The sequence below is a fragment of the Dokdonia sp. 4H-3-7-5 genome (assembly GCF_000212355.1).
GTDB lineage: Bacteria > Bacteroidota > Bacteroidia > Flavobacteriales > Flavobacteriaceae > Dokdonia.
Window position 1 is genome coordinate 1,441,785 of the sequence record NC_015496.1, and the last position, 425,716, is coordinate 1,867,500.

At 37.8% G+C, this 425,716-nt stretch carries 369 protein-coding genes, 8 tRNA genes, 2 rRNA genes, 1 pseudogene and 1 riboswitch (2 of these 381 only partly in view); of the genes and pseudogenes, 194 read left to right on the forward strand and 186 right to left on the reverse strand.

The window, feature by feature from the left end; translation table 11 throughout:
* The 3 genes from KRODI_RS06375 to KRODI_RS06385 form a co-directional block, all read right to left on the reverse strand.
* Positions 1-1,155: the 5' portion of an aldehyde dehydrogenase family protein gene (locus tag KRODI_RS06375; protein ID WP_013750768.1), read on the reverse strand. It extends 399 nt beyond the left edge of the window; 1,155 of the gene's 1,554 nt are visible here — the first part of the coding sequence; it begins with the start codon at positions 1,153-1,155; its stop codon lies off the left edge, out of view.
* A 184-nt stretch (positions 1,156-1,339) separates the two neighbouring features.
* Positions 1,340-1,876, reverse strand: a complete 537-nt coding sequence (locus tag KRODI_RS06380) for a 3-hydroxyanthranilate 3,4-dioxygenase (RefSeq protein WP_013750769.1) — start codon at positions 1,874-1,876, stop codon at positions 1,340-1,342.
* 122 nt (positions 1,877-1,998) lie between these two features.
* Complete coding sequence (locus KRODI_RS06385) at positions 1,999-2,493, reverse strand: CAP domain-containing protein (RefSeq protein ID WP_013750770.1); 495 nt, start codon at positions 2,491-2,493, stop codon at positions 1,999-2,001.
* A 216-nt stretch (positions 2,494-2,709) separates the two neighbouring features.
* Here KRODI_RS06385 and KRODI_RS06390 point away from each other — a divergent pair, with 216 nt between their 5' ends.
* From KRODI_RS06390 to KRODI_RS06400, 3 genes are read left to right on the forward strand one after another with little or no spacing between them, the layout of a single operon-like run.
* Complete coding sequence (locus KRODI_RS06390) at positions 2,710-3,780, forward strand: isoaspartyl peptidase/L-asparaginase family protein (RefSeq protein WP_013750771.1); 1,071 nt, start codon at positions 2,710-2,712, stop codon at positions 3,778-3,780.
* A 59-nt stretch (positions 3,781-3,839) separates the two neighbouring features.
* Positions 3,840-4,187 (forward strand): hypothetical protein, encoded by a 348-nt coding sequence (locus tag KRODI_RS06395; RefSeq protein ID WP_013750772.1) that lies wholly within the window; start codon positions 3,840-3,842, stop codon positions 4,185-4,187.
* Positions 4,188-4,217: 30 nt separating this feature from the next.
* Positions 4,218-4,745: a GNAT family N-acetyltransferase gene (locus tag KRODI_RS06400; protein ID WP_013750773.1), complete on the forward strand. Its 528-nt coding sequence runs from the start codon at positions 4,218-4,220 to the stop codon at positions 4,743-4,745.
* Between the two features lie 4 nt (positions 4,746-4,749).
* Here the strand turns inward: KRODI_RS06400 and KRODI_RS06405 are convergent, their stop codons facing one another.
* Positions 4,750-5,214: a CBS domain-containing protein gene (locus tag KRODI_RS06405; RefSeq protein WP_013750774.1), complete on the reverse strand. Its 465-nt coding sequence runs from the start codon at positions 5,212-5,214 to the stop codon at positions 4,750-4,752.
* 129 nt (positions 5,215-5,343) lie between these two features.
* On the opposite strand from KRODI_RS06405, the gene KRODI_RS06410 reads away from it, so the two are divergent.
* Together KRODI_RS06410 and KRODI_RS06415 are read left to right on the forward strand one after the other, a co-directional pair.
* Positions 5,344-7,713: a M28 family peptidase gene (locus KRODI_RS06410; protein WP_013750775.1), complete on the forward strand. Its 2,370-nt coding sequence runs from the start codon at positions 5,344-5,346 to the stop codon at positions 7,711-7,713.
* Between the two features lie 90 nt (positions 7,714-7,803).
* Positions 7,804-8,607: an NAD(P)H-binding protein gene (locus KRODI_RS06415; protein WP_013750776.1), complete on the forward strand. Its 804-nt coding sequence runs from the start codon at positions 7,804-7,806 to the stop codon at positions 8,605-8,607.
* 75 nt (positions 8,608-8,682) lie between these two features.
* On the opposite strand, the gene KRODI_RS06420 is transcribed toward KRODI_RS06415, so the two are convergent.
* From KRODI_RS06420 to KRODI_RS06435, 4 genes are all read right to left on the reverse strand, one after another.
* The gene (locus tag KRODI_RS06420) at positions 8,683-10,743 is read right to left on the reverse strand and encodes a M13 family metallopeptidase (protein ID WP_013750777.1); all 2,061 of its coding nucleotides are present in this window, start codon (positions 10,741-10,743) and stop codon (positions 8,683-8,685) included.
* A 97-nt stretch (positions 10,744-10,840) separates the two neighbouring features.
* Positions 10,841-14,236 carry a VPS10 domain-containing protein gene (locus KRODI_RS06425; RefSeq protein WP_013750778.1) on the reverse strand — a complete coding sequence of 1,132 codons (3,396 nt, stop codon included), beginning with the start codon at positions 14,234-14,236 and terminating at the stop codon, positions 10,841-10,843.
* A gap of 116 nt (positions 14,237-14,352) precedes the next feature.
* Positions 14,353-14,856: a nuclear transport factor 2 family protein gene (locus KRODI_RS06430; protein ID WP_013750779.1), complete on the reverse strand. Its 504-nt coding sequence runs from the start codon at positions 14,854-14,856 to the stop codon at positions 14,353-14,355.
* 1 nt (position 14,857) lies between these two features.
* Positions 14,858-15,457, reverse strand: coding sequence for a hypothetical protein (locus KRODI_RS06435; protein ID WP_013750780.1), 600 nt, complete (start codon positions 15,455-15,457; stop codon positions 14,858-14,860).
* A gap of 112 nt (positions 15,458-15,569) precedes the next feature.
* On the opposite strand from KRODI_RS06435, the gene KRODI_RS06440 reads away from it, so the two are divergent.
* Genes KRODI_RS06440 through arfB form a run of 3 tightly spaced genes read left to right on the forward strand, consistent with a single transcriptional unit; the run spans position 15,570 to position 17,061 of the window.
* Positions 15,570-16,520 (forward strand): NAD-dependent epimerase/dehydratase family protein, encoded by a 951-nt coding sequence (locus tag KRODI_RS06440; RefSeq protein ID WP_013750781.1) that lies wholly within the window; start codon positions 15,570-15,572, stop codon positions 16,518-16,520.
* Positions 16,521-16,528: 8 nt separating this feature from the next.
* On the forward strand, positions 16,529-16,660 hold the full coding sequence (locus tag KRODI_RS15355; RefSeq protein ID WP_013750782.1) for a DUF2256 domain-containing protein: 132 nt from the start codon (positions 16,529-16,531) through the stop codon (positions 16,658-16,660).
* A complete protein-coding gene (arfB, locus tag KRODI_RS06445; RefSeq protein ID WP_013750783.1) occupies positions 16,660-17,061 on the forward strand; it encodes an alternative ribosome rescue aminoacyl-tRNA hydrolase ArfB in 402 nt (133 codons plus the stop codon). The genes KRODI_RS15355 and arfB overlap by 1 nt, the downstream gene beginning before the upstream one ends.
* A gap of 98 nt (positions 17,062-17,159) precedes the next feature.
* Here arfB and azu read toward each other — a convergent pair whose 3' ends face one another.
* Entirely contained in the window at positions 17,160-17,666 is a 507-nt protein-coding gene (gene azu, locus KRODI_RS06450) for an azurin (protein ID WP_013750784.1), read from the reverse strand.
* Between the two features lie 47 nt (positions 17,667-17,713).
* Positions 17,714-18,688, reverse strand: coding sequence for a YheT family hydrolase (locus KRODI_RS06455; protein ID WP_013750785.1), 975 nt, complete (start codon positions 18,686-18,688; stop codon positions 17,714-17,716).
* 172 nt (positions 18,689-18,860) lie between these two features.
* Between KRODI_RS06455 and KRODI_RS06460 the strand changes: the two genes are divergently transcribed.
* Positions 18,861-19,451 carry a TetR/AcrR family transcriptional regulator gene (locus tag KRODI_RS06460; RefSeq protein WP_013750786.1) on the forward strand — a complete coding sequence of 197 codons (591 nt, stop codon included), beginning with the start codon at positions 18,861-18,863 and terminating at the stop codon, positions 19,449-19,451.
* Between the two features lie 93 nt (positions 19,452-19,544).
* Entirely contained in the window at positions 19,545-20,018 is a 474-nt protein-coding gene (locus KRODI_RS06465) for an acyl-CoA thioesterase (RefSeq protein ID WP_013750787.1), read from the forward strand.
* A gap of 68 nt (positions 20,019-20,086) precedes the next feature.
* Here KRODI_RS06465 and KRODI_RS06470 read toward each other — a convergent pair whose 3' ends face one another.
* From KRODI_RS06470 to KRODI_RS06485, 4 genes are all read right to left on the reverse strand, one after another.
* On the reverse strand, positions 20,087-20,455 hold the full coding sequence (locus KRODI_RS06470; protein ID WP_013750788.1) for a nuclear transport factor 2 family protein: 369 nt from the start codon (positions 20,453-20,455) through the stop codon (positions 20,087-20,089).
* Between the two features lie 285 nt (positions 20,456-20,740).
* Positions 20,741-21,871, reverse strand: coding sequence for a peptidogalycan biosysnthesis protein (locus KRODI_RS06475; protein ID WP_013750789.1), 1,131 nt, complete (start codon positions 21,869-21,871; stop codon positions 20,741-20,743).
* Entirely contained in the window at positions 21,864-22,757 is an 894-nt protein-coding gene (locus KRODI_RS06480) for a DMT family transporter (RefSeq protein ID WP_013750790.1), read from the reverse strand. Before KRODI_RS06480 ends, KRODI_RS06475 begins: the two co-directional genes overlap by 8 nt.
* A gap of 6 nt (positions 22,758-22,763) precedes the next feature.
* Positions 22,764-23,117, reverse strand: a complete 354-nt coding sequence (locus KRODI_RS06485) for an arsenate reductase family protein (protein WP_013750791.1) — start codon at positions 23,115-23,117, stop codon at positions 22,764-22,766.
* Between the two features lie 84 nt (positions 23,118-23,201).
* Here KRODI_RS06485 and KRODI_RS06490 point away from each other — a divergent pair, with 84 nt between their 5' ends.
* Positions 23,202-23,666 carry a DinB family protein gene (locus KRODI_RS06490; protein WP_013750792.1) on the forward strand — a complete coding sequence of 155 codons (465 nt, stop codon included), beginning with the start codon at positions 23,202-23,204 and terminating at the stop codon, positions 23,664-23,666.
* On the opposite strand, the gene KRODI_RS06495 is transcribed toward KRODI_RS06490, so the two are convergent.
* Positions 23,656-24,378: a DUF4163 domain-containing protein gene (locus KRODI_RS06495; protein ID WP_013750793.1), complete on the reverse strand. Its 723-nt coding sequence runs from the start codon at positions 24,376-24,378 to the stop codon at positions 23,656-23,658. The genes KRODI_RS06490 and KRODI_RS06495 overlap by 11 nt on opposite strands.
* Before the next feature lie 190 nt (positions 24,379-24,568).
* On the opposite strand from KRODI_RS06495, the gene KRODI_RS06500 reads away from it, so the two are divergent.
* On the forward strand, positions 24,569-25,711 hold the full coding sequence (locus tag KRODI_RS06500) for a cystathionine gamma-synthase (RefSeq protein ID WP_013750794.1): 1,143 nt from the start codon (positions 24,569-24,571) through the stop codon (positions 25,709-25,711).
* 67 nt (positions 25,712-25,778) lie between these two features.
* Here the strand turns inward: KRODI_RS06500 and KRODI_RS06505 are convergent, their stop codons facing one another.
* Positions 25,779-26,621: a THC0290_0291 family protein gene (locus tag KRODI_RS06505; protein WP_013750795.1), complete on the reverse strand. Its 843-nt coding sequence runs from the start codon at positions 26,619-26,621 to the stop codon at positions 25,779-25,781.
* A 211-nt stretch (positions 26,622-26,832) separates the two neighbouring features.
* Between KRODI_RS06505 and gdhA the strand changes: the two genes are divergently transcribed.
* The 4 genes from gdhA (at position 26,833) to KRODI_RS06525 (ending at position 33,758) form a co-directional block, all read left to right on the forward strand.
* Positions 26,833-28,176 carry an NADP-specific glutamate dehydrogenase gene (gdhA, locus tag KRODI_RS06510; RefSeq protein WP_013750796.1) on the forward strand — a complete coding sequence of 448 codons (1,344 nt, stop codon included), beginning with the start codon at positions 26,833-26,835 and terminating at the stop codon, positions 28,174-28,176.
* 170 nt (positions 28,177-28,346) lie between these two features.
* On the forward strand, positions 28,347-30,626 hold the full coding sequence (locus tag KRODI_RS06515; RefSeq protein ID WP_041295647.1) for a two-component regulator propeller domain-containing protein: 2,280 nt from the start codon (positions 28,347-28,349) through the stop codon (positions 30,624-30,626).
* On the forward strand, positions 30,626-31,345 hold the full coding sequence (recO, locus tag KRODI_RS06520; protein WP_013750798.1) for a DNA repair protein RecO: 720 nt from the start codon (positions 30,626-30,628) through the stop codon (positions 31,343-31,345). The genes KRODI_RS06515 and recO overlap by 1 nt, the downstream gene beginning before the upstream one ends.
* Position 31,346: 1 nt before the next feature.
* On the forward strand, positions 31,347-33,758 hold the full coding sequence (locus tag KRODI_RS06525; protein ID WP_013750799.1) for a TonB-dependent receptor plug domain-containing protein: 2,412 nt from the start codon (positions 31,347-31,349) through the stop codon (positions 33,756-33,758).
* A 50-nt stretch (positions 33,759-33,808) separates the two neighbouring features.
* Here KRODI_RS06525 and rsmI read toward each other — a convergent pair whose 3' ends face one another.
* From rsmI to KRODI_RS15085, 3 genes are all read right to left on the reverse strand, one after another.
* On the reverse strand, positions 33,809-34,483 hold the full coding sequence (gene rsmI, locus KRODI_RS06530; protein ID WP_013750800.1) for a 16S rRNA (cytidine(1402)-2'-O)-methyltransferase: 675 nt from the start codon (positions 34,481-34,483) through the stop codon (positions 33,809-33,811).
* Positions 34,484-34,524: 41 nt separating this feature from the next.
* On the reverse strand, positions 34,525-34,887 hold the full coding sequence (locus KRODI_RS06535; RefSeq protein ID WP_013750801.1) for a DoxX family protein: 363 nt from the start codon (positions 34,885-34,887) through the stop codon (positions 34,525-34,527).
* Between the two features lie 130 nt (positions 34,888-35,017).
* The gene (locus tag KRODI_RS15085; protein WP_013750802.1) at positions 35,018-35,863 is read right to left on the reverse strand and encodes a hypothetical protein; all 846 of its coding nucleotides are present in this window, start codon (positions 35,861-35,863) and stop codon (positions 35,018-35,020) included.
* A gap of 113 nt (positions 35,864-35,976) precedes the next feature.
* Between KRODI_RS15085 and KRODI_RS06545 the strand changes: the two genes are divergently transcribed.
* The 8 genes from KRODI_RS06545 to KRODI_RS06580 all read left to right on the forward strand — a co-directional run bounded on the left by KRODI_RS06545 (position 35,977) and on the right by KRODI_RS06580 (position 43,907).
* On the forward strand, positions 35,977-36,636 hold the full coding sequence (locus KRODI_RS06545) for a thymidine kinase (RefSeq protein ID WP_013750803.1): 660 nt from the start codon (positions 35,977-35,979) through the stop codon (positions 36,634-36,636).
* On the forward strand, positions 36,636-37,733 hold the full coding sequence (gene alr / locus KRODI_RS06550) for an alanine racemase (RefSeq protein WP_013750804.1): 1,098 nt from the start codon (positions 36,636-36,638) through the stop codon (positions 37,731-37,733). Before KRODI_RS06545 ends, alr begins: the two co-directional genes overlap by 1 nt.
* Before the next feature lie 83 nt (positions 37,734-37,816).
* A complete protein-coding gene (gene mscL / locus KRODI_RS06555; protein WP_013750805.1) occupies positions 37,817-38,221 on the forward strand; it encodes a large conductance mechanosensitive channel protein MscL in 405 nt (134 codons plus the stop codon).
* Positions 38,222-38,451: 230 nt separating this feature from the next.
* Entirely contained in the window at positions 38,452-39,441 is a 990-nt protein-coding gene (locus KRODI_RS06560) for an aspartate-semialdehyde dehydrogenase (RefSeq protein WP_013750806.1), read from the forward strand.
* Between the two features lie 90 nt (positions 39,442-39,531).
* Positions 39,532-40,164, forward strand: coding sequence for a CatA-like O-acetyltransferase (locus tag KRODI_RS06565; RefSeq protein ID WP_013750807.1), 633 nt, complete (start codon positions 39,532-39,534; stop codon positions 40,162-40,164).
* Between the two features lie 58 nt (positions 40,165-40,222).
* Entirely contained in the window at positions 40,223-40,600 is a 378-nt protein-coding gene (locus KRODI_RS06570) for a DoxX family membrane protein (protein WP_013750808.1), read from the forward strand.
* A 109-nt stretch (positions 40,601-40,709) separates the two neighbouring features.
* Positions 40,710-42,878, forward strand: coding sequence for a prolyl oligopeptidase family serine peptidase (locus KRODI_RS06575; RefSeq protein WP_013750809.1), 2,169 nt, complete (start codon positions 40,710-40,712; stop codon positions 42,876-42,878).
* 27 nt (positions 42,879-42,905) lie between these two features.
* On the forward strand, positions 42,906-43,907 hold the full coding sequence (locus tag KRODI_RS06580) for an NAD(P)H-dependent glycerol-3-phosphate dehydrogenase (protein WP_041295648.1): 1,002 nt from the start codon (positions 42,906-42,908) through the stop codon (positions 43,905-43,907).
* 73 nt (positions 43,908-43,980) lie between these two features.
* Here KRODI_RS06580 and KRODI_RS06585 read toward each other — a convergent pair whose 3' ends face one another.
* From KRODI_RS06585 to KRODI_RS06595, 3 genes are all read right to left on the reverse strand, one after another.
* Complete coding sequence (locus KRODI_RS06585) at positions 43,981-44,376, reverse strand: hypothetical protein (RefSeq protein ID WP_013750811.1); 396 nt, start codon at positions 44,374-44,376, stop codon at positions 43,981-43,983.
* 86 nt (positions 44,377-44,462) lie between these two features.
* Entirely contained in the window at positions 44,463-45,479 is a 1,017-nt protein-coding gene (gene pheS / locus KRODI_RS06590; RefSeq protein WP_013750812.1) for a phenylalanine--tRNA ligase subunit alpha, read from the reverse strand.
* 117 nt (positions 45,480-45,596) lie between these two features.
* On the reverse strand, positions 45,597-45,959 hold the full coding sequence (locus tag KRODI_RS06595; RefSeq protein WP_013750813.1) for a hypothetical protein: 363 nt from the start codon (positions 45,957-45,959) through the stop codon (positions 45,597-45,599).
* Positions 45,960-46,101: 142 nt separating this feature from the next.
* Between KRODI_RS06595 and KRODI_RS06600 the strand changes: the two genes are divergently transcribed.
* Entirely contained in the window at positions 46,102-46,656 is a 555-nt protein-coding gene (locus tag KRODI_RS06600) for a CvpA family protein (protein WP_013750814.1), read from the forward strand.
* Positions 46,657-46,710: 54 nt separating this feature from the next.
* Here KRODI_RS06600 and KRODI_RS06605 read toward each other — a convergent pair whose 3' ends face one another.
* The 12 genes from KRODI_RS06605 to KRODI_RS06660 all read right to left on the reverse strand — a co-directional run bounded on the left by KRODI_RS06605 (position 46,711) and on the right by KRODI_RS06660 (position 60,883).
* Positions 46,711-48,588, reverse strand: a complete 1,878-nt coding sequence (locus tag KRODI_RS06605; protein WP_013750815.1) for a SulP family inorganic anion transporter — start codon at positions 48,586-48,588, stop codon at positions 46,711-46,713.
* A 146-nt stretch (positions 48,589-48,734) separates the two neighbouring features.
* Entirely contained in the window at positions 48,735-49,361 is a 627-nt protein-coding gene (locus KRODI_RS06610) for a carbonic anhydrase family protein (RefSeq protein ID WP_013750816.1), read from the reverse strand.
* Positions 49,362-49,403: 42 nt separating this feature from the next.
* Positions 49,404-50,981, reverse strand: coding sequence for a SulP family inorganic anion transporter (locus KRODI_RS06615; RefSeq protein WP_013750817.1), 1,578 nt, complete (start codon positions 50,979-50,981; stop codon positions 49,404-49,406).
* 126 nt (positions 50,982-51,107) lie between these two features.
* Positions 51,108-51,407: a hypothetical protein gene (locus KRODI_RS06620; protein WP_013750818.1), complete on the reverse strand. Its 300-nt coding sequence runs from the start codon at positions 51,405-51,407 to the stop codon at positions 51,108-51,110.
* A gap of 257 nt (positions 51,408-51,664) precedes the next feature.
* On the reverse strand, positions 51,665-52,429 hold the full coding sequence (locus KRODI_RS06625) for a tetratricopeptide repeat protein (RefSeq protein WP_013750819.1): 765 nt from the start codon (positions 52,427-52,429) through the stop codon (positions 51,665-51,667).
* A 1-nt stretch (position 52,430) separates the two neighbouring features.
* The gene (locus KRODI_RS06630; RefSeq protein WP_013750820.1) at positions 52,431-54,194 is read right to left on the reverse strand and encodes a BatD family protein; all 1,764 of its coding nucleotides are present in this window, start codon (positions 54,192-54,194) and stop codon (positions 52,431-52,433) included.
* Entirely contained in the window at positions 54,194-55,132 is a 939-nt protein-coding gene (locus KRODI_RS06635; RefSeq protein WP_013750821.1) for a tetratricopeptide repeat protein, read from the reverse strand. The genes KRODI_RS06630 and KRODI_RS06635 overlap by 1 nt, the downstream gene beginning before the upstream one ends.
* A gap of 53 nt (positions 55,133-55,185) precedes the next feature.
* Positions 55,186-56,220, reverse strand: a complete 1,035-nt coding sequence (locus KRODI_RS06640) for a vWA domain-containing protein (RefSeq protein ID WP_013750822.1) — start codon at positions 56,218-56,220, stop codon at positions 55,186-55,188.
* Between the two features lie 28 nt (positions 56,221-56,248).
* Positions 56,249-57,253 (reverse strand): vWA domain-containing protein, encoded by a 1,005-nt coding sequence (locus tag KRODI_RS06645; protein WP_013750823.1) that lies wholly within the window; start codon positions 57,251-57,253, stop codon positions 56,249-56,251.
* Positions 57,253-58,917: a hypothetical protein gene (locus KRODI_RS06650; RefSeq protein ID WP_013750824.1), complete on the reverse strand. Its 1,665-nt coding sequence runs from the start codon at positions 58,915-58,917 to the stop codon at positions 57,253-57,255. Before KRODI_RS06650 ends, KRODI_RS06645 begins: the two co-directional genes overlap by 1 nt.
* 33 nt (positions 58,918-58,950) lie before the next feature.
* Positions 58,951-59,817: a DUF58 domain-containing protein gene (locus KRODI_RS06655; protein ID WP_013750825.1), complete on the reverse strand. Its 867-nt coding sequence runs from the start codon at positions 59,815-59,817 to the stop codon at positions 58,951-58,953.
* 61 nt (positions 59,818-59,878) lie between these two features.
* Positions 59,879-60,883: an AAA family ATPase gene (locus KRODI_RS06660; protein ID WP_013750826.1), complete on the reverse strand. Its 1,005-nt coding sequence runs from the start codon at positions 60,881-60,883 to the stop codon at positions 59,879-59,881.
* 168 nt (positions 60,884-61,051) lie between these two features.
* Between KRODI_RS06660 and KRODI_RS06665 the strand changes: the two genes are divergently transcribed.
* From KRODI_RS06665 to KRODI_RS06695, 7 genes are all read left to right on the forward strand, one after another.
* Positions 61,052-61,918, forward strand: coding sequence for an aldo/keto reductase family oxidoreductase (locus KRODI_RS06665; RefSeq protein WP_013750827.1), 867 nt, complete (start codon positions 61,052-61,054; stop codon positions 61,916-61,918).
* A 29-nt stretch (positions 61,919-61,947) separates the two neighbouring features.
* Entirely contained in the window at positions 61,948-62,697 is a 750-nt protein-coding gene (locus KRODI_RS06670; RefSeq protein WP_013750828.1) for an SDR family NAD(P)-dependent oxidoreductase, read from the forward strand.
* A gap of 27 nt (positions 62,698-62,724) precedes the next feature.
* The gene (locus tag KRODI_RS06675; RefSeq protein ID WP_013750829.1) at positions 62,725-63,861 is read left to right on the forward strand and encodes an ATP-binding protein; all 1,137 of its coding nucleotides are present in this window, start codon (positions 62,725-62,727) and stop codon (positions 63,859-63,861) included.
* Between the two features lie 26 nt (positions 63,862-63,887).
* Positions 63,888-64,616 (forward strand): metallophosphoesterase family protein, encoded by a 729-nt coding sequence (locus tag KRODI_RS06680; RefSeq protein WP_013750830.1) that lies wholly within the window; start codon positions 63,888-63,890, stop codon positions 64,614-64,616.
* 81 nt (positions 64,617-64,697) lie between these two features.
* The gene (locus KRODI_RS06685) at positions 64,698-65,891 is read left to right on the forward strand and encodes a sensor histidine kinase (protein ID WP_013750831.1); all 1,194 of its coding nucleotides are present in this window, start codon (positions 64,698-64,700) and stop codon (positions 65,889-65,891) included.
* The gene (locus KRODI_RS06690; protein ID WP_013750832.1) at positions 65,888-66,475 is read left to right on the forward strand and encodes an NUDIX domain-containing protein; all 588 of its coding nucleotides are present in this window, start codon (positions 65,888-65,890) and stop codon (positions 66,473-66,475) included. Before KRODI_RS06685 ends, KRODI_RS06690 begins: the two co-directional genes overlap by 4 nt.
* A 22-nt stretch (positions 66,476-66,497) precedes the next feature.
* Entirely contained in the window at positions 66,498-66,842 is a 345-nt protein-coding gene (locus KRODI_RS06695) for a hypothetical protein (protein WP_013750833.1), read from the forward strand.
* A gap of 6 nt (positions 66,843-66,848) precedes the next feature.
* Here KRODI_RS06695 and KRODI_RS06700 read toward each other — a convergent pair whose 3' ends face one another.
* The 3 genes from KRODI_RS06700 to greA all read right to left on the reverse strand — a co-directional run bounded on the left by KRODI_RS06700 (position 66,849) and on the right by greA (position 68,205).
* Entirely contained in the window at positions 66,849-67,238 is a 390-nt protein-coding gene (locus tag KRODI_RS06700; protein WP_013750834.1) for an HIT family protein, read from the reverse strand.
* A gap of 52 nt (positions 67,239-67,290) precedes the next feature.
* Positions 67,291-67,641, reverse strand: coding sequence for a four helix bundle protein (locus KRODI_RS06705; protein WP_013750835.1), 351 nt, complete (start codon positions 67,639-67,641; stop codon positions 67,291-67,293).
* Positions 67,642-67,728: 87 nt separating this feature from the next.
* Entirely contained in the window at positions 67,729-68,205 is a 477-nt protein-coding gene (greA, locus tag KRODI_RS06710; RefSeq protein WP_013750836.1) for a transcription elongation factor GreA, read from the reverse strand.
* Positions 68,206-68,394: 189 nt separating this feature from the next.
* Between greA and KRODI_RS06715 the strand changes: the two genes are divergently transcribed.
* Positions 68,395-68,817, forward strand: coding sequence for a hypothetical protein (locus tag KRODI_RS06715; protein ID WP_013750837.1), 423 nt, complete (start codon positions 68,395-68,397; stop codon positions 68,815-68,817).
* 136 nt (positions 68,818-68,953) lie between these two features.
* Here the strand turns inward: KRODI_RS06715 and KRODI_RS06720 are convergent, their stop codons facing one another.
* On the reverse strand, positions 68,954-71,131 hold the full coding sequence (locus tag KRODI_RS06720; protein ID WP_041295649.1) for a TonB-dependent receptor: 2,178 nt from the start codon (positions 71,129-71,131) through the stop codon (positions 68,954-68,956).
* 159 nt (positions 71,132-71,290) lie between these two features.
* Positions 71,291-71,383, reverse strand: a riboswitch (TPP riboswitch).
* 110 nt (positions 71,384-71,493) lie between these two features.
* On the opposite strand from KRODI_RS06720, the gene KRODI_RS06725 reads away from it, so the two are divergent.
* The 9 genes from KRODI_RS06725 to KRODI_RS06765 all read left to right on the forward strand — a co-directional run bounded on the left by KRODI_RS06725 (position 71,494) and on the right by KRODI_RS06765 (position 80,554).
* A complete protein-coding gene (locus KRODI_RS06725) occupies positions 71,494-72,417 on the forward strand; it encodes a ketopantoate reductase family protein (protein ID WP_013750839.1) in 924 nt (307 codons plus the stop codon).
* Positions 72,418-72,599: 182 nt separating this feature from the next.
* The gene (locus KRODI_RS06730; protein ID WP_013750840.1) at positions 72,600-75,590 is read left to right on the forward strand and encodes a leucine--tRNA ligase; all 2,991 of its coding nucleotides are present in this window, start codon (positions 72,600-72,602) and stop codon (positions 75,588-75,590) included.
* Between the two features lie 92 nt (positions 75,591-75,682).
* Positions 75,683-75,952: a SemiSWEET family sugar transporter gene (locus KRODI_RS06735; RefSeq protein ID WP_013750841.1), complete on the forward strand. Its 270-nt coding sequence runs from the start codon at positions 75,683-75,685 to the stop codon at positions 75,950-75,952.
* Between the two features lie 125 nt (positions 75,953-76,077).
* Positions 76,078-77,184 carry an alanine dehydrogenase gene (gene ald / locus KRODI_RS06740; RefSeq protein ID WP_013750842.1) on the forward strand — a complete coding sequence of 369 codons (1,107 nt, stop codon included), beginning with the start codon at positions 76,078-76,080 and terminating at the stop codon, positions 77,182-77,184.
* A gap of 190 nt (positions 77,185-77,374) precedes the next feature.
* A complete protein-coding gene (locus KRODI_RS06745) occupies positions 77,375-78,076 on the forward strand; it encodes a zinc metallopeptidase (protein ID WP_013750843.1) in 702 nt (233 codons plus the stop codon).
* 146 nt (positions 78,077-78,222) lie between these two features.
* Complete coding sequence (gene trxA, locus KRODI_RS06750; protein ID WP_013750844.1) at positions 78,223-78,540, forward strand: thioredoxin; 318 nt, start codon at positions 78,223-78,225, stop codon at positions 78,538-78,540.
* Between the two features lie 200 nt (positions 78,541-78,740).
* Positions 78,741-79,289: a ClpP family protease gene (locus KRODI_RS06755; protein ID WP_035338043.1), complete on the forward strand. Its 549-nt coding sequence runs from the start codon at positions 78,741-78,743 to the stop codon at positions 79,287-79,289.
* Between the two features lie 103 nt (positions 79,290-79,392).
* On the forward strand, positions 79,393-80,328 hold the full coding sequence (locus KRODI_RS06760; RefSeq protein ID WP_013750846.1) for a DUF58 domain-containing protein: 936 nt from the start codon (positions 79,393-79,395) through the stop codon (positions 80,326-80,328).
* A 152-nt stretch (positions 80,329-80,480) separates the two neighbouring features.
* A tRNA-Asp gene (locus KRODI_RS06765) sits at positions 80,481-80,554 on the forward strand.
* Positions 80,555-81,047: 493 nt separating this feature from the next.
* On the opposite strand, the gene KRODI_RS06770 is transcribed toward KRODI_RS06765, so the two are convergent.
* Positions 81,048-81,121 (reverse strand) — tRNA-Asn (locus KRODI_RS06770).
* Positions 81,122-81,565: 444 nt separating this feature from the next.
* Between KRODI_RS06770 and KRODI_RS06775 the strand changes: the two genes are divergently transcribed.
* Positions 81,566-82,897, forward strand: coding sequence for a M20/M25/M40 family metallo-hydrolase (locus KRODI_RS06775; protein ID WP_013750847.1), 1,332 nt, complete (start codon positions 81,566-81,568; stop codon positions 82,895-82,897).
* A 105-nt stretch (positions 82,898-83,002) separates the two neighbouring features.
* Here the strand turns inward: KRODI_RS06775 and msrA are convergent, their stop codons facing one another.
* The 13 genes from msrA to KRODI_RS06840 form a co-directional block, all read right to left on the reverse strand.
* Positions 83,003-83,542 carry a peptide-methionine (S)-S-oxide reductase MsrA gene (msrA, locus tag KRODI_RS06780; RefSeq protein ID WP_013750848.1) on the reverse strand — a complete coding sequence of 180 codons (540 nt, stop codon included), beginning with the start codon at positions 83,540-83,542 and terminating at the stop codon, positions 83,003-83,005.
* Entirely contained in the window at positions 83,532-83,966 is a 435-nt protein-coding gene (locus tag KRODI_RS06785; RefSeq protein WP_013750849.1) for a DUF2452 domain-containing protein, read from the reverse strand. Before KRODI_RS06785 ends, msrA begins: the two co-directional genes overlap by 11 nt.
* A gap of 36 nt (positions 83,967-84,002) precedes the next feature.
* The gene (locus tag KRODI_RS06790; RefSeq protein ID WP_013750850.1) at positions 84,003-84,302 is read right to left on the reverse strand and encodes a TIGR03643 family protein; all 300 of its coding nucleotides are present in this window, start codon (positions 84,300-84,302) and stop codon (positions 84,003-84,005) included.
* Positions 84,303-84,308: 6 nt separating this feature from the next.
* Positions 84,309-85,841: a cryptochrome/deoxyribodipyrimidine photo-lyase family protein gene (locus KRODI_RS06795; protein ID WP_013750851.1), complete on the reverse strand. Its 1,533-nt coding sequence runs from the start codon at positions 85,839-85,841 to the stop codon at positions 84,309-84,311.
* Positions 85,804-87,339, reverse strand: a complete 1,536-nt coding sequence (locus tag KRODI_RS06800; protein ID WP_013750852.1) for a cryptochrome/photolyase family protein — start codon at positions 87,337-87,339, stop codon at positions 85,804-85,806. Before KRODI_RS06800 ends, KRODI_RS06795 begins: the two co-directional genes overlap by 38 nt.
* Entirely contained in the window at positions 87,340-88,638 is a 1,299-nt protein-coding gene (locus KRODI_RS06805; RefSeq protein WP_013750853.1) for a DASH family cryptochrome, read from the reverse strand.
* A 78-nt stretch (positions 88,639-88,716) separates the two neighbouring features.
* Entirely contained in the window at positions 88,717-90,270 is a 1,554-nt protein-coding gene (locus tag KRODI_RS06810; protein WP_013750854.1) for a DUF4301 family protein, read from the reverse strand.
* Positions 90,267-90,827 carry an AAA family ATPase gene (locus tag KRODI_RS06815; RefSeq protein ID WP_013750855.1) on the reverse strand — a complete coding sequence of 187 codons (561 nt, stop codon included), beginning with the start codon at positions 90,825-90,827 and terminating at the stop codon, positions 90,267-90,269. Before KRODI_RS06815 ends, KRODI_RS06810 begins: the two co-directional genes overlap by 4 nt.
* Entirely contained in the window at positions 90,788-91,420 is a 633-nt protein-coding gene (gene pnuC, locus KRODI_RS06820) for a nicotinamide riboside transporter PnuC (RefSeq protein ID WP_013750856.1), read from the reverse strand. Before pnuC ends, KRODI_RS06815 begins: the two co-directional genes overlap by 40 nt.
* Complete coding sequence (locus KRODI_RS06825; RefSeq protein WP_013750857.1) at positions 91,404-91,664, reverse strand: hypothetical protein; 261 nt, start codon at positions 91,662-91,664, stop codon at positions 91,404-91,406. The genes pnuC and KRODI_RS06825 overlap by 17 nt, the downstream gene beginning before the upstream one ends.
* A 5-nt stretch (positions 91,665-91,669) precedes the next feature.
* Positions 91,670-92,629 carry a hypothetical protein gene (locus KRODI_RS06830; RefSeq protein ID WP_013750858.1) on the reverse strand — a complete coding sequence of 320 codons (960 nt, stop codon included), beginning with the start codon at positions 92,627-92,629 and terminating at the stop codon, positions 91,670-91,672.
* 20 nt (positions 92,630-92,649) lie between these two features.
* On the reverse strand, positions 92,650-93,363 hold the full coding sequence (locus KRODI_RS06835; RefSeq protein WP_049783435.1) for a geranylgeranylglyceryl/heptaprenylglyceryl phosphate synthase: 714 nt from the start codon (positions 93,361-93,363) through the stop codon (positions 92,650-92,652).
* Positions 93,364-93,462: 99 nt separating this feature from the next.
* On the reverse strand, positions 93,463-94,086 hold the full coding sequence (locus tag KRODI_RS06840) for a 4'-phosphopantetheinyl transferase family protein (protein WP_013750860.1): 624 nt from the start codon (positions 94,084-94,086) through the stop codon (positions 93,463-93,465).
* Between the two features lie 71 nt (positions 94,087-94,157).
* On the opposite strand from KRODI_RS06840, the gene ahcY reads away from it, so the two are divergent.
* Complete coding sequence (gene ahcY / locus KRODI_RS06845) at positions 94,158-95,474, forward strand: adenosylhomocysteinase (protein ID WP_013750861.1); 1,317 nt, start codon at positions 94,158-94,160, stop codon at positions 95,472-95,474.
* A gap of 115 nt (positions 95,475-95,589) precedes the next feature.
* On the opposite strand, the gene KRODI_RS06850 is transcribed toward ahcY, so the two are convergent.
* Positions 95,590-96,468, reverse strand: coding sequence for a hypothetical protein (locus KRODI_RS06850; RefSeq protein WP_013750862.1), 879 nt, complete (start codon positions 96,466-96,468; stop codon positions 95,590-95,592).
* A gap of 50 nt (positions 96,469-96,518) precedes the next feature.
* Here KRODI_RS06850 and KRODI_RS06855 point away from each other — a divergent pair, with 50 nt between their 5' ends.
* Entirely contained in the window at positions 96,519-96,863 is a 345-nt protein-coding gene (locus KRODI_RS06855; RefSeq protein ID WP_013750863.1) for a TM2 domain-containing protein, read from the forward strand.
* Between the two features lie 103 nt (positions 96,864-96,966).
* Here KRODI_RS06855 and KRODI_RS06860 read toward each other — a convergent pair whose 3' ends face one another.
* Together KRODI_RS06860 and KRODI_RS06865 are read right to left on the reverse strand one after the other, a co-directional pair.
* On the reverse strand, positions 96,967-97,437 hold the full coding sequence (locus KRODI_RS06860; protein ID WP_013750864.1) for an Lrp/AsnC ligand binding domain-containing protein: 471 nt from the start codon (positions 97,435-97,437) through the stop codon (positions 96,967-96,969).
* Between the two features lie 72 nt (positions 97,438-97,509).
* Entirely contained in the window at positions 97,510-98,880 is a 1,371-nt protein-coding gene (locus KRODI_RS06865; protein ID WP_013750865.1) for a saccharopine dehydrogenase family protein, read from the reverse strand.
* A 90-nt stretch (positions 98,881-98,970) separates the two neighbouring features.
* Here KRODI_RS06865 and KRODI_RS06870 point away from each other — a divergent pair, with 90 nt between their 5' ends.
* On the forward strand, positions 98,971-99,351 hold the full coding sequence (locus KRODI_RS06870; protein ID WP_013750866.1) for a DUF423 domain-containing protein: 381 nt from the start codon (positions 98,971-98,973) through the stop codon (positions 99,349-99,351).
* 74 nt (positions 99,352-99,425) lie between these two features.
* Complete coding sequence (pckA, locus tag KRODI_RS06875; protein ID WP_013750867.1) at positions 99,426-101,039, forward strand: phosphoenolpyruvate carboxykinase (ATP); 1,614 nt, start codon at positions 99,426-99,428, stop codon at positions 101,037-101,039.
* Positions 101,040-101,113: 74 nt separating this feature from the next.
* Here the strand turns inward: pckA and KRODI_RS06880 are convergent, their stop codons facing one another.
* From KRODI_RS06880 to KRODI_RS06905, 6 genes are all read right to left on the reverse strand, one after another.
* Entirely contained in the window at positions 101,114-101,557 is a 444-nt protein-coding gene (locus tag KRODI_RS06880; protein ID WP_013750868.1) for a hypothetical protein, read from the reverse strand.
* 14 nt (positions 101,558-101,571) lie between these two features.
* Positions 101,572-102,459 (reverse strand): DMT family transporter, encoded by an 888-nt coding sequence (locus KRODI_RS06885; RefSeq protein ID WP_013750869.1) that lies wholly within the window; start codon positions 102,457-102,459, stop codon positions 101,572-101,574.
* Positions 102,460-102,541: 82 nt separating this feature from the next.
* A complete protein-coding gene (gldD, locus tag KRODI_RS06890) occupies positions 102,542-103,108 on the reverse strand; it encodes a gliding motility lipoprotein GldD (RefSeq protein ID WP_013750870.1) in 567 nt (188 codons plus the stop codon).
* Entirely contained in the window at positions 103,105-104,427 is a 1,323-nt protein-coding gene (locus KRODI_RS06895; RefSeq protein WP_013750871.1) for a gliding motility-associated protein GldE, read from the reverse strand. The genes gldD and KRODI_RS06895 overlap by 4 nt, the downstream gene beginning before the upstream one ends.
* Before the next feature lie 21 nt (positions 104,428-104,448).
* Entirely contained in the window at positions 104,449-104,940 is a 492-nt protein-coding gene (locus tag KRODI_RS06900; protein ID WP_013750872.1) for a single-stranded DNA-binding protein, read from the reverse strand.
* 209 nt (positions 104,941-105,149) lie between these two features.
* Entirely contained in the window at positions 105,150-105,551 is a 402-nt protein-coding gene (locus KRODI_RS06905; protein ID WP_013750873.1) for a DUF3244 domain-containing protein, read from the reverse strand.
* A 212-nt stretch (positions 105,552-105,763) separates the two neighbouring features.
* Here KRODI_RS06905 and KRODI_RS06910 point away from each other — a divergent pair, with 212 nt between their 5' ends.
* Complete coding sequence (locus KRODI_RS06910) at positions 105,764-106,636, forward strand: AraC family transcriptional regulator (RefSeq protein WP_013750874.1); 873 nt, start codon at positions 105,764-105,766, stop codon at positions 106,634-106,636.
* A 4-nt stretch (positions 106,637-106,640) separates the two neighbouring features.
* Here the strand turns inward: KRODI_RS06910 and mutY are convergent, their stop codons facing one another.
* On the reverse strand, positions 106,641-107,696 hold the full coding sequence (gene mutY, locus KRODI_RS06915) for an A/G-specific adenine glycosylase (protein ID WP_013750875.1): 1,056 nt from the start codon (positions 107,694-107,696) through the stop codon (positions 106,641-106,643).
* A gap of 128 nt (positions 107,697-107,824) precedes the next feature.
* Between mutY and KRODI_RS06920 the strand changes: the two genes are divergently transcribed.
* The 3 genes from KRODI_RS06920 to KRODI_RS06930 all read left to right on the forward strand — a co-directional run bounded on the left by KRODI_RS06920 (position 107,825) and on the right by KRODI_RS06930 (position 110,556).
* Positions 107,825-108,115: an HU family DNA-binding protein gene (locus tag KRODI_RS06920; protein ID WP_013750876.1), complete on the forward strand. Its 291-nt coding sequence runs from the start codon at positions 107,825-107,827 to the stop codon at positions 108,113-108,115.
* A gap of 325 nt (positions 108,116-108,440) precedes the next feature.
* Positions 108,441-109,991 (forward strand): ribonuclease E/G, encoded by a 1,551-nt coding sequence (locus tag KRODI_RS06925; protein ID WP_013750877.1) that lies wholly within the window; start codon positions 108,441-108,443, stop codon positions 109,989-109,991.
* A gap of 37 nt (positions 109,992-110,028) precedes the next feature.
* Positions 110,029-110,556: a regulatory protein RecX gene (locus tag KRODI_RS06930; RefSeq protein WP_013750878.1), complete on the forward strand. Its 528-nt coding sequence runs from the start codon at positions 110,029-110,031 to the stop codon at positions 110,554-110,556.
* Here the strand turns inward: KRODI_RS06930 and KRODI_RS06935 are convergent.
* The 4 genes from KRODI_RS06935 to KRODI_RS06945 all read right to left on the reverse strand — a co-directional run bounded on the left by KRODI_RS06935 (position 110,553) and on the right by KRODI_RS06945 (position 115,319).
* On the reverse strand, positions 110,553-113,240 hold the full coding sequence (locus KRODI_RS06935; protein WP_013750879.1) for a carboxypeptidase-like regulatory domain-containing protein: 2,688 nt from the start codon (positions 113,238-113,240) through the stop codon (positions 110,553-110,555). The genes KRODI_RS06930 and KRODI_RS06935 overlap by 4 nt on opposite strands.
* On the reverse strand, positions 113,233-114,006 hold the full coding sequence (locus KRODI_RS06940) for a GLPGLI family protein (protein WP_049783465.1): 774 nt from the start codon (positions 114,004-114,006) through the stop codon (positions 113,233-113,235). The genes KRODI_RS06935 and KRODI_RS06940 overlap by 8 nt, the downstream gene beginning before the upstream one ends.
* Positions 114,007-114,061: 55 nt before the next feature.
* Complete coding sequence (locus tag KRODI_RS15595) at positions 114,062-114,247, reverse strand: hypothetical protein (RefSeq protein ID WP_158307002.1); 186 nt, start codon at positions 114,245-114,247, stop codon at positions 114,062-114,064.
* A 586-nt stretch (positions 114,248-114,833) separates the two neighbouring features.
* Positions 114,834-115,319, reverse strand: coding sequence for a PAS domain-containing protein (locus tag KRODI_RS06945; protein ID WP_049783436.1), 486 nt, complete (start codon positions 115,317-115,319; stop codon positions 114,834-114,836).
* A gap of 165 nt (positions 115,320-115,484) precedes the next feature.
* Between KRODI_RS06945 and KRODI_RS06950 the strand changes: the two genes are divergently transcribed.
* The 8 genes from KRODI_RS06950 to KRODI_RS06985 all read left to right on the forward strand — a co-directional run bounded on the left by KRODI_RS06950 (position 115,485) and on the right by KRODI_RS06985 (position 122,110).
* On the forward strand, positions 115,485-116,138 hold the full coding sequence (locus tag KRODI_RS06950) for a metal-dependent transcriptional regulator (protein WP_013750882.1): 654 nt from the start codon (positions 115,485-115,487) through the stop codon (positions 116,136-116,138).
* A gap of 21 nt (positions 116,139-116,159) precedes the next feature.
* Positions 116,160-116,948 carry a transporter gene (locus KRODI_RS06955; protein ID WP_013750883.1) on the forward strand — a complete coding sequence of 263 codons (789 nt, stop codon included), beginning with the start codon at positions 116,160-116,162 and terminating at the stop codon, positions 116,946-116,948.
* 6 nt (positions 116,949-116,954) lie between these two features.
* Positions 116,955-117,872: a metal ABC transporter solute-binding protein, Zn/Mn family gene (locus KRODI_RS06960; RefSeq protein ID WP_013750884.1), complete on the forward strand. Its 918-nt coding sequence runs from the start codon at positions 116,955-116,957 to the stop codon at positions 117,870-117,872.
* Positions 117,873-117,991: 119 nt separating this feature from the next.
* Positions 117,992-118,780 (forward strand): metal ABC transporter ATP-binding protein, encoded by a 789-nt coding sequence (locus KRODI_RS06965; protein ID WP_013750885.1) that lies wholly within the window; start codon positions 117,992-117,994, stop codon positions 118,778-118,780.
* Positions 118,781-118,913: 133 nt separating this feature from the next.
* Positions 118,914-119,345 (forward strand): four helix bundle protein, encoded by a 432-nt coding sequence (locus KRODI_RS15360; RefSeq protein ID WP_013750886.1) that lies wholly within the window; start codon positions 118,914-118,916, stop codon positions 119,343-119,345.
* 6 nt (positions 119,346-119,351) lie between these two features.
* Positions 119,352-120,464: a metal ABC transporter permease gene (locus KRODI_RS06975; RefSeq protein ID WP_013750887.1), complete on the forward strand. Its 1,113-nt coding sequence runs from the start codon at positions 119,352-119,354 to the stop codon at positions 120,462-120,464.
* Entirely contained in the window at positions 120,464-121,621 is a 1,158-nt protein-coding gene (locus tag KRODI_RS06980) for a metal ABC transporter permease (protein ID WP_013750888.1), read from the forward strand. The genes KRODI_RS06975 and KRODI_RS06980 overlap by 1 nt, the downstream gene beginning before the upstream one ends.
* Positions 121,622-121,705: 84 nt before the next feature.
* Positions 121,706-122,110: a hypothetical protein gene (locus tag KRODI_RS06985; protein ID WP_013750889.1), complete on the forward strand. Its 405-nt coding sequence runs from the start codon at positions 121,706-121,708 to the stop codon at positions 122,108-122,110.
* On the opposite strand, the gene KRODI_RS15650 is transcribed toward KRODI_RS06985, so the two are convergent.
* The 4 genes from KRODI_RS15650 to KRODI_RS07000 all read right to left on the reverse strand — a co-directional run bounded on the left by KRODI_RS15650 (position 122,107) and on the right by KRODI_RS07000 (position 125,424).
* Positions 122,107-122,247, reverse strand: a complete 141-nt coding sequence (locus KRODI_RS15650; RefSeq protein WP_186439091.1) for a FeoB-associated Cys-rich membrane protein — start codon at positions 122,245-122,247, stop codon at positions 122,107-122,109. The two genes, KRODI_RS06985 and KRODI_RS15650, sit on opposite strands and share 4 nt — an antisense overlap.
* A 37-nt stretch (positions 122,248-122,284) precedes the next feature.
* Positions 122,285-124,411 carry a ferrous iron transport protein B gene (gene feoB / locus KRODI_RS06990; RefSeq protein ID WP_013750890.1) on the reverse strand — a complete coding sequence of 709 codons (2,127 nt, stop codon included), beginning with the start codon at positions 124,409-124,411 and terminating at the stop codon, positions 122,285-122,287.
* 3 nt (positions 124,412-124,414) lie between these two features.
* Complete coding sequence (locus KRODI_RS06995; RefSeq protein WP_013750891.1) at positions 124,415-124,645, reverse strand: ferrous iron transport protein A; 231 nt, start codon at positions 124,643-124,645, stop codon at positions 124,415-124,417.
* A gap of 74 nt (positions 124,646-124,719) precedes the next feature.
* Positions 124,720-125,424: an SCO family protein gene (locus tag KRODI_RS07000; RefSeq protein ID WP_013750892.1), complete on the reverse strand. Its 705-nt coding sequence runs from the start codon at positions 125,422-125,424 to the stop codon at positions 124,720-124,722.
* Between the two features lie 143 nt (positions 125,425-125,567).
* Between KRODI_RS07000 and rseP the strand changes: the two genes are divergently transcribed.
* The 8 genes from rseP to KRODI_RS07040 all read left to right on the forward strand — a co-directional run bounded on the left by rseP (position 125,568) and on the right by KRODI_RS07040 (position 147,723).
* Complete coding sequence (gene rseP, locus KRODI_RS07005; RefSeq protein ID WP_041295839.1) at positions 125,568-126,875, forward strand: RIP metalloprotease RseP; 1,308 nt, start codon at positions 125,568-125,570, stop codon at positions 126,873-126,875.
* Between the two features lie 730 nt (positions 126,876-127,605).
* Positions 127,606-140,580: a Calx-beta domain-containing protein gene (locus KRODI_RS15490; protein WP_158307003.1), complete on the forward strand. Its 12,975-nt coding sequence runs from the start codon at positions 127,606-127,608 to the stop codon at positions 140,578-140,580.
* A gap of 54 nt (positions 140,581-140,634) precedes the next feature.
* Positions 140,635-141,582, forward strand: a complete 948-nt coding sequence (locus KRODI_RS07015; protein WP_013750895.1) for a type IX secretion system membrane protein PorP/SprF — start codon at positions 140,635-140,637, stop codon at positions 141,580-141,582.
* Between the two features lie 35 nt (positions 141,583-141,617).
* Positions 141,618-143,570 carry an OmpA family protein gene (locus tag KRODI_RS07020; RefSeq protein WP_013750896.1) on the forward strand — a complete coding sequence of 651 codons (1,953 nt, stop codon included), beginning with the start codon at positions 141,618-141,620 and terminating at the stop codon, positions 143,568-143,570.
* A gap of 443 nt (positions 143,571-144,013) precedes the next feature.
* Entirely contained in the window at positions 144,014-144,373 is a 360-nt protein-coding gene (locus KRODI_RS07025) for a BlaI/MecI/CopY family transcriptional regulator (RefSeq protein WP_013750897.1), read from the forward strand.
* Between the two features lie 2 nt (positions 144,374-144,375).
* Complete coding sequence (locus KRODI_RS07030) at positions 144,376-145,971, forward strand: M56 family metallopeptidase (RefSeq protein WP_013750898.1); 1,596 nt, start codon at positions 144,376-144,378, stop codon at positions 145,969-145,971.
* Positions 145,972-145,974: 3 nt separating this feature from the next.
* Positions 145,975-147,177: a tetratricopeptide repeat protein gene (locus tag KRODI_RS07035; protein ID WP_013750899.1), complete on the forward strand. Its 1,203-nt coding sequence runs from the start codon at positions 145,975-145,977 to the stop codon at positions 147,175-147,177.
* 84 nt (positions 147,178-147,261) lie between these two features.
* Positions 147,262-147,723, forward strand: coding sequence for a hypothetical protein (locus tag KRODI_RS07040; RefSeq protein WP_148235989.1), 462 nt, complete (start codon positions 147,262-147,264; stop codon positions 147,721-147,723).
* A gap of 26 nt (positions 147,724-147,749) precedes the next feature.
* Here KRODI_RS07040 and KRODI_RS07045 read toward each other — a convergent pair whose 3' ends face one another.
* Both KRODI_RS07045 and KRODI_RS07050 read right to left on the reverse strand, forming a co-directional pair.
* On the reverse strand, positions 147,750-148,886 hold the full coding sequence (locus KRODI_RS07045) for a glycosyltransferase (RefSeq protein WP_013750901.1): 1,137 nt from the start codon (positions 148,884-148,886) through the stop codon (positions 147,750-147,752).
* A gap of 3 nt (positions 148,887-148,889) precedes the next feature.
* A complete protein-coding gene (locus KRODI_RS07050) occupies positions 148,890-149,849 on the reverse strand; it encodes a lysylphosphatidylglycerol synthase transmembrane domain-containing protein (protein ID WP_013750902.1) in 960 nt (319 codons plus the stop codon).
* 43 nt (positions 149,850-149,892) lie between these two features.
* Here KRODI_RS07050 and ruvC point away from each other — a divergent pair, with 43 nt between their 5' ends.
* The 6 genes from ruvC (at position 149,893) to pbpC (ending at position 160,945) form a co-directional block, all read left to right on the forward strand.
* Positions 149,893-150,447, forward strand: coding sequence for a crossover junction endodeoxyribonuclease RuvC (gene ruvC / locus KRODI_RS07055; RefSeq protein ID WP_013750903.1), 555 nt, complete (start codon positions 149,893-149,895; stop codon positions 150,445-150,447).
* 16 nt (positions 150,448-150,463) lie between these two features.
* The gene (gene hemW / locus KRODI_RS07060) at positions 150,464-151,597 is read left to right on the forward strand and encodes a radical SAM family heme chaperone HemW (RefSeq protein ID WP_013750904.1); all 1,134 of its coding nucleotides are present in this window, start codon (positions 150,464-150,466) and stop codon (positions 151,595-151,597) included.
* Between the two features lie 112 nt (positions 151,598-151,709).
* Complete coding sequence (locus KRODI_RS07065) at positions 151,710-152,468, forward strand: cyclase family protein (protein WP_013750905.1); 759 nt, start codon at positions 151,710-151,712, stop codon at positions 152,466-152,468.
* Positions 152,468-152,782, forward strand: coding sequence for an antibiotic biosynthesis monooxygenase family protein (locus KRODI_RS07070; protein WP_013750906.1), 315 nt, complete (start codon positions 152,468-152,470; stop codon positions 152,780-152,782). The genes KRODI_RS07065 and KRODI_RS07070 overlap by 1 nt, the downstream gene beginning before the upstream one ends.
* 214 nt (positions 152,783-152,996) lie before the next feature.
* Positions 152,997-158,573, forward strand: coding sequence for an alpha-2-macroglobulin family protein (locus KRODI_RS07075; RefSeq protein WP_013750907.1), 5,577 nt, complete (start codon positions 152,997-152,999; stop codon positions 158,571-158,573).
* Between the two features lie 2 nt (positions 158,574-158,575).
* Positions 158,576-160,945: a penicillin-binding protein 1C gene (pbpC, locus tag KRODI_RS07080; RefSeq protein WP_013750908.1), complete on the forward strand. Its 2,370-nt coding sequence runs from the start codon at positions 158,576-158,578 to the stop codon at positions 160,943-160,945.
* Between the two features lie 3 nt (positions 160,946-160,948).
* Here pbpC and KRODI_RS07085 read toward each other — a convergent pair whose 3' ends face one another.
* The 5 genes from KRODI_RS07085 to KRODI_RS07105 are packed head-to-tail and all read right to left on the reverse strand — an operon-like array spanning position 160,949 to position 163,327.
* A complete protein-coding gene (locus KRODI_RS07085; RefSeq protein ID WP_013750909.1) occupies positions 160,949-161,431 on the reverse strand; it encodes a YciI family protein in 483 nt (160 codons plus the stop codon).
* Position 161,432: 1 nt separating this feature from the next.
* Positions 161,433-161,900 carry a CYTH domain-containing protein gene (locus tag KRODI_RS07090; RefSeq protein ID WP_013750910.1) on the reverse strand — a complete coding sequence of 156 codons (468 nt, stop codon included), beginning with the start codon at positions 161,898-161,900 and terminating at the stop codon, positions 161,433-161,435.
* 23 nt (positions 161,901-161,923) lie between these two features.
* A complete protein-coding gene (locus KRODI_RS07095; RefSeq protein ID WP_013750911.1) occupies positions 161,924-162,301 on the reverse strand; it encodes a VOC family protein in 378 nt (125 codons plus the stop codon).
* 5 nt (positions 162,302-162,306) lie between these two features.
* A complete protein-coding gene (locus tag KRODI_RS07100) occupies positions 162,307-162,675 on the reverse strand; it encodes a VOC family protein (RefSeq protein WP_013750912.1) in 369 nt (122 codons plus the stop codon).
* Positions 162,659-163,327 (reverse strand): NAD(P)H-binding protein, encoded by a 669-nt coding sequence (locus KRODI_RS07105; protein WP_013750913.1) that lies wholly within the window; start codon positions 163,325-163,327, stop codon positions 162,659-162,661. Before KRODI_RS07105 ends, KRODI_RS07100 begins: the two co-directional genes overlap by 17 nt.
* A gap of 57 nt (positions 163,328-163,384) precedes the next feature.
* Between KRODI_RS07105 and dinB the strand changes: the two genes are divergently transcribed.
* Positions 163,385-164,497, forward strand: a complete 1,113-nt coding sequence (dinB, locus tag KRODI_RS07110; protein ID WP_013750914.1) for a DNA polymerase IV — start codon at positions 163,385-163,387, stop codon at positions 164,495-164,497.
* On the opposite strand, the gene KRODI_RS07115 is transcribed toward dinB, so the two are convergent.
* The 7 genes from KRODI_RS07115 to KRODI_RS07145 form a co-directional block, all read right to left on the reverse strand.
* Positions 164,494-164,928, reverse strand: a complete 435-nt coding sequence (locus tag KRODI_RS07115) for a YybH family protein (RefSeq protein WP_013750915.1) — start codon at positions 164,926-164,928, stop codon at positions 164,494-164,496. The genes dinB and KRODI_RS07115 overlap by 4 nt on opposite strands.
* 52 nt (positions 164,929-164,980) lie before the next feature.
* Positions 164,981-166,084 (reverse strand): DUF4407 domain-containing protein, encoded by a 1,104-nt coding sequence (locus tag KRODI_RS07120; protein ID WP_013750916.1) that lies wholly within the window; start codon positions 166,082-166,084, stop codon positions 164,981-164,983.
* Between the two features lie 211 nt (positions 166,085-166,295).
* The gene (locus tag KRODI_RS07125) at positions 166,296-167,573 is read right to left on the reverse strand and encodes a mechanosensitive ion channel family protein (protein WP_013750917.1); all 1,278 of its coding nucleotides are present in this window, start codon (positions 167,571-167,573) and stop codon (positions 166,296-166,298) included.
* Between the two features lie 85 nt (positions 167,574-167,658).
* Positions 167,659-169,746, reverse strand: a complete 2,088-nt coding sequence (locus KRODI_RS07130; protein WP_013750918.1) for a M56 family metallopeptidase — start codon at positions 169,744-169,746, stop codon at positions 167,659-167,661.
* Positions 169,743-170,114: a BlaI/MecI/CopY family transcriptional regulator gene (locus KRODI_RS07135; RefSeq protein ID WP_013750919.1), complete on the reverse strand. Its 372-nt coding sequence runs from the start codon at positions 170,112-170,114 to the stop codon at positions 169,743-169,745. The genes KRODI_RS07130 and KRODI_RS07135 overlap by 4 nt, the downstream gene beginning before the upstream one ends.
* 264 nt (positions 170,115-170,378) lie before the next feature.
* On the reverse strand, positions 170,379-171,017 hold the full coding sequence (locus tag KRODI_RS07140) for a hypothetical protein (protein ID WP_148235990.1): 639 nt from the start codon (positions 171,015-171,017) through the stop codon (positions 170,379-170,381).
* A gap of 145 nt (positions 171,018-171,162) precedes the next feature.
* Positions 171,163-172,551: a dipeptidase gene (locus KRODI_RS07145; protein WP_013750921.1), complete on the reverse strand. Its 1,389-nt coding sequence runs from the start codon at positions 172,549-172,551 to the stop codon at positions 171,163-171,165.
* A gap of 290 nt (positions 172,552-172,841) precedes the next feature.
* On the opposite strand from KRODI_RS07145, the gene KRODI_RS07150 reads away from it, so the two are divergent.
* Positions 172,842-174,227 (forward strand): cell wall anchor protein, encoded by a 1,386-nt coding sequence (locus KRODI_RS07150; RefSeq protein ID WP_237699390.1) that lies wholly within the window; start codon positions 172,842-172,844, stop codon positions 174,225-174,227.
* A 178-nt stretch (positions 174,228-174,405) separates the two neighbouring features.
* Positions 174,406-174,487 (forward strand) — tRNA-Leu (locus tag KRODI_RS07155).
* 146 nt (positions 174,488-174,633) lie between these two features.
* On the opposite strand, the gene KRODI_RS07160 is transcribed toward KRODI_RS07155, so the two are convergent.
* Genes KRODI_RS07160 through KRODI_RS07170 form a run of 3 tightly spaced genes read right to left on the reverse strand, consistent with a single transcriptional unit; the run spans position 174,634 to position 178,503 of the window.
* Complete coding sequence (locus KRODI_RS07160) at positions 174,634-175,578, reverse strand: carbohydrate kinase family protein (RefSeq protein WP_013750923.1); 945 nt, start codon at positions 175,576-175,578, stop codon at positions 174,634-174,636.
* Positions 175,568-176,917, reverse strand: a complete 1,350-nt coding sequence (locus KRODI_RS07165) for a sugar porter family MFS transporter (RefSeq protein ID WP_013750924.1) — start codon at positions 176,915-176,917, stop codon at positions 175,568-175,570. The genes KRODI_RS07160 and KRODI_RS07165 overlap by 11 nt, the downstream gene beginning before the upstream one ends.
* Positions 176,918-176,958: 41 nt before the next feature.
* Positions 176,959-178,503, reverse strand: coding sequence for a glycoside hydrolase family 32 protein (locus KRODI_RS07170; protein ID WP_013750925.1), 1,545 nt, complete (start codon positions 178,501-178,503; stop codon positions 176,959-176,961).
* Between the two features lie 206 nt (positions 178,504-178,709).
* Here KRODI_RS07170 and KRODI_RS07175 point away from each other — a divergent pair, with 206 nt between their 5' ends.
* From KRODI_RS07175 to KRODI_RS07185, 3 genes are all read left to right on the forward strand, one after another.
* Positions 178,710-179,750, forward strand: coding sequence for a LacI family DNA-binding transcriptional regulator (locus KRODI_RS07175; protein WP_013750926.1), 1,041 nt, complete (start codon positions 178,710-178,712; stop codon positions 179,748-179,750).
* Between the two features lie 79 nt (positions 179,751-179,829).
* Entirely contained in the window at positions 179,830-180,486 is a 657-nt protein-coding gene (pgmB, locus tag KRODI_RS07180; protein ID WP_013750927.1) for a beta-phosphoglucomutase, read from the forward strand.
* A 90-nt stretch (positions 180,487-180,576) separates the two neighbouring features.
* Complete coding sequence (locus KRODI_RS07185; RefSeq protein ID WP_013750928.1) at positions 180,577-182,868, forward strand: glycoside hydrolase family 65 protein; 2,292 nt, start codon at positions 180,577-180,579, stop codon at positions 182,866-182,868.
* 77 nt (positions 182,869-182,945) lie between these two features.
* On the opposite strand, the gene KRODI_RS07190 is transcribed toward KRODI_RS07185, so the two are convergent.
* From KRODI_RS07190 to KRODI_RS07230, 9 genes are all read right to left on the reverse strand, one after another.
* Complete coding sequence (locus KRODI_RS07190) at positions 182,946-183,551, reverse strand: DUF4230 domain-containing protein (RefSeq protein ID WP_013750929.1); 606 nt, start codon at positions 183,549-183,551, stop codon at positions 182,946-182,948.
* Positions 183,552-183,721: 170 nt separating this feature from the next.
* Positions 183,722-184,291 (reverse strand): pentapeptide repeat-containing protein, encoded by a 570-nt coding sequence (locus tag KRODI_RS07195; RefSeq protein WP_013750930.1) that lies wholly within the window; start codon positions 184,289-184,291, stop codon positions 183,722-183,724.
* A 1-nt stretch (position 184,292) separates the two neighbouring features.
* Positions 184,293-185,186, reverse strand: a complete 894-nt coding sequence (locus KRODI_RS07200) for a GyrI-like domain-containing protein (RefSeq protein ID WP_013750931.1) — start codon at positions 185,184-185,186, stop codon at positions 184,293-184,295.
* An 11-nt stretch (positions 185,187-185,197) separates the two neighbouring features.
* The gene (locus tag KRODI_RS07205) at positions 185,198-186,553 is read right to left on the reverse strand and encodes a vanadium-dependent haloperoxidase (protein ID WP_013750932.1); all 1,356 of its coding nucleotides are present in this window, start codon (positions 186,551-186,553) and stop codon (positions 185,198-185,200) included.
* Positions 186,553-189,792: a VCBS repeat-containing protein gene (locus tag KRODI_RS07210; RefSeq protein WP_013750933.1), complete on the reverse strand. Its 3,240-nt coding sequence runs from the start codon at positions 189,790-189,792 to the stop codon at positions 186,553-186,555. The genes KRODI_RS07205 and KRODI_RS07210 overlap by 1 nt, the downstream gene beginning before the upstream one ends.
* Positions 189,793-189,795: 3 nt before the next feature.
* A complete protein-coding gene (locus KRODI_RS07215) occupies positions 189,796-193,134 on the reverse strand; it encodes a VCBS repeat-containing protein (RefSeq protein WP_013750934.1) in 3,339 nt (1,112 codons plus the stop codon).
* A 5-nt stretch (positions 193,135-193,139) separates the two neighbouring features.
* The gene (locus KRODI_RS07220) at positions 193,140-196,394 is read right to left on the reverse strand and encodes a VCBS repeat-containing protein (RefSeq protein ID WP_013750935.1); all 3,255 of its coding nucleotides are present in this window, start codon (positions 196,392-196,394) and stop codon (positions 193,140-193,142) included.
* Between the two features lie 114 nt (positions 196,395-196,508).
* Positions 196,509-198,179, reverse strand: coding sequence for a RagB/SusD family nutrient uptake outer membrane protein (locus KRODI_RS07225; protein WP_013750936.1), 1,671 nt, complete (start codon positions 198,177-198,179; stop codon positions 196,509-196,511).
* 16 nt (positions 198,180-198,195) lie between these two features.
* The gene (locus tag KRODI_RS07230) at positions 198,196-201,321 is read right to left on the reverse strand and encodes a SusC/RagA family TonB-linked outer membrane protein (protein WP_013750937.1); all 3,126 of its coding nucleotides are present in this window, start codon (positions 201,319-201,321) and stop codon (positions 198,196-198,198) included.
* A gap of 324 nt (positions 201,322-201,645) precedes the next feature.
* Here KRODI_RS07230 and KRODI_RS07235 point away from each other — a divergent pair, with 324 nt between their 5' ends.
* Both KRODI_RS07235 and KRODI_RS07240 read left to right on the forward strand, forming a co-directional pair.
* Entirely contained in the window at positions 201,646-203,088 is a 1,443-nt protein-coding gene (locus KRODI_RS07235; protein ID WP_013750938.1) for an alpha-amylase family glycosyl hydrolase, read from the forward strand.
* On the forward strand, positions 203,081-204,322 hold the full coding sequence (locus tag KRODI_RS07240; protein WP_013750939.1) for an NAD(P)/FAD-dependent oxidoreductase: 1,242 nt from the start codon (positions 203,081-203,083) through the stop codon (positions 204,320-204,322). The genes KRODI_RS07235 and KRODI_RS07240 overlap by 8 nt, the downstream gene beginning before the upstream one ends.
* A gap of 2 nt (positions 204,323-204,324) precedes the next feature.
* Here KRODI_RS07240 and KRODI_RS07245 read toward each other — a convergent pair whose 3' ends face one another.
* Complete coding sequence (locus tag KRODI_RS07245; RefSeq protein ID WP_013750940.1) at positions 204,325-204,801, reverse strand: TspO/MBR family protein; 477 nt, start codon at positions 204,799-204,801, stop codon at positions 204,325-204,327.
* Positions 204,802-204,896: 95 nt separating this feature from the next.
* On the opposite strand from KRODI_RS07245, the gene KRODI_RS07250 reads away from it, so the two are divergent.
* From KRODI_RS07250 to KRODI_RS07260, 3 genes are read left to right on the forward strand one after another with little or no spacing between them, the layout of a single operon-like run.
* Positions 204,897-205,979 (forward strand): diphosphomevalonate/mevalonate 3,5-bisphosphate decarboxylase family protein, encoded by a 1,083-nt coding sequence (locus KRODI_RS07250; protein ID WP_013750941.1) that lies wholly within the window; start codon positions 204,897-204,899, stop codon positions 205,977-205,979.
* Positions 205,980-206,009: 30 nt separating this feature from the next.
* Positions 206,010-206,948 (forward strand): mevalonate kinase, encoded by a 939-nt coding sequence (locus KRODI_RS07255; protein WP_013750942.1) that lies wholly within the window; start codon positions 206,010-206,012, stop codon positions 206,946-206,948.
* 31 nt (positions 206,949-206,979) lie between these two features.
* A complete protein-coding gene (locus KRODI_RS07260) occupies positions 206,980-207,885 on the forward strand; it encodes a geranylgeranylglycerol-phosphate geranylgeranyltransferase (RefSeq protein WP_013750943.1) in 906 nt (301 codons plus the stop codon).
* A gap of 93 nt (positions 207,886-207,978) precedes the next feature.
* Here KRODI_RS07260 and KRODI_RS07265 read toward each other — a convergent pair whose 3' ends face one another.
* The 4 genes from KRODI_RS07265 to aspS form a co-directional block, all read right to left on the reverse strand.
* Positions 207,979-208,170 (reverse strand): cold-shock protein, encoded by a 192-nt coding sequence (locus tag KRODI_RS07265; RefSeq protein WP_013750944.1) that lies wholly within the window; start codon positions 208,168-208,170, stop codon positions 207,979-207,981.
* A 91-nt stretch (positions 208,171-208,261) separates the two neighbouring features.
* Positions 208,262-208,528 carry a hypothetical protein gene (locus KRODI_RS07270; protein ID WP_013750945.1) on the reverse strand — a complete coding sequence of 89 codons (267 nt, stop codon included), beginning with the start codon at positions 208,526-208,528 and terminating at the stop codon, positions 208,262-208,264.
* On the reverse strand, positions 208,529-208,660 hold the full coding sequence (locus KRODI_RS15750) for a hypothetical protein (protein ID WP_261375680.1): 132 nt from the start codon (positions 208,658-208,660) through the stop codon (positions 208,529-208,531).
* Positions 208,661-208,693: 33 nt separating this feature from the next.
* On the reverse strand, positions 208,694-210,451 hold the full coding sequence (gene aspS / locus KRODI_RS07275) for an aspartate--tRNA ligase (protein WP_013750946.1): 1,758 nt from the start codon (positions 210,449-210,451) through the stop codon (positions 208,694-208,696).
* 217 nt (positions 210,452-210,668) lie between these two features.
* On the opposite strand from aspS, the gene KRODI_RS07280 reads away from it, so the two are divergent.
* Positions 210,669-211,442, forward strand: coding sequence for a DUF3050 domain-containing protein (locus tag KRODI_RS07280; protein WP_013750947.1), 774 nt, complete (start codon positions 210,669-210,671; stop codon positions 211,440-211,442).
* 77 nt (positions 211,443-211,519) lie between these two features.
* On the opposite strand, the gene KRODI_RS07285 is transcribed toward KRODI_RS07280, so the two are convergent.
* Positions 211,520-212,266: a uroporphyrinogen-III synthase gene (locus tag KRODI_RS07285; protein ID WP_013750948.1), complete on the reverse strand. Its 747-nt coding sequence runs from the start codon at positions 212,264-212,266 to the stop codon at positions 211,520-211,522.
* Between the two features lie 22 nt (positions 212,267-212,288).
* Positions 212,289-212,948 (reverse strand): DUF4271 domain-containing protein, encoded by a 660-nt coding sequence (locus tag KRODI_RS15810; RefSeq protein WP_013750949.1) that lies wholly within the window; start codon positions 212,946-212,948, stop codon positions 212,289-212,291.
* A 110-nt stretch (positions 212,949-213,058) separates the two neighbouring features.
* Here KRODI_RS15810 and KRODI_RS07295 point away from each other — a divergent pair, with 110 nt between their 5' ends.
* The 3 genes from KRODI_RS07295 to KRODI_RS07305 are packed head-to-tail and all read left to right on the forward strand — an operon-like array spanning position 213,059 to position 215,639.
* Positions 213,059-213,781, forward strand: a complete 723-nt coding sequence (locus tag KRODI_RS07295) for a polyprenol monophosphomannose synthase (protein ID WP_013750950.1) — start codon at positions 213,059-213,061, stop codon at positions 213,779-213,781.
* A gap of 2 nt (positions 213,782-213,783) precedes the next feature.
* Positions 213,784-215,124 (forward strand): dihydroorotase, encoded by a 1,341-nt coding sequence (locus KRODI_RS07300; RefSeq protein WP_013750951.1) that lies wholly within the window; start codon positions 213,784-213,786, stop codon positions 215,122-215,124.
* Positions 215,124-215,639, forward strand: a complete 516-nt coding sequence (locus KRODI_RS07305; RefSeq protein WP_013750952.1) for a DUF4296 domain-containing protein — start codon at positions 215,124-215,126, stop codon at positions 215,637-215,639. Before KRODI_RS07300 ends, KRODI_RS07305 begins: the two co-directional genes overlap by 1 nt.
* Here KRODI_RS07305 and KRODI_RS07310 read toward each other — a convergent pair.
* The gene (locus tag KRODI_RS07310; RefSeq protein WP_013750953.1) at positions 215,623-216,618 is read right to left on the reverse strand and encodes an NAD-dependent epimerase/dehydratase family protein; all 996 of its coding nucleotides are present in this window, start codon (positions 216,616-216,618) and stop codon (positions 215,623-215,625) included. The two genes, KRODI_RS07305 and KRODI_RS07310, sit on opposite strands and share 17 nt — an antisense overlap.
* 131 nt (positions 216,619-216,749) lie before the next feature.
* On the opposite strand from KRODI_RS07310, the gene tyrS reads away from it, so the two are divergent.
* Positions 216,750-218,045 (forward strand): tyrosine--tRNA ligase, encoded by a 1,296-nt coding sequence (tyrS, locus tag KRODI_RS07315; RefSeq protein WP_013750954.1) that lies wholly within the window; start codon positions 216,750-216,752, stop codon positions 218,043-218,045.
* Between the two features lie 100 nt (positions 218,046-218,145).
* Here tyrS and KRODI_RS07320 read toward each other — a convergent pair whose 3' ends face one another.
* Both KRODI_RS07320 and KRODI_RS07325 read right to left on the reverse strand, forming a co-directional pair.
* Entirely contained in the window at positions 218,146-218,595 is a 450-nt protein-coding gene (locus tag KRODI_RS07320; RefSeq protein WP_013750955.1) for a YHS domain-containing (seleno)protein, read from the reverse strand.
* 63 nt (positions 218,596-218,658) lie between these two features.
* Complete coding sequence (locus tag KRODI_RS07325) at positions 218,659-219,636, reverse strand: acyltransferase (RefSeq protein ID WP_013750956.1); 978 nt, start codon at positions 219,634-219,636, stop codon at positions 218,659-218,661.
* A 313-nt stretch (positions 219,637-219,949) separates the two neighbouring features.
* Between KRODI_RS07325 and KRODI_RS07330 the strand changes: the two genes are divergently transcribed.
* Both KRODI_RS07330 and KRODI_RS07335 read left to right on the forward strand, forming a co-directional pair.
* The gene (locus KRODI_RS07330; RefSeq protein WP_013750957.1) at positions 219,950-220,633 is read left to right on the forward strand and encodes a response regulator transcription factor; all 684 of its coding nucleotides are present in this window, start codon (positions 219,950-219,952) and stop codon (positions 220,631-220,633) included.
* Positions 220,633-221,688 carry a sensor histidine kinase gene (locus KRODI_RS07335; protein WP_013750958.1) on the forward strand — a complete coding sequence of 352 codons (1,056 nt, stop codon included), beginning with the start codon at positions 220,633-220,635 and terminating at the stop codon, positions 221,686-221,688. The genes KRODI_RS07330 and KRODI_RS07335 overlap by 1 nt, the downstream gene beginning before the upstream one ends.
* 63 nt (positions 221,689-221,751) lie before the next feature.
* Here KRODI_RS07335 and KRODI_RS15800 read toward each other — a convergent pair.
* Positions 221,752-222,282, reverse strand: a pseudogene (locus KRODI_RS15800) (glycosyltransferase); the annotation flags it as partial.
* 506 nt (positions 222,283-222,788) lie between these two features.
* Between KRODI_RS15800 and trmB the strand changes: the two are divergent.
* From trmB to KRODI_RS07370, 7 genes are all read left to right on the forward strand, one after another.
* Positions 222,789-223,463: a tRNA (guanosine(46)-N7)-methyltransferase TrmB gene (trmB, locus tag KRODI_RS07340; RefSeq protein WP_013750960.1), complete on the forward strand. Its 675-nt coding sequence runs from the start codon at positions 222,789-222,791 to the stop codon at positions 223,461-223,463.
* Between the two features lie 9 nt (positions 223,464-223,472).
* A complete protein-coding gene (locus KRODI_RS07345; protein ID WP_013750961.1) occupies positions 223,473-224,102 on the forward strand; it encodes a LysE family translocator in 630 nt (209 codons plus the stop codon).
* The gene (locus KRODI_RS07350; protein ID WP_013750962.1) at positions 224,099-224,449 is read left to right on the forward strand and encodes an MGMT family protein; all 351 of its coding nucleotides are present in this window, start codon (positions 224,099-224,101) and stop codon (positions 224,447-224,449) included. Before KRODI_RS07345 ends, KRODI_RS07350 begins: the two co-directional genes overlap by 4 nt.
* 168 nt (positions 224,450-224,617) lie before the next feature.
* A complete protein-coding gene (locus KRODI_RS07355; RefSeq protein WP_013750963.1) occupies positions 224,618-225,754 on the forward strand; it encodes an Mrp/NBP35 family ATP-binding protein in 1,137 nt (378 codons plus the stop codon).
* Between the two features lie 2 nt (positions 225,755-225,756).
* The gene (locus tag KRODI_RS07360) at positions 225,757-225,999 is read left to right on the forward strand and encodes a NifU family protein (protein ID WP_013750964.1); all 243 of its coding nucleotides are present in this window, start codon (positions 225,757-225,759) and stop codon (positions 225,997-225,999) included.
* A 75-nt stretch (positions 226,000-226,074) separates the two neighbouring features.
* Positions 226,075-227,127 carry an NAD(P)/FAD-dependent oxidoreductase gene (locus tag KRODI_RS07365; protein ID WP_013750965.1) on the forward strand — a complete coding sequence of 351 codons (1,053 nt, stop codon included), beginning with the start codon at positions 226,075-226,077 and terminating at the stop codon, positions 227,125-227,127.
* 43 nt (positions 227,128-227,170) lie between these two features.
* Positions 227,171-227,500, forward strand: coding sequence for a 2Fe-2S iron-sulfur cluster-binding protein (locus KRODI_RS07370; RefSeq protein ID WP_013750966.1), 330 nt, complete (start codon positions 227,171-227,173; stop codon positions 227,498-227,500).
* A gap of 43 nt (positions 227,501-227,543) precedes the next feature.
* On the opposite strand, the gene KRODI_RS07375 is transcribed toward KRODI_RS07370, so the two are convergent.
* The 4 genes from KRODI_RS07375 to KRODI_RS15095 all read right to left on the reverse strand — a co-directional run bounded on the left by KRODI_RS07375 (position 227,544) and on the right by KRODI_RS15095 (position 231,330).
* A complete protein-coding gene (locus tag KRODI_RS07375; protein WP_013750967.1) occupies positions 227,544-228,440 on the reverse strand; it encodes a metallophosphoesterase family protein in 897 nt (298 codons plus the stop codon).
* A gap of 201 nt (positions 228,441-228,641) precedes the next feature.
* Positions 228,642-229,001, reverse strand: a complete 360-nt coding sequence (locus KRODI_RS15090) for a DUF6527 family protein (protein WP_013750968.1) — start codon at positions 228,999-229,001, stop codon at positions 228,642-228,644.
* Positions 228,985-230,358, reverse strand: coding sequence for a HesA/MoeB/ThiF family protein (locus tag KRODI_RS07385; protein WP_013750969.1), 1,374 nt, complete (start codon positions 230,356-230,358; stop codon positions 228,985-228,987). Before KRODI_RS07385 ends, KRODI_RS15090 begins: the two co-directional genes overlap by 17 nt.
* Positions 230,359-230,364: 6 nt before the next feature.
* On the reverse strand, positions 230,365-231,330 hold the full coding sequence (locus KRODI_RS15095) for a multiubiquitin domain-containing protein (RefSeq protein ID WP_013750970.1): 966 nt from the start codon (positions 231,328-231,330) through the stop codon (positions 230,365-230,367).
* A 490-nt stretch (positions 231,331-231,820) separates the two neighbouring features.
* Between KRODI_RS15095 and KRODI_RS15100 the strand changes: the two genes are divergently transcribed.
* Positions 231,821-232,168: a helix-turn-helix domain-containing protein gene (locus KRODI_RS15100; protein ID WP_013750971.1), complete on the forward strand. Its 348-nt coding sequence runs from the start codon at positions 231,821-231,823 to the stop codon at positions 232,166-232,168.
* Complete coding sequence (locus tag KRODI_RS07400; protein ID WP_013750972.1) at positions 232,155-232,691, forward strand: ImmA/IrrE family metallo-endopeptidase; 537 nt, start codon at positions 232,155-232,157, stop codon at positions 232,689-232,691. Before KRODI_RS15100 ends, KRODI_RS07400 begins: the two co-directional genes overlap by 14 nt.
* Positions 232,692-232,797: 106 nt before the next feature.
* Here the strand turns inward: KRODI_RS07400 and KRODI_RS07405 are convergent.
* A tRNA-Pro gene (locus KRODI_RS07405) sits at positions 232,798-232,872 on the reverse strand.
* 137 nt (positions 232,873-233,009) lie between these two features.
* Here KRODI_RS07405 and KRODI_RS07410 point away from each other — a divergent pair.
* The gene (locus KRODI_RS07410) at positions 233,010-233,456 is read left to right on the forward strand and encodes a hypothetical protein (protein WP_041295651.1); all 447 of its coding nucleotides are present in this window, start codon (positions 233,010-233,012) and stop codon (positions 233,454-233,456) included.
* Positions 233,457-233,530: 74 nt separating this feature from the next.
* Positions 233,531-233,605 (forward strand) — tRNA-Pro (locus tag KRODI_RS07415).
* A 161-nt stretch (positions 233,606-233,766) separates the two neighbouring features.
* Here the strand turns inward: KRODI_RS07415 and KRODI_RS07420 are convergent.
* The 14 genes from KRODI_RS07420 to KRODI_RS07485 all read right to left on the reverse strand — a co-directional run bounded on the left by KRODI_RS07420 (position 233,767) and on the right by KRODI_RS07485 (position 245,137).
* Positions 233,767-234,705, reverse strand: coding sequence for a DUF3078 domain-containing protein (locus KRODI_RS07420; protein ID WP_013750974.1), 939 nt, complete (start codon positions 234,703-234,705; stop codon positions 233,767-233,769).
* A 153-nt stretch (positions 234,706-234,858) separates the two neighbouring features.
* On the reverse strand, positions 234,859-235,815 hold the full coding sequence (locus KRODI_RS07425) for a DUF3078 domain-containing protein (protein WP_013750975.1): 957 nt from the start codon (positions 235,813-235,815) through the stop codon (positions 234,859-234,861).
* 65 nt (positions 235,816-235,880) lie between these two features.
* Complete coding sequence (locus KRODI_RS07430; protein ID WP_013750976.1) at positions 235,881-236,390, reverse strand: DUF2480 family protein; 510 nt, start codon at positions 236,388-236,390, stop codon at positions 235,881-235,883.
* 64 nt (positions 236,391-236,454) lie between these two features.
* The gene (locus KRODI_RS07435) at positions 236,455-236,772 is read right to left on the reverse strand and encodes a DUF59 domain-containing protein (protein WP_013750977.1); all 318 of its coding nucleotides are present in this window, start codon (positions 236,770-236,772) and stop codon (positions 236,455-236,457) included.
* An 87-nt stretch (positions 236,773-236,859) separates the two neighbouring features.
* The gene (locus KRODI_RS07440; RefSeq protein ID WP_013750978.1) at positions 236,860-237,285 is read right to left on the reverse strand and encodes a SufE family protein; all 426 of its coding nucleotides are present in this window, start codon (positions 237,283-237,285) and stop codon (positions 236,860-236,862) included.
* A gap of 2 nt (positions 237,286-237,287) precedes the next feature.
* Entirely contained in the window at positions 237,288-237,716 is a 429-nt protein-coding gene (locus KRODI_RS07445) for an META domain-containing protein (protein ID WP_013750979.1), read from the reverse strand.
* Between the two features lie 43 nt (positions 237,717-237,759).
* Positions 237,760-238,236 (reverse strand): GNAT family N-acetyltransferase, encoded by a 477-nt coding sequence (locus KRODI_RS07450; RefSeq protein ID WP_049783438.1) that lies wholly within the window; start codon positions 238,234-238,236, stop codon positions 237,760-237,762.
* Between the two features lie 107 nt (positions 238,237-238,343).
* Positions 238,344-239,558, reverse strand: a complete 1,215-nt coding sequence (locus KRODI_RS07455) for an aminotransferase class V-fold PLP-dependent enzyme (RefSeq protein ID WP_013750981.1) — start codon at positions 239,556-239,558, stop codon at positions 238,344-238,346.
* Between the two features lie 124 nt (positions 239,559-239,682).
* Entirely contained in the window at positions 239,683-240,996 is a 1,314-nt protein-coding gene (sufD, locus tag KRODI_RS07460; RefSeq protein WP_013750982.1) for a Fe-S cluster assembly protein SufD, read from the reverse strand.
* An 81-nt stretch (positions 240,997-241,077) separates the two neighbouring features.
* The gene (gene sufC / locus KRODI_RS07465) at positions 241,078-241,830 is read right to left on the reverse strand and encodes a Fe-S cluster assembly ATPase SufC (protein WP_013750983.1); all 753 of its coding nucleotides are present in this window, start codon (positions 241,828-241,830) and stop codon (positions 241,078-241,080) included.
* A 23-nt stretch (positions 241,831-241,853) separates the two neighbouring features.
* Positions 241,854-242,273: a hypothetical protein gene (locus KRODI_RS07470; protein WP_013750984.1), complete on the reverse strand. Its 420-nt coding sequence runs from the start codon at positions 242,271-242,273 to the stop codon at positions 241,854-241,856.
* Between the two features lie 3 nt (positions 242,274-242,276).
* On the reverse strand, positions 242,277-243,164 hold the full coding sequence (locus KRODI_RS07475) for an N-acyl homoserine lactonase family protein (protein WP_013750985.1): 888 nt from the start codon (positions 243,162-243,164) through the stop codon (positions 242,277-242,279).
* A gap of 44 nt (positions 243,165-243,208) precedes the next feature.
* Positions 243,209-244,654, reverse strand: coding sequence for a Fe-S cluster assembly protein SufB (gene sufB, locus KRODI_RS07480; protein ID WP_013750986.1), 1,446 nt, complete (start codon positions 244,652-244,654; stop codon positions 243,209-243,211).
* 153 nt (positions 244,655-244,807) lie between these two features.
* Positions 244,808-245,137 carry a HesB/IscA family protein gene (locus KRODI_RS07485; RefSeq protein ID WP_013750987.1) on the reverse strand — a complete coding sequence of 110 codons (330 nt, stop codon included), beginning with the start codon at positions 245,135-245,137 and terminating at the stop codon, positions 244,808-244,810.
* Positions 245,138-245,630: 493 nt separating this feature from the next.
* Between KRODI_RS07485 and KRODI_RS07490 the strand changes: the two genes are divergently transcribed.
* Both KRODI_RS07490 and KRODI_RS07495 read left to right on the forward strand, forming a co-directional pair.
* Positions 245,631-246,908 (forward strand): ribonucleotide-diphosphate reductase subunit beta, encoded by a 1,278-nt coding sequence (locus tag KRODI_RS07490; RefSeq protein ID WP_013750988.1) that lies wholly within the window; start codon positions 245,631-245,633, stop codon positions 246,906-246,908.
* Positions 246,909-248,699, forward strand: a complete 1,791-nt coding sequence (locus tag KRODI_RS07495; protein ID WP_013750989.1) for a ribonucleoside-diphosphate reductase subunit alpha — start codon at positions 246,909-246,911, stop codon at positions 248,697-248,699.
* Positions 248,700-248,832: 133 nt separating this feature from the next.
* On the opposite strand, the gene KRODI_RS07500 is transcribed toward KRODI_RS07495, so the two are convergent.
* Positions 248,833-251,214, reverse strand: a complete 2,382-nt coding sequence (locus KRODI_RS07500) for an alpha/beta hydrolase family protein (RefSeq protein WP_013750990.1) — start codon at positions 251,212-251,214, stop codon at positions 248,833-248,835.
* Between the two features lie 85 nt (positions 251,215-251,299).
* Between KRODI_RS07500 and KRODI_RS07505 the strand changes: the two genes are divergently transcribed.
* The 3 genes from KRODI_RS07505 (at position 251,300) to KRODI_RS07515 (ending at position 255,251) form a co-directional block, all read left to right on the forward strand.
* On the forward strand, positions 251,300-253,351 hold the full coding sequence (locus KRODI_RS07505; protein ID WP_148235991.1) for a TonB-dependent receptor family protein: 2,052 nt from the start codon (positions 251,300-251,302) through the stop codon (positions 253,349-253,351).
* Between the two features lie 4 nt (positions 253,352-253,355).
* Positions 253,356-254,114 carry a sulfite exporter TauE/SafE family protein gene (locus tag KRODI_RS07510; RefSeq protein ID WP_013750992.1) on the forward strand — a complete coding sequence of 253 codons (759 nt, stop codon included), beginning with the start codon at positions 253,356-253,358 and terminating at the stop codon, positions 254,112-254,114.
* Between the two features lie 75 nt (positions 254,115-254,189).
* A complete protein-coding gene (locus KRODI_RS07515) occupies positions 254,190-255,251 on the forward strand; it encodes a ThuA domain-containing protein (protein WP_013750993.1) in 1,062 nt (353 codons plus the stop codon).
* A gap of 16 nt (positions 255,252-255,267) precedes the next feature.
* Here KRODI_RS07515 and KRODI_RS07520 read toward each other — a convergent pair whose 3' ends face one another.
* Complete coding sequence (locus KRODI_RS07520) at positions 255,268-255,489, reverse strand: hypothetical protein (protein ID WP_013750994.1); 222 nt, start codon at positions 255,487-255,489, stop codon at positions 255,268-255,270.
* Positions 255,490-255,756: 267 nt separating this feature from the next.
* Here KRODI_RS07520 and thiL point away from each other — a divergent pair, with 267 nt between their 5' ends.
* Positions 255,757-256,809: a thiamine-phosphate kinase gene (gene thiL, locus KRODI_RS07525; RefSeq protein ID WP_013750995.1), complete on the forward strand. Its 1,053-nt coding sequence runs from the start codon at positions 255,757-255,759 to the stop codon at positions 256,807-256,809.
* On the opposite strand, the gene KRODI_RS07530 is transcribed toward thiL, so the two are convergent.
* Positions 256,806-257,060 (reverse strand): hypothetical protein, encoded by a 255-nt coding sequence (locus tag KRODI_RS07530; protein WP_013750996.1) that lies wholly within the window; start codon positions 257,058-257,060, stop codon positions 256,806-256,808. The genes thiL and KRODI_RS07530 overlap by 4 nt on opposite strands.
* A 173-nt stretch (positions 257,061-257,233) precedes the next feature.
* Positions 257,234-258,022, reverse strand: coding sequence for an alpha/beta fold hydrolase (locus KRODI_RS07535; RefSeq protein ID WP_013750997.1), 789 nt, complete (start codon positions 258,020-258,022; stop codon positions 257,234-257,236).
* 35 nt (positions 258,023-258,057) lie between these two features.
* Between KRODI_RS07535 and brnQ the strand changes: the two genes are divergently transcribed.
* Complete coding sequence (gene brnQ, locus KRODI_RS07540; protein WP_013750998.1) at positions 258,058-259,332, forward strand: branched-chain amino acid transport system II carrier protein; 1,275 nt, start codon at positions 258,058-258,060, stop codon at positions 259,330-259,332.
* Here brnQ and KRODI_RS07545 read toward each other — a convergent pair.
* Positions 259,329-259,985 (reverse strand): hypothetical protein, encoded by a 657-nt coding sequence (locus KRODI_RS07545; RefSeq protein WP_013750999.1) that lies wholly within the window; start codon positions 259,983-259,985, stop codon positions 259,329-259,331. The genes brnQ and KRODI_RS07545 overlap by 4 nt on opposite strands.
* Before the next feature lie 99 nt (positions 259,986-260,084).
* On the opposite strand from KRODI_RS07545, the gene KRODI_RS07550 reads away from it, so the two are divergent.
* Positions 260,085-261,410, forward strand: a complete 1,326-nt coding sequence (locus KRODI_RS07550; protein ID WP_013751000.1) for an aspartate kinase — start codon at positions 260,085-260,087, stop codon at positions 261,408-261,410.
* An 84-nt stretch (positions 261,411-261,494) separates the two neighbouring features.
* Here KRODI_RS07550 and KRODI_RS07555 read toward each other — a convergent pair whose 3' ends face one another.
* Positions 261,495-262,787 (reverse strand): aminopeptidase P family protein, encoded by a 1,293-nt coding sequence (locus tag KRODI_RS07555; RefSeq protein WP_013751001.1) that lies wholly within the window; start codon positions 262,785-262,787, stop codon positions 261,495-261,497.
* Positions 262,788-263,027: 240 nt separating this feature from the next.
* Between KRODI_RS07555 and KRODI_RS07560 the strand changes: the two genes are divergently transcribed.
* The 5 genes from KRODI_RS07560 to KRODI_RS07580 all read left to right on the forward strand — a co-directional run bounded on the left by KRODI_RS07560 (position 263,028) and on the right by KRODI_RS07580 (position 270,701).
* Positions 263,028-263,792 (forward strand): carbonic anhydrase family protein, encoded by a 765-nt coding sequence (locus tag KRODI_RS07560; RefSeq protein ID WP_013751002.1) that lies wholly within the window; start codon positions 263,028-263,030, stop codon positions 263,790-263,792.
* A 192-nt stretch (positions 263,793-263,984) separates the two neighbouring features.
* Positions 263,985-266,855, forward strand: a complete 2,871-nt coding sequence (locus tag KRODI_RS07565; protein WP_013751003.1) for a WD40/YVTN/BNR-like repeat-containing protein — start codon at positions 263,985-263,987, stop codon at positions 266,853-266,855.
* A 398-nt stretch (positions 266,856-267,253) separates the two neighbouring features.
* Complete coding sequence (locus KRODI_RS07570) at positions 267,254-267,922, forward strand: succinate dehydrogenase cytochrome b subunit (RefSeq protein ID WP_013751004.1); 669 nt, start codon at positions 267,254-267,256, stop codon at positions 267,920-267,922.
* 12 nt (positions 267,923-267,934) lie between these two features.
* A complete protein-coding gene (locus tag KRODI_RS07575) occupies positions 267,935-269,947 on the forward strand; it encodes a fumarate reductase/succinate dehydrogenase flavoprotein subunit (protein WP_013751005.1) in 2,013 nt (670 codons plus the stop codon).
* Between the two features lie 7 nt (positions 269,948-269,954).
* On the forward strand, positions 269,955-270,701 hold the full coding sequence (locus KRODI_RS07580; protein ID WP_013751006.1) for a succinate dehydrogenase/fumarate reductase iron-sulfur subunit: 747 nt from the start codon (positions 269,955-269,957) through the stop codon (positions 270,699-270,701).
* 267 nt (positions 270,702-270,968) lie between these two features.
* Here the strand turns inward: KRODI_RS07580 and KRODI_RS15655 are convergent, their stop codons facing one another.
* Together KRODI_RS15655 and KRODI_RS07585 are read right to left on the reverse strand one after the other, a co-directional pair.
* Positions 270,969-271,121 (reverse strand): hypothetical protein, encoded by a 153-nt coding sequence (locus KRODI_RS15655; RefSeq protein ID WP_013751007.1) that lies wholly within the window; start codon positions 271,119-271,121, stop codon positions 270,969-270,971.
* A 286-nt stretch (positions 271,122-271,407) separates the two neighbouring features.
* Positions 271,408-273,648, reverse strand: coding sequence for an inorganic phosphate transporter (locus KRODI_RS07585; protein ID WP_013751008.1), 2,241 nt, complete (start codon positions 273,646-273,648; stop codon positions 271,408-271,410).
* A 321-nt stretch (positions 273,649-273,969) separates the two neighbouring features.
* Between KRODI_RS07585 and KRODI_RS07590 the strand changes: the two genes are divergently transcribed.
* Positions 273,970-274,335 carry a toxin-antitoxin system YwqK family antitoxin gene (locus KRODI_RS07590; RefSeq protein WP_041295652.1) on the forward strand — a complete coding sequence of 122 codons (366 nt, stop codon included), beginning with the start codon at positions 273,970-273,972 and terminating at the stop codon, positions 274,333-274,335.
* 90 nt (positions 274,336-274,425) lie between these two features.
* Here KRODI_RS07590 and KRODI_RS07595 read toward each other — a convergent pair whose 3' ends face one another.
* Positions 274,426-277,245 (reverse strand): TonB-dependent receptor, encoded by a 2,820-nt coding sequence (locus KRODI_RS07595; protein WP_148235992.1) that lies wholly within the window; start codon positions 277,243-277,245, stop codon positions 274,426-274,428.
* 98 nt (positions 277,246-277,343) lie between these two features.
* Entirely contained in the window at positions 277,344-278,606 is a 1,263-nt protein-coding gene (locus KRODI_RS07600) for a hypothetical protein (protein WP_013751011.1), read from the reverse strand.
* 246 nt (positions 278,607-278,852) lie between these two features.
* Between KRODI_RS07600 and dgt the strand changes: the two genes are divergently transcribed.
* Positions 278,853-280,184: a dGTP triphosphohydrolase gene (gene dgt / locus KRODI_RS07605; protein ID WP_041295653.1), complete on the forward strand. Its 1,332-nt coding sequence runs from the start codon at positions 278,853-278,855 to the stop codon at positions 280,182-280,184.
* 89 nt (positions 280,185-280,273) lie between these two features.
* A complete protein-coding gene (locus KRODI_RS07610; RefSeq protein ID WP_013751013.1) occupies positions 280,274-282,976 on the forward strand; it encodes a T9SS-dependent M36 family metallopeptidase in 2,703 nt (900 codons plus the stop codon).
* 55 nt (positions 282,977-283,031) lie between these two features.
* Here the strand turns inward: KRODI_RS07610 and KRODI_RS07615 are convergent, their stop codons facing one another.
* Positions 283,032-284,795 (reverse strand): 1-deoxy-D-xylulose-5-phosphate synthase, encoded by a 1,764-nt coding sequence (locus KRODI_RS07615; RefSeq protein ID WP_041295654.1) that lies wholly within the window; start codon positions 284,793-284,795, stop codon positions 283,032-283,034.
* Positions 284,796-284,848: 53 nt separating this feature from the next.
* On the opposite strand from KRODI_RS07615, the gene KRODI_RS07620 reads away from it, so the two are divergent.
* Entirely contained in the window at positions 284,849-285,298 is a 450-nt protein-coding gene (locus tag KRODI_RS07620) for a nucleoside deaminase (protein ID WP_013751015.1), read from the forward strand.
* 58 nt (positions 285,299-285,356) lie between these two features.
* Here KRODI_RS07620 and KRODI_RS07625 read toward each other — a convergent pair whose 3' ends face one another.
* Positions 285,357-286,121: a TIGR03915 family putative DNA repair protein gene (locus KRODI_RS07625; protein WP_041295852.1), complete on the reverse strand. Its 765-nt coding sequence runs from the start codon at positions 286,119-286,121 to the stop codon at positions 285,357-285,359.
* A gap of 7 nt (positions 286,122-286,128) precedes the next feature.
* Entirely contained in the window at positions 286,129-287,415 is a 1,287-nt protein-coding gene (locus tag KRODI_RS07630) for a putative DNA modification/repair radical SAM protein (RefSeq protein WP_013751017.1), read from the reverse strand.
* Between the two features lie 169 nt (positions 287,416-287,584).
* Between KRODI_RS07630 and KRODI_RS07635 the strand changes: the two genes are divergently transcribed.
* Complete coding sequence (locus tag KRODI_RS07635; protein ID WP_013751018.1) at positions 287,585-288,544, forward strand: carbon-nitrogen hydrolase family protein; 960 nt, start codon at positions 287,585-287,587, stop codon at positions 288,542-288,544.
* A 61-nt stretch (positions 288,545-288,605) separates the two neighbouring features.
* Here the strand turns inward: KRODI_RS07635 and KRODI_RS07640 are convergent, their stop codons facing one another.
* Positions 288,606-289,229, reverse strand: coding sequence for an ExbD/TolR family protein (locus KRODI_RS07640; RefSeq protein WP_013751019.1), 624 nt, complete (start codon positions 289,227-289,229; stop codon positions 288,606-288,608).
* 322 nt (positions 289,230-289,551) lie between these two features.
* Between KRODI_RS07640 and KRODI_RS07645 the strand changes: the two genes are divergently transcribed.
* From KRODI_RS07645 to KRODI_RS07660, 4 genes are read left to right on the forward strand one after another with little or no spacing between them, the layout of a single operon-like run.
* Positions 289,552-290,442, forward strand: coding sequence for a pseudouridine synthase (locus tag KRODI_RS07645; RefSeq protein ID WP_013751020.1), 891 nt, complete (start codon positions 289,552-289,554; stop codon positions 290,440-290,442).
* A 6-nt stretch (positions 290,443-290,448) separates the two neighbouring features.
* On the forward strand, positions 290,449-291,168 hold the full coding sequence (locus tag KRODI_RS07650) for a glycosyltransferase family 2 protein (protein WP_013751021.1): 720 nt from the start codon (positions 290,449-290,451) through the stop codon (positions 291,166-291,168).
* Positions 291,161-291,781, forward strand: a complete 621-nt coding sequence (locus KRODI_RS07655; RefSeq protein WP_013751022.1) for a lipid-A-disaccharide synthase N-terminal domain-containing protein — start codon at positions 291,161-291,163, stop codon at positions 291,779-291,781. Before KRODI_RS07650 ends, KRODI_RS07655 begins: the two co-directional genes overlap by 8 nt.
* A complete protein-coding gene (locus KRODI_RS07660) occupies positions 291,778-293,409 on the forward strand; it encodes an ArnT family glycosyltransferase (protein WP_013751023.1) in 1,632 nt (543 codons plus the stop codon). Before KRODI_RS07655 ends, KRODI_RS07660 begins: the two co-directional genes overlap by 4 nt.
* 1 nt (position 293,410) lies before the next feature.
* Here KRODI_RS07660 and KRODI_RS07665 read toward each other — a convergent pair whose 3' ends face one another.
* Genes KRODI_RS07665 through KRODI_RS07680 form a run of 4 tightly spaced genes read right to left on the reverse strand, consistent with a single transcriptional unit; the run spans position 293,411 to position 297,528 of the window.
* The gene (locus KRODI_RS07665; RefSeq protein ID WP_013751024.1) at positions 293,411-294,847 is read right to left on the reverse strand and encodes a mannosyltransferase; all 1,437 of its coding nucleotides are present in this window, start codon (positions 294,845-294,847) and stop codon (positions 293,411-293,413) included.
* Positions 294,844-296,334: a cellulose synthase family protein gene (locus KRODI_RS07670; RefSeq protein WP_013751025.1), complete on the reverse strand. Its 1,491-nt coding sequence runs from the start codon at positions 296,332-296,334 to the stop codon at positions 294,844-294,846. The genes KRODI_RS07665 and KRODI_RS07670 overlap by 4 nt, the downstream gene beginning before the upstream one ends.
* Complete coding sequence (locus KRODI_RS07675) at positions 296,331-297,041, reverse strand: glycosyltransferase family 2 protein (RefSeq protein ID WP_013751026.1); 711 nt, start codon at positions 297,039-297,041, stop codon at positions 296,331-296,333. The genes KRODI_RS07670 and KRODI_RS07675 overlap by 4 nt, the downstream gene beginning before the upstream one ends.
* A gap of 4 nt (positions 297,042-297,045) precedes the next feature.
* A complete protein-coding gene (locus KRODI_RS07680; protein ID WP_013751027.1) occupies positions 297,046-297,528 on the reverse strand; it encodes a toxin-antitoxin system YwqK family antitoxin in 483 nt (160 codons plus the stop codon).
* Positions 297,529-297,595: 67 nt separating this feature from the next.
* Here KRODI_RS07680 and KRODI_RS07685 point away from each other — a divergent pair, with 67 nt between their 5' ends.
* Positions 297,596-298,708 carry an NAD(P)/FAD-dependent oxidoreductase gene (locus tag KRODI_RS07685; protein ID WP_013751028.1) on the forward strand — a complete coding sequence of 371 codons (1,113 nt, stop codon included), beginning with the start codon at positions 297,596-297,598 and terminating at the stop codon, positions 298,706-298,708.
* Positions 298,709-298,791: 83 nt separating this feature from the next.
* Entirely contained in the window at positions 298,792-299,250 is a 459-nt protein-coding gene (locus tag KRODI_RS07690; RefSeq protein WP_013751029.1) for a hypothetical protein, read from the forward strand.
* Here KRODI_RS07690 and KRODI_RS07695 read toward each other — a convergent pair.
* A complete protein-coding gene (locus tag KRODI_RS07695) occupies positions 299,234-300,190 on the reverse strand; it encodes an ABC transporter ATP-binding protein (protein ID WP_013751030.1) in 957 nt (318 codons plus the stop codon). The genes KRODI_RS07690 and KRODI_RS07695 overlap by 17 nt on opposite strands.
* Before the next feature lie 89 nt (positions 300,191-300,279).
* On the opposite strand from KRODI_RS07695, the gene KRODI_RS07700 reads away from it, so the two are divergent.
* The 3 genes from KRODI_RS07700 to KRODI_RS07710 all read left to right on the forward strand — a co-directional run bounded on the left by KRODI_RS07700 (position 300,280) and on the right by KRODI_RS07710 (position 302,951).
* The gene (locus tag KRODI_RS07700; protein ID WP_013751031.1) at positions 300,280-301,251 is read left to right on the forward strand and encodes a type I phosphomannose isomerase catalytic subunit; all 972 of its coding nucleotides are present in this window, start codon (positions 300,280-300,282) and stop codon (positions 301,249-301,251) included.
* 110 nt (positions 301,252-301,361) lie between these two features.
* Positions 301,362-302,588 (forward strand): metallophosphoesterase, encoded by a 1,227-nt coding sequence (locus KRODI_RS07705; protein ID WP_013751032.1) that lies wholly within the window; start codon positions 301,362-301,364, stop codon positions 302,586-302,588.
* A 63-nt stretch (positions 302,589-302,651) separates the two neighbouring features.
* Positions 302,652-302,951 carry a thioredoxin family protein gene (locus tag KRODI_RS07710; RefSeq protein WP_013751033.1) on the forward strand — a complete coding sequence of 100 codons (300 nt, stop codon included), beginning with the start codon at positions 302,652-302,654 and terminating at the stop codon, positions 302,949-302,951.
* 5 nt (positions 302,952-302,956) lie between these two features.
* Here KRODI_RS07710 and KRODI_RS07715 read toward each other — a convergent pair whose 3' ends face one another.
* The 3 genes from KRODI_RS07715 to KRODI_RS07725 are packed head-to-tail and all read right to left on the reverse strand — an operon-like array spanning position 302,957 to position 307,899.
* On the reverse strand, positions 302,957-303,622 hold the full coding sequence (locus KRODI_RS07715) for a polysaccharide deacetylase family protein (protein WP_013751034.1): 666 nt from the start codon (positions 303,620-303,622) through the stop codon (positions 302,957-302,959).
* On the reverse strand, positions 303,623-304,567 hold the full coding sequence (locus tag KRODI_RS07720; protein WP_013751035.1) for a TerC/Alx family metal homeostasis membrane protein: 945 nt from the start codon (positions 304,565-304,567) through the stop codon (positions 303,623-303,625).
* Between the two features lie 8 nt (positions 304,568-304,575).
* On the reverse strand, positions 304,576-307,899 hold the full coding sequence (locus tag KRODI_RS07725) for a DUF2723 domain-containing protein (protein WP_013751036.1): 3,324 nt from the start codon (positions 307,897-307,899) through the stop codon (positions 304,576-304,578).
* Between the two features lie 250 nt (positions 307,900-308,149).
* Here KRODI_RS07725 and KRODI_RS07730 point away from each other — a divergent pair.
* From KRODI_RS07730 to KRODI_RS07740, 3 genes are all read left to right on the forward strand, one after another.
* Positions 308,150-308,222 (forward strand) — tRNA-Gln (locus KRODI_RS07730).
* Positions 308,223-308,461: 239 nt separating this feature from the next.
* On the forward strand, positions 308,462-308,713 hold the full coding sequence (locus tag KRODI_RS07735; RefSeq protein WP_013751037.1) for a hypothetical protein: 252 nt from the start codon (positions 308,462-308,464) through the stop codon (positions 308,711-308,713).
* Between the two features lie 59 nt (positions 308,714-308,772).
* Positions 308,773-309,273: a pyridoxamine 5'-phosphate oxidase family protein gene (locus KRODI_RS07740; protein WP_013751038.1), complete on the forward strand. Its 501-nt coding sequence runs from the start codon at positions 308,773-308,775 to the stop codon at positions 309,271-309,273.
* On the opposite strand, the gene KRODI_RS07745 is transcribed toward KRODI_RS07740, so the two are convergent.
* The 3 genes from KRODI_RS07745 to KRODI_RS07755 form a co-directional block, all read right to left on the reverse strand.
* Positions 309,270-310,163, reverse strand: a complete 894-nt coding sequence (locus KRODI_RS07745; protein ID WP_013751039.1) for a mechanosensitive ion channel family protein — start codon at positions 310,161-310,163, stop codon at positions 309,270-309,272. The two genes, KRODI_RS07740 and KRODI_RS07745, sit on opposite strands and share 4 nt — an antisense overlap.
* Positions 310,164-310,179: 16 nt before the next feature.
* A complete protein-coding gene (locus tag KRODI_RS07750; RefSeq protein WP_013751040.1) occupies positions 310,180-311,994 on the reverse strand; it encodes an SLC13 family permease in 1,815 nt (604 codons plus the stop codon).
* A gap of 279 nt (positions 311,995-312,273) precedes the next feature.
* The gene (locus tag KRODI_RS07755; protein ID WP_013751041.1) at positions 312,274-313,107 is read right to left on the reverse strand and encodes a universal stress protein; all 834 of its coding nucleotides are present in this window, start codon (positions 313,105-313,107) and stop codon (positions 312,274-312,276) included.
* A 214-nt stretch (positions 313,108-313,321) separates the two neighbouring features.
* Between KRODI_RS07755 and rimP the strand changes: the two genes are divergently transcribed.
* The 3 genes from rimP to infB are packed head-to-tail and all read left to right on the forward strand — an operon-like array spanning position 313,322 to position 317,902.
* The gene (gene rimP / locus KRODI_RS07760; RefSeq protein ID WP_013751042.1) at positions 313,322-313,786 is read left to right on the forward strand and encodes a ribosome assembly cofactor RimP; all 465 of its coding nucleotides are present in this window, start codon (positions 313,322-313,324) and stop codon (positions 313,784-313,786) included.
* 11 nt (positions 313,787-313,797) lie between these two features.
* Positions 313,798-315,030 carry a transcription termination factor NusA gene (nusA, locus tag KRODI_RS07765; protein ID WP_013751043.1) on the forward strand — a complete coding sequence of 411 codons (1,233 nt, stop codon included), beginning with the start codon at positions 313,798-313,800 and terminating at the stop codon, positions 315,028-315,030.
* 52 nt (positions 315,031-315,082) lie between these two features.
* Entirely contained in the window at positions 315,083-317,902 is a 2,820-nt protein-coding gene (gene infB / locus KRODI_RS07770; RefSeq protein WP_013751044.1) for a translation initiation factor IF-2, read from the forward strand.
* 329 nt (positions 317,903-318,231) lie between these two features.
* Here the strand turns inward: infB and KRODI_RS07775 are convergent, their stop codons facing one another.
* The gene (locus tag KRODI_RS07775) at positions 318,232-318,627 is read right to left on the reverse strand and encodes an SPOR domain-containing protein (RefSeq protein WP_013751045.1); all 396 of its coding nucleotides are present in this window, start codon (positions 318,625-318,627) and stop codon (positions 318,232-318,234) included.
* 221 nt (positions 318,628-318,848) lie between these two features.
* Between KRODI_RS07775 and KRODI_RS07780 the strand changes: the two genes are divergently transcribed.
* The 24 genes from KRODI_RS07780 (at position 318,849) to KRODI_RS07895 (ending at position 356,069) form a co-directional block, all read left to right on the forward strand.
* A complete protein-coding gene (locus KRODI_RS07780) occupies positions 318,849-320,147 on the forward strand; it encodes a c-type cytochrome (RefSeq protein WP_013751046.1) in 1,299 nt (432 codons plus the stop codon).
* Between the two features lie 95 nt (positions 320,148-320,242).
* Positions 320,243-323,314 carry a TAT-variant-translocated molybdopterin oxidoreductase gene (locus tag KRODI_RS07785; protein ID WP_013751047.1) on the forward strand — a complete coding sequence of 1,024 codons (3,072 nt, stop codon included), beginning with the start codon at positions 320,243-320,245 and terminating at the stop codon, positions 323,312-323,314.
* A 31-nt stretch (positions 323,315-323,345) separates the two neighbouring features.
* Positions 323,346-325,109: an NrfD/PsrC family molybdoenzyme membrane anchor subunit gene (gene nrfD / locus KRODI_RS07790; RefSeq protein WP_083811793.1), complete on the forward strand. Its 1,764-nt coding sequence runs from the start codon at positions 323,346-323,348 to the stop codon at positions 325,107-325,109.
* A gap of 6 nt (positions 325,110-325,115) precedes the next feature.
* On the forward strand, positions 325,116-325,646 hold the full coding sequence (locus KRODI_RS07795; RefSeq protein WP_013751049.1) for a DUF3341 domain-containing protein: 531 nt from the start codon (positions 325,116-325,118) through the stop codon (positions 325,644-325,646).
* Positions 325,647-325,655: 9 nt separating this feature from the next.
* Positions 325,656-326,357 (forward strand): c-type cytochrome, encoded by a 702-nt coding sequence (locus KRODI_RS07800; RefSeq protein ID WP_013751050.1) that lies wholly within the window; start codon positions 325,656-325,658, stop codon positions 326,355-326,357.
* 26 nt (positions 326,358-326,383) lie between these two features.
* Positions 326,384-327,766 carry a hypothetical protein gene (locus KRODI_RS07805; protein WP_013751051.1) on the forward strand — a complete coding sequence of 461 codons (1,383 nt, stop codon included), beginning with the start codon at positions 326,384-326,386 and terminating at the stop codon, positions 327,764-327,766.
* Between the two features lie 28 nt (positions 327,767-327,794).
* Positions 327,795-328,877: a cytochrome c oxidase subunit II gene (locus tag KRODI_RS07810; RefSeq protein ID WP_013751052.1), complete on the forward strand. Its 1,083-nt coding sequence runs from the start codon at positions 327,795-327,797 to the stop codon at positions 328,875-328,877.
* Positions 328,878-328,914: 37 nt separating this feature from the next.
* Positions 328,915-330,738, forward strand: a complete 1,824-nt coding sequence (locus KRODI_RS07815; protein ID WP_013751053.1) for a cbb3-type cytochrome c oxidase subunit I — start codon at positions 328,915-328,917, stop codon at positions 330,736-330,738.
* A 165-nt stretch (positions 330,739-330,903) separates the two neighbouring features.
* Positions 330,904-331,926 carry a Holliday junction branch migration DNA helicase RuvB gene (gene ruvB, locus KRODI_RS07820; protein ID WP_013751054.1) on the forward strand — a complete coding sequence of 341 codons (1,023 nt, stop codon included), beginning with the start codon at positions 330,904-330,906 and terminating at the stop codon, positions 331,924-331,926.
* Positions 331,927-332,041: 115 nt separating this feature from the next.
* Positions 332,042-333,367: a cytochrome P450 gene (locus KRODI_RS07825; protein WP_013751055.1), complete on the forward strand. Its 1,326-nt coding sequence runs from the start codon at positions 332,042-332,044 to the stop codon at positions 333,365-333,367.
* 2 nt (positions 333,368-333,369) lie between these two features.
* Positions 333,370-334,299: a tRNA epoxyqueuosine(34) reductase QueG gene (gene queG, locus KRODI_RS07830; protein ID WP_013751056.1), complete on the forward strand. Its 930-nt coding sequence runs from the start codon at positions 333,370-333,372 to the stop codon at positions 334,297-334,299.
* Positions 334,300-334,419: 120 nt separating this feature from the next.
* The gene (locus KRODI_RS07835) at positions 334,420-335,754 is read left to right on the forward strand and encodes an MFS transporter (protein ID WP_013751057.1); all 1,335 of its coding nucleotides are present in this window, start codon (positions 334,420-334,422) and stop codon (positions 335,752-335,754) included.
* Positions 335,755-336,005: 251 nt separating this feature from the next.
* Complete coding sequence (locus tag KRODI_RS07840; RefSeq protein WP_013751058.1) at positions 336,006-337,232, forward strand: MFS transporter; 1,227 nt, start codon at positions 336,006-336,008, stop codon at positions 337,230-337,232.
* Positions 337,216-339,081 (forward strand): trehalase family glycosidase, encoded by a 1,866-nt coding sequence (locus KRODI_RS07845; protein WP_013751059.1) that lies wholly within the window; start codon positions 337,216-337,218, stop codon positions 339,079-339,081. Before KRODI_RS07840 ends, KRODI_RS07845 begins: the two co-directional genes overlap by 17 nt.
* Before the next feature lie 2 nt (positions 339,082-339,083).
* Positions 339,084-340,037, forward strand: coding sequence for a carbohydrate kinase family protein (locus tag KRODI_RS07850; protein ID WP_013751060.1), 954 nt, complete (start codon positions 339,084-339,086; stop codon positions 340,035-340,037).
* 87 nt (positions 340,038-340,124) lie between these two features.
* Positions 340,125-342,428: an NADP-dependent malic enzyme gene (locus tag KRODI_RS07855; protein WP_013751061.1), complete on the forward strand. Its 2,304-nt coding sequence runs from the start codon at positions 340,125-340,127 to the stop codon at positions 342,426-342,428.
* 227 nt (positions 342,429-342,655) lie between these two features.
* Positions 342,656-343,237, forward strand: a complete 582-nt coding sequence (gene ruvA, locus KRODI_RS07860) for a Holliday junction branch migration protein RuvA (protein ID WP_013751062.1) — start codon at positions 342,656-342,658, stop codon at positions 343,235-343,237.
* Between the two features lie 7 nt (positions 343,238-343,244).
* Positions 343,245-350,717, forward strand: coding sequence for a cell surface protein SprA (gene sprA, locus KRODI_RS07865; protein WP_013751063.1), 7,473 nt, complete (start codon positions 343,245-343,247; stop codon positions 350,715-350,717).
* Between the two features lie 104 nt (positions 350,718-350,821).
* The gene (gene gcvH, locus KRODI_RS07870) at positions 350,822-351,202 is read left to right on the forward strand and encodes a glycine cleavage system protein GcvH (protein ID WP_013751064.1); all 381 of its coding nucleotides are present in this window, start codon (positions 350,822-350,824) and stop codon (positions 351,200-351,202) included.
* Positions 351,195-351,584, forward strand: coding sequence for a VanZ family protein (locus tag KRODI_RS07875; protein ID WP_013751065.1), 390 nt, complete (start codon positions 351,195-351,197; stop codon positions 351,582-351,584). Before gcvH ends, KRODI_RS07875 begins: the two co-directional genes overlap by 8 nt.
* A 59-nt stretch (positions 351,585-351,643) precedes the next feature.
* The gene (locus KRODI_RS07880; RefSeq protein ID WP_013751066.1) at positions 351,644-352,372 is read left to right on the forward strand and encodes an energy transducer TonB; all 729 of its coding nucleotides are present in this window, start codon (positions 351,644-351,646) and stop codon (positions 352,370-352,372) included.
* 162 nt (positions 352,373-352,534) lie between these two features.
* Positions 352,535-353,326: an energy transducer TonB gene (locus tag KRODI_RS07885; protein WP_013751067.1), complete on the forward strand. Its 792-nt coding sequence runs from the start codon at positions 352,535-352,537 to the stop codon at positions 353,324-353,326.
* Positions 353,327-353,425: 99 nt separating this feature from the next.
* Positions 353,426-355,555: a hypothetical protein gene (locus KRODI_RS07890; protein ID WP_013751068.1), complete on the forward strand. Its 2,130-nt coding sequence runs from the start codon at positions 353,426-353,428 to the stop codon at positions 355,553-355,555.
* A gap of 97 nt (positions 355,556-355,652) precedes the next feature.
* Entirely contained in the window at positions 355,653-356,069 is a 417-nt protein-coding gene (locus KRODI_RS07895; RefSeq protein ID WP_013751069.1) for a hypothetical protein, read from the forward strand.
* On the opposite strand, the gene KRODI_RS07900 is transcribed toward KRODI_RS07895, so the two are convergent.
* Positions 356,066-356,440: a glyoxalase gene (locus KRODI_RS07900; protein ID WP_013751070.1), complete on the reverse strand. Its 375-nt coding sequence runs from the start codon at positions 356,438-356,440 to the stop codon at positions 356,066-356,068. The genes KRODI_RS07895 and KRODI_RS07900 overlap by 4 nt on opposite strands.
* Positions 356,441-356,448: 8 nt before the next feature.
* The gene (locus tag KRODI_RS07905) at positions 356,449-357,333 is read right to left on the reverse strand and encodes an MBL fold metallo-hydrolase (protein WP_013751071.1); all 885 of its coding nucleotides are present in this window, start codon (positions 357,331-357,333) and stop codon (positions 356,449-356,451) included.
* 75 nt (positions 357,334-357,408) lie between these two features.
* Here KRODI_RS07905 and cyoE point away from each other — a divergent pair, with 75 nt between their 5' ends.
* The 9 genes from cyoE to KRODI_RS07950 all read left to right on the forward strand — a co-directional run bounded on the left by cyoE (position 357,409) and on the right by KRODI_RS07950 (position 365,514).
* On the forward strand, positions 357,409-358,380 hold the full coding sequence (gene cyoE, locus KRODI_RS07910; RefSeq protein ID WP_013751072.1) for a heme o synthase: 972 nt from the start codon (positions 357,409-357,411) through the stop codon (positions 358,378-358,380).
* Positions 358,381-358,962, forward strand: coding sequence for a heme-copper oxidase subunit III (locus KRODI_RS07915; RefSeq protein WP_013751073.1), 582 nt, complete (start codon positions 358,381-358,383; stop codon positions 358,960-358,962). It begins immediately after the preceding gene.
* A gap of 120 nt (positions 358,963-359,082) precedes the next feature.
* A complete protein-coding gene (locus KRODI_RS07920) occupies positions 359,083-360,060 on the forward strand; it encodes a cytochrome c oxidase subunit 3 (protein WP_013751074.1) in 978 nt (325 codons plus the stop codon).
* A gap of 25 nt (positions 360,061-360,085) precedes the next feature.
* Complete coding sequence (locus KRODI_RS07925; RefSeq protein WP_013751075.1) at positions 360,086-360,469, forward strand: cytochrome C oxidase subunit IV family protein; 384 nt, start codon at positions 360,086-360,088, stop codon at positions 360,467-360,469.
* 131 nt (positions 360,470-360,600) lie between these two features.
* Positions 360,601-361,284: a hypothetical protein gene (locus tag KRODI_RS07930; RefSeq protein ID WP_013751076.1), complete on the forward strand. Its 684-nt coding sequence runs from the start codon at positions 360,601-360,603 to the stop codon at positions 361,282-361,284.
* 13 nt (positions 361,285-361,297) lie between these two features.
* Positions 361,298-362,032: an SCO family protein gene (locus KRODI_RS07935; protein ID WP_013751077.1), complete on the forward strand. Its 735-nt coding sequence runs from the start codon at positions 361,298-361,300 to the stop codon at positions 362,030-362,032.
* A gap of 3 nt (positions 362,033-362,035) precedes the next feature.
* Positions 362,036-362,581, forward strand: coding sequence for a DUF420 domain-containing protein (locus tag KRODI_RS07940; RefSeq protein ID WP_013751078.1), 546 nt, complete (start codon positions 362,036-362,038; stop codon positions 362,579-362,581).
* 30 nt (positions 362,582-362,611) lie between these two features.
* Positions 362,612-362,860: a hypothetical protein gene (locus KRODI_RS07945; protein ID WP_049783467.1), complete on the forward strand. Its 249-nt coding sequence runs from the start codon at positions 362,612-362,614 to the stop codon at positions 362,858-362,860.
* A gap of 152 nt (positions 362,861-363,012) precedes the next feature.
* Positions 363,013-365,514, forward strand: a complete 2,502-nt coding sequence (locus KRODI_RS07950) for an outer membrane beta-barrel family protein (RefSeq protein ID WP_013751080.1) — start codon at positions 363,013-363,015, stop codon at positions 365,512-365,514.
* 100 nt (positions 365,515-365,614) lie between these two features.
* Here KRODI_RS07950 and KRODI_RS07955 read toward each other — a convergent pair whose 3' ends face one another.
* Both KRODI_RS07955 and KRODI_RS07960 read right to left on the reverse strand, forming a co-directional pair.
* On the reverse strand, positions 365,615-367,834 hold the full coding sequence (locus KRODI_RS07955; protein WP_013751081.1) for a TonB-dependent receptor: 2,220 nt from the start codon (positions 367,832-367,834) through the stop codon (positions 365,615-365,617).
* 94 nt (positions 367,835-367,928) lie between these two features.
* Positions 367,929-368,312, reverse strand: a complete 384-nt coding sequence (locus KRODI_RS07960) for a hypothetical protein (RefSeq protein WP_013751082.1) — start codon at positions 368,310-368,312, stop codon at positions 367,929-367,931.
* Positions 368,313-368,636: 324 nt separating this feature from the next.
* Here KRODI_RS07960 and KRODI_RS07965 point away from each other — a divergent pair, with 324 nt between their 5' ends.
* The 7 genes from KRODI_RS07965 (at position 368,637) to tsaB (ending at position 376,699) form a co-directional block, all read left to right on the forward strand.
* A complete protein-coding gene (locus KRODI_RS07965) occupies positions 368,637-369,338 on the forward strand; it encodes an ABC transporter ATP-binding protein (protein ID WP_013751083.1) in 702 nt (233 codons plus the stop codon).
* Complete coding sequence (locus tag KRODI_RS07970) at positions 369,331-370,575, forward strand: ABC transporter permease (RefSeq protein WP_013751084.1); 1,245 nt, start codon at positions 369,331-369,333, stop codon at positions 370,573-370,575. The genes KRODI_RS07965 and KRODI_RS07970 overlap by 8 nt, the downstream gene beginning before the upstream one ends.
* A 102-nt stretch (positions 370,576-370,677) precedes the next feature.
* Positions 370,678-371,937 (forward strand): ABC transporter permease, encoded by a 1,260-nt coding sequence (locus KRODI_RS07975; protein WP_013751085.1) that lies wholly within the window; start codon positions 370,678-370,680, stop codon positions 371,935-371,937.
* A gap of 22 nt (positions 371,938-371,959) precedes the next feature.
* The gene (locus KRODI_RS07980; RefSeq protein WP_013751086.1) at positions 371,960-373,129 is read left to right on the forward strand and encodes an efflux RND transporter periplasmic adaptor subunit; all 1,170 of its coding nucleotides are present in this window, start codon (positions 371,960-371,962) and stop codon (positions 373,127-373,129) included.
* 139 nt (positions 373,130-373,268) lie between these two features.
* A complete protein-coding gene (locus KRODI_RS07985; RefSeq protein WP_041295658.1) occupies positions 373,269-374,726 on the forward strand; it encodes a TolC family protein in 1,458 nt (485 codons plus the stop codon).
* Between the two features lie 5 nt (positions 374,727-374,731).
* Positions 374,732-376,018: an efflux RND transporter periplasmic adaptor subunit gene (locus KRODI_RS07990; RefSeq protein ID WP_013751088.1), complete on the forward strand. Its 1,287-nt coding sequence runs from the start codon at positions 374,732-374,734 to the stop codon at positions 376,016-376,018.
* Positions 376,019-376,021: 3 nt separating this feature from the next.
* On the forward strand, positions 376,022-376,699 hold the full coding sequence (tsaB, locus tag KRODI_RS07995) for a tRNA (adenosine(37)-N6)-threonylcarbamoyltransferase complex dimerization subunit type 1 TsaB (protein WP_013751089.1): 678 nt from the start codon (positions 376,022-376,024) through the stop codon (positions 376,697-376,699).
* Between the two features lie 75 nt (positions 376,700-376,774).
* On the opposite strand, the gene KRODI_RS08000 is transcribed toward tsaB, so the two are convergent.
* From KRODI_RS08000 to KRODI_RS08030, 7 genes are all read right to left on the reverse strand, one after another.
* Positions 376,775-377,593, reverse strand: a complete 819-nt coding sequence (locus KRODI_RS08000) for a mechanosensitive ion channel family protein (RefSeq protein WP_013751090.1) — start codon at positions 377,591-377,593, stop codon at positions 376,775-376,777.
* Between the two features lie 144 nt (positions 377,594-377,737).
* Positions 377,738-378,583: a mechanosensitive ion channel family protein gene (locus KRODI_RS08005; RefSeq protein WP_013751091.1), complete on the reverse strand. Its 846-nt coding sequence runs from the start codon at positions 378,581-378,583 to the stop codon at positions 377,738-377,740.
* Between the two features lie 66 nt (positions 378,584-378,649).
* The gene (locus KRODI_RS08010; protein ID WP_013751092.1) at positions 378,650-380,689 is read right to left on the reverse strand and encodes a thioredoxin domain-containing protein; all 2,040 of its coding nucleotides are present in this window, start codon (positions 380,687-380,689) and stop codon (positions 378,650-378,652) included.
* 147 nt (positions 380,690-380,836) lie between these two features.
* Complete coding sequence (locus tag KRODI_RS08015) at positions 380,837-381,040, reverse strand: dodecin family protein (protein ID WP_013751093.1); 204 nt, start codon at positions 381,038-381,040, stop codon at positions 380,837-380,839.
* Between the two features lie 188 nt (positions 381,041-381,228).
* Positions 381,229-382,056, reverse strand: coding sequence for a TPM domain-containing protein (locus KRODI_RS08020; protein WP_013751094.1), 828 nt, complete (start codon positions 382,054-382,056; stop codon positions 381,229-381,231).
* Complete coding sequence (locus KRODI_RS08025; RefSeq protein ID WP_013751095.1) at positions 382,056-382,499, reverse strand: TPM domain-containing protein; 444 nt, start codon at positions 382,497-382,499, stop codon at positions 382,056-382,058. Before KRODI_RS08025 ends, KRODI_RS08020 begins: the two co-directional genes overlap by 1 nt.
* The gene (locus KRODI_RS08030; RefSeq protein ID WP_013751096.1) at positions 382,500-383,105 is read right to left on the reverse strand and encodes a LemA family protein; all 606 of its coding nucleotides are present in this window, start codon (positions 383,103-383,105) and stop codon (positions 382,500-382,502) included.
* A gap of 188 nt (positions 383,106-383,293) precedes the next feature.
* Here KRODI_RS08030 and KRODI_RS15600 point away from each other — a divergent pair, with 188 nt between their 5' ends.
* The gene (locus KRODI_RS15600) at positions 383,294-383,467 is read left to right on the forward strand and encodes a hypothetical protein (RefSeq protein ID WP_013751097.1); all 174 of its coding nucleotides are present in this window, start codon (positions 383,294-383,296) and stop codon (positions 383,465-383,467) included.
* Here the strand turns inward: KRODI_RS15600 and KRODI_RS08035 are convergent.
* On the reverse strand, positions 383,464-383,793 hold the full coding sequence (locus tag KRODI_RS08035; RefSeq protein WP_013751098.1) for a MerR family transcriptional regulator: 330 nt from the start codon (positions 383,791-383,793) through the stop codon (positions 383,464-383,466). The genes KRODI_RS15600 and KRODI_RS08035 overlap by 4 nt on opposite strands.
* Positions 383,793-384,764, reverse strand: coding sequence for a M23 family metallopeptidase (locus KRODI_RS08040; RefSeq protein WP_013751099.1), 972 nt, complete (start codon positions 384,762-384,764; stop codon positions 383,793-383,795). The genes KRODI_RS08035 and KRODI_RS08040 overlap by 1 nt, the downstream gene beginning before the upstream one ends.
* A 118-nt stretch (positions 384,765-384,882) precedes the next feature.
* On the opposite strand from KRODI_RS08040, the gene alaS reads away from it, so the two are divergent.
* Positions 384,883-387,495: an alanine--tRNA ligase gene (gene alaS / locus KRODI_RS08045; protein ID WP_013751100.1), complete on the forward strand. Its 2,613-nt coding sequence runs from the start codon at positions 384,883-384,885 to the stop codon at positions 387,493-387,495.
* Positions 387,496-387,564: 69 nt separating this feature from the next.
* A complete protein-coding gene (locus KRODI_RS08050; RefSeq protein WP_013751101.1) occupies positions 387,565-388,512 on the forward strand; it encodes a GSCFA domain-containing protein in 948 nt (315 codons plus the stop codon).
* Between the two features lie 7 nt (positions 388,513-388,519).
* On the opposite strand, the gene KRODI_RS08055 is transcribed toward KRODI_RS08050, so the two are convergent.
* A complete protein-coding gene (locus tag KRODI_RS08055) occupies positions 388,520-388,831 on the reverse strand; it encodes a rhodanese-like domain-containing protein (RefSeq protein ID WP_013751102.1) in 312 nt (103 codons plus the stop codon).
* Positions 388,815-390,563, reverse strand: coding sequence for an aromatic amino acid hydroxylase (locus tag KRODI_RS08060; RefSeq protein WP_013751103.1), 1,749 nt, complete (start codon positions 390,561-390,563; stop codon positions 388,815-388,817). Before KRODI_RS08060 ends, KRODI_RS08055 begins: the two co-directional genes overlap by 17 nt.
* Before the next feature lie 161 nt (positions 390,564-390,724).
* On the opposite strand from KRODI_RS08060, the gene KRODI_RS08065 reads away from it, so the two are divergent.
* Complete coding sequence (locus KRODI_RS08065; protein WP_013751104.1) at positions 390,725-391,474, forward strand: enoyl-CoA hydratase/isomerase family protein; 750 nt, start codon at positions 390,725-390,727, stop codon at positions 391,472-391,474.
* A gap of 91 nt (positions 391,475-391,565) precedes the next feature.
* On the opposite strand, the gene KRODI_RS08070 is transcribed toward KRODI_RS08065, so the two are convergent.
* Positions 391,566-392,132 (reverse strand): DUF4136 domain-containing protein, encoded by a 567-nt coding sequence (locus KRODI_RS08070; protein WP_013751105.1) that lies wholly within the window; start codon positions 392,130-392,132, stop codon positions 391,566-391,568.
* 355 nt (positions 392,133-392,487) lie between these two features.
* Entirely contained in the window at positions 392,488-392,658 is a 171-nt protein-coding gene (locus KRODI_RS15605) for a DUF5522 domain-containing protein (protein WP_013751106.1), read from the reverse strand.
* 118 nt (positions 392,659-392,776) lie between these two features.
* Between KRODI_RS15605 and KRODI_RS08075 the strand changes: the two genes are divergently transcribed.
* The 5 genes from KRODI_RS08075 to KRODI_RS08095 all read left to right on the forward strand — a co-directional run bounded on the left by KRODI_RS08075 (position 392,777) and on the right by KRODI_RS08095 (position 396,783).
* On the forward strand, positions 392,777-393,103 hold the full coding sequence (locus tag KRODI_RS08075) for a hypothetical protein (protein ID WP_013751107.1): 327 nt from the start codon (positions 392,777-392,779) through the stop codon (positions 393,101-393,103).
* Between the two features lie 3 nt (positions 393,104-393,106).
* Positions 393,107-394,015 (forward strand): 1-aminocyclopropane-1-carboxylate deaminase/D-cysteine desulfhydrase, encoded by a 909-nt coding sequence (locus tag KRODI_RS08080; RefSeq protein ID WP_013751108.1) that lies wholly within the window; start codon positions 393,107-393,109, stop codon positions 394,013-394,015.
* A gap of 4 nt (positions 394,016-394,019) precedes the next feature.
* Complete coding sequence (locus KRODI_RS08085; protein WP_013751109.1) at positions 394,020-394,853, forward strand: glucosaminidase domain-containing protein; 834 nt, start codon at positions 394,020-394,022, stop codon at positions 394,851-394,853.
* A gap of 77 nt (positions 394,854-394,930) precedes the next feature.
* Positions 394,931-396,214, forward strand: coding sequence for a glutamate-1-semialdehyde 2,1-aminomutase (gene hemL, locus KRODI_RS08090; RefSeq protein ID WP_013751110.1), 1,284 nt, complete (start codon positions 394,931-394,933; stop codon positions 396,212-396,214).
* 62 nt (positions 396,215-396,276) lie between these two features.
* Positions 396,277-396,783: a hypothetical protein gene (locus tag KRODI_RS08095; RefSeq protein ID WP_013751111.1), complete on the forward strand. Its 507-nt coding sequence runs from the start codon at positions 396,277-396,279 to the stop codon at positions 396,781-396,783.
* An 86-nt stretch (positions 396,784-396,869) separates the two neighbouring features.
* On the opposite strand, the gene KRODI_RS08100 is transcribed toward KRODI_RS08095, so the two are convergent.
* The 3 genes from KRODI_RS08100 to KRODI_RS08110 all read right to left on the reverse strand — a co-directional run bounded on the left by KRODI_RS08100 (position 396,870) and on the right by KRODI_RS08110 (position 401,563).
* Positions 396,870-397,319 (reverse strand): hypothetical protein, encoded by a 450-nt coding sequence (locus tag KRODI_RS08100; protein WP_013751112.1) that lies wholly within the window; start codon positions 397,317-397,319, stop codon positions 396,870-396,872.
* Positions 397,320-397,552: 233 nt separating this feature from the next.
* Positions 397,553-400,027: a zinc-dependent metalloprotease gene (locus tag KRODI_RS08105; RefSeq protein WP_013751113.1), complete on the reverse strand. Its 2,475-nt coding sequence runs from the start codon at positions 400,025-400,027 to the stop codon at positions 397,553-397,555.
* A 63-nt stretch (positions 400,028-400,090) separates the two neighbouring features.
* Complete coding sequence (locus KRODI_RS08110; protein ID WP_013751114.1) at positions 400,091-401,563, reverse strand: hypothetical protein; 1,473 nt, start codon at positions 401,561-401,563, stop codon at positions 400,091-400,093.
* Between the two features lie 152 nt (positions 401,564-401,715).
* Here KRODI_RS08110 and yiaA point away from each other — a divergent pair, with 152 nt between their 5' ends.
* Positions 401,716-402,177 (forward strand): inner membrane protein YiaA, encoded by a 462-nt coding sequence (yiaA, locus tag KRODI_RS08115; RefSeq protein WP_013751115.1) that lies wholly within the window; start codon positions 401,716-401,718, stop codon positions 402,175-402,177.
* Positions 402,178-402,440: 263 nt separating this feature from the next.
* On the opposite strand, the gene KRODI_RS08120 is transcribed toward yiaA, so the two are convergent.
* The 7 genes from KRODI_RS08120 to KRODI_RS08150 all read right to left on the reverse strand — a co-directional run bounded on the left by KRODI_RS08120 (position 402,441) and on the right by KRODI_RS08150 (position 407,337).
* The gene (locus KRODI_RS08120; RefSeq protein WP_041295861.1) at positions 402,441-403,085 is read right to left on the reverse strand and encodes a DsbA family oxidoreductase; all 645 of its coding nucleotides are present in this window, start codon (positions 403,083-403,085) and stop codon (positions 402,441-402,443) included.
* A 4-nt stretch (positions 403,086-403,089) separates the two neighbouring features.
* Positions 403,090-403,404 carry an EthD family reductase gene (locus KRODI_RS08125; protein ID WP_013751117.1) on the reverse strand — a complete coding sequence of 105 codons (315 nt, stop codon included), beginning with the start codon at positions 403,402-403,404 and terminating at the stop codon, positions 403,090-403,092.
* A gap of 29 nt (positions 403,405-403,433) precedes the next feature.
* Positions 403,434-404,162 carry an SDR family oxidoreductase gene (locus tag KRODI_RS08130; protein ID WP_013751118.1) on the reverse strand — a complete coding sequence of 243 codons (729 nt, stop codon included), beginning with the start codon at positions 404,160-404,162 and terminating at the stop codon, positions 403,434-403,436.
* A 71-nt stretch (positions 404,163-404,233) separates the two neighbouring features.
* On the reverse strand, positions 404,234-404,785 hold the full coding sequence (locus KRODI_RS08135) for a carboxymuconolactone decarboxylase family protein (RefSeq protein WP_013751119.1): 552 nt from the start codon (positions 404,783-404,785) through the stop codon (positions 404,234-404,236).
* A 66-nt stretch (positions 404,786-404,851) separates the two neighbouring features.
* Entirely contained in the window at positions 404,852-405,415 is a 564-nt protein-coding gene (locus KRODI_RS08140) for a TetR/AcrR family transcriptional regulator (RefSeq protein WP_013751120.1), read from the reverse strand.
* 192 nt (positions 405,416-405,607) lie between these two features.
* The gene (locus KRODI_RS08145) at positions 405,608-406,168 is read right to left on the reverse strand and encodes a hypothetical protein (RefSeq protein WP_013751121.1); all 561 of its coding nucleotides are present in this window, start codon (positions 406,166-406,168) and stop codon (positions 405,608-405,610) included.
* A 146-nt stretch (positions 406,169-406,314) separates the two neighbouring features.
* On the reverse strand, positions 406,315-407,337 hold the full coding sequence (locus tag KRODI_RS08150; protein WP_013751122.1) for an adenosine deaminase: 1,023 nt from the start codon (positions 407,335-407,337) through the stop codon (positions 406,315-406,317).
* 284 nt (positions 407,338-407,621) lie between these two features.
* Here KRODI_RS08150 and KRODI_RS08155 point away from each other — a divergent pair, with 284 nt between their 5' ends.
* Positions 407,622-408,665 (forward strand): flavin-containing monooxygenase, encoded by a 1,044-nt coding sequence (locus tag KRODI_RS08155; RefSeq protein WP_013751123.1) that lies wholly within the window; start codon positions 407,622-407,624, stop codon positions 408,663-408,665.
* A 78-nt stretch (positions 408,666-408,743) separates the two neighbouring features.
* Here KRODI_RS08155 and KRODI_RS08160 read toward each other — a convergent pair whose 3' ends face one another.
* The 5 genes from KRODI_RS08160 to lysS all read right to left on the reverse strand — a co-directional run bounded on the left by KRODI_RS08160 (position 408,744) and on the right by lysS (position 414,379).
* Positions 408,744-409,547 carry a toxin-antitoxin system YwqK family antitoxin gene (locus KRODI_RS08160; protein WP_013751124.1) on the reverse strand — a complete coding sequence of 268 codons (804 nt, stop codon included), beginning with the start codon at positions 409,545-409,547 and terminating at the stop codon, positions 408,744-408,746.
* 79 nt (positions 409,548-409,626) lie between these two features.
* Entirely contained in the window at positions 409,627-410,160 is a 534-nt protein-coding gene (locus KRODI_RS08165; RefSeq protein WP_013751125.1) for a hypothetical protein, read from the reverse strand.
* 92 nt (positions 410,161-410,252) lie between these two features.
* Complete coding sequence (locus tag KRODI_RS08170) at positions 410,253-411,020, reverse strand: DUF695 domain-containing protein (RefSeq protein WP_158307004.1); 768 nt, start codon at positions 411,018-411,020, stop codon at positions 410,253-410,255.
* 177 nt (positions 411,021-411,197) lie between these two features.
* On the reverse strand, positions 411,198-412,448 hold the full coding sequence (locus tag KRODI_RS08175) for a hypothetical protein (RefSeq protein ID WP_013751127.1): 1,251 nt from the start codon (positions 412,446-412,448) through the stop codon (positions 411,198-411,200).
* 236 nt (positions 412,449-412,684) lie between these two features.
* On the reverse strand, positions 412,685-414,379 hold the full coding sequence (lysS, locus tag KRODI_RS08180; RefSeq protein WP_013751128.1) for a lysine--tRNA ligase: 1,695 nt from the start codon (positions 414,377-414,379) through the stop codon (positions 412,685-412,687).
* A gap of 182 nt (positions 414,380-414,561) precedes the next feature.
* Here lysS and KRODI_RS15435 point away from each other — a divergent pair, with 182 nt between their 5' ends.
* The 3 genes from KRODI_RS15435 to lipB all read left to right on the forward strand — a co-directional run bounded on the left by KRODI_RS15435 (position 414,562) and on the right by lipB (position 416,841).
* Positions 414,562-414,720 (forward strand): YqaE/Pmp3 family membrane protein, encoded by a 159-nt coding sequence (locus KRODI_RS15435; protein ID WP_013751129.1) that lies wholly within the window; start codon positions 414,562-414,564, stop codon positions 414,718-414,720.
* Positions 414,721-414,722: 2 nt separating this feature from the next.
* Positions 414,723-415,577, forward strand: a complete 855-nt coding sequence (locus tag KRODI_RS08185) for a hypothetical protein (RefSeq protein ID WP_013751130.1) — start codon at positions 414,723-414,725, stop codon at positions 415,575-415,577.
* Positions 415,578-416,115: 538 nt separating this feature from the next.
* On the forward strand, positions 416,116-416,841 hold the full coding sequence (gene lipB / locus KRODI_RS08190; RefSeq protein ID WP_013751131.1) for a lipoyl(octanoyl) transferase LipB: 726 nt from the start codon (positions 416,116-416,118) through the stop codon (positions 416,839-416,841).
* Between the two features lie 10 nt (positions 416,842-416,851).
* Here the strand turns inward: lipB and KRODI_RS08195 are convergent, their stop codons facing one another.
* Both KRODI_RS08195 and KRODI_RS08200 read right to left on the reverse strand, forming a co-directional pair.
* Positions 416,852-419,308, reverse strand: a complete 2,457-nt coding sequence (locus tag KRODI_RS08195; RefSeq protein ID WP_013751132.1) for a ribonuclease HII — start codon at positions 419,306-419,308, stop codon at positions 416,852-416,854.
* 93 nt (positions 419,309-419,401) lie between these two features.
* Positions 419,402-420,040, reverse strand: a complete 639-nt coding sequence (locus KRODI_RS08200; protein WP_013751133.1) for a ribonuclease HII — start codon at positions 420,038-420,040, stop codon at positions 419,402-419,404.
* 66 nt (positions 420,041-420,106) lie between these two features.
* Here KRODI_RS08200 and KRODI_RS08205 point away from each other — a divergent pair, with 66 nt between their 5' ends.
* The 5 genes from KRODI_RS08205 to KRODI_RS08225 form a co-directional block, all read left to right on the forward strand.
* The gene (locus KRODI_RS08205; RefSeq protein WP_041295659.1) at positions 420,107-422,095 is read left to right on the forward strand and encodes a putative porin; all 1,989 of its coding nucleotides are present in this window, start codon (positions 420,107-420,109) and stop codon (positions 422,093-422,095) included.
* Positions 422,096-422,851: 756 nt separating this feature from the next.
* Positions 422,852-424,377 (forward strand): 16S ribosomal RNA (locus KRODI_RS08210).
* A gap of 212 nt (positions 424,378-424,589) precedes the next feature.
* Positions 424,590-424,663 (forward strand) — tRNA-Ile (locus KRODI_RS08215).
* Positions 424,664-424,837: 174 nt separating this feature from the next.
* Positions 424,838-424,914: transfer RNA gene (locus tag KRODI_RS08220), tRNA-Ala, on the forward strand.
* A 279-nt stretch (positions 424,915-425,193) separates the two neighbouring features.
* A 23S ribosomal RNA gene (locus tag KRODI_RS08225) occupies positions 425,194-425,716 on the forward strand; it runs 2,304 nt beyond the window's last position.
* Together the 16S and 23S rRNA genes with 2 tRNA genes alongside form the textbook arrangement of a ribosomal RNA operon.

The following is a 425,716-nucleotide window of genomic DNA, read 5'->3' on the forward strand; positions in this document are numbered from 1 at the left end:
GTAGCAACCGCTCTCATAACCTTCTCCACTAAGAACTCCACCTTCTACAATAAGGTTACCACCTTCTGCAACCACACGTTCTAGTGCGCTGTTGTAATTGGCAACTGCATCCGTATCGATAAGTGGTCCTACGTGATTATTTTCATCAAGAGGATTACCTATGCGTAACTGTCCATATGCTTTTACTACGGCGTCTTTTACTTTATCATACATACTCTCATGTATAATAAGACGTCTAGTAGATGTACAGCGTTGTCCAGCAGTTCCTACAGCACCAAAAACGGCACCGATTACTGTCATTTTAATATCTGCGTCTGGAGTTACAATGATTGCATTATTTCCCCCTAGTTCGAGTAGTGATGTTCCTAGACGTTCTCCTACCGTAGCAGACACCTTTTTACCCATACGAGTAGAACCGGTAGCAGAAATAAGAGGGACACGCTTATCTGTAGTCATCATCTCACCTACTTTGTAATCTCCGTTTATAAGGCAAGAGATACCTTCTGGCATATCGTTAGCTTTAAGAACCTCTGCAATAATGTTTTGACAAGCAACACCACAAAGCGGTGTTTTTTCTGATGGTTTCCATACACAAACATCTCCACAAACCCAAGCAAGCGCTGTGTTCCAAGCCCAAACAGCTACCGGAAAATTAAATGCCGAAATGATACCTACCACACCTAGCGGGTGGTACTGCTCATACATTCTGTGACCAGGACGTTCTGAGTGCATTGTAAGACCGTGTAACTGTCGAGAAAGACCTACTGCAAAGTCACAGATGTCTATCATCTCTTGTACTTCACCTAGTCCTTCTTGATATGATTTACCCATCTCATAAGAAACGAGTTTACCTAATGGCTCTTTTACCTCACGAAGTTTATTTCCAAACTGACGTACCATCTCTCCTCTTGCTGGAGCTGGCATGGTTCTAAAGTCTTTAAACGCTGCAGTTGCAGAGGTCATTACTTTCTCGTAATCTTCCTTTGTGGTAGTTTTTACTTTACCTATTAATTGTCCATCTACTGGAGAATAAGACTCGATAATGTCTCCATTACCAAAACTTTTTTGACCTGTAGAGGTTCCTTCATTTATATCGGAAATGCCAAGTATTTTAAGCGCTTCGTCCATTCCAAAATCTTTTGCTACTGTGCTCATAGTTTTTTGAATTATTGAGTGAAGAAAACATACATAGCGATCTTACCCAATGATTAATAATTTCTTTAATATACACCTGCTGCAATGGCGGTGTTGTTCTGAGTCAAATCTAAGGATAATTCAAAGGCTTCCATAAAAAAGGGCGTGTTATTAAACACACCCTAAAAATTATTCTATTTTTTTATTAATCCGTAGTAAATCGCTCATCTACTTCCATGACAGTTCCACAGTTATTACAAGTTCTATGTTCTTTGCTTCCATAGAAATCTTTAAAATGACCTAAAAAGTCTTTTTCTATATTATGAAGCTTAAAGAATACTTCATATAATTTATGATTACAATTATCGCAGTACCATAATAAACCATCCTTACCATCAAGGTCTACTCTCTTGCGTTCTATCACGAGACCTATCGAGTTTTCATGCCTCACGGGTGAGTGTGGTACTCCAGCGGGGTGTAAATACATATCACCAGGACCTAGATGCATAGTGCGCTTTACTCCTTCATCTTGCACGTGTACTTCAATAGTACCTTCTATCTGAAAAAATAGTTCTTCGGTCTCATTGTAGTGGTAGTCCTTACGAGCATTTGGGCCACCTACAATCATTACGATATAATCACCAGCTTCTTTGTATAAGTTCTTATTTCCCACGGGTGGTTTGAGGAGATCTCTGTTTTCCTCAATCCACTTGTTTAAATTAAACGGTTGTTGAATTGCCATAATATTATTCTTTGTATAAAAATACAATTTATAGAAGTACGCTTTCGCGAAAGCGTAAAAAAACAACCCCGTCTACTGTTGCAAACGGGGTTGATAATCAAAATTGATTTGGGGGTATCTTCTTATCTTATAAATAGTTGTGTATAGTATGGTATTCCAGTCTCTGTCAATACAATACCTATTCCTGTATGTGTGTAATCTCCCTCTATAGCTTGCTTGTGCGCAGGACTGTTAAGCCATCCTTCTAGAACTGACTCTGCATCTCTAAAACCGTAAGCAACATTTTCACTCACCATGTCTGCCCCATTTTCTTGCAATATAGCTGCGCGCTCGTAAAAGTTATCGTGACTAGCAGCATTTTGCGCTACCATGTAACTAGAGTGTCCTACTGCAAGATTTTCTGAATCTGTATGCCACTGCAGTGCATTAAGACCTAAAGTTGCCCTATAATCGTTAAGTACATCAAGTACCTCTTCGGCAAGCTCAATGTTATTTTCTACTTCAATAGTAGTTTCTAAATTTGCAAGAGTATCTATCTCTGTAGATTCTTCGCTGGTGCACGCGCTTAGGAGGCACAACGCAACTAGTGCGTAAAAAGTTTGGCTAATCAATTTCATAATTTGGGGTTATGAGTTTATTATGGCTGCAAGATATAATTATTTTGCACTTAAACGTATATTTTGTGTATTTAATCGATGAAATACACAAAAAAAGTTGATTTGTAAGAAATTTCAAAGAAATTACTGTGTATTTCATCGATGTTTTTGAAAAATCCAGTTCGTTTTAAAGTTTCTTTCTCCTTATATTTAGACACTTACAAAATCGTAATCTTTATGAAAAAATTAGTTTTTAGTATTATTTCATGTTTTTTAATCATGTCTTGCGACATGCCAGTTAAAAAAGAAAATTCTAAAGAGGTTGAAAATACTATCCCCGCAGATCAAAAATTTGGTCTTGTTATACATGGAGGAGCAGGTACTATTCTTAAAAAGAATATGACAGATTCACTAGAAAAAGCATATCGTCTTAAGCTAGAGGAAGCTACAAAAGCTGGTCATAAAATTCTAGCCAATGGTGGAACTAGTATGGAAGCCGTGACAGCAGCTATAAATATTATGGAGGACAGTCCATTATTTAATGCAGGAAAAGGTGCTGTTTTTACACATGATGGTACAAATGAGCTTGACGCAAGTGTAATGGATGGTAAGACGCTTAATGCGGGAGCCATCTCTGGAGTAACAACAGTAAAAAATCCTATTGATCTTGCAGTAGCTGTTATGGATAAATCTGAGCATGTGATGTTAAGCGCAAAAGGAGCAGAGCAATTTGCACAAGAGCAAGGATTAGAAATTGTAGACCCTTCTTATTTCTATACAGAAAGACGCTTCCAATCTTTACAGAAAATAATAGATAAAGAAAAAACACAGCTCGACCACGATGATGATAAGAAGGTGGCATTTATGGATCCTTATATAAAGGACAGTAAATTTGGAACCGTAGGTTGTGCGGCGTTAGATAAGCATGGTAACCTAGCTGCGGGAACTTCTACAGGAGGAATGACTAATAAACGTTACAACCGTATAGGTGATGCTCCTATTATAGGTTCTGGTACGTATGCAAATAATGCTACGTGCGCAGTAAGTAGTACAGGATGGGGAGAATTTTTTATACGAGCACAGGTGGCTCATGATATCTCAGCAATGATGGAATATAAAGGAGTAACGCTACAAGAAGCTGCTAGCGAAGTTATCCAGAAGAAAGTTCCAGCTTTAGGCGGCGATGGAGGTATTGTAGCGATAGACAAAGACGGTAACGTTGCGATGGAATTCAACACTGCAGGAATGTACCGTGCTCATATGAATGCTACCGGAGATCTAGACATTAAGATTTATAAGAATAATTAAAGAGCATTAACCTCATAATATGAACAACTGGGCTTTGAGCTCAAGTATCTAGCAAGTATATGGAAAGAGCTTGTCCCGAGTGTGGAGATAAAATCATAGGTCGTGCAGATAAAAAATTCTGTAGTGACTCATGCCGTAATTCGCACAACAATAATCAAAATAAGGACTCAAAAAATATCATGCGTAATACTAATAATGTGTTGCGTAAGAATTATCGCATCTTAGAGCGTCTCAATCCAGAAGATAAAACGAGAACAACCAAGTCTAAGCTCAATACAGCTGGATTTGACTTCAATCTATTTACAAGTATCTATACTACAAAAGCTGGCACGGTGTATTACTTTGTGTATGATCAAGGGTACTTACCGCTTGAAGGTGATTTTTATGCGCTTGTGAAGCGTGCATAAAACTGAAGCGGATTTAATTCTAAATTAATTATGACCTACCATATAGAAACAGAACACCTCATTTTACGCGAGGTTCGTATAGAAGATACGGGAAACATGTATCGACTAGATAGCAATCCAATAGTACATGAATATTTAGGCAAAAACCCTATTACATGTATGGGAAAGGCGCGAACATCTATAGATTATATACGTATGCAATATGAAACCTACGGTATAGGACGCTGGGCAGCGATAGAGAAAAGTAGTGGAGACTGGATAGGGTGGACGGGACTCAAATATAACTTTGAAAAAGAAATGAATGGCCACACTAATTTTTATGATATAGGATATCGTTTTATGCCTGAGTATTGGTGTAAAGGCTATGCAACCGAATCTTCAATTGCGGCAAGAGATTACTTTTTTGAACATTTTCCAAACACAAAACTCTGCGGCATGGCAGAGTTAGGTAATAAAGCTTCTTGCAGAGTACTTGAGAAGATAGGCCTCGAGGGCAAGAATAATTTTATATATGAAGCTCAGCAAGTAGAACTTGCTTGGTTTGAAAAAATGCCATAACAGCTTATTTCCAAGTTTGACCGTTGAGAGCTAGCGCAGCTTTAAGAACATCTTTTTGGCTTATTTGTCCTACGAGCTTGCCATTTTCTACAATAGGGAAACGCCTGTGTTTTGACTCTAGAAATTTATTTGCCGCATCAAAAACATTCATATTACCGTCTATTGTATCCACATTAGTCACCATGTGATTAGACACCTTCATATTATCCATAGGCATATTGTAGTAACGACTTTCAGAAATTTGCTTCATACAGTCACCTTCAGAGATAATACCTAGTAGTTCGTTATTTTCATTAACCACGGGACCACCAGAAATCTTGTGTTTAATTAAGTTGTTCATCACTTCAAGCACCGATTGGTCAGGAGAAAAAGTAATGAGCTTTCGGCTCATGTAATCACTTACTTTAATATCTGTAGCGCTGCTTTTGGTGTCCTTTGCGCGCTTACCCATAAAACTTTTAATTGCCATAACTTGCTGATTTTGTTCTCTTAAAGTTAGTGATTTAATTTTAATCTTTGAGGTTACGCTTTCGCGAAAGCGTACTCAAGCTCATAAATTCGTATTTTACAAGCACCAAACCAAAAGATTGCCTTCTCAATGAAACGTTTATCCCATATTATTTCATTTATTCTAGTGTTGTTTTTAGTATTTGTGAGCTTTTACTCACTCATGCCTAAGACTATAGGTGATAAAGAAACTCCGCTTACAGAATTTTCTACGGCAAGAGCATTATCACATTTAAAAGTAATCTCGGCAAAGCCGCATTTTGTGGGTACAGCGGCACATACAGAAGTGCAGCAATATATTGTGCAAGAACTTCGCAAGCTTGGTCTAGAGCCTCAAGTACAAGAAGGTTTTGTAAATGAAGAATGGAATGGGTACAGTAATCTTACAAAGCCTCAAAATATCCTAGCGCGCATAAAAGGAAGTGGTGATGGTAAGGCACTATTACTTATGTCACATTATGATAGTGCGCCACACAGTGCATCTCATGGCGCAAGTGACGCAGGTTCTGGTGTGGTAACTATACTAGAAAGTGTACGAGCTTACCTTGCAAGCGGAGTCACTCCTGTAAATGATATCATAATCTGCATCACAGACGCCGAAGAAATTGGCCTAGATGGCGCTCAGCTTTTTGTAGATGAACATCCATGGGCAAAAGACGTGGGACTTGCCCTCAACTTTGAAGCACGTGGTAGTGGTGGTCCTTCTAATATGATTGTAGAGACTAATCACGGTAATAAAAATCTCATTAATGGATTTATGGAAGCAGGAGTGGAGTATCCCGTAGGGACTTCATTAATGTATAGTATTTACAAAATGTTGCCTAATGATACGGACTCGACTGTCTTAAGAGAAGATGGTGATATTGATGGGTTTTTCTTTGCATTTATAGATGATCATTTTGACTATCATACGGTAAATGACACTTTTGAAAACTTGGATCGCAAGACACTAGAGCACCAAGGAACTTACTTAATGCCATTACTCAAGTACTTTGCAGCTACAGACCTTACCAATATAAAGTCTGATGAAGATTATGTGTACTTTGATGCCGCTGTGGCAAACTTTGTTGCATATCCATTTTCTTGGATCTGGCCTATGGTAGCAATTGCAATTGTTCTGTTTATAGCATTGCTAGTTTATGGATTTAAAAAGGAACAATTGAGGAGAAAATATGTCGCTAGAGGTTTCAGAACTTTCTTCCTTACATTAATCTTAGGAGGAGGGCTTTTTTACCTATTGTGGGAGTTATTAAAGTATGTATATCCTAGTTATGAAGACATGTTGCCTGTTTTTATTTATAATGGTCACTGGTATATTATTGCCTTTGCCTTATTAGGTTTTAGTCTATGTATGGGTATGTATCATAGGCTTACCGTGGCACAAAACACGGCAAGTAATATGGTAGCTCCACTCACTATGTGGCTCATCATTAATATACTCGTTGCAGTTTATTTAAAAGGCGCTGCCTTTTTTATCATTCCTGTATATTTTGGATTAATTGCTTTTTATGTGCTTATAGCGCAGCGTAAGCCTAGTGTGTTGTTACTTGTCTTACTGTGTGCTCCAGCTATATTTTTATTAGCTCCTCTAGTACAGTTCTTTCCTGTAGGTTTAGGACCAGATATGCTCTATGCGAGTGTAATCTTTTTGATACTCCTTTTTGGACTAGTATTGCCAGTATTTGGTTTATATAGAAACAAGAAGTTCTTAGCATATTTGAGTTTGCTAGGAGCGCTCGTTTGTTTTGGGATTGCACACATGAACTCAGATGCTGCCGTAGATCGTCAAGCACCTAATAGTCTTATTTATTATCAAAATACAGATACAAATCGAGCATACTGGGCAACATATAATAAGTCGCTTGATGACTGGACCAAAGGATACCTAGGCGAAAACCCAGAACAAGCTACTATGTACATTGGTAATGCTGCAGGTAGTAAATACAATACTCCATATACCTATGCAAAGGAAACTGCTGTAATCGATTTACCAGAAAGTACGGTGCAGCTAGATAAAGACACGCTGGTAGATGGGTTGAGGTATATCACACTTACAGTCACACCTAATCGTACTGTGCATCAAATGCGTATGTACACAGCTATAGAAACTCCTTTACAGCATATCTCTTGGAACGGCGTTGCTGTAAAAGCAGATAGTACTGAGACGCTTTATAAGAAACGAGGTAGTAAAGGTATTTTAAGTTATTACAGAGGGAAAAATGACAAGCTGGAGTTTAAATTTGCCGTGCCAGAAGGTGTAAATCCTAAATTTACACTCAAGGAGTTCTCGTACGATTTATTAGAAAACCCAAAATTTACAGTTTCGGCGAGACCTAATACTACGATGCCAAAACCATTTGTACCTAACGATGCTATCATAGTAGAGCGTACGATTGATATTGCTGAGTACGCTTTCGCGAAAGCGAAAAAAGATACTATCAACACTGGTGTAGAAGAGTAATGTAATTCTCGATAAGAGTATAGAAGCAACTAATTATTATAGCTGCTGCCGAAGATTTAAACGAAAACCCTAGTTATTGCTAGAAAATAAATGAATAAAAAAATTACAATTGCTGGTTTAGGATGGCTTGGTAAAGCACTTGCCTCGAGGCTCCAGCTTATGGGGTACACGGTAAAAGGAAGTGTGACAGATGCAGAAAAAGCAAAAGACCTTACAAGAAGTAATATCCTTGCATATCCAGTAGTAATAGCAGAAAGTGGTGTCTCAGGCTTAGTAGAAACTTTTCTTGCAGATACAGATGTGCTACTCATTATGATACCGCCAGGCTTGAGAAAGAACACAGGTGCAAACTACGCTCTCAAAATGGCGCATTTTCTACATCTGATTGAACGGTCTGAGGTTAAAAAAGTGATTCTTATAAGTAGTACCTCTGTCTATGATGATGCACAAGGTAAGGTGACAGAGAAAGATGCACCACAACCCGATACAAATGCGGCTAAGCAGTTATATGATGTAGAGCAAATATTCTTTAACACCCCTGCTTTTGAGACAACGGTTGTTCGTTTTGGAGGATTGTTTGGTGGTAGTAGAAACCCTGTGAAATTTCTTGCTGGACGAAAGGGATTAACTAATGGTGATGCTCCAGTTAATATGATACATCGCGATGACTGCATCGGGATTTTGACAGCGATAATCAAGAAAGATGCCTTTGGTCACATTATAAATGCGGTGTCTCCTAATCATCCTACAAAAAAAGAATATTACACAAAGCAGGCTATTGAGTTGGGTCTCGAGCCGCCAGAATATAGTCAAGAAGATTCCTTATCCTTTAAGCAGATAGATAGTATTACGGTTGATAGTGTTTTAAATTACGAGTTTACGGTGCACCTTTAATAACGAAAGTAATACGCATAAAAAAACCGCCTCGATTGAGGCGGTTTTAGTTTTCGCGAAAGCGAATATATTATATTACCAAATACGAACTCTCTTCTCAGGAGCTAGGTAATTTGCATCTCCTTCTTTAATGTCAAAAGCTTCGTAGAAAGCATCAACATTTAATAAAGGCTGTACCGCACGTACCATTCCTGGAGAGTGCGGGTCTGTTTTTACTTGTGTTCTTAATGCTTCATCACGGCTCTTTGTTCTCCATACTGTTGCCCAAGACATGAAGAAACGTTGCTCAGGAGTAAACCCGTCAATGTTTTCTGGACGTCCGTTTTCTGCATAGTACTTCTGTAATCCATCATATGCTCCAAGTACACCACCTAGGTCTCCTATGTTTTCACCTAGCGTGAATTTTCCATTTACGTAAACGCTATCAAGTACCTCTACAGCACTGTACTGCTCTGCGAGTGCATTACCACGAGTTGTAAATGCTTCAAGATCTTCGGCAGTCCACCAGTTTTTTAGGTTTCCATCTGCGTCAAAACGTGATCCGCTATCATCAAAAGCGTGAGAGATTTCGTGACCTATAACAGCTCCAATTCCTCCATAATTTACAGCCTCATCTGCTGTGTAGTTGTAAAATGGTGGTTGTAGTATTGCTGCTGGAAATACAATCTCATTGTTAAGTGGATTGAAGTAAGCATTAACAGTCTGAGGAGACATTCCCCACTTAGACTTATCTACTGGCTCACCTATTTCATCAAAGTTTTTGAGTTGGCCCCATTTTCCAACTGCAGTCATATTTTCAAAGTACGTCTTATCTGCAGCTACATCCATTGTAGAGTAATCTTCCCACTTGTCTGGATATGCAATCTTAACGGTAAATTTATCAAGCTTTTCGATAGCCTTTTCTTTAGTCTCTGCACCCATCCAGTCTAATTTTTGGATACGAGCTTTGTAAGCATCAATAACATTTGCAATCATTGTTTCTGCTTTTGCTTTTGCCTCTGGTGGAAACTTAGCATCTACATATAACTGCCCTAGCGCTTCTCCTACAGAGCCATTTACTGTTGCTAGTGCGCGCTCATCTGCTGGGCGTTGTTTTTTTGCACCGCTTAAGTATTTACTGTAAAACTCCCAATTTGCAGTTTCTATTTCTGTACTCAATCTTCCTGCAGAACTATTAAATGTATCCCAACGTACGAGCGTTTTGATATCTTCTATAGAAGTTTTTTTAAGGAATGTGTCTAAAGCTTCTGTGTACTTTAATTGTGTGACAAGAAGCGTGTCAAAATCCTTCTTAATACCAAGATCTGCAATCATCTTTTTAAGATCTATAGATGTGAGCATCTCGTCTGCCTGAGCGACAGAACGTGGGTTGTTAAAGTTACGAGCATCACGGCTCTCTACTTTATCTAATCTTGGAGTCGCTAGCGCAGTTTCCATTGCGAGGATTTTATCGGCAGCGGCATTTGCTTCTGCTTCAGAGTCTCCTAGCATTTGAAGCATGCGTGAGATATGTTTTACATATTCTTCACGAATTTCTTTAGACTTCCCGTCTTCTAGAATGTAATAGTCACGATCTGGAAGACCAAGGCCATTTGCCCCTAAATACACGGTATTCATAGAGCTATCATTAAGATCTGCTCCAGCTCCTATGCTTAAAAAAGGTGATGATACAGCAGGATTAGTAGCTAGTACTGTCTGTAGTTCATTTAAGTTAGTTACACTAGCAATTGCATCTAATGCAGGTTGTAAAGGTGTAATCCCTGCCTTATTACGCGCTATGGTATCAAGTTTGGTGTTGTAAATCGCAAGCGCTTTTGCTTGGTCTGTTTCAGCAGTGTATGTTCCGCTTTTTTCGGCTTCTGCAAGTATTTCTAAAACATCTGCATCTGTAGCTTTGCGTAGTACAGAAAATCCACCCCAACTAGTGCGGTCATCTGGAATTTCAGTGTTTTTCATCCAAGATCCATTTACATAATTGTAAAAATCTTGATTAGGAGCAACCGTAGTATCCATATTCTCTAGTACAATACCAGGGATTTTTTCAACTTGAGCTGTCTCTTTTGTTTCTTCTGTCTTACAGCTTACAAGCGTAAGAGCACAAGTAGCCACAATTGCAGCCGATTTATAGAGTTTCATAGAGTAACGTTATTAGGTTATTTTGAATAGGACGAAATTAAATTTTAAATGTTACATAAGCAATCAAAAAAGCCCTCTGAGAAGAGGGCTTTTGCAATTATTTCAAAATTAATTTTTGAGTTATTTGTTGTTTGTCAGTGTTTAGTTTAATGAGATATAAACCTGAAGCAAATGTGCTCATGTCAAGTGGGTAATTACTTGACCCTTGAGGCATATTAAACCTTTTAATAACAGACTTACCTAATAAATCAAATACCTCTATGGATAATGAAGATTCTGCAGGCCATTGTATATTGAAAATAGCAGTAGATGGATTCGGGTAGATACTTAGTCCTTCTAAAACAGTATCGTCAAGAGAAAGTTGTCCAGCACCTATTTGAAAGTCATCTATTACAACACCTTCTTCGGTTACGGCTTGATCAGAATGAAATACAAATCTAAAAATCATACTAGTTTCTGACGCAAAAGCACTCAAATCATAACTATAGTCATTAAATGATGCACTAGTTCCTGTCCATTGTGCTCCTGGGCAATTATTACAATTGTTTCCTGGAAGAGTATCACTATTGTACCAGTTAGGGTCGTTAGAGGTACCTAATATGTCCCACGTAGTTCCATCATCAACAGTATATTCAACATACATTATGTCCCAGTCAAGTTCTAATTCAAAAGCCATCTTAAAGCTAAGTTCTTTCACTTCTAATGATGAAATGTCATAGCATTTAGTAGTTAGGTATTCTTTAACATTATTACTGTATTCTCCATTTAGATTAGTTGCATAGGCATTCTCTCCAGATACAGCTTGATTTAATAACGTTCCGTTAGGAATTCCTCTCTGCCATGTTTGCCCCGAAGTATCGCAAGCAATATTGCCATTTTCAGAAAGTACAAGCAGCGCACTATCCCCTGTTTCAAAATCATTTATTGTATCTATTTCACCTATTTCATTGATAGCTATCGAAGTTCTTTTCTCATTATTACCTTCTACTTGATCTCCATCAGTTGTTATTTGAGCTATTAATTCATAGGTTCCTACAGATAGACCTAATACTGGTAACTCTACAGTAGTTTCTTCTTGAGAAGCAAGGTTTCCTGTCCATTGCATAGTGTTTTGAATACCTCCTGCTTCATAAGTTATAGTTGCTTCCGTTATGGAAGAGGTTCCATTATTTCTGAATGTTATTTCTGTAGGATTTTCTCCGCAGGATATCACTTGATTGTTTAGGGGTACTAAAGATGTTGCTGCAAGGTCTGACGATAACGGCTGAGTATCAATATCTGTTTGCCATATACCTCGTCCATAAGTTCCTGCTGTAAGCACTCCATTGAACTCATTTACATCTAAGTCGCGTACTGCTGTATTAGGTAATCCATTGTCAAATCTTTCCCAATCATTAGTGATATCATCATATTTCCAAACGCCAAGCGCGGTTCCTAAAAACAGTGGATTGTCAGAATGGTTGCTTTGATGTTTGATAACTAACTTAGGCACTCCTGGTAGAGAACCTGTAATATCATTTACAGTAATGGCATTATCTGCTATTGTTGCTTCATATACTTTACCAGCTGTCCCTCCCGTAACTATATATAGCGTATTACTATCTCCATACTTCACTTCTAATGACGAAATATCTTCAGGAAATGATCTCAAAACAGTGAAGTCTGCACCTCTATTTGAACTTTTATATAAAGCTCCATTAACAGTTACATACATAATAGAAGCGTCGTTAGGATCCGTTTCTAATAGGTCTATACGTGAGCCAAATGACAATGATTTTTGTACCCAAGAATTAGAGCAAAAATCAAGTTCATAAACTCTAGTGTAACCTGCATATAGCCTCTTGTCCTTAGCAAAAGCTAGGGGTGTTATCCAGTTTCCAGTCTCCGGTGATGCAAACGATCCAGAAAGCGAAGCACCTCCGTCATTTGAAAAATAAGGCCCACCTCCAGATTGTATGAAGCCATATACTTTAGATGGATCATTTGGGTCATAAATATTCTCCATACCATCTGCGCCATAATAGTTTTGCCACATACCATTTTTACGTGCGTAGCCACCATTATCTTGGAGTCCTCCAGAAATAATAGAAGCATCTTCTGGCGCTACATCAATTCTATAAAACTGTCCAATAGCTAATCCATCGGTGTGGCTAGAAAAATTTACACCCCCATCATTAGAACTATAAAAACCTCCATCACTTCCGCAATATAAAGTTCCATTGATGAATCTTAAATTATGAATATCAGCATGGGTGTAAGAAGGTGTATTTGGAGCATTCCAATTATTTAATTTTGTAAAACTTACACCACCATTTGTAGACTTCCATACATTAAGCACTCCTGTGTAAATCTCATTTTCATCGGTATCTGATACTGCAAACGCAAAGTCAAACCATGCTTGAGTACTTTCAAAAATATCCTCACTACCAGCAAATTTTTGAGTAAAAGAATCTCCGCTGTTTGATGATTTGTAAATATTACCAGCACCAAAAGAGTTGTCAGACCTAAACACGTATAGTACCTCAGGATTAGCAGGAGTAACATCCATAACTAACCTAGCTGCACCAGTAATAAAACCAGCAGATATATTTGACCAAGTGTCTCCACCATCAACTGTTCTATAAACTCTAGATGCATCTGCCGCATATAAAACATCTGAGCTTCCAGGTTTAACTTTTAAGTCGTCAAAGTTTCCGCTAAGGACGTTATCCCAATTTGTACCACTATCTACAGTCTTGTAAATACCATTACTTGTAGCAACCCATAATGTTTTACTATCTGCAGGGTCAAAGTAAATCTCATTCATAGAAGTAGGAGAGTTATTCTCATTAAGACCTGTAGTATTCCAAGTGTCTCCTCCATCCGTAGATTTCATAACGCCTATACTTGTCGAGTCTCCAGCATCATCATCTCCAGTAGCAATGTAAATGATATTAGTATCGGTAGGATCGATAGCAATACCAGACACCCCTATTTGAGGAAGTTGATCTGTAAGTGGTGTCCAAGAAGTTCCAGCATCTGTAGATTTCCAAATTCCTCCTGCAGGCGTTCCTACAAAAAGTATATCTGGATTTGTAGGATCTACTGCAAATGCATTAACACGTCCTTGACCAGCAGACCAAGATCCTGTATTAGTGTGTGTAAGTGGTCCTATATTTTTCCAATCACTGTCATCAACTTGCGTTGATTTTGATTGGCTATTAATTTCTTGCCATACATCCCAAAGTTGTTTTTGTGACATGACAGTACCATCGTTGTTTAAATAGTTGGCATAAAGAGATTCCCACCTTTTAAAAGGTTTAAAGCCACTTCCTTTGGTTGTTTCATCCTTGCCTTCCCAGTAAGATTCAAATGAATCCACAATTTCTTGAAAAGTAGGCTCTGTGCTTTTATTAGAATCATTAAACGGCGCCATCCATGGTGCAGTAGAGCCTATTTGAGCATTGGTCAGTAACGTGACCATACATAATGTTAATAGTAGTAGTTTTTTCATAGTTTATTTGATTAAATATCAAATATAATGTGCAATGCTATTATTGCGTAATTATATTAATATAAAATACTAAAAAACTGTGAAAAAATTTATAAATATACTCTTATGTTAAGGTTTTAAAATTTATTAGAGATACTCTTTATGTAATTAGTATCCCATTGCTTTTTAAGAGCAGTAAGTGCTGCTACATTTTCATTTGGAACGGCGATGGATAATACATAATGCTTTACTTTCCATTTACCATCTACTTTTTGAACAATACCAGAACCTCTACATACACCCATTTGAGTACTTAATAGCTCATCAAACCATGCTAATTTCGCGCTATTGTTTGAAACATAGATGTTTCGTTCTATTGTGGTAAAACTCCATGCTCTACCAGCATCAAAATGAGGTTTTGCATATAACTTAAATTGCTGAACATTCCAGTTTTCTGTAGCGTCGGTTCCAACAAAAACGGCGTCGTCTGTCATTAATTCAAAATATGCTTCAAAATCTGCATCTCCTGCTGCTTTATGCCATAAATCAAGTGAGACTTTTACATCATCTTTTACAAGGGAGGTGTTTTGACCGTACGTTGTGCCTGCAATTATTGAAAAAAATATAAATAAGATTTTCATTTTAGTTAAGTGTTTGCTCGTCTGCCTTTTGACTAGCAGCCTGTTCATTTTCTTGTTTTATCTCCTCTAGTAAATCTTTAAAACTAGTATTAAAAAGTTCGTTGAGTTGTAAATTGAGATCTTGGTATGCATTAAAAAGTTCGCCTGTTTTCTTAGAGATTTCTTCTGGGACAAGAGTGTTCAAGTGTGCGCTATTCTGCAAGGTTTTAACTTTTGTTTCTATAGCAACAAGGCGTGCATTTACCGCTTTAGTCTGTACTGCTTCTGGAGTGACTGGTGCTACAGCCTCTTCTGCTTCTTCTAATCGAATATAAAGCGCATCTAAACCAATTAGTTGTTTGCGTAATTCTCCAAGTGTATTTGTATGAAGGCTGTCTATAGACGAAGAAAGGTCATTATAAAAGGACCAGTTTTTCACCCCTTCTCGTGCTTGTGCTGTAAGTCTTATACTAGCTTTTAAATTTTTTGGAGTAGGAAGCTGTATGGTGTCATTTCCCACTAATGTTACAGTCTCTTTTGGTTTTTGAGAAGCTTTTTTTTGACTACACGAGGCGGTAAAAATAATTGATATAATAATTAAAATAGGAAGTAACTGTTTCATAAAATCTTATACTGAGTGCTTAACAAAAGTAGGGTAATTGGTTATACACGCGCAATATTTATGATTAAGTTTGCAAACGCTTTCGCGAAAGCGTAACACTAAAATACACAATATGAAATCTAGAATACTCATCATAGGGGCTTGCGGCCAGATAGGAACGGAGCTTACCATCACTTTACGCAATAGGTTTGGTGCAGATAAGGTTGTAGCCAGTGACATCAGAGAAGGAAATGAAGAGCTTATGAGTGAGGGGCACTTTGAGCTGCTGGATGCTACAGACTTTGCAGCGGTAGAAGACGTGATTTTTAGATATAAAATTGATACAGTTTATTTAATGGCGGCTATGTTATCTGCAATTGCAGAGCGTTTTCCTGCCAAAGCTTGGCATCTTAATATGACTTCGCTATTCCATATCTTGAACTTGGCAAAGGATAAGAAGGTAAAGAAAGTATTTTGGCCATCTAGTATTGCTGTTTTTGGAGATACTACTCCTTCAGAAAATACTCCCCAACTTACGGTTATGGAACCATCAACCGTGTATGGAATATCAAAACAAACTGGGGAACGCTGGTGTGAGTATTATCACAAAAAATATGGCGTAGATGTGAGAAGCATACGCTATCCAGGACTTATAAGTTATACAACAGAACCTGGTGGAGGAACTACAGATTATGCAGTAGATATATACCACAGAGCACTTAAACATGGTAACTACCGTTGTTTCTTGCAGGAGGGAACAGTGTTACCTATGATGTATATGGAGGATGCAATTAGAGCAACTATAGATATCATGGATGCTCCTAAAAAGGATGTAAAAATACGCTCATCATATAATCTTGCAGGAGTAAGCTTTGCGCCAGAAGATGTAGCTCAAAGTATTCAAAAAGTAATTCCTGAGTTTGAAATCGAATATGAACCAGATTTTAGACAAGCCATTGCAGACTCTTGGCCGGGATCCATAGATGATAGTGAAGCGAGAAAGGATTGGGGATGGGGACATAAATTTGACCTTGATGCCATCACTAAAATCATGCTTGATAATCTCAAATTACAATATAGGTAAGCCATATTTTGAAAAAACAGCACCTTCCTACAAAAGTATGTCCCGTTTGTGAAAGACCCTTTGCATGGCGAAAGAAGTGGGAGAAAAACTGGAATGAAGTAATTTATTGCAGTGAACGATGTAGAAGAAATAAAAATTAATGAATAAGGAGCTACTACTTACCGAACTTACATTTAAGGCAACGAGAAGTAGCGGCCCTGGAGGACAGCATGCAAATAAAACAAGTTCAAGAGTAGAGTTATCTTGGGCTATGTATGAATCTGCTGCAGTAACAGAGGTAGAGCTTGAGTTACTCAAAGAAAAACTTGCTCATAGGGTTACAAAAGAAGGGGTGTTGCTGCTCGCTTCTCAAACCTCACGTAGTCAGCACAAAAACAAAGAGGACGTGATAAAACGTCTGTTTGCACTGCTAGAGGTAGCTGTACAAAGACCTAAGATTAGAATAAAGAAACGCCCTTCTAAGATGGCAAAGCTTAAACGCCTTAACGCTAAAAAAGTGCAATCTGAAAAGAAAGCAAACAGACGCAAACCGTCGTATTAATTGACATTCGGTTTACTATAGAAGAATATAGAGTAATGAAAAAAGCCATCAAGAGTTACAACTCGTGATGGCTTTTTTTAATTTACATGTGGTGTGATTTACTCCACAATAAACTTTCCTTTCATTAATCCAGAGTGTCCAGGGAAACTACAGATAAAGTCATAAGTCCCAGCTGCTGGAGCAGTAAATGTTACAGAGGTAGTCTGGCCACCACCTATCATTTTTGTGTGTGCTATAATCTGGTCTTCATTTGCAATCCAGTCTTTTGCTTCACCAGCGGTAGCTGCTGCTGCCGAAAATTCTGGTATTGACGTACCTTGTTTAAGCAATACAAAGTTGTGTCCCATAACTTTAATCCCTATTTTTCCAGTATGGCGAAAGGTAAGAGTTACTTCTTGTCCAGCCTTTGCCTTAAGCTCGCTCTTGTCATATTTCATGAGGTCATTACCTGCAAGTGCTAGATTTACAGTGTTCTCATCTGCTTTTGTAGCAGCTTTTTTTGATCCTATTTTTACAGCCTCTTTAGTTTCTTTTTTTTCTCCTTCACCACAACTTACCATTATAGTAGCAAGTGCAATCACTGCTAGAAATCCTTTAATTCTCATAATTTATAGTTTTGTTTATTAATATAAAGATAACTAACGCTTACTTTTTACTCCATATTTTTTTGAAAAAACTCTAGCGTACGCAGTTCATTATAGTAAAATTCTCCTTTCATATAGAATCCTACATGACCTCCATGGTCTGGCATTTCTAAGTGTATAATATTAGAGTTTTTTGCCTGTGCTATAGGATAGCAATCACCGTGAAGAAAGCTATCATTCTTTGCATTGAGAATAAGGGTAGGTACAGTAATCTTATCAAGGTAGTCAAAGCTGCTTGCTCGAGCATAATAATCAAGAGCATCCTCAAAGCCATGTGCCGGTGCGGTATACAAATCGTCAAAACGTTTTAAGCTATTGATTTTTTTATATTCTTCCTTATTCATCTTATCAGGAAACTGTTGCATCTTCTTGCGATACTTAGCTCTAAGGTGTACTAAAAATGATGTGCGATAAATGATATTTTCCCTTTTTGTAAGTTGTTCAAGAGAAGCTTTAAGATCTGCTGGAACACCTATGCAAGCAGCACATGTCACTTGTGAAGGGATATCATCTTGTTCTCCTAGATACTTGAGCACGGCATTGCCTCCTAGACTTACTCCATATAGGTTAATATGGCTATAACCCTTAGTAACAAGAGCGTTTACTACAAACCTAATATCGCCGGTATCGCCGCTGTGGTATGATCTATACAATCTATTCTGGCTACCACTGCACCCTCTAAAGTTTATAGCAGCCACATCATAACCATGATTGCTCAACAACTTTGCGGTGCCTAGTATGTATGGTCGCTGTGCGTCTCCCTCAAGTCCATGTAGCAATACTGCAACTTTTTTAATGTTGTCTCCCTGTGGTGTTGCGGCTAGTGTCCAGTCTATATCTATATAATCCCTATCTGGAAGTTCCATACGCTCACGAGTTTGCGTGATCCCCTTTACACGTCTAATCTTTGCAGAATAAATGGTGGAGAAATGTGGATCTTTAAAAAGTCCGCTTGCGCGAAAACGTGAGGGTACAATGGGCATTATGTAAGGTGGTGTACTATTAGTAAAAGACTATTAAGAGATTATAAAAATAGGTACAATTAAGCTTTCGCGAAAGCGTAATAATCAAAGCTATAGAAAGTAGTTTTATTTAATGTTTTTTTTTGTGAAACAAACATTCCAATTATATTTATCAAGATTATAACCTCACAAAATGCCTAGAACCGAAGATTTTGATAGAGAAATTGTACTAGCAAAAGCAAGAGATTTGTTTTGGCGAAAAGGATATAACGGTACGAGTATGAGTAATCTTGTAGAAGTTACGGGACTTAATAGGTCGAGTATATACAATTCGTTTGGCAATAAAAAAGCCATTTATAAAACCTTATTAATACAGTACCAAGAAGAAAATGAAAAGATTTGTACAAATGCTTTAGTACGAGCATCTAATCCGCTAGAGGGAATTCGTTTTGTATTTGAAAATTTTATAGACGAGATTGAAAAAGATACGCAAGGAAGAGGTTGCTTTAGTATAAATTGTAAAGTGGAGCTTAGTAGGGAGGACGAGTCAATAAGAGATTATCTCGAGAAGATGCAAGATCACAGAATAGAGTTTTTTAAAGGCTTAGTGCAAGAAGGACAAGACGCACAACTCATAAACACAAAGCAGTCTGCATCACAGTATGCTTATTTTCTATTCTGCACTTTTCAAGGAATACGTACTACAGGAATGTTTTTGAGAAATCGCGATATTTTACAGCAAATTGTACAGAACGCGCTTAGGGTATTGCGTCCGGATTCTTAACCTATTCTTAAGGTGATATAAGATTTTGAAATTGTAATTTTACAAACTAAACAGCACTAACTATAGCGCATAAGCGCATTAAATAATTATAATATGTACACGAAGGAATTTGACATACGATGGAGTGATATAGATGCAAATCGTCATCTAGCAAACTCTGCATATGTAAATTTTATGTCTCATACTCGTATGGGCTATATGATTGAGAATGGACTAAGTCAACGAGAAATGGTAACTCATAATATAGGCCCAGTAATTTTTCACGAGCAGTTGTTCTTCTTTAAAGAAGCTTTTCAAGGCAAGCCTATTACCGTAACGTTTGAACTAGGTGGGGCTAGTGAAGATGGTATGTTCTTCAAGTTTGTACACAATTTTTATGATTACAAAGGTAGAAACCTAGCTCGCGGAAGCATGATGGGAGCTTGGATTGATCTTACTACACGTAAAACCATCGGACTACCAGAAGCATTAACGCCTATGCTCGAAAATGCACCAAAAACACCAGACTTTAAAGTCCTTACTAAGGAAGACATGCGCTCACATGGGCAAATGCCTATAGATAAGTAATAGCAGGCATAATAATGAAATCCCGGGTATACAATGTACAAACGCATTATAAACCCGGGATTTTTTATTTATTGTCCAGGCATATCATAGAAAAACTGCTCCTGTACAATTTTTCCATCTTTTACTTGATATACGGCAAGCTCAGATGTTTGTGAACGCTGCTGACTAGGTTTATGTGTAGTATCCATATCAAAACGCACAGAAAACCAATTATCTGCTACTGTAGGCTCGCTTGCTTTACTGCTGTGTACTTCAAAAGTGTTTTCCCACCATTCTCCTTTCTTTGCAACTTCTTGCATTCCTTCTGCACGCGCGTTTTCTGCCCAAGCTGGTTCTAAACTTACAATATTAGGGCTGTATAATTCCTTATAGCAACGTTCATAATTCCCTTCATTACACCAGCTCACTAAATTATTTGCAATTTCATTAGTTTTCATAAGTATTTGATTTTAAGTTGTTAGCAATAAATGTAGTGAAGTTTTTTTTAGAAATATGTGTACTAATTATGTTAATTTTAAAATAAGTGTTAAAAATTTTAACACTTATTTACTATATTTAGCAATATCTAGTTTACAAAAACATAGTTGTGAGGGGAGTTTGCTGAGATTTTGACGGAGGTCAAACCTATAGAAGCTTAATTTAACTTTTCAATATTAGTGTAGATTGATAACGATCACTTAATAAAATATAATAATATTTACGCTTAGTACATGCTACCGAATTTAATTTTTAAATGGATTATGCTGTTTATATTCCGTCATTTTAATCTGGCGTATAAATGGTTTAAAAAACATATTTGCTACAGTACGACGGTGTTTTATATAACACCTTAAGTGCTCTGGTATTGCTCCTAGAGTACTTTTGATTTCAGATGCAGTTCTACCTAAGTTAATGTCTTTCACCCCTAGTAAAAGACCTAATCGAATATAATCGTTTAACATTCTTGGGTAGATGGCATCTGTTTTATTTGTAGTATAATCAATCCCCACATAATGAGCACTGAGCTGTTCGTTATGTAAAAAAGCGGTTGAAAATCCTACTATTTCCCCTTTCTTACTATAGGTGCTAATGATTACATTTTCGGGAAACCGCTCTTTAAGTAATGCGTAGGTTTCAATGTCAATAAAAGCAGTGTTAAACAAGGCTTTCTCTGCAACATCTAGATATAAGGATTTAAGTTTTTCTTTATGGGTTCTTATTTCGTTTGCGGTAAGTGAAGTCTTTACAAGAGCGTTACTAGACGAGTCTGCCTTATTAACTTTTATACGGTATTTTGATTTTAAAGAGCCTTTATATTCCTCAAAATTTTTCCAAGTAACATGTATGTGCATGTTAGGTTCGACGGCAAATGATTGAAAGTGCTGTTTTTCTACTACACTTGCAGCGGTGTCTTGTGTGGCATTAAAGTCTTTTAAAAAACAAACACTTGACTTAGTGGTTTTTTGTAGTGTTTTAAGCTTTCGCGAAAGCGTATTATATATACGTCTCCTATCTATTCCTTTTTTGATCCACATTCCATACTCACCGCTTAGGAAAACGTTTCCACAAACTAGAATGTGCGTTTTTTTATTGCTTAGGTAGCATTGTACAGATTTGGCTAGTTTTTGATAGTAGGGAAGATTGCTCGGTGCGCCTTCAAGAGAGACACGTACCCGCTGGAGAATAGCAATAGCGATAGGTTGCTCTTTACTCGTGAAAACCAAATATCGATAATCTATCGTGCTATTTGCCTCTTCAAAAGAAGCCAAAAATAGTTTTGAAAAGTAAAAGGTTTGATCACAACCTAACTCTATGAAGGTCGTGTCAGGGATGTCGTTTATAGTAAAGTACTCTTGAGTGATGATTTTAGGCAATTGCTTTTTTTCGTTTAGTACTTAAATATACACCTAAGAAAATAAGTGCAGCAGCAACAATCCTAATAGTAGTAAGCGTATCTGCACCCAAGATAATAGCTACTATGGTTGCAATAAGAGGTTGCAGGTATATAAATGCACCTATGGTAGATGGTTTAAGCTGTTTTAAAGCAAACACATTAAAAAGATAGGTAAGATAGGTCGTACCAACTACCACAAAAGCCATAACTCCTATGACATTAGGAGGTAAAGTACTCCATGATACTTCCAGAAATTGCGGAAGTCCGATAGGGGCGTTTGTAAATACCGCAATAAGGAAAAACCATTTCATTAAAGTAATAGACGAGTACTTTGCAGTGAGTGGTTTTACTAGAATTAAATAAACAGAGTATGCGGTAGCATTAATCATAAAGAGCATGTTACCTAGCGTAATGTTAGGGGCATTTTCTTGTGTTTTTGCACCAAAAAGAATTAAAACCAAGGCGCCTACAAGGCCTATAGCAATACCAGAACCTTTAAGCCAAGTGATCTTTTCCTTTAAAAATATAGCAGAAAGCACAAGCAATATGACGGGAGATAGTGTGATTACCACACTACTATTTATGGGAGTAGATAATTGCAAACCTTTAAAAAACATCAGCATGTTTATGGTCATCCCAAAGAGTGCGCAAAGTAGCATACGCCACCAGTCTTTACGTTCTATCTTTTCTGAAGGAAAAAATAAACTTGTAATCCAGAATAGAACCGCTGCTCCTAGAACCCTAAGCATAATAAATCCATATGCCTGGATATTGGTAGGCATCAAATCCTTTGCTAGCGTGTGATTAATACCGTAAATAAAACTAGCGCCAAAGGCTGCAAGAAAGGCGAGATGACGCTTGCTCATAGTTTTTTATTTTGCAAATGCTTCAACCGCAGCAGCCACTACTTTTTTGCTGTTTCCCACAAATATTGCATCATTTACAATCATTACAGGTCGTTTTAAAAATGTGTAGTGCTCTAGAATGAGATTTTTATAATCCTCTTCAGATAGTGTCTGTTCATTAAGACCGCGTTTACGATACAATTGTGCTCGCTTACTGAAAAGAGCTTCATAAGACCCTTCCATTTCTTTCATCTCTTCTACTTGAGATAACGTCATAGGCTCAGATTTAATGTCTTGCATAATGACATCATCACTAGGATTAATTTCAGAAATAATGCGCTGGCAAGTATTACAGGTAGAGAGGTGGTAGATTTTCTTCAAAATAAGGTGGTGTATTTCAATTACATTATAAAAATACCGCCTATCTCTACCAAAATGGATTATTTTTAGAAAAAATTAAACCTAATGGAATACACCTTTGATATTTGTCTAAAAAACCGTCATCTTCTAGAGCGATTTATTAAGAGTCATACACTTGAAGAACTTAATAAAATACCTGATGGCTTTAATAATAATATTATCTGGAATATAGGTCATAGTATAGCTACACAACAGCTTCTTACTTATGGACTTTCTGGTCTCACACCGTCTGTATCTATGGAGTTTATTAATAGCTACAAGAAGGGAACAAAGCCAGAAAGAGATGTAACCCAGGAGGAAGTATGTCTCATGCACGAGATGCTCTTTGATACGCTTAAGACACTTCAAAGAGATTATAAGGCGGGTATTTTTAAAGACTTTAAAGAATATACGCTTTCTACCACAGGCGGAACATTGTCAAAAGTAGAGCATGGGCTTGATTTTAATAATTTTCATGAAGGATTACACCTAGGTTGTATTATCCAACTATCGAAACTCGTTAAAGATTAAGGTAATCTTGAGAAAGCTCCCATGGGATTGTAATCTGCTTGTTCTCCATATTAAATGAGGATACACCCATATCATTATAAATAAGAACAATACCTTCTTCGGTAAATCCTACTTCTTTTAGGTAGCTATCGGGAAGGTTTGATGGGGTGACGTGAAATGTTTCTTGCGGATATTCTTTTTCAAATTGCGCTTTCGCGAAAGCGTAAAAATCATCATCGAGCAATTCATCATCACTATATTCTTCTCCAGTTTGTGGATTGATATTAAGATACATTTCGTTGTCAAAACCACTCGCACCACCCATAAATTGATATGAATAAAATACTATAGATAGTAAGTTGTTAGAACCAAATGATATCGCAGAATCTATAGTGATTTCATGAGCGTCCGAAAGTTCTGTCGTTTCCGGATATGATATTTGTGAGTTGTTAATATAGAGTTCAATGGCATCATTGATAGAGTTAGGTAAACTTTCTGTCTCGTTATACAGTGTGTTTATTGTAGAAGTTTGAATCCAGTTATTTACAGTGATAGCAGCTTCTTCTGGTGTTTCCATATTGAGAATTGATAATGCAATTTCTGGACATGGCTGGCTATTACAAATAGCAAAATCTTTTGTAGAATAGCTATCTGTGGTAGCTGTATAGGTTATTGTCTTTTCGCAGCTTATAAAAAGTAAGATTACAAGTATGGAAGGAAGCAGTTTTTTCATGCAATAAAGGTAGTTGATATGCTTTCAAATTAAAAGGGACGTATGCAAGGAGATTGCAATGCCGCAACTTGAGCATTATATTATGTTTTGATTTCCTTATTGGAATAATAGCTTGTTGCGAGTTGTCGTATTTTTATAAACACATTTACTCAGGTGATGAGAGTTCGTATTACTATAAAATAACTAATAAATGAAATTTAATACTAAGACAATACATGGTAAACAGCATCCAGATAAGGCTTATGGATCTGTAATGCCTCCTATATATCAAACTTCTACTTATGCACAATCTACGCCAGGTGGTCATAAGGGATATGAGTATAGTCGCTCTGCAAACCCAACGCGTCACGCACTTGAGCAGTCGCTTGCAAGTATAGAGAATGGAGAATACGGAATCGCTTTTGCATCTGGACTGGCTGCAATAGATGCGATAATAAAGTTACTTAAGCCGGGTGATGAGGTGGTGTCAACAAGTGATCTTTATGGTGGTACGTATCGGCTTTTTACTAAGATATTTGAAAGTTTTGGTATTAAGTTCCACTTTATAGGAATGCAAGATGTCAAGAATATAGAAACATATATTAATGAAAAAACAAAGCTCATTTGGGTAGAAACGCCTACGAACCCGATGATGAGTATTATTGATATTGAGGCAGTTTCATCAATATCAAAAAAGTATAAGATCCTGTTTGCGGTAGATAACACTTTTGCAACTCCTTATTTACAACTACCCCTTGATTTAGGTGCCGATATTGTGATGCATAGTGCCACAAAGTATTTAGGAGGTCATAGCGATCTGGTTATGGGTGCTCTTGTTGTAAAGAATAAGGAGCTAGCAGATAGATTATACTTTATACAAAATGCAAGTGGTGCCATAAGTGGGCCTCAAGATAGCTTTCTGGCATTGCGTGGTATAAAGACATTACACGTCCGAATGCAAAGACACTGTGAAAATGGTAAGGCTGTTGCTCACTATCTTAAGTCTCATCCTATGGTTGATAAAGTATACTGGCCTGGCTTTGAAGATCACCCTAATCATCATATTGCCAAAAGACAGATGAAAGACTATGGAGCTATGATTTCATTTACTACTAAGCAAGATTCGCTAGCGGGTGCTGTAAGCTTTGCGGAAAAGCTACAAATTTTTACCCTCGCCGAAAGTCTAGGAGGTGTGGAGTCACTTGCGGGTCATCCTGCTTCAATGACGCATGGTTCCATCCCTAAAGATGACCGAGAAAAACTTGGAATTAAAGATTCTTTAGTGAGATTGAGTGTAGGTATTGAAGATGAAGAAGACCTGATAGCAGATCTTAAACAGGCACTAGAAAACTAACTTCTGTAAATACAAAAGCGACTTTAAAAATTTTAAAGTCGCTTTTGTGCTTTTTCTTTTTGATATTTTAATCCAGATAATAAATATAACCTACATTCATCCAGAATATCCAATCATTAACTTTGTTTACAGGTCTTGGATCTGGGTTAAGACCATCTACCCAGTTAGAACCATAGTAATGCCATCTTAAGTCTAAATTAAGATCGCTGAGGACGCCTAATTTATATCGTGTTCCTATACTTCCGGTAATTGCCCATGTTGTACCAGGTCGAGTGTCAATTCCCGTCCCAAATTCACCATCACCTACATTAAAACCTTCAATTATAGCTGGTCCCGTGTCAAAAGGATCTGGAGTAAATGGATTAAGTACTTGTCCAAAAATGTTTCCGTCTGTGCGCAAATTAGTAGTTGCACTAGGGTTATAAGAAACAAAGTGAGCACCTAAACTTACATAGGGAGCAAACTTAAAAGCACCAGCTGCAAAGTCTCGTATGCTGAGTGGGTAATATTCTAATTGAGATCCTATTTCTATAACACTAGTTTTTCCTTCATGATTTCGTAATCTCAAGCCGCCAAAATCGTTATCATCTGCTTCTGGACCAAAATTATTGAGTGCTGTAAAATGGTAGTCTATCTCATTACGAACTTTAAAATGATCATTAAAATACGTGTATCGGGAGTAGCAATTACAATCTGCTTGGTAAGAGAAATTCAGGTAATGAACGAGGCCAATCCCAAATCCCGTATTCCCTATATTTGTTTCTTGATTTCCGCGTTCACCATAATCAGCTTGAAATGCCACAGGCCCCACTATAACGCCAAGCTCATGCGAAAATCCAAATTGAGCATTTAAGCTCTGATGTACCATCATAAAAGATAGCAATGCCAATAGTAGGTACTTGGCTTTCATAAAGTAGGTCATTTGAGTGTGACAAATATATACAATTATGTCAAACACCGAAATTTCTAAATATATTCTCCATTTTATGTAGGTTTAATCCTACTTATTGATTTGTTCATTACGATATTCTAAAAAATATGCGCATAAAATCACGGATACCGTATATTTGTATTCAGTAAAAATTGATTTGTAAAATACATTCTCACAATAGATTAAACTTATGTCAGACAGCATTAAAAAATTTGTCGATTATGTTGCTAAGAGCAACCCGAATGAGCCTGAATTTATGCAGGCTGTTCACGAGGTAGCAGAAACTGTAATACCTTTCATAGAAAAGAATCCTAAGTACCAAGGGAAAAAACTTCTTGAGCGTATGGTAGAGCCAGAGCGCACAATTATGTTTCGTATTCCATGGACAGATGATTCTGGAGAGATACAGGTAAATAGAGGATACCGTGTTGAGTTTAACAGCGCTATTGGTCCATATAAAGGTGGGCTTCGTTTCCACCCTTCTGTAAATCTTAGTATCCTTAAGTTTTTAGGTTTTGAGCAAGTTTTCAAAAACAGCCTTACTACTTTACCTATGGGTGGTGGTAAAGGTGGATCAGATTTTGATCCAAAAGGAAAATCTGATGCAGAGGTAATGCGTTTTTGCCAAAGCTTTATGAGCGAGCTTTCTCGTCACATAGGTCCTAATACAGATGTGCCTGCGGGTGATATTGGAGTAGGTGGTCGTGAGATAGGATACATGTTTGGACAGTACAAGAAACTTCGCAATGAATTTACCGGAGTTCTTACTGGAAAAGGATTATCATACGGTGGTTCATTAATGAGACCAGAGGCAACAGGTTATGGAGACGTATATTTTGCACAGAGTATGCTTAAAACCAAAGGAGAAACTTTTGAAGGTAAAAAAGTTGCAGTTTCTGGATCAGGAAATGTTGCTCAATATGCTACCGAAAAAGTAACTCAATTAGGTGGTAAAGTTATCACTATGTCAGACTCTGGAGGATATATTGTGGATAACGATGGTATTGATGCAGAGAAGCTAGCATTTATAATGGAGCTTAAAAATGAAAAGCGTGGCCGTATAAGCGAGTACACAGAAAAGTACACTTCTGCAGAGTACCACGAAGGTAAGAGACCTTGGGGAACAAAAGTAGATGTAGCTTTGCCTTGTGCAACTCAAAATGAGCTAGACGGTGATGAAGCAAAAACATTAGTAGACAACGGATGTATCTGTGTTGCCGAAGGAGCAAACATGCCTTGTACTCCAGAAGCAATTGAAGTATTCCACAAAGCAAAAATCTTGTTTTCACCTGGAAAAGCTTCAAACGCAGGAGGAGTTGCTACTTCTGGACTTGAAATGTCACAAAACAGTTTACGTTACAACTGGACAGCAGAAGAAGTAGATGAGAAGTTACACAACATTATGCTTGATATACACGAAGCATGTGTTGAGTACGGTAAAGATGAAGATGGTTACGTAGATTACGTGAAAGGAGCAAACGTTGCAGGATTTGTAAAAGTAGCAGATGCAATGCTAGCACAAGGAGTAGTATAATTACTACTTTATATAATTTTTAAAAGGGTAGCTTGGGCTGCCCTTTTTTGTTGCGCTTTCGCGAAAGCGTACCCTACATAAAGTCGTATTGATATATGCAAATGCCTCATTTCAATTCACAGTGCAATAATTGTACATTTGATCGTTTTAATAAATAAGATTTTATTGCTGTGAATATACGTTTTCTTTTTATAGTATTCTTGGTTTCATCTATTACGATGGCACAAGATTTTTCTGAGGATTGGACAGCTCATTTTTCTTATAATCAAACCGTAGGTATCACCTCTGGGAATGACAAGGTGTATGTGGCATCTGAGAATGCGGTTTTTATTTATAATACACTAGATGGTACTACCACAAACCGAACTACGGTAAATGGTCTTTCTGGTAATTTAATCTCTTCTATATATTATAGTAAGAGTTTTGACACGCTTTTCGTGGGTTATGAAAATGGAGTGATAGATGTTATTGTGGGAAACACTTTTGATGTACTTACGGTTGTAGATATTTTTAATAAACCAGCTATCCCACCAGATCGCAAGCGTATCAACCACTTTGAAGAATATAACGGGTTTGTTTATATAGCTTCAGGTTTTGGGGTGTCACTTTATGATGTAGAGAGACTTGAGTTTGATGACTCCTATTTTATTGGTAATAATGGAGGACTTTTAGATATAGGTAGTACTGCGGTTCTAGAACCATATATTTATGCGGCAACTACAGATGGCGGACTGCGTAGGGCACTCGTAGCAAACGATAATCTTATAGATTTTAATAACTGGGAGACAACTAGAAATGGCGCTTTTGAGAAGATTATAGAATTTGACAATAACCTTTACTTACAAGAGGATAATAGTCTTTTAGCCTCATCTAATGGGTTAGATTTTTCTGCTTTTCAAAATTTTCAAACTTCCATTATAGATTTACAATCTAGTGCAGAGAATATTATAGTCACACTTAACGCTGGTGTTTTTTTATATGATGTAACTGGCATCCAAGTCCAAAATTACGGAGCTATAGAAGATTTTATCCCTAGATATACCACTGCAATTATGGAAGATGGCGCTGTGTTTATTGGTACTTTAGGGTCTGGTGTTGCTCTCTTTGATATCACAACACCGGGAGAAATAACCCGTTTATTGCCTAATGGACCTTTAGAGAATGCTCATTTTGACCTAGCAGCAAGCGCAGGTTCTGTGTGGTCTGTTTTTGGTGATTATACGGTATCATACAATCCATTCCCACTTAAAAGACAAGGAATAAGTCGTTATTCTGAAGCAGAGGGATGGAGTTTTATACCGCAGGAAGATTTCTTTGGAGCTAGTAATTTTGTACATATTGCTATTAATGATCAAGATCCGTCTCGATTATATGCTAGCTCTTTTAATGGAGGACTTGTGGAGATTATAGATGAAACTCCAAGTATTCTCTATGATGAAAATAATAGTCCGCTTTTACCAGTTGCCACTACGACAAATGATGTGAGAGTAAACGGAGGAGCATTTGATAATGAAGGAAACTTCTGGGTGACTAATGCACGTTCTGTACTAGGCTTACAAAGGGTTTCTTCTAGCGGACAGTTTACTCCGTTTAATACAGAAGAGATTCTTGCTGGTGAAGATGCAAACCTAGATGCAGTTGCTATTACCCCAGATGGTAATATTTTTGTGGGAACAGATAGAAGAGGTGTTATTGCTTTTAATCCAGGTACAAATACGTTTGCTCGTCTAGCAGGTGAGGATGGGGCTGGAAACCTTCCCATAGATGATATACGATCACTAGCTGTAGATAGAAACGGAGCACTCTGGATAGGCACAAGATTAGGTTTGCGAGTGCTATTTGGACCTTCACAACTATTTGAAAATCTTCAGGCAAGTGCAAATGCTATCATAATATTACAAGATGGTATTGCTCAAGAGCTACTTAATGATCAGGTAGTAACAGATATTATTGTAGATGGCGCAAATAATAAGTGGCTTGCCACTGCAGATTCAGGTGTGTTTTATGTGAGTCCTAATGGTCAAGAAACTATTTTTCATTTTACTACAGATAACTCACCACTTCCTTCAAATACAGTGCAATCTGTAGCAATTGATCCAGAAACCGGTAGTGTGTACTTTGGTACGATAAGAGGTATGGTAGCTTTTGACGGCTCCTCCACCGCACCAGCCGAAGATCTTGAAGAAGTGCTCGTGTACCCAAACCCCGTAAGGCCTGGATTTAACGGTAATGTGCGTATAGAAGGGCTTACTGCAAATACTAATGTGAAGATTACAGATTTAGTTGGTAATCTTGTCTATGAAGAAAATACCACGGGTGGAAGCATTGAGTGGGATACTACTGCTTTTGGGCGACATAAGGTTGCTTCTGGAGTATACCTCATTATTATTACGGGACCTCCAGAAGAGTTGCGAGAAACTACCATTGAGAAAGTTATGATCATTAGATAATGCTAGTAAAAACTGAAGCCATTGTATTTTCTGCACTCAAATATGGAGAAGCAGATCTCATTGTAAAAGCCTTTACAAAAAGTAGCGGACTCAAATCTTACCTTATTAGAGGAGTTTTAAAATCAAAGAAGGGTAAGCTTCGTGTTGCCATGTTCCAGCCGCTCACACATTTAGAGATTGAAGCAAATCATAAGGATAAGGGAACTTTAGAAAGTATACGCGAGGCAAAAGTGGTCACGCATTACACAAGTTTACATACGGAAGTGGCAAAAAGTGCCATTGTTTTTTTTATTGCAGATGTACTTAGATCTTCTGTGCAAGAGGAAGAAGAAAACGTACCTCTCTTTGATTTTATAGTGAACGCTAGCTTATGGCTAGATTTAAATAATACGATTGCAAATTTTCATTTATTATTTCTTTTGAAGTTAAGCAGCTATTTAGGTTTTTATCCTGATGACTCAGAGGTTCAGCATGAGTACTTTAACTTGATGGACGGGATGTTTGAAAATGCAGAGACAAGTATTTACTGTCGTTCTGGACAGGATATTGAGTTGTTAAAGTTATTCTTGGGCACAAATTTTGATGCACTAGTTTCTATCAAACTAAACCAAAAACAGCGCACCTCTTTTCTCAACATGCTATTACAGTATTATGAGTTACATTTACACGGTTTTAAAAAACCTAGATCACTAGCGGTGCTCAATTCAATTTTTAGCTAAAATGCGCATACTTTTTACCCTACTCTTATTTGTAGTTGTCTCTGTACAAGCTCAAAAAATAACGGTGCTTGATGTAGATACGCGCGAACCTATAATAGGAGTTGCTATTTTTAATAAAGATAAAAGTAAAAGTGCCCTCACAGATTTTGATGGGCGAGCAGATGTGACCGCTTTCGCGAAAGCGGAAATCCTTTATTTTCAAGAAGTCGCACATAAAGATGCGCAATACAGCAAAGCGGAAATAATAGCGCTTTCTAATAGAATCTTCTTGAAGCAGAAGGATAATCAGCTTACGGAAATTGTGCTCTCTGCTAGCAAATTTGCACAAAGCCGAAAGAACGTTCCACAAAAGATAGTAGGAATCTCATCTGAAGATATACAGCGCGCAAACCCACAAACAGCAGCAGATTTGCTACAAGCAAGTGGCTCTGTATTTGTGCAAAAAAGTCAGCAAGGTGGAGGTAGTCCTTTAATAAGAGGATTCTCTACAAATAGGTTACTCATTACCCTAGATGGTGTGCGTTTTAATACCGCAATCTTTAGAGGAGGAAACGTACAGAATGTAATCTCAATAGATCCATTTACTATAGATCGTACAGAGGTTCTACTAGGTCCAGGATCTGTAATTTATGGTAGTGATGCTGTGGGTGGAGTGATGAACTTTTATACAAAGCAACCTAAGCTTTCATTTACAGAAACTAATGTGGTTACAGGCACTGCAGTTGCTCGTGTAAATACTGCAAATAATGAAAAGACAGGACATTTTGATATAAATATAGGGAAGCGCAACTGGTCTTTTCTTACTAGTGCAAGCTACTCAGATTATGATGACCAGCGTCAAGGGAAGCATGGTCCAGATGATTATTTACGCACTGATTTTGTAAAAATTATAGACGGCGTTGATACCGCCGTGGTTAATGATGATCCTTTAATACAAGAAGGTTCTGCCTTTAACTCATTAAACTTAATGCAAAAAGTGCGTTTTAGGCCTAACGATACTTGGGATTTTAACTTAGGTCTTATTTATGCTACTACATCAGATTATGATCGTTATGATAGATTAACGAGAAAAAGAGATGGAGAGTTTAGAGCAGCAGAGTGGTTTTATGGGCCACAGCAATGGTTTATGACTAACCTCCAGATTGATAAAGAAGGTTATGGTAGTTTTTACAATCGAGCAAGAGCAACCATTACGTATCAGAACTCTAAAGAGAGTAGAAATGACCGTGATTTTGGCGGAACAGATTTTTTTGAAACTGACGAGAATGTAGATGCGTTCTCTGTAGGTTTAGACTTTACAAAAAATCTAAAATCAAAACGTAATAAAGTCTTTTATGGGCTAGAGTATGTGCACAATAAAGTAGGATCTAATGGTCAAGTAACAGATATCACTACGGGAACTATAAGTAATCAAGCTTCTCGCTATCCAGACGGATCTACATGGCAATCTCTAGCAGCTTATGGAAGCATACAATTAGAACTTACAGAGAAGACACGCCTGCAATCTGGCCTGCGTTATAACCACATACTACTTGCAGCCGATTTTTCTGATAACAATGAGTTTTTTGCACTGCCTTTTGATAAAGCAGATTTAAGTACTGGGAACCTTACAGGAAGTATAGGTGTAACTCATGAGGTTTCTAAGACTGTAAGCCTCAAAGCAAATCTAGGAACAGCGTTTAGAGCGCCTAACATCGATGATGTAGGTAAGATATTTGATAGCGAGCCAGGATCTGTGGTAGTGCCTAATCCTAATCTTAAATCTGAGTATGCTTACAATGGCGAACTAGGATTTAACTTCATTTTTTCTAACGCACTAAGGCTGGATGTAAACGGTTATTACACCTTGCTGGAGAATGCCTTAGTACGTCGTGATTTTGATCTTGATGGCGTAACAGAGATATCTTATCAGGGAGAGTTAAGTAACGTGCAAGCAATACAGAATGCCTCAAAAGCTGAGGTTTATGGTATAGAAATAGGTGCAGATGCAAAACTTTCTAAAACCCTGAAACTTACAGGGCAGTTCAATTATACGAGTGGTGTAGAACAAGATGAAGATGGTAGTTACATTCCGTTTAGGCACGTGGCGCCGCTTTTTGGTAATAACCATTTAATATGGACTAGTAATAAATGGACGCTAGATGCTTCGGTGGCTTATAGTGGCTCTTTTGATTTTGATGAACTTGCTCCTAGTCAACAAAGTAACTCACACCTTTATGCACTAGACGGAGATGGTAATCCTTACTCGCCTAGCTGGTATGAACTTAGTTTAGGTAGCCGTTATGTGCTTTCAGATAGTTGGTCTTTTACTGCAAATCTTGATAATATTACAGACCAGCGATACCGTACATATTCATCTGGTATAGCTGCTGCGGGAAGAAATTTAATACTTGCGGCGACTTATAATTTTTAAAGTTACGCTTTCGCGAAAGCGTACCAAACAGCAATAATTCAACGAGCTTACTACTTGCTTTTTCCTCCTACTATAATTACAATCTCACCTTTAGGAGGTTTGTTTGTATAATGGGCAAGTACTTCTGTGGCAGTCCCGCGCACGGTTTCCTCATGTAATTTTGTAATCTCTCGAGAGACAGAAACCGGACGGTCTGCACCAAAATACTCTATAAAGTGACCTAGTGTTTTTATGAGCTTATGAGGTGATTCATAAATGATCATCGTGCGCGTTTCTTCTTGAAGTGCTAGAAAGCGAGTTTGGCGCCCTTTCTTTACAGGAAGAAATCCCTCAAAAATAAATTTATCATTAGGGAAGCCACTATTTACAAGCGCAGGTACAAATGCTGTTGCACCTGGTAAACAGTCTACCTCTATGCCCGCCTCAACGCAAGCACGTGTAAGTAAAAAACCAGGGTCAGAGATGGCGGGAGTTCCTGCGTCACTTATACACGCAATTACCTCACCTGCTTGAATACGCTTAACAATGGTATCCACTGTCTGGTGTTCATTATGCATGTGATGGCTCATCATCTGCGTGCCTATTTCATAGTACTTAAGTAGCTTACCACTCGTGCGAGTGTCTTCGGCTAGAATAAGATCTGCTTCCTTAAGTATGCGAATAGCACGGAAGGTCATATCTTCAAGATTACCAATGGGTGTAGGAACTAAGTAGAGTTTTGACATGCCGCAAAGTTAGTGATTAATGATAGTTTGTAGATGTAAAACTAGCGATACATAGGTCTTACTTCTTTGCCAAAAAAGTAAGAAGCAAGAAGTAGTACTAATGCAACAAGCGTCAAAGTAATATCATGATCTGCCTTGTAGTGTGCGGCAGCTGCGAGTACTACGTCAAAAAATATTCCAGCATAAGCCCACTCTGTAAGCCACGGAATACCTCTCCATAATAACATAAGGATTGCGCAAATTTTTAATACTGCTAGTGGTACCACAACATATATAGGATAATCTAGAGCTTTAAAAAAACCTTCAACCATCTCAGTGTTTCTAAAATACATTTGAGCCGAGTAGAGCATGATAGCGCAAATGCCTATTGTGGTAATCCAGTAAATAATACGTGGTACTTTCATAGAGTAATTGCGTTGTTTTTAGAGTTGAAAGATGCCGTTTTGCGCATTTTGTCGCAATTCTTAATCAAAACTTATTATGTTTTACTATAATCTGTCGTCAACTACTTCATTTACGAGTAGTGTGAAATTTTTATGAATACCTTCCTTCCACAATCTCTAGAAAGCGTGTTTCTTGTACTTCTTTTCCTTCCCAATTATTATAATCAGGTTTTACCATTTGGGAGATAAAAGTGCGAGCTTCTACTGCAGAGCCAAAGGTTTCTAGTTGACTTAATACTCTATTGTAATCTGAGGTACTTCCGGCAAATAGATGTTTTATAAAGGAGAGTTTATCGTTGAGTCCAATTTTTAAACCAGTTTTCAAACGATCATTAAGGTTTTTTGGCTTATCATCTGCCACTTCTTGACTAGTGATTTCTTTACGTTCGAAAATGGGCATTTGTCCGAATTCATTTCCTATTTCAAAACTATCTGCTTTGCCAACAGCTGGCTGAGGTGGTATAATTGCGTCTATCACCTTATCAATATCTGCAGCCTCAGGAGTCATTTCTGGCCACATGTCTTTAATTTTTTCAATCACAGGCTCATGTACGGGCTCATCGTCATCATTATATTGCGTGCCATCTGGTCTGTGGTGATCATCTGTTCCTTTTGCTTCGGCGTATCTCGCTTGATTGTCTGCTAGTATTTCGGCAGGCGTTCTTGTAGGAGACGGAGTAGGAGTTTGGGTTTCTAGATCTGCTGGTGACGGTTTCTTTGCTGGTGCAAGTTCCTCATCTACCATTACTTCCTCTAGTTCTCTAAGTCCCAAGGTAGGTTTTCCTGCATTTTCGAGCTGTTCTGCATAAGCAAGAACAGTAAGCTTTTCATGCAGTTTTCTAGTTGTATCTGCCAGTTGTTTATAATCTGCATCGTCACGTAGTTGTAGGATTTTATGAGCTATGCTTACGAGTTCTGCCTTGATAGTTTTCTTCATAACTTTGAGATATGTGGAGTGGTTTCAACGTAATTTTGATACATTTACCTCTGCCTTAATCATTGGGATTAATAAAACGGAATTATTGCCGTTTTGGTCTAGAAAAGTACAAAATGTTTCTCGAAAATACAGTAAATCATAAAGAGCAATTTGGCTGGATTGAAGTCATTTGTGGATCTATGTTCTCTGGTAAAACAGAAGAACTCATCCGCAGGCTCAAACGCGCGCAGTTTGCAAAACAAAAAGTTGAGATTTTTAAACCTGCTGTAGACACGCGCTACGATGAAGAAATGGTGGTCTCACATGATGCAAATGAAATACGTTCTACACCAGTTCCTGCAGCTGCAAATATTCCTATGCTAGCAGATGGATGTGATGTGGTGGGGATTGATGAGGCACAATTTTTTGACGATGAGATTGTACAGGTTTGCAATGATCTGGCAAATCGCGGCATACGAGTAATAGTTGCTGGTCTTGATATGGATTTTAAAGGAAACCCTTTTGGCCCTATGCCTAATCTAATGGCAACGGCAGAGTATGTTACTAAGGTTCATGCAGTTTGTACTCGTACAGGTAACCTGGCTCAATATAGCTATAGAAAAGCACAAAGCGAGGATATCGTGATGCTAGGTGAGACAGAAGAGTATGAACCACTCTCACGTGCTGCATACTATAAAGCTATGTTGCGTGACAGATTACGTAAGATGGATGTAGAAACTCCCGAAGAAATCACAACAAGTAACGCAAGGCAAACCCCTCAAGATCCTAACTAATGGCAATAACACGCTTAGAAATAGATCTAGCTGCCTTACGTCATAACTATTCTTATTTAAGAAAAAAGGTAGCGCCTTCTGTAAAGATGATGGCAGTAGTAAAAGCCTTTGGATACGGGAGTGATGCTGGAGCTGTGGCTCAAGAACTAGAAATGCTAGGAGTAGATTATTTTGCTGTGGCATACGTTTCAGAAGGTATTGCGCTTAGAGATGCTGGCATAACAACACCTATTTTAGTATTACATCCGCAGCCAGATACGTTTGATGAGCTTATAGAGCGATGCCTTGAGCCTAGTATTTATAGTATTAGAATGATGGAGTTATTTACAGCTTTTGCAAAAGGCAAAGGGCAAGAAAATTACCCTATTCATTTAAAGTTTAACACAGGACTCAATAGACTAGGCTTCTTAAATACTGACGTATCATGGATTCTTGACCGCTTGCGCGAAAATGTGAGTGTAAAAGTAGCATCTCTCTTCTCACATCTTGTAGCTAGTGAAGATCCTGCCGAAGAAGAATTTACTTTAAATCAAATACTTCAATTTACAAATATCTCCAAGGAACTTCTACAAGCGTTAGATTATGTGCCATTCATGCACATGACTAATACCTCTGGAGTTATTAACTATCATAGAGCCCATTTTGATTGCGTGCGTATAGGCATAGGGCTTTACGGTTACGGTAATAGTAAAGAGGATACAAAAAAATTAAAACCAGTAGCTAGATTAAAATCTGTAATCTCACAGATCCATCATATTAAGCCTGGCCAGAGTATAGGATACAATCGAGCATACAAAGCAACTGAAGAAATTGTTACCGCTACATTGCCTATTGGTCATGCAGACGGCATCTCTAGATCGCTCGGAAATGGTGTAGGGTATGTGATGATCGCGGGACAAAAGGCGCCCATTGTAGGTAACGTTTGTATGGATATGCTAATGGTCGATATCACGGGTATAAGCTGTAAAGAGGGAGATGATGTGGAGGTTTTTGGAGAAACTACAAGTGCCGAAACACTGGCAGGAGAGATGCAGTCTATTTCATACGAACTCTTAACAGCCATCGGTCAACGGGTAAAACGTGTCATTCTTCGATAAAGTGTGTTTCTTAAACTTTTGTTAAGCAATTTGCGAAAATTAGTTACCTTAGATTCATATTAACCTAAAAAACAGACTAAACGATGTTAAAAGAATTTAAGGATTTCATTATGACGGGTAACGTCATTGATCTTGCAATAGCAGTGATACTTGCTGGAGCGATTGGACTAGTAGTAAAAGGATTTGTAGGAGATATTATGATGCCTATTGTAGGTCATTTTGCTGGAGGTGTTGATTTTGCTGATTTAAAAGTGGTACTAGATGAAGCGGTAATGGTAGATGGTGCTGTAGTAACACCTGAAAATGCAATTATGTACGGTAGCTGGATTAATGCAATCATTAACTTGATCATTGTTGGTTTTGTGCTTTTCATTATTGTAAAAGCTTATAACAAAACTAAGAAGCCTGTTGTAGAAGAAGTAGCAGCAGATCCAGGACCATCTGAAATCGATTTGCTAAAAGAAATCAGAGATTCTCTTAAAAAATAATTACTCGTAGCTACCGCTACACTATTATATTCTAACTCAAACCACCTTGTTAATCTAGCAGGGTGGTTTTTTTATGTATTTAAAACAAAGTTTAATGTATTGTTATATATCTAACTAACTTTTAAGCATTCAACGGCTTATAAATCGTTAATGCGTGCTAACTTTGAAGTTCTATAAAGTTTTCGCAAAAGCGAAGCGCATTTTTTAAACAACCTCTTTAAAACGATACTATGAAAGTAGCGGTAGTAGGAGCCACCGGGATGGTAGGCCAAGTGATGTTAAAAGTTCTTGCAGAACGTAATTTCCCAATTACAGAGTTAATCCCTGTAGCTTCAGAGCGCTCTGTAGGTAAAAAAGTTACTTATAAAGATAAGGAGTACACGATTCACTCTATGGAAGATGCCATTGCAGCAAAGCCGCAAATAGCAATCTTTTCTGCTGGAGGAGACACCTCAAAAGAGTTTGCTCCTAAGTTTGCAGAGGTGGGAACAACCGTGATAGACAACAGCTCTGCATGGAGAATGGACCCTACTAAGAAACTTATTGTTCCAGAAATTAACGCAACTTCTCTTACTAAGGAAGATAAGATTATTGCAAATCCTAACTGCTCTACGATACAAATGGTTCTTGCAATGTCACCATTACATAGAGACTATGGCATTAAAAGATTAGTAATCTCTACCTACCAATCTATTACAGGTACTGGAGTAAAAGCGGTGCAGCAATTAGAAAATGAATATATTGGTGAGAAGGGAGAAATGGCTTATCCTTACCCTATACACCGTAATGCAATACCGGCTTGTGACGTTTTTGATGATAACGGTTACACTAAAGAAGAGTTGAAGCTTGTAAATGAAACTCAGAAAATTTTAAATGATCGATCTATTGCGGTAACTGCAACAGCAGTGCGTATTCCAGTGGTAGGTGGTCATAGTGAATCTGTAAATGTAGAATTGCGTGCGCCTTTTGAAGAGAAGGATGTTCGTAAGGTTCTTAATGAAACTTCTGGAGTAACCGTACAAGATAATCCGGATACAAATACATACCCTATGCCTATTTATGCAGAAGGTAAGGATGATGTTTTTGTAGGTAGAATACGTCGTGATTACTCACAAGAGAACACGCTTAATATGTGGATTGTATCAGACAACTTACGTAAAGGTGCTGCAACAAATGCGGTACAGATAGGAGAATATCTAGTAGCTAATGGCTTAGTGTAACTCCTATACTATTAAAAATATCTTTATTTAGTACTATAAAAAGTCCCTCCCCGTGAGGGACTTTTTATATTTGTGCAAAACACAACTACTTTGAATAAAATAGATATCTCTACCTGGAAGCGCCGTGCACATTTTGAGTTTTTCTCACAATTTGAGGAGCCTTATTTCGGGATCACTTGGCAAGTAGATATGACGCTCGCAAAGCAGCATGCAAAAGAGCAAGGAGTATCATTATTTATCTATTATCTCCACAAGTCGCTAGAAGCTGCGATGGCTATTGAGAATTTTAAATATCGCATTACATCTGATAATGAGGTGATTTTATTAGATACTATAAGCGCTAGTGCGACGCTCATGAGAGATAATGAAACCTTTGGTTTTAGTTATATTCCATATGATGCAGATATAACGGTTTTCACAAAGTCTGTGCAGAGTGAGGTGGAGCGCATTAAAAACTCAGACGACCTTTTTCCGCCGATTAATACAGATGATGTGATGCATTGCTCTGCAATACCGTGGATGGATTTTTCATCTATTACGCACTCACGACTCTTTAAGGCAAAGGATAGCGTTCCGAAAATCTCTTACGGGCAGATTACAGAAAAATCATCGGGCACCTTTACAATGCCCGTTGCACTATACGTGCATCATGGCCTCATAGATGGTTTACATGTATCTCGATATAAGGATATGTTTCAGCAACTTCTAGATGGTAAAGAGTAGGTCTTTGTAATTAAGTGCTTTGTCTATCGTCTAAGGTTGTAATTAAAAAACAACCATAATGAAATTAGTACACACAATTATTCGCATAGGGCTAGGCTTAATGCTTCTTGTCTTTGGACTCAATAAATTTTTCTGGTTTATGCCAGATTTTGAATTTGGAGATAATGTAGGCGCAGCAAATCTTTTTCAAGCATTTACAGATAGTGGTTACATGTGGCCGTTAGTAGGAGGACTAGAGGTGATTGTAGGACTTCTCTTTATAACAAAGAAGATTTTTCCTGTGGCGTTACTCGCATTAATTCCTATTTCTGTAAATATTGTTCTTTTCCACGCAGTACTTGATCCGCCTAACATTATGCCTGCACTTTTGGTAGCAGTTCTCAATGGGTATTTTATATATCGTAATTGGAATAATTACAGACATTTGTTTTCTTAGAAAATGCTTAGCACTATATTTAACCCGCTCTTTTGAGTGGGTTTTTTTATGCTTTCGCGAAAGCGTAATAACCCGTATCTTGAATACGCAATCAAACACAACCCGTATTATGAAAAAATTGATTCTTCTCGCTCTTGCTACAACCGCTATTATAAGCTGTGATGATACGCCGGCGACACCAAAAAACACTATTGCTGTGAACTATACCGAAACTAAAAAAGTAGATACTGTAGACACCTATTTTGGCACAGAAGTACAAGATCCTTACCGATGGCTGGAGGATGATCGTAGTGAGGAGACGATGGATTGGGTTATACGTGAGAACAATACCACCCAAGACTACTTAAAGAATATTCCCTTTCGTGAGGAGCTCAAGGAGCGTTTATCCACTTTGTGGAATTATGAAAAAGTAGGTTCGCCATTTAAAGAAGGTGATTATACGTACTTCTATAAAAACGACGGACTTCAAAATCAATATGTTATTTATCGTTATAAAACTGGTGAAGATCCAAGTACTGCATCTGTATTTCTAGACCCAAATACCTTTGCAGAGGATGGTACTATCTCTTTAGGAGGAGCAAGCTTCTCTGAAGATGGGTCTATACTAGCCTACGCTATTTCTGAAGGAGGAAGTGACTGGCGTAAGATTCTTGTAATGGATACAGAGAAAAAAGAAATTATAGAAGACACGCTGGTTGATGTAAAATTCTCTGGAATGTCTTGGTATAAAAATGAAGGTTTTTACTACTCTAGTTATGATAAGCCTAAGGGCAGCGAATTATCGGCAAAGACGGATCAGCACAAATTGTACTATCATAAGTTGGGTACAGCACAGGCTACAGATAAGCTAATATTTGGCGGTACAGCAGCAGAGAAGCATAGATATGTAGGTGGTGGAGTTACAGAGGATAACCGCTATTTGCTAGTAAGTGCGCGCAACTCGACTTCTGGAGGAAAGATGTTTATGAAAGACCTTACAAAGCCAGCTAGTGATTTTGTAACTGTATTAGATCACGAAGATTCTGATAGTTATGTGATGGAAAATATAGGGAGCAAGCTTTTTATAGCAACTAATCTTGATGCGCCTAATATGCGTGTAGTAACGGTAGATGCATCAAACCCTACTCCAGAAAACTGGGTAGATTTTATACCAGAAACAGAAAACGTATTAAGTCCAAGTACAGGAGGAGGTTCTTTCTTTGCTAGTTATATGGTGGATGCAGTTTCAAAAGTAAAACAGTATGATTATGAAGGTAAGCTTGTACGTGATGTTGAACTTCCGGGAGTAGGTACTGTAGGAGGTTTTGGAGCAGAGAAAGATGAGAAGGAGCTATACTTTAGCTTCTCAAATTATAAGACGCCAGGTAGTATTTATAAATATGACATCGCATCTGGAACTTCTGAGCTGTTTATCAAACCAGACATCGATTTTAATCCGGAAGCTTATGAGAGCAAGCAAGTGTTTTATAGCTCAAAAGATGGTACAAAAGTACCGATGATTATCACGTATAAAAAAGGAACAGAGCTTAATGGCAAGAACCCTACTATCCTTTATGCTTATGGAGGGTTTAATATAAGCCTTACACCTAGCTTTAGCATTGCAAATGCGGTATGGATGGAACAAGGAGGAGTATATGCAGTGCCTAACTTACGTGGCGGTGGTGAGTATGGTAAAAAATGGCATGATGCAGGAACTAAAATGCAAAAGCAAAACGTTTTTGATGATTTTATTGCAGCAGCAGAGTATCTAATTGATAATAAATATACCTCAAAAGAATACTTAGCAATACGCGGTGGTTCTAACGGAGGTTTACTTGTAGGGGCTACAATGACACAACGTCCAGATCTTATGCAGGTAGCATTACCAGCGGTAGGAGTAATGGATATGTTGCGTTACCACACCTTTACAGCAGGTGCGGGATGGGCTTATGATTATGGTACTGCAGAAGATAGCAAAGAGATGTTTGACTATCTTAAAGGATACTCGCCAGTTCATAACGTAAAAGCCGGAACATCATATCCAGCAACTATGGTAACTACGGGAGATCATGATGATCGTGTAGTGCCAGCGCATTCATTTAAGTTTGCTGCAGAGCTTCAAGAAAAACAAGCAGGAGATGCCCCAGTACTTATACGTATTGAGACAGACGCTGGTCACGGTGCTGGTACGCCGGTAGCAAAAACCATAGAGCAGTATGCAGATATCTTTGGCTTCACATTATACAATATGGGCTACGAGGTACTACCAGAAAAGGTAGGCAACGTGATGAAGAAGTAAGTAGCATAATTAGAATTAAACAGATTGATGATGAGCAAACCCACATTTGGCGTAATAGGAGGAGGTAGCTGGGCAACAGCGATTGTAAAGATGCTCTGTGAGAATCTTGACACCGTAGGTTGGTATATGCGTAGCAGCTATGCTTTAGAACATATAAAGCGTGAGCAGCATAACCCTAGTTATTTAAGTTCTGTCGAGTTTAAACCAGAGCAGCTTATGCTGAGCAATGATATTAATGAGATTGTAGCATACTCAGATTATGTAATTTTTGCCGTTCCCTCTGCTTTTATAGGAGGTGAGCTTAAGAATCTTACGGTGTCGCTAAAAGATAAAGTCATAGTCTCTGCCATAAAAGGGATTATGCCTGAGAGTGGTAAGCTCGTTGGCTCTCATTTTAATGAAGAGCACAATGTTGCTATTGAGGATATAGCGGTTATAGCAGGACCTTGTCATGCAGAAGAGGTTGCGCTAGAGCGACTTTCATACCTCACGATTGCATGTGCCGAAAAGGAAAATGCAAAAGTAATTGCAAAGCACTTGTCGAGTGATTACATAAAATGTACCACGAGTGATGATATTATAGGGATTGAATATGCAGCTACACTCAAAAATATCTATGCCATTGCAGCAGGTATTGCGCACGGTTTAGGTTATGGAGATAACTTTCAGGCGTTATTAATGAGTAATGCCATACGTGAGATAAAACGCTATGTAAAACGTGCCCACAAGATGAAGCGTGACATTAATGGCTCTGCTTATTTAGGAGATTTACTGGTGACGGGATATTCTGTTTTTAGTAGAAATAGAATGTTTGGTAATATGATAGGGAAGGGCTACACGGTAAAGAGTGCACAGATGGAAATGTCCATGGTAGCCGAAGGTTACTATGCTGCCAAAAGCGCTCTAGAACTCAATGAATCACGTGATAAAAAAGCACGTGTGCCTATTATAGAAGCGGTACACAGTATTCTTTATAAGGGGAAAGATCCAAAGAAGGTATTTAGTAAACTCACTGAAAAGCTTAACTAAAAAAAAGCATCCATTAAGGATGCTTTTTTAATTGAAATATATTTTGATTACGCTTTCGCGAAAGCGTAATAACCTACACTGCTAGTACACCATCCTTACCCATTACAGGTACTTTAACCGTATTGTCTTCTTTTATTGAGTTTGCTGGAAACTCAAAGCGTCTTTCATACATTTTATTGTCTAGAAAATAAGTGACAGAGTAGAAGTTGTCTAGTGTAAAGATATCTTCTTGCATGAATTCAATCTTAGCAAAACCCTTAGCAGGAAGTAGCTTGATTGTGTGACGCATGTGCGTAGTCATTTGCTTCTCATTATAGCCTTGCACGGTAAGAAGTACCATTTCAAGAGGCTCAAGATTATCGTTAACGATATAAGCATTCCAATCTTCTGTTTTAAATTCCTCGTGTAGCTCTTTTACAGCAGCTACGTAGACGTTTTTAACTTCGGGTATGATAATGTCTTTACGCATATTTATAATCTGGTCAGGCGCAGTAATGACCTATTTAGTTAAGAAATAATTTACCTCTCTACTGCGCTCGAGGGGACAGTGTGACTCTAAAAAGCAGATTTAAACTGCTCTAAGAAACGAGCATCGTTCTCACTAAGCATTCTAATGTCTGAGATTTGGTGTAATAATAATGCAATACGATCTATTCCCATCCCAAATGCAAAACCACTGTACTCTTTTGAGTCAATACCGCAGTTTTCAAGAACATTAGGATCTACCATACCACAGCCCATAATCTCGAGCCATCCGGTTCCTTTAGTCATTTTATAGTCTGTCTCTGTCTCAAGACCCCAGTATACATCAACTTCGGCACTAGGCTCTGTAAATGGGAAGTATGATGGACGTAAGCGTATTTTACTTTTACCAAACATTTCTGTTGTAAAGTGTTGCAGCGTCTGTTTAAGATCTGCAAAAGAGACGTCTTTGTCTATGTATAATCCTTCTACTTGGTGGAAGAAACAGTGTGAACGACCGCTTATAGCCTCATTACGATATACACGACCAGGAGAGATCGTACGTATAGGTGGCTTGTTATTTTCCATATATCTCACCTGTACAGATGAGGTGTGAGTACGTAGTAATACGTCTGGATCTGTTTGTATAAAAAATGTATCCTGCATATCACGAGCTGGGTGATATTCTGGAAGGTTTAAGGCAGTAAAGTTATGCCAGTCATCTTCTATTTCTGGACCCTCAGAAACGTTGAATCCTATACGAGAGAAAATATCAATAATCTGATTTTTTACAATAGAGATAGGGTGGCGTGCTCCTATTTCAATAGGTTCACCTGGGCGTGATAAATCACCAGTAGCCGTAGCCTCTTCTGCTCCTTCTAGTTTTTCTTTAAGCTCGTTTACCTTTTCAAGGGCACTTGCTTTAAGTGTATTAATTACCTGTCCATACTCGCGCTTCATCTCATTAGGCACGTTACGGAAGTCTGCCATAAAATCATTCACAAGTCCTTTCTTTCCAGAATACTTGATTCTGAATGCTTCAACCTCTTCTAAAGTTTCGGCTTTAAAGGCCTTTACTTTTTCAATGTGTTCTTTGATTTTATCTAACATAATACGTCTTTTTACCCTCTAAAAGGAAATGGCAAATTTAAGAATAAAATTGGGGTGTAGCAGTATAACAAAGCCGTAAAAGCAGTAAGATTATATAGTCGCTACCGTGTTTAGTTTTTAAGAGATTAAGCCTTTTTCAAGAAAGTATTGTACAATCGCATCTTTCATGAGTATTTGTTGCTCACCAGCCTTAAGTGGTGGCAGTGCTTCTAGCACTTTATAGTGAGGCCATCCTTCAGGATCATCATAATCATATTGATAATACCCAAATGGTTCAAGTAAACGACAGATGGCAATATGCATCAAGTTCATTTTCTCGTCTTTTTTAAAAGTTTTATCTAGCTGTCCTAATTCTTGTATACCTATGAGGTAGATAATGCTATCTAAATCCATAGCGCCTTTATCACCATCTGCAAAACGGGTAGATAGTTTATCAACTACCGCCGCATATCGTTCTTTGAGTTGTTCGTCTCTAGCCATATATTTCTCTTCTGTACGTGAATTTCTTCTCGCGGTTAAGCTTCAATAGGTGAAAGCTTTTGGGTAATGCCATGAAATAGCATCTATACCAATTTTAAGCTGCAAAAATACCACCATTAACTGAAATTACTATCTTTAGCGCATGAACACTATTGACATCATTTTTGGTATTATTTTAATACTAGGCGCTATTCAAGGATTGCGCAAGGGATTATTTGTAGAGCTAGCATCTCTTGTAGGGCTTGTTGCTGGAATTTACGGAGCCATCCACTTTTCTCATTACGTAGGGGACTGGCTTGTAGAAAAAACAGCGTGGAGTGAGCAAATTATAAATCTTACTGCCTTTGCTGCGACCTTTATCATTATTGTACTTGTGGTCTCTCTAGCGGGAAAATTACTTACCAAAGTGGCAAATTTTGCGATGCTTGGCATTGTAAACAAGATAGTAGGAGCAGCCTTTGCAGTACTTAAATTTGCTTTCTTAATTAGCGTAGTACTCATGTTTATAGATGCTGCAGACCGTCAAATATCATTTATAGGTGACGATAAAAAAGAGCAATCGGTGTTATATCCCATCATTCAACCTTTGGCACCTGCACTTCTTCCTTCTATTCTCAAAAAAGCAAAGGATGAAGATATCTACAACCCAGATAAAGAAGAAGAGCCGACTGAAACAGACGACTCTTCTAATATTTAAAAATGTAGATGGTTACGCTTTCGCGAAAGCGTAATTACACCCTACACCATCTATTTAATATCTATCTTTTACTTGCTTGTTAAGGGAGTTGATACACGCTTCAAAAGTATCGTAAACTTCTGTTTCTGGAATTAACTCAGGGATAATTTTAATACGTTCTAGCATATATTTAGGCTGTTTCCTTAAGCCTACAATATGCACATTAATTCCGCCTTGGTTAAGTTGGAGAATCGTGTCTTCTATTGCATATACACCAGACTGATCTACATAAGGCACACGCCCCATACGCAAGATGACGTCTGACGCAGTAGCAGGTATCTGCTTCGTAAGTGCAGAAAATTCGCTAGTATACCCAAAAAATAACGGACCACGAAGGTGTTTTATAAATACCTCCTCTTTAAGGTGATCTGGAAAAATAAGTTCGTCACTCCATAAAACCTTATTCTTTTCGGCGGCGCGTAGGTCAAAAACTTTAGACTGTCTAGAGGTAAAGTCACCCATTTTTTTCATAAACACAAGGCACGATAGCACAAGCCCAATTCCTACTGCTGCCACTAGGTCCCACACTACAGATAGCACGAGTACCACAAGCATTATAATAACTTCAGAACTTAGTTTTATAGGTCCCACCTTTAAATCTTTAGGAAGATTAGGGATCGCTTTAAGCCCTTTGTAATCCATCACCCCTATACCTACGGTAATAAGTATACCTGCAAGTACTGCTGCCGGTATTTGTGAAGCGATAGGACCTAGGGCTAGGAGTATGAAAAGGAGTAATACACCAGCAATCATTCCTGATAATTTGGTTTTACCACCAGAGTTAATATTTACTACCGTTCTTATCGTTGCTCCAGCACCAGGTATTCCTCCAAAAAATGAAGCGATAGAGTTACCTATACCTTGACCTATAAGTTCTTTGTTAGGCTTGTGTCTAGTTTTTGTCATATTATCTGCTACTACAGAGGTGAGGAGTGAGTCTATTGCTCCTAGAAATGAAAGTGACAGTGCAGTAAGGATATATGGCGATATAATGCTAAACTCAAAATCTGTAATTATGGAAAGCTTAGGCACTGGAAATCCGCTAGGAATTTCTTGAATAGCTCTGTATTCAAAGGGTGCAAAATAGGCTACTCCTGACACGACCAATAGTGCAACAAGTGTACTAGGCACTGCGGTTGTAATGCGTTTAAAGCCATAAATAATAAATATGGTAGCAAGTGCAAGAGCTAGCTCTATCCAGTTTATGTTTTGTATTGCGCGTCCCATTACCTTAAAGGTGCCAACTACTCCAGATGATGATGCTTTTGCAAGCGTTACCGCTTCTTTGTATACATCGGTATCGTCTGTAAGTTTTGCTCTACGTATAGTTTCTTCAAAGTTTTCTAAAACTAGGAGGCCTTCGCCTGCCTCATCTTGTAAAATCTTATCTAGAACAATCTCTTGCGCTTGCGGTTTGAAACTATCTACATAACTCTCATCTTGATTAGGATAATAACCCACTGCAGGCAAAAGCTGTGTAATAAGAATCATAACGCCTATAGCGGTCATAAAACCAGAAACTACAGGATAAGGAATGTACTTAATGTATTTACCTATACCCATTACACCCAGTACAATCTGAAAGAGCCCAGCTAATAAGAAAACTGTGAGTATCGCTGGTAGTGCTTTCTCTACATCACCATCAAAAGTTGCAATAATACCTGCAATAACCACCATACTTACCGCCGTCATAGGAGCCGTAGGTCCTGATATTTGAGTAGATGTGCCTCCAAAAAGAGCCGCAAAAAATGCGATGAAAATAGCACCATATAATCCGGCACTTGGTCCCAGACCAGAAGACACCCCAAAGGCGAGAGCTAGTGGTAGGGCTACAATTCCTGCAGTAATTCCTCCAAAGGCATCGCCTTTAAGGTGTTTAAAGAAGTTTTTCATAATGGTTAGGTTGATGTAAAAACAGAAAGTTAGTTTTTTAAATAAAAATAGGGTGACTTCTTAACGAAACCACCCTATCAATTTAACGTTTTAATTCTTACGAAGCGTATACAGTTATGAGTTACGCTTTCGCGAAAGCGGTTTTACTATACAAATGTTACTTCGCCATTTGAGATGTCATAAACGCCTCCTACTATCTTGATATCACCATCATTTTCCATTTCGGTAAGAAGTGGGCTATCTGCGCGCATCTTTTCTATCGTTAAGTGTACATTTTTTGTGACTACATCGTTTACAAATGTCTTATTTGCACTAGTACGGTCTGCAGCATCCTTCGGCTTCTCTACTGCGTGTACGGCTGGACGTATTTTTGATAATAATGCGGTGATGTTACCTAATTGTACATCATCACAAGCACCTTTTACGGCACCACACAAGGTGTGACCCAATACAACTACGAGTTTTGACCCAGCAACTTTACATCCGTACTCAATACTACCTAGTACATCTTCGTTTACGATGTTACCCGCTACGCGTGCGCTGAATATATCACCTATACCTTGATCAAACACAAGCTCTGCTGGTACACGTGAATCTATACAGCTCAACACTACAGAGTGTGGCCACTGCCCACCAGTAGTATCCTTTACTTGGTCTAGTAGATTTCTATCTGCCGCTTTTGCAGCAACAAATCTTTTGTTTCCTTCTTTTAAAATATCTAAAGCGCCTTGTGGCGTTGTAGCGTCTTGAATCGCCTGATTAAATGTTTTCATAATATATTTTTAATCACATTTACTGTGATGATTAATTTACGTTTATGCTGTTTTTGGTCTAAACTTAAAGAATTCTATATAGCTTGGAGGATTCTCTACAGTACCTCGTTCTGATATTAGTTTGATATTGATGTTACGGGTCTTTGCTTTATGAGCAAAGTCTTCTAGTATCTCTATAATATCATTATCTAAAAATCTTGTTTTACGTACATCTAGCTCAAGGTAAGAGTTTTCTGGAAGGTTGTCAAGTTCCTTTAAGATAGCTCCTTTATTAAAGAATGTCACCTCTTCTGCAAGGGTCATTTTCATTTTTTCAGTACCATTACTTATATCCTCTTTGTGTAAGAAGTGGGAGTTCTTGTAACTTTTGTAAAGTACCACTACGATACCTACGGCAAGTCCAAGACCTATACCCCATAAAAGATCAATAAAGAAGATACCTACTACCGTTACAATAAATGGCACAAATTGTTTCCATCCTGCATTCCACATCGCTTTAAAGGTAGCTGGTTTTGCAAGTTTGTATCCTACAATAAGTAAGATAGCTGCAAGTACAGAAAGTGGTATTTTATTAAGTAAAGTAGGTATTAGAATTACAGAAATTAATAATAAGAAACCGTGAATAATAGCGGCCATCTTTGTCTTACCACCAGATTGTATGTTTGCAGATGATCTTACGATTACCTGTGTTACAGGTAGTCCTCCTATCATACCAGATAAGATGTTACCCGTACCTTGAGCAAGTAATTCACGATTAGTAGGTGTTACCCTTTTTTCTGGATCTAGTTTATCTGTTGCTTCTACACAAAGTAGTGTCTCAAGACTTGCCACAAGTGCTATGGTAAATGCAGTGACCCATATAGCTGGGTTTGTTATTGCGCCAAAATTTGGAAAAGCAAATTGACCTATAAAACTATCTACACTATCTGGTACAGGTACGCTTACTAGGTGCTCTGCACTAATTCCATATGATGTTCCAGACGTACTTATGTAATAGATGATGCCAATAGCTACGGCAACTAGAGGTCCTTGTACTAACTGGAAAAATTTCCCTTTTTTTGAGAGTACATTACTCCACAAAATGAGAATTGCTAGGGCTATAACTCCAATAACAGTTGCTCCTATACTTATAGAGCCAGCAATATTTCCTAGCTCAGATAAGGTATTCTCTCCATCTATTTGCGAGAAAGCAAAGTCTCCCTCTGGATCTTCATCATATCCAAAAAAGTGAGGAATTTGCTTGAATATGATAATGATTCCAATACCCGTAAGCATCCCTTTAATTACTGATGAAGGGAAGTAATACCCTATAATCCCTGCTTTTAAGAATCCAAACACTAGTTGTATCACACCTCCTAGTACAACGGCTACTAGAAAGTTTTCATAACCACCCAAAGCACCTATTGCTGTGAGAACAATTGCAGCAAGCCCTGCGGCAGGACCACTAACACCTATGTGTGATCCACTTAGGGCACCTACTACAATACCACCTATAATACCTGCGATTAAACCGGAAAATAATGGAGCGCCACTGGCTAGAGCAATACCAAGACATAAGGGTAGTGCAACAAAAAATACAACAACACTTGCGGGTAAGTCGTTTTTTAAATATTTGAACATAATTCGTGATTTGAACACTTCTATTAAAGTAGAAATGCAGTTTTTTAAATAATAATTGTGGGTTTGCTTACGCGAAAACGAAACGTAAGTTTACGCCTCTACATATACCTGATAAAAGAGTCAGGGTTAAGATAATCTATAGTCTGGCGGTGGAATATTAATATCCTGAGTATAACCATAAGTACTCATAAAGTAGGAATAGCTAGAAAGCTCAGCAGTTTCGTCTACTTCAATCGGGAAAAAAGCAAGGTCGCTGAAGAATTTTTCATACTCTTCAAGTTCTTTTTTGGTCTCATTGTTCTCCTCTTCAATGTCTTGTACAACCTCTATATCTGCTTCATTATCAAGTAACGCAAGAAATGCTGGGCCCAAAATAGAGAAGGACAGCATTAAAGCTAGTGAATACAAGATAAAAGCCTTGAGCATTGTTTAATATAATTAATGATAAAGATAAATAAATTTAATACCTCCTAAAAGGCATAAAATAGTTTTTATGATTGCCTCAGGCTTTTATAACTATGGCTTTGATTAGGGAAGACTTAAGTTAATTACATACCTATAAGGGCTATTAATCTTAATAAGCTTGAGCAAAACGTAGTTGTGGGATTGATAGTATTACTCTATTGGCTAGAGAAAGTGTATTATTTGTTCTTGTAGTGGAGTCAAAGGAGCAAGAGTTGTTTTTACAATTCTCTAATATCTGTAGTGGGAATCCAGCCCGTTCTCCCATCCACAAGAAGTATTTTTTTCCAATTGTCTACAGTTTCCAGCACCATTACTTTTGTGCCTTCATGTAATAAAAATGCTTCTTGACTCGATAAAGTAGGCTCTCCTTTTACTTGAGATTCTTTTGCAAATACGATTGCTGGGTTGTCCTTGGATATTTTCGCGAAAGCTGAATAAGCAAATAATATTGAAAACACCGCGAGTAAAAGACTAACTAATGACGACACAAATAGCGCACGTTTCTTAGTAGAACTAGCGGTAAAGTAATACCCTAAAAATAACAGTGTACACAATGCAACAAATAGTACCGTTGCATATGCCCATCCGTCTGTAGTGAATAATGTAAGTACGCTATTATACCACTTTTTAAACGTGTTTTCTGGTAAGGGTGTGATGGCATCTATGGTCATCTTCTCTGCAAAAGAGGCATTGTTTTTTATCTCTTGATCTGCAGGAGCTAGCCGCTTTGCTTTCTCATAATAATAGATGCTTGGAGCAACATTATTGAGTTTAAAATGTGCATTTGCTAGATTATAATAAATGGAAGCGCTCTCTTGATTAGTATCTAGTACCTTTTTGTAAGCATCAATAGCTTCTTGAAACTGACCATTTGCATAATGGCTATTGCCTTGCTCAAAAAGTTGCTCTGGTGTTTGTGCGGTGGTAAAAATGGCCGTTAGCATAAAAACGGTCACTACGAGATAATTGATTGCGTTTCTCATGTTACAGTTGTTTATCTAAAGTGCTTATTACTCGTACAGCCTTGTCATAATCTTGCTGCATCGCTACATCTCCAGTAGGAGTGTATCTTGCAAACTCACAGCTTTCTAATAAGCTTATAAACTCAATATTAGTAGCAGTCTCTACATTTCTTTCCTCTAGGAGTCTTGTGATACGATCTTTAGACATCTCACTAGTAGTAATGTTTAGCTTTGCTTTGAGATAGTTATGCAGTGCTCGTTCCATTGCGATATAAAACTCTTTCTGGTTACCTAGACTTTTCTTTGCAGTACTTAAAAATTTACGAGCTAGCTTATCTGCTTTTCTAATTCTATTACCCGTGACATCACTGGCATAAGCATCTCGCTTTTTACGAACAATCATCGCAAGCGGAATCAAAAGAAAAGGGACAATTACTAATGTCCAGAACGTATTACTTTTAAAAAACTGTTCCTTTAAGACAGGAGTTAAATTGGCTTTTGTTTTAATATATTGAAACTGATTTTGAGCAGCAACTGCTTCTTCACCACTAGGAACACTGCTATCTGTGGCTACCGAATTTTCTAAAGGTCCATTATTTACAGTAACGACAATATCATCAGATGTGAGACGCTCGTATGTTTTAGTCTTAGGGTTAAAATAAGAAAAAGAGAGTGGTGGTATTGGATAGGTACCCTTAAATTGAGGAATTACCGTGTACGTATTTTTTTTCATACCACTCATCCCTGCCAGATTAGTGCGTATTCGGTCGCCATTTTCTGGTTCGTATACTTCTAGGGAGCTTGGTAATTTAGGTTCTGGGAGCTCAAAAAGTTTTAAGTTTCCTTTTCCTTTTACTTCAACACTCATCTGTAATGCTTCGCCAGCGTCTAGGGAGTCTTTATCTGTAGTTACCGCAAATTCAAATTCTCCTACGGCTCCACCAAAATACTCGGGTTTCCCCGCTTCTGGCAGTGGTTTTACATCTACAATTCTCTTTGCAGCACTTACGGTAATATTTGCACTTTTACTAAGTGGTCTCCCAAATATATCTCTTCGATTAGTAGGCACACTCACAGCCACGCTGAGGCTAAGAGGTTCAATCTCTAGTTTTCCTGTTTTTTGAGGGTAAAGTACGGTACGTCTTAAGATGACATATCTATATGGTTTCCCTTGGTAGGTGCCATCGTATATTTTAAACTGTTTCTCATCTGCACTTTGATTCCAGAAATCTGCAAATTTTGGTGATTCAATTTCGCGCCAATTATTTACAGATGTAGTTTCAGACACGTAAAGCTTATATACTACGGTAAAAGCCTCATTGAGGTAAGGGCTTGTTTTTGAAACTTCTGCTACCAGATGTACATTTTCTTTAGCTAGGTAGGTGGGGTCGTTTGGGTCTTTAGGTATTTCTACAGCACCAGTGACTACTACGGGAACCGCTGGTGACTTATAAACCTGACCATCTACGGTTATTTCTGCCTGTCCTATTTCTAAGTTCCCCTGTCTTGTAGGGGTTAAGAAATAAGAAAATGTCTTTGAAAAGCTACCTTTTCCATTAATCCACTGTCTGCTCGTAGTTTGACTAGGACCACCCACCACAGTAAAGCCATCAAAATCTGGAGACTTAAAGTTGTCACCATCTTGATTCATTGTAAAATCTACACGTAAACGTTCATTTACACCTAGTCTGTTTTTACTCAGTTTTGCGTTAAACTGTACGTCTTGTGCAACGGTTGTTAATGTTGCGAGTAAGAATAGAATTAGTATGTTTAATTTCATCTTCATTACCAGTCTTTCTCAGTTTTGACTTTTGCACCTTTCACTTTTTGTGCGTTCATCTTTTCTTGCGTTTTCTTCTCTTGATCCTGCATAGCTTTTAGTAAGCTTTGCACTTGTTGAGGAGATAACTGTCCTTGTTTAGGCTGTGGTGGAGGTTGTTTTTTATCTTCTTCACCCTCGCCACCATCTTGCTTTTTATCTTTGTCTTCAGGCTTTCCATTATCATCTTCTTTCTTTTCACCGTCATCCTCTTTTTGCTCTCCTTTATCATCGGTTTCATCTTTGTCGCCGTCTTCTCCTTCTTTCTTATCTCCGTCGCCTTCTTCGTTTTCCTTCTTCTCGTCTTCTTTTTTATCTTCGTCTTGATCTTCTTTATCGTCGTTGTCACTACCGCCACCACCATCGTTTTCTTTCTCTTTCTTGGCTAGTTGTAGATTGTAACGAGTTTCTTCATCTGTAGGGTCTGCACGCAATGCATTCTTATAAGCCTCGACTGCACCATCCCATTGCTCTTGTTGGAATAAAGCATTCCCAAGGTTATGAAAGGCTTTGTGTTTTTCCTTTTTAGTTTGAGCAACTGCAGTAGCTTTTACCAGGGCATCTGTACTTTCTTCCCATCTTTTGTTCTTGTAGTAATTGTTACCCGCATTATACTTTGCAGGAACACTCTCTGGTGTCAATGAGATTGCTGCTCTTAAATTTGATTCCGCTTTCGCGAAAGCGTTAAAATCCACAACGCCACCTTCTTGATTAACCATAGCTTCCGTCCCTTCTACAATGAGCTCTCGAGCTTGATCTGCATAAGGGTTTTCTAGAGGTGCCGCTTTTTTATCTTGTGCTGCGATGGTAAACGAGAGTAGTAGGGCTACTACAAATAGTAAACCTTTGCCACCTTGTAAAGGAGACTTCGTTATGTGTGATATTTTAGTTATAAACTGTTTCATTGTACATTTCGCTATTACTTCACTCTTGTGAGGGAGCGGTTTGGTGAGGATGTTTAATTATCGTTGAATAGGTTTAGTTTTTTAAGCCAACTAGTCTTACGTTCTAGTAAAAAGATGTCTAAAAACAATAGTAATAATCCAGCTCCCAAAAACCATTGAAACTGATCTTCAAAATCTGCAAATTGCTTTGCTTCAAACTCTTTCTTATCCATTCCGTTAAGCAAATTCTGTACCGTTTCTACTACAGTGGCGGTGTTGCTTCCGTCAATGTATTCTCCATTTGCTCCAGAAGCAATCTCTTTTAAAGTAGTATCATCCAGACGCGTAATTACAGTCTCGCCATTTTGATCTTTTTTATAAGATTGTACGATACCATTTCGTTTTAATGGAATGGGCCCTCCTTCTGATTTTCCTACGCCAATTGTAAAAATGCGGATACCTTCATCATTTGCTTGCTCTGCTATATTAGAAGATTCACCTACGTGATCCTCACCGTCAGAAATTATAAACAATACTCTATTGGTTTGTTCTTCGTCGTTATAGTAGGTTTTGGCAAGTTCGATTGCTTCCCCGATAGCTGTTCCTTGACTAGATAACATATCTGTGTTCATCTGGCTCAAGAAGAGCTTTGCACTACTATAATCTGTAGTAATAGGAAGCTGTGGATAAGCACTACCAGCATATGCGATGATTCCTATACGGTCACTGCCTAGATTATTAATAATCTGAGTTACGAGCTGTTTTGATTTTTCTATTCGATTGGGAGCTATATCTTCCGCAAGCATAGATTTTGATACATCTATGGCAAACACAACATCTACACCTTCTCTTTTTACCGTTTCTAGTTTAGTCCCTATTTTAGGATTTACAAGCCCTACAACTAGAAATAATATGGCAAAACATACTACTAATACTTTAAGACCAGTCTTAAAGTAAGACCTGTTTGGGCTCAGTTTCTTAAGTAACTTAGCATTGGCAAATTTCTTCTGTGCACTGCGTTGCCAGATAATTACACCAAGGTACAAGAGTATCACCGCCGGAATAGCGAGCAGTAACCAAAACCATATTTTTTCTTCTAATAGATACATAGTTGCTTTCTTGAAGCGCTATTTATTTTTAAACAAAACTCTTGAATACTGTATATTTCAACAGTAATTCTATGAGTAGTAATAACCCAGCGAGTAATATAAGCGGGCGATATTTTTCTTCATAGTTGGTGTATTTAAACTCCTCTACATCCGTACGTTCAAGCTTATCTATCTCATCATAGATTTCTTGTAGCTTCTCATTATTAGTAGCTCTAAAATATTGTCCGCCGGTGGTGGCTGCAATTTCTTCTAGTAGCTCCTCATCAATGGTTACTTGGATATTCTCGTACACAAAAGTTCCATTTGCATTACGAGCGTACGGTGATAACGCCATCCCGTTTGTTCCCATCCCAATAGTATATACTTTAATGCCAAATTCTTGAGCAAGCTCTGCAGCGATACGAGGATCTATCTGCCCTGCGTTATTCTCACCGTCTGTCATTAAAATAATCACCTTGCTTAGTGCCTTACTGTCTTTAAGACGGTTTACACCAGTGGCGAGTCCCATACCTATAGCAGTTCCTCCTTCTATAATGTTATTGTATTGAATACTTTTAAGTGCACTTAGTACAATACTCTTATCACTGGTAATCGGTGTTTTTGTAAAACTCTCACCTGCATATTCTATAAGACCTATACGATCATTAGGACGTCCATTTATAAAGCTGGCAGCTACCTTTTTAAGAGCTTCTAGTCTATTAGGGCGTAAATCTTTTGCCAGCATACTGGCAGATACGTCTATTGCGATTACAATATCGATTCCCTTTGTAGTCTTTGTCTTAGTAGATACTTCCACATTTCGAGGTCTCGCTAGTGCAACGATTATTAAGCTTAATGCAGCAAGACGTAGTATAAATAATAATGGTCTAAGTTTAGGTAGTAAGCTGCTTCCAGTTTTAAAACCTTTGATGCTTGAAAGCTTTACCGCTGGGGTTTGCTTCTTGCGTTTCCATATATACCAAGCAATGGCAACTGGCAGTGCTAGAAACAGCCAGAAAAACTCAGGATTAGTAAATTCAAAATTGCTTAGCATTAGTTCTCTTCTTTTTCTTTTGCCTGGAGTTCGATACTTTGCATCACGCGCTCTGCGATTTCTTTTCCGTAGGGATCTTCATCGTGCCAACTAATGAATAGTTGCTGAATCACATTTTCTGCTTGGAATGTTATGAATGCATACTCTCCAGCATCTACAGTTCCTTTTTCCTGATCAATAACCTGCGAGCCACTACCAAAAGTTTTTATTCCTTCTGCACCATTTGGTGTAGCAAACTTCTCACTCTTAAGAATATCTGCCGAGAATCCGTTTGCTTCAAACATAGCAAGTTGGCTAGATATCAATTGTTCTACTTTTACATCGGCGCCTTTTGGGAACTTAAATTGGTACACACCAATAGTCACGTTTGCAGGAAAGGTTTGCCATCCAAATGCTGTTGCTTCAATCTTTCCTTGAGCCTCTGGTGGTAATGGTACTTCTTGACGTGTAAGAACCTTTGGAGTACTTATTACCATAGAAGGGATACCATATTCACTCGTGATCCAGTTACCTTCAGCAAGCTCTCTTGTCATGTTTCCAAAGACAAAATCCTTCACTTCACTATATCCTTTGACAGCGATTCCTATTCCTGTAGCTAGTAGTAAAATTGCGAGGATACCGCCTATTCCAGAAAGCCAAAGTTTCCTTTTACGCTTTCGCGAAAGCTCCTCTCTGTAATCTTCCTGCATCATTAATTCCTCAACAGTAGGAGGTGGTAATGCTTCTCTAGTTTGTTTTACAATATCTTCTACAGCAATTCTATCTGCTTGTGCCTTTCCTTCTGGCGGATTCACACGCGCAAATTTTACAAGGTCTGCACGTTTAAAAATATCTTTAATACTAGCAATAGTATGCTTGCTAAAATCGATATGACCACTATCGCGTTCCATCTCAAGACGGGCAATAAGCTCGTCTGTGGTGCTTTCCATAGAACGATCGTACACCTTTTCCTCATAATAGCGACGTATGGCGTCTGTGAGTACAGAGTAGTATTCTTTGTACTTAGCTTCGGCAATGAGGTTTTTACTATCTAGCTCTGTAAGAGTAGCCATTGCTTGCTCAAAAGGAGGGATGTATTGCTCTGCTTCTTTTTGTTTCTTGTTGCGACGTAATAACCACCATAAGAATAATGAAATCGCTACCACTACTGGTATAATCCATAACAGATATTTCCACCAGTTGCTATAGTCTCTTGGTAGGTCTATAATAGGTTTAATGTCATATAATCCCTGATTTACGGTGTCAAGAATCACATTATTTACCTCAACAAGAAAGGTGTCTGTTTCAACCGTTCTTGTGCCTATAATTACTTTTTGTTTTGGGATTACATAACGACCACTGTCAAACTGTGTCAAGCCATATTTTTTAATAAGCTTCATTCTAGCAGAGGTAGAACTTGCTGTATCAATCGCATAACTCTCAATAACCTCCAGCGGACTAAAAGTCTGTCCTTCTGGAAAAATAACAGCTTCACCATCATTTGCTAGCGCCTCAATGATGTAATTGATTTGCTGGCCTATGAGAATACTTGTAGAATCTATGGTGGCACGTACATCATCTTGCGAATGAACGTGAAGTGAGGGAATAAATAGCAATAAGAATAACGATAACGCACGAAGAATCGCATTCTTAGGAGTTGTTATGTATGTTACGTTGTTATTCATTAATTGTTGTAATCTAAACTTTTTATTTTAACCTTATCCTCTTCTCTTGAAATAGCCTAGTAGCTTCTTTACATAGCTCTCATCTGTCCTTACATCTATCACTCCTGCACCGCTACGTTTAAAGGTTTCTTTAAAATAATCTACACGCTCTCGGTAATAATTACTGTAATCGCTACGCACTTTTTTTGAACTTGTATTTACAAGCATGAGTTCGCCAGTTTCTTCATCTTCCATCTGTACAATACCTAGACTTGGGATGCTTTCCTCGCGCTCATCATAAATGCGTATGCCTGTAATATCATGTTTATTTGCAGCGATTTTCATCGTTTGCTCATAACCATCTGTAATAAAGTCTGAAAGCACAAAAACAATTGCTTTCTTCTTCATTACATTACTCAAGTATTTAATAGCTTGAGAAAGGTCTGTTTTCTTGGATTTTGGCTTAAATTCTAGTAGTTCGCGTATGATGCGGAGTACGTGGGACTTTCCTTTTTTAGGAGGTATAAATAATTCTATCTCATCTGTAAAAAGGATGAGACCTATTTTATCGTTATTCTGCATGGCGCTAAAGGCTAGCGTCGCAGCAACTTCTGTCACAATCTCGCTTTTAAATTGCTTATCTGTACCAAAAAATTCTGACCCAGACACATCTGCTACGAGCATCATGGTGAGCTCGCGCTCCTCTTCAAAGACTTTAATGTAAGGTTCGCTATAGCGAGCGGTTACATTCCAATCGATGTTACGTACATCATCACCAAATTGATACTGGCGCACCTCAGAAAAAGTCATACCACGTCCTTTAAAAGTAGAGTGGTACTCACCACCAAAGATATGATCAGACAGTCTACGTGTCTTTATCTCAATCTTGCGTACTTTCTTTAAGAGTTCCTTAGTATCCAATGGTTCTTCTTGCCTTTTATGTAATAGTATGAGGGTTACAAATGGTCTTTTTATCTAAAGACTATGGTACTTCAATCTGATTTACAATCTTGTTGATGATATCTACAGAGGTGATGTTTTCTGCTTCTGCCTCATAGGTGATTCCTATACGGTGGCGTAAGATATCGTGTACGACGGCTCTTACATCTTCTGGAATTACATACCCTCTACGCTTTATAAAAGCATAACACTTTGCAGCAGTTGCAAGGTTAATACTACCACGAGGAGATGCTCCAAAATTAATAAGAGGCTTAAGATCTGCTAGTCCATAATTTTCTGGGTAGCGAGTTGCAAAGATGATATCGAGAATGTACTTCTCAATTTTTTCATCCATGTATACTTCTTTTACAGCTTCTTGTGCACGTAAAATTTGCGCCACTGTAACTACAGGATTTACTTTTTCATAAGAACCCTTTAAGTTTTGGCGTATAATGAGTTGTTCGTCTGCTATTGTTGGGTAATCAATTACCGTTTTAAGCATAAAACGGTCTATTTGTGCTTCTGGAAGTGGGTAAGTACCTTCTTGCTCTACAGGGTTTTGAGTTGCCATTACTAAGAATGGTTTATCAAGAACAAAGGTTTCATCACCTATGGTTACTTGCTTTTCTTGCATCGCCTCTAGCAGTGCAGATTGCACTTTGGCAGGAGCACGGTTAATCTCATCTGCAAGCACAAAGTTTGCAAAAATAGGACCCTTCTTGATGCTAAAGTCTGCAAGCTTCATGTTATAGATAAGTGTTCCCACTACATCTGCTGGAAGTAAATCTGGAGTAAACTGTATACGAGAGAAAGATCCGTCTACGGCTTGTGCAAGCGTATTAATCGCTAGTGTTTTTGCAAGACCTGGAACTCCTTCTAAGAGAATATGACCACGACCTAAAAGACCTATAAGTAAACGCTCAATCATGTGTTTTTGACCTACGATTACCTTGTTCATTTCCATTGCGAGAATGTCTACAAAGGCACTCTCTCTTTCTATCTTCTCATTGATAGCCTGTATATCAATAGCAGTAGTATTTTCTTCCATAATTTCAAATTCTATTAAGCAGATACTTCTAACGTCGCAAAATCACATTTTATTCCAATAAAGCTTGTTAACATTTGGTTAAAAATAAAGGAAAATAAAGGGCTTCGCACACATTTGGCTAGTTTTAAAAGCGGTAATTTTATTCTGAACGCAAATTAAAAAACGATAATGAAATTTTCAAGAATTATTCAAGGTTGCATGACGTGGGGTGTGTGGGGTAAGCAATTCAATCAGCAGCAAATGATTGAGACTATGAACCATTGTTTAGAGAAAGGCATTACCACTTTTGATCATGCAGATATTTATGGTGATTACACGACAGAGGGTGAATGGGGTAACGCTTTCGCGAAAGCGAATATCTCCAGAGACCATATACAAATCATAAGCAAATGCGGTATCCAAATGAAAGGCGATGCACGAGCAGAAAATACCATCAAACATTATCAATATGATAAAGAGTACATCATCTCAAGTGCCGAAAGGTCACTGAAAGAGCTGCGTACTGAATACCTAGATTTATTTTTATTACACAGACCTAGTCCGCTACTTGAGCCAGATGAAGTTCATGAGGCAGTGAGCCAATTACAACACCAAGGCAAGATTAAGGATTTTGGAGTATCTAATTTTACACCGCGAGGCGTAGACTTAGTGGCAACAAAAAGTAAGGTAAGCGCAAATCAAATTGAGATTTCTATCACTGAGCGTTCTTCACTTACAGACGGAACGCTAGATTATATGATGGCTCATCAAATCACGCCAATGAGTTGGAGTCCGCTGGGTTCTGTTTTTAGAGAAGACACTCCACAGAATATGCGCATTAAGAAAAAATTGAAGGAACTAGGCGATAAGTATAACGCAACTGAAGACCAACTACTGTTAGCATGGTTGCTCAAACACCCAGCAAATATTCATCCAGTTATAGGGACTACAAGTAAAGACCGCATCACAAATGCTGTAGCAGCAGTAGCGATTAATCTTGAAAGAAAAGATTGGTTTGAACTGCTGGAAGCTAGTACAGGAGAAGAAGTAGCGTAGATTATAAAATAAAAAAAACCTCAAAAGAAATGAAAACAGCACTTATAACAGGCGCAACCAGCGGGATAGGTAGAGCCACAGCAATACGCTTTGCAAATGAATCTATAAATCTTATTCTCTGCGGGCGACGTCAAGAAGAACTTGATACTCTCAAAAATGAATTAAGTAAGCTCGTGCAAGTACAGATACTCAATTTTGATGTGAGAAATAATGAGGATGTACAAAAAGCTATTTTAGACCTACCAGAAGATTTCAAACAAATAGATATCCTAATTAATAACGCAGGTAATGCTCACGGACTCGACCCTATACAAAGCGGATCTATAGAGGATTGGGACGCTATGCTTGACATTAACGTAAAAGGATTGCTTTATGTGAGTAAGGCGATTATTCCACAAATGACCGCACGTAAAAGCGGACATATAATCAACATAGGGTCTACCGCTGCCAAAGAAGTGTACCCTAATGGTAATGTGTATTGCGCAAGTAAGCATGCCGTAGATGCTATTAATCAAGGGATGCGCATTGATCTAAATAAATTCAACATCAGAGTAGGAGCCATACATCCTGGAATGGTAGAAACAGACTTTAGTAAAGTTCGCTTTAAAAATGATGACAAGCGAGCAGATAAGGTGTATCAAGGTTTTGATTGCCTACAACCAGAAGATATTGCAGATATTATTCATTTTGTAGTATCAAGACCTTATCATGTAAATATTGCTGATCTCGTGGTGCTTAGTACGGCACAAGCATCTTCTACTATTGTAAATAAAAGTTGATTGCAAGCTGACTAATGAAATAATGCGATGATCAATAAACGCCTTCTTGTCAAGAACTTACTCGCTCATAATGACGAGAACAGTTTCTACGACAAAAAACGTAAGATTGACATCAGTAACAAAGAAGGGAAAGCAAAGTTTTTAAAGCATATTTGTGCGCTTTCTAACAGTAACCCAAAGAACAATTCTTTTATAGTAATAGGCGTAGATGATGGCGAAAATGCTATTATAGGTGTGCCATTTTTTGATGACAGCAAACTGCAGAATCTCATAAATGCATACTTAGATAATCCTCCTATTATATCTTATGAGAATATTCCTTTTCCTAATTTGCCGCAAGACAAAGTAGTGGGACTTGTTACCATACGAGCACAAGATAAGCTTACAGCGTTACTGCGTAATATCTGGAAATATTGGGGTGGTACGGTGTTTTTTAGAGATGGGAGTATGTCTATGCCTAAGACGTTCAAGTCAGATATTGTAGATGTAAATAGTGAGATTGTTGCGGCAATAGAAAATCACGCAAAAAACAGCATAGGTCTCACGCTTGATGGTGTAATGGACTTTGTAAATCATCGTCATAAGGACATGGAGAGCACTTATAAGGTGTTTAAAGAGCAGTTTGTGTTGTGCTGGGCTGGAAATAAAAAAGTGGTTAAAGGTCAGACGTACTACTCTCGGGTAGATATAGAGCTCATTAATGAACAAGTAAAACTATTTTACTCAACACTAGATGAGGTAACTATTACTTATGATGAGGATTGCTTCAAAATTCAAGAATTTGTACACTTGGGAGTACAAGAGCACTTTAAATATTATCCACTAGAAGAGGTAGTAATACGCTTTCGCGAAAGCGGTACTTATACCATTGATACAACGCTTATTTTTGAACCACCAGTGATAGATAAGAAGACCTTGTATCATATTTTTAATAATAACAATGTTATTTTTTATAAACTGAAACGAGGTATAAAGCTTAATCAAGGGGAGTGGAATGATTTATATAATCTAGCTAATACCTACTTGATTTGTTATCTCAATGGTTTTGAAACAGCCATACAGAAGCTGGTAGAATTGAAACCTTATTTGAAAGTTTTAGATGGTGCTGTCTACGGAAGATATAAGGAAGCCATGCGTATTCTGAGAAAAGTGCGTTATGAATGAAAAATTAAAAAAGAAAGAATAAGAGTATGAGAACATTAGTTTTCGGAGATATACATGGAGGTTATAGAGCCTTAGTGCAGGTAATGAAGAGAGCAAATGTCACACGAGATGATCATCTCATTTTTTTAGGAGATTATGTAGACGGCTGGAGTGAGAGTGATGCAGTTATAGATGAGTTAATGCGCATCAAGAAAGAATATAAAAAAGTCACTTTAATACGTGGTAATCATGACGACCTTGTGCAGCAATGGCTAGAAGGAAAAACAATGTCTCCTAAGTGGTTACAGCATGGCGGGCAAAGTACAATAGATTGCTATGAAAAGAGATCTGCTCAAGAAATTCAATGGCATATTGAATTTTATAAGACTTTTGAGGATTACTATCTAGATGATGAAAATCGCTTTTTCTGTCATGCGGGTTTTCAAAATTTAAACGGTCCAGAATACGAGTGGCATAGTACCGCATTTTATTGGGATCGTACACTCTGGGAGATGGCTTGCGCTATGAGAGAGGATCTCAAAAAGGAAGACCCGTTATATCCTAAACGGTTACAATTATTTGAAGAGATTTATATAGGTCACACACCCACTACGCGTATTAATTCCTTGGTTCCTGTTAATAAAGCAAACATCTGGAATCTTGACACTGGAGCAGCTTTTAAGGGTTCACTTACGGTCATGGATGTGGATACAAAGGAGTTTTGGCAAAGTGATGCGCTTCCATCACTATACCCAGATGAAATAGGTAGAAATTAATAGTTGGCATTGCAACAAGCAATTAATAAGGAGGTCCGGCGTTTTTAATTTCTCCCGTATCTTTAACACAAAGAATCTTTTATGAACTTTAGCGCCCAGCCGCACATTGCGAGATGGTTTATCATCATCGCTTCGCTTATCATTACCACACTCATCTTGTGGAATGTGTCGCTGTTTTTTGATCAGCTCAAGGATGCAGAGCGTTCTAAAGTGGAAATATATGCAGCTGCTTACAGAGCCTTTGCAAATACGAGCGATGTTAATCTAGAAACTAGAAACAGGGATACACGCATTGTTTCTGATGAGCTTATATCCCTACAGCAATTTATAATAGGTGATAATAGAACCATCCCTATACTTTTATACAGCATAGAAGAAAACCATTACACACCTAGGAACATCAATAAAGAAGATAAACTCTCGCAAGAAGATTTTAAACGTCTCGCAGCGGAGTATGCACTCATTAATGAGCCTATTGTAATAGGGTATGACGGAGTTGATAGTCAGATTTTATACTACGGAAACTCATCTGTTATTAATCAGCTTAAGTATTTTCCTATTGCGCTTATTGTGATTGTTATTCTCTTTGTGGCATTGATTTACTTCTATTATTTAACCTCAAAAGCAGGAGCTCAAAATCTACTTTGGGCGGGTATGGCAAAAGAAACCGCTCACCAGATAGGTACACCACTTTCATCCCTTGTAGGTTGGACAGAAATTCTCAAAACGGAAAATGTAAATCCAGATTACATTGCAGAGATGACTAAGGATATCAATAGGCTAGAGACGATTACAAATCGTTTTAGTAAGATAGGCTCTGTTCCAGATCTAGAAGAAGTAGATATCATAGCAGAGACACAGGAAGCCTATGATTATCTGAGTAAGAGAAGCTCTAAGCTCATTAATTTCACCTTAGATGTTCCTCAAGGAGAGCTGCCTGTGATGCTTAATAAAGAACTCTATGGGTGGACTTTTGAGAACCTCATTAAAAATGCAATTGATGCTATGAAGGGTAAAGGAGCATTAACTATCGCAATTTCGCGTGACACTAGATTTGCCAAAATTCTAATTACAGACACAGGTAAAGGAATCCCAAAATCTAAGTTTAATAATATTTTTGAACCAGGTTTTACTACAAAAAGACGTGGCTGGGGTCTTGGACTTTCCCTCGCAAGACGTATTGTTGAGGAGTATCATGACGGACGCATAAGAGTACTAGAATCAGAATTGAATAAAGGAACCACTATGCAAATCTCCCTACGACTAGCCGAATGAATACACGTGTAAAAAATATAAAAGAAGAAATTATAAGTGATCAGTGGGCAACGCTTAAAAAAGTCCATTTTGACTATCAGAATGAAGATGGCTCTTGGGATCAGGTGCGCCGCGAGGTGTATGATCGTGGTGATGGAGCTTGTGCGCTGCTATATAATGTAAAAAGGCAAACGGTATTGCTCATCAAACAATTTAGACTGCCAGCATATCTTAATGAGAATGATGGTTTTCTCGTTGAGGCATGTGCAGGGATGATAGAAGATGAGACTCCAGAACAAACGATTATTAGGGAGATAGAGGAGGAGATGGGGTATCGCATTGATAACATTACAAAAGCGGGTGACTTTTTTATGACTCCTGGTGCAAGCACAGAGCGCATTCATATGTTTCTTGCGTCATATGAGGAAGAGCAAAAAGTTAGTAATGGCGGTGGTTTGGCAACAGAACATGAAGATATCACTGTGATTGAGTACGCTTTCGCGAAAGCGTTAAAAGCATTAAAAAATGGAGAGATTAGAGATGCAAAAACCGTAATCTTGCTGCAAAATTTGGCGCTTTCTGGAATCATGGAAAGATCTAACTAGCCAAATACATCGTACTTCTTTTATGACAACCGAATTAAAGACCATACAAACGACTATTTTACAGTGCAACTGCCCAGAATGCTACAGTAATAGTGGGCTAGAGTTGAGCTTCAAGCAAGAGTGGAAAGATACTTTCTGGGTCAAAAAAGCGACCGATGTAGTACGTGAAGAGATATACTGCAAGCACTGTGAATTTCCTATTTATCCCGTAAAATGGACCGAAGATATTGAGCGTCTTTATGAGTACAATCTAAAACGCGCCGAAAAAGAAACCTTCTTTAAAGTAAAGTCACAAACTTATGTAATAGGGGCTATTACTCTAGCAGTCATTGCTATTGTAGTTTTTGCGTTGGTTAGTAGTTTGTAAATCGTCTTAAAACTCACTTTTTATAACCTCTACAAGCTCTTTAAATTCTCCATCGGTAAGTGTCACTTTTTTCTTAAACTGGATATCTTCCATAGTTTGTAGCGGTACAAGATGTACATGTACGTGAGGAACTTCAAGACCTATTACAGAGACGCCTACGCGTTTACAAGGCACTGCTTTTTCTAGTGCGATAGCAACCTTGCGAGAGAATAGCATGAGGTCGAGATATTCTTGTTCCTCAAGATCAAATATTTTATTTACCTCTTTTTTAGGAATACAAAGTGTATGTCCTTTTGCATTAGGATTTACATCCAGAATAGCGATGTGTTTATCATCTTCGGCAACGATGTGTCCCGGAATTTCTCTATTTATAATCTTTGTAAAAATGCTTGGCATAATTTGAAATTGAAATTGAAATTGAAATTGAAACTGAACTCGAACAAGCTCTTTATTTACTATTTTTAATTCTGGTGACGATTATTCTTATGAGTTGATCGTTTTCATTTCTGAGCGATGCGAGATTGTTTTCTGATAATATATTTGCTTTAACTTGAATGTTGAGATTGCGCATGCTTTCTCTTAGTTCTTTTAAATAAATTCTGAGTTTATGAACTTTGTCGTTAGTGGTTCCCGCCCCTAAGGCTTCTCCATAGTTTAAAGCAGATGAGCAAGATGATCTTATCAATTGTTTTGCGAGGTATTCTGCAGCAAATGAAGATGGTTTTTTACTGTAAAGTATAATAACCGCAGCAGCAAAATCTTCCAGAAGTTCACTCAAATCGAAAGGTTTATCGCTCATGTTATAATTATTTAGCCAACTTCATTTTTCAACTTCTCGTTCAATTTCAATTTTAATTTCGAGTTCAACTTCAACTTCGAGTTCAACTTAGTCCCTTGAGATAGAAACAACGTCAAATTTCATCACGCCACTTGGCACTTGAATTTCGGCTACTTCGCCTACTTCCTTGCCTAGTAGTCCTTTACCTATAGGTGAGTCTACAGAGATGAGTCCCTTTTTAATGTCGGCTTCATTTTGAGCTACAAGTTTGTAGGTCATGGTTGCGCCATTAATTTGATTTTTAATTTTTACCGTAGAGTGCACAAGTACTTTAGATGTATCTAGTTGTGACTCGTCAATGATACGTGCATTTGAGGCTAGGTTTTCTAGTTTTGCAATACGCATTTCAAGCATACCTTGTGCTTCCTTTGCAGCATCATATTCGGCGTTCTCACTTAAATCTCCTTTGTCACGAGCATCTGCAATATCTTGTGATGCCTTAGGGCGCTCTACATCGCGTAGGTGATTGAGTTCATCCTTGAGTTTCTTTAAGCCCTCTGGTGTATAATAATTTACCTTACTCATAATAGATCCGGTTTAAGTATAATTAGTTTAAAAATGTTGTCATTTTATGCATACACATAAAAAAAGTCCCTCTTCGGGACGTGTCTCACGAATATACAAAATATTTTAAATCCTTTACCGTTTTATGGTACCTTGCGAGCCTAAATTATTGAAATCACGCTTTCGCGAAAGCGTAAAAAAAATATTTCTATGCGTCAGATATTGACCTTTGTCCTTCTTACTACTCTTTGCTTTTCATGCACAAATAGTGATGATGGAAACCAGCGTAATCCTTTCTTACTAGATGTTAACTTTTCTACACAGTTGAGTGCTATCCAGGTATTAGATTTAGAAATTCCAAGTAACCCTATCTACGTTCAAAACGGAGGTATACGTGGTCTTTTTGTTATTAATACAGGGAGTAGCATTGTTGCGTGGGAAGCATCAGATCCTAACCATGCACCGAATGATTGCTCGCTTATGGTAATAGACGGTATTAATGTAAAATGCCAGTGTGATGATGATAATAGTTACAATCTCTTTACTGGGCAATCTAATAATGAAGTGCTAGAATACACAATGCTTAATTACCGAGTAAATGCTTCTGGTAATAGCATCACAGTATTTAACTAAAAGTAAAAAAAGAAGCCGACTCAAAAGAGACGGCTTCTCACTTACAATTTGTAGTTCAGTCCCCCAACTGATTACACATTGTTTAATTTTAGTGTCTTAAATATAGCGAAAATTAAATAATAAGGTCGTTTATCCCTTAAAATTTAAGTGTAGCTCCTACTAAGAAGTTAATTCCCGCCTGCGGATAATAGCCCGCTCCTTCAATTGTTGTAATCTCATTAGGTACTGAGAAATCATCATCATACGTAAAGAAATACCCGTTAGACACATAGTCTATATTAAAGATGTTGTTTACTAATCCGTTAAGGATAATTGATTTAAAAACAGACACATCCTCTATCTCATAACTTATATTTAAATCATTTGTAAAGTAACTGTCTAGCTTTGAAAAGTCGCTATCGATGTTTCCTAGATATTGTTCTCCTACATATTTTGATAAGAAGCTCAATCTTAAATTTTCAGCAGGTTTATAGCTTATGGTGTTACCCACTACCACATCTGGAGAATAAGAGATATTTGTATGTTCTAGGTTTGTTAATACACCATCTCTTTCAAAAACGAAGTCTCTATTCTTATTTGTGCTTAAAGCTAGATTAGGTTGTATCATCACCTTGTCAGTAATAGCAACTGCGGCATCTATTTCGATACCTGCTCTATAACTCTCGCCACTATTTGCACGTATAGGTGCTCCTACGTCATCTAGTGCTCCAGTTAGAACTAGCTGGTCACGATATCCCATATAATATCCATTTACATTAAGCGACACGCGGCTCGTGTTGTATCTCCATCCTAATTCCCAGTCGTTAAGACGCTCTGGACGCGGTGCTCCGTTTTCAAAATCTGTACGGTTAGGTTCGCGATTTGCTCTTGCAAAAGATGCATATAATTGATTTTCGCTGTCTATTTTATAAGAAAGACCTGCTTTTGGGTTAAAGAAACTATAGTCTTCGTCTACAATAAATTCGGCAACGTCAGAGTTGATTCCGTCTGTAGTGTATGAGATAAAGCGCTGCTGTAAGTCTAAATATCCACTCCATTTTGAATTGAAGCGATAGTTCGCTTTCGCGAAAGCAGAAAATTCTTTTTTCTTCCCAGTCCCGAAGTAATAGTTATCACCAGTCTCACTATCACTAGCAAAACGCGCCCAAATCACTTCGCCAAAATGGTCTCCATCATATATACTACCATAAGCACCACCTACAAAGTCAATCTTATTGTCCTTGTAATTTGCCGTCGCACTTGCCACATAGAAGTCATTGTCTAGCCAGCGACGTCTTATAATATCTGATGTTTCTATGGTTTCACTCCCTATAACTACAGGGGAAATACTGTAAAAAGCAAGATCTTCATCCTCTTTATATTCTTCAAAAAAGCCTCTACCATAGGTGTAGTTTAAACTGAGCTGTGTGCTCCAGTTATTGTCATAACGCTGGTTCCAGTGTAGTTGGTAATGATCCTGCTTGTAATCATCTACTTGATTCTCGTGAAAGCGTGTTTCACCATTCTCATCTGTAAACTGTCCCGCAGGGTTAAAGGTTCTATCTTCGGCTAGTGTCTCTGCATCTATCCCAAACCAAGATTGGTATGTAACCTCTGATCCTGCAAAGTTGATAAGCTTGATAAGCGTATTATCATCCTTGTATGCTGCTTGCAAAAAGTAAGATTTAAGATCAGATGACGCACGGTCGATGTAACCGTCAGATTTGATCTGTGATAAACGACCAGATATCTCTATGTGATCGTTAAGCAAGCCTGTGCTAAATTTCACATTGTGACGTCGCGTCCCAAAAGACCCAAAAGAGTTAGAAATCTCGCCATATGCCTCATTAGAAATTGCATCTGTAAGAATATTAAGACTTGCTCCAAAAGCTCCAGGTCCATTAGTAGAAGATCCTACACCACGTTGCAATTGTAAACTCTCGACAGAAGAGCTGAAGTCTTGAAGATTTACAAAGAACGTAGTTGCACTCTCTGCATCATTATATGGGATTCCATTTATAGTAACATTGATACCTTGATTACCCGTACCGCGCACTCTAAAACCTGTGTAACCTATTCCCGCACCTGCATCTGAGGTTGTTACTACACTTGGTAAAAAGTTAAGCTGCGTGGCAATGTCTTGACCTAAGTTGCGCTCTGCAATTTGTTTTTTTGTAAGGTTGGAATGCGTAATAGGTGAGTCGGCTTTTACTCGTACAGAACGAACTAAAACTTCATCAAGTGACTCTACTTTTGTAGTGTCTACCACTGTTTTCTCTTGTGCGCTAGCTGTAATTCCTGCAAGCGCAATCATACTCAATAGGATCTTTTTCATCCGTATATGGTTTAGTTACGAATACAAAGGGCAAATATTCTAAATGAGTTAGCATTTACATACCTGTGCGATAAGCACATATTGAAGAGGGTGCACCGTGGTGCTTCTCAAGAGAAATATGGTGACACTAGAAAAGCTAATTTGTATAGCGTTATCTGGAAAGACATGTTCCTCATTCCTAAACAGCATTACCTGTTCTAGGTTCAATGGGTATAATCTCAGCTTCGTATAAAAGCACCCCTTTGAGATTTTGCAAAGATATACTAGAGTTTTTAATTAAGATATTATAAAGAAAAAATAAATCCGCTTACTGTACTTTTAAACTGACTAGCATTTTCTAGTTCTTATAAAATTATAAAACGATGCATATTTTGATTTACGGAGCCGGTGGCGTGGGAGGATTCTTTGGTGGTAAACTCGCACTTGCTGGAAATAAAGTGACCATGATTGCTAGAGGAGAACACCTTACGGCCATACAAGAAAACGGTATTGAGGTAAAAAGCATAACAGGAGACTTTAAAGCTAGTCCGTATCTGGCAACAGATAATCTTAGCAAGATTGAAACGCCAGACCTAGTCATCTTTGGAGTGAAGTCATATCAAATAGACAGCGCTGTAAAAGGTATATTGCAATATTGTGATGAAAATACTTTGTATCTGCCTTTACAAAATGGAGCAAGTAATGTAGAGGTCCTCAATTCGATGGTGCCTAAGTCACAAGTACTGGCAGGACTTTGCCGTATGATAAGTTTTATTGAAGCGCCAGGAGTGATTTCTAATCCAGATATTGCGCCTGCAATACTCTTTGGAGAACAGGATAATAGTAAGACGGAACGCCTAGAAAAAATACTGTCTGTATTTACAGATGCAGGAATTAATGCGGCTGTTCCAGATAATATTCAAGTAGCCATCTGGCAAAAGTTCCTTTTTATAACAACCATAAGCGCCATAGGCGGACTAACAAGAGTTCCTATAGGAGTGATGAGAGAGCAGCCATATATAAATGAATTGATGCGCAAAACCGCGCAAGAAGTATTTGAGGTGGCAAAAGCAAAAGGAATTATACTCCCAGAGAAAACAATTAAAAATATGTTTGAAGCCATTAGCAAGCAAGCCCATGAGACTACAGCCTCAACACAGCGCGATATTATGGCGGGAAAACCTAGCGAATTAGAAAACTTCAATGGTTATATCGTGAAGGAAGGTAAAAAACTAGGTGTGCCTACACCCGTAAACGAGATGATTTATGAGTTGTTATTGCCGCAAGAACAACAGGCAAGACAATAGTCATTTCGACAGCGAGCAGCGACGAGAAATCACATTACAGTGAGTATACAAAAGTGAGTGTTATAATGATAACCAAAGCATGTCATTGGCTACTATCTAATTCCCCATAATTAATTGTAAATTTGCCCCCTTAAATGAGGAAGAGCACGCTTTCGCGAAAGCGTATAAATAATACATATACCATGAAATACCACTTTAACGAGATAGAAGCCAGATGGCAACAATACTGGGCAGATAAAGGCACTTTTCACGCGTCAAATAACAGTGATAAACCTAAATATTATGTGCTTGATATGTTTCCTTATCCTTCTGGAGCAGGGCTTCACGTGGGTCACCCGCTTGGGTATATTGCAAGTGATGTGTACTCGCGTTACAAGCGTTTAAAGGGGTTTAATGTATTGCATCCACAGGGATATGATTCTTTTGGATTGCCTGCAGAGCAATATGCAATCCAGACGGGGCAGCATCCTGCGGTAACTACAAAGGTGAATATTGAGGGTGGTGTAGATAACCAAGGAAATGTGATTGCTGGTTATAGAAAACAGCTGGATAAAATTGGTTTTTCTTTTGATTGGAGTCGTGAGGTGCGCACCTCAAATCCTGAGTATTATAAATGGACGCAGTGGATTTTTACAGAGCTTTTTAACTCTTGGTACAATAAGGATACAGATAAAGCAGAAGCGATAGAAACGCTGGTTTCCGCTTTCGCGAAAACTGGAAATGCCGAGGTAAACGCTGCTTGTGATGATAATATCACACCATTTACCGCTGAAGAGTGGAATGCATTTACAGAAAAAGAACAACAAGATATATTATTACAATACCGCCTTACCTATCTCGCAGAAACGGAAGTAAACTGGTGTCCAGCACTTGGGACCGTACTTGCAAACGATGAGATTGTAAACGGCGTTTCTGAGCGTGGTGGTCACACTGTGATACGCAAGAAAATGACACAATGGTCTATGCGTATTTCTGCTTATGCAGAACGTTTAATCCAAGGACTTGAAGGAATAGACTGGAGCGAATCAATAAAAGAAACACAGCGCAACTGGATAGGTAAATCTGTAGGAGCGATGGTTTCATTCCCTCTTAAAGATCATGCCGAAAGTGTAGAGGTGTTTACGACACGCCCTGATACGATATTTGGAGTGTCTTTCATGACACTAGCTCCAGAACATGAGTTAGTAGCTCAGATTACAACTCCAGAACAGAAAGAAGCAGTAGAAGCATACATTGAAAAAACGGCAAAGCGTTCTGAACGTGAGCGTATGGCAGATGTAAAAACCATCTCTGGTGTATTTACTGGAGCATATGCAGAGCATCCTTTTACAAAGGAACCTATTCCAGTATGGATAGGAGATTATGTACTTGCTGGTTATGGTACAGGAGCCGTGATGGCAGTTCCTTGTGGTGATCAACGTGATTATGATTTTGCAAAGAAATTTGATATTGCAATTCCTAACGTTTTTGAAGGCGTAGATATCTCAGAAGAAGCTTTTTCAGATAAGGCAACTACGGTTATCACAAACTCAGATTTCTTAAACGGATTAAAATATAAGAAAGCCGTAAAACTTGCGATTTACGAGTTAGAAAAAATAGGCGCAGGAGCTGGTAAAACAAACTATAGATTGCGTGATGCGGTCTTTAGCCGCCAGCGTTATTGGGGAGAACCATTTCCAGTGTATTATGAGAACGGAATCCCAAAGATGATTGACGTTGCTCATTTACCTATTAAACTTCCAGAAGTAGAAAAATACCTACCTACAGAAGAAGGCGAGCCACCATTAGGCCGTGCAGATGTATGGGCATGGGATACTAAGAATAATGAGGTTGTTTCAAATGATCTGATTGATGGGAAAACAGTCTTTGCTTTAGAACTCAATACCATGCCAGGCTGGGCAGGAAGTAGCTGGTATTTCTTTAGATACATGGAGAAAGCACAACGTGATGAAGTCTTTGCTTCAAAGGAAGCAATGGATTACTGGGGTAATGTAGATTTATATATAGGAGGATCTGAGCACGGAACTGGGCACTTATTGTACTCACGTTTCTGGGTGAAGTTCTTAAAAGATAGAGGACACGTAGGCATAGATGAACCTTTCCAAAAGATGATCAATCAAGGGATGATTTTGGGGACTAGTGCTTTTGTGTATAGATGGGAGTATGGATTTACTCCCAAGGGTGCTGAAAAGCGTAAACCAATTTTTGTTTCTAAAAATTTAATTGAAAAATCTATTAAAGAAGGAACATTTCTTAACGATGGAGAAGAATTTCAGGCAATTCGAAATAAGCTCATGAGTAGTCATGAGGGTCTGAGTTCCTCAATAACATCTTGGTCAGCATTTACGCCAATCCACGTAGACGTTTCCTTAGTCAACGCATCTGATGAGCTAGATGTAGAAGCTTTCAAGAACTGGCGTGAAGAATTTAAAAACGCTGAGTTTGTCTTAGAAGAAGGTGTTTATAAAGTAGGCCGCGAGGTTGAAAAAATGTCTAAGTCTAAGTATAACGTCGTAAATCCAGATCAAATCTGTGAGCAATACGGAGCAGACACGCTACGTATGTACGAGATGTTCTTAGGTCCGCTAGAACAAGCAAAACCTTGGAACACGGCAGGAATTACAGGAGTGCATAACTTCTTAAAGAAATTCTGGAAGCTTTACCATAATGGAGCAGACGAAGCTTTTAATGTAACTGATGAGGCGCCAAGTAAAGACAGCCTTAAAACACTTCATAAAACAATTAAAAAGGTAGAAGAGGATATTGAGAACTTTAGTTTCAACACGTCTGTATCTACATTTATGATCGCTGTAAATGAGTTAGGTGCTCAAAAATGTACTTCTCGTGAAGTGCTGGAGTCTCTGGTAATACTTATCGCTCCTTATGCTCCGCATATCGCAGAGGAAATTTGGAACAAGCTAGGCCATTCGGAAAGTATCTCTGAAGCTGCTTTCCCAATATTTGATGCAAGTCATCTTGTAGAAAGTGCAAAGAACTATCCTATCTCCTTTAATGGGAAGATGAAGTTTACGCTAGAATTACCACTAGATCTATCTAAAGATGAGATAGAAAAAGTAGTTATGGCAAATGAGAAAACACAAATGTATCTAGATGGTCGCACACCTAAAAAGGTGATTATTGTGCCTGGTAAGATTGTAAATATAGTAGGGTAATAACCTGATTTTAATATATAAAGCTTGCTTGTGTTCAGATAGCTCACGAGCAGGCTTTTGTTTTGTAATTACATTAATAATACGTTGTCGCTATGGCAGGAATTGATAACATAGAAATTATAGGTCTGGTTGCAGCCACACTTACTACGGCGGCTTTCTTGCCTCAGGTGTATCAAACCTGGAAAACTAAGGATGTCTCTGGTTTGAGTCTCCCTATGTTTACTATGTTTTTTGTAGGGATTGTATTCTGGCTCATTTATGGTGTTCTTAAAGAAAGTCTCGCCATCATATTAGCAAATGCAATTACTGTAGTCTCTTCCTTCTTATTACTCTATTTCAAAATAAAATACGATAAAAAATAGCATTTTCAGATTACTAGAAATTCATAGCTATTTTTAATAATATCATTATGAGAGCCTTTGATTTTTAGCATTTTATAATCTGCATTTTTTTAAGTTACTGTTACCTTGATGCCAAAATTTAAGCAATGGTAATAGGTGTTCCTACAGAGATTAAAAACAATGAAAATAGGGTGGGCATCACACCTGGCGGAGTCTATGAACTCGTAAAGAGAGGTCATAGCGTACATCTTCAAAAAGGAGCTGGTTTTAATAGCGGTTTTATAGATCAACATTATATAGATGCGGGCGCCACAATCCTTGATACGATTGAGGAGGTCTATGCGAGCGCAGAGATGATTGTAAAGGTAAAAGAACCTATTGAGCCAGAATATAAGCTCATTAAGAAAGATCAGATTGTATTTACTTACTTTCACTTTGCCTCTAGTGAGCCGCTCACCAGAGCGATGATTGCGAGTAAATCTATTTGTATAGCCTATGAAACGGTAGAGGAAGAAGACCAATCGCTCCCGTTGCTTACTCCTATGAGCGAAGTAGCCGGTCGTATGTCTATACAGCAAGGAGCGCGATACCTAGAGAAACCTGTAAAAGGACGAGGCGTACTTCTAGGTGGAGTTCCTGGAGTGAGTCCTGGTAAGGTGTTAGTCTTAGGAGCAGGAGTGGTGGGAATTCAAGCAGCAAAAATGGCTGCGGGACTAGGTGCTCATGTAACCATTCTTGATATTAGCATGAAGCGACTACGTCATGTAAATGATATCATGCCGCCACACGTGGTGACAGAGTTTTCAAATGAATTTAATATCCGTAAACACATAAAAACGCACGACCTTATTATAGGAGGTGTTCTTATTCCTGGTGCAAAAGCGCCAAAACTTATTACTCGAGACATGCTCAAGGAGATGCGCCCAGGTACCGTAATTGTAGATGTTGCTGTAGATCAAGGTGGCTGCGTGGAAACCTCAAAACCTACTACGCACGAAGATCCAGTTTTTATTATAGACGATGTGGTGCATTATTGTGTGGCAAATATGCCTGGTGCAGTGCCTTATACTTCCACCGTAGCGCTTACCAATATCACCCTTCCTTATGTATTAAAGATTGCAGATCAAGGCTGGAAAGCTGCATGTCTTAAAGATGCTACTCTTAAAAAAGGAGTGAATATAGTAGGAGGTTATGTTGTGTATCAAGAGATTTCGGAGGTTTTTGATATTCCATATGTTCCGCTAGCAATATAGGTTGTGGGTTACGCTTTCGCGAAAGCGAACTTTTAAAAACAACATATGTATTCCATAATCTTATGTAGTTGTCATTACAACGAGTATTTAGGGCTCTTGATGGTAAAAAGATGAATTGTAATCTTGGCTTAATTTGTGCATAATACTTTTGTAACTTTAGAAACCTAAAACAACTTTAAAATAAACGACTATGTTAGGAGGATATATGGGCTACTATATTATTGTAGGAGCTATCGGGCTTGTGAGTATGCTAGTAAGCAACAAGCTCAAAAGTAAATTTAAACATTATTCAGAAGTGCAATTGCGCAACGGGATGTCTGGAGCAGAGATTGCCGAAAAAATGCTAGCCGATAATGGAATTACAGATGTAAAAGTAATTTCTGTAGCTGGCCAACTTACAGATCATTATAACCCTAGAGATAAGACGGTAAATCTTAGTGATGTAGTTTATGGACAACGTAATGCTTCGGCAGCAGCGGTTGCTGCACATGAAGTAGGTCATGCTGTACAGCACGCTACAGCTTACAGTTGGTTGCAAATGCGATCTAAGCTTGTACCTATTGTAAACATTGCGTCAAAAATGAGTATGTGGGTTATAATGGGTGGTGTCGCTTTAATGGCTTCTACCGCAATAGGTGGTACTGTGGCAATTATAGGTCTTGCACTATACGCAATGGGAACTATATTTAGTCTCATCACTCTGCCAGTAGAGTATGACGCAAGTAACCGTGCATTAGCATGGCTTAAGGCAGAAAATATGGTAACACCACAAGAGTATGATGGAGCAGAAGATGCATTAAAGTGGGCTGCAAGAACATATCTTGTTGCCGCTATAGGGTCACTAGCAACCTTGTTATACTTTGCTCTGCAAGTTTTTGGTAACAGGCGATAGGATGTGTTATACTGTCAAATAACTCATGATAAACTGTCACAATGACGCTATAATCAAAGCTGATATAAGCGTTGTAAGGTTTGGATTAATTATTGACTAAGTTTGCATAGTACAATTAAATAGAATTACAATTAAAATATATAGTTATGGCATTAGAAATCACAGATGCGACATTTGAAGAGCAAGTATTAAACAGCGATAAGCCTGTATTAGTAGACTTTTGGGCTGCTTGGTGTGGACCTTGCCGTATGGTAGGACCAGTTATCGAGGAGATCGCAGGAGAATACGAAGGTAAAGCCGTAATAGGTAAAGTAGACGTAGATGCAAACCAAGAATTTGCAGCAAAATACGGAGTACGTAACATCCCTACAGTTCTTATGTTTAAGAACGGTGAGGTAGTAGGACGTCAAGTAGGCGTTGCTCCTAAGGCAACTTACACAGAAGCTATCGACGGACTTTTATAAGCCCAAGCTTTTTATAAGATTATAAGAAAGGTTTGGCACTGTGCCAAGCCTTTTTGTATTTTTAGAGCGCTGTTACTAGAGTACGCTTTCGCAAAAGCAAAACGATACACCACGTAGCAGTTTTGATTACTAAAAGAAAATAATGATGAGGTTTCTGTCTAGGCAGGAACGATAAATAGCCGTAATCGCGGCACCTGTTTATGGAAAAGAAAATGAAAGTACAAGACGCAATTGACAGTCAGTTGCTTGATGATAGAAAGATATTCCTCTGGGGAATGGTAGATGATAAAAGTGCAAAGCACGTAATAGATCGTTTGTTGTATCTAGATGCACAAGGTCATGGTGAGATCCAACTGTTTATTAATAGCCCGGGTGGTTATGTAACATCTGGTTTTGCAATGTATGACACTATTAAAATGATTAAAAGTCCAGTTTCTACTATCTGTACAGGTCTAGCGGCAAGTATGGGTTCACTGCTTTTATCTGTAGGAGAGAAAGGGCGTCGTTTTATACAGCCACACGCACGTGTAATGATACACCAGCCATCTGGTGGAGCACGAGGTCAAGCTTCTGATATTGAGATTACAGCACAAGAAATTGTAAAAACAAAAGAATTGAGCGCGCAAATCCTTGCTGATAACTGTGGTCAAACTTTTGAAAAAATAATGAAAGACTTCCAGCGTGATCACTGGATGGGTGCAGAGGAGTCTGTAGCTTACGGGATTGCAGATGGTGTTTATGAAGGATAATTACCTTTATAATTTTATGAGTAACACAAAGTGCGGAATTTATTCCGCACTTTGTGTTTAATGTATCAAAACATATATCTTACCTCCTTAAATCGTACTCATAATGGATATCAAATCAGAACTTAACAAAACTTCGGGCTTCGGTAACTTAGAGTTGCTGGCGCGTCAGGTAGTAGAAGGTTTTATTTCTGGGATGCATAAAAGTCCGTTTCATGGATTTTCGGCAGAGTTTGCAGAGCATAAAATCTATAACCCTGGAGAGAGTACAAAGCATATAGACTGGAAACTTTATGCCAAGACAGATAGACTGTATACAAAGCGCTATGAGGAAGAAACTAATCTACGCTGCCATCTTATATTAGATAATAGTAGTTCTATGCATTATCCCGCTGTAAAGGAGCACAGCGTTTCAAATCTTAATAAGATAAGCTTCTCTGCACTTGCGAGTGCCGCTATTATGAATCTCATGAAAAAGCAGCGTGATGCTGCGGGAATGAGTATTTACAGTGACCATTATGAATTCTATACAGGAGAGAAGGGAAGTGATAGGCACCACCACATGTTATTAGATCAATTAAATGGTGTGCTAGATCCCGCTCTTGCAAAAGCAGAAAAGAAAACAGCTACATACAAATACCTACACCTTATTGCAGAAAAGCTTAAACGTAGATCGCTGGTGTTTTTATTTTCAGACATGTTACAAGATGATGTAGAACAAGAACAATTATTTGAAGCGTTACAGCATCTCAAATACAATAAACACGAGGTGATTCTTTTTCATACGTATAGCCAAGAGAAAGAATATGACTTTAAATTTGATAATAGCCCGCGTAAATTTGTTGATGTAGAGAGTGGATCATCAATAAATTTATATGCAGATAATATTAGAGATATTTATACCAGCGCGGTAGAGACATACTTTAAAAACCTGCAACTACGTTGTGCTCAGTATCGTATTAAGTATATTCCAGCAGTAATTGAAAAAGGTTTTGCACCTATACTCACCACGTTTTTAGTGGAGCGTCAAAAATTTATTTAAAAATTTTAATTTTTTGTTTGTGTAATCAAAAAACGAGTGTATATTTGCACCCGCAACGAAGCAAAAGCAATGTTGCTTCTCTAATTAAAAAATTAGAGATTGAAAAAGTGAAAAATTTAAGACATACTCAAAGTCTCAAAAAGTGGAGTAACGGTCTGGTAGTTCAGCTGGTTAGAATATCTGCCTGTCACGCAGGGGGTCGCGGGTTCGAGTCCCGTCCAGACCGCAACAAAAAGCTCACAGTCCGTGGGCTTTTTTTGGTTTATAGAAGTAATTGATTACTTTTAACGATGTTGTGTTGGCCACATCACATGTGGTAGGATTTGTAGTTGAATCCGATGAAGAGCTTTTCCTGTAGGAAAGGCTTTTTTTGTTTTAGAGCAATCTTAGATGCTTAGACTAGAAATAAAACTCTCTTTATAGTTTCCCGATTTTCACAACAACTCTTGATAAACTTTTTAAGTATTTGGGTGAGTATTGTGTTAGCAATTGCAAGAGCTCTTGGTCATCTTTTTTAATATTTCTAGTAAGTATGCTTTCGGCAGGAACGATAATGCAGTAAAACGCTTTTATTGGCTTAAGAGGTGTCGCGGGCTATGTCGCAAGCTAATTCTCGTAAGGAATTAATATAGTGAGCATCTATTGATACTTGTCATTTAACGAAATTAAAATAGGGCACAAAAAAAAGCCATACGGACTGTATGGCTTTTACTTACTAGCTCCTCAACTAAGACTCGAACTTAGGACCCTCTGATTAACAGTCAGATGCTCTAACCAACTGAGCTATTGAGGAGTGTTACTTTTTGTAAGCGGATGCAAATATAAAACTTTTTTACACTCGTCCAAAAAAATCAAGCATTTTTTTGACTTTTTTTTGACTTTTTTTTCATCATGCCCACTTCAGGGTAATGCGTTTCTTGAGCTTAAATAATCATCACGATTCTTATGTGTTCAGAATCAGTTATTTTCAAATAAAAGAGCAATTAAAAAAAGAAAACCCTAAGAAAATTATTTCTCAGGGTTTTTTCAACATTTTTTTGAAATTGTACTCAAATGTAGTTTGCACTAATCCAAAAAAGTGGGGGAACATTGTTTTTAGTAGGATCAATTCTTTGTTATATAACCGTCCAATTATAAAAACTCCTACCCTCTGTTTGAAAAAAAGAAAAATTACACAAGAATTCAATTATTGATCATTGATTATCTTTGAGATAATCGCCTCTTAAATATAAAACCTATGAAGAACCATCAGATATTATTTCTAATTGTAATTAGTTTAATGATTGCTTGCGCGAAAACAGGAGCACTTAATGCGCAATCTTCTACACAACAATTATCAAAAGAGGAGCTACAAATTGTAAATCTTGTAGAAACACACACAGAGGAAAGTATTGAGTTTCTTAAAAACGTGGTAAACATTAATAGTGGTACACTCAATATTAAAGGGGTGAAAGAAGTGGGCGATGTTTTCTCTGCGTCTTTTACAGATATAGGTTTTACTACAAATTGGATTAATATGCCTGCCGAGGTGAATAGAGCAGGGCATCTATTTGCTACTACAGAAGGGAAAAGAGGGAAGCGATTACTACTTATAGGTCATCTAGATACCGTTTTTGAGGATGATAGCGAGTTTCAACAATTTGAAATGGTCAATGACTCTATAGCTAAAGGTCCTGGGGCAAATGACATGAAAGGCGGTAATGTAGTGGTGCTATATGCACTTAAAGCACTTAGAGAAGCAGGATTACTTGATGATGCGCAAATCACCGTAGCCTTTACAGGAGATGAAGAAAGCACCGGAAAGCCACTTACAATAAGCAGGAAAGATTTGATAGATGCTGCAAAGAATTCAGATATTGCTTTAGGTTTTGAAACTTCGACAGGATTTGATAATGCTACTGTAGCAAGACGAGGATCTTCTAACTGGAAAGTTACAGTTACTGGAAAGAGAGCACACTCTAGCGGAATTTTTCGCGAAAGCGTAGGAGCAGGAGCAAATTTTGAACTTGCACGTATTCTCAACGGTTTCTATAATGAAGTAAGAGGACCAGAATTACTATCTTTTAATCCAGGCATGATGCTGGGAGGTACTACAATGGAGCTCAACCCAGAAGAAAGTAAAGGAAGTATTTTTGGAAAAGGTAATGTAGTTGCACAAACAGCATATGTGCAAGGAGGACTCCGCTTCATCTCCGAAGAACAGAAGGAGGAAGCACGTACAAAAATGCGTGAGATTGTAGCAAATAATCTGCCTCACACAAGTGCCGTAGTTGAGTTTGAAGATAGTTATCCAGCAATGCAGCCTACTCCTCAAAATTATGAGGTACTAGAAATTTTGAGCCAAGTGAGTCAAGATATGGGAGGTCCTGCTGTTGCGGCCTATGATCCAGGAAAGCGCGGTGCCGCAGATACTTCGTTTGTAGCAGCCCATGTTGCTTGTCTAGATGGGTTGGGGACTATGGGAACGGGAGCGCATACTCCTAGTGAAACCGTAAATATTAAAACTATAGAAATGCTCACAAAACGTACGGCAATTCTTATTTACAGATTGATTAATATGGAAAGATAATGAGGTACGCTTTCGCGAAAGCGCACTAATCACTCCAAAACTTAAAAAGCCACATTGCTCTATGTTTATGAGTAATGTGGCTTTTTTTAGTCTGTTATAGCAGTACTAAGAAGCGAGCAAGTGCTCATAAAACTTTTTGAGCTTAGCTACTTTAGGGTCTATGACAACACGGCAATATCCTTGCTGCCTGTTTTCATTATAGTAATCTTGGTGCTCCTGCGTAGCATCGTAAAATGTAGGTAGCTCTGAAACCTCAGTAACTATAGGATCCTCATAATACTCTTGTACTACTTGAATCACTTGTTCTGCTTGCGCTTTCTGCTCATCATTGTGATAAAAAATCACAGATCGATATTGCGTCCCACGATCTGCTCCTTGTCTATTGAGGGTCGTAGGGTCGTGAGTAGTGAGAAATACGGTAAGTATCTCTGCATACGTAATTATTGCAGGGTCAAAATCAAATTGTATCACTTCTGCATGTCCCGTAAGGCCAGAGCAAATCTCTCTATATGTAGGGTGTCCAGGGACTTGCCCTCCAGCATATCCAGAAACCACGTTAGAAACACCTTTTAAGCGTTGTATAACGGCTTCTACACACCAGAAACATCCTCCACCTATGGTTGCTTGTTGTAAATTATTTTTCATTTTCTTCTTCTTCCTCTTTTGGAGTGTCTAGTCGGTTCCAGATTTTATCGGCCTTTAATTCGAAGGTTCCGGCAAAATCCCAATTACATTCATCAGGTGAAATTAAAGACAAAAAAGGCTCTCCATTTTTATAACGATATAGATGATAAACTGCACCTACGATGGGTTCAAAAGAGAATTTTGCAGCATAAATAAGATTATTATATTCAAACTTTTTCATCATCACTTCATACTGCGCCTTTAACTCCTCATATTCAGTCTTAAATTGATGGTTAACCTTACTGATATTTGAGTTTTTCCATGTAGTTACATCATCAGTAACAATAGCTGGCGCTCCTAAGTTTGTAGCATAAGGCGTAAGGGCAGCATCATACTTGCCCTTCTCCTCATTATAAACAACCTGATCTGGTTTTTTCTTTGTCATAGTGTGATCTCTTACCTAAAAGTAAATAGTCTAATATTACCTCCTTTTTGAAATTTTATTATGCGTAATTTGTTTTTGACGACTGCATTTAAAGCGTGCATCATCCATGCCATAAGCACGTTTTGCTGCATGCTTAGTCTTACGTCCTTGCACTCGCTTACGCCACATACGGAAACTGCTTTCCTTCATCTCACGACGCATTAATTCAATTACAAGTTGTTCCTTGATTCCAAACTGCATTTCTATTGCGTCAAAGGTAGTTCTATCTTCCCAAGCCATTTCTATAATACGGTCTAGTTCGCGTTCTGTGAATTCTGGTATTTCTTGCTTTTTCATAGTCTTTTAATCAAAATTATTTCTGTTTGCGAGCGTGTGTCGTCTTAAGATACGATACGCATCTCTCTTTACCATATTATCATCCTTAAGCTTCCACAATACGTCACCCGCATGTTTTGCTGTCTTTTTTATATCAATTATAGGCGCAGGATAATCTTCACCTATCACTGTATTGCAAAATTGTTGTTCAAGAGCACTCATCGTCCACGGTTCATGGATGTATGCAACAGGTACGTTTACCAATTCTGGAATCCATTTCTTTATAAACTCACCATCTTCATCGTGCTCGTAACTATTTTTAACCGGGTTGTATATGCGCAGCATATTTATTCCTGTCTCACCCGCTTGCATTTGTATTTGAGGGTAGTGAATACCTGGTTCAAAATCAAGAAATTGCTGGGCTAGATGATAAGTGGCATCTTGCCAAGGTTGCCATAAGTTATGTGTAAAAAAAGATAACGTCATGGCACGCATTCTAAAATTGAGATAACCGGTCTCACACAGACATCGCATGCAAGCATCTACTAGTGGATATCCCGTTTTGCCTTCTTTCCAAGCTTTTTGATACTTAACATTCACATTTTTTGAGAGCTTGTGATATCCTTTATTTACACTCACAAATTCCATTGAGTCCTCCATTTCAAACTTCTGAATGAAATGTGCTTGCCATCGCAATCGTGAAGTAAACCCATCGATGGCACGTTTATTTTTAGAGCTTTCGCGAAAATGTTTTGCTTCCTGATACACTTGGCGTATGCTCACATTTCCCCAAGCGATGTAAGGTGATAATCTAGAGCAGCTCTTTCTAGCTAAGCTAGGTTTTGAAATATGTTTTGCATAATTGAGATATCGATTGTCATGCAAAAAGGACGTCAGGTAGCGCATCGCCATCGTCGTCCCTCCCTTTTGAAAAGGACTAGATGCAGATGTTTGTAAAGAGACTTTTTTAAAATTATCTTCTAGAGCATTAATATCTTCTATTGATAGTAATTGATTCTTTTTGGGCTGAAAAGGAATCTGTGGTTGTTTCATAAACCACTCCCAGTCTTCGCTCCATCCTACACGATTTCTCAGTTTACGTTGCACTCCGTTGTTTGCAAATTCTACCCAGCCAAATTTATTTTCTGGTGAGGCTATTTTTAGATTATTTGCATATGCTTCTAATGCTAAATCTCTATCATAGGTAACACGTAGTCCAGTTTCTTGATGGGAGAAAACGGTATGAATTTTATAATGTTTTATAAGTTCTTTAAAAGCAGAGACAACCTCATCGTGAATAATCAAAATCTTAGTATTAAATGCTTTTAATTCTTTCTGAAGATTAAGTAATGACTCTTTAATAAAGTTAAAATGACGGTCACTATAATGAGGATCTACTTCTAGTGAAGGTTCTAAAATATAAAGTAAAAGCAGCGGCTGACCCTCTTGCAAAGCATTGTACAAGGGTAGGTGGTCATGCAAGCGCAAGTCCCTCTTAAACCATACTATGTTTACCTCTTTTTTAATAATTTGCGGGGTTTTTAATGATGTCTTCTGCACGTTCTTGATGTGCTTGTAATGTCTTCTTATCCATTTTATTTAAAAGACTAAGCATCATGCTCATGCGATTGTTTCCTTTAAAATATTCTTGTTTTTCATTCAAGAAATTCCAATACAAGGAATTAAAAGGACATGCATCTTCGCCTGTTTTTTTACTCACTTTATAATGACATCCCTTGCAGTAATTAGACATCTTGTTGATGTAACTTCCGCTAGAAATATAGGGTTTTGTTGCAATTTTACCACCATCTGCCCATTGGGACATTCCGCGAGTGTTTGTGATTTCAACCCATTCTATAGCGTCAATATAAATCCCGAGATACCACTCATCTACTTGTGCTGGATCACACATAGTAAGAAGTGCGTAGTTGCCAGTAATCATTAATCGCTGTATGTGGTGTGCATAAGCATTATCTAGGCTATTATTGATACTGCACTTAAGACAGTTCATTTTAGTTTTTCCAGTCCAGTAAAACTCAGGTAAAGGATTTTTGTTCTCAAGATGATTGGTCGTTGCAAATGTTGGCATTTCTTTCCAATACATCCCTCGCATGTACTCTCTCCATCCTAGAATCTGCCTTACAAAACCTTCTATCTGACTTATATTTATTTCTTCTTTATGTGCTCTCCAATAGTTTATAACGGTTTCAATAACTTCTTGAGGATCTAGAATCTTACTATTCATTGCAAAGCTTAATCTGCTATGATATAAGTAGGCTTGATCTGGATCCATGGCATCTTGATAATCGCCAAAATGAACTAATAAGTGCTCACAGAAATAGTCAAGCACTTCAAGTGATTCTTTACGATTGGTAGGCCATGCAAAATTCTTCTCATCTATGCGTCCTATGGTTTTAACTCCAGCTTTTTCAATGAGCTTTACAATAGATGAGACATTTGTATCAAAAGTCTTTTCAATAGGGATTAAAGTATCTCCTTTCCACTTATTGCGGTTACTGTGGTCAAAATTCCATTTACCACCTTCAGGATCTTTATCGTTTATCATCATGACGTCATATTTCTTGCGCATCATGCGGTAAAAATATTCCATAGTAAAGAGCTTTTTACCCTCAAAAAAAGAAGACAAGTCGGTACGAGAAGTCATAAAATGCTCTGTATCGTATGACTTTACTTCGATTGTTACGCTTTCGCGAAAGCGTGATAACATTTCATCCAGCCGATATTCATCTGGAAGTTGGTATTCAAATAGTGATATGTCGTTTTCTTTAATAAGTTGCTCAATGTTCTTAATGAGACTTTGGGTGTTTTCAGGCGCATCTAGGGTATAATAAATCACTTTGTGTCCTTGAGATGTAAGCCAGTCAGAAAATTCGCGCATTGCTTTAAAAAAGGCGACAACTTTCTGAATATGATGGGTAGCATAATCTGTTTCTTGGCGCATTTCTGCCATGAAATAAATGACATAGTCAGATTGCTCTTGATACCAGGAGTGCTTGTGGTTGAGCTGATCGCCCAGAATAAGTCGTAAAGTGCTCATTTAAAATAATTCATTTTGAGTCCACAGTCTTACAAACTTGCCATTACCGTCATACATTTCCTGCTGCCTTTTGATATTGAATTTTCTGTCTCTAGGATCGTTTCCTACACCTGCGTTGTACATCCAGTTTGCCCAGTTGCTATGCACGTCATAATCTATGAGGACACTTTCAAAGTAAGCAGCGCCTACGCGCCAGTCTTGCTGTTGTTCTTTGGCCCAAAAGCTCGCAACATTCTGACGACCGCGGTTAGACATCCATCCTGTTTCTTTGAGTTCTATCATATTGGCATTTACAAAGTCATACGTTGTATTACCATGAATCCACTCGCGCTGGGCTTTATCATTACGTTTCCAGTCGTAGTTTTTATGCAGAATTCCGCCTATTTTAAACAGGTCGTTACCATGTTTGAGAGAGACATACTTGAAATAATCTCTCCATATCAATTCAAAAATGAGCCAATACGTATCTTGATTTGAAATAATTTCCTTTTCAAACTTTTTTACCTCCCAATAAATTTGGCGTGCAGATATAGATCCATTTGCCAGCCATGCAGATAACTTTGAGCTATAATCTTCTCCTACGAGTCCGTTGCGTGTTTTCTTATAGTACTGGAGTTTTTTTGTATTCCAGAAGTAATTATTGAGTCGGTTCCAAGCCTCGTCTTCTCCGCCGTTCCAAGGGAATGCAGAGCGATGGTCTTTAGTAAAAGTGTCTAAGCCTAGCTCTTGCAGGTTAGGTATGCTGCTTTCTTTATCGAGTAGATTTTTTGAAGGAAGCGTTTTGATTTTTTCTTGTAAACGTTGGACAGTGCTTTCTTTCTCGCACTTTTTACGGAATTGAGTGAATACTTGAGGAATGTCTCCGAAAGAATTGAAAGGATTATCTTCGGGATGAAAGAGAAACTGATCATAATGAGTGTAATGTTTTGCGTTATTAATTTTTTCTTCTACAGCAATGGTAACTTCATTTTCTTCACGCGTCCACTCTTTTTGAGAGTAGATTTCTGAGACGTCGTGTTGGTCTATGAGATCTGGAATAGTTACTTCTGGATGCTCGTGAGTTACAATCAAAGTGATGTTAAGATCGTTGAGATTCTTTTTGAGATTCTGGACAGTCTCAATTAAGAATTGAGCGCGATATTTCTCCGTCTTTTTAAAACCAAAATCACCTATCTGAAATTGTCTAGGGTCAAAACTATACAACCCAATTACACGCTTGCCTGAAGCAATTGCATGAGTCAAGGAGCTATTATCTTGTGTTCGTAAATTATTTCTAAACCATACCAGTGCGGTATCCATATTTCTATTTTGAAATAAAGATACTTATTGTTTATCTTTTAATAAATAAGATTAAACAAAATTTAACCTATGATTTTGTTATTTTACTTGGTGAGCTGGTTTAAGAAGATCATTAACCGTTTTTACAGGATTGAAAGTAACTAGTGGAACTTCTATAAATATAGTGTTCCAGTGAGCCATTGCACCATTCCAAAGTCCTGGGTGTTCTAGTGCTTTAATTTTCTTTCCTTGGTAGCTTTTAGATGCAATAAATCCTGCTTTATAATCTACATAATTGAGAAGATCATACTTCTTTCCTTTGTAATTTTTTACACCGCAAATGATATCTACTGGATTAAAGTGTGTAGCATTTTTAAGAATTTCTTGCTGCTCCTTGTTATCAGGATTTATCTGCACACTTTCTATAATCTGCAAACTCTCAGTACCATCTTCATGAATCACCCAGAAAGGGCCGCCTCCTGGTTCTCCTTCATTTTTTACCATACCACACACGCGTATAGGGCGATCTAGTAATTTTCTCAAAAGATCTGTTTGTGCGGCGTTTTCAAGTTTTTTAAAGGTTGCAGGAAGCCTTAAGAATAGATCATCTTCTAAGAAAGTAGCGATCTCCATACGCTCGCTGTCTAAAAGTTCGCTTTGATTGTCAATTTTCTTTAGATATTCAAAAGACCTTGCTTGAAGTGAAAGTAACTTTCCAGCAAGCATCTTTTTATAATAAGCAACTTGAGTCTTGTACTTATTTACAACGACGTTATCAATATTCTTAATGAATATAATATCTGCATCTTGCTCATTTAAGTTGTTTATTAAAGCTCCATGTCCTCCAGGTCTAAAAACGATTTTTCCATCCTCATCTCTTAAAAGAGTATTTGACTTTGTAATGGCTACTGTATCTGTAGCTGAGTCTTGGTAAGAATAAGATATGTCAAAGGTCATGCCTGTTTTGCGTTCTATATAGTCTTTACGTTTATCAAAACGTTTTGAAAATCTCTTTTGATGTTCTTTTGAAATTGTAAAGTGAAGTCGTGCAACGGTATCTTTTGTTGCATACAAAGCACCTTCAAAAAGATGCTCTTCAAAGGCAGTAGCTATATGTTTTTTATATTCATGAAAAGGAAATAATCCTTTAGGTTTTTTGCCAAAATTAAGTTCCTTTTCTTCAAGCATTATTTTTACAAAGCGTAATCTATTTTCATTAATGTCTGCTCCATCTTTGCCATACTTGTCTTTTATTCGTGCGCGTATTCTTTTGTAAAAAGGAAAACTTTCTAGACCCACAAAAAATAGTCTAAGCTCTGGAACCCCTTTCTTGTTTATATATGCATTAATACTTCCGTCTTGAGGATTATAGTCTTCAACAAATTCAAATAGAAACTTGAACATTCTAGTAGCTGCACCAGATGCTGGAGTAAATTTTAATGGAGTTATCGCACTTTTACTATCCTCGTAATGTTGTACTAGTTGTTTTTCTTTTTCTGTATTGAGCACAATAAGACCATTACCTTTTGTAGCGGCACTGCGCAAGTTTGCAAATGGAATTCCTTCCTGAAGTATCTGAAATTGCTGTTCAACTTGCTCTTTGGTTACACCTAAATTTGTGATGTGCTCTATGTCTTGATCTGTGATATTCAAACTAAAAGTGTATTTATAGATTCGGTAGCAGTTACCATTCTTTCAGGCACGGTGCCTTTTACAAGAATAAATGGTTTTTTATATTTCTCTAAGGTATGTTTAAAATAATTAAACATTTCCTCTCTTCTTTCTGGGCGATCTCGTAAATCATCTTGCTCCCAAGGAGTGTCTATGTACGTTAAAAGGTACAAATCATATTTATTTTCTAATGCCATTTTTTCCAATAATTCTGGACACCAGCCATCATAGTAAGCCTCGCTATATATTTTTGTGGTCAGTAAATCAGTATCACAAATAACTAGATTTGTAGCATTAGCTACTGCAGCATTCTCTAGTTTTATCTGGCCTTTGGCAATAGGCAACAGATCCATTGGTCTACATATCTTTTGCTCTGTGTCCCATAAATCTTGAAGATATTCTCTTGCATATTCTGGAACTAGGGGTGCGTTGTAATGCTGAGCTAGCTTTCGCGAAAGCGTACTTTTCCCACTACTTTCTGGTCCAATAAGGCAAACTCTTATGCAATTACTGGTGACTTGTCTAAGTTCTTCTTCCATGCTAAATATCCAAAAATGGCAATAATAGTGAGTGCAAAATATAAAATACTACTGAAAGTGAGTCCTTTGTAAAAATAAAGAGGTACAGTGATAATGTCACCTATGATCCAATATATCCAGTTCTCAATCTTACGTCTAGCCATAAGCCACATGCCTACAAAGAAGATGCCTGTGGTAATCATATCTACGTAAGATGTCCAGTGTTCAATTTTATCAAAAATGATATATACGATATACACAAAAATTGCAGATGTAATAAATATAACTACAGAGAGGAGGTGCTCTTTTCTAGTGGTTCTCGTGATAGGAGTAACTGCAACGCCGTCTAATTTTTGTGTCCAGATGTACCATCCATAAACACTCATAATGAAGTAGTACCCATTAATCATCATGTCTCCCAGTAGTCCCCATTTGAGAAGTAGATACACAAAGATTGCTGTGCAAATCATTCCAGTAGGAAAAACGAGGACGTTATTTCGTTTTGAGTAAACTACAGATGCGATAGTAAATACGGCAGCTATAAGTTCTAAGACAATGTCTAAGGTGTCGTATGTGGCGTACTGCCCAAAAAGGAAATCAAAAATCTGCGACATAATCAGAGCGATCTGTTTTTACAATTTTAATATAAAATAGACCGATGCCTATTTCCTCAAAGCTGCGCTTCATTTCTTTAGTAAGTGTAGTCATCACCTTGTCGTAATCTCCATATACTTGAGTGGCAAGAGGATTTTCTATAATGGTAAGACCAGAGTCGCGTAGTCGCTTTATAAAATTAATGATATACATTTCGTAATCATTTTGTAGCGGACTAAAAGTAAGATCTACAGAGATTTGCATAGTTGTTATTCTTGATAAATGTGCAGTAATGCACCCATTCCATAATTTACATTTCCAGTTTTTACTAGCGCCGAATGCTCATTGTAAGTACGGTCAAATACTTGCCATTTTTTATCATTAAAGAATACTCTTCTTACATACGTTTTTTGTGATGGCAATTCATTTGTAAACGGTAATAAAGGTCTAAAAGTAACAGATACTTTTTGAATTCCTCTAGGAGTTTCAATTTCATTATATTTTTTAGTCTGTATGAGCTTTCCTTGTTTATCTGCATATCCTAGCACTTGTAAGGAGGCAAAAATCCCGTCTTTAGGAATAAAGATTTGATATTTATTTATATCGAGTTCATACATCTCATCATCTTGCTCACTTACGCGAAAAACAATATCCCTATGAATTACAGGTGTTCCAGGCAGTCCATTCTCATTCTTATAAAACTGAATGCGGAATAAGGTAGAAAATTTCATGTTACCTTTTTTGCGATATTCCTTTTCTGAGTTTATAGGAATCCACAGTTGTGCAATTTTTGAAGATTTTCCATCCTCACGATTAAAAAGAACAGCGACCTCACTCTCTACGGTAGGGAGCCAGCAGTTGTAATAATTAGTGTGTGTGGTCTCCTTGTATTTTTTCTTCTTGTATTTGCCTTTCTTTTCTGCAGTAACGATAACTTCAGAAAGTAAGCTAGCCTCTGGAGCTAGAAATATTTTTTTAGGTAAGCTAGCGGCAGCAAAAGCTTGCTCCTTAAAACCTATAGCCGAGATATAAAGACTGTCTATATCCTTATATTTTGAGCTAATAAAAGTAAACTCACCAACATCGCCTGCAAACGTTCCTCTTCCATCACCAAAAGAAATAGTAGCAAAGGATACGGGTGTTTTTGAAACCGCATCAACTACATAGGTCGTTTGACCTAGTAGTTGTGTTGTGATGAGAATCGTTATTAGATAAATGATGTATTTCATAAGGATGATTTAATATTCAATTAGCAGTCATTCCATGAGTTCTCTTCAAAAGCTGTGCCTATAACGACCATTGTTGCCCCAGCCTCATGTGCTAGCTCCATTTGAGTAGAATTTCTAATACCTCCGCCCACGATTACTGGAATGGTGAGTGTATCACAAACGGCTTTGATTATTGAAGGTTGAACTGCCTTTTTTGCTCCGCTTCCTGCTTCTAGATAAATACATTTTTTACCTAAATATTGTCCTGCAAGTGCTGTGTCTACTATGCGCTCTTTATCATCTTGTGACATTGGGCTGGTCTGGCTCACTCGTTGCACGGCAGTTATGGATCCGCCGTCTATGAGTAAGTATCCTGTGGGGATTACTTCAAGCTCACTTTGTTGTACTGCTCTCGCAGCTTTCGTTTGCTGGCCTATTAAAAATTCGGCATTATCACCAGATAGTAGTGATAAGAATAATATTGCGTCTGCATCTGGAGTAACCTGATTGTAATTTCCAGGAAACAGAATAATGGGTAATGCTGTTTCGGCTTTTAGAAGTTGGACCACAGTTGCTGTTTTACGTGCTGGATCTGTACTTCCGCCTATAAAAATGTGAGTTGTGGCGGTGGGTATTTTTTTCAAGTACGCTTTCGCGAAAGCGGAATCCAATTCAAACTTATCTGGATCTATGAGAATTGCGAGTAGTTTACCGCCTTCTTCTTTTTTGTGTATGATTTGGGAATATATAGTCACCACACGAAGGTAGGAATTGCAGTACAAAGAATGCTCTTCATTATTAATAACCGTAAACACAGGTAAAACCTTTAATTCTGATAGCTATCGGGACCACAATCAAAACCCATATACACAGGTAAATCCCTCGAACTCCATAAAGGTGAGATCATAGGTGGAGACTACGCCTTCATAATTTACCGTGGCTATAGTCTTGCCATCGTCAAAATCAAAATCTGTAACGTCAATATGCTTTAAGAAACTCAGTCCTTCTTGTGAATATAGTTTGTAAAGTGATTCCTTTGCTCCCCATACAATGGTGAGTTTGCGCATGCGAGCATCTGCATTAGTAAGTGTGTAATATTCTTCTATAGGTGTAAATTTATGAGCAATGCGTAAGATTTTGTCACGTTGCTTTTCTATATCGATACCTACGGGTTGATTACTTACAATAATGGCAGTGAAGGTGTAGCTATGTGTGATAGAAATGTGTTTCCCATCATGAAGGTGGGGTTTTCCATTCTTATCGTAATATAAATCGAAATCTGTATATCCAGCTTCGGCGAGGAGATGGCGTATACTCATGAAGCCTCTTTGGTGAAGCTCAGACTTCATTCCTTGTAGTCTATTTTGGCAATGATCTGTAAGTTTTATATTTCGCGAAAGCGTAGTAATATCTTCTTCAATCTTCCAAATATAGACTGTTGTACTCGAGCTAACTGTTATCGTTTTGTAAAGAGGCATCGATTAAAAGGTTTTCTGTAAGGTATTGCGTAAATTTGCCACTGCTAAGAAATAAGCTAAATATACAAATTATGAGCACAAAGACAGTACCGTACGTACCGTACAAAGTAAAAGATATTTCCCTAGCGGGCTGGGGACGGAAAGAGATCGAACTTGCAGAGGCAGAGATGCCTGGGCTTATGTCTCTACGTGAAGAGTATGGAGATGAGCAGCCGCTTAAAGGTGCTCGTATCGCAGGATGTCTGCATATGACAATACAGACAGCTGTTTTAATTGAAACATTAAAAGCACTAGGAGCAGAGGTAACTTGGTCTTCTTGTAACATATTTTCTACTCAAGATCAAGCTGCTGCAGCCATTGCAGATGCTGGAATACCAGTATATGCTTGGAAAGGGATGAATGAAGAAGAATTTGATTGGTGTATCGAGCAAACACTTTTCTTTGGAGAAGATCGTAAGCCATTAAACATGATCCTTGATGATGGAGGTGATCTTACTAACATGGTATTAGATCGTTACCCAGAACTTGCAAAAGATATCAAAGGTCTTTCTGAAGAAACTACGACTGGTGTACACCGTCTTTACGAGCGTGTAAAGAACGGAACATTACCTATGCCAGCAATAAACGTAAATGACTCTGTAACTAAGTCTAAGTTTGACAACAAGTACGGATGTCGTGAGAGTGCGGTAGATGCTATACGTCGTGCTACAGATACTATGCTTGCTGGAAAGCGTGTAGTAGTATGTGGATACGGAGATGTAGGTAAAGGAACAGCAGCTTCTTTTAAAGGTGCTGGATCTATTGTTACAGTAACTGAAATTGATCCTATCTGTGCGCTTCAAGCAGCAATGGATGGTTTTGAAGTAAAGAAACTTAACTCTGTAGTAGGTAACGCAGATATTGTGATTACTACAACTGGAAACAAAGACATCATACGCCCAGAGCACTTTGAGGCAATGAAGGATAAGGTGATTGTATGTAACATAGGTCACTTTGATAATGAGATCGACATGGGCTGGTTAAACAGTACACACGGAGCAACTAAGGATGAAATCAAGCCACAAGTAGATAAGTATACTATAGACGGTAAAGATATTATCGTTCTTGCAGAAGGTCGTCTTGTAAACTTAGGTTGTGCAACAGGTCACCCTAGTTTTGTAATGAGTAACTCATTTACAAACCAGACACTAGCACAAATCGAACTTTGGAAAAACAGTGCAAACTATAACAACGAAGTATACATGCTTCCTAAGCACCTTGATGAGAAAGTAGCAGCATTGCACTTATCACGTCTAGGTGTAGAGCTAGAAACTCTTTCTACAGAGCAAGCAGACTACATCGGTGTTACCGTAGAAGGGCCATTCAAGCCTGAGTACTACAGATACTAGGTGCGAGTCGCACATGAATAATAATTTTTTCGCTTTCGCGAAAATGTTAGATTACAAAACCCACGTTTATAGCGTGGGTTTTTTTGTGCTTTATTCGGAAGAAATCTAACTTCTTTTACTGCTTCACTAAGGTAAGCTCTGCCTTTTCACCCGTTTTAAGACTCGTTCTTGTAGTTATTAAACTCATGCCGTCTTGTATTTCTACCTTAACGGTATTAGGTGCAGAGGTCCCTTCTGTAAGGGCCTCTACGCGCACTACTGTTGTTTTCTTGGTAATAGTGATTGGTATTTGCTTTTTTGCTCGTTCTATAGAGTAATCTTCTAGTATGAGTACATCATCCACATATAGGTTTATGCGGTCATCATCTACCTTCCCAGAGTCATAAATAGAAATCACAACATCTTTAGTTTTAGTAAAAACGTTGAGGTTTTCATTCTTTCTTACGATACTCATGGTAAGCGTATCTACAGAGCGCTTTGCCGAAATTCTATCTTTTAATTCTTGACTTACCTTTTTAGATTTCTGAATCTTCTTGTCTAGCTTGGCAATTCTAGCTTGCGCCTCTTCTGTGGCAGACATGATGAGCATCCCATCTAGGCATGAGCTCTTATCTGGGTAGAGGCCTTTAAAGTCACCGCTAAAAGCTTTATTGTTTTCAAGGTTTCTCATTTTACCTTCAAAGTTTATGAGGCACATGTCTACCTCACCTAGTGGAGATTTTGTGTACACAATATCATATTCGGCAAAGGAGAATATTTTGTTCTCACTATCATAAATTCCTTTGATATTAGACTTAGTTTCATGTTTCCCTCCTAAATCTGCCATGGAGTATCCTTGTACTCTACCATCCACTTCTTCAAAGGCTAGTTTATAGGATATAAAAGCAGAATCATTAAGCTTTATAACTCCCATATATTCATAAGCAGTAAGTTGGCCGTAAGCGGTAGCTCCGAGCAGGAAATATGTAAAAAAGAGAATTCTTCGTAAGTACATAGCTGTTTTTTAGGTAATTTAGTTAGGTCTAATAAAAACAAAACCAAACTATGAGACTCAAAATTACACTATTATTTGCGTTTGTAATGCTTGCCTTTACAAATACCTATGCTGGATTTCCAGTACAGAGAACAGCAGTTGCTGCCGTAAACGGAGTAACACTTACTGAAGATGATCAGGCAGAAGTACTTACTTCACCTGCAGCAGTAGAAGCAGATCGCCAACTGATAGCTATTTTATTATGGTTATTCTTAGGAGGTTTTGCAGCACACAGATGGTACTTAGGAAGCCCAATAGGCTGGAACATCTTATTTATTCTTACAGCAGGTTTCTTTATTGTAGGTTGGGTAATTGATGGTATTGAAATCCTTACGGGTAGCTATCCTGGGCTGTAACAAAAGCTTAGTTAAAAGAAAAACCTCTCCAAGTGAGAGGTTTTTTTATGCGTAAATAATGGGTTTTAATTGTAGTGGTACGCTTTCGCGAAAGCGTAAAAAATTAGATTTTAATCTGTCTGTCTATTTGTTGATCAAGTGAGATAAAGGTTTCAGTGCGTGATACACCGTCTATCGCTTGAATCTTTTTATTGAGTAAATTCATTAAATCCTCGTTGTTCTTACAAAGAATTTTGATAAGTACAGACCAGTTTCCAGTAGTGTAATGACACTCTATTACTTCTGGAATATCTTTAAGTTGTCGCACTGCTCTTGCATTATTTGCAGCTCTATCAAGATATACTCCTATAAATGCTTGCGTGCGATAGCCTAGCACTTTTGGGTCTATAATAAACTTAGAGCCAGCTATGAGTCCAGACTTCTCTAGCTTGCGTAAACGCTGGTGTATGGCAGCTCCAGAAATGCCCACTTTACGAGCAATTTCAAGAATAGGCTTACGAGCATCTTCCATAAGTTGGCGCAAGATTATCTTATCTATACCATCTATTATAAGTTCGTCTTTTACAATTTTCATCTCAAGAAGGTTCTATATTGAAACTACAAGATATATAAATAGTTATAAACTGTAATTCAATTTTTAAAAAGGTTATCCTCCTACGATATCTGGATTATAACCTAGATAGTCAACCTCGTATTCTTTAAAGGTGATGCCATACTCTTCCAGTTCTTTGAGAATAGGTTCATAGACTTCCTTTTTAATAGGGAGTTGCACCCCAGGTGTAGTAATCTCTCCATTAAGAATGCGTAAGGTTGCCATAGCTACTGGCAAACCTACCGTTCTTGCCATTGCTGTTTCTATTTGATCCTCTCCTATGTTTACCATGGTTGCATCAATCTGCTTGCGCTTACCGTCAAGCTCATAGCCAAATTTATGATACATCACAATCATGTCCTTATCTTTAGCGTCCAGCGTCCATTTATCTTCTAGGATGCGTTGTAATGCTTGAGCAGGAGTTGCATTTGTAAGTCCTAGTTTTTTGGTGGCATTAAAAAGATCAAGCTCTAATAGTTTGTCCCAGAGTAAATCGTCTTGATCGATCTTGAGGTAGTGGCGCAGTTTAAGCTCTACCGAATCTGTAAGGGAGTATGGTAAAAATAAATTTACATAATCACGATAACTCATTTGCTCCGTATTTTCTAATTGATAGCTATCATCTGTCATGCCTAGAAGCACAAACATTTGCCAAGCTCTAGAAAAGCCAACTCTACGTATGGTACCACGGTACAATGTAGGGATGTCATCAAGACCATATACAGAGCGATACTTAAGAGAATTACGATTTGCATATCCTTCAAAACGACCGTGACCTTCTATCTGTAAAAACTCCGTACGTCTAAAAAGGCGTTGGTAAGGAATGTATTTATAAGTTCCTTCCTGTATGAATTCGGCAGCGCCACCTTGACCTGCGAGAACTACATTACGAGGGTTCCAAGTAAATTTATAGTTCCATAGATTAGTGTCGCTTTCTGGTGCCACAAGACCACCTGTAAACGACTCAAAAAGAATCATCTTTCCTCCTTTATCGCGTATACGGTCTATTACCTGCAGGGCACTCATGTGATCTATACCTGGGTCCAAGCCTATTTCATTCATAAATACAAGCCCTTTTTCTTTTACAGCAGCATCAAGCGCTTCCATCTCATCAGAAATATAAGAAGCGGTTACCATAGACTTTTCAAAAGTAACGCAGTCTCTAGCAACCTCAATATGGAAACGCGCAGGAAGCATAGAGATTACTATAGTTGCTGCTTTAATAGCCTGCTCACGTTCTTCCTTGTTAAATACATCAAGGCTTATTGCCGTAGCATTTTTATGGTTATTGATGAGTTTTTGAGCATTGTCTATAGAGATGTCGCCCACGGTAATCTGTAAATCTTCTTTGTCAGATTTAGAAAGTAGGTAGTTTACGAGTTGGCTCGTGGATTTTCCAGCGCCTATAACGAGAATCTTTCTCATGGGTAGTTAGTTTTGTAATTTTGTATGAGAGTTCAAATTGAACTCTGCTGGTCTAAAGTACGGTTTTGGGCTACATCTTAAACAAATAGCATGGATAAAAAATTAAGAGTGACAGGTGGGATTTTTGGACTTACCGCAGTTGTTATTGGAGCTTTTGGTGCTCATGGTCTCGAGAAAGTGATTGATGCTTCGGCAATTGCGACTTTTGAGACGGGAGTAAAGTATCAAATGTATCATGCCTTATTGTTATTACTTATTCCAGTTTTCGCTTTAAGCGAAAAAACAAAAAAAATAGTATGGGTGCTGCTATTGCTAGGTATTTTATTCTTTTCAGGTTCTATATACGGGCTGGCAACCAATGAATTAACATCTTTTGATTTTACTAAAATCGCTCTTATCACCCCAATAGGCGGGACTTTGCTCATTGTTAGTTGGCTTTTGATAGTTATACATTTCATAAAATCCAAATAAAACAGCGAAAACGTTATAGTGCTGAGCAAAGTCTTACTACTTTTGTGACCTAAAACAACACAAAACTCATTGTTATGGTCGCAGATAGCTTAGCTTCGAAGACACTTTCATTAGAAAAATTAGGCATCAAAAATGCCAAAATCAACTACCAACTCTCCCCTGAGAAACTACACGAAATAAGCGTAGAAAACGACATGGGAACTACTGCGTCCTCTGGCGCACTAGCAGTAAACACTGGTACTTTTACAGGACGATCACCTTTAGATCGCTTTATTGTAAAAGATGCCAAGACAGAAGATAAAGTCTGGTGGGGTAACATTAACCTCCCATTTGGTGAAGAAGCTTTTGCAAAGTTAAAAGCAAAAGTAGCCAACTATCTTTCTGAAAAAGAAATCTACGTACGAGACAGTTATGCTTGTGCAGATGAGAATTACAGACTAAATATACGAGTGATAAACGAGTATCCTTGGTCAAACATGTTTGCTTATAACATGTTTCTTCGCCCTACGGTTGAAGAACTTAAAACATTTGATCCAGAGTGGACTATTCTTAACGCTCCAGGATTTCTAGCAGACCCTGAAGTAGATGGTACTCGCCAGAGCAACTTTGCAATTCTTTCATTTACAGAAAAAACAATCATTATAGGTGGAACTGGTTATACCGGTGAGATCAAGAAAGGAATTTTCTCTGCATTAAATTTTATCCTTCCTGTAGAAAAGGAAACATTACCTATGCACTGTAGTGCAAACGTAGGAGATAATGGAGAAACTGCAATTTTCTTTGGACTTTCTGGTACTGGAAAGACAACACTTTCGGCAGATCCAGAGCGTAAGCTTATAGGAGATGATGAGCACGGATGGACTAAGGAAAACACCATCTTTAACTTTGAAGGAGGTTGTTATGCAAAGGTGATTAACCTATCTAAGGAAAATGAGCCAGATATCTTTAATGCCATCAAGCCAGGAGCAATACTAGAGAATGTAATTCTAGATGACAATGGTAATGTAGCTTTTGAAGATACTTCTATTACACAAAATACACGTGTGAGTTATCCTATTAACCACATTGATAATATACAAGAGCCTTCTGTAGGAAAGAATCCTAAAAACATCTTCTTCTTAACAGCAGATGCTTTTGGAGTATTGCCTCCTATCTCAAAATTAACGCCAGGTCAAGCTGCTTATCACTTTATAAGTGGGTATACAGCAAAGGTTGCTGGGACAGAAGCAGGAGTTACAGAGCCACAACCGTCATTTTCGGCGTGTTTTGGAGCTCCATTTATGCCATTACATCCTACTAAATACGCAGAGATGCTTAGTGAGAAAATGAAGGCATCTGGAGTAAATGTATGGCTTATTAACACTGGATGGACTGGTGGACCTTATGGAGTAGGATCACGTATGAAACTTAAGTATACACGTGCTATGATCAAGGCAGCGATGAATGGAGAGTTACCACAAGAGACTTCTCATGATCACTACCACATACACTCTGTTTTTGGACTAGCGCAACCACGCACATGCCCAGGAGTACCTACAGAGGTATTATCTCCTAGAGCAACTTGGAATAACGACGAAGGATACTATGCAACTGCAAATAAGCTCGCTAGATCTTTTAAAGATAACTTCAAGAAGTTTGAAGAGTATGCAAGTGAAGAAATAATGAATGGACAACCACCACTAGGGTAGTTGAAAAGATAGTTTAGTTGATAAAAGCGATTTGCATTAATGTAAGTCGCTTTTTTTGTGCGCTTTCGCGAAAGTTAGTATGTGAGTTTTACGAGTTCCTTAAATCTAGAAGCCTTTATTTCAATAGAATCAGATTTAATTAGGAGGTGCTGAACTGTTCGATTTGTGTTTTTGTCAATAGAATCAACAAGAATAACTTCATACTGACCTTCAAATTCTTTGTGGGTGCTGCGACTCAAAATTAATTTGTCATTAGAAAGAATGAAATCGGCGTAGATGTCAGTATCACTATTTAATTCAATTGTTATCTGTCTAAATGGTTTTCCATCTATTATGTCTTCATCAAAATGAACAGGGCGATATCTTAATAACTTACCTGAATCCTTATTTAAAATATCTTTGTCCGATTTTAAGATATAAGACATTCTCCAACTGCCATTAAGTTTGCTTTTATCAATAGATTGTGAACAAGACGTCGCGAAAAATAATATGAAAATTAACAAGGTGGCTGTTCTCATTGAGTTCTAGTTTTTCACTTGTTTTTTCTTTTTCCTGTATTCCCAATATAAACACCAGTAAGGATAATAAGTGTAGCAATAACCTGAAGACTCGTAAATGCTTCTCCATCTAGTAATCCCCAAGTGACAGAAATAATAGGCATTAAGTAGGTTACAGAGGAGGCAAACACTGGGTTGCTTATTTGTACTAGCTTGTTAAACATCACTTTTGCAATGGCAGTCCCAAAAATAGAAAGTAGAACAATGTAGCCAGTGGATTGCTGTATCGTAGTATCCGTGCTTAAAGGAAGCTCAAAAAAGTCTGAGTAAAAAAGTATGATAAGTGCAGGTATAATCAAGAAAACAAAGTTTCCTGCAGCAATAGCTAGTGCGCTTACATCTTGAAGGTGACGTTTTATGATGTTTACATTGAGCGCATAGAGCGATGATGCTATGATTACTAACGAAGCGTACCAGTAGTTTTGCTCTTCATTTATTTGAGCGCCTATGTAAATAAGAGCGCCGGCGCCTATAAGTCCTAAAAGAACACCTATAAACTGTTGTTTGATAAATTTGGCTCCAAATAGTAGTATTCCAAAAACGAAAGCAAGTAGTGGTACACTAGAATTTAAAATTCCCACTACGGCGCTATCAATCTCGGTTTCGGCAAAGGCGAAAAGGAATACAGGGATACCGGTTCCTAGCAACGCAGAAACTCCTATCCATTTCCACGCTAATTTATTTATGCTTTTCAAACTTTTCCATCCAAATAGTAACAGAACAAATGCGGAGAATAAGATTCGTAAAGCTCCTAGTTGCAGCGGTTCTAGACCTAGTAGTCCCTTTTTGATAAGGATAAATGAACTTCCCCAAATAATGGATAGTACTACAAGGTATATCCACTTGAGTGAATTATTTGGCATTGCTTGAATTTAGAAATGCAAAGTTCGGTAATAACTTATTAGGAATATGACAAGTTTTCGCGAAAGCGAACCCCGAAAAAAGCTACTGTTGTTCTCTCCACTTAATACTTTCCATCAAGTGCCTAATATCGTTTTTAAGATACATAGCCGCAGGATAAATACTGTCGTAGTTAGGTTTTGTGTTGAAGTAGATAGAACCGGTAAGGAAGTGTGTGGTGCTATCTGTGATGTAAAATTGGGACTGGGAAGCCGCATCTCCCTTGATGTCATAAAACATCCCGTATGCACCTTGCTCTTGGTTTACATACTTCTCTTCTATAATGTCGTCTGCTTTGCGCACATGCTCGTATGTGAGTTTTTGTGCATCATTGAGTAACGCATTAATATTATTATTTACCGCTCTATAGGTTAGGAATACACTTCCGTTAAGCGATGGGTAATCAATAACAGCAGAGCAATTATCTTTATAGCGCACTTTGCCTAGTGAGTTGAGGTCAAAATTATAATCACAATCTGATGTGGTAAAAGAATATGACGGTCTGGGGTATGATAAACTGAGCTGTCCTTTAGGCTTAGGTAATGTGTCGCCACCGCATGATGCGAGCATTATAGCTGCAAGAAATGATGTTATGAAAGCTGTAAATCTCAAGATTTTATAGTGAATTTAATCTGTTTAATACGTTTCTTATCTATTGCCTCTACCGTAAACGTGTAGTCTTGATATATTATTACCTCATTTTTACGAGGGAAGCCTCCAGAAACTTCTAGCACAAAACCAGCAATGGTTTCTGCCTCACCTTTTTTATTTTCAAAAATAGTAGTTTCTTCAAGCTTTATGATTCGATAAAAATCTTTGAGAGATGTTTTTCCGTCAAAAATCCAATTGTGCTCATCAAGTTTAGAATAAATGATATTTTCATCATCAAACTCATCTGCAATGTCTCCTACAATTTCTTCTATAATATCTTCTAGAGAGATCAAACCACTTGTGCCACCATACTCATCTACTACAATGGCGAGATGATTTTTCTTCTCTTTAAACTCTGCGAGAAGGTCATCAAGCTTTTTGTTTTCTGGGACAAAATAAGGATCGCGTATAAGCTTTGCCCAGTCAAATTCTTTCTCATTGAGATGAGGGAGTAAGTCCTTTACATAGAGGATTCCCACGATGGTGTCAATGCTCTCAGAAAAGACTGGAATACGAGAAAAGCCGTTTTCTGTAATCTGCTTTAAAATATAGTTGTAATCATCCTCTTTATTAAGTGCAAATACATCCATACGAGGGCGCATCACTTGCTTTGTGTCTGTGTTACCAAAGGAAACAATACCCTTTAAAATTTTTTGCTCCTCTTTTGTGGTATCCTCTTCACTCGTAAGTTCCAGCGCTTGCGAGAGCTGATCTACATTAAAACTAGTTTTTTGTTCTCCTAATTTTCTTTGTATCCATAAAGTTGCAGCACGCATAGGGCTGCTAAGTGGTGTGAAAATTACATCGAGTACGCGCAGCGGATATGCTACAAGTGCCGCAAATTTCTTGTTATTACGGTTTGCATAAATCTTAGGAAGGATTTCCCCAAAAAGTAAAATTAAGAACGTAATAAGCACTACTTCCAGTAAAAAACGTAGTGGTATACCTAGAATCTCTGCGGTAATATTTGCAAATATTACTTCGCCTAGACTTGCAAAGAGAAGTACAATCGCAATATTTATGGCATTATTTGCAACAAGAATAGTTGCAAGAAGTTTTTTAGGCTTTGTGAGTAGCCTCTTTACTACCATCATTTTTCTATCTGCAACTTGCTCTTCTGTTTCTAGAAGATCACTAGGTGATAGGGAGAAAAAAGCAACCTCGGCGCCACTTATCAGTGCAGAGCACATGAGTAAAACTATAAGTACCATAATGCTTATGATAGTGGTAGGGTCTATAGTTAAGAGAAGAATAAATAAGGGTTCGGGATCGGGGTCCAAAAGTTTTATCGTTTAGTTAAATTAAAATGGCAAATCATCTACATCACTAGTGTCTGTAGAGGGCTGTGCCGGTTGTGCTGGTTGGTTAGGGTTGTAAGGTTGTGCCTGAGGACGTGCTGCTTGTGCAGGTTGTTGTGCTTGTTGTCCACCTCCTTGTGACTGTCCTTGGTTTTCTCCTTTAGGAGTAAGAAAAGTAAACTCTTGGCACTGGATTTCTGTAGAGTATCTGTCCATTCCTTTATCATCTGTCCACTTGCGCGTTTTAAGACGTCCTTCTACATATACTTTGTCACCTTTTTTGAGGTACTTTTCACAAATTTCGGCAGCCTTGTTGCGCACTACAATGTTGTGCCACTCTGTATTGCTCACTCGCTCGCCAGTGGTACGGTTTACATATTCTTCATTAGTCGCCAGCGGAAAACGTCCTATACAATTACCACCTTCAAAGTAGTTCATCTTTACATCATCTCCCGTGTGACCTATTAAGATCACTTTATTGATTGTTCCTGCCATAATTTCAAATGTAGTAAATATTGCAATGCAAGTGTGTTATGCTTTCGCGAAAATATGCTCTCATACACCATTATCTACAAATATTAAAGGCGTTCTTTTTTTGAGATTAAGGGGTTGTTACAAGAAATAAATGAACAAAAAAATCCCTAGACGAACTACCATCTAGGGATAACTAAGCATACTAATTGTTTACTGCAAGCAAACAGATATTATAGTATTTCAAACTCTTTACTAAAGCTCTTTTCTTCATTTTCAATTTGGATAGTGTAGTATCCTTTGTAAGCCCCTTCAAAATTGAATGTTTTACTTACAGAAGCTTCTCCGTCAATCTCTTTTGAGTAAACGATACGGTTAAGTCCATCTCTCACTTCTAGCTTTATACGTTGTAACTCTGGATTAGAAAAACTCACATATACCCTGTCTGTTCCTTCTGTAAAAACATCTTTGTCTATTGCGTTAGACGCTTTTTTAATTTTATCACCTGGATTTGAAGTTTCAATTAAAAGCTCAGGTTGTACGTCATAATGTGTCATCTCACTAGTAGCTGCAAATGTTGTGATAGCAGTAAATAATAAAAATGCAATTGCTGAAAATTTTAGTGTCTGTTTCATAACTGTTGATTTAAGTAATTGATTAATTATTTATTATGGTACAAACATACGGTGGTTATTAAGGGATCACCACTGCTAATTGTGCAGCAATATGTTCATTTTTAACCTACAGCATGGTTAATAGGGGTGTATGTGTTAATTTAGAACACATTTAAGGTAAATTAATGTAGTTTTCATTTTGTAGTCATTTATAAATTTGTAAAAAAAAGGCCATGCTTCTGCATAAACCCACTTTTGAATCTATTACTCCAGATTTTGGTAATTCATTTACATATCAAAGATTTGATGAGCATCATGTTAATGATAACAGTTTGTGGCATTATCACCCAGAGATTGAGCTGGTTTATGTAAATGGAGGTACAGGAAGACGACAGGTGGGAAGTAACTTGTCTTATTATACATGGGGTACACTTATTCTTGTAGGTAGTAATTTGCCACATTGTGGTTTTACAGATGAACTTACGGGCAATAAAAGTGAGACTGTAATACACATGAAAACAGATTTTCTAGGAGATACTTTTTTTGACCTTCCAGAAATGGCGTCAATTAAAAGACTTTTACAAGTAGCACAACGCGGGATTGTTTTTTCTGGAGAGACTAAAAAGAGAGTAGGGGCAATGATGGAAGAGATGGAGGATCAATCAGATTTTAATCGTCTCATGACTCAAATAACTGTATTAAATGAGCTGGCAACTACAAAAGAGTTTAGAATATTAAATGCAGATGGCTTCTCTTTACTCTCTGATGTAAAAGATAATAACCGTATTAATGAGGTCTTTAATTATGTAAAAACTCATTTTAAAGAAGAAATTCCTCTAGAAGAAATGGCAAATATTACAAACTTGACCATTCCATCATTTTGTCGCTATTTTAAAAAGATTACTCATAAAACATTTACGCAGTTTGTAAATGAGTATCGACTCGTGCACGCATCTAGACTGCTAGCGGAGCAACCCATGAGTATTACCCAAGTATGTTATGAGAGCGGATTTAATAACTTCTCTCACTTTAATAAAAAGTTTAAAGCCTTTACAGGCCAGAACCCTTCAGATTATAGAAAGGAGCTTAAGACTGTTTTAGAGTAACGAACTACTGAGGCAAAAACTCTTCTAAAAATCTACCTATCAATATAGGTACAGGAAAATCTCTTATAGTTGATAAGGGTGTTCCTTTTGCACCAGTGGCTGTTACATCAACTACCCAGAAGGTAGTATGTAGATGCTGGTGAGATAATTTATGAACGATTGGTTTCTCATTAAATCTTACCACCTCTGTAATGTTCATTTCTTGAGCATGCTTTGAGTTTGTAACGCTTTCGCGAAAGCGGGATTCTTCACCATCAGTAAGCGCGGTATCAAGTTCAATTACTGGGAACTCGTAGAGTCCTTGCCAGATCCCCTTGCCGGTACGTTGTTGTAATAAGGTCTGTCCGTCTTTATCTCTAAAGACAAGATAGTTGAGGTAGCGATTACGCACTTTAGTCTTTTTAAGCTTTACAGGGAGTTCAGAAACTTTGTTCTTTTGCAAGGCTACGCACTTGTCATTATATATGCAATGAAGGCAGTATGGATTTTGAGGTTTGCATTGTATCGCGCCAAACTCCATAATAGCTTGATTAAAATCTGCTGGGCGTTTTACATCTATGAGCTCTTGGGCGAGCGCTTTAAACTCTTTAATTCCGGGCGTACTATTTATAGGAGTGTCTATACCATATACCCTTGAGAGGACTCTATATACATTACCATCTACCACCGCGGTAGGCTCGTTAAAGCTTATGCTTGCAATGGCACTTGCCGTATAATCACCTACTCCTTTTAACTTTTTAATTTCTTCATAGGTATTTGGAAAGACTCCACCGTGCTCATTTACAATAATTTGAGCAGATGCGTGGAGGTTTCTACCACGGGAATAATAGCCTAATCCTTGCCAAAGTTTAAGTACTTCCTCTTCGGTTGCATTTGCAAGATCTTGTACTGTAGGAAATGACTTTGTAAAAGCCAAATAATAGGGTAATCCTTGCGCTACTCTCGTCTGTTGAAGAATAATTTCTGAGAGCCAAATCTTATAAGGGTCCTTAGTGTTGCGCCATGGCATATCGCGTTTGTGTTCTAAGTACCAAGCAATGAGTTTGTTAGAAAATGACAATGTAAAATAGGGTTTTACACAAAGCTAGATGTTATGTATCTATTTTTTAAAAGATTATGTTTGATTCTTTGTTATTATAATCCCTATATTTGCAGTCTTGAATTTTTAACCCCTAAATATTTGACATTATGACTAAAGCTGATATCGTAGCTAAAGTTTCTGAGAAACTAGGTATCGAAAAAAATGACGTGCAAGCAACTATTGAATCTTTCATGGAAGAAGTAAAAACTTCTTTAGAAGGTGGAGATAACGTGTACTTAAGAGGATTCGGTAGCTTTATTATCAAAACCAGAGCGGAAAAAACAGGTAGAAATATTTCAAAAAATACGACTATCAAAATACCAGCACATAATATTCCAGCGTTCAAGCCTGCTAAAGTTTTTGTAGAAGGTGTAAAAACGAACGTTAGTGTAGACTAATAAGTAATTAAAAACTATCATTTTTATGCCAAGCGGTAAAAAAAGAAAAAGACACAAGGTAGCGACTCACAAACGTAAGAAAAGACGTAGAGCAAATCGCCACAAGAAGAAAAAGTAGTCTTAAGACTACTTTTTCTTTTATTACACCCTCTGGGTGTAATACTGCGTTCATTGACATTGCAATAACAGCACTTCCCGCACCTTGGGTACGTCATTATTGCACCGGTATTTATTACACAACGTATGCATATGGCATACACCACAATCTGTAATGAATTAGAATTATCAACCATCCCGATATCTATTGGGATAAAATTACTACACAGTGAATAAAGAATTGATCATTAGATCTAGTTCCTCCGTAGTTGATTTTGCCTTATTAAAAGATGGAAAACTTATTGAGCTTCATAAAGAAGAAGATAAAAATAAGTTTAACGTAGGTGATATTTATATCGCAAACGTAAGAAAGACCGTTTCTGGTCTCAATGCCGCATTTGTAAATGTGGGCTATGAGAAAGATGCATTTTTGCATTACCATGACCTCGGTCCTAAACTTCCTACGCTTCAGAAATACATAAAAAGTGTTACTACAGGTAAATTAAAAGACTATTCCTTACAAAATTTCACCTTTGAGAAAGACATAGACAAAAACGGTAAAATTGCCGAAGTTCTTAAGTCTAAACAAAGTGTACTTGTACAGATTGCAAAAGAACCTATCTCGACCAAAGGGCCTCGCATAAGTAGCGAGCTGTCTATTGCTGGACGTTATATTGTTCTCGTTCCTTTTTCTGACCGTATCTCTATCTCACAAAAGATTGAGAGTAAAGAAGAAAAAGCACGTCTTAAAAGACTTGTAACAAGTATCAGGCCTAAAGGGTTTGGCGTTATCGTACGCACAGTAGCTCAAGGTGTAAAAGTTGCAGAACTAGACAAAGACCTGCAAAATCTAGTGGACAAATGGACCACTATGAGCAAAAAAATTCCAAACGCTCACCATCCTAGCAAAGTTCTAGGAGAGATGAATCGTGCATCGTCTATCCTGCGGGATATTTTTAACGATAGCTTCACGAGCATCACTGTAGATGATGAGACGTTGTATTATCAAATTAAAGATTATCTAAGCGAGATTGCTCCACACAAGGAGAATATTGTAAAATTATATAATAACCAACTACCTATTTTTGAGAAGTTTGGTATTGAGAGACAGATTAAAACGTCTTTTGGTCAGACTGTATCAATGAGCCGTGGTGCTTATCTTGTAATTGAACATACAGAAGCCCTGCACGTTGTAGACGTAAACAGTGGTAACAGATCAAATAAAGCTAAAAGTCAAGAAGATACTGCACTTGAGGTAAATATGATCGCCGCTTCAGAAATTGCACGTCAGCTTAGCCTCCGTGATATGGGAGGAATTATCGTAATCGATTTTATCGATATGGGTAAAGCTGAACACCGCCGCCAGTTATTTAATCACCTCAAAGATGAGATGAAAGATGATCGCGCAAAACACAAAATATTACCTCCTAGTAAATTTGGACTTATCCAGATTACTAGGCAGCGAGTACGTCCAGAAATGAACATTAAGACCCGTGAAGAAAATCCTAACGGTGGCTCTAATGAGATAGAAGCTCCTATTGTAATAGTAGAGAAGCTTCAAGGACAACTCAACCGCATTTTAAAATCTGGTGCAAAAAAGGTGACGCTTCATGCACACCCATTTGTAGCAGCTTATATTACAAAAGGATTTCCATCCATAAGATCTAAATGGTTTTTAGATCACAAGAAGTGGGTAAAAGTAATGCCACGAGATGCATACACGTATCTTGAGTATAACTTTACAGACGCTTCGGGTAAGGATATCAAGATTGAAAATTAGCAAAAACCCCATTCTCTTTTGAGAATGGGGTTTTTTTATGCCCTTTTGTAAAAATGGTATCCTTGCAAACAAGTACTTTTGTCTTGTGCAACAACCTGTAAAAACATATACTGTAGAAGAAGCAAAGCGCAAGCTAGAAGCCTACTGCGCTTACCAAGATCGCTGCCATAAAGAAGTGGCTCAAAAGTTACGAGACATGCGTATGATACCAGACGCAATAGATGTGGTGATAGGTCATTTACTAGAGCACAACTTTTTAAACGAAGAACGTTTTGCAAAAGCCTTTGCGAGGGGTAAATTTCGTCATAAAAGCTGGGGAAGGACAAGAATCACCCGCGAACTCAAACAACGCGGCATAGGGGCTTATAATCTCAAAACAGCCCTACTTGAGATAGAAGACGAGGAGTATGATACGGTTTTTAATACGCTTTCGCGAAAACGTTATGAACAACTCTCCTCAGAAACCGATAAATACCGCAAGCGCAAAAAACTAGCAGACTATCTCACCTACAGAGGTTGGGAAGGTGATCTTGTGTATGAAAAGGTGAAGGAGCTGGTGCCTTAGAAACGATAGCTCAGTTTAAGAAGTGCATATCTAGGTAAAAGACGATATTCTGTGGTGGAAGAGCCTATGTCGCTTATAGAAAACTCCCTGAAAATTTCTGTATTAAACAGATTCTTAGCAGAGAGGGAAACGCTCACTTTATTCTTTTTAATGTCATAGGTGGAAGTGAGATCTGCAAAATAATAAGTGTTATCACTTGATAGATTGCCAAAAAAATAACGCTCCGTCTGCACTTGCATATTGAATTTTTTATTTATAATAAAGGAGAGGTCAAGAAAGCTTTCATTGTTTGTAAAGTTGTTTTTAAATCCTGCGCTACGTATGCCGTTTGTTCTCCAAGTAGTACCTATGTGATAATTAAATATACCAGAAAAACCACTACGCAACTCTAATCCATAACTGTAATTATCTGATGTAACCTCTCTAGTAGGGGAGTCATTAACAACATTCTGGAAATTAATAGAGGAGTAAGAGATTTTTGCTTTTAAATTTGATTTTATAACTTTCAAATAATTATCCAAAGAGAGATTTGCACTGAGAAGCTCTTGATCTTTTAGTAATATTTTTTCTGATAATGTGAAGTCTTGTGTTATAGTTCTATTAGTTGATAAAAAATCAAAAGACTTTGCGTAGGTTACAAAAGCAGTAGCAAAGAATCGATCACTCCAGTTACCCAGCTCATATGATAGCGATAAGCTAGAAGCATCTAATTGATTAAATGTCCCTGTACCTCTAGAAAAACTTCTAAAACCAGAGAGAGCGTAATCATTATAAACTCCTGTAACACCACTATTTCTTCTTGTTAATGCACCGGATAAAGTAATTTTATTTTTCTCATTAATCTTTAGGGAGGTAGCAAGTGAAGGGTTTATAAAGAATATAGTTTCTGCGTTACTATTATTTGCTAATGTTTCATTGTCTAGGCTATTTGTAATGAGGTGATTTCCTATAGTTCCTGTAATCGACCATTTATTTGAAAATTTGTAAAAATATTTTACAGATAGATACGTATCATTTACAGTATAATTCAGATTATTTTGAAAATCTACAGGAGTAATAATTCCATCATTTGTAACAATAGTAAAGTCGCTTTGTAATGATTCCCCTCTTAGGGTGTTTCCAACTTTTATCTCAAAAAGATGACCATTTTCTCTACGATCTAGCCAGTGAGCCTCAGTGCCAAAATACTCATAATTTAGGCTGCTTTTCTGACTTATATTGTTCTGCGACTCGGTTTCTTCAAAAAGGTTGAAAAAGTTATTTTGATTCACTGTAAATCCTTGCGGAGCTTCTTCTTTTATATAGCGCCCAGTAATTAATAGTGCCTTATTATTTTCAAACTTTTTTGAGTATGCTATTTTTTGATCAAATCTATTATTTGTTTCGTCAAGCAGTTGGAGCGTAGGCGTGTTATTAAAAAGTAAGTTAGATTTTTTATCTGCAGTGACATTGCTATATTTTGAAACCACTTGTATGCTAGCGGTTTTAGATAAGTCGTAATTGATGTCTAGCTTTCCAAAGAGTGTTACAAAATCACTTTTAAGGCTATATTCCTCAGTGTTTGTAAAATTTGTACCATTTGCTACAAATGTATCTGTACTGTTTCTGAAGTAAGCAAGCTCATCCCAGTTTGCAAATCCTATAGTTTTAATTTTAAGGTGCTCTGAGGGATTAAAAATAGCATTGAGAGATAGTAACTCTGCATTATTAAACTTAAATCTAGACTCTTTAAAATAAGGAACCCTATTTGATAAATGTATGAGCTTATTGCTTTGCTCGCTGTCGCCTATACTTCCAGGCTCCCCATAGCTAGAAGATCGTATAAGATGACTGATATCACCGGTAGCGTCATATCCTACATTATTAAGATTTGTAAAGAAGTAATACTTATTTTTCTTGCCAAAATTTAAGAGATTTGCTCGTGCATCATAACGATCTTGTGACGCCAGACCGTACCCTAGGTCGACATTGCCAAACCACTGCCGTTTTGCATCTTCATTAAGTGTAAGGTTAATGGCGACTTTATCGCTCTCCTCAATGCCCTTAAGGAGTTTATTATTAGAATATCGTTTAAGGATTTCTACCTTTTGTATGGGCGAGGCAGGCATGTTTTTGGTGAGTGTTTTGTAACCTTTTTCAAAAAAATCATCATTCTCAATCATCACTTTTTCTACCTCTTGATTTCCTATTTTTATAGTACCATCATCTGAGATGTTAATGCCAGGTATTTTACGAAGTAAATCTTCTGCCACAGTCTCTGTACCGTCTGTAAAGGAGGATGCGTTAAAGACGATGGTGTCTTTTTTAACTCTTATAGGTCTTTTTGAAATGATAACCGTTTCATTAAGAGAGAAAGCCTCCTCATTTAGTATAGTGTTGAGGGTAACATTAGTCGTTTCATTTCTTATAGTAATTGGTTTTACTATAGTTTCAAACCCTAAGCTAGAAAATACAACTTGATAGTCTCCTATTTGTTTTACAGGTAGTTTATACAAACCATTTTTGTTGGTATATGCATACGTGAGTATTGCTGTAGTGTCGCTTTTTTTTAAAATAACATTTACAAACTCTAATGGCGTTTTGTCTATAGCTGTAATTGAGCCTTCAATGTAATGTTGAGAGAAAGAGATGTATGGTGTTAGGCTTATTACTATACAGCATAGCAGCACTATTATTTTATTCATTAAAATATTCTAATTTACCTCCGCAATCTGTACAGTTTTTATTCCTTTTTAAAGGAGCTGTTCCAGCTGGTAGTTTTGATGAAAGTTCTGCGAAAAATTGATCTGCTAAATATTCTTTACGCTCTAAGTATTCCTTTATAGATAGTGCATTTTTAATTTGAATCTGTTTTATTGATTCATCGCAGTTTATAGTTACATTACTTTTTATTTTTGTGGCTATGACATGAAATGAGTATTCCTTGTCATATGCTTCTAGAATAAGCCCTGGTAAATTATTTAATTTCCAAGGTCCAGTAGACAAAGGAATATCTGGTGTAAACCAAGCAATGTATTCTCGACCTCTGAAATGTACTTTAGCTTTTTGACAGCTATATTTCCCTATATTTTTGAACTCGTCAATAATTTCCCAATCATGGTTGAAGGAACTGTCATTCACAAGTAATTCTTCGTCGGTATCGATTTCTTTGAAAAAGAAACCTTCCTTTTTCTTTAGATAATAAGCAGGAGAAATATTTTTTCTTCCCAGGACATATGTTTTTGAAGATGAGCCCGCAGTCGAATTCTTTCTTAAAATGGTTTTTTTCTTTTTTATATCTGTTTCTAGGTAGAGTGAATTAATCCTATTCGTGTAGAGTTTCCATTTGGAATTGACTTTATGGCTAAGTTCAATGGTTTGAGTATATTCTACAATAACACATGTACCGTTCTGACCATAAGTAAAATTTAGTATTGTAAGACACGCCAGTAAAAAAAAGAAAGTTTTCATACATAGTAAGTTATAAATTACCTTGACTATTAGAATAGTCAAGGTAATAAAGTTGTTATTCAGAAATTTCTTGCTCTTGTGGTGGTCCTTGAGGCCAGTACTTACAATCATATTCTTTCCATTCACTACAATTAGAAGTGCCGTCTGGATTATCAACGCATGTTCTAGAAATGCATCTGTCGGTATCATATTCAACCGTTATAGATATTGTGCTTTCTGTTTCGGCCGAATGGAAGCTCATAAGCCCAAAACTTAACAAAGCTATTATTGCTATTTTTTTCATCAGTTTAATTTTAAATAAATTCTCAAAATTTCTTTAAAGTCGGCTTTAAGAATTGCGACTCAAAAAACTAAATAACAGATTTATATTGCGCAATACTAGTCTGTTATTTAATTACTAGCATACTAGATGATTAATCATTTGCAATGTAGTAAATTCCTACAGATGCATTTTACGGATTTCCTTTATTTCGGCTAATTGAAGGTAAATTAACTACTCGGTTTTTTTTAACCAACTTAGTATACTGTATATCAACAATTTATAAGCATTTAGTAGATGTGTTAATTTTTATAGATTTTCGTGATATTAGTATAAATAATTGATTTTCATATCATTTTATGCGCTTGTAAACTTTAAAAAATAGATAGATTAGAATTTGAGTCCTCTATATTGTAGTCTATAGAGTTTATTATTTTTTGCAGGGATAATCACTTTCGCGAAAGCATAACAAAACAAAAACCCACATGTAAAACATATGGGTTAAAATAGAAATAAATGTGTTTGATATCCTCTTATCTACTATTGCAAAGAGGGAGATAAGTAAAAATTAAGCTACACGTGCTTTCTTTTCAAGAGCCATAAAGTGTGTGAGTTCTTGATCTTTATTAAAGAGAGGTATGATTTTTATATCACAGAGATATGGCGTGCCGTCTTTTTTATAATTGAGTAGTTGTTTGACTACAGGTTTTTCAAGACGTAGTGTGTTACTTATAACTTCCTTGGTTTCTTTTGAGGTTTCTGGTCCTTGTAAAAAACGAGGGTGTTTCCCCACAGCATGATTTCTTGGGTAGCCTGTCATTTCTGTAAAACCACTGTTCACCCATTGGATTACTTGGTCACGATCTGTCACTACAATTGTGGTAAAATCTTCTGTTGCCAGTAGCGAAGTATCAAAATCCCAATTGTACTTTGAGATGAAATCTGCTACCTGAGAATAATCAAGTTCTCTAGCAACTTTAGTAGCTCTAGCGACTAGGTATTCTGAAAAAATATCCCACGATTGTAAAGGCGCGGTAGCTTTTACATTTTGCATATTGTTATAATTTGTGATAAATATAGAAAAGTGATATTCACTAAAATTATTTAATATATTAATTAACACAAACGTTTAAGAGACATTAATTTAGTAGACATATTTAGGCTAGACTAAATATATTTTTTTACTACTCTACTTCTGTTTACTACCTTTGATTAATATATGTACACACTAGCAGAAGAAAATTATCTTAAAACAATCTTCCACCTTGAACAAGAATTTAACAAGGAGGTAAGCACAAACGCACTTGCAGAAACGATGCAAACTAAGGCGTCAAGTGCAACAGATATGGTGCAAAAACTTGCAGATAAAGGCTTGGTTTCTTACCGAAAATATAGAGGTGCCCGCTTATCAAAAGAGGGCGAAAAAGCAGCAATTTATATTGTGCGTAAACACAGGCTTTGGGAAGTTTTTCTGGTGGAAAAACTCAATTTTCAGTGGGACGAGGTACACCATATTGCAGAGCAATTAGAACATGTAAACTCTACAGAGCTTATTAATCGCTTAGACAAATTTCTTGACTATCCAGACTACGATCCTCATGGAGATCCCATTCCTGATAAAAATGGAAATATTAAAAGTGCTATAAAAAAGTTACTATCAGAATTAAACAAGGGAAATACGGGCCAACTTGTAGGAGTGCGAGAAACATCGGCAGAGTTTCTTCAATTTTTAGATAAAAGGAACATAGCTATTGGAGCAACTATAAAAGTACTAGGGCGAGAGTTTTTTGACGGCTCGATGGTTATACAAGTTAAAAAAGAACAGTTTTTTATCTCCAAAAAGATAGCAGATAATCTGTATATCCAGATTTAATAATTACCAAAATCAATCAACTTGAAACAATTAGTTACCCTTACTTCATTATTAATGTTGGCCAATACCGCAATTATTTTTGCCCAAGAAACCACAACTCCAGGCTTAATTACAGATCGCCCGGATGCAACAGAGTCTCCTACGGTCGTGCCCAAAGGCAGCCTGCAGGTAGAGACGGGAGCTTACACAACAACGTATGAAGAGAATAATATAGAGGAACGAGTGTGGGGTTACAATACTACGCTGCTGCGTTATGGGATACTAGATAATCTTGAACTTAGAGTGGGATGGGCGTACCAAGAAGTGGAGACAAAAATCAATGATCAAGAAGTAAGTAGCCTTAACGGGATGTCTCCGTTACTTTTTGGGGCAAAAGTGGCGATCGCACAAGAAAATGGATGGAAACCAGAAATAGGGTTAATAGGCCATTTATTTCTTCCATTTACCGCAAGTACAGACTTTAAGCCAGAATTTACTAGTGCAGATTTTCGCTTTGCGTTTAATCATACACTTGGTGAGCGATCAGGGATTGCATACAACCTTGGAGGACAATATGGAGGTGACTCGCCAGAGCTTGCATATGTGTACACAATCTCATACGGCTATGCAATAACTGATAAACTCGGGGCTTATGCAGAGGTTTATGGAGATCTTCCAGAAGATAATCGCGCAAACCATTTTTGGGATGCTGGTCTTACATATGCCATTGCCCCATTAGTACAACTCGATGCAACAATCGGTCAGAGTATTACAGATGGACAAGATTTATTGGTCAGTGCGGGAGTTAGTTTTAGAATAGATAAAAAATAAGAAATAATGAAACAGAGTCTATATATAGTAATTGTCATTTTCGCTTTAAGCGTGATTAGTTGCAAGGGTGAGAAGGAAAGTAATGGCAAATTAAATGTAGTTGCTACCACCTCAATGATTACAGATCTTGTAAAAAATATAGGAGGTGATCTCATTAATCTTGAAGGGTTGATGGGCGCCGGTGTAGATCCTCACTTATACAAAGCAAGTGCTGGTGATGTTACAAAACTCGCTGGAGCAGATGTGATTTTCTATAATGGGCTACACCTAGAGGGTAAGCTTGTAGAAGTTTTTGAAAAGATGAATGCCACTCAAGTGACGCAAATTCCCTTAGGAGAGTCGCTGGATAAAAATACGCTCATAGGCTCAGATTATTTTGCGTCTAACTATGATCCGCATGTGTGGTTTAATATTCAGTATTTTAAGCAATTTGCAACAGAGGTGGTAAGTACGCTTTCGCGAAAAGATCCTCAGAACGCAAAAAGCTACGAAGCAAATGCCCAAAATTATCTTGCACAATTAGACGAGTTAGAAGCTGAAATCAAAGCTACAATAGCTACACTCCCAGCCGAAAAAAGGATTCTTGTTACGGCTCATGATGCCTTTAACTATTTTGGGAAGAGTTATGGTTTTGAAGTAGTAGGATTGCAAGGACTATCTACCGCTACCGAAGCAGGAGTTAAGGATGTACAGCGTCTTTCTCAATTTATAATTGACAATAAAGTGAAAGCCATTTTTGTAGAAAGTTCTGTACCTAGAAGAACAATAGAAGCATTGCAAGCAGCGGTGCAATCTAGAGGACAAGAAGTAGTGATAGGTGGTTCATTATATAGTGATGCGTTAGGGAACGCAGGAAGCGTAGAGGGAACATACATAGGCATGTTCAAATATAACGTGACTACTATTGTAGAAACTTTAAAATAGAAGAACAGAAAAAATAGGTAAAGGATAAGGAAATACGAGTTTATAACTATACACTAACTTATAAGCATCTCTATTTCGATTGTACAGATAGTACCCTTTTTCTATATAAAGCGAAAAACATGAGAGAGAATTTAAGTAATAGATTACAATCTTCTCCCCTTGGGGAAGATCAAGAGGGGAATATAGCTATTCGTGTTGATGACCTTACGGTTGCATATAACTATAAGCCGGTTCTTTGGGATATAGATCTAGAAGTGCCAGAAGGAGTGCTCATGGCTATTGTGGGGCCCAACGGCGCAGGTAAGTCTACGCTTATAAAATCTATTCTCGGTATTATAGATCCCATTGCTGGGAGCGTTTCTATCTACGGAAAGCCATATGATAAGCAGCGCAAGCTAGTAGCATACGTTCCTCAAAAGGGAAGTGTAGATTGGGATTTTCCCACCACGGCACTTGATGTGGTAACTATGGGAACCTACGGAAAATTGGGCTGGATAAAACGTCCTGGAAGCAAAGAAAAACGAGCAGCGCTAGAGGCACTAGAGAAAGTTGGGATGCTTCCATTCAAGGCGAGACAAATAAGCCAACTTTCAGGAGGGCAGCAACAGCGTGTTTTCCTTGCGAGAGCACTAGTGCAAGATGCAGCTATCTATTTTATGGATGAGCCTTTTCAAGGAGTAGATGCAACCACGGAGATTGCTATTATTAATATTCTTAAAGAATTACGTAAAGCAGGAAAAACGGTAGTGGTAGTGCATCACGATTTACAAACGGTACCAGAATATTTTGACTGGGTAACTTTTTTAAATGTAAAGAAAATCGCAACAGGACCTGTGAGAGATATATTTAATGATGATAATCTCACCAAGACTTATGGTATTAATTACAAGGTGGCGGTAAATAAATAGTATGTAGGCGGTAGGACGTTCCGGTGGAACTGTTAGGACGCGATGCTTGTAGTATAAGTTGTTTGCGTTCCTTCTATCACCAAAAAATTTAAGGTTGAAACATGTAATTGATTTAAATATAAAAATTACTGAGATGGAAAAAGTAGTATTCAATTTTGAAAAATTGAGTGTTTATCAGAAAGCACTAAACTTTATTGACGCAGCTGATGCGTTGATTGATACTTTTCCACAAAAAGAGAGATATCGACTATCGAGTCAATATGGTAGGGCGGCTCTTTCTATAGCATTAAATATTAGTGAGGGTCACGGTGATACAAATAAGCAATTCAATAGATATTTAAATATGGCTTGGGATTCCCTTAAGGAATGTGTAACATGTTCTACCGTAGCAACTAGAAAAAAGTATATTACTCAAGAACAGAATGATAATACTAGAAAAACAATTACAAGGAATTGCAAAAATGATAATGGGCTTAAAGAAAAGTCTAAAATTGGATTAGATCTTTTCACTACAAGCGAAGCGTCCTACAAGCACCAGCGGTGCATTCTAAGTCCTACAAACTAATAACTCATGGAACTCTCAGAATATTTCTCTCAACTCTTCTCTGACTACACCCTCAGAACCATCACGCTGGGTACTGCTATACTTGGTGCTATTTGTGGTATGTTGGGTAGTTTTGCAGTACTTAGAAAGCAAAGTTTACTTGGTGATGCGATATCTCATGCTGCGCTGCCTGGTATTGCTATTGCTTTTTTAATTACAGGTACAAAGGATACTAACATATTGTTGCTAGGAGCCTTAGTAAGCGGACTTATAGGCACGTTTTGGATACGTGGGATGGTGACCAAAACACATCTTAAAAGTGATACAGCCCTAGGGCTTGTATTGTCGTTATTTTTTGGTTTTGGAATGTTATTGCTCACGTTTATACAGAAACAACCAAATGCAAACCAAGCGGGGCTTGATAAATACCTTTTTGGTCAAGCCGCGACGTTAGTGGAGAAGGATGTGACGTTAATGGCAGTAGTTACAGGGATTTGTCTAGTTATCATGTTACTATTCTGGAAGGAGTTTAAAATCTTACTTTTTGATGCAGACTACACAAAAACCTTAGGGTTTAACACTCGTTTTATTGATATACTCATCACCTTTTTTATTGTACTTGCCATTGTGCTAGGACTACAAACAGTAGGAGTTGTATTAATGAGTGCGATGCTACTCGCACCTGCAGCAGCGGCAAGGCAGTGGACAAATAAGCTAAGTGTGATGATTGTACTCGCAGCTATATTTGGTGCGTTTTCAGGAGTCTTTGGGACGGCAATTAGTGCTAGTCAAAATAACCTATCTACAGGCCCAGTGATTGTGCTAGTGGCAAGTGTGTTTGTGCTTTTTTCATTCATCTTTTCTCCTGGGCGCGGTATTCTTTTTAAACAACTCCGCAAATATCAAAATAGACGAGACTTGGAACTCCAGAAGACATTGCAGTTTATGTTTGATATTGCAAAAACACATGAAGATATCTCTCACCCTCACGCAATATTAATTCTAAACAATTTTCAAGGATATGCAAAATCTACATTGAAGGAGCTAGAAGAAAAAGAATGGGTCAAAGTAAAGGGTCAAAACTGGTCGCTTACGAGTAAGGGTTACGATGCAGCTGCAAATTTATATAACAATAACTAATGGATGCACAAATAGAAATACAATTGATTGCCGCAGTAGTAGCCATTGCTTGTGCCATCCCAGGGGTGTTTTTGGTACTACGTAAAATGGCACTTATAAGTGACGCCATTAGTCACTCTATCTTACCAGGGATTGTAATTGGCTTTTTTATTACTGAAGATCTTAATTCGCCATTGTTAATTTTACTGGCGGCTGTAACAGGTGTCATTACGGTTATGATGGTGGAGTCCATCCAGAAAACAGGATTAGTAAAAGAGGACACCGCTATAGGATTAGTGTTTCCAGCACTCTTTAGTATAGGCGTTATTCTCATTGCCAAAAATGCAAACGATGTGCACCTTGATGTAGATGCAGTATTGCTAGGCGAACTAGCATTTGCGCCTTTTGATAGGCTTATTATAGCGGGAACAGATGTAGGGCCTAAGTCATTATGGGTGATGGGGGCAATTTTAAGCATCACTGTGGGGATGCTCTTCGCGTTTTTTAAAGAGCTTAAGGTGAGTACCTTTGATGCAGGTTTGTCTGCAGCACTTGGTTTTTCTCCAGTGGTTTTACATTATGGACTCATGACTATTTCTTCAGTAACGGTTGTTGGTGCTTTTGAAGCGGTAGGAGCAGTTCTTGTAGTAGCACTAATGATTGCGCCTGCGGCAACCGCTTATTTACTTACATCAGACTTGAAGAAGATGTTAGTGCTTTCGGTAATATTTGGAGTCTTTTCGGCAATTGGTGGTTATTGGATGGCTCATTTTCTAGATGCGTCCATCGCTGGGTCTATGACTACTGTTCTTGGTCTCGTATTTCTTACCGTATATTTATTTGCGCCTAGTAAAGGACTTATTGCAGTGATGTACAGGCAGCGACAGCAGCGCACAGAAGTATCCTTACTTACGTTCTTATTACACCTTAATAATCACGAGGAAGAAAGTGAGAGGCATGTGCAGCATCTCAACGAACATATAAATTGGCAAAAAGTAAGATCTGAAACTGTACTAGAACTTGCCGAAAAAAATAATTTGATCAAAATCAGCAGTGATATTGTCGCGCTCACACCAAAAGGGAAAGAGTTTACAGATCTTGCGTTAGAATATATTATCACAAATAAGGATGAGCATATCGAGCATATGAAAGATGATTTTTTCTTATTTAGAGGATAATCTGTAACATGGCATCGCTTTTGGAGTATTTAGAAGTATAAAGCACCAGTGTCTATTTATTTAGGCTGTGTAAAAACTAGCATTATGAAAACCTATTACATCGTTGCGATTATATTTTTTTGTTCCGCTTTCGCGAAAGCGCAAGACTCCACAACAGTAGAGGTTCCTAAGATATATTTGAAGGCTTTTCAAGGACAGTCTACTATTATCGAGGGTACATCTCTGCGATTAGTGAACGTTATTGAAGATAGTAGATGTCCGCAGGGAGTAGATTGTATCTGGGCTGGAAATGCTAAAGTCGTCGTAGAATTAACAAGCGAAAGTGGTAAAAAAACCACTAAAGAAATTATACTCAATGGTGGGCGAGTAGCGCCTATATACTCAGAAGACGGTCTTGTAATATCAATTAAGGGGCTAGCTCCGTACCCTACATCTTTATCAAAAATTAAAGCAAGTGATTATTATTTACGAGTAGAAGTGAGTAATTAACATCCACAACTGCCAGTGCCGCAGCCGCCGTCGTCTTTCTTTTTCAAGAAAGCTGGTGTCCACACAAACTTTGTAACTAGATACCCTAGGGCTACTAGAAAAATAAGAATCACGATAATATTTTGTATTAGTTCCATGCGTTCTTAGTAGTTAAATAAGCGTCTAGCTTACAAATTATTTTAAAATTTGGAATGCGGCAAGCGCTGCTACATATGCAATTGCGGTCATGGCTACAAGCTGTATTGCAGGCCATTTCCAGCTGTTTGTCTCTCTCTTTACAATAGCAAGCGTACTCATACATTGCATGGCGAATGCATAAAATAGTAATAAGGAAATTCCGCTAGCAAAATTAAACCTTGGTGTTCCTAGCACTGGGTTTATCTCTCCAGCCATACGGTTTCTAATAGTCTCTTCCTCGGCATCACCTACGCTATATATGGTGGCAAGTGTACCTACAAAGACCTCTCTTGCTGCAAATGAAGTAATAAGAGCAATTCCTATTTTCCAGTCATAACCTAGTGGTTCTACAATAGGCTCTATCGCTTTACCCATATAGCCTATGTAGCTATGTTCTAGCTTCTGGCTTGCAACTAGTTTGTTTATTTCTGCTTGGTAAGCCTCCGCATCTGGAAATGCGTTTATGCCTCCTTCTGCTTCTAGTTGTGTAGTTACAATATCTTCTGCTTGATTAAACTTTTCATTAGGTCCAAAGGAAGCTAGTACCCATAATACAATGCTAATAGCAAGGATAATCTTACCTGCATCTACTACAAAGGATTTTGTTTTTTCAAGAACATTGATCCCTACGTTTTTAAGCAGCGGCATTTTATAGTTAGGCATTTCTACTACAAAAAATGACTTACTTTTTATCTTAAGAATTTTATTGAGAATCCATGCAGAACCTATCGCAGCGCCAAAACCAATGAGATACATGAGCATGAGTGTAAGCGCCTGTAGATTAAAAAACAGAAACTTCTCATCAGGAATTACTAGCGAAATGATGATCAAATATACAGGCAATCTTGCCGAGCAGGTAGTAAATGGAGTAACTAGTATGGTGATTAATCGCTCTTTCCAGTTCTCAATGTTACGTGTTGCCATAACCGCAGGGATGGCACAAGCAGTTCCAGAGATAAGTGGAACTACAGATTTACCACTAAGTCCAAAACGGCGCATCACTCTATCCATTAAGAAAACCACGCGACTCATATAACCACTCTCTTCTAGTACAGAGATAAAGAGGAATAAAAAGGCAATCTGAGGAATAAAAATAACAATACCTCCTAATCCAGCGATAATACCCTCTGCTAGAAGGTCTGTGAGTTTACCTTCTGGAAGGTTAGTTTGCACCCACTCACTCATACTAGCAAATGCAGTGTCTATAGCATCCATTGGGTACTGTGACCAGTCATATATTACTTGAAATATGAGTAGTAATATGGCAAAGAAAATCACGTAACCCCACACCTTATGTGTAAGTATGCGGTCTAAGCGAGCTCTTAAATCTTTTGCATTTTCAATATCTATGGTTTGAGTTTCTCTCAAAACTTCATTGATATACTTATAGCGTACAATCGTTTCTTTTTGCTGTAGTCTTTTGAGATTACTCTCCGACTCAGTTTTAAAAGAAGAGATGGTTTTCATCTCGTTGCGCTCTAGCTTTCCAAAGTTTACGTCTTGTGTAATTACAAGCCATAACTTGTATAAATCTTGCTTTGGAAAAGCTTTACGTAATCTGTCAAAATATTCTGGAGCAATTACAGAAGCATTAATACAAGGTTCTGTATTGATAGATCTGTACTCGGTAATAAGTTCTTTGAGCGTATCAATCCCCGTGTTTTTACGGCTGCTTATAAGTGCGATTCTTGTTTTAAGGCGCTCTTCCATCTTAGGAATGTCAAGAGAGATTGCCTTGCGCTCCATACGATCTGCCATGTTAATAGCAAGAATAGTAGGGATGCCAAGATCTTTAATTTGTGTAAAGAGTAGTAAGTTGCGTTTAAGATTTTCTACATCAGAAATTACAACGGCAACATCTGGATAATCTTTGTCATTCTTATTAAGAAGTAATTCTATAACCACATTTTCATCAAGAGATGAAGCGTTAAGGCTATAAGTACCGGGTAAGTCTAAGATGTGTGCTTTAACACCACGATCTAGTTTACAGATGCCTTCTTTCTTTTCTACAGTAATCCCTGGGTAGTTACCTACTTGCTGGTTGAGACCCGTAAGATGGTTAAAGACAGAAGTCTTACCTGTGTTTGGATTTCCTATGAGGGCAACGTTAATCTGTTTGGCCATAATTTAGGATGGCGTTTCTATGATTATTTGAAGAGCCGTTTCTCGGCGTATCGCTAGGTGACTTCCATTCACATCTATATATAGAGGATCAGAAAATGGTGCGAGTTGTATCAATCGTACTTCATTGCCTGGTAGGCAACCCATCTCGAGTAACTTAAGAGGAACTTCGTCTGTCATCACATCTATAATGATAGCGCGTTCTCCTTTTTGTAAATGAGCGACTGTTTTCTTCAATGTTTATTTAGATTGAATTTAGATAACAAAAGTAATGCATTTTACGCTTTCGCGAAAGCGTACGTAATTCCATTCTAAAAAATCTTTTGGTACCAAGCTTTCCTTGGCTCATAAGATGCTTTTAAAATCTCAATATCCTCAAGTAATTGATCTATTGCTTCTGGGTCTGTACCGTCATAATAACCACGTATTTGACGTTTTTTGTCTATAAGCATAAAGTTCTCAGTGTGAACCATATCAAGATCATCTTCTGTTCCTGGGAGGTCTTTTACAGCCAAATAACTTTTTCGCGCAAGCGTGAAAATTTCTTCTTGAGAACCAGTAACTAGGTTCCATCGTGAGTCATCTACTCCTTTTTTTACGCCATACGCCTTCAAAACTTCTGGAGTATCATAAGTAGGGATTACTGAGTGAGAAAGTAGTTTAACTAGTGTATCTCCCTCTAGCTTCTTTTGTATTTGAACCATGTGCTCTGTCATAATAGGGCAAATGGTCTGGCAGGTGGTAAAGAAAAAATCTGCTACGTAGATGTGATTCTCATAATCATTCTGTGTGATTGTTTTTCCATTCTGATTAGTGAGTGAAAAATCGGCAATGGTGTGATATTTCTTCACATATTGCATGGTGCTGTCTACGAGTTCTTTATCTACCATGTCTGGTTGGTAAATTGTAAGAGATGGAGTTACTTTGAGTTGGCTATATATTAAAGTCATAATAATGACAGAAAGAATACCAAGGGTGATAAATAGTGTTTTATAGCGAGCGAGGTGATGTGCCATAGTGCATTTTTTTACAAAGTTACAATCCAAGTGGCAGTTATATAAAGTATGGCTTGAAAAATGCTATCCTACGCGCATATAACTTTAGTATGCGCATCTAAAAGCCTATTTTTGTGCGTTCAAAATTTGACTTATATCCTTCTATGGAGACTTTTATACAGATTGCCCAGTTTACGCTTGCTATTTCTATCCTTGTAATTTTACATGAATTTGGTCACTTTGCACCAGCTCGTTACTTCGGGATTAAAGTGGAGAAATTCTTTCTCTTCTTTGATGTAAAGTTTGCATTGTTCAAGAAAAAAATAGGAGATACGGTTTATGGAATCGGCTGGCTTCCGCTAGGAGGTTATGTGAAGATTGCCGGTATGATTGATGAGAGTATGGACAAGGAGCAAATGGCAAAAGATCCAGAACCTTGGGAGTTTAGATCAAAACCAGCATGGCAACGTCTTATTGTGATGATAGGTGGTGTGACTGTAAATGTGCTTCTTGCATGGTTCATTTATAGTGCAATGCTTGTATATTATGGTGATGAGTATGTACCTGCAGATCGTCTTAAGTATGGTATTGCTGTAGGAGAAGTAGGAGAAGAAATAGGATTGCGCAATGGTGATCAAGTAATAAAAATAGATGATAAAACGGTAACGCGTTTTGACGATGTGCAGATTGACATACTATTAGGTGATAACGTAACTGTAGTGCGTGATGGTAATGAACTTACATTTCCTATCCCAGATGAAGCAAAAAAATCTGTACTTGATGCAGAGGAACGTTTTATAAGACCGCGTTTTAGTAACACAATAGGGTTAGTGGCCAGAGATTCAATAGCATTTAACAACGATGTGCTTGTAGGTGATAAAATTGTAGCTATTAATGGAAATGCTATTAATGAATGGACTGAGTTTCAGTCTATTTTTGATCAAGCAAAAGGCGGAGATGTTGCTATGACACTTAATAGAGACGGGCAACGTATAGAAAAAACCTTTGCTGTGGGCGAGGGGCGTTCTTTTGGGGTAGGTGCAAACGTTGAGGAATTATTAGTAAAAGATGAGTATAGTATAGGAGCGGCAATTCCTGCTGGTCTTACAAAAACATGGGATGTACTCACTAAGCAAGTGCGCCAGTTTAAATTAATTTTTAATAGTAAAGTACAAGGATACAAGAAAGTAAAAGGTCCTATAGGTATTGTAGAGATGATGGCACCACAATGGGATTGGTATAAATTCTGGGGATTCACTGCTATGTTTTCTGTTTGGCTTGCCTTTGTAAACATTCTTCCTATTCCTGCACTTGATGGAGGACATGTGATGTTTTTATTATATGAAATGATTTCTGGAAAAGCTCCTTCAGAAAAGACATTAGAAAGAGGTCAGATTATTGGTTTTGTCATTGTGATGGGATTAATGGTGGTGATTTTTGGAAATGATATTTGGAATTTGATTAAAGGGTAATTCTATAACGCTTCCGCGAAAATTGAATTTATAATTTTATTCTATCGTTTTTCCACTTTAAAATAGTGAAAAATTATGCAGGCGCAATTTTGCCTGCTATCACGACTCGTTTGAGGGTGTTTATTGGAAATTATGAACACATGCTTGTCTTTTTAATTATCTATCCAGAAAAGCTCTTAAATTCGTTATTCTTCTTTTTTCTTTAAAATTTTACGATTTTAAGCGGTACGTTCTTTTCGCTGAAATATGATAAAAACGCTTTTTCAGTGAAGAATAATTGTAAGCTTAATATTGCAGGGAAATCTGTTAGTTATTATCAAAATTTACACTCTTTACTTCGCTGACTGCTAGAATATTAACATGTTTTAATAGATCATTTGTATCCTGTTTTGGGGTAAATTTTTTGAGTGTGAAGCCGCTTATCCCTTACCTGTGCTGATGTTTAGCGAATTAGGCGAATCAACAAATTTTATTTTTTCTAAAACCTTAACGCTATTTATTGCGTACATAGGGGGAAATGTGTTGTTTAGAATTTTAATTGTTTATAACATGTGTACAACGTCGAATTATTTGCCTCTTTAATCGAATTTTTAGTGAAGACGGACTGTTGTAAAAACCGTTTTCTAAGTCCGTCGTATTTTTGATTTATATAGTTACACCCCAAAAATTGCAACATAAATAGAAGGCTTATGCTTTCAACTACCCCTAGTATATGATAAAAATTACTTCTTTGAAAAGAACGCTATTATACACGCTTGTCTTTTTTTCTTTTTGTACTACATTATTATCTCAAAATCCTGTAACCGGAGCCAATATTGTTGGGACTTTGGCACAAGGGCTACAATATAACCAAGCAAATCCTGCAGGTGTGACTAACACTTACTCATGGGGTCAAAATGGAGATTTTAGAGTCACTTCTGTTGCTTTGGGAGGTGATAATTATTTTTTAAACAATGATTTTACTCAAATCAGTTATAATATTGTTCGTGTAGATGGTAACGGAGGGGTAACAGGAGACCGTTGTGGATTTTTCGTACTTGAAATTGGGAATGATGATTTTAATTACCAGTCAAGTTTCCCTGGAAACTTGGGTGATTGCTCAATGGAAGAAGTGCTACGAGACCCTATTGTAACTAGAGGGGCAAACGATGTTTTTAAAAATGGTACAGCAACCTCTCAAAATATAGAACGAATCGACGCTCTGTATGAACCATTTGTAATTTCACAGGCTGCAAGTCTTCAGAGAGTTGGATTCCTAGCGCCTGAAAAAAACGGTAATAGTAGTTATAGGGCGGCACCTGTCCTTTCGGTGGATGCTGTAACTGGGGAGCCTACATCATTCGGTGCTGTTATTGAAATAGGAGGAGCAGATGCTATAGATGGTACTAATGATTTTGGTGCGGTTTTAGGTCCATTAAACTGGTCATTTCTTGTAAACAGTCCAACAGGTACTGGTAACCCATATAGAGTTGGTGGTAATACAGAATCAGTAGCTATTTCTTTAATAACGTTAGCAGATTTAGGTTACAATGTAGGAGATACAGTGTATGGTATTTCTTTTTTTGATAATAATGTGCCGTTTAATGCAGACTTGTTAGATGTGTCGGATCCTAATGATTTTCCAAATACAGATGGTGGTGGTGCTGATATACATGGGGGCTTAGGAGCAATAGTTACATCACAGGCTATTGTAAATGGTCACGTATATAATGACTTAAATGTAAATGGATTTCAAGATGTTAGTGAACCAAATCTTCCTAATGTAACAATTACAGTAACTGATTCGGCAAATATAGTTCAAGTTATAACAACCGACGCTAACGGCGATTTTTCTGCTTTTGTAGCTGGTGGCGATACAACAATAAACGTTGATGAAAACGATACCGATATTCCAAGTGGATCTGTCTTAATAGAAGGTTTTGGTAATGACGGCAGGACTTATAATACAGTTCCGGGTCAAAATACGTTTACTAGTAATTTTGGTTTTGGTCCTGATCCAGGTCCGCCATCCTCAAGGTCTTGTGATGATGATCCAGTATTTATTACTTCAGCAAACTTTGATGCAAATACGGTAGTTGTAGAGACAGAAGGAGGCACTCCGGGTGTTTTTGATGTCGGAGATGTGTTTAGATTTTCAGATGTAACGGCGGGCCTTGATTGTTTAGTTTCGATTGATGCCTTTGTTAATGGAGCCGGAATTTTAGTGCTTGATGGTGAAGAGGAGAATATTCCTGGTTTCGGTGGTTTTTCAAGAGCTTTCCAGCCCCAAATGGATGGTACGCCAGGAGTAAATGGACAGGAGGTTGTCTTTACAATATCTTATGTACAAGCAGATACGACAATTCCTCAAGCAGTATCGGTATATTTTACAGCATTAGACCTTGATAGTAATACACTTACTGATGTTGAGCGTGTAAAATTTGAGACGCCAGATGTTTATTATACAAATGGAGCAAATTCAACACTTATAGTCGATTCAAGCCCTTCTCAATTAATTGGAATGTCTACAGATGCTGGGATTGTAGGTGGGATTAATACAGATCCTAATTATGCATTTACGGCTTATTATAACTCATTTACCTCTATACAATATACCATTAGTAAGGATGGTTATAATGCAACACCAGGATTTGAAGATAGACAGTTCTCTTTATTGTTTGAAGATATTGCGTACCCTACTGAAGAAGTAAATGTTATTACAAACCCTATAATTTGTGGACAGGTATTTGTAGATGGTGCTCCAGCAGAAGGGGTCACTGTAAATGTTTCGGGAGATTCGACACAAACTGTGACTACAGATGCAAATGGACAATATAGTTTTACAGTGCCTGGCAATGGGAGTTACACTATTACGGAAAGTGATCCTCCAAGTACTGTTTCATTAAGTGATGCTGATGGTGCTAACGACAATATAATAACTGTCGTGATTACTAGGTTTGAATCATCACAAGAAAACGATTTTTTTGATGGAGCAGATACAGATGGTGATGGAGTAATAAATACATTAGATATAGATGATGACAATGACGGTATTCTTGATACTGTAGAGTCTGGTGGTATCGACCCTTCTGCAGATGCAGACGGCGATGGTATTCCAAATTACCAAGACGCAGATTTTTGTACACTTGCAAATGGTGTTTGTGCAAATCTTGATCCAGATGGCGATAGTGTTCCTAACCATTTAGACCTTGATGCAGATGGTGATGGTATTCCGGATAACAATGAAGCACAATCAACATTGGGGTATGTGCCTCCTACAACAAATGCCAATGGCATTCCCAATGTCACGACCAATGGTCTTCCAGTTGCATACAATCCTACTGGAGATGAACTAGGACTTATCCCTGTAAATACAGATGCAGCCTCAGCAAATCCTGGATTACCTGATTATTTAGATACAGATTCAGATAATGATGGTATTCTTGATTCTGCAGAACACGTAGAAGATTTTACACTTTTTGGAAATGATTCTGACGGAGACGGTCTAGACGATGCAGTAGATACTACAAATGCAACAGTTGGCGGTGAGCCTAATTATGCAGATGCTAATGGAATTATAAATAATACTGCAAATCTTAACGATAATGACAGTGACTTGAATAATGGAGGAAATGTTGACTTTAGAGATAGGGTTAATGACATTGATTTCGATAATGATGGAGTAGACGACAATCTTGATGAAGATGATGATAATGACGGGATTTTAGATGTTGTCGAAGGTTTTAAATTTAATGAAGAGCCTGGTGTTGGAACATGTACTGGTAATTCATTCAATTTTGTTGGGACAAATGCATCAACTTACATAAATAATCCTGCAACACCTATAGGTACTCAGGGAGCGCAATATAGATTTTCTAATGTTATTACTTTAGGAGCTCAAACTTTAGATGGAATTGTAACTATAACTAACAAGCCTGCTGGAGTTACAGTATTAAGAATAGATGATCCAAATGGCGTAGATGGAGCTGCGCTTCAGCCAGTATTTCAATATGCTTCTAATGTAAGAGGTAATCTTGCCGTAACATTGACGATACGTTTTGTCGAAAGCGGAACTTTGATTCCATTTAGTGTAGATAGAATAGGTGGTTTTATTCAAGATATCGACAGTAACGGAAACGTTGCTACTAATACCCCTTCAACGGTAAGAGAATTTTATCGTGTTAATAATATTATAGGATATGCGCTAGAAAACCCTTCGAGAGTATTGGCTCAACAATTTGATAATGGAGTTGTTCAGTTTACATCTGATGGAAGTAGAAGCGCGCCTATTGAGCCAGTAGATGTTAATCCAGAATACCGTGTGTTTTTCCAAAAACAAGAAACGGATCAATTCACATTTACTATTGGTGCTATAAAAAATACAAATGCTCAAGTAGATCGTTTCTACAGTTTGAGAATGGATGAGTGTGAATTTGCAGATTTTGCAAATCCAGTTATTGTTTTTATTGATGCTCCTAATACAGATGGAACAGATGGTCCTGACTATCAAGATACAGATGCAGATGATGACGGTTGTAGTGATACTATAGAAGCTGGTTTTGTTGACGCTTTCGCGAAAGCAGACGAAGATGGACAACTAGGAAACTCATCACCAGTAACTGTAGATCCTACTAATGGTCGAGTAATTTCAGATGCGTCAAACGGAGGGGCAGGTTATACAATGCCAAAAGACACTAATGGCGATGGAATTTTTGACTTCCAAGATGCAAATGAAAGTAGTGCTTGTTCATTAGTAAGTATAGGAGATGTGATTATTACGGAAGGAAATACTGGAACAATAACTGCAGATTTCCAAGTGACACTCACAGAGCCTTCATCTACACCAACGGTAATTACTTATTCTATTCAGGATGATACGGCAACTACTGCCGATAACGACTATACAGCACCGGCTACATTATCTATTACAATACCTGCAAACACTCTTACAGGAACTATTAGCATTCCTATCGTGGGAGATACAACTGTAGAGGGTGATGAGACATTTACAGTGACTCTTGAAAGCACTTCAAATGGAATGTTAGATACTGACGATACGGATGGTATAGATAATGTAGGTACAGCAACGATTACTAACGATGATGATACAGTTGTAAGTATTAATAATGTAACAGTAATTGAAGGTGATGCTGGAACTGTGAACGCAGAGTTTACAGTGTCCTTAACAAACCCTGTAGATACAGTAACTACCGTAACTTTCACGGTAACGGATGATAGTGCTGAGAATGTTGGTAACAGTCTTGAAGGAGGTAATGATTATGAAGTGCCTACTACATTAACAGTAACTATACCTGCTGGAGAAACAGAAGGAACGGTAACGATCATTGTAAATGGAGATGAGACTGTTGAGGCAGATGAAGATTTCTTAGTAACCTTAACGGCTACAGACAATGGAACAATCACCACTACAGTTGGTGAAAATATAGGAACAGGAACAATAACGAATGATGATGCTACGGTAGTAAGTATTGGTGATGTAACAGTAACAGAAGGAGCAGATGGAACTACGGTTGTAGCAGAATTCCCTGTAACCTTAAGTGCAGCAGCAGATACAGATACGGTAGTAACCTTTACCGTTGCAGATGGAACAGGAACGATAGGTGATGCAGATTATGTAGCACCAACAGTACTAACAGTCACAATTCCTGCTGGTGAGACTACTGCGGTATTCCCGGTAACAGTAAATGGAGATGATGTTGTAGAATCAGATGAAGATTTTGAAGTAACAATCACAAATACTACCAATGGAACGATTGATCCTTTAGCAACCACAGCAACAGGAACAATAACGAATGATGATGCTACGGTAGTAAGTATCGGCGATGTAACGGTAACAGAAGGAGCAGACGGAACTACGGTTGTAGCAGAATTCCCTGTAACCTTAAGTGCAGCAGCAGATACAGATACGGTAGTAACCTTTACCGTTGCAGATGGAACAGGAACGATAGGTGATGCAGATTATGTAGCACCAACAGTACTAACAGTCACAATTCCTGCTGGTGAGACTACTGCGGTATTCCCGGTAACAGTAAATGGTGATGATGTTGTAGAATCAGATGAAGATTTTGAAGTAACAATCACAAATACTACCAATGGAACGATTGATCCTTTAGCAACCACAGCAACTGGAACAATAACGAATGATGATGCTACGGTAGTAAGTATTGGTGATGTAACAGTAACAGAAGGAGCAGATGGAACTACGGTTGTAGCTGAATTCCCTGTAACCTTAAGTGCAGCAGCAGATACAGATACGGTAGTAACCTTTACCGTTGCAGATGGAACAGGAACGATAGGTGATGCAGATTATGTAGCACCAACAGTACTAACAGTCACAATCCCTGCTGGTGAGACTACTGCGGTATTCCCGGTAACAGTAAATGGAGATGATGTTGTAGAATCAGATGAAGATTTTGAAGTAACAATCACAAATACTACCAATGGAACGATTGATCCTTTAGCAACCACAGCAACAGGAACAATAACGAATGATGATGCTACGGTAGTAAGTATCGGCGATGTAACAGTAACAGAAGGAGCAGATGGAACTACGGTTGTAGCTGAATTCCCTGTAACCTTAAGTGCAGCAGCAGATACTGATACGGTAGTAACCTTTACCGTTGCAGATGGAACAGGAACGATAGGTGATGCAGATTATGTAGCACCAACAGTACTAACAGTCACAATTCCTGCTGGTGAGACTACTGCGGTATTCCCGGTAACAGTAAATGGTGATGATGTTGTAGAATCAGATGAAGATTTTGGAGTAACAATCACAAATACTACCAATGGAACGATTGATCCTTTAGCAACCACAGCAACAGGAACAATAACGAATGATGATGCTACGGTAGTAAGTATCGGCGATGTAACAGTAACAGAAGGAGCAGATGGAACTACGGTTGTAGCAGAATTCCCTGTAACCTTAAGTGCAGCAGCAGATACAGATACGGTAGTAACCTTTACCGTTGCAGATGGAACAGGAACGATAGGTGATGCAGATTATGTAGCACCAACAGTACTAACAGTCACAATTCCTGCTGGTGAGACTACTGCGGTATTCCCAGTGACAGTAAATGGAGATGATGTTGTAGAATCAGATGAAGATTTTGAAGTAACAATCACAAATACTACCAATGGAACGATTGATCCTTTAGCAACCACAGCAACAGGAACAATAACGAATGATGATGCTACAACAGGAACAATAACGAATGATGATGCTACGGTAGTAAGTATTGGTGATGTAACAGTAACAGAAGGAGCAGATGGAACTACGGTTGTAGCAGAATTCCCTGTAACCTTAAGTGCAGCAGCAGATACTGATACGGTAGTAACCTTTACCGTTGCAGATGGAACAGGAACGATAGGTGATGCAGATTATGTAGCACCAACAGTACTAACAGTCACAATTCCTGCTGGTGAGACTACTGCGGTATTCCCGGTAACAGTAAATGGAGATGATGTTGTAGAATCAGATGAAGATTTTGAAGTAACAATCACAAATACTACCAATGGAACGATTGATCCTTTAGCAACCACAGCAACAGGAACAATAACGAATGATGATGCTACGGTAGTAAGTATCGGCGATGTAACAGTAACAGAAGGAGCAGATGGAACTACGGTTGTAGCAGAATTCCCTGTAACCTTAAGTGCAGCAGCAGATACAGATACGGTAGTAACCTTTACCGTTGCAGATGGAACAGGAACGATAGGTGATGCAGATTATGTAGCACCAACAGTACTAACAGTCACAATTCCTGCTGGTGAGACTACTGCGGTATTCCCGGTAACAGTAAATGGAGATGATGTTGTAGAATCAGATGAAGATTTTGAAGTAACAATCACAAATACTACCAATGGAACGATTGATCCTTTAGCAACCACAGCAACAGGAACAATAACGAATGATGATGCTACGGTAGTAAGTATTGGTGATGTAACAGTAACAGAAGGAGCAGATGGAACTACGGTTGTAGCAGAATTCCCTGTAACCTTAAGTGCAGCAGCAGATACAGATACGGTAGTAACCTTTACCGTTGCAGATGGAACAGGAACGATAGGTGATGCAGATTATGTAGCACCAACAGTACTAACAGTCACAATCCCTGCTGGTGAGACTACTGCGGTATTCCCGGTAACAGTAAATGGAGATGATGTTGTAGAATCAGATGAAGATTTTGAAGTAACAATCACAAATACTACCAATGGAACGATTGATCCTTTAGCAACCACAGCAACAGGAACAATAACGAATGATGATGCTACGGTAGTAAGTATTGGTGATGTAACAGTAACAGAAGGAGCAGATGGAACTACGGTTGTAGCTGAATTCCCTGTAACCTTAAGTGCAGCAGCAGATACAGATACGGTAGTAACCTTTACCGTTGCAGATGGAACAGGAACGATAGGTGATGCAGATTATGTAGCACCAACAGTACTAACAGTCACAATTCCTGCTGGTGAGACTACTGCGGTATTCCCGGTAACAGTAAATGGAGATGATGTTGTAGAATCAGATGAAGATTTTGAAGTAACAATCACAAATACTACCAATGGAACGATTGATCCTTTAGCAACCACAGCAACAGGAACAATAACGAATGATGATGCTACGGTAGTAAGTATCGGCGATGTAACAGTAACAGAAGGAGCAGATGGAACTACGGTTGTAGCAGAATTCCCTGTAACCTTAAGTGCAGCAGCAGATACAGATACGGTAGTAACCTTTACCGTTGCAGATGGAACAGGAACGATAGGTGATGCAGATTATGTAGCACCAACAGTACTAACAGTCACAATTCCTGCTGGTGAGACTACTGCGGTATTCCCAGTGACAGTAAATGGAGATGATGTTGTAGAATCAGATGAAGATTTTGAAGTAACAATCACAAATACTACCAATGGAACGATTGATCCTTTAGCAACCACAGCAACAGGAACAATAACGAATGATGATGCTACGGTAGTAAGTATCGGCGATGTAACGGTAACAGAAGGAGCAGACGGAACTACGGTTGTAGCAGAATTCCCTGTAACCTTAAGTGCAGCAGCAGATACAGATACGGTAGTAACCTTTACCGTTGCAGATGGAACAGGAACGATAGGTGATGCAGATTATGTAGCACCAACAGTACTAACAGTCACAATCCCTGCTGGTGAGACTACTGCGGTATTCCCGGTAACAGTAAATGGTGATGATGTTGTAGAATCAGATGAAGATTTTGAAGTAACAATCACAAATACTACCAATGGAACGATTGATCCTTTAGCAACCACAGCAACAGGAACAATAACGAATGATGATGCTACGGTAGTAAGTATCGGCGATGTAACAGTAACAGAAGGAGCAGATGGCACTACGGTTGTAGCTGAATTCCCTGTAACCTTAAGTGCAGCAGCAGATACTGATACGGTAGTAACCTTTACCGTTGCAGATGGAACAGGAACGATAGGTGATGCAGATTATGTAGCACCAACAGTACTAACAGTCACAATTCCTGCTGGTGAGACTACTGCGGTATTCCCAGTGACAGTAAATGGAGATGATGTTGTAGAATCAGATGAAGATTTTGAAGTAACAATCACAAATACTACCAATGGAACGATTGATCCTTTAGCAACCACAGCAACAGGAACAATAACGAATGATGATGCTACGGTAGTAAGTATCGGCGATGTAACAGTAACAGAAGGAGCAGATGGAACTACGGTTATAGCTGAATTCCCTGTAACCTTAAGTGCAGCAGCAGATACTGATACGGTAGTAACCTTTACCGTTGCAGATGGAACAGGAACGATAGGTGATGCAGATTATGTAGCACCAACAGTACTAACAGTCACAATCCCTGCTGGTGAGACTACTGCGGTATTCCCAGTAACAGTAAATGGGGATGATGTTGTAGAATCAGATGAAGATTTTGAAGTAACAATCACAAATACTACCAATGGAACGATTGATCCTTTAGCAACCACAGCAACAGGAACAATAACGAATGATGATGCTACAACGGTGACTATCGAAGATGTGATTGTAGATGAAGGAGCCGGAACGGTAACTATTCCTGTAACGTTGAGTAACCCAAGTGATGAGGATACTGTTATCGAGATTGTAACTACGACTGGTACTGCTGGAGAAGATGATTACACAGAGACTATTGTAACGGTAACGATTCCTGCTGGAGAGACTACTGGTGAAGTTGTGATTCCTATTACGGATGATATGCTTGATGAGGATGATGAGACATTCACAGTAGATGGTACGGTAACAAGTGGCAACACTGATAATACAGATCCAAGTGGAACAGTAACCATTACAGATAACGATGGTGCACCAACGGTGACTATCGAAGATGTGATTGTAGATGAAGGAGCTGGAACGGTAACTATTCCTGTAACGTTGAGTAACCCAAGTGATGAGGATACTGTTATCGAGATTGTAACTACGACTGGTACTGCTGGAGAAGATGATTACACAGAGACTATTGTAACGGTAACGATTCTTGCTGGAGAGACTACTGGTGAAGTTGTGATTCCTATTACGGATGATATGCTTGATGAGGATGATGAGACATTCACAGTAGATGGTACGGTAACAAGTGGCAACACTGATAATACAGATCCAAGTGGTACGGTAACCATTACAGATAATGATGGTGCACCAACGGTGACTATCGAAGATGTGATTGTGGATGAAGGAGCTGGAACGGTAACTATTCCTGTAACGTTGAGTAACCCAAGTAATGAGGATACAGTGATCGAGATTGTAACTACGACTGGTACTGCTGGAGAAGATGATTATACTGAGACTATTGTAACGGTAACGATTCCTGCTGGAGAGACTACTGGTGAAGTTGTGATTCCTATTACGGATGATATGCTTGATGAGGATGATGAGACATTCACAGTAGATGGTACGGTAACAAGTGGTAACACTGATAATACAGATCCAAGTGGAACAGTAACCATTACAGATAACGATGGTGCACCAACGGTGACTATCGAAGATGTGATTGTGGATGAAGGAGCTGGAACGGTAACTATTCCTGTAACGTTGAGTAACCCAAGTGATGAGGATACTGTTATCGAGATTGTAACTACGACTGGTACTGCTGGAGAAGATGATTATACTGAGACTATTGTAACGGTAACGATTCCTGCTGGAGAGACTACTGGTGAAGTTGTGATTCCTATTACGGATGATATGCTTGATGAGGATGATGAGACATTCACAGTAGATGGTACGGTAACAAGTGGTAACACTGATAATACAGATCCAAGTGGAACAGTAACCATTACAGATAACGATGGTGCACCAACGGTGACTATCGAAGATGTGATTGTAGATGAAGGAGCTGGAACGGTAACTATTCCTGTAACGTTGAGTAACCCAAGTGATGAGGATACAGTGATCGAGATTGTAACTACGACTGGTACTGCTAACGAGGATGATTATACTGAGACTATTGTAACGGTAACGATTCCTGCTGGAGAGACTACTGGTGAAGTTGTGATTCCTATTACGGATGATATGCTTGATGAGGATGATGAGACATTCACAGTAGATGGAACCGTAACAAGTGGTAACACTGATAATACTGATCCAAGTGGAACGGTAACCATTACAGATAACGATGGTGCACCAACGGTGACTATCGAAGATGTGATTGTAGATGAAGGAGCCGGAACGGTAACTATTCCTGTAACGTTGAGTAACCCAAGTGATGAGGATACTGTTATCGAGATTGTAACTACGACTGGTACTGCTGGAGAAGATGATTATACTGAGACTATTGTAACGGTAACGATTCCTGCTGGAGAGACTACTGGTGAAGTTGTGATTCCTATTACGGATGATATGCTTGATGAGGATGATGAGACATTCACAGTAGATGGAACAGTAACAAGTGGCAACACTGATAATACAGATCTAAGTGGAACGGTAACTATTACGGATAACGATGGTGCGCCAACGGTGACAATCGAAGATGTGATTGTGGATGAAGGAGCTGGAACGGTAACTATTCCTGTAACGTTGAGTAACCCAAGTGATGAGGATACAGTGATCGAGATTGTAACTACGACTGGTACTGCTGGAGAAGATGATTATACTGAGACTATTGTAACGGTAACGATTCCTGCTGGAGAGACTACTGGTGAAGTTGTGATTACTATTACGGATGATATGCTTGATGAGGATGATGAGACATTCACAGTAGATGGTACGGTAACAAGTGGTAACACTGATAATACAGATCCAAGTGGAACGGTAACTATTACGGATAACGATGGTGCGCCAACGGTGACTATCGAAGATGTGATTGTGGATGAAGGAGCTGGAACGGTAACTATTCCTGTAACGTTGAGTAACCCAAGTGATGAGGATACAGTGATCGAGATTGTAACTACGACTGGTACTGCTGGAGAAGATGATTACACAGAGACTATTGTAACGGTAACGATTCCTGCTGGAGAGACTACTGGTGAAGTTGTGATTCCTATTACGGATGATATGCTTGATGAGGATGATGAGACATTCACAGTAGATGGAACCGTAACAAGTGGCAACACTGATAATACAGATCCAAGTGGAACGGTAACAATTACAGACAACGATGCTCCTGTTACAAATCCAAATCTAGATCTAGTTAAAGTGGGCGTGGTAAATGACTTAAATGGCAATGATGTAATTGATGCTGGTGATACTATAACTTACACTTTAACAATCACAAATAATGGAAACGAAGAACTTACTAATGTTATCGTTGTAGATCCATTAATCATTATCAATGAAGGTCCAGTTGCGGTACTAGCAATAAGTGAGAGTGCCACATTTACTGGAACATATATAATTACTCAAAATGATATTGAAGCCGGAGGAATTGTAAACGTTGCAATTGCAGAAGGAACCGATCAAGCGGGTAATACAATTACAGATCAATCTGATGATCCAACTGACACAACAAACGTTGATGTAGACGGGGATGGAGATTTTGAAGATCCTACAGTGACTATCTTAGATCAATCTCCTGATATTATGATCACTAAGAATGGTGTATATCAAGATTTCAACCAAGATGGCTTTGCAAATGCAGGTGATCAAATTCTTTATACCTTTAATGTTATTAATACAGGTAATGTGATTTTAAATGATGTTGTAGTAACAGATGAGATGGTAGACGTGATTGGTGATCCGGTAAGTCTTCTTCCAGGAGAATCAGTTACATTTACGGCTGTGTACATTATAACTCAACAAGATGTAGATAATGGTGAAGTTGTAAATACTGCATTAGCGATTGGATTAACTGATAGTGGTCTAGAGATCTCAGATGTCTCTGATGATGTTACAGACACCACAAGTGATGATGATCCCACCGTTACAGTATTAAGTCAAAATTCAGGACTTATCTTCAATAATGGTATTTCAATGAACGGAGATGGACGTAACGATTCATTTAGAATACAAGGAATTGAGAACTTCCCAGAAAATAGACTGAGAATCTTTAATAGATGGGGTGTAGAAGTGTATGAGGCTGAAGGATATGGGTCTGATGGCAAAGCCTTTATAGGGTTGTCAGAGGGTAGAACTACAATATCTCAAGATAAATTCTTGCCAGTTGGAACTTATTATTGGATATTAGAGTACGTTAATTCAGTAGGAGAGACTATTAATAATTCTGGATATCTGTACCTAACTAGATAATAATTTTAAATCGTTGGGTGTATTAAACATTCAACGATTTTATTAGATGTATATATGAAAAATTTAATATTAACAATTGCTTTTTTAGCAATACTAGTACTAAGTACCTTTACGCTAGCGGCACAACAAGACCCGCAGTATACGCAGTATATGTACAATACAGTTGCGATAAATCCAGCTTATGCAGGAAATAGAGGTGTAACAAGTATTGTGGGACTTCACAGAAGTCAGTGGGTTGGTCTTGAAGGAGCGCCTAGAACTCAAAGTTTAAGTATTCACTCACCTATAGGAGAGGGTAAAGTAGGTTTAGGTCTATCAATTGTTAACGACGCATTAGGGCCAGCCCAAGAGACGTATATTGGTGCAGATTTTAGCTACACTATAAACACTTCAAATGATGGGAAATTAAGTTTCGGATTGAAGGCTGGAGGGCATGTTTTAGACGTGGACTTTTCTAAATTGACATTGTTTGATGTCTCAGATCCACGTTTTTCTCAAAATATTGATAATAAAATATCACCTATAATAGGAGCAGGATTATATTATCACACAGATCGATTTTATGCTGGACTTAGTGTACCTAACCTAATAGAGACACAACATTTTGATCAAAGTAATAATAGTAATTCTGCTAGTTTTGTAGCAGAAGAGCGTATTAACTATTATGGAATAATGGGCTATACTTTTGATATAAACGATCAGCTTAAATTTAAGCCTAGTACGCTCGTAAAATTAGTTGCAGGTGCGCCATTGCAGGTTGATCTTACAGCAAATTTTCTAGTAATGGAAAAGTTACACTTAGGAGCAGCTTATAGATGGAGCGCAGCTTTAAGTGGCTTAGTAGGATTTCAAGTGTCAGACAGTATGCTCATAGGTCTTGCTTATGATCGTGAGAGTACAGATCTTGGAGAGACGGTATATAATGATGGAAGTTTTGAAGTCTTTCTTCGTTTTGAACTCTTTAACGAGTATGACAGAATGCTTACCCCTAGATTCTTTTAATATGTATACTCTAGCAGTATATCTAATTTGATTACATGATGAAAAATATAATATGTTTTTGCCTTAGCCTCCTATTTTTAGGAGTTTTTACAGGAAATGCTCAAGAAGGAAAAATTGATAAAGCCGATAAAAAGTTCGATCAATATGCTTTCGTAGATGCTAGAAAAATCTACCTAGAGGTAGCAGAGAAAGGATATAAATCTGCAGATCTTTTTCAAAAGATTGCAGATAGCTATTATTTTAATGCAAAATATGGGGAAGCAGAGATGTGGTACAACAAGCTTGTAAGCAACTATGCGGAGGAAATTAAACCAGAATATTATTTCCGTTTTGCACAAACTCTACGTGCACTCAAAAATTATGACCGTGCAGATGAGATGATGGCAAAGTTCAATGATGTAAATGGAGATGATTTAAGAGCAGAGTTGTTTACTGAAGAGCCTAACTACCTTAGTAATATTGATTACAAGAAAAGTAAGTATATAATAGAAGATATACGCAGTATAAATTCTAGATACTCAGATTTTGCCCCAACAGAATATGAGGGTAAGTTAATATTTGCATCATCAAGAGATACTGGTGGTGCAACTAAGAAAATTCACAAATGGAATAATGAACCTTTCTTGGATCTTTACGAATCTAAAGTTGGAGCAACTTCAGGTTCTTATACAATGCCAAAGAGCTTTAGTAGAGAACTGAATTCAAAATTTCACGAGAGTACTACAGCATTTACAAAAGACGGTAACACGGTATATTTTACTAGAAATAATTTCAATAAAGGAAACTACCGTAAGTCTAAAAATGGAACGAATAAGCTTAAAATTTATAAATCTAAAAAAGAAAATGGTAAGTGGTCTACACCTGTAGAAATGCCTTTTAACAGTGATGAGTATTCTACAGCACACCCTACACTTAATGCTGATGAGACTAAATTATATTTTGCCTCAGATATGCCAGGAACGGTTGGATTATCAGATATATGGGTTGCAACAATTGATGCAACAGATTCTGTTGGAACACCAGTAAACTTAGGACGACCTATCAATACAGAAGGTAGAGAGACTTTTCCGTTTATGAGTGCAAAAGGTATACTGTATTTCGGATCTGATGGTCATCCTGGATTAGGAGGACTTGATGTGTTTGCAACAACTCCAAAAACAGATAGTAATGAGCAAGTAACCATCAGCAATATAGGAGAGCCTATAAATAGTTCTTTTGATGATTTTACTTTTATATTAAATGAGGATACCCAAGTAGGCTATTTTGCTTCAAACCGTAAACGCGGTATGGGAAGTGATGATATTTATAAATTTTTAAAAGAAGAAATACCATGCGATATCAAACTGGTGGGTGTGGTTACAGATAAAGATAGTGGTAACCCTATTCCAGAAGCAACAGTGCAGCTTATTAACAGTGAGGGTGTTGTAGTCGAGGCAGTACAAGCAACAAATATGGGAACCTATGCCTTTGAGGCAACTTGTGTAACGCAATATGTCGTGCGAGCTTCAAAAGAAGAATATACCACTGCAGAGGCTATAACTACCACTCCAGACATAACAGGTACTCTTGCAAACGATTTAGTGTTAAGCCTACTACAGAAACCAATTAATATAGGAGATGATCTAGCAAAGGTGTTAGAACTTAACCCTATCTATTTCGATTTTGATCGTTTCAATATCCGTCCAGATGCAGCTCTGGAGCTTGAAAAAGTCATAGCAGTAATGCGCGAGTATCCTAATTTGGTATTAGACGCAAGATCTCATACAGATAGTAGAGGTAAAGATTCTTATAACCTTAGTCTTTCAGATAAACGTGCAAAGGCTACTGTGGCCTATATCATAAATCAAGGTATAAGCTCATCAAGAATCTCTGGACAGGGATATGGAGAAAAGCAACCAGTAAATACATGTTCTAACGGAGTTAATTGTTCCGAAGAAGAACATCAACTTAATAGACGTTCAGAGTTCATCGTAATAAGTAACAATTAAAGAGTTTCTTTTTCTAATACAGAACCTCCTTTTCTTCTGAAGAGGAGGTTTTTTTTATGCGCACGCTTTCGCGAAAGCGTTACACCAACCCTCCAAGTGCTGTCTAGGTGCTGTTTTAATATAAGGGAATCTACCAACTATTAACTTGCATTAAAAATGATTTTAAGAACATTTAAAGAAGCTTTGACACATCTACCCATCCTTTGATGTAAGGAGGCCTTAACACCATAAGAAGCGCTCCACTTAATCATGGTCTAGTGATTTGAGCATTACACACCATAAAATTTGTTGTTTTAACGTATTTACGGTCAATGGGCCAAATAGAATATTCTTTAATTTTAAACTAAAACATTAGTTTAAACTAATGTTTTAGTTATATTTGAGTAATTAATAGAAATAAGGATTATAAGTTATTGTGATCTAAAGGAATACAAAGCTCGACTATGAAACAACTTACAAAGGCAGAAGAAGAGGTGATGCAGCTATTATGGGTAGCCAAAAAAGCAAATGTCGCAACTCTTATTGATAAAATGCCTGAGCCTAAGCCAGCATACAACACCATCTCAACAATCATAAGAATATTAGAAAACAAAGGCTTTGTAGGGCATGAGAAGGAAGGAAGAGGTTATCTCTATTTTCCGCTAGTTACAAAAGAGGTATACAGTAATGACACCATGCACAAAATGATGGATAGCTATTTTAATGGAAGTTTTAAAAGCATGGTGAGCTTCTTTGTAAAAAAGAATGATGTAGGTGTACAAGACCTAGAAGCCATACTCAAAGAAATTAATAAAAACGACTAGTCATGATAGCATATGTAGTCCAAGCCATCTGTTTTCAAGCAATATTCTTAGCGGTGTATTACCTGCTATTAAGAAAGGAAACCTTCTTTGTATGTAATAGAATTTACCTTCTATTGACACCTCTAATAGCGCTAGTATTACCATTTATAAAAATTGCCACATTACAAACCGTAGTTCCTATAGAGGCGATGTCTGTAATATTACCAGAAGTAGTAATAGGTGAAGCAACTACGAGTCAAGCAGAACAGACAAGCTCCTTTGTCATTCCGTGGTTGAGTATTTACTTCGTAGGTGTTGCAGTAAGTGCATTAGTTCTTGTGATAAAGGTTAAAAGTTTTATTAGCTATCTATCTTTTAAACGACGTGGGGAACACATCATTAATGTCCCTAACAGTACAGAAGCATTTACCTTTTTTAAATACATATTTATTGGAGAGGATATAGATACGCTTTCGCGAAAGCAAATCCTTACCCACGAGCAGATACACGCAAAGCAGGGGCATACTTGGGACCTTATCTTTTTTGAAATTATGAAAATTATCTTCTGGTTCAACCCACTAATATATTTCAATCAAAAACTAATAAGCACAGTACATGAATATCTAGCAGATCAAAAAGCAACAGCAGCCTCATCAAAAAAAGCATACTACGAAGAGTTATTAAATACTGCCTTTGGCACTAATAACTTTTCTTTTACAAATACATTTTTCAATCAATCATTAATCAAAAATCGAATCATTATGTTACAAAAATCAAAATCAAAAAAGAGTGCTCTCATCAAGTACGTCGTTATAGTGCCCCTTATACTGGCAATGCTTGTGCAGGTTTCTTGGGCACAAAATTCTGAACAAAAGAGTAGTAATAGAAATTTTACATTAATTGTTTCAAAATTTGAGAACGGCAATGGCTTATATAGTGTTATGGTTAAAGATTCTACAAAGCTTTCATCTAATGAAATGAAATTTATTAAGGAACTTCGAGATGATAAATCACTAGAAATTAATGATATCGTAAAAGAAGTAAAAAACAAAGGGGGCAACGAACAGGATGGTACTGGTCTCAATATATTGTTAATGATGTCTTTAAAAGAATCAGTAACCAAACTTGCAGAAAGGTTTAATATAAAGGCCTACACTTTTGAGGAGTTAAAGGAAATGAGAAATGGAGATCCTAGCTTTGCAGCTTCAGGAATTTATTCCTCTGAAGAAGTAGAAGTTGTCGAAACTCAAGAGGAACTCGAAATACCATTTGCAGTTATAGATAATGTCCCTACCTACCCTGGCTGTAATGAACTAGAAGGGAATGAAGATAAGAAAACTTGTATGTCAGATAAAGTCTCAAAATATGTAAGTGCTAATTTTAATACAAGTATTGCAAAACCACTAGGTCTTACAGGAGTTAACAGAGTGTTTGTATCATTTAGAATTAATAAAAGGGGACAGGTAGATAACGTTGAGGCACGCGCATCACATCCAGATATAGCAGAAGAGGCTAGAAGAGTTATTTACAATCTACCTCAAATGAAACCCGGAAGTCAGGCAGGAGAAGAAGTTGGAGTTCTTTATAGCTTACCAATTACGTTTAAAATAGCAGAGTAACCTATGAGAAAACTAATTATATTTTTAAGTATCATAGCAATAGCTAAAGCCGGAGCACAAGCTCCGGCTTTGGCTATTGCAGATAGTTTATATGCTATGGGAGATTATACAAAAGCAATTGCTCAGTATGAATCTATAAAAGATCCTTCGGCTAGAACATATTTGCAAATAGCAAGAGCCTATAACGGTAAAGGGGTAAAAACTGATGCCTTAGTCTATTATAAAAAATCATTAGAACTAAATAACAAGCAACCCATAGCTCAAACAGAGTACGGTAGATTATTACTGTCAAAGTCAAAGCATCATCTTGCAGACTCAATTTTTTCTGATTTAGCAAAGAGATTCCCTACCAATCCTGAGTATTACTATCAATGGGGGAGAGCGCTTAAAAAGACTGCGGTCAAGGATACCTTAGTTTTAAATAGAAATGTAGATAATGAAAAGATAGACACTTCAGAAAAAGCTTTTGCAAAGGCAGTACAGCTAGATTCTACTCACCAAAATGCCATGTATGAACTTGCATTACATCATCTAGGATTAAAGGAATACGACATCGTAGAAAAGATTTCTGAGAAAGCTCTTGAGAGTTACCCAGAGAATATTAAGATAACTAATATTCTAGCTCAAAACTATTACATAAAAGGATGGTGGGTTGAGGCCATAGCGTGGTTTAATAAACTACTAGATTTAGGGATGGATACTGCGTTTGTGAGAAATAAACTAGGGCGTGCCTACTACGAGAAAAGAATGTATCCAGAGGCTATAGAAGCTTATGAAAAAGTACTCGCTTATGATGACGAAGACTGGGGTACACTTATAACCCTTGCTAGGTTATATAACTTTAACAGAGAATACGATAAAGCCGTTGATTATTCGACTAAAGCGCTTAGGTATAAAGATTTGCCGCTTGATGATGTGTACTTTACGTTAGGTAGGGCTTATGAGTTTAAGAAAGAGTTCACTAAGGCAATGAAGCATTATCAACTAGCAGTTAAAGAAGATCCTGATAACCTTGATGCCGTATATGCGATTGCCGTAGCAGCCGATAATTATTATGAAGACAAGGAAGAGGTTGTCCAGTTGTATGAGAAGTTTGTGGCTCAATCTGAAAAATCAAAATCAAAGCCATATTTGATAAGAATAGCTAATGAGAGAATTGTAATCCTCAAAAGAGAAATTTTTGAAGCCAAAAAAGCACAGGACTAGCCCTATTTACAGCACTTTTAAACGAGATTTAAAAATCGTACTTTCGAAGTACGTATGAGAGGCTTATTATATCGTGGTTTAGTAATGATTACAGCAATAGCTGTAATGACTTCTTGCGACCGTATAGAAACAAAAAAAATATCCTCTTCAGAGTATCTTTCAGAAAGTTGGAAGGCCATAGATCTTCATAAAGTGGATGGCTATCCTACCTTTGATACGTGTAGCTCACAAGCAGAAGGCGAGGCGTTGAGAGTATGTTTTGAGGAGACAGTAACGAGCACTTTTTATGAGTCTTTTGGTAAACACACCATTGTTGTAAATAGAGTGCTTAATGATACGATTGTAGTCAACTTTGTGGTAAATGAAAAAGGTAAATACTGTATTGATACCCTTGCCATTACTCCAGAAATCCGCAATGAAATCCCAAAACTAGAGCAGTGGATTCATGAAGCAGCCAAACAACTTCCTCAGGCTAAAGCAGCCACAAAACAAGGAGTCCCAGTAAAGACAAAATTTAAAATACCAGTAGTTCTCAAGGTGGAGTAAATAACTTTAGAAAATGTTATCGGCTATTATTTCATGTAGTCTCTACCTTTCCATTGGTAACTGCTAGTAAGCGATTTTATGGCTATGTAAGTGCTTAAAAATGGGTAACAAATCATCACAGTAGGATACCATTTTAAGTAGGGAAGTTTCTTATAAAACTGCGCCTCAGTTGCGATAAGAATTCCATCAGCGATTATTTTCAATAGCAATGCGATGATGATTAGAGATTGAGTTTCCGCTTTCGCGAAAGCGAGATAAATCAAACCTAAGCCACTCATAAGATTAACGCTCACAACTAATAAACCCACGAGTTTTGAGAACCAAAACGTGTAAGCGCTAGACTTGGCTGCCCATCGTGTGCGCTGTGCTATAAATGTACTCCACTGCTCTTGTGGCTGTGTGGTTACAATGGCATCTTGAGAGCGTAGATAACTTATCTTATTTTTAAAATTTTCTTGAAATTTCTCTAGTAAAAAATGATCATCACCACTCGCTATATGATCATTATTAGCAAATCCTTGCACCTTTATAAAGGCATCTTTATCATACGCAAGATTTGCTCCGTTGCATAAAAAGGGAAGGCCAAAATAAAAGCTTCCAGCGGTTGCTCCCATTAGGCTTAAAAAGTCCAATTGCTCATATGCAGTTAAGAAGGTAGGACGCGCTGTGGTAGCGATAGCAACCGGCATAATGACCATAAGTGGTTGCTCTTGTTGTATCGCAGCATCTAGTGTGGCGAGCCATTGTGTAGGGACGTAGCAATCTGCATCTGTGGTGACAATCCAGTTATGTGTTGCCTTATTAATAGCAGTTTGCAACGCATCTTTTTTAGGGGATGCTGTAGCACGCAGATTATTAATAATAATCACATTAGAAATTTGATAACTCTTGAGGCATTGATCAATCACCTCAAGGGAGTTGTCTGTAGAGGCATCATTTACAAGAATAAGTTCCCAATTATGAGATGGGTAATCTATTGCGGCTAGTGAGGCTAATAATCGTGGCAGGTTCTTAGATTCATTTCTAAATGGTACAATTACTGTAAATCTGTTTTTATGCGCTCTAGTAAGATTATCAAAAGTACCAGCATGCTTTATTTTAATGGCGAAGCCAAGTATGATCATACCGTAAAAAACAAAAACAAAAAGTAGTATCCAGATCATCTTTTATAGGGTTGAGCTTGAGCGCTTTTTATTTTTGAACAAGAAGATAGTTCCTGGCAAGAGTGGCAACACGACATTGCATAACCACATAATGAGCACGGTGCTTAACACAATTTCTTCCGGCACAAAATACCAGCTAAACACAAAGACAGCAACTCCGCCGCGTACTATTACATCCAGTAGTTGCATCACAGGTATTAAAGAACTTAAAATATACATTGCGGCAATACACGACATGGCAAATACGTAAGGGATATCTGCTCCCAACATCAGTAAAATGATATAAAATTGATGTGCAAATATTGCATAGCGTATCAAGGAATATAAACGAGTCTTGCGTTTGATATCTTTAGGTATGACCTTCCAAAAGCTCTTGATTTTATGCCATGCATTCCCTTTTAATGACCAGTTAAAACGTCTGAGAATTTTTGGTAATATTTGATAAAATACCAGTGTCATAAAAATACTTAGACCCCAGAAAAAGATTGCAGTGCCACTTGTAAATAACGCTAGTATACCTAAGCCTATAAAGCCAACTAAAAGCGTTGCCAGCAGCTGATACATATTTCCTATAAAGTTTAAGAAGAGGATTTTTTTGCGTTGCTCTTTTGGGTAATACAGCGCTTTGGCACCATAATCACCCGCTTTTGCAGGAGTTACAAAACCAGCAAGATGAGCTGTAAGGGTTTGTTGTGCGCTTTCGCGAAAGCTTAACTGCCTAATGTAACCTACTAAAACTTGCCATTTTTTAAACTCAAAAAGCCAATTGGCACTAGTAAATAATAGTATTACTATAATATAGAAATATAACGATGACGTGTTTATTTCAGAAAGTTGAAACTGGAGATTAATTAGTCCGCTTCGGTTGAGTTTGCTATAAATAAAATATCCAGCGAGTACTACAATGAGAATCTTAAGAGTCGCCCAGAGTAATTGCGTAGCTTTGTGAGATAATCTAGGCATTCATTTCTTTGTTAAGGATGAGCACAAAGTAACAATAAAAGCAGTGGCAGACGAAAGAATCATATTAGGTATTGATCCAGGAACTACAATTATGGGTTTTGGATTAATAAAAGTGGTCGGAAAGAAGATGGAATTCATGCTGCTAAACGAGTTGTTGCTGCAGAAATATAGTGATCCTTACGTAAAACTTAAGCTCATTTTTGAGCGAACTATCCAATTAATTGATACCTATCACCCAGATGAGATTGCGATAGAGGCACCATTTTTTGGTAAGAATGTTCAAAGTATGCTCAAACTAGGTAGAGCACAAGGTGTGGCGATGGCTGCAGGATTATCTAGAGAAATCCCCATCACGGAATATCTTCCTAAAAAGATAAAAATGGCAGTTACTGGAAATGGTAACGCAAGTAAGGAGCAAGTGGCAAGAATGCTGCAGTCTTTATTGAAACTTAAAACCTTGCCTAAAAACCTAGACTCCACAGACGGACTTGCAGCCGCAGTCTGTCATTACTATAATTCTGGAAAAGTAGAAATAGGTAAAAGCTACTCGGGCTGGGAGAGCTTTGTAAAGCAAAATGATAAACGGGTTAAAAAGTAATATTCTTTTAGAAATTATGGCGTCCATCTACATCCACATACCATTTTGCAAGCAAGCGTGTCACTATTGTGATTTTCACTTTTCGACCACCATGGGGAAAAAGGAGGAAATGATAACGGCAATCATGAGCGAACTTGAGATGCGTAAAGCCGAGTTTGAAAATGATGAAGTTTCTAATGTCTACTTTGGTGGAGGTACACCTTCTGTTTTGAACACTGTAGAGATTGAACAGATTATAGATGCCTGTTATACGCATTATACCATTGAAGAAAATCCAGAAATTACGCTAGAAGCAAATCCTGATGATCTTATTCCAGAGAAAATAAGCGAACTAGCCGCATCAAGAATTAACAGGTTGAGCATAGGCGTACAATCGTTTTTTGAAGAAGATCTCAAGTTAATGAACCGTGCACATAATGCTACAGAAGCTATAGATTGCCTAGTGCTTTCAAGAAAACAATTTCCTAATAGTTCGCTTGATCTTATTTACGGAATCCCTGGGATGACTAATGAGCGTTGGGAAGAAAATATTGATCAAGCTTTAAAACTTGATGTACCTCACATATCTGCATACGCACTTACCGTAGAACCTAAAACAGCATTAGAAAACTTTATCAAAAAAGGAATTGTTCTACCCGTAGAGGACGAGGTGGCACAAGAGCATCATGAGCTTTTAATACGTAAAATGGAAGAAGCAGGTTATGAAAACTATGAGTTTTCAAACTTTGCAAAGCCTGGTTTTCATTCTAGAAACAATACGGCATACTGGCAAGGAAAAAAATACATTGGGATAGGCCCTTCTGCACATAGTTATGATAATAATCGTCGCGCGTGGAATATTAATAACAACCCGAAGTACATAAAAGCAATCACTGCTGGAGAGTTGCCTCAAGAGGTGGAAGAGCTCTCACTTACAGATCAATATAATGAGTATGTGATGACTAGATTGCGCACGCAGTTTGGTGTTTCACTTACAGAGATAGCCACTTTATATGGCGATAAGTACAAAGACTATTTTATTGAGTATTCACAAAAGCATGTAGAAGAACATCTCTTGTTTATAGAAGGTGACCGTGTGTATGTGTCAAAAAAAGGGAAGTTCTTAAGTGACGGAATCGCTAGTGATTTGTTTATCTTAAATTTAAAGTAGCGCTTTCTAATCTTTTAATTTGCACTAGTAGATATTTCAATTATCTATAAGGCAAAAGACTTAGGTTAATCTATTCAGGATTTTTATCTTTAGTCTTCTTTTGAATTACGCTATGCTTGCAACAATATCCCATAATAAAGAAACTTTTAAGGTCGATCTTTTAAAACCTATTGATCTCTCGATTCCTCTTACTCCTAAGAAGAATCCGCTGGCATGGTATATTGATCCGCCTGCGTTTGAGACAGTCACAGATGGCGATTGGGTAGGCAAAGTGAGTGAAGGCGGAGATGTGAATTTCACCACAATAACGTTTAATCCACATTCTCACGGCACACATACAGAGACTGCTGGACACATTACAGAAAAGGTGCACAGTATCAATAAAAACCTGAAGACATTCTTTTTTGTGGCAGAGGTGATCACTGTAATTCCAGAACCCTTAGATAACGACGAAGACGATTTTATATTGAGAGATAAGCAGTTCCACAGTATACTTAAAGGCAAATCTCCAGAAGCTTTAGTCATTCGAACATTGCCTAATGCACGAGAAAAGAAAACAATGAATTGGTCTCACACAAACTGGCCGTTTATAGAAGAAAAAGCAATGGTACGCTTTCGCGAAAGCGGAATCAAACACCTCCTCATAGATCTTCCAAGTGTAGACAAAGAAAAAGATGGTGGAGCTCTTAAAGCACATCACGCCTTCTGGAATGTAGAAGAAAATATACGACTAGATGCAACCATCACAGAGATGATTTATGTACCGCACAAAGTGGCAGATGGTAGATATCTTCTCAATTTACAAATTGCTCCTTTTGAGAACGATGCTACACCAAGTAAGCCTGTGTTGTACAAAATAGAAACTGAATAATGCAAGCACCTTACTACGCTGTAATTTTTACATCTACACGAACCAGTAGCACGAGAGGTTACAAACAAGCCGCAGATCTTATGGAGGAGCTGGCGGCAACAATGCCTGGTTTTCTAGGAGTAGAGGGCGCTAGAAATGATAGCGACCATCTCGGGATTACTGTTTCTTACTGGAAAACATTAAAGGATATCGCTCACTGGAAAGCACAAGCGGAGCATCAAGGTGCCCAGCGCATGGGTAAATCAGACTGGTACGATAATTATACGGTCAGGATTTGTAAAGTAGAGCGAGAGTACTCTTTTAATAAAAGTTAAAGTACTCCCAAAAGTTAACACGCTTATACTACACGTTTTAACATTCCCGTTCAACAAATAACCACACTACCTGAATCTAAATTCAATCAGTTACTAATTTGCTTAAAATCTGCTGCCTTTTGGTATACATTTGAGCACCCAAAATTTGAGGAATAACCTGTTTGTTTATCAATAAGTAACCCTTAGTTTTGGATACCTAACACCATCACAATCAATGCTTAAAAACCATCTGCTCACCGTCATTACCTTGTTCTTATTTGCCATTTCTTGCGATAAAACTCCAGCACCTACAGATAATTTATTTAAGTACAAGGATTACATCTCGTACACTACAGAAGGTAGGCAGTCTGTAAAGAACCCTATACGAGTAGAGCTAGCAAAAGCGCTCTCACAGTTTGAGTTGGATCAAGAATTACCGGATAATATACTTAAGATAAGCCCTAGTGTTGCAGGTAAATTAAGCATACGTAACCAGCGATTGCTAGAGTTTGTGCCTAGTGAACCACTGGCACCAAATACCGAGTACGAGGTGACTGTATTGTTAGATAAACTCTATGATGATCTAGAAAAAGGGATGGATGAATTTCACTTTTCTTTTAAGACCATCACGCCAGATTTTAAAGTGAACCTGCGTGCATTACAATCATATAGTAAAGAATATAACTATCTAGAAGGACAGATAGAGGGGAGTGATGATATCGCTTTCGCGAAAGCGCAACAACTCATACATGCTACACAAAATGGAAACGCATTATCTATCAAATGGTTTAGCCAAGATGCTTATGCTAGATTTCATTCCTTTAGAATAGACAGTATCTCAAGAGCTGAAGAGGACTCGAAAATTGAAATATCGTGGAATGGTAAAGCGATAGGAGCAAAAGAAACTAAAGGAGTAAATACCGTAGAAATCCCAGGTCGTAATAACTTTAAAATTATAGGGATCGATCAAACTAGAGGAGCAAATGCGTCACTGGCAATTAACTTTTCTGACCCTATACAAGACAAGCAAAACTTTGCCGGACTGGTAACTATCCAGCAAGGTGGTAATCTTCGTTTTGAGGTAAATGGTAATGTACTTACCGTATATCCAGAGACTAAAATTGTAGGAAATGCACTGGTTGAGGTTTTTGAAGGTATTAAAAGCACAGATGGATATAGGCTTAAAGAGCAGTTTCAAGAATCAATAAGTTTTGAGCAGGTAAAACCTGCTGTGCGCGCTATAACTAACGGGGTGATTTTACCTAATTCAGCAAGTACTCCTTTTTATTTTGAAGCCGTAAGCTTGAGTCACGTAGATGTAAGGATCATCAAGATTTTTGAAAACAATGTGTTACAGTTTTTACAAGATGGACAACTCAATGATGTAAGTACCTATAACTTAAAAAGAGTAGGTCGCAGGATAGCAAAGAAAACCATACAAATAGCAAATAAAGAATACCTAGATAATGGGCAGTGGAAAGCTCATGGTATTGATCTCTCTACGGTATTTAAGGCAGATCCTGGAGCACTATATCGTATAGAGATAAGTTATAAGCCAGCATACGCAATCTTTGAATGTACAGATGATACATCTACCGCTGTAGATGATGATAGCTATGATGATTATTACTATGAAGAAGATTATTATAACAACTCAAACACAGAAGCAGAAAGTGCAGATGAAGACACAAGAGAGGAGCAATACTGGGATAACCGTATTTATAGATGGCGTAAGCAAGTATATAACTGGGAGCAAGAAGATAATCCTTGCCACCCTGCTTATTATCAAGAAGGGAGGTTTATAAATAGTAATTTATTAGGATCAGATTTAGGAATCATTGTAAAGAAAGGAAAAGACAATTCTTACCTCTTTGCAGCGGCAGATATTATTACAACTACCCCAGAAGCAAATACAAAAATCACACTTTATAATTATCAAAAGCAAGCAATAGCAAAGGTGACTACAGATGCGACGGGTATTGCAAATGTAACTCCTGATGGTCATGCAGTTTTTGCCGTAGCAGTAAAGGATAATAATTATGCATATTTAAAACTAGAAGATGGGCATAGTTTGTCTATGAGTAAGTTTGATATTTCTGGAAACCAACTAGAAAAAGGACTAAAAGGATTTACGTATTTAGAACGCGGTGTGCATCGTCCTGGAGATACCATACATCTTACATTTACACTAGACGATAAAGTAAATCCGCTACCTGAGGATCATCCAGTAAAACTGGAAGTTACAGATCCTAGAGGGAAGTTAATGTACAGAAAAGTACTCGCTGGAAATACAGATGCACAGTCCTTAAATAATTTTTATCATTTCCCTGTACCAACAACACAAACGGCTCCTACCGGAAATTATAATGCAACCATCTCTGTAGGTGGAGCAACATTTTATAAGTCTCTTAAAGTAGAAACTATAAAGCCTAACCGGCTCAAGGTTAATTTAGAATTTAAGGATGAAATACTAGATGCCAGTGGTAGTATAGAAGGTACTGCAACCGTAAAATGGCTCCACGGAGCACCAGCACGCAATCTCAAAATTGTAAGTGACGCTACCATCCGCAGTTCAAATAGCGGTTTCAAGAAGTTTCCTAAATATAATTTTTATGATCCTATCCGTCGTTTTGATGAGGTAGAAATTAATGTGCTAGACGGTAAACTAGACAATGAGGGAAGTACTAAAATCAATAAGAAACTAGAACTCAGTAAGCGCGCTCCAGGAATGCTTAAAGCTACGTTTGTAACAAAGGGCTATGAAGGTGGTGGTGATTTTTCACTAGATGTCGTTAGTAAAGATGTGTCGCCTTTTGAGCATTTTGTGGGCTTACGTTCACCAGAAAGTAGAGCCTATGGCAGCTACTATACAGATGAGAATACAACATTTGATCTTGCGACAACAGATGCACAAGGAAATCCAGCGCGCAATCGGAAGCTAGAAGTAAAAGTCTTTAAAATGGAATGGCGCTGGTGGTGGAACCGTAATAACGATAATTACTCAAGCTATGAGACAGGCACTGTGCACACGCCCGTGCAGAACTTCACAGTTACTTCTGGAGCAAATGGAAAAACGAGTTTTAATGTGAACATTTCAGAAAAAGAAAGCGGTCGTTATCTCATTAGAATTTTAGACCCAGAGAGTGGTCACGCCACGGGACGCATAGCATATTTCTATAGAAACTGGAGTGGTTTACAAAGTGATCCAGAGAGTGCAAAGATGCTCGTGTTTTCTGCAGATAAAGAGAAGTATAATGTGGGAGAAAAAGCCATTATTAAATTCCCGTCATCGTCTGCAGGAAGAGCGCTTGTAAGTATTGAAAATGGTACGAGCGTACTAGAAACATACTGGGTAGATGCGGTTAAAGGAGAAACGGAAGTACGTATTCCTGTTACCTCAGAGATGGCGCCTAATGTGTATGTAAACATTGCTTTATTGCAACCTCATGAACAGTCGGCAAATGATTTGCCTATCAGGTTATACGGTGTGATTCCGTTGCTTGTGGAGGATGTTAATACGGTGTTACAACCACAAATATCCATGCCAGATGTTCTTAAACCAGAGGAGAATTATACGATAAAGGTAAGTGAGAAAAATAGCAAAGCAATGACTTATACCATTGCTGTGGTAGATGACGGTTTGCTGGATCTTACGAGATTTCAAACGCCAGAAATTCACAAGCATTTTTATAGTAGGGAAGCGCTCGGAGTAAAGTCGTTTGACATGTATGATTATGTAATCGGTGCATACTCGGGTAGTGTAGATAATATTTATGCAATAGGTGGAGGTGATGCAGGAAGTGCTGCCAAAAACCGAAAAGCAGAACGTTTTAAACCCGTTGTTACCTTTTTAGGTCCTTTTGCTTTAAGCGAAAATGAAACGAAATCACATACTATAAAAATGCCAAATTATGTAGGCTCTGTACGTGCGATGGTGATTGCTGGAGATGCCACAAAAAGCGCCTACGGTAAATCGGACAAAACGGTGGCTGTGCGTAAACCATTGATGGTGCTAGGTTCGCTTCCGCGAAAATTATCTCCGGGAGAGCACGTGACTTTACCCGTTACCGTGTTTGCCATGGAAAGTAAAATCAAGCAGGCTAAGATTACGATAAAAACTTCTGAAGCTTTTAAAGCGTCTAACGGGAATGTGAAAACGGTAAATTTCACGCAAGTGGGAGAAAAAATAGTGCCGTTTGAGTTTGATATGCAAGCCGCAACAGGAGTGCAAACCGTACAGATTATTGTAGAAGGTCACGGAGAGCGTGCAACCTATGAAGTAGAAATCGACGTAGAAAATCCAAATCCTATCACGCAACAAGTAACCGATTACGAATTAGACCCTAGCAGTAATCTTACTATTGATTATGAGACGTATGGTGTAGCAGGAACAAATGAAAGCGCTTTAGAGTTTTCGACATTACCACCTATGGATTTTACAAAGCGTATGCAATATCTGATACGCTATCCACACGGTTGTGTAGAGCAAACTACGTCTGGCGTATTTCCGCAATTATTCTTGAGTGATATTTTTGATCTGACTTATGAGCAAAAAGCCGAGTCACAAGAACATATCAAAAACGGAATTATCCGTTTAGGAAGATTCCAGAACGCAGATGGAGGTCTTGGTTACTGGCAAGGAGAATCTCAAGCAGATCTATGGGGAACCACCTATGCTGGACACTTTATGATAGAAGCCCAGAAAAAGGGATATGCATTACCGCTCACTTTTATGAATAACTGGTTACGTTTTCAGAAAAAGGAGGCTCGTGAGTGGAGATCTGGACAACAAAGTTATAATGCAACGCTAGTACAAGCATATGGCTTATACACGCTCGCACTTGCGGGACAACCCGACCTTGCAGCGATGAACCGTCTTCGTGAGAATACAAATTTAAGTAATGAAGCAACCTGGAGGCTTGCGGGAGCTTATGCACTAGCAGGTCAAGACAAAGTAGCTGGCCAACTTGCCGCTAGGGCAAATATTGATTTTACTCCTAAAAAGTATGACTACCATACCTATGGCTCGGTATATCGCAACAGAGCAATGGCGCTTGAGACGATGGTGCTTCTTAATGATAGCAAGCAAAAAGAGCTTGCTATCAGTATAGCCAAAACGCTAGCTTCAGACAGGTGGTTAAGTACTCAAGAAACCAGTTATGCACTGCTGGCTATGGCAAAAATGGTTGTAAAGAACGGAGGTAAAGCAATGCAGTTCTCTTATATAAAAGATGGAAAAGAGTATAGTGTAGATACACAACAAGCTATCGCTCTACGTGACATAAAAACGCAGGACGGAACAAATAAAATCGTTATAAAAAATGCTAAAAATAGTACCGTGTTCATACGCCTTGTTCAAAGTGGTAAGTTACCATTAGGCAAAGAGCTTGTAGATCAAAAAAAACTACAGGTTAAAACAACCTTTTATAACCTCGCAGGTGAAGTGATGTCTATCAATAATCTCCAGCAAGGAGAAGAGTTTACAGCAAAAATTACAGTAAGTAATAACAGTCGCGACTATGTAGATAATATTGCGCTCACACAAATCTTTCCAAGCGGGTGGGAAATTGTAAACACACGCTTTACAGATGCACAAGGCGGTACAGAAGGCAGCGCACGCTACACAGACATAAGAGATGATAGAGTCAACTTTTATTTTGATATGAGTAAAGCCAGCACAAAAACGTTTACAGTACGTCTCAATGCAAGTTACTTAGGTAGGTATTACTTGCCGGGCACTCAGGTAGAAGCAATGTATGATGCAAATTATTATGCAAGAAACAAAGGTAATTGGGTATTGATTGAGAAGTAGTAATGACCAGAACATCCATCATACAGTTTTTAAAATCTCACAAAGTCAAGCTCATTATATTGGCGGGATTTTTTATGTATTGGTTGTTCTCTTTGCCTTCACCATTGTTTGAAGATCCGCATGCAACAGTGGTGGAGAGTGCAGAAGGTGAATTGCTGGGTGCGCGTATTGCGGGTGATGGGCAGTGGCGTTTTCCTGCACTAGACAGCGTTCCTGTAAAGTTTGAGAAGTGTATTCTTCTTTTTGAAGATGAGTATTTTTATACGCATCCTGGGTTTAATCCCGTGGCTATGGGGAAGGCCATCTGGGGAAATATTACAACAGATAAACGTCGTGGTGGCAGCACCATTACGCAACAAGTAATTAGACTTTCTAGAAAAGGAACAGAACGTTCTTACATGGAAAAGCTAGTCGAACTTATAAAGGCTACAAGGCTCGAAGCTGGATATGCTAAAGAGGAGATTCTTAATATGTATGCGACCTACGCGCCTTTCGGGGGTAATGTGGTAGGATTAGAGACTGCCGCTTGGCGATATTTTGGACTTCCGGCAGATCGTTTGAGCTGGGGGCAGATGGCAGCTTTAGCTGTTTTGCCTAACAATCCTAGTATGGTGCGACCGGGTAAAAATGAGGTAACGCTTTCGCGAAAGCGTAATGAGCTCCTTAAAAAACTCTGGAAAACTGGGGAAATAGATGAGACAACCTATGAGTTGTCACTCCTTGAAAAACTCCCAGGAAAACCCTATCCATTACCACAACTAGCACCACATCTAGTAGAGCGAGTAAAGCAAGAATCTGAGGGAAAGCGCATCCAGACCACTATAAAAGCACCACTGCAACGTTCATTAAATAGACTGGCAAAAGAGCATTACGGACAGTTAAAGCAGAATGAGATTTACAACCTTGCCATGGTTGTGATAGATGTAAATACGAAGGAAGTAGTGGGTTATGTGGGAAACGCACCTACAGATGCTGCACATCAAAAGGATGTTGATATAGTAACAAAGTCACGAAGCACTGGAAGCACGCTGAAACCTTTTTTATATGCCGGAATGCTAGACGAAGGCATGCTCTTGCCTAAAACGCTGGTGGCAGATATTCCCACGAGTATTAATAATTACCAGCCACAAAACTTTAATAATGAATACAGTGGCGCAGTAGCTGCAGATGTTGCTTTAGCTCGATCGCTTAATGTTCCTGCTGTGCGTTTGCTACGACAATACGGTCTCGATAAATTCTATGGTAATCTTAAGGAAATGAACCTAGGCGGAATTAATAAACCGGCTTCTCATTATGGACTGGCTATGATACTAGGCGGAGCAGAGAGTAGCCTGTTTGAGTTGACAAAAACCTATGCAGGAATGGCAAACACACTGCATACATTTAATAAGTCCAGTAGTAAGTACTCAGCGTCTTCATTTGAGGAGTATACGTTGCGCAAACTTTGTGCTACCTGTGATAAGAAAGAGGAGAATTTACACAGTGAGCCAAGTGTCTTTTCTGCAGGAGCAATATATAATACGTTAGAAACTTTACGTACGGTAAATAGGCCTAATGGGGAGGAGAACTGGCAGTTTTATGAAGATGCGCAGCCCATAGCTTGGAAAACTGGAACAAGTTTTGGTTTCAAAGATGCATGGGCAGTTGGGGTTACACCTCAGTATGCCATAGGTGTTTGGGTAGGAAATGCAGATGGAGAAGGAAGACCAGGCATCACGGGTATTCAAGCAGCGGCTCCATTGTTTTTTGATATACTTCGTAGCTTACCCATGAGCGGTAATTGGTTTGACACGCCTTATGATGCTCTTGCCGAAATAAACGTATGCACAAAAAGCGGAATGAAAGCGAGCGTCTATTGCCCGCTTACAGAAAGTATTCTGGCTCCTGTTGCTGGAGAACATAGTGCTGCCTGTCCATATCATAAACAGGTATATGTAGATTATAGTGAGACCTATCGCGTTAATTCTGATTGTTATGAACTAGATAAAATGAAGTCTAAAAATTACTTTGCGTTACCGGCCTCGTTAGCTTTTTATTATTCAGGAAAGCATCCAGATTACAAAGAGTTACCAACTTACCTCCCCAATTGCGGATTCTCAGGAGAGCAACCCATGGTTTTTATATATCCCAAAAATAATGAAGGCGTTATTTTACCTAAAAATTTTGATTCGGAAATAAATGATGTGGTGCTTAAAGTAGCTCATCGCAATCCAGAGACGAAGCTCTTCTGGTATTTAGACAATAACTTTATAGGCAGTACAGAAGTTTTTCATGAACTAGCCATTGCACCAGAAGTAGGAACCTATGTGCTAACCGTAGTAGATGCTCAGGGTAATGAACTCAAGAAGCAAATTGAGGTTTCTAGAGGGTAATGTTTATCTCAAAGCAAAGCCTTTTCCAGCCCAAAGCGGTTTTATATCTACCACTAGTCGGCCACTTTGTACTGCGGGATCTAAGCGTACTAGACTATCTGCTGTAGCAAGGTTTGGGACATTGTAAATTGTAATTCCTTGGGTCACCCCTAAGCTATCTTCTAGAGGTCCAGATATATCCGCATAGCCTAACTCGTACATACGACCTAGATGTGCGCGGTGTCCTTTCTGAATCTTTGTAGCTTCTTCCTCATCCTGTGATCTATTAGGTCCTGTATTGAGGAAAGCTAAAAAATACTTTTGCATAATTACCGTGTCCTGAATATCATCATCGTAGTAATTGAATATCTCATATCCATTGGCTTTGAGATCTGCAATTTGTTTCGCTTTACTAGGTGGGGCGCTGATAGCGCTGGTGTTTGTCTCAACCTTAGATTGACAACTTAATAGTAGTACGAGTGCTAAGAAAGTGAATGTAATTTTCATATTACCAATTTTTAAAAGGATTCTTAGATAGCTGCGAGTTGTAATATTTGTTATCTCCTGTCACTTCTTGACCTATCCATTCTGGTGTTGTAAAATTTTCTTCTTCAGAGTTAAGTTCGATTTCGGCGATGGTTAGTCCTTCGTTTTCTCCATAAAATTCGTCTATTTCCCAAGTGTGATTACCTGCAGTATACTCGTAACGTGTCTTATCTATAACTCCGGGAAGACACAGTGATAGAAGTGTTTGCGCCTTGTCTACTGCGATTTCTTCTTCTACTTCTACACGGGTAGTACCGCTATCGTTTGATTTTCCTTTAATCGTAAGAAAGCCTTTCTCGCCTTTAATTCGCACTCTTACAGTTCGCTCAGGATCTGTGCTTAGATATCCTTGAGTAATGCGAGTTGCCTTTTGAGCAACTTCTTTATAAGCCGCTGAGGTTACTAGGAATTTTCGTTCTATTTCTAACATAATGTTGCTGTTATATCTAGCCTTTAGTTAATGCGCCACGGCGGATTTTTGCGATTATCACCAGCGTAGTAAAGAATAATTTGATTTCCATCTGGATCCTTAAGTCTTGCCTCTCGCCACAACCACGACTGGTCTGTGGGCAATAGGTCAAAAGTAACATTCTTCCCTTGTAATCGTGACACTTCTTGGTCTAAACGCTCTGTTTCAAAATATACCGTTACTCCAGCACCTGCAGGTAGCTCATCTACAAGATGTATAGAAAACGTAGCATTTCCCTCTGTGCACTCAAAGCGTGCATAATGTGGCAAGGCTTTTACAATGAGACGCAATCCTAGTTGCTCATAAAAAGCAATGGAAGTTTCAAGATCTAGTGACGGTACGGTGATTTGGTTGAGGTTCATAGCATTTATTTTTGCCAGGGAGTTACGGTCGTAGGAGTGTCCTTTTGGTAAAGCACTACATTATTACCATCGGGATCTTGTAGTGTTAAGTCCTTTCCACCCCAGTCTCTGTATATGGTGGGGATGAGTACGCTTTCGCGAAAGCGTAATTCAAACACCTCAATACCGTCTGTTTCAAAGTAAACGGTTACGGGTTGTTCTGGAAGTTTGGGATTATAATAAGCTGTAAAAATGACTTCGTGCTCCTTGTTTTCAAAATGTGCGTGATGCTGAGGCTCGTGCTCAATAAGTCCCATACCAATGCCTGTATAAAACGCAATCGCCGCTTTAAGGTCTTGGGAGGGGACGGTGATGTGGTTAAACGTAGTAGGCACTGCTTAATTCTTTAATCTCAATATTTGTGATGTCTGTGTGGGTTACTGTTTGTTTTGCAAGTTGTGCCATAGCTCTAGCAATATCTTTTGCTTGTGTAGACTTCCACTTTTTGAGCGGTCCCACCATAAAGAAGTCCATAACGGCCATCATCATTTTGAGAGTTTTCTCGCCTTTGCGAGCGTCATCTGGGCGACCATTTATAAAAGCAGGTTTAAGAATGTACGTGTTCTCAATTCCTACCTTACTCAAGTCGCGCTCCATCTCACCTTTTGTACGAACATAGAAAAACGGACTCTTAGCCGAAGTTCCCGCCGAAGAAATGACCATATAACTTGTTATCCCGTGTTGCTTTGCTAGTTGTGCCGTTTCAATCGGGATGCCGTAGTCTATAGCGCGATACTTATCTCTATCTGGCGTTTGGGCTTTCGTTGTGCCTATGCAGCAAAAAACAACATCACCTGTAAATTGCTCCTTGAAGGTGCTTGTGTCTAATAAATCACAAATAATCTCTTCCACTTTCTCGTGTGTAAAAGAGGTGGGCCGCCTTGTAAAGATTTTCACTTTAGAAAATGCTGGGTCTTTTATGAGTAACTCTGTTAAAAGTCCGCCAGTAAGACCTGTGGCGCCGAGTATGATTGCTGTTTTAGACATACTCAAAGTTACGATTTATAGTACAAAACCTTCTGAGTACTTTGTAACTTGCATACAATGTCTGAGCTGCCTATAAAAAAGATAATTCACGTAGATATGGATGCATTTTATGCATCTGTAGAGCAGCTGGACAACCCAGATTTACGAGGTAAAGCTATTGCTGTAGGTGGCGGTGGTGAGCGTGGTGTGGTAAGTGCAGCGAGTTATGAGGCTCGTAAATATGGCGTGCGGTCTGCTATGGCGGGTGCGCTTGCGCGAAAACTGTGTCCCGACCTCATATTTGTAAAGACTAACTTTGAACGATACCGAGAGGTCTCTGCTCAGATACGCTCCGTTTTTCACGAGTTTACAGATCTTGTAGAACCCTTATCACTAGATGAAGCCTACCTAGATGTTACCGAAAACAAAGTAGGAATGCCTAGCGCAACCGTTATTGCCTCGTGGATACGACAACGCATAAAAGAAAAAACAGGGCTAAATGCCAGCGCAGGAATAAGCATCAATAAGTTTATTGCAAAAGTTGCCAGTGACATTAATAAACCCAATGGCCAGAAAACCATACCACCAGAGGAGGTAATCACCTTTCTTGAGGAACTAGACATCAGAAAGTTTTACGGCATAGGAAAAAAGACTGCCGAAAAGATGTACTTGCATGGCATCTTTACAGGCATGGATATGAAGATGAAATCTAAGGAATATCTGAGTGACAACTTTGGAAAGAGTGGAGCTTACTACTATGATATCGTACGTGGCATCCAGTATAGTGAGGTGCGTCCTAACCGCATAAGAAAATCACTAGCTGCCGAGCGCACCTTTTCTGAAAACATCACCTCAGAGATTTTTATGCTAGAAAAACTTGATATTATCGCAGAGGAGGTAGAGAAGCGTCTCGCTAAAAGTCAAGTCGCAGGGAAGACTATTACCCTAAAAATTAAGTACTCAGACTTTACATTACAAACTCGGTCTAAAACACTAGAGCTCTATGTGCGGTCAAAGGAAATTATTTTAGAAACTGCAAAGGATTTGCTTTATCAAGAGAAAATGAAAAATAGTGTGCGTCTCTTAGGAATTTCTTTATCTAATCTTAATACCGAAGACCGTAAAAAGAAGGATGCAGAAAAGGCTGTAAAAGAAGAAGAGATTGATGTGCAAATGCGCTTTACTTTCTAGCAAGACATATCTGCTACAATTTTCCAGGCGCCGTTTATACGCTTAAAGATGATGATAAAAACGCCGTCTGCATTACCTACTTTACGTTTAAGATGATATTCTCCCATCACATAGTAAGCGTTTTCTTCTATGAGTGTCATATCATTTATCACAAATTGCAACTCACCTGTGTGATCTAGTGTAGGATATCCTTTTTTATAATTTGCTAGTGTGTTTTCCCACCCATAAGTAAGGCCTTTACTTCCATAAAACTTTAAGGAATCACTCTTCCAGTAGCCTTGCATAAAAGCTTCTAGATCTCCCTTTGACCAGGCTTCTTGTTGTGCTCTTAACACATCGGTAATGGCTGTCTTATCTTGAGCAACTGTAGGTTGTTGCTGGCAGTTTATTAATAAGAAACTAGCAAGCAGGAGCGTGATAACGATTTTCATAATAAGCCTATTTCCTATAAAGATACATTATAGCCCATAGGACTAAATGTGACTATCCTAAAATTTTAGTCTGCCGCCTGTAAAAGGCATCTTGCTGTCGTTTTAAAATCTCTTTTGCCATCTTTTTCTTGTAGTTGTAAAGCTCTTCATCTTGAGCGATGTCTGTATACACGCGATCATTTACAATATGATCTGTCTCTGTAAGGATCTTGCGTTGTAATGCTTTTTGTGCGCTCCATTCTTTTATGGTGAGTTCGTGATCTGCGAGCTTGATATCATACTCACCCATAGGCGAGATAAGCTTAGAAAATATGGGAGCTGTCTCTATCGCAAGAAAGAGTAAGAAAATAAACAACGAGGGTAACCACGGTAATTCTTTCATCGCATCTATGCGCGCCATTAATCCGTCAAAGTTATTTATAATGGGCTGACTCGTACTTACAGCAGTGTTGAACTCATCGCGCAGTTGTATTTTTTGCGCTTCGGCCTGTGCTATTTGTTCCGCATTTGTCGCTTTTAGAGTAGTAAGTTCTGCAAGAGCTGCATCGTGTTTGTCGCGTTTTTCTTGATAGACTGGGCCTTTGCCTAGTAATTCTGTGCCGGCAGTACCTTCTGCCTCGTCTATGTAGATTTCATATAGGTTATTTACTTCTGTTTCTTTGGAAGTGATTTCTTGTTTTGCGGCAGCTATTTGGTCATCCAGTTTATTGATTTCTGGAGTGTACTGCGCGAGTATTTCGCCTTGATTTTGAACGGTAAACTCATTTTTTTGACTAAGCATCACGCGGTCTATCTCTTTCTCAAATATTTTAAGCTCTAAGGGTTTTGAAATCACCACAGCAATAATTACCGCGAGAATAAGGCGGGGTATTGCCATCCCAAATTCTTTCCACCAGTTGTTTCGCTTTTTGAGTGTAGAAACAATAAAACGGTCTAGATTAAAAATAACTAGTCCCCACAATAAGCCAAAAAGTATGGCTCTATACACATTATCAAAAACGGTAAAAAGCGCATAGGTTGCTGCGATGGTGGCTAATACGGCTGTAAAAAATACGGTAGCTCCTATGCCAGCATATTTATTCTTCTCTCCGCGAGAGCAGGTGTCTAAAACGTCACGATCTGCACCAGAGCAGAGAATAAAAAAGGATTGAATCATAATACGGTTCGTTTAGTTACAGTCGCTGGGTGATTGAGGTCCAGCAAGATGATTGATGATGTGTATGGTGTATAGAACGATGTTTTGACAACTTTTCGTATGTGTTAATTTTTAGGGTATCGCATACGAGTGCCAACCTCTACGTTATAGAGACTGTATAAATTATAAAATGTTGCAGTTTTTTTCTTTTACGCTTTCGTGAAAGCGTACCTTACTCAAAATCTGAAGAGTCAATAAATTTTGGAGAGTTGTCACCACTTGGATATTCAAAAAGTTCTAAATCAAAATAAGATACTGCAGCTAGGAAATGATCAAAGAGATCTGCCATGATATACTCATAATTTTCCCACTTTTTATCTTTACTAAAACAGTACACCTCGAGAGGAACACCCTGAGCAGTAGGAGCAAGCTGGCGACACATAAGAAGCATCTCCTTGTTAATGGCGCTGTGATTTTGGATATAAGTTTCCATGTACTTACGGAAGAGCCCTATATTAGTAAGGTTTACACCATTGATTTGTAAAGAGCGATCAATATCATCATCTGCATTGAGCCTGTCCAGCTTATCTTGCATGTTTGTCAAATAACTAGAAACTAAACCAATCTTTTTGAGTCTCTCTATATCATCATTAGATAAAAATTTGATACTGTCCTGCTTGATTAATAGAGATCTTTTAATACGACGTCCAGGGCTATCTGTCATTCCTCTCCAGTTCTTAAAGGAATCTGAAATAAGAGAGTAGGTAGGGATTGTAGTAATGGTCATGTCAAAGTTTTGCACTTTTACAGTAGAAAGATTGATTTCAATCACATCACCATCTGCGCCAAATTTTTCAAAAGTAATCCAGTCACCTATGCGCACCATATCATTAATGGCAACCTGAATACTAGCTACAAAACCAAGAATGGTATCCTTAAAAATAAGGAGAATAATAGCAGATGCCGCTCCAAAAGTTCCTAAGGCAGCACCTATAGAAACATCCGTAAGTAAACTTATGGCATAGAAAATCATAAGAATCCATGCGATAATCATGAAGACTTGAATGTAACTATCTATAGGCTTATCCCTAAGACCGGGAACGGTTTTAAAATAATCTCGTAAAGTATGCAGAAACGCACGAATGATACGCAAGGCAAGTATAATACCCACCAGAGTGAGTAGGGTAGAGAATAAACGTTGAATCTCTGGAAAGTCTCCTAATACGATAGGCATAAAGCCTAACATGAGATAGAGCGGTAAAATATGAGCTAACCTGCGAGGGACTCTATTTTCAATAAGAAGATCATCAAAATTAGTTTTTGACCCTTTTGAAAAGCGGTAAGCGATGGTCCTCAATACCTTGCGAAAAAGCCTGTCAACTAATAAAACTAAAATAACAAGGAGAACACCTAAAACGAGAGCATTCAGATATTTAGCAATATCATCAGATATTCCCCAGACTACAAAATAGTCGTAAAAAAAACAGCTTAATTCCTTTTTATAATCCATTGCCGCAAAGCTACATATATCTGTATTAATGGCTTTGCTATTGGCTTTGTTTTAAGAAACAAGCTGTGCGAAGTATAGCTTGTAATTATTCTTTGATTTTTACAAATTTGAAAGACTGTTTCTCTTTGTTAGAACCTCTTGAAATGAGCTGCATAGTATACAGAGGGTTTTCAAATAATTCAATCACCTCATCATCTGAGAGTAACTTGTCATTATAGTAATAAAGTGCTTTTTGTTGAAGTAGATCCTTATGGATAATCATTTTATTATGTAAGGTAGAAGTCTCCGTGGTAATATTAGGTTCCTTAGATTTAAGTATCGCTTCTTCTTTTGAGATTTCTTTTCCTTCAAATTCAAAAGTACCGCCATTTAGGGCGTGCTCTTCAACGTTTTTTGATAAAGAACCATCTTCATCATAACTTGCTTTAACTTCAAAATGATTGCTTTTTTGGTTTATTGGATGAGGCTGATTTTTATCTTTCTGTTCATCATTCATATTATCATAAATAATTTGAATTGTTTTTAAATCAGCAGCAGGAATTTGTTCAACAGTTTTGTTTTTATATTTTGATGTGAGGCGATTGTAAATTTCTAATTGGCGTCCATCAACTCCTGCATTTTCAGGAAGCTTATCTATAATAGTTCCATTCTTGTTATTATTCATTACAGCTAGTGCCTTTTGACCCGTTTCAGTTACAGTTATTGTAAGCGTATCTCCTTTTTTAATTGCTGGTTTTTGTGGCACATTATTATCCTTGCTTCCTATAAAAGTTTTGGGTGGGTTGCTGTATGGATACGGTGTTTTAATTTCTGTTACACCACCTTTTGCAAGGCGTACAGCTTCTTCATAGGTTACTTCTTTACCATCATAGATAAAAAGGCTACCTAGTTTATGCATTTTGAGTAAATGTTCTTCTGGAGATGGCGGTGGTGGTGGCGGAGGAAGCTCTCCTCTTGGTGCTGGTGGAGCGGGAGGTGGCGGAGGAATAAGGCGCAGACTGTTATTTGCCTTATACAATTGCGTTTGTCTAAAAACAGCTTCGGCTTTATTTATAAACTCTTTTGAGTTGTCCTTAAAAATCATAGACCTCACCGGCTGTGCAAACTCTTCTTTTGTCCACTCTTGTGTGATATTATCTATGCTTTCGCGAAAGCTGTCAAGCGGACTATATTGTCCATTTACATAGATGCTGTCATTTTTCACTTCTATAACTAGTGCGTTTTTACCATTACGTGTAGCTCCTTCTACAAACTGTGTGGCGTAGGTTGAGGTTTGAGGTGCCTTTTGCTCTTTAGGTTTTTCTTGAGCAATGATTCCTTGATTAAAGAGTAGTAGGCAAATTGTAACTACTGGAATGAGTAGTAATGCGCGCAGCACTACTTTTTTACGACTAAATGATTGTGATAACATAACGATTCGTTTTTTGGTTAATGAATAATTAAAAGGACTCTCGAGCGCAGTGTGATGAGTACTGCTTGCATAACTTAAGAGTATGTTTTGATATATAGCAATATTACTTTCATCTACTATAACACATTGATCTGCTAGAAATTCGTGGTTTAATTTTATAGAACCTTTATAAAGCCACACAAGCGGATTAAACCAGAAAATGACCTCTATAAACTCTATGGCAATAATATCTAGGGAGTGCTTTTGGCGTACGTGAGTTGCCTCGTGAGCAAGTACCTCTGGAGCTATTTCCTTTTGTGTGTATGAATGTTTGTTTACAAAAATCCACTTTAGGAAAGAGTGCGGCACCATAACTTGCTCTAGTAAAGCAAGCGTGAAGTGTGATGATGGGTGCAGCTCTGCCTGATGTATCTTTCGCTTTAAGCGCACAAGATTTACAATAAAACGAAAGCCAAAAATGAATACACCTAGAAGATATATACTCCAGATAACGGTGTTTGTATAATCTACATCAGTAACTTGAGCGGCCTGACTTGGATTGGAAACCGTCTCAACATATTCTTGAAATATGGGAGTAATCTGTGGTGCTTCTGCTGCTTGGTATGTAAAGGTGATAAGTGGTATGGTAAATGAAAATACAAGACTTGCCAGGAGGTAAAATCTTTTAAAGTGGTGCATCGCTTTTCCTTCCAGCGCTAGCTTATAAAAGCCAAATAAGATGCCTAAACATAAAGCGCTTTTTAAGAGATAGATGAGTATCATTTCTTTTTGGCTTTAAGTTGCTTATCTATGATTTGTTTTAACTCCTCTAGTTCTTGCTGTGAGAGATCTGTCTCACGGGTAAAGAATGAAGCGAACTGACCAGCGCTATCATTAAAGAAATTTTTAATCAGCCCATTTACGTGTTTGGAGAAGTAGTCTGTCTTCTTTACAAGAGGGAAGTATTCCCTAGAACGGCCGTATTGTTTATAATCTACAAACTTCTTGTCTTGCATACGCTTAAGTAGTGTTGCGATTGTCGTGGTCGCTGGCTTTGGATCTGGATATGCTTCTATGAGATCTTTCATAAATGCTTTTTCCTGTTTCCAGAGCAATTGCATAAGCTGTTCTTCAGAAGTGGATAGTGCCATAATGTTCTACAGTATTAGAATGTACTCTACAAATGTAGAATAATATTTTAATTCTACAAGTGTAGAGTTAAAATAACTTAAGATAAGTGTCTGTAATAGTGTCTTTTTACGCTTTCGCGAAAGCGTAATTACCCTCGTTCATATTAGTAAGGGATGGGCTTCTGTCTATTGTCTGGCTTCGTTTTTTTGAAATATACTGGAATAAATAAAGGGTAGTGCTTAAAGTTATTAAACACTACCCTTTGTTTTTGTTTGTTATTAGAATTACAGACTATTTGAGAAATCTATAATAGCTTTGATTTCACTCGCGTTGCGAACCTTATTTTTATTTTCTTTTAAAAATACTTTAAGCTGTTGATTATGTGCTTTAGGAAACAAATCAAAAATTGATTTTTTATTGACTTTAATTAGTTTTATGGAGTTTTCATCTTTTAGCATATAATACTCCTTTATAGTTATTTTTCCTTTTCTATTTTTTTCTAAAGTAGTTTTTGCCTTTTGTGGAAGCCTTAAGTCGGCTTCGTACCTCGCATACAAAGTACCCTCTAGAATCGATCCTAAAGACTCTATATATCCTAGTTTTCTAGAGCTATCTTCGGTTAGATAGGAAGCGTAAGTAAACTCAGAATTATTAATCTTTACCGAGGTAGCAGAGGCCTTTTTCAAAAATGTTGTAGCAGATTGTGATAATGATTCTTTTATTTCGAATACATCGTTTAGAATATCATATCTTACGTAAGCTTGGAATGTTTTTTTGCTGAGGTTATCACTAATTACTCCTAGTTGAAAATCATTGTCGAGATATTTTGACCCATTAAAATCTTCAAGGTTAATATTGAGCTCTTTTTTTTTATAAAACTCTGTATTTGTAGGGAGTGTCTGAGCAAGGGTTACTTGCTGCACTGCGAAGACCATAAAAAGTATAGAGAGTGTCACCTTGTACATAGAAAATTTTTTGGAATTAGAATCAAATATTATGCCGGTTAATATAAAACGCCCTGGTATTTAGAATTTTACAGGGCGCTGTGTGCAATGCGTAATTACGAGTCTACCCATGCATCTCTGTAAAATACTGGTAGAAATAAGGGATGGTTTCTATTCCTTTTAAGTAATTCCATACACCAAAATGCTCGTTTGGTGAGTGTATCGCATCACTGTCGAGACCAAAGCCCATAAGGATAGTTTTACTTTTAAGCTCTTTCTCAAAAAGCGCCACAATAGGAATACTACCTCCACTACGTTGCGGGATAGGTGTTTTTCCAAAGGTTTGCTCATACGCCTTTTCGGCGGCTTGGTAAGCCACATTATCTATAGGTGTTACATAACCTTGACCTCCGTGATGCGGTGTTACCTTAACATTTACTCCTGCTGGAGCAATACCTTCAAAATGCGTTTTAAATAGTTCTGTAATTTCTTGCCAGTCTTGGTTAGGAACTAAACGCATAGATATTTTTGCATAGGCTTTACTGGCGATTACTGTTTTTGCTCCCTCACCAGTATAACCACCCCAAATGCCATTAACATCAAGGGTAGGGCGTATAGAGTTACGTTCATTTGTAGTGTATCCTTTTTCTCCATAAACAGCATCTATATCTAGCGCTTTTTTATAATTTTCAAGAGAGAATGGAGCCTCCGCCATTTTATCTCGTTCTAGTTGACTAAGTTCTTCCACCTTGTCGTAAAAACCTTTTACAGTGATGTGATTATTCTCATCATGTAGTGAAGCAATCATTTTTGATAAGACATTAATAGGGTTTGCTACAGCACCACCATAAAGACCAGAGTGAAGGTCACGATTAGGTCCTGTAACTTCTACTTCTACATAGCTTAAACCGCGAAGTCCTGTAGTTATAGATGGAATATCATTTGCAATCATTCCTGTATCTGAGATAAGAATGACATCATTTGCAAGTTTTTCTTGGTTACGCTCTACGTACCAAGCGAGATTTGCGCTTCCTACTTCTTCTTCACCTTCTATCATAAACTTCACATTACAAGGAAGTCTATCATTTGCAACCATATACTCAAGCGCTTTTACGTGCATATACATTTGTCCCTTGTCATCACAAGCCCCACGTGCAAAGATGGCACCGTCTGGATGTTTATCTGTTTTTTTAATCGCAGGCTCAAATGGTGGTGAGTCCCATAGTTCTATAGGATCTGCAGGTTGTACATCATAGTGACCATATACAAGCACTGTAGGTAAGTTTTTATCTATAATCTTATCTGCATACACAATTGGATATCCAGGAGTCTCACATATCTCTACAGTATCACATCCTGCATCTCGTAAACTCTGAGCTACAGTTTCGGCAGTTTCATTTGTAGCCTTTGCAAAAGCAGGGTCTGCGCTTACACTTGGTAATTTTAATAACTCAATAAGTTCATTTAAAAATCGATCCTTATGTTCTGTTATGTAATCCTTAGCATTTTTCATTTGATAGTAATTTTTTTCAAAAGTACAAATAAGAGAAGTTCTGTAATAATTAGTAAAATTTTAAATCAGAGTTTCCTCTTTTTTTAACCTTCATTTTGTGCGGATTATTACAAGTAACAAATCGATTAAAAAATGCATTTAAAAATAAAACATTAAAATATTGTGCATTTGGTCGATTATAATGTTAATTACAACGTTAATTTATGTGTTAAAATTTATTTTTGAAAAAAAACATCATGAGATATATAATTACAATTTTGTCTTTGCTGGGCTGTTTTTTAACATTGAATATGACAGCGCAAGTTGGAATCAATACCACTAGTCCTGATCCATCAGCGGTTCTTGATATACAATCTGAAGTAGGTGGAGTATTGACACCAAGAATGACTTCTACACAGAGATTAGCCATATCAACTCCAGCACAAGGATTGTTAGTTTACGATATTACTTTGGAATCTTTTTATTATTATGAAAGCGGATGGCAGAGAATAAGTATTAATAATTCTAGAGTAAATTATAAATTAGTTAAGGATGCATCAGATCTGGCAGAAGAGCTTGCTGCTGGTGGTGGTTCTACTTATTTATTAAATTCAAATTTTCTTTACGAAATTAATGGAACAATTGTTTTGGGTGCTCCTATAAATATGAATGGTGCCTATATTGAAGGAGTAGATTCTTCTCAGGATATATTGGTTAATGGTTCAGGGGCAGCACTTTTTCAAGGAGAAGCTGGTAGGATAAGAAATTTAACTATCTCTGGAGGAGGAGCTCCTATTTTTGATATTACAGGGTCGGGGTCTGATCTTTTGGTAGTGAATAACTCAGTCTTTACTGGTGCAAGCAGCATGGGTACACTTAGTTCATTAGGCACAGTGTTTTTTAGTATAATACAATACGTGAATAATAATAATGGATTTAATGTTTCTGATATAGACTCTTTCTTTATGAGCAATGTATTTTGGACGACTTCAAATACGGGAACATTTGCGACTGTTTCAGGAACCTTTAATAATTTTCAAATTGCAAGTGGTAGGATAGAGGCAGACGCGGGTGAGGTAGGAGTAGATGTTAGTGCTAACCCAATTATTGTTAATGAAGCTAGCTTGAATGGATTGAGTTTTGTAGGTGCCGGAACGTTGGTGTCAAGATACACTGCTGGGAGTTACACAGATTTTAGTTTTACTACAGATTGGAACGTAAACTGTTCTGGTATTCCCACAGAGACTGATGATCAATCTACAGCCAATTTTTATAGTACTTCGGCAATAACTACAGGGTTTACACAAACTATAAACACTAGTTCAGCGGTTCCAATTGTGGGTAATGGAGCTTTCGATAATACAGAATTATTTCGTTTTAGATCAAACCCGGCAAATAATAGATTAATTTACGAAGGGAAGAAAGTCAGGAATTTTCAAGTGAATGCATCTCTATCTATTCGTGTAACAAACGCTGGTAATGACTTCTATAGTTTTATTATTGCAAAAAATGGGGTGGTAGTTGATGACTCTGATGCATTGGTACTTATTGAAAATGATACACAAATACAATCTGTGTCAATAAACACGGTTGTTACTATGAACAGCGGAGACTTTATAGAAATATATGCTCAACGATTAACAGGAACTGGTTCAGATACGCTTGTTGTTTTTTCGGAGAATTTGACAATTCGATAAGGTTGGTTTATAACGCTTCACAGTTTTCATAATCAAGATGTTAATTTTAAAAACTCCTAATTTATTTATAGAGTGAGAGAATAAAATTTATTTTTTTCAATTATTTATTTTGAGATTGAAAAAAAAGTATTATATTTGCACCCCGTTACGAAGTTATTACGTGACGATATATTGAAATGCGGGCGTGGTGGAATTGGTAGACACGCCAGACTTAGGATCTGGTGCCTCACGGTGTGGAAGTTCGAGTCTTCTCGCCCGTACAAAAACCTCTCAAGAAATTGGGAGGTTTTCTTTTGCAATAAACTTTCAGACACAAAACAACAAAGCCGACCTTTGAAAAGTCGGCTTTGTTGTTTTGTATACTTACGAAATATATTGAATTTAAATTTTCGCGAAAGCGTGATTACTAAATATCATCAAGTAGATCATTTACTTCATCATTATGCACTGTTGGATTTGCACCAGGTTTACCAGCTACTAAGCTGCCCATAGCACAAGCTACCTCAAGTGCATCATCTGCCGTTTCTCCAGATAATAAACCAAAGACTAAGGTTGCTAGAAAACTATCTCCAGCGCCTACGGTGTCTGCCACTTTAGTTTTAAAACCTATTTGAGTGTGAATGCCACCTTTATGTAATAACATCGCTCCCTCTGCACCTAACGTAACGCAAACGGTAGGAGTCTCTGTCATTGCACTAAGCATTTTAAGCTCATCCTCGAGCGTCTCGGCTTCTATACCCATTGCTAGCACAACAAGCTCTAGCTCTTCATCGTTGAGCTTTATCATATCTGCCGCTTCCATTAGCCCTACTACCACTTCAAGATCGTAATGGGGAGCACGAAGATTTAAGTCAAAAACCGTAAACTTAGATCGTTCTATAAGTACTTCTATTGCTTCAAGATTTACAGGAGGTGTAATTTCTTCTTCTGCGTCAAGTAGCAGAGTGTCAAGATTTACGCTTTCGCGAAAAACGAGACTCCCTATAATCAAGGCGTCTGCATTTGTAACTGCTGCTACATTATCTTCTGTCCATGCAATGTTATCCCAAGCAGCATTGTCTCCTATTTCGTAAGAAGCAACACCTTTCTTATCAAGAGTAACGGTTACTTGACCCGTAGGCTTATCATTGCGTTGAATATATTTGGTTTTTAGCCCAAGCTCTTTAATTTCGGCAAGTGCTTCTTTGCCTAAAGCATCATTACCTAGGGTGGAAATCATAGCTACATCTACTCCAAAAGAGTGTAAGCGCAACGCCACATTGAGTGGAGCGCCACCTAGATGTTTTTTGTCTGGAAATGTATCCCAGAGGATTTCGCCATAACAGGCAATTTTAAGTGGATTATTTGGCATGGTCTACAAGGTCTTTTTCTAGTTCTTCAAGGGTGCGTCCTTTTGTTTCTGGCATATATGTAATTGCCCATATCAATTGGAGTACCATCATCCCTGCAAAGAAATAATAAATATTCCAAAGATGGTCCCTCATGATCCCTTCTTTATCATCTATAAAATATGGTGTCACGAGTGTGATGATAGCAGCAAATACCCAATGGGTACTTGTTCCCCATGATTGTCCATAGGCTCGCACGCGATTTGGGTATATTTCTGAGAGAAATACCCATATTACAGCTCCTTGACCTATGGCGTGTGATGCAACAAATGTGCAGATAAATATAAGTAACAATGTAGCGCTTAGCTCCATCTGGAAACATATACCTACCATAACTAGGCTTATAATGTAGCCTATGGAACCTATAATAATAAGTTGTTTTCTTCCTAATTTATCCAGTAAACGCACTCCTATAAAAGTGAATATAAGATTTACAATTCCTATAGAGATGGAATTGAAGAGTGACTCGGCTCCTCCTAGCCCCGCTTGTTCTAGAATTTGAGGTGCGTAGTATAGCACAAAGTTGATTCCAGATAACTGATTAAAAAATGCAATGAGAAATCCTAACCATAAAATACGTGAGTACTTTTTTTGAAATAGATTTTCTGAACTTGTTTTTTGTTGTAAGTCTAGCTTAATTTCCTCAAGTCGTTGTTGTGCAGAAGCGGCTCCATTATATATTTTTTGCAGCACGAGCATCGCTGCTGCATCGTCTTTCTTTTGTAAAACTAACCATCGCGGACTGTTAGGAACTTTCATTACCATAAGCGTATAAATAAGCGCAGGTATTGCTTCTACGCCTAGCATCCATCTCCAGTCGTTTGCACCATCTACACCTTTGAGTAACCAGTTTGATACAAAGGCTATGAGAATACCAAAAACTAACCAAAATTGGTATAATCCTCCCAGCTTACCACGGTTAGACTCCGAGCTTATTTCTGTAATATAAATAGGAGCCGCTACAGAGGATACTCCTACACCTATGCCTCCTATAAATCGAAAGGCAGAAAAGGTATAAGGGTCTTGAGTAAGTGCACACCCTAAGGCAGAGACAAAAAATAAAATACCAATCCAGAATAGCGTTTTTTTACGTCCTAATATTTTGGTGGGAAAACCACCTAGTAAAGAACCTACTACCGTTCCCCATAAAGCCATGCTCATGATAAAAGTACCATGCATAAATGGAGATAGGTTCCACAGTTCTTTAATAGGGGAGTTTGCACCACTTATAACAACGGTATCAAAGCCAAATAAAAAGCCGGCAAGGGCTACGGTAATACTCCATTTTGTAATCTCTTTCATATGCTTTTTTTTATGGTCGTGAGAGGTGATGTTCTAGTACACTACTTCCAGATTCGTTTTATTTTACTCACTTTTAAATTTGCGATTGTAGCATCCTCACTTGTAAATGTGAGTGCAGTAAATGGCGTGGTAGGAAAAATTTGATCTGTAAACACAGTACTTCCACCATCTATAAATATTTCTATAGAGGAGGCATCCATAATTATTGTGAAATCTACATCTTCCTTATTGTCAATTATAGCTGGTGCTATGTGTGGCTTTTCTCCAAAAGAAGTCTCAAAGTCTGTAATGCCAGAATCAGTGCGATCTAATATAAATTGAGACTTACTGCTATCATAACTTAGCTTAAGAGATTCCTTGTTAACATTTGAAAAGTTGAGTTCAAAGTCATCTAGATTACCTGGTATTTTAAAATATAGTCGTTGCTCATTATAATTTTTACTAGATAGAGACATTCCATTTTTCATAGTGTCGTGTTCTACCGTGTCATAACTATATTCATCTATTGAAGCTACAGGATAGTTTTTCAAATAAAACCCATTAGAGCTGTTTTTATGCAGCGTAAGCTTTCGCGAAAGCGTCATTGCACTGCGCCACGCTTCTGTAGGAGTGTCACGGGCATAGTTCCAGTTACTCATCCAGCCTATAAACGTACGATCTGTATCTGGCAGGCCATTAAAGGTGACGCCTGCATAGTTATCTGTACCGTAGTCTAGCCATTTTATTTCTTTTTGGTTGGTAGTAAATGTGGTGCCATCAAAATCACCTATAAAATACTGTGTTCCAGAACCTCCGTTAGGAGCACCAGGATTAATACTTATAATTAAAACCCACTTAGTCTCATCGCTTCCCTCAACCTCAAGCGGAAACAAATCTGGACACTCCCAGACGCCGCCGTGAGCTCCTATGTTTTTTCCAAACTCACTCATAAGCGTCCAGTCCTTAAGATTTGGGCTACTATAAAATTTTGCGTGATCGCCAGCGACAAGTGACATTACCCACTTCTGAGTGTCATCGTGCCACATTACCTTAGGATCTCTAAAGTCTTTGATGTTTCCTTCATTACCTATAACGGGATTGCCACTATATTTTTTCCAGGTCTCACCTTCATCTAGACTATAAGCAATACCCTGAGTTTGAAAATCTTTGCGTCCTGCTTTTTCACCCTCCATAAGGTGATAGGTAAAAATAGCAACCATAGGAGGATTATCTTTTGTACCTAAGCCAGAGGTGTTATGTATATCCATCACAGCGCTACCAGAAAAGATAAGACCTAGCTCGTCTGGATACAAGGCAATGGGTTTGTGCTCCCAAGAGATAAGATCTTTTGAGGTGGCGTGACCCCAGTGCATAGGTCCCCAGACAATGTCTTCTGGGTAATGCTGATAAAATAAGTGATAAGTGCCGTTGTGGTATAAAAGCCCGTTGGGGTCATTCATCCACATTGTGGGTGGAGTAAAGTGATATTGAGGGCGATAATTTTCGCGAAAGCGGTCTTCTACCACTGCCACTTCATCTACAGGTATTGTTTTTTCTTTACAACCTATAAGAGTAAAAAGTGCAAGAATGATAAGAAGCTGCTTCATTTTTTGACTAGTTTTTAGACATAAATTGAACAAGTAGATTAATTTAAAATGATCTAAATGCTATTTAAACCATCCTAAAATAGGGCAAAAATTTACATTTTGATAATAAATATAATAACTTATTAAGAATACATCGTTTTCGTACCCAAAAGGATTTGTTTAAATTGTACTATAGCTTTTAGTAAGCCTATTTTTACGATACCATTATGAAAAGAAAACTCACCTTAAAATTAATTGCCAAAGAACTTGATGTTTCTATCTCTACTGTCTCAAAAGCACTGCGTGATAGTGCAGAGATAAGTGAAGACACACGCCAGAAGATTAAAGCCTTTGCAAAGCTGTATAATTATAAGCCTAATAATATCGCGTTAAGTCTTAAAAACAGGAAGACACGCACTATCGGGATTATTATACCGCAAATAGTACATCACTTTTTTACCACTGTAATACGTGGAGTTGAGCAAATGGCGAGAGAGCACAATTACAATGTGATTATTACCCTTTCTAATAATGATTTTGATAAAGAGGTCCTTAATATGGAGCTACTCGCAAATGGTAGTACAGATGGATTTATCCTATCCTTATCTAAGGAAACAATGCAAAAGGATGATTTTAGACATCTTACAGAAGCAATAGATCAAGGAATGCCTGTAGTGATGTTTGACCGTATAGTAGATGAAATACCATGTGATAAGGTACTCATAGACGACAGGGAAGGGGCAAAATTAGGTGTGAATCATCTTATTAGAACAGGATGTAAAAAGATTGCAATCATCACTACAGATGACTATATAACAGTAGGAAAACTAAGAACCAAAGGCTATATAGAAGCGCTTGAGTCTGCTGGAATAAAAATAGATACAGACCTTATTTTAAAATTAGACGCAATAGATGATCTTAATGATAAGACTATGGCGCGCATCAAGCATTTCTTAAAAGGAAAAGATATAGATGGCGTGTTTACCATAAACGAGATATTTGCAGTAACTGCTGCCAAATATATCATGGAGGCAGGTAAATCAATACCTAATGACGTTGGTATTGTGAGCTTCTCAGATGGTGAGTTGTCTAAGCACTTTGTACCTAGCTTGACTACGGTAAGTCAGCATGGAGAGCAAATGGGACGCAAGGCAGCAGAGCTTCTTATCAATAAATTAGAACGTCCAGAAGAGGAAATAGAGGAATACACAACGGCTTATATAGAAACGAGTCTTGTAGAACGAGAAAGTACGAAGCGAATTAAATAGTATCGCTTTCGCGAAAAATTAAAATCAACAAAAGCGATTGGTTTATCCATAAACCAATAGGCATGAAACTAACTTGACATTGAAAAAAAAAGCATTTTTATTTGACCTAGATGGCGTAATAGTAGATACAGCAAAATTTCATTACCTGGCATGGCGCAATCTCGCTAAGGAAATGAACTTTGATTTTACAGAAGAACAGAACGAACTTTTTAAAGGAGTTAGCCGTGTACAATCGCTTGAAATTCTGCTAGATCTGGCATCTTATGAAGCTACGCAAGAACAAAAAGAACGCTGGCTTATACAGAAGAATGAAGAATACCTCAAATATATAGAGGCAATGGATGATAGTGAGATTCTTCCAGATGTAGTACGTGTACTAAACTTTTTACACGAAAAGAATCAAGGTGTCGCTCTTGGTAGTGCTAGTAAAAACGCTAGGCCCATTTTAACAAAGCTTAATCTCATACAGAAATTTGAAGCTATAGTAGATGGTAATGATGTGACGGCTGCAAAGCCAGATCCAGAAGTATTTTTAAAAGGAGGAGAAGCTTTAAAAATAGAACGTACAGATTGTATTGTTTTTGAAGATTCTATTGCGGGAGTACAGGCGGCAAATGCTGCTGGAATGGTAAGTATAGGTATAGGAGAAAAAGATGTATTACATGAAGCAGATTATGTATTTGCAGACTTTAAAGAAATGAGTGAAGCATTTTTAGCTTCACTTATTGAAGCATAAGACTACTAGAAAAACAACAATTTATTTAATAAACGTTCTGCCGCACTAATTTGTAGGGTGAGGACTATTATTTAAAATTTTATTGAGAGTATGCATATAGATTATATCACACCAAATAGTTGGTCCATTATAGAAGAGGGATGGAACCCAGATAACGTAAAATCTTCAGAGAGTTTAATGGCACTGGGTAATGGAGCCATGGGACAACGCGCAAATTTTGAAGAAAATTATAGTGGAGCCACTTTTCAAGGAAGTTATATAGGAGGTGTATATTATCCAGATAAAACTCGTGTAGGCTGGTGGAAAAATGGATATCCAGAGTACTTTGCAAAGGTGCTCAATGCTCCTAGCTGGATAGGCATAAAAGTGACAGTAAATGGTGAGAGCCTAGATTTACATACGTGTAAAGAGGTGAAAGATTTCCGTCGCGAACTTGATATGAAAAGCGGTGTATTGTACAGAAGCTTTAAGGCGACCTTACAAAATGATGTAGAGATTACAGTAAAGTCTACTCGCTTTTTGAGCATGAAAATGGATGAAATAGGTGCTATTAACTACGAGGTAACACCTATTAATGGAGATGCCACAATAAGTTATGAGCCTTACTTGGATAGTGGTATCACTAATGAAGATTCTAATTGGGATGATAAGTTTTGGAACACGCTAGAGGTTTCAGAAGATGGTGATATGGCTTTTATTACGGCACATACCATGAAAACAGAGTTTCATGTGTGCACTATGATGCATAATAGATTTAATATAGATGGCAGGGAGGTTACGCTTTCGCGAAAGCGTACTAACACTACCGAAACATATATCGGTCATGTTTATGAGACGGAAATCTCTCAAGGAGAAACTTTTAGTATTCATAAATTAGGAGGATATGTAAGTAGCCTTAATCATGAACAAGATAATCTTGTAAACGCTGCTACGACCGTATTTAATGAGGCCACTACAGTTGGTTTTGATACTTTACAACAACTTCAAAAGGAGTCATGGGCACAAACTTGGGAAATGTCTGATATCACCATAGATGGTGATGTAAAGGCGCAACAAGGTATACGCTTTAATATCTTTCATCTCAATCAGACATACACGGGACAAGATAGCCGTCTTAATATAGGTCCTAAAGGATTTACTGGAGAGAAGTATGGAGGATCAACCTATTGGGATACGGAAGCGTATTGTATTCCATTTTACATGGCGACTAAGGATCAACAAGTGGCTAGGCAATTGCTTACCTATCGTTATAAGCAGCTGGATAAAGCTATTGAGAATGCAGAAAAGTTAGGCTTCTCGGGAGGTGCTGCATTATACCCTATGGTCACAATGAATGGGGAAGAGTGCCATAACGAGTGGGAGATTACCTTTGAGGAGATACACCGTAACGGCTCTATGGTATATGCTATTTATAACTATGAACGCTACACAGGCGATACTACTTATATTCCAGAAATGGGGCTAGAAGTGATCATAGCTGTAGCACGTTTCTGGAGACAGCGAGCTACTTTTTCTAAAGCTAAGAATGCCTATGTGATACTAGGAGTTACAGGGCCTAATGAATATGAAAATAACGTAAACAATAACTGGTTTACAAATTATATTGCAAAGTGGTGTATGGAGTTCGCTTTCGCGAAAGCTGAATTGATAAGAGATACTCAAAAGCAAGACTGGTCACGTATATCTGGTAAAACTCATCTGTCTTACGACGAGATGCTCTCTTGGAAATCTACAGCAGAACAGATGTATTTCCCATATTCTGAAGAGCATGACGTATTCTTACAACAAGATGGTTTCTTAGATAAAGAGTTAATCACCGTAGCAGATTTACCAAAATCCAACCGACCTATTAATCAAAAATGGTCTTGGGATCGCATCTTGCGTTCGCCTTACATTAAACAAGCAGATACACTACAAGGTTTTTACTTTTTTGAAGATCATTTTACTCAGGAAAATCTAGAAAAGCACTTTGATTTCTATGAGCCATTTACGTTACATGAAAGTTCGCTGTCGCCATGTGTACACGCTATACAGGCTGCTAAGCTAGGTAGGATGAATCAGGCATATGAATTCTACTTACGCACGTCAAGGCTTGATCTAGATGACTATAATAAAGAAGTAGAAGAAGGTTTACATATCACGAGTATGGCTGGAACCTGGCAGAGTGTGGTAGAAGGTTTTGGGGGAATGCGTGTGAAAAATGACACACTATCTTTTGAAACTAAAATTCCAGATGCATGGGAAGCTTATTCTTTCAAAGTAAACTTTAGAGGACAGATTCTCAAAGTTGAGGTAAACAAGAGTGAGACAACATTTACTCTTATGAGTGGAGAAGCACTAGATATTATTGTAAATGGTAATAAGGAAACAATAAGCGCATAAGTTATTTTATAGATACTCAAAAACGCATCATAGAGATTCACTTTATGATGCGTTTTTTATTTTATGGAACAAGTTTATTATGGTTTAATAGGATGTGCGTCATCTATAATATTGCCATTATATTCTAACGTCCATTCTAGTGAGCTAGTAAGAAGATAAATTTTAGATAGCTCAGATATGAGTCTGTTTTGTGCATTTGTGTACAGGGTGGAATTTTTAATTTCCTTCTCAAGTCCTTTTTGAACGCGTGATTTTATGATATTATAATCTCGAGCATTAAACTGGTTGAGGTAGTCCTGCTGCACATCATAATATTCTATATTAGGATTAATTTTCAACTCAGGTTCTGGGATATAGGTAATGCTTACGGTTTTTGTGACCTCATCAATTTCTGTAGTAACTTTAGAAAGATCGTAGGCAATGGTTGCTTCGGCATTTACTACCACTAATGCTTTTTTTGTGGCAGATAGCACATCTACATAGAATTTTTTTGAATCTTCATAGGTAAAAACTTGGGCATAGTTACCTTCTGTAACGATGAGCTTACCTACATTTTTGATTTGTTTTTCTATAAGAGCGGTATTTGCTCGTAGCTGTTCTTTCTCACTTTGAGAATGCTCGCAATACCGTAAGCCAAAAACAATAAGTAAGGTGAGTATTGCACCAAAAAGTATGTTACGCATAGTTGTGTTTTTCCATAACTAAGGTACATAAAATAAAAAGCCACACGTTAGTGTGGCTATATGAGTTTATAAATCCCCCAATTTAATCCCTCATTGATTATTGATGTAAATATAGTTTGAGGAATAGCTTTTCAGTAGGGGCATTTACCCTATTTTCTGTATTACAAATCTCACTTAAGATTGAGCTGTAAGTGTGCTACGAGTCCTTCTAAGTTATCCTTAGAAAACATAGCGCCTTTCATATTGTTATTCGTAGTGTCAATAGTAAAATCGAGCGCTTCTATAAAATCTGCTTTAGTAAGATCTGTATTGTCAAAAATAGTTTTACTCAATGTTGACCCAGTAAATGTGGCCTGTGATAAATCTGCACCAGTAAAATCTACTTCTGTAACTTGGCAAGAAGTAAAAGATGTTCCTTTTAAAGGTAATTGTGTGAAGTTTGCTAGCTGTAGTATGCTTTCGCGAAAGCGTATATCTAACATAAACGGCTGGCAAACACTGAAATCTGCGCCTAATAACTTGCACGAATCGAATATAACTTGATTGAGAGTGGTGCCGCCAAATTTTACATTAGTAAGGTTACAATCTATGAATGTACATTCTAGAAAGCTTGTATTTGAGACATGAAGATTTTCAAAGTTACAGTCTGTAAATGTGCAATTGTCATACTCACTTTTTTTAAAGGATTGTAAGGTGAAGTCGATGGATTCAAAATCTTGGTCATCATAGAAGTCCGACATATTAATCAATTATGGGAATGAAGATTTCTGCTTTCCAATTACTAGCATCGCCACCCATGTTAGGATTGTTATAGAAAATTTCTGTAGGCCTTGGATCTATTTTTATATTGTTAGTTTTTGCATAATCTATAAGCGCATACCAAGCTCTATCTGATGTGAGATAATTGCCATTGTAGGTAGCTTTAAGAGCTTGTTGACCCTTAGTGTTTCCATATTTTATGTCTGCTACTTGAGGAAGTGAGTCCGAAGGTATTATTGGAAAACCAAACTGATATTTAATGCTATCTGTTTCTCGATTCCAATGGGTGATTTTTATAAATGGCGGGCCATCTAATGTAGCGTTTGACCCAGCCATTGTATTTTGTAGATAGGTGATGTCTCTCATCATGCCTGTTACTTTAAAAGCTTGCAGCCCCTCATATTCTGTATAGGCATAGTGCTTTGCAGGTAATGTAGCCTCGCCATTTATAGTGATAGTTATATCTTTGAGATGTTGCTGTAATGATTCATTATAATCGAGAATGGTCTGTCTAGTGTTTTTTTCAAAGCTAGTTTGTTGCCATAGTCCTTGAAGCCTATTCTGGAAGCTATGAGCACTGTCTTTTACATGTACTTTTATCTCTGAAACAGTATCATTTAATCTTTCTATATTCCACATATATAGATGTACCGAATCGTGTATGATATATTTTTGATCAATCTGAGTACGATTGTTCTTTTCTAAAACGAATGCAGTTGTTACCGCATTGTCATTCCAATTCTTTGTAAACTGCTCGATGGTTCCTAGGTTTCCTTTGGCTTTTATTTTTGCAGTAAAGTCTCCTGGTTTCAGAAATAAATACCACCCAGAGACTGCAATGAAACCAATAAGTAATACAGCTATGATTTTTTTCATTATTTCAAAACTTAGTTAGTTGCAACCATTGTTTCATTTTTCATCTCAAGTGTTGAGACAATAAATTTGCCTAGTTTTTGACCTTGGTCTAGCCCTACTGCTACTGCAGCACGATAATGAATACCACCATACATTCTACTTATAGCAGCCTCTTCAGCTGCGGCTTTAAAGGAAGTAAAACTACGCACTGGAAGTCCGTATGCTATTTCTGTATCATCATCAAAAGAAAAGTCATCGCCAAAAATGCTAGTCAATGTCTCAGATGCTGCACCAGATACTACAGAGTGCCCACTCACATACTCAGGAAACGGAGGCGTTTGTAATATAGGTTTCCACGAGTCGTCTATGTGATTGTTGATTAGTGTTTCTGGACGTATCAGATTAGATCGATATTTTTCATCCCAGCAAGAAATAAACGCATCGTTCATAGCGATAGATGTTTTTGCATAAGCATGTAATGTATTCATTACATCAAAACCTGCCTTCTTTGAAGCAATCTTTGTGATACCTATCCAGTGACCTCCAGGAGTAATCTTCTTGGTAGCAAACATTAAGTGACCACGAGTTACAGATACATATGGATTACAATCCCAAAACTGAGCAATCGCAATCTCATCTGAGGTGTCACCATCTTTTGTGATTTGCGTGCTTATATCATAAACCTCTTTAAGCTCCTTATAAAAATCTGAATCTTCTTCTAGTGAGAAAGCAGGTGGCGGTACAGGCTTAAATTGATCTGCAGATGTAAGTGTAAATGGTCTTATTTTATTCCAGTGTGGTTCTATACCGTCCATGTATGCTGGAGGCGTAGGTTGCCAGCGAGAAGGCTCATCTGCATACACAGAAAATTTAGACATTGTACGCGTCTGTTTATAATTATCTCCATCCATCCATTGTGCTATATGGCTTGCTACTTCTAGCCCATAATCTCGAGACTGTATAAAAACATCTTCATTGCTCTCTTTCCATGTTGTGTAGAGGCTATCTCTATAAGTCTCAATTTCTTGCTCAGAAAATATGAGGCGCTTGCTCATTTCCATGTGAGCAACTAGTGCTGCAAGTTCAAAGTTTATAGTCGCGTCCTTTAATGGAGTTGGAATACTTTTAAGGCCTGCTAGTTGTCCAGATAGAGAGTTAAATTCAGTATCATTTACGGCTAGTATTTCATAAGCTGCAATATTAGGATACGCATAAATACGACTCGCAACAGGTGGTGAGAAAATGTCGTGTATAATAACCTCGGTAACCTTATCTATTGCATTATGAAAGTGCTCTGGAGTAATGACAATAGGCTCATCTTTTGACGCACAAGAAGTGATGCATGTAGTAATAAGGACAACTATAAGAAAGTGGTATGCTGTTTTCATTAATCAGGGATTTGTATGTTATAAACCTGTGCGGCTTCGTTATTGAAAGTTACGAGCAAGTATGAGATATTGTTAACGGTTATAATGTTTAAATGTCTTATCGATTTTTGTGCAAAATCTAGACCTAGTTCATATCCTAAAGTTACTTTATTTTCGGATGCTATGAGTGCCCCCGAAAATGAATCTAGCCTGCCGTGATATGGTTTTGTGCCAAAATAATTTCCTCCAGCCAGTACTTCCTCGCGGCCATCGCCATTAAAGTCGTAAACTACGAAATCCATAATAGGCGCTACTTGCAATACACCAGTGAAAGGTACAAAAGTAAAAATTCCTTTTTCATTTTTTAAATATCCGGAGGCTAAGGTGTTTACTTCAAATCGCTGAGCGGTATTAAGTGCTCTATCTCCAAAAATTTGGGACACGGTATCTCCAGCAAAGTCATTATTATTTGCATATTTCTTTTTGAGAAATACAAGTTGAGCTCCTAGCTCTTGAAGATTTTTAATAGGGTAGTAGTTTCCGTCTTTTGCCGTAGTAACAACAGTTTCTGTTTGCCCATTATTATCAAAATCTGAATAATACATTGTCATGGGAAACGCTGTAGATGTTGTAAACTTACTGTTTGTTCCCCAGTTGCCAAGAAGGTAATCCATATCACCATCATGATCCATATCAAACGGTTGTATGCTTTGCCATAAACCATTGAGCGTAGCGTCTAGTACTTCTTTTTTGTTAAGAATGCCATCTTCATTTTTGTAAAAAAGTGGCTGCATCCATTCTCCTATGACAATTAAATCTTCGGCGCCATCGTTATTAAAATCTGTCCATACGGCATCTGTAACCATGCCTATCTTGCCTAGAGGGTTGTCTTGATCTTTGACAAACTTACCTTCATCATTCTTTAAAAGAAACGATGTAGGAACTTTTCCAAAGTCACCTGTAACGGCATAATTACCTACAAAGAGATCCTCATCTCCATCATTATCATAATCACTTGCAATGATGATTGAGGTGTTAGCTCGTATGCCTGACATCTCCATGGTTAAGGTGTCTGATACTTTTAAATAATAGTTTTCTAAAGCCTCGTTCACTTCAGAAAAATCACCTCCTGCCGTACCCACGATAATTTCCTTGTTAAGGATAGTAGCTGTCACATCCTCTGTTTTTGAAAGCGATTTTAATGGGGCTGAGTACGCTTTCGCGAAAGCGTTATTTCCTCCAGCATAAACCTCCGAAGGTGTAAACTTAGAACTTCCAAAGTAGACGTCTTCAATACCATCACCATTTATATCACCAATTGCCGTTGCAGGACCACGGTCAGATATCTGATAAGGTATTAATTGCTGCCTGTTAAAATCTATATAAGCATCTTCCTTGTGTACATAGTCTATACCTAGATTTCCTGCTTCTTTAGTAAATAGTGGCTTGCTTTTTATTTGAAGTAAACTATAGTCAAAAGTGGTTGTGTTTTGCGGTGATAAGGACAATGTTTGGTTTGTAGGAATATCGTAGAATACTTGCTGCTTGTTATCTGGCCAAATAATACGAAGCGAGTCTACTGTAGTATTCTTTTTAAAACCAAAGTGAACAATGGGCTCAGAGGATGCCTGAAAACCTCGTGCAGTATACAGCTCTTTATACTGTAACGTTCCATTTTGATATGCAAAAACCTTAGTGCCTATACCTAGCGGATTATCATTTGAATACTCAAATTTTAATTTTAAGTAAGTTGCTGTAGTATCAGTTTGGTTCACGTAGATAGTTGCCTCTTGATTAATGTTATTAACAACGATATCAAGGTCTCCATCATTATCAAAATCTGCAAGCGCAGATGCACCAGACACCGTAGGTTTTTTGTCAATCCATACTCCAGATTGGTCTGTAAATACGAGGTCTTTACTTCCTTGGTAGACATAATTATGTGAAGCACCGTTAGGCATAAGATTAAGAGCTTCGTTATCTAAAAGCCTAGTCTCGTTTAGCCTGTTCTGAATCTTACCGCTAGAAATGAAATTAATAAAATCAAGATTATTAGGGCGTTTTGGGATGCCATTTGAAATAAATAAGTCTTGATTCCCATCTTGATTAAAATCTGCAAAGAGAGCACTCCAGCTCCAGTCTGTCACCGCAACTCCTGAGGAAAGTGCACGTTCTTGAAATTGATACCCTGGCTGATTTATAAATAGCATATTGCGGGTAAACTGGTAGTGATAACTAAAACGTTCTGTACGCAGTTTTTGTGTCTGGATGTTATCATCACCTTCGGATGCCTTTAGGACGTTCTCATCTTCTGGCAACATATCTAGCGACATGAGATCAGGAAAACCATCATGATTAATGTCGGCTACGTCATTACCCATTGAAAATCTTGAGGTATGTGGGAATTGCTCTTTTAAGCTTTCGCGAAAGCGTAATCCTCCTTCATTGATATAGTAATAGTCGTCCTCATGAAAGTCATTACCTACGTATATATCTGGATAACCATCCTGATTAAAATCTGCAATAGAAATACCTAGGCCATACCCATTAATACCGCCATAAATGCCCATTTCTTCACTGACATCTGTAAAGGTATTTCCGTCATTTCTAAGAAGCTTGTCTCCCGTAAATTCGTTGCGTTCTAGGCGTAAATCGGCATGACCAAATGAGGATTCTGTATGTACCGCATGGTTGAGTATATACAAGTCCAGATCACCATCTTTATCATAATCAAGAACGGCAGCTGTGGTGCCATAATTTTGAAAATCAAGGCCAAACTCTGCAGCACGCTCTGTAAAGGTCTCATCGCCATTATTTATAAAGAGCTCGTCGTGTCCTTGGAAATCATTTATGCCTACTACGGCACGCACATAGATATCTAATAGTCCATCTGAGTTTGCGTCAAACATTATTGCACCAGTACTCCAAGAGCTTTTGCCTTCTACGCCAGCACTAGCCGAGATATCATTAAATGTAAGGTCGCCATTATTGAGGTAGAGCTTATTTTTTACTTGGTTTCCAGAGAGGTAGATATCGGGTAATCCATCATTGTTAATATCTCCTACAGCAGTGCCACCACCATTATAGAAGTACAAGTAGTCGAGTATATTGAGACTGTCTGTTTCTGTGAGATTGTTTGAAAAAGTGATTCCAGTACTCGTGCTTGTGGGGTTTAAGAATAGCGCAGGTGCTTTTTGTATTGATTGATTAGTACAAGCAATAAGCAGATAACACAGACCCAATAAAACTCCCCACTTCATGGATTACTTGTTTGCTGTGAAAATTCTAGGTTTTCCATCATTGATTGCTGCTACAAGAAATACATTGCCTTGAGCATCCTTAAATGTTTCTAGATGCTTCATTTCTTCGCGCACAAAGAAGCCAGTATCCGTATAATCCTGCCATTCAAAATTTGCTTTACCGTCTCCTAGTAATACGTGAGCATATCCAGCATCAAGTTGAGAGTATTGAGGTTTGAATTCAAAATTATTACCTCCCATTAAAATATCAAGATTGCCGTCATTGTTTACATCTGTACACGTGATGCCACAAACACAAGATAGTTGTACTCGGGTAGGTAATGCTTTGATAGTAAAGTTGCCATTTCCTTCGTTTATAGCAATTATTGTTTCGGCAGTATTAACTTCTTTTACAATAGCGTTGGCTAGGATATCTTCAGAGAAAAGCTCATCAATAGATCGCTGTGCATAATCTGACGCTTTGAGATTTCTCTTTTTGAGAGAAACTATTTGTGATGTGATTTCGCTCTTTTGGTGTATTGGGAAGTCTTTGCCACCCTCTGAGAAGGTTGTGATTTGTTCTATCGTACCATTTCCATCAAAGTCTGTGATAAACATTTTAAGCGGGCCATTGCTTCCTGGTTTGTAATGCACATTTGTTCCATCATTACCGAGTATAAGGTCTAAGTCGCCATCATTGTCCAGATCTGCGCTTTGTATGGCATTCCACCATCCTGCATAAGATGATATTCCGGTATCCATAACTTTAATGGACTCGCTTGTGATTTTAAATGCAGTAGGAGTTCCCCAGTCTGATACGGTTATTAATTCTTTGTTGTTGTCACCATCAAGATCTAACCATAGGGCATCTGTAACCATTCCAGCAGGATTAAGCTGCTTAGAGAGTAAGTTGTCTTTAGTGAAATTACCCTTCCCATCATTGATTAGAATTGCGTGTGGTGGGTCAATACCATAAACACCTGCGACGCTTCTACTACCAATAAATAAATCGATATCTCCATCGCCATCAATATCGTTAGATGCAATTACAGATGCACTTTGATATACGGAAGGTAAACTACGTGCGTCTTTAAATGTTCCATTGCCGTTATTTATGTAAAGTCTAGAAATGTAGTAAGCTTCTGCATCTACTTGACCACCACCTGTTGATACGATGAGATCTAAAAAGCCATCATTATTGACATCTACAAAATTTGCTGCGGTGTCTTCAAATAGCGCAGATTTTTCAAATGTAATTTTACTCGAAGGCTCTAGATTACCGTTTCCTTTGTGAAGATAGAGCACACTAGTTTGCCCTTTTGCTCCACCTATAAAGATATCGTCATTGCCATCATTATCTATATCTCCTATTGCCATTGCAGGACCTTCTTGAGAAAGCTTTTTTGCAATGAGTCCCTCAAAATCAAAGTCATTATAGTTATTTTCTTTGTGTGCAATGAGTTTCGGATTTGCAATTTCTTTAAGTAACGTAGGCTTTGTAGTAGTTATAGGGATATATGTTTCTGCAGCATCTGTAATTGATAACCTAAGTGTTTGGTTTGCTTTTACATTTGTTAAGAATTGTGTTTTGTCATCAGGCCATATAACGCGAAGTGAGTCTATGGTTGTAGAGCTTCCTAGTCCTATAGTCATATCATGATCCATAGATGATTGGAATCCGCGAGAAGGTATAAGTTCTTGCAATACAGTAAGGTTATTGTGATATAGCCTTACTGTGGTGCCTACGGCAAATTTGTTGTTGTCAGCTCCTTTAAAAGTGAGTTTAATGTAGTTATGATCTTTATCAACCTTTGTGTTGTTGCGGTACACAAAGGAAGGCATATTTACATTGTTAACCACGATATCTAAGTCACCATCATTATCGAGATCTGCGTGGGCTGCACCATTACTCATACTCGGTGTAGCAAGCCCCCAATCCTTAGATTTATTTATAAACGTGATGTCTTTTTGATTATGATACGCATAATTTGCCAGAGGTTTAATAGGCATCTTATTGATAATAGAATCTACAGGATTTGTTTTTCCAGTAGCTTGGCTACGCATAAGCTTGTCTGCAAAGAAGTCTACAAAGTCAAGATCTGTAAGATCGTGATTAATACCATTAGTGACATAGATGTCACGATACCCATCATTATCCATGTCAAACACAAGTCCAGACCAGCTCCAGTCTGTCGCATTAACTCCGCTATGATATGCTGTTTCAGAAAACGTACCATTACCATTATTTATCTGTAAGGTATTCTGTATAAATTGTTGGTAGAAATCGTTACGCTGCTTTCTCTTATAAACGTTGTATCCGTCAAATTCCATAACAGACTTAACACGTTGCTCATTTTCGGGGAGCATATCGGTGATAAAAATATCTTGTAGGCCATCGTTATTTATATCAGAAATATCAATCCCCATCGCTGAGAGTGATAAGTGAGACGTCCATTTCTTTATCTCCTCCGTAAACGTTCCATCTTGATTATTAATATACAGGTAGTCACGTTCAAAAAAATCATTTGATATATAAATATCTGGCCATAAGTCATTATTAATATCTGTGACCATCACTCCTAGACCAAAGCCTATGAGAGATCCATAGATTCCGGACTCTTCACTTACATCTGTAAATACCCCGCCATCATTACGCATTAATAAATCACCTACGCCTCTAAACTGGCTGCCGACACTTTCCCAGTCTTGAGCACGTTTGTCACGTTGTCCTTTGTTGCCTAAACTACTCACAGGAACGTTACTATTATTGAGAATATAGACATCTAGATCTCCATCTTTATCATAGTCAAAAAAGGAAGCTTGGGTTGAAAATCCTGAAGTTGCTAGGTTATATTCCTTTGCTTTTTCAGTAAAGGTGAGGTCGCCATTGTTTATGTATAAATCATTATCATGACTGTCTTCTTCGAGGTTTCCTGCATTACTTACATAAATATCGAGTAGTCCATCTGCATTTACATCTGCCATTGTTACTCCAGTAGACCACGGCTTGTTGCCCTCAATACCTGCAGATGCTGAAATATCTTCAAATTTAAAATCTCCTTTATTTAAGAAAAGCTTATTCTTACCCATATTAGCCGTTAGGTAAATATCTGCTAGACCATCATTATTAATGTCACCTATGGCTACACCACCGCCATTATAGAAGTTTCGGTACTTAAAAATGTTGAAATCGGTTTCATTTTTAATGCTATTTATAAAATTGATTCCCGTGCTGTCTGAGGACATCTCTGTAAATAATGTATCACTCTCCTTCTTTTGGCTTGCACTAGACTGCTCATTACAAGAAAGTAATAATAGAGGAAGGACTATTAATAAAAGCCCATATTTTTGTAGTGTTTCCATAAAGTTTAGTCGTCTTTTCTTATGAATAATGGGGTGTCATTATTCCTTCCTATGAGATAATAGGTCGTTCCAGAAATGGTAATGGTTTGTATACTTCTAGAGGCTCCTAAAATATTAAATTTTGGTTGTTTTTCTATACGGAAGAAGCCCTTTTTATCATTGATAAGTAGAACGCCCTTTGATCCATCTAGTCTTCCTATTTGAGTACTTATTTCATAATCATTACCTACTAACAATACATCTTTGTATCCATCGTCATTTATATCATCTACTAGAATATCGTGTACAGATGAGATTTGAGAAAGTAGGGGTAGCTCATGCGCGCTAAATCTATTGTCTCCATCATTCTCAAAATACATGGAAGCAAGTGTTGTGATAGATTTTACTTGAGCTTCTTTTAATTTGTCTTCAGGTAGTATTTCTTTAAATCTCGCTTTCGCGAAAGCGTTATAAGACAAATATTTCTTATTAAGTTGAGGTAGCTGTTTTACGAGTTCATCTTTTGTTGCAATCGTAGTTTCTTCTCCTTGATAATAATATGTTACAATAGGGTCTTGAGTTCCGTTGCTGTCAAAATCTTGAATGTATAATTGTAACGATTGATCTGCAGAAGCAGTAAGCCTTGAATTAAGTCCCCAGTTCCCAGCGATGATATCTAAATCTCCATCATTGTCAAAATCTGCTACTTTCAATGAATTGAACCAACCAGTAGTTTCTTCTAATTCGGTATTATCTTGTTTCGTAAGTTTAGTTCCATCATTAAGAAAAATTACAGGAGACATCCAGTGTCCTATAACCACGGCATCTCTATATCCATTGTTATCTATATCTATCCATTGAATATCTCGCACGTTTCCTATATGTTGAAAAGAAGTGCTGTATTGTGCAGTAATATCCTTAAAAATACCTTTCCCATTATTCTCAAGAATATATTGGAGGGGGGTAGTGCCAAATTGTTGAGGGATTACGTCACTAGTTATTGATACATCGAGATCCCCATCGTTATCGATATCTATGGCTTTTACGGTAGATGCATTTACGGCTATATCTGAGAATGCAGCCTCGTCATAGGTAAAAGATGTTCCATTATTTATATATAACCGAGGTTGAAGAGGTTTGCCAGATTTTATTTCATTGCCGCCGCTTACTATAATTAAGTCGTTTAAAGAGTCACCATTTACATCTGCAATTATAGCGTCAATATCCTCATGTATTTGATGCTCCTTGCTCTTAGGAAGTTTTAGTTCCCTAAACGTACCTAAAGATTTTTGAATATAAGTAGTGGATTGTTGCTTTTTAGAACCCAGAGCGATTATATCATCGAGTCCATCGTTATTTAAATCTCCTGTGGCAATAGCTTTACCTAGATTAGTAGATGCATAAGGCACAAGAGGATTTCTACTGAATTCTAGCGTTGCGTTATCTGCATGTTTAAATGGGATAAGGCTATCAGGTATTTGTGTATTTAATGTTTCTTTTCGGCTAGAAGGAGCCGCAAAAGATGCATTATATGTTAGTGTGATTAGTTGATCTGCTTTTATGTTTTTCAAGGTTTGTAGCTTGCCGTCCGGCCATACAACAGTGAGCGAATCGATACTCTTGTGTTCTCCCAAACCAATTGATAGTTCTGGTGCTACAGAAGACAAGTAGCCTCTTGTAGTATAGTTTTCAAAATATTGATAGTCTGTTGAGCTATACACATGAACTTTTGCTCCTATACCGAAGGTATTTTGGGGAGATCCTTTAAAACGAATTTTGAGATAATGCACGTTATCTTTTAATTGTTGGGTTTTGTTTTCTAGCAGATATGCTTGTTCATTTACATTGTTTACGATGATGTCTAAGTCACCATCATTGTCTAAATCTGCATAACTGCTTCCATTGCTAAAGGAAGAAATGCTCTCTGTCCAAGTTTGTGATGTGTTCTTAAATGTGCCATCACCATTATTTGAGAAGAAATAATTGGACGTTTTCTTTTGTGGAATTTCTTCTAATAGCGGAAGCTCTTTGTCAGTCATGCGACTGCCTATTCTTTTTTGAATATTTTCATTTGATATAAAATTTATAAAATCCATATCATTTGTTGCACCCACAATACCATTGGTGATATAGATGTCTTTATCACCATCGTTATCAAAATCTGCAAGTAAGGGAGACCAGCTCCATTCTGTACTTGAAATTCCACTTAGAAAAGCAGTTTCAGAAAATTCCTCTTTCCCTTGATTAATATGCAAGGTGTTTTGCATGAATTGAGGTTGATATCCTTGACGTAACTGATTTTGGAAAATAGGAAAATTAAATTCAGTTCCAGATGATTTTAAAGTTTTTAGATCTTCAGGTAGCATATCTACAGATAGAATATCGGTAAGACCATCATTATTGACATCTGCAATATCATTACCCATAGAAAAATGGCTAGTGTGTCCTAGTTTCCCTTCTCTAGTGTTTACCTCTTTAAATGTTCTATTCGTCTGATTTATGTATAGATAGTCATCTTCAAAAAAATCATTACCTATATAAATGTCAGGATAACCATCATTGTTTATGTCACTTATGGCAATTCCTAGTCCGTAACCTATTCTTGATGAAAATATATTCGCTTTCGCGGAAACGTCTATAAAGACCCCATCTCGATTTTCCAATAGTTTGTCGCCATTAGTGCTATCTATTTTTGTGCGCTGACTTCCACGTCCAAAGTAAGCGTTGGGGTATAATGAATGACCCATGATATAGGCGTCGAGATCACCATCATTATCATAATCAAAAAATGCAGATTGGGTAAATAATCCAGATAGATTCAATTGGTATTTTTTTGATTCCTCTTTAAAGGTAAGTTGGCCATTTTTGAGACCTTGATTAACATAAAGAAGATTATGTCCTTTAAGCTTTAAATGACCTGCTACTTTAGATATGTAGATGTCTAATAGTCCATCATTATTAATGTCTACCGTTGTAACGCCTGTAGTCCAACCAGTATCATTTGTTATCCCTGCCCGTTCTGTAATATCTTTAAAAGTAAGATTAGATTGATTATGATATAATCTATCTGGTCCTTGATTAGAAGTGAAATAAATGTCTATTAATCCATCATTATCAAAATCTCCTGTTGCTACTCCTGCGCCGTTATTATAGTACAGGTAGCTTAAGATATTTAAATCTGAGTCAGGAGACAATTCATTTTTGAATGTGATTCCTGAATCTGTTTTAAGTGTAAATCTTACATCTGTTTTTTTGTTCTTACATGAAAATATGAAGAACATTAAAGCTATGAATGTAAAAACATGTTTCAAGATGATGGACGTCTAAGTTGTGTATATAAAAAGAGGGCTAGATATTATCTAACCCTCTTTTAAGCTAATTAAATTACCAAGAGTTTAGTATCCTGGATTTTGCGTTAAGTTTGGGTTCAAAATTAACTGTGATGCAGGGATCGGAAATTTATTTCTCGTATCATCACCTACATATGCCGGATCTTTAAGTTGCCAATCTTTGGTAAATTGACCAAATCTTACAAGGTCATTACGTCTCCATAATTCAGCATATAATTCACGACCTCTTTCATCTAGAATATCTTGATCTGTAACAGCACCTAATGGAGTGGCATTACGTATTAGACGTAACTCATTGATCATTGCTGTTGCATCTCCGCCAGATCTGTGGATTGCTTCTGCTTTCATCAAGTGAGCATCAGAATATCTGAATACTATTAAGTGATTTCTATTTCTTCCTTGATCATAAGAAATATTGTACTTAGTTACTCGAATTCCAGTTTTCTCGTTGTTGTTAATGAGGTTAATATCGCCATTACCATCTGTAAAGTCTCTTGTAAACTCCAGAGGCCCTCCACCATTACGTGCTTCAAGAGCTACGCCAGTATCACCATATTGTTGACCTATAAGAAATCCTACTCCAACCGCTGATCCATCTGTAAATCCATCAGGACCTTGATCAGTATTTGCAGGTAAAGGGTGTGTGAGAACATCTTCTGTTCCATCCTCACCAGTAAATGGAGTACCCATAGTAGGTACAAATCCTCTTCTTTCTTCTTGACCGCTTCCTGCAACGTTTATATTAGGATCGCCTTCAAATAGGTCGTAATATTCTGCTAGTGTAGAAAAACCATTCCATCCACCACCACGAACATTAGAGCTATTATAGTGAAGACCATTAAAAACACGAGCTTCTGTAGCGGCTGTTCCAACTAAAATACTCTCATTGTCAGATTCTGGTCGAAAGATATTAAAGTATCCAGATTCGATTCCATAGTTTTCTCCGGCAATCTGATCTACTAAGCTTACAACTTGTTGCATGTCTGCATTATCAGGTGAAGTTTCTAAATAGATATGTTTATTCAATAAAACTTTTGCGAGTAAAAATCTCGCAGCAGCTTTAGTTGGGCGAATGTGAGCAGAAAATTCTCCACTCCCAGCACCCGGTCCTCCAGCAGGAAGAACGTCAATCGCTTCATTCAAGTCAGAAACAATTTGGTCTACGGCTTCTTGACCTCTCAAAACTACTACGTCATCAAAAAGTGGAGCAGCAGGATCTCTTACAGGTATTTGAGCAAAATTATCAAGTATTACCCACATTCCCATCGCTCTTAAGAATAGTGCATTCCCACGGTCTTCTGCAGTAGCTGCGGTCGTTAGTTCTGATAAAACCTGCGCGGCTTTGAAATGAATAGAGTTGAACTCTTGAAAAGTAGCCTCGATATCTCTTTGGTTAACTGGCCAGTTGTGTTGGTGTAATTGTCTCCAAGCACCATTATCCCCCCAGTCAGCTCCACGTGTAGGTATCAATGCTGCATCAGTAGTAACTTCACTTAAAGCGAAAATATTACTTTGAGTTCCTATTTGACCATAAAGTTGGCCAAACACACCATCCAAAAATGAAGCAGGCTCTGTTACTCCGGCAAAACTTGCGTCAGAAATGACAGAGTCGGTTTCTTCTAGTTCGAGATCAGTACATGATGTAATCGTAGCAGCAATCATGAATGCACCTACCATAAATCGTGTAGTGCGCAATAAATTAATGTTTCGTTTCATAATTCTTTTTTTTTAATTAAAATCTTGCATTCACACCAAGTGTGAAAGTGCGAGGTCTTGGATATGATGAGTAATCAATACCAGCAGATGGTATGTTAGACGCATTTAAAGATCCAGTATTTGCTGAAATCTCAGGATCTAACCCACTATAACTAGTAATTAAGAAAAGGTTTTGACCTGTTAGAGAAAATCTTAAAGAGTCAAAAAATCCTTCTCCACTTAATGGAAAGTTATAACCTAATGACGCAGACTGAAGTCTTACGAAATCTCCTTTTTCTAAAAATCTTGTCGATACTGCAACAGTTGATGCTCCATCTTCCGGACTGTTAGCAACATCTTGAATAACATTCTTTCCAATAGATAGTGCACTAGCGTTAAAGAAGGCATTTGCTGATGCGTTGTATACAGAGAAGCCAAACTGACCATTGAAATAAGTAGATAAGTCAAAATTCTTGTAGCGAGCACTTAATGAAAGACCACTGCTTATCGCTGGAATTGCGTTTTCGCCTACGAAGAATTTATCAGAATCTGGATCACCTACACCATCACCATTAATATCACGATACGTAGGGAAGCCTTCGCCGTCAAATCCTGTAAACTCAGCCATAAAGTAGGAGAATAATGGTTGTCCTGCTTGTAACTGCTGAGCAAAAGCGTTCGTAAGTCCATTACCACGTACGGCACCTGTTGGTATCGTAAAGACAGTTTCTTTTACCTCATTTTTATTGTATCCAATGTTGAAATTAGCATTAAAACCAAAATCTTCTGTGTCCACGAAAGCATAGCTAAGGGCGAGTTCCACACCTTGGTTTACAACTACACCATCATTTAAGTTTCTGAATACTGTTCCTCCATTTGATGGAGCAGCAAGTTCAGTTGCTAGTAGCAAATCATTTGTTTCTTTTCTGTATAAGTTAAATGACCCATTTAGGCGATCGTCATTAAAACCAAAATCAAGACCTACGTTAAAATCTGTAGTTTCTTCCCATTTTAAGAAAGGGTTTGCATCTCCTAAGATTTGAGTACCTGGAGCACCGTTTGCAAGTACTCTTAAATCAAACCCTATTCCTCCGCCTAACACACCTTCTCTTTGTGTGAATAATCCGTAACCAAGTCCTTCTTGAGATCCAACGATACCAGCTCCCACTCTAAGCTTAAGCGTAGAAATATTATCACCAACAAAGTCTTCTTGATCTAGCTTCCATGCAAATGCACCAGAAGGGAAGTAACCATAGCGTTCTTCTTCTCCAAAAGTAGAAGAACCGTCTGCTCTAAAAGTTCCAGTAAATAAATATTTGTCTGAAATTGATATGTTAGCTCTTACAAAGTAAGACTGTAACTCATCTGTGTTGTCAAAAATTCCAGCCGTGTAAGCTGGGATTAAGCGTTGAAAAGTATCTGGTAATGTAAGACCAGTTTCTAATTCTGGAAAAACTCTACTAAGAAAAGTTCCATCTACACCGTAACCAAAAGCTTGGTATCCTCCTTCAATACTATTTGCTGTAAGACCAAATTGATCTTCTAGTTGTCCATGAATTGTATCTAGGTTATCAGAAGAAAATCCTGCACCTTGAGCAAATATTCCATTACGTGCAAATTCTTGATAAGAAAAACCCCCTAATACATCTACTTCAATATTTCCATATGTTTTCTTGTAATTAAGAGTAGCTTCAAGAAGTGAGTTTTGCTGTTCTAGTGTATTGTAAGCGCCTCTACCTATTCCACTAACATCATTTAGTCCTGCCACGTTAGAAGAGAAAGCACTTATTGTTTGAGAACTTACGTCATCATAACCTACCGTCACTTTTGCACTGAATTCATCTGTAAAGGCATAATCGGCAGAAAGATTTATTAGGGCACGATCACTTTGAGACTCTGCTAAGTAATTTGCAAGTAAGTTTGCAGGGTTCAATAAATTCCCTTCAAATGCAAAATTTGGATCTATAGGGAAGGTAGGGTTTGTAGTTAACGCTGCACCAATAAGGTCACCTGTTGACCCTGCACTTTGATCTAGAGGAGCAAGTTGTCTGTTTACGCGCGAGATACTTCCTGTACCAGTAACTGTTAATTTATCATCAAAAAATCGCTGGCTAAAGTTTAATCTACCAGAAAGACGTTCTTGATCTGAATTTTCAACAATTCCAAAAGTATTACCATAACCTATAGAAGCACGGACATTACCTCCTGTGTAGCTTTTTGAATAACTTATATCTGTATTTCTTGAGTAAGAAGTACGTGTATAAAAGTCTTGCCAGTCAGAATCTGCACCAAGATCTAGAGGTTGTCCTCCAAGTGCAGTTGCACCAGCAAGAAACTCTTCTCGTCCAAGAAGATCATACTGATTAAGGGCTTTAGATTGACTTACAGAAGAGTTAATCTCCCATACACCATCAGAAGATCCACGTCCACCTTTAGTTTGTATTATGATTACACCATTTGCACCACGAGACCCGTAAATTGCAGTAGCTGAAGCATCTTTAAGAATAGAAATACTTTCAATATCGTTAGGGTTTAAGAAACTTAATGGATTACCTCCACTAGCAGAACCTACACCACCTACACCATTTGAAGGTGCTCCACCTCCAGCTAGAGGTATACCATCTACTACAAATAGTGGGTTGTTACCTGAACGGATAGAGTTGTTACCACGTATGTTTATAGAAATCCCTGCTCCTGGTTCTCCAGAAGATTGAGATATCTGTACACCTGCAGTTTTACCTTGAATAAGTTCTTCTGGTGATTGGATAACACCTTGGTTGAACTCCTCAGAAGTTACAGCGGCAACAGATCCCGTAGCATCTTTTATAGTTGTTGATCCGTAACCGATAAGTACTACTTCATCAAGTGCATTATCTGAAGCAAGAGCAATATTAATTGTGCTTCTTCCACCTACAGCTACTTCTTGAGTAGCATAACCTACGTAACTAAAAACGAGTGTTGCATCGTTTGGTACGTTGTTAAGACTGTAGTTTCCATCAAAATCGGTAGTTGCACCGTTTGATGTACCCTTTACAATAACATTTGCTCCCGGTAGTGGGCCATTCTCCTCAGTAACTGTTCCAGTCACCGTCTGAGCTTGGGCAATTCCTACAAAGAGAATTGCAACAAACAAGAGCATACTTTTAAGTATTACTTTCTTCATAAGAATCTTGTTTAAAATTAGTTTGCTTAGTTTATTTGAGTGTTTGTACACGTTCTAAGGGTTAAAAATATGCAAATTTTATGTTAAGATAGTGTGTGACCCCCCATAAAGTTACGAAAACGATTTCGTGTGAACAAACTGTTTTTAGTAAGAATACCTTAATATTTGAGCAATTTGATTACTGTATTGTGATTTATATAGGTCTAGAATTTTTATATAATTATTCTATTTTGGATTTGCTAGCGTTTTAGAATGCATGGTTGACAATTTCTTAACTTTGGTTAGATTCCACAATTGTACTATCTCTGCCTAAAATATATAATCATGAAAAAGCACCTTTTGCGTGTATTTGTTATTGTAACAATGCTATGTTCTTGTGAATTCAATACTCCAGATGAAACTCCCGCTTTCGCGAAAGCGTTATCAAACACCTCTTTCCAGTTTGATGAAACTATGGAAGAGTCTGGGGTTATTTATGAAGTGAATATAAGGCAGTATTCCCCCGAAGGAACTTTTACATCTTTTACAAAAGATATACCTGTATTAAAGGATCTTGGGATCAATGTACTCTGGGTGATGCCTATTTTTCCTATTTCTGAAACTAATAGAAAGGGAAGCTTGGGGAGCTATTATGCAGTTTCAGATTTTAGAGAAGTGAATCCTGAGTTTGGGACTTTGCAAGATGTGGATAATATGATTAAGGTTGCTCATGAACATGGAATAGCGGTTGTGCTTGACTGGGTGCCTAATCATACGGGATGGAATCACACGTGGATTACAAAGCACCCAGAATGGTATACTCAAAATGATAAAGGAGAAATTGTTGATCCTATAGATCCAGCAACCGGGAAATCGTGGGGATGGACTGATGTGGCAGATCTTAATTATGATAATCAAGCGATGCGCGATGAGATGATTGCAGATTTATCTTACTGGGTACAAGAACATGACGTAGATGGTTTTAGAATGGATGTTGCTCATAAAGTGCCAGTACCATTTTTCAAGAGAGCAATAGATTCTCTTGAGCAAATAAAGTCACCGCTCTTTATGCTGGCAGAAGCAGAGCAAGAGGATCTTATGGCAAATGGTTTTGATATACACTACGCCTGGCAGATGCATCATTTACTTAATGAAATAGCCAAAGAAGAAAAAAGTGTAGAGGACTTCTGGACACTACTCGCGCAGTATGATCAAACGCTAGCTCAAGATGATATGAATATGTACTTTGTTACAAATCATGACGAAAATAGCTGGGCAGGAACGTTAGGTAAGCGCATGCCAGACAATAAAGAGATCTTTACCACACTTACCTATATGTTGCCTGGCATGCCTCTCATATATAGTGGGCAAGAATATGATCTGGATAAAAGATTACAGTTTTTTGAAAAGGACAGTATTCCAAAGGAGAAAGGAAGTTACTTTGAATTGCTTAAAAAATTAGGAGAGTTAAAGAATAATCGTAAATCTCTACACGGCGGAAAAACTAAAGCCTCTCTTATTAAATTAGAAGCTAGCAATCCTGAGATACTTACCTTTGGCAGAGAGAAAGAAGGCGATCAGCTTTTGTTTATAGGTAACTTTTCTAGTACATCAATAAACACTAAAATGCCGCTGTCTGGAGTTTTTGTCAATGTGCTCACTGGTGAAGATGTAGCTATAAGCGAGACACAAGAAATTCCATTAAAGGCTTGGGAGTTTTATATTCTGAGCCCTAAAACTCATCTTAATTTTGATACTCGTGTCATACCAAATACTGTAAATGAATAAATTTGACGTCCTTATTGTAGGTGGTGGTGCCGCTGGGTTTTTTACTGCAATTAACATAGCAGAAAAAAAGCCGACACTCAAAATTGCTATTCTAGAGAGAGGAAAAGAGGTGCTTACTAAAGTGAGAATTTCTGGTGGTGGGAGATGTAACGTCACGCATGCAGAGTTTATACCAAAAGAACTTTCGAAAAAATACCCTAGAGGACAGAAAGAATTATTAGGGCCTTTCCACACTTTTATGACTGGTGATACTATCGCTTGGTTTGAAGAGCGAGGTGTCGAATTTAAAATTGAGGAAGATGGGAGAATGTTTCCAGTAACTGACTCTTCATCTACCATTGTAGATTGTTTTATAAAGGAAGCTCATAAGTACAAAATTGAAGTGCTTACTAATCATTCTGTGCAAGATGTTGGTTTTGATTCCGCTTTCGCGAAAGCGAGAATTTCAAATGAAAATCCGTTTTATGTAAAGACTAATAAAGGGGATTTTACATGCAATCACCTAGTGATGACTACTGGAAGTAATCCTAAAATGTGGTCATTATTGCAAAAGCTAGGTCACTCTATCACAGATGCAGTACCATCACTTTTTACATTTAATATTAAAGATGAAAAGATAGAGGGTCTTATGGGGCTGGCAACTAATGTCACTGTAAAGGTGCTAGGAACCAAACAAAAATCTGAAGGGGCTTTACTCATTACCCACTGGGGAATGAGCGGTCCAGCCATTTTAAAACTCTCTGCTTGGGGAGCAAGAGAACTTGCCGATTTAAAATATCAGTTTGAGATTCAAGTAAACTGGCTACAGTTTCTTACACAAGAAGATGCTTTAGATGAGCTTTTAGAGCTCAAGCTGCAACACGCAAAACAGTCTCCATTTACCTATGCACAACTTGAGTTGCCTAAGCGTTTATGGCATAATTTATTAATTGCCTCAGGGATTCAGCAAGCTATTAAGTGGGCAGAACTCACGAAGGCGCAATTACAGTCTTTAAGCCGAGAGCTCACGCAATCTCGTTTTCGCGTAAGCGGGAAAAGTACTTTTAAAGAAGAGTTTGTAACTGCGGGAGGTGTCAACTTAAAAGAGGTGAATTTTAAAACCTTTGAAAGCAAAAAAGTACCAAATCTTTATCTAGCAGGTGAGGTGCTCAATATAGATGCAATTACAGGTGGTTTTAATTTTCAAAATGCATGGACGGGAGGCTATCTTGCTGCTCAGGCAATTGTAGAATAAAACTAGTTAAGACGCCAGATTTCAAAATTAAGAGCCGTTGCAAAGGCAAGCCATAATATATAAGGAATAAGTAATGCTGCGCTCCATCTGTCTACAACTTTAAACCATTTTATCGTTAATATGACTAAGATAAAAAGGCCGCAAATGGTGAGTAGTGCAAAGAAGGGTTGTTCTAGTCCAAAGAATATGATGCTCCACAATCCATTAAGTATAAGCTGAAAACCAAAATGGTATAAAGCTACTTTTACCCACTTATGATAAAAACCTCTATTCCATACAATACCGGCGGCTATACCCATCATGATATAAAGTATAATCCATACGGGTGCAAAAATCCAGTTAGGCGGACTCCAGCTAGGTTTCATAAGACCTACATACCACGTATCTATACTGCTTTGGGTTGCTAGAGCACCTATAGTGCCTACAAGAAGGCAAATGATTATACTCAGAACAATGCGAATTAATAAATCTTTGTCCATAAAATAAATTGGTTAAGATTTAAAGGTAGTGAATAATCTTAGACGTCTCTAAGCGTTGATATTGCTATCTTTGTATAAATTTCTACTCAAACTCAATGACCGAAAGCGATTTTATACCCTCTGGTGATTACAATGTTTTACCTGCAGGATCTGTAAGTTATCAATCTCCTAGTAATATAGCCCTTGTTAAATATTGGGGTAAATATGGTGAGCAGTTACCTCAAAATCCAAGCATAAGTTTTACCTTATCTAACTGCCATACAACAACTACGCTGTCTTACAAAAAGAATAGTAATTTTTCTGGCGAGATTCCTTTTGAAATCTTTTTAGATGGAGAAGCAGCGCCAGACTTCAAGCCGAAAATCACCAAATTCTTCAAGCGTATAGCTATTTATATGCCTTTTGTAAAGGAGTATGAATATAAAATTGAGACGTCTAACTCTTTTCCTCATAGCTCTGGTATTGCGAGTTCTGCATCTGGTATGAGTGCGCTTGCTCTCTGTCTTATGGAAATGGAGCGAGGTATGGAGGGGGCAATGACAGATGCTTTCTTTAATGAGAAGGCAAGTTTTCTTGCTAGATTAGGTTCTGGAAGCGCATGTAGAAGTATTGAGGGGCCTCTCGTGGTTTGGGGTAAGCATGCAGAGATAGAAGGGAGTACAAACTTTTATGGAACATCTTATGAAGGAGAAATTCATGAGAAATTCCACAATTATCAAGATACCATATTGCTAGTAGATAAAGGTGAGAAGCAAGTGAGTAGTACTGTAGGGCATGATTTAATGCATGGTCACGCTTTCGCGAAAGCGAGATTTACCCAAGCACATGAAAACTTATCAAGCTTGATGCAAGTTTTTAAGCAAGGTGATGTAGATCAGTTCATAAAAATCGTGGAAAGTGAGGCACTCACACTGCATGCTATGATGATGACGAGTCATCCATACTTTATCTTGATGAAGCCTAAAACACTCGAGATAATAAATGAAATCTGGGCTTACCGTAATGAAACAGGTTCAAAAATTTGCTTTACACTTGATGCTGGAGCAAATGTTCATGTGTTATATCCGGAAAATGAAAAGGAGTCTGTTCAGAAATTTATAGCTAGCGAACTTTCAAAATTTTGCCAAAACAACCACTATATTGATGATTGTGTGGGTAATGGAGCAAAAAAACTGTAAATTTGTGTAACTCATTAGGAGATTCCCATTATGAAAGGTCCACTTTTTTATTCAAAAATTTTATTGTTCGGCGAGTATGGAATCATAAAAGATTCCAAAGGTCTTGCTATTCCTTATAACTTCTATAATGGAGCCCTTAAAATAGAAGAGAACCCTAGTGATGAAGCGATTGCATCAAACGGGCATCTTGCACGTTTTGTTATTTACTTAAAGAACTTACAAACTGAGCAGCCGGAGCTTGTTTCATTTGATATTGATCAAATGCAAGAAGATGTAGATGCAGGAATGTACTTTGACTCTAGTATACCTCAAGGTTACGGAGTGGGAAGTAGTGGTGCGCTAGTAGCTGCTATTTATGATAAATATGCAGTAGATAAAATTACAGTGTTAGAAAATCTTACACGCGAGAAGTTGCTTAATTTGAAGCAAATCTTTGGAGGTATGGAGTCTTTCTTTCATGGTAAATCTTCTGGCTTAGATCCTCTTAATAGTTATTTAAGCCTTCCTATTCTTATCAATAGTAAAGATCATATTGAAGCAGCTGGGATTCCTTCTCAAGCACAAACAGGTACAGGTGCTGTATTCTTATTAGATAGTGGTATTGTAGGTGAGACTGCTCCTATGGTAAACATTTTTATGGAGAGTATGAAGCAAGATGGTTTTAGAGCGATGCTTAAAGATCAGTTTGTGAAACATACAGATGCTTGTGTAGATGATTTTTTAAAGGGAGACGTAAAGTCACTCTTTGGCAATGTGAAGCAATTATCTAAAGTGGTGCTTAGCAATTTTAAACCTATGATTCCTGCAAAATTTCATGAGCTATGGAAGCAAGGAATAGATACTAATGATTACTACTTGAAGCTTTGTGGTTCAGGAGGTGGTGGTTACATGCTTGGCTTTACCGAAGACTTAGAAAAGGCACAACAAGCTCTTAAAGGACACAAGCTAGAAGTGGTTTACACCTTCTAATAATTCATATTATTTACTTAAAAGGCAACTAATGCTTTCGAGAAAAAACAAACGTTTTATCCTTAAGTTAATTAGCCTCTTTTCTGTGGTGCGCGGTTACAATATTCTAGTAATCGTCATCGCACAGTACCTTACATCTATATTTATATTAGCACCAGATTTGCGCCTACGCGAAATCATATTTGATCTCAATCTCTTATTCCTAGTGCTTGCTGGAGTTTTTACTATTGCAGCTGGTTATATCATCAACAGTTTTTACGATTCTGAAAAAGACTTGATTAACAGGCCTAAAAAAACTATGTTAGACAGGCTCGTGAGTCAAAACACAAAGTTGTCTATATATTTTGTGCTTAACTTTCTAGCCGCTATAGCAGCTAGTTATGTGTCTTTTAAAGCAGTGATATTTTATGCGCTTTATATTTTTGGGATCTGGATTTATTCCCATAAGCTCAAAAAATATCCTTTTGTAGGGAATCTAGTAGCGGCAACGCTGGCTATCACTCCATTCTTTGCTGTTTTTATTTATTACGGAAATCTAGCACCTGTCATTTTTGTACACGGTTCATTTCTGTTTCTAGTTATTGCCATGCGCGAGATGGTAAAAGATCTAGAGAATTTAAAAGGCGATCTCGTTCAGAACTATAGAACAATACCTGTTATTTATGGCACTACCACGTCAAAGTGGTTGCTCACTATTCTAGGAGGTCTTACAATAGTCCCTATCTTTTTCTTAATAAACCACTTTAAGTTGGGGTATATGAGCTATTACTTTTACGGGAGTGTGGCTTTATTGTTGTTATTTCTAGCCATCTTATGGAGATCTGTAGCGAGACCTCACTATGTGCTGCTACATAATATTTTGAAGTTTGTTATCGTAGCTGGAGTATTTTGCATCGTGTTACTGGATGCAAGTGTGGTGCTCAATAGGATTTTTTAAATTCTAACTTTATCGTAGCATAGTTATAAACGAAAAAAGCTCGCCATAGGCGAGCTTTTGTAATCGTAAAAAAGTATCTATCTATCTTGATAACTACAGTACACGTACTTGTGCAGCAGTTAATCCTTTTCTTCCTTCTTCTTCTACGTACTCAACTTTGTCTCCTTCGTTGATAGTTTCCCCGTTAAGACCTGTAACGTGTACAAAGATGTCTTTACCGGTGTCGTCGTTAGTTATAAAACCATAACCTTTTGACTCATTGAAAAATTTTACTGTTCCTTCCATTATAAAATATGTATTAATAAAGTGCAAACTTACACTTTTATTTGGTAACCCAAACTTTTGCCAATATTATATTAATGTAAACTCTTTAAATTCAGCGCTTTTTATCTTTGGAGTTGTTAAATTCTTTCATTCTCTTAAAAGCATCATCGGTGAGCATATAATCTGCGACTTTGCGATCTTTCCAGCGATGATAAATAAAAGTGGGCATTAAGATAAAGAAACCACCAGCAATAGAAAGGCCAATAAACTTATGACCCAAGGCAACATCTACATTGTCTTTGCAGTAAAATCCATATGCGAGCATTGCTGCTAGAATAAAGAAAAGAACAATGATAAAAATACGTCTAGCTTTGTTCATTTATTCAAAGAATGTGATGGTTATAAAAAAAGCAATGATCGCTAGTACCAAGATGCTTACCATCGTGATTGCTATCGTTTTTAAAACAGCTTTAAATACTTTAGAATTGCTTTGTTCTTCTTCTGTTTCCAAGATTTGGCTTTGTTAAGTATTAGTTTGTTGGTGTTATGATTTTTGATCGCGTAGCTTCAAATTCAATTCCTTCATTTGCACATCATCAAGAAAAGCAGGTGCGTCTATCATAACGTCACGACCACTATTGTTTTTTGGGAAGGCAATAAAGTCACGTATGGTCTCTTGACCACCTAGTATTGCTACAAGTCTATCTAGCCCAAAAGCAAGACCACCGTGTGGTGGTGCTCCATATTCAAAGGCATCCATAAGGAAGCCAAATTGCGCTTTAGCCTCTTCTTCAGAGAAGCCTAAGTGGCGTAGCATGATAGCTTGCGTTTCTTTATCGTGTATACGTATGGATCCTCCTCCTATTTCGTTACCGTTAAGTACAAGGTCATATGCATTTGCTTTTACCTCTCCTGGTTTTGTGTCTAGTAGTTCTATCTGTCCTGGCTTAGGAGACGTAAATGGGTGGTGCATTGCGTGATAATGTCCAGTCTCTTCATCTAGTTCAAGTAAAGGGAAATCTATTACCCATAATGGAGCAAATACCTTAGGGTCCCTTAATCCTAAACGTGTTGCTAGCTCCATACGTAATGCACTCATTTGAGCGCGAACTTTTGAAGTCTCTCCAGAAAGGATGCAGATAAGATCTCCTTTTTGAGCTCTAGTAACCGCTGCCCATTTTGCTAGATCTTCTTGATCATAAAATTTATCTACAGAAGACTTGAATGATCCATCGTCATTGCAACGAGAATACACCATTCCTAGTGCGCCTACTTGTGGACGCTTTACCCAGTCTATAAGTTTATCTATTTCTTTGCGAGTATAGCTATTTCCTCCTGGGACAGCAATACCCACTACAAGCTCTGCATTATTAAAAACGCCAAAATCTTTATGTTGTGCTACTTCATTGAGCTCTCCAAATTCCATCCCAAAACGGATATCCGGTTTATCATTACCATATAAACGCATGGCATCATCATATAGCATACGTGGGAATTTCTCAATCTCAACACCGTTTACTTCTTTAAGTAAGTGTCTTGTAAGTCCTTCAAAAATGTTTAAGATATCTTCCTGCTCTACAAAAGCCATCTCACAGTCTATTTGCGTAAACTCTGGCTGTCTATCTGCACGCAAATCCTCATCACGGAAACACTTTACAATCTGGAAGTATTTGTCCATTCCTCCCACCATAAGCAATTGCTTGAAGGTTTGTGGAGATTGTGGTAATGCATAAAATTGTCCTTCGTTCATGCGAGAAGGAACCACAAAATCTCGTGCTCCCTCAGGAGTAGACTTGATTAAGTATGGTGTCTCTACCTCAATAAAATCTTGATCAGAAAGATATTTACGTACTTCTAGTGCTACTTTATGTCTAAAAATTAAGCTGTCACGCACTGGCTTACGACGTATGTCTAGGTAACGGTATTTCATACGCACATCCTCACCACCATCAGTTTCATCTTCTATGGTAAAAGGAGGAGTAAGTGAAGCGTTAAGCACTTCTAGTTTTGATACTAAAATCTCGATATCTCCTGTTGCGATATTTGGATTTTTTGAATCACGCTCTATAACGGTTCCAGTAGCTTGAATTACAAACTCACGTCCTAGTTTACGTGCTTGCTCCATGATTGATGCATCGGTACGCTCCTCATCAAAAACAAGTTGCGTCATTCCGTAACGATCACGTAGATCTACCCAAATAATAAATCCTTTATCTCTAGATTTTTGAACCCATCCTGCGAGGGTAACTTCCTTATTTACATCGGCAGCTCTTAGGCTTCCATTATTGTGCGTTCTGTACATTTCTTGCTCTGTTTGAGATGTGCAAAAATAAATATATCAAAGGGGATTTAAACAGTAACTGTCTATAAATGTTAAGGAAGTGTTTTTTATGGTTTATTTACGCTTTCGCGAAAGCGTAAAAATTCAATTTACTTTCTTAAAAACGTAAATTTGTCGTCTGTTTACAAGAACCACAGTGCGATTATATACGTATTATATATATTAAAAAAGATTACAAATGATTTCACACGTCACACAAGAAATACAACCGATTCAAGAACAGTTGCTTAGCCATCCTTTGTATAAAGACATAAAAACACCTGATGATCTTTTAGTGTTTATGGAACATCATGTGTATGCTGTTTGGGATTTTATGTCACTACTGAAGGCGTTGCAAAATGGATTAACATGTACACAAACTCCATGGAAACCAGTAGGAAGTGCCGAAACTCGATATTTAATTAACGAGATTGTTCTTGCCGAAGAAACAGATATAAATGCAAAAGGACAGCGACAGAGTCATTATGAGATGTACATTGACGCTATGCGAAAGGCAGGGGCTAGTACCGCAGCAATAGAAAGGCTTGTTGCTACAGATTTTGATAAGGTTGCAATACGCGAGGCTATCATTGATGTGCCAGCCAGTGTGAGTAAATTTTTGAAATTTACATTTGACACTATAGAAAGAGGCAAATTACATGAAATTGCCGCTGCATTTACCTTTGGACGAGAAAACCTGATTCCAGCAATGTTTACTGCAATTATAGGGGAGATAGAAGAGAACTTCCCGGCTAGAGACTTATCTGATTTTAAGTATTATTTTGATCGTCATATTGAACTTGATGAGGATGAGCATGGACCTATGGCTTTGAAAATGATTGAACACCTATGTGGTGATGATAACAATAAATGGGATGAAGTAGTTGCTGTGTCTAAGGAAGCATTAAAAGTGCGATTAAATCTTTGGGATGGTATATTAAGTGAGATAAAACGCGAGGAGGTTTACGCTTAGCTAGGTGGTACATTTCATTAAAAGGCATAAAAAAACCTGCTCATCGAGCAGGTTTTTTTATATATAATAGAAGAATATTACTTCTTATTTACGTCTTTAATGTACTTTTCTAAAGCCATTGTCATAGAAGGAGTCTCCGGTGTAGGTGCTTGAATATCTACTTTAAGTCCTGCTTCTTCGGCAGCTTTTACTGTAGTGTTCCCAAAAGCGGCAATACGTGTGTCGTTTTGCTTAAAGTTAGGGAAGTTTTCAAATAATGATTGAATACCACTTGGGCTAAAAAATACTAATATGTCGTAAAACACATTTTCATATTCAGAAAGATCACTTACTACTGTTTTGTAAAAAGTAGATTGCATCCATTTCACTCCTAAAGCATCTAGAAGTTCTGGTACGTTAGGTTTGAACTTATCTGATGACGGCAATAAGAATGTCTCATTCTTATGCTTTTTAATTAATGGAATAAGCTCTGGAAATGTGCGTTTACCTACATATATTTTACGCTTACGGTAAACCACGTATTTCTGTAAGTAATAAGCAACAGCTTCACTCTGACAAAAATATTTTAAGGTATCGGGCACTTTAAAACGCATTTCTTCTGCAATTCTAAAGAAGTGGTCAACAGCATTACGACTTGTAAGTATGATTGCAGTGTAGTCTTTAAGATCTACTTTTTGTAATCTAACTTCTTTGCCAGATACACCCTCTACGTGGATGAAGGGGATGAAATCTATTTTAACGCGTTGTCTTTGTTCTAGCTCAAAATAAGGTGAGTTTTCAACCTTAGGCTTTGGTTGCGAAACGAGGATAGTTTTCACTTTCATAAACACTCATTTTTTAATTGGGCTACTGTTTTGTAATGAATGAGTACAAAATAAAGTAGGGTCCAATTTCGAGAGTGCAAAAATACAAAATAAAATAAAAAGGAAACCTAAAAAAGTCACTCTTGTATTTACGGATAAGCCAAAATTGCGAAATAGTGTAAATAGTGATGATTATACCTAGGATGCTGTAAATGAAATAAAAAGGAATTTGTAGTTGGTAAACTATAAAGGCACTGCCTAAAAGAGCAAACAGGCCCAAAAGGTGTTTTACATTAAGTCGCTTATAAAAAAAGGACTGCATTTTTTTGTCAAAATTTAAAACATATGCTATAAATCTTTCTAGTAGAAATTTTACAATCTCAAAGACGGAGTACCCCAAAAAGATGTACTTGAAAATGTCGAAGTTCTTTGAAAAAGGAATATTTAGTATGGAGCAATATGCTAAGTAAATCAAAAGAGAGATACCTATAAATTGTATTACGAGTAACACGACTTGTAAGGGGTGTAAAATAAAAACACCCTTAGATCTTGTGCTGAAAAAGCGATCAGCACCTAGGATATTTAAAAAGTCTGAAAATCTTGCTTGATAAAAAAACTTAATAGCACCTAGTAATATCAAACAACTTATAATAATTATTGTTATCCAGTTTTGATAAGTAATAAGGCGTAGGCTGCTTTCCAAATTGAGGAGTTTTTTTTAGAGCGTTAAAAATACTACAAATTATACCAAAAGGTGCCCCTGAGTTGTAATGACCTTTTTAAAATAAGTACATTTGCTTTAAACAAGATTGCATGGCAAACGCTGTAGTTATCATACCCACCTACAACGAAATCGAAAATATAGAAAGGCTGTTGCGCAATATATTTGCACTACAACGAGCTTTCCATATTTTAGTGGTTGATGATAACTCTCCAGATGGAACAGCAGCCAAAGTAAAAGAACTCCAAGGACCATATAAAGAGAGATTGTTTCTTTTAAATAGACCCAAAAAAAATGGTCTAGGTACTGCATATATAGCGGGTTTTAAATGGGCACTTGATCAAGAATATGAATATGTTTTTGAGATGGATGCAGATTTTTCCCATAATCCAAACGATTTAATTAGGCTTTATAATGCTTGTGTTAAAGATGGTGCAGATCTCGCTATTGGGTCTAGATATGTAACTGGAGTAAATGTGGTAAACTGGCCTATGGGGAGAGTTTTACTTTCTTGGGGAGCCTCACGTTATGTTAGATTTGTTACAAGAATGAATATTTATGATACGACTGCAGGTTTTATTTGCTATCACCATAATGTTTTAAGGGGGATAGATCTAGAGAACATTAAATTTGTAGGTTATGCGTTTCAAATAGAAATGAAATATAAAGCATATCTCAAAAAATTTAAAATAGTAGAGGTTCCTGTAGTTTTTACAGATAGAACTAAAGGAGAAAGTAAAATGAGCTCAGGTATTATTTCTGAAGCCATTTTTGGTGTTGTAAAAATGCGACTACAACATCTTTTTAAAAGATAACTATGGAAAAGATTTTAATAAAAGATGCTCATATTGTTAATGAAGGAACCATTTTAAGAGGTGACGTATTAATACATAATGGCATCATAGAGGAAATAGCAGAAAGTATAAGCGCAAAGTCTGGTGACGTACATATTTTTGACGCAGAAGGAACTTATCTTATGCCTGGAGTTATAGATGACCAAGTTCACTTTAGAGAGCCTGGACTTACGCATAAAGCAAATATTGCAACAGAATCTAGAGCTGCCGTAGCCGGAGGCATAACATCATTTATTGAAATGCCGAACACAGTGCCTCAAACCACTACTATTGAGAAGCTCGAAGAGAAGTTTGAGATTGCAGCAAACTCGTCTGCAGCAAACTATTCTTTTATGTTTGGGGGAACCAATGATAACTTAGAAGAAATTCTAAAGGTTGACAAGAAGAATGTTGCAGGTCTCAAATTATTTTTAGGGAGCTCTACTGGAGATATGCTGGTTGATAATGAGGCAGTGCTTGAAAAGATATTCAAATCTACAGATATGATTATCTCAACACATTGTGAAGATGAAGAAACCATAAGGAAAAACCTTGCAATATATAAAGAGCGCTACGGTGATGATATCCCAATGAATCTTCATCCTATAATTAGGAGTGAAGATGCTTGCTATATTTCGTCCTCAAGGGCTATAGAGTTAGCAAAGAAAACAGGAGCGAGACTTCACGTCTTTCACTTATCTACCGGAAAAGAAACAGCACTATTTGACAATACGATACCTCTTGCTGAAAAGAAAATAACATCAGAGGTTTGTATCCACCATCTATGGTTTTCTGATGAAGATTATGATGAGAAAGGATCTAAAATTAAATGGAATCCAGCAGTAAAAACACCAAAGGATAGGGATGAGTTATTCCAAGCGTTACTAGATGATAAGATTGATGTAATAGCAACAGATCACGCTCCCCATACCTTAGGGGAAAAAAACAACGTATATACAAAAGCTCCTAGTGGTGGTCCACTAGTACAGCATGCACTACCTGCTATGCTAGAGTTTTATCATCAAGGAAAAATCTCTCTCGAGAAGATTGTAGAGAAGATGTGTCATAACCCAGCAATACTTTTTCAAGTAGAAAAAAGAGGATATATACGTAAAGGTTATAAAGCAGATATTGTACTTGTGGATCTTAATGCACCTTGGACCGTACAAAAAGATAATATTCTTTATAAGTGTGGATGGTCTCCTTTTGAAGGCACAACGTTCAAGTCTAGAATAACGCACACTTTTGTGAATGGCCGCCTAGCGCATAAAAACTTTAAGGTATACGATGAACTTTTTGGAGAACGTCTTACGTTTGATAGATAATGAGAAGATTATATGCTTTATTATTAGGTTTTTTATCCTTGATTAGTTGTCAAGATATTCCGTCTGTAGAAAAGCCAGATAATTTTATTGATGAGAACACTATGGAGAGCATATTGTATGAATCTGTAATAATATCTAGTGCTCGAGGTTACAATATTGCGCAAATCAAGCAATTGGGTATTCAGCCAGAAACTTATATATATGATAAGTTTGATATCGATAGCCTTACATATGCTCAGAATCTATCGTATTACACAGCAGATGTAGATGCTTATAAAAGCTTAAATGCCAAAGTATTGAATAGAGTTAAAGGAGAATTAAAAGTAAATGACTCTATAGAGTCTTTGCAGAAGAAAGAACAAGATTCTTTACGAACTTTGAAAGCAAGAGAAGTAAAAGCAAGATTTAAACAAAAAGATTCAACTAAGTTTAAAGAAATTCCAAGGCGTTTAATTACTGATACTTTTAGTAGAAAAAATATACGAGTTGAGGAAGATACTAGCGAACTTGATTAATGTGTAGTGCTATACGTGACAAAGTCACATCTAGCGGAGTGGGAATGTAATCAAACGCTTCTATTATTTTGTCATTACTGTACAATGTCTGTCTTTGCAATGACTTGTAGCCTATTTTAGTTATTTGTCTTTTGCGAGTAAATATGCCTCTCATAGAGTCTAAGAAGTTTAAAAATTGGAGTAAGCCGTTGTTTAGAGCTCCACTAGGTGCTTTCTTGCCTAAGGTCTTTGCTATTTCTTCTAGTAAATCACGATAAGTGACATTGTAAGCAGTCGCAATATACCTTTCTTGTGCTAGGGTGCTATTCATAGCTTTCTCCATTAATGCTACTAAGTCTTTTACATCTATCACTGCGCTACCTCCAGTGGGATATAAAGCTTTTCCTTCAAGAATATGATTAAAGAACTTTCCGCTACCTGTCTGGTAGTTTCCTTCACCTATTACGATTCCGGGATTTAAAATAATTGCGTTTAATCCTTCTTGTGTTCCTCTCCATACTTCCATTTCTGCGCCATTTTTTGTGAGTGCATATACTGAGTTTGGAGCATCTGGATCCCAGAAATTATCTTCTGTAATTGGATTGTTTGGTGTGCTTGCCAGTGTAGCAATAGAGCTTACATGTACTAATTTTTTGATATTATTTTCTAGGCATAGATTGACAACATTTGCAGTGCCTTCAATATTTATTTTAGTAAGCTCCTTAAATTGGTATGGGTCAAATGAAATAAGAGCCGCGCAATGGTATACATAAGTTACATCTTTAAAGACGGCAGTGAGGCTGGGTACTTCTGTAATATCGCCTCTAACCCAATCTATACGGTGTAATTGAGATTCCGCTTTCGCGAAAGCAAAAAAAGAAACAACCTCCGCCTTCTTAGATTCGCTTCGGTACAAAGCTCTAACGCTTTGATCTTTTTGTGTGAGGCTCAACAGTAAATGTTTACCTACAAGTCCAGTACTCCCAGTAACTAAAATCATATGGTAAAGATACGCCTCATGAATTAATTCTTAATTATATGAAGTGTATACGTGTTTTATCTTTTTAATAGAAACAATAGCCGCGGTCACACGCTTCTTTTTATATTTGCCATTGCCTAAATACAATAGCAATGATTAAGAATTTTGTAGAAGAATTACAGTGGCGTGGAATGATACACGATGTGATGCCACAAACCGAGGAACATTTAATGGAAGCGATGCGCTCTGCATATGTAGGTTTTGACCCAACGGCAGACTCATTACACATTGGAAATTTAGTTCCTATTATGTTATTGGCACATTATCAAAGATCTGGTCATAGGCCTGTTGCGTTAGTAGGTGGAGCTACAGGTATGATAGGAGATCCATCAGGAAAATCATCAGAGCGTAATCTTCTTGATGAGAAGACATTACGTCATAACCAAGAATGTGTAAAATCACAACTATCACAGTTTCTCGATTTTACTTCGGGTGCAGAAAATCAGGCACTTTTAGTGAATAACTATGACTGGATGAAGGAGTTTTCTTTTCTTGACTTTATTCGTGATGTAGGTAAGCATATTACGGTTAATTATATGATGGCAAAAGATTCTGTAAAAAATAGACTTACTGGTGAAGATGCAGATGGTATGTCATTTACAGAGTTTACATACCAGATGGTACAAGGATATGACTTTTTACATTTATATAAAAACGAAGGAATCACGCTCCAAATGGGGGGAAGTGACCAGTGGGGTAATATTACTACGGGTACAGAATTAGTTCGTCGTATAGGAGGCGGAAAAGGATATGCACTTACGTGCCCGCTTATCACTAAGTCTGATGGAAGTAAATTTGGAAAAAGTGAAGGTGGAAACGTATGGCTAAATGCAAAAAGAACATCTCCGTATAAATTTTACCAGTACTGGTTAAATACAACAGATGAGGATGCAGAGAAGTATATTAAGATCTTTACTTTTTTAGATAGAGAAGAGATTGAAGCACTTGTTGCAGCTCATAAAGAGGCACCACATCAGAGAGCTTTACAAAAGAGACTAGCAGAGGAGGTAACCACTACGGTTCATGATGCAGAGGCGCTAGAAAAAGCAATCGCAGCTTCAAATATTTTATTTGGTAAAAGTACAAGTGATGATCTAAAGTCTCTTGATGAGGCAACATTTTTAGATGTCTTTGAAGGTGTACCACAAGCAGAGATAGAAAAATCTGAAATAGAAGCTGGATTAGATATTATCGCAGCACTTGCAGAAAAGACAGGATTTTTAAAATCTAATGGAGAAGCGAGACGTGCACTTAAAGAAAACTCAATCTCGATAAATAAAGAAAAAGTAGGAGAGGATTATACCATCCAGACTACAGATTTGATAAATGGAACCTTTGTACTGCTTCAAAGAGGTAAGAAGAATTACTTTGTTATTAGAGCATCCTAGTTGAGATACAAACTATACTAATAGAAATATGAAAGCCCCAGTGTTCAAGTGAACATCTGGGGCTTTCTAACTAACTAACCAATCTATTATAAAGTCGTTCTTAATGTTTATTCCTTACAGTTTTCCATTCAATATCTGCTTTTTTCTTTAAAGTGGCTGCTCCTTCTTCATTCCACTTTTCTAAGGTATTTACTCCCCAAGAGTTGTAAAAGAGATATAATTTACCATCTCTTATTTCAAAAGTTTCTGGATCTATCGATACTTTTTTCCCTTTATCCGCAATAGCATATGCGCAATACCCTCCGTATTGAGGAACAAACTTTTCTGGAGTCTTAATAAAAGCTTGTAGGTTTGTCTCGCTCGCAAATTTAAATTTCGCCCCATCATATGTTGTGGTGAATTCTTTATTTCCTTCTATAGCTTTATTGTTAAAATATTCTGTCACGTCAAATCCTTCGGCTACATATCCTTTTTTGAGGTTGTAATCTGTTTTTTGAGCGGTAATGGAAATTGTAAATAATGCCAGAAGAATGAATGATAGTAATCTCATAAACTTGCTATTTTAGTAATACATACGTAAAGTAAGTCGTATTAGTTTTAGCAAGATTACATTTTATAGAGACATCAGGTTACAGCCGCGTATATCTGAGTTGTCAAAACGGCCTATTACGGTAAAGCTCCCATCCTTGGATACTCGTCCAAGATCTTGAGTGGCTATAAATGGGCAGGAAAATCTATTTGCTAGGTCAATTACATTGAGACCGCCGGTTTTTGTGCTTTCTAGTAAGCTTAGGGCATCTTCTGTATCTCGAGTGTATACTTTCATCCATGGAGGTGTGGTAAATATCCCTTTTCCATGAGAATAGCCTTGACTCAATAACTCAGTCATCCCATATTCACTATGTATTGAAGACACGCCAAAACCGTTGCAAAGTATTTCATGCAGCTCATCACGGACCAGTTCTTTGCGACGTCCTTTCATTCCGCCAGTTTCCATTATAATGGTGTTCTTAAGATTAAAGCGATGGGATTCTACTAAGTCTAAAAGTGCAAATGATACACCTATAAGTAATACTTTTTGCCCTGCCTTGTCTAGTGATTCTAATTTATTTGCAAGTTCGTTGAGGTTGTTTAAATAAAATCCACTGTCAGGGTGATCACTCATTTTTATTAGGTCATCTACCATATATATGAGGGAAGATCCAGATCTTTCTAGATAGGAGGGTAGTAGTGCTAGTATTACATAATCTTTTGGGTTTCCGTACGCTTTCGCGAAAGCGTGCTTAAAACTATCTTCATACAAGCTCAAGTCCGCAACATGGTGCTTGCTAGTGCTACTACCTGTAGTCCCACTACTACTAAAGATAACCGAAGCCTCTGAACCAGAAGTAAGAATAGTATGCGACTTAAAAAATTGAATAGGTAAAAAAGGAATATCTCTACTTCTTTTTATCTCACTAGGGTGTTTGTATAGTAAGTCACAAAAAGATCTGTAGGTGGGATTATTCTCAAATTGAAAACGAAATGCCTCCAGAGCAGCTTCTTCAAATTGTGCATCTGTAGTGATATCAAAAATAGACTGTTGGGGCATTGGGAATAATGTTTGTGCAAAGATATAAAACATATCTACCCGTACTCACGCTAGTTTTTTAAGAAGTATAATGACAAGTGAATATTTTTAAGATGATTTTCTGCTTTTGGAAAAGATCTTTTTACAAGTGAGGCGTTGTTAATCATGTAGTTAAACGATTTAATTTTACCTTGCCAATAATTATAGTTGTAGGAAAGCTTAACGAAATCTTAATGCTCTTAACATGAGAAAGGGCAATTTTGCTAATACATTGCAGGATATATCAAAAGACTAAAACAACGTATCTTTACACTAGGCGTATAATATTTAGAGCATGAAAAAAAAAGACCTAAAAATACTTCTTGTAGATGATGAACCAGATATTCTTGAAATAGTAGGTTATAATCTATCTAATGAAGGTTACCAAGTGATAACTGGGTCAAACGGAGTAGAGGCTGTAAAGCTTGCAAAAAAACACTCACCTCATTTAATTATTCTTGATGTGATGATGCCAGAGATGGATGGTATAGAAGCTTGTGAAGTAATACGGGCAAATAGCGATCTGGACCAAACTATCATCACATTCTTTACCGCTAGGGGAGAGGATTATTCTCAAGTAGCAGGTTTTGATGCTGGAGCAGATGATTATATCACAAAGCCTATCAAACCTAAGGTGTTAGTAAGCAAAGTAAAAGCATTGTTGCGAAGATTTAAGGAAGAGGGAGTGTCTTCTCAAATTACAAAAGTAGGTAAGCTAGTAATCAATAGAGAGGAATATAAAGTTTACAAGGGTAAAGAAGAACTATCCTTGCCACGTAAAGAGTTTGAATTGTTATCACTATTAACTTCAAAACCAGGTAAAGTCTTTACTCGTGAAGATATCCTAGATAAAGTCTGGGGTCTGGAAGTTGTAGTAGGTGGTCGAACCATAGATGTTCACATACGTAAGCTTAGAGAAAAAATAGGTGACGAGTCATTTAAGACCGTAAAAGGTGTAGGCTATAAATTTGTTATGTAATGGCCGCAGGAGTTAAGCAGTCTTACTCATTTTCTCTCATTACAGCGAGTTATATATCTATCGTATTTGCGGCACTAATTATAACGCTTGAGCTCCTGCGTGATGGTAATCCATCTTGGACTACTTCCATTATCGGGATTGGCCTGTGTTATGTGATTTCTTTCTTGATTATACATTACAGAACGCAGTTTTTTATAATCAGAGGTGTAAAGGAGATTTATGATAATATAAAACTTCTTGAGGATGTAAGCTTCGTTCCAGATAACATCACAACGGATATGGCTTCTTTATCTGAAGAAGTAGAGCGTTATGCAAAACGTAAAAAAATCGAAATATCCTCTTTACGTATTCAAGATGAATATAGACGTGATTTTCTTGGTAATGTAGCTCATGAATTAAAAACCCCGCTGTTTACGGTACAGGGTTATATTCTTACATTATTAGATGGGGCTATTAATGATAAAGCCGTACGTAAAAAATACCTACAACGCGCCGAAAAAGGTGTGGAGCGTCTCATATATCTAGTTAATGATCTAGATATGATTACAAAGCTTGAAGTAGGCGATCTTAATATTAACTACGAGTATTTTGATATTATTGAGCTAGTAGATAGCACTTTTGAAATGCTAGAAATGAAGGCTGCAAAGAGAAATATCACACTTGCTTTTGACGCGCCTTATGATGAAGGTGTGATGGTCAATGCAGATAAGGAGCGCATACAGCAGTTACTTACTAATCTTATAGAGAACTCCATTAAGTACGGTAAAGAAAACGGAACGACAGAAGTAAGTGTACAAGACTTAATCCAAAATAAAGTGCTTGTGCGTATTACCGATAATGGAGAAGGAGTAGAAAGTGTACATATACCTAGGCTTTTTGAGCGTTTTTATCGTGTAGATAAATCAGGTAACCGTAAGGTGGGTGGATCAGGACTAGGCCTCTCTATTGTCAAGCACATCATTGAAGCGCATGAAGAAAGAGTGTATGTTGAAAGCGAATTTGGAGTGGGTTCTGAGTTCTCCTTCACCATTGAAAAGGCCGAAGAATTGAGTTAAATCATAAGCAGGTATTCCTTGCTCAAAGCCAGGATACACTTTTAATCTCGGTAACTCTTTACTCTTAAAGCTGTCTTGCGTACAGTAGGGAGCAATCTTTTTTGATTTTAATAATTCGGCGAGATATTCTTGTTCAGTTTGACCAGGCGTAGGTATAAAAAACACCTTTTTTCTCATTATAGCAAGGTCCATGATTGTGGTATATCCAGATCGAGCAATCACGTACTTACTTTGATTAATCGCCTTTTCTAATGCAGCGGTTGTTAGAAAGTTTACGACCTTAATATTAGCGCCTATTTTATCAGCCTCCTCTTCGGTGGAGACCTTTCCTTGCACAATAAGTAGCTTTACACTGGCTTTCTTAAAAAGCGCGATAATAATATCCTCTAGCATAGTGCGCTGTGGTTCTGGTCCAGACAGTACAGCGATATAGTCATATATAATTTCTTCTTCAGAAGATTTCATTCTGCTCAAAGGGCCTATATATTTAGTGGGGATAGATAGTTTTTTTTGTGGATGCCCTAAGACGCCACTTAAATTTATATCACCAGCTACATCAGGAACCCAGCATTCATTAAATCTTTGGAGATACATTCTATGTGCAGCAGATGATAACCAAGTGGTTTTACCACTCAAGACCTGCAGCTGGTGGCTTATAATCACACAGGGCACCTTCTTAGTATATAACCCAAGTCTATTGTCAGAAATCACCCCATCTATGCCTAACTTATAGATAAGTTCCTCAAGGTCTCTATGCTCCTCTTTTATGGTTCTTCTTATGGAAGGCAGATCTGCAATTAGTTTTCTTTTAAAATGCGATCCTTTCTCAGAATACGCAATGTTATATGAAGGTAAAGTGACGGTAGCAAGCTCTGGAAATTCCTTTGTAAGCAGTTTCAACGCTTGGCCATCACTAGCGATCGTTACTTTATAATTATGAAAAGTTAAGGTGCGAATTATAGGGATGCATCGCGTAGCGTGACCCAGTCCCCAGTTGAGGGGTGCAACTAATATGTGTTTTTTATAATTCACAATGCAAATATCTAACTCTTCTAACTACTAAAAGTTTCCTTAATTTTACCAAAACATTAAATATACCTGTGGGAAGTAAAAATAAGCTTAAGCGTTTTAGAGAAAATGAGACATTTTCAAATGTAGTACAACCTACAAGAGAAGAACTCGTAGATGGTACATTCCCATTAAAGGGTAAATGGAATAAAGATTTTTTTAAGAATGACAACCCTATTGTGGTCGAGCTAGGCTGTGGTAAGGGGGAATATTCTGTGGGTCTTGCACAATCATATCCAGATAAAAACTTTGTAGGTATTGACATCAAAGGTGCCCGTTTTTGGAGAGGAGCAAAAACCGCTATCGAAGATAACTTGACTAACGTAGGTTTTATGCGTACGCAAATTGAGTTGATAGAGCACGCTTTCGCGAAAGCGGAAATAGATGAAATATGGATTACTTTTCCAGATCCTCAAATTAAGTACAAGCGTACAAAACACAGAATGACTAATACGGAGTTTCTCCAAAAGTATAAGCGTGTGCTTAAACCAGATGGGTGTGTAAACTTAAAAACCGACTCTGAGTTTATGCATGGTTATACCTTAGGACTACTTCACGGTGAAGGTCACGAGATTTTAGAGGCAAATCATAATGTATACAAGAATGAATATTCTCCAAAGGAAGTGGTAGGTATTCAAACTTTTTACGAAAAACAATATCTAGAACAAGGAAAACCAATTACTTATATTAAATTTAGAGTTAAGTAAACGCTAGCCTTGGAGATAACAAAACTCTTCTTAATCACATTCTTTGCTGCTTTAGCAGGAGTTATACCTCCTGGTCTAATCAATATGTCGGTTGCAAAAACTTGCGTAGAGCGTGGTCGTAATAATGGATTGCTAGTCGCTATAGGTGCTTCGTTTATTGTTATTATACAAGCACTTATTGCGGTATTACTAGCTAAATATATTTTTGGCAATCCATTTGTACAGAATATGTTATTAAGAACAGGACTTGTAATCTTCTTGATTATGGCAGTGTTCTTCTTTATGAAGGCAAAGCGTGGTAAGGTTCCTAAAGTCAAGCTTTCTAAAAATAGAGGAATCAAGAGTCTTGGTAAAGGGATGATGATTTCGGCGCTTAATATTTTACCTATACCTTATTTCTGTGCATTAGGAGCTGCATTAAATGTGAGTGGTAAGGTAGAATATGATATTGTTGCTATTGCCTTTTTTGTGCTAGCAGCGGCACTTGGTACTTTTACAGCATTATATTTTTATGTGATATTTTTTGCGAGAATTCAAAATAGGGCAACCACGTTTACAAAGTATTCTAATTACTTTATGGCGTGTCTCATGGTGATACTCATGATCATCACACTGATAAGAACCATTTACTTCGAATGAATTACGCTCCAAAAACCGAAAACTTTTTTACAAAAGTCTATGCTGTCGCAGCCCAAATACCTTATGGTCGTGTAACCAGTTATGGGGCTATTGCAAAGTACCTAGGAGCTGCTAGAAGCAGCCGTATGGTAGGTTGGGCAATGAATGGTTCACATATACATAGTGAAGTACCTGCTCATAGAGTTGTAAATCGTGTGGGACTACTTACCGGTAAGCATCATTTTCCGCAAACTAACCTCATGCAGCAGCTGCTGGAAAATGAAGGAGTAGAAGTGGTAGATGATAAAATTGTGGCTTTTAAAAAACACTTTTGGGATCCTAGTACGGAGTTGTCTCAAGACTTATGAAACTTGAGAGAGAACCTTTAAAATTCAATGTATTATTTAAGGATTAATTAAACTTGAAATGTCAAATTATTTGAAATTTCAAAGGTTGGAATATACCTCCTTGCGGTTGTATCTTTGCATTTAGAATCAATCTAATTAGAGATTATTCAGAATTGCTTAAACACGACAATGAAACTACAAAAAAACGATATTCTTGAGGCTTTAAAAACCATAACAGCTCCAGGTGCTGGAGAAAATATGGTAGATAGTGGTGCTGTTACAAATGTACTTACATTTGGTGATGAGGTGATAGTAGATATTACTATCAATAACCCAACACTACAAGCACGTAAAAAAGCAGAGGTTGATATTATGAAAACCATACAGGATAAAGTGTTTGCAAAAGCACAAGTGAAGGTTAATGTAAAAGTCAATGCACCAGCCAAAGATGAAAGTAACGAGATAAAAGGAAAGGATATTCCTGGTATTAAAAATATTGTAGCTATTGCTTCTGGAAAAGGAGGTGTAGGTAAATCTACAGTAACATCAAATATCGCAGTAACACTTGCAAAGATGGGATTCAAAGTAGGAATTCTAGATGCAGATATTTACGGTCCTTCTGTCCCTATTATGTTTGACGTAGCAAACGAGAGACCACTTTCTGTTACTGTAGATGGGAAGTCAAAAATGAAGCCTGTAGAGAGCTACGGAGTAAAAGTACTTTCAATCGGATTTTTTACTAAGCCAGATCAAGCAGTAATCTGGAGAGGACCTATGGCGGCAAAAGCTTTAAATCAAATGATTTTTGATGCTGCTTGGGGAGAACTAGATTTCTTACTGCTAGACCTTCCTCCAGGAACTGGAGATATACACTTGAGTATTATGCAATCACTACCTATCACAGGTGCTGTAGTTGTAAGTACACCACAAAATGTGGCACTTGCAGATGCAAAGAAAGGTGTAGCAATGTTTCAACAAGAGAGTATCAATGTACCAGTCCTTGGTATCGTAGAGAACATGGCTTATTTCACACCAGATGAGTTACCAGACAATAAATACTACATCTTTGGAAAAGAAGGAGCAAAACACCTTGCCGAGGATTTAGGAGTGCGCTTGCTAGGGGAGATACCACTGGTACAAAGCATACGAGAAGCTGGAGATGTAGGGCGTCCAGCAGCATTACAAGCGAATACGCCTACAATGCTAGCTTTTGATGAGCTTACTAAAAATGTAGTCGAAGAAACAGTAAGACGTAATAAGAACTTACCTGCAACAGAGGCTATAAAGATTACTACCATGGCAGGTTGTTCTGCTGTAAAGAATTAATTATGACCGGAGCAGAGTTAACCCAGAAAGTAGAAGATGCACTAGAAGAAATTCGCCCTTTTTTACAAAGTGATGGAGGAGATATTACCCTTTTAGGTATAGAAAACGATACTATTGTACGTGTTCAATTACAAGGAGCTTGCGTAGGATGCTCTGTAAATCAAATGACACTTAAAAGTGGCGTGGAGATGACTATAAAAAAGCATGCTCCGCAGATAGAAGAAGTTATTAATGTTAAGGCGTAAGACAGATAAAGGTCATCTTCTTAGATGGAGGATGTATATATTTTTGCTTTCGCGAAAGCGTATTAATAAGAATCAATGATTAAAACAGATATACTCATTATAGGTGCTGGTCCTACAGGGCTTTTTACCGTTTTTGAAGCAGGATTATTAAAGTTAAAATGTCATCTTATTGACGCACTTCCTCAACCAGGAGGGCAGTGTTCTGAGATTTATCCTAAGAAGCCTATTTATGATATTCCTGCATTTCCAGAAGTGCTTGCAGGTGATCTTGTAGATAACTTAATGAAACAAATAGAGCCTTTCCAGCCTGGATTTACACTAGGTGAGCGTGCTCAAACTATAGATAAACAAGAAGACGGCACGTTTATAGTAACCACAAATAAAGGAACAAAACACCACGCGCCTGTAGTTGCAATTGCAGGAGGTCTAGGGAGTTTTGAGCCTCGTAAACCGCCTATTCCTAATATTGCGAGTTACGAAGATATCGGGGTAGAGTATATTATACGAGATCCTGAGTTGTACCGTGACAAGAAAGTGATTGTTGCTGGTGGTGGAGATAGCGCTTTAGACTGGAGTATTTTTCTAGCAGATGTTGCTAGTGAAGTGACGCTAGTGCACCGTCGTAATGAATTCCGTGGTGCTCTTGATAGTGTAGAGAAAGTTCAGGAACTCAAAAATCAAGGACGCATTAAATTAGTCACCCCAGCAGAGGTGGTTGATGTACTAGGGGATGGGCATGTAAACGGAGTGACTATTAAACAAGGTGAAGATACTTTTAATGAGCCTTGTGATCACTTTATACCGCTTTTTGGACTTGCACCAAAACTAGGTCCTATAGGAGACTGGGGACTAGAGATTGAGAAAAATGCTATTAAAGTGGATAACAGTTTAGACTACCAAACGAACATTCCAGGTATTTATGCAATAGGAGATGTAAATACATATCCGGGTAAATTGAAGTTAATCCTTTGTGGTTTTCACGAAGCAACGTTAATGTGTCAGAGTGCTTACCAGCGTATTTTTCCAGATAAACGTTATGTAATGAAGTATACGACCGTAGGTGGAGTAACAGGGTTTGACGGAACAAAGAAAGAAGCTCCTAAAGCTGTAGTTAAAGCAATAGACTAGCAATAGGTGAATCTTATAAGTATTACAGTATAAATCGCTATCCATGACAGATATTAAAATTACAATCACAGATCGCGATGGCGTTGCTCACGAGATTGATGCCCCTACAGATATGAATATGAACTTAATGGAGGTTGTGCGCTCTTATGAGCTCGCTCCAGAAGGTACCATAGGTATTTGTGGAGGTATGGCGATGTGTGCTTCTTGCCAGTGTTATGTTGAGAGTGATCACGTGTTGCCAGAGATGAGTGATGATGAGGAAGCAATGCTTGCAGAAGCCTTTCATGTAGAGGATAATAGCCGTTTAGGTTGCCAGCTTCATATACATCGAGATATGGATGGATTACGAGTAACACTTGCGCCAGAGGAGTAGAACTAAATTATTTTATTAAAAACTATATTGAGGGATTATAAAACTAGCTAGTTTTATAATCCCTTATTTTTTGAGGTCCTTCCAGTAGCACGCGATTTACATGCAGGTGGCCTTCTTCTGTGGTAGTAATATGCCATTTTATAAGAGAGATAGCGCCATTTTCTATTTCTAAGCCTGTGATACTACGCGGATGAACACAACTACCATCATTAAAAAAAGCAATATCTCCCGGTTCTGGAAATCGAGGTCTATGTGTATGCCCTACTATGGTGAGTAGATTATTGTTTTCTGTAATCCACTTTTTAATACGTCGCTCTACTTTTATGAGCTCTTTGTAATTTTTTGCAGGACTCGTAGGATCAGAGATGCCAAATATTTGAAGTGGTTTCCATAAGATTCTAACGAGAAACCTATTAAAGCGCCACCCATGATAATTGAACCAGTCGGCTTGATGACCATGGCATAAAAAGAGTTCTTGAGCACTTTCCTGATGTTTTAATATCAATGCCTCATGATACTCTAGATTTTTAAACAAAATCTCTTCTCTGCCATCCTTAGGATCAAAATAAGTGCTCAAATGTTTTTGAACGTAGTTCTTATCGCGATATACCATATCGTGATTTCCCCAGATGAGGTGAAGTCGTTTTTCAAAGTGAAACTTCTGCAGTAATGTATAGACATTTTTATGGGCACGTAAGATGCTTTCAAAGGAGCTGTTTTCCCATAGCTCATCTCCATCCCCTAGCTCGCAATAAGTAAATCCTTCTTTATAATAATGTTTTAACGCGTGGTAATAGATATTCTCATTTCGCGCAAAATCATCGGCAAAGCTTTTGTCTCCGCGGTGACAGTCGGAAAAGAAAACTAGTTTATCGGCATCAGAAAATGGTATTTCCTTTGCTGCTTTGTAAGCTCTGTCTAAACGCTGTCTTGTATTCACAGGTTAAATATCTTAAAAAAGACTGAGATTAATAGGGTTGAGAGGAGTACGCTTTCGCGAAAGCGTAAAATAAATACGTCCTATCTATTTTATGTCGGGTAGAGATGGGTATCTCACTTTAAACAAATTGAGACACGTCAATTTACTTGTAAAAAAACTCGACAAACTATGAAGCTTACCGAGTTTTATTTGTAATCTATTCTATTCAGCCCAAACAATCAGGCCACTCCTCAACCAAAAATGACTTTCACAATTCTTAGTCCTCCAAATCGAAGGGTAAATCGAAGGTTCTTCTTCATTTGTTGTCAATTTCCAACAAGGGTTGACATCATCCATTAGATTTAATGTAATTACATCTTCACATCCACAAGGGCACTGTAATTTTGCATACCAGTAATCTTTTGACTTAACATTACATTCCACATAAATGATATTTTTATCAATAAACTCTGGAAACTCACTCGTATAATGCACATTAAATCCTCTTTTTGAAGTGACTGTAGCCTCTTTACTTAAAAGTTTCGATAGCCATGATATGAATTTCTTAAATAATTGCCTCATTCGTTTTGTTTTGAGAATTACCTAAACCTATATTGCTTAAATGCCAATCATCTTTAGTAGCGCATATAGGATACGAGCTTAAATCCCAATCGGTAAGATTGACAACAGTATGTCTGTAACGAGAGTTATCATTATAACGAAACATATGGATTCTACCTAACATTTCATTTACCGCAAGGGAAGAGTAAACACTATTTACACTAATCACAGCTGGACTACTCACTTCAATATTTTCAAAATATACTCGCCTATTCTCATATTCATCTCTAGCTATTCTCTTCATAACCTCTGCACTAAGCATATCCCAAGAATACACACCTCTCTCTTCGAGGGTTTGATAGCCAGGAGTCAAGTAATGTATATTCCCAATTATAGAGTCAACATTTCCTTTACCGTCCGCAACAAGTTTGACACCAACATCGATAACAGGTACAAGATATGCAGTTGAAATAAGGTTCAGATAATGCCTTCCTTCAATAGAATCAACACAGCCAAATATGACATCACAAGTACTTAACTCTTCAAGTGCTTTTTCACTTTCTTGAAAAACACAAGGGTATGTAATAACGTGAGTTCCTATATTTACTTCAGTTATATGCCTTTGTAAGACATCTACTTTTAATTTCTCATCTACTGCATCTGTCTTGCGAGAAGATATTATTCTATTTAAGTTCTCTTGTCCTACAGTGTCAGGGTCAGCGAGTACTATTGTACCAGCTCCCAATCTCATTAGCATCTCCGCAATAGGACTACCAGTTCCAGAGACTCCTATTATTCCGATCTTCATATCCCTAAGAATACGTGTCGTATGATTTCCAAATGTTTGAGAATTCCTTTCAAATGCTAGAGGAGTTTTACTGTTTTGAGTTTCCCAGTAAAACTTTATGTCATTACCAACAATTGTAAAGCGTTTTACAGAAGAAAAATCTAAGTCACTAGATATAATTCGTCCTTTTAATGACCCGTCAGGGTACATAATTACGCTAGCTTGAGGCGTATCAGAATCTAACCACCCAAAAACTGATTCAAAAAAATCTCTATCTGATATATCATCAAAGGATGAAAAATTAGAATCTTGAATGAAATGTGAGTGAATTTTAATTATACTTAAGTTCTTGGAAAGGGCTTTTTCTAATACACCTTCTACATCAATTGTTTTCCAATTAACTCTATCTTGTGTTCGCACACAATTATCATAAGGCAGTAAGCAGGTTTCGTGAGCAAGCAAATAATTAATTCCTGATTGATCCGACTTTCCACAAAGCACAAATGCAACAGCTTCCAAACCATCTCCGTTGTGAAGATGGTTCTTTAGCTCTTGATGCATTTTTTGTGTCATTTTTATATGCATCTCCATAATGGCTTAACGTTTTTTGAATTCTGCCTTAAGGCAGCTAATCATTAAATCAATATGTGATTCCACATCGTCGTTTTGGGGATCCCACTTATTATTTGCGGTTCTATGTCGTGACCATTGCTGATATGTTTTACCGTCAATAATACGATTACTCAATGCTCCAATGTGCTTGCCATCGGCACGCGCCAATGGCGGATTAAAATAAATCATATCTAGCTGGGCTTTTGGGTAATGTGGGGGTATCATTATTATCGCTTCAGCCTCTTTAACGTTATAACCTTCAGGTATATCAAAATTTGTGACCCTTAACCAGTTTAAGTTCTGGTAATTTAAAAGAGCGACCTCAAATTTAAATCCTTTTAAAAAAGAAATATCCGATTCAGTCAAAACCCCATTAGTAGTTGTTCCAGTTAGGTATCCTTCAGTACAATCAAGAGCTTCAACAACAAACCTCTCTACACCACATTTTGTAAGGTCGATAATTTGACCATCCTTAAGAATAGGCTTACCGTTTTTAGTAAACATTCTCACTCTATGAGTTTTAGGGTCTTTATCTACAAGAGCTAAAATCTCCTCTCGGGATATTTCTTCCTGACGAACAGAATACTTTTCTCTGTTAATCTTTAGAACATACTCGTAAGTAATGAAGGGTTCGGTGCCAGCGCAATAGCATTCTTGTATATCTATACTAGCTTGCTCATAAGGACGTATTATGAATCTCTCTATACCACATTCAGTTAGGTCTATTTTTACATTTGGACCAATCAAATCTCGACCCTTAGAAGTTACCATTCTTATGAAATGAGTATCCTTATTGGTTCCAAAAAGTTCGTGTAAGTCGTCACCTTCTATTATAGGCTCCTTGGTCTTAAATTCGTCATTGTTTATTTCGAAAGCATATTCGAAAGCTATTGCTGGTTTTATGCCTTTACGAAAGCAGTCTTTTAAATTAGTTATGTTAATCTTCTTCATAATGTAATATTTATTTGTGTTGCACTCCTTTTAAGTTTAAAAGAGTGGTATTCTTAAAAAATTCACTTTAGAACTCACTCTATCGCGATCGCTTCTTTGGAGTTCTTGGCCTACAATAAGGCAGTAGCTTATAAGCTACGATGGAAGCAGTTGGTTAAATAAGGCGGACTAATTCATAGTTAATTGGTTATAAAACCAACTAGAAAGACAACACTTGTGCAATTAAAGAAGAATATGTACTTTTGTAGAACGATAAAACAAAAGAATTCTTTTGGGATCCGACCCCCTAGAATTCATCAACATTGAACAAATCAGGTAGTCTTTCTATCTGATTTTTTCTATTTATAAAAGATTGATTTTCTTTAAACCAATCATTACTACAAATATACGAAAAAATATTGGATATAAACAAATTGATAAATTTTTTTAAAATGTTTACGACATAAACATAATATATATTATATTTACTTGCTTAGTTTAAAGTATACCAATGGATAACGATACTTTCTTATATGAGTATTTAGGCGGCAACATCAAGAATTTAAGAAAATCGAGAAAATTAAGTCAGGAAGAATTGGCTTCTTTTATATCATTAAGTAGATCCTCTGTTGCTAATATTGAATCTGGATATCACCAGCCCTCAATTCACGTAATTTACCAAATAGCTGTTGTTCTTGAATGTAAAATAACTGAATTACTACCTTCTATAGATAGTTATAAAAAATCTAAAGTTGAAATCGATGAAAAGTTTTCAGAAATCTTAGATTCCTTACCAAACAAAATGAGTAAAAAAAACTTAACGTTTCTCAAATCTATAATTACAGATGACGAAGAATAATTGGTTTACGGATAGTCAAAATAAAGCTTTTCAAATTCTTAAAGAATTAAATTTGCTTAAGACACCTATTGATGTATTTGAAGTAGCGAGTCGTCTTGGAATATCTATTGTTGAACAAGATTTAGATGATGATGTTTCTGGCTTTCTAGTAAGGAAAGACAATAAAAATATTATCGGGCTAAATAGAAATCAACACGTTGTTAGACAGAGGTTTACGGTTTCTCACGAAATCGGGCATTTTAGCCTCCACGTCGAAAAGCCACTTTTTGTAGACTTTTTTAAGGGCTCAAAATTATATAGGAGCACCACTCAGCCTAGTGATAGACAAATGGAAAAAGAGGCAAATGCTTTTGCGGCTTCTCTATTAATGCCGAAACCTCTTCTTAAAAAAGAGTTAGGTAAACTTTCTGAGGATATATCTTATGAAAAGAAATTAAAGACTCTAAGCGATCTTTTTAGAGTAAGTCAACAAGCTATGGATTATAGATTGAAATCTCTGGGATATTACGATTATGGTTTTTAAACCAGTAGCAGTTTGTAATTGTAAAATTTCACCTTACAGAAATCTTACATATTTTTTATTCAAGAATCTCAACTAATTAAAAAAAATTAGTTGAGATTTTTTTATGTCGGGTAGAGAGGATTCGAACCTCCGATCTCTGGTCCCCCAGACCAGCACTTTAACCGGACTAAGCTACTACCCGTTTTTATGCGCGTAAATATAATAAAGCGTAATCATTAGGGAAATAGCTAGGTTCAAAAAAGATCTCAATGCATATCTTATTAATTTTTTTGTACCTTAAAGTGTTGAAAAATAAATTATTAACTAAACCCAAATATTATGAAAACACTAATGATGCTTTGCTTTTATGTGATGGGTGCTACACTTTTAACAAGTGATGGATTGAATACTGATGAACCTGCTATGATCTTAGAAGGCGTGTGGGAATTAGAAAACCAGCAGATGTATGAAAACGGGATGCTCTCAGAAATGTTGCCCAATGAGAATGGCTATAGGCAGGTGAAGATGTATAGTAAAGGAAAAGTAATGTGGACTCGCAACGATCCTTCAGATAGTAATGAATGGTTTGGCTATGGTACATATAGTGTGTCAGACGGTTTTCTCGAGGAGCGACTAGAGTATGCTTCTGGGCCTATGATGAATATAGTAGATACGACTCAAATTTTTAGATTTGAGCTAGTGATGGGGGCAAATAGTTACCAGCAAATACAGCTAGACGAAGATGGAAATAGAACAGAAGGCGAGAGTTATATAAGAATAGAGTAAAATTTAAAATTATTGATTAATAAAGTTTGTGATTATATATTAGATTTTATTATATTTGCACCCCGTTAAATACTCGGGGTATAGCGTAGCCCGGTTATCGCGCCTCGTTTGGGACGAGGAGGTCGCAAGTTCGAATCTTGCTACCCCGACAAAAACCAGCCTTTTTAGGCTGGTTTTTTCATTTTAAAAGGTTTTGGGTATTTATAATCTTTTATATTATGAAGTTGCTACAAAGCAAAAATGCGAGCCTGTAAGGGCTCGCATTTTTATTATGTATCATTAGCCTTTAAGCTAGTAGTATTGCAATTATTTAGAATGCATACGTAAGTCCAAGAAGGTAGTATGATTGTATTTGAGAATCTATGCTGTCAAATGTAGGTCTCACTTCTGTAGGTGCAACCTGTGCATCAAATAGTCCTTGTTGGAAAGCAAGGTTTTCTTGTTTGTTTCCTCTTAAACCAAATTCAAAACCAATACCGATTTGGTTCCATAGCTTATAGCTAAAAGAGTTAATCCAAGTAAAGTTTGAGAAGTCGCTAGACTTATAGCTTTGGAAAGCAGATAAGTTAGACTTGAATGCAATTTTACCAATCTGACGAGTATAATCTGCAACAATTTTTGCTCCTAAAGAAGATTCAAAAACAGAATCACCACTACTAAATACAAAATTATAGTTAAGTGGGTGTACCACAACAATAAGATTAGGAATAGGAGTCCATGTAGCACCAACACCTAGATCTAAGTAACCTGGATCGTTAAAGTTATTTAATATCGTAGTTCTGTACTCACCTAATGCAGATACAGCGATCTTGTCAGTTAGTTTGTAACCATATAAAGAAGAAACATTAAAAACATCTGTAGCTTCTTGAAAGCCTTCTTCTTCCTCACCTTCTTCATCAAATTTTACCCATCCTAAGTTTACGCTAAGGCTGTTTCTCCAGAAGTATTTTTCTTCTAGTTTGTTTGCAAAAGCATTACCAGTAATACCTATATTACCTGAAGATACGTTAGGTGCACCTTGAGAATACCAGTTGCTGAATTCAGAGAAATTTCCTCCTATAGTTCCAAATGCTCCATATTTCCATCCTGGAAGGGCATCGATTTGTGCTTGTAAACTATTTACTTCTCCTTGAAGTTTTGCAATTTCTGCTTTCTTAGGAGCTTGTTGCGCCTTTAATTCTTCTTCTGTTTGTGCTTGCGCGCTGATTGTGAGGAGGATAGATGCTCCTAAAACAATAAGTCTTTTCATAATAATAATTCGTTAAGATTTGTAGAACAAAGATATAATTAAATAAAAATTGCTGCCTTTAATCTCAATAAATTAATGTTATGCTCTCTTTATCGATTAAATATGACATTAATCGTGGGCTTATAATTATAGTTTTGTAAAGTGGTGTGCTGTCTAAGATTTCCACTCAAGAAAAGCGTACTTAAGTCCTACTCCAAGTACTTCTCGCACTTGTAAACCGCTCACTGCATTTTCATCATAAATGAGCTGTAGTGCAAGATTAGTTGTGACATACTTATTTACTTGCATGGCAACATTTAGCGTATAATCTAAATCGACATTTTTTACTTTCTCTAGATAATCTGCATACAGATTTAAGGTGTTTTCAAAAACTACATTTTCAAAAAGTTCTTCTTTATAATAAACGCTTAATGATGAACCTAGTTCAAAACGAGTATTTTCATTTGCAGCTACACCAAAGAATGGTTCATATGCTGCTACAGCCATTGGGTCGCTTTCATCTACTCTGGTAAATCTAGATTGGACAAAAATAAGTCTTGAAGTAGCTGGTGCTAAGTTTACTGTAAAGTCATTACTTTTTTTCCAAAGAATACCTGGTCCGGCCTGAATATATGCAGGAGAGAAAGTGTCTGTAATTTCTCTTCTGTCTTGTACAGTGGTAATAATCTCTCCATCATCATCAAGAATATTACGGTCAAAAAATTCATAACCAGGTGCCATTTGTGTTCTAAAGTTAAAAACTCCAGAGTAGTACCAGTTAGATTTATTGATTCTACTACCTACAAGGCTATTTAGTTCTAGTCTGTCTGTAGTTTTACGCACAAATTTTTGATCTTTTGTCGCTGCAAGACCAAGGATAGAAGTGAGTCTAGTATCCCACGTAAGTTTATTGCGTTTATAATTGAGATCCCAGCTTATATTAAAGTTACCAGCGATGTTAGAAGTACCTCCACCTTGCCATTCCTTATTAAAGGCACTTTGGCTAAAAAGTAATTCTGCAAGTCCTTTGCTTTTCCATCCATCAGGAAGAGAATCTTTTTTCTTTGTCTTCGTCTGGGCGACTAGAATGCTACTTGTGGCTAGTAGCAATAAAAAAAGATATGTTCTCATAGGGACTTACTTAAAAATTAAGAGAGTAAATATACACAGGGAGTATATGAATGTCAAGGCAATTTTTAAGCGCGCTTCTTAAAGAGAGGAACGGTAGAGCAAGCTTCTCCAAACATAATACTGCGTGCCACAGGCTGAAGTTTTTCTATAAGCAGTAAATATGCGTTAGGAGGAACTGGTTTATTAGAGCATCCCTTTATTATCAATGGAACACCGTGATAAGGTGTCGTGTCAAGATTTGCAATAGCTGTGGTGTAAAGAATAGTTTCTAGAAGTTCTAGAGATCCTACGATGGTCTTTTGTGCAATATCTTGTAAATGGGTAGAAACAAGCATATATGCCCACGCTGGAACAATAGCATCTGTGCTGCAGTGTAAAGCCACAAATGAGCCCGAATATTGCTGCCAATCGTGATTTTTTATGCTTTCGCGAAACTGGGTTTCACGTAGAATAAATCCTTGGTCCAGCCATTCGGAAATATCTAGTGTTTCTCTCTTTCCTTTGGGATATAAATCTTCCAAATCAAAAGTGATGAGTTTACTCCCGGCGACTCTATTTATGATTTCTTCTGCCATAATAATGTAATTAAAAAGTGATGATGCGTTTTAATCTATAAGTTTAAAACGCATCACAATACTTTTACAACATTCCTAATTCTAGTTTTGCTTCTTCACTCATAAGGTCTTGTGTCCATGGTGGGTCAAATGTGATTTCCACTTCACAATCTTTTACTTCTTTGAGAGATTTTACTTTCTCTTCCACCTCAAGTGGTAATGTTTCGGCTACGGGGCAGTTAGGTGTAGTAAGCGTCATAAGGATTTTGGTATCCATGTCTTCATTTACAAAAACATCATAAATCAAACCTAACTCATAAATATCTACAGGAATTTCTGGATCGTAAATGGTTTTCAGTACTCTTACAATCTTATCTCCTAACTCTTCTGTGTTTACTTCCATATGTATTGTTGTACTGCAATGCAGTCTCTTTTATTTAGTTAATAATGGTGAATTGCATCACATTTTCGCGCAAGCGTAATTTGTAATCTAATTCAGTTGTGTTTGATAAGCTACAGCATATAGCTTTATCTGTTTGATCATGCTCACAAGTCCATTTGCACGGGTAGGAGAGAGGTGATCTTTAAGTCCTATCTCATCTATAAACGAAGTGTCTGCATCTATAATTGCTTGTGGCGGCTGTCCAGAAAAAGCACGTATAAGTATCGCTATGATTCCTTTTGTAATAATCGCATCACTATCTGCAGTAAAGGCAATCTCGCCGTCTGTCATATCTGCGTGTACCCAGACCTTGCTCTGGCAACCTTTTATAATATAATCATCAGTTTTAAACTGATTATCAATCATAGGAAGTGATTTTCCTAAGTCTATCATATACTCATAACGTTGCATCCAGTCTTCAAACATGCTGAACTCATCAACGATTTCATCTTGTATTTCTTTTATACTTGCCATAATTATAGTGCTGTTGAAGTTGCGTTAAAAAGTACTTGATCTTCATTATATAAAGTAAGTGTTCCGTTTTTAAGAGTGTACCTATTTACCTTGATGAGATTTTTAAATACTTTTTTCTCTAAGTCCATAGCTTCTGCAGGACATGCTTTCTTAGTAGATAACGGATCTGTGATATCTAATTTATCCTTAGTAAGGGTAAACGCTGCGTTATAGGAGTTGCATCCAGAAAAACCAGTTATTCTTCTTTTTTGACTTTCTATATTAAAAGTGATTCCTTGTTTTGTAATAGGTGTCTCTTCTATACTCGTAAGTGTGTAGTATCCAGAAAATCTAGGCGCTTTTACATCAGGTTCACTTTCCTTTTTTTCGGTAGCACAGCTACTTAAAAAGAGGCCTATTGCTAAAGCGATTATGTAATATGTGTGTTTCATAGTAAAAGAGTATTTGCAAAGATAGTGCCCAGAAGATTAACTGTCATTCTGTCGAGTCTAGCATTTTATGCATAAACCACATGGGACGATGCTCGTCATGTAATAATGGGAAATCTAATCTTTGTTTTTCTGTCTTTTGATATCCTAGTTTTTTATAAAAACGTTGTGCTTGTGCGTGTTTATCCATCGCATCAAGCCAGATAAGACTGTGTTTTTGAGCTATTGCAACATGCTGTGCATAACTCATTAATGCTCTGCCTACACTTTTACCTTGAACAGAAGGGTCTAGGTAAATACGATGTATTTTAAAACCTTTTTCATAAGCTAGTGGAGGATACTTACAATTTTTAATAAGCTTTAAAATCCCTACTGTCTCATCGTTATAATACACAAAGTAATACATACTATTTGCATCACTAAGCTCTTGTTTTAAGTTTTCCTTACTATAAATCTGATTGAGATACCATGAGCCTTCATCTTTCCAAAAATGCGCATATGCAGATGGATACACCCTTTTCATCAAATTGTATAATCGCTCTTGATCAACTAGGGTGACGGGCGATAATGTGATATGTGAATTTACCTGTATCAATATAACAATGTCTGAAAACGATGTTCTGCTAGATATTACGAGAGCATGGTGACCGCTCGTTTTAATCCAGTTACAAAGGTGTCTATTTCTTCCTTGGTATTATAAAATGAAAAAGAAGCGCGTACCGTTCCTGGTATTTTATAATACTCCATAATAGGTTGTGCACAGTGATGACCTGTGCGTACTGCAATACCTAGTTTATCAAGTATAGTCCCTATGTCATAAGGATGAATATTGCCCACATTAAATGAAATAACGGCGGTTTTGTGTGCAGAAGTACCATAAATTTTGAGACCTTCTATTTCAAGTAATTTCTCTGTTCCGTATTGTAATAGCTCATCTTCATAGCTAGCGATATTATCAAAACCTATGGCATTCATATAATCAAGACCTGCAGCCGTTGCAATTCCTCCACAAATGTTAGGCGTTCCGGCTTCAAATTTGTGAGGTAAACCAGCATAGGTGGTTTTTTCAAAACTTACCTGATCTATCATCTCGCCACCACCTTGATAAGGAGGTAATTTAGTAAGCCATTCTTCTTTTCCGTATAGAATACCCACACCAGTAGGACCGCAAATTTTATGAGCAGAACATACGTAGAAGTCGGCGTCTAGTGCTTGTACATCTGGTTTGATGTGTGGCGTAGCTTGTGCGCCGTCTATAAGAACTGCAGCACCTACTTTATGAGCTTCCTCAATGATGTGCTCTATAGGGTTTATAGTTCCTAATGCGTTAGATACGTGGTTTACAAAGACTAGTTTTAAGTTAGGAGATAACGCTTTCGCGAAAGCGTCCATATCCAGTTCACCACTTTCTGTCTGAGGTATCACTTTAAGGATGGCTCCAGTTTTCTCACAAAGCATCTGCCACGGTACAATATTACTGTGATGCTCTAGAGCCGAAACTAAAACCTCTTCACCTTCTTTAAGTATGGAGGCAAAACCATGTGCTACAAGATTAATGGCATGCGTAGTTCCTGCTGTGAGAATAATCTCGTAAGGTTTTGCAGCGTTAAAATGCTTTTGAATTGTAATACGAGCCTCCTCATAAGCATCTGTTGCTTCCTGAGAAAGTGAGTGTACGCCGCGATGGATATTTGCATTATAGTTTGAGTAGTAGTCTACAATAGCATCTATCACCACTTGTGGTGTTTGTGAAGTGGCGGCATTATCAAAATAAATAAGCGGATTCCCATTGACTTCTCGTTTGAGAATAGGGAAATCTTTGCGTATTTTCTTAACGTCTAGCATAGCATTTTTCTTTGTTACAAAGATACAAACTGGACTACTTTTAGACTACTCCAGTGCGTATTGTGTTTAAAATGAAAAAGCCGTTACTCGAGAGTAACGGCTTTAAATATATAGGTCTAATCGTTTACTGCTCGAAGCCGATGTTTACACCGATTTTCTTAGCAATAAGTTTTGTGATTCTTTCCTTTAACTGAGGAATTTTCACACTTGATAGTACCGTGTTTGCAAAAGCATACATTAATAATGCACGACCTTCTTTTTCTCCAATACCACGAGATTGTAGATAGAAAAGGGCACTCTCATCTAGTTGTCCTATGGTACAACCGTGAGAACAGCGTACGTCATCTGCAAAAATCTCTAATTGAGGCTTTGAGTTGATAGTTGCTGTATCATCTAATAAAATATTGTTATTAGACTGGTAAGCATTTGTTTTTTGAGCTTCTTTCTCAACAACTACTTTTCCATTAAATACTCCTACAGATTTGTCTGCAAAAATACCTTTGTAATCTTGGTGGCTCTCGCAGTTAGGAGTAATGTGGTGTACTAGTGTGTTGTGATCTACGTGTTGCTTTCCTTCTATAATCGTAATACCTTTAAGGATAGAGTCCATGTACTCTCCTTTTTGATAAAAGTTAAGGTTGTTACGAGTGATGTTTCCACCTAGAGAAAAAGTATGCACAGAAACGATACTTTCTTTGTGTTGCTCTATCTCTGTAGTATCTACAAGGGAAGCGCTTAGGTTGTCGTTCTGAATTTTATAGTAATCTACAAGCGCTCTTTTATCTGCAAAGATTTCTGTAACAACATTAGTAAGCACTTTCTTGTCTGTAAGACTCTGGTGGCGCTCTATAATTTGTACTTCAGAATTTTCTTCGGCAACAATAAGGTTGCGTGGTTGTAGCATCATTGCCTCATTTGCTCCTGTAGCAAAGTGTACAATCTGGATAGGCTTTTGTGCTACTTTCCCTTTTGGGATGTAGATATAAGCACCATCTTTTGCAAATGCAGTGTTAAGAGAATCCATAGATTCTCCTTTTGCAATCTTATTAAAGTAAACGTCTATAACTTGTTTGTACTTTGGTTTTGATAGTGCTGCACCCATGGTGCATACATCAATACCATCATGCGTAGTTTCTGAAAGAAATGAGCTATACACCCCATCTACAAAAACGATTTTATAAGTATCTACATCATTAAGAAAATACTGCTTTACATCTTTAAAGTCTAGTGCAGCTTCTTTGCTAGGGAAGATGTTATAATCTTCCTTGAGAATGCTGTTAAGAGATGTGTATTTCCAGTTTTCTAATTTCTTTGTAGGAAACCCTTCTGCTTCAAAAGTCTTGATGGCCTCGTTACGAATGTCGTATATAGGAGAATCTGCATCAATACTTTCTTGAAGTACGATATGGTTACTTACTAATTTATCTTTTAAACTCATCTTTTCTAAGTTATGAATCTAGACAGTTAAGTATAAGGGATATTTTTATTGGGAATATCTCTTATGTGTTGTCTAAACGTATTACGCTCCCACTTCTTCTTTTAACCAGTCGTATCCTTTTTCTTCAAGTTCAAGAGCAAGCTCTTTTCCTCCAGAACGTACAATTTTTCCATTCATAAGAACGTGTACAAAATCAGGAACGATGTATTCTAGAAGGCGCTGGTAGTGAGTAATCACTAGAACTGCGTTATCTTTACTCTTTAATTTATTTACACCATTTGCAACAATGCGTAGTGCGTCAATGTCAAGACCAGAATCTGTCTCGTCTAGAATAGCGAGTTTAGGCTCTAGCATTGCCATTTGGAAAATCTCATTACGCTTCTTCTCTCCTCCAGAGAATCCTACGTTTAATGATCTAGAAAGAAACTTACGATCCATCTCAAGAAGTTCTGCCTTCTCTTTGATTTTTTTAAGCATCTCACTAGCTGGCATATTTTCTAGGCCTTTTGCTTTGCGAGTTTCATTTATCGCAGTCTTGATAAAGTTAGTTACAGAAACTCCAGGGATCTCTACAGGATATTGAAAAGATAAGAAAACACCTTCGTGAGCTCTTTCTTCTGGATCCATTTCTAGTATTGATTCTCCTTCAAGTTCGATGTCTCCACCGCTTACTTCATACTCTTCTTTTCCTGCAATAACAGAAGCGAGTGTACTTTTTCCAGAACCGTTTGGTCCCATGATAGCGTGCACTTCGCCAGCTTTTATCTCAAGATTAATACCTTTAAGGATATCTTTCTCTTCAATTCGTGCGTGTAAATCTTTAACTGATAACATAATTCTACGTTCTTATTGTGCGATTATTTACCGCTTTCTACTTTAATGGAACCACCCTCTGTCTTGAGTTTGTCTCCTGCTTCTAATTTAATTGAAGTGTCAGCCGTTGGTGCTTTTACTTCTACTATTTCTTTAATGGTTACTATAAAATCCCAGCCTTCTTCATTAGTAGGCTTAGGATTAATAATACCCTTTATAACAACTGGCACCATATCATATTCATCACGTTGTAGTGGTTTGACTATGGTTGCTAGTTCGCGCATTTTGTCATCTAGAGCTACACCATAAATAAAGGAATCTCCTTTAATGATAGCAGCATCTACTAGATATATAAATTCACCTTCAATAACTTCATATGAGTTAGAAGACGAGTCTTCGGTAGATTTCTGATTACATGATACAAGTGCGAGACCTGCTATTAATAAAAAGAGAATCTTCTTCATATCTTAATTAAGTATCGCTGGTGTTTGTGCAAAGTTTCCTGCATCATGCTGGATAATCACTTTTGCATTTTCCGCTTTCGCGAAAGCTTCAAAATCCTTTATACTTTGCTCCGTTGCTGGGATATCGTAGTTGAACTGTGGTACAATCGCATCCTTGCGGTTTTGCTCAAAATGATAGATATCTCCAGATAATAGCGTTGGTCCATTATCCTTTAAGCGTAAGAACAATATTTGGTGTCCTGCTGTGTGTCCTGGCATAGATTTTATTACCACCGTGCCATCTCCAAAAACATCCTTCTCTCCATTCAGTTTTTCTACGTTTGTAAGCTTGTTAAAGCTATCTGGCGCATAAAACGAATTTCCTTTGATGTCTTCTCCATTTGCAAAATCATATTCTGATTCTTGAACCAACCATGTAGCTTTTGCAAAATGATTTGCAGCACCTGTGTGATCAAAATGAATGTGAGAAAACGCAATCATATCGATATCATCAGGAGTCATCCCGATACCTTTAAGTTGTGTTGTTATAGAGTCTTTGCGAGTAATGGTAAAAGCCCCTCCTTCTGGAGTATATGGTTCTTGACCTACTAGCATTTCAGGTAAACCGGTATCCCATAAAAGAGTTCCTTTAGGGTGCTTGATGACAAAAAATGCATCTGCAAGCTCTTTTGATTCTCCTTTGTAAGTGTCGCCTTGTGCAAATAAGTTTAAGTTATTTGCCATTACAGTACCACCGTCTAGTTTATATAAAGTTACCTCAGGAAGTTCTTGTGTAGCGGCTGACTCTTTTTGATCTTCTGCTTTTTGCTTTCCATCTTCATATCCTTTCTTGAATTCTTCACAAGAAATTGTAGTGATGGCAAGAGCGGCAATTAATAATATATTTTTCATTGTTGTGATAATCTTGGTTTATAGTTTGATTGTATTGATAAATACTACCCTACAGATCCTTCTAGGCTAATCTCAAGTAATTTCTGAGCTTCTACAGCAAACTCCATAGGGAGTTTATTAAGTACCTCTTTTGAGAATCCGTTTACAATTAAAGCAATTGCCTTTTCTGTATCAATACCACGCTGGTTACAGTAGAAGATTTGGTCTTCACCTATCTTACTAGTAGTAGCTTCGTGTTCTACTTGAGCAGTTTTATTTTTAGTCTCAATGTATGGGAAAGTGTGTGCTCCACACTCGTTACCCATTAATAGAGAATCACACTGCGAGAAGTTACGAGCGTTTGTAGCTCCTGCATTAATCTTTACAAGACCTCTATATGAGTTCTGAGATTTTCCTGCAGAGATACCTTTTGATATAATCGTACTCTTGGTGTTTTTTCCAAGGTGGATCATCTTAGTGCCTGTGTCTGCCTGCTGGTGATTGTTTGTCACTGCGATAGAGTAAAACTCACCTATAGAGTTATCTCCTTTGAGAATACAAGAAGGGTATTTCCATGTAACTGCAGATCCTGTTTCGACTTGTGTCCATGAGATTTTTGCATTCTTCTCACAGAGACCACGCTTTGTTACAAAGTTGTAAACCCCACCTTTTCCTTCTGCATTACCGGGATACCAGTTTTGTACGGTACTATATTTAATCTCTGCATCGTCCATTGCGATAAGTTCTACAACGGCAGCATGCAATTGATTCTCATCACGACTAGGAGCGGTGCAGCCTTCAAGGTAACTTACATAGCTGCCTTCGTCTGCTACCAATAATGTTCTTTCAAACTGTCCAGTTCCTCCTTGATTAATACGGAAGTAAGTAGAAAGTTCCATTGGGCATTTTACACCTTTAGGGATGTAACAGAAAGAGCCATCAGAAAATACTGCGCTATTTAAGGCTGCGTAGTAATTATCTTTTACAGGAACGATGGTTCCTAAGTGCTTACGTACTAGTTCTGGGTGCTCTTTTATAGCCTCAGAGATACTCATGAAAATAATTCCCTTCTCTGCAAGCGTCTTTTTAAAAGTAGTTGCTACAGAAACAGAATCTACCACGATATCCATCGCGATGTTGTTCATTTTCTTTTGCTCATCTACAGAGATTCCTAATTTCTTATACATAGCGAGTAGATCTGGATCTACATCATCTAGTGTTTTATTAGGGTCTACAGCTACGGGAGCAGAGTAATAAGCGATTGCTTGAAAATCTGGCTTCTCGTAATTTACGTTTGCCCAGTCTGGCTCTTCCATAGATAGCCAAACCTTGTATGCCTCAAGTCTCCACTCAGTCATCCATTGCGGCTCATCCTTTTTCTTAGAAATAGCTCGTATAATGTCTTCGTTTAATCCTACAGGAAATGTCTCAGACTCAATGTCTGTAAAAAAACCATATTCGTATTCTTTGGTTTTTAGTTCTTCCCTTAAATCATCTTCAGTATATGCCATGTTTCTTTTTTCAATGTGTGATAGAAAAGTATTCCTGCCCTAAGGGTAACTTTTCATGGTGTGCTAGTTTTCTTGTATTAAGGGTGTTATCATGAAAACTGTAATATATTTTAAATTGGTTACGCTTTCGCGAAAGCGTAACCAACTAAGTTATTATAGAGAAAAGCTTTCTCCGCATCCACAGGTACGCTGTGCATTTGGATTGTTAAAAACAAATCCTTTTCCATTAAGTCCGCCACTATATTCTAGTGTAGTACCTATTAAATAAAGGAAACTCTTCTTGTCTACTATTAGCTTTACATCATTATCTTCAAAAACTTTATCATCTTCTTGATGCGTTTTGTCAAAATGAAGATCGTATGATAAACCACTGCAACCACCACTTTTTACGCCTACGCGCACATAGTCCGTAGTTACATCAAAACCGTCTTCCTGCATGAGGCTTGCGATTTTAGTTTTTGCTTGTGAATCTACTTTAATCATATCGTTATAAATAGTTTGCAAATATAAGGGTTAGGTCTCGTTTTTACACGATTCCTAACATATAACTAATGCATAGTGCGATAGGGTTTTCTTATGGGCTATCTAAATGAGTTTTAGGGATGTTTTAATGGTTTGTAGATATAGATTATTTTCAAGATTCTATGTGTTTTGAGTTAAAGCTTTGTATTTGCGGGGGTCTCTAAAAAGCAAAGCCATTTCTACTTGAAATGACTCATCAAACCTAATTTAAGGAAGAAGTTTTTTGACTAAGTTTTCCACACCCTAATGTTGATAGATTTGTGTAAATCGTGTCATCATATGCAAATAGACTTGATGACAGAGATGAGTGTGAAAATGAAACCTTTGTGAAGCCTAGTAAAATGGCAATTGTGAATATCCTGTTGAAAACGTTGAAAGATAAACGGTGGTTTGAGCCCATAAAAAGTAGACCTTTATTATCCGCATAATTCTAATTATTATACTCAATATAGCTATGGAAATTACCCACATCGTCAAGCGCGACTTTCAAACGAAACCGTTTCACCAAGAGAAGATTACAAGTGCCATTCTTAAGGCCATGACAGCTATTGAACATGGAGGTCCAGAGGATGCACAGCGTATTTCTGATATGGTATATAGTGACCTTAAGAAGAGAAAGGAACTTGATGCAAGTTACATTCCTACTATTGAGCAAATACAAGATCTTGTAGAGCGTAAGTTAATGCTAAGTGAGGAGTTTGTAGATGTTGCAAAAACGTACATTTTGTACCGTGATGAACAAGCACAAAAGCGTAAAACAAACATCTTTGAAAAGCGTATCAATCTTAAGCCTTACGAGTATCCACAATTATATGATTACGTTCCAGCAATAAGACACTCTTACTGGATACATACAGAGTATAACTTTACGAGTGATATACAAGATTTTAAAACACGTATTACAGATGTAGAACGTAGTGCTATCAAAAATACAATGCTAGCAATCTCTCAAATAGAAGTTGCGGTAAAAGGATTTTGGGGAGATATCTATCACAAAATGCCTAAGCCAGAAGTAGGAGCGGTAGGAGCAACATTTGCAGAGAGTGAAGTGCGTCACGCAGATGCATACTCACACCTTCTTGAAATACTAGGTCTTAATAAAGAGTTTAAATTACTCAAGAAAAAGCCAGTAATGATGAAGCGTGTGCAGTACCTTGAGACGGCACTTAAGAATGCAAAAAGTGAAGACAATAAAGAATACTCAGAGTCTATCTTATTATTCTCTCTCTTTATTGAGCACGTTTCACTGTTTTCTCAGTTCTTAATTATCATGGCATTTAATAAGCATAAAAACATGCTTAAAGGAATATCAAACGTAGTAGAGGCAACTTCTAAGGAGGAGCAGATACACGGTGATTTTGGTATTGATATTATAAAAATTATTAAAGCAGAAAATCCAGAGTGGTTTGATGCAGAGCATAGCGCAACCGTACAAGAAATGTGTAAGGAAGCATTCAAAGCAGAAAGCAATATTGTAGACTGGATCTTTGAGGCTGGAGAATTAGACTTCTTACCTAAAGCGCTTGTAAACGAATTTATAAAAGACAGATTCAATAAATCTCTTACGAGTATTGGTATTGAACCTGTTTTTGAAGTTGATGAAACTTTATTAAAAGATGCAGAGTGGTTTGATGATGAAATCATAGGGACCAAACATGGCGATTTCTTTGTTAAGAGATCTGTCAACTACACAAAAAGAGCACAAAGTATAACCGAAGACGACCTATTTTAAATGAACGATCAAGAACTAATTAAAGGACAAGTTTCTGCAACGACAGCAGGAAAAGAAAATGAATTGCTAACTGCTCGTAAAGAAGCGTTGTCTAATAAAACAGAGAGTGAAGGAGCCGGATTTAAGTGGCTTACAGAAAATAGTCGTAAGTTTTTAGGTGCAGGATATTTAAGCCCTGGAGTATCTCCAGAGGAACGTATACGTGAAGTAGCAGATAGAGCAGAGCAAATTTTAGGGATACCAGGATTTAGTGATAAATTCTATGGGTATATGTCTGAAGGTTTTTTCTCACTAGCTTCTCCAGTATGGTCAAACTTTGGAAAAGAAAGAGGACTTCCTATAAGCTGTTTCGGGTCACATATCTCTGATGATATGGGTAACATCTTGTATACTCAATCTGAGGTAGGAATGATGTCAAAACTAGGAGGTGGTACTTCTGGTTATTTCGGTAAAATAAGACCGAGAGGAGCAGATGTAAAGAACAACGGGCAAGCGTCTGGTTCTGTGCACATCATGCAGCTTTTTGAATCTATGGTAGATGTAGTAAGTCAAGGATCTGTGAGACGTGGTCGTTTTTCTCCTTACCTACCTATCGAGCATGCAGATATCGAAGAATTCTTAAAAATAGGAACAGAAGGAAATAGCATCCAAGAGCTTACACACGGTGTAACTGTGACAAACGAGTGGATGGAAGAAATGATTGCGGGCGATAGTGCTAAGCGTTCATTATGGGCAAAAGTATTGCAGTCTAGAGGAGAGATGGGATATCCATACATTTTCTTTACAGACAATGCAAATAATGGTGCTGCCGATGTATATAAGGATAACGATCACAAAATCTACGCAAGTAACCTTTGTACTGAGATTATGTTACCTTCTAATGATGATTGGTCATTTGTATGTGTACTTTCTTCGGTAAATGTATTACACTACGATAAGTGGAAGAATACAGATGCTGTAGAAACTATGGTGTATTTCTTAGATGCAGTTATTACTGAGTTCTTAGAAAAATTAGAAAGATATAGAGATTCAGATTCTAGAGAAGATCGCCAGACGTTCTTATTTATGGAGCGTGCTTATAACTTTGCAAAGGCTAACCGTTCATTAGGTTTAGGAGTACTAGGATGGCACTCATTATTACAGTCTAGAATGCTACCTTTTAATAGTCAAGAAGCATACAACTTGAACAGCGAAATCTTCAAGGCAATTAAAGATAAGTCTTATGAAGCATCAGAAGAGCTTGCAAAGACATTTGGAGAGCCAGAAGTACTTAAAGGATATGGTAGACGTAACGCGACACTTAATGCGGTTGCACCTACAACATCATCTGCTTTTATACTAGGTCAAGTGTCTCAAGGTATTGAGCCAATCTGGTCTAATATTTATGTAAAAGATATTGCAAAGATTAAGACTACAATCAAGAACCCATTCTTAGAAGAACTTCTTGAAGAAAAAGGAATGAATACTACAGAGGTGTGGAGAAGCATCCGTGATATGGATGGGTCTGTGCAGCACTTAGAATTCTTGAGTGAGAATGAGAAGGATACTTTTAAAACGTATTCAGAAATTGACCAGATGGATATTATCTATCAAGCAGCAAACCGTCAAAATCACATTGATCAAGGACAATCTGTAAATATTATTGTGCATCCAGAGATGCCGGTAAAAGAGATTAACAAGATCCACGTGACTGCATGGAAGCTAGGGTTAAAATCTTTATACTACCAGCACAGTATGAATGCAGCACAAAAATTCAAGCAAAAGAAAGACTGTGCGAGTTGTGAAGCATAAGCTGTAAAAGATTAAAAACATTGCTTAATGTATGTTGAGCAAAGCATATAAAAGAAAGACCTGCTTTGATAGCGGTTCTTTCTTTTTTGTGTTTATACTGTTTTTAATACGCTTTCGCGAAAGCGTACCTACATCACAATCGTTTCATAAAACCAACATTATCTAAAATGATTACACCTTCTGAAGTGTTGTCAAATACGAACGAGATACTCACAATTCCTTTTACATCAAGAGCCTTGTTGCGATCATGGAAGTCCTCTAGTGGGAAATAATAAGTCTGGAATACATTTTCTGAGAGTGTTTCCTCTTCTATAAATTGAGACTTCCATACTCGCACACCTATTTCCTTTTGTAATGCAGAGAAGTCACTTAAACACATAGAAGCGGTGTTTCCAGCGGTGTCCTCCATAATAACTGTAAAGTCAATAGGTTCTTCTGGAAGCGCTGTGTCTTCACTATCATCTATACTATCTTCGGTAGTTTGCTGACTGTTGTTAGCGATATTGTTAGTCGGTAATGGTTCCTTATTTATATTGTTGTCTTCATCGTTTATCCATTTTCCACCTGATTTTGGATTTGTACTTTCGGTGGATTCTGCTAGTGAAAATGTAAACACCTTGCTACTGTCTTTGGTGCTGAGCGGTTTTTTAAATACAAATGAATAATTAGCAACAATGCTATCGGGAAGAGTTGTTTCTTCATCAATATTGTCATAGCTCCAGCCTATATATGCCGCACGACTACCTTTCTCTCCCCATTTTAGTGCTATTTCTTGTTCTCTCCACACGCTTAGGTTTTCCGTTAATATTGTTGTGGTAGTGTCTACAGTAGTCACAACATCAAAATCTTCATCAAAAGTAGCAATGGCATCAAAGGAACTATCTTCATATTGGTTAAGGTAGATGGTTTCTGGAAGCCATTCTCTCCCTTTGCGAGCATCAATAAATAGCGGTAAGTATTCTCTGTGATTTTTAAGTGTAGTCTCTAGAAATGCGCTTATGTAAACTTTGGCTATTTCTTCTTGATCTTTTTTGGGAAGCAATTGCTTGTTGTTTAAAAACGGCGTTACTGCAAGTCCCGCATCATTAGCTCCCCAGCTAGTATTAAACTGTCCATGATTTGCTCCCTGTATATAAAGTCCGCTTTTTATGTAGTCTGTACTATCAGAAAATGTAATGCGCTCATATTGTTTAGACCCTACATAAGAACTCACATCCCCATCTTGAGCGCCATGCATTACAAAATAGTTGATGTCCTTGAGTGATGTGCGTGTATTTCCAGGTTCGTACTGTCCGTCTACAGGAGCAATCGCAATGATTGTATTGATATTGTAGTTGTAATCCATAGCGATGGTTGCATCATCAGGATAATGTGAAAGCTTGTTTAGTAGGGCGGCATGTGCCACAGCTTCGCCACCTCGAGAGTGACCTAGTAATGCTATCTGAGTAGTATTTATTTTTTTATAAAAACTACTTTCTGTATCTTCATTCCACTCATGCCATGCTTTTAGATGTTCTAGAAGTATCCAGGCACGGGCATCATTTTCTTCGTCAAGACCTTCAGGGATATCTGACCAACTACTATTGATGAAATTTTGATCTACAGATGCAAAAATGAATCCTCTTGAAGCCATTAATTCTCCTAGATAGGCATACCCTTCGTCTGAGAAGTCGTGCATGGAGTGATTACCGTGTACAATTAACGCAAGTGGGAACGGGCCTTCTCCCTCTGGATACCAGACCCGACCATTTACAGGAAGTTCTCTAGCGTCAAATCCCCAAAAACGTTCTCTATACCATCCACTCATTCCTTCCCAATTATCTAAAAACGGTATTCCATCAATAGTATTTGTGATAATAGTGGCTTCTTCTCCATATTCAGGTCTGTGTTTGTCAGTACCGCTTCCATACGTTAATGTCTGTACTTTGTAATTACCATTTAGGGATGGAGAAGGAGCGTTAATAGGTGCAATATTATCTGAGCTTAGAGCAGCCGCATTTGCTATCGGTTTCATGTCAAACCCTTTAGGTGAAAGCCCTAAAATTGCAAGTGTACATCCAGTAATTGCGAGTACTCCTCCCAGAAGTGTTATTATTTTTTTTATAATAGTCTTCTGTCTAAATCCTTTGCTAGTAAGGACAGCAATAGCAGCTCCTGCGGTTGCAAGTATAATCACAGCCCACAACCAGTAAACGAGTTCTTCTGATAATGATAGCAGAAGGAGTGGTGTAGTGATCAGTAGTGCTACCTGAAGAATTTTGGGAATGCGAGCGAGCTTTTTGAGTACCCATAATCCTAAGTATACAGATAGTACAGTCCCTATGAGAATAGCGAGCTGTAATAGCATGAGTGTACTGTCACCCATTGTTTGTATAGCGTGTATCGCAAAAATCAAAAAGATAATGGAGGTCCCTATAAAAAGTCCTTTTGCGGCACCTTTAATGGCGATTGCACCAGGAGTTATCGCATTTAATTGCTTATAAATCCACTTTTTAAGTTGTAATAATCGTTTCATATCATGAATATGTTTACACAAGTAAATGTAGCTTTATTTTGAGTTTCTTGTTATAGGCAGTACTTTTCGCCAAAAATTGCTACCCTTGAAAAATATTATCACCTCTTTTATCTGTTCGATGGCATTCTTTTATGGTGCCTATAGTCAGACGGGATCTATACCTAATCAGACTATTGATACTATTGTAATTTCCTCATCGAGAATTAAGAGTAATGTACAGCAAATACCTGCAGCCGTTTCTGTTATTACTGCGAGCAAAGAAGATGCTACTAGACAGCAACTATCCTTACAAGAGTATGTACAGCAAGTGCCAGGTGTGTTTACTCAAAATGCAAACAACTTTGCTCAGGATTTACGAATATCCATTCGTGGTTTTGGAGCAAGATCTAGTTTTGGGATACGAGGTATAAAACTTATTGTAGATGGGATTCCAGAGACCACTCCAGATGGGCAAGGACAACTTGATAATATTAATCTTGGGATTATTGATCGTATTGAGATTACAAAAGGAGCAAGTGCTAGCCTTTACGGTAATGCTTCTGGTGGTGTGATTGATGTAATCACAAAATCTTTTGACACACTGGCGGGAAATATCACCTCAGTAAAAGCTGGAATAGGTGCTTTTGAATTTCAAAATTATCAAGCCACGGCTACCATAGGAGATTCAAATGCAAACTATACCTTCCATGGTAATTATGCGACTAGCGATGGTTACAGAGATCAAAGCGGTTTTGAGCAAATAAACACCAATTTTAAAGGGCAATTTAAAATAGGTGAGAATACTTTTCTAACGGCTATTCTTAATTATGCAGACTCACCACAGGCAGATGACCCTGGCGGATTGACGCTGGAGGAAGTTAACGCTAATAGACGACAGGCAAGAGATAGAAATGTGCAGTTTAAAACTGGTGAGGCCATAGAACAGTTTAAAGTAGGAACCAGCCTAGCGTGGAATAAGAATGAGAATACCACCGTAAATGCCTATGCTTTTTATAGCAACCGACAGTTTAATGGGTTGTTGCCATTTGAATTTGGTGGTATTGTAGACTTATCACGCAATTACTTAGGGCAAGGAACGAGTATAACTTACAAGAAAAATAAGAATACCATACGCGCAGGATACGACTTTGCTTATCAAAATGATCGCAGAAACAGATTTAGAAACCTTGATGGAGAAGAGGGAAGTCAAACGCTGGGACAGCGTGAGAAATTTACTAACCTAGGTGTTTATATTACAGACCACCTTTCGCTAGGTAAATTATTGATTACAGCCGGAGCGAGGTTTGATTACAACAAACTTTCGGCAGATGATGATTTACTGGATAACGGTGATGATTCTGGAAGTCTTACATTAAATTCTTTTAACCCTAGTGTTGGTGTTAGTTACGCTTTCGCGAAAGCATTATCTCCATACATGAATGTCGCAACAAGTTTTGAGACACCGTCATTATCAGAATTATCATCAAATCCTGATGGTTCTATAGGATTTAATGAAAATCTAAAAGCGCAAAAGGCAGCTAGCTTTGAGGTGGGTTTAAAAGGGACTATTGCAAGCAAGTTGCAATATCAACTCGCTGCGTTTTTGATAAACACAAAAGATGATTTAGTGCCTTTTGAGTTGGCGGAATTTCCAGATCGTGAGTTTTTTAGAAATGCAGGAAAAACTAAGCGTCATGGTGTTGAGGTTGAGGCTTCATACAGAGCATTGCCCTTAGGAAACGGTTGGTTAAACGCTACGGGTTCTTATACCTACTCAGACTTTACCTATGATGAATTTGAAACGCCAAACGGAGATTTTGACGGTAATTTCTTACCGGGCATTGCAAAGCATATGTCTAGTGTAGGGTTACAATATGCAGGTGAAACTGGTATAAGTGCAAGCATAAATACAAATTTTATAGGAGAGCAATTTGCTCAAGATAGTAACGAGACTACTATAGATGGATATGAGCTCGTTAATGTGAGAGCCAGCTATGAGACATTATTTAGAGAGGTGAGTTTAAAGCCTTACGTTGGGATCAACAACGTGTTAGATCAAAAATATACAGATAACGTGCGCATTAATGCCTTTGGAGGAAGGTTTTATGAACCTGCGCCGGGACTCACTATTTTTGGAGGAATCACACTCGAATTTTAATATTGTGACAGAAGTACAAACATATATTATTGCTATAATAGGAGGTCTTATCGCTGGCGGGATCAATACCCTTGCAGGAAATGGAAGCGCCATTACCTTAACGATTCTTACGGAGGTGCTTGGGCTGCCAGGCAATATTGCAAATGGAACTAACCGCATTGGGATTTTTACACAATGCTCTGCAACCTCGTGGGTTTTTTATAAGAATGGAAGGCTTGATATCGCAAAGAATAAAAAATATATAATTCCCATTTTTATAGGAGCTATTGCGGGAGCTATTCTTGCCATAAATGTAAGCAATGAGCAGTTTAGAGCGGTGTTCAAATTCATGATGGTGTTCATGCTGCTAGCTGTATTAGTGAAGCCTAAGCGCTGGCTCAGAGAAACAGATCTTACGTTTAAACCTAAATGGTACATTTATATCCCATTGCTTTTTGCTCTTGGATTTTATGGAGGATTTATCCAGATGGGTATGGGCGTGTTTTTCCTTATAATCATGGTGTTAGGAATGCGCTTTAATATCATAGAAAGTAATGCGCTCAAAAGTTTTGTAATAGGACTTTATACGCTCTTTGTAATTGCAATTTTTCACTACCAAGGGCTCATTGATTGGAAACTGGGAGGCATTATGGCAATAGGACAAACTACAGGTGGGTTTCTTACTGCTCGTTTCGCTAGTAAGAATAAATGGGCAGATCAAGTAGCATATTACGTTCTTATTATTGTGCTTATAGGTGCCATAGGAAAGATGTTTTTGTTTTAAAAGTCCGCTTTCGCGAAAGCGTGCTTATCCTCTTTATTATTTTGTAAGTATTTTTAAGAATCTAAATAAGAAATTATGCGTGTCAAAATGTTACTCAAAATAAGTTTCTGTATACTATTTATTACTAGTTGCAATCAGGCTGAAGATAAGAAGCAGGTGATAGATGAATCACCTAAGCAACTTAGAGCGCTCATAGTAGACGGTCAAAACAATCATGGAGTATGGCCTAAAACAACGATGATGATGAAATCATATCTAGAAGAAACAGGTCTTTTTGAAGTAGATATTTACAGAACGGCTTATACGTACCAGGGACCTCATCACGGTATTGTAGACGGACTCAATCACGATAGTATCACACAATTGGTCGAAAAGTATAGAGTAGATGATGCACGAATACATGAAGTAAAAGATAGCATCATTGCCGATGCTTCTTTTAATCCCGAATTTGATACATATGATGTGATCTTATCAAACTTTGGTGACAAAACTGCGAATTGGCCTGAGGATACAAAAGAAGATTTTGAATCTTATATGAAGAATGGTGGCGGTCTTGTGGTTGTGCATGGAGCAAATAATTCTTGGGGAGACTGGCCTGCATTTAATAAGATGATAGGTGTAGGTGGCTGGGGAAACCGCCCACACGATAGACTTAATCAGATTTACATTAACGAAGAAGAACAACTTAAGATTGAACCAAGTAATGGTGAGGAATCTTCACACGGTCCAGAAACCGAATTTGTACTAACAGCCTGGGATACATTACACCCTATCATGCGCGGATTACCTAAGCAATGGATGCATACTAAAGACGAACTCTATGATCGTTTGCGCGGCCCTGCTAAGAATGTAAATGTATTATACTACGCTTATTCTGATGTAGAGGGAAATGCACAACCGTGGGCCCCAGAAAATAAAGGATCAGGCAGGGGAGAGCCGCTTATTATGACTATAAATTATGAGAAAGGACGTGTATTCCATACTGCCTTAGGACATATGGATATTTCTATGGAGAGTGTCGGCTTTATAACGACCTTGCAGCGAGGAGCAGAGTGGGCAGCCACTGGGAGGGTAACACAAGAAGTGCCAAGTGATTTCCCAACAAAAAAGAGCGCCGTAAAGCGCTCTTGGAGATAATTATATGGTTAAGGTATTATGCGGCTAATCTGCCCTTAATACGTTTTTCAATTTTTTTCTTTTTAACAGTAAGACGTTTCATAACGTCCATGAGTTTACTGTCTTTTGTTTTCTTGTATATTTCATTAATAGCAAGAATCAATTTTTTGCCTTCACGTGATGCTGCTACTCGATCACTAGTAGACATATGACTCATCGTTCTATTTTCATATACTTCTGCTTGTTGTAAGAGGTCCATAGTAAATTGTTTAATTTTAGGTTAAATTACTTAAACAATTTTGACTAACCAACGCAATAGCTGGCTTTTAAGAATACTTTATGAAAATATGGCTGATTTGCTTATAATTTACTAGTTTTTGCTCTTTTTTCTCTCTTAAATCTAAACAATGAAGGAGATCTTTAATTCTGTTTAAGTTGAATTGGGAGGAAGTATTTCAATTTTTTCTAAAACTAGCTATCCTATTTTGAAAGTAATAAAAGAAGATGTTTAAGTATCTTTGCACCTATGTTAGAAGATAAAAATCAAGAGCGCACTTCGCTATCAGAATTAGGAGAATTTGGTCTTATTGACCACTTAACAAAGCACTTTAAAATCCATCATAAAAGCACGGTAGTTAGCGTGGGTGATGATGCTGCAGTGTTGAAGTTTCCTAAGAGTCAGGTTATTGTTACTACAGACCTTCTTGTAGAGGGTGTACATTTTGATTTAAGTTACGTGCCATTAAAACATTTAGGATATAAATCAGTGATGGCAAATCTATCTGACGTGTACGCTATGAATGCAGAGGCTACTCAGATTACAGTTTCAATCGCGGTTTCAAATCGTTTCCCACTAGAGGCACTAGAAGAATTATATGCAGGCATTCAAACTGCATGTACTAACTATAAAGTGGATCTTATAGGTGGGGATACTACATCGTCTAATGTAGGTTTAGTAATAAGTGTTACGGCAATAGGCCACGCAGCACCTAAAAAAATTGCAAAGAGATCTACTGCCAAAGCTGGAGATTTACTTGTGGTAACAGGAGATATAGGTGCAGCATATATGGGTTTACAAATCCTAGAGAGAGAAAAGGCAGTTTTTAAAGTAAATCCTAACAGCCAGCCAGATCTTGAGCAGTATAGTTACCTTATTGAACGCCAACTTAAACCAGAAGCACGTAAAGATGTTAAGGGAATTCTAGAATCTCTAGAAGTACAGCCTACATCAATGATTGATGTAAGTGACGGACTATCATCAGAAGTACTGCATATATGTAAAAATTCTGGTGTAGGGTGTAATCTATATGAAGATAAAATCCCGCTTGATCCTCAAGTTATAAGTAGTTGTGAGGAGTTTGAACTAGATAGTACTACTATAGCATTAAGCGGAGGAGAGGATTATGAGCTTTTATTTACAATTAGTCAAGATGACTTTCCAAAAATAAAAGCAAACCCTAATTTTTCTATTATAGGTCACATGACAGAAGAGAAAGAAGGTATACACCTCATCACACGAGCAAATACTAAAATACCATTAGTTGCTCGTGGATGGAATGCACTTCAAAAAGAAGATTAAGAGGTACGAGCGAGTTTGCGCGTGTAAAACTCTTCGTATACCTCATTAATACGACGTAACTTAGGTGTCAATGGTGTGTAATGACCATATCCATCTAACGTGTATTGTTTTTTACACTGTGAGCATTCAAATTCTTTTAGATTGGACTCGTAACGCTTTGTAATTCTATACTTATGTCCAAATAATTTACAGCCTACAGTAGTGAGTGGGTTGATACTTTGTTTTTCTGATTTAAGGTTGATTGTTTTCATTCAGGGGTTGATTTGGGATACACAAATAAAGGAATCATCTGTGAAATACACAAATTTACCGATAAAATACTTAAAATTTTAACATTTAAGCCCAACTATCAAAATATCTATTCGCCCTTAATTAGTGCTTCCTCATTCGAGAAGATTGCCTAATCATCTTAATAGCTAACTTGTCAAGTGCTAGACGAGGCAGATAGAAAGTCAAGTATATTATTAATAGTCTCTGTAGCATTAGTAATATGTGACATATGTCCGCTTTCTATGATAGAAAAGAAATTTGTAGACTTCTTATAACTTATTTTATGAGTTTCTGCATCAATGAGCAAATCAGAATTTCCTAAAATCATTCCCGTTGTGATAGCAGTTGTTTTCCAAAACTCAGAACTGTCTGGTCTATCTTTCATTCCAGAATTTGCAGCAATATATCCTTGCACAGGTGTATTAAGCGCTAGTTCAAGTGCATACTTTATTTCTGTCGTATGATTCGTACTTGCTTTTTTGTCAAAAAGATTTATAAATGACATTCTAACAAGTTGTTCATATTGTTTTTTTGCCATCACATTTGCTCGTGATCTCAATTTTTTTCTAGCGTCGTCATCAGGTTCTGGAGTGGAGTTAAGAAGACATAATTTTGATACAAATTCTGGATACGCTTTCGCGAAAGCGATACCCACATAACCTCCCATGGAGTGTCCTATTATCGTAATTTTTTTAAGCGCTAGCTGATTTGCGACAGCAGCAACTGCAGCAGCCATTTCTTCCATACTATGAACATAACCTACAGACTCTGAAAATCCATGGCCTAATAAGTCAATGCAGATGACGCGGTGGTGATCACACAAAACGCTAAGGAAATGATCCCACATCATGTGATTTCCTAAGAATCCGTGTAGTAAGATTACGGGTGTTCCTTTTCCTTGATCTGTATAAAATATGGAAGCACCTTTGTGGTTAATAGTCATTAGTTCTATATTGGAGGGCAAATATCACGCAACCTATGAGAATGACCAAACAAACCTTCATCACAGCCTTTGCTTTATTTTCTCTTTTTTTCGGTGCAGGTAACTTAATCTTGCCATCCTTTCTAGGTTATAATGCCGGGAGCTCTTGGTTATTTGTGCTGGCAGGTTTTCTTATTTCGGCGGTGGTAGTGCCTATTCTTGCAATTTACGGCCATGCAAGACTGCAAGGAACGTTGATTGATTTTGCAAAAAAAGTTTCACCACTCTTTGCGCTTCTATATACAATTGTTGTTTATGCTATTTCTATCGCATTGCCGGGCCCGCGTACTGCCTCTGTGACTTATGAGATGGCAATTGCTCCCTATTTTGAAATTTCTAGTTGGCTGTGGAGTACGATATACTTTGGATTAGTCCTGTTATTTGTGCTTAATAGATCTAAGATGATGGATCTAGTAGGTAAATATCTTACTCCTGCTATTCTCATTATTTTGGCATTGGTGATTGGTATTGGGATATTTGGAGAGTATGAGCCTATGCGTGCATCAATTTTTGATAGTACGCTCACTAGCGGAATCTTAGAAGGTTATCAAACTTTTGATGCCATAGGTGGAGTGGTTGTAGGAGGAGTGATCGTGATTTCTCTTGGTTTTAAAGAGGGCTCCAGTAGAGCAAAGCAACGTTTATTAACTAGAGCAGGAATCATTGCAGGTATAGGATTGTTACTAATATATGGAGGACTTATCTATCTAGGCGCTCTAAGAAGTGGTGGTATAGAGATGACAGATCGTACGGCACTTCTCAACCTTCTTAGTACAGATACATTAGGAGTTATAGGTACTAAGGTGCTGGCTGTTTTAGTGAGTTTAGCTTGCTTTACAACGGCTGTAGGAATCGTAACAGGAACTGCAGATTTTGTAAAAGGAATCCTAGGGAACTCGCAAGTAGCTTATACCATCACAGCAATTCTAGGAGCCATACTTGGTGTTGTAATGGGGCAACTAGATGTAAATTCTATCATTATAGTTGCTGTACCAGCACTTATGTTTATTTACCCTATCACTATCGTGTTAATATTACTTAACGCAATGCCTAGAAGGTGGACGGCACCAGTTGTGTTTAGAGCAGTAGTAATTGCTACTATACTCTTTAGCGCACCAGATTTTTGGGCCTCTGTAGGTTTTGGTGACCAGATGAAAGTGCTGCAGGAAATGATTCCGCTAGGCACCGTAAGTTTAGGTTGGTTATTACCTGCTGTGGTGACTTATATAATGGTGAGTGCTATTACGCTTTCGCGAAAGCGTACCATCTAAGACTGTAACTTCTTAATGGTAGAAAACGCACGATCAACAAGGTGGTCTTCTACTAGGATAATAAATTCATTAGTGGTCGAAATAACCTCTTGTAATGAAATACCTTCCCAAGCCAAACGCTTAAATATCTGGTAGTATAAACCTGCAACAGCAGTGTTACCCTGTGGAAGTCTTATGCTTATAGCAGATAAGTTATCTTGAAATCCAAGAATGCTTTCTGTCTCAAAATGATTACGAATGTTCTCCTCCTCACTAGAAGAGCTTATGAGCGTGCTTTCATGAATACCACGTGTAAACGTATAAAACACCTGTGTGTTTGTAGCAATAGTGCTTAATATCTGAGCATGATTCTGGATAAGTGTACCAGAATTTTGAAAGGTAAACACAATAAGCTTAGAACGTACTGTGATATCACCTAGCGTACTAAGTACCTCCTTTAAGCGCAGCGACTTCTGCGTATCTGTAGGTGATGCATAACGACGCAACGCCATTAAGATAGCTCCATCTTTTACAGGTTTCTTAAGGAGCTGTGAGACTTGAGGGTTGAGGTTCTCAGCGAGAGCCGCATAATTAATAATCTTCTGTGATAATGCCTCTTCTAGGTAAGGTTGCTGTGCGATAATCTCTGATACGCAGTCGGATATAGTATTCAAATCGTTATATAGTTAACATTTTGTTCAAAATTAGTCTATTTTCTTCATTTATGTGGTGGTAATCTAACTCTGAAATACTTTTGTTTAAAAATATCACGTATGCAAGTTTTAAAATTTGGGGGTACCTCCGTTGGGTCTATAGAAAATATGATTTCAGTAAGACATATTATTGACACGCCAACTCCTAAAATAGTAGTGCTTTCTGCAATGTCTGGTACTACTAATGCCTTAGTCCAAATCGCAAATGCCGCAAGAGCTTCAAATCTTGCAGAAGCAAACCAGCTAAGTAGCAGCCTGCAGTCTAGGTATGACGATGTAGTGGAGCAGTTAATTACAGATAAAAGGTTAAAGCCTCTTGTAATAGGATATGTAGATGAGATTTTTGCAGAGATAGAGCGACTTTCATCTGAAGATTTTAGTGATCAAAAAGCGGAGGCAATTGTAGCGCAAGGAGAATTACTTTCTACTTTTATATTTTGTCATTTCCTAGAGCAAGAAGGGCTTAAAGCTGTCTTGTTACCTGCGCTAGAATTTATGCGAATTGATAAAGAGCATGAGCCAGATCAATTTTACATCGCGCAAAACTTACGTCGAGTAATTGAGCAGACTGATGATAGTGTGGTGTATATCACCCAAGGTTTTATATGCCGTAATTATTATGGTCAGATTTCAAACTTACAACGTGGAGGAAGTGATTATACAGCAACTATAATAGGGGCTGCAATACAGGCAAGTGAGGTGCAAATCTGGACAGACATAGATGGCTTTCACAATAATGACCCTAGAGAAGTTGAGAAAACAAAAGCTATAGGTGCACTCTCTTATGATGAGGCGGCAGAGTTGGCTTATTTTGGAGCCAAAATTTTGCATCCTCAAACAGTGCAGCCGCTACGTGAGGATCGTATACCGTTAAGACTTAAAAATACGATGGAGCCAGATGCTCCTGGAACAGTAATAACTCATAGATCTGAAGGGGAAGGGATAAAAGCAATCGCTGCCAAAGATGGGATTACAGCACTGAAAATAAAATCTAGTAAGATGCTACTAGCACATGGATTTTTAAGTAAAGTATTTGCAATCTTCCAGCGCTATGAGACTTCCATAGATATGATTACCACTTCAGAAATTGCGGTGTCACTCACGATTGATGACACAACACATCTTGATGCTATACAAGCAGAGTTGTTACAATTTGCGCAAGTGGTGGTAGATAAAAATCAGACTATTATCTGTCTTGTAGGTAATGAGGTAAATCGCCATGCAGATACACACAAGTTATTCCAAGTGCTCCAAGACGTGCAAGTGCGCATGATTTCTTACGGAGGAAGTGATCATAACATATCATTGCTAGTCGCAACGGAGGATAAACGTAGTGCTCTAGAGCTATTACAGCGTTATGTATTTTCTCTTCCTGTAGCAAACTAAGAAGTTCTTATAACTATAAAAGCCCGTTTTCAATGTGAAAACGGGCTTTTATAGTTTGATAGCTTTCGCGAAAGCGTACTTATTTTACTTATTCATAAGATCTTCAATCTCCTCAACTGTGATAGGAATGTCACCCATAAGATTTACAGGAGCTCCATTTTCTTGGATGACTAGATCATCCTCTATACGTATCCCAAAACCTTCTTTAGGAATGTATATTCCAGGCTCTACAGTAAACACATTGTTGGCTTGCATAGGTTCATGTAGCAATCCGTAATCATGAGTATCAAGTCCAATATGGTGAGAAGTACCGTGCATAAAATACTTCTTATAAGCAGGCCAGTCTGGATTCTCATTCTGCACATCTGCTTTGTCAAGTAACCCTAGACCTAGTAACTCAGAAGTCATCAGTTTACCCACTTCTACGTGATATTGTTCCCACATAGTGCCAGGTACTAACATTTTTGTAGCGTCATCCTTTACGCGTAATACTGCGTTATAAACATCTTTTTGTCTGTCTGTAAACCTTCCATTAACAGGAATGGTTCTTGTCATGTCACTTGAGTAGTTTGCATACTCTGCTCCTACATCCATTAATATAAGTTCTCCATCTTTACACTGATTGTTGTTTTCAATGTAGTGAAGTACGTTTGCGCTATTACCAGAAGCTATGATTGGTGTGTACGCAAACTTCTTAGAGCGATTGCGTAAGAATTCATGCATGTACTCTGCTTCAATCTCATACTCCCAAACTCCAGGTTTTACAAACCCAAGCACGCGACGGAAACCTTTATTAGTAATATCACAAGCCTTCTGCATTAGATCTAACTCGATAGGATCTTTTACAGAACGTAAGCGCTGTAGGATTGGGTTACTTTTTGCAACACTGTGCGCTGGATATTTTGCTTTCCACCATTTTGTAAAACGATCTTCTCTTGTCTCAAGTGCTACAGACTGGCGATAGTGTTCATTAGTGTTTACATATACAGTATCTGCATACGTCATAAGCTCTGCAAACACTTTCTCTAAGTCTTGAAGCCAAAAAACTGTTTTGATTCCTGAAGTTTCTAATGCTTTTTCCTTTGTAAGTTTTTCTCCTTCCCAAACTGCGATGTGATCGTTAGTTTCTGTTAAGAAAAGGATCTCACGATATTGCTCTTTTGGACAGTCTGGAAATAAAACAAGGATAGACTCTTCTTGATCAACGCCGCTTAAATAAAAAATATCACGATGTTGCTCAAAAGGAAGAGTAGAGTCTGCGCTTACTGGGTAAGTGTCATTACTATTAAAAACAGCAAGACTCTTAGGCTTCATTTGCGCCATAAAGTTTTTGCGGTTTTTTATAAAAAGGGTGTTGTCTATTAAGTCGTATTTCATAATTGTGACTTTTTATGCGGGTGTATCTATTATTCTTTAATCTACTATTGTAAAAGTACAAATTAGAACATGCTTTTTAGTGAAAATAGCATCACAATAATTGACTGTCAATATCACTGTAGAAGAGCATATGAGTTAATTATTGGTTAAAATAATAGCATAAGTTTTAAAAATGATAGTATTACTATTAAATTTGAAACTAGTTATATCGTTATGAATAACTAAATAAAAATTAGAAAAATGAGAAAGCTATTAAATGTATCACTAGTTGCGATTTGCATGATTTTTTTAAACTCTTGTAAAGAGAACTCCAATGAAATTGCACAAGAAAAACCAGCAACTCCTGAGGTGGTAGAAAACAAAGTCGTACAAAGCATTATGACAGCCGAGGAGCAAGCTGGAATGACTCCTGACGAAATTATAAATCGACTAAAAAAGGGAAATCAGAACTTTATAGATAATAATTTGACACAACGCGACCACTCCGCACAAAGGAGAAAAGCCACTATAGGTCAATATCCTAAAGCGATTGTGCTTTCTTGTGTTGATAGTAGAGTACCTGTAGAAGATGTTTTTGACCTAGGAATAGGCGATATTTTTGTTGCAAGAGTAGCGGGTAATATTGAAAATAGAGATATCGTGGGCTCTATGGAATTTGCTACAGCCGTTGCAGGATCAAAAGTAGTAATCGTAATGGGTCATACAGAATGTGGCGCAGTAAAGCATGCTATAGATAATACGGATGCTGCATCTATGGGTATGAATTCTCTTTCAGATTTACTTGATGAGATTAAACCGTCAGTACTTGAAACCGAGAATGATGGCGACCTATCTTCTAAGAATGTTGCATTTACTAATAATGTAATTCACAAAAATGCTATTAAAACGGTTGAAGATATCCGAGAGCAATCACCTAAAATGGCAGCAATGGAAAATGATGGTACGATTAAAATTGTTTCGGCGATATATGATATGGAAACTGGTAAAGTAAATTTTATTAATTAAATATGATAGACTCACAATTGATGATGTAATCGGTTTTAATGCTCTCCTAGCTTTAATAAGTTTCGGAGAGCATTTCTTTTTGGGTGTTGATTCTTGCAAACCATTCTGTATAATGTCTGTTAAACAAAAACCAAAAGTTTTCTTAAAATAAGTCCTTTCCGTATTTTCATTGCCTTATAAAATCCAAACCAAATGAAATTACGTTATTTCCTTGCCTCAAGTGCGGTTCTTTTTGCACTTACTAAAGGGCAGTCACAACAACCAGCGACCTCTATACAATTACAAGAACAGGCAGTGCTTCAAAAAGAGCAGTCGCTTAGTAACAGTATTGTAAAAAATATCCCTTTTGAAAATATAGGGCCTTCGGTAATGAGTGGTCGTATTGTAGATATTGCGGTAAATCCAGAAATGCCTTCAGAGTTTTATGCAGGCTATGCAAGTGGTGGTTTATGGTACACTAATAATAATGGAACCACTTTTACACCAGTAATGGATAATGCACCTACGCAGAACGTAGGAGAAGTGACCGTAGACTGGAAAAGCGGAACAATATGGGTAGGTACTGGAGAGAATAACGCCTCTAGATCTAGTTATGCGGGTATCGGGTTATTAAAATCTACAGATAAAGGAGCGACATGGCAAAATATGGGACTTATAGATAGTCATCACATAGGGCGTATTTTAATAAACCCGTCTAATCCAGATGAGGTTGTCGTAGGAGCATTGGGTCATCTATATTCAGATAACGAAGAGCGAGGAGTTTATAAAACAGCAGATGGCGGTAAGACCTGGAAGAAAACCTTATTTATTGATAATAAAACGGGAATTATAGATATAGATAATGATCCTACAAATTTTAATTTGATGTATGCCTCGGCATGGCAAAAGGATCGCAAAGCGTGGAACTTTGAAGGAGCGGGCGCTGGATCTGGAATCTATAAGAGTACAGATGGTGGAGATACTTGGCAACAACTTACTAATTTTCCATCTGGTGATGGTGTGGGTAGAATAGGTATTGCGGTGTATGACGAGAATACGGTGTATGCTGTGCATGATAGCCAATTTCGACGTGAGGGCGAGGGAAAAAAATCATCTTCAAATAAGTTAGAAAAAGACGATTTTAAAACAATGTCTAAAGAGGCACTACTAGCTCTTGATGACAAGAAACTAGATGATTACCTAAAGCGCAATGGTTTTCAAGAAAAATATCGTGCTGCAAACGTAAAATCTATGGTACGTCAAGGAGATGTACAGCCAGTAGATCTTGCCACGTACTTAGAAACTGCAAATACACAAATGTTTGATACGCCTGTAGTAGGGGCAGAGGTGTATAGATCTAATGATGGTGGGGCCACATGGAAAAAAACTCACAAAGGCTATATAGATGATTTATATTATAGCTACGGGTATTATTTTGGGGAGATTAATGTAAATCCATCAGATGCTCAAGATATTTACATTTACGGTGTGCCTATTGTGAAGTCTAAGGATGGAGGAAAGACATTTACGAGTATCAATGCTCCTAACGTGCACTCGGATCATCACGCGCTGTGGATTAATCCTAAGAATGAAAAGCACCTTATAAATGGGAATGATGGAGGGATTAATATTTCATACGATGATGGTGCTAGCTGGATAAAGGCAAATGATCCATCTGTTGGTCAGTTTTACTTTATTCAAGTAGATAATGAGGAGCCTTATAATATATATGGAGGATTACAAGATAATGGGGTGTGGGTAGCTCCTAGTACTACACAAGAAAGTAGAGGCTGGTTACAAAGCGGGCAGTACCCTTGGGAAAGTATCATGGGTGGTGACGGTATGCAAGTACAAGTAGATAGTCGTGATGCAAATATTGTGTACACAGGATTTCAGTTTGGAAACTACTTCAGGATTAATCGCGAGACGGGAGAAAACAAGCGATTTGATATAAAGCACACCTTAGGAGAGAAGCCATATCGTTTTAACTGGCAAACGCCTATTTTACTAAGTTCTCATAACCAAGATATTTTATATCTAGGAGGTAATAAACTCATGAGATCTATGGATCAAGGTGATAGCTGGACTGCAATAAGCCCAGACCTTACACATGGCGGTAAGCCTGGTAATGTGGCTTATGGAACTCTTACTTCAGTTTCAGAGTCTCCTTTTCAATTTGGGTTGATATACACAGGAAGTGATGACGGTAAGATTTCGGTTACAAAGAACAGCGGTAGTGATTGGCAAGTGATAAGTAATACATTGCCTAAAGATTTGTGGGTATCACGTGTCGTGGCTTCAGAGCATAAGAAGGAGCGAGTATATGCCACCTTAAATGGATATCGCTGGGATGATTTTGCAACGTATATCTATGTATCTGATAATTATGGACAGACATGGAAGAATATTTCGGCAGGGATTCCTATGTCTCCTGTTAATGTGATTATCGAAGATCCTGTAAAAGAAAATATCATTTACGTAGGTACAGATAATGGTGCTTATGTGAGCATGAATGGTGGTGAGAGTTATAACGCTTTCGCGAAAGCGGTATCAGATAAAACCACTGCGCCACTACCGGCAGTAGCAGTTCACGATATGAAAATCCAGAAAAAAGCAAATCACCTATTACTAGGAACGCACGGCCGAAGCATATACAGAGCAGATCTAGCACCTATACAGCAAGTAAATACAGGGGCAAATGCTCAAATATTTGACATTGCTAGTGTAAGATCAAGCGGGAGATGGGGTAATAGTTGGAGCGGCTGGTCTGAACCAAACGAGCCAAATGTTGCAATCAATTACTACACAAGCAACGCAGGTAAATTTGCTATGGTTATTAAGGATGCAGAAGGGAAAGAAGTGCAACGAGCAGCATTACTGCCTTCGGCGGGACTTAATGTGTTTAATTACGATCTTTCTATAACAGAAAAAGGGAAGAAGATACTTGAAAAGGCAAACTCTTCATTAGACATTCAGAAAGCCAAAAATGGTAAGTATTATCTCCCAAAAGGAGTGTATACAGTTTCCCTTGATGGTGGAGGAGGTAATAGTAATGCAGCGCAAACTACCTTAGAGATTAAATAATATAATTAGACAAGATTTTTTAAAACCCTGTACCAAGTGTACGGGGTTTTTCGTTTTAAAAAGAGACTGATTACCGAAGAGATGATGTGATCCTTGGTTGTGTAACGTCTATTTATAAGTTTAAAATGTCATAGTAAATCTGACTGAAATAGGTCTTTGTGATTGAATTTATGCTTTCGCGAAAGCGTAAAAATTTATAAATCTCTCTTAAAAGTTTTCAATAATATTGAAAATGTTGAACGTAAAATGAAGTTTTTGCAATACCTACCTTTTAGTGTTCAACATAGTTGTGATTTTTCTTATAATCATTCTAAATAATAGCAATGCTTTCCTTGTATAGTTGCCAAAACAACGTTTGCGCCGTATTTTTGTATAGATTATTCCAAACCAAAAATTAAATGAGCGGATTATTAAAATCTTCGATTGGCCGAAAGGTAGCCATGGCGCTATCAGGTCTTTTTCTAGTTGTCTTTTTAACACAGCACTTTGTAATTAACAGTACAGCGGTTATTGCGCCAGATACATTTAATGCGTGGTCGCATTTTATGGGTACGAACCCATTAGTACAATATGGATTGCAACCTATTCTTATTTTCGGAGTGGTTTTTCACTTTGTTATGGGGTTTGTGTTAGAACTACAAAATAGAAAAGCACGTCCAGTAGGATATGCGCAGTATAAAGGAAGTGCAAATGCACCTTGGACATCACGTAATATGATCCTATCTGGGCTTGTAGTGCTTGCCTTCTTAGGACTTCACTTTTATGATTTCTGGATTCCAGAAATGATTCATAAGTATGTAGAGACGCATCCAGAAGATCCTACAAGATATTATGCAGAGACTGTTCACAAATTTGAAAGCCCTGTACGTGTAATACTATATGTGATTTCTTTTGTATTACTAGCACTTCACTTATGGCACGGATTTGCATCAACATTCCAGTCTGTAGGATTTAATAATAAATACTCTGCTGGACTTTCAAAGTTTGCTAAAGTTTGGGCAATTACAATACCTGTAGGATTTATAATAATTGCAGTATACCTGCACTTTAATCAAATTCCTCACTAAAAAAATAAAGCTATGGCATTAGATTCTAAAATACCTCAAGGACCACTAGCTGATAAGTGGACTAATTATAAAAATGAAATTAACCTTGTAAATCCTGCAAACAAACGTCTTATTGATGTAATTGTTGTAGGTACAGGTCTTGCCGGAGGATCTGCAGCAGCAACGCTTGCAGAACTAGGCTATAACGTAAAGGCTTTTTGCTTTCAAGATTCTCCACGTCGTGCGCACTCCATTGCTGCACAAGGAGGTATTAACGCAGCCAAAAACTACCAAGGAGATGGTGACTCTACCTACCGTTTATTTTATGATACGGTAAAAGGTGGTGATTACCGCTCACGTGAGGCAAACGTTTATCGTCTTGCTGAGGTTTCTACAAACATTATTGATCAGTGTGTAGCACAAGGGGTTCCTTTTGCACGTGATTATGGTGGGTTGCTAGATAACCGTTCTTTTGGTGGTGTACTTGTAAGTCGTACTTTTTATGCAAAAGGACAAACAGGACAACAATTACTACTAGGAGCATACTCTGCTATGAATCGTCAGATAGGTCGTGGTAAGATAAAAATGTATAACCGTCACGAGATGCTAGATGTCGTTAAGGTAGACGGTAAAGCTCGTGGTATTATCACTCGTAACCTTGTTACAGGAGAAATAGAACGTCACTCTGCACACGCGGTTGTACTAGGAACGGGAGGATATGGAAACGTATTTTACCTTTCTACAAACGCAATGGGCTCAAACGTAACGGCAGCTTGGAAAGCTCACAAACGAGGTGCTTATTTTGCAAACCCTTGTTATACGCAAATACACCCTACATGTATACCGGTTTCTGGTGATCACCAGTCTAAGTTAACACTTATGTCTGAATCACTACGTAATGATGGTCGTATTTGGGTGCCTAAGAAAAAAGAAGATGCTATCGCAATACGCGAAGGAAAGAAGAAGCCTACAGAGTTAACCGAAGACGAGAGAGATTATTATCTAGAGCGTCGCTACCCAGCCTTTGGTAACCTAGTGCCACGTGATGTAGCATCAAGAGCTGCAAAAGAGCGTTGTGATGCAGGTTTTGGAGTAAACAAAACTGGAGAAGCAGTATACTTGGACTTTGCAAGCGCAATCGAGCGTTACGGTAAAGAACAAGCGTATGTACAGCATAAAGATGCAAATGATAAAGCAGTCGTAACAGCATTAGGAACAGAGGTAGTACGTAATAAATATGGAAATTTATTCCAGATGTACGAGAAGATTGTAGATCAAAACCCTTACAAAACACCTATGATGATTTACCCAGCGGTACATTACACAATGGGAGGATTATGGGTAGATTATAACTTACAAACTTCTGTAGAGGGATTATATGCGATAGGAGAAGCAAACTTCTCAGATCACGGTGCAAACCGTTTAGGAGCTTCGGCGCTTATGCAAGGTCTTGCAGATGGATACTTTGTATTACCATATACAATAGGTGACTACTTATCTCATGATATACGTACGGGTCCTATCTCTACAGACTCTCCTGAGTTTGAAGAAGCAGAGCAAAACGTGCGTAAGCAAGTAGATGCTTTAGTAAATAACAATGGAACAAAATCTGTAGACTACTTCCACAAGAAGTTAGGTAAGATTATGTGGAACAAATGTGGTATGTCACGTAACGCGACAGACCTACAAAGTGCTATTGACGAAATCGCAGCACTGCGTGATGATTTTTATAAAGAAGTGCGTGTACCTGGAGGACAGAATGAATTTAATGAAGAACTTGCCAAAGCACTTCGTGTAGCAGATTTCTTAGAGCTAGGTGAGTTATTTGCAAAGGATGCATTAACTCGTAACGAATCTGCTGGTGGGCACTTTAGAGAAGAGTCTGTAGAGCTAGATGGTCCTCAAAAAGGTGAGGCACTACGTGATGACGAGAATTATACTTTTGTATCTGCTTGGGAGCATAAAGGTGCGCCTAAAGACGCAGTTCTACATAAAGAAGAATTGATTTTTGAGAATATTGAGTTAAAACAAAGAAGCTATAAATAAGAAGACGATGAAACTAACGCTAAAGGTATGGCGCCAGAAAAACGCCACAGCTAAAGGAAGCATAGTAACGTACCCAATCGATGGTATCGATGGTGATATGTCTTTCTTAGAAATGATGGATGTGCTTAATAATAAGCTCATCAGTGAAGGAGATGAACCCGTAACATTTGATCATGATTGTCGTGAGGGTATTTGTGGTTCATGTTCTATGTTTATCAACGGTGAAGCACACGGTCCAGATAGACTTGTAACAACGTGTCAGTTACACATGCGTAAATTTAAGGATGGAGATACAATTACTATAGAGCCTTTTAGAGCTGCGGGATTCCCAGTGATAAAAGATCTTATGGTAGATCGCTCTGCTTTTGACCGTATACAGCATGCAGGAGGATTTATATCTGTTAATACTTCTGGTAATACACAAGATGCAAACTCGATTCCTATTGAAAAGGAAAATGCAGATGACGCTTTTGCAGCGGCTACATGTATCGGTTGTGGAGCTTGTGTAGCAAGTTGTAAAAACTCGAGTGCTATGCTATTTGTAGGAGCAAAGGTGAGTCAGTTTGCATTACTTCCACAAGGAGAGGTAGAGGCAACTACTCGTGTTCTTAATATGGTAAAGCAGATGGATGAAGAAGGTTTTGGTAACTGTACAAATACAGGTGCTTGTGAGGTTGAGTGTCCTAAAGGGATATCTCTAGAAAACATCGCACGTATGAACCGTGAGTACCTTTCTGCGTCCCTAAAAGGATAATTTATATTCGCTTTCGCGAAAAAGTTATAGATAATAAAAAGCCCGAATTCCATATGGAATTCGGGCTTTTTTATGTTTTGCATTCTTGTTGAAAAGGTTTGATTGCGATTTGATTAGGGGTAAACACCCCGTTAATTTTTAATAAATGATGTGCATATTTGCTAGGTATAAATCCTCAAAATAATAATTATGAAAATTACAATCATCATTATCGTGTGTGTTCTTTTAGCAATCGCGTTTATACCTTAAAATTTCGGTTTAAAAATATTATAATCCTAATGCAAAGTAGGTTGCTACCACTGCAATTATTAGGATTACTAATGTTATAATTATAAAAGTCGCTCCAAAGCGTGTCTTCTTATTATCTTGAAGTAAATACTCATCTGTAGGATCTTTTTCGTCCTTAACTATATCTGCCATAATATTAATTTTTGGTTAGGTTATAATATTAAGGATTACTGCTGCTATTTCATTTTGTCTTAAGTAAGATTAACAGACGTTTTTAGTAAGCTTTAACGCTTTGAGCCGTTTTTAGGTGTTATTCGACTACATAGTTTTACTTTAATAGTAAACAAGCCTTAAATCAATTGATAGAGCCTTTTGCGGGATATGATTACGCTTTCGCGAAAGCGTATCTACATCACAAATAAAAAATGCCAGAAACAAATAATGTTTCCGGCATTTTGGTACACATATGTGATACACTTTATTTTGATCTTTTGTGCTCTGTGTTATAGAGTTCAAGTAAGTTCATGATCTCTTCTATAAGATCTTTAGTTTCTAATAATAGCCCAAAGTACAAGGTGGTATTTTTAGGACTAGACTCTTCAGATCGTGTGCGCTCTACCTGCTTTTGAATCTTATCTGTTACGTGACCATAAAGCTCTTGTTTCCTTCCTAAAAGCTTCTCTATTTTGTTGTAATTACGGTCTTTAAAAGCTTGAGCTGTTTCTTGTAAGAAGTCACACAGCTTGTTGTCTATTTCTTGTAAATCTCTAATTTGATTAAAACGTAGCGGTTTGTGATTGTTGTTAACGTGCTTGTAACTCACTTTTGCTATGTACTCAAGCGATTGAGTGATATCTTCAAGATATCCCAATATCTCTATGTAGAAGTTTGATCCTCGTACACTTGTTTCTTCTAGGTTTTTAATGAAATAGAAAATATTATTGCGCAGTTCATCTATCTCTTCATTAAGTTTTTCGACGGTGGCTCTACTCTTTCTGAGGCTTCCTACCTTATTTTTAGCAAGACCCTTTAGAGTTCCTGTATAAATTTTATCAGTACGAATAATCGTTTTTGCAATGTTATCAGCACTTTCTTCGATTATACCAGAAATGGTTTTACTTTCTGCTTTACGAAGATCTTCTTCAATTTTTGCTTCCTTATTTTTCTTTTTAGTAGATAAATAATTTCTTACCAGCATGGCAATAGCAAGGAAGAATAAGCCTATGATGGCAATATTCCCTCCTAGATACATTAGGTATGCTAGAATACCTGCCGCAGTAAATGCGCTAAATGCTGTCAAGAACCATCCGCTTATTACATTAAGAACACCAGCTACTCTATAAACAGCGCTTTCTGCTCCCCAAGCACGATCTGCTAGGGAAGTACCCATAGCAACCATAAAAGTAACATAAGTTGTAGATAGTGGAAGCTTAAGTCCAGTAGCTACTGATATAAGAACACTCGCAATTACAAGATTTACGGCAGCTCTCACCATATCAAAAGCGGGTGCTTCCGATGCTTTTGTGTGGATTACAGTCGATGGTTCAAAGCTCTTGTTTATGCTTTGGCGCAGCTTTGCAGGTAATATTTTATTAACACCATTATTTGCAATGATAACTCCACGTACTAAGTGTTGTGAAACCCAGTTAGGTTTAAATCGCTCTTTTACTTCATCTTGACGTGATAAATCTACAGAGGTTTTTACAACGCGTCTTGCTTTTTTACTAAACCACAATGTAAGAACCATGATTAAACCAGCGACCAGAAGTAAAATAGGTTGTGTAGGTACTTTATCGGCAAGCTGCTCCATGCTGAATGCACTTGGTAGTATTCCAGAACCAGACCAGGCTATAAATGAATTATAGGCAGCCATAGGAACTCCTATAAAGTTTACTAAGTCATTGCCAGCAAAGGCCATTGCGAGTGCAAAGGTTCCTAAGATGATCACAAGTTTGTATATATTCTGTTTGAGAATTGCATGAAACACCCAAGAGACTGCAGTCCAAATAATAAAATTAGCGCTTAGAAATTGAATTAAATTATCGTTTGCCCAGCTACTAAACTCAGGCGGTAAAATATTTGCTCCCTTTAATCCTTTAATAATGATAAAGTAGGAAATAGATGAAACTGCAAAACCTCCAAAAACAGCAGCTATCCAAGATGGCTTTTTCTCAAAATTAAAAGTCAAAAGGAATCTTGTTAAAAACTGTATAATAGCTCCTATAGTGAAAGCGATAAAAACAGAGAGTAGTATACCTAATATAATCTCCGTTGCTTTATCTGTATTTATATATTCACCTATCTGTGCAAGAGAATCACTATTGTTTGATATTTTAATAATGGACATAACCACAGAAGCTCCTAGTAGTTCAAATACTATAGAGACCGTTGTAGAGGTAGGCATACCCAGACTGTTAAAAATATCAAGTAGTATAATATCTGTAATCATGACGGCCATGAAAATGATCATGATTTCATCAAAATAAAACTGACTAGGATCAAAAATTCCTTTCCTTGCAACCTCCATCATCCCGCTAGAGGAAAGCGCTCCAAAAGCTATACCCACACTAGCCACAACCATCACTGTTTTAAAAGTAACCGCCTTAGATCCTATTGCGGAATTTAGAAAGTTTACTGCGTCATTACTCACTCCGACTACCAAATCTGCAATTGCGAGAATTGCCAACGCAGCAATCATAAAAATGTAAATATTTTCCATAAAATGTAAGCTGAAAAGCCAAGGTGGCAAAAATCTTAATTAAAAAAAGATTAAGCGTTATGTAAAGGTTATATCGAGCGAAAGATAATAACTTTTTACATCGAACCATAATGCAAATTTATAGTATTCGCAGTACACTAGCAGCCTGTGAACCATAAAGAGAGGTAGTTTAAAATATAATCTCAAAAATCTTTAAAAGTCTAAAAACCAGTATTTTGAGAATTCAATGTTAATTCAATGTAAACAAAATGTTATGTAAAAGTTTGTTTTATGTAAATTTTATGTTACATTTATATCATAGAAAAATTAAAATCCCAAATTATGAAAAAGATAATGATGATAGCAGTTGCATTTTTAATGGTTGTTTCAATGCAAGCTCAAGAAAAAAATAATAAGCCTACATATGTAGAAGTAGGAGACTTAGTTAAGGCAACTTTATATTTTGATAATGGTGAAGTAAGTCAAACAGGTTTTTATACTAAGGAGGGACAGGTTACTGGACAATGGATTAGTTATAATCGTGACGGAGATAAAACTGCCAAAGCTCAATATGACAATGGAACTAAAGTAGGTACTTGGTTCTTTTGGTCAAGTGATAAACTTACTGAGGTAGACTATCAAGATTCACGAGTAGCTTCTGTTAATACTTGGAAGAATGAAGGTTCAAAAGTTGCTAGTAATAGATAATAACGCTTTCGCGAAAGCGTAAAACGATACAAATAAAAAAGGTCTCCATCATGGAGACCTTTTTTTGTGGCTAATTTAAATAACGGTTGATTAGAACTTAAAGCTATAGCTCAAGCTAAAATCTTGTCCAGGGCTCCACTTAGAGTATAACTGGTCTTCTGCTTTGTAAGATTGAAAAACACTCTCGCGGTCATCATTAAGTAAGTTTCCTGCCTTAAATGTGATTGTTTGATTTTGATCTTCTCCAAATGACTTTGAAATATTGAATTTCAGGTCATTAAAAGGAAGTGTGTATACATCTGCTATTTCTCCAGCTCCTACAATTTGAAGTGTTTTACCTTGAACATTGTAGGACAGACTTGATTTCCATGCAGAATCTTCAGATTCGAAAGCAATACCAGCATTTAATAGAAATGGCGATTGTCCTTGTAAAACTCTTCCAGAGTCAAGAGTTTCTCCATCTCTAAGTAAGTTTTCTCTTAATAATCTTTCATCTTCATTATAAGTTTCATCAGACTCGATAATTGAGTAGTTTACGTTTAAAGAGAAATTGTTGAGACCTATGAAATCTAAATTTTTTCGTAGCTCAATTTCTGCTCCTATTACATTTGCATCTCCTAGGTTACGCGGTGTTACTTGTCCAGTTGCTTCGGCAAAAAATGTAAGTTCGATAGGGTCTTTGAAGCTTTTGTAAAAACCACTGAATGCAGCAAAATCGCCTACTCCAAATTTCTTTTCACTAGCACCGTAAATCTCATATCTTAGATCTAAGTTGTTAATGTAAGTAGGCTGTAAATTTATATTACCTATAAAAAGTTCGTTTTCAATTGGGTTAAATATTTGTGCAAGCGATGCCTCCTTAAATGAAGGACGGGCTGTAGTTCTAGAGTATGATGCTCTAATCTTTTTATTTCCATCCTCATTTAGATCAAATATTAAATTTGCAGAAGGAAATAAATCAGCTTTGTCTAATATTCTTTCATCATTAAAAACATTTCCTTGTTGATCTTGTCCAGTGTAGATAAGGTCAAATTTTTCAAATCGTAATCCTATAATTGCTGTGAACCACGAAGCTGGTCTAAGTTCTTCAGACGCATATAAAGCTCCTACATTGATATTTGAATCATACTGGTCATTATCATTAGAGTCTCTTCTTACAAAGAAGCCGCTGTCAGTATCAGGATTATATACGTTTTGCCCTAAAATTGCATTAGGGTCTCCGTTTAAAAGAGCGCTATTAAAGTTTCTAAAAGGTGTTGCAAAACGTATTGTTTTGAAATCACGTTGCTTATAAGTATATGCTGCACCAAATTTAAATTTTGCATCCTTTGCAAATAATTCATGCTTGCGAGTCATATCTAATTTACCAGCTAGGTTTATCTCATCAAGATTTCTGAAAAAACGGGAAGCATCACCAGATTCACTTGGGCTTATTGTAAAGCTTCCATCTTCATCATTAACTAGAAATGGAGTAGTACGGAAGTCCTTATCATCTACTCTTGAAAAAGTAGGAGACAATTTCCACTCCGTTGTCCATGAGGCATCTTCATTAGTGTGTTTTCCACTCAAAAGTACATTTGTAAGAGCACGTTCTGTATAAATTAAGATGTCCTTTTTAATGGTGTTACTGTTGTCTATTCTGTTAGTTTGACTAAGTAATGAAGCGCCAGATTCACCATTTTGTATGTGTAGTACGTTAAGACGATATTTAGAGTTGCTAGTTTTATAAGATAACCCTCCTAGTGCGCTGATAAGAACATTATTTTCTCCTCTTTCACCTTGTTGTGTTCTGTCTGTGTTTAATTCAAAAATGCTTGCATCAGTATCTTTTCTAAAACGTTGGCCATCTACATAATCATCATAATAAGTAGTTTCATTGCGGTAAGAAACGGAAGCAAGATATCCCAATTTATTATCACCTACATCATAAGAGTTTCCTGTTGTAAACGATAAGTTAAAATCTGCACCACTGTTTTCTCTCTGTGCAGCTAGTACAGGATTGAGTCTGCCCGCTAAAAAAGACGCGGTATTAGGCGTGTTTGTAGGGAAATCAAATACTTGATTCTCATTAAAAGGGTTAGTGCGCTGTCCGTTATCATAACCTAGAAAATCTGTCCCACTAGATTCGTTGCTTATGTAGCTATCGTTAAAGTGAAAATTAGGGTTATAGCCAAGGCCTATAGAAGCACTAGTTTCTTTTCCGTTAGGGATGTCTTTAGTAACTATATCAACTACACCTCCAGTAAAATCTGCTGGTTGATCTGCAGTAGAGGATTTTACAACTATGATATTTTCCAAAATTGATGAAGGAAAAATATCAAGTTGTAGTGTATTTCTATCTGGATCAAGTCCAGGTACATCTACACCATTGAGTATAGTTTTTGTATAACGATCACCTAAGCCTCTTACATATACGTATTTTCCACCCTGAACAGATACTCCAGGAATGTTCTTCACTGCAGCAGCAACATTACTAGCACCACTTTTCTTAATGCTTTCTAATGATAATCCATCGAGCAATTGAACCGATTTTTTTTGAAGATTTAAAACTGATTGCTCTGTATTTTGACGACTAGTCGATGTGATGATAACTTCGTCTAGTGATGCTCCCGATAGTGTTACATCAAGATTTGTAGTATTATTTTCTGTAACAACTACTTCAGAAATTTGCTGTGTATTATATCCAACAAAAGAAAATTCTATTACATAGGTTCCAGGAGCAATTTCTAGTGTGTATTTTCCATCAAAGTCTGATGTAGTACCCTTTGTTGTTCCTTGAACAATAACATTTGCAAATGGCAATATGTCATTGAGCTGCCCATCGTTAATAGTACCAGCGATAATTCCCGTTTGAGAATTTGCAGTTATTGCAGACAGTAAAAGTAAGAGTGAATATAAAACGGTTTTCATTATGTTATAATTCATAAGATTGCCCACCATTAATGGCGGGCAATCTATATTATTGTATAGTTTGTATGCGTGTGGGATGTTAAAGCCCCTTTTGTTATTTAGTCAATTACACCAGATGTACTTGCTGCTGCAAATGTCCATCCAAACACTGTAAGATCTGCACCTCCAGATGTTCCAGCTGTTGTCCAATCTGCAGCTTGATCTGTAAATGATGGAGATATAATAGTAGACTCACCATCTCCAGTTTTTTCAACAAAAATTGAATTTGCAGGAGTAACTCCTTCTACGATCCAGTTTGTGAAAGAAATTAATCCATCAATGTAGTTTTGAGAAACCCCATTGTTATCTAATTCAACATCCTTACCATCTTGGAATCCTGTTACAAATACATTGTTGGTTGCTCCTTGAGCACCATCTCTGTAGTCTGCATGTTCTCCATTTGGAGCAGTTGCGCTTCCTATAAGTGTAATGTTATTAAGAGTAAAAGCACCGTTTAAAGATCCTTCTGGACCATCTATTTCTAAAGCGTGATCAGAGATGTCTCCAGCAATTACAACTGCGTTTGTTACAGTTCCTGAGTATGCTTGATCGATGTCAAGACCATCATCACCTTGAGCCCACACTAAAAGATTTGATGCATTCACAGTACCTCCAAAAAATTCGATACCATCATCTACATTTCCTACAACCTCTACATGATCGATAGTAGTTCCTGTTCCTACACCACCTAAAGTAAGTCCGTTAATTTCGTTACCCTCACCTATGAGTGTTCCGCCATGACGTATTGAAACATAAGTTATAGTTCCTGAGTCATCTGCTGCATCAGTACCTCCATAAAGACCGTTAGTGTCACTAGCAGGTATTCCTTCAATTTGAGATGCTTCTACGTCACCATCCTCAGAGATAGGTGCGTTACCTAATACGATAAGTCCTCCCCATAAACCACGAGTATTTTCATCAAGAGTTCCTTCTGTTTGTCCTAGTTGTATACCATCTGCACTAGAAGTCATTATAATTGGAGCAGCAGCCGTTCCGTTTGCCTCTATTTTTGCATCACGTGCAATGATTAAAACAGAAGCGTTTGCCTCTTGTCCTGCAAATGCTTTAATGATTGTTCCTGGCTCTATAGTAAGAGTGTTTCCAGCTGTTACAATCACACGACCATCTAACTGCCAGATAGCATCATTTGTTAATGTAATGTCTTCGGTGATATTTCCAGAAAGTGTAGTATCTACGCTATCTGTATCATCACCACCTCCAGTTCCAGGAACTTCAGTTATTACGATAGGTTGATCATCATCACTTGAACATCCTGCTAAAATTCCACCTAATAAGGCTAAACTAAAAATTAATTTTTTCATCTTGGTTTTCGATTTGATTGTCATTTAAAATCTTCGATGCAAAGATGCTAGCATTATCTTTTTTTGAAGTTACCTCATTGTTATAGTTGTATTAGCTTCTTGTAATTTTAGTGTTATCTGAAGGTTAAGAATGTTATGCAATTCCTTAAATGTTATGTTTTTTACGCTTTCGCGAAAGCGTAAATCAATCAAAAAAAAGTAGAAAAAGACTATCTTTCCCCTTGCTAACAAAGGATTGAAAAAATGATGCAATGGGAACGACTGCTTTCACTTAAGAGGCAAGGAGATACAAATAAGAGATTACGAGCAGAGCAAGATGAAACCCGTTTAGGCTTTGAAGTAGATTACGATCGTATAATCTTTTCGTCGGCTTTTAGAAGCCTACAAGATAAGACGCAGGTAATCCCTTTGTCCAAAACAGATTTTGTTCATACACGATTAACGCATAGTCTAGAGGTTGCTGTTGTGGGAAGGTCATTAGGTAGGCAAGTAGGGAAACAAATTCTAGAAAAATATCCTCACCTTTCTGAGGTACATGGCTATAAGATGAATGATTTTGGGGCAATTGTAGCTGCTGCTGCGCTGGCACACGACATTGGGAATCCTCCTTTTGGTCATTCTGGAGAAAAATCTATAGGTGATTATTTCAAAAATGGTGGAGGTAAGCGATTTGAAGCAGAGCTCACAGATAAAGAATATCAAGATCTATGCACTTTTGAAGGAAATGCAAACGGGTTTAAAATACTCACGGAATCCCGTCCTGGTGCAGATGGTGGTCTAAGACTTTCGTATGCTACTTTAGGTACTTTTATGAAGTACCCAAAAGAATCGCTCCCACATAAGCCTACAAAACATATAGCAGATAAGAAATATGGTTTCTTTCAAGATGATAAAGCCTCTTTTCAAGATGTAGCCGAAGAACTAGGTCTTATCCAGACCAGATTAGGGAAAGATATAAGTTATGCGAGACACCCGCTTACTTTCTTAGTAGAAGCAGCAGATGATATTTGCTATACTATTATAGACTTTGAAGATGGCATTAACTTAGGGCTTATCCCAGAAGAATATGCTTTAGAATATCTTATAAAACTCGTTCCACATATCAATAGATCTAAATATTCAACCCTTACAGATAAGGCGGCAAGAGTGGGTTATCTGAGAGCACTCGCAATAGGAACGCTCATAGAAGAGGCTGTTTCTATTTTTATGAAAAACGAAGAGGCTATTCTCGAGGGAGTATTTGATAAGGCATTGCTAGATAAATCTAAATATGAAGCGCAAATCAATGATGTTCTCAAAATAAGTGTTTCAAATATTTATGAGAGTGACGAGGTGATTTCCAAAGAAATAGCGGGTTATGAAATTTTAAACACTTTATTGTCTGCAAGGTGCAATGCAATAACAGTCTCTCCTACACATTACGATAAGCTAGTTCTAAAATTATTTAATACAAGATCAGACGGTGATTATACTTTGTATCAAGAACTCTTAGAAATTTGCAATCAAGTATCTGTGATGACAGATAGTAAGTCTGTTAAAATATTTCAACAGCTTCAAGGAATGAACATTAATGGGTAAACAATTATGTTAATGAACGTACATTCATTGTGGGGTTAGTGGCTTTCGTTTAATTTTATTGCATAATTTAAATTAAATCCTATATTCCTATGAAAAAAAATTACGTTAAGATTTTAATGATTTTGTTGTTTGTCACCTCGATGGGTGTTCAGGCACAGGATTATTTATCACTGCTCAAGCAGGAAATTACCTCACAGAGGAGCCAATTAGGAATTGGGTCTCAAGATATAAATGAACTATATATTTATAGTAAGAGCAAAACTCAAAAAACTGATGTAATGCATGTATATGCAGGACAAAAGTATAATGATATTTCGATATTTAATGCTACGGTAAATGGAGCGTTTAAAGGACAAGAATTAGTTTATTTCTCAAACACTCTTGAAGCAAACATATCTGCTCGTGTAAATACAACAACGCCACAATTAAATCCTTTACAAGCAGCAACAGCAGCAGCAGTTGAATTAGGTCTGGGCTCTGGAAGCTTCTCCTTAATAGAGACAGTAACAACTAAAGAATTTTTGCTAACTAATGGTGGTGTTTCTTTAGAAGATGTGCCTGTAGAATTAGTTTATGTGCCCGTGGATGAGGACTTAAAACTTGCGTGGGATCTTAATCTTCATACTCTAAATGGCAAGCATTGGTGGAGTGTGCGCATAGATGCTCAAACAGGAGAAATTATCAATCAGAACGATTGGGTGGTTTCTTGTTCATTTAGCACTCATAATCACCAATCAATAAACGAGAACAACAATTCATCTAAGAAAAACTTTAGTTTATTTAAAACAGAGGAATCTAGTGCAGCTTTTGCTGGGGAGCAGTATAACGTATACGCCCTTCCATTAGAGAGTCCTAATCATGGTAATGCTTCACTAGTGGTAGACCCACAAAATCTTGATGCTTCTCCATTTGGATGGCATGATACAGATGGTGCAGAAGGAGCCGAGTTTACAATAACTCGTGGTAATAATGTACTTGCATGGGATGATATATTAGGAGATAATGAGGATACAGGAGGTACTTCGCCAGATGGCGGTGATGCTTTGAACTTTGATTTTCCATACGCATTTGACACAGATCCAGTAAATATGTTAGAAGCGTCCACAACAAATTTATTTTACTGGAACAATATCATGCATGATGTTCTCTTTCTTTATGGTTTTGATGAGGAGAGTGGGAACTTTCAACAGACTAACTATTCCAATTTAGGAATAGGGAATGATTTTGTAATTGCAGATTCTCAAGACGGATCTGGACTTAACAACGCAAACTTTGCAACTCCACCAGATGGTAACAATCCAAGAATGCAAATGTTCCTTTGGACTGCGAGTGGACCTCCAGGAGAAGCTGTTACGATTCTTGATGGGTCTTTAGCAGGTTCATATATTGGAATTCCTGCTGGATTTGGAGCTCCTCTTCCAGAGGAAACCGCACTACAGGGAGAACTTGTTATACTGTTAGATGATAACGCGGGAGAGTCAACAGATGAGCTTGATGGTTGTGATAATGTGACAAATGCTGCTGATGTAGCTGGGAAGATTGCCCTATTGAGAAGAGGTGCATGTGAGTTTGGAACTAAAGTATTATCAGCAGAACAAGCTGGGGCAATTGCAGTAATTGTAGTAAATAATGTTCCTGATGCACCAATTGGAATGGCTCCAGGAGCAACAGGTGATCAGGTCACGATACCTAGCGTAATGGTCTCACAAGAAGATGGAGAAGCTTTAATCGCAGCGTTACAGAACGGAGAGGTGATAAATGGATCTCTTCTTAACGACGGTCCATTCCAGATTGATGGTAATTTAGATAATGGGATTGTCGCTCATGAATATGGCCACGGCGTATCAAATAGACTAACTGGAGGGGCAAATAATTCTAATTGTATGAGGACTTGTGTACAATTTAATGCAGATGGTTGTGTTCCAGGTAGGGCTACAGAAGTAATGAGTGAAGGATGGTCAGATTATTTTGGACTCATGCTTACAATGAGGGAAGGTGATACGGGAGAAGATGTAAGGGGTATTGGAACTTATGCAATAGGACAGCCTACAGATGGTGTTGGTATACGCCCAACAGCTTATAGTACGGATTTTGCGATAAACAATTCTTCATACGATTCTGTTGCAGAATTCGAAAGCACGACGGCACCACACCCAGTAGGGTATGTTTGGGCAACAATGATTTGGGATATGACATGGGGATTCATTGATGAGTTTGGTTTTGACGCAGATATATATAATGGTACAGGAGGTAATAATATAGCACTTCAATTAGTAATGGATGGTCTTAAATTACAACCGTGTAATCCAGGTTTTGTAGACGGTAGAGATGCTATACTAGCGGCTGTAGAAATGAGCCCATACTTTACAGATGAGGATACGAAAGCCACAGCTGGATGTATTATTTGGACAGCATTTGCAAAAAGAGGATTAGGTTTTTCTGCAGATCAAGGTGATTGGAGAGAGCGAGAGGACGGAACTTCAGCTACAGATCTACCACCAGATAATCTTAACCCTTGTTTAGGACCTCTTTCTGTAGAACGAGTTGCGGCAGCTGGAGTGTTTAGCGTATTTCCTAACCCTAGTAACGGTAATATCAATATTGCAGTAAACACACCTCAAGGTCGAGGAACTGTAAAAATTATTGATATAAATGGACGTGTAGTTTATACAAAAGATGCTGTTCTTGAGGGTTCTTTAAAATTACAAGCAGAAGGACTTGCAGCAGGTATTTACTTACTACAGGTACAGAGTGCTAATGCTACTGAAACTATTAAGATTATCATCGAGTAATATTAGATATTGAATCAAATAAGAATCGGCAGACTCATAAGTCTGCCGATTTTTTTTATGCAAGATTTTTAAGAAGGCTAGTAATTGCGTTTACAGATATTCCAGCTTCTTCATACTGCTCCTCAACCGTGGCATGTTCTATAAACGCGTCTGGTACTCCTAGTACGGTAAGTTTGCCTTTGTACGCTTTCGCGAAAGCGTAATCACCCACAACACTTCCCAGTCCACCTATTTTTGAGCCATCTTCTACAGTGATGATATGTTTATAGGTTTTAAAAACCTCATCTAATAAGTCGGTGTCAATTGGTTTTAAAAAGCCAATATCATAAATACCGCATTCATTTTTAGATTGTTTTACCGCTGTCAAAACATTCTTTAAAATGTTTCCTATACTTATAATGGCAACATCTTTACCTCCCTGAATACAACGTCCTTTACCTATTTCAATCTTTTTAAAAGGAAGTTGCCAGATTATATGGATACCGCGACCACGAGGGTAACGTATCGCAATAGGGTTGTCTAATCCAAGTTGTGCTGTGTACAAAATATTACGAAGTGCAATCTCATCACTTGGGGCATATATAATGAGATTAGGAATACAATTGAGATAGGCCAAATCAAAGACACCCTGATGAGTGCCGCCGTCTTGCCCCACCAGTCCTGCTCTATCTAAACAGAAAATCACAGGTAAGTTTTGAAGCGCAACATCATGAATAATTTGGTCGTATGCGCGTTGTAAAAAAGTAGAATAGATGTTGCAATACACAACCATTCCCTCTGTAGTCATACCTGCCGAAAGCGTTACGGCATGCTGCTCTGCGATGCCTACGTCAAAGGCACGATCTGGAAAAGCAGCAATCATGTACTTAAGGGAACTTCCCGTAGGCATGGCAGGTGTAATCCCTATTATTTTCTTATTAAGTGTAGCGAGCTCCACGATAGTATGCCCAAAAACATCTTGATATTTTGGAGGCTCTGGTATTTCTTCTTTTTTTACTCTAATGCCAGTAATGGCGTCAAATTTCCCAGGTGCGTGATAGGTGATCTGTTCTTGTTCGGCGAGGGCTAGTCCCTTTCCTTTGGTGGTAATTACATGTAAGAATTTTGGACCTTCTACTTTTTTGAGAGCTTCTAAGGTCCCTAGTAGTTTAGGTAAATCGTGACCGTCTATCGGGCCAAAATATTTAAAATTAAGAGCTTCAAAGATGTTGTCTTCCCTAGCAGTGCCTTTTTTTACGTTAGTTAGATATTTTTTTAGAGCTCCAACGCTGGGATCAATACCTATAGCATTGTCGTTAAGGATAACAAGCAAGTTTGCGTTAGTGACTCCGGCATGGTTTAGCCCTTCAAAAGCCATACCGCTAGCTATGGAGGCATCACCTATTACGGCGATGTGATGTCTATCTTTTTGACCTTTTAATGTTGCAGCCATCGCCATTCCCAAAGCTGCAGATATAGAGGTGCTGCTGTGGCCAGTTCCAAAGGTGTCATATACACTCTCCATACGATTAGGAAAACCACTTATGCCACCTTTTTGCCTGTTAGTATGGAAAATATCTTTACGTCCCGTTAATATTTTATGTCCATAAGCCTGGTGACCCACGTCCCAGATAAGATTATCTTCTGGGGTGTTAAATATATAGTGTAGGGCAATTGTAATTTCAACAACTCCTAAACTAGCGCCTAGATGTCCTTCCTTAGTTGCAATAATATCAATAATAAAACGACGAAGCTCTACCGCAAGTTGGGGTAGTTGCTCTTGCGTCAATAGACGCAAATCGCTTGGTGTTTTTATAGTATCAAGAATACTCTCTGGCATGTTACAAAGGTACATCTTGAATATGTATTTTTATATCATTAAAAACAGGATACATGCTAGAACCTTATGATGATGCTTACTTTATGAAGAAGGCTTTGCAAGAAGCGCAAGCTGCTTTTGATCAAGGTGAAATTCCTGTTGGTGCCGTAGTCGTAATTGATAATATGATTATTGCCAGAGCACACAATCTTACAGAGCGTTTAACAGATGTAACCGCACATGCAGAGATGCAGGCGATTACAAGTGCTTCTAATTTTATAGGTGGCAAATACCTTCAGCAATGTACATTGTATGTGACCTTAGAACCTTGCCAGATGTGTGCGGGTGCTCTCTATTGGAGTCAAATAGGTAGGATCGTTTATGGAGCAAAAGATTTGAGGCGTGGTTATGATGTGATGGGTACCATCTTGCATCCTAAGACAAAGGTAGAAAGCGGAGTGCTCGCACAAGAGTGTGAAAGTATCATGAAGCGCTTTTTTGTAGATAAGCGCAATCTTAATTAATAATACTTTACCTTTTATAACTCTTAATTACGCTTTCGCGAAAGCGTAAACTTGCATTTTACGGCTGCTTTTCACTTAAATACTTCCAGTATCTCTTGGGTACATGCTGTAAGTGTAGTCTCATGTTTTTACGAGACGGAATATTGGTGCTTTTAAAATAGTTTTTCCATAAGTCTTGATAATGCATTTCATCATGCGTGAAGTAAAATGGCGCAGCTAGGCTACTATTAATATCATTTGAGATTTCAAGCTGTACATAGTTGACAGTCTTTAGATCATAGAAAATCCCATAATTCCTGCAGCGATCATAGATGAGCCATTTTTGATCTGCATATCTATTTTTAAAGTGAATGGCATTAAGAGGTAAGGTGTCAAAATCTGGTTCTACCTCTGCAAAATATACATTGTCCTTAGTAAGTCTAAACCTGATAAAGGCATCCATTCTATGTTTTTCACGCCCTACAATTTTAACCAAATTGGTAAGTCTCAACACATCGATATCTGCAAAATTATCAGTGACATTTTCACCTTTAAATCCTTTTTTAATTATTCGTAAGAGTACTTGCTCTCTATCTGATTGCTCACTTAAAAATGCTTTATAGATGAGATTACCGGCTTTCTTTCCTATTCTATATTCAATGCCTTTCCATACACGATCAGATTTTGCTTGATCTGTATATATTGTATGCTCCTCATCAAAGAAATTTACGGTGACTAGTCGCTCGCTTACAATTTTTACTCGTGTAGGTTTACGGTCATAAACCTCAAATACTGCAGTGAGAAAACCTTCGAAGGTCCCATCATAGATATATTGATCTATCATTCCCATCTTACGACACAGTTACATTTGCATTAGACTCAAAAAGGTTAAGCTGGCTGCTGTAAGCACCTCGCCATTTACTAGAAGAGGTTCCCATGATTAAGCTTTTGAGTTGTGCAGCGGTGCGGTCTTTTGTTTCAAATTGTGAAGAAGCGCAAACAAGAAAATACTGAGCGCGATTCATAGAGATGCCTATAGCTTTTAGATGTTCCCAACCTAGTTTTCTATATCTACGAGCGTTAATAATTTTATCTACAGAGCGCATTCCTACACCAGGAATGCGAGCGAGCAATCTGCGGTCTGCATAATTTACATCTACAGGGAAGTGCTGTAAGTTGCGTAGTGCCCAACTTAATTTTGGGTCGATATCTGTTTCAAGATTAGGGTGTTCTTTGTTAAGTAATTCTTGTATGCTAAATCCATAAAAACGCAATAGCCAGTCTGTCTGATACAATCTATTTTCTCGTAACATAGGCACATCTGTACCTATAGAAGGCAATCGCTCGTCATGACTTATAGGGATGTATCCAGAGTAGTACACCCTTTTCATTTGGAATTCTTTGTAAAAGTATGCACTTGTGTACATAATCTGAGCATCTGTCTCACCCGTAGCGCCTATGATCATCTGTGTACTCTGTCCAGCAGGTGCATATATAGGAGTACTTTTTATAAGCTTTTTCTCGCTTTTGTATTGAATGATCTCATTCTTCACTTTGCGCATAGGCTTGATAAAGTCTTCACGCTTTTTATCTGGAGCAAGTAATTTAAGACCTTGCTCCGTGGGTATTTCAATATTTACCGAAAGTCTATCGGCATAAAGTCCTGCTTCTCTCATTAATTCGTCGCTCGCTCCAGGAATAGATTTGAGATGGATATACCCATTAAAATTTTCTTCAAGGCGTAGTTTCTTGGCAACAAGAACCAGGCGCTCCATGGTATAGTCGGCATTTTTAAAAATACCACTACTTAAAAATAGGCCTTCAATATAATTTCTACGGTAAAAGTTGATGGTGAGATTCACTACCTCTTGTACTTTGAAAGCGGCACGTTTTACATCATTACTTTTGCGAGTTACACAATATGCACAGTCAAAAATGCAATGATTAGTAAGTAAGATTTTCAATAACGATACACATCGTCCATCTTCTGTATAGGTATGGCAAATTCCCATCCCACTAGAATCTCCTAGGCCTTTATTTTTATTTGCACGCTTACTGCCGCTAGAAGAGCAAGACACATCATATTTTGCAGCATCTGCGAGGATGTTGAGCTTTTCTTTAATACGTTCAAAATTCATAGCAATAGGATTTATGTCAAAATTATGGCATAATTCCTAATATATGGATTGTAACGCAAATTTTGTGAATGGTATTGAAAGAAATAAGTACGCTTTCGCGAAAGCGTAACCCCATGAAGCCGACTACTATTTATTACTTTTAACATCATCACTTTTTTAAACTATATATATGTCACAGCCTAATCATTTAAAAGTTGCTCTTGCTCAAATCGCTCCAGTTTGGGGGAATAGGGAAGAGACGATTAAAAAAATAAAAATCGCCATTCAAGAAGCCGCCGAAAATGAGGCAGAACTCATTGTCTTTGGAGAAGGGTTGTTGCCTGGATATCCATATTGGTTATCACTCACAGATGGTGCGGCATGGGATACAAAAGTGGTGAAGGAATTACATGCGCACTACGCAAGAAATGCGGTTGAAGTAGAACGAGGCGATATAGATGAAATATGTTCATTATCGAAACATTTCAATATTGCAATATATCTCGGAATAATAGAAAAACCTATGGATAGAGGAGGAGCAAGTTTATATTGCTCCTTAGTGTATATCAATCAAAATGGAGAAATACAATCTGTTCACCGCAAATTACAACCTACATATGATGAGCGATTAACTTGGGCGCCAGGAGATGGTCACGGTCTAAAAGTGCATCCTCTTAAACAATTTACAGTGGGCGGTCTTAATTGCTGGGAGAACTGGATGCCTTTGCCACGTGCTGCTATGTATGCACAAGGTGAAAATTTGCATATTGCCGTATGGCCAGGGAGTGATTACAATACGAAAGATATTACACGATTTATTGCCAGAGAATCTCGTAGTTATGTAATCTCTGTATCAAGCAGAATGGCAATTGCTACGGACTTTCCGGAAGATACTCCTCACCTCAATGAAATTTTAAAATGGGCTCCAGAGCGTTCATCAAACGGTGGTTCTTGCATTGCAGGACCAGATGGCGAATTCATCCTACCTCCAGATATTGAAACAGAAGGAAATATATATCACACCTTAGATTTTAATAGGGTGTATGAGGAACGTCAGAATTTTGATCCTTCTGGGCATTATTCTCGTCCAGATGTAACAAAGCTCACAGTTAACAGAGAACGTCAGAGCACGGTAACCTTTAATGACTAATTGAATAGCGGCAGAAATCACTTGAAGATTTCTGCCGCTTTTTATTGTTTGAATAGGTATATTAAATCCTTAATTCTTTTGAAGTCTCTGCCTCAGAGATAAGCATTGGGAACATAGCTCGCACTTGTTTTAATTGTGCTGTTCTTTTTAATACATCTCCTTTGTAAGTACCATTCTTTATATCCTTATCTGTAGCTGTAAAGTCAATCGCAAATAACCGTTGTGCTTCTCTATTTCTTAAAAACTCATAAGCACTTGAAATCTCATTCTGTACCGTGATATACGTATTGTAGTTTGTAAGTCTATCTGGCGAAATAGAGATTACAGCTTTCTGAGGATTATCTGACGAGAGTAGATCTCTACTGCCTTCGCAGTAATCACAATATCCATCTTGATCTGATGGAATGCCGCCGTTATCAAGAAAGTCAATGGTTAATTGTCTTAAAGCTTCAAGCGGTACACGTTCATTTTCTACCAGCAGCATATTATCTGCGTTCACAATAATTTCAAAGAGGTTCTTGTTTTTGATAAGAACTTCGGTGTTGTCTTTAATCGCTGGCGGAAGCTGCCGTGCGATGCCTTTGTCCTTTTCTATAGTTGTGGTAACCAAGAAAAAAATAAGCAAGAGGAAGGCAATGTCTGCCATAGATCCTGCATTTACTTCGGGAGTAGTGCGTCTTCTCATAATGTATAAAGTTTTAAAATGTTGAACAGGATGTGGGAATCAAGTTCTGTGCCAGTAGGCTGTTTTTTGAAAATGGAGAATGTCTAAGCTCTTAGCGAGTGTGTTTTATAAGCAGCTTTAGGATTTTAATTGTCAGTATTTATCCAGACGTTTATATGGTTTTAGATGTAATGAGAGTAGTATGTTGGGCTTATTTTACTTCATAAAAGCTTCTTTGTAATGCGGTCAAATTTTCGCGAAAGCGAGCAACTTATTATTATGCTCACTAGGTAGTAAAAGAGTACGGAGTAAATCTTACCTTTGCAGCTTAAACAATAATGTAATGAGCAGAGGAGCAGATAATAGAGGAAAAGGAAAACCATCTGGGCGTAGTGGCGCTGGCGGAAAGCAAAAGAGTGGTTCTAGAGGGACACAACCCGTGCGTAAACAAGCGAATAAACCAGTAGGAAAACCTAAGGATAAAGCCTTTGATGCACAAAAAAAACAAGCGCCTAGAAAGAAGGATGATGGAACGATGCGCCTTAATAAGTATATAGCAAACTCAGGGATATGTTCTCGTCGTGAGGCAGATATGTATATCTCTATAGGTCAAGTTACCGTAAATGGTAAGGTGGTTAATGAGATGGGTTACCAAGTAAAACTAGAGGATGATGTTCGTTTTGATGGACGTCGTATCAATCCTGAGGCAAAAGCTTATGTGTTGCTTAACAAGCCTAAAGGCTTTGCAACTACAACAAGTAATGATAAAGGAAATACCGTAATGGATCTCGTAGCAGGTTCTACTAAATCTCGTATTCAACCTATAGGAAGATTAGGCCGTAATGCGATGGGATTATTACTTTTTACTAATGATGATGAACTTGTACAGAAATTTACAAATTCTAAAAAAGGAGTAGATAAGTTATACCACGTAGAGCTTTCTAACAACTTGAAAGGTGCAGATATTGAGCGAATCAATGAGGGTCTTAAGATCGATGGCAAAACAATTACCGTAGACGAAATAAGCTATGTAGATGGAGCACCAAAAAAGGAAGTAGGTCTTCGTATTAGAAATACTGGTAACAGTGTGATACGTACTATTTTTGAACACCTTAACTACGAGGTGGTACGTGTAGACTGTGTGACTATAGCGGGACTTACAAAGAAAGATTTACCTAGAGGTCACTGGAGATACTTAACGAAACAAGAGGTTGTAAATCTTAAAAACGGATAGGTTTTTATGGAGTATCGTCTTACCATCGTAGTCCCAGTTTATAATGAAGAAGATAACCTCGCAAGGGTAGAGTCTGAATTTGTAGCTTATTTTCAAACTGCTACAGCAAAGAGTAAGGTGCTGTTTGTGAACGATGGTTCTAAGGATGCGAGTCTTGATATCATCAAGGAAATTTGCGCTAGAAATACTGATTTTGAGTACATCGCATTTACAGAAAATTGCGGACTAAGTGCCGCAATTAAAGCCGGATTTGATCACGCAGATACAGAACTCGTAGGTTATATAGATAGTGACTTACAGACGTCTCCAGAAGATTTTAATGTGCTTATTAAAGAAATAGGACCCTATGATCTTGTGACTGGCGTGCGTGCAGATCGTAAGGATAAGTTTGTAAAAAACATGTCTTCTAAGATCGCAAATGGAATACGCCGTTCGTTTACACATGATGGGATGGATGACACTGGTTGTCCGCTTAAAATTATAAAAACGGAGTACGCCCAGCGCATACCTATGTTTAAAGGTCTACACCGTTTTCTTCCTGCAATGATTTTATTGCAACATGGGAAAGTAAAACAAGTACCTGTAAGACACTTCCCGCGTATTGCTGGAGAGGCAAAATTTGGTGTTTGGAATAGATTATTGGGTCCACTTATGGATTGCTTTGCCTATCTCTGGATGAAGAAAAAGTACATCAATTATAAAGTAGGTAGTACAAGCCGTGGATAGTCTGTCGCTACTTGCCGTACTTGCGCAGCTTCTCTTTGGAGGGCGTATGTTATCGCAGTGGTTACTTTCAGAAAAGAGTAAAAAAGTAGTAACACCGCTTACGTTCTGGTGGCTTAGTCTTTCTGGATCTTTTGTACTTTTTATTTACGGATATTTCCGTACGGACTTCCCGCTTATGCTGGGTCAAGTGCTGGGATACATCATTTACATAAGAAATTTACAAATCCAAAAGCAGTGGAAATTGTTACCCAAATGGTCTCAGTTTTTAATCATTGCCATTCCTGTCGGGATTATTGCATACGGGTGGAATAATGGGAAATTTGACCTTGCAGCATTATTCTCAAAAGAGGAGATGAGCACTTGGCTGCTTACCCTTGGAATCGTTGCACAAGTCTTATTTACACTTCGTTTTGTATACCAGTGGTTTCATGCGGAAAAGAATAAAGAAGCAACATTACCTCTTGGGTTCTGGTTGTTTTCATTTACGGGAGGACTACTCTCGTTGCTGTATTTCTTATACCGTGTAGATTATGTAATGGTGCTCTCTTATGGGCTGGGAACGTTTATCTACGCGCGCAATATTTATCTTTATTATAAATCTCAAAAGGCTTGATCAAACTCATAGAAAAGCGGCCTGTTCTCACAATCATTATCGTGGTTGGAGTTTTGTTATTGCCTTTTCTTGATGTACTAGAAGTGACGATCATGGAAGCTCGCAACTTTGTGACAGCGAGAGAAATGCTTACAGATGGTAACTGGATACTCACCACCATGAATGGTGAGCCACGTTATGAAAAACCGCCTCTGCCCACTTGGCTATCGGCAATTTCTGGAGCTATTTTTGGTGTAAATAGTGTCTGGGCAATGCGTTTTCCAGCCGTATTAATGGTGATGTTGCTGGGGAGTATGATATATACGCTTTCGCGAAAGCTGACTCTTACTAAACGCAATAGTCTTATTAATGCACTCGTAAGTATAACGTCATTATATGTTATTCTTATAGTTTTTGAAGCACCGTGGGATATATATGCACATGCATTTATGCTCACGGCAATTTATTGCATTTTTAAGGGATTGAGTGAAGATACATCACGCGGGAATATATCGACTTGGCTCATCGCTGCTATATGTATAGGAGCGTCTATATTGAGCAAAGGGCCTGTTTCTTTATACGTACTGTTCTTGCCATTTCTGATTGCTTATGTCGTAATCTATAGAAGAGAAACAGAACGTAGAAAGTGGTTGCCAGTAACGCTTGTTTTGCTAGGAGGGTTATTATTAGGTTTTAGTTGGTACGGTTATGTACGTGCTATAGATCCGGAAACTTTTGCAGCGATAGCATCAAAAGAAACAGGAAACTGGACGAGTTATAATGTGAGGCCATTTTACTACTACTGGAGCTTCTTTGTACAAAGCGGATTATGGACAATTCCAGCCTTTATAAGTCTATTGTATCCTTATCTGAAGACTAGGGTTTCAAATAGAAAAGCATATCGTTTTACATTTTTGTGGACCATTATCGCTGTCGTACTACTTTCTGTCATTCCAGAGAAAAAATCTCGATACTTGATGCCTGTACTGATACCACTAGCCATGAATGTTGGTTTTTATATCACGTATCTCGTAAAACGTTTTAAAGAATTAAAAAGTAGAAAAGAGATTGTTCCCGTGTATTTCAATGTGGGCTTATTGCTTTTAATATTTATAGCTGCTCCTATTGCATTTATTTACCTAGCTATATCACACTCAATAGCTGTAAATGCTATTGGCGTAATTGCTTTTATGGTAGTTCTTATAGTTGCACTATATATTATACGTGCTTTGATGCGTGGAAATATATACCATGTTTTCCTGCTTATTGTCCTCGCTGTTATTTGTACGGCCATAGGAAGTCTTTCTGTTCTTAAAAACAACCTGTTTAATGAATATTACAGCGCATTTATCGATGAGGTTCTCGAAAGTAGCACACCACTTTATAGTTTTGAAATGGGCGCTCCTGAGGTGTTCTGGGGAGCTGAAAGGAAAATAGTTATGCTTGACTCTGAAGAGCCTGTACTGGTAGATGAAAGATTCTACTTGTTATTATGTTCAGATTGTGAAACTGTTCTTGCAGAGAAGTTTAATGGCTATCAAGCAACGTATATTCAAGACTTTGATTTTAATTATAACGCAAGCGGCAGTAGAGCTTATAAAGGTAGAAAGTCTGGAAAAGTGTATGAAATGATTAAGGTGGGAAAATAGTTCAACTCTCAATGGCGGTCTTTGCCATTACAGTAACCTTAGAAGGTCTATAAATTTCCCAGATAAAAAATACGATTACCACAACATACTCTATTGCCACTAGGCATAAGTTTTCATTAAATCCATTTGCGCCGTATGCGGCATAGCTTAGCATCACGGTTGCACTCCATACTAGTGGAAAGCGATAGCGTGTAAACACACACAAAAGTAAAGGAGTAGCCACATACCAAGGGTGAACTGTGGTAGACATTAAAAAGTAAAAGGAGATACCAATAAGTATAGCGGTAATAGTTGCTTGTAATGATCTGTTATTTCTAAAAAAGGCTATAACTATCAGAAAACCTAACACAATCTTAGGAAGTAAAGGGCCTACATCTCCTATGATATTCCAGCCTATCGTTTGATAACCTATGTATCTAATGATATAGTAGACGCTAGCGTTAAATTCAAATTTCTTAAACCATAACGCAATGGATGCTCCAAAGTTTTCGGCAAACTCATTTGTGAGAAATGGTAAGAAGGTTAATATGACTACTCCAATCACAATCAAATAGAAATAAACGAGACGAGGTAGGTTTTTTGTTATTTCGCGAAAGCGGACTTTCCAAGGATAAGAGCTTCTAAAGTGGGTTGTTTTTCTATCACCACGAGTTAAGAAGTATTGCATGAAAAGTGGCAGAAAGAGTAGCGGTAATAACTTAGTTGATATAGATAATGCAATCATCACAGCACTTAATATCCACTTACCTTGAGCCAGCAAATACAACGACAGGACTACAAAAAACAACATTACAGACTCAAAATGCAGATTGCCTGTCATCTCAATAATGATAAATGGATTGAGCCCGTACCAGAAGATATTATGGATGGGTAATCCTAGTTTTTGCAATAATTTTTTGCCGTAAATGATAATCCCAACATCTGCTAGAATAATAGTAATTCTAAAAACGATAGCTGCGCCAATGATGCTATTGTCTGAGAATAATCCAGCAATTGCAAATATAAGTTGGTTTACGGGCGGGTAATTTGTAAAGTGACTTCCGTTAAGTGCTCCCATTCCCTCATAGAGCTGTCTTGCTTGCGCTACAATCTGGAGATTACCTACTTCTATATAGCTTTGTGGAGTCGTTAGGTACGGATTAAGACCTTGTACAAACATGCGTCCGTCCCATATAAAGCGATAAAAATCTTGAGAGAGATTTGGGATTACAGGTATAAATATGAGTCTTAATGCTACTGCAAAAACGAGTAGCAAAGAGAAGTCATTTTTGCCTTTGCTTACTATGAAGTAAAAGCAAGCAAAAAGTATGCTGTACAGACTTAGTAGGAGTGCGGTGTTAGCTCTTTCTAGTTGAAAAGCAAAGACGTAATAGGTAACTAAGGAAACAATCGCTAGTGCGATAGGAGTTTTTTGATATTTCCAAAGACGTTCTATCACGCTTTACTCGTAAGTGATTTAAAAAACACAAAACCAAATCCCATGAATAACATAAAGTGAAAAGGGAACAATCCAAAGTCACCACCTTGATCACCTACGACAGATGCATAGTACATCCCAAAACCAAAGTACAGCATCAAAAGTCCTTCAAAAATTACATTGATTGATATGTTCTTTTTGAGGTATTTATTGCCTTTCCAAGAGTCTTTGAGTTCGCTTATATTAAACTTAGGCGTACGTATAAAATCACTTCGTTTACCTAGGTGACCTTCTATTACTGCAATAGAATTATGAAGTGAGAATCCCATGGCAATACTAAAAAATACAAAGAACATCCCCGTGTATTTTAAAAATTGCTTGAAACCTCCACCATATATACTTTTAAACATAAACCAGTAGCAGATAAAGAAAATCACACTACTTATTACAAAGAAAGACATCACATAAAAGTATGGCTTTAGGTGTGCATATTCGTTTTTGATATAGAGCATTGGGATACTCAATATCGCTACAATAAGAACATTTAAAAACATGGTACTATTTAAAAGGTGTAGTAAGCCATGCAATTTTGTTTTTGGAGAAATACTCTTGCTTGCTAATACCTTTCTAGACATTTTCTGGAAGTTCTCTGCTCCACCTTTATTCCATCGAAACTGTTGAGAGCGTGCAGCACTTATTACTACTGGAAGCTCTGCAGGAGTTTCTACATCTTCAAGATATTTAAATTTCCAGTTTTTGAGTTGTGCTCGGTAGCTCAAGTCTAGATCTTCGGTAAGGGTATCACCTTCCCAGTTTCCAGCATCTTCAATACATTGCTTGCGCCATAAGCCAGCAGTTCCATTAAAGTTTATAAAATGTCCTTTACTATTTCTACCTACTTGTTCTAGTGTAAAGTGTGCGTCAAGTGCAAAAGCCTGCACTTTTGTAAGCAAAGAATAATCTCTATTTATATGTCCCCAGCGAGTTTGTACAACGCCTATGTTACGATCCTTAAAATAAGGAACGGTGCGCTGCAGCCAGTTAGGTTCTGGAAGAAAATCTGCATCAAATATGGCAATAAATTCGCCTTTTGCAACTTTAAGTCCTTCCTTTAAAGCACCGGCTTTAAAACCTGAACGGTCTGTACGAGTAACATGTTTTATGTCTAGTCCTTTATCGCTAAGGCGTTTTATGTGATTTCTTGTAGTTTCAAAAGACTCATCTGTACTATCATCTAGTACTTGGATTTCAAGCTTATTTGCAGGGTAGTCTAAGAGCGCAATATTATCTAATAGACGCTCCATGACATACAGTTCATTATATACTGGAAGCTGTATCGTTACAAATGGAATTTGTGCAGGATCTTTAAAATTAAATAAGACAGCGTCATCTTTCTTGCGCTGTGCGCGCAAGTAATTAAAAAGTAAGTTGAGCTGGGATAAGCTATACGCAAATATGATAATAAGCGAAATCGTGTAAATAACAATAATAACGGTTTCTAATATCATTTCTTAAAACTGTATTTAAAAATCCATCCTAGTATTTTAACTCCAGCCATTACTGCACCTTTTACGGTACCAGAGACTTTAGAAACACCTATGCGATTGCGATAAGTTACCGGGACTTCTATATAATTCATCTTTTTCTTTAAAACCTTGAGTTGCATTTCAACCGTCCAACCATAGGTTTTATCTTCCATCTGTAAGGCGAGTAAGCTATCATATTTCATAGCTCTAAAAGGACCCAGATCTGTAAAGTTTGCTCCAAAGAATAGCGTCATTAATGAAGTAGCAAGCCAATTTCCAAAAATCTGAGGAGTGGTCATTGATCCGCTTTCGCGAAAGCGTTTATCTCTAGCACCTATAACCATGTCGTAATCTCCATTGATAATAGGAGCAACTATCTTAGTAAGCTCTTCTGGGTAGTCACTATAATCTCCGTCTAAAAAGACAACGATATCTGGGCGTTTGGTAGGGTCATCAATACCCGTGGTTGCAATGTATTCCATGCCCTTGAGGCAAGCGTATCCATATCCTTTGCGTTCTTCTCTTAATACAGTAGCACCATTATCTCTAGCAACTTGTTCTGTATTATCTGTAGATGCATTGCTTACTACAATTACTTCGCTCACTGTATGAGGAATGTCTCGTAGCACATGACCAATGGAGTCTTGCTCGTTGTAAGCTGGTATTATTACTTTAATAAGGGGAGTCATAACGCTAGTAGAGTGATACATCAGGATTATCGCGGCGGAAATCACGTATGCTTGTCCACGCGCCTTTTAATTGATTCTTCTCGTATTTTTCTACCTTAAAAAGTTTTTTGTTTTTATATACGAGACAGAAACCATGTAAATGATTGTCAACGTACTGGCTTTTTCTAGTTTCTTGGCGCGCAAGGTCGTAAAAAATCCACCAATTTTGGGCAATTCCGTCCTCATAATGCCCTTCCTTGGTTAGTTTTCCTTGATTATCATAATAATGCCAGTATTTTGATTTCTTATTGGTTTGATAGTGTCCCTCGGCGGCGATGGTTCCATTCTCGTGATAAAATTTCCAGTATTTTACCTTTTGCTCTCCCATGATCCATCCTTCTGCTTTAATGGTGCCATCATCATGATATTGCTTGCTATACATTCTCGGCTCTGGGAGTGAAAATGCTATAAAAGCTAGTAAGATCGTACTAATTGCCTGCGCTGTCATACGAGTGTTAGACGAGAGAAATTTGAGGCACTAACATAGAACACGTATTTTTAATGAAAAATATCTAATGAATCTAAGTTTTTGGGAGCGAGAATCGTGGTTTAATAATGTAGACTACACCATTATAGGTAGCGGTATCGTGGGATTAATGTGTGCAATACGCTTACGCGAAAAAGATGCCAACTCAAAAATAGTTATTCTAGAAAAAGGTTTACTTCCTAATGGGGCGAGTACAAAAAATGCTGGTTTTGCGTGCTTTGGAAGTATTTCAGAATTACTAGAAGATCTCAAAACACACTCAGAAGAAGAGGTGATCTCTCTAGTTAAACAACGTGTGGAAGGTTTACAACTGTTGAGAAGTATGCTTGGAGATGAACAAATAGACTATCAAGAGCATGGAGGTTATGAGCTTTTCACTTCAAATGATACCGTGCTGTATGAGGAATGTGTACAGAATCTAGCTCACATAAATAAGTTGCTATTTCCTATCTTTAATAAAGAAGTGTACACGCTGCAGGATGATGCATTTGGTTTTGATGGTATAGAAAATAAGGTGATTTTTAATAATTGCGAAGGCCAGATAGACACGGGAATGATGATGAGTGCACTTCTCAAACTCGCACATGCTAAAGGGATACTCATATTAAATAGTATGACCGTAAACTCTTATAAAGAAGAAGCCGAGAGCGTAGCAGTTGTAGCTGCTCATAATACATTTTATACAAAAAAGCTCTTTATTGCTACTAATGGTTTTGCAAGCACGCTTGGACTTAGCGAAGTAAAACCAGCGAGAGCACAGGTGTTAATCACACATCCTATTCCAGAACTCAAAGTGAAAGGCACTTTTCATCTCGATAAAGGATACTATTACTTTAGAAATATAAATAACAGAATTCTTCTAGGCGGAGGGAGAAATCTAGATATACAAGGAGAGGAAACGATGGTGATGTCTCAAACAGCACTTATTCAAAATGAATTAGAACGACTGCTCGCTGAGGTGATTTTACCTAATACCCCTCATACTATAGATCACAGATGGAGTGGTATCATGGGTGTGGGTATTCAAAAAAAGCCCATCGTTAAGAAAATATCTCAACATACTTATTGCGGAGTACGACTAGGAGGAATGGGAGTTGCTATAGGAAGTACCATAGGTAAGAATCTCGCAGATTTAATTTAGAATTTTATAGCTAGCAATTGTAACCTTTTATGTGTTTACACGTATAATAAGTTTATTGTCACATAACTATAGGCAGGTAATTTATGAATCATCAAGAAATAAAGTTAGAACTCTTTACAAAGTGCACGCAGTGGATTGTAAACCGTCGCAATAAAGTAGAAACTGTGATTGCAGATATTATGGAATCGCTAGAAGACGAGACTAAAAGTTCGGCGGGAGATAAGCATGAGACAGGACGAGCGATGCTACAGATTGATCGCGAGCAAGCGGGCGAGCAACTTAAAGAAATAGGGAAGATAGAAGATGCCTTATCCAAAGTTGATATCAAAGTAAAGAGTGATTACGTGCGTCTAGGTAGTGTAGTGCATACCTCTACAAATCGTTTCTTTATCTCAGTTTCGGCAGGAGAAATAAAAATAGAAGGAAGACCTTATTATGCGATAGCCCTTGCATCGCCTATGGGGCAATTATTACTGAGTAAGAAAAAAGGTGACGTAGTACGCTTTCGCGAAAGCGATATTACCATTACTTCGGTGTATTAATTTTCAGGCCTAGTATAACATCTGTATGTATAGGATATGGAACTGATGTATTAAAGAGAACAATTTTATCTCCTACCATAGCAGTTACCAAATAGTGCGAACCCATAAAATAGCAATCTGTAACTGTTGCTATTTTTCCATCTGGAACTGTAGTAATCTCGTGAGGATGTAGTAAGAGGGTAGCATCACCTTGATAATCTTTAAAAAACCAAGTTTTAGGTAGTTCATTAATATCTCCAAAAAGCGAACCAACATAATAGCTAGGAGGGTTTTTATACAATGCTAGTGTCTCATCATGGGCGATTACTTTTCCACCTTTCATCACTACGGTTTTATCCATAAAAGCTAGTACATCTGTACTATCATGCGTTGCAACTAGGCAGGTAATTTGTTGTTTTTTTAGATAACTAAATAATCTACGACGTAATTTGTTTTTTCTAAAGTTGTCTATATGTGAGAACGGCTCGTCTAACAGGAGTAATTCTGGTTCTTTGGCTAGCGTTTGAGCAAGTGCTACTCGTTGTTTTTGACCGCCAGAGAGTGTTTTTACGTGTGCGTTTGCATACGCTGTCATTTCTACCACTTCCATAAGTTCATTCGTACGCGCCTTACTCGCTTCAGGCTCTAGTCGGCTTAAATATTTATTAATATTTTCTGCTACCGAGGTGAAAGGCATGAGGTCAAAATCCTGAGAAAGATATTTAATAAAAGGCATTCCTGGTATGAGATGATCCTCTGGGCCTGTGATTTTTTCTTCATTCCACGTGATAAATCCTTCATCTAGGTCATAAAGTCCATAAATCATTTTAAGTAAGGTAGTCTTACCACAACCACTTTCTCCTATGAGCGCGATATGATCACCTTGGCTGATAGACAGGTTGATAGGCCCTATTGTAAATCGGTTAGAAATATGAAATAGTACATCTTTTAATTCAAGCATAGTGTTTACAAAAATACAGATAGCGAATCAAGAAATAGAAGTGATAGAAAAATTTAAGGTAAGCTGTATATTTGTGACCTATTTAGACTATGAAACTATATCCCCTATTTTTTACTCCACACTTTAAATACCGCCTATGGGGTGGTGATAAGTTGCGCACAGAGCTCAATAAAGAATTTAGTGGGGATCAGATAGGTGAATCTTGGGAGGTTTCTGATGTAGAAGGCAGCGAGACACAAGTGTCAAATGGAGCGCTTGCTGGAAATACGTTACATGATCTCATTACCACTTATGGAGCGCAATTTTTAGGAGTATCGGTCCTTGAGCGATTTGGTACAAACTTCCCGTTACTAATTAAATTTCTAGATGCCAAAACTCCGCTTTCTATACAGGTGCACCCTGATGATAAAGTAGCAAAGGAGCGCCATAACTCTTTTGGGAAAAATGAGATGTGGTATATCATGCAAGCAGATCATGATGCGAGTATTATCGTTGGATTTGAAGAGGATACTTCAAAAGAACAATATGAAGAATCTGTAAAGGATGGAAATATTGTAGATCTTTTACATACAGAATACATAAAAGAGGGCGATATCTTCCATATACCTACAGGTAGAGTACATGCTATAGGTGCAGGAGTATTACTTGCCGAGATCCAGCAAACATCTGATGTTACTTACCGCATATTTGATTATAACAGAATAGATGCAAAAACTGGAGCAGTGCGTGATCTCCATAGTGAGGAAGCTATCGATGTGGTAGACTTAAAAGGATATGACACTTACAATACTCCTTATAAAACGGAGGTAAACACTGCTGTGTCTATCATGGAAACACCATACTTCCAGACAACATTATTAGCCCTAGAAGGAGAAGCAACACGGGATTACAGTAATAAGGATTCTTTTACAATCCTTATGTGTGTAGATGGTAGTGCAACGTTCTCATGTGATGATGAGGTGTATGCATTTAAAAAAGGACAAACAGTAGTGCTGCCGGCGGTTGTAAATGAACTTTCATTTGCAAGTAGTCATGCAAAAATTCTAGAAGTTACTGTTTGATAGGTACGCCTTCGCGAAAGCGTATGTAAATAATACCTTTATAGTTAAAGAAACGTGAAACGGTACTCTACTAATAGTTCACCCTCTATTTTTGCCTAAATTCATAAACTGTGCTCAGATTTATTTTTATTATCCTATTTGTGATTGCCTTAGATATATATGCCTACCAAGCATTTAGATTTCTTGTGAAAGGCCGCTGGGGAACCATTTTATACTTTCTTATTACCGTTTTTATTATAGGAGGGATGATTTATCAATTCTCAACTGGTGGACGACGCAATATGAGTGCGTTGACACAATTTTTTGTGGTGTCATTTATCATTCTCATTGTTTGCAAGCTAGTAATTATTGCAACTATGTTTGGTGAAGATATCTTTAGGCTCATACGCGGTGGTGTGAATAAAATCTCGACAAGCTCAGAAGGGAAAGCAATCCCCTCCCGCCGTAAATTTGTAAGTCAGATTGCATTAGGGTTAGCAGCAATTCCGTTTGCATCTATATTATATGGTGTTATAAAAGGGCGTTATAACTTTAAAGTCCTTAAGTATACGCTCACGTTTGATGATCTTCCAGCTGCCTTTGATGGTTATAAGATTACACAAATAAGTGACATACATAGTGGAAGTTTCGATAATAAGGAGAAGGTAAATTATGCCATAGATCTTATCAATGAGCAGGCGAGTGATGCTATCTTATTTACTGGTGATATGGTAAATAATGAGGCGAGCGAGATGGATCAATGGCAAGACTCTTTTGCTCGTTTGCGTGCAAAAGATGGGAAGTTTTCTGTTTTAGGAAATCATGACTATGGCGATTATGTAGAGTGGCCTACGCCTCAAGCAAAAATTGATAACCTCAATAGGCTCAAAGAAATCCAAAAAGAGATGGACTTTAAGCTATTACTTAATGAGCACCACTTTATTGAAAGAGATGGAGAGCGCCTTGCAATTGTGGGAGTAGAAAACTGGGGTGAAGGCGGATTTAAAAAAGCGGGAGATCTCAATAAAGCAATAAGCGGTCTTGATAAGGAGGAGTTTAAAGTACTAATGAGTCATGACCCTTCTCACTGGGAGTTTGAGGTAAAGGATCACCCAGAGCATTTTCACTTAACGCTTAGTGGTCATACGCATGGCATGCAATTTGGTATTGAGATACCAGGTTGGTTTAAATGGAGTCCTGTAAAGTGGCGCTATAAATACTGGGCAGGTATCTATGAAGATGCAAAGCAGTATATAAATGTAAACCGTGGTTTTGGGTATCTTGCTTTTCCTGGAAGGGTAGGGATTTGGCCTGAGATAACTGTTATAGAGTTGAAAAGAGGTAGTGCAAACGCATAATACCAAGAAAGTGCTATCTTTACTAAGCACGTAATCCTTAATTGATTAATAAAATCCATAGGTATGTCAAAATTTGGAGAACTTATAGACGTAAATATTCCGATACTGTTAGACTTTTATACAGACTGGAATGAAAATTCAATGGCAATGCATCCTATTCTTAGGGAAGTAGCTGCCGCAATAGGTGATAAAGGAAAAGTGGTTAAGATAGATGTAGATAAGAATAACAAGCTTGCCGAAGCATTGCGCATTAAAGCGTTACCTACACTAATTATTTATAAAAACGGGGAGATGATATGGCGTCAAAGCGGAGCGCTAGATGCAAATACTATCATTGGTATTATGGAAGAGTACTCAGTATAATATCACTATAATTTCCCAAAGCTAAATCCAGCATTTTCAAAATACTCAATAACTTTAGGAAGTGCATACTGCAAGTTGTTAAATGCTTTTACACTGTCGTGAAAAACGATAATATCTCCATCCCGGGCAGTATCAATTACATTGCGTAAACATGCTTCTGGAGTAATACTTGACTCCCAGTCATAAGCAACTATACGATACATTACGATTTTATATCCCATCTTGCGCAATGCAGATGCCTGCTTACGCTTTACTTTTCCATATGGTGGTCTAAATAGGGGGCTTGATAATGTATTAGGATTACCTTCTATATGCTTGCTCATCTCAAGTTCGGCGAGCTGTGTGTTTGTTAAATACGTCTCGTTATCCGTTTTCCAACCCTGAAGGTGATTGTAGGTGTGATTCCCTACGGAGTGACCTCCAGCAAGGATTCTTTTAAACACATCAGGGTGCTTACGCACATTATCTCCTATGCAAAAAAAAGTAGCGTGAATGGGTTTGTCTCGCTTTCGCGAAAGCGTATCCAACACAAAATCTGTCACCTCAGGAATAGGTCCGTCGTCAAAAGTGAGATAGATAGTTTTCTTACCTTTTGGTTTGCTCCACAAATACCAACTTGGATACAACCAGGTAACTATGGAAGGTACTCGAGATGGTTTTAAAAAGCTCATCTATAGTCGCGTCTGATCTTTATTTAAGGAGTATATAACCCCTGCGCCTAGACATACAAAAATGACAACGAGTGATAACCATTCTGGGAATGGGTAATAATGACCTACAATAAGTTTGGCTGCGACAAATAGAAGTATTACAAAAACACTATACTTAAGATACCTAAATCTCTCTAGCATGTTCGCTAAAAAGAAATAGAGTGATCTCAAGCCCATGATAGCAAATATATTTGAACTGTATACGATAAATGGGTCTTTTGTAATGGCTAGTATTGCAGGGATGCTATCTAAGGCAAAAAGTAGATCTGTAAGCTCTATGGTAACCAGTGCTCCAAATAATGCTGTAAAAACGCGCTTTCCATCTACTGTAGTTACCCAATTATCTCCGTCTATTATTTTTGAGAATTTAAACCACTTGGCAAGACCTTTAGGCTCTTCATTTTTTACAGGCTCTTGGTCGTCTTTAAGCATCTTGAATGCTGTAAAGAGTAGGATGCCTCCAAAAATGAAGTGCATTCCAGGTATTTTATTAATAAGTGTAATACCTACTCCGATAAGTAATGCTCTAAATATGATGGCGCCTAAAATACCTAAAAACAACAGTCTATGCTGGAACTGGCTTGGTATCTTAAAAGAAGTGAAGATTACTGCAATAACAAAAAGATTATCTACACTAAGCGATAGTTCCACCAGATAACCTGTTAAGTAGGTGACTACTGCTTTCGTACCAGAATAATCATAAGGATTTGTTACTAGCCCTGAGCTATAAAACCAATAAATAAGCCCTCCAAAGAGAAGGGCGTTTGTGATAAAAAAGATAGTCTCGTACGAAGCTTTTTTAACGCTTATAGTTGTCCCTTTTTTGTGTAGCACAAAAAAGTCTATAAGCAGTAGGATAACTATATAGCCTATTAATAAGGCCCATGGTAAAATACTCTCCTGCATCGTTGAGATTAGTTTAAATCTGTTATTACTTCGTCTCTTACGCTATCTTGGGCTGGAATCTCTATAGATGGTTCTGGTAGTGTTTCAAGTAATTCTTGAGGAACTTCTTCTGTTTCATCATCATCGCCCATTAAATATGGGAACGTGCGCATGTAGTTATCAAAGACTTTTGCTTCTTTTTCAAACAGTTCTCTATCATCATTTATAATAAGAAGGTCTACAAGACTTCTATACTTCTCAATATTAGTCAAGATATCTTCATAATATTTATATTGAAGTTCTTCATCTACCTTACTAAAGTAAGTTAGTTGCTCTTGATACTTAGCAGCAACTTCTTTCCATATTTCTTGAGCACGTTGCGTTTCTCCTATCTCATAATATCCAGTGATATATGGTTCTACAAGCGTGTAAAACTCAAAGATGTCTACTGGCATTTTTTCCATCGCGAGATCCATGATTTTCTTAGCCTTTTCTGGCTTGTTTTCTGCGAGAAGTTGCTCCACTAGACGTGCCATGTTACCTCTATAAGTAATCGCATTAGTGCGCGTCTCACGATCGTGATAGATATCTGGGCTTCCGCTGTTGCCCCAATACCATTTCTTTACGATGTCATACATCTTATCTGCATCTACGCGACCCATATCATAAGGATTACGAGGATCGATAGGAGTTCTTATTGGGATAAGCTTATAAGCTACGCCATCCAGTTGCAGGTAGTCCTTCATCCATAAGTAGTCATCATCACCAAAGCTTCCTCCAGTAAAGTAAATAGGTCGTTCCCAGTTATTGCTAGCAATAATGTCTAGCATAAGCAGCCTATTTTTGTAAAGAACATTCCCTTTAAGTTCAATGTCTATGTATGGTACAATGCTATCTGCATCATCCATAGGGACAATCTTGTTCTTGAGTACGGTTTCCTTATTTACTGGAATGCGCACCTTTTTACTAGGGAAGGTGTTAAAAAACTGTCCTTTTGCATATTCTACCTTTGTTCTAGGATCATCACTAGCAACAAAACTCATCCATTGCGAGATAGGAATAATAGAGTCTTTGGTTTCTTGATAAAACAGGGCTTCTCTATTGTCTGCCGCATACTTGTCGTGTGTAAGCGAGCTAGGTACCGGTGGACTCTTGTATGCCGCTCTCTTCATCTGGTCGTAGTACCAATCTGTATTAATCAAACTAGTATTTACAATACGCACATCAGTACGATATCCTTCAATTTCTTGAGCATACCAAAGAGCAAACGTATCGTTGTCACCTATTGTAAATATAATGGCATTCTCATCTACAGAGTCTAGATACTTCTTTGCCATGGCAAGAGCCGTTTTCCTTCCTGAGCGATCATGGTCATCCCAGTTTTGTGAGGCAAGCAATACAGGAGCAGCTAGTAAACATATAACAGCCACAATAGGCATTGCTATTTTAGGTTTTATAAAATCTTTTACAATATCAAATAGCGCATACACTCCAAAGCCTATCCACATCGCAAAGACATAGAAGGATCCCACTAGCGCATAATCACGCTCACGAGGTTCAAAAGCACGTTCATTTAGATATACCTTTAATGCAAGACCTGTAAATAAGAAGAAGACTAGTAATACTGCAAAACGTTTCCAGTCTTTACTTGCGTGAAAAAGTAGGCCTAATAATCCAAGTAATAGGGGAAGGAAGAAATAGGTGTTGCGAGCTTTATTATCGGCAACATCAGACGGTAGGTTGTCTTGTGGTCCTAAGAACATACTGTCAATAAAGCCTATTCCAGAAATCCAATTTCCGTTAAAGTCATCGCCTTTACCTTGTATGTCGTTCTGTCTTCCTACAAAGTTCCACATGAAGTAACGCCAGTACATATACCCAAACTGGAAGCTAAACATGTAATTCATGTTTGCTCCAAAGGATGGTTTTTCTACATCTAGGTAACTTCCTATCTGGCTCTTTAAAAAGGCATCATAACCTTCATAATTTACCTTTCCGTCTCTGTAATCTATCTTGAACTGCGTTACAACATCTTGAAGATACTGGCGATCTTCCTCTGGCATATCAGGATCATACTTGATACTGAATTTTAAAGGACCCGTATACTGCATGTAATTTGCATTATTTTCTGGGCTCCACATTCTTGGTAAGATAGCATTATGCGCATCATCAAGATTTTGCTTTGCATTACGCCACTCATTTACCACTACATATTTTCCAAGAGCTTCGTCTTTCTCGTATAACTTCGGTTTGTCGAGATATGGTGTATCTGGATCTAGCCCAGAATAGTCTGAGGTAAATTGAGGTCCATAAAAGAGTTTTGTTTCGGCATATTGCTCACGGTTGTAATAAGCAAGTAATGATCGAGCATTTGACGGATTGTTCTCATTAATAGTTGTACCAGCATTTGCACGTATAGGCAACATCATCCAGCTAGAAAAACCTATAAAGATGTAAAGCATGCAAAGTAGCATGGTGTTAAGGAGTGGTTTGTTACGCTTTCGCGAAAGCTTAAATCCGTAAACAAATAACCCTACAAGAAGTAAGCCTGCTATAATGGTACCACTATTAAAAGGTAGTCCCATAGAGTTTACGAAGAATACTTCTAAGTACCCAAATAATGATAATGTATAAGGTAATAGTAGCTTAAAAATAAACATCAAGATGGCTACAACGATAACCAGTGCTATGATGAGATTTTTGGCAGTTACTTTTTCTGTGTTCTTGAAGAAATAGAGTAAGCCAATTGCCGGGATGGTAAGTAATCCCATAAAGTGAATACCAAAGGATAGACCTACAATAAAAGATATCAATATGAGCCAGCGATTACCTCTAGGTTCATGCATGTCACGTTCCCATAATAACCCAAGATAGAATAAAAGAGAGAGTACCACTGCTGCTGGGGCATATACCTCTGCTTCTACGGCATTAAACCAAAAGCTATCTGTAAAAGCAAATGCAAGCGCACCTATGGCAGCACTAGCAAGAATTGCTTGTTGCTTTGTTTTTGTAATAAGTTCTGCGTTAATAGTAAGCGATCTCGTGATCAATAAAGTGAGCGACCAAAACATGAAAAGTATGGTAAACGCACTTGTGAGGCACGAAAGATAATTTACAGCAAGTGCTATGTAGGTTGCATCTGGTGCAAAAATAGAAACAAAAGCTCCTAAAATTTGATATAGGGGTGCTCCAGGTGGGTGACCTATTTCTAGTTTTGAGGAGGTAGAAATGTACTCACCAGCATCCCAGAAACTCGCTGTAGGCTCTACAGTAAGAGAGTAAACAATAAGGGCAATGGCAAATACTGTCCAGCCTAATATCTTATTATACTTCGCAAAATTGAAGTCGGTCATATTGTATATTTTGTAAAGGGACGAAGTTAAGCAATACGTGTGATTTGTGGTAACGTCATAGAGTCATTAATTATTGGGCTTAAAAAAATTTTTTCTGTCTCGGAATGCCATATTTAATTCAAATTCAAATGCTTGTATTGTATAGCGTGCTTCAAGAAGAATTTTTATTTTAAAAAAATGAGATTTTTTTAAAATAATGTTTGGATTTCTAAAACTTTGGTTTAAATTTGCACTCGCTATCACAAAATAGTGGCCTATGGTGTAACTGGCAACACGTCTGTTTTTGGTGCAGAAGAGTCTAGGTTCGAAACCTAGTGGGCCAACAAGAAACCCGATCTTTAATTAGATCGGGTTTTTTTTATGCGCTTAAGGTTTCAATAATATTCTTCCATATAATAATGTGCGCTCAACTATACCTGCGTATTAATATTTACTGGTATTCGTACCCCAAAATCCATCTCATATTTAAAATCATAAAGTCTCTTAAAAAAGTTATACTATTCTAAAAACCAATTGTTTTAGTGAGTTAAAAGATTAATTTTAAGATAAAAAATAAATTATCATGGATAAGAATGACAGACCATCGGTTATGAATGAGGAGCAATACGAAGCATTAAAGGGTAAGGGAATGAGCAAGGAGAAAGCTGCACGTATTGCAAATACGTCAGACGCTGGTAAAAAGGGAGGCGCCTCAAAACCTTATGAAGAGCGCTCTAAGAAGGAGCTTTATGAGCAAGCTAAGGATTTGGAAATAGATGGTCGAAGTAAGATGGATAAGGAAGAGTTGATAAAAGCTCTGAGAGAAGATTGCTGATTTATTTCACGTTTTCGCGAAAGCGAATAAAAAACAATAACAATTAAAACTAGCAGGGGTTGAGTCACAAAAATTTATATAGCGAAGAGGCTATAGAAAAACTACGAGATCTCGCAGAGTCTATTGATTTTGCAATGATGGCAACAGGTCTAGAAAAACTACCACTTCATATTGTGCCTATGAGTACAAAGAAAGTAGATGATAGGGGTTCTATCTGGTTTTTAAGTAATAGATATAGTTCTCATAACAAACACCTAGAAAAAGACGCTAGAGTACAGTTAATTTATGGAGATACAACAAGTGTGAGTTTTTTAAGTGTGTATGGTACTGTAAATATTACTACTAATCAAAAGATAATAGAAGAGCTTTATGCAAAAACAGATGATGCATGGTTTGACGGAAAAGAAGACCCAAACATATGTGCTCTAGAAGTTATACCGAGCCATGTACATTATTGGGATACTAAAGAGAGTGCGCTTGTCTCGCTAGTGTCTTTAGGTTTTGCGGCACTCACAGGGGAGCAGCAAGACTTGAATGAAGAAGGAAAGCTAGAGATTTAATCTCTAACTTTATTATTAAGTGCATTTATGGTTGCTTGAGGAATGTCTAGAGTTCTTATAGGGAAAGGGATGTTGATGTCCTCTTGAGCAAATAAGTCATTGATGAGAAGTATGGCTTTATCTTGAGCAGCATACATCTGACTTTTTTTAACGCAATCAATCCAAAATCTGGTCATAAAATTGATACTGCTATCTCCAAATTCTGTAAAATAAAACTCTATGCGTTCTCCATGTTCTAGTGGGAAATTATCAGTAATTGCTTTGGTAACTAGTTCTTTTACCTTGTGTAGGTTTGATCCATAGGCTACGCCACAACTCACGGTGATTCTGCCGCGTTTTACTAGAGAGTAGTTTACAAAAGGTTCTTCTATAAACTTCGAGTTAGGCATTATTACATAGTGGTTGTCGGGTCTTCTAAGAACAAGGTTGCGCAAGCTTATTTCATGAACAAATCCTCCATGTTCACTCGTTTCTACATAATCTCCTATTTTGATACGAGGCAAGAAGGAAAGCATAATACCAGAAAAAGTATTTGATAATGTGCTTTGCAGTGCAAGTCCAATTGCTAGCGCAACTACGCCAGCACCCGCAAGTATGGAGGTAAGCGCTTTATCTAGTTCTAGAACTCCTAGCGCTAAGAAAAATCCAAAGAGAAGAATGATACCGTAAACTATCTTTGAGATAATCCTGCGCATAGATTTATCTTGCATTTGTTTTCTCAAGATTCTGCGTAAGAGATTGCTAATACCTCTTGCTACAAAATATGAAAGCACCATTACCAGTATTGCAATTGCGATATTAGGTAGTTTGAGAATAATGGCATCCCACCAGCCTTCAAGTTTTAGTGTGAGTTTTGTAAACGTACCTGTGTTTTCTGCTTGTAAATACATATTTATTAAGGTGAGATTATAACATAGTTGATAGAATGAATGTTGCTAGTATCCATAAGATAATGGAGAGCATACCGCCTATAATTAAAAAATGTTTGAACTTATAGATACCTGTTCCGTAAATGAGAGTGTTGGTCTGGTAACCCACAGGGGTGAAAAAACTAAAATTTGCAGCAAACATAACTGCTAGAATAAATGGTTTTACTGGAAGACTTAATCCGGCAGCTAGTGATAGCGCTATAGGAGTCATAATTATAGCTGTGGCGTTATTTGAGATGGTACCACTTATTAACATGGTGAAGCCAAAAAGCAAGGCGATGACAACGGTAGGTGTTTGACCGTCTAGAAGCGTGAGTAGGTTTTCTGACAGCCATGTATCTGCGCCAGTGTTAGTCATAGCAACTCCCAGAGGAATCATGCCTGCAAGTAAAAATATAATTTGCCAGTTTATTTTGTGATACACATTTTCAAGTGAAATTGAGTTGGTGAGGAGCATGGCGGCAACTCCAGTAAGGGAAGCTCCTAAAATAGAGAGAACTCCAGAAGCCGCTAAGCCTATTACGCCTAACAGAATTATTAATGCAATGCTCTTTTGTAGTGTGGTCTTTCCTATTTTGTAGTCATGCTCATTTAAAATAGCGATGTTTTGTATGCTGTTTAATCTAGATATGGCAGTGGTTTGTGTTTCTACCAGTAAACGGTCTCCAGGTTTTACTCTTATGTTGTCAACATTTTTTCGCAGTAATCTTTCTTGAGTATTTCTTATGTTCTTTCGTTTGTTAATAGCAATAGGAAATGCGCCCTGAAGCGACATGTTTCTTAGGTTTTTAATGGTTTTACCTATCATTTCGGACCCAGGAAGTATAAGTAACTCTACATAGGTGAGTTTTTTATTTTCTGATTGTTGTTGTTCTTCGTTGTCAATTTTGGCGTTGTTTTCTTCCTGTTTCTCATTAAAGCTTATTTCATTGGTAGCTGATAGATCAGTAATCTCAGAAATTTCTGAGAGCAGAATAAGTTCGTCGTCTTCTTGTATGGTTACGTATTTTCCTGGCGCATTAATGACTTGGCGGTCTCTAATGAGTTTTAGAATATGCCCATTTTGGTTGGTTAAGAAGTCTATGTCTGCAATCTTCTTTCCTATAAAGGAAGCTTCTGGTTTTACTTTAATTGAGAATACATACTTGTCAATTCCGTAATCACCCTGTAGGTCTTTGCTTTTGTCTTTCGGTAAAAAGCGCGAGGCAATAGTCATAAAAATTACACCTACTAGAACAAATGCTAGACCTATAAAGGAAAACTCAAAAAAGCCTAAGCTTTCTGCTCCAGCTTCCTTGGCGAGGGAGTTTACGATAAGGTTAGTAGAAGTTCCCATAAGCGTACAGCTTCCTCCTAAAATTCCAGCAAAGGAAATAGGCATTAAGAGTTTTGAAGATGAAAAGTTATACTTTTCTGCAAGTTGAGAAACAATCTTTATGAAGATAATCACCACTGCTGTAGTGCTTATAAATGCAGATATGCCTGCAGATACAATCATAAATGCTGGCGTGATAAGTATAAGTGGCAAGAGTTTGAGTTTTCTAATGCCATCTGTAAGCCATTGTATGACCCCATTTTCTTCTAATCCTACAGCTAGAATCATGAGTGATAAAATGGTTATAGTTGCGGCGTTAGAAAAGCCGCTTATTGCTTCTTCTGGTGTAGTGAGTCCTAGGAGTAGTAGTGAGACTACTACAAACAGTGCAATCTTATCAATTGGGAAAAACTCTGTAACAAAGAGTATTATAGTGGCTCCAATTATTAGAAACACTAAAAGAATAGGTAGTTCCATATTTGATTTTAATGAAGATGTTGTTGATCTCCTAGTATAAATCTACAGTGGATTGACTTAATGTGATATGACTTTGTGTATATTTTGTGAGAATATTTATATATTCTTTAATTGTAGTTATTTGCTTTTGGTTAGTGAGTGTTAAGTATCACAAGTAAGCTAATGGTTTGCGTGTATTGTGTGGTGTTACGCTTTCGCGAAAGCATAAAAAATCTAGAGCACATCAAGAGTGAATATTCCCTCAAATATTCAGTAATGAATTATGATCTAGACTATATTTTAAATTCTAAAAGTGATTACGGGTCGTTTTGCGTGATTTACAAGTCCTTCACTCAAGGATCCATTTAAGAAATGAGCGAGTCCTTTGCGGCCGTGGGTTGCGATACCTACGAGTCCAGAGTCAATCATCTCTGCAAAGTGAAGGATACCGCTTTCTATCGTGTTGTCATTATAGATGTTTAATGTGCAATTTTCTACTTGCCCTTCTACATCCATGAACTTTTTCATTTGTTCTTCAACCTCATGAGTTGATCTAAAGTCTCCAGGTGTATTTACATAAAGCATGTGAAGTTGTGCGTTGTTTATTTTGGCAAATGCGATAGCTTGTTTAAAAGCATTGTGATTCTCTGCTTGAAAGTCAAGCGCATAAATAAAGTTTTCAATTTCAAAATGCTCATGTCTGTTCTTAATAATAAGTACTGGAATTTTAGAATTACGCACTACTTTCTCTGCATTCGAACCAATAAAGAATTCATGTAAACCGCTATCTCCGTGGGATCCCATGACAATTAGGTCTGATTGATATTTGTCTACATAATCCATAATTCCCTCAAATGCACCGTCAAACTCTGCACTTTCTTCTATAGTTACTCCATCAAGAAAAGGTGCGCTCATCATAGATTCAAATCTTTGATGAGCAAGTTTCATGAAGAAAATTGCCTCGGGAAGTTCGCTTTGATTTCCGGTAACAGCATCTACGAGTGTCATGGGGAGGTCTACCATGTGCAGTAAATTAATAGACGCATTGTGTTTCTTTGCTAAATCTGCAGCAACTCTTAGCGCATTTTCGGCCTGTTCAGAAAAATCTGTGGGTACAAGTATTTTTTTAATCATGCTAATAATTATTTAGTGAATCTGGATATCAAGATAGACGCGCTGTCGTCCCGTAGTACAGATGTAAATACTCATTAAGAAAGGCATCTTAAATTTACAAAATAATACTCACGGTTTTAGGCTTTTAAAAACGGATAATTTGTAGTATATTTGCACCGTTGAAAGACGAAGTGAATACAGAGGGGACAGCGGTCCCCTCTTTTTATAGGCTTATATGTTGAAGGAAAAAGTAACCAATTTACTACAAGAAGCGCTGGATGAGAATCCAAGTTTATTTTTGATTAGTCTTGATATTCAAGGAAATAACGAGGTTAAAATCATTATAGACGGTGATAGTGGTGTGACAGTTGAGGATTGCATGGCGGTGAGTCGTAAGGTAGAACATAACTTAGATCGTGAGGAAGAAGACTTCTCGCTAGAAGTGATGTCTGCTGGCGCAACGAGCCCTTTGGAAATTCCGAGACAGTACAAAAAGAATATAGGTAGACACCTAGAAGTGAAGACGCAGGATGGTGAGAAAATCGAAGGGTTGATGACCGAGGCGACAGATGCAGAGATTACGCTTACTTGGAAAACAAGAGAGCCTAAGCCTGTAGGTAAAGGAAAAGTAACTGTCGAAAAGATAGAAACATTCCCTTACAATGAGATAGTTCAAGCAAAAGTGATGATTAAATTTTAACAAATGTTGATATGGAGAATTTAGCGTTAATCGATTCTTTTTCAGAATTCAAGGACGATAAATTAATAGATCGTGTAACCTTAATGGCCATCTTAGAAGAGGTGTTCAGAAGTACGTTAAAGAGACGTTTTGGTAGTGATGATAACTTTGATATTATTATAAATCCTGATAAAGGAGATCTTGAGATCTGGCGTAACCGTGTGGTTGTGGCAGATGGTGAGGTTGAAGATGATAATGAAGAGATTTCATTAACTGATGCTCGCAAGATTGAGGAAGATTTTGAAGTAGGAGAAGATGTTTCTGAGGAGGTAAAGCTTTTTGACTTAGGTCGACGTTCTATTTTGGCATTGCGTCAAAATTTAATTAGCAAGATTCACGAGCATGATAATACTAACATTTACAAGCAGTTTAAAGAGCTTGAAGGTGAGTTGTATACTGCAGAGGTGCATCATATAAGACATAGAGCGATCATTTTACTTGATGATGATGGAAACGAGATTATCTTGCCAAAAGATCGTCAGATTCCTTCAGATTTTTTCCGTAAAGGAGAAAATGTACGTGGAGTAATTGAGAGCGTAGAGTTGAAGGGTAATAAGCCTTCAATTGTTATGTCTCGTACATCCCCATTGTTCTTAGAAAAATTATTTGAGTCTGAAATACCAGAAGTTTTTGATGGTTTAATTACTGTCAAGAATGTTGTGCGTATACCAGGGGAGAAGGCAAAAGTAGCAGTAGACTCTTATGATGATCGTATTGATCCAGTAGGAGCCTGTGTAGGTATGAAGGGTTCTCGTATTCACGGTATTGTACGTGAGTTAGGAAATGAGAATATTGATGTGATAAATTACACAACAAACCTTAACTTGTATATTACTAGAGCTTTAAGCCCTGCGCGTATTACAAGTATTAAGATTAATGAGGAAAATAAAACCGCACAAGCAGTTCTTAAACCTGAAGAGGTTAGTAAGGCTATAGGTCGCGGTGGTCATAACATTCGTTTGGCCGGACAGCTTACTGGATATGAGATTGACGTTTACAGAGAAGGGGTAGAGGAAGACGTTGAGCTTACAGAATTTTCAGATGAGATAGAAGCGTGGGTGATTGAAGCTTTCGCGAAAATTGGTCTTGATACCGCAAGAAGCGTATTAGAGCAAGATGCAGAAGATCTAGTACGTCGTACAGATTTAGAAGAAGAAACAGTTCTTGATGTGATGAGAATCCTTAAGGCAGAATTTGAAGAATAGAGTACCCTACAAGCGGAAGTAAGTAGGTTAAGAATAAAATTTAGAGCAGTTTATGGCAGCAGCAACAATGCGATTAAACAAGGTATTACGAGAAATGAACATTTCTCTTGATCGTGCCGTTGAGTTCCTAGGAACCAAAGGTATCGAGATAGAGGCGCGTCCGACTACGAAAATCACTACGGAGGTTTACGAGGTGCTTTCGGGGGAATTTCAAACGGATGCCAATAAGAAAGTAGCTTCTAAGGAAGTTGCCGAAGCAAAAGAGAAAGAGAAGGAGGCACTGCGCGCCGCTCGAGAAGTTGAGATCGAAGCAAAAGCTGAGGCAAAAGCCGAGGCGCCTAAAAAGCAAGAGGTTGTTAAGGCTAAAGCACAGCTTAGCGGACCAAAGCAAGTGGGTAAAATCGATCTTAGTAAACCAGCAGGAAATATAGCAGACCGTAAGGAAGCTAAAAAAGAAGCTGTAGAAGATGTGAAGCCAGTGGAAGAGGTTAAGCCTGTAAAAGAGGTGAAGACTGAAGACGCGGCTACTCCAAAGGTAGATGTGAAAGAAACTCCAGCTCCTGTGGTCGAAGCAAAGAAGGAAGAGGTTAAATCTGAAATCAAAGCTAAAGCGCCAGAGAAAAAGGAAGCTTCAGTAGCTAAAAAGGAAGAAGCAAAACCTGCGGATTCTAAAGCTAAGAAAGAGGAAAAAGAAGTGCGTTTAGGGGACGAAGTTCTCAAGACGGATTATAAAAAACTTAACGGTCCTAACTTTACAGGGCAGAAGATTGATCTTTCTAAGTTTAAAAAACCTGAGAAAAAATCATCTGCTTCCGACGATAAGAAAAAACGTCGTCGCCGTATTACAAAGCCAGGAACTACTACAGGTGGTTCAAAACCTGGAGGAAATAATACGCGTGGGGGTAATAATTCTCGAGGCGGAAATAACGCTGGTAAAGGTAGAGGTCGTGTTGTCAAAGCAGAGCCTACTGAAGAAGAAGTACAAAAGCAAATTCGTGAGACTCTTGAAAAACTTCAAGGAAAGTCAAGCAAAGGAAAAGGAGCAAAATATCGTCGTGATAAGCGTGATCAACACCGTCAGAAGACAGAAGATGATCAGGCACAGCAGGATATAGAAAGTAAAATCCTTAAAGTAACAGAATTTGTTACGGTAAGTGAGGTTGCTACTATGATGGATGTAGGTGTTACTCAAATTATATCAGCGTGTATGTCACTTGGTATGATGGTGACAATGAACCAGCGTCTTGATGCAGAAACGATTTCTATTGTTGCAGATGAGTTTGGATATACAGTAGAATTTGTAAATGCAGACATCGAGGATTCTATCGAAGAGGTAGTTGACTTGCCAGAAGATCTTGTTGAAAGAGCTCCTATTGTAACTGTAATGGGTCACGTAGATCATGGTAAAACATCTTTACTTGATTACATACGTGAAGAAAACGTTATTGCAGGTGAGAGTGGAGGAATCACACAGCACATTGGTGCTTACGGTGTACAACTTGAAAATGGTAAAAAGGTAGCATTCTTAGATACTCCAGGTCACGAAGCCTTTACGGCAATGCGTGCACGTGGTGCCCAGGTTACTGATATTGCAGTAATCGTAGTTGCAGCAGATGATAGTATAATGCCACAAACTAAAGAGGCAATCTCTCACGCACAAGCAGCGGGAGTGCCTATCGTTTTTGCAATTAACAAGATAGATTTGCCAGCAGCAAATCCAGAGAAAATAAAAGAAGGACTTGCTCAAATGAATCTTCTAGTAGAAGATTGGGGAGGTAAAATACAATCGCAAGAAATTTCTGCAAAGAAAGGAACTGGAGTTAAGGAATTACTTGAAAAAGTATTACTTGAAGCAGAGCTACTTGAGCTTAAGGCAAACCCTAATAGAAATGCAAATGGAACTGTAGTTGAAGCTTTCCTTGACAAAGGACGTGGCTATGTATCTACTATTCTTGTGCAGGCGGGTACGCTTGCGGTAGGTGATTATGTATTAGCCGGTACAACATCTGGAAAGGTGAAGGCAATGCATGATGAGCGCGGTAAGAAAATTAAAAAAGCGGGTCCATCTACTCCGGTTTCAGTGTTAGGACTTGATGGAGCTCCTCAAGCTGGTGACAAGTTTGTTGTGATGTCAGATGAGCGTGAAGCAAAAGATATTGCAACAAAGCGTACGCAATTACAGCGTGAGCAAAACGTGCGTACACAACGTCATATTACACTTGATGAAATAGGTCGTCGTATCGCATTAGGAGACTTTAAGGAGCTTAATATTATCCTTAAAGGGGATGTAGATGGATCAGTTGAGGCTCTTACAGATAGTTTCCAGAAATTATCTACAGAGGAAATCGCTGTAAATATTATTCACAAAGGTGTTGGTGCTATAACGGAAAGTGATGTGCTTCTAGCTTCTGCATCAGATGCAATAATCATTGGGTTTAATGTTCGACCAGCTGGAAATGCTAGACAAGTTGCAGATAAGGAAGAAATCGATATCCGTACATACTCAATTATCTATGACGCGATAAACGATCTTAAAGATGCAATGGAAGGTATGCTTTCTCCAGAGATGAGAGAAGAGATAACTGGTACTGCAGAGATCCGTGAGACATTCAAGATATCTAAAGTGGGTACAATCGCAGGTTGTATGGTTATGAACGGTAAGATCTTTAGAAATTCAAACATCCGTCTTATCCGTGATAGTGTAGTGGTTTATACTGGTACTCTTGCGGCCTTAAAACGATTTAAGGATGACGTTAAGGAAGTATCAAAAGGATATGACTGTGGTATGCAGATTAAGAATTACAACGATATTAAAATTGACGATGTAATCGAAGCATTCCAAGAAGTAGCTGTAAAGAAGAAGCTTAAATAGAATTACAGAATACTTAATTATATAAATCGCTTAGGAGTAATCTTAAGCGATTTTTTTATGCGCTTTCGCGAAAGTGTTACAGGCTAATTATAATGTTGCTTGTGATGTCTGTCGTTATCTCAATTAAGCGTAGTTGTTTGATTGCAATAGTAGGTTTGGTAAGGCTCAGGTTGAGCTCTGTTAGTGAAGTTGTGGTTGATGCGATTAGGGCTTTATGAGCACCTTCTAATGTGTTTTGCTGGAGAGAACTATGTTTTCTAAACTAAGCATAAAAAAAACCCTTAAAAACAGTTGTGTTGATAAGGATGTGTAATTGGTGTCGTGATTGATTAGTCGCGACCATCTGGTTTGAAGATGAAAGCGCTTGGAAAGTCTTTCTTAATTTCCATAAGAGCTCTGTCTGCCTCGCGTCTGTTTCTAAAACTTCCTATCCATACTTTATAGTTAGGGGTTTCGTGCTTTATAGACGAAGACCACGTCCCTACACGATTTCTGTATTTTTTTAATGTTGAGCTTGCAGTATTTAAGCTTCCAGAATAGAGTTGTATTTTATATCTATCTGTTAACTTACCTTCTTTTTCAAGACTGCTTTTTAAATCAAGAAGTTCTGTGATTCTTTCATCTTGATTTATAGTAGATTGTGCGGTTTGTGCTTTCGCGAAAGCGAATGAAAACACAGCGGCGGCTAGTGTTAATTGTATGTTTTTAAACGTAATGCCGTTCATAGTTGTTATATTTTTTGTAAAGGTAAAAGTTTAAAACTTAAACAAATTAAAATTATTATTTAGAACTATTATAAATTAATAAGAACCCTTGTAAGGTGTCTTTGAAAATGCCGTTTGTGTAGTATTTTTGCTAACCATTTTGCGTGCGAGATTAACAGGCTCTTAACAACATTATTTGTCTAAAAATCGTGCCATCTTTTTGAAGCTAATTCAATATTAATATGATACAGGTTAAACGCCAAAATTCATTCACAAGAGTCCTTACCCTAGCCGTGGTGGTGATTCTTACACTTTCAAGTTCTCTTTTTGCGCAAGACGCTCCTGTTGCTGATGCTAAGGCTGGTGAAGCTTTATTCAAAGCAAATTGTGCTGCTTGTCATAAACTGTATAAGCCTATGACGGGTCCATTACTTCATCAGGTTTCTGAGAAGTATGACCGTGAGTGGTTGTACAAGTGGATTAAAAATAGTCAGGGTCTTATAAAGTCTGGAGATGCACTTGCGGTAAAAGTGTATGAGGAAAACGGTAATAAAGTGATGAACTCTTTTCCTGCCTTGTCTAATGCAGATATAGATAACATACTCGCTTATACGGATACGCCAAAACCTGAAGCTCCAGCTCCAACTGCTGTAGTAGGAGGTGCGGATGGTAATCAAGGTGGTGGCGTTTCAAATAACTTAATCCTTGCGATTCTTGGATTTGTGCTGTTGCTTCTTATTGCAGTGCTATTTTTGGTAAATAATACGCTTAATAAGTTTGCCTCAGCTCAAGGTATTGAAGTTGCTGAGAGGGAAAAGCGCAAGCCTATCTGGAAAGCATTTGTTGAAAATCAATTCTTAGTGCTTGTTTCTGTAGTCTTCCTTTTGTTAGGTAGTGCATATTTTGCATATGGATGGATGTCTCAAATAGGAGTTGATCAAGGTTATATGCCGGTGCAGCCTATCCATTATTCACACAGAATTCACGCAGGTGAAAATGCAATCGAGTGTAAATATTGTCACTCATCTGCACGTGTCTCCAAGCACTCAGGGATACCTTCATTAAACATCTGTATGAACTGTCATAAGTCTATCGCAGAAGTTGCGGGACCTGAGTCTGAGTTTACATCTGTTACTGAGGATTACTCTAAAGAGTTTTACGATAAAGAAATTCAAAAGCTTTACAAAGCTGTAGGTTGGGATGAGTCAACACAATCTTACACTGGGGAAACTCAAGCTGTAGAGTGGGTTCGTATTCATAACCTTCCAGACTTTGCATACTTTAATCACTCTCAGCACGTAAGTGTTGCAGGCATTGAGTGTCAGAAATGTCACGGTCCTGTAGAGGAGATGGAAGTTATGTATCAACATGCTCCTCTTACAATGGGATGGTGTATTAATTGTCACCGAGAAACAAACGTGAAGATTGAAGGTAATGAGTATTACACAGAGATTCACGAGCAACTTGCAAAGAAGTATGGTGTTGAGAAAGTAACTGCTGCTCAAATGGGTGGTCTAGAATGTGGTAAGTGTCACTACTAGTATAATGCGAGTGCCAGTCACATCATTATAAGATGTGTATGTTAACCGAAACGAATTATCGATCTAAAGAAGATCACAATTAATAAATTAAGTATATGTCATCAAACAAGAAATACTGGAAAAGTGTCGATGAGCTCCAAGGAGACTCATCTATCGAGGCGCTAAGACAGAATGAGTTTGTACAAGAAATTCCGACAGATGAATTTTTAGGTGATAAGGAAACGCTTGAGGCTTCAGAAACTACACGTCGTGATTTCTTGAAGTATGTAGGTTTCTCTACTGCCGCAGCTTCCCTCGCAGCTTGTGAAGGTCCTGTTGTTAAATCTGTTCCTTACGTAGTGCAGCCAGAGCAAATTGTTCCTGGTGTGGCAGACTATTATGCAACAACAATTGCAGATGGTTTTGACTTTGCAAGTGTTCTTGTAAAGACACGTGAAGGTCGCCCTATCAAGATTGAGAATAACGATTTAGCTAAAGGTGGTTTTGGAGCAAATGCTCGTGTTCATGCATCTGTATTAGGAATGTATGATACTAATCGTGCACAATTCCCTACTGCTGCTGGTGAAGAAGCTTCTTGGTCAGATATAGATAAGGGTGTTATAGGCGCACTTCAAGGAGGAAAGAAAGCGGTGTTGCTTACGCAAACATTTGCAAGTCCCTCTACAGATAAACTTATAGAAGAGTTTAAAGCTAAGTTTCCTAATGTATCGCACGTAGCGTACGATGCTGCTGGGGAGCAATTTGCTTTGGATGCTTTTGAAATGAAATACGGTTTCCGTGCATTACCGGATTATGACTTTGCTAAAGCAGATGTTATAGTTGCTGTAGGTGCAGACTTTGTTGGAGATTGGAATGGTGGTGGATATGATTCTGCTTACGGTAAGAAGCGTGTTCCAAAAAATGGAAAGATGTCTAAGCATTTCCAGTTTGAGGCGAACATGTCTCTTTCTGGTGCAAATGCAGATGTACGTGTACCATCTACGCCATCACAACAAAAATTAATAGTACAAGCTCTTGCTGGTGGTTCTGTATCTGGTTTGCCAGAAGGAATAATGACAAAAGTTGCTCAAGCTCGTAAGGCATTACTTGCGGCTGGAGATAGCGGACTTCTTATAACAGGAGTTCAGGATGTGGCAACTCAGAAAATAGCGCTAGATTTTAATGCTGGTAAGTCTGTTATGGACACTGCTAAGCCTAAGATGACTCGCTCTGGAGATGCGCGCAAGATGATGCAGCTTGTAAAAGATATGAATGCTGGGCAAGTAGGAACTCTTATTATGGCGGGTGTAAACCCAGCATATAGTTTACCTAATGCTTCAGAATTTACAGAAGGGCTTAAGAAGGTAGATGTTTCAGTTGCTTGTTCTATAAGAGCAGACGAGACTGCAGCTTTGTCTACACATATAGCTCCTGTGCCACATTACCTAGAATCTTGGGGGGATGTGCAGATTAAAATGGGAGAGGTAAGCCTTCAGCAACCTACGATAAAAGAAATTTTCAATACTCGTCAATTTCAACAAAGTTTGTTGACTTGGATGGGTGAGGATAAAACATATTACGAGTATCTCAAGGATACCATGACTTCGGCTGGACTTCCTTTCAATAAGTCTGTTCAAGCTGGTGTTGTTGAAACTAACGCTTTCGCGAAAGCGGTTACACCTTCAAACACATCGATTACTTCAGATGCTGGATTATCTAGCGCATTACAAGAAGGTACTGGTGATTTTGAATTGACGTTATACACAATGACATCAATGGGTGACGGTACACAGGCAAACAACCCTTGGTTGCAAGAAATGCCTGATCCGTTAACACGTTGTACTTGGGATAACTACTTGACAATGTCTGAGGCAGATGCCAAAGAGAAAGGATTGTGGTTTGATAGAAGTACATTCTTTACAGAAGCACGACACAATGCAAACGGTGGTCTTAACGGTCATTATGCAAATGTTACTGTTAACGGTGTTACCTTAGAGAATGTTCCTGTAATGATTCAGCCAGGTCAGGCTAAAGGGTCTGTGGGTCTTGCAGTAGGATATGGTCGTAAAAATGGAATTCAAGAGGAGATGCAAACGGGTGTAAATGCATTTCCGTTAATGCAGAACTTCCAGACAACTCAAAAGGTATCTATTGAAAAAGTAGGTGGTGTTCATGAATTTGCATCTGTGCAACTTCATAACACATTGATGGGTCGTGGTGATATTGTAAAAGAAACTACGCTCGAAATCTTCAATACAAAAGATAAGCACTCTTGGAATGTAATGCCAGAAGTGAGTAAAGGTCATATAGAATATGAAGTAACTTCACCAGAAGTTGACCTTTGGGATGAATTTGATCGTTCTATTGGGCACCACTTCAATCTTGCTATTGACCTGAATGCGTGTACTGGTTGTGGTGCTTGTGTTATTGCTTGTCATGCAGAGAATAATGTTCCTGTTGTAGGTAAGTCAGAAATACGTCGTAGTCGCGATATGCACTGGTTACGTATTGATAGATATTACTCTTCTGAGGAGACGTTTGAGCTTGATGATACTAAGAAAAACGATTTTAGTGGTTTAGGTGGGGATAAAGGTTCTCTTGGAGGATTTGGTGAGCTAGAAGATCCAGCGGCAAACCCGCAGGTCGCTTTCCAGCCTATCATGTGCCAGCACTGTAACCACGCACCATGTGAAACAGTTTGTCCAGTTGCAGCATCTGCACACGGTAAGCAAGGTCAAAACCATATGACGTACAACCGTTGTGTAGGTACTAGATATTGTGCAAATAACTGTCCATATAAAGTACGTCGTTTTAACTGGTTCCTATATAACGGGAATGATGAGTTTGATTACCACATGAATAACGACCTTGGTCGTATGGTAATTAACCCAGACGTAACAGTTCGTTCACGAGGAGTTATGGAGAAATGTTCTATGTGTATTCAAATGACACAGAAGACTATTCTTGATGCAAAGCGTGATGGACGTAAAGTAAAAGACGGAGAGTTTGCTACAGCTTGCTCTAACGCTTGTACAAGTGGAGCTCTTGCCTTTGGAGATATAAACGATAAGGAAAGTGAAATTGAAACGCTTAGAACAGATGATCGTATGTATCACTTGCTTGAGCATGTAGGAACAAAACCTAATGTATTTTACCAGACAATGGTACGTAATACAGAAGAAGCATAAAAACAACTAATCTAAAGACTAATTATATAGGATTATGGCGCATTACGAAGCACCTATACGAAGACCACTAGTTACCGGAGATAAAACTTATCACGATGTAACTTTAGATATAGTCGCTCCTGTTGAAGGACGAGCTAATAAATCATGGTGGATCGTATTCTCTATCGCACTTGTTGCTTTCTTATGGGGAATAGGCTGTATTATCTATACTGTAACAAACGGTATTGGTAGTTGGGGTCTAAACAAAACCGTAGGATGGGCTTGGGATATTACCAACTTTGTATGGTGGGTAGGAATCGGGCACGCAGGAACATTGATATCTGCGGTACTATTATTATTCCGTCAGAAGTGGCGTATGGCAATTAACCGCTCGGCAGAGGCGATGACTATCTTCTCTGTAGTTCAAGCTGGTTTATTTCCTATTATCCACATGGGCCGTCCATGGCTAGCGTATTGGGTACTTCCTATACCTAATCAATTTGGTTCTCTATGGGTAAACTTTAACTCACCGCTACTATGGGATGTATTTGCAATTTCTACATATCTTTCTGTATCACTGGTGTTTTGGTGGACTGGATTGCTTCCTGATTTTGCGATGATACGTGATAGAGCTGTAAAGCCTTTCCAAAAGAAGATTTATAGTCTACTTGCCTTTGGTTGGTCTGGTAGAGCAAAAGATTGGCAGCGTTTTGAAGAAGTGTCTTTGGTACTTGCAGGTCTAGCAACACCATTAGTACTTTCGGTACACACGATTGTATCTTTTGACTTTGCGACATCGGTAATACCTGGGTGGCACACCACGATTTTCCCTCCTTACTTTGTTGCAGGAGCGGTTTTCTCAGGGTTTGCCATGGTAAATACACTTCTTATTATAATGCGTAAAGTTGTAAGTCTTGAAGCTTACATTACTGTTCAACATATTGAGCTTATGAACATCGTAATTATGATTACGGGTTCTATAGTAGGTGTTGCTTATATTACAGAGTTGTTTATGGCTTGGTATTCTGGTGTAGAATATGAGCAGTATGCATTCTTAAACAGGGCTACTGGTCCTTATGCATGGTCTTATTGGGCAATGATGACATGTAATGTGTTTTCTCCACAGTTTATGTGGTTTCCTAAGTTGAGAAGATCAATAATGTTTTCTTTTATTATTTCTATTGTAGTAAATATAGGAATGTGGTTTGAGCGTTTCGTGATTATTGTAACTTCACTTCACCGTGATTATTTACCTTCATCATGGACAATGTTCTCACCTACATTTGTAGATATAGGTATCTTTATAGGTACTATAGGTTTCTTCTTTGTATTGTTCTTATTATATGCCCGTACATTCCCGGTGATTGCACAAGCAGAAGTAAAAACAATCATGAAGTCTTCTGGAGAGCGTTACAAGAAATTACGTGAGTCAGGACAATCATTAGTAGGTACAGGAGCAGATCCTCGTACATCTGGTGGGCCTGTAAAAATTAATCTTGATGGTGCATATATTGCAAAACCTCAGGAGGTCTCTGAAGGGGAAACTATAATAGCTGAGGATAATCATGGTGCTGTATCGTTAACCGATCGCTTGGGATCATTTGACGCTGCAACACAAAAAGCAGATGATCTAAAGGTTATTAACGGCATTGGTCCAAAGATGGAAGAGAAACTTAATGTTCTAGGCATTTACACGTACGAGCAGGTAAGTAGAATGACATCTAGTGAGTATTCGTTACTTGATAATCTAACTGGATCATTTCCTGGTCGTGCAGAGCGCGATGACTGGGCTGGTCAAGCTAACAATCTTAAATAATTAAGTATGGCATCTACAGTTATACACGCAATATATACAGATGACGACATTCTTATGAATGCTGTTAAAGAGGTAAAGAAGAAGCATCTTCATATTAATGATATATTTACCCCTTTCCCTGTACACGGACTTGACAAGGCCATGGGTCTTGCCCCTACTCGTCTTGCAATTACAGCATTTCTTTATGGATGTGTTGGTATTACAGTGGCGACATTAATGATGAACTTCATAATGATTGAAGATTGGCCGCAGAATATTGGTGGTAAACCTTCTTTTAGTTACATAGAAAACATGCCTGCTTTTGTGCCTATCATGTTTGAACTTACAGTGTTTTTTGCTGCTCACTTGATGGTTATAACTTTCTACTTAAGAAGTAGATTGTGGCCATTTAAGAAGGCTGAAAATCCAGATGTACGTACAACAGATGATCATTTCCTTATGGAAATAGACGCAACTGGTAAGGATGGAGAGGAGCTCGCAAACTTTTTAGTTACAACTGGAGCTGTAGAAATTAATTTAATTGCAAACGAAGCATAAGCCAACGCAATGAAGAATATATCTAAAATAGCTATTTTATTAATTGCCTTTGCAAGTGTTATCTCTTGCCAAGATGATAATAAACCTAACTATCAGTATATGCCTAATATGTATGAGTCCGTAGGTTACGAGACTTATGGTAAATATGAGGTTTTTCCTGATGGTTATGAAGCACTTGAACCTGCAGAAGGATCTGTTATGAGAGGTTGGATGCCTTATGATTTTGAAAATACTCCAGAAGGTAAAGCTTCCGCAAAAGCTGATTTGAAAAATCCGCTTCCACTTACAGAAGACAATTATGTAAAGGGTAACGAACTGTATAATATTTACTGTTCAATCTGTCACGGTGTAAAAGGTGATGGTAAGGGTAATCTTGCGAAACGCGAGAAAATACTAGGTGTACCTGCCTATAACGATGCCGGTAGAGCTATTACTGAAGGCAGTGTATATCACGTAATGTACTATGGTATTAACTCTATGGGGTCTTATGCTTCTCAAATGACTGAAGACGAGCTTTGGATGGTTGATCACTATGTAATGGGGCTTAAAGATGCACTAGATGGTAAGCCGCAGAGAGAGTTTACTGCTTCCGAAATCATTTCGGAGATGACTGAAGGTAAGATTGACACTGATTTAAACGAGGGCGCAGTCGATGCTATTCCAGGTCCAGAATCTGAGCCAATGAATGCTCAAGGTAACGAACAAAACTAATTAACGGAACAACCGATATTTAAGATATGTATACATTATCTAAGAACTTAAAATTATCAGCTATCATTTTTATGGTAGTAGGGGCGTTACTATTTGCAGTTGATGCAATGTTTATGCCTTCTTCAATATCAGATATTGAAGCTATGCATGCTGGTGATGATCACGGCACTGGTCATGAAGTAGCAGAAGTAAATGATTCACACGGATCTATTGCCACAGCAAAGGGTCACAGTGAAGATCATGCAGTTGCTAGTCATCAAGCCGAAGAGGGTCATGCTATGAGCGAAGCAGAACACAACCAACATCTTTTGGATGGATATAAAAATAAGCCATGGTCTGCAGTATATGTTGCAGCATTCTTCTTCTTTATGATATCATTAGGGTGTCTAGCGTTTTATGCCGTGCAATATGCAGCTCAAGCTGGATGGTCACCTTTATTATTAAGGGTAATGGAGGCAATAACGGGATATCTACTACCTGGGAGTATTATTATGTTGATTTTGTTAGCCCTTTCTGGTTTTCATTTTAATCATATTTTTCATTGGATGGCAGATGGAATAACGGATCCAACGAGTGAGAACTATGATAAGTTAATCGCAGGAAAGGCAGATTGGTTAAATGTTCCATGGTTATTGATTAGAGCCGTAATATTTATAGCGGGTTGGAATGTATATAGATTTTTTGCTGTTAAATTTTCTAAAGAGCAAGACGAGGCTACCGATAATAGATCGCACAAGAAATCGTTTAAACTTGCTGCAGCATTCTTGGTATTCTTTTTGTACACTGAGTCTATGATGTCTTGGGATTGGATTATGTCAATCGATCCGCACTGGTTTAGTACTTTATTTGGATGGTACGTGCTTGCAGGTATGATGGTTTGTGGTATCACAACAATCGCCCTAATAACTATGATTCTTAAAGGGGCGGGTTATTTACAAAATGTAAATGATAGTCATATACATGACTTAGCAAAGTTTATGTTTGGATTTAGTATTTTTTGGACTTATTTATGGTTCTCTCAGTTCATGCTTATTTGGTATTCAAATATTCCAGAAGAGGTGACATACTATATCCAACGTATAGAAGACTATAATTTGCCTTTCTTTGGAATGCTTATAATGAACTTCTTATTCCCTTTATTAATACTGATGAACAGTGATTTTAAACGTGTGAATTGGTTTGTCGTTATGGCTGGAATTGTTATATTATTTGGCCATTATGTAGATATTTTCAATATGGTTATGCCAGGAACTGTAGGTCAGGCATGGTCGTTTGGATTTGTAGAGTTGGGATCTCTTATGTTCTTCTTTGGTTTGTTTGTATTGATTGTATTTACATCACTTACAAAACGTCCATTAGAGCCTAAGCGTAATCCACTTATTGAAGAAAGTAAACACTTTCATTATTAGAATATAGATATAAAGAAGTTAGAAAGCAATGACAGGTTTATTAGCACTCATCGTAGTAATTCTATTTGTAGTCACGCTTTGGCAGATGTCAAAGATCTTTAAACTATCACAGTTTAATAAGAAAACCAATAGCGAGACAGCTCAGGTAGCTGACGACAAAGACAACCGCATCAATGGAAAGTTGATGCTATGGTTTGCGATTGTCTTTTATTTCATAATGGCGTACTGTTTTATTAATTACAGTAAATTTTATTTACCGGAAGCATCATCAGAACATGGTGCGGATTATGATAATTTGTTATTTATCTCACTAGCCCTTATTATGTTTGTGCAGGTTATAACTCAAGCATTATTGCATTACTTTGCTTATAAGTACAGTGGGAAGAAAGGCCAGAAAGCTCTTTTTTATGCAGATAATGACAAATTAGAATTTATCTGGACAATTATTCCAGTAATTGTTTTAGCAGGTTTAATTATCTATGGACTTTTCACTTGGTCTGATATTATGAACTTTGATGAGGACGAGGATGCCATAGTAGTGGAGCTATATGCAAAACGTTTTGGATGGCAAGCTAGATATGCAGGAGAAGATAATATTTTAGGTAATGCCAATGTAAGGTTCATTGAAGGTGCAAACACCGTCGGGGTGGATGAGAGTGATGTAGATGCAATGGATGATAAAATCACTACTGAATTACACCTTCCTGTAGGACGTCAAGTGATTTTTAAACTACGTTCTCAAGACGTTCTTCACTCGGCATATATGCCACACTTTAGAGCGCAGATGAACGTAGTGCCAGGAATGATTACTCAGTTTTCATTCACTCCCTCAAAGACTACTTCAGAAATCCGTGATACGGATTATATGAAGGACAAAATGGCTACTATTAAGGAAATTAGAAAAGAAAAGAATAAGGTTTCTATTGCTGCTGGAGACGGTCCAATAGATGCATACGACGAATTTGACTATTACTTGCTATGTAATAAGATTTGTGGAGCTTCGCATTATAATATGCAGATGAAGATTGTTGTTGAGACCCAAGAAGAGTATGATGCTTGGATAGCAGAACAAAAAACATTTGGTAGTTCTATTGCAGCGGCTCAAGAGTAAAAAAAAGAAAAAGAAAAATTAACTAAAGAATCAAGGTATGGCAGCACACGCACCAACAGCAGATCATGGTCATGACGATCACGAGCACCACCACGAGCAAACATTTGTAACGAAATATATCTTTAGTACAGATCACAAGATGATCTCAAAGCAGTACTTAATTACTGGTTTGATAATGGGTATTATCGGTATTGGAATGTCATTGATATTCCGTCTACAACTTGCTTGGCCAGATCACCAATTCACTATCTATGAAGTACTCTTAGGAGACTGGGGTAAGGATGGTGTTATGGATCCAAATATTTATTTAGCACTAATTACGATACACGGAACCATCATGGTGTTCTTTGTACTTACTGCTGGTTTGAGTGGTACATTTAGTAACTTATTAATTCCACTTCAAATTGGGGCTCGAGATATGGCTTCTGGATTTTTGAATATGGTTTCTTATTGGTTGTTTTTCATCTCATCAGTAATTATGGTTCTTTCTCTATTTGTAGAGTCTGGTCCAGCAGCTGCAGGATGGACAATTTACCCTCCATTATCTGCGTTACCTAACAGTATTCCTGCTTCGGGCATGGGTATGACATTGTGGTTAGTATCAATGGCTATTTTCATTGCTTCGTCACTATTAGGATCTTTAAATTATGTAGTAACCGTAATTAATCTACGTACTAAGGGTATGTCTATGACTAGACTTCCTCTTACAATCTGGGCATTCTTCGTAACTGCAATCATTGGTGTTGTTTCATTCCCAGTATTACTTTCTGCGGCATTAATGCTTATTATGGACAGAAGTTTTGGAACATCATTCTTCTTATCTGATATTTATATAGGTGGAGAGGTATTACATAATTCTGGAGGTTCGCCTGTATTATTTGAGCACCTTTTCTGGTTCTTAGGTCACCCAGAAGTATATATAGTATTACTACCGGCATTAGGAATATCGTCTGAGATTATATCAACTAACTCGCGTAAGCCTATTTTTGGTTATCGTGCGATGATTGCTTCTATTCTTGCGATAGCATTCTTGTCTACCATCGTATGGGGTCACCACATGTTTATCTCGGGAATGAACCCATTCTTAGGATCGGTATTTACATTTACAACATTGCTTATTGCGATTCCATCTGCAGTAAAAGCATTTAACTATATAACCACTTTATGGAAAGGTAATCTCCAGTTCAACCCTGGGATGTTATTTTCTATAGGTCTTGTATCTACTTTTATCTCTGGTGGACTTACAGGGATTATTCTTGGAGATTCTACATTAGATATTAACGTTCACGATACGTACTTTGTAGTAGCTCACTTTCACTTGGTGATGGGTATATCTGCGCTTTATGGATTGTTTGCGGGAGTATACCACTGGTTCCCAAAAATGTTTGAAGGTAAGATGATGAACAAGAACTTAGGTTACGTTCACTTCTGGATTACAGTTATAGGAGCGTACGGTATTTTCTTCCCTATGCACTTCATCGGAATGGCGGGATTACCTAGACGTTACTACACGAACTCTGCTTTCCCATATTTTGATGATTTACTAGACGTAAATAAGGCTATAAGTATTTTTGCATTCATAACTGCAGGAGCACAATTAGTATTCTTATATAACTTTATCCATTCTATGTTCTATGGAAAAGTAGGAGCGCAAAACCCTTGGAAGTCTAACACGTTAGAGTGGACTACGGGACATAAGCATATCCACGGTAACTGGGCTGGAGCAATTCCAGAGGTACAACGTTGGCCATATGATTATTCTAAATTGAATAAAGATGGTTCAGATTACGTAATACCTGGTCAAGATTTTATCCCACAGACCATGCCTCTTCAACCTAATGAAGAAGAAATGAATCACTAGATTATAATATTTAGTTTTAAAAACCCACTCTATTGAGTGGGTTTTTTGTTGTTACGCTTTCGCGAAAGCGGACTAATACAATGGAAAATTTTGTGAGTGCTCATTGTTATGTATTCATCATGACCCAACGATATTCCTTATCTTTGATTGAAAGCACCGCTACGTATGAATGAACATTTAGACCCCACAAATGAAGGTTTTTCTAGAGAAGATGTAGATGTCGAAAAGGCATTGAGACCTCTGTCTTTTGATGACTTTGCAGGACAAGATCAGGTGCTGGAAAATCTTAAGATATTTGTTCAAGCTGCAAATCTTAGAGGTGAGGCGCTAGATCATACATTGTTTCATGGTCCTCCAGGTTTAGGTAAAACCACCCTTGCAAATATTCTTGCCAATGAACTTGATGTAAATATCAAGATTACATCAGGTCCTGTACTAGACAAGCCAGGAGATCTTGCGGGTTTACTTACCAATCTTGATGAGAGAGATGTGCTTTTCATTGATGAGATACATAGATTGAGTCCCATAGTAGAAGAGTATCTATACTCAGCTATGGAGGATTATCGTATCGACATTATGATCGAGACCGGTCCTAATGCTCGAAGCGTACAGATCGATCTTGCTCCATTTACATTAGTGGGTGCAACAACTCGTTCTGGACTACTTACAGCGCCTATGCGAGCACGTTTTGGTATCTCAAGTAGATTACAATATTACACTACGGAACTGCTTACTACTATCGTTGAGCGTAGTTCGAGCATATTAGGGGTGCCTATCTCCATGGAAGCCGCTGTTGAGATTGCAGGAAGGAGTAGAGGAACTCCTCGTATTGCAAATGCGTTGTTGAGACGTGTGCGCGATTTTGCTCAGATCAAGGGTAATGGAAGTATAGATATTGCTATTGCAAAATACAGTCTTGAGGCATTAAATGTAGATGCACACGGACTTGATGAGATGGATAATAAAATACTTGCGACCATTATAGATAAGTTTAAGGGTGGTCCTGTGGGGATTACTACACTTGCAACTGCCGTATCTGAGAGTGCAGAGACTATTGAGGAAGTCTACGAGCCATTCCTAATACAACAGGGTTTTATAATGCGTACACCTAGAGGTAGAGAAGTGACCGAAGAAGCTTATAGGCATTTAGGTCGTGTAAAAGGGCCTGTGCAAGGCGGACTGTTTTAATTTTTACTGTGAAGTTGGCAATTATAAAAGTGGAATGATTCATGTTTTTTGAAAGCCTGGGTTATCTTAATATCATGCAAGCCCTATCTTTATAATTGATCTTATAAAACATTATATGCCAGATAAAATTCCAGCAGTATCCGTGTTTAAATTTCTTGCAAATGCAGGAAGTATCCTCAAAAACCCTCTGCCTTTTCATAAAGAAAACTTTGAGTCAAAAGGTGATACTTTTAAACTAAAGCTTGGTTTTGGTAATGATGTCGTCTTTTCAAGAGATCCGGAATTTGCCAAATATGCACTTCAGAAAAATCAGCGGAATTATAGTAAATCACCTATCCAAACTAAAGACTTAGCAAAATATGTTGGGGAAGGTCTGCTTACGGCAGAAGGTGACCACTGGAAAAAACAACGTAAACTCATACAGCCAGCCTTTCATAAAAAGCAACTAGCTCAATTACTTGATGCAATGCATGAGGTAATTAAAGAAGAGCTATTGCGTATTGAAACGCATAAGCCTTTTGATGTATTTGAAGTTTTTAATGATCTTGCATTTATGACTGTCGTTAAGGCATTGTTTAAAACAGATGTAGATCGAGATAAAATTAATAGATTGCAGCACATCACAGAGCAGGCACAAAAGATGCTTGTAAAAGAACTGCGCCAGCCATTTAAGGCATGGTATTTTAAATATGGTGGTGCTATAGATAAGCATCTTGCTCTTACAAAAGAGGCGAGGGTGATTCTAAAGGAACTCGTAAAAGAGCGCAAAGACAGCGGTGACAAGCCAGGTGATTTACTTGATATGCTGCTAGATTCTCAATATGAAGATGGTGGGTTTATGGACAATAAACAGCTTATTGATGAAATTCTCATTTTATTTTCGGCGGGTCATGAGACTACCTCAAATGCACTAACTTTTACAGCAGAGCTGCTTGCTAGAAATCCTATCTGGCAAGATAAAATTTATGAAGAATACGCTTTCGCGAAAGCGAACTCCACAAACCTTAATGAGTTTTTAAGACATTGTACCATTACCAAGCAAGTGCTGGAGGAAACCATGCGTATGTATCCACCGGCATATTTTATAGATCGAGTGAATATTGAAGATGATGATCATAACGGAATGGAGGTTCCTGCAGGTTCTAACTTATTGTTTTCTGTGATAGAGATACATAAGCATAAGGACTTTTGGGAACGAGCAGATCAATTTGATCCTACGAGGTTTGATGATAACGCAGGGATGAAACATCCGGCATATTTTCCTTTTGGCGCAGGACCTAGAATGTGTATAGGGAATAATTTTGCAATGTATGAAATGATCTTAGCTATTACAGAAATGGTTAGTATGTATAAGATTACCCCAAAAAACACACCTATTGAAATTTTACCGCTTATTACCTTAAAGCCTAAAAATGCGTTGCTAGAATTTATACCAAGATAGTAATGATTGAAAATCAAGTAAAACATACCGCCTTCATTAAAGCCGAAGCCACTCGCCTGGGTTTTATGTCTTGTGGTATAAGTAAAGCTGGTTTTCTAGAAGAGGAGGCACCTCGCCTTGAGTCATGGCTTAAGCAAAATATGAATGGCGAGATGCAGTATATGGAGAACTATTTCGATATGCGTCTGGACCCAACTAAGCTTGTGGAGGGCTCAAAAAGTGTTATTTCTTTATTACTTAATTATTATCCTCACGAAGTTCAAAATGAGGATTCGTACAAGATATCTAAGTATGCTTATGGTCGCGATTATCACTTTGTGATAAAGGATAAGCTCAAAGAATTTTTACATAACATTCAAGAGGAAATAGGAGATGTGCACGGGCGTGCCTTTGTAGATAGCGCTCCAGTGCTTGATAAAGCATGGGCAAAGAAGAGTGGACTTGGCTGGATAGGTAAACACAGCAATCTACTTTCTAAGAAAGCTGGTTCTTTCTACTTCATAGCAGAATTAGTGATTGATCTAGATCTGGAATATGACACACCTGTAACAGATCACTGTGGTAGTTGTACAGCGTGCATAGACGCATGTCCTACAGGTGCTATTGTAGAGCCTTATAAGGTAGATGGTAGTAAATGTATAAGTTACTTTACGATTGAGTTAAAAAATCAAATTCCTGACTATGCAAAGCCACATCTAGACGACTGGATGTTTGGTTGTGACGTGTGTCAAGATGTATGTCCTTGGAATCGTTTTTCAAAAGCACATAGTGAGCCGCTTTTCGACCCTCATCCAGAATTGCTTTCCAATTCAAAAAAGCAGTGGGAAGAAATCACGCAAGAGGTATTTTCAGAAATCTTTAGAAAATCTGCAGTAAAACGAACCAAGTTTTCAGGCCTTCAACGTAATATTGATGCGCTTAAACGGTCATAATCTGAAAATTTCCTGTTTTACGAAAACGTTATAGTATCATAATTTGAAATTCTCGGGGGATATTTTAAAAATTATTACGGATATTACTGTCGCTACACAGCAATAATCACGCACAATCTTATGAATAAAATACTAAGCTCCATTAAAAAGCCTAACCTCTCGTTCTGGCAAATTTTTAATATGAACGTTGGTTTCTTAGGAATTCAATTTTCCTTTGGACTTCAACAAACAGCTATAAATCCAATATTCTTATATCTTGGAGCTGCCGAAGATTTGTTGCCTATTCTTAATATTGCTGGTCCTATTACAGGATTAATTGTGCAACCTATTATAGGTGCTATAAGTGACAAAACGTGGTCGCCAAAGTTTGGAAGAAGGAAACCATTTTTCTTGATAGGCGCTCTTATAGGTAGTATCTGTCTTTTTGCATTCCCATTTAGTCCAGTGTTGTGGGTAGCGGTTGCATTGCTTTGGATACTTGATATAGGGAACAACATGGCTATGGAGCCGTATAGAGCACTAGTAGGAGATAAGTTGCCGCAAAAGCAACTAAGCCTTGGTTACCAAATGCAAAGTCTTTTTGTAGGTGCGGGAACAGTGATTGCGATGCTATCTATTATATACTTTCAAGAGATTTTTGGAGTGGCAGAAGAAATTGTAGGAAGTATACCCCAATGGTTATACTACTCATTTTTTATAGGAGCGATATTATCTATCACGACCATATTATGGTCTGTTAGTAAGACTAAAGAAATACCACCTTCTGAAGGGGAGATGGTGCAAATCAAGGAATTTAGAGGACTATCATTTATAGAAAAATTTAAACATCCATTTGTGGAGATTGCTCAAACCGTAAAAACAATGCCTCCATTTATGTGGAAGGTGGCAGGTGTGTATCTATTTCAATGGTATGCACTGTTTGTGTATTGGCAATTTAATGTTCCTATGTTTAGAGATACATTAAATTTCACTATTGGAGAAGCAGCATCACAATCGGCTAAGATGAGTTTGACCTATAATTCGGTTACAATGATTGTTGCACTAGTTCTTGTGCCACTAACCTTGAAGTACGGCGGTAAGAAAATTTATGCAGCAAGTTTATTAGGTACGGCAATCGCTATGTTTACAATCCCGTATATAAATGACGCAAATTTAGTATTGGTACCTATGATTCTTTTTGGAATAGGTTGGGCTGCAATGATGGGAATTCCATACACAATGGTCTCTAAGATTGTACCTCAAACTAAACGAGGTATTTATATGGGTATTTTAAATATGATGATAGTAATACCTATGGCAATTGAGACTGTAACCTTTGGACCTATTTACAAATATTTGCTAGGAGGAAATGCTATAAATGCAATACTATTTGCAGGTGTATTTTTCTTAATATCGGCTATTTTGGCATTAAGGTTAACGCCAAAGCAAGCACAAGAAGTTTATGATCAGCCATGATAATCGACTCTTGAAGCATTAGAAATGTATTAAGTACTAATAAGTAATTAGTATCTTAGTGAGATAGTAGTTAGTTTTTCTTGAGCCACTTAGAAAATCATAAATTATTATGACCAACGATAAGAATTACAGAACCTTGATTGTACTACAGTTTTTACAACAGTATGACGTTTGGATCTGATAAGTGGTTAATACCCAACTTGAAAGCACTGGCTCACGCTGGTGCTTTCATTCTTTAAAAACTCCGCATTATGAAGCACGTAGGTGTCAAGTTATCACTTTATCTCAATTACTTTATCTTTGCCATACTCTTAAATAGTGTAGGGATTGTTATCTTAAAATCACTTAATAATTATGGAGTAGACGAGACAACTGCCAGTGTTTTAGAGGCCTTTAAAGATTTACCAATTGCCATAGTTTCATTTGCTGTTGCTTCTTTTTTGCCTAGAGTAGGCTATAAGAAAGCAATGCTCATAGGTCTGGCGATGGTTACAGTAGCTTGTGTAGCTATGTATTTTGGAAACACCTTTGATACTGCCAAAATTCTTTTTGCTACCGTAGGTGCAGCATTTGCACTAATAAAAGTATCTGTATATTCTACAATCGGGTTAGTTACTAATAGCACAAAAGAGCATAATAGCTTGATGAGTTCTATAGAAGGTTTTTTTATGGTGGGAATTGCCATTGCTTACTTTCTCTTTCCGGCGTTTAATACAGAAGGAGAGCCTGATGCATGGCTCAATGTATACTGGCTACTAGCCGGTTTATCTGCGCTCTCGTTTATAATATTACTTTTTACAAAATTTGAAAAGGAGGCAGAGATTCCTGGAGCAGATCTTAAAGAGGACTTTCTTGAGATGTTTAAATTAATGGCACGACTATTAATTATCGTGTTTGTAATAAGTGCTTTTCTGTTTGTAATGATTGAGCAAGGAATCATGTCATGGTTACCTACTTTTAATAATAAAGTTCTGGGACTATCAGAAAATTTAGGAATTATGATGGCGAGTATTCTCGCTTTGTCACTTGCGGTAGGAAGAATATTAGCAGGTATTCTTACTCAGAAAATCTCGTGGATTTATGTATTAGTGACATGCACCATAGGAGCGATGTTAATTGTAATCTTTGTCCTTCCAGAAACTGTAGGTTTAAATGTTGGTGTGATAGATTCATTGAGTGATATCCCGCTTATAGGCTTTGCATTTCCTTTAGTAGGCTTATTTATTGCGCCTATTTATCCATTGCTTAATTCTGTAGTATTAAGTGCGCTGCCTAAAAGAGTTCATAGCCCTATGACTGGGTTAATTGTTATATTTTCCGCCTTAGGAGGAACTATTGGAAGTAGAATCATTGGATATTTATTTGAAACAAAAGGACCAGAAAACGCCTTTTATTTCACACTTATCCCAATGACAGTATTGCTAGTATTTTATGTGATTCTCAAAAAACTTACAGAAAAAGATGCACTTCAAGGGTAATATACAACATACGCTAGATCTCCTGCTTTTGCAAGAAGATACAGATGGCGATAAGAAAATCACGGTAGAAGATAAGGGGCCTAGATCTTTTGAAATAGACTTGTTTGAGGATAATAACGCTTTCGCGAAAGCGTACCACATACAAGGAACATATCATCTTTCAAATTTTTTACAAGAGCTAGCCTTAGAAATGTCACAAGGCAAAAACGAAGCAGAAATTCCATTGTGGAAGATTGAAGAATTACCCACAGACCGCATTAATCGAATGATACGAGATTACTTCTGGGATGATCTCACGCGAACAATCGATAAGAAAGGGCTTTCAAAAATCCTCACAGATACAAAAGCCGGAGACTCCGTGCAGCGCATGTATGTACCAGTAACAGATGAGCAAGGTGTTGCTTACTATTCTTCATTAAAGAAAGATTTTCCTAACCTAGAGGTGGTTATACTTCCCAGGGAAATTACTCCAGAGTATGTGAAGTCAATAAATAGTAAGCCGGGTATTTTATCTCTAGGCTTAGAAAACCAACAAGGTATTCCGTTTGTAGTTCCAGGTGGTCGTTTTAATGAAATGTATGGTTGGGATAGTTATTTTGAAGGAGTAGGATTATTATTAGATAACAGAGTAGATCTTGCAAAGGCAATGATTGATAATTTTTGCTATCAAATAACTCATTACGGTAAAATTTTAAATGCAAATCGTAGCTACTATCTTACTAGAACACAACCGCCATTTCTTACTTCATTTATAAGGGAGACTTTTGAAAAGGATACTGCCTTGGGAAAAGAATGGCTTTCAAGCGTTCTCGGTATTGCAATGAAAGAATATAAAACCGTCTGGATGACTGCACCTAGGCTTACAGATAATGGACTAAACAGATATTATGCTCAGGGCATAGGTGTGCCACCAGAAACAGAAGAAGGGCATTTTGATGATTACCTAGCATCGTTTGCAAAGGCTTACAATTGTACGATACAGGAGTTAGTGACTAAGTATCAAGATGGCGATATACATCTTCCAGAACTAGATAACTATTTCACCCATGATAGAAGTCTTAGGGAGAGTGGTCATGATACTTCATGGCGACTAGATAATGTATGTACAGATTTAAACACAGTTGACGTAAATAGCTTGCTTTATAAGTATGAGGCAGATTTTGCTTACCTGACTGCTACCTATTTTGAAGATTCTTTGCATGGTCATAATAGTATGTACTGGAAGCAAAAAGCTAGCAAAAGGAAAAGCCTGATGGATGCTCTATTATGGAGTGAAGAGGCGAGACAATTCTTTGATTATAATATGTTGACAGAGAAGCAAACTCATTTTGAAAGCGCATCAAATTATCTTCCATTATGGGCAGGTATGTGTAGCGAAGAGCAAGCCCTAGCAATGAGCGAGACATTGATGGTTGAGTTAAAGGAAAAAGGAGGTGTCGCAGGTACTAGCCGAAATATGGCAGCTCAAATTCCTGAAGATGCAGTGCAAAGACAATGGGATTACCCTAATGGCTGGGCGCCACATCAAATGATGATATGGCAAGGACTTAAAAATTACGGTTTTAAAGAAGAGGTCGAAGAGCTAGCATATCGATGGTTGTGGATGATCACAAAAAATGCTGTAGATTATAATGGGGTTATTCCAGAAAAGTATGATGTAGTGAGTGCAACTCATAAGGTTTTTGCAGAGTACGGTAATGTGGGGACAGAGTTTGACTACATTACTACAAGTGGCTTTGGATGGATGAATGCTAGTTATCAATTTGGATTATCACTGCTCAATGTTGAACTTCGTAAGCAACTAGATATTCTTAGAGATCCAGAAATACTATTTATAAAAAAGCAATAATCGTGAGAAGAGAGACAGACATTATATGCGTGGGTGAGGTTTTAATAGACTTCATAGGTCACCAAAAGGAAGTGCGAATTGATCAAACTAGAGATTATCACAGGTATCTAGGTGGTAGCCCGACAAATGTGGCTATGAATTTATCTAGATTAGGCATGAATGTAAAGCTTGCAGCCACTAGAGGTGACGATGGTCTAGGTATTTATATAGAAGAAAAACTTGAAGAGAATGGAGTGCAAACAGATCTTGTGCGAACAGATGCTGTAAATCCTACGAGTGTAATCTTTGTGTCGAAAACAACGGGAACGCCAGATTTTATTCCATACCGTTATGCAGACACAAAAATCACCGAAGATCAAATTCCAAATGAGCTCATTGAAAAGACATCCATTTTTCATACCACTGCTTTTGCATTAAGTAAAAATCCTGCTCGCACTACTATCTTGACTAAAGCAAAGAAAGCATTTGAGGCAGGATGTACCTTGAGTATTGATCTCAATTACTCTCCACGTATTTTTCCAAAGAGAGAAAAGGCGATGGAGACTTTTAGACAATACTGTTCGTATAATCCGCTAGTGAAAATAAGCGAGGATGATATGGAGCGCTTGTTTGGAGAACGTAAATCTCATGATGAGATATTTGATTTCTTTCATAATGATTTTGGTGTTGAGCTCGTTTGTCTCACGCTAGGTTCTGATGGGGTTAAGCTTTCGCGAAAGCGTAAAAATGAATCTCAAGAAATAATTGAACTACCAGCAGCAAGGGTAGAAAATATTCTTGACGCAACAGGAGCGGGAGATGCCTTTTGGAGCGGCTTTTTATTTGCATACATTAAAGAATATGAAATTGAACGTTGTCTTAAAGTAGCACTATCACTAGCTGCAATCAAATTACAGCATGTAGGCAGGCTTCCTCAAAACGTAGATATCTTAACGCAATTATTAGATTTTAAATAGAACATAACCTCATAACTATAATGTGCTATAGCTTATGTGACCTATTAGGAAATCAGTATTTTTGTAAGTCAAATACAAATCAACTTTATGAGTCAAAACAGCAACAAGCGTAGAGAAGCTCTCGTGTATCACGCAAAGCCTAAACCAGGTAAAATTGCCGTAGTTCCTACGAAGAAGTATTCTAGCCAGCGCGATCTCGCGCTAGCATATTCTCCTGGTGTAGCGGAGCCTTGTCTAGAGATTGCAAAAGATGTTAATAACGTTTATAAATATACGGCAAAGGGTAACCTAGTTGCTGTAATCACAAATGGTACTGCAGTGTTGGGACTAGGAGATATAGGTCCAGAAGCGTCTAAGCCCGTTATGGAAGGTAAGGGTCTCTTGTTTAAAATATTTGCTGGCATTGATGTGTTTGATATAGAAGTAGATACTAAGGATGTAGATGCTTTTGTAGAGACTGTAAAGAATATAGCCCCTACTTTTGGAGGTATTAACTTAGAAGATATCAAAGCTCCAGAAGCTTTTGAAATAGAGCGAAGACTTAAAGCCGAGTTAGATATTCCTGTGATGCATGATGACCAGCATGGTACAGCCATTATCTCTGCTGCGGCAATGCTTAACGCATTAGAAATCGCAGGTAAACAAATTGAGGATATAAAGATTGTAGTGAGCGGTGCAGGAAGTGCTGCTATATCTTGCATGAACTTATATCACTTGCTGGGTGCTAAGCTGGAAAATATATCTATGTTTGATATTAATGGCTTATTACGTGAAGATCGTACAGACCTTTCTCCAGAACAAATAAAATTTAAAAGCAACAAGGATTACAAAACACTAGCAGACGCTATGGTTAATGCAGATGTGTTTTTAGGATTGTCTGTAGGCAATATTGTATCACCAGATATGATTAGATCTATGGCAAATGATCCTATTGTGTTTGCGATGGCAAACCCAACGCCAGAAATCGATTATAACGTGGCGATTACATCTAGACCAGATCTTATTATGGCGACGGGTCGCTCAGACCATCCTAATCAAGTTAATAACGTACTTGGTTTTCCATTTATTTTCCGTGGAGCACTTGATGTAAGAGCAACTGCTATAAACGAAGAGATGAAGATGGCGGCTGTAAAGGCACTTGCTCAACTCGCAAAGGAGCCAGTTCCAGAGCAGGTGAACATTGCTTATGGAGCAACACGATTTACCTTTGGACGAGATTATATCATCCCAAAACCTTTTGACCCGAGATTGATAACAACAATCCCTCCTGCTGTTGCAAAAGCTGCCATGGATAGTGGTGTCGCACTTGAGCCTATAACAGACTGGGAGTCTTATAATGATGAGTTATTAGAACGCCTAGGAGAAGATAATAAGATAGTAAGATTACTGCTAGATAGAGCTAGGCTGGACCCTAAGCGCATCATCTTTGCAGAGTCAGATCAGCTTGATGTATTAAAGGCTGCTCAGATTGTTCATGAGGAAGGGATTGCAATTCCTGTGTTGCTAGGTAACAGAGACGTGATACTTGAACTCAAGGAAGAAATAGGTTTTGAGGCAGATGTAGAGATTATCGATCCATTATCTGATGAGGAAAAAGATCAAGTAGATCACTATGCAAACATTTACTGGAACACACGTAAACGTAAAGGTATTACCTATCTCGATGCAAGACGTCAAGTAAAACGCCGTGATTATTTTGCGTCAATGATGGTAAACGAAGGTGATGCAGATGGTATGTTATCTGGCTATAGCCGCAGTTACCCTACTGTAATAAAGCCAGTGCTAGAAGTTATAGGGACTGCGCCTGGTGTTCAAAAAGTAGCAGCTTGTAACTTGATGGTGACATCAAGAGGGCCTTTGTTTCTTGCAGATACTTCAATAAATATTAATCCAACTGCAAAAGAGCTTGCTAAAATTGCTCAAATGACCTCTACTACAGTAAAAATGTTTGGTCTTGAGCCTGTTATTGCAATGGTAAGTTATTCAAACTTTGGATCTTCTGGTCATGAGAAGGCTACAGAGGTAAGTAAGGCGGTGTCTTATTTACACCGTTACTATCCAGATCTTGTGGTAGATGGTGAGGTGCAGGCAGACTTTGCTCTTAATAGGGAAATGTTGCAGAAGAAATTTCCTTTCTCAAAACTAGCAGGAAGGAAAGTAAATACGCTAGTGTTTTCTAATATTGATAGTGCAAACATCACCTATAAAGTGATCAAGGAGCTTGAAAAAGCAGATAACATAGGACCTATTTTATTAGGTATGCGCAAGCCTGTACACGTACTTCAGTTAGGAGCAAGTGTAGATGAAATGGTAAGTATGGCTGCAATCACAGTTATTGATGCTCAGAAAAAACAAAAACAAGAAGTGCGTCGTGCTCAAGAACAGAAATAATATGTAGTTTTCGCTTTTGCGAAAATTTGATACAAAGAGGTATAAAATGTAATTTTTACACCTCTTTTTTTTTGTGGTTTTGCTAATCAAATTGAGTTCGGTTATTCGTTATTATTATTAAATGGGCATGGTTTTGAGTTAGATCATTTTCGCGAAAGGGAACCATTAAATTTGGCAATCTCCTAGACATAAATTTCTTACATTTACGCTCCTTAATTATATGTTAAATGATCACTCACTTAAGCGGAAGACTTATAGAAAAAAATCCAACTCATGTAGTATTAGACTGCAATGGAGTAGGATATTTTATTAATATCTCATTGCATACTTTTGGGCGACTAGGCGATAGTGAGGCTTTAAAGTTACACACCCACCTGCAAGTTAAAGAAGATAGCCACACACTTTTTGGGTTTGTGGAGGTGATGGAGCGTGAGATCTTTAGACTATTACTGTCTGTTTCTGGTATAGGAGCAAGTACGGCAAGGACAATGTTGTCCTCTCTAGATCCTCACCAGATAAAACAAGCTATTGCATCAAATGATGTAGCAACCATACAAAGTATTAAGGGAATAGGAGCAAAAACAGCCCAGCGAGTAATACTCGACCTAAAGGATAAGATACTGAAGGTGTACGATATGAGTAGTGAAAGTGCTGTGCAAAGCAATACTAGCAAAGAAGAGGCGTTATCTGCTTTAGAGACCTTAGGTTTTGCGCGTAAGCAAGCAGAAAAAGTCTGTACGGCGATTGTAAAAGAAAAGCCAGACGCAAGCGTAGAAACGATCATCAAGGAGGCATTAAAAAAACTGTAGGCATATTTTGAAGCAACACTATTATTTAAATGTACGTATAGCGATATTGTTTGTAGTTGGATTTTTCTTTCTAGGAAACTCCTTAGCAATCGCACAAGAAGAAGAGGAGAATGCATCAGCTCAAGATTCTACGGCTACTACTTTTTCGCTAGGTAGTCTTGTGTTACCTAATCCAAATAGTATTGTTTCAAAATACACATATGACGCTATACTGGATAGGTATATATTTACTGAGGAATTAGGAAGTTTTAATATTACATATCCTCTCATATTAACACCAGCTGAATATCAAAAAAGAGTACGTGACGAGCAAATGCGTCAGTATTTTAGAGAGAAAGTAAATGCGGTAGATGGGAGATCTGACGAGGACGATACACGTAATAGCTTAGTAAAATCACTATATGTACAGAATGATTTATTCAAGAGCATTTTTGGTGGAGATAAGATAGAGTTTACACCTCAAGGATCTGTAGAGATGGATCTAGGTCTTTTATTTACAAAGCAAGATAATCCAGCATTTTCACCACGTAACCGCAGCAATTTTACCTTTGATTTTGATCAACGTATAAGCTTGAGTTTGCTAGGCCAAGTAGGTGAGCGTTTGCAGATTACTGCAAATTATGATACGGAGTCTACCTTTAATTTCCAAAATCAAATTAAGCTAGAATACACTCCTACAGAAGATGATATCATACAAAAAATTGAAGTAGGTAACATCTCAATGCCACTAAATAGTGCACTTATTCAAGGTTCACAGAGCTTGTTTGGTGTAAAAACAGAGTTACAGTTTGGCAAGACGCGTGTAACGGCTGTGTTTTCTGAGAACCAGTCGCAACCTAGAACTGTAACTGCAGAGGGTGGTGCGACTGTACAAGAGTTTGAGGTCCCTGCGCTAGATTATGATGAGAATCGCCACTTCTTCTTAGCACATTACTTCAGGGATACTTATAACGATGCGCTTAAAAACTACCCGTTTATAGATAACAGAGGAGTTCAAATAACAAGGGTAGAAGTTTGGATTACAAACAGGCAGAACCAAACGACAAATGCTCGTAATATAATTGCAATACAAGATTTAGGAGAGTCTGACCCTAGTAACGTAGGGATTGATGTAGGTGCAAATCCAGGTTTTATTAACAACGCTGCAAATGCATTCCCAGATAACCGTAATAATGATTTTAATCCACGTGGTATAAACGATCAGTCTGTACAGTCTGTTCTTACGCCAGCAATAAGAGATGTGGCGACGGCTAGTCAAGGTTTTGGTAACGTCACAGTGCAGGACGGAACTGACTACGTATTACTTGAAAATGCTAGACAATTACAAAGCTCTCAGTTTACATTATATCCAGCACTAGGTTATATATCTCTTAGTCAGCGATTAAATAATGATGAAGTGCTTGGGGTGGCCTTTCAATATACAGTAGGAGGTCAAGTGTATCAAGTAGGAGAATTTGCAAATGACGGAATAAACGCCACAGAAGGTAGTCGTCCAGATGCAGATGGAGATGGAAGACCAGATATTGTAGATGCAGATTTTGGACAGGGTCGTCCAGATCAAGATGGCGATAACATTGCAGATAGTGCAGATGCTGATGTGAATGGTGATGGAATTTTAAACGGACAAGATGTAAACGGAGATGGTATATTAGATACTGTAATTCCTGCTGGACAAGCTGGAAGCCCCGTAAATCTTGTGGTTAAAATGCTTAAAAGTAACCTCACAAATGTACAAGAGCCTATATGGGATTTGATGATGAAAAATATCTATCCGTTAGGTGCTTTTCAATTAGAGCAAGAAGGATTTAGATTGAACATTGTGTATTCAGATCCTTCTCCTATTAATTTCATAACTCCTGTAGATGGAGCCCCTTTACCTACCTTATTTGATGGGACTAATAATGATAATACCATGGATGAAGGTCAAGATCGTGGAGATCTTGAGAGTAACACCTTATTACGATTATTTAACCTTGACCGACTAACCACCTTTGGAGATCCTCAAGTAGGAGGAGACGGATTCTTTGATTTTGTGCCGGGCACAACAGTGCATGTGCAAAATGGAAGTGTTGTGTTTACAACTGTAGAGCCATTTGGAGAGACATTGTTTGATTTGTTAAGTGTGAACGATGGTGCAGAAACGTACGAGAATGAAGAGACCTATAACGCACATCAAGACAAGTACGTTTATTCAACCTTATATCAATCTACAAAGACTATAGCTAGAGATAATGCTGAGAAGAATAAATTTTTACTAAAAGGACGTTATAAATCTGCACAAGAGCAGGGTATTCCATTAGGAGCTTTTAACGTACCACAAGGTTCTGTAACGGTAACCGCAGGAGGAAGAAGACTAGTAGAAGGTTTAGACTATACGGTCAATTATCAGTTAGGGCGTGTTATTATTTTAGATAAATCACTTGAAGCTTCTGGCATTCCTATTTCTGCATCTGTAGAGAATAATGCTATTTTCGGGCAACAAAATAAACGTTTTACAGGAATTAATGTAGAGCACCAGTTTAATGAGAATTTCATAGTAGGAGGTACTTTCTTAAATCTTAATGAGCGACCGCTTACGCAAAAAGCAACCTATAGTTTTGAGCCTATAAATAATACCATTGTAGGTCTAAATGCAAGTTATTCTACAGAACTACCTTTCTTAACAAGATGGGTAAATAAACTTCCAAATATTGATACTGATGTAGTATCCAATCTTTCGGTGCGTGGTGAAGTAGCTTATTTAATTCCTGGGCAACCTAAAGGAACGGACTTTAATGGAGAGGCAACCTCTTATGTAGATGATTTTGAAGGTTCACAAACCTCTATAGATATTGGCGGAGCTTTACAGTGGAGCTTGTCATCTGCACCAGTAGGTTTTGGCGGAGAACTAGCAAACGGCGATCTTTCTACAGGATATAGGCGGGCAAAGTTTGCTTGGTATTCTATAGATCCTATTTTCTATAATAATCAGCGTCCTGATGGTATCTCAGACGACGACTTGTCTCTCGCTGAAACAAGACGTGTTTTTAGGGATGAGATCTTTCCTCAACAAGATATTATTGCTGGTCAAACACAAGCGCTTTTTACGCTTGATTTAGCTTATTTTCCAGGAGAGCGCGGGCCTTATAATTTTAGCCCAGATGCAGCAGATGGAATACTTTCTAATCCTCAGGAGAATTTTGGAGGAATTACAAGGCAGTTAACTTCTACAGATTTTGAACAAGCAAACGTGGAGTTTGTTGAATTCTGGTTGCTAGATCCATTTTTTGGAGATGGTGATACTACAAATGCTGGAGGAAACCTAACGATTAACTTGGGTAGCATATCTGAGGATATCCTCAAGGATGGTAGAAAACAATATGAAAATGGACTTCCTAATGAAGGAGGAGATGAGGCAACTTCAGAAACGGTATGGGGTAAAGTACCTACTAATCAATCTTTAGTATATGCTTTTGATACAGAAGGGCAGCAACGTGCCAACCAGGATATAGGATATGATGGATTAAGTGATGTAGAGGAGGCAGCGGAGTTTCCAAACTTTGCAGGACTTCCAGATCCAGCAGGTGATAACTACAATTATTTCTTAAACACTGAAGGTGGTGTAGTAGAAAGATATAGAAATTACAATAACAATCAAGGGAACTCTCCTGTAGAGGTAACACAGACTAATCGTGGTTCAACTACTTTTCCAGATGTGGAAGATGTAAACCGTGATAATACAATGAATACGGTTGACGCATATTTTGAATATGAATTACCTATTAATCCTTCATCATTAAGTATAGAAAACAATCCATTTGTGACCGATGTAAGAGAGCTAACTGTCACTACTCAAAATGGAAATCAACTCCCTACAAGGTGGGTACAGTTTAGAGTGCCAATTAACCAAGCAACAAATGTAGTTGGAGGGATTAATGACTTTAGGTCTATACGTTTTATGCGTATGTACATGAGCGGATGGCAAGAAGATGTTGTACTTCGTTTTGGAACATTAGATTTAGTACGTGGTGATTTTAGAAGATACTTACTAACGTTGGATCCTAATGAAAACACTCAAATCAATGATGCAGATAACACACAGTTTGAGGTGGCTGCCGTAAATATTGAGGCAAATGAAACAAGACAGCCAGTTCCTTATGCATTACCTCCAGGAGTAGAGCGTGAGAGACTCAATAACAATAATAATAATATCAGGCAAAATGAACAGTCGCTTTCTTTGAGAGTTCAAAATCTCGAGGAGCAAGACGCAAGAGGGGTCTATAAATATTATAATCTCGACATGCGACAGTATAAAAATCTTAAGATGTTTATGCACGCAGAGCCTATTGTTGAGAATGGCCTTGATAATCAGAATCTAGTAGGTTTCATAAGAATGGGAACCGACCTTAATTCAAATTTTTATCAAATAGAATTACCATTACAGCCTACTGCATTTAATGTGTCTAACCAAGATAGAGATGCTATCTGGCCAGCGGCAAATGAGCTCGATCTTCCATTAGAATTACTACAGATTATTAAGTCAAAAGTTATTGCTGGAGATGTAGAGTCAGATCCAGATGATATCACGTATTTTGATCAAAACGGGGATCGTATTCTCAATCCAGAGTCTATGTGTTATCAAGAAGGTCAATTACGTATAGGTATTCAAGGTCTTCCTAGTTTTGGTGATGTAAGAACATTAATGCTGGGTGTGAAAAATGGAAATCCAACCAGTAACCAAGCTATGGGTTGCTCTCCTGGAGAAATTGGTGGAGAGGTTTGGTTTAATGAGCTACGCTTATCAGACCTTACTAATGATGGTGGATATGCTGGAGTACTAAGTGTAGATGGAAATATTGCAGACTTTGCAAATGTATCTGCAACGGGACGTTTAAGTACTGTAGGTTTTGGAAGTATAGAGCAAAATGCTGGTGAGCGCAGTCTAGAAGATGTAACACAATACGATATCGTTACAAATCTTAATGCAGGTCAATTACTGCCAAAGAAGTGGGGATTACAGTTACCTCTTAACTACGCAATAGGTGAGCAGAGTATTACACCTAAATTCAATCCGCTTTATGAGGATGTAGAATTAGATACATCACTTGATAATGCAGCTAGTCAAGAAGAGAGAGACAACATTGAAGATTACTCTGTAGATTATACAAAACGCCAAAGTTTTAGTGCTATAGGAGTAAGAAAAGAGCGCATGGATACAGAGCGCAAGCCTATGCCTTATGATATTGAAAACCTTACTTTTTCATATTCTTATAACCAGACAGATCATAAAGATTTTGAGATAGAAGAATCTCGCGATCAAAATGTGAGATTAGGAGGTACTTATAACTATAGTTTTAACTCTAAACCTTTAGAACCATTTGCTAAAAATGATTCTCTATTTACAGGGAAATACTATAAGTTTTTAAAAGATTTAAATTTCAATTACTTGCCGTCTAATATTGCTATACAATCTAATGTTGTGCGCCAATTTAATCAGCAAAAGTTCAGAGATGTCTTCGCAAACGAAGGTGATATAGCGGTACCGCGTTTATTCCAACGTAACTATTTGTTTGATTGGGGTTATTCGGTAGATTTTCCTATTACTAAAAGTCTGCGTCTCAATTATAATGTAAACCATAACCGTATTGTAAGAAATTATCTTGATAATGACGGTACGCCAGCTTTTCTAGATGATGCCGGTCAAGAGGTGGATGGATATGGTATTTATAATGGATTCTTTGATATAGGTACGCCAGATACTCACTTTGGAGTATTACAGCTCAACTATGATTTGCCATTCGATAAGATTCCATTCACAGAGTGGATTACTGCTACCTATGCATATACTGCAAATTACAGATGGCAGAGAGGTTCACAACAATTTCAGGTCTTAGATAATATCCCAGAAATAGGGAATAGTGTGGAGAATACAAATACGCACGCTATTAATGGAACCTTTGACATGGAGAAGCTTTATAAATATGTAGGCTTAACAAAGAAGAAAAAACAGCGTGCTACTAGCACTAGACCTAGAGGATTACCATCACCAGAAGATAATCGTAATAGCAAGATTGATAAATTAAAAGAGGACGCTTCAAGTGATGGAACCACAAGTGGTCTAAGTACATCAGACAAGGCGCTCAATACAGGAGTAGGATTACTTACTGCGATTAAACGTGTGCAGCTTACCTATGAGGAGAGTAATGGTATTTATTTACCAGGATATTTGCCATCAGTTGGTTTTGCAGGAAGTTTAAGGCCTACGCCAGGATTTATTTTTGGAAGTCAGGCAGAGGTAAGAGAGCTGGCGGCGAGTAATGGATGGTTAACATTGTTTCAAGATTTTAACCAGCAGTATCGCGAGATAGAGAGTAGAGACCTTGCAATTCAAGCTAGAATAGGACTTCTTAAAAATCTCGATATAGACCTTAATTTAAATCGTGTTTTTCAAGAAAACTATCAAGAAAATTACCGAGTTAACCAGCAGAGTTTAGCATACCAATCACTAACAGGTAATAGCTTTGGTCGTTTCAACATTTCTACCGTATTACTTGGAACTGCTTTTGCAGAGAGTACATCTGAGTCTAGTAGTACATTTAACACGTTCAGAGAAAACAGGCTGGCAGTAGCAAATAGATTAGCAACAGAGTTTTACGGTACAAATACCTTTGAGGTAGATGCAGATGGGTATCCAGAAGGTTTTGGTCGTACTAATCAAAAAGTGTTATTACCTGCTTTCCTTGCAGCGTATAGCGGTAAGGATGTAAATAAAACAGACACTGGTTTTCTTAGAAGCATCCCATTACCTAACTGGAATATAAAGTATACTGGTTTAATGAATATAAAATGGTTTAAGGATAAGTTTAAGAGATTCTCAGTGCAGCACGGTTATACTGCCGGTTATTCTGTAAATAATTACTTGACTAACTTAGCTTATAATAGAAACACAGATAGAGACCCTGCGACCGCACAACGTGATCAAGCGGGTAACTTTTTAAATCAAACGCTATTAAGTAATGTGACACTTACAGAGCAGTTCACACCGCTAGTTCGCCTGGATTTTGAAATGAAAAACTCTGTAAAGATTCTTGCCGAAATTAAAAGAGATAGGGCATTAGGATTAAGCTTTGATAACAACCTCTTAACTGAGATTAAGGGTAATGAGTACATATTAGGATTAGGATATCGTATTAAGGACCTTAGGTTTGTTACAAACTTTGGTGGATCTCGTAGGGTTCTTAAGAGTGATCTCAACTTTAAGGCAGATTTCTCTCTTAGACAAAACGAAACTATCATTAGATATCTAGATATAGACAATAGCCAGACCACTGCTGGACAAGATATTTATGGACTTAGGTTTACCACAGATTATGCGTTGAGTAAAAATCTTACTGCGCTCTTCTTTTATGACCATACTTTTTCGACATTTGCAATATCCACAGCATTTCCACAAACGACTATTAGGTCTGGATTTACATTGAGATATAATTTTGGAAATTAATTATATGAGTTCGCTTTCGCGAAAATTTGAAAATAGTAAGCATTAATCTATTAAAAAGAATATTTTCGCGAAAGCGGAATTAAATCAAACTAATACAGACTAAGATGAATATACCAGCAGAGTTAAAATACACGAAAGATCACGAGTGGGTACGCATAGAAGGTGACGTAGCCGTAGTGGGAATTACAGATTTTGCACAAGGAGAACTAGGAGATATCGTTTACGTAGAAGTAGAAACTCTTGATGAAACTCTTGATAGAGATGAGGTTTTTGGAACTGTGGAAGCAGTAAAGACCGTTTCTGATCTTTTCTTACCGCTTTCTGGTGAGATTGTAGCTTTTAATGAAGGTCTAGAAGATGAGCCAGAAACTGTAAATAGCGATGCTTATGGAGCAGGATGGATGATTAAAATCAAATTTTCTGACGCTTCACAAGTAGATGAGCTTTTAAGCGCAGATGCTTACAAAGAACTTATAGGTGGATAAACTCATTGGTTTTACGGCGATAGCATATACTTGTGCATTGAGCATAGGATCCCTTGTTAAGCCTGTAAAAATAGATACTAATATTTCCAATATAGATAAGCTCCTACATTTAGGAGCTTATTTTGGTTTAGCTATCCTGTGGCTGAGTTATTTTCATATCGTAAAAACCTCTGCAACGCAGAAATGGGCAAAGCCCATGTTTTATATAGCAATTGCATTAGCATTAGTGATATATGGCACAGTGATTGAGTTATTACAAGGCAGTGCAACTACATACAGAACGCCTGATGTGTGGGATGTACTTGCAAATAGTATAGGTGTAATACTCGGAAGTTTAACATTTCTACTATTTTTTAAGAAATTTAAAGGGTTAAAATCGTAATTTTAGTTTCACAACTGAGATTTATTTTGCTATTTTAGCTCTCTACTAATACTTTAATTATGGAACCCAAGAAAAATCCCAAAGCAGACCTTCGCAAGAGAAGCATGCTGTTTTTTCAGCTAGGACTCATTGCAGTACTCGCACTAACGTACATCACCATCGAGTGGAAGACTTATGATGATGTGGCTATTGATATTGGTCAGCTTGATCTTGATGATCTAGACGACGAAGAAATTCCAATCACGGAGTTGAATACTCCACCACCACCACCGCCACCACCGCCGCCACCAGCACCGGAAATCATTGAGGTAGTAGAGGATGAAGAAGAAATAGAAGAAACAATTATAGAGTCTACAGAAACAGATGCCGAAGAGGAAATCGTTGAAGTAGAGGATGTAGAGATTGTGGAAGAAGAAGAGGAGATTGCAGATGTACCGTTTGCAGTTATTGAAAATGTGCCTATTTTTCCTGGTTGTGAGTCTATGACTAACAACAATGATCGTAAGAACTGTATGTCTGAAAAGGTGAGCAAGCTTGTAAACAAGAAGTTCAACACAGAGTTAGGTTCAGATTTAGGTCTATCTGGTGTAAACAGAATCTTTGTAAGTTTTAAGATTGATAAAACTGGAAGAATCGTAAACATCAGATCTCGTGCACCACACCCACGTCTTGCGTCAGAAGCAGAGCGTGTAATTAAGTTATTACCTAAAATGACACCAGGTAAGCAACGTGGTAAGCCAGTAGGGGTTTTATACTCACTACCTATTACATTTAAAGTAGAAGACTAAGTCATAAAGACTTTTTAAATATTAAAAAAACCATCTCAGCAATGAGATGGTTTTTTTGTGTCTTATATCAAAAAAAAAAGAGGCCGCCCTAAGGTGACCTCAATTTTGGCTTGCTTATTGATTCGTTTTAAGAATTGTTCAACATTTTTAAAACTATATCTTATGGAAAATTCCAAAGAAAGCACTGCTGTTCGCCAAAACAGCGTGTACAAATCAAGCCGCAAGCACGAGGCAAATTTACGAAGAAATCCCACGCTTCATTTTCAAATTGGGTTAATCTTAGCACTTCTAGCGTCCATCTTCTTTATCGAAATGCGTACTCCAGAAAAGAAACTGGCGATAGCGGTAGAGCGGGAAAACGTAGATCAAATTTTTACTCTTGACCAAGTTAAAGTAGAGCAACCTAAAAGGGAAGTTGTAAGAAAAGTACAGCTCCCAAAAATTGAAGAGCCTAAGATTCTTGAGAACGTCCAGACAAAGGAAGATGATTCCAAGTTCCTTGAAGATGATCTCAAGCCAACAGATGCCACAGATGATCCTATTGTAGACCCACGTATTCCTGATTATGATGATACGGTAGACGATGAGCCAATAGCCAAAATATTTTCTCTAGTGGAGACAGCTCCTTTGTATCCAGGTTGTGAAGGTTTAAGCTCAAATGATGAACGCAAGGATTGCATGAGTGCCAAGATTTCTAAATTTGTATCTAAAAAGTTCAGAGCAGAAAGAGGAGAAGGTCTAGGCCTCTCTGGAGTAAATAGAATCTTTGTGACATTTAAAATTGATGCTTCTGGAAAAGTAGTGGATGTAAATGCTAAAGCCCCTCATCCAAAACTTGAAGAAGAGGCTTTGCGAGTTACAAAGTTGCTACCTGACATGACTGCTGGAAAACAAGCAGGTGAGAATGTTGCGGTACTTTTTTCATTACCTATCTCATTTCAAATAGAAGATTAAATTATAAGAACATTTTTACTATAATCCCGTTGCCTCTCGCAACGGGATTTTTTGTGTATAAAACCCTATCTTTCGTGCGTAATTATTACGCCTACATCCATGCATAAATATGTATTTCTTTTATTCATTTTCGCTACTTGTAGTCTTACCGCTCAGGTAACCACTAGTGATTATGAAAAGTATCCCGTTTTTCCAGAATGTGCCGACTTGCCAGTGAGCGAAGTTGCGGCTTGTTTTAATGAAACTTTTATTTCATTTATAATTGATAATCTTGAAGTCCCAGCAGAGGTTAAGGAGGAAAATTACGAGGGTAAGATGGTGATTTTGTTTGAAGTTACTCGTGAGGGCGCTTTTAAGCTACTGTATACAGATGCCGTCTTTGCATCACTTAAGACTTCGGCGCAAGATGTTTTCGATAAACTACCTGTAATTGATCCGGCTACATATAACGGTGAGCCTACCTATATGCAATTTACAATGCCTGTGCTGTTGCCACTATCACGTAATAAAATAGGTGAGATGAATAGTGGTGATAATGAAGGTGACGCTTTCGCGAAAGCAAAAAAAGAAACACCGCTTAAAAACCCAATGCAGGATGAATATGACCGTATTCAAAATCAAAAATTTAATCCAGCAAATGAGTATACGAGTCAGTTGAATATTCCTTTCTCGCATCAGGTTTATAGTAGGTTTGATCAAGAGTTGAATCTTGTAGGGACTAATGCGCATACGGCAAGTAAACCTTATCTGTATCAAACTGTAAATCCATATTATAATTTTCAGGAGAAGACAGATGCGCTCAAGAAAGAAAAGAAAACGTGGTTTGGGAGAAAATGGTCTAACGAGCATATGGTGCAAATACAAGGAGAGGATTACTGGATAACCCTAGACCCCGCAGCCGATTTGCAATTGGGATATGAAACCGACAAGTTAAAGTCTGATAGTTTCACCTATAACAACACTCGTGCAGTTTATATTCAAGGTGGGTTAGGAAAGAAGCTCAATTTTTTTGCTGCTGTATATGAGAGTCAGGGTCGTTTTCCTCGATACTTTGATTCTTTTGCTAGATCACTAAGACCAGATGGTGGTAATCCTGCGGTGGTGCCCGGTCGTGGTATTGCAAAGGAAGGCACAAATGGAGACTTAGACTACCCAGTAGCCGAAGGTTATATTTCATACACACCTAGCAAGTATTTTAATATTCAGCTAGGTCATGGAAAGCAGTTTATAGGAGATGGTTACAGATCGCTATTGCTTAGTGATAATGCGAGTTATTTTCCATATTTAAAACTCAATACAACCTTTTGGAAATTTAAGTACACAAATACGTGGACATCACTGCGTGATGTGCGTCCAGAAACCACAGCAGACGGTGCTTTTAGAACCAAGTTCATGAGTAATCATTATCTAAGCTGGAACTTAAGTAAGAAACTTAATGTGGGATTTTTTGAATCTGTAATATGGGAAGATGAAAATGGAAGAGGTTTTGATTTTAATTTCTTAAATCCTGTGATTTTTTACAGAGCAATAGAGTTCTCTACGGGTTCTCGCGGTGGTAATGCGCTTATAGGGCTAACCGGAAAGTATAAAGTGAATGATCGCGTAAATGTGTATGGGCAAGTTGTTATAGATGAGTTTTCGGCTAGTGATGTGATAGGCGGAAATCAAAGCTATAAAAACAAACAAGGCTTCCAGATAGGAGCAAAGTATTATGATGCTTTTGGAGTTAAGAATTTGACATTGCAAGGTGAGTACAGCCAAGTGCGTCCTTATGTATATTCTAATAATGAGATCCAACTTAATTATGGGCATGCAAACCAGTCGCTGGCACATCAATGGGGAGCAAATTTTAAAGAGCTTATTGGGATTGCTCGTTATGAAAGAGAACGATGGTATGGAACAGCAAAACTTATTGTAGGAGCTCGAGGTGTTGAGATAGGAGATATCAATGAAGTATACTACGGAGGAAGTATTTATGGAAATGATGAAAACAGGCCATCAGACGATGGGATTGCATTCTTTCAAGGAAATAAGGTTAATAGCCTGTATGCAGATCTTGAGCTAGGGTATTTAATAAACCCTGCAACCAACTTAAAAGTATATGCAAACCCTATCTATCGTAGTGTAACCGCAGATATTCAAGATGCGCCAAATACATTTGATACCAGCACGCTGTGGCTCAACATAGGTTTTAGAACAGATTTGTTTAATTGGTATTATGATTATTAAAATCTAGCTAGCATTGTTAAGTGATTGTGTAATATTTGCGATTATGAAGTCGTTATAGCTCTAGACAAGAAACTACTTCATCAATCACTAAAACAATATGTTATCTAGAATCACCGCCTTGGGGATAATAGTGCTATGTTTCTTATTTTCTTGTCAGGAAGAGAACTGTCAAAGCGCACAGCGCAATAACATTCTTGCTGCAAACTCATATAATAGTAAGGAATATCAAGCAGAGCTCTATCGCTTGATAAAGGAAAGCCCAGAAGTAGATTATTATTATGAAATGCGCGAAGAAATCTTTGGGCAACATTACCTTGTAGTTACTGCTTATGGTAATGCATTCTGCGGGAAGTTATGTTTGGTAATTTCAGAGGAAGATGCAAATCATATTGAAATAGATAGAGCTAAAGGATATCAAGGCGCGCAGCTAATAGGCTTAAAGTTCAACAAACAAAAAGCCGACTATGGTTGGTCGGCTTTAGTGTATGATTCTGTGGAGTATATTGTAGATTAAGATGTGCGATTTGTAAAGGATCCAATGTGCCACAACACGCCAGACGGATCGTGTAAGAAAAACTCTCGTCCCCAGTCATTTTCAACAATTTTTGAAATCTTTGCGCCTTTAAATAATGAAGTCAAATCAAGAGATTCGAGGTGATTGAGATATTCATCTAGATGTTGCACTTCTAGAAATACCATTGTGTTGTCTATCCAATCTTTTACAAAGGCATCTTGCAAGTAGAACCCAAAGTTATCCATTGTGAATAGTGACATGTTATAGGAGATGATAGTTTCCTTAAAACCAATTGAAGTATAAAACCTTCGGGAGGAATCAAAGTCTGCAGTACCTATAAAAGGCCTAATGGATTTGGCAATAGGATTCATAATTTATATTATTTGTTAATCTCAATATTCTCTAAGATACTTTTATAAACAGTGCTTCTAAATTTTGGCCCAGTAATAAAGCTCTTTGCGCTTTCTTCGTCTGTAAGATATTCAGATGTGATTGACTCCATTGCGGTTACTTCTTCAAGGGTTTTATTGCTTTCTATAGCTTTGAAAACTGAAGTGTAAACGTTTACTAGCATATCGTGATATTTTTGATAATCTGCTTTTGTTGCTAACTTTCCGTGACCAGGAATTATTTTAGTATCCTCATTGATAAGCATAAGTCCTTTCTTTGCTGCGTCAATATCTCCCTGGATGCTTCCGCCACGGTCTGTATCTATAAAAGGGAAGTTACCGTTAAAGAAGGTGTCTCCAGTATGTAGCACATTACTCTGAGCAAAATAAACAAGCGCATCTCCGTCTGTATGTGCATTATGTACATGGGTTAAAAATACGTCATCGTCATTTTGGTAAAAAGTAGCATCTTCACTAAAAGTGATTACTGGGAGTCCCGCACTAGCCGTTTTCTCATCGGCTGCTAATCTCTTGCGTACATTATCGTGAGCTACAATCATTGCTCCAGCGGCCTCAAAATTTAGATTTCCTCCAGTGTGGTCACCATGAAAATGAGTGTTGACCAAGAAACTCACAGGCTGGTCAGATATGGTTTTAATGGCAGCGGTGATTTTCTTGCTCAGAGGAGCAAACTGATCGTCTATCATAAATACGCCATCTTTTCCAGTAGAGATTCCTATGTTTCCACCAGCTCCTTGAAGCATGTAGATGTGATCTGTAACTTTTTCAACAGTAATTTGTACATCGTCAAAACGTCCTTGTGCAGTAGCTGCAGCAGTTATTAGTGCGATGATAATGAGTGTAAAGTGTTTCATTTTTAAGTTTTTTTATAAAGGTAGTCGTATTGATGTAGTTGCGCTTTCGCGAAAGCGTAATTTTAACAACCTATTATGCTTGTCGTTTTGTTGTGCAGATTCCTTTTGGGCAGTATCTTTGCACCACTTAAAAAATTGCTAAACCTACTGTCTTTGAGCGACGTCGCCATACATACGAATACCTACTCTGCCTGGTACGATTTTAAAGAAATCACAAAGATGCGTTTATCTATAAGCGTAGTGTTTTCTAGTGTTGCAGGATATTTTCTTGGAGCCACAGAGATAGACTGGTTTATTGTGTTGCTGCTAGCTGTAGGAGGCTACTTTATGGTAGGCGCGTCAAATGCGTATAATCAGGTGCTAGAGAAAGATCTAGACGCATTGATGGATCGCACAAAAAATAGACCTGTAGCTTCCGGAAGGATGTCTAAGCAAAAGGCGCTCTTAATAGCAATTACATTTACGATTCTAGGTTTAGGAACATTGTATTACATAAATCCTCAGACAGCAATGTTTGGAGGGATTTCTATATTTATGTATGTACTGTTATATACTCCCTTAAAAACGAAGACACCTTTATCTGTTTTTGTAGGGGCATTTCCAGGGGCGATACCTTACATGTTAGGTTGGGTTGCTGCTACTAACGATTTTGGTATAGAGCCTGGGACGTTATTTATGATACAATTTTTCTGGCAGTTCCCTCATTTTTGGGCAATAGGGTGGTTTCTTTTTGATGACTATAAAAAAGGAGGCTTTGCTATGTTGCCTACGGGAAAACGTGATAAAGGAACTGCAGTTCAAATCGTGTTATACACGGTATGGACAGTACTTATCTCGATAATACCTGCATTTGGGGTAACTGGAGATTTATTTTTAACACCTGTGTCTGCAATTATCGTTGGGGCACTAGGATTATTTATGCTGTATTGGGCAATTAAATTGTACCAAAACAGAGATGCAAAAACAGCCAAACGACTAATGCTTTCAAGTGTGACTTACATTACACTACTTCAAATTGTTTTTGTAATAGATAAATTTTTAAGATAGATGGATTATACTCAAGGAGGTGAAAAGTTGAAACTAGATCGTGCTAAAAAGCAGATGTTGTGGTTTGGGATTATAAGTTTGTGTATGACATTTGCAGGACTTACGAGTGCATATATCGTAAGTATGGAACGTCGTGACTGGTTAGAAAACTATGATTTTCCGCAGGCGCTTATAGTTTCTACAGTGTTAATCGTAATAAGTAGTATCACGATACATCTTGCCAAAAATGCTATTATAAGCGGTAAAAATTCAATGGGAACTTTGTTTTTAATGCTTACACTAGCGCTAGGAATAGGATTTGTGGTTTCCCAGTTTGCAGGCTTTAGTGCGTTTCAAGAACAAGGATATTATTTTACGGGAGCGTCTAGTAATATTACAACTACGTTTTTCTTTCTTATAATTGCAGTGCACATTGCACACCTTATTGCTGGTTTTATATCTTTAATTACAGTAATTATCAATCATTTAAGAGGTAAATATTCTGCAGCAGAACATTTAGGATTAACACTAGGAGTAACGTTTTGGCACTTTTTAGATATTCTTTGGGTATTTTTATTTGTGCTTTTATTTATCACAAAGTAAACTAGCGGTACATTGTTTTATAAATACGTATCTAAAACGATTATAAATCGAGGCTTCAAAGTTGATATCTGAACATAAAATACTTATTTTTGCAACCATTAAATTAACCAATTCTTACGAATGGACACGACAGTGACAAACAACGACGCCGAGGGAACAACTTGGGGTGGTGGTAATCAACCACTAAGAGCGAGCTACGGAAAACTAATGATGTGGTTTTTCATCTTATCAGATGCATTAACCTTTTCGGGCTTTCTAGCCGCATATGGTTTTTCAAGATTTAAATTTATTGATGCTTGGCCAATAGCCGACGAAGTATTTACACACGTACCTTTCATACATGGGAATTTCCCTATGATATACGTAGCGTTTATGACGTTTGTTTTGATTATGTCTTCTGTAACCATGGTACTTGCTGTAGATGCTGGACATCACTTAAAGCATAAAAGCGTAGCATTCTACATGTTCCTTACCATCATAGGTGGTATTATCTTCGTAGGATCACAAGGATGGGAATGGGCTACGTTCATTAAAGGTGATTATGGTGCCGTAGAAACAAAGGGTGGTAAAATACTCCAGTTCGTTGATACAGATGGTAATCGTATGGCACTTGGCGACTTCGCTATTACACAAGTAGGAGAGCGTGAGCAACACCTTAATAAAAATGGAATTTGGTTCTCAGACGAGGCGACACCTACTACATATTCAATTGAAGAAGTAAAAGCTGGTTTTGAAGCTACTCCTAACGCATTGATACGCATCCAGACACTTACAGAAAATGGTGAGAAGACGGTATTGTCACGAGAAGAGTCTCTTGCAAAACTATCTAGAGATGGAAAGCTTGTAGTAGAAGGAGCAAACCTTATTCATAATGAATATGGAGCACCACTTTTTGCAGACTTCTTTTTCTTTATTACAGGTTTCCACGGATTCCACGTATTTTCAGGTGTAATGATCAATATCATTATTTTCTTTAACGTAGTTCTTGGAACTTATGAGCGAAGAGGACACTATGAGATGGTTGAAAAGGTTGGTTTATACTGGCACTTTGTAGACCTTGTATGGGTATTTGTATTTACATTCTTCTACCTAGTTTAATTTACCTTTCAGACTATTATATATTATGGCACACGAACATAAACTTGCAATATTTAGAGGAACATTAAAGTTCAAGAATAACATTCAGAAAATCTGGGGAGTACTTATATTTCTTTCGATTATCACAGCTGTAGAAGTTGTTCTAGGTATTATAAAGCCAGAGTTTTTACTAGAAACAACCTTTATAAGAATGAAACTTCTTAACTGGATTTTCATTATCCTTACTATTGTAAAGGCATATTATATTACCTGGGATTTCATGCACATGCGTGACGAAGTTAAAGGATTACGTAGAGCAGTAGTTTGGACAGGTATCTTCCTTATTTGTTACTTAGTATTCATTTTACTTACGGAAGGTGATTATATCTTTGAAGTTTACAACAATGGATTCCAGAGCTGGGATTTCTAATAAATAATTAAAAGCGACTTTCGAGTCGCTTTTTTTATGTCTTAATTATTGCGCTTTCGCGAAAGCGTTATTTCATAAAAATTGAAAACAATTATAAGCTCGATTACTTCTTGAGATTTATCTTTGTAAACATGAAAAAGAAAATCGTTCTCATATCACTTTTTGTGCTGCCAGTGCTCATTTATCTCTTCTTTGCGTCTGGTGTTTACAACTTTGCAAACTTACCTCTTCTTACACAAGAGGTAGACGACATAAGCAGATATGCAAAACAAGAAATTAGAACAGAAGACACACCAGAATCTCCACTTACATTTGATGATCATATTACTTTAGTTGGTTACCTAGGTGATGGGCTTAAAAGCAATGAAGGGTATACGGCAAATTTGAATTTGATGATATTCAAATACTTTGAGCGTTATACAGATTTTCAATTAGTTTTATTTGTAAACAAAGGAAGTGAGGAAGTTATAGATAATTTAAGAGCAGAATTATCACGTATTTTTGACACGTCAAAAATGCGCTTCATCGTAGCATCAAAGCAACAAACTCAAGAGCATTTTAATAGCCTTGGCACCTCTTTATCTATGATGAATGATGGTGGGCATCCCAATGTGTTTGTAATAGATAAGGCAAGAGCTTTACGTTCTGGTCACGAGGAAAAGAAAGCAAATGTATATGGCTATGATTTCACACAAGCTGTAGAAATGGGCTATCTTAAGGATGACGTAAAAATATTACTGGCAGAATATAGACTGGCACTTAAGAAGAATAATAATGCCAGTCCTAAAATTGAGCAACGCAGAGAGAACAAATAATAGCTATTAAGTCATGAGAAAAAATACATACATAGGAATAGCTGCCATTGTACTCATTTTTGGGATCATTGTAATCCCAAAGATTTACAAGCGCATAGCAAATGATGATGTCTCTCGCGGTGGTAGAATGCATCAAGATGGTGGTGAGAAGATTAATGAAGCGCCAGATGGTTTGATCTATATTAATCAAGGTGGAGTAGATAGAAAAGTGCCTCCATTTTCATTTGTAAATCAAGACAACGATACCATCACAAATGCAGATTATAAAGGGAAAGTATACCTAGTAGAGTTCTTTTTTACAAGGTGTACCGACATTTGTATCCCTATGAGTCATAATTTAATCGAAATATCGCAGAGGTTTGAAGGACGCGATGATTTTGGGATTGCTTCTTTCTCTATAGATCCAGAACATGACCAGCCAGAGGTACTTAAAAAGTATCAAGAGGAATACGGAGTGACAAACCCTAACTGGAACTTTATGACTGGAGATCGTTCCGCTATTAGAAAACTTTCTAATGAAGGTTTTTATCTTGCTACTAATGAAGAAGGAGATGAGAGTGACTTATACCACTCAGGACTGTTTGCACTTATTGATCAAAATGGTTTCATACGCTCTAGATTAGACCCATATGGCAATGCTAAACCTTATTACAGAGGATTTGTCCCTATGGATGATAATGTGCCAGAAGGAGGAGAAACGCCAGAGATAGATATACTTATTGAAGATATACAGAAATTACTTAAATAGATTATGAGTACACTTAACCCTACAGAAAAGAAATACAGAGTTTGGATCATTATTTTATCCATAGTGATTCCTATAGCCGTTGCTATATTATTTGGTATTAAGCTTAAGGATTATGGTATAGATGTAGAGCCACTTACATTCTTGCCTCCAGTTTACGCTACTATAAACGGACTTACAGCTATTGTCTTGATACTAGCGGTGCGCGCCATAAAAAATGGAAATCGCACACTTCATGAGCGTTTAATGAAGACTGCCATTGGGTTATCTGTATTTTTTTTATTGATGTACGTTGCTTATCACATGACATCAGACTCTACAAGTTTTGGAGGTGAGGGTATCATACGTTATGTGTATTTCTTTATTTTGATAACGCACATAGCACTATCTATAATTATCATACCATTAGTATTGTTTACATATGTAAGAGCACTCGCAGAGCGTTTTGATAAACACAGAAAGCTCGCACGCATCACTTTTCCTATATGGTTGTATGTTGCAATTACTGGCGTTGTTGTGTATTTAATGATCTCTCCTTATTACATCCACTAGATGAAAAATCTTAAACAAGTACTAGTTGTAATGTTTTTCTGTTGCGCTTTCGCGAAAGCGGACTTAAATGCAACAGTGGTAGCATCTACTACTCAGTGTGCTATGTGTCGTGCAGTCTTAGAATCTGAAGAAGATAATAGTACTGCCAAAGGAATAAACAACGGTATAAAGTACCTTATGGTAATTCCATATATCCTTGTGGGTGGTGTTTTCTACTTCGTTTATAAATCCAAAAAAAATGCTTCGACTGAACCACAAGATGAACAAACTGATTCATAAAGAAGTTGCTTTTTTATTACTTAACCTCAATAAGTTTCCCTATTAATTTCTTTGAGGTTTAATAGTTTTATTCTTTAACAAAACCTTAGGACAACTCGACTAAACCCATCCGTAATTTGCGTGTCTAATTTTAGAACCAAACTTTTAAACGGATGAAAAATTTTATTACCTTTTTATTACTGTCATTTTCTTTAGTTGCTGTAGCACAGCGACCTGGAGGGGATCGACCAGATGTTGTTATTACTGGTACAGTAATGGAGGCGGAGACTAACATACCTTTAGAGTATGCAACAGTATCATTTGCTACTGCAGATGGGAAAGTAGTAACGGGAGGAATTACAGACCCTTCTGGAAAATACAGTATAGAAATACCAGCAGGTGTTTATGATGTTAAGTTTGAGTTCATCTCGTTTGAAACAAAGGTCCTTCCGGCTCAACGTCTTACTAAAGATACTACACTGCCTACACAGACACTAGCTATAGATTCTCAATCTCTTGATGAAGTAATTGTGCGCTCAGAGACTACAGAAGTACAAGTGCGACTAGATAAAAAGATATATAATATAGGAAAAGATCTTACTACAAGCGGCGCAACAGTAAGTGATGCACTTAGTAATGTGCCATCAGTTACGGTAGATGTAGATGGAGCGATAGCCTTAAGAGGTAATGGTAATGTGCGCATTTTGATTAATGGAAGACCTTCGGCCATTGCAGGTTTTGGATCTGTAGACGCTCTAAGTCAACTACCAGCAGACGCCATCGAACGTGTAGAAGTGATTACATCACCATCTGCTCGATATGACGCAGAAGGTACAGCGGGTATACTCAACATCATACTTAAGAAAGAGAAAACATTAGGTCTTAATGGTTCTATACAGACTAATGTAGGTTACCCAGAACGTTATGGAATCACAGGGAATATAAACCTGAGAACGGATAAATTCAATATTTTTAATACCACAGGTTACAGTAAACGTACTTCTCCAGGCAACGCTGCAGCCGAGAATCAGTACTTTGTATCAGAAATAGGAGCAGATGGTGAGCAGAACTTTACAAGTGAGATAGACCGTATTCTTAGAGAGGATAGAGAGTTTGATAGAAACCGTGGAGGATTCAATACTAACCTAGGTATTGAATATTTTCTAACAGAAAAAACATCTGTAACGGCAAGTGGTTTTTTAAGATTAGGGGATAATGATTCTGGTACAGATAACTTAACAAATGAGTTTACACCAGATAATGAATTGACTGTATCAAGAACTAGACTTGAGCGCGAGAATGAAGAAGATATGACCTATCAATTCTCACTTAATTCTATTACAAAGTTTGATGAGTCTGGGCATGAGCTTACAGCTGCATTACAATATGCAAGAGATGAGGAAACAGAAACATCAATCATTACAGAGTTTAACTCTTTCCCAACTTTAGAAAATTTACCTACAGAAGCTATCACACAGATTGAAAATCAAAAGGAGTACTTAGCACAGGTAGACTATGTGCGCCCTATAGGAGAGACCGCTCAATTTGAGTTAGGGTATAGAGGAAATTTTGAAGAGACAGAAACAGATTATACGCTATTAGAAGAAGATGTTGCGGGTGGTACTTTTATTAGAGATAACGGACTATCTAATATCTTTACCTATAAAGAAGATGTGCATGCCTTCTATACACAGTATGGAGATAAGTTTGGTGATTTTTCTTTCTTAGCAGGTTTGCGTTATGAAAATACAAGACAGCAAGGAACTGTAGATGCAGTAATATCTGATGACAATCCACTAGGTACTAATCTTGATTTTGATAACCAAACAGATGGTTTATTCCCTACGTTAAATTTAACGTATGAGTTTAATGAGCGTGAGAATATCACGCTAGGTTTTAACAGGCGTATCAACAGACCAAGAGGTCGTTTTATTAATCCTTTCCCATCACGTTCAAGTGAAGCAAACATCTTTCAAGGAAATCCAGATCTTGTTCCATCATTTGCAAGTGCATATGATTTAGGATACTTAAAAAGATGGGATAAATTGACGTTGACTTCATCTGTGTATTACCAGTATGAAACAGATTCTTTCGAGCGTATTCAAGAAGATACAGGATTAGTTACTGCAAACGGAGTGCCTATCATTAGAACGCTACCTATTAACCTAAGTACAAACGAACGTTATGGAGCAGAGTTAGGTGTTTTATATAATCCTAATAAATGGTTAAGATTAAACTTAAGTGCAAATGCATTCTTGTTTGAAACTAATGGTTCTTTTAATGGAGTAGATTATGGTGCAAGTAACTTTAGCTTCTTCACAAGAGGAAGTGCAAAAGTGAGCTTGCCATATAAAATTGACTGGCAAACTAATATCTTTTATAGAGGTCCAAGCAATAACGCACAAACTGATACAGAAGGGTTCTTATTTACAAACTTAGCTTTTAGCAAAGACATACTCAATGATAACGCTACACTCGCTTTAAATGTAAGCGATGTATTTAACTCAAGTAAACGACAATCATTTACAACAACAGATTCTTTTACAAGTGACAGCGAGTTTCAATTTAGAGTTCGTTCAGTCAATCTAGCATTTACGTATAGATTTAATCAAAAGAAGAAGCGTGAACGTGGTAGCCGTGGAGGTGGAGAGGCAGATGATGACTTTGAAGGATAGACTTTTTAGCTTTCGCGAAAGCGTAGCTACACAAATATAAAAGGTGGACGGTATAGCCGTCCACCTTTTTACTTTTTTAAGAATTCTATAAATTTTCTTATTAAAAAGAAACTGAAATTCTTCCTCGTAAATAGAAAGGAACACCCGGTGTAAAGTGAATTTCCTCTACAGACTGTGTTTCATTAAATAATCTACTTTCTGTAGCAAATTGAGTTTCATTCCATTCAGTGTCAAATAGATTTTCTATTACAATTCCGTACGTCCAGTTTTTTACTTTATAGTTAAGATTCATATCTGTAACAAAATAACCTTCTGCTACGATTGAGTTATCTTCATTTGCTGCTCTATCATCAATAAAACGGTAAGAAAGCGATCCAGAAAATGCACCTAGATTGTCTACACTTATCCCTCCTACTGCTGTAAGGTCTGGTGCTAGTGGTATTAAATCTGCCCCATTAGGTTCATCTGTACTTCTAGCATACGTATAGTTTACATCTGAGTATGCATATAACCAATCGTTAAACTGGTATCTAGCACCTAGCTCAACACCTACTCTGCGAGAGCGTCCACTAGGCTCTACAATTCCAGCATCACCTACATACACAAATTCTTGGTCTAGAAATAAGCTCCATAAGGCAGCATTAACCACAAGACGGTCGGCTGGTTTAATAATAGTACCTATATCAAAACCATAAGCTGCAGGTAAAATATCTTCACCTTCATTTGCTACAACTACGCGTGTGTCATTAGAGTGAAAGCCTATACCTGTTTTGAGGAAATATTGAAAGGTAGTAGACGGTGTGTAAATGACATTAAGCTTAGGGCTAAAGGCTACCTTATCTTCACTACGATTATCATATACAGGACTTAGCTCATTCACATAGTCAAACTTGAAATAGTCTAAACGTACAGACGGATTAATGTTCCAATCGCCTTTTTTAAATTCGGCATTAAAGTAACCAAAAGCATTAAGCTCATCCACATCACCTAAGGATAGATTTTCTAGTGTCTCACGACGATTCCTTGTACGTGATAACTCTACGTCATTTACGTCATCATATCTAAAACCAACACCAGTCTGATAATCTAGATTAAAACCAGCAACCTCTGTCTCCTTGCGTTCAAAAGAACTTTGAACACCCATTAATACACGGTCTTCGTGCTGTCTTATTTGATCACCGTTTACTGGATCTTCAAGAAAAAAAGTGAAGTTTGAATAAAGTTCAAAGTCATATTTTGATAAAAACGCATTGGTCTTAAAGGTGTCACTATCATTTAAGTTCTTTGTGTAGTTGAGAGAGATATTACTTCTACTTGTAGTACCACCTTCGGTATCGTCTATTGCTCCAAAACGACCTATCAATCCCGCATCTACAGCTCTTTGAGGTATTTGGCCAGAGGCATCCCATTTACTTTGAAAGTGTGATAATGTAATATCCAGCTCTTCCTCTCCAGGCTTGGCATAAATGTATTTACTCATCAAGTTAAGACGATTAAAGTTCTGTGGTGAGTCTACAGGTCCATCAGTAAGATATATTTCTGATGCGAAGTATAATGAGCTGTATTCTTTATTAAGTACTGGAAATAAACCTGATAAACGTTGTGTATTAAATTGGCCAACTTCAAGAGTAATTAAATTGTCTTCTATAACATCTTTGAGTTTTAAGTCTATATAACCTGCTGTTGCAAAGTTACCTTGCTGAGCATTAAAAGGACCTTTGCCAAATTCTATATTCTGTATGGTTTCTGGAATCACAAAGTGTAAATCTGAGTATCCTTGTCCGTGAGCGTGAGAAACCATATTGACAGGAAGTCCATCTACACTAAGAGCGAGGTCTGTACCATGATCAATATCAAAACCACGTAAGAAAATTTGTTCTGCTTTTCCTCCACCTGCATGCTGTCCTATAATTAGTCCAGGCACTTTACGTAAAATTTCTTGGGAAGATTTTACAGGATTATTCTGAACGTCGATATCTACAATTCTACTTAATTGGTTTACTTCAGATACAATCAGAACTTGGTCAAGTGAAAACGACTTAGGCTCAAGCTTAATTTGCAATTGTGTTTCACCTTCTGATAATACATAAAGAAAGGTTTCATACCCTAAGCTAGAAAAATATAAAGAGTCACCTACTTTTGTTTTAGGAATGCTAAAGAAACCAGTAGCATTCGTGTGTGCATGCTGTCCCGATTCTTTATTAAAAATATTTGCATTTTCTATTGGGCTAGCATTTTCATCTAGCACCACGCCTTTGATAGACTGGCCGTATAATGGGATAATGAGGAGCATCGTGATAACTCCAAGAAAGAATTTCATATAATTATATTTGAGATTTGAATGTATTTGTGCGTGTTTATATGACTAGCCTAGTGATAGGCGAGTATAAAAACAGTATTCCTTAGTGAGAATACTACAGTTGTGGAGGCTGTTTAAACAAATCTCTTTGTGAAGAATATTTTTTCTCTAGATACCACCAGTTATGTACTGTATCAGTAGATGTAGTGCTTGCTAGAGTAGGGTAATAGGTTTGTGACAATTGTTTGTCTGTATTATACTTTTCATCGCTTTTAAAATGCTCTGGTTGCTGGTCATTACTATTAAATACCAATTTTAGAAAAGTAAGAGCACGGTGGCTGTGATGTGTAGACACCTCATTACTGTGATGATGGGTAGTTATGGTTGCGTGTTGATGCGGCGGATTATGATTATTATCTTGAACGATTGCGTGTTCAATATTGTGCGCAAGTTGGAAGACCACCTTTTTTATAGGTGATAGCAAGCAAAAGACCGCCATGCAAAAGGCGATAGTTTTGGTAATGGATGGTATGTAGTGGTTAGTTTTCAGTTTGTATGTGTGAATCTACTATAGAATTTACGGTAATATGACCTCGAGAGTTTCGTTTTAAGAATAGTTTAAGAAAAAAGGGTTGCGCTTTCGCGAAAGCATAAAAATATCTTTAACAAAACGCTAACATAAGTTAGTGTAACAGAAACTCTCAAAAACAGTCTATATAATACATTTTACAGCGTAAAAGCTAGCTTAGACATCGAGTACTCTTAACAAGAAATTCACAATATTTAAGTTGCTAAACGTTAATATTGTTATAAACTATTAACCATGATTGAAATACAAGGCCTTCACAAATCGTATCAGATGGGGAGCAACTCTCTTCACGTTCTTAAGGGTATAGACTTTTCTGTAAAAGAGGGAGAGCTAGTTTCAATTATGGGATCTTCTGGGTCTGGAAAATCTACGCTTTTAAACATACTGGGAATGCTTGATGAGGCAGATGAGGGTAATTATACGCTAGATAATGTCCCAATTAAAAACCTCAATGAAAAAATAGCAGCCCAATACCGTAATAAATTCTTAGGATTTATTTTTCAATCATTTAATCTTATTAATTATAAAAATGCACTTGATAATGTCTCAATGCCGTTATACTATCAAGGTATGAAGCGTGCAGAGCGTACAGATAGAGCCATGCATTATCTAGAAAAAGTAGGTCTTGCACAGTGGGCAACGCACTTGCCTAGTGAGATGTCTGGAGGGCAAAAGCAACGTGTTGCAATAGCGCGTGCACTAGCGAGTGACCCAAAAGTTTTACTAGCAGATGAGCCAACGGGAGCACTTGATACAAAGACATCTTATGAGGTGATGGATCTCATACAAGGAATTAATGATGAGGGCAAAACAATCTTAATTGTTACCCACGAGCCAGATATCGCAGAGATGACTAAGCGCATCGTAAATCTAAAAGACGGTCGCATTATAGATGATACACTCGTAAATCAAGTAAAGGCAATCAATCATGTTTGATGTAGAGCGCTGGCAAGAGATTTTTGAGACCATAGGAAAAAACAAACTTCGTACGTTTCTTACTGGTCTATCTGTAGCTTCAGGGATTTTTATCCTAGTGATTTTATTAGGTTTTAGTACAGGTATTCAAAAAGGAGTAAAAACTCAATTTGCTCAAGACGCCGAAAGTCGTGTAAATGTATGGACCGGTGTTACCACAAAGGAATATGCAGGTCTTAATCCTGGTAGGCGTATCCAGATGCATAATAGTGATTATGAAAATGTCAACACAAAGTTTGGTGAGGCCTTAGAGCATAAAACTGGATTATATAATATCTGGGGTGGCCAGGTAAACTATGGTAACGAGTCGGGTAATTATCGTATAGAAGGAGCAAACTATGGACAGCAATTTATAGAAAACGCAACACTCTCTGCAGGTAGATTTCTTACTCAAAAGGACGAAGATGAAGGCATCAAAGTTGCGATTATAGGTCAGAAGGTAAAAAATGACCTCTTTAAAACTGCAGACCCTATAGGAGAAACCATAAAAATAAGTGGGATTAATTTCCTAGTAGCTGGAGTCTTTACAGATCCAGGAGGTGAGCGTGAGGAATCTAGAATTTTTATTCCGCTTAGTACAGCACAAAGAGTATTTAATGCTGGAGACAACCTGCGCTCTATGGCATTTACCGTAAAAATGTCTGAAAATTTTGATGAGGCCGTTGCACTATCTGCAGCAGTGAGTCAAGGTATTGAAGATGAGATTAAGTCACGCTACCAGATAGCGCCAGATGATAGAAGCGCGGTGCGTGTAAATTATAATCTTGAAGAAGCACAAAAAATATATAGCCTTATAGACACCATACGCATGGTGTTTTGGTTTGTAGGCATAGGAACTATTATCGCTGGAGTAGTAGGAGTAAGCAACATCATGCTCATTATCGTAAAAGAGCGCACTAAGGAAATTGGAGTGAGAAAGGCATTAGGCGCATTACCTAGTTCTATCATTGGGATGATACTACAAGAGTCTATTTTTATTACCGCAATCGCTGGATTTTTAGGTTTGTTTCTAGGCGTAGGTTTATTAGAACTTATAGGGCCACAAATAGATAGTGACTTTATTAAGTTTCCTCAAGTAGATTTTGTAACAGCAATTTCGACAGTGATTATATTAATAGTTGCGGGAGCACTAGCGGGTTATATTCCAGCTAGAAGAGCAGCAAATATTAGACCTATAGAGGCGCTAAGAGACGAATAAAATTAACTATCACGCTTTCGCGAAAGCGTACTCATAAAATACTCCCGTTATAAAAGGAGGAACTAACGTTTAACTAAAAACACCTTCATAAGGTATAACAAGATGTTTAGCAAAGACCGCTGGAATGAAATATTAGAAGCCCTCAATGCAAATAAGTTTCGCACGTTACTTACTGCATTTGGTGTATTCTGGGGAATCTTAATATTGGTATTGCTACTAGCACTAACCAATGGGCTTAAGAATGGAGTTTCTGCAGATTTTGGTGATTTTGCGACAAACTCTATGTTTATGTGGTCGCAAGGAACATCTATATCATACAAAGGATTACCTAAGGGAAGAAGATTTAGTTTTAAGCTTGAAGATGTCGAGGTGCTTAGAGAGAAGTATCCAGAGCTTAAATATATCTCACCCCGTAATCAACTTGGAGGATTTAATGGTGCAAACAATGTGACGCGCAATGAAAAAACAGGAGCTTTTAGTATCTACGGAGATTATCCAGAATTTATAAAACAGCAGCCTCAAGACATTACTTCTGGGCGTTACATCTCATATTCTGACATTAATGAAAAACGCAAGATATGCGTCATAGGAGAAGATGTAGTGAAGGGGTTGTATGATAATGGAGAAGAAGTCCTTAATACCTATATAAAAATAAATGGCGTTAACTTTCTAGTGGTAGGTACTTTTAAAAACCCAAAAAGTAGTGGAGATGCAGAGGAAGATGCAAATACTATTTTTGTGCCTTTTACCACATTTTCACAAGCTTTTAATAGAGGGGATTATGTAGGGTGGATGGCAATAACTGCTAGTGAAGATATAAATATTACAGACATTAAGGAGCAAGTATTTGCAACCATGAGAGAGCAGCGCTCTATCCACCCTGATGATAAACGAGCAATAGGTCACTTTGATTTATCAGAAGCATATGGTCGTGTGATGGGGCTATTCTCTATCCTCACTTTTGTAGGTTACTTTGTAGGGTCATTAGTGCTACTTTCAGGAGTGATAGGAATAAGTAATATTATGCTTATTGTGGTAAAAGAACGAACTAAAGAAATAGGAGTACGCAGAGCACTAGGAGCGACGCCATGGGAGATTAAATCTCAGATTTTACAAGAATCTTTAGTGCTTACTATTATCTCAGGAATGTCTGGTATCGCCGTTGCCGCTGGATTTATATGGGTGATGAATACCATTTTAGACCAAGTAGGAAAAGTAGATAATTTTGCAAATCCATCAGTAAATATAAATGTCATTTTTGTGGCGCTCGCTATTTTGATAGTTTCAGGATTACTAGCTGGATTTATTCCGGCTTCAAGGGCAATACAAATGAAGCCTATAGACGCATTAAGAATAGAATAAAACACAATCAACCTCTCATACCATGAAACGCACAGGAACCATTATTACACTCATTGTAATCGTCATATTATTTGCAGTAGGCATCTGGTACATCTACACAAAAGATAAGCAAGACCCTATTGTTTACACTACAGAGCAAGCTTCTAGCCGCACTATTGTTAAGAAAACGGTGGCTACTGGAAGTATTGTTCCTAAGGAAGAAGTACTTATTAAGCCTAATGTGTCTGGAATCATTAAAGAGATTTATGTAGAGGCTGGAGATAATATCAAGGCAGGAGATCTCATTGCTCAAATTGAGGTGGTGCCTAATGCATCATCACTTACAAATGCAAAGAATAATATTGCAGGTGCTCGCACGGGAGTTGAGACTGCAAAGCTTGCGCTAGCAAATCAAAAAAGTATTTATGACCGTCAGAAGGCGCTCTTTGATAAAGGAGTAATCTCTGCAAATGATTTTGATGGGATTCAGAATTCTTATAATCAGGCGCAACAGCGCGTAAAGCAGGAGCAAGTCAATTTTACAAGCGCCTCTCAAAATTATGATATTATAAAAACGGGAACAACTAGCGGTCTTGGTAATGCTGCTACTACTCAAATTAGATCTACTATTACTGGGATGATTCTTGACGTGCCGGTAAAAACAGGAAACCAAGTTATAGAAGCAAACAACTTTAATGATGGAACTACGGTTGCAACACTAGCAGATGTAGATAAAATGATTTTTGAAGGAAAAGTGGATGAGAGTGAGGTAGGTAAAATAAAAGAAGATTTACCATTAGAAATCACCGTAGGAGCGATAGAAAATATGACTTTTAACGCGACTCTTGATTATATAGCACCTAAGGGCGTAGCCGAAAATGGAGCGATTCAATTTGAAATTAAAGGAACATTAGATCGTACAAATTCAGATACATTTATTAGAGCTGGACTGAGTGCAAACGCTAGTATTATTCTTGAGAAAGCGACAGATGTTCTTTCTATAAAAGAGGCACTTGTACAATATGATCCTAAGACTAAGAAGCCATTTGTAGAGGTCGCTACAGGCGATCAAGAGTTTGAACGTCGTGATATAGAAGTAGGTGTGAGTGATGGTATTTTTGTAGAAGTAAAGAGCGGAATCACAGCAGAAGATAATATCAAGGTGTGGAACCAGCTTAAAATCCCTACTGGATTTGGAGGAGGTAGAGGCTAGATAACCCCTTGTTTTATAGGTGCAAGGAGGTTTTTTAAGTGCGCTTTCGCGAAAGCGTAACAACCTCTCAAAAAAAATAATTAACAGTTTTTGTAACATATAACCGTTTCAATAGTCATATTGGACATCAATCAAGATTATGAAAAAAGCCATCTTATTTTGTATGACAGCGTTACTCGCTCTCACGACATATAGTCAAGAGAAGAAGTGGACCCTGCAAGAATGCGTGCAATATGCGATAGATAATAATATTAACATCCAGCAAACGGAGTTAGATCTAGAGACTGCAGCCATAGACCGCTCTGATGCCATAGGAGCATTTTTGCCTACCTTAAACGGTACCGCATCAAATTCTTGGCAAACGGGTCTTACGCAAAACGTACTTACTGGAGTTTTAGAAACACAACAAACACGTAACTCATCTTTTGGGATAAGTTCTGGAGTGCGTTTAATCAATGGTTTTAGAAACCATAAAGTATTAGATAGAGCAGAACTTTCTAAAATCGCAGCAGATTATAATATTGCTAAACTTAAAGATGATGTCGCTCTTAATGTAGCAGTCTCTTATCTCCAAGTACTACTAGCGAGAGAAAGTGCAAAAGTAATTGTTACTCAAAATGCTGTGACTAAAGAGCAAATATTGCGTACACAAGAACTTGTAGATGGAGGTGTGTTGCCTAGAGGCGATCTACTTGAAATAAGAGCAACAGACGCTAGTGAAAGACAGCGTATAGTAGCTGCCGAAAATGCAGTATCTATAGGACTCGTAAATCTCGCTCAGCTTTTAAACATTAAAGACTTTGCCAACTTTGATATTGCCGAAGGGGAATATGAAGTGCAAGGAGAAGGAATTTTAGATACTCAGGCAGATGTATTAATAGAGACAGCAAAGGAAACGCGCTACGATCTTAAGATTGCTGAACAAAATGAAGCAATAGCTAAAAAGGATTTAGAAATAAGTAAAACGGGATTTTATCCAACACTAGATGCATTCTTTAATTATAATACTAGGGAGTCTAATAGATCAAGCGGTTTTAATACATCAATAGATCCTGATAATCCTTTTATTGATTCTGGAAATCCTATTGGAGTTGTGGGTAACACCGGTGATATTGTAACTAGTTTATCTCCTAATATTACTGGAGTTGATGAAATAGGGCCATTACCATTTATAGAGCAACTATACCTTAATGATGGTATCTCTTATGGATTATCTTTGAGAGTTCCTGTGTTTAACGGATTTAGTGTAAAAAATCAAGTAAAACGTAGTGAAGTAAATGTAATGCGCTCAGAGTTTCAAAAAGAGCTAGCAGAGCAAAACCTAAGAACTGCTGTTTATCAAGCATACACAGATGCAAAAGCTGCGAGAGAAAGTTATGAAGCAGCCAAAATAGCTGTAGAGTCGCAAGAGCTAGCATATGCATATGCAAAAGATCGCTACGATGTGGGGCTTACAAACGCCTTTGACTTTAGCCAAAGTAAATTACGTTACGATAATGCACAGATTGAGATTGCGCGTTCTAAATATGATTATATTTTCCGTATTAAGGTATTAGAGCTCTATTTTGGAGTTCCAGTTACCGAACTAAAATTCTAACCAAAATGAGTAAAAAAACACTTTTCATTTTACTAGGTATTGTTGCTATTGTAGTTATAGCATTAATCGCAGGTAAAAAATCTGGAGCTTTCGGTAAGTCTGGTAATTTCAAGGCTGTAGAGGTGCAGAAGCTAGAGCGAGCAACTATCATTGAGACGGTGGCCGCTACTGGTAAAATACAGCCGGAGATAGAAGTAAAGCTATCATCAGAAGTATCTGGAGAAATCATAGACCTTCCTATTAAAGAAGGACAAGATGTAAAAAAAGGAGACCTACTTGTAAAAATCAATCCAGACTTAGTACAAGCAGCAGTAAGCCAGAGTCGCGCAGCGCTACAAAATAGCCGTGCCGGATTATCACAAGCAGAAGCTAGTCTTAATCAAGCCAAGCTTACTTTTAATCGTAATAAGCCACTTTTTGATAAAGGTGTAATCTCAAAAGCAGATTTTGAAAGAGCACAGTCTGATCTCGATATTGCGCAAGCAAATCGTCAGAGTGCTTTTTATAACGTACAGAGTGTTGCTGCTCAAGTAAAGCAAGCTACAGATAATCTAGGGCGTACTTCTATTTTTGCACCACGAGATGGTACTATCTCTATGCTTAATGTAGAGCTGGGAGAACGTGTAGTAGGTACTGCTCAAATGGCAGGAACAGAAATTGTACGTGTAGCAAACCTTAATAACATGGAGGTTGAGGTAGATGTAAATGAAAATGATATTGTAAAAATTGCAATAGGAGATTCAACTATCGTAGAGGTAGATGCATACCTAAAAACAAAATTTGCTGGTGTGGTTACAGAAATTGCAAACTCTGCTCAAGCAACACTTACTGCAGATCAGGTTACAAACTTTAAAGTAAAAGTGCGTATTCTAGAAGAATCATATAAGCACTTGCTAGAAGGTAAAAAGGATACATATTCGCCTTTTAGACCTGGTATGACAGCAACGGTAGATATCATTACAAAAAAGCGTAACGATATCCTTGCAGCACCTATAAGTGCTATTGTTGTAAAAACAGATACAAGTGCTACAAGAAGCACTACGCCTAAGTCTACAACAAGTGCAGGAGCGGCAGAGGAGAAATTTGAATGTGTATTTGTGAAGAGTGGTGGTGAAGCAAAGTTGAAGGTGGTAACCACAGGAATACAAGATGACTCTAAAATTGAAATCTTAACAGGTCTAGAAGAAGGAGATGAGATTATCATAGGCCCTTACAGTCTTGTAACTAAAACACTCAAAACAGGAGATAAAGTTGAGGTAAAGGGAGAAGAAAAAAACGAATCTGAAGAGTAAAAAATGACACATATTTTATGTCTAGAGACAGCCACCACAAATTGTTCGGTGGCTTTGTCTATTAATGGAAACGTAGTGGCAATGCAGGAGGATAATGCTCAAAAGTATTCTCACGCAGAGCGATTGCACGTATTTATTAAAGAGGTGCTTGATACAGCAGGTGTTACTAAAGATAAACTTAATGCAATTGCCGTAAGTAAAGGTCCAGGAAGCTATACAGGGCTTCGTATAGGTGTTTCAGCAACAAAGGGACTCTGTGCCTCACTAGATATACCGCTTATCTCTGTAGATACTTTAGGTGCGCTTTCGCGAAAGCTAACTGTTAACGATGGCGAACTCATCATACCAATGCTTGATGCGCGTCGTATGGAAGTGTACAGTGCTGTTTTTGATAATAATGGAAATCGTCACAGAGAAACCCAAGCACAAATACTAGATGAAACATCCTTCACCGAATATTTAGATAAAGGAATTGTTCACTTTGTGGGGAATGGCGTAGAAAAATTTCAAGAAATCTGTGAGCATCCTAATGCTAGGTTTGTGATAGGAGAGCTGCCTTCATCAACACAAATGGCAACTATGGCACAGTCAAAATTTGAAGCTAATGATCTTGAAGATGTAGCTTATTTTGAACCGTATTACCTCAAAGATTTTATTGCAGGTATGCCTAAAGCAAAGTAGTAATAACCCTTAAGCAAAAAAAATCCCGTGATACAATACTGTATCACGGGATTTTTCCTTTTAAGAAAAAGCCTCTTAAGCTTCTTTGTGTATTTCGACAGCATGTGGATAAGGGATTTCAATCCCAGCTTTGTCAAGTTCAATTTTACAATTCTCGATAGTTTGGAAGTATACATCCCAGTAATTTTCTGGTGATGCCCAAGGACGCACTTCATAATTTACAGAGCTATCTGCAAGCTCACCCATATTAACAGATGGAGCAGGTACTTGTAATACATTTTCTTGAGAATGCATAGCGCGCATAAGAGCTTCTTTAGTCGCCTTAATATCTGCGTCATAAGATACTCCAATAGTAAGGTCAATACGAAGTTCTCCTAATTCTGAGTAGTTTTTAATATTTCCATTGGAGAGAATCCCATTAGGTATAATTACGAGTTTATTTCCTGGAGTGGCAATTTTAGTGGTAAGTATTTGTATTTCTTGTACCACGCCTATCTCTCCTTGTGCTTCGATAAGATCACCCACCTTAAAAGGTTTAAACAGCATCATTAGTACACCTCCAGCAAAGTTAGAAAGGGATCCTTGTAGTGCGAGGCCTATAGCAAGACCAGCTGCTGCAAGAATTGCCGCAAAAGAAGCCGTATTAATGCCTAACTGTCCTAATATAGCAATGATAAGAAGTATGAGAAGTATTGTTCTTACTAGGTTAGACAGAAACCTTTCTAAAGTTACATCCATATTTTTGTTCTTATGAAGCGCCGTTTTAAATAGCTTCATAAGCTTGTTGATAACCCATTTACCTACGACCCATATGACAATAGCCATAATAAGTTTTAGACCATATTCTGATCCTTTTTCGATAGCGAGGTCAATCCATTTTTGATAATCTTCCATTGGTTGTAATTATTAGGTTGTTAATGTTTGTAACCTAAAAATAGAAAAACTCACATATATTGATATATGTGAGTTTCTATAGAATTATTATCTCCTTGGATGTATCGTTAATCGATGCAAACGGGAATCTTGTCTAATTTTTTATTATTCAGCATTGTGAACATGTACATCACGTTGTGGGAATGGTATGGTTATTCCGGCAGCTTCTAGACGTTCTTTTCCCTCCTCAAGAACTAACCAGCGTAAGTTCCAGAAGTCTTCATTTTTTGCCCAATATCTAAGTGATAGGTTTACACTGCTATCTCCTAGCTCTGCAAGCACTATCATAGGTGCTTTTCCTTCTTCTTGAATTACTTGTTCTTGTTCATTAACTAGTGTAAGTAAAATGTTTTTAGCCAGTTTTACATCATCGCCATAGTCAATTCCAAAAGTGATTGCTTCTTTACGTATACCTTCTTCTGTAAAGTTTACAATGGTTTCATTAGACAATTTTCCATTAGGAATAATTGCTAGTTGATTACCAAAGGTGTTAAGTTTAGTCTGAAAAATAGAGATTTCTTTTACGGTTCCTTCTTGTCCTTGTGCTTTTATAAAATCTCCTACTTTAAAAGGTCTTAGTAATAGTATGAGAACCCCTCCTGCAAAGTTAGCTAGAGATCCTTGTAATGCCAGTCCTATTGCTAGTCCCGCTGCTCCTATGATAGCTACCAGAGAAGTAGTCTGTACCCCTACCTGTGTAATCACAAGTACGAAGAGTACAATTTTTAAGGTCCAGTTTATGAGATCTGCAATAAATTTTTCAAGCGTAGGCTCGTAATCCTTTTTTTTGAAAAATTTAGCTACCAATCGCTTAATAATACGGATGACCCATAAACCAACAAATAGTAAAAACATCGCACTCAAAAAGCCTGGGATGAAATCCCAAATCCATTTGATGGCTTGGTCTATATGTTCTTGGTATTCGCTTACTTGATCCAGAGGATTAATCATATTTAATTTTTTTACAAAATTGGATATAAGCAAACACGTTACATAATCTTCTAGGATAAACTTCTGTTAAACTTCCATGAGTTTTAACGCCGCTTTCACAGTCTCTACGGGTAGTTGGCACGTATTATTCACACATACATAAATAAATGTTTTGTCTTTATGAAAACGCCCCTTAAAGATGTCGTGATCACTTTTGATAGTACTAGTTGCAATTAATTTATTAGGAATGTAATAGCTGTTGAACTCTTTTCTTAGGATTTCTGCATCTTTTCCCACGATGACAAGCTCATAAAAAGGCATGGTATAGTTAAGCATTCCATCCATCCAGTTTGAAAAACTAGTAGGGCTTTGCTCAATAGATGGCTGAATGTTATGAAGCATTGCTTTAGCCGTATCTCGATAAGTATTATCGCCATAGTAATGAGATAGCGTAAAGATATTTTTTGCCATTATGGAGTTTGAGGACGGAATCACGTTATCATAAAACTCCGTGTTACGACTTGCGAGGCTAGGATCTTGGTTTGATTTAAAAAAGAACAAATCATTTTTTGGATTTTGAAAATGTTGAAAGGTGTAATCTGTAAGTTCTTTAGCCTTATTAAGCCATTGATTATCTGCAGTAACTTCATAGAGTGCTATAAAGGCATCTACTATAGCAGCATAATCCTCTAGATATCCATTTATAGTACTTTTTCCATTTTTAAAGGTGCGATTGAGACCGCCATCTTCTCTCATAAGATTGGTACTTAAGAAAGTAGCGTTTTTTAATGCAGCGGTAAGAAATGCATCCTCATTAAAGGCTCGGTAGGCATCTACATACCCTTTAATCATTAATCCATTCCAAGAGGTTAGGATCTTATCATCGAGGCGAGGTTTTTCTTTATTGCTTTCGCGAAAGCGTAATAAATCCTCATGCCATTTATTTTTCTTAGAAATGATTTCTTCCACTGAAATGTCACACTCTTTTGAAAAATCTTGATCTGTATCTTGTCTAATAAGTACATAGTTGTCTTTCTCCCACTTCCCATAGGAGTTGATGTTGTAGTATTCCTTAAAAAGATCAAAGTCATCACCTACCAACGTTTGTAGCTCTTTTTCAGTCCACACGTAATAAGCTCCTTCTTCTAGAATTCCATCTGCAGTTAAGCTATCTGCATCTATAGCGCTATAAAAAGCTCCATCTTCCGTCGTCATCTCGCGGGCTATAAACGTTAAGGTTTGATAGACCGTTTGCTTGTATAAAGGATTTTTAGTCTTTGTATAGGCTAGCGCGTATAAGCTTACTAGCTGTGCATTGTCATAAAGCATTTTCTCAAAGTGCGGTACATGCCACTTAGTATCTACACTATAACGGGCAAAACCGCCACCTACGTGGTCGTTAATTCCACCAAAGGCAATTTGTTCTAGCGTGGTATTTACATATTCTAAAATTTCTTGATCTTGATTTTGGTGTGCATACCTAAGTAAAAAGAGGTAGTTATTAGGCATCATAAACTTAGGTGCTCGGTTCAGGCCACCTTGTCTAGTGTCCCACTGTCGTGACCACTGGCTTATCGCATTTTGGAGCGTTTCTAACTTAAAATCTGGACTGCTATCATTTGGGATAATTGCATCCATCTCTTGCATGCCTTGTTCAAGCTTTTCTGCATATTCTATGAGTTTTTCTGGAGCTGTTTGATAGAGTTTTGCAATTTGCTCTAGTGCGCTTGTCCATTCCTCTTTAGGGAAATAGGTGCCTCCCCATACTGGTCTTCCATCTGGTAATGCAATAGCATTAAGAGGCCAGCCACCTCGACTGGTCATAAGTTGGACAGCATTCATGTATACATTATCTACATCTGGACGCTCCTCACGATCTACTTTTATATTTTTAAAATGCGCATTCATAAGTTGCGCTACCTCTGTATTTTCAAAGCTCTCGTGCTCCATGACATGACACCAGTGGCATGAAGAATAACCTATGCTTATCAATAAGAGTTTGTTTTCCTTTTTAGCCTGAGCGAGCGTTTGCTCATTCCATGGTTTCCAGTCTACAGGATTATGCGCATGTTGTAATAGGTAGGGGCTAGTCTCCTGTATAAGATCATTAGTGTAAGGATGTTCCATAGTGTGGTTGATTTAGTGCTTGGCGATTGTAAAAGGAGTGTGATTATAGACGCAAGAGCGATTGTAAACTGTGGTAGTCTTGTAAAAATACAAACAAAAAAAGTCCCATCTTGAGATGAGACTTTTTTCAATATTTTTAAAAGAGATTTACTTTACTTCAAAAGTAATCTTACAGTTCATGCGGTATTCTTTTATTTTTCCATCATCACCTACTACACAGTTTTGCTCATTTACATAAAGCGATTTGATGTTCTTTATTGACTTGCTAGCGTGTTTAAGTGCATTTTCTGCTGCATTTTCCCAGCTTTTCTCAGAACTTGCTAATACTTCTATAACTTTTAATACTGCCATTTTATTGGTTTTAAAGTGTTAATAATTAGTTGTTTCCTGAAAGTTACGCAATTCATTAGATAAGAATGCAAATGTTTTTGTAAATGTTATAATTACTATTTGTCTGAATAATAATGATAGTTATGTGTAGATGAACATATGAGTGGAAGGTGTTTTGAGAGATTTTATTTTTGAAGTACTTGGTGTAATTACCATCCTCCCGAAGCACCACCACCTCCAAAGCCACCGCCGCCAAAGCCTCCTCCAAAACCACCGCCTCCACCGAAGCTTCCACCACCGCCAAAAGATCCTCCACCACCAAAGCCGCCACGTCCCATATTGCTGAGTATGATAACATCCAGTAGTGAGCCGCCTACACTGCGCTTACCGCCATTACGACCGCCACCGCGATGATTGTTGCGACTTATGATAATGAGAATAACGATAAAAAAGATAAACATGAGAATCCCTTGTATGGGAAAACCATCGTTACCTTGTCTCGTTCCTTTAAAGTTTCCTTGTAAACCGTCAAAGATGGCATCTGCGCTTTGATCAAGGCCAGCATAAAAATTCCCTTGTTTAAACTGAGGAATCATTATTTTATTTATGATTTGCTCTGCATCGCGATCAGAAATGATACTTTCTATTCCATAACCCGTATTGATATCTACCTTGCGATCATCTTTTGCAAGAATTATAAGGATACCGTTATCTTCATCTGCCTGGCCTATTCCCCATTGCTGTCCCCACTTTGCGCCTACCATATCAAGTCCTTCTCCATTAGAAGTAGCGATAATAGCAATCACAATTTGTGTTGAGGTACTATCACTGTATTTAATAAGCTTATTTTCTAAAGCACTCTTTTGTCCCGCAGATAATAAGCCTATGTAATCATAAACTGCGTCCGGATTTACCTTTGTCGGTTTTTCAGGAATATTAAATTGACCAAATGCAGGAATACTCAGTACTAATAAAAGTAGTGAGAAGAGTACGCTTTCGCGAAAGCGTGAACCAAAAAAATTATTTTTTTCTTGCATTAAGAGGTGCTTATTTCGTCAGGGAGTTCATTTTTATCACCATGCTTCCATGGGAAAAACGCAGCTAGTTTCTCACCAGCAGATTGTACTCCTTCAATGAGACCATCGCGGAAGTTTCCTTTTGTAAACTGAGCAATCATAGCATCCTTAGTAGACTCCCAGAAATCTGGCGGGACTACCTTGTTGATGCCCGCATCACCGCAAATTGCCAGTTTATAATCATCTACAGCAACATAAATAAGGACTCCATTTTCTTCCTTAGTATTATCCATTTTAAGTAAATGAAATAATTCTTGAGCACGTATGAGGGCATCCTCTTTGTTAGAATGATGCTCTAAGTGCACACGAATTTCTCCCGAAGTACGAGTCTCAGACTGTCTAATAGCCTCAACAATGGCTTGCTCGTCCCTTTTACTTAAAAAGTCTTCTACCGTAGATGCCATTTATTTTGTGCCAAAATCAAATTCTACTTCTGGAGCATTTTCTGATCCTGCATCTGCCTCAAAGTATGCACGGTTTTCAAAGCCTAAAATTCCTGCCGCTAGGTTAGTAGGAAACATACGAATTTCAGAGTTTAAAATTTTTGCTTTTTCATTAAAGCGATTACGCTCCACATTGATGCGGTTTTCTGTACGTTCCAGCTCATTGATTAGCTCCTTGAAGTTTTCATTTGCTTTAAGATCTGGGTAGCGTTCAAAAACAGCTAATAGTCGAGATAGCGCAGAGGTAAGACCTGACTGAGCTTCTTGAAACTGTCTAAGTTGTGCTGGTGTAATGTTTGAAGGATCAATATTTATTGAGGTAGCTTTGCTACGTGCTTCTATTACTCCTATAAGAGTTGATTGCTCAAACTCTGCATAGCCTTTGGCTGTATTTACAATATTTGGGATTAAATCTGCACGACGTTGGTAAGAGCTCTCCACGTTACCCCATTGTGCACTTACTTCTTCATCTAGAGGAACGAGATTATTATTTGTGCGAGCAAGCCATAAGCCTCCTATTACTAGTATAGCAACAATGGCGATAAGAGCGATAAGTCCTTTTTTCATAATATTAATTAGGTTTGATAGTTAGTTGTTGTTTGTTGTGATTTGTTACAAGTAACGTGCAATAGTAGCAAGTTAAGAAAAAGAATTACTATAAGAAGACAATAAGGTTTTGTTAAACAGGGTACCTAGGAGTTATATAATTGAGATTTTTGCAAAAAAATCACACTCATTTGTAGTGTACTATTGTTATGGATTTAAAACTTTTATATTTACTAGCATCTATGGGAGTTATAGGTGTTATTGCAGGTGTGTATCACCTTGTGTCTGGGCAGTATCTTGTAATGAGTCTTTTGTCAATAACCACTAGCTTATTTTTTATAGGCCTAGCTTATCGCGATTACTATAAAGGAAAGCGCTTTTAGAGATTAGACTTGATCTCTAGTAGTTGTGCCTTTACAGCTTCTAGTTTTCTTATAATATCAAAATTTGATAATATTTCTTTTTTACCTTCTTTGAGGTGCGTCTTTGCACCATCAAGCGTAAAGCCACGTTCCTTTACTAGATGATAAATAAGCTCTAGATTTTTAATATCTTCTGGAGTAAATCTCCTTGTACCCTTAGCATTTTTCTTAGGAGCGATGACATCAAATTCTTTCTCCCAAAAACGTATCAAAGAAGCATTTACATCAAATGCTTTTGAGACTTCTCCTATTGTATAGTATAATTTTTCTGGAAGATCTATATACATTAATCGAGTGATTGATTTTCTATAGATGACGCAGTGAGCATAAGATCATATTCCTCTGGAGTAAGATCATTATGGTAAAAGTTCACAGGATTAACTACGGTGCCGTTTTTCCACACTTCATAGTGCAGGTGAGGACCAGAAGAGAGCCCAGTATTACCTACATATCCTATAATCTCACCACGTTTTACGTTTTGCCCCACGGTAGCTTTGTACTTACTCATGTGCGCATAATACGTTTTATAGCCAAAACCATGCTCTATAATTACCATTTTACCATACCCGCTTCCTAGTCCTACTTTAGTGACTTTTCCATCACCAGTGGCATAAATTGGCGTACCAGGAGGAGCTGTAAAGTCCATCCCGTTGTGCATTTTACGATATTTTAAAATAGGGTGAACTCGCATTCCGTAGCCAGAGGCTACTCTAGAGAGGTCTTTGTTTTGAACCGGTTGTATAGCTGGTATAGTTTTGAGTAACGCTTCTTTCTCTTCGGCTAGTTTTGCAATTTCGTCTAGAGACTTTGACTGGATTACAAGTCGTTTTGTGATCTGATCAATACGTTTTGCACTTCCTGTAATCATAGAAGAGTTATCAAATCCCTCTAAGTCTTTGTAACGATTTACACCTCCAAAACCTGCTTGTCTTACCTCATCCGGAATAGGGCTAGCCTCAAATAATACACGGTATACATTGTTATCTCGCTCTTCTACATTTGCAAGTACGCGTTCTATCTGGTCTAGTTTCTTTTCTTGAATCTCAAACTGTAAAGACATATTTGCCAGCTCACGTTCTAGTTTTCGTTCCTTGGGAGTATCGACACCAGAGTTAAAAACAGCAATTGTAATAAGAAGTCCCATAAGAGCGGTTGCCGCAATGAATATCAATGCTGCGCCAAAGGTGCGTCCCTTTTTTTTCTCTACTTTTCGGTAGGATAGTGTCTCACTATCGTAGTAATATTTTACCTTAGACATAAGTTAAAATGCTTATTTTTGGGGTTTGTTTATGGGGTTTAGTACGCTTTCGCGAAAGCGTGATTTAAAACCTCAACAACGTTCAAATATAAAATAAATTATCCACACCATCCATCGTATGAAATCTCAAGAGGTACGTAAACAGTTTCTAGACTTTTTTGAATCCAAAAAACATACCATAGTGCCCTCTGCACCAATGGTTTTAAAGGATGACCCTACATTAATGTTTACAAATGCGGGTATGGTGCCTTTTAAAGAATATTTTCTAGGAAATGCGACGCCAAAAAATGCTAGGCTGTCAGATACTCAAAAATGTTTGCGTGTTTCAGGAAAGCATAATGACCTGGAGGAAGTAGGAAAAGATACCTATCATCACACGATGTTTGAGATGCTGGGTAACTGGTCTTTTGGAGATTATTTTAAAGAAGAGGCGATTGCTTGGGCTTGGGAATTCTTAACGGAAGTAGTGAAGATTGATAAGGACAGTCTTTATGTGAGTGTTTTTGAAGGAGACAAGGAAGATGGATTAGATAGAGATCAAGAAGCTTTTGATATCTGGAAGCAGCGTATTGATGAGGATAGAATCATCGATGGAAATAAAAAAGATAACTTCTGGGAAATGGGAGCGCAAGGACCTTGCGGACCATGTTCAGAAATACACGTAGACATAAGATCTGCCGAAGAAAAAGCAAAAGTAGACGGGAAGACGCTCATCAATATGGACCATCCACATGTGGTGGAAATCTGGAACCTTGTATTTATGCAGTACAATCGTCTTGCAGATGGATCGCTTGTAAAGCTTCCTAATCAGCACGTGGATACTGGAATGGGATTTGAGCGCTTATGTATGGTGCTTCAAGGAGTACAGTCTAACTATGATACAGACGTTTTTACTCCACTAATGAGTGAGATAGAAACGATCACAAACTCAAAGTGCGGTAATGACGAAGAAATAGATATTGCAGTACGAGTAATCGCAGATCACGTTAGAGCTGTCTCATTCTCTATTGCAGATGGACAGTTACCTTCTAATACAGGAGCTGGTTATGTAATCCGCAGAATCTTACGTCGAGCAATTCGTTATGGGTTTACATTCCTTGACATGAAGGAGCCATTTATCTATAAGCTTGTTGCAACACTTGTAAAGCAAATGGGGGATGCATTTCCAGAGCTTAAATCACAGAAGAACTTAATGACAAATGTGATACGTGAAGAGGAAGCTTCTTTTTTACGTACGCTAGATAAAGGGTTACTATTACTTGATAATGTAATTGCAGATACTAAAGGTGATACTGTTTCTGGTGATAAAGCTTTTGAGCTTTATGATACTTACGGATTTCCAATAGATCTTACAGCACTTATACTTAGCGAGAAAAACTTAAAACTTGATGAGAAAGGTTTTGAAGCAGCTCTTAAAGAGCAAAAGGACCGCTCTCGTGCAGCAACCAAAGTTGAGACAGACGATTGGAATATCTTACACGAAGATGCTGAAGAAGAGTTTGTAGGATACGATACATTAGAAACTCCGGTGAAAATTACTCGCTACCGTAAGACGGAAAGTAAAAAAGACGGTGAGTTATATCAACTGGTATTTAATCTTACTCCGTTCTATCCAGAAGGAGGAGGACAAGTAGGAGATAAGGGATATCTAGAGACTCCTAATGGAGAGGTTGTTTACATTATCGACACTAAGAAAGAGAATAATTTAATTATTCACCTTGCCAAAAACCTTCCACGATCTACAGATGGAACGTTTAAGGCAGTGGTAGACGCAAAACAACGTAGCCGCACAGCTGTAAACCATACTGCAACACACTTATTACATCAAGGTTTACGTAAGGTACTAGGTACACACGTAGAGCAAAAGGGTAGTATGGTACATAGCGGGAATTTACGTTTTGACTTTGCTCACTTTTCTAGGGTGACTAAAGAAGAACTTAAAGAGGTAGAAGATTTTGTGAATGCACGCATACGTGAAAATCTATCACTAGAAGAGCAGCGAGGAATTCCTTATGATCAGGCAGTACAAGAAGGTGCGATTGCATTATTTGGAGAGAAGTATGGAGATGCGGTGAGAACTATCCGTTTTGGGAAGTCTATGGAGCTTTGTGGTGGTACACACGTAAAAAATACAGGAGATATCTGGCATTTTAAAATCACCTCAGAAGGTGCAGTAGCATCTGGTATACGCCGTATAGAAGCAATTACTAGTGATGCTGCCAAAGATTACTTTACATCAGAAACCGAAGCTTATAATCAAGTAAAAGCTACCCTTAAAGGGAATCAAGATCCAGTAAAGGCGATTACTAGCCTACTAGATGAGAATGCTGCTTTAAAAAAGCAAGTAGAAGCACTTATAAAAGAGAAGGCTCAAAACTTAAGTGGTGATCTTGCTAAGGAGTTTACAGATATAGATGGAGTTGATTTTCTTGCCAAAAAAGTAGATCTAGACGCAGGAGCAATAAAAGATCTTGCATTTAAGCTAGGAGAAAATAAAGACAATGTGTTTATTCTTTTTGCTACTGAGCAAGAGGGTAAAGCATTGCTAAGCTGCTATATTTCAAAGGAGCTTGTTGCTTCTAAGCAATTGAATGCAGGTACTGTGGTGCGCGAACTAGGAAAGCACATCCAAGGTGGAGGTGGTGGGCAACCCTTCTTTGCAACCGCAGGAGGGAAAAACCCAGCAGGAATAGACGCCGCAATTGCCGAGGTGAAAAATTACTTGGTTTAATACACATACAGCCATCTGCTTATTAACTTAATAAGTAGATGGTTTTTTATAAAGATTGCTTCTTGTGTTATGATAAAATTACAGACTCAGTTGCCACTTACTACATCATCGACTCCGTTTGGGTATGATGATACGTTGTTGCTGTTGGGTTCTTGTTTTTCAGAAAACATAGGAGATAAACTAGATTACTATAAATTTCAATCGGTTACAAATCCGTTTGGGATTATATTTAATCCTATAGCGCTTGAGCGCCTTATACAAGACGCGATTGAAGATAAAACATATACAGAAGAAGATGTTTTTGAACTTGATGGTGTCTGGAAGTCATACTACGCGCATAGCGATAAAAATGCTTTGAGTAGACTAGGAGCTGTAATACATCTTCAAGAGGCACAGCAATTACTTAGGACGCAGTTAAAAAGCGCTTCTCATCTCTTTATCACATTAGGTACTGCTTGGGTTTATAGACATATTGAACGAGATGAGGTGGTAGCCAACTGTCACAAGGTGCCTCAGAAGGAGTTTGTAAAAGAGCTCTTGTCTATAGATGATATTGTGCAAAGTCTATCTCGCATAGTAAAGCTTGTGCGAAACTTCAACCCTGATGTTCACATCACTTTTACTGTGTCTCCTGTGCGCCACATAAAAGATGGATTCATAGAAAACACACGAAGTAAATCTCATTTGATTTCCGCTATTCATGAGTTGGTAGATAAGAGTGGTGTTTCTTACTTTCCTTCTTATGAGATTATGATGGATGAGTTAAGGGATTATCGCTTTTACTGCTCAGATATGATTCATCCTTCGGCACAGGCGGTAGATTATATTTGGGAACGATTTGTTGAGGTATACGCTTTCGCGAAAGCGCAACAAACAATAAAACAAGTCTCAAAAGTACAACAAGGAATTACTCATAAACCCTTTAATGCCGAAGGAGAGCAGCACCAAAAATTCTTGACAAAGTTAGACAGTCAAAAAGAAAAACTAGTACAAGAATTTCCTTGGATGAGGTTTTAATGAAAGCTTAAGTGTTGATTTTCTTATAGAGTGAAAGCCATCCACCACCATTCATTGCTTCAATTCCTTTGCTCTTTAAAATTGCAGTAGCAGATGCGCTTCTTGCACCACTGGCACAAACGCATATTATAGGTGCATCCCAACTCTTTATTTTTGCAGCATTGGTAGCTATTGTCTGTAATGTTATATGCTTAGAGCCTGGAATAGCGCCGTTATCATATTCGGCTTTTGATCGCACGTCTATAATAACAGCATCTCTACTAAAGAAGTCGTCAAGTTTCCGCTGTTTCTTACCGAAAAAACTACTGAATAACCCCATTATCTTCCATTACTAAACTTAGTCCGTCTTTTATAAGATGTGCAATATTTGCTCTAGAAATCATGAGGGATTCTAGGTGTGCTAGCACTTCCTTATTTCGCGTAAGCTCAAATATTTCAAGTGATAAAAGCCAGTCAGTAGGATATTGCTTTTTGACCGTTTCAAATATACTTAAGAGTGTTGTTTCTTGTGGGTTTCCAATTTCTCGTTGAGCTCTTACTTCCCTGTAGAATTCGTTAAGTTTTTTGTCCTCTTCAGATAGTTCGTGCTGGATGGTAGTGGTAGTACTCACCTGACTTTTTATCTCAAAAGAATCATGATCTGCTGCTCCTGCAAAAGCAGAAACTACAGAGGTTCCTATGGCCATATCAAAAGGCCCATTCTTACGTGAGATAAGTTTGTCACCTTTGTATGAAACTTCGCAGCCATCAAAATGAACCACGAGCAAGGTTCCATCTACACTACGAGTACCAGTGGTAATCATTCCTGTCACGGTAATGCCACTTTCAAACTCAAAGGAGTTAATGCCGCCTTCATAAATTTCAAAAGCTTTAAGATCTCTTGGACTCATATTTTCGATAGCCATAGAGCTACGCTTGAGTTTCCCTAAAGGCGAAGAGAATCCTTTTCTAAAATGATCTGTTCCTAGTCCTATGAGCTCCTTACCTCTGTAAGAAAGGGCACTAGGTCCATGAGTTTCAAAATAAACAACACGGTTGTCTTCATCTTGAATCATGTTACTAAAATTCCCACTTACTTGCAGACCAGTGTTAAGCTCGATAGAGCCTAGCTGCTTACAATCTATAAGTTTTTGGACACCTCGCCATCCACCTCGTCTCAAAGCCATAGTCTCTGCAAATTCTTCTAGCACTTCCATTAAGTATCCAAAATCTGGAGTAACAAATAGCTGAGGTTGCATTTGTGTGATATCAAATTCTTGATAAGCAGCATCTATGCTATATGGTAGTTTCTTTACAGCATCTGTAAGGCAATGTTTGCTCTCACCTAGAGATGATAATAAGCCAGCGCCATATAATTTTGGATCTTCTAGTGTTCCTATAAGTCCGTACTCTACGGTCCACCAGTGAAGGTTTCTTATAAGTGCAATTTCAGACGGTTCTACCGTCATTTGCTGAAGTCGATTTACCTCATCTTCGGCAGCGTCTATTTCTTCTTGAGCAATACCTTCAGCTTCTTTTAAAATAGATAGCTTGCGCACTGCTTCATACATATCCATATCATGTGCATTTGATATGGCACGAGCACCTATTTCTCCAAATCTGCGCAGATATTCCGCATAATCTGGACTAGCAATAATAGGAGCATGACCAGCACCTTCATGTATAATATCTGGTGCAGGTGTGTATTCTATATTTTCTAGTTGGCGTATGTCACTAGCGATCACAAGCACCTTGTATGCTTGAAATTCCATAAAAGCATTAGGAGGTATAAAACCATCTACCGCAACAGCAGCCCATCCTATTTCTTTAAGGATACGATTCATCCCGTACATAGAAGGGATGTTATCTATAGAAATCCCTGTTTTTTTAAGACCAGACATATAGCTCTCATGAGCCACCTGACTTAAATGAGCTACATTTTTACGCATCACATATCTCCACACCGCTTGGTTGATAGGAGTGTATTGATCATAATCTTGCGCCTTGATATATTGTCCTAAATGCTTAGGCAGACGATCTAATAACGGGTTTGATGTAACTGGTATTTCCATAGAGTAAATTTACAAAGAATTGGTCGTGATTAAAATGCTTTCCTAAATCGTTTGCGTTAAATTATTTTTGGGTATCCGCTTTCGCGAAAATGTGAGTTGGCAAAACACGCATTACTCCCTATTTACCTATTTTTACCTAACATTAATATCAGCTATATACAATGACACAACCTTACGTAAAGACATTAAAAGCAAACGGAATCGCTACAATTACATTTTTTCATCCAGCACATAATAGTATGCCTAGTACTGTACTTGCAGACCTCGAGAGCGCAATACATAATAGCGGAGAAGATGATGATGTAAAAGTAATCATACTGCAAAGTGGAGGAGAGCGTACTTTTTGTGCTGGAGCTAGTTTTGATGAACTTAAAAGCATCGAAGATAATGTAGAAGGAAAGGAATTCTTTATGGGATTTGCACGTGTAATACTCGCTATGCGCTCTTGTCCTAAAATTATTATAGGTCGTATTCAAGGTAAGGCAGTAGGAGGTGGCGTAGGCCTAGCAGCTGCAACAGATTATTGCTACGCTACTAAGTATGCGAGTATAAAACTAAGCGAACTCACCATAGGTATAGGTCCATTTGTTATTGCTCCTGCTGTTGAGCGTAAGATAGGGTTGAATGGACTAAGCAACTTGACACTAAATGCAACAGAGTTTTACAGCCCAGAGTGGGCAAAAGAAAAAGGACTGTATGCAGCACTTTTTGAAACCTCTATTTTAATGGATGAGGCGGTACAAGCACTAGCTGTAAAACTTGCTTCATACAACCCAGAAGCGGTTACCGCTATGAAAAAAGCATTATGGGAAGGAACAGACCACTGGCCATCACTTCTAGAAGAACGCGCTGAGATGAGTGGTACTTTAGTATTAAGTAAGTTTACAAAAGATACACTGGGAGCGTTGTAACTGAGGTGATAATACCAGTCAGAAACTTTATATATTAAAAAAGCACCCCTAGGGGTGCTTTTTAAGTTTAAGGGCTAATTCAAACAATGTTTTAATTTCCTACTACTTGTGGAGGATATACACCTAAAATTTCTTGAACGATAAGATTAATGCGTTCTTCACGCTTATCTACGTCGCCAGTAACTAGTGGTGCTGTACCTTGACCTTGCCAGATAAGCTGATTTTTATTTGCGTCTATTAAGTCAATGTATAAAGTACCCTGAGTAGATCTTGCAACGGTATTGTTATTAAAACCACCATTCCAGCCCCAAGGGCCTCCCCATGGTCCCCAGAAACCTCCCCAACCTCCTCGGAAGCCAAAGTTGTTTTGGTACACATCAATACGTTCTTTAGCTTTTGTAAATATGCTTACAAGCACCGTAGGATTTTCAGATTTTGTAAAACCTTTTGCCATCATCTCAGATTCAATAGCGCGGAGAACACGTTTTTTATCTAGATCAGAAATCTCTGCTTTGTCTATTCCTGGTTTGTAAAAAGCAAAGGTTTTGTACTCGTTAAAGTTTGTTTCTTTGTCGTAGTCAGAAGCTACGCGCACAGTGCTACATGAAGCCAGTAAGAGTACGGCTCCTAGCAATGGTAAAAGTCTAAGTGCTTTCATAGTAGTTTGTTTTTAAAGATTATTTATAAGCGGTTCTGCACAAAAATTGATAATACTGCTGCAAGATTAGGGTCGTAATCATAAGGTGATTGTTCTATAAGGTAACAATCCTTTAGTCACTTATCCTGCTTTACCAAACACTTCTTTTATTTGTCTAGTATAAAATGATTGATTTTAAGCATCTTTCAGATTATTAAAATTATCAATTATCGTACCAAAATGGCTGTTTAAGATAAGCACATTGGTCTCATCAACAAGGTGATGGAATATATGTAACTAAAATGTAGTAATTGGTGTGTAGAATTTTTCGCGAAAGCGTACTGTATATAATACCTTTATTTACTTTTAAAAGAACTTAGTTCTGGCTGTTGGTTTTCTTGCTATACCCATACGGACAATGACGGCAACCGCTCTCACAGCAATAACCACGTTTAAGGTGATATTGTTCTGTAAAACATTTGTAGCCCTCTGGCGTTAGGTAGTAATCGCCATCTTCTATAGGGATATGTTTTTTTAAGTAGGACATATTACAAAGATAAGGATACGGCATAGACTTTGAATAACGTCTATAGTATTAGTAATAACGTACAAGTATTAAGTAGATCTTAAGATATTGTATGTTACAATTAATTTATTTTTGACCTATGTTTTTAATTGTAAATAAGTATTTATTGCGCAAACGCTTTGTGGGAGTAACCCTCTGGCCATTTATTGTGATGCGCACTCCAGAACTTAAGGAGGATATTGTATTTATTAATCACGAGAAAATCCACATTAGACAGCAAGCAGAAATGCTTGTGCTGCCATTTTTTATATGGTATGTAATAGAGTATTTTATAAGACTTATACAATATAGGGATAACTATGTGGCTTACCTTAATATAAGTTTTGAAAGAGAGGCTTATGCTCGTGAGTGCGAGCTTAGCTATCTAGAAAATCGTCCTTTTTGGAGTTTTCTAGCGTATCTTTAACCCGTGAATCTTACTTCAGAAAATCAATTTATTTCAGAAACAAATGGACGCTCCCTTTCTATTAAAAGGGAAGACTTACTGCATCCTACAGTTTCTGGAAACAAGTTTAGAAAACTTAAATATAACCTTATACAAGCCCGAGAAGATGGTTTTGAAACCTTACTCACTTTTGGAGGCGCTTACTCAAACCATATTGCTGCTACAGCTGCGGCTGGGCAATTAGAAGGTTTTAAAACTATAGGTGTTATACGCGGAGAAGAGCTAGGTGTTAATCTTGCTAAGACGCTTGAAAGCAATCCTACGCTGGCATTTGCATATGAGTGTGGGATGAAATTTCACTTTATATCAAGAGAAGAATACCGAGAAAAAGATGAGGTACACTTTCGCGGAAGCATAACAAAAACCTTTAATAATCCGTTTATAATTCCCGAAGGCGGAACCAATGATCTCGCTATTAAAGGTTGTGAAGAAATCTTAACTGAAGATGATACATGCTTTGACTATATATGCTGCCCCATAGGAACAACAGGAACTATTTCTGGCATTATAAATAGCCTGAAGCCGCACCAGAAGGCATTGGGGTTTCCAGCTCTCAAAGGAGATTGGGTAGCAGATGAGGTGAGAAAATATGCAAAAAATGAGCAGTGGGAGATTATTGCCGACTATCATTTTGGGGGATATGCAAAGGTGAATGGTGATCTCGTGAGCTTTATAAATGAATTTCACGCTGAGCATCAAGTTTTACTAGATCCTATTTATACGGGTAAGATGCTTTATGGCATTTCAGAGCTTATGAAAGGTGGGTATTTCCGCGAGAATTCTCGTATTTTAGCCGTTCATACGGGAGGTTTACAAGGAATTGCAGGAATGAATATCCAGCTAGCCAAAAAAGGGCTTCCACTGATACACTAATTTTATGTTGAAACGTTTTACCATACTCTTGATTATAGGAATACTGTCCGTAAGCTGTGGTGGTTCTAAAAAAGCCACACGTTCAAAAAAAAGAACAAAAACTACACGTACCATCGAGAGAAGGCAGCCATCTCCAAAAGTAGCTGAAGCTGCTACTCCAGATAACAATCTTGATAATGGTGTAAATCCAGTTCCTAAAGGTGGTGTTAATGGATATATAGATGCTTTTGCAGATATTGCTAAGGAAGAAATGGAATTGTATGGCATCCCAGCTAGTATTACACTAGCGCAAGGTATTCTTGAATCTGGAGCGGGAAAAGGAGAACTAGTTTTAAAAGCAAATAACCACTTTGGTATTAAGTGTCACGACTGGAAAGGTCAGACTGTTTATCATGATGACGATGAAAAGGGAGAATGCTTTAGAAAGTATAGTTTACCTAAATTTTCTTACAGAGATCACTCCTTATTTTTGACAGGAAGAAAACGTTATACAGATCTTTTTAAGCTACCTAAGGATGATTATAAGGGTTGGGCAGAAGGCTTGCGCGCTGCTGGTTATGCAACAGATAAGAAATATCCTCAAAAACTAATTAGCTTAGTAGAGCGTTACGAGCTGTACCGTTATGATGGGGAAGTTTTAGGAAAAGATGTTGCAGATTATAAGAAAGTTACAGACAATAATAATCAACATACCGTACAAAAGGGTGAAACGCTTTACCGCATTTCTCGTAAATATAATATAACGGTGCCAGAACTTAAAAAATGGAATGGTATCGATAGTGATCAGATCTTTGAGGGTCAAGTTCTTTTTATCAAACCTTTTGATAGAGGGTATTAAGGCTTCAAATTCTTTAATAACAAAAAAGTACATAACTGTGCAATGCAAAATGTACAGACAATAAACAGCATTTTTAGATGATTTATAAAAGAAGTAGTGAGCTTTTTGTAGCAGCTCAAAAAGTAATACCAGGAGGAGTAAATAGTCCCGTAAGAGCTTTTAAATCTGTAGGAGGAGATCCTGTATTTGTAAAAGAAGCAAAGGGAGCTTATTTATATGATGAAGATGGACGCAGACTTATTGATTACATCGCTTCATGGGGACCTATGATTTTAGGTCATGCGCATAAACCTGTGGTAGATGCTGTTGTAGAAAAGGCACAAAAAGGAACTTCCTTTGGGATGCCTACAGAGATAGAAACAAAAATAGCCGAGCTTGCCATTTCTATGGTGCCAGGTATTGATAAAATACGCTTTGTAAATAGTGGTACAGAAGCTTGCATGAGTGCAGTGCGTCTTGCTCGCGGATTCTCAGGAAGAGAGAAGATTATCAAATTTGCAGGTTGTTACCACGGTCACTCAGACTCATTTCTTATACAAGCGGGAAGTGGAGCGGTAACCTTTGGTTCTCCTAATAGTCCAGGAGTAACCGCTGGTACAGCAAAAGACACCTTACTGGCAGATTATAATAACCTAGATAACGTAAAAGAACTTTTTGAAGCAAATCCGGGTGAGATTGCTGCAATCATTATAGAACCTGTTGCAGGTAACATGGGATGTATCCTTCCAGCCGAAGGATTTTTACAAGGATTACGTGAGCTATGTGACGCACATGGTGCGCTACTCATTTTTGATGAGGTAATGACAGGATTTAGACTAGCAAAAGGAGGTGTGCAAGAGCTTATGAATGTTCGTGCAGATATTGTCACTTTCGGAAAAGTAATAGGTGGTGGACTGCCTGTAGGAGCTTTTGCAGCTCGCACAGAAATAATGAGTCACCTTGCTCCAGAAGGACCAGTATATCAAGCAGGAACCTTAAGTGGAAATCCGCTAGCGATGGCTGCCGGTCTAGCCATGCTTACAGAGTTAAATAATAGTGATGTTTTTGAAAGCTTAGCAAAGAAAACGGAGTATTTGCATAAAGGAATAGATAAAGCCTTAACTGATAGCGGAGTTACCTTTACTATAAACCGAATTGGCTCAATGATTTCTGTACACTTTGCCGAAGGTGCAGTGACAGATTTCAAATCGGCTGCGGTGGGTGATAATGATACGTTTAAGAAATTCTTCCATGGATTACTTGAAGAAGGTATTTACATTGCACCAAGTGCCTATGAAAGCTGGTTTTTAAATGACGCTCTCTCTTACGAAGATCTTGATGAGACGATTGCTGCAGTAGCAAAGGTGGGGAAGACGTTGTAAGACGTAATCATTAAAAGTGTAGCTCTCAATCTCAAATAAGTTTTTTATCTCATTTTATAGACATGAAAAATATTATCGTATTAGTTCTTGTATTGTTTTCTTTCTCAATTGAAGGCCATGCACAAGTAGATAGAAGAAGTGAATTTGTTTTTGAAGGTTCCATACCTGAACATAAACTGGCATTTCTGAAGGAAAACTATAATTGGAAAGCAGGCACCAAGCTTATTATTACTTTTAAAACATTTTTAAGCACCTGTCCGCGCAATCAATATCGAGTAATTGATAATGATTGGAATGATGAGTTTTATAGGAAATTAGCATTGAAAAATGTCACAAATATTTACATCTCGCTTGAAGATAATCTATTAAGAAAGCTTACAAAGTCTAGAAAAGACTTTTATGAGGACAAGGATGATTTTTTCACCAAAACGTTTAACTTAAAAAGTGGAAGACATTGTTATGCTCTTATGATGATTAATGAAAAGGGTTCATTTATGTTGAGAGTTGGAGAATATACAGAAGCAGATATAACTGACTTCTCAAAAATTCTAGAAGGAGAACAACCTTAATCATTTATCAAAGTTACTATTAAATAAAAACGGCATCCCAATCAAGGATGCCGTTTTCAATCTAAAAATAAACCAATCAATCAAAATTATTTATCCCCTCTGCGTGATTCTTTGTGACCTCTTTTTCCTTTGTCACCACGCTTTCCTTTTCTCTTAGCATTCATTCTTTTAAACTGCTTGAATTGGTCTTCTGTTAAGATACTTTGCATTTTTTCTTGCATAGCAATCTGCTTATCTAGACGCTCATTCTGCATTGCGTAGCGTTGCTCTTTTGTAAGCGCTGGCTTTTCTTTATTTGCCTTGCGCTCTGCTTGCATCGCTTTGCGATCTTTTGCTTGATCAAGAAGTACGGTATACACTTTTTTAGACTGGTTATCGTCTAGTGCAAGTGCAAGTGTCATCTTCTTTGTACTAAGTGTAGCAACTTGTTCTGCGGTCATGTCATTACCTCTTCTTTCTTCTCCAGATCTTGGGCCTCTTTGTGCAGACATTGATACGGTCGCAAGTACTAGAAACATCATCATTAACTTTTTCATTTTTTCTATTTTTTAATTGTTGAACACTTATATGACCCTAAAAAAAGAGGAAGGTTTAATGATTATAATTTTTTGTGACTTTGTTATGATTTTGTCAAAGCACGCTTTCGCGAAAGCGTAACCCTATAAATCATCTGTTTAAATAAGAAATTGACATCCTAAAAATGAACCAAAAAAAACAGCCAGCAATCATACGATTGCTGGCTGTTTTAAAAAGTAAACTATTGTAAGTATTACTTAGGATCAAGTATCATGTTGATACGCTCTACAAGATCTTCTGAGTGTATGCGGCTCATACGGTCTCTAAGTCGGTTGTTTTGTAAATCACGTTTAAGATCTTTAAGTTCTGCACGTACTACGGCACGTATATCACTCTGACCTACATTAACTCTAGTCCCGCTAAAGAAACGACCACCACTTTGATCTTCTGTCATGATAAACGCAAGACGTTCTACATATGCACGCTGTAAGTTACGACGGTAAATATCTATCGCCTGGCGGCTTCTCAACTCTGAGAATAAACCAGCTCTTAGGTCAGACATCATAGTAACTAGTGAGTATGCATCTGCATCGTTTAATGCTTCGTTTTCAAGCATACGAGCCATACGTCCAAAGTCTAGAAGGTTGTTAAGTGTTCTAGTCTGGAAACCTCTTACTCGTTCTACACTTCCAGCATTTTCAATCTTGTCAAAAATGTTATTGTCTAGTAACCACTCTGGTGTGTCAAAGAGTTGTGTCTGTAAGAAATCTAATGCTTCTTTTTGTTTTGCTTTTGGTACATGTGTGTATACCGCTCCTTCTTGATCATACGTTTTATACATTTCATATACACCACCTACGTTACCAGCAACGTGGCCCATGTAACGGTTGTATTGTGATAGTACTTGACCATACATTTTATCTAGCTCATCGTAGTTTTGACCTTCTTCTGCTGTCCACTCGATAAGGTTAGGAACTATACGTTTGAGGTTTGCAATACCATATGTACTTGCTTTCATAGCATCATCACCTAGGTCTTCTGTTTGTGAACTAGGATCAATCACACCTCTTTGTTGTCTTCCAAAACGGTACATAGGATCTCCCGCATGTTCAAGAATCCAGCTGTCTAGTGTTTTCTTCTCGTCTTCTGCACTTTTTGCAGATGGGATAGGGCGGTAACCCCAATTGATAGCATATTTATCGTAAATACCTATGTTAGGCATTAAGGCTACATCACCATCTCCTGGTTGTGCTACATAATTAAAACGTGCATAATCCATGATAGATGGTGCAGTTCCATATTTTTTAGTAAACTCAGGATCACGTAAATCATCTACCGCATAAGCAACACTACTTCCCATGTTGTGTGGAAGTCCGAGTGTGTGACCTACTTCGTGCGAACTCACAAAACGAATTAATCGTCCCATGATTTCATCTTTAAATTCGTTGCTACGAGCTTCTGGGTTGATAGCTGCTGTCTGTACAAAATACCAGTTGTGTAATAATGTCATTACATTGTGGTACCAGTTAATATCACTTTCTAAAATCTCTCCAGAACGTGGATCACTTACGTGAGGCCCATTTGCATTAGGAATAGGAGAAGCTAGGTAACGTACTACACTATAACGGACATCTTCTGGACTCCAGTCTGGATCTTCCTCTACAGATGGAGGATCGGCAGCGATGATGGCGTTTTTAAAACCTGCAGCTTCAAAAGCTACTTGCCAGTCTTCTATACCTTGTTTGATATATGGCACCCATTTCTTTGGAGTAGCACGATCTATATAATAAACGATTTGTTTTTTAGGCTCTACAAGCTCACCGCGATTAAAGGCAGCAAGATCTTCGTCTTTTACCTCAAGTCTCCATCTGTCTAGGTAACGTATAGTTTTACTCTTTTGTAAGTCTAGACCATAATCTGTTTGACCACGTCCAAACCACCCTACACGCTCGTCAAACATACGGCGTTGCATAGGCTCTTTTGGTAATAAGATCATAGAGTTGCTCATCATTAATGAGAGTGTTCCCGTTGCATTATTAGACGGCAAAGCGCTACCACTATATGTTTTTACACTACGCACCTCAATATTTTGCGGGTAGCTTCTTATTGTGTCTATGTAAGATCGTTTTCCGTCAAGCTTCGTCACTTTTAAGTCTTTACGGCTTCTTTGTGGTAAACCTAGAGGCTTAACATCTGTCTCAAATAACGGACTAGCATCAATAACAATATTTTTGTTTCCAGATACAGAATCCTTCTTATAAGCCTTTACATCAAAAGCGTATAAAACAGGCTCAAAGTTACTGTTCTTTACAGCCTCAGAAATAGGAAGTGAGTCTGCAGCATATACTTGGTGTGATACCACACGTAATAATACTTTTTTATCTTTTACTTCCCAACGTAACACAGAAGTGTTTTGTTTTCCACCACCAAAGCCTAAGCCTCCTGCAGTTTTTGCAATACGAGTCACCATGAGCATCTCACGACCCATAAGTGAATCTGGGATCTCGTAAAAATATTTGTCATCTAGTTTGTGTACAGTAAAAAGACCTTCATCAGTCTTTGCATCTTTTGTGATGACTTTGCCATAAGGTTTAATGGCATTTTTACTGTCTTTTGCTTTTGATTTTGAAGCACTTGCCTTGCTGGCAACTTTAGATTGTGACGTGCTACAACTTGCGATAGTAATGGCAAATAGGGTTGCCATCACATAGGATAATTTTCTTTTCATTCGGTTGACCTTTTTTGGTGGGTAAAAGGTACAGACCAGCAGCTCCCTATATTGTTAAGGAAATCATAACAAGGCAAGTGTAGTCTCATAAAGTTTTGTATTATCTAGCGTAGCCTTTATCCACGCAAAGAAACTCACCATAAAAATATCTTCATTTTTTAAGGACGCTACGGTAAATTGATTCATTACGCTTTCGCGAAAATTTGATTCCTTCACAATAGTCGGGTCATTAAAAATCTGACTAAACACTTTTATAAAGCGTTCCAATCTCACTTCCGAAAGGATGATCTTTTTGTATTTCCGTTTGAAACTACGTAGTTGTGAGTGCACGAGGTCAATATATTCTAGCTCATAGTAAATGATTAATGACAATAAATCTCTTTTAATCATCCAGTCTATGCCTAGTCGTTCCTCATACCAACTATCGGTATGTTTAAATTTATTAAGCATACTTAAAGCAGCTTTGTGCTCGCCTTGCTGTGTGAGAAAGACTACTTGTGCGAGCAATACATCTGGATCAACCTTCTTTGTTGATGTTGAGATGTGGTTGTCAATGGCGGTAATAGCAAGAGAGGAAGTACCACTGTAATTTAAAACGAAGGAGTTTATGAGAAGCAAATTTTCGCGAAAGCGGGACTCCCACTTTCCATTTTCAGCATTCATCTCGGTATTCATCAACGAGAGATAATGCGTTGCTTGTGCAAAATCGCGCACTCTAAAGTGAGCATTTGCCATAAAGTAGAGCACCTGGATGTGATAAAAGCGTTGCTTTTCTTGAACGTTTTCCTTCTTCTTTATGAGATTATAAGTGTGTGTGATAAAAGGCAGTGCCTCGCCAAAATTGTGATCTAAGTGTGCTGCGGTGTTTATAATCTCTAGCAGCTGGTACAGAGATTTAAATGTGAAGGTCTCGTTGATTTCAATATGAAAAGCAGCGAGTATCTCTTCTACCGTTTTCTGTATCCCTTTCTTTAATAGATGTTCATCAAATATGAGTATGCGCTTGATGTGTGCATATGCCATGTTGAGTTGCTCTTGCTGTATAAATCGCTGTTGGTTTAGTTGTGCGGCTTGTGTGAGCTCTTGTAAATCTACCTCTGGATGAAGGTGACTGTATTGGAACTGGGTGTGGTAACTTTCAATAAGAGCCGTGTGTAAATCAAGATCTTTTGCTTTTTGAGTCGCTTTTTTTAAGAGTTTTTGTGCAGGTTTATGGAGATCTTGCTCATAGAGAATACGTGCTGCGAGTATCCATTTAAAAACCTGCATATCATCTGAGGTTTCATTTTCAAAATTTTGAGTGGCTATAAAATCAATGAGACTGTCTTGTAGCCTTTTTGATAGCGCATGATACGCATTACGATTTGGGCTTCCATATAGTAAGATATCTATATCCTTAAGAGGCGTTCCCTTTCTTATAAGGTTGTATAATGTGAGATTCTTTGTGTCTGATCTTCTATTTTTTGAACGTAAATAGGCCTTGAATAACTTACTGCCCTCTGTAGAGAAAGATTGTATGATAGCCGTGATGTCCATTTTAAATCGTAAGGTTTATTTGTTTTAAAGATAGGTAATATAGTAGTTAAAGAATATTTTATTCTATTGATATCATAAGTATTGTTGAAATATTTGATTTTATTAGCTGCTACATAGCTGCATCTTTGTTCCGTAATCAAACAACAACAATCATGGAAAATCAATTTGAAACACAAGTAACAGAAAAGAAGAGTAAAAAGAAAGAACCATTTTCAAACAAGCCTACAGGAGCTTTTATAAGTGCATCATGGAGTGCATTATTTGTGGGGATAATATCCTTTTGTGTAGGACTATGGAACGCAGATATGTACCTCAATGAAAAGGGATATTACTTTACCGTATTATTATTTGGACTATTTGCTGTAGTGTCTGTACAAAAAAGCGTGAGAGATCGACTAGAAGGAGTGCCAGTAACAGATATTTATTATGGTATAAGTTGGTTTGTCACCATCGTCTCTATTTTATTACTCGTGGTAGGTTTATGGAATGCAGATCTAGATTTAAGTGAGAAAGGATTTTATGGAATGTCTTTTACATTAAGTCTGTTTTCGGCCATAGCGGTACAAAAGAACACGAGAGATGTAAAATTTATAGATAGTCTTAATGACAACTAGCAAAAAGCGACATCCCTCGGGTGTCGCCTTTTGTTGTTTGATAAAACCCAATGCTTCTTAGGGAGTATTGGGTTTTTATATGAACAGTGAGGGAAGCTGTTTATTTACGCTTTCGCGAAAACGTAATTACCTGAATATATCCTCGCTGTACCAAAAGTAAAAACCCGCACACTACACCTTTTAAGCACTATGTACGGGTTCTTTGATCTTTAAAAATGCTCTTAGGGAAAAGCTATTTCTAAAGAATGTTGAACTATATCCTTTTATTCGGCAATAAGTTCGGAGAGTACTTTCTTAAATAAATCTACAGGTTGTGCTCCAGTAACTGCACTTTTTCTATTAAAAACAATGGTAGGAACTGAGTTTACACCTAAGTTCTTCCAGTAACCTTGTTGCGTTCTTACATCATAACGAGCTTCTTCATTTTCAAGTAAAGCAATACCTTCCTCTGCATTTAAGCCTACATCAAGAAGTGCTTGTTTTAAGACATCTCTTTGTGATACATCTTTACGTTCACTAAAGTAAGAAGCGGTAAGTCGCATTTTTAATGCTGTTTGCTTGTCAAATTTCTTTGCATACTCTAATAATACATGTGCATCAAAAGTGTTTACAATTCTCATGTCGTCAAAATAGTCAAAGGTAAAGCCAAGCTCATTTCCAGCATCTACTAGTCGTTGTTTAGACTCTTTTTGTTGCGCTGCCGTTGATCCATATTTTTCTGTGATATGCTCATCTACGTTTTGACCTTCGGCAGGCATTTGAGGGTTTAACTCAAACGGTTGCCACTCTATCTCTACTTGGTCTTCAATACCAAGTTCTGATATTGCTTTTTCAAGTCGTTTGTAACCTACGGTACACCATGGGCAAACTACATCTGAGACGATATCTATTTTTAATTTTTCTTTCATCATTTTACAAAGCTATGATTTCACTTATTTGTAATTCTCCTTGCACGTTGCTGTAGTTTTCAACATCTGCTGCAAACTTCTCTTGGTGTGGCGCAAAGCTTTCTTGGAAAGAAGCAACACTATCAAATTTTAAATGAGCAATCGCTACATAAGGTGCAAGCTCTCCAGGCGCTCTTCCAGCAATTCCTACTTCTAATTCTAATCCCTTTAATGCGTCACCTAGTGATTCTTGAATCATAGGTAAGTGGCTATTTTTATAATAGTCGGTGTCAAATTTTACACGCTCACTATTAGGGTACATTACAGATACTTTTATCATGATCTATGTTTTTAGTGTGATGGTACTTCTTAAAAATCTGAAGTTACGATGTTGTCAGAAAAGTTTTGATATTCTTTTTCAAACTGCTTTGCCATGTCATCTGGAAATAAGTGAAAATCTCCAGCTTTTAATGCGCTTACAATTCCTTCAGAAATTTCGGAAGTTGTAGCTCCATTTTCAAAGCCTGCCTTTTCTGCCATATCTGTATCTACTGGTCCTGGGTGTACACTTAGTACATTAATTCCTCGCGGACTTAACTCTGTGCGAATTCCTTGTGTCAAAGAATACGATGCTGCTTTTGATGCAGAGTATGTAGAGAGTTGAGAGAAGTTTTTGATAGAAGCAATAGAGTTCAATTGTACAAGCGCTCCTTTGTTGCTTTCTAACGTTTTCGCGAAAGCGTTTGCAACACGTACTAATCCAAAAGCATTTACCTGTAGCTGATTAAGAAAATCTTCTTCTACATCATCACTTATGATAGACTGTGGTGTCCCTATACCTGCATTGTTTACTACTACATCTACATCTGTAGCGTGTTCTGCTAGTGTTTTTATAGAGGCTGTGTTTGACACATCTGCTTGCAAAGTGACTACTTTATCACCATACTTTTCTTCTAGTTCTTTTGTAGAGTTTGTATCACGTACCGCTAGATATACTTTCTTTGCTCCGTGGTCTAAAAATGACTCCACAATCGCTTTACCAATACCTCTATTTGCGCCAGTGACTAATGCTACTTTATTTTCTATTGAAATACTCATATGATTTGTTTTAAAGAAGCCTTCCTACAATATTGAGGAAGGCTTATTATTAATTAAGTTAGGGGAGTTACTTATTTTTTCTCCCAAGCAAACTTCTCAAATGCAGCATCTACAGGTGTGTTTGCGATGTGATTTGTGTAGTTACTTATTACTTTTTGAGATAATCCTAAGATGATATCTAGCACTTGTCTTTCTCCATATCCAGCTGCATAAAATGCAGTAAGATCTTCTTGAGAAACGTTACCACGGTTACGTGTAAGCGATAAAGTGAATGTACGTAGTGCTTCTAGTTTTGCATCTTCTAGTGGAGTCTCGTTACGTAAAGCCTCGATGATTGCGTCATCTACTTTCATCATTTTTGCTATACCTGTGTGTGCTGGTACGCAGTAGTGACATGCATGCTCTACGTTAATTGTTTGCCATACTACCGTTAACTCGTCTGCGTTAAATGAAGAGTTTGTAAATAACTCATGTAGCTCTTGGTATGCTTTTAAGATCTGTGGAGACTCAGCAAGCACTCCGTGTAATCCTGGAAGCATCCCGAAAGACTTTAAAGAATTTTCTAATAATGGCTTACTCTCTTGTGGAGCACTCTCGATGTTGTGAACTTTTAATGTTGTCATAATAGCAATTTTTAATTTATGTTAATTATATCTAAACGTTCGTTTAGTTTTAGGGTAAAAAAATAGTTAGATGTTTTTAAACGTCATCTCTATGTAATCTTCAATCTCTTGTGTTGTATTTACTCGTGAGGCAGCTGCTAGGCCATGTTTGGCTAGTAAAAGAAAATTTGCTTCTCGCATAATGGTTTCTTCATCTTTACTACCGTCCATTCTCAGTTTTTCAATAAAAAGCTCCTTTATACTACTCATAAAGGAATTCATCTCTTCTTGAATCACAGCGTCTTCACTTGCTGCAAACTCGTTATAGGTATTTGTAAGTAGGCATCCGTTGCGCGATCCGTCGCGGTCAATGATGGTCACAGAGTCTATAAAAAACTGCTTGATATCTTGCACTCCGTTTGTACCGCTAGCAAACTTCTTAATGATAGCGCCTACCTTTTCTTTGTAATAAGCTAAGCTTGCCATAAACAGACCGTGCTTATTTCCAAAACTCGCATAGATTGAGAATTTATTAATACCCATCTCCTTCTCTAGCATTTGCATAGAGGTAGACTCGTAGGTATTTTTCCAGAACAGATTCATAGCCTTTTCGACTACTTCACGCTCATCATAATTCTTTTTTCTAGCCACTTGTTTCTTATTACTGTGCAAAACTAACCAACCGTTTAGTAATTAAAAAGGGTTTAACAATTATTTATGTAATGGCCGTATTATAAATAGAAAATCCCCATCATATAGATGATGAGGATTGTAGGTGATAGGTAGTGATGGTGGGTAATTACGCTTTCGCGAAAGCGTAACAACAATTCTTAAAATCTATGCTTATGGTTTTACCTGCTCCCAATAATTATACAAGCCTTTCTTAAGAGGAAGGTATTTTTTAGGCATATCCTTAGCAGGTGAAAGGGTGAAAGAAATACTGTCCTTAAAGTACCAGTAATTATCTCGCAGTGCTCCATTAGTGGTTTTAATATTCCACGCTGGGATATTAATAATAGCATAGGAGCTATCTTTTTCTACGTAGTCTATTCCAAAATCTTTAAGCTGCTCCTTACTAACATATTTGAACTTGAGTTTAATATCAAGTTGCTTTGCTTCTTTACGGCTCACTATTTCAGAAGTGGACCAAGCGTAGGTGTCAAACTTTTCCTTTAAGGTAAGGCGCTTTTCTTGTGCTTGTGCATTTCCTATTCTGTAGAGGGTGTTTCTAATCTTTAGGCTGTCTTTTTCATTGCTTACGAGTGCAAAAACATTCTGTTGATCTACCGTTATAATTTGTTCTGCTATGTCAATGTGTACCGCAGTTTCTTCTGCCACAATGGTACTATCGTCAACGCCAAAGAAAGTGCCAAGCGCAAAGAATATAATTTTTATTACCTCCATAGTATTCCTATTTAAGTTACTTCAAAAATAGCTATAAAGATTGAGTTATCAGTCTCTTAGGTGGTGGTGATTGGTGGTAAGATGTCCCTTACAGAACGATAGAAATAAGGTTGCGCTCTTGCAAAAGCGCAACCTTATTAAAATACTTAATCTATAGAAGCAAAGTATGCTTTCACCTTTGTGATGTGTGCTGCTTTCTCATCTTCGGTAAGCCAGCTTGCTTTAAAACCATTGATAGCAAGTTGCATGATGTGCTCCTTAGATAAGTTTAAGGCACTTGCTGTCTGGTAGTAGTTCTCATTCATGTATCCGCCAAAATATGCTGGATCATCAGAGTGTATCGTCGCAAGAATCCCTTTATCTAGCATCTGTGCTACTGGGTGTTCTTCCATCTTGTCAATCACTTTAAGCGCTACATTACTAGTAGGGCAAAGCGTTAACGGAATTTGCTCTTTTACAAGACGCTCCACAAGGGTGTCATCACTTAGGCAGCGATTACCGTGATCTATACGCACAACGTTTAGTACGTCAAGTGCTTCCCAAATATAATCTGCTGGGCCTTCTTCACCGGCGTGTGCAACTAGTTTGTAACCTTCTTTTGCCGAGGCTTCAAATACGTTTTTAAATTTACTAGGGGGATTTCCTTGCTCAGAAGAGTCAAGCCCTACACCATCTATCCACGCTTTGTATGGCTGTGATTCTTCTAGTGTTTTAAAAGCAGCTTCCTCGCTTAAGTGTCTCAAGTAAGACATGATAAGTTTATAGGTAATACCGTATTCACTTTTTGCTTTCTCAAGCGCATTGTAAATCCCAGTGATTACTGTTTTAAAAGGAACACCGCGATCTGTGTGTGTTTGTGGATCAAAGAACACCTCTACGTGTACCACGTTCTCACTATGTACTTTGGTAAGATATGCCCACGTAAGATCATAAAAATCTTGCTCGTGTAAGAGTACTTGTGCACCTGTATAGTAGATGTCTAGAAACTCTTGAAGGTTATTAAATGTATATGCCTTTTTAAGTGACTCAATAGAATCATAAGCAAGGGTGATGTTATTGCGCTTTGCAATCTCAAACATCAATTCTGGCTCAAAACTACCTTCAATATGGAGGTGAAGTTCTGTTTTTGGAATGCCTTGTACAAGGGTTCTTAGGGGAGTATTATTCATTGTAGCTTTTTTTTTGTGGCTACAAAGGTAGGGTTATTTGTATGAAGTGGTTTTATTGGCCTTGAGTTGCACGTGAACTAGCCTTATGATAAATACGCTTTCGCGAAAGCATAACCACCCACATTGCAATATTCTGTACATGAAAAATAATCTAAAAAGTGATCGTGATGCGGAATATTTGTGGTAAAATATTCTGATTATAGTGTTTGATTTTATTGAAAGCTATAAAAAGGAGGAAAGCTATTCTTAATGTCTATTTTTGCAAAAAATTAGAAGGGGAACAGATGTTAGATTATGTAGTAATAGGAGGAGCACAAGCTGGATTATCTATAGCGTACCATTTAAAAAAGATGGGTAAGAACTACGTGGTGGTAGATGGTGATAAAGAAATAGGAGCGTCGTGGTTAAACAGATGGGATTCCTTAAAACTATTTACCCCTACCAAATACAATCATCTGCCGGGTTTAAAATTTGACACTCCTAAAGGTCATTACCCAAGTAAATATGAAGTAGCAGATTATTTTAAGTCTTATGTGTCGATTTTTGAGATCCCTGTAAAACTCAATACATTAATTACTTCTATAAGTAAGACGGCAAAGGGATTTATCCTCACACATAAGGATGGTGATCTTGAAGCAAAAAATGTGGTGGTTGCCACAGGTCCTTTTCACACGCCATACACGCCACCTTGTAATACTAAGATTGCAGACAGTATCACGCAGATGCATAGCAATTACTATAAAGGACTAGATCAATTACAAGAGGGCGATGCGCTCGTAGTAGGTGGGGGAGACTCTGGATACCAAATCTTAAACGAACTTTCAAAAGATGGTCGCAGGAAGGTCTTTTTCTCTGGGGATACTACGGTAAAATCATTGCCGCAGCATATTTTAGGGAAGTCATTGTGGTGGTGGTTTACTGTCACAGGATTTCTAAGTTTTAATAAATATAGCTGGATGGGTAAGAGGATAAGCTCATTTACTCAGCCTGTTATAGGCACAGATGTAAAAGAAATTCTTTCTAGAGACAACGTCATTATAAGCGGCAGAACTAAAGATGCCATGCATGAGGAAATCATCTTCGAAAACAAGAAAGTAGCTAGTATTAAAAACATCATATGGGCAACTGGATATCGCCCTAATTTTCAATGGATAGAGGGCTTAGAGCTTGATGCAGATAGTTATCCAAAAAACCGCAGAGGTGTAAGCAACATCGATGGCCTGTATTTCTTAGGCCTACCGTGGATGTACACTCGCGGATCTGCAACCTTAGGCGGAGTGTCTAAGGATGCGCTTTATCTTGCAGACTTAATTGATGCAAAGGGGTAACTAGCTTAACTCCGTTTATGGTAGTGCAATAACTAGTAGATAGCTACTAATAACGCTTTCGCGAAAATAGCTTTTATATCATTCCTTCTCAGGAATCAAATTACCGTTGGTGTCATAGCGTTTAATCTCTAGACGGTTGCCTTCATTATCATAGGTAACCATCATTTGTAGTGTACCATCTTTGTAGAAAGATTTCCAGGCGCCTTTTTTCTTAAAGTAATCGATGCCTGCATATTCCCCTTGCTCCTTGATACTGCCGTTCTTGTAGAAAGACGTGTACACGCCTTTCTTGTTACCTAGCGCATCAAATTCTTGAGAGGTAAATAGCGTTCCATCTTCATAATAAATATTGAGGTTGCCGGTAAAGTCGCCTTTATCAGTATAGGTAGCATCTAGTCTCAAGTTGCCATTGCTGTGATATTCTGTATTACTTATAATCACACCTTCGCTGCTATAGGTAGTTTTTGATTTGAGTTGGCCATTTTCCCAATACCCCATCCAACTGCCTACACTTCGATTCTCTTTATAAACTCCTTTAGATCTTAGTTGGCCGTTACTGTAATAATCCTCGTAAGGGCCATCCATACTATAGAAACCTTCACTCGCATAAGAACCTTTAGTTTGCAACTGCCCGTTGTGGTAATACATTTTAAAAGGGCCTACTGGTTTATCTGTGCCATTGTAGGTAAACTTGGTATCGACAGTTCCATCCTTTCTATAATAAACCCACTCACCCGTAGGGAAGCCAGCTGCATTTTTGAGACCGACACTTTTTTTCTCACCCGTATTGAAATATTCAACTACTTGGTTTTCTTGAGCCCTGGTGATGTGAGTGCTTAGGAGTAGGAGGAAGATGATGAGGTAGGAGTAAGGTGGCCGCATTGACACGTGTTATTTTTTTATCTGAATAGTATGTTGATAATGATACTCGCTAGTGCTATAATGATAAAGGTTGTTTAATCTACATATGTTTTTGAGTAACTTTTTCTTTAACAAACTCAGTCGCTTTTTTAAAATTGTCAGTACCTATTTCCGATTCTCCTAGAATGAAAGCTAAATTAGTCCCGACATCGATATCAAGAAACAGGTTATTCTCAATCACTCTATGGCTTTTGAAAACCTCCCATTTTATTTTGGCTTCATATTTATGATCTTTATATCTAAAGAAGAGGTCGTCAAATTCCCACAAGTGATTTTCATTTGACCCTTTTTGTTTAAGAATTTCCGCATTCATTAAATCTAAATAGGATTTTTTACTTTTCTGGTAAAATTTATAGTAGGTGTAAAAATTCATTAAATAATGAATTCCAATTGCGACTAGCAGAAAGCCAGTATTGTTTTCTCCATATATGATTAATCCACCAACTAGGATCATTGGAATTGCTAAGAACAGACATTTTCTGTTATTATTAAAGTTCTTCTTCCAAGCAGTGTTGAAATTTAGAAGCATTTGTTGGTTATAAATCTCTTCATTAAATGGAATTTCGAATATCATTTTGTTGAGTTGGTTTTGGTAGCTTATAAAATAATAGCAAACCCATGTTTTACATGGACTTGATTTTTAGCGCGGTTCTTTGTCTTACATAATTATTTTTCAACCGAGGTTTCCCAGCCATCATATTCACCATTAAAATTTTTTGCTCTCTTTCTCAAATCAGACGTGATAGGAAAAATAGAAGAAATGTCTACGTTATCTACTCTAGAAATTTGTAGTTCAAAGGGGAGATTTGTTTCTTTATTAATTCCGGCATAGTGCACTATAAAACCTAGTTCAATTAATTCTGCTTTACACTTATTCATTTCTGTTTCTTTAGTAAAATAAAGCCAATGGTTAACTCTTCGTGCCTTAATTAGATCATCGCCAGCCTCTTCTAAATTTCGTAATACAGATTGGTCCGCCATATAATTTAAGGTCTCTTCATTTGGATAAAGGAAATCTAGATAGTAATCCCATTCTTTGTCCTCTTTAATGTTAAGGTAGAATTTATACTCTGGATATTTGATTTTATAGAAGCGCTCAATTTTTGAAATAATATTCTTTTGTTCTTTAAGATAAAAATATTCAAGTCTCTTTCCATTATGCATAAATGACCCAACTAGTACGAAATCAGTTTCGGGTTGTATTATTTCTATTAGTTCGTCAGCTGCATTGTGCAATACACTAAAAATTTCATTTTCTGGAAATCCATTTTCTTTAGATGTTTCATAAACTAGTCCGGTTACCAGAACATAATTGAAGTCTTGCATTGGAGCAATATCAATTAAATCCATTCTTAACGTAGTGGAACCTGGCTTTCCATTTTCATATGACGCCATATAAGTATCCCAATGCTCCTCTGAATTTTGTCCAATCATATGTAAAGATGTAAGTAAGAATATTAATAAGATTGTAAGTAATTTTCTCATTTTAAAAATTGTGTAAGTTTCATTGTAAGAAATATGCTTTTCGTGAATGTTTTATTCAAGGTAAGTCGTTACCCTTATTTCTTGAATTATCCATTGTTGGAAAATTCTATTTTAGCTAAAGTCAAATTAATTAAATGTTTGTAGTAGTTCCTTATGTAACTCTGTTTCATTAATTCGTACAAAATCAAATATTGGCCATTCCAAATAAAACTCTCTATTTAATTCCTCCATGACAACTGCTTTTTTAAATAAACCAGATAAGTCTTTATGGTCATCATTTAAAATTTTAAAGGCAATTTTAAATATTGGGGTTGCTGTGCCTACTTTCATTGTTTTCAAAACTTTAGCTAAATCTTTGTTGCTTTTAGATTTTTTCAGGGCTATTGCATGATTCACTTTAATGCGAAACAAATAATCTTCTTGATTTTCATTTTTTGCAATAATTTGATTTGAATATTCGCACATTCTTCGCACTGCATCATTATTTTTGAATTTTAAGTCTTCAAATGTTTGTAACATAATTTGATAAATCGCATTGTCAATATTATCCTTATCCCATTTCCCCCAACAATTAAATAGAAGTAATTGACCAGCGATTTTCAATTCATTGCAACTATTTTCAAAATAATCTTTTTGAACATGAATAGGTTCACCAATTTTGAAGTCATAAGGATTGCCTGTGCGAGTTATATATTTCTTGTTGACAATTGATGAATTGTGAACAATCAAATGTCTCCTTTCTCTTATTTCAATAATTTTATTCCAATTAATTAAGTCATTTTCTAATGAAATAGAGAGTTGTTTCTCAAAATGAATTAGAAGTTCATTAAATGTCTTTTCTACTATAATACTTTCTACTTCCTTCAAAATTAAATTTTTTGTCGCCTCCTCTATAGTTTCAAATTCATTTAATTCCTTTAGGGTTAACCTGAATTCTTTTTCATCTAATGAGTTCTGATATTTATTATAGAAGTAACTCAGTAAATCAGTTAGAAGATATTCGAAATAATTGTTGAGCATTAAAAAGGAACTTCTCGATAGTATTTCATAATTACGTGGAGATATATTAGGTCTTTTTCTGAAAAGGCTTAAAGCTTTTTTAATGTATTCATCATCTATTACTTCCTCTTCAGTGTCCGTTTCTGGATTGAGAACAGTTTTTTTATTACTTTCAAGATCCTCTACGACCTCTTCAAAAAATGATTCAAAGCTTTCTTTTATATTATCATCTTCACCCGTTGCTAAATTTCCAAATTTGCTGAAATATAATTTTACACTATTTAAATTCTCATTGTAAGAAAAGAATATTGATTGTACATTTTCAACAGTACCCACAGCCTCTTTCTTATCCAATAATCCTTTCTCTTCTTCACTCATATTCTCTCCTTTTTAATTAATTTTTTTATAAACCATATCACTAAAATACAACATCCCAACACACCTCCTTTACGGTTTGCCTTACTCTAGATTAATTAATTTAATAAATATGTATAATTAACAGCATCGAGCTAACCAATTCAAATTTTCGCGAAAGCGCATAAAAAAATCCCCACTTAAAAAGCAGGGATTTGATAGTCGGTTTTTAGGTTGTCTTTTATAGTAAGAAGGTGGGGTTAGTCTGCAATGGTTACAAACAAACCTTCGTCTGTTTTAGAAACTTTGGCAGCGCCTAGTTTGGTAAGACCTTTAAGGCCTTTGTCCCATCCTTTGTTACTTAAACCTGCTGCAGCTTTAAGTGCGCCAAGTTCTTGTGGGCTTTCCTTTTTAAGGAGGTCGTAAATTGCTTTTTCGTTCTCGTTAAGATCAAGTGCCTTCTTTTCTGGTTTCATCTGTGGGAAGAACAGTACTTCTTGTATAGACTGGTTATTAGTCAAGAACATAATCAAACGGTCCATCCCTATTCCCATTCCTGAGGTAGGAGGCATTCCGTACTCTAATGAACGCAAGAAGTCATAATCTATAGAAGCTGTTGCCTCGTCATCACCACGCTTTGCAAGTTCTAGCTGTGCCTCAAAACGCTCACGCTGGTCGATAGGGTCGTTAAGCTCTGAGTATGCATTTGCAATCTCTTTACCACAAACCATCAACTCAAAACGTTCTGTAAGTTCTGGGTTATCACGGTGCTCTTTACATAGCGGGCTCATCTCTTTAGGGTAGTCTGTGATGTAGGTAGGCTGTATGTAGTTGCCCTCACACTTCTCACCAAAAATCTCATCGATGAGTTTTCCTTTACCCATAGTCTCATCTACCTCGATACCCATGCCTTGTGCAGCAGCGCGTATCTCATCTTCTGTTTTATCAAGAATATCAAAACCTGTAAAGTGCTTGATACTATCTGCCATGGTTACTCTAGCATACGGTGCTTTAAAATCTACTTCGTGCTCACCAAAGGTTGCCTTTGTAGTTCCGTTTACTGCCATCGCACAGTGTTCTAGTAACTGCTCACAAAACTCCATCATCCAGTTGTAGTCTTTATAAGCTACATAGATTTCCATTGCGGTAAACTCTGGATTGTGCGTGCGGTCCATCCCTTCATTACGGAAGTTCTTTGAGAACTCATACACACCTTCAAATCCGCCAACAATGAGACGCTTTAAGTACAGCTCATTTGCAATACGCATATATAATGGCATGTCTAGTGAGTTGTGGTGCGTCACAAATGGTCGTGCTGCAGCTCCTCCAGCAATAGGCTGTAGGATAGGAGTCTCTACTTCAAAATATCCTGCGTTGTTAAAGAAGTTACGCATCGCATTAAAAAGCTTGGTGCGTTTTACAAATACTTCTTTTACGTGTGGGTTTACAGCAAGATCTGCATAACGCTGGCGGTAACGCATTTCTGGATCTATAAACTCATCATAGGTGTTACCCTCTGCATCTGTTTTAGGTAATGGTAATGGTTTAAGTGCTTTACTCAATAGTGTGAAACCAGTAAGTGATACCGTAATCTCACCTACTTGTGTAGTAAACAACGTTCCTTCTACACCAATGAAATCACCTAAGTCAAGAAGCTTTTTAAATACCTCGTTATAGTGAGACTTATCTTCTCCCGGGCAAATCTCGTCACGGTTAAAGTATAATTGTATGCGACCTTCACCATCTTGGATCTCTCCAAAAGATGCAGAACCTTGAATCTTCTTTCGCATCAAGCGACCTGCCATCACTACCTTCTCACCCTCTTTATAATTTCCGATAGCCTGTTTAGAGCTATGAGTAACGTGGTATTGTGCTGCTGGATAAGGATTGATTCCTATTTCGCGCAAGCGGGATAATTTTTGACGGCGTACTTGTTCTTGTTCTGACAGTTGCATACAGTAATAATTCTTTTATATTTTTTGCAAATAAGCGCTACGCATAAATAGCGGTAGAGCGGCGCAAAGATAGTGATAGCCCGCTCAGAAATCAACATTGTAACAATCTGAAAATTATGTCGTCTTATTAAGTACATCAATCAACCTTTCCTGCCGAAGGAGAGGATCAAAAAACTTCACTTATGAGTATCTGGCGTGTCTTACTTGCCATCTTTTTTCCACCACTAGCTGTAATAGGCAAAGGATGTGGGTCTGTATTAATAGTTTTCTTACTTTGGCTCTGTGGCTGGGTGCCAGGCGTAATCGCAGCACTCGTAATATTAAATAATCCAAAAAAATAGGAATGAGTAAAAATGTTTATGGACTGCTAGTAGTGCTCTTAGTGTTACTGGTGAGTTGTAGTATGCATGAGCGTATTGTTTTTAATGAAGACATGGGAGGTCGTTATGAATCTAAATTTGACCTATCACAAATCATGGCAATCGCTGCTCAAAGTGGAGCGAGTAATCCAGAAAAGAAGAAGGAAAAGATGGACACTACCATGGTGTTTAATGACTTTCTAGAAATCTATAAGGATAGCATTGCCACATTACCAGCTGCACAGCAGGAGAATTTGAAAGCACTTAAAGACTTTGCTATGAATATGAATATAGACGAGGAGAATGGCGTAATGGTACTTACTGTTATAAAAGACTTTAAAGAGTTTAAGGAAATAGAGCGCATCGCATATGATGTAGATAAAGTATTTGAAAGCGCAAAGAAAACCACACCAGGCGGAGAGCAAGCAAGTAGTAGCCCAGCAAATAGTATGCTGAGTACAAACAAGGTGATCTATACTTTTACCGATAATACCTTTAGAAGAACAGACCCTAAAGCGCTATCAAGACACCTAGAAGGCAGCAGCGAATTATCTGAAAAGACGAGACAAGACGTAGAGGATGCCGTTTTTAAAGATGAGAATGGAGAAGCCGAAAACAATATGATGAAAGAGATGGTACTAGGTATGGACGAAGTACTAGATCAATCTACTATGCAACTAGAATACGTATTCCCAAGAAAAGTAATCTCCGTATCTCAAGAAAACGCAATAATCTCAGAAGATGGCAAAACAGTAACCTTCTCCATAGACTATAAAACCCTACTAGAAGGAACAGACAAGACCTTAGAAAACTTTGAGGTGGTTCTTGAGGATAAATAAGTCACGATAATTATTATAAAGACCTTCTACTATATGGTAGGAGGTTTTTTTAGTTTTTAAAAGATTTCCCCGTCCTTGAAGGGTGGTTTTTTCACAACTCGCGGACATCTCCCCAACCCCTCTTCGAAGAGGGGCTTCAATTTTTGCAACTTCGTTGCAATTTTTATGTGAGTATTTCTGTTTGTGGAGAGATGTTTTCAAAAAGCCTTCCCAACCCTAAAGGGTGGCTTTTTTATTTTTTACAAGCCGAAAACATCTCCCCAACCTCTCTTCGAAGAGGGGCTTTCATTTTTTGCAACTTCGTTGCGATTCTCATTTGAGTGTTCCCCTCTTTGAAGAGGGGCTAGGGGAGATGTTTCATAAGAGTAATCACATACACCTACTAAGAACAGAGTAGATGATTCCAAACAGATTTTATTGAACAAAGATTTTTCCACCCTTCAGGGCGGGGAAAAGAAAAATCGTTGTATTCACTTCTTAAGAAAAAGGGATTTTAAAAGTTGAGATATTTTTTTATGTTTCTGCGTACCTTTGCGCCGTGAATAAAAATATCATTTTACAGGACCTCGGAAATCGAGATTATAAGGAAACTTGGGACTACCAAGAGACGCTTTTTAAGAAAACGGTGGAGATGAAAATTGCCAACCGTAGACAAAACGCCGGACTGGTAACTCCTAACCATTTCTTGTTTGTAGAGCATCCTCATGTGTTTACTTTAGGCAAGAGTGGTGATCTTTCTAATTTGCTTGTCAGCGAAAAAGAGCTTGCCGAGAAAAAAGCTAGTTTTTATAAGATTAACCGCGGCGGAGATATCACGTATCACGGTCCCGGACAAATCGTAGGATATCCTATTCTTGATCTTGATAGCTTTTTTAGAGACATTCACAAATACCTGAGATTGCTAGAAGAGATGGTAATTCTCACCCTAGCCGAATACGGACTTAAAGCCGAACGTTCTCCAGGAGAAACGGGTGTGTGGTTTGATGTGGGAACTCCGTTTGCACGTAAGATTTGTGCCATGGGTGTGCGCGCTAGCCGCTGGGTAACCATGCATGGATTTGCATTAAACGTAAATGCAGACTTAGGCTACTTTGACCTGATGATTCCTTGCGGGATAAAAGACAAAGCAGTGACCTCTCTCAATGTAGAGCTAGGTAAAGCAAGGGTAGATGAGGCAGAGGTAAAAGAGAAATTACTTAAACACTTTACAGCGCTCTTTGAAGCCAACTTCATAACTCCAGAAGCGGGCGCGGAATATATATAAGGACGACGCGCTAGTTAATCTTGTAAATCAATACCGAGTTACTACCTCCCTGAGTTACAAAACCTAGAGACTTATTGCTTCGTAAAAAGCCAACATCTGCCTTAGAAGTTCCATAGATAGGAAAGTTAGGTAGTAATACACCTTTATTGTCATAAATATAGACTTCGCTAGATTCTGTATTGGTGATAGCAATGTATTGTGATTTTCCAGTGCTTGAGATGCTAGGTGAAGTATAGGTGCCAAAGGCAATCTCTCTCTTCTTACCATTTACCACAAGATTGTTTTCTCTCAAACCTACTTTCAGTTTACCCTCAATAGCGATTTTTGAATCAGATTGAAAATCTGAAATACTCTGGGTAAGCTTCCCAGAGGTGTTAATGCTCACTTTCTCACCATTAACTGTAAAGGTTTCAAAGTTGTTGCCATACTTATATATAGGAGTATCTCCAAAGTTGATTTTTTCTTTAACGTCAATTCGCGTTTTTCCTGTGCGATTTAAGATGTGCAGCTTCCCGCTATTCTCGGCAATCGTGATATAATCTTTGTTACCTATGCGCATATGTGCTGGAGGATATAAAATTGCACTTCCTGCTTCTCTAAAGGTAAATCCAGAAACAGCTTTTGCATTTTTATCATACATCAGTACTTTATCTTTTTGTACGATGACAAAACGGTAATTACTGTTATTGTCATAGTCGAAGATAGAAAGCGGTTGCGTGATGTTATCTTTAAAAGAGAGCGGATAAGGACTCACTTCTTTACCATTACGATCCAACACATAAAATGAAGATGGCGTGGTAAAAGCGAGTTGCAATCTGCCATTGCGGTATAGATCTATCTGCTGCACCTCACCTAGTATTTGACCATCTAGGTCTTTTTGCCACAATACTTTTCCTGCATTACTTATTAGATATAGCGTGTTGTTTATGTCTTGAACCACTACATCCTTTCCATTAGTACGATGATTTGTTACTAGCTGCGGCGTCATTGTGATGTCTGCGCTTAGTTTTACATTGGCAATTTGAGCAATATTTGCATCTGTAGTGGCCTCGTCGTTCTTGAGAATTGCCATATTTAGTAGTAAGTAGTCCTTTTCTTGTATGAGCTGTAGCGCGCTATAATCATAGCCATCCAGAGTGATATCTTTTAATACTTTTTGACCATCTTCTGAGGCGAGCTCTTTATATGCATTACTGCTCAGACTAGAAATATGTAAATAACTAGACGCACGACTTAAAGTGCTTTCCGTGTTCTGGAAGGTAGCGCTGTTAGATAGGGTTGCTTTATTCTGATAGTTGGCAATTACAGTTTCTAGCGCTTCTTGATTTTCGGCAAAAAGATAGAAGTCATCTATAGATGCGTATAAAGTAGGAGATGAAAGATTGAGTAGAGGTGAGTACGCTTTCGCGAAAGCGGAACCCATATTAATCTCATAGATGGAAACCTTTCTAAATTCGGCTTTTTCTGAAGCGCTCGCAAGTTCATTGCCGGTAACCGTAATATCTGTAGAAACTCCCACTATTACTTTTCCTTTAGGCAGATGAATCATTCCTACCTCTGAGAAACTAGCAAAAAGATCCTCACGTGCAAGCGTGTATTTAGAGAGGTCTAGTTTCAAAAAATCTGCTTTACTAGATTTAAACTGCTGCCAGTCGTCATAGGTGATAGCCTCTACAGCAATTGCAGCCGTAGGAGTAATAGATGCAATTCTATTCACTACCGGTTGTGTGTCTTTAAGTAAACTCAATCTTTGTGATGTAGAATCTTGCACCAGCGCAACACCACTCAGTCTGATGTCATTGTTATCCAAGTCAACATCTGCCGCAGTCCAAGAAAACGAATTTTTCAGCGCATTTGCTGTTGCATTAGGAAATAGACTCTTATACAAGCTAGCACCTTCTGATCCTCTTATAAATATAGAAGCCGTAGCGCTATTGCTAGATGAGGTGTATGCTTTTTCAAAAAGGTCATCTTCATAGATCTCTGTGTTATCCTCTCTTAATACATTTTCTAAAAGGATTTTTGATGTACTAGCAATGAGCACGTCCTTATATATAAGATAATGTGCGGTTACGCCTAATGTTTTAATAGTTGGGTTCTTAAGTGCTGCTTCTTTCATGAGTAACGAGTCTCCTTTAAAAAGCGAAGCATGCGCTTTTGTAATCATACTAATGTCATAGTCATTACGGCCTAGTTTTGTATAACACAACAAGGTCTCGCCGTCTGGTTGTATGTCTTTAAACAATGTCTGCCCTTTAACTAGGGTTTTATAAAGTGCCGTAGGAGCTAGCTCTTGTATAAGGTCATTATTTACAAGTGCACTTTTAAGATCCTTAAAGTCATTAGTCTTTATAACAACCGCCGCTTTGCGAGGTATATATTTAGTAAGAGAAGATGATGCCTTTGGTGTAGTGTCGCAACTAGCGAGAATAACAAGGCTAAAAAGTATGTAAAAGAAAGATTTCATAAGTGCGCTTAAGGTGGGTTCAAAAATACAACCTCAGTCTTGAGAACTTCTTGAGAACCTCATATTGTTATTGACTACTTTTTAAACAAGGGATTAGCTGTTATTCTTAAACGTAAAATCTAGTTCGTATTGTTCTGGAAGTAACTTAAAGCTCTTGCGATGATACTTTGTAATACCATATCTGCGTATAGCCTCTCGATGTTCCTTGGTGGGGTATCCTTTGTTTTTCTTCCAATTGTACATAGGGAACTCTTCGTGTATGAGATTCATATATTCATCACGAGCAGTTTTTGCAATAATAGACGCAGCAGCAATAGGCAAGTATTTTCCGTCGCCCTTTATAACTGTGGTGTGGTCAATCTTAGGAAAAGGTTTAAACCGATTGCCGTCTACAAGAATGTGTTGTGGTTTTTTTTGCTTTCGCGAAAGCGTACCTATCATACTTTCAATACTGCGGTGCATTCCTAAGATGGAAGCATTAAGGATATTAATATCGTCTATCTCACTCATCATTACATGAGCAAATCCGATAGCAATTGCTTGTTCTTCTATAATAGGTTTGAGTAATTCACGTTTCTTCTCTGTGAGAAGTTTAGAATCTGTAAGTATCTCGTTAATGAAGTCGTCTGGAAGCATTACGGCAGCAGCCGTAACAGGGCCTGCGAGGCAGCCACGGCCAGCTTCGTCCGTGCCACATTCTATGAGATGAGTATGATATTTGAGTTTAAGCATCTTTGTGGAGCTGAAAATACGAGGTTCGAGGATAAAAATGTAATTTTGACGCTATAATTTTTTTGTATGAGAGGAGTTTTGATTTTATTATTTTGCTTGTTGCAAACCATGCTTTTTGCTCAAATTTCTCGGATCCCTACTAAGGGGTCATCTACGGGTATTATACAGCAAAACGATAATAATGATCCTCTTAATGCCAGAGAGGTTTCTTCTACTAATATCAAGAAGTTTGAAAGACCACCCGTTGAGGATTATAAAATCATATCAATTGCTAGAGATACTACGCATGTAGATACTACGCTTAATATAAAGAAGGATTACAAATTTAATTACCTGCGCAAAGATAGATATGGGTTATTGCCATTTGCAAATACTGGGCAAACTAATAACACGCTCATCTATAACTTTAATAATAGACGTACTACACCAGGATATATAGCGCAGGCTAGACATTTTGCATATATGGAGGTAGAAGATATTAATTACTACCACCTGCCTACACCGCTTACAGAATTGTTTTATAGAAGTGCCTTTGAGCAAGGGCAGCAGCTAGATGCCTTTTTTACTTTGAATATTCATCCACGACTCAATATGTCTATTGCATATAAAGGAGTGCGTAGCTTAGGTAAATATCAAAACGCCTTAACGAGTTCTGGTAATTTTAGATTTGCAGGAAGCTATCGTACTAAAAATGATAGATATCATATAAGAGCGCACTGGGTTGCACAAGATTTATTAAATCAAGAAAACGGCGGACTAACAGAGCAGGGTATAGAGCAGTTTAATAGTGGTGAAGGTGACTTTAGTGATAGATCAAGATTACCTGTAAATTTTGAGGATGCAGAAAACATACTTGACGGCACACGTATATATGTGAATCATCATTATAACCTTGTCCAGAAAAAAGATAGCCTCAAGGATTATAGTCTTAGAGTAGGGCATATATTTAATAGTGAGAATAAGTTCTATACATATAGACAAGATGCGGCAAATGCAATTTTTGGTGATGCATTTAGCCAGACTAGTTTTTCAGATAGAACAGATCACGAAGAAACCTATAATGAGATCAATGCTGTTTATGAAGATAAAAAACTAGGGCAGCTCAAGTTTCAAGCAAACGCTTTGTATTATGATTATGGATATAACGCAGTGCTTATTCAAGATGCAGATGGAGATGGTGTTTCTGAGCGTGTTCCTAATAGATTGCAGGGAACAAACATTGCTGTAGGTGGAGCCTACAAAAATAGGATTGGAGGATTTGATATAGAAGGAGAGGCACAGGTAAATGTGGTGGGTGATTTTGATGGGTACAATATATATGGAGAAGCGGGATATTCGATAGCAGATGATAAGCGATTCTCTGTGAGTATTCTTAGTAATGCAAGACAAGCTAGTTTTAACCACTTACTGTTTCAGAGTAATTATTTAAACTATAACTGGTCTAATCAAGACAACTATGCTACGGTAAAAACAAATACGCTAGCAGCGCAACTAGACGCAAAGAGTCTCGTAAATCTTGAGGCGTCTGCATCTACTATAAAGGATTACGCATATTTTGGACTTGGAGAAGACGGGCTTGTAGAGTCTCGTCAATCTGGAGAAGCGGTAAATCATTTAAAGATAAGTGCAAATAGAGATATCAAGTTTGGTAAGTTTAACCTAGATCTTACGGCCACCTATCAAAATGTAACAGGGGCAGAGGGTGTACTCAATGTTCCAGATGTAGTAGGTAGAGGTAGTTTTTACTTTACAGACCGTCTCTTTAAGAAAGCATTGTTTCTTCAGACAGGTATCACAGCAAACTACTTTACTAAGTATAATCTCAATGGTTATGATCCTATCTTAGCCGAGTTTTATGTTCAAAACACAGAAGAGCTAGGTAACTTCCCATTATTGGACTTCTTTATTAATATGAAAGTCCGCCAAACACGGATTTTTATAAAAGCAGAACATTTCAATAGTAGTTTTACTGGAAGCGACTTTTACAGTGCCCCTGGATATCCATATAGAGACTTTAATATACGTTTTGGTATTGTGTGGAACTTCTTCTTATAGGTAGTTTACGCTTTCGCGAAAATTTCTAGGGTCGTTTTTGCAGCTATTTGATAGTAGCTGAGGTAGGAATTGCTAGTTTCTTTGAGTTTATGGAGTGCAAAATAGAGTTCTTTTAGGTTGGTTGAGGTGTCAGTCAAATTATTTTAAAAGCTACTTCATGTGTTTACAGTGAGTTGCATATTTCCTTAAAATTTTCCTAAGAATATTCTTGTCAGATTAGAACTTCGGTGTATCTTTGCCACCCGCTTAACAGCAAGCGGTTGTTCTTTTAAATGTCTTTAAAAAGTTTGTTTTTATTTCTTCAAATTATTTTTAAAAAGATAGTTTGTAATTAGGAAAAAGGTTGTAGTTTTGCAGCCGCTAACAAATGGAGGTTATTTGGGAGTTATGTTCATTGCGATTGTTGCTTGATTTTAGAGGTTGAAAATTAAATTTTCGATTATTTTTAAGATTAAGTTGTGAGTTTAAAAAACAGTTGTATATTTGCACCCGCTTAGAGAAACAGTAATATATCTAGCGAAGTTCAAAAGTTTTTATTGAGATGTTTTGGAAGATTAGTTATTCTAATTTGAGGTTCGAATCCTTAGCATTTGCAAGAGTTTTCTGCTATTAATAGTGGTAGAGAAAGTTCATTGATTTATTGAATTGACAGCGCGTATTAATACCTTCGGGTATTATTACAAAGAATTTGAAAACTAGAAGTTTATTATTGACCAGATATTTCGAGTCGTGAGGAGTTAAATTTATTTACAATACACGATGAAGAGTTTGATCCTGGCTCAGGATGAACGCTAGCGGCAGGCTTAACACATGCAAGTCGAGGGGTAACAGAGGTAGCTTGCTACTTGCTTACCACCCGGCGCACCGGGTGCGTAACGCGTATAGAATCTACCTTATACTGGGGGATAGCCTTTGGAAACGAAGATTAATACCCCATAGTATGTTTGAATGGCATCATTTGGACATTAAAGTTTCGGCGGTATAAGATGACTATGCGTTCTATTAGTTTGTTGGTAAGGTAACGGCTTACCAAGACTACGATAGATAGGGGTCCTGAGAGGGAGATCCCCCACACTGGTACTGAGACACGGACCAGACTCCTACGGGAGGCAGCAGTGAGGAATATTGGACAATGGAGGCAACTCTGATCCAGCCATGCCGCGTGTAGGAAGACTGCCCTATGGGTTGTAAACTACTTTTATATGGGAAGAATAAGGTCTACGTGTAGACTGATGACGGTACCATAAGAATAAGCACCGGCTAACTCCGTGCCAGCAGCCGCGGTAATACGGAGGGTGCAAGCGTTATCCGGAATCATTGGGTTTAAAGGGTCCGTAGGCGGGCATATAAGTCAGTGGTGAAAGTCTGTGGCTCAACCATAGAATTGCCATTGATACTGTATGTCTTGAATTATTGTGAAGTGGTTAGAATATGTAGTGTAGCGGTGAAATGCTTAGAGATTACATAGAATACCGATTGCGAAGGCAGATCACTAACAATATATTGACGCTGATGGACGAAAGCGTAGGTAGCGAACAGGATTAGATACCCTGGTAGTCTACGCCGTAAACGATGGATACTAGTTGTTTGGCTTTCGGGCTGAGTGACTAAGCGAAAGTGATAAGTATCCCACCTGGGGAGTACGTTCGCAAGAATGAAACTCAAAGGAATTGACGGGGGCCCGCACAAGCGGTGGAGCATGTGGTTTAATTCGATGATACGCGAGGAACCTTACCAGGGCTTAAATGTAGATTGACAGGACTAGAGATAGTTTTTTCTTCGGACAATTTACAAGGTGCTGCATGGTTGTCGTCAGCTCGTGCCGTGAGGTGTCAGGTTAAGTCCTATAACGAGCGCAACCCCTGTGGTTAGTTGCCAGCGAGTAATGTCGGGAACTCTAGCCAGACTGCCGGTGCAAACCGTGAGGAAGGTGGGGATGACGTCAAATCATCACGGCCCTTACGTCCTGGGCCACACACGTGCTACAATGGTAGGGACAGAGAGCAGCCACTGGGCGACCAGGAGCGAATCTATAAACCCTATCTCAGTTCGGATTGGAGTCTGCAACTCGACTCCATGAAGCTGGAATCGCTAGTAATCGGATATCAGCCATGATCCGGTGAATACGTTCCCGGGCCTTGTACACACCGCCCGTCAAGCCATGGAAGCTGGGGGTACCTGAAGTCCGTCACCGTAAGGAGCGGCCTAGGGTAAAACTGGTAACTAGGGCTAAGTCGTAACAAGGTAGCCGTACCGGAAGGTGCGGCTGGAACACCTCCTTTCTAGAGCTTGTCCCTGTTATTGTGCGTTATATATTTATATGTAACAATATCAATAATACACAGCAAACGACTTACGACCGAAAGGTTAAAATAGGTTTTAGTTTTCAATAGCTGTCGATTTAATTTTAATAAACAAGTAAATAGTAGTTAGACTTTAGTATTGAGTTTTTTACTTAAGACTATTACTTAACAACTATAGATTGTTTAATTACAGTCTCATAGCTCAGCTGGTTAGAGCGCTACACTGATAATGTAGAGGTCGGCAGTTCGAGTCTGCCTGAGACTACTAATTAATAAGTAGACATATTTTAAAAGATATGTTTGATTGTTAGTTGTGCTTTCGCGAAAGCTTAATAAATCGTGATGTTCATTGTATTACATTTTGAAGGAAATTTTAGAAGTTGAGAATCATTACTTCGTCATTCGAAAACTGATGTCATCATCGGAATTTCATAAAAATGGGGGATTAGCTCAGCTGGCTAGAGCGCCTGCCTTGCACGCAGGAGGTCATCGGTTCGACTCCGATATTCTCCACCAAGATAGTTACTTTATAGTAATTATCATCCTTAGGTATAAAGGATATAGTTTTTAAAAACACAGGATTCACGAAAGTGCAATACGTTTTTATTTACATAGATTTTATACTGATTATGGGAAAACGTTCATTGACATATTGGGAAATAATTAAAGAATACGAGAAGTCGTATGTAACCTAGCCGGTTATATACGCAAGAATATGAATATAATATGATTAACTCATTATAATATAAAGGTTTATGTATTTTATACATAAGCCCTTAAAAGAGCAATAAGTACAATAAGCTAATTAAGGGCGTATGGGGAATGCCTAGGCTCTCAGAGGCGATGAAGGACGTGATAAGCTGCGAAAAGCTACGGGGATCTGCACACAAGAATTGATCCGTAGATATCCGAATGGGGCAACCCGGTATATTGAAGATATATCACCAGAAATGGGGCAAACCCGGAGAACTGAAACATCTAAGTACCCGGAGGAGAAGAAAACAATAGTGATTCCGCTAGTAGTGGCGAGCGAACGCGGATTAGCCCAAACCAGTAATGTTACGGCATTGCTGGGGTTGTAGGACCACGACATTTTGTGCTTTATGAATTAGAATACTTTGGAAAGAGTAGCCATAGACGGTGATAGCCCGGTATAAGTAAAGACAGTTACAGATAGTGGTATCCTGAGTAGTGCGGGGCACGTGAAACCCTGTATGAAACTGTGGGGACCATCCCATAAGGCTAAATACTCCTGAGAGACCGATAGTGAACCAGTACCGTGAGGGAAAGGTGAAAAGAACCCTGAATAAGGGAGTGA

Coding starts and splice junctions, on each gene's coding strand:
- KRODI_RS06380 (WP_013750769.1), bottom strand. CDS start 1,876: ATGGCAATTCAACAACCGTTTAATTTAAACAAGTGGATTGAGGAAAAC.
- KRODI_RS06385 (WP_013750770.1), bottom strand. CDS start 2,493: ATGAAATTGATTAGCCAAACTTTTTACGCACTAGTTGCGTTGTGCCTC.
- KRODI_RS06390 (WP_013750771.1), top strand. CDS start 2,710: ATGAAAAAATTAGTTTTTAGTATTATTTCATGTTTTTTAATCATGTCT.
- KRODI_RS06395 (WP_013750772.1), top strand. CDS start 3,840: ATGGAAAGAGCTTGTCCCGAGTGTGGAGATAAAATCATAGGTCGTGCA.
- KRODI_RS06400 (WP_013750773.1), top strand. CDS start 4,218: ATGACCTACCATATAGAAACAGAACACCTCATTTTACGCGAGGTTCGT.
- KRODI_RS06405 (WP_013750774.1), bottom strand. CDS start 5,214: ATGGCAATTAAAAGTTTTATGGGTAAGCGCGCAAAGGACACCAAAAGC.
- KRODI_RS06410 (WP_013750775.1), top strand. CDS start 5,344: ATGAAACGTTTATCCCATATTATTTCATTTATTCTAGTGTTGTTTTTA.
- KRODI_RS06415 (WP_013750776.1), top strand. CDS start 7,804: ATGAATAAAAAAATTACAATTGCTGGTTTAGGATGGCTTGGTAAAGCA.
- KRODI_RS06420 (WP_013750777.1), bottom strand. CDS start 10,743: ATGAAACTCTATAAATCGGCTGCAATTGTGGCTACTTGTGCTCTTACG.
- KRODI_RS06425 (WP_013750778.1), bottom strand. CDS start 14,236: ATGAAAAAACTACTACTATTAACATTATGTATGGTCACGTTACTGACC.
- KRODI_RS06430 (WP_013750779.1), bottom strand. CDS start 14,856: ATGAAAATCTTATTTATATTTTTTTCAATAATTGCAGGCACAACGTAC.
- KRODI_RS06435 (WP_013750780.1), bottom strand. CDS start 15,457: ATGAAACAGTTACTTCCTATTTTAATTATTATATCAATTATTTTTACC.
- KRODI_RS06440 (WP_013750781.1), top strand. CDS start 15,570: ATGAAATCTAGAATACTCATCATAGGGGCTTGCGGCCAGATAGGAACG.
- arfB (WP_013750783.1), top strand. CDS start 16,660: ATGAATAAGGAGCTACTACTTACCGAACTTACATTTAAGGCAACGAGA.
- azu (WP_013750784.1), bottom strand. CDS start 17,666: ATGAGAATTAAAGGATTTCTAGCAGTGATTGCACTTGCTACTATAATG.
- KRODI_RS06455 (WP_013750785.1), bottom strand. CDS start 18,688: ATGCCCATTGTACCCTCACGTTTTCGCGCAAGCGGACTTTTTAAAGAT.
- KRODI_RS06460 (WP_013750786.1), top strand. CDS start 18,861: ATGCCTAGAACCGAAGATTTTGATAGAGAAATTGTACTAGCAAAAGCA.
- KRODI_RS06465 (WP_013750787.1), top strand. CDS start 19,545: ATGTACACGAAGGAATTTGACATACGATGGAGTGATATAGATGCAAAT.
- KRODI_RS06470 (WP_013750788.1), bottom strand. CDS start 20,455: ATGAAAACTAATGAAATTGCAAATAATTTAGTGAGCTGGTGTAATGAA.
- KRODI_RS06480 (WP_013750790.1), bottom strand. CDS start 22,757: ATGAGCAAGCGTCATCTCGCCTTTCTTGCAGCCTTTGGCGCTAGTTTT.
- KRODI_RS06490 (WP_013750792.1), top strand. CDS start 23,202: ATGGAATACACCTTTGATATTTGTCTAAAAAACCGTCATCTTCTAGAG.
- KRODI_RS06495 (WP_013750793.1), bottom strand. CDS start 24,378: ATGAAAAAACTGCTTCCTTCCATACTTGTAATCTTACTTTTTATAAGC.
- KRODI_RS06500 (WP_013750794.1), top strand. CDS start 24,569: ATGAAATTTAATACTAAGACAATACATGGTAAACAGCATCCAGATAAG.
- KRODI_RS06505 (WP_013750795.1), bottom strand. CDS start 26,621: ATGAAAGCCAAGTACCTACTATTGGCATTGCTATCTTTTATGATGGTA.
- gdhA (WP_013750796.1), top strand. CDS start 26,833: ATGTCAGACAGCATTAAAAAATTTGTCGATTATGTTGCTAAGAGCAAC.
- recO (WP_013750798.1), top strand. CDS start 30,626: ATGCTAGTAAAAACTGAAGCCATTGTATTTTCTGCACTCAAATATGGA.
- KRODI_RS06525 (WP_013750799.1), top strand. CDS start 31,347: ATGCGCATACTTTTTACCCTACTCTTATTTGTAGTTGTCTCTGTACAA.
- rsmI (WP_013750800.1), bottom strand. CDS start 34,483: ATGTCAAAACTCTACTTAGTTCCTACACCCATTGGTAATCTTGAAGAT.
- KRODI_RS06535 (WP_013750801.1), bottom strand. CDS start 34,887: ATGAAAGTACCACGTATTATTTACTGGATTACCACAATAGGCATTTGC.
- KRODI_RS15085 (WP_013750802.1), bottom strand. CDS start 35,863: ATGAAGAAAACTATCAAGGCAGAACTCGTAAGCATAGCTCATAAAATC.
- KRODI_RS06545 (WP_013750803.1), top strand. CDS start 35,977: ATGTTTCTCGAAAATACAGTAAATCATAAAGAGCAATTTGGCTGGATT.
- alr (WP_013750804.1), top strand. CDS start 36,636: ATGGCAATAACACGCTTAGAAATAGATCTAGCTGCCTTACGTCATAAC.
- mscL (WP_013750805.1), top strand. CDS start 37,817: ATGTTAAAAGAATTTAAGGATTTCATTATGACGGGTAACGTCATTGAT.
- KRODI_RS06560 (WP_013750806.1), top strand. CDS start 38,452: ATGAAAGTAGCGGTAGTAGGAGCCACCGGGATGGTAGGCCAAGTGATG.
- KRODI_RS06570 (WP_013750808.1), top strand. CDS start 40,223: ATGAAATTAGTACACACAATTATTCGCATAGGGCTAGGCTTAATGCTT.
- KRODI_RS06575 (WP_013750809.1), top strand. CDS start 40,710: ATGAAAAAATTGATTCTTCTCGCTCTTGCTACAACCGCTATTATAAGC.
- KRODI_RS06580 (WP_041295648.1), top strand. CDS start 42,906: ATGATGAGCAAACCCACATTTGGCGTAATAGGAGGAGGTAGCTGGGCA.
- KRODI_RS06585 (WP_013750811.1), bottom strand. CDS start 44,376: ATGCGTAAAGACATTATCATACCCGAAGTTAAAAACGTCTACGTAGCT.
- pheS (WP_013750812.1), bottom strand. CDS start 45,479: ATGTTAGATAAAATCAAAGAACACATTGAAAAAGTAAAGGCCTTTAAA.
- KRODI_RS06595 (WP_013750813.1), bottom strand. CDS start 45,959: ATGGCTAGAGACGAACAACTCAAAGAACGATATGCGGCGGTAGTTGAT.
- KRODI_RS06600 (WP_013750814.1), top strand. CDS start 46,102: ATGAACACTATTGACATCATTTTTGGTATTATTTTAATACTAGGCGCT.
- KRODI_RS06605 (WP_013750815.1), bottom strand. CDS start 48,588: ATGAAAAACTTCTTTAAACACCTTAAAGGCGATGCCTTTGGAGGAATT.
- KRODI_RS06610 (WP_013750816.1), bottom strand. CDS start 49,361: ATGAAAACATTTAATCAGGCGATTCAAGACGCTACAACGCCACAAGGC.
- KRODI_RS06615 (WP_013750817.1), bottom strand. CDS start 50,981: ATGTTCAAATATTTAAAAAACGACTTACCCGCAAGTGTTGTTGTATTT.
- KRODI_RS06620 (WP_013750818.1), bottom strand. CDS start 51,407: ATGCTCAAGGCTTTTATCTTGTATTCACTAGCTTTAATGCTGTCCTTC.
- KRODI_RS06625 (WP_013750819.1), bottom strand. CDS start 52,429: ATGAGAAACGCAATCAATTATCTCGTAGTGACCGTTTTTATGCTAACG.
- KRODI_RS06630 (WP_013750820.1), bottom strand. CDS start 54,194: ATGAAGATGAAATTAAACATACTAATTCTATTCTTACTCGCAACATTA.
- KRODI_RS06635 (WP_013750821.1), bottom strand. CDS start 55,132: ATGAAACAGTTTATAACTAAAATATCACACATAACGAAGTCTCCTTTA.
- KRODI_RS06640 (WP_013750822.1), bottom strand. CDS start 56,220: ATGTATCTATTAGAAGAAAAAATATGGTTTTGGTTACTGCTCGCTATT.
- KRODI_RS06645 (WP_013750823.1), bottom strand. CDS start 57,253: ATGCTAAGCAATTTTGAATTTACTAATCCTGAGTTTTTCTGGCTGTTT.
- KRODI_RS06650 (WP_013750824.1), bottom strand. CDS start 58,917: ATGAATAACAACGTAACATACATAACAACTCCTAAGAATGCGATTCTT.
- KRODI_RS06660 (WP_013750826.1), bottom strand. CDS start 60,883: ATGGAAGAAAATACTACTGCTATTGATATACAGGCTATCAATGAGAAG.
- KRODI_RS06665 (WP_013750827.1), top strand. CDS start 61,052: ATGAAATTTTCAAGAATTATTCAAGGTTGCATGACGTGGGGTGTGTGG.
- KRODI_RS06670 (WP_013750828.1), top strand. CDS start 61,948: ATGAAAACAGCACTTATAACAGGCGCAACCAGCGGGATAGGTAGAGCC.
- KRODI_RS06675 (WP_013750829.1), top strand. CDS start 62,725: ATGATCAATAAACGCCTTCTTGTCAAGAACTTACTCGCTCATAATGAC.
- KRODI_RS06680 (WP_013750830.1), top strand. CDS start 63,888: ATGAGAACATTAGTTTTCGGAGATATACATGGAGGTTATAGAGCCTTA.
- KRODI_RS06685 (WP_013750831.1), top strand. CDS start 64,698: ATGAACTTTAGCGCCCAGCCGCACATTGCGAGATGGTTTATCATCATC.
- KRODI_RS06690 (WP_013750832.1), top strand. CDS start 65,888: ATGAATACACGTGTAAAAAATATAAAAGAAGAAATTATAAGTGATCAG.
- KRODI_RS06695 (WP_013750833.1), top strand. CDS start 66,498: ATGACAACCGAATTAAAGACCATACAAACGACTATTTTACAGTGCAAC.
- KRODI_RS06700 (WP_013750834.1), bottom strand. CDS start 67,238: ATGCCAAGCATTTTTACAAAGATTATAAATAGAGAAATTCCGGGACAC.
- KRODI_RS06705 (WP_013750835.1), bottom strand. CDS start 67,641: ATGAGCGATAAACCTTTCGATTTGAGTGAACTTCTGGAAGATTTTGCT.
- greA (WP_013750836.1), bottom strand. CDS start 68,205: ATGAGTAAGGTAAATTATTATACACCAGAGGGCTTAAAGAAACTCAAG.
- KRODI_RS06715 (WP_013750837.1), top strand. CDS start 68,395: ATGCGTCAGATATTGACCTTTGTCCTTCTTACTACTCTTTGCTTTTCA.
- KRODI_RS06720 (WP_041295649.1), bottom strand. CDS start 71,131: ATGAAAAAGATCCTATTGAGTATGATTGCGCTTGCAGGAATTACAGCT.
- KRODI_RS06725 (WP_013750839.1), top strand. CDS start 71,494: ATGCATATTTTGATTTACGGAGCCGGTGGCGTGGGAGGATTCTTTGGT.
- KRODI_RS06730 (WP_013750840.1), top strand. CDS start 72,600: ATGAAATACCACTTTAACGAGATAGAAGCCAGATGGCAACAATACTGG.
- KRODI_RS06735 (WP_013750841.1), top strand. CDS start 75,683: ATGGCAGGAATTGATAACATAGAAATTATAGGTCTGGTTGCAGCCACA.
- ald (WP_013750842.1), top strand. CDS start 76,078: ATGGTAATAGGTGTTCCTACAGAGATTAAAAACAATGAAAATAGGGTG.
- KRODI_RS06745 (WP_013750843.1), top strand. CDS start 77,375: ATGTTAGGAGGATATATGGGCTACTATATTATTGTAGGAGCTATCGGG.
- trxA (WP_013750844.1), top strand. CDS start 78,223: ATGGCATTAGAAATCACAGATGCGACATTTGAAGAGCAAGTATTAAAC.
- KRODI_RS06755 (WP_035338043.1), top strand. CDS start 78,741: ATGGAAAAGAAAATGAAAGTACAAGACGCAATTGACAGTCAGTTGCTT.
- KRODI_RS06760 (WP_013750846.1), top strand. CDS start 79,393: ATGGATATCAAATCAGAACTTAACAAAACTTCGGGCTTCGGTAACTTA.
- KRODI_RS06775 (WP_013750847.1), top strand. CDS start 81,566: ATGAAGAACCATCAGATATTATTTCTAATTGTAATTAGTTTAATGATT.
- msrA (WP_013750848.1), bottom strand. CDS start 83,542: ATGAAAAATAATTTACAACAAGCAACCATAGGTGGAGGATGTTTCTGG.
- KRODI_RS06785 (WP_013750849.1), bottom strand. CDS start 83,966: ATGACAAAGAAAAAACCAGATCAGGTTGTTTATAATGAGGAGAAGGGC.
- KRODI_RS06790 (WP_013750850.1), bottom strand. CDS start 84,302: ATGAAAAAGCAAGAAATACCAGAATTCACAGAACGCGAACTAGACCGT.
- KRODI_RS06800 (WP_013750852.1), bottom strand. CDS start 87,339: ATGAGCACTTTACGACTTATTCTGGGCGATCAGCTCAACCACAAGCAC.
- KRODI_RS06805 (WP_013750853.1), bottom strand. CDS start 88,638: ATGGATACCGCACTGGTATGGTTTAGAAATAATTTACGAACACAAGAT.
- KRODI_RS06815 (WP_013750855.1), bottom strand. CDS start 90,827: ATGGAAGAAGAACTTAGACAAGTCACCAGTAATTGCATAAGAGTTTGC.
- pnuC (WP_013750856.1), bottom strand. CDS start 91,420: ATGTCGCAGATTTTTGATTTCCTTTTTGGGCAGTACGCCACATACGAC.
- KRODI_RS06825 (WP_013750857.1), bottom strand. CDS start 91,664: ATGCAAATCTCTGTAGATCTTACTTTTAGTCCGCTACAAAATGATTAC.
- KRODI_RS06830 (WP_013750858.1), bottom strand. CDS start 92,629: ATGAAATACATCATTTATCTAATAACGATTCTCATCACAACACAACTA.
- KRODI_RS06840 (WP_013750860.1), bottom strand. CDS start 94,086: ATGCCTCTTTACAAAACGATAACAGTTAGCTCGAGTACAACAGTCTAT.
- ahcY (WP_013750861.1), top strand. CDS start 94,158: ATGAGCACAAAGACAGTACCGTACGTACCGTACAAAGTAAAAGATATT.
- KRODI_RS06850 (WP_013750862.1), bottom strand. CDS start 96,468: ATGTACTTACGAAGAATTCTCTTTTTTACATATTTCCTGCTCGGAGCT.
- KRODI_RS06855 (WP_013750863.1), top strand. CDS start 96,519: ATGAGACTCAAAATTACACTATTATTTGCGTTTGTAATGCTTGCCTTT.
- KRODI_RS06860 (WP_013750864.1), bottom strand. CDS start 97,437: ATGAAAATTGTAAAAGACGAACTTATAATAGATGGTATAGATAAGATA.
- KRODI_RS06865 (WP_013750865.1), bottom strand. CDS start 98,880: ATGAGAAAGATTCTCGTTATAGGCGCTGGAAAATCCACGAGCCAACTC.
- KRODI_RS06870 (WP_013750866.1), top strand. CDS start 98,971: ATGGATAAAAAATTAAGAGTGACAGGTGGGATTTTTGGACTTACCGCA.
- pckA (WP_013750867.1), top strand. CDS start 99,426: ATGGTCGCAGATAGCTTAGCTTCGAAGACACTTTCATTAGAAAAATTA.
- KRODI_RS06880 (WP_013750868.1), bottom strand. CDS start 101,557: ATGAGAACAGCCACCTTGTTAATTTTCATATTATTTTTCGCGACGTCT.
- KRODI_RS06885 (WP_013750869.1), bottom strand. CDS start 102,459: ATGCCAAATAATTCACTCAAGTGGATATACCTTGTAGTACTATCCATT.
- KRODI_RS06900 (WP_013750872.1), bottom strand. CDS start 104,940: ATGGCAGGAACAATCAATAAAGTGATCTTAATAGGTCACACGGGAGAT.
- KRODI_RS06905 (WP_013750873.1), bottom strand. CDS start 105,551: ATGAAACAGACACTAAAATTTTCAGCAATTGCATTTTTATTATTTACT.
- KRODI_RS06910 (WP_013750874.1), top strand. CDS start 105,764: ATGCTTCTGCATAAACCCACTTTTGAATCTATTACTCCAGATTTTGGT.
- KRODI_RS06920 (WP_013750876.1), top strand. CDS start 107,825: ATGACTAAAGCTGATATCGTAGCTAAAGTTTCTGAGAAACTAGGTATC.
- KRODI_RS06930 (WP_013750878.1), top strand. CDS start 110,029: ATGCCCTTTTGTAAAAATGGTATCCTTGCAAACAAGTACTTTTGTCTT.
- KRODI_RS06935 (WP_013750879.1), bottom strand. CDS start 113,240: ATGAATAAAATAATAGTGCTGCTATGCTGTATAGTAATAAGCCTAACA.
- KRODI_RS06940 (WP_049783465.1), bottom strand. CDS start 114,006: ATGAAAACTTTCTTTTTTTTACTGGCGTGTCTTACAATACTAAATTTT.
- KRODI_RS15595 (WP_158307002.1), bottom strand. CDS start 114,247: ATGAGCTTCCATTCGGCCGAAACAGAAAGCACAATATCTATAACGGTT.
- KRODI_RS06945 (WP_049783436.1), bottom strand. CDS start 115,319: ATGCAAAATGTAAAAGCTACCGCGCCTTTACAATCGTGGGATATTTTT.
- KRODI_RS06950 (WP_013750882.1), top strand. CDS start 115,485: ATGTACACACTAGCAGAAGAAAATTATCTTAAAACAATCTTCCACCTT.
- KRODI_RS06960 (WP_013750884.1), top strand. CDS start 116,955: ATGAAACAGAGTCTATATATAGTAATTGTCATTTTCGCTTTAAGCGTG.
- KRODI_RS06965 (WP_013750885.1), top strand. CDS start 117,992: ATGAGAGAGAATTTAAGTAATAGATTACAATCTTCTCCCCTTGGGGAA.
- KRODI_RS15360 (WP_013750886.1), top strand. CDS start 118,914: ATGGAAAAAGTAGTATTCAATTTTGAAAAATTGAGTGTTTATCAGAAA.
- KRODI_RS06975 (WP_013750887.1), top strand. CDS start 119,352: ATGGAACTCTCAGAATATTTCTCTCAACTCTTCTCTGACTACACCCTC.
- KRODI_RS06980 (WP_013750888.1), top strand. CDS start 120,464: ATGGATGCACAAATAGAAATACAATTGATTGCCGCAGTAGTAGCCATT.
- KRODI_RS06985 (WP_013750889.1), top strand. CDS start 121,706: ATGAAAACCTATTACATCGTTGCGATTATATTTTTTTGTTCCGCTTTC.
- KRODI_RS15650 (WP_186439091.1), bottom strand. CDS start 122,247: ATGGAACTAATACAAAATATTATCGTGATTCTTATTTTTCTAGTAGCC.
- feoB (WP_013750890.1), bottom strand. CDS start 124,411: ATGGCCAAACAGATTAACGTTGCCCTCATAGGAAATCCAAACACAGGT.
- KRODI_RS07000 (WP_013750892.1), bottom strand. CDS start 125,424: ATGGCACATCACCTCGCTCGCTATAAAACACTATTTATCACCCTTGGT.
- rseP (WP_041295839.1), top strand. CDS start 125,568: ATGGAGACTTTTATACAGATTGCCCAGTTTACGCTTGCTATTTCTATC.
- KRODI_RS07015 (WP_013750895.1), top strand. CDS start 140,635: ATGAAAAATTTAATATTAACAATTGCTTTTTTAGCAATACTAGTACTA.
- KRODI_RS07020 (WP_013750896.1), top strand. CDS start 141,618: ATGATGAAAAATATAATATGTTTTTGCCTTAGCCTCCTATTTTTAGGA.
- KRODI_RS07025 (WP_013750897.1), top strand. CDS start 144,014: ATGAAACAACTTACAAAGGCAGAAGAAGAGGTGATGCAGCTATTATGG.
- KRODI_RS07030 (WP_013750898.1), top strand. CDS start 144,376: ATGATAGCATATGTAGTCCAAGCCATCTGTTTTCAAGCAATATTCTTA.
- KRODI_RS07035 (WP_013750899.1), top strand. CDS start 145,975: ATGAGAAAACTAATTATATTTTTAAGTATCATAGCAATAGCTAAAGCC.
- KRODI_RS07040 (WP_148235989.1), top strand. CDS start 147,262: ATGATTACAGCAATAGCTGTAATGACTTCTTGCGACCGTATAGAAACA.
- KRODI_RS07045 (WP_013750901.1), bottom strand. CDS start 148,886: ATGATCTGGATACTACTTTTTGTTTTTGTTTTTTACGGTATGATCATA.
- KRODI_RS07050 (WP_013750902.1), bottom strand. CDS start 149,849: ATGCCTAGATTATCTCACAAAGCTACGCAATTACTCTGGGCGACTCTT.
- hemW (WP_013750904.1), top strand. CDS start 150,464: ATGGCGTCCATCTACATCCACATACCATTTTGCAAGCAAGCGTGTCAC.
- KRODI_RS07065 (WP_013750905.1), top strand. CDS start 151,710: ATGCTTGCAACAATATCCCATAATAAAGAAACTTTTAAGGTCGATCTT.
- KRODI_RS07070 (WP_013750906.1), top strand. CDS start 152,468: ATGCAAGCACCTTACTACGCTGTAATTTTTACATCTACACGAACCAGT.
- KRODI_RS07075 (WP_013750907.1), top strand. CDS start 152,997: ATGCTTAAAAACCATCTGCTCACCGTCATTACCTTGTTCTTATTTGCC.
- pbpC (WP_013750908.1), top strand. CDS start 158,576: ATGACCAGAACATCCATCATACAGTTTTTAAAATCTCACAAAGTCAAG.
- KRODI_RS07085 (WP_013750909.1), bottom strand. CDS start 161,431: ATGAAAATTACATTCACTTTCTTAGCACTCGTACTACTATTAAGTTGT.
- KRODI_RS07090 (WP_013750910.1), bottom strand. CDS start 161,900: ATGTTAGAAATAGAACGAAAATTCCTAGTAACCTCAGCGGCTTATAAA.
- KRODI_RS07095 (WP_013750911.1), bottom strand. CDS start 162,301: ATGAACCTCAACCAAATCACCGTACCGTCACTAGATCTTGAAACTTCC.
- KRODI_RS07105 (WP_013750913.1), bottom strand. CDS start 163,327: ATGTCTAAAACAGCAATCATACTCGGCGCCACAGGTCTTACTGGCGGA.
- dinB (WP_013750914.1), top strand. CDS start 163,385: ATGTCTGAGCTGCCTATAAAAAAGATAATTCACGTAGATATGGATGCA.
- KRODI_RS07115 (WP_013750915.1), bottom strand. CDS start 164,928: ATGAAAATCGTTATCACGCTCCTGCTTGCTAGTTTCTTATTAATAAAC.
- KRODI_RS07120 (WP_013750916.1), bottom strand. CDS start 166,084: ATGATTCAATCCTTTTTTATTCTCTGCTCTGGTGCAGATCGTGACGTT.
- KRODI_RS07125 (WP_013750917.1), bottom strand. CDS start 167,573: ATGGATTATAAAAAGGAATTAAGCTGTTTTTTTTACGACTATTTTGTA.
- KRODI_RS07130 (WP_013750918.1), bottom strand. CDS start 169,746: ATGATACTCATCTATCTCTTAAAAAGCGCTTTATGTTTAGGCATCTTA.
- KRODI_RS07135 (WP_013750919.1), bottom strand. CDS start 170,114: ATGGCACTATCCACTTCTGAAGAACAGCTTATGCAATTGCTCTGGAAA.
- KRODI_RS07145 (WP_013750921.1), bottom strand. CDS start 172,551: ATGAAAAATGCTAAGGATTACATAACAGAACATAAGGATCGATTTTTA.
- KRODI_RS07150 (WP_237699390.1), top strand. CDS start 172,842: ATGACAGCGCAAGTTGGAATCAATACCACTAGTCCTGATCCATCAGCG.
- KRODI_RS07160 (WP_013750923.1), bottom strand. CDS start 175,578: ATGCCAAATAATCCACTTAAAATTGCCTGTTATGGCGAAATCCTCTGG.
- KRODI_RS07165 (WP_013750924.1), bottom strand. CDS start 176,917: ATGAAAGAGATTACAAAATGGAGTATTACCGTAGCCCTTGCCGGCTTT.
- KRODI_RS07170 (WP_013750925.1), bottom strand. CDS start 178,503: ATGAAGCAGCTTCTTATCATTCTTGCACTTTTTACTCTTATAGGTTGT.
- KRODI_RS07175 (WP_013750926.1), top strand. CDS start 178,710: ATGAAAAGAAAACTCACCTTAAAATTAATTGCCAAAGAACTTGATGTT.
- KRODI_RS07185 (WP_013750928.1), top strand. CDS start 180,577: ATGCATATAGATTATATCACACCAAATAGTTGGTCCATTATAGAAGAG.
- KRODI_RS07190 (WP_013750929.1), bottom strand. CDS start 183,551: ATGCGTAACATACTTTTTGGTGCAATACTCACCTTACTTATTGTTTTT.
- KRODI_RS07195 (WP_013750930.1), bottom strand. CDS start 184,291: ATGTCGGACTTCTATGATGACCAAGATTTTGAATCCATCGACTTCACC.
- KRODI_RS07200 (WP_013750931.1), bottom strand. CDS start 185,186: ATGAAAAAAATCATAGCTGTATTACTTATTGGTTTCATTGCAGTCTCT.
- KRODI_RS07205 (WP_013750932.1), bottom strand. CDS start 186,553: ATGAAAACAGCATACCACTTTCTTATAGTTGTCCTTATTACTACATGC.
- KRODI_RS07210 (WP_013750933.1), bottom strand. CDS start 189,792: ATGAAGTGGGGAGTTTTATTGGGTCTGTGTTATCTGCTTATTGCTTGT.
- KRODI_RS07215 (WP_013750934.1), bottom strand. CDS start 193,134: ATGGAAACACTACAAAAATATGGGCTTTTATTAATAGTCCTTCCTCTA.
- KRODI_RS07220 (WP_013750935.1), bottom strand. CDS start 196,394: ATGTTCTTCATATTTTCATGTAAGAACAAAAAAACAGATGTAAGATTT.
- KRODI_RS07225 (WP_013750936.1), bottom strand. CDS start 198,179: ATGAAACGAAACATTAATTTATTGCGCACTACACGATTTATGGTAGGT.
- KRODI_RS07230 (WP_013750937.1), bottom strand. CDS start 201,321: ATGAAGAAAGTAATACTTAAAAGTATGCTCTTGTTTGTTGCAATTCTC.
- KRODI_RS07235 (WP_013750938.1), top strand. CDS start 201,646: ATGAAAAAGCACCTTTTGCGTGTATTTGTTATTGTAACAATGCTATGT.
- KRODI_RS07240 (WP_013750939.1), top strand. CDS start 203,081: ATGAATAAATTTGACGTCCTTATTGTAGGTGGTGGTGCCGCTGGGTTT.
- KRODI_RS07245 (WP_013750940.1), bottom strand. CDS start 204,801: ATGGACAAAGATTTATTAATTCGCATTGTTCTGAGTATAATCATTTGC.
- KRODI_RS07250 (WP_013750941.1), top strand. CDS start 204,897: ATGACCGAAAGCGATTTTATACCCTCTGGTGATTACAATGTTTTACCT.
- KRODI_RS07255 (WP_013750942.1), top strand. CDS start 206,010: ATGAAAGGTCCACTTTTTTATTCAAAAATTTTATTGTTCGGCGAGTAT.
- KRODI_RS07260 (WP_013750943.1), top strand. CDS start 206,980: ATGCTTTCGAGAAAAAACAAACGTTTTATCCTTAAGTTAATTAGCCTC.
- KRODI_RS07265 (WP_013750944.1), bottom strand. CDS start 208,170: ATGGAAGGAACAGTAAAATTTTTCAATGAGTCAAAAGGTTATGGTTTT.
- KRODI_RS07270 (WP_013750945.1), bottom strand. CDS start 208,528: ATGAACAAAGCTAGACGTATTTTTATCATTGTTCTTTTCTTTATTCTA.
- aspS (WP_013750946.1), bottom strand. CDS start 210,451: ATGTACAGAACGCACAATAATGGAAGCCTAAGAGCTGCCGATGTAAAT.
- KRODI_RS07280 (WP_013750947.1), top strand. CDS start 210,669: ATGATTTCACACGTCACACAAGAAATACAACCGATTCAAGAACAGTTG.
- KRODI_RS07285 (WP_013750948.1), bottom strand. CDS start 212,266: ATGAAAGTGAAAACTATCCTCGTTTCGCAACCAAAGCCTAAGGTTGAA.
- KRODI_RS07295 (WP_013750950.1), top strand. CDS start 213,059: ATGGCAAACGCTGTAGTTATCATACCCACCTACAACGAAATCGAAAAT.
- KRODI_RS07300 (WP_013750951.1), top strand. CDS start 213,784: ATGGAAAAGATTTTAATAAAAGATGCTCATATTGTTAATGAAGGAACC.
- KRODI_RS07305 (WP_013750952.1), top strand. CDS start 215,124: ATGAGAAGATTATATGCTTTATTATTAGGTTTTTTATCCTTGATTAGT.
- KRODI_RS07310 (WP_013750953.1), bottom strand. CDS start 216,618: ATGATTTTAGTTACTGGGAGTACTGGACTTGTAGGTAAACATTTACTG.
- tyrS (WP_013750954.1), top strand. CDS start 216,750: ATGATTAAGAATTTTGTAGAAGAATTACAGTGGCGTGGAATGATACAC.
- KRODI_RS07320 (WP_013750955.1), bottom strand. CDS start 218,595: ATGAGATTACTATCATTCATTCTTCTGGCATTATTTACAATTTCCATT.
- KRODI_RS07325 (WP_013750956.1), bottom strand. CDS start 219,636: ATGCCCCAACAGTCTATTTTTGATATCACTACAGATGCACAATTTGAA.
- KRODI_RS07330 (WP_013750957.1), top strand. CDS start 219,950: ATGAAAAAAAAAGACCTAAAAATACTTCTTGTAGATGATGAACCAGAT.
- KRODI_RS07335 (WP_013750958.1), top strand. CDS start 220,633: ATGGCCGCAGGAGTTAAGCAGTCTTACTCATTTTCTCTCATTACAGCG.
- KRODI_RS07350 (WP_013750962.1), top strand. CDS start 224,099: ATGAATTACGCTCCAAAAACCGAAAACTTTTTTACAAAAGTCTATGCT.
- KRODI_RS07355 (WP_013750963.1), top strand. CDS start 224,618: ATGAAACTACAAAAAAACGATATTCTTGAGGCTTTAAAAACCATAACA.
- KRODI_RS07360 (WP_013750964.1), top strand. CDS start 225,757: ATGACCGGAGCAGAGTTAACCCAGAAAGTAGAAGATGCACTAGAAGAA.
- KRODI_RS07365 (WP_013750965.1), top strand. CDS start 226,075: ATGATTAAAACAGATATACTCATTATAGGTGCTGGTCCTACAGGGCTT.
- KRODI_RS07370 (WP_013750966.1), top strand. CDS start 227,171: ATGACAGATATTAAAATTACAATCACAGATCGCGATGGCGTTGCTCAC.
- KRODI_RS15090 (WP_013750968.1), bottom strand. CDS start 229,001: ATGAGGCAATTATTTAAGAAATTCATATCATGGCTATCGAAACTTTTA.
- KRODI_RS07385 (WP_013750969.1), bottom strand. CDS start 230,358: ATGGAGATGCATATAAAAATGACACAAAAAATGCATCAAGAGCTAAAG.
- KRODI_RS15095 (WP_013750970.1), bottom strand. CDS start 231,330: ATGAAGAAGATTAACATAACTAATTTAAAAGACTGCTTTCGTAAAGGC.
- KRODI_RS15100 (WP_013750971.1), top strand. CDS start 231,821: ATGGATAACGATACTTTCTTATATGAGTATTTAGGCGGCAACATCAAG.
- KRODI_RS07400 (WP_013750972.1), top strand. CDS start 232,155: ATGACGAAGAATAATTGGTTTACGGATAGTCAAAATAAAGCTTTTCAA.
- KRODI_RS07410 (WP_041295651.1), top strand. CDS start 233,010: ATGAAAACACTAATGATGCTTTGCTTTTATGTGATGGGTGCTACACTT.
- KRODI_RS07420 (WP_013750974.1), bottom strand. CDS start 234,705: ATGAAAAGACTTATTGTTTTAGGAGCATCTATCCTCCTCACAATCAGC.
- KRODI_RS07425 (WP_013750975.1), bottom strand. CDS start 235,815: ATGAGAACATATCTTTTTTTATTGCTACTAGCCACAAGTAGCATTCTA.
- KRODI_RS07430 (WP_013750976.1), bottom strand. CDS start 236,390: ATGGCAGAAGAAATCATAAATAGAGTCGCCGGGAGTAAACTCATCACT.
- KRODI_RS07435 (WP_013750977.1), bottom strand. CDS start 236,772: ATGGAAGTAAACACAGAAGAGTTAGGAGATAAGATTGTAAGAGTACTG.
- KRODI_RS07440 (WP_013750978.1), bottom strand. CDS start 237,285: ATGGCAAGTATAAAAGAAATACAAGATGAAATCGTTGATGAGTTCAGC.
- KRODI_RS07445 (WP_013750979.1), bottom strand. CDS start 237,716: ATGAAACACACATATTACATAATCGCTTTAGCAATAGGCCTCTTTTTA.
- KRODI_RS07450 (WP_049783438.1), bottom strand. CDS start 238,236: ATGAAAAGGGTGTATCCATCTGCATATGCGCATTTTTGGAAAGATGAA.
- KRODI_RS07455 (WP_013750981.1), bottom strand. CDS start 239,558: ATGCTAGACGTTAAGAAAATACGCAAAGATTTCCCTATTCTCAAACGA.
- sufD (WP_013750982.1), bottom strand. CDS start 240,996: ATGAGTTTAAAAGATAAATTAGTAAGTAACCATATCGTACTTCAAGAA.
- sufC (WP_013750983.1), bottom strand. CDS start 241,830: ATGTTATCAGTTAAAGATTTACACGCACGAATTGAAGAGAAAGATATC.
- KRODI_RS07470 (WP_013750984.1), bottom strand. CDS start 242,273: ATGAAGAAGATTCTCTTTTTATTAATAGCAGGTCTCGCACTTGTATCA.
- KRODI_RS07475 (WP_013750985.1), bottom strand. CDS start 243,164: ATGAAAAATATATTATTAATTGCCGCTCTTGCCATCACTACAATTTCT.
- sufB (WP_013750986.1), bottom strand. CDS start 244,654: ATGGCATATACTGAAGATGATTTAAGGGAAGAACTAAAAACCAAAGAA.
- KRODI_RS07485 (WP_013750987.1), bottom strand. CDS start 245,137: ATGATTAAAGTAGATTCACAAGCAAAAACTAAAATCGCAAGCCTCATG.
- KRODI_RS07490 (WP_013750988.1), top strand. CDS start 245,631: ATGGAAATTACCCACATCGTCAAGCGCGACTTTCAAACGAAACCGTTT.
- KRODI_RS07495 (WP_013750989.1), top strand. CDS start 246,909: ATGAACGATCAAGAACTAATTAAAGGACAAGTTTCTGCAACGACAGCA.
- KRODI_RS07500 (WP_013750990.1), bottom strand. CDS start 251,214: ATGAAACGATTATTACAACTTAAAAAGTGGATTTATAAGCAATTAAAT.
- KRODI_RS07515 (WP_013750993.1), top strand. CDS start 254,190: ATGCGTGTCAAAATGTTACTCAAAATAAGTTTCTGTATACTATTTATT.
- KRODI_RS07520 (WP_013750994.1), bottom strand. CDS start 255,489: ATGGACCTCTTACAACAAGCAGAAGTATATGAAAATAGAACGATGAGT.
- thiL (WP_013750995.1), top strand. CDS start 255,757: ATGTTAGAAGATAAAAATCAAGAGCGCACTTCGCTATCAGAATTAGGA.
- KRODI_RS07530 (WP_013750996.1), bottom strand. CDS start 257,060: ATGAAAACAATCAACCTTAAATCAGAAAAACAAAGTATCAACCCACTC.
- KRODI_RS07535 (WP_013750997.1), bottom strand. CDS start 258,022: ATGACTATTAACCACAAAGGTGCTTCCATATTTTATACAGATCAAGGA.
- brnQ (WP_013750998.1), top strand. CDS start 258,058: ATGAGAATGACCAAACAAACCTTCATCACAGCCTTTGCTTTATTTTCT.
- KRODI_RS07550 (WP_013751000.1), top strand. CDS start 260,085: ATGCAAGTTTTAAAATTTGGGGGTACCTCCGTTGGGTCTATAGAAAAT.
- KRODI_RS07555 (WP_013751001.1), bottom strand. CDS start 262,787: ATGAAATACGACTTAATAGACAACACCCTTTTTATAAAAAACCGCAAA.
- KRODI_RS07560 (WP_013751002.1), top strand. CDS start 263,028: ATGAGAAAGCTATTAAATGTATCACTAGTTGCGATTTGCATGATTTTT.
- KRODI_RS07565 (WP_013751003.1), top strand. CDS start 263,985: ATGAAATTACGTTATTTCCTTGCCTCAAGTGCGGTTCTTTTTGCACTT.
- KRODI_RS07570 (WP_013751004.1), top strand. CDS start 267,254: ATGAGCGGATTATTAAAATCTTCGATTGGCCGAAAGGTAGCCATGGCG.
- KRODI_RS07575 (WP_013751005.1), top strand. CDS start 267,935: ATGGCATTAGATTCTAAAATACCTCAAGGACCACTAGCTGATAAGTGG.
- KRODI_RS07580 (WP_013751006.1), top strand. CDS start 269,955: ATGAAACTAACGCTAAAGGTATGGCGCCAGAAAAACGCCACAGCTAAA.
- KRODI_RS15655 (WP_013751007.1), bottom strand. CDS start 271,121: ATGGCAGATATAGTTAAGGACGAAAAAGATCCTACAGATGAGTATTTA.
- KRODI_RS07585 (WP_013751008.1), bottom strand. CDS start 273,648: ATGGAAAATATTTACATTTTTATGATTGCTGCGTTGGCAATTCTCGCA.
- KRODI_RS07590 (WP_041295652.1), top strand. CDS start 273,970: ATGAAAAAGATAATGATGATAGCAGTTGCATTTTTAATGGTTGTTTCA.
- KRODI_RS07595 (WP_148235992.1), bottom strand. CDS start 277,245: ATGAAAACCGTTTTATATTCACTCTTACTTTTACTGTCTGCAATAACT.
- KRODI_RS07600 (WP_013751011.1), bottom strand. CDS start 278,606: ATGAAAAAATTAATTTTTAGTTTAGCCTTATTAGGTGGAATTTTAGCA.
- dgt (WP_041295653.1), top strand. CDS start 278,853: ATGCAATGGGAACGACTGCTTTCACTTAAGAGGCAAGGAGATACAAAT.
- KRODI_RS07610 (WP_013751013.1), top strand. CDS start 280,274: ATGAAAAAAAATTACGTTAAGATTTTAATGATTTTGTTGTTTGTCACC.
- KRODI_RS07615 (WP_041295654.1), bottom strand. CDS start 284,795: ATGCCAGAGAGTATTCTTGATACTATAAAAACACCAAGCGATTTGCGT.
- KRODI_RS07620 (WP_013751015.1), top strand. CDS start 284,849: ATGCTAGAACCTTATGATGATGCTTACTTTATGAAGAAGGCTTTGCAA.
- KRODI_RS07625 (WP_041295852.1), bottom strand. CDS start 286,121: ATGATAGATCAATATATCTATGATGGGACCTTCGAAGGTTTTCTCACT.
- KRODI_RS07630 (WP_013751017.1), bottom strand. CDS start 287,415: ATGAATTTTGAACGTATTAAAGAAAAGCTCAACATCCTCGCAGATGCT.
- KRODI_RS07635 (WP_013751018.1), top strand. CDS start 287,585: ATGTCACAGCCTAATCATTTAAAAGTTGCTCTTGCTCAAATCGCTCCA.
- KRODI_RS07640 (WP_013751019.1), bottom strand. CDS start 289,229: ATGAGAAGACGCACTACTCCCGAAGTAAATGCAGGATCTATGGCAGAC.
- KRODI_RS07645 (WP_013751020.1), top strand. CDS start 289,552: ATGAGCAGAGGAGCAGATAATAGAGGAAAAGGAAAACCATCTGGGCGT.
- KRODI_RS07650 (WP_013751021.1), top strand. CDS start 290,449: ATGGAGTATCGTCTTACCATCGTAGTCCCAGTTTATAATGAAGAAGAT.
- KRODI_RS07670 (WP_013751025.1), bottom strand. CDS start 296,334: ATGATATTAGAAACCGTTATTATTGTTATTTACACGATTTCGCTTATT.
- KRODI_RS07675 (WP_013751026.1), bottom strand. CDS start 297,041: ATGACTCCCCTTATTAAAGTAATAATACCAGCTTACAACGAGCAAGAC.
- KRODI_RS07680 (WP_013751027.1), bottom strand. CDS start 297,528: ATGACAGCGCAGGCAATTAGTACGATCTTACTAGCTTTTATAGCATTT.
- KRODI_RS07685 (WP_013751028.1), top strand. CDS start 297,596: ATGAATCTAAGTTTTTGGGAGCGAGAATCGTGGTTTAATAATGTAGAC.
- KRODI_RS07690 (WP_013751029.1), top strand. CDS start 298,792: ATGAATCATCAAGAAATAAAGTTAGAACTCTTTACAAAGTGCACGCAG.
- KRODI_RS07695 (WP_013751030.1), bottom strand. CDS start 300,190: ATGCTTGAATTAAAAGATGTACTATTTCATATTTCTAACCGATTTACA.
- KRODI_RS07700 (WP_013751031.1), top strand. CDS start 300,280: ATGAAACTATATCCCCTATTTTTTACTCCACACTTTAAATACCGCCTA.
- KRODI_RS07710 (WP_013751033.1), top strand. CDS start 302,652: ATGTCAAAATTTGGAGAACTTATAGACGTAAATATTCCGATACTGTTA.
- KRODI_RS07715 (WP_013751034.1), bottom strand. CDS start 303,622: ATGAGCTTTTTAAAACCATCTCGAGTACCTTCCATAGTTACCTGGTTG.
- KRODI_RS07720 (WP_013751035.1), bottom strand. CDS start 304,567: ATGCAGGAGAGTATTTTACCATGGGCCTTATTAATAGGCTATATAGTT.
- KRODI_RS07725 (WP_013751036.1), bottom strand. CDS start 307,899: ATGACCGACTTCAATTTTGCGAAGTATAATAAGATATTAGGCTGGACA.
- KRODI_RS07735 (WP_013751037.1), top strand. CDS start 308,462: ATGGATAAGAATGACAGACCATCGGTTATGAATGAGGAGCAATACGAA.
- KRODI_RS07745 (WP_013751039.1), bottom strand. CDS start 310,163: ATGTATTTACAAGCAGAAAACACAGGTACGTTTACAAAACTCACACTA.
- KRODI_RS07750 (WP_013751040.1), bottom strand. CDS start 311,994: ATGGAACTACCTATTCTTTTAGTGTTTCTAATAATTGGAGCCACTATA.
- KRODI_RS07755 (WP_013751041.1), bottom strand. CDS start 313,107: ATGATTAAAAAAATACTTGTACCCACAGATTTTTCTGAACAGGCCGAA.
- rimP (WP_013751042.1), top strand. CDS start 313,322: ATGTTGAAGGAAAAAGTAACCAATTTACTACAAGAAGCGCTGGATGAG.
- nusA (WP_013751043.1), top strand. CDS start 313,798: ATGGAGAATTTAGCGTTAATCGATTCTTTTTCAGAATTCAAGGACGAT.
- infB (WP_013751044.1), top strand. CDS start 315,083: ATGGCAGCAGCAACAATGCGATTAAACAAGGTATTACGAGAAATGAAC.
- KRODI_RS07775 (WP_013751045.1), bottom strand. CDS start 318,627: ATGAACGGCATTACGTTTAAAAACATACAATTAACACTAGCCGCCGCT.
- KRODI_RS07780 (WP_013751046.1), top strand. CDS start 318,849: ATGATACAGGTTAAACGCCAAAATTCATTCACAAGAGTCCTTACCCTA.
- KRODI_RS07785 (WP_013751047.1), top strand. CDS start 320,243: ATGTCATCAAACAAGAAATACTGGAAAAGTGTCGATGAGCTCCAAGGA.
- KRODI_RS07795 (WP_013751049.1), top strand. CDS start 325,116: ATGGCATCTACAGTTATACACGCAATATATACAGATGACGACATTCTT.
- KRODI_RS07800 (WP_013751050.1), top strand. CDS start 325,656: ATGAAGAATATATCTAAAATAGCTATTTTATTAATTGCCTTTGCAAGT.
- KRODI_RS07805 (WP_013751051.1), top strand. CDS start 326,384: ATGTATACATTATCTAAGAACTTAAAATTATCAGCTATCATTTTTATG.
- KRODI_RS07810 (WP_013751052.1), top strand. CDS start 327,795: ATGACAGGTTTATTAGCACTCATCGTAGTAATTCTATTTGTAGTCACG.
- KRODI_RS07815 (WP_013751053.1), top strand. CDS start 328,915: ATGGCAGCACACGCACCAACAGCAGATCATGGTCATGACGATCACGAG.
- ruvB (WP_013751054.1), top strand. CDS start 330,904: ATGAATGAACATTTAGACCCCACAAATGAAGGTTTTTCTAGAGAAGAT.
- KRODI_RS07825 (WP_013751055.1), top strand. CDS start 332,042: ATGCCAGATAAAATTCCAGCAGTATCCGTGTTTAAATTTCTTGCAAAT.
- queG (WP_013751056.1), top strand. CDS start 333,370: ATGATTGAAAATCAAGTAAAACATACCGCCTTCATTAAAGCCGAAGCC.
- KRODI_RS07835 (WP_013751057.1), top strand. CDS start 334,420: ATGAATAAAATACTAAGCTCCATTAAAAAGCCTAACCTCTCGTTCTGG.
- KRODI_RS07840 (WP_013751058.1), top strand. CDS start 336,006: ATGAAGCACGTAGGTGTCAAGTTATCACTTTATCTCAATTACTTTATC.
- KRODI_RS07845 (WP_013751059.1), top strand. CDS start 337,216: ATGCACTTCAAGGGTAATATACAACATACGCTAGATCTCCTGCTTTTG.
- KRODI_RS07855 (WP_013751061.1), top strand. CDS start 340,125: ATGAGTCAAAACAGCAACAAGCGTAGAGAAGCTCTCGTGTATCACGCA.
- ruvA (WP_013751062.1), top strand. CDS start 342,656: ATGATCACTCACTTAAGCGGAAGACTTATAGAAAAAAATCCAACTCAT.
- gcvH (WP_013751064.1), top strand. CDS start 350,822: ATGAATATACCAGCAGAGTTAAAATACACGAAAGATCACGAGTGGGTA.
- KRODI_RS07880 (WP_013751066.1), top strand. CDS start 351,644: ATGGAACCCAAGAAAAATCCCAAAGCAGACCTTCGCAAGAGAAGCATG.
- KRODI_RS07885 (WP_013751067.1), top strand. CDS start 352,535: ATGGAAAATTCCAAAGAAAGCACTGCTGTTCGCCAAAACAGCGTGTAC.
- KRODI_RS07890 (WP_013751068.1), top strand. CDS start 353,426: ATGCATAAATATGTATTTCTTTTATTCATTTTCGCTACTTGTAGTCTT.
- KRODI_RS07895 (WP_013751069.1), top strand. CDS start 355,653: ATGTTATCTAGAATCACCGCCTTGGGGATAATAGTGCTATGTTTCTTA.
- KRODI_RS07900 (WP_013751070.1), bottom strand. CDS start 356,440: ATGAATCCTATTGCCAAATCCATTAGGCCTTTTATAGGTACTGCAGAC.
- KRODI_RS07905 (WP_013751071.1), bottom strand. CDS start 357,333: ATGAAACACTTTACACTCATTATCATCGCACTAATAACTGCTGCAGCT.
- cyoE (WP_013751072.1), top strand. CDS start 357,409: ATGCTTGTCGTTTTGTTGTGCAGATTCCTTTTGGGCAGTATCTTTGCA.
- KRODI_RS07915 (WP_013751073.1), top strand. CDS start 358,381: ATGGATTATACTCAAGGAGGTGAAAAGTTGAAACTAGATCGTGCTAAA.
- KRODI_RS07920 (WP_013751074.1), top strand. CDS start 359,083: ATGGACACGACAGTGACAAACAACGACGCCGAGGGAACAACTTGGGGT.
- KRODI_RS07925 (WP_013751075.1), top strand. CDS start 360,086: ATGGCACACGAACATAAACTTGCAATATTTAGAGGAACATTAAAGTTC.
- KRODI_RS07930 (WP_013751076.1), top strand. CDS start 360,601: ATGAAAAAGAAAATCGTTCTCATATCACTTTTTGTGCTGCCAGTGCTC.
- KRODI_RS07935 (WP_013751077.1), top strand. CDS start 361,298: ATGAGAAAAAATACATACATAGGAATAGCTGCCATTGTACTCATTTTT.
- KRODI_RS07940 (WP_013751078.1), top strand. CDS start 362,036: ATGAGTACACTTAACCCTACAGAAAAGAAATACAGAGTTTGGATCATT.
- KRODI_RS07945 (WP_049783467.1), top strand. CDS start 362,612: ATGTTTTTCTGTTGCGCTTTCGCGAAAGCGGACTTAAATGCAACAGTG.
- KRODI_RS07950 (WP_013751080.1), top strand. CDS start 363,013: ATGAAAAATTTTATTACCTTTTTATTACTGTCATTTTCTTTAGTTGCT.
- KRODI_RS07955 (WP_013751081.1), bottom strand. CDS start 367,834: ATGAAATTCTTTCTTGGAGTTATCACGATGCTCCTCATTATCCCATTA.
- KRODI_RS07960 (WP_013751082.1), bottom strand. CDS start 368,312: ATGGCGGTCTTTTGCTTGCTATCACCTATAAAAAAGGTGGTCTTCCAA.
- KRODI_RS07965 (WP_013751083.1), top strand. CDS start 368,637: ATGATTGAAATACAAGGCCTTCACAAATCGTATCAGATGGGGAGCAAC.
- KRODI_RS07970 (WP_013751084.1), top strand. CDS start 369,331: ATGTTTGATGTAGAGCGCTGGCAAGAGATTTTTGAGACCATAGGAAAA.
- KRODI_RS07975 (WP_013751085.1), top strand. CDS start 370,678: ATGTTTAGCAAAGACCGCTGGAATGAAATATTAGAAGCCCTCAATGCA.
- KRODI_RS07980 (WP_013751086.1), top strand. CDS start 371,960: ATGAAACGCACAGGAACCATTATTACACTCATTGTAATCGTCATATTA.
- KRODI_RS07985 (WP_041295658.1), top strand. CDS start 373,269: ATGAAAAAAGCCATCTTATTTTGTATGACAGCGTTACTCGCTCTCACG.
- KRODI_RS07990 (WP_013751088.1), top strand. CDS start 374,732: ATGAGTAAAAAAACACTTTTCATTTTACTAGGTATTGTTGCTATTGTA.
- tsaB (WP_013751089.1), top strand. CDS start 376,022: ATGACACATATTTTATGTCTAGAGACAGCCACCACAAATTGTTCGGTG.
- KRODI_RS08000 (WP_013751090.1), bottom strand. CDS start 377,593: ATGGAAGATTATCAAAAATGGATTGACCTCGCTATCGAAAAAGGATCA.
- KRODI_RS08005 (WP_013751091.1), bottom strand. CDS start 378,583: ATGATTAATCCTCTGGATCAAGTAAGCGAATACCAAGAACATATAGAC.
- KRODI_RS08010 (WP_013751092.1), bottom strand. CDS start 380,689: ATGGAACATCCTTACACTAATGATCTTATACAGGAGACTAGCCCCTAC.
- KRODI_RS08015 (WP_013751093.1), bottom strand. CDS start 381,040: ATGGCAGTATTAAAAGTTATAGAAGTATTAGCAAGTTCTGAGAAAAGC.
- KRODI_RS08020 (WP_013751094.1), bottom strand. CDS start 382,056: ATGCAAGAAAAAAATAATTTTTTTGGTTCACGCTTTCGCGAAAGCGTA.
- KRODI_RS08025 (WP_013751095.1), bottom strand. CDS start 382,499: ATGGCATCTACGGTAGAAGACTTTTTAAGTAAAAGGGACGAGCAAGCC.
- KRODI_RS08030 (WP_013751096.1), bottom strand. CDS start 383,105: ATGAAAAAAGGACTTATCGCTCTTATCGCCATTGTTGCTATACTAGTA.
- KRODI_RS15600 (WP_013751097.1), top strand. CDS start 383,294: ATGGATTTAAAACTTTTATATTTACTAGCATCTATGGGAGTTATAGGT.
- KRODI_RS08035 (WP_013751098.1), bottom strand. CDS start 383,793: ATGTATATAGATCTTCCAGAAAAATTATACTATACAATAGGAGAAGTC.
- KRODI_RS08040 (WP_013751099.1), bottom strand. CDS start 384,764: ATGTCTAAGGTAAAATATTACTACGATAGTGAGACACTATCCTACCGA.
- alaS (WP_013751100.1), top strand. CDS start 384,883: ATGAAATCTCAAGAGGTACGTAAACAGTTTCTAGACTTTTTTGAATCC.
- KRODI_RS08050 (WP_013751101.1), top strand. CDS start 387,565: ATGATAAAATTACAGACTCAGTTGCCACTTACTACATCATCGACTCCG.
- KRODI_RS08055 (WP_013751102.1), bottom strand. CDS start 388,831: ATGGGGTTATTCAGTAGTTTTTTCGGTAAGAAACAGCGGAAACTTGAC.
- KRODI_RS08060 (WP_013751103.1), bottom strand. CDS start 390,563: ATGGAAATACCAGTTACATCAAACCCGTTATTAGATCGTCTGCCTAAG.
- KRODI_RS08065 (WP_013751104.1), top strand. CDS start 390,725: ATGACACAACCTTACGTAAAGACATTAAAAGCAAACGGAATCGCTACA.
- KRODI_RS08070 (WP_013751105.1), bottom strand. CDS start 392,132: ATGAAAGCACTTAGACTTTTACCATTGCTAGGAGCCGTACTCTTACTG.
- KRODI_RS15605 (WP_013751106.1), bottom strand. CDS start 392,658: ATGTCCTACTTAAAAAAACATATCCCTATAGAAGATGGCGATTACTAC.
- KRODI_RS08075 (WP_013751107.1), top strand. CDS start 392,777: ATGTTTTTAATTGTAAATAAGTATTTATTGCGCAAACGCTTTGTGGGA.
- KRODI_RS08085 (WP_013751109.1), top strand. CDS start 394,020: ATGTTGAAACGTTTTACCATACTCTTGATTATAGGAATACTGTCCGTA.
- hemL (WP_013751110.1), top strand. CDS start 394,931: ATGATTTATAAAAGAAGTAGTGAGCTTTTTGTAGCAGCTCAAAAAGTA.
- KRODI_RS08095 (WP_013751111.1), top strand. CDS start 396,277: ATGAAAAATATTATCGTATTAGTTCTTGTATTGTTTTCTTTCTCAATT.
- KRODI_RS08100 (WP_013751112.1), bottom strand. CDS start 397,319: ATGAAAAAGTTAATGATGATGTTTCTAGTACTTGCGACCGTATCAATG.
- KRODI_RS08105 (WP_013751113.1), bottom strand. CDS start 400,027: ATGAAAAGAAAATTATCCTATGTGATGGCAACCCTATTTGCCATTACT.
- KRODI_RS08110 (WP_013751114.1), bottom strand. CDS start 401,563: ATGGACATCACGGCTATCATACAATCTTTCTCTACAGAGGGCAGTAAG.
- yiaA (WP_013751115.1), top strand. CDS start 401,716: ATGGAAAATCAATTTGAAACACAAGTAACAGAAAAGAAGAGTAAAAAG.
- KRODI_RS08120 (WP_041295861.1), bottom strand. CDS start 403,085: ATGAAAGAAAAATTAAAAATAGATATCGTCTCAGATGTAGTTTGCCCA.
- KRODI_RS08125 (WP_013751117.1), bottom strand. CDS start 403,404: ATGATAAAAGTATCTGTAATGTACCCTAATAGTGAGCGTGTAAAATTT.
- KRODI_RS08130 (WP_013751118.1), bottom strand. CDS start 404,162: ATGAGTATTTCAATAGAAAATAAAGTAGCATTAGTCACTGGCGCAAAT.
- KRODI_RS08135 (WP_013751119.1), bottom strand. CDS start 404,785: ATGACAACATTAAAAGTTCACAACATCGAGAGTGCTCCACAAGAGAGT.
- KRODI_RS08145 (WP_013751121.1), bottom strand. CDS start 406,168: ATGGAGGTAATAAAAATTATATTCTTTGCGCTTGGCACTTTCTTTGGC.
- KRODI_RS08150 (WP_013751122.1), bottom strand. CDS start 407,337: ATGAATAATACTCCCCTAAGAACCCTTGTACAAGGCATTCCAAAAACA.
- KRODI_RS08155 (WP_013751123.1), top strand. CDS start 407,622: ATGTTAGATTATGTAGTAATAGGAGGAGCACAAGCTGGATTATCTATA.
- KRODI_RS08160 (WP_013751124.1), bottom strand. CDS start 409,547: ATGCGGCCACCTTACTCCTACCTCATCATCTTCCTCCTACTCCTAAGC.
- KRODI_RS08165 (WP_013751125.1), bottom strand. CDS start 410,160: ATGATATTCGAAATTCCATTTAATGAAGAGATTTATAACCAACAAATG.
- KRODI_RS08170 (WP_158307004.1), bottom strand. CDS start 411,020: ATGATTGGACAAAATTCAGAGGAGCATTGGGATACTTATATGGCGTCA.
- KRODI_RS08175 (WP_013751127.1), bottom strand. CDS start 412,448: ATGAGTGAAGAAGAGAAAGGATTATTGGATAAGAAAGAGGCTGTGGGT.
- lysS (WP_013751128.1), bottom strand. CDS start 414,379: ATGCAACTGTCAGAACAAGAACAAGTACGCCGTCAAAAATTATCCCGC.
- KRODI_RS15435 (WP_013751129.1), top strand. CDS start 414,562: ATGAGTATCTGGCGTGTCTTACTTGCCATCTTTTTTCCACCACTAGCT.
- KRODI_RS08185 (WP_013751130.1), top strand. CDS start 414,723: ATGAGTAAAAATGTTTATGGACTGCTAGTAGTGCTCTTAGTGTTACTG.
- KRODI_RS08195 (WP_013751132.1), bottom strand. CDS start 419,308: ATGAAATCTTTCTTTTACATACTTTTTAGCCTTGTTATTCTCGCTAGT.
- KRODI_RS08200 (WP_013751133.1), bottom strand. CDS start 420,040: ATGCTTAAACTCAAATATCATACTCATCTCATAGAATGTGGCACGGAC.
- KRODI_RS08205 (WP_041295659.1), top strand. CDS start 420,107: ATGAGAGGAGTTTTGATTTTATTATTTTGCTTGTTGCAAACCATGCTT.